This is a genomic window from Serratia sp. K1WW1 (genome assembly GCF_055790865.1).
This window is the reverse complement of the sequence record NZ_CM147697.1, coordinates 4,319,088-4,780,460: the sequence shown is the minus strand read 5'-3', so window position 1 is coordinate 4,780,460 and position 461,373 is coordinate 4,319,088. Positions and strand designations below refer to the sequence as shown.

Sequence of the window (461,373 nt, the reverse complement as noted above, 5' to 3'; positions counted from 1 at the left end):
ATCTTTTACCGCAACCTGGGCGTTACAGAGGCCTCGGTGCTGGTGACTCAGGCCTCAGACCACAATCCGCTGCTGGTGGAGTTCCATTCGCAAACCGATAAACCGGTCTGGTAGCGAAATTTGGCCAATAAAAAAGCATCCCGAGGGATGCTTTTTTTGTGGCGAAAACTAGGTTTCCGGCGACGATTTGTTGCTGACAAACAGCGTCAGCTTCACACCGGGTTGCAAACTGCTGGCTTTGCCGAGCGTTGAGTTCCAACGCATCACGTCGTTAATTTCGACGCCGTGACGACGTGCAATGCTGGATAGCGAGTCACCCTTACGCACTTGGTAGGTGATACTGCTGTTATCTCTGGCATTGCTGGCCACTTGCAGGGTTTGCCCAACTTTCAGCGTGCTCTTGCCACGCAAATTGTTCCAACTCTGCAAATCGCTGGTCTTAACGTTCAACCGTTTGGCGATGGTGGATAACGTATCGCCGGAGCGAACCTTATACGCACTTCCGCCTGACAGGCCACTGTTCTTCGCCAACTGGGTGGTTGGTAATGTTGCAGCTATCTGTCCGTCGGCCAACGAGTCTTTCAACTGTGCGGCATTCTTTTTGGGAACCATGATGTAATGGGGCCCATTAGGTGCCGTAACGCCTTTCTTGTAGCCAGGGTTATAAGCCTTCATCTTGGTGAGAGAAAGCCCAGACATCTCTGCCGCCTGAGTCAGCTGGATCTGCTGCCCGACATCAATACGCGCCAGTGCACGGGTTTCGTCAGTTTTTGGCAACTTGACGCCGTACTTTTTGCTGTGCTTGATGATATCGCTCAGTGCCAGCATTTTCGGGACATAGATTGACGTTTCACGCGGAAGCGACAATGCCCAGAACTCGGTGGACTTACCCTGACGTTTATTCGCCTTAACCGCCTGCATGACTCGGCCTTCACCACTGTTATACGCGGCGATGGTCAATAACCAGTCACCGTCAAACATGCGGTTCAAACGCTCCATCATGTTAAGCGCAGCGGTCGTCGAGGCCACAACATCACGGCGCCCGTCATACCACTGATTGTTTTTCAAACCATAATTGCGACCCGTTTGCGGCACGATCTGCCATAGCCCTGCGGCATTGGCACTTGACGTGGCGTGAGGGTCAAAAGCGCTCTCCACTATGGGTAGCAGTACCAGTTCCATCGGCATATTGCGTTTCTTAATCTGCCCGACTATCCAGTACATGTACGGCTCTGCCCGTAGTGTTACATCGTGGAGATAGCTCTTACTTTTTAAATATTTTCTTTTTTGTTCACGGATCCGGTCGTTTTCCGGAACCTCCATCTTCAGCTCGTCGCTAATGAAGTTCCACAGGTTCTGCTGAGCGGCGCTACTGTTACTGTCTAGCCACCGTGCCGAACTCGCTGTGTACTCTCCTGCTTCACTTTCTTGACCTGCCGAAGACAGACTCTGTGCATGCTGCTTTGGTGCCGGTGCATCCTTCCAGGATGACTGGCAACCCACCAGCAAGACCGAGGCGAGAAGTATCGCTTTAGCCTTCATGTGTGTGTCAATATAGTTGCTTAAAAGACGAGCAAGGATACTTTGCTTCGTTAAAAAACACAACTAAAAGCTTAGAAGGCATCCTTGCGCAGGCGTAATTCGGAAAAAACCGAATGAAGCTGGCTCGGTGGTGAGTTAAAGCCTATTTCCTTTTGTAAATCAGTGTCATGGCAGCGTAAAAATAGATTAATTTTACGCTCTAATTGCAACGTTGTGGGCAGGCTAGGTACTCCTTTTGCCCTTGATTGCTCAATTTGTTGCTGATATGTTTCAATTTGGCGATCTTGCGGCAAAATTGTCCTGGCAAACTTAAGGTTTGAGAGCGTGTACTCGTGTGCGCAACAAATTAGAGTTTCGTCGGGAAGTTGCGCGAGCCGTTGAAATGAGTGATACATTTGCTCTGCGGTCCCTTCAAAAAGCCGTCCGCAGCCCGCAGAAAAAAGCGTATCTCCACAGAAAAGATAAGGTTCACTGTAGAATGCCACGTGTCCCAGAGTATGCCCGGGAACCGCGATGGTGGTGTAGCTACGCCCGCCAATTTCCAGGATATCGCCATCCTGAACCAACCGATTTGCTCCCTTATTAGCGGTTTCCTGGGGGCCATACACCGGCAGATCCGGATATTGCGCAACGATTTCCGCTACGCCGCCGACATGGTCGTGGTGGTGGTGGGTTAATAATATGGCATCGGGGGTGAGTTGCCGTTGGGGCAACGCCGCCAATACCGGGCCAGCTTCGCCGGGATCGACAATCACACAGCGTCCTTGCTGGTTAGCCAATAACCAAATGTAATTGTCCTGAAAAGCGGGAATGCTGATAAGATTCATGGAACACCTCTCGTTGGCAACGGCTTGAAAGAAGATACTAAACCATGAAACCAGCCCAGACTCTAGAAAAGCTCACTAGCCCTTACTCCTGGGCCGGGCTGCCGTGGGGCGAATACTATCGTGAGGCGTTGGAGCAGCAGTTGCAGCCCTGGTGGCCAAAGATGTTTGGTTTCCATCTGTTGAAGATCGGCAATCTCAGCGCCGAGTTGGATAGCGAAAAGTGCGCCATCTCGCATCAGGTTAACGTGGGATTGGCCGGGGATAATCTGCATGTGCAGGCCGATCCTTATCAGTTGCCCTTTGCGGCCAAGTCCGTCGATGCCTGCCTATTGGCCCATACGCTCTCTTATGCCGATGACCCACACCGTATGTTGCGTGAGGTCGATCGCGTCATGATTGACGATGGCTGGCTGGTGATCAGCAGTTTCAACCCTTTTAGCCTGCTAGGCCTGGGGAAGCTGATCCCCCGGTTGCGCAAACGCCAGCCTTACGTCAGCCGGATGTTTACCCAGATGCGCCTGCTGGACTGGCTCAGCCTGCTCAATTATGAGGTGTTGGATCAGACGCGCTTCCACGTGTTGCCTTGGCAGCGCAAAGGGGGGACTTTCTTGAGTACGCATTTACCGGCGCTTGGCTGTATGAGCGTGATTGTAGCCCGTAAGCGAACCTTGCCGCTGACGCCAACGCCGATGAAAGTGGGGGCGAGAAAACACTCTCTCAGCCGCGCAGTGGGCGCGACCAAGAGTTATCGCAAACTGCCTTAAGCTTCGGGCTTGTAGCCAACGTCGTCCTGCGTCGGGCTGCCAGCTGCATCGCGTGCCAGCACGTCGCAACGTTCGTTTTCCGGGTGCCCGGCATGGCCTTTGACCCATTCCCAACGGATGGTGTGGCGGGCAATCGCCAGATCCAGGCGCTGCCAGAGATCGACGTTCTTCACCGGTTTTTTGTCGGCGGTTTTCCAGCCGCGCTTTTTCCAGTTATGGATCCAACTGGTGATCCCCTGACGTACGTATTGGCTATCGGTGCTCAGCACCACTTCGCAGGGGGTGGTCAAGGCTTCGAGCGCCACAATGGCGGCCATCAGCTCCATGCGGTTATTGGTCGTCAGGTAATAACCCGCGCTGAACAGTTTCTCGTGCTGTTTATAACGCAAAATTGCGCCGTAACCGCCGGGGCCTGGATTACCAAGGCAAGAGCCGTCGGTGAAAATTTCTACCTGTTTAAGCATCTCTGGTAGACTCTTCCTATTAGTTTTATAAAAACCAAGTCTGACATAAACCAGCGCCATGAGCACAGCATTATGATCTCTACACCAACCAGACAGATCGTTCTCGATACAGAAACCACCGGTATGAACAAGCTAGGGGTTCACTACGAAGGTCACCGTATCATTGAGATCGGGGCCGTTGAGGTGATCAACCGCCGCCTGACCGGCCGCCACTTCCACGTTTACGTCAAGCCGGATCGGCTGGTGGATCCGGAAGCCTACGGCGTACACGGTATCAGCGATGAGTTCCTGGCGGATAAGCCTACTTTCGACCAGATCGCCGCTGAATTTATCGACTTTATCCGTGGTGGCGAATTAGTCATTCATAACGCCGCGTTTGATATCGGCTTTATGGATCACGAGTTCCGCATGTTGCAGCGAGATATCCCGAAGACGGATACCTTCTGCACTATCACCGACAGCCTGTTGATGGCGCGCCGCCTGTTCCCAGGCAAGCGTAACAACCTCGATGCGCTGTGCAACCGCTATGAGATAGACAACACCAAGCGAACGCTGCACGGCGCTTTGCTCGATGCCGAGATCCTGGCGGAAGTCTATCTGGCGATGACCGGTGGCCAGACCTCGATGGCTTTCCAGATGGAAGGGGACACCCAGCAGACGGATTCTGCCCAGGATATCCAACGCATCCAACGCCCGGCAACGGCGATGAAAGTGATCTATGCCAGTGACGCAGAACTGCAGGCTCACGAATCACGTCTGGATCTGGTGCAAAAAAAGGGCGGTAGCTGTCTGTGGCGTGGTGGCGCAGCAGCCGAATAACGGTTTCGCAGGATAGAAATAACGCTTAGAGCCGATCCCGATAGGATTTTATTCCATATAATAAGTCCACAGGCAAAGAGCAGCATTCTCAGATAGTTTTGGGCTTTTTCTTCCTGCGAACGATTAAACGACGATACCTATTCAGCCAACTATACGTACGTTCTACTACCCTACATCTTGCTCTCTTGATTGCGTCTTTTTTCACCGCATCTGATTCCGATTTCCTGCTTTCAATATGAGGTGATTAACGTCGCCTTCTTAACTCTTTTTCTAACCATTCACCTATGTAACGGTTATCAAAACATAGATTTAATCGAGTACTGGGTTCCCCTGTTTGTCGGGGCATACCACTGACAACCTGTTCGCAATATAAAGAAAATGGCATTCACGGTAGCCCGATTATCGACCTGATAACGATACCGACCCAAGGAGTGATGAGTTAGATTAATGTGGAGTAATGACTCCATTTTATCTTAATGACGCTTTCACTCCGCTACCCGAATTATTCTTACATCAGCATCCCCCACGCGCGAAGAGGCAATCTGTGCTGAGCGGTCACTCAATAATGTTACTGATGCCGAGGCATTCCCGGATATCTATCGGCAAATTAGGATAGCTTCAGCAGATGGCGCTTTTACGCAAAGCAGTGCCATGACGAGCGGTGGTGTTAGGAAATCAAGGCGCTGCTCAAGCCACGAACCCGCGCAGTATACTGGCTAGTAGAGTATATCGAACGAAATCAGGTAGTAACCAGGTAATGGCTCAAGGGAAGCGATCTGTGCCTTAAAAAATGACGAGTGAAGATATACTGTACTATACATGAGTTTACTGATATTTCATTTAAATTACATTTGTTCGACAAAGCCGTTTTGAAAATGTTTAAATTAATGATGTTAACGTTACCTTCCTTGTTATTTAAGCTATTGGTGTTAACGTCATTATCGGCATAAGAGGCAACAATGATTCATTTTATTTAAAAGCGAAAGTAGATGTGTTCAACGTATTTATATCTTCGTGATTCTTCCGAGTTGAGGCTTAGGGAGAAGTTTTTTATTTGAGTCAATGGCAAAAAGCGCATGTAGGATTGGTGATGAATAAGTGAGTTAACTGGCATCGAAGGTGAGATGAGTCAGTTTTTTTACCTATCAATTAATCCAAATTGATTACCAATGCCTATTGGTTGTCATTGATGATATCTGGGGGGTTTTTGTTACACTTTTAAAGTGCATGAGAAAAATCTCATTATTTTATTTTAAATTATTAAAGTGAGTTAGGTGCTATGCAGTACTTTGATATGCGATATTAGAAATATCTTAGTGATGACGAAGGAGAGATAAGTTTGACAAATAGATGCTATCCTTTCTGAATTAAATTAAGTGAGGTGAATTATAGTGATGGCTTTTTTTAACCGCCTTGCTATTTTTTCAAATGGTTGATAGAAATGTCTACCTGGCAGTCGGTAAATGCTTGAAAATGGATTGAATGTATGCGGGCGTGTGGAAATATATTGTTTTCTTTTTATTGTGATAATCTATTTTTCAAAAAGGGATTATTTGAATTATTAGATGGCGTTTATTACGAGTCAAAATATAATTGTGAAAACAAAAAAGATCCCCAGCATAAAGTTGGGGGTAATGATTACTATTTGATTGATATTGTTGTGTTATCTTCGAAAAGTATTTATGAAGATTTGCCAAAAAGGGATAAAGTATTCGGTGATGATGGCAATGGTGTAATTGTTTTTTGCTCAGAAAAAATGAAGCATGTCATCAAAGGTTTAAGTGGTTATGAGAACGCATTCTTCTTTACAGAGGATTTGAGTTTGTTAGCGGTGAAAAGTGCATTCAGAGATATCATGTTCGGTGGGAGTGATAACCGTAAGCGAATCTTTGAAAGAATAACTGTTGATAGACTGACTAATAGAGAAAAGTTGGTGTCAGAACTTATAAAAAAAGGAAAGAGCCAACAACAAATAAGCAAAATCACTGGCGTCAATGTCAAGACGGTTAGCTCGCACTTGCGTTCTGCCATGATTAAGTATCATGTAAACAATGTATTGGAGTATATAGTGAAACTTTCACATGACAAAGATATGTAATCTAGCTAGTTACAACCCAACATCATGCTTTCTATGCTTTTAAAATTACTTACCATGTGATTGCTTAGTAGTTGTTAATTGTATTTAAAATAACCCCTAATATATTTCTGTGAGAGGCAAGAGAAATATTAATCCAGTTACGGGCATTCTATTTTTATGGGGGGTATATGCTGATGTAATTATACCCATAAAAAACAACCAGATAGGGGGCGATGCTTTAAGAAGGATCACTACTATAGAGCTTGTTTTACAATTCTTTAGTTAAAGAATGGTGATATTTTATTCTAAAGATATCCATGTTTTCTGTGAACATCATCCACGTAATGTGGAGACAGCACTAAGCAAGGTTCCGGTTTTCAAACTTTTTCGGGCTAAGTCCAACACAGACACTGTGGTGATGCCAGAGATTGTAATCGCACTCGATATAATTAAACCCCCCGTTTCCATTATTCCCCGGCTGGCAACGTGCTCGCCGTGGGTACATTCCATCTTTAGCAAGTGGAAGAAATTTTCCCCTCCGGTATTGTTTTAACAACAGTCTTTTGCGCTCGTACTGCCATGCAGATTATGCCGTTTCAGTAAGTCCAGGTAATCTGCTGAACAGTACTGGCCGCCTCTGCAGTATGAACGACGACATCGACCAGCCGATGGCTATCCGCGAACAGGTCAATGATCTCCGCCAGGTAAAGCTAGCCTCAACAGTGCAAGGGTAGGTGATGTTCAGATCCTGATTGTGACCAAAAGGTCGATTTATTCAACAAAGCCCGTGCCAACCATCTAAGCAAACGATCTGTGTGCAAAGCCAAGGGTGTAAAAGCAACATAATTTTTACAATGTCGAGCATGCAGCACTTGTCTTTTTACAAAACTTTAAAATAAATTTTTGGCTGGAAAAATGGGAGATGTCTCAATTTTGTAAATCGTGGGTCAATAGAATTATCCTAGTTTTTTATTTAAATATCACGAGTGCGGGCGTATTTCAGATGCATTAACTTGGTATATTCTTAAAAGTGCCGACTCTTCTAGGTGTTATTAAATAAGATTATCCTGAGGTGCTTTTTTATGTGCATTGAAAATCACAGCTGACAACCTGTTGCCATTGATTTTTGCGTCAGATATGATTATCTCATTCCTGTGGGATGTTATTTATGTAATGAGTACGTATTTCGAAGCTTGAGTCTAGAAGCGAGATTAGTTACAGCCGGAGAGTAGAGGGACGTATCTTTCTTTTGATGGATATGTCTTAACATATTGAATGTTAATTTGGATGTGAGGGGGTAATAGTCCTGGATATTTAGTGGGATAATCAATGACATCTTGGATGAGAGTAGTCATTAACTATCTTAAAAAGATAGGTCAGATGGTAATATCTATTATATAAGGATTGTATATGAAACTTAACAAGAAAAAAGCTGTGTTCGCTATTTTAGCATCACTTGTTATTTCTAATTTTGCATACGCAGAAGATGAAGTCGTGCCCGCGCCACTAGCACCGGTGACAGTTAACGGCGGTAAAGTAACCTTTAATGGTGAAGTAACATCAGGTGCCTGTGCTGTATCAGGAACAGATACTGATAAAATTGTTACTTTAGATACCGTTCGAGCCGCTTCTTTTACGGCTGCAGATCAAGCAGGCAATGCTAAGAAAGCTTTTGAACTAAATCTGGTAGATTGCGATGCGTCTATTCGTAAAACAGTGCAGGTTACATTCAGTGGTCAAGCTATCGACGGGCATCCTAACCTACTGGAAAATACTGCAGGTGCAGGGTCTGCAAAGAATGTGGGTCTTCAGCTGTTTGGGCCAGATGGTGCGGTATTGAATCTTGGTGAGTTAAGCTCAAAAGTGAATTTAAGCGAAGCAACAACGATTCCACTTTCTGTTGATTATATGTCGACAGCAGCGTCAGTGACAGCTGGTAAAGTTCAGTCCGTAGCTAACTTCCAGTTAACCTATAACTAAGACATTTCACTATAAAAATGATTGGCTGGGGAAAACAGCCAATCATTTGTTATTGGAAAGGAATTATTAATGGTCAAAAAAACTATTTTTGTTTTAATCTCTGCTTTTTGCTGCCAGCAAGCTTATGCTGGCGGTGTTTCACTGGGTGCAACACGCCTAGTTTATCCTGCATCAAAGGAGCAGGTGACTTTAAAGATATATAACACGGATGAAAAAGGAAATTATCTTGTCCAGTCTTGGATATCAGACGAAAACAATAATAAAAGTAAAGAATTTATTATTACACCGCCACTTTTTGTTATTAAATCAGGAAGTGATAATTTATTGAAGGTTGTTTTCTCTGGTGATAAAGATAGCTTGCCAAAAGATAGAGAAAAATTGCTTTTTTTGAACGCTAAGGTGATCCCATCGCTATCCGAACAGGAGCAGAAAATTGACAATGCGTTGTTAATATCGACAACCACTAAAATAAAAGTATTTGTCAGGCCAGACTCAATAAAAGAGGACCCATTTGAGTCTTACAAGCTGCTAAAGTGTAGTTATGATGCTGGTAAAATAAAAGTTACAAATCCTTCGCCATTTTATATGAATTTGGTGTCTCTTTCTGTCAATAGGAAAGAAATATCGGGTGCGGAAACAATATCACCAATGTCATCGGTATATTTAGATGGAGGTTCGAAAGGAAGCTTCTTATCTTTTAATTTTATTAATGACTATGGTGTGCAAGTAAAAGACAGACAGTGTCATTTATAATCAGTGTTTGGAGTTTTTATGCGAGCAGTTAAAGGATTTTGCTTGTTTTTTTTATGCTTTAATATTAAAAACGCATTCGCAGAAGATTATTTTAATCCACAGTTTTTAGGAAGTGACGTTGCCTCGCTTGAAGATTTATCATATTTGAATTCTGGAAGTAAATTGTCACCCGGTGACTACTACTTATATCTTTATTCAGGTGAAGATTTTCTTAAAAATGTTAAAGTGAAATTCGCAACTGTGAAGGGAACGGTCCGCCCCTGCTTTACTAAACCAATCATTGACGCTATACCATTTAATGAAGAAGCAAAAAAACACTTTCAGCCGCTGTTGATAGAGGAAAATGATTGTATTGATATCGCAAAGTATATTAAGGATTTTGACTACGATGTCGATCTCACGAAATTAATCCTTCGGCTCTCAATTCCTCAGATCTATTTAGATTCAACCCAGTCAACTATGGCGCCAGAAAATGAGTGGAACGATGGCATTGTTGCTTTTTTGATGAATTATAATTTTAACGGGTCGTACTCCAAAAATAATAATAACAGTAATTACTCGTCAAATTACCTTAATCTGAACAACAGAGTTAACGTTGGCTCGTGGAGGTTTAATGCTAACGCCTATTTTAATGAAAGTAAAGCAGGCTCTAATAGTACTCATGAGATTGATACCAATGGCATTTATCTTTCGAGAAAAATAAATTCTTTAAAAAGTGAGTTGCTGATAGGGCAAAGCAGCATTGGTTCTAGTTTATTTGATGTGAACGCCTATATTGGCATGACCCTAGCTACTTCAAATGAAATGCTTCCGGACAGTGACAGGGGATATAGTCCGTCGATCAGAGGAATTGTGGAGTCTCGATCCAAACTTACGGTAAAGCAAAATAATAATATTATTTACCAAACGTACGTTAATCCAGGCCCTTATAATATTGACAACCTTAATTCGGTCGGTACCAGTGGTGACTACGAGGTTGAGTTAACCTCGGCAGATGGCGTGGTGCAAAAATATTCGGTACCCTACTCTTCACTACCTAACCTACTCCGGCTAGGGAAATACAATTATGCCGTAACATTAGGCAAACTAGATTTGAACTCTGTAGATGATATTAATTTTTTTCAGAGCACCATAGGCGTTGGTATTCCATTCGAGTCGACGTTATTTTTTGGTTCGCAAATCTCCGCAAATTACACTTCTGTGGGTATTGGCGCGGGTAAAGATTTCGGCGATTTTGGCGCACTCTCCGTAGATGCTCTTCATGCTGTTTCTAAAATTGACAATGATAAACTTTCAGGTGAGTCTTATCGTGTACTCTATTCGAAATCATTTAATGAAACTGGAACGAATCTTCAGTTGACAGGATACCGCTATTCAACTTCTAACTATTATTCATTGAGTGAAGCTTCACACAGAAATGATATGTCTGATACCGGCTTCGATAATTATTATTTTGGTCGCAGAAAAGATAGTTTTCAGCTTAACGTATCACAGAGTTTAAATGGTTATGGCCAGTTCTATGTGTGGGGGAACTTTAACTCATATTGGGGAAGTGACACCAAAAGCAAAAACATCCAGCTTGGCTGGAATAAAAACTTCCCGCAAATAAATAATGTGGTTCTTTCTGCCAGTTACAGTAAAAAAACGTATGGCAACATCAATGATGATGTTTTTTATTTGTCCTTTAGCATGCCGTTAACAAATAGAACAAGCAAAAATACAATGTACGTTTCAAACAGTACAACATACAGTAAATCTGACTACAATAATGCAACTAGTCTGTATGGTAATATTTTGGATAATAGGCTTGATTATAACATTTATCAAACGGCCAATAAAAAGTCATCTTATAATAATACAAGTATGAATGTGAACTACAAGGCTAATTCGGCTACTTTGCATGCAGGTTCCTCGTATTCAGAACAATCAAAGCAAATCGATTATGGTGCGAGTGGTGGTGTCTTACTTCATAAAGATGGCATCGTTTTGACTCGAGAAGCTACCGACACCGCGATCCTGGTTGAAGCTAAAGGAGCTGAAGGTGCCAGGGTAAGCCGGGCTGGCGAAAATATTACTATTAATAAAGGCGGTTATGCGTTGATTCCTTACGCTACTCCTTATCACTATAATGATATTGAGTTAGATCCATCTACTTTTTCTAATAGTTATGATGTGGATGATAAAATATCAAAAGTGGCTCCAACCAGAGGAGCTATCAGTAAAGTTACTTTTGATGTAAAAAGAGGTTATAGCTTCCTTGTTTCTGTTAGGTATAAGAATAAGCCTATTAAGTTTGGTACGCTAGTTAAAAATGATGAATATAATAATGTTGCCATAGCAGATGATGACGGTACCGTGTATTTAACCGGCGTGAAAAAAAATTCATCCTACACTGTAGCATGGGACGAGAAAAATACATGTCGTTTTGTTATCAATTATGAAGACGAATCCTGGTTAAAGACTGTAAATAAAAAGCAAGTCGATTGTTTGTAAACCCACTGCAGAGGCAAAAATGAAAAAAATATACCAAATATTTATCTTTTTTTTTAGTCAGTTATGCTCTGCAGCGTATGCTGAAGATGTTACTGTGCAAATAAATGGGGCTATTTTAGCACAGAGTTGCAATGTAAAAAGCAGTGACCTGACTAAAAATGTCATATTTGATGATATCAACCCTCAAGAGTTAGCCTCATTAGGCTCTACAACGGCATCGACAAAAGTGTCGATCGGTCTGGAGAACTGTACAGGTAATATCACCAATATGTCTTATATGTTTTCCGGCAGTGGAGATGACAGCAATCCCAGTCTGCTAAAGGTCATTGGTAAACCCGGCACGTCATCTGAAGGTGTTGCGACCGGATTAGCGATTGAAATTCTGGATATGAATAAAAAATCCGTGCCGTTGAATCAAAAGCAAGCTTTTGGCCAGCAAGTGACGACATCAACCTATGATTTCAACTTCTATCTGAGATATAAATCCATCAGTCCGACGATAGGGGCAGGAGATGCGTCATCTTTACTTTATCTGGATCTTTATTATGAATAGAATATTTCTACGTATCATATTGTTAATATTGAGTTTTATATCTGCTCACTCCTTTGCCGATCAGGTGGAAATTACTATCACAGCAAAAGTAATAGCTAAAACCTGCACTATTTCATCAGGATCATCAGATTTTCTGGTGACCCTTGCTCCGGGAAACTTCCGCGACGCTGCGATTGGGGTGCCATTTTCTGATTCCTCTTTCAAAATTGATCTGGAAGATTGCTCCTCAAATATAAATACGGCACACGTTACATTAGGCGCAGAAAGCGATCCGTTCATGCCTAATTTGTTAAAAATAGCCAGTGATGCGGATTCAGACGCTACCGGGGTGGCCATTGGGCTCTACGATAGAAACAAAAAAAATATTGATATCAGAAGTAATTCCACTGATTTTATTATTAATCATGCAAGTGCGATAAATTCTTTGCATTTTTCGGCAGCCTATCTAAAAACCAACGATAAGGCATTGCCAGGAAAGGTGAAAAGCTTCGCCTATTTTGAGATCTCTTATGATTAAGTTTTTATTGTGTTTGTTTGTATTTATTATTATTCCTTGCTCTTGTCTGGCAGGTGTTTCGGTGGTGGGTACGCGCTTCTTTATTGATGATTCAACCAAGGCATTGAATGTTAAGGTTTTAAATGATAATGCGAGTGACTATCTGGTTAAGACCAAGGTCAACAACGATGGGTTTATTATATCACCGCCGTTGTTCATTTTGCCTAAAAATAAAAGTAATATAATTACTATTGTTCCTGATGAAAAAATTAAGGGTGATAAAGATGAGGTTTATTCCTTAACTATCACTACGATACCAAAATCAGAGGTAAATCCCAATAATAATGTAGTGTCTCTTGCTATTAGATCACATTTCAACCTCATCTATAAGCATGGATCGCCAACGGAAAAGGATTATAACGAAATGACATTGACACGTTCTCAGGTTGGAAAATGGTCATTAGTTAATCCAACCAATTTCGCTTTCATGATATTATTATCAAACAGGTTTTCTCATCATTCTGGCGGTGCGAAACTGTTAGGGCCCGGCCAAAGTATTTCTGTTGATGAACATTGCTCAAAAGACTCTTGTTCGCTGTGGTTGTATATCCTTGATGATGAAAGTCATATTGTTAAAAAATTAAATCTAATGCATGATTAAGAGGTTTTTATGAAGTTCATTATGCCATCTTGTATTCTACTATTGACTTTTAATCTTGGGTTGTCCACCGCGTGGGCTATTCCTGATACTCAAAAGGTACACGCTTTTGGTAGTACTAATGTCAGAATATCTGGGCCTGCAGATAATCTGAATAATTCGTTTGGTAAAATCATTGCAAACAGTGGTAGTCGTCGGCAAGTGATATGTGATAATCCTAATATATCTTATGATCTGGCAAAAATAGAATATACTCCACTTGCAACCTGGACAGGTAATTCGTACCAATCTTCTTCGGCAGTTAAAAAGGTATACTTATACGAAAGTGGAGTTCAAGCATTGAATTATGCTCCAAGTATACGTGGGGATTCATTTAATTCCGGTATCACCGGAAACGGAGTGTTTAACCCGGCACCACCGGAACCTATGGTTGTATGGACAGGAAATATGGAAAATTCGTATAGAGTATCATCAGGATTTTGGGCTTTTACTCTGATGTATGTGTATAGAGGAGCTGAAAGGTTGGAAAATGCTACAATAGTACCAAGTCAACCTCTGTTCAGATTTACCTGTTACGATAAAAACAATGTGGCACAGGAAACGACTACTATCGTAGCTGGCGACCTTTACGTTTATGTTGATGTAGCGACCTGTACGCCTGACGCTAAAGCAGCAACGGTCATTATGGATGGCATTCCTGTGGCAAATATTGAAAATGCTGCTTCTTCGGCTTTGATCGGCACTAAACCGCAGACTTTTTCGCTTAAGTGCGATCCGAATATTCAGGTCTCTTACTCAGTGGTTGATTTGAACGATCGGACAAATAATACCAACACATCGACCCTGACGTCAGACTCTACGGCGGCAGGCGTCGGCTATGCAATAACGTCACCTAGCGGAACGAGACTGCAATTTGGACCTGATGGTTCCGCTGTAGGTATCCCTGGTCAGATCAAGTATTTTCTTGGTAACTCAGGAACCGCTGCAGCAAACAATCCTATGTCATTTCAGTTAGGGTTTAGCTATGTACGTAAACCGGAAGAAACGATAAAGACGGGTACTGCTAAATCGTTGATAGGTATAACCTATTCATACCAGTAGAAGAACGATATATACTCTAACTGTATCACAAATTATCTTAATGCGTTGTACGTGGTTTTAACAGTCAACGCATTATCGACTTGAAGACTATGCCTCCCCAAGGGGGGATGGGTCAGATGAACGGGGGCAATTGCTCCATTTTTGCCCATAAGGCATCAGAAACTAACCCACTATCTTTCATATTTTCTGTGGGTATCCATTTCAACGGTATCAACTTGACTTATAGACTCCCACTATGGGGGAGGTTCTTTACCTGCATAATCAACGCGTGTTCGTTGAAAAACTGTGCAAACGACTCTTTTTATAAGAAAAGACGTTGACGGAAGGGCGAGGCAACCGTAATATTCGGCTCGTTCCCCCGCAAGAGGGAACGTTGCGGAGCGGTAGTTCAGTTGGTTAGAATACCTGCCTGTCACGCAGGGGGTCGCGGGTTCGAGCCCCGTCCGTTCCGCCAACATTCAGAAGCCCTGAGTTAGCAATAACTCAGGGCTTCGTCTTTTCTATTGTACCGTCTTCAAACCTTCCTCCCCTCGTCGGCTAATGCTGAAAATGCAGCAAAGATATTTCATTTTTTGTTGATAATGATTACTATTTCCATTAATGGATGGGCTACTCATCCTGTCAGTTCGAGCAAACTCTTCTTTTTATTTTCAGTGCTGAGCATGTCGTGAGCTACACATCGTTCTCTGGGATGAAGCAGGGCGTTCACCGGGTGGTGAATACAACGTCACTGTTTCACAACACTGAAAAACTGAAAAGGGATGGAACATGTTGGAAACCGTTCAGTCAGTCCGTTGGTTGCCGCTGACACCGGCACAGTTTGATTTTTGGGAGGAGTTCAGCTTTCATCCGCATCAGCCCGTCTCTACCGTCGCCCACCGCATCACGTTACGCGGCGAGCTTGATGAACCTGCGCTGTTGGCGGCGTTAGAGCAGGTCGTTGCTGAAACCGATGTTTTTACCATCCAGTTTCAACTGCCTGACCATGACGATCTACCGCTACAGCGCTGCAATCCCCAACTGCGTCCTCGGGTACGCCTGATTGAGTTACAACAGACCGACGTTGCCGAATCGATGATGCAGGCCGACATCGAGCGCCAGCTCAATTTACTGAGCCAGCCTTTGGCGGTCGTCTGGTTGCTCCGTTTTTCACCTACGCATTACACCGTTTATATCCGGGCACATCACATTATTATTGATGGTTTCGGCATGGCGCTGATCGAACATCGTCTCGCTGAGCTTTATCGCGCCCGCCTGCAAAAAACCACCGCTAGCCAACCTTTCCACGCGTTTTATGATTTTCTGGCTGAAGAGCAGCACTACGCCAGTAGCGAAAAATCGCGGCAGGACGCCGAGTATTGGCGCCGGTATGTTACCGACGCGCCTCCGCTCCCGGTTCTGCAAAAGGGAGGGGAGGACTACGGTGCGGAGTGTCTGCACAGCGAAGCGGTACTGCCTGAACATTTTAGCCAGCAGTTGAGCGCCTTTTCCGAGCGCTGCGGTACAGGTTGGCCGGATTTGCTATTGGCGCTTTCCGCTGCCTGGCTGACGTTTCAGCTTTATGGGGAGAATAAGGCTGAGGTACAGCCAATCTGGGTGCCTGTCATGAACCGCCGTGGCATGGTAGCCGCCAGCGTCCCGGCGTTGGCGGTGAATATTCTGCCGCTGTTTGTTCATGTCGAACCACAGGAGAAGGTTGTGGACTACGTCAAACGCACCGCGAAAACGTTACGCGACCTGCGTGCACACGGGCGTTATCGCATTGAGACCCTGGCCGCAGATCAAGGGTTGGGAAAAGGAACGCGTTACTTTTTCTCACCGTTGATCAACGTACTTCCCTTCGATCCTCCGCTGTTTGCAGGCTGTGAAGCAGAGCGAGAAGTCATGGCGAGCGGCCCAGGGGATGGCTTTAACATTACCTGGCGTGGCCGTACGGATGCCAGCGAACTGCATATCGATATTGATGCCGATCCTGCAATGTATGCCTCCCTGAACGTCGAGGAGATGGTCACACACCTGCACAGCTTCCTGAGTAGGGCGATGATGCCCGAAGCGGGGCAGCAGCCGGTTTACCCACTGCTAAACCAGTAAGATCTTCCGCCAACGGGCTGGCCCGCTGGCGGAGATTGGTTTTTTATTGCAGCAGAGAGCAAACCTCTTCGGCGTTTTTGCACTTAATCAAGGCCGCTGCTGGCAGTGAAACGCCGAGTTCTACGCTGATCCTCTCCCTCAGCGTTGGCATATGGCTGAGTTTCAGACCCATGGCAAGAAACGGGGTCTGCTGATGCCATTCAGGCCGCAGAGGCTGCCCGATTACAGCGCAATAGATTGCCAGCACCGTTTGTTGAGGTGTCGCCGGGGTGGCGAGCGTTGCCGAATGAGATTGCTCCAGCTCGGTACGCAGCGCATGGCGATCGATTTTGCCATTAGCCGAGAGGGGGAAGCGGGTTTGCACTATGAAGCGGCCAGGGATGTGAGTACAGGGCAAATAGCGCTGCGCGAAGATGCGTAGCTCCGACATGCTCGGCGGGACTTGATTAGCGGACAGATAGACCGCACCCAGCGACTTCTCTGGCGTATCGTCCACCGCGTAGTCGAGCACCACAATATCCTCTATGGCTGGATGCTGGCGCAACGCCTCCTCGATTTCCGGCAGTGAAACCCGTACGCCGCGAATTTTAACGTAGCCATTAATGCGGTTGGCAAACATGATGACGCCGTCAGGCCGGTAATAGCCAATGTCTCCGGTACGGAACGCTCGCTCGCTAATGCCATCTGGAGTCATCACGTCAACAAAGTCGTGCTGCACCAACGCCCCATTTTCCAGATAGCCACAGGCCAGATTGGCCCCGGCAGTGTGGATGCGCCCAGCAACGCCGCAAGGGCAATGTTCACCGCTGTCATGACAGATAAAATACTGAGTGCCAGCCAGCGGCTTACCATAGGGAATTTGCGCCGTGTCGCTAGCGGTGATCTCGTGCCAGATGCTCCAGATAGTCGTTTCCGTCGGGCCGCCGAGTGACATCAACCGCAGCTGAGGATGCCTTGAACGCAACAACCTGATGGTGGCAGGCTTAATGTAATCGCCGCCCTGGGCCACTAGCCGCAGGGAGGAGAGCTGGTCTGGCGTTGCGCAGTCCAGCAGCATTTCCAGGATCGCTGGTACAGAGCACCACAGCGTGATCCGGTGTTGTGCCACCAGGCGGCCCCAACTGATGGCGTCTTTTTCCTCATGTCTGGCTGGCAGCACCAGCGTTGCGCCCACGCTGAGTGAGGCAAACACATCAAACACCGACATATCGTGGTGCAGCGGCGTCACCGAGATAAAGACATCTCGCTCGGTGATCTCCCAGTGAGCGAGGGTTTGCCCAATCACGTTGGCCGTTGCCCGGTTATTCAGCACGACGCATTTCGGTTTGCCCGTGGTGCCGGAGGTATATAGATAATAGGCGGGGTGGGTGCTGTCGCTTCGAGCGTCAAACCGAGGTGGGCTGACGTTGATGGATTTGAGCGCATCAGGCGTGACCGAGCCTGGGATTACGGCGTCTTCATCGCATATCACCAGCTTGGGTTGGCAATTTTCCAGTAAATACGCCGTCCGTGCCGTAGGAGAATTAATATCTATCGGCACCCGGATAATCCCTAACAGGGAGCAGGCTAGTGAGATAGCGATATGCTCCAGGCCGCGTGGAAGATAAATTGCCACCACGCTCCCCGCCTCCAACTGGCGCTCGAGCAGTCCGTTGGCCATGCTGGCGACGAGCTCACCCAGTGCCTGCCAGCGCAATTGTTGTTCGCCGCAGATCACGGCCACCCCATCACGAGTGCCGGAAAACAGATTTTTTGCGATGTGGCCTAGAAAATCGTTGCTCACGGCGGCGCTGGCGGGAGTGTTAGCCCGGTAATGTGCGTAATTCATCGTTTCGCGGACGGGGATATCCAGCGACCCCTGAGAGACTATATGCAGCATGCGCTGGTGGATTGCGTTCAATATAGCGCTGACCTGTTCGGGCGCGAGAGCCTGCTCAACATAGTCGGCAATCATCAGTAAATTGCGCTGCTCATCGTACATTAGGCGAATATCCAGCGCGACCTGCGGCGTTTGGGTCAGACCGCTTTCGGCACGGATTGGCGCGTTGGCCGGTAGCGTTTCCCAGCTCAGGCAGTTGGTCAGGATCACCGGCAGCGCGGGGGCACGCGCGGTTCGCGGTGACAGCTGGCGAGCCAGATCCACACCTGACCAGGCAAGGTTTTGCAAGCCGCCAAGAATGTCTTCCTGCAAACGTTGGGCATTCTCGCCTAACGGCCGACAATGTCGGACGTAGTGAATGGCAATAAACGTCGAACGATTGGTGGGTTGCCCCTCTTTGGCCGGGAAGGCAACGGGGATGCCGACCGTGAGTGCTTCATCTTCCGACCAGAGCGCCAGCGTGTCGAGCACGATAGCCGACAGAGTGGTGTTGGCAAACAGTCCCTGTGATGTGCCAAGGCGGGTGAGCTGCTTCAGGTGGCTGGCATCCAGAATTTGTTGTTCACGCCGCCAGCGGGGATGCACGATCTCGCCCAAAGGTTGCTGCCAGGGAAGCCGGGAAGGGGTAACGACCTGCGCCAGCTTGTCTTGCCAGTAGGCTTTTGCCCGTTCCCGTTCTTTTTCATCTACTTCGTTCGGTGTTGCGTCATGTTCAAGTGCGGCAAGCGGCTGTTCATCAAATAGCCGGCCGATGATATGCGAGATCCCTTGGCCGTCGAGGATCAGCGCATCAAAGCTGGTGAAAATCTGGTACTCGGTTGCGCCAGGCAAGGTAATCAGAATGATCCGCCAAGGAGGTGACGACGGATCGTGGCGGATCTGTTGGTAATGCTGCCGCAGCTGTTGCACTTTTTTAGCCGCGTCTGCTTCACTGGCATCACGCAGGTCGATCTCTTCCAGGTGAGGTTCCAGCTCAGGCAGAATGTGCTGCTGCTGTGTTTCCTCCTCGATCCAGGTGCGTAACGCGGCGAAGTGATTAACCAACTCTGCCAGCCGACGGCGGAAGTGCGCAGGATCGATGACCCCCCTAAAGGTCCTGAAATCGTGCATGGCAACGCCACCGAGCGGCCATTGCTCGCTGTTTCCCAGCAGATAAGCCTGCTGGAGCGACGTTAATGGTTTCCCCATTAGCTTCTCCTTTTGCCGTACTGCCGCTGGCGGTGCCAACCAGCCGGAAACGCTGTCATCAATGTGTTGCGGTGCCGCTGCCAGGCGTTCGGCGAGCGTGTGAAAACGCGTAAAGAGCTGATGCAGTTGGCCGGGGGGAAACGCATCTTCACGCACATCCCAGTTGATCAGAATTCCATCGCCAATCCAGGCTACCTGCGCGTCCAGCGCGACCTGCGGCCCCTGAGAGATGACCCACGCCAGTTCACCCAATTGCCCGCCGACCCGCTCAGAGAACAGCACTCCACCGGAGATACCGAACCCGGCGGTAAAGACGATGGGGGAGTATTGCAGCTGGCCACGCAGGCGCGAAAGATCGCGCATCACGCTCACCCCGGAATAGCCGCCGTGGCCAAGGATTTCGTGCAGCTGCGTCATGGTGCGTTGGCAATAATGCAGCAGCGTTTCATCGGGGTACTGCTCGGCGCTGAACAACAACAGATCGGAAAAATCACCGACGATGTCGTCACCGCCCGCAATCTTGGGAGCGCGGAAAAAGGTCGGTACGTTGATGCGCAACGCGGGCTGCCTGAAACCTTCCATCATCGTCAGGCTGAACAAAGCAAGGAAAAGCGAGCTTAACGTCAGATGGTGGTGACGTGCGCAGCGCTGCAAGGCATGGCTGATTTGGGGATTAAGCTGGATTGCCATTCTGCGGGTTTGGCACTGCCTGTCCGTATAGGGAATGGCGGGAGCAGGGGGGATGTCCGGTAAACGTTGCCGCCACCAGGCGCGATCTCGCTCTCTGGCGCTAAGCAGCAGCGGATCGTGGGTACGCTGTGCCAGATAGCGAAACCAGGCGACCTCCATCACTGGGGCGCTCTGTGGCGGTGGTTGTTGGTAGAAGCGGGCGAGATCTTCCACCACGATACGAAAGGAGAGGGCATCCGCAGCGATCATATCCAGATCGATATGCAGCCGGCTGGCCTGCCCTGGCAATATCGTCAGGCTGATTTCGCACGGGTAGCCTTGATCGCGCAGCAACTGCTGGTTTTCCATGCGCCACCGCTTGTCAGCCAACAATCGTGGTACTTCGGCTGGTGGGTAATGACAAAAATCATCGATACCCAGTGGTGGGTGACTGGCAGCCACATGCTGTAGCCCCTCTGCGGTGACGTGAAGACGCAGCATTGGATGCGTGCGATATAGCGCGTCTACAGCGTGCCGAAAGCGGGGGATATCGGTGATGGTGCCATCGAATTCTGCGTACAAATGCGCGGCAACGCCGCCTAATGCCTGCGCAGAGTGCCTGCCTACCCATGAGGCCGCCTGCATTGGAGTCAATGATTTCATTGCATATCGTTCCTGATTGGCCAACGGAAGCCGCCTAAATATATAACAGAGCTTAATGCGAATGAAAATTATTCTTTTTTATGTTGTTGGCGATACATTGAGCAGGGTAAGGTTATGCGAGGCACATAAGTTCACTCCGTGGCCACTGAGATGGCACCTCGGGGTTATGCATAGGGAGCAAGCAGAAGATGAGGTTGTTACCGGTTAAACGTCGTCATCCCGTGTTGGGGTTTTTATTATTACTTACCTTGCTGATGGGCAGCGGCCATGGTTTTGCCCAAGGTTGGCCCAGGGCGTTTCACAACGCGGATGGCTCCGTCACTCAGATCCCGGCCCCTCCGGGCCGTATTCTCTCTACCTCCGTCAGCGTCACCGGAACGCTACTGGCGATCGATGCTCCGGTTGTCGCCAGCGCCACGGCGGTGAACGGCCAGTTCTTTGGGCAATGGGACAAGGTGGCCGAGCAGCGCCACATCGCTAAAGTCTGGCCCGCGGGCAGTATCGATCTTGAACTGGCCTATGCCATGGCCCCCGACTTGATCGTCGTCTCAATCAATGGCGCAGACTCATCGCGCGCCTATTTGGCTGAGCTACGGGCCATTGCGCCGGTCATTATCGTGAATTATGGCAATCAGACCTGGCAAGCTCTTGCCCGTGAACTGGGGGCCGCACTGGGGCTTGAGGCTCAGGTTGAACAGCGGATCGGCGGTTTTGACGCGCTGCTTACCAACGCCCGCCAGCAAATCCATCTGCCTGACGGACAAGCCAATATTATCAATTTTAACGGCCCGGGAACGGTCAATCCCGTGGCGACACCGGCCAGCGTGCATGCCCGTTTACTTGAGTCATTAGGGTTTTCTATCGAAGCGCCAAACCCGGCCTGGCAAAGCAATCTCACCCGCTCCGGCGACTTTATCTGGGCTGAATATGAGAATCTGACGCAGTTAACGGCGGGCACCACGTTTCTGTTGAGCGCTGGCGACGTCAGGATCAACGAGTTTCTGCATGACCCGTTACTTCAGCGCCTGCCTTCGGTACAACAACACCGGGTTTACAGCCTTGGCGCGCATGCGTTCCGGGTGGATTACTACAGTGCCAGTGAGATGGTGGCAGACATTGTCCGCCATTTTGCCGGTAGCCCAACGCAGGAGCGGTGAAATGCGTGTCTGGCGACTGGTTGGCCTGATCCCTGGCCTGGTTTTACTGCTGGCACTCGGTTGCTTCAGCCTCTATTTCGGTGCTCGCCCCATTGCTCCAGCGGTGATTTGGCAGGCGCTCACGCAGTTTGATCCGCACAATAGCGAGCATTTACTGGTCTGTTATCTACGGCTGCCGCGCACCTTATTGGCCGTGGTGGTTGGAGCGGCTCTTGGTGCGGCTGGCGTCATCATGCAGACGCTCACCCGTAATCCTCTGGCGGATCCCGGCCTGCTCGGTGTGAATGCCGGAGCCACGTTGGCGATCGTCCTGTCGATCGCGGTGTTTAATGTGGCGGATGTCTTTAGCACTATGTGGTTTGGCGTGGCCGGTGCGGCGATAGTCAGCGTTGCGGTGTTGCTGGTTGGCGGCATTGATGGCAATAACCCGGTAAGGATTGTGCTGGCCGGGGCTGCGTTGACCATTGTGCTGCTCAGCCTGACTCAACTCGTCATCATCAACAGTGAACCAGAGGCGTTCGATCGCTTCCGGCACTGGGTGATTGGATCGTTACAGGGAAGAGGGTTCGACGTACTGCTCCCGGTTGCCATGCTGGTGGGCGTGGGGCTGTTGCTGGCGTTGGCCAGCAGCAAAATGCTGGATATTGCGGCACTCGGCTCGGATGCCGGCCTGGCGCTCGGCGTTAATCCGCGCAGGCTGGTGGTGATGTCCGCTCTGATTATCGTGATACTGGCCGGTGCAGCCACGGCGGCGGCTGGGCCAATCGTTTTTGTTGGCCTGACCGCACCGCATTTTGCCCGTGCCGTTGCCGGATTGCAGCATCGAGCGCTATTGCCCTGGGCCATGCTGTTTTCCGCCATGCTGGTGTTGTTGGCCGATATTCTGGGGCGCATCGTTGGCTATCCCGGTGAAGTTAGCGTTGGCGTCATGGTGGCGCTGATCGGTGGCCCCTGTTTTGTGTTGCTGGTGAAACGTTGGCAGGGGGAACGGGTATGAGCGTTAACAGGACGGTGCTGGTATGCCTGGTTTTGGCCTCTTTGCTGCTGGTTGCTGCCGCTTTCGCTCTGACGGTGGGGCGCTTTACGTTGCCGGTATCGAGCGTGCTGCAAGCCATCGCGGGGGAAGGAAATCCCATGGCGCAGCAAATTGTCAGGGCGATCCGCCTGCCGCGCGTGTTGACGGCGGTTTTAGTTGGGGGCGCCTTGGGCATCTCCGGGGCGATTTTTCAGTCCGTATCGCGCAATGCGCTTGGATCGCCAGACGTCATTGGCTTTACCACCGGTGCGGCAACCGGTGCGATTGTGCAGATTGTCCTGCTCAACGGTAACACCGTAGCGATCGTGATTTCGGCCATGGCTGGGGGGCTGGCGACGTCGCTGCTGGTCTATTGGTTAGCTCATCATCACGGCGTGGTGAAGGGATACCGCCTGATATTGATGGGCATTGGTGTCGGTGCGGTACTCAGTGCCCTCAATGGTTTGCTGCTGGTTAAAGGTGATATTGATAACGCCGTGATGGCCACTTTATGGCTGGCGGGAACCACACAGGGGCGAAACTGGCTGCACGTTATCCCGGTGGCCAGCAGCATCGCGTTGCTATTGCCGGTGGTGATGATGTGTGCCAGGGAGCAGAACATCATGACAATGGGGGATGAGGTAGCCCACCAACTGGGTGTCCGTGTCGAACTCACCCGCAAGATTATGACGTTTTGCGGCGTGATTTTGGCTGCGGTGGCAACCAGTGCGGCGGGGCCGATTGCCTTTATCGCGCTTATGGCACCACAGCTGGCAATACGCCTGACACGCAGCCCGAACCTGCCGGTGGTCAGTGCGGGTCTGGTGGGCGGCTGCCTGTTGTTAGGGGCCGATATTGTCTCCCAGATACAGCCATCAGGGCTGATGATGCCGGTAGGATTAATGACAGGAGTGATAGGTGGCGGGTACTTGCTGGCTCTGTTACTGCGTGGCGGCTGTCGCTAAGGCTAAGGGAGGGGTGTCGCAAATGTGATCAAATTGATTTGCATTCAACATTGTAAATGATTATCGTTTGTGGCTGTTGGCTTGCTTGCTGTAATGACTCCCCTATTTCAAGCTTTGGGAGTCGCGGTATTAAACGCAGTTATTAAGTGGAAAACTAATAATAAGGTCGTAAAGACCAGTTATTAAGCAGTGTGTTCTTTGTCGCTCAGTTGAAAAAACTAAAAATTCAGTGTGCATTTGGCAAAGGAGATATCAATGAGCGAACTAAAGGGTGATAAAAAATACCCGATTTCATTACGTAATGGGCCCCAACGCATTTCTGAAAAATATCATATGCCCTCCGTTATTCTGGGGTTATGTGTTTTCGCCGCAGCGGATGCTATTGCTGCCGATGATGCCCCAATACGCAATGAGAATAATGAGCCAGAAACCATTATTGTTACCGGGGAAAAGGTAAGACGCACTATTTACGATACCGGATCCAGTATTGAGGTGTTTGACGATGCACGGATCGATTCACTGCCCGGTGCAACGCAGGTATCCGATTTATTAAAAATGACGGCCAACGTCCTGGATACGGGCATTGGTAACGATATTCCCACCATTCGCGGCATTGATGGCTCAGGGCCCGCCACGGGTGCCAACGCTTTCCTTAGCGGTACACGGCCACGCATGAACCTCTCGCTCGATGGGCGTTCCTTAACCTATAACGAACTGGCCGTCGGGCCGCAATCCCTGTGGGATATGCAACGGGTTGAAGTATACCGGGGGCCGCAAAACTACATTCAGGGGCGTAATGCGATTGCCGGTGCGGTGGTGATGAGCAGCAAGGATCCGACGTTTGACTGGACTTCGGCGGTCAGGGCCGGAGGCGGAAATCAGGATTCTACCCAGGCCTCTGCCATGCTATCGGGGCCGATTGTTGAGGACCAATTGGCGTTTCGCCTGAGTGCCGACCGCCAGCGGCGGGAGAGTTTTGTCGATCTGATTTCCTACGAGCCGGTGGGTAACCCGCGCGAAATCGAAGTGACTAACATCCGTGGGAAGCTGTTGTATAACCCTGCCGGGCTACGCGATCTCACCACTAAACTGTCGATAAATCACTATGAAAGCCAGGCACCGCAGAATGAAGCACTAAGCCCGGCCAACCACGCCAGTTCCCGTTTTGACCGGCGTCGCCCAGTCGTTGAGACCCAATCCACCAGTGGCATTTGGGATATTGCCTGGGAACCGTCGGAGCAGTTAAGCGTCCAGAACAAGTTTATTTATACCGATTTTAGTAACCATCGCCGTACCGCAGAAGCGCTGCCGTGGGCCGACATTGAAGGGAAAGAGTTCCAAATGGAGCCACTGGTGCTTTTCGGCACACCAAACGATCGTTGGCGTGGCCTGGCTGGTGCGCGTTACTTCCATGCGTCGCAGGATGAGTTTGTGAATCTTTTCCCTGGCGGTAGCCCGTTCAAGGATAAAACAGATACCTACGCCGCCTTTGGCGAATTGACCTGGGCCGTGTTGCCACATATCGATATTACCGCCGCCAGCCGGGTGGAAAGAGAGCACCGTCAACGTAAGGGTGGCAAAGCGCGTAAGGTCGATTTTGATGAAACCTGGGATGTGTTCCTGCCCAAGCTGGATGTTGCGTGGAAGCCTTCATCGCGGCAAACCTTTGGTGCCAAGGTGGCTCGCGGCTATAACGGCGGTGGCGCTGGGATGACGTTTTCCGCCCCCTTGATCAACTATACCTACGATCCTGAATATGTCTGGAACTATGAGCTGTATAGCCGCCATGGCATTGAAGATCTTGATCTCGAGGTGATCACCAACCTGTTTTATAACGACTATAAAGACATGCAGCTGCCGTATTATCTGGATTCCAATATGAACTCAATGATGATCCGCAATGCAGATAAGGTCGAAACCTATGGCGCTGAACTTGGGGCTATCTGGAAACCGACGGGGAATTTTGAGCTGAATAGCTCAGTAGGGTTATTAAAAACCAAAATCAAGAAATTCTCCGACAGCAGAATCGATGGTCATGAATTACCGCGCGCTCCGGCAGTCACCGCCAATATGGGGGCGAAATATAATCTTATGCCGGGGTTGGAGTTAAGCGGTAATGTGACGCTTTCCGATACCTATTATTCCCAGTACGACAACGATCCACGCGGGAAAATCCCTTCCAGAGTGATTGCCAATATGCAGTTGGCTTACACCTTCAAGCAGGGGCGCGTCAGCGTGTTTGCACAAAACCTGTTTGATTCTGATAAACGCGTCATGGTGATGAATAACGACGTTTCTACCGCGGTTATTCAGCGGCCACGCCTGGTTGGCGCCGTCGTCCAACTGGATTTCTAAGGTCATCTATCGCCAATGAAAGGCGCAGCAGGTTTTTGCCTGGGAGGGAAATGTGAACACTGGTTTTAGCGAGTTCAGCGGTGAAGAAGCCGCCAGCGAGTTTGAGCAGCAGGCCTGGTTCGAACACCAGCAACAGCTACATGGGGAAGGCCAACAGGTGTTGGCCTGGCAGTTAACCGGTGCCGTGGATTATGGCCGCTTGGTCAACGCACTGGAACAAGCCCAACGGCAGTTGCCAGGTATCAACGTCCGTTACGTTTATGGTGAGCGCGGGCTGATGCGCAGTGACAATACATGTTCGCAACCAGCGGTGACTATCCAGACGATCCGCCATCCCCAAGAAGCTATTGACGCCCTGTTAAGCGCCAAAGCGATACCTTTTGACCTGGAGCAGGCTCCGCCGCTGCGCTTTATGCTGTTTTCCGGCGACAGGGGCGGCATGCTGGGGATAGTGGTGCATCGCATTCTGTCAGCATCGCTGGATTGGCGAGATATACCGCACAAGGTCAGTGAACTGTATCAGCAACAAGTTCCCCCGCACTCCTCTGAGCCATTCATTATGGAGCTCTTGCCGCTGCCAGATTGTGCCGCTCGGCAGACCTCGGTGGAGGTTTTTGCGGGGGAAGTGGATTCCCCTGTCACGCCGGGATCTGATGCGGTAATACGGCAACATATCCTGCAAGCCTTCCGCGAGGCGCTCGCCGTGCCCACGATGGGGGAACATGATGATTTCTTCGATTTCGGCGGGCACTCGCTGATTGCCACGCGAATTATTGGCCGCTTGAAGAGCCAGCAGCAGCTTGAGATCAATATCAACGATCTCTTCAGCTATCCCAGTGCGGCTCAACTGGCGCGCTATGCCTACATCGCTAATAACGTGGCCGCTTCGCCGGGTAAGCAAGCGGAGAATTTGGCATCGCTAAGCCCGCAGGCTCCTTTATCGTTGGCGCAACGGTCATTGTGGAAAATCTATCAGGCGCTAGGCTGCGGCGAGGCTTTCAATATTCCCTTTGCGCTGCGCTTTCTCGACCCGATTGATGAAGGGCTGTTCTTCCAGGCCTTCCAGGATATTTTGCTGCGTCATCCGGCTCTGCGCACCCTGTTTGTCGACATTTCCGGCGAGGTTTTTCAGCAGATCGTTCCGCCGGAGATGCTGTCTCAGTACGAATGGTTCTGGCATTCGCAGTCTCAGGATGTGCCGCTGGATCAGGCGCTACAGCGCGCAGCCAGCCACCACTTTGAGCTCGACGATGAGTTACCGGTACGAATCACTTTCCTGCGGGATGAGGAAAATGGTCAACAGGTGGTTTCGCTGTTGTTCCACCATATTGTGTTGGACGAATGGTCGGTGAATATCCTGATGGATGAATTGGCCCAGGCGATGGCAAGCCGTTCCGCCGGATCGGCACCGGAGTGGCTGCAGACACCGGCACCGTTCCACGCGTTCGCAATCCAACAGCAACAGGCCGGGGTCAACGATCGACATCTGCAGTTCTGGCTGGAATGTTTGCATCATGCACCGTCTGGGGCATCGATTTTCGCCAGCGAAGCGCAACAGGCCGATGCGGCTTCTCACTCCGGCAACTGGGTTGAGTTCAAGCTGGAACACGCTGTCTCCATCGGGCTTTACCGCCTGGCGAAACAGCAGGGGGCCTCACTGTTTAACGTGGTATACAGCGGAATTGCTGCGGCGCTCCATCTGCTGGGTGGGGCGAAAGATCTGGTCATTGGCACCTCGGCCTCTGGGCGTAACGACGCGCAATTTTTCGATACCATCGGTTACTTCACCACCGTCGTCGCCCATCGGATCGGTTTTTCTGATGACACTACGCTGAACGCGCTGATCGATGACGTAAAGCGGCAGATAAATGATTCACTGCCTTTCAGCGACATCCCGATCGATCTGGTCGAAGAAGGGCTGTTTGGCGATCGGGCGCCGCACGGCAGCCATATGTTTGAGGTCTTCATTCAGCTTCATGCCAAAAATAAGCTTAACGGAGCGTTTAGCTTGGCCGCGGGCCAGCAGATCCGCTTTCGCCAGATCGATCCCGAGAAATCAGAATCGGTGCTGGGGTTGCAGTTTGAGGTGATGGAAGAGCAAATCGACGGCGAGCCTTCGGTGCGCGTCATGTTGAGCTACCGCACTGACCGCTATTCATGCGATCAGCTACAGCAGATCGTCCAAACGACACGTCAGGTGTTTGCCGCTATGGCCGATTCCGTCGGTCAACCGGCGCTACGGCTCGATGCGCTACGCCATAACAGGGGGGGATTATGAAGCAGGAACCGTTGGACGAGATTCAGCGCATCTATCCGGCCAAAACCCTGGTAGAGCTGGTTTATAGCGCCTCACAGCAGGCTCTGTTTGTCAGCTCTCCCGATTGGGAGGATGAGCGGCAATCCCGTGTACTGCGGATAAATCCGCAAACCCTGGCCGTTGAGCAGGAGATCCCGTTACCGGTCAAAGGGTTTGGCGTGGCGCTGGACGATCGCCGCGGGCATCTTTACCTCTCACAGGGGTTTAACGGCACCGTCGCCGTAGTGGATATTGCCGCCAATCGGCCGATCGCCACCATTGCGTTGATGCAGGAGATTGCTTTCCATGAGCTGTATCAACGGGAGGGGATTGTCGGCGAGCGTCAGGCCTTTTTATTACGGGAATTGGAGCGCTTTGGCGTGAGCGAAGGCTTCCCATGGAAGCTGCGGGAGCTGGTTTTCGATCCACGTAGTGAGCGCCTGTTCCTGCCAGGGCTGGGGCTGGGTATCGATAGCGTGCTGTTTGTGGTGGATACCCGCAAGCGTCAGCTGGAGAAGATTATTCACGGTTTCGGCTATAACGTGGTGGGCATCACGCTGGATGAAACGGGGCGCCGCGTCTTCGTTTCTAACATGCAAGGTCAGTTGTTTGTGGTGGATCCAGACAGCTTGGCGGTGGTTTCCCAATGGGAGATCGAAGTCGATCAACTGCTTAATATGGTCTATGACCCACAGCAAAACCGGATCTTCGGTGTCGATCAGGGCATTGACCGCAGCGATTGGCGTAACAATCATCTGGAACGTGAATATGTTGCCCGTAGCGCGGGTCATCAGGCCTTCGTTCTGAACGCCGACAATGGCGACGTTATCGCACGTATGGCAACGGATGAAGTGCCGATCGGGCTGGCATGGGATGGCGAGCGGCAAAGGCTGTACGTCGCCAATCGCAAAGGAATTCGCGTGGATATTGGCGAAGGCACGCTAACGGTATTTGATACAGCCCGCTATTGCCTGCTGCAGACCATACCTATGGCTCCGCATCCCAACAGCCTGGCGTTTGGTGAGGATAAGCAGTGCCTGTTTATCACCGTCAAAAATGATGAAACCATGATTAAGGCCGGGCTGCCGGAATGCGTTGCCCGTATGCCATTGCGGTAGTGGCCGCAGGTGAAGGGATAAGGGAGGTGAAGTCAATTGCCAAGGCTCAAGCTGCATGGATTCAATAATCTGACCAAGAGTCTGAGTTTTTGTATCTACGATATTTGTTACGCCGAGACGGTAGCCGAGCGCGACGGCTATATCGCCTATATAGACGAGCAATATAATGCCGACCGTCTGACCGAGATCCTGGTGGAAACCTGTTCGCTGATTGGAGCCAACGTGCTGAGCGTTGCCCGCCAGGACTATGAGCCGCAAGGTGCCAGCGTGACTATTCTCGCCAGTGAGGAGCCGGTCAAGCCTCCCCAGCCAGAGTCCGTCGTGGCGCATTTGGACAAAAGCCATATCTGTGTTCATACCTACCCGGAAAGTCACCCTGGGTGTGGGGTTTGCACCTTTCGAGCCGATATCGACGTCTCGACCTGTGGGGTGATTTCGCCGCTGAAAGCCCTCAACTACCTGATCCAGCAGTTGGAGTCAGATATTGTGACGATCGATTACCTGGTCAGAGGTTTTACCCGGGATGTGTATGGGGTGAAGCATTACATCGATCATGAGATCAATTCGATCCAAAACTTCATTGCGCCAGAGATAAAGTCGCTTTACCAGATGGTGGATGTGAACGTTTATCAGGAAAATATCTTCCATACCAAGATGTTGCTAAAAGCGTTCGATTTGCATGATTACCTGTTCAGCACCAGGTTGCACACCCTCAGCGAGGCCCGACAACTGGAGATCAGCAAGCTGTTGTGTAAAGAGATGCGGGAGATTTACTCTGGACGAAATATGCCGTAGACGGGGTGATGCCTGCTAACGGACAATCGCAGGCATCAATTTGCTTAGTGCGCTGAAGAAATCAGTCATAGCTGATATTAAACAGTACCGCACTCTTCACTTTTCCGGGGGTTGCGCGCCCGGTGGCATAATACTCATAGCCGATATCACACTGGCTGCGGTTATCGGTAATAACAGCACAGCCAACGCGCGGGCCGGTGCGTAAATCCAGCGGCTTGTCATTCATCAGAAGCCGGATTTCGACGTTGTCGGCCTCGCCGTTCAGCGTATTGACCAGGTTACCGGTATCCGAACTGACCGTCGGCCCATTTCCCAGCGTAATATAGGGCGTGTAGCCATTGGTACAATGTACCCCGCCGATATGGATACTGCCTAGCGAACGGCCATGAGTCATACCGGCTGCGCGTAGGTTCCCCACAGAGACCTGCGGCATGATCCAGTCGTAGTCCTTGTGTTCTTGCCCCTCGACGCTGTCAAAATAACAGGTTGCGAGCTTGATGGAGCCAGTAACGTTCAGTATGCCAGTAGAGGCGGCTGCAACGCTGTTGCCGCAGCAAATCAGCACCAGCAGAGACAGTATTCTCTGCGTATTCGTTATCTTCATTCTCCACTCCCGGTTATTGGTAAGTGATCATAAACTCTATTTGGGCATCAGCCCTGCCCGCCCGGATGGGGGTTGAGGTTTGAACATAAGTCGCCTTGACGCCCAGGCTGTAATCGCTGCCGCGGTCCTCAAGGAAGGTAATGTAATTTGCCAGATTGATGCTCTGGTTGAATTTGGCCCATTGGTAGTTGCCATTTTCCTGCCTCAAGCTCAGTTGGACACCTACCCCTGAGGCTGCGTCACCGGCGGTGGTGTTCAGTTTCGAGATCCCGCGTTCAGCATCAATAAATCCGTTGCGCGGCGTCAGCTTGAGGCTGATAACATTGGGCTTGAACACGCCGTAAGAGGTTGAACCATAGAAAGCGGGGCAACCCGATAGCACAATCTGAGTCTCGGCGCTGCCTGCCGTGCTGCCGATACCGTTGAACTCATCAGGATAGTGCTCCCCGAGCGGCAGGTAATAATTGTTGCCAACGTTGCAGGTTGCCGGGATCGCCGTCAGGTTGCCCACTATCCTCGCTTGTTGATAGACAAAGCTCTCACCATTGCCGTCGAATGAGGTTTTGAACCTGGGGAGATCGCTACTGCTAATAGTTCCGCTGCCGATGTTGGCGGCAATTTTAATCATTGCAATATTAAAACTGACTGCGGCATCGTCCTGACCGGTAAAGTTGAAAACGCTGTCGCTACTGGGTGAAAAGAAGGCAGAAAGCCTACCTGGGAGCTGTAGATGGGAGCCGCTGTTACCATCGGGGGTACCTTGCCACAGGGCTACCCCGACGCCAGAAATATTGGTATTGAACACGGTGGGAAACGTTGCGTCACGGTAACTGGATTGGCCATGGGGCGCACTGATAACGGTGTTAACCAGGTCATAAACCCCTGCGCGGCACAGCAGACTGGCACCGTTGCCATTGGTCTGGATACGTTGGGAATAGATGACACTGCCGATGGGAAGATCCTCCCCCACGGTAACATAGCCGCCGATGGTCAACCGGGTATCAAGCGGAGCTTTGACAGCGGAGGAACTATCCCAATCACAACCCGCACTTGCCGCGAGCGCATTCTGCGCATACAGGCCGCCACAGAGCAGCAGTGATATCGCTATTGCTGAGGCGAATTTTCTTTTCATGTTGTTTCTCATTTCGTGTGGGCACTTTGTCATTGGCAGACTCCTTGAATCAACTGCCTGCTGTCTTCAGCGGTGCTTGGCTGCAGCGAATAGTGGATGCTGCAATGCTCTGCCTGACTATCCCCCCACCTCACCTGCAACGCGCCTTTCAGGTCGAGATCGCGAGCTACCACCAGGCTGGCCTGGCCGACAACCCCCACGGCATTGTTCTGCGCATCATAGACGTTGGCAGCGAAGGGCAGTGGGCTACCATCCGGTCGCTTGGCTCTGATGTAGGTCACCTTGCCGCGTTTGGTTTCATAATCAAGCAGGACCACGGCACCGGCGCGGGGGGCCGTGGTATTGCGGGTAGACAGCAACTCTACGTCCTGTGAACTGCCCTTGGGATCGATATCGACCTGATTGAGATAATAGGGCCGCAGGTAAGGGACGATGGCGTAGCCAAAACGGTCGATCTGAACGCCGGGAGCGCTGGTAACGAGAGCGCCTTCAGCACCAGGCGCGTGTACCAGACCGCTTGTTTCGCCAAGTGATTGCCCTAAAGTGATACCGCCACCGTGGGCCACCAGGGCACCATCCATGCTTGCTGAAACCTGCCGGTTTCCCTGTCCATAGCTATAGTTTGCGCCCATATGGGCAAGGGATGAGCGGTAGCCAACGCCACCGTTGAAAAAGTTGCTATTGCCTTCAGTATTCCGGCTGGTGCTGACGGCATAGTTAAACTGATTCTGTTCACCCGCATTGCCCGACAGGCCAATCAGGCCAGTGCTCCCCTTGTCGTCGGTCGTGCCGGTAGCATTGAGCGTTGGCGCATGGAGGTTCGAGCCTAGCGGTAACGAGAGCGTCAACGCGTATTGGGTTTCCCGCCGATTAGCCGTTGTTTCTTCTGTATTTCCGGTGAGTTGCCCGCTCAGCGTTCGGCTGACCGAGAGGGTATAGCTGAGATTGCGCCAGAAGTTGCTATAGCCTAGCTGCAGGCTCTGTTGCGAACTGCTCTGGTTCCAGTAAGAGGTATGATTGCCGGTGGCATACAGGCTTCCCCAGCCTTGCCCCAGTTGCTGGTTGACCGAAAGCGTAAACAGGCTGCGTTGGCGGCCATAGGCATCGATATTTCCATTACGCAGGGCCAGATCGCGCAGCTGCACAGCGTCATTCAAGCTCAGGAAACCGTCGGTTGAGTAACGATAAGCGGCCACCGAGAAGCTGGTTTGTGTTTCTGGATACATCTGGCTGAAGCCGATACGATAGCTTTGCCCTGAACGCGAAGGCTGGCCGGGCAACCGGGTTTTCGCCTGGGTGACATCCAATGAGAGGGCACCGATAAACGTGTTCATAGCGCCACCTAATAAGGCAGAAAGGTACCCTTTGCTGGCGGTGGCACCGGTGTAGCCGGTAATGAAATTACTCAGGCCCAACTGGTAGGTCAGGCTGCCAAATTCAGGCTTGTTTGCCAACCCATCACTATTCACTTTACCCACTGCCACTTCGTAGCGGCTTATCCCTGGGCGCAACATTTGAGTCACTGAAGCATAGGGAACCGTGAAGGATCGGACTTGGCCATTGGCTTCTTCTACTTGTACGGTCAATTCCCCTCCATAGCTGGTGGGGTAGAGATCGTCGATCTCGAAAGGCCCAGGAGATACCGTAGTGGTATAGAGCGTGTAACCATTCTGAGTAATGATCACTCTGGCGTTGGTATTGGCTATGCCGCGTACTACGGGGGCATAGCCACGTAGGGCGTCAGGTAGCATACGGTCATCAGAATAAAGTCTGGCTCCTCGGAAACGTACTCCGTCAAACAGTTCGCCACTGGTAAAGGCGTCACCCAGGATCAATTGAGATTGCAGCGCGGTAACATCGCGGCTGATATAGGAAGATGTGCTTTTGTAATTCCCGCCACTCTTTCCCGAGGACCAATTGACACTGCCGTTATTTCGCACGCGCCAAGGGCCGAAATTCAGGCCGTTACGCAGCCCGAGATAGCCGTAGGTGTTGCTGTTTTCCCGCTGTCTTGACTGATAAACGTTGGCGTTGTAGTTCACTATCAAGGCGGTTAGGCCATCCTCCCACAGCTCGGGATTGACATAGCCACGCGGCGTTCTGTTGAGCAGCAACTGCGGTATCGTCAACGTCAGTTTTTGTTCGCCGATATCAAAGCTGACGGTGGCCCCGGGCAGGAGTTCACTGAGTGAACCGCAATAGCCCTCTTGCACTAATGGCGTCAATTGCACGGCAGGGATCTGAGCCAACAGTTTCTCTGCGCTCAAATTGAGCAACGAAAAGAAACTGCCCGGATAGCAGGGAAGGGATTGCAGGTTATTGCCCGGCTGGGCCTTAAACTGGATTTTGTCATTGCCGATCCGTTGGCCGTTAAGCTCGATTGCCACGGTGTAGATACCAGGAACAACGACGTTACTGCGGCTGAATTGGGCCGGATCGAATGTTCCGACCTTACCGCCAGGGAAAAAACTGGGATCGAATGTCACTTCTTCCGGCGTGTCTGCCGCATAGCTGGAAGTGGCCGAAATCATGGCGCATGAAAGAAACCACTTCAGCGCGGATTTTATTGTCGGTTTACACCTAGTCATAGCATCCTTGATGACTCAGATAAGCCAATACTTCTGAAAAAGGGTTATGTCAGCGGCCTAACGGGTATATTTTTTCAATAAAAGCCCCATAGTCATTAATCGCCTTGGTGATTACGCTATTTGGTGGCGTAGCAATAACCTTGTTATCGCGTTTTAGTTGAAAGGTTTGCTCAGAAAAGGGGGCAATCATGCCGCCATCAGTGCCGGCTACCGAGGCGATGCCATAGCCAGATAACTGCACGGAGGCATAGCTGATATGGTATGGCGTGGGGTTTTTAGCGAGCAATTTTTCCCCTTGCCGTTGCCAACTCACCTTATCCATGGTTTCCAGTGACAGCCCTGGCAACGTGGAAGGGCGGTAAAATACCTTCAGGCGGTTGCGATAGGCGATGGAGAGGTAATTCTGATCCCCTTTCGACTGCGGAGGGACTTCAAGCACGTTGATCCAATATAGCGTCTCGCGGTCGGTGGCATGGCTTACCAACGGTGTTGAGGTAATACGTAAGGTTTGCGCCTTGGCGGGTTCAACTCGTGAAACCGGTGGCATGATCATAAAGGGGACATCACTGTCCTCAGGCGCTGAATTCGCATCGCCTGCATCAATCCAGGATTGCACCAACAGTGGGAAACGGCTTTTATTTTCCAGCTTCAGCGTGATTTCTTTGGCATCACTTGGGTAGATCACACGAGTACCAGATATGACGATACCGGCATGCAAGGAGGAAGAAAAAAATCCGCTTAACAGCAGCGATAGCAGTAGCCAATACTTTTTAATCAAGGGCATAACAATCTCGTCAGTATAGCCGTAGTAAATATGGCCCTGTCATGACAGGGCCATAATCTATTCAGTCAGGTTTTATTGATAAACGATGCTGTATTTAACCGTTGAGGCAACTTGGCCCGGGCCCGCTGCTCCACCTACAGCAATATACTGGCCAATGTAGGTATATTCGGCAGTTTGATTGGCGATGGTTTTCGGCGCATGGTTGTTATTGCCGGATACCAGGTTGATCGGGCTGTTGGTTTCGCCATTCAGGATTTGTACCTGAACATTTGTCGCAGGATTGGTGGCTGAAGTATTTTTCAACCAACCAGTCGCATTATCGATAGCCGGGCTAGTTGGTTCAAAATACACTGAAGCAATCTTACCGTTGGTGCAGTTTAAATCAGTAGGGCCACCCAGTTTGATGGTAAATGGTTCAGGCTTGGCCGTGGCACCGGCATAGCTTAACTCACTGGCACTGACCGTATCTAAAGGCACGTTCAGATCAACAGCACCATTTGGCGTCTGGTCGTTGATCAGGCAAGTGGCGTCAGTGACTTCGCCGGTGAAATTGATATTACCACCCGCTACGGTGATAGCGGCGGAAGCCGGAAGCGCAGCGAAGCCGCCGATAGCCAGTGAGAGAGCCATTACTAATGTAGTTTTTTTCATTACATATGATCCTTGTTAATTATCCTTAAAATACTCTGATCGTTACATGGAGTGATATCAGAGCCGTCATTTCACTATGGCAGTGAAAATGCTGTTCCCTTTTGGTGGTGATAAACAATAAAATCATATTTTTATATATAATGGAGTTACTGAGGCTCCACGTAAGGTATATCCTTTTCCTCGCGAACTTTTAATAAAGTCACTGGCGATACCAATTTTACTTAGCCTTGCTTTGAGCTCGGCAACCACTTGGGTTAATCGGGTGGTTGAAGAGGATAAATAGTAGTTCTCCCAAACCTGTACCAATAACTCCTGGTTGGAAACATAGCCAGAGCTTGCGTGTGCCAATAGATACGTCAGCAACCGCAGCATCGTTTCACGCAGTTTTAGATAGTTGGTAAATCGTTCATCACCATATTCCATGGTATTGTATAGCTTGATTACGGAACCTGATTGTATATCTACCTGAAATTCATTATTGATGATATAGCCAAAAAGAAATAACTCACTATCACCCGTTTCGATGATTGGCGTTGCTGCATGTCTAATTTGACTTGTATCATCCATAATCAACTCCGCTGCATCCACTGCTGAAACTGCCTGACTCTTATTTTATTGGAACTATCAATCCCAAACATGGCTTCATATATTATTGCCTGAGGAGTTATTGTCAATTCATAAAAATAAAAAAATAACCCAAAATAAAAGCGGATAAATCTGTTAATTAGTTTGTTTTTGCTATTTGTGTTTGTTTTTTAGGGTTGGTGGGATTTTTTCGATATTAAATTCTATTACTGTAGTGGATCTAATGCATAAGCATAATGTGCTGTTTTTGGGCGTCTATCGACGTTGGATTTTGTTTCTTCCCTTTTAAATTCTGCGGGGTGAAGTTGAGGTGGAAATAATCAGCGATCTGATGTTTTTCTATTCGGAGAAATCCTAATGACTTTTTATCTTATATTTAATTTTTGCTGTTCGCAAGTAGGATAAATCGCATTAATACCCGGTGTGTATGGATATTAAACATATCTTTGCTTTTTTTATTTATGATTTTAGTATTGGTGGAGAACGCATCCCTTGTGTGGATGATAAGCAGGCCGAATAAATGAATTCGGCCTGGTGATATCAGAGAGGTCTCAGAACAGCACTGAGTAGTTCAAACCAAAGGTACGGCCACGGCCTTTATAGCTGTACAACTCCGGCGCGCCGTAGGTTGGGCTATACAGGATTGGCGCACGTTGGCCCCACACGGTGGTGTAGTCTTTGTCCAACAGGTTCTCTACGCTGAAGCTGACCTTGCCCACCGGCAGGGCATAGCTGCTGAGGACGTCAATGGTGTTATAGCCGTCGAGCTTGCGGCCCTGGCTGTCGGAAACGTCGAAGGTCTGCTGCGACTGCACGCGAACCGTCCAGTCACCCGGTGCCCAGTTGACGTAGGCGGTGGCTTTCGACGGGCTGGCGGTGTCGACGGTCAACTTCTCCCATTTGCCATCGGTCTTGGTTTCCGACTTGATCAGGTTGAAGGTGGCACCGGTGCTCCATTCGCTGTCGTCGAAGAAGTAGTCCACCGCGCCTTCCATGCCATAAATCCGACGTTTGTCAGCGTTCATATTGATGGTCATGTCGGTTTTATTGATGGTGATGGTCTTGTCTGACAGGGAATAGTAGGCCGCAACCTGGGTACGCAGATTGTCGCCGTTGTAGCGCCAGCCCAGCTCGTAGGAGTCAACCTTGATGCCGTCCAGCTTGGAGTCATTGACGTTGACACTTTTTTGCAGCTGATAGTGGCCGTTCACCAGCTTATAGGTGCCGGAGCCGTAATACTTGGCCAGATCCGGGATCTCAAACCCTTGTGAGAAGTTGAACCAGGTCTGCTGGCGTTCTGTCAGATGTGCCAGCAAACCGGCGTTGAACAGCGCGTTATTGTAGTCGGTTTTACCGCCCGGCACGGCATCGGCAGAGGTCGCCAGGCCGTTGGCGATCCCTTGTTGCTGTGCGTAGCCAACAAAATCATCCACCTTGTTTTCGGTGTACTGGTAGCGCACGCCGCCGCTCAGGGTAAACATCGGATCGATGTCGTAGCTGGCCTGCATAAACGGTGCCAGATTGGTAGTGGTATAGCTCGGGTAGCGGCCGACGTTGTAGGCATTTTGCAGCGTCATACCGCCAGACTGCTGGGCCAGCGCCAGATTGAAGAACTGCTGGTTGGCATTGAAGCTTTCATGGTCGGCATCAAAGCCGTAGGTCAGCGTCAGGCTATCGATCGGTTTGCTGTTCAGGGTCAGCTTGCCGCCGTAAAAGTCGGTTTTCTGTTGCGAAGCGCCGATGCTGGTTACCTTGCCGCCGCTCAGGGTCGGGAACGGATAGAAGGTCAGCGATTCATCACGATAATACACCTGCGCCACCAGATCCTGGCCCCAGAAATCGGTGTTGGAGTATTGCAGGTTGATCAGATGGCGCTCGGTGCCTGGAATGCGATCCGAATCCAGATTGCCGCTGTTGTAGGCTGGCCCGTTGCCGGTCACCGCCGAGAAGTTTTGCCCCAGATACAGGCCGTGCTTACCGTCTGACTCACTGTTGAAATATTGCGTGGTCAGCTGCAGCTGCTGGTGATCGTCGATGTTGATGGTGCCGGTGCCCATCAGGTCGATACGATCGGAATATTGCAGGCCGGTTTGGGTGTTGTCGATCAGCACCTCGTCGCCTTTGCCGTCATACCAGCCGCCGTAACGCTGATAGGAGAGCGACAGGCGGCCGAAGGCCTTATCGGTGCCGCCGCTGACCGCTGCCGCCACGTTTTCATCGTGATCGCTGCTGCTGTTAAAGCCGGTTTTACCACCAAGCTGCAGCTCAACCTGTTTTTCTTCCTGGCCCTTCTTGGTCACAATGTTGACCAGGCCACCGGTGCTGCCGCCGCCGTACAGCGAGGTAGCCCCGGAAATCACCTCAATATGGGCGATGTTGAACGGATCGATCGAATCTAGCTGGCGGCTGTCGCTGCGCGATGAGTTCAGGCGCACGCCGTCGATCATCACCATCATCGAGCGGCCACGCAGGTTCATGCCGTAGTTGGTACGGCCCTGGCTGCTGACGTCCATGCCCGGGATCAGCTGCGACAGCACATCCTTGATCTCTTTACCGCCCTGCACCTGCTGCTCAATTTCCTGGCCCTCGATCACCCAGGTGGTCTGGGCCATTTCCGCAACGCTGCGGTGAGAGCGGCTGGCGGAAACTACCAGTTGGTCATCATTTTTTTGTTCTTCTGCCCAGGCCGTTGGTGCGAGCATTGCCAACAGGCAAGGGTTTAGTACCCAGAGGTGTCTGCGTTTCATTGTTGTTCAAACGTTTCCATGGTTAGTTAAAGTTAAAGATGGCGTCGTGTGCAGCTTGGGCGGTGACCGCTGCCTGCTGGCTACGCCATTGGATCACAGCCGGGGTGGACGTTAAGTCGAACTGGTCGCGTCCTAATGCCCGGTTGAGAATACGGGCCGAACGCCAGGCCATCAGGCTGAGCTGGGGTTCGGCAATGCCATGACTGTGCATGCCGGCGTTGACGGCAAACAGACAGTTTTCGCTCGGCCCCTGCCATTCCAGGGTGAAATCCGGCGTGATGCGATACTCATCGTTCGCCGTGGTCAACAGGCGATTGGCTAGCGGTGCGAGAAACGCCGGGCGGTCTTGCTGATAACCGGTAGCGAAGATCACCACGTCGCAGTCGAAGGTTTCCTTGCCCTGATCGAGATGGTGATGGGTGACCAACTGATAGCCATTGTCGGATGCGTGCATCGCGGCCAATGAACGGCTAGGCAGCAGGTGGGCCCAAGGCTTTTCACGTAACACTTCAAAGCGGTGGTACATCGCCTGGTAAATCGCCAGCAGCGATCCGCTGGTGATGCCGTCCGACGTCATTTTCTGCTCGGTCAGCATGCGCTGTTTGGCGCTGTCGCTCAGGGTGTAGAAGCTTTCTACATATTCTGGCGTGAAGTATTCATTGGCGAAGGCAGCTTCATCCAGCGCGTTGTAATTGTTGCGGCGCGAGATCCAGTTCAACTGCTTGGGCTGGCCCCACTCGGCGCGGAAAATATTCAAAAACAGATCGGCCCCGCTTTGGCCGCCGCCGATCACGGTAACGCGTTTGCCGGTAAGATCCGGGTTACGCAGGCTCATTTCACTGGCATGGAAGCAGCGGTCGTTCTGTTCGCTGACGCAGTCCGGCAGCTTGGGCCGCTTGCCTATCCCCAAGCAGATATGGCGAGCACGGTAGACATCGCGCTGGGTGGTGACAACAAATTGGCGTTGCTGGTCGTCAAAATCCACGCTGCGGATGTCTTGGCTGAACTCGAGCGTCTCCAGCCCGTTAGCCGCCCAATCGAGATAGTCGGCGAACTCTTCGCGGGAGACCGTGCGCTGCTCGGTGGTCAGGAAGCGATAAAACTTCTTCCTTTTTACCAGGTAGTTGAGAAAGCTGTACGGATTGGTCGGCGAAACCGCGCTGACCAGATCCTTGAGGAAACTGGTCTGCATATGGCAGTCCGGCACCATCATGCCGGGGTGCCAGGAGAAGTGCGGTTTACGTTCGAAGAACTTGCTGTTAAAGCCGGTAACTTCACTGCCGAGTGCGGCAATGCTCAGATTGAATGGACCGACGCCGATGCCGATGAAATCCAGAGGCTGATTCATTGGGCAAACTCCTTGGAGACCAGATAAAGAGGGTTATCCAGATCTTGCAGATAGTTCGGCAACATGCGGCTGCCGCCATCCTGCTCTGAATAGGTGAGTTTCACCGGGTTGAGTACCACGCGAATAATCTGTGGTTTGAAAAGGTCGAACAGGGCAAAGCGGTCGGCCAGCTGCGGATGTTGCGCCATATAGCGTTCCAGCACCTGTGCCAGCACTTGATAGAAACGCGGTTCGCTTATGCCGCAGCCGCTCATCAGCGGCGAAACGAAACGCAGCACGGTGACGAAATGCCCGGTTTGCAGGTCATGGATCAGATAATCGGCAGGCAGGCGCACCGTCACGTCCTTCACCACCTGCGGCAGTGAAGCGGCCTGTGGGAAGTCCCGATCTACCAGGCGCATATCGCCCTGGAAATCTTTTAGCAGTACCCGCTGCGGCACATGGTCTTTCATCACTAATGTGATGTTCTGGCCGTGGGCGATCAGCGCCACCCCGTAGCAGCACATCAGGTGGTACATCGGCAGCACTACCGCCTGGAACATCTGCGCCAGCCACGCCTCTGCGCTCAGGCCGGAACGGGCGATGTAGGCGGCGATCAGCGGTTCACCCTGATTGTCGGTTTCCATCAGCGTTGCCATCAGGATCGCCTGCTCGCCCGGTTGCAGATAACAGGAGGGGTTTTCACGCCAGATCACCCCAAGCATTTCCTGATAACGGTAGGGGGCCTTGGGCAGTGCTCCGTAGGTTGGGTGGGCCAGATAGCCGGCCGCCGGTTCACCCAGGATCTGGGCGCCGCTGGCCTGCAAGGTGCTGTCGCTGGCGAAAATCTGCTGTAACCAGCGTGAAGCCGCAGGCCCGGCGCTGATGTACTTGCCCGGAATGCCGCGATAGCAGGAGGTGTTGTAAATGGTCAGCGGCAGCTTGATATCGAAGGGCACCTGGCGGCTGGTATTGGTCAAGGTGCGCAGGGACTGCTGAGCCAGATAGCGATCGCCAAACTCGCCCAGCTCAACCAGTTCACCGCTGGCCAGTTGTGGCAGGAAATGCAGCGCAATTTTTTGCTGCCATTGCCATGGATGCAGCGGCACCGGCAGCCAGTCGTTGTTCAACTTCAATTCGTGCCAACGGCGGTCAAAGCGTTGACGTTCCCCGCTGTCCATCGCGCTGTTGAGCAAGTTTTCTAGCGGGAAGTCCTCGTCAATGCACCAGACAAAGCTGCTGCGTTTGGCGGCCACCCAGTGCAGTTGGAACTGGCCCTGATATTCTGGCGCATACTGTTGCAGCGCCGTCAGGCCCCAGCCACGACGCCCCTTGTTGAAGACGAACTTCGGATGGCCTGCCAACAGGCATTGCAGCGCGTCGGCATCCAGTGCAATCAGATCGTTGGCGCTCATCCCGTGGCGAGCGGTGAGTAGCTGCATGTCACCGCGTAGCGTGGCGTACAGATCTTCCAAATGTTCGGCGATCTGCGCGTCGTCCATCTTCAGCACCTGCGCCAGTTGCCGCAGCGTTTGATCGGCGGCCAGCGGCAGGCGATCGCAGCTCAGGCTGTTGGCGTCGATGTGCAACCAACCCCAGATCCCGCGTTTGGCGCTGAAGCGGTAGGTCGTATCACCTAGCGCAATCTGCCATTGCCCGTCGTGCTCCTCGGCTTGCAAGGTGCGCTCATACTCCAGTTCCGCCAGGATCTTGGCGATCATCTGCAGGTTAACGCGTTGCCAATCGGCGTAATCGTGGCGGCTCATACCTGTCCCTCGCGGAAGAAGTCATCACGCTGGTTCATAATCAGCCGTGAACGCTTATGGGGGAAATCAAACTCTTTCAGCGTGTGGTAGCCAGCGGTGGGCAGATGGCGGAACAGCCGCTGATTGTCTGCGCGTGGCTCGGCCACGACGCGAGTGGTGCGGGGTTCATCCAGGTATAAGTAGTGGGTCAGGCCACGTAGCCAGCTGCGGATGTACTGCGCGCCACGCCAGTCCTCTTCACCGACCAGCATGTGCAGGCCGCGATCGAACGGCTGCCAGCGATAGTGGCGGCCAATGCGATCTTCGGGTGCCCAGTAAACTTCGAAATAGCCAAACGGCTGGTCGTCAAAGCAGCCCAGCAGCGGGTAGCAATAGCTGGAATCCAACTGGCGCTGTAAATAGGCGGCCTGAACCTCGAGCGGACCACTCATTTCCCAGAAGGCGTCAACGCGGGGGGAGTTCATCCAACGGGTGAACTGCTCGGCGTCGCGTTCCACTTCGGGCAAACGGAAACTCAAGCTGCGCTTGATTTGTGGATCGTAGCGGCGATAAACCTCACCGCTGGGTCTGGCAGGGCGCTGCGGGAACCACAGCTCGCGCTCGGCGTCGTATTGCATCTGGCCGCCAGCGGTTTGGCGTTCGGCGATCAGCCACAGCGGCAACTGATAGAAGGTTTCACGGGCCAGGTAATCACCGCAGGCCTGGGCGAACAGTGCCAGAGCATGTGGTTCCTCGCGCCATTCGGCATAGGGCAGGGCAATGCCGCTCAGCTGTGGAGCCGCGATCAGCAACTGATCCAAAGCCTGAATCAACCAGCCTGCTGGCAGTGAGCCTGGATAATGCAACGCAGCGCTGCCGTCCAATCCCAGGCTAAGGGACAGGTTTTTCCCCTGCAGTTCGCAGCGGAATCCGCTGGTGGCGTGAACAATCTTGGCAACGGGCATCATTGGTCGGCCTCCACGCGCAGCGGATTGGTGAAATCAAAGTAGATCACTGCCGGATCGACAATGGTGTTCTCATTGTGATCGTGCAGATAGCAGAAGAAGTTACCCTTGCAGTTCCAATGTTGGCTGTCGAGCACATAGTCCAGGCAGCGGGTATTTTTCGCCGTGTTACGCAGCGTGGTTAACGCATCCCGTACTCGTCCCATCAGGCTCTCTTCACTGTCGAACCCTGCTGCCGCCATTGCGGCGGTCACGGCCAACGTCGAATTCACCAGCAGGTAGTAAGGGAAGTAGCGCAACAGCTGCTGCTCGCTAAAGCGGTTCTCCGCTTCGGCTTCGCCGATTTCATCCAACCAAGGCGTGGCATCGCGAGTAAAGCCGCTGCCCTGGCAATCGCGGTACAGCATGCCCACCGGCAAGTCTTGCTGCATTTCCACCAGAATATTTTGCTGATGAGCCAGCAACACCAGGCCGTAGTCGGCTTCGGCGCTGAACAGCGGTAGCAGCACCTGCTGGCAGTAAGCATCCAGCCAGCAATGGGCGGCCTGCTGCAACGGCAAGTTCAGGCGAGCAGCCAGGCGGCGCACTGCCGCGGCTAACAGGCTATCGCCACCGTCTGGTGCTGCTTGCGTCAAGGTAACCAACACGTTGGTTTGGTTCTGCGCCTGACCGAACAGCAGGTTATCGCGCAGCGCCATCAGGCTTTCTTCCTGGATCGTGCCGTCTGCGGAACGTAACCCGGCCCAACCATCTTCCTGCATCACGCGCATCGTTGGATAACGAGCTTGCAACTCCTGCCAGCGGGAGGTCTGTGCCAGCCGTGCCAGACGCATGCCGCGCTTCACTTCTTTTACCGACAGGGTACGCACCGAGTTGGTCAGCCGTACGCTGAGGGAAAACTTGATCATGTCGCGGCTGCCCGCGTGATACAGCGAGCGTGAAGAGCTAGTTGGCAGCCAACGTTCACCGGCCTCACCCAGATCGCTCAGCTTGTGCTGTTCGACCAATTCGCGGCACCAGCTTTGTGCCAGCAGATAATCGGCCTGCCATGGATGCATCGGCAGCAGCCAGACGTCATCGGTAAAATGGCCTAGCAGCTGCGGCGCGCTTTCTGCGGCAAAGCGTTGCAGGCGCTGTTGTAACGTCAGGTCCAGGCTGTCGCCACACAGGTGGTGCTTATCTACCGCAAACCAGCGCAGGGGGAAGCTGCCAGCAAAATCTGGCAGATAGCGCTGTGCCTGCTGCTGATCGAAGGGCTCATGAGATTTCGGTGCCGGGTGGAAGGCATGGCCAGCTAGTAACCCCTGTTCCGCCTGGGCAAAATTCAGCGGCTGGTCACGTAGCTTTGGCCAGTCCAGCCGGATGGCGATCGCCTGTTGGGTATTGTCATGACTTTCCAGCACTCGCTGGCGAAAGCGTGCCAAAACCTCCTCACTCAGCTGGCCTTTTATTGCCGGTTTGGCCAGCAACAACGTAACCAACCGCTCAAAACTCAGCGCTTCACCGTTGCCATTCAGGCAGGCGGGGAACTGATATTGATGATGTTGGGTTGGCGAGATATGCCGTAATGGAATGCGAATGAACTGGCTATCCGAAAGTGGGAGGTGTAGCTGAGGTTGTTGGCTATCGGTTGCCGGAACGATGTGCCAGTCCCGGGTTTCACGCATTAGTGCGTTGAGAAAACATTGCGCAGCCACATCGGTTGCTGCGCTTGCTAACTGGATGGTCATGACCCTTGTCACTCTGGAGCGATTGAGAATGATTCTTATATCAATAGTTCTTATTATTATCAATCGCTGCATGATACAATTTTTTAATTAATTACACATAAAAACATCATTTTCTTAACGGTTATTTTACTTAATGCGCTTATTTTCCGCTTCAAAAATCGTTGCAATTGGTAATGATTCTCCTTCAAACTGGCCGCTGGCGTTTTGTGCCGGGCTATTGGGCATTGGGCAAAATGGTTTGCTGGTCGCATTACCCGTGTTGGTCAGCCTGACCCAGCTCTCGCTGTCGGTGTGGGCAGGGTTGCTAACGTTGGGGTCGATGCTGTTTCTGGTCGGCTCTCCCTGGTGGGGGCGACAGGCAGAAATTCGCGGCTGTAAATACGTGGTGCTTATGGCCCTGGCGGGTTACCTGCTCAGCTTTGCGTTATTGGCCTTGGCCGTGTGGGGGCTGGCTGCTGGCTGGCTGCCTGAAATGGCTGGGTTGGGTGGCTTGATCGTGGCGCGCATTATCTACGGCTTGACAGTATCGGGCATGGTGCCCGCCAGCCAGACTTGGGCGCTGCAACGCGCTGGGTATGAACAACGTATGGCGGCGTTGGCCACTATCAGTTCCGGCCTGAGCTGTGGCCGGTTGCTTGGCCCGCTGTGTGCGGCCCTGGCGCTGTCTTTGCACCCGATGGCTCCGCTGTGGTTGATGGCGATTGCGCCGTTGATCGCGTTACTGGTGATCTGCCGCCAGCATAACGACCCGCCACTGCCTGCGGTGGCGCATCAGCAAAACCGCCTGCGGCTGACGATGATGCCCTATTTATTATGTGCGTTACTGCTGGCGGGCTGTGTCAGCCTGATGCAGCTGGGCTTGGCTCCGCATTTGCAGCGGTTGTTCAGCCATTCGGCGACGACCGTCAGCCACCATGTGGCGGTATTGCTCAGCGTAGCGGCGGGGTGCACGCTGTTGGCACAGTTTATGGTGGTGCGACCGCAGCGCCTTACTGCGCCGCAGCTACTGATGGTTGCCGCTTGGTTGATGATCGCTGGCTTGGGGCTGATGTGTACCGCTCCGCTGGCGCTGTTTTATCTTGGCTGTGCGCTGGCTTCGTTTGGGGCCGCGATGGCGACGCCGGGCTATCAACTGATGTTGAACGATAAGTTATCTACCGGCAAAGGGGCGGGAGCGATCGCCACCAGCCATACGTTAGGCTATGGCGCGAGCGCGCTGATGGTGCCGGTGGTGAGTAAATTTTACGGTGAGTCGCAGTTGGTGGCGGCGGCACTGGCAGCCGCCGTCCTGTTGGGCGGCATTAGCAGCTGGCTATGGTGCCAGCATCGAATGGCAGACATTGCACGGGAGAGTGAGTGATATGTCCGCAAGCTATCGCATCTTTGATCTTACCTTGAAGCACAAGGAAAACGTTTCCCCCTCGCTGCTGCGCTGCGTGTTTACCGGCCCAGAGGTCCAGCGCATGAAGTTGGAAGCCCCGGATCAGCGGATCAAGCTGTTGTTCCCGGTAGCGGAAGGGCATATCCAGCCGTTGACGAATAGCGACGATTGGTACCGTAACTACATGGCGATACCGAAGGAGCAACGGCCCGTGATGCGCACCTACACGTTGCGGGCATTGCGTGCTGCTGAGAATGAAATGGACGTGGAGTTCGTGCTCCATGGCATTAATGGCCCGGCCTCAGCCTGGGCAACACATGCCGTTGCGGGAGATAAACTCCAGGCTGTAGCGCCGAATGCCGATTTTGCTGAGGACAGCGGCGGCTATGAGTGGGCCCCTCCGGCGCAAACCCGGCAGGCGCTGCTGATCGCCGATGAAACGGCACTGCCGGCGGCAATGGGTATCCTCGAGCAGTTGGCGCAACAGGTTAATCCGCCGCGTGTGCAGGCTTTCTTCGAAGTGCCGGTAGCGGGGGACTGCCTCGATATGGCGCACTTCCCGTTTGCCGAGGTTTACTGGCTGCCACGGGACGTTGGACATCAGCAACTGCATGGCACGCTGCTGGTGGAGGCGGTGCGTCAGCGCGTTAACATCCCTGCCTCGGCACGGGCCGAAGCGCAGTCTCTGGCTGAAAACAGCCTCGGCGGGGATTTGCTGTGGGAGCGTGCCGAAGGGGCCAAGACCTTTTACGCCTGGGTGGCGGCGGAGTCTTCGGTGGTGAAAACGTTGCGTCGTTACCTGATTGGCGAACGCGATCTGGACCGTTCCACGGTGAACTTTATGGCGTACTGGTGTTAAGTTTCTGAGCCTACTAAATTGCTGTGCCTAATAGTGCTACAGGTGGAAGTCATGCAGATCACCGACACGCCGTGAACCCGTCCCTGGGGGCTCGAATCGCGCATCCATGCGCTCAACGGTCGGTTAACCTGCATGACTCCCACCTGTTTCAGGCTTAATGTGTCGCGGTATAAACACCATTATCTTACAGCCTATGCCATCAGCGGGATCTCTGTGTCCTCACCATTCTCCAATTTAGCCAGCCAGTGATCAGCTTCTTCCATTGTCAGAAAGTTACCTTCGGTTTGGTAGGTTTCCCATGCTTGTAACAGATCCAAATGCAAGCGTTGTCTGGGGTCATCATCAACTTTAATCGGGGTTATCGTCGCCATAAGTCGTCCTAAGTCGTGAGAGGCAAAATCATTCCCTACAATAAATCGCTCAAACAGTTGTTGTCTAGTTTTTGAGCATGCATGACTGTCTAAATTTCAACGCTGGCAGCCGCTTTGGCTGCTGTGCTATGTTCCGCTGAAACAAAAGTTACAGCGGAACATAGCAATGAAACAGATTGATGAGCGCCTGCGCAGCGAATATCCGCAATTGGCCCCTCAAGAGCAGCGGGTGGCCGACTTTATCTTCGATCACTTTGACGACCTGATTAGCTATAACAGCACCGAGTTGGCGCGCCTGAGCGGGGTGTCCAAGGCCACGGTCAGCCGTTTATTCAAGCGCCTGGGCTATACCAGCTATCGCGCAATGCGTGACGAGCTGCGCACCCTGCGCCAAAGCGGTATGCCATTGACCGAGAACCGTGACGCGGTGCAGGGGAATACCTTGCTGGCCCGCCATTACCAGCAGGAAATGGCCAATCTGACGCACTGGGTGCAGCAGATTGATGCGGCACAGTTTGGCGCTGTGATTGCTGCCATGGGGCAATCCCGGCGGCTGCTGCTGCTGGGGATGCGCAACAGCTATCCCGTCGCGATGCATTTGCGCCAGCAACTGATGCAGGTACGTGAGCAGGTTTTGTTAATACCGCAGCCGGGCCAAACCTTGGCCGAAGATCTGGTGGATCTGGGGTCACAGGATATGGTGGTGGTAGTGGCATTTCGCCGCCGTCCACGTCTGGCGCGAGAGATATTGCAACAGTTGCAGATCAAGCAGGTGCCAACGTTGTTGATCTGCGAACCACAGGCCCAGGCGCTGATCCCGTTGGCTAGCTGGCATTTGATGACGCCGCTCGATAGCGTCTCGGCGTTTGACAGTTACTCCAGTGCCATGAGCCTGGCGAGCCTGCTGAGCAATGCGTTGCTGCATGACAGGTTGTCGCAAGGGCGGCAGCGTATTCATCAGGTCGCCAATCTGTTCAGCGATCTGGAGGAGTTGGAGCAGCGCTGAAGCGTTGGTTTTCACGCGGCTAAAAGGGCGCTGTATGCTGCGTCCGTTGATTCTTTAGTTGCAGATAAATAATTTAAGAATCTTTTGTTTCATCCTTTCTCGCTTGGCGATAATCTAGCAATAACAAAAAACCGGCCGGTCGCAGACGTAGCAATCTCCAGGCTAAGTTATTAAGTTGACAAGGAATGAACATGCTAGCTATCAATCAATTCGATCAAATCAATCCACCGCACCGCCTACTGATGGGCCCAGGGCCGATCAATGCCGATCCGCGCGTGCTGCGTGCCATGTCCAGCCAGTTGATTGGCCAATACGATCCGGCCATGACCGGCTATATGAATCAGGTGATGGAGCTGTATCGCGCCCTGTTCCGTACGCAGAACCGCTGGACGATGCTGATAGACGGGACTTCGCGTGCCGGTATCGAGGCGATGCTGGTCTCTGCCATTCGCCCCGGGGATAAAGTGCTGGTGCCGGTATTTGGCCGTTTTGGCCATCTGTTGTGTGAAATCGCCCGCCGCTGCCGTGCCGAAGTGCACACCATCGAAGCGCCTTGGGGTGAAGTATTCAGTGCCGATCGGATCGAGGATGCGATCAAAAAAGTACGGCCACGCCTATTGCTGACGGTGCAAGGGGATACCTCCACCACCATGCTGCAACCGCTGGCGGAATTAGGGGACATCTGTCGCCGCCACGGCGTCCTGTTCTATACCGATGCTACCGCCTCTTTCGCCGGTAACGAGTTGGAAACCGATGCCTGGGGTTTGGATGCGGTGTCCGCAGGGTTGCAAAAATGCCTCGGTGGCCCTTCCGGCAGTTCTCCAATCACCCTTAGCCCGCAGTTTGAAGAGATCGTGCGCCGCCGTAAGTGCGTTGAAGAGGGGATCCGTACCGTCGATCACACAGACGGTGACGACGAGATGATCTACTCCAACTATTTCGATCTCGGCATGATCATGGATTACTGGGGGCCGGAGCGCCTGAACCACCATACGGAAGCCACCAGCATGCTGTTTGCTGCGCGTGAATGTGCTCGGGTGATCCTGGAGGAGGGGCTGGATAAGGCTATTGCCCGCCATAAATTGAATGGCGCGGCGATGTTGGCCGGGATCCAGGGGATGGGGCTGGAGGTCTTTGGCGATATCGCCAACAAGATGAACAACGTGCTGGGCGTGGTGATCCCGCAGGGCATCCATGGCGAGCAGGTACGCCAGATGATGCTCAATGACTTCGCCATCGAAATCGGCACCTCGTTTGGCCCGTTGCAGGGCAAGATCTGGCGGATTGGCACCATGGGGTATAACGCGCGGAAAGACTGCGTGCTGCAAACGTTGGCCGCGCTGGAAGCGGTACTCAACCGTCTCGGTTTTGTTAGCCCGCAGGGTGAAGCTATGCAGGCAGCATGGAACATTTACCAGGCCGAGCAGAACTGATGGCAATGCTGCTGACCCCTCTGGAAGCGGAACGAGCCGCGGCCAGAGTGATGGCTCGCTGCGACGAACTGGCGGCCATCAGCAGCACGCCAGGCCAACTGACGCGGGTTTATCTCTCCCCAGAACATTTACGCGCCAACCAGCTGGTTGGGAATTGGATGCGCGAGCTGGGGATGGAGGTCTGGCAAGACGGCGTGGGCAATATCTGCGGGCGTTACGAAGGGCTGCAACCGGCCGCACCGGCGCTGCTGCTTGGCTCTCATCTGGATTCGGTGCGCAACGCGGGGCGCTACGATGGCATGCTGGGGGTTTTGACCGCGCTCGAGGTTGTCGCCTTGTTGCATAGCCGCAATCGGCGTTTGCCGCAGGCGCTCGAGGTGATCGGTTTTGCCGACGAAGAGGGCACGCGGTTTGGCATTACCTTGCTCGGCAGCAAAGGGATCACCGGGCAGTGGGCAGAGGATTGGCTGGCATGCACCGATGCTGAGGGTATCAGCGTGGCCGAGGCTATGCGTGACGTGGGTCTTGATCCTGCGGCTGTGGGTTCTGCCGAGCGTGCACAAGACTCGATCTGCGCCTATCTCGAACTGCATATTGAACAGGGGCCTTGTCTTGAAGCCGCCGGTCAGGCTCTGGGAGTGGTCACGGCGATTAACGGTGCGCGCCGCCTCAACTGTTCTTTTACCGGACATGCTGGTCATGCAGGGACCGTGCCGATGGGGCAGCGCCGGGATGCGCTGGCTGCCGCCGCTGAATGGATGGTCACGGTTGAGCGGCACACCATGGAATACGATCCGCATGTGGTTGCCACGGTCGGTCAGATCGAAAGCTTTCCGGGAGCAGTTAATGTGATCCCTGGGCAGGTCAGGTTATCTCTCGACGTTCGTGGCCCGCAAGATGAATTGCTGGACGCGTTGCTGGCCGAATTACTGGCACAGGCGCAGAGCATTGGCGCGCGTCGCGGAGTCGGCTTCGACAGCGAGGAGTTCTACCGCATACCGGCTACCGCTTGTGACCCTCAGTTGCAGCAGTATTGGCATGACGCGGTAGTGCAGGTACAAGGGAGCAGCCCGATATTGCCTAGCGGTGCGGGGCATGATGCCATAGCTGTCGCCGCCCGTTGGCCGGTGGGGATGCTGTTTGTCCGTTGTGCTGGGGGGATCAGCCATCATCCTGATGAGGCTGTAACCACCTGCGACGTAGCGCAGGCAGTTCAGGCTTATTGCCAAATCGTGGCGAATTGGCCCGCGATATCCCCTACTCAGTCATGCAGCTGGAAGCCATCCGCATCACGCCAGGCAGGGAAAGCGTTGCGGTAGGTTTGTAGCGTTTCCAGCGAAAGCTCGGCATCCAGCCTCGCTGCCTGGCCCGCTTCTGCGCTGGCCAACCGTTCCCCCTGCGGGCTGATAATCAGGCTGTCACCGCTGTAATTCAGGCCGTTGCCGTCCTCGCCCACGCGGTTGCACCCCGCCACGTAAATCTGGTTTTCAATCGCCCGTGCTGCCAGCAGCGTTTGCCAGTGCATGCTGCGCGCCGCCGGCCAGTTGGCCACGTACAGGGCCAGATCGTAATCCTGTTGATAGCGTGACCACACCGGGAAGCGCAGGTCATAACAGATCTGCGGCAGGATACGCCAGCCGCGCCATTCGAAAATGGTGCGCTGTTTCCCAGCCTGATAGTGTTGGTGTTCACCGGCCATGCGGAACAGATGGCGTTTATCATAGCTATGCACCTTGCCGCCGGGCTCCACCAGCAGGAAACGGTTAACCGCCCCTTCGGCCGTTTTCAACGCTACGCTGCCACCCACCAAGGCGTTGGTTTTCACCGCCCAGGTATGTAACCAATCAATCACCTGTTGTTCTGGCAACGCGCTTTCCCCGGCATCCATAGCAAAGCCGGTAGTAAACATTTCCGGCAGTACAATCAGATCGCGGTCGGTCATTGAGGGCAACAAGGCATCGAACTGGCGCAGGTTGGCCTCACCTTGGCGCCAGACCAGCGGTTGCTGCAACAGGGTAATTTTTAGAGTCGACATAGGCGCTCCGCAGCGGCATCCAGCGTGGCATCTTGCTTCGCGAAGCACAGCCGGATCAGTTTATGGGGGAAAGGATCGGCACAGAAAACGGACAGCGGGATCGCCGCCACGCCTGCGTGCTCGGTCAGCCAATGGCAGAAGGCGACGTCATCCAGATCGGAAATGGCGCTGTAATCGGCCAGTAAGAAGTAAGTGCCTTCACAAGGCAGAATTTCCAGCCTGCTGTTAGCTAACGCCTGCACAAAACGATCGCGTTTGGCTCGGTAGAACGCGGGTAGCTGCTGCCAGTGTTCTGGCTCATTGCGTAGCATATCGGCCAAGGCTAACTGGGCAGGGGTGTTGACCGAGAACGTCAGATACTGGTGAACCTTGCGCACCTCGGTACTTAACGCTGCCGGGGCCACGCAATAACCCACTTTCCAGCCGGTCATATGGAAGGTTTTGCCAAACGAGGAAACGGCGATCGCCCGCTGACGCAGTTGCGGATGGGCCAGCACGCTGGCGTGCCCCCCTTTGGCAAAACAGATATGTTCGTAAACCTCATCGCTCAGGATATAGATTTCCCGATCGGCGATGGCGGCCCATAGCTGCTGCATATCCTCTGCCGACCAGGCCGTGGCGGAGGGGTTCTGCGGAGTGTTGAGGATCACCAGCCGCGTGCGCGGTGAAAGCTGTTCGGCAAACCGTTGCCAATCCACCTTGAAGGTTGGCGGTTGCAGGGCAATGCGCTTCAGAACGCCGCCGGAAAGCTGCACCGCCGGGGCATAGCTGTCGTAGCTTGGATCGAAGCAAATCACTTCATCGCCGGAGCGTACCAGGGCGCTGATTGCAGCGAACAACGCTTCGGTGGCACCCGCAGTGACGGTCACTTCACTATTGGCATCGGGTTGCCAGCCGTAGAGCTGAGCGGTTTTTTCCGCAATGGCCTCACGCAGCGGCGCTGCGCCCGTCATCGGTGCGTATTGGTTTGCCCCCTGGCTGACGTGCCAGCTCAGGCGCTGTTTTAAATACTCCGGGCCATCAAAATCCGGGAAGCCCTGCGACAGGTTGATCGCCTGATGCTGCTGCGCCAGAGCGCTCATCTGGGTAAAGATGGTGGTGCCGAGGTCGGGTAACTTGCTGGCTGGGACAGGTGCGGTACTCATTCAGGCTATTTCTCCTGGCGCTTATGTTGCGAATAATATAGCACGATGTTAATGTTTAGCAATCAAGACGTTTAGACGTCCGTAGCCATCAGGAAACAAGACGGAATGACAGAAAACCCGCAATTATCTGCCCTATTGGCCGCCTGCCACTGGATCGGTGAGAAAGGCTGGTGCCCGGCAACCGGCGGCAATATGTCGCTGCGCCTTGATACCCAATATTGCCTGGTGACCGAGTCCGGCAAAGACAAGGGCAGCCTGAGCGAACAGGATTTATTGCTGGTGGAAACGGCAAACAATCATGTACCCAGCGGCCGTACGCCTTCGGCGGAAACCGGCCTGCACACGTTGATCTACCGCCTCTATCCCACCGTCGGTGCCATCCTGCATACCCATTCGGTCAATGCGACCGTGCTTTCCCGCGTGGAGAAAAGTGAAGCGCTGGTGCTGCAAGGGTATGAAATGCAGAAATCCCTCAGCGGGCAGAAGAGCCATCTCGACAGCGTCAGCATCCCCATTTTTGATAACGACCAGGATATTCCGGCGCTGGCTGCGCGTGTTGCCGCATATGCCGAGGTAACGCCCTTGCAGTACGGTTTTCTGGTGCGCGGCCACGGCTTGTATTGCTGGGGCAAACAGGTGGAGGAAGCGCGCCGCCACCTTGAAGGGCTGGAGTTCCTGTTCCAGTGCGAACTGCAACGCCGTTTACTGGAGGCCAAATGATCCGTGCCATCGTCACCGATATTGAAGGCACCACCAGCGATATCCGTTTTGTGCATCAGGTGCTGTTCCCCTATGCCCGTGAGCGGCTGGGGGAGTTTATCCGCAGCCATGCCAACGATGCCGAGGTTGCGGCTCCGTTGGCGGCATTGCGTACAGAGATCGCGCAGCCGGATGCTGATAATGAGCTGCTTATTACCACCCTTTATCGCTTTATGGATGAAGATCGCAAATCGACCGCGTTGAAAGCCTTGCAGGGCATCATCTGGCGCAGCGGTTACCTGAACGGCGATTTTCAGGGGCATCTCTACCCGGAGGTGGCCGAACAGCTGGCCGCTTGGCAGCAGCAAGGATTGAAACTGTTCGTCTATTCTTCCGGCTCGGTTGAAGCGCAAAAGCTGCTGTTTGGTTACAGCGATGCGGGCGATCTGCAACCGCTGTTCAGTGGTTATTTTGATACGCACGTGGGGGCCAAGCGTGAAAGCCAGTCGTATCAGAATATCGCTAAGGCTATTGGCCTGGAGCCAACTGAACTGTTGTTCCTGTCCGATATCCATCAGGAACTGGACGCGGCGCGGCTGGCGGGTTGGCACACTTGCCAACTGATCCGTGACGCTGCCGATCCACAAAGCCAGCACCGGCAGGTTAACCGTTTTGATCACATCGAGTTAGGGGAGTTTGTCTAATGAGTGGATTGACCATTTTTAGCGATAAGGAGCCGCAGCAGCCGTTATGGCAGAGCCAGGATGCGCAGGCTATCCAGCAGCAGTTGGCGCAGATTGGTGTACGTTTTGAGCGCTGGCAGGCCGATCGTGAGTTGGGCGAGAGCCCACAGCCAGAAGCGGTGATTGCCGCCTATCAGCATGAGATCGACCGGCTGGTGGCGGAAAAGGGCTACCAGAGCTGGGATGTGATCAGCATGCGTCCGGACAACGCCCAGCGTGAAGTGCTGCGGGAAAAATTCCTGGCCGAGCATACTCATGGCGAGGATGAAGTGCGTTTCTTTGTTGAAGGGGCGGGGCTGTTTTGCCTGCATCTGGAAGGCAAAATCTTCCAAATCCTGTGCGAGAAGAACGACCTGATCTCGGTGCCGGCCAATACCCGCCACTGGTTTGATATGGGCTCGGCCCCCAACTTTACCGCTATCCGCGTATTTGATAATCCGGAAGGTTGGGTGGCCCATTTCACCGGCGACAAAATTGCCGAGGCATATCCAAAGCTAGATTGAGGGGCAAAAGGTTATGCCAATGCCTGCTGGAAAATACCGTCGGCAACCTGCTCTGGCGTAATGACGCCGCTATCCAACACCCAGCCGCTGATTAATGCTGCTGGAGTGACATCGAATGCCGGGTTGTAGGTTGGCGCATTGAGCGGTGCCCACTGGCAGGAACCAAAGCTACCGCTGACCCCCGTCACTTCCTCTGCCGCGCGCTGTTCGATAGGAATGGCCGCGCCGTTCGGGCAATGAGGATCGTGCGTGGTGTGTGGGGCGGCCACGTAAAACGGAATACGGTGGTAATGGGCCAGCACCGCCAGGCTGTAAGTGCCGATTTTATTGGCCACGTCACCGTTGGCCGCAATGCGGTCTGCGCCTACCCAGACGGCATCGACCTGGCCCGTAGCCATCAGGCTGGCGGCCATGGAATCGCAGATCAAGCGGTAAGGAATGCCCAGCTCACCCAGTTCCCAGGCGGTAAGGCGGCCCCCTTGCAGCAACGGACGAGTTTCATCGACCCAAACCTGGGCGATCTTGCCTTGCTGATGCGCTCGCAATAGAACGCCAATCGCCGTGCCCACGCCCGCCGTCGCTAGTCCCCCGGTGTTGCAATGGGTGAGCAGGCGACTGCCCGGTTTCACCCACTCGGCCCCGTTATCGGCGATGCGATCGCACAGAGTCCGATCTTCCTCTACCAGGCGCAGTGCTTCCTCACTCATCGCGCTCACCCAATCCGGTTGTGCCAAAGCCTGCTTCATACGATCCAGATTGTTCATGAGGTTCACCGCCGTCGGGCGTGAGGCGCGTAGCGTCTGTAATGCCTGCTCCAACTCAGCCTGCGACAGGCCACGCTCGGCCAACAGGGCGAGCAGCAGGCTGGCAGACAGCCCGATCAACGGTGCGCCACGCACCCGCAGGGCGCGGATATGCCCAACCAATTCGTCCACGCTGTCGCAGGGCAGCCAGCACTTTTCCTGCGGCAAAGCTTGCTGGTCGAGGATCTGGAGGCGGTTGTCTTGCAGGCTCAGGCTGGTGGTGTTAAGTGCTTGCATCAGTGGTTAAATCCTTGTGTGTTTCTTATTGCATCTGTGAACCCATTCTGCCAACATGACATCCGGATGTATAGACGTCCAAACGCTTTTGCGGCTAAAAATAAAAAAATCATCGCTATGGGAAACAACAGAGGGGTTGGGGGATGTCACAATATCGTACGTTTACTGCTGCTGATGCCGTTGAATACGCGCGCCAATATGGGCAACTGGCCGATCCACAGGTGCTGGTGAGCGCCGACGAGATCGGCGATGGCAATCTGAACCTGGTGTTTAAAATCCGTGATGCTGACGGCGTCAGCCGGGTGATTGTCAAACAGGCGCTGCCGTACGTACGTTGCGTGGGGGAGTCCTGGCCGCTGACGCTGGATCGGGCGCGTATCGAAGCGGAAACGCTGCTGATCCATGGGGCGCTCTGCCCGCGCCACACGGTGCAGGTGCTGCATCACGATCCTGAGCTGGCGGTGATGGTGCAGGAAGATCTCTCTGATCATCACATCTGGCGCAGCGAGCTGGTGAAAGGGCGTTACTACCCGCTGGCTGCCGGGCAACTGGCGGAATACCTGGCGCAAACTCTGTTTCACACCTCTGATTTTTACCAGACCGCACAGCTGAAAAAGGCCGAAGTCAGCCGTTTCAGTAACCCGGAGCTGTGCCAGATCACCGAAGATCTGTTTTTCAGCGATCCCTACCAGGATCATGAGCGTAATCAGTTTGACGAGGCGCTGTTGCCGCAGGTGCTGGCGCTGCGTGATGACGCGGCGCTGAAGTTGGCGGTAGCCGGGCTGAAGCATCGCTTCCTGAGCAAAGCCGAGGCGTTGCTGCACGGTGATATTCACAGCGGTTCGATCTTTGTCGCGGAAGGCAAGCTGAAGGCGATCGACGCCGAGTTCGGCTTCTACGGGCCGATCGGCTTTGATATTGGCACTGCGCTGGGTAATCTGCTGCTGAACTATTGCGGTTTGCCGGGTTTGTTTGGCCCGCGTGATGCAGCGGCTGGGCGTGAGCAGCGGTTGCAGGATGTGCGTGAGCTGTGGCTGATCTTTGCCGATCGCTTTCTGGCGTTGTGCCATCAACATAGCCGTGACGCAACGCTGGCGCTGCCGGGCTATGCCGAGCAGTTCCTGCAACAGGTTTGGACGGATGCGGTGGGTTACTGCGGTACGGAGCTGATACGCCGTACTATCGGGCTGGCGCACGTGGCCGATCTGGACAGCATCACCGATGCGGAAATGCGTGCCGAGTGTCAGCGCAACGCCCTCAATCTGGGCCGCGCGCTGATCGTCAACGCGCCGCACATAGAACACATCGATGCCTTGCTGGCGCGTATCCGCCAACATGGCTGAGCCAATCTGAATCTGCAATGAAAAAGGGGCGATCCTTAACGGTATCGCCCCTTTGGTATTTACAGCCGCTGAACGTTATGCGGCTTCAGTCTGCTTCTGGCGTTTTTCCAGCTTTACTGGCTTTACCGGCTGCTGCGCCGCCAGCGCATCTGGCGCAAAGTCATCGACGTTGATTGAACGTAGACGGCTCTCTTCCGCTTTCACCAGGATCTTGGCTTCGTCGGCGCTGATTTTGCCTTCATCCAGTGCACGCTGTGCCAGACGATCCAGACGGGTGAACGGCAGGTTCTTACCGGCTTGCTTGCACAGGCGCTGGTGGATAGGTTCTGCGGCAATCACGTCCAGCAACGCGGCTTCCAGCAGGCCAACCGGGTTATGCTCGCTTGGCGTCAGGTATTGGCCACGGCCAAGGCGGCTACGGGTGGCTGAAGGCTGTTGGATAATCTTCGCCAACTGGTGGTCCAGCTTATCTGAAGGTGCGGTATGCACACGGCCGAATGGGAACACCACCAAGCGCATCACCCCGGCGATAAAGCGGTTAGGGAAGTTGCGCAGCAAATCGTCCAGCGCTTGCTCTGCCTGGTTCAGGCTGTCTTGCACGCCCCAGTGAACCAGTGGCAGATCTTCTTTCTGACGCCCTTCATCTTCAAAACGTTTCAGCGTGGCCGAGGCCAGGTACATCTGGCTCAGCACGTCACCCAGACGGGCAGAGATACGCTCGCGGCGCTTCAGGCTGCCGCCCAGCACGCCCATGGAAACGTCAGACAGCAACGCCAGGTTGGCGCTCAGACGGTTGAGCTGCTGATAGTAGCGGCGTGTAGCGTCTTTGGTTGGCGTGCTGCTGGTGCGGCCATTGGTCAGGCCAAGCCACAGGCTGCGCATTTTGCTGCTGCCGACGTGGCCGAGGTGGCCAAACAGCGCCTGGTCGAAGCTGTGCAGATCGTTGTTCTGCGCGGCTGCCATTTCGGTCAGTACATAAGGATGGCAGCGGATCGCCCCCTGGCCGAAGATCATCATGGTACGGGTCAGGATATTGGCACCTTCTACCGTGATGGCGATAGGCGCGCCCTGGTAGGCACGGGCCAGGAAGTTGGCTTCGCCCAGCATGATGCCTTTACCGCCGGTGATATCCATCGCATCAATGATGGCCTGCTGGCCACGGTGGGTACAATGGTATTTCACGATGGCGGACAGCACCGCAGGTTTTTCGCCCTGCATCAACGCATAGGTGATCAACGAGGCGGCGGCATCCATCACGTAGGTGTTACCGGCAATACGTGCCAGCGGTTCTTCAATCCCTTCCATCTTACCGATAGAGATTTTGAACTGGCGGCGAATATGGGCGTAAGCACCGGTCGCCAAAGCCACCGATTTCAGGCTGCCGGTAGAGTTGGACGGCAGAGTGATACCACGGCCAACCGACAGGCATTCAACCAGCATCCGCCAGCCTTGACCGGCCATTTTTGGCCCGCCAATGATGTAATCGATCGGCACGAACACGTCGTTGCCGCGGGTTGGGCCATTCTGGAACGGCACGTTGAGCGGGAAGTGACGGTTACCGATCTCCACCCCTGGGGTGTTGGTTGGGATCAACGCACAGGTGATACCGGGGGATTCGTTATCGCTCAGCAGGCGGCTTGGGTCATGCAGCTTGAAGGCCAGCCCCAGTACGGTGGCAATCGGCGCCAGGGTAATGTAGCGCTTGTTCCAGGTCAGGCGCATGCCCAGCACCTGTTTGCCTTGCCATTCGCCCATGCACACGGTGCCTACGTCCGGGATGGCCCCAGCGTCGGAACCTGCTTCTGGGCTGGTCAGGGCGAAACAAGGAATTTCGTCGCCGCGCGCCAGGCCTGGCAGATAGTGATCTTTCTGTTCTTCAGTGCCGTAATGTTGCAGCAGTTCGCCTGGGCCGAGGGAGTTAGGCACGCCGACGGTGATCGCCAGAATACCTGAGACACCCGCCAGTTTTTGCAGGACGCGGGCCTGAGCATAAGGGGAGAATTCCAGCCCGCCGTACTCTTTCTTGATGATCATCGCAAAGAAGCGGTGCTCTTTCAGATAGGCCCACAGCTCCGGCGGCAGATCGGCCAGTTCGTGGGTGATCTCGAAGTCATTGGCCATGCGGCAGGCTTCTTCTACCGGGCCGTCGATAAAGGCTTGCTCTTCTTCCGTCAGCTTAGGCTGCGGATAGTTGTGCAGCTTGTTCCAATCCGGTTGGCCGCGGAACAGATCGCCTTCCCACCAGGTGGTCCCGGCGTCGATGGCTTCTTTTTCCGTGGTGGACATTGGCGGCATCACTTTGCGGAAAGCGCGCAGTGCAGGGGCAGAAAGCAGCGAGCGGCGCAGCGAAACGATGTTCAGCGGCAGCAGCACGATTGCCAGCGGTACCAGCATCCAGTAGGTCCAGAGGCCGATAGCGCCCATGGCCGCAGTAAAGGCCAACAGCAGCAGACTGCTGAGAGCCAGGTTCACTCGGTGATAAAACACCACACCAATGAGTGCGAGTAGAACAACGATACTAAGAACCATCATAAGAAGCTCCGAAGTAGTAAGAGGTCTGACCTGTTGTGTATATCTAATGGTTTTAGTCCATACCACTTTTTTTATCAATGTATTTACACTTTAATTACAACTTAAGTCACAAACTGACAGCATCAATTGTCAAAAAATCGCCGGGTCGGTTCACACTAGCGCTGTTTGCTTCGCAACGCTTCTAGGTTTTTCTGCAATCCGTTACACTGCAAGACGAAAGATTGACGATGCCACCGCACAACTTGAGGCGATCTCTATGTACCACGATTTAATTCGCAGTGAACTGAATGAAGCGGCTGATACTCTGGCGAAATTCCTCAGCGATGACGCCAACATTGATACCATCCAACGCGCGGCAGTGCTGCTGGCGGATTCCTTTAAAGCCGGCGGGAAAGTGATCTCCTGCGGTAACGGTGGCTCGCATTGCGATGCGATGCACTTCGCTGAAGAGCTGACTGGCCGCTACCGTGAGAATCGCCCGGGCTATCCGGCCATCGCGATTTCTGACGTTAGCCATCTGTCCTGCGTCAGCAACGATTTTGGCTATGAATACGTGTTTTCCCGCTATGTGGAATCCGTAGGCCGCGAAGGCGACGTGCTGTTGGGGATCTCCACCTCCGGCAACTCTGGCAACATCATCAAAGCCATTGAAGCGGCCCGTGCCAAGGGGATGAAAGTGATCACCCTGACCGGCAAAGACGGTGGCAAAATGGCCGGTAGCGCCGACGTGGAAATCCGCGTACCGCACTTTGGCTATGCCGACCGTATCCAGGAAATCCATATCAAAGCGATCCACATCTTGATCCTGTTGATCGAAAAAGAGATGGTTAAGGCTTAATAGCGAGATCAGCATTAAATATAGGGCGTGGCTTAAAGCTGCGCCCTTATACCAATGTCAGTAGTCCTCAAGGGGTGGCAATCGATGTGTGAACTGCTCGGGATGAGCGCCAACGTACCAACCGACATCTGCTTTAGCTTTACCGGGCTGGTACAGCGCGGTGGCCGAACCGGGCCACATAAAGATGGCTGGGGCATTACCTTCTATGAAGGCAACGGTTGTCGCACATTCAAGGATCCCCAACCCAGCTTTAATTCACCTATTGCCCGCCTGGTGCAGGAATACCCGATCAAGTCCTGTGCCGTGGTCTCCCACATCCGCCAGGCTAATCGCGGTGAGGTGGCGCTGGAAAATACCCATCCCTTTACCCGTGAGCTGTGGGGCCGCAACTGGACTTACGCTCACAATGGGCAGCTGAAAGGCTATCGCCAACTGGCGACCGGCAACTTCCGCCCGGTAGGGCAGACCGACAGTGAATATGCCTTCTGCTGGCTGTTACACCAGTTGGCGCTGAAATACCCACGCACTCCCAGCAACTGGCCAGCCGTATTTCGCTATATCGCGTTATTGGCCGACCGGCTCAGAGAGAAAGGGGTATTTAATATGCTGTTGTCAGATGGGCGCTTTGTGATGGCCTATTGCTCCACCAACCTTTACTGGATCACCCGGCGAGCACCGTTTGGCAAAGCCACCTTGCTCGATCAGGACGTAGAGATTGATTTTCAGCGGCAGACCACGCCGGATGACGTGGTCACGGTGATTGCGACCCAACCGCTGACGGGCAATGAAACCTGGCACAAGATTGCACCAGGCGAGTTTGCGTTATTTCACTACGGTGAGCGGCTGGCTGCGGGCGAACGGGTTGTTGCTGGTCTCAATCGTTGAGGCGTACTGCGTTGGTTGACCGCTGCCAATCACCGGCTGTGCCAACACATATTGGCCGTTGGCCACGTTAACCAGCGGCGGCTGACGGTTTTTGACGAAGTAGTCATAGCCCGGTTTCAACTGACGCCAGAAGCTGATGTAGGTTGAAGAGCGGTGGCGTTGCAGGTTCTGTTCGGTCATGCGGAACGGATAAATGCTGATGTCCACCCGGTTTTGCCCATGGGCAAACGCCGCCTCAACGTAACGATAGATATCGTCCATATAGGCGTTGGTCATCGCGTAGCAACCAATCGATTTGCATTCCCCGTGGATCATCAGATAGGCACCGGAATATCCCTGCGCTTTATCGTAATCATTCGGGAAACCGATATTGATGGCGCGATAATATTTGCTGTCTGGTTTCAGATGGCGGGTGTCGACGCTATAAAAACCTTCCGGGCTTTTAAAATCCCCTTCACGGCGCTTCGGGCCAAGCCCTCCGGAGAAGTTACAGATAGAGAAGCTATTCACCAGGCGGAATTCGTTGCCCATCTTGGCGTACAACTCCAGCTTGCGCTCTTCTTTGAATATCTGGATATAGACCGGTGAACCTAATAACTGCTGTGCAACCAAAGGGGACTGGGGAGCCGGGGCGGGCTCACTGGCGCTGCACGCCGTGATCAGCGGCGTACAAAATAGCATCGCAAACAACAGCGCGATTTTGCTCATTCTTAATTTATCCTGCTTATTTATTTTTAGAACGCAGCCAGCGTGCCACTGACGGGGTTTGTGTATTAACCCCGTCAGATTACCAGCGTGTTATTTTTTAGCAATATGCGAAGTGTATAAAAAAACTACAACCATCGGTAAAAGTGAAGTGACCCCAAGTTTTTAACGAGTAGTGTCAAGAGATAACAGGCGTTTAATTGCATTTCCTCGACTCAGGTCACTAGATAGCACGGAAAAATTCCGTCGAAAATGTTAATATCTTGCCCATGCTGCATCGTTATTAATCGGTAATCAGTACAGGGATATTGTGTGAAATAGCAACAATTCCGCCATCGTTGATAGCAATGTTTTAACAATATGCGGTATTGGCTTAATCATTGGCCTGGATGTCGGCGGTCAGTGTGAATATTCAAGTTGGGCATGAGGTCATCGTGTTCATCCGGAGGGGGCTAGGCCACCTCATCATCCTGCATGCTTTGTGCCTGCCTCTGGGTTGGTTGGGCGTGTGAAAATTCAAAACATCGTATAAATCCTATGATCAAAATAAAAAAAGGGTTAGATCTGCCAATCGCTGGGGCGCCTTCGCAGGCGATCCAGGATGGCCCAGCGGTCACGCAAGTGGCGCTGCTCGGTCAGGAATATGTTGGTATGCGCCCCTCCATGTTGGTACAGGTTGGCGATCGCGTTAAAAAAGGCCAGGCGCTGTTTGAAGACAAGAAGATCCCTGGGGTTTTCTTCACGGCACCGGCCAGCGGGCAGATCGCCGCTATCAATCGCGGTGAACGCCGCATGCTGCAATCGGTGGTGATTGACATCGAAAACGGTGGCGAAGAGCAGGTGGAACTGGCCTATTATCAGCAGGCCGATTTGCCGATGCTGGAGCGCCAACAGGTTGAAAGCGATCTGATCGCCAGCGGCCTGTGGACCGCACTGCGTACTCGCCCATTTAGCAAAACCCCTCGTCCAGGCACCTCACCGCGCGCTATTTTCGTCAGCGCTATCGATACTCAGCCGCTGGCAGCGGATCCGTTGGTGATTATCAACGAGCAATTGGCGGCATTTAATGCCGGGCTGACGGTATTGGCACGCCTGACAGACGGCAAGGTACATGTTTGCCACGCAGCGGGTACGCGGCTGGATACGGCTGCCGGCGCGCAGATTGATTACAACGAGTTTGCCGGCCCGCACCCTGCGGGGCTGGTGGGCACGCATATTCACTTTCTGGAGCCGGTCAGCCTGAAGAAGACCGTTTGGCATATCGGTTATCAGGATGTGATCGCCATCGGCACCCTGTTTACTACCGGCAAGCTGGATACCCAGCGCGTGGTCGCCTTGGCGGGGCCACAGGTGGAACAGCCGGTGCTGCTGCGCACCCGTTTAGGGGCTAGCCTGGATCAACTGACGGCGGGCCGCCTGAAGGCCGGTGAGAACCGGGTAATTTCCGGCTCGGTGCTGAGCGGTTTCCATGCCAGCGACCCGAGTGCCTGGCTTGGTCGTTTCCACAACCAGGTTTCGGTATTGCTGGAAGGCCGGGAGAAAGAGCTGTTCGGCTGGATCACTCCAGCATCGGACAAGTTCTCCATCACCCGTACCACGCTGGGCCATTTCCTCAAGCACAAGCTGTTCGCTTTCTCCACTACCACCAACGGCGGTGAGCGTTCGATGGTGCCGATCGGCAATTACGAGCGGGTGATGCCGCTGGATATTCTGCCGACCCATCTGCTGCGCGATCTGCTGGCGGGCGATACGGACAGTGCCCAGGCGCTGGGCTGTCTGGAGCTGGATGAAGAAGATCTGGCGTTGTGTACCTTCGTTTGCCCCGGCAAGTATGAATATGGCCCGGTGCTGCGCGAAGTGCTGACCAAGATTGAGCAGGAAGGATAACCGATGGGCCTGAAGAATTTTTTTGACAAGATTGAGCATCACTTCACGCCGGGCGGCAAGCTGGAAAAGTGGTACCCGCTGTTTGAAGCAACGGCGACGGTGTTCTACACCCCCGGCACGGTAACGCGCGGGGCTTCGCACGTACGTGATGCCATCGATCTCAAGCGCATGATGATCCTGGTGTGGCTGGCGGTGTTCCCGGCCATGTTCTGGGGCATGTATAACGTGGGCCAGCAGACCATTCCTGCACTGCACCATCTGTACAGCGGCGAGCAGCTGCAACAGGTGCTGGCGGGGGACTGGCATTACTGGCTGGCACAGATGCTTGGGGCAACGCTCGGCGCCGATGCTGGCTGGATCAGCAAGATGGTGCTCGGTGCCACCTACTTCGTGCCGATCTACGCCGTGGTATTTCTGGTGGGCGGCTTCTGGGAAGTGGTGTTTGCGATGGTACGCAAACATGAGATCAACGAAGGCTTCTTCGTCACCTCCATTCTGTTCGCCCTGATTGTGCCGCCAACTATGCCGTTATGGCAGGCCGCGCTGGGCATCAGCTTTGGTGTGGTGGTCGCCAAGGAGATCTTCGGCGGTACCGGGCGTAACTTCCTCAACCCGGCGTTGGCGGGGCGAGCCTTCCTGTTCTTTGCCTATCCGGCGCAGATTTCCGGCGATTTGGTGTGGACCGCGGCAGACGGCTTTTCCGGTGCGACACCGTTGGCGCAATGGAGCGTCGGCGGTGTTCACAGCCTGACCAACGTCACCACCGGCCAGTCCATCAGTTGGATGGACGCATTTATCGGTAACATCCCTGGCTCGATCGGGGAAGTCTCAACCCTGATGATCCTGCTGGGCGGGGCAATTATCCTGTTTGGCCGCGTCGCTTCCTGGCGCATCGTGGCTGGCGTGATGATCGGCATGATCGCCACGGCGTATCTGTTCAATGCCATCGGCTCAACCACCAACCCGATGTTCGCCATGCCTTGGTACTGGCATCTGGTGCTGGGCGGCTTTGCCTTCGGTATGGTGTTTATGGCTACCGACCCGGTTTCCGCCTCGTTTACCAACAAAGGGAAGTGGTGGTACGGCATCCTGATCGGCGTGATGTGCGTGCTGATCCGGGTGGTCAACCCGGCCTATCCGGAAGGCATGATGCTGGCGATCCTGTTCGCCAACCTGTTCGCACCGCTGTTCGATTACCTGGTGGTGCAGGCCAACATCAAGCGGAGAAAAGCACGTGGCGAATGAATCTAAAAATGACAGCATTGGCAAAACGCTGCTGGTCGTGCTGCTGCTGTGTCTGGTGTGTTCTGTGGTGGTCGCGGGTTCCGCTGTTGGGTTGCAATCCAAACAGCAGGAACAGCGGTTGCTGGATAAGCAGCGCAACATCCTGGACGTAGCCGGTTTACTGCAACCGGGGATGACTGGCGAACAGGTGAAAGCCACCTTTAGCAAGCGCATTGAACCGCGTTTGCTGGATCTGGACAGCGGTGAGTTTGTGCCTGGCGATGCGGGCGCCTTCGATCTGGCCGCCGCGCTACGCAGCGATGCCAAGAGCCGGGCGTTGAGCCCCGAGCAGGATCTGGCCGGTATCCGCCGCCGTAGCAATCAGGCGGAAATCTACCTGGTGCGCGACGAAAGCGGCGCGGTGGACAAGATTGTGCTGCCGGTTTACGGCACTGGCCTATGGTCGATGATGTACGCCTTTGTCGCGTTGGATGCCGATGGCAATACGGTGCGCGGGCTGAGTTTTTACGAACACGGCGAAACCCCGGGGCTGGGCGGCGAGATCCAGAACGCCAGCTGGCGCGCGCAGTGGATCGGTAAGCAGCTGTTTGATGACAACGGCAACCCGGCTATCCGCATTGTGAAGGGCGGAGCGCGGCAAGGGGATATCCACGGTGTGGATGGCCTGTCCGGCGCGACGCTGACCGCTAACGGCGTACAGCATACGTTTAATTTCTGGTTGGGCGAGCACGGCTTTGGCCCATTCCTGCAGAAAGTTCGTGAAGGAGCGCTGAAAAATGGCTGATTCCAAAGAGGTTAAACGGGTCCTGCTAGGGCCGCTGTTTGACAACAACCCGATCGCGCTGCAGGTGCTTGGCGTCTGCTCGGCGCTGGCGGTGACCACCAAGCTGGAAACGGCGGTGGTAATGACGATTGCGGTCACCCTGGTCACCGCGTTTTCCAGCTTCTTTATTTCGCTGATCCGCCACCATATCCCCAACAGCGTGCGCATCATTGTGCAGATGACGATCATCGCCTCGCTGGTGATCGTGGTCGATCAGTTGCTGCGTGCCTATGCGTTTGAAATCTCCAAACAGCTTTCGGTGTTCGTCGGGCTGATCATCACCAACTGTATCGTGATGGGCCGCGCCGAGGCGTACGCCATGAAGTCGCCGCCGATTGAGAGCTTTATGGACGGTATCGGCAACGGGCTGGGCTATGGCGTGATCCTGATCCTGGTGGGCTTCCTGCGCGAGCTGGTCGGCTCGGGCAAGCTGTTTGGCATTACGGTGCTGGAAACGGTGCAGAACGGCGGCTGGTATCAGCCCAACGGCCTGTTCCTGCTGGCGCCGAGTGCGTTCTTTATCATCGGCCTGCTGATTTGGGGACTGCGTTCCCTCAAGCCAGCGCAGATAGAAAAGGAGTAACCGCCGATGGCTCACTATATCAGCCTGTTTGTGCGTGCGGTGTTCGTTGAGAACATGGCGCTGGCGTTCTTCCTGGGGATGTGTACCTTCCTGGCGGTGTCGAAGAAGGTCTCCACCTCGTTTGGCTTGGGGATTGCCGTGACGCTGGTGCTGGGTATCTCGGTACCGGTCAACAACCTGGTCTATAACCTGATCCTGCGTGACGGGGCGCTGGTGGAAGGCGTCGATCTGAGCTTCCTCAACTTCATCACCTTTATCGGCGTGATTGCGGCGCTGGTGCAGATCCTGGAGATGATCCTCGATCGCTTCTTCCCGGCGCTCTACAACGCCCTGGGGATCTTCCTGCCGTTGATCACGGTGAACTGTGCCATCTTCGGCGGCGTGTCGTTCATGGTGCAGCGTGATTACAACTTTATGGAATCCGTGGTGTATGGCTTTGGCTCCGGCACCGGCTGGATGTTGGCGATTGTTGCCATGGCGGGGATCCGTGAAAAACTGAAGTATGCCGATGTGCCAGCCGGGTTGCGTGGCCTGGGCATTACCTTTATTACCACCGGATTGATGGCATTGGGCTTTATGTCGTTCTCCGGCGTCCAGTTGTAAAGGCAGGAAGCATTTATGGAAATTATTTTAGGCGTGGTGATGTTTACCTGCATCGTGATGGTGCTGGCGTTACTGATCCTGTTTGCCAAATCCAAGTTGGTGAACACCGGTGACATTGCCGTTGAGGTTAACGGCGATCAAGACAAAAGTTTTACCGCCCCAGCGGGGGACAAGCTGCTGAACATGCTGTCCAGCCAGGGGATCTTTGTTTCCTCGGCCTGTGGCGGCGGCGGTTCCTGCGGCCAGTGCCGGGTGGTGATCAAAGAGGGCGGCGGCGATATTCTGCCAACCGAGCTTTCCCATATCAGCAAGCGTGAAGCCAAAGAGGGCTGCCGCCTGGCGTGCCAGGTTAACGTGAAGCAGAACCTGAAAATCGAGCTGCCGGAAGAGATCTTCGGCGTGAAGAAATGGGACTGCGAGGTGATCTCCAACGATAACAAAGCCACCTTTATCAAAGAGCTGAAACTACGCATTCCGGATGGGGAAGATGTACCTTTCCGCGCTGGCGGCTTTATCCAGATCGAAGCGCCCGAGCATGAAGTCAGCTATGCCGATTTCGACGTGCCGCAGGAATACCGTGGCGACTGGGATAAATTCAATCTGTTCCGCTACCGTTCGGTAGTCAAAGAGCCGACGGTACGCGCCTATTCAATGGCCAACTATCCCGATGAGAAAGGCATCATCATGCTCAACGTGCGTATCGCTACGCCACCACCGAGCAACCCGGACGTGCCGCCGGGCATTATGTCTTCCTATATCTGGTCGCTGAAGGCGGGGGATAAGGTGACCATCTCCGGGCCGTTTGGCGAGTTCTTTGCCAAAGACACCGACGCCGAGATGATCTTTATCGGTGGCGGGGCCGGGATGGCGCCGATGCGTTCCCACATCTTCGATCAGTTGAAGCGCCTGAAGTCGAAGCGCAAAATCACCTTCTGGTACGGTGCACGTTCCTTGCGCGAGATGTTCTACGAGGACGACTTCAACCACCTGCAGGAAGAGAATGAAAACTTCACCTGGCATGTGGCGCTCTCCGATCCGCAGCCGGAAGATAACTGGACGGGCTACACTGGCTTTATTCATAATGTCCTGCTGGAGAATTATCTGCGTAACCATCCAGCGCCGGAAGATTGTGAATTCTATATGTGTGGGCCGCCGATGATGAACGCGGCGGTGATCAAGATGCTGAAGGACTTGGGCGTGGAAGATGAAAACATCATGCTCGATGACTTTGGCGGATAAATGCGAGCAGCAGGCGGCGATGGAATGAAGGCTTGGATGATGGTGGCGGCACTGGCTGCCACGGTATTGCTGACCGGTTGTAAACCGCAGCAGGAAAACCTGCGTGGCAAAACCATGGGGACGTCGTACTCGATCAGTTATCTCCCTGGGGACGGAACGCCTTCGGTGGCAACGCTGCAAGCGGAGATCGACAAACAGCTGGTGCAGGTCAACGATCAGATGTCGACCTATCAACCTGATTCCGAGCTGAGCCGCTTTAACGCCAGCCGGGAAGTGGACAAGCCTTTCCCGGTTTCTGCTGCCACCACGGAAGTGGTGCTGGAAGCGCTGCGCATCAACCGTGTGACCGACGGCGCGCTGGACGTGACCGTCGGGCCGCTGGTGAACCTCTGGGGGTTTGGCCCGGAAGGGCGGTCGGATAAAGTGCCGAGCGCCACCGAGCTGGAACAGCGCCGCAACTGGACGGGGATCGACAAGCTGGCGGTGGAAGGCAATGCGCTGGTGAAACGCATTCCTGAACTGTATGTCGACCTTTCTTCCATTGCCAAAGGCTACGGCGTTGATGTGGTTGCCCATTACCTGCAATCGCAGCACGTCAAAAACTACATGGTTGATATTGGCGGGGAGGTTCGTACCCGTGGCCATAATGGCGAGAAGAAGCCTTGGCGCATTGCCATCGAACGGCCAATCGCCGGGGGGGAGCAGCAGGCGCAACTGGTGATAGAACCGGGTGAGATGGCGATGGCCACCTCCGGGGATTACCGAAACTACTTCGAGCAGGACGGAGTGCGCTATTCTCATACTATCGACCCACTCACCGGTAAACCGATCCGCCACCATTTAGTGTCGATCACGGTGATCAGCCCGCTGTGTATGACGGCGGACGGGCTTTCTACCGGGTTAAACGTGATGGGGCCGGAGCGGGGTATGGCGCTGGCCAACCTGCTGGGGATCCCGGTGTTTATGATCGTGAAAACCGCCAAGGGGTTTGAGGAGCGCTATTCCGACGCGTTCAAACCCTATCTGAAGAAAGGGTAGACGTTATGTTGACGATGTTCGCTGCATCCTTTGTGCTGTTTCTGCTGGTGGTTGGCGGGATGTCGCTGGGCTATGTGTTCAAGCGCCAAACCTTGCAGGGCAGCTGTGGCGGCATTACCGCGCTGGGGATGGAGAAGGTCTGCGATTGCCCGGAGCCTTGCGATGCGCGCAAAAAGCGTATGGCGAAGGAAGCGCAACGCCGCGAGATGCTGGAAAAACACCGGATCCTCTAGCCGCTCGGGATTTCCTACACAGGGGCGCTGCACAGCCCCTCACCCCAACCCTCTCCCAATGTACATACCGAGTACCTCATGAACACTTGTTTGGGGGGAGGGGGGCTAGTCCGGAGTTGCGGTCAGGTGCGGGAGCTAATTTGTGGCACGTTCGGTCCCCTCTCCCTGTGGGAGAGGGTTAGGGTGAGGGGCGTCACTAGTCTACACTCTCCATATTGAGCTTTTAATAATTGGCTGTATACTTATACAGTGTTATTGGAGGCGCGATGCGTAAAATCATTCATGTCGATATGGACTGCTTCTTCGCAGCGGTAGAAATGCGCGACAACCCCAGCCTGCGCGATATCCCGCTGGCTATCGGTGCCAGCGCCGATCGGCGTGGTGTGATCAGCACCGCCAACTACCCGGCGCGCCGTTATGGCGTGCATAGCGCCATGCCGACCGCCACGGCGCTCAAGCTGTGCCCGCACTTGACGCTATTACCAGGCCGCATGGCGGCCTATAAAGAAGCCTCGCAGCATATCCGTGAAATCTTTGCCCGCTATACCCCGCTGATAGAACCGCTCTCTCTGGATGAAGCCTATCTGGACGTGACCAACAGCACCCAATGCAACGGCTCCGCCACCCTGATTGCCCAACAGATCCGCCAGGAAATTGCTGCTGAATTGAACCTGACCGCCTCGGCGGGCATTGCCCCCATCAAATTCCTGGCCAAAATCGCCTCCGAGTTAAACAAGCCTAATGGCCAATACGTCATCACACCGGCGCAGGTACCCGCTTTCTTGCAGCAGCTGCCGCTGAGTAAAATCCCCGGCGTGGGCAAGGTCACCGCCAAACGGTTGGAAGAGGTGGGGCTAATCACCTGCGCCGATGTGCAGAACTATAATCTGGCCGATTTGTTAAAGCGCTTCGGCAAATTTGGCCGGGTGCTGTGGGAACGCTGCCAGGGTATCGATGAGCGTGAGGTGTCTCCCGATCGTTTACGCAAATCGGTAGGGGTTGAGCGAACGTTGGTGGCCGATATTCATGAGTGGGAAGATTGCGAGGCGTTGATCGTTGAAAAGCTCTATCCAGAGCTGGAAATGCGGCTGCGCAAGGTCAAACCGGATCTGCATATCGCCCGCCAAGGGGTAAAGCTGAAGTTCCAGGATTTCCAGCAAACCACCCAGGAGCACGTTTGGCCGATGCTCAATATTGAGGACTTGCTCAACGTGGCCCGCCAGGCGTGGCAGGAGCGGCGGGAAGGACGTGGTGTGCGCCTGGTTGGCCTACACGTCACGCTGCTCGATCCTCAGTTGGAACGGCAGTTGGTATTAACCTGGTGAAGCTAAAAACGAGCGCGTAACGCATAGGGCATTGCATACGCCCCGAGGTTGTGAACCGGTGAGTTTTGTCAGCAGAGTTTCTGGGCCCAGCTTTGAACTGGGCCCGACATCATTACCCGCGCTCAGGAATAGCTTTCAGCAGGGCGGTCAGCAGCGTCCAGTATTGGCCAACGCTGGCGATATGCACTTGCTCATCCGGCGAGTGCGGCCCGGTGATGGTTGGCCCAATCGACACCATATCCATCTCTGGGTAAGGCTTCTTGAACAAACCACACTCCAGCCCGGCGTGGATCACCATGATGTTCGGCGTCTTGTTGAACAGCTTCTGATAAGTTTCACGTACCAGTTGCATCACCGGCGAGTTAGCATCTGGCTGCCAGCCTGGGTAGCCGCCTTTCGGTGCCACTTTGGCGTTGGCCAGTTGGCCCACGGCGGTCAGCATTTCCACCACATAGTCTTTACCGCTGTCGATCAGGGAGCGGATCAGGCAAATGATCTCGGCTTCATGCTCGCTGGTGGTCACCACGCCGACGTTCAGCGAAGTTTCTACCACGCCTTTCACTTCGTCGCTCATGCGGATCACGCCGTTAGGGGTACCGTTGAGCAGTGCCACAAAGCGGCTCTGGCTGTCTGCGGTGAGTGCCTGCAAAGCGGTGGTGGCTGGCTCGAGCAGAACGGTAATATTCTTCTCTTTGGCAGACAGTTCGTTTTGCAGCGTAGCCAGGAACTGCTGGCTCAGGGTTTTCAGCGCATCGGCTTTGGCGGCCGGAACGGCTACTACGGCAGAAGCTTCACGTGGGATGGCATTACGCAGCGTACCGCCGTTCAGCTCCAGCAGGCGCAGGTTCAGCTCTGGCGTGTGGGCAAACAGGAAACGGGCCAGCAGCTTGTTGGCGTTGCCCAGGCCGTGATGGATATCGGCACCGGAGTGGCCGCCTTTCAACCCTTTCAGGGTCAGCTTCAGCGTTTGGTAACCGGCTGGCAGTGCTTCACGTTGCAGCGGCAGGGTGGTGATGAAATCGATCCCCCCGGCGCAGCCCATGTAGATTTCGCCTTCCTCTTCGGAGTCGGTGTTGATCAGGATATCGGCTTGTAACCAGTTTGGCTGCAGGCCAAAGGCACCGTCCATACCGGCTTCTTCCGTCATGGTCAGCAGAACTTCCAGCGGGCCATGCTCTACGCTGTCATCGGCCAGCACCGCCAGCGCAGACGCCATACCGATGCCGTTATCGGCACCCAGCGTGGTACCGCGAGCCTTGATCCATTCGCCGTCGATATAAGGCTGGATCGGGTCTTTGGTGAAATCGTGAACCGTATCGTTGTTCTTCTGCGGCACCATATCCAGGTGCGCTTGCAGAGCCACCGGCTTGCGATTTTCCATACCTTTGGTGGCAGGCTTGCGCAGCAGAATATTGCCAACCTGGTCGCGCTCGGCATGCAGGTTCTTTTCTTTGGCCCAGTCGAGGATGTGCTGCGCTAGCGCTTCTTCATGGTAAGAAGGGTGTGGGATTGAGCAGATCTTGGCAAAAATATCCCACAGCGGCTGTGGCGAAAGTTGAGACAATTCAGACACTATAAGTCTCCTGTGACAGCATTTTCAGCAAGGAGTGAATGCTGTGCGGTTAGGGTGAGTAGCTATCTGTGCTTCAGGCACGTGAGCCTGAGAATATCATTTTATTCGCGGCTGTGCGCGCCCCGTATGACGCTGTTTATCGGCTTGGGTTCCCCGTTTTACAGGCGGTTGCGCAGATAAGCCGCGCGGCTCGCCACAAAGATATTCACAGGAAAAACGCATCAACACCTCGGTTCAACTGGTATTCGTGGCGCGCAGTCTCTATAATCTCGCGCAACCTTTTTTCCCCCTGAACTACTGAGTAAGCCACATCACTGCTGGCTGGGACACCATTCTATGAGCGAAAAATACGTTGTTACCTGGGACATGTTGCAAATGCAAGCGCGCAAACTGGCTCACCGCCTGCTGCCTGCCGATCAATGGAAAGGCATCATTGCCGTAAGCCGTGGCGGCCTGGTGCCTGCTTCACTGCTGGCACGTGAGTTGAGCATCCGTTATGTGGATACCGTCTGCATCTCCAGCTATGACCATGACAACCAACGCGAAATGAAGGTGCTCAAGCGCGCCGAGGGCGATGGTGAAGGCTTTATCGTAGTTGACGATTTAGTGGATACCGGCGGCACCGCCAAAGCGATCCGCGACATGTACCCGAAAGCCCATTTCGTGACCATCTTCGCCAAGCCTGCTGGCCGCCCGCTGGTTGACGATTACGTGGTTGATATCCCGCAGGACACCTGGATCGAGCAGCCTTGGGATATGGCGGTGACCTTCGTGCCACCAATCGGCGGCCGTTAATCAGCTTCTGCTTCAAACGCCCGGCAATACCGGGCGTTGTTGTTTATCCAGCGGTTTCGTCAAATTCGGTAAATTCCCCGCCTTCTACCTCCAGAGTTAGGTACACTAGCACCTAGATATCCCGGCTATTCAAGCCTTGATGTAAGTCTCAGGAGGCTGTTGTTACCATGGCACAGGCCAACCTTTCCGAAGTACTGTTCAAACCTTCATTTAAACATGTCGAAACCTCGACGTTAGTCACCCGTGCCCATCATGCGATAGGTGCCGATATGCACTCCGCCTTGGAGGGGGACACCGATGGCAACTGGTATCGCATGCTCAACCATCTGCTGTGGACCTGGCGCGGCACCGATCCGTTGGAGATCAGCGAAGTGTTGGCGCGCATTGCGGCCTCCAACGCAGAGCATAGCGACGATCACCTGCTGGATACCGTGGTCGGTTACCGAAACGGCAACTGGATCTACGAATGGGTGCGCCAGGGGATGCTGTGGCAGCAGCGGGCATTGGAGCAACAAGATCCGCTGGTTGGCGGGCAGTATTGGCTCAATGCCGCCAATCTATACAGCATTGCCGGTTATCCGCATCTGAAAGGGGATGAGCTGGCCGAACAGGCAGAGGTGCTCTCCAATCGCGCCTATGAAGAAGCCGCATTGCTGCTGCCGTACCAGCTAAAAGAGCTGGAGTTCGCCATTGAGGGCGGCAGTTCCATCACCGGTTTCCTGCATATGCCAGATAACGGCCAGGCACCGTACCCAACGGTACTGATGTGCGGCAGCCTGGATACCTTGCAGACCGATTACCACCGCCTGTTCCGTGATTATCTGGCGCCGCACGGTATAGCGATGCTGACCATCGATATGCCGTCCATCGGTTCATCCTATAAGTGGAAGCTGACGCAAGATTCCAGCTTCCTGCATCAGCAGGTGTTGGCTCAACTGCCTTCCGTGCCTTGGGTTGACCATACGCGTGTCAGCGCCTTCGGCTTCCGCTTTGGTGCCAACGTGGCGGTGCGCCTGGCCTATCTGGAGTCGCAGCGTTTGCGCGGTGTGGCCTGCGTTGGGCCGGTGGTGCATAGCCTGCTGTGTGAGGTGAAATGCCAGGACCACGTGCCGGATATGTATATGGACGTGCTGGCCAGCCGTATGGGCATGGCTAACGCCTCTGACAGCGTGCTGAAAACCGAGCTGAACCGCTATTCCCTGAAAACCCAGGGGTTGTTGGGCCGCCGTTGTCCAACGCCGATGCTGGCCGCCTATTGGGATGAGGATCCGCTTAGCCCCAAAGAAGAGTCGCAGCTGATCGCGTCTTCTTCGCTGAACGGCAAACTGATCGCCATCCCGCGTACGCCGGTTTATCAGAGTTTCCATCAATCCTTACTGCAAATTTGTGATTGGCTAAGAGATAAAATGCGCTAACTGGTTGCTAATTTTTAACAGTTTGTTAAAAAGGGTGGACTACATTGTGGAGGTTGAAAAATGACGCTACCGAGTGGCCACCCTAAAAGCCGACTAATGAAACGCTTTGCCAGCCTGGGGCCTTACCTGCGCGAAGGGCAATGTGAGAACGACCGCTTTTTCTTTGACTGCCTGGCAGTCTGCGTCAACGTCAAGCCAGCGCCGGAAAAACGTGAGTTCTGGGGCTGGTGGATCGAACTGCAGGCCGATAATTCCCGTTTCACCTATAGCTACCACTTTGGTCTGTTTGACAAGGAAGGGCGTTGGAACGAGGAAAAGATTAAAGATGCTGAAGTGAAAGAGAAGCTGGAAACCACGCTGCGCGTGTTCCATCGTCGGTTGGGCGAACTGCTGGCCACCATGGAGCTGAAGCTGGAACCCGCCGATGATTTCATCGAGCAGCCGATAAAACTCTCCGCCTAAATCAATTCCCCCGCAAATTTACGCCGAAATCGCGTTGTGCCTGTTGGCATAACGCGTCTCTCCTGTTACAACGTCATGCATTCCTTTTAACTCCAACGGCAGAACTATTATGAACGGCAGCCAGACATTGGTTGTGAAATTGGGCACCAGCGTGTTGACCGGCGGTTCGCTGCGTCTGAACCGTGCCCATATTGTCGAACTGGTGCGCCAATGCGCCCAGCAACATGCTGCGGGCCACCGCATTGTTATTGTTACCTCCGGGGCGATTGCTGCCGGGCGTGAACACCTGGGCTACCCTGAGCTGCCCGCCACCATTGCTTCCAAGCAGTTGCTGGCGGCGGTGGGGCAGAGCCGGCTGATCCAGCTGTGGGAACAGCTGTTCTCGATCTATGGCATTCATATCGGGCAGATGCTGCTGACCCGTGCCGATCTGGAAGACCGCGAGCGCTTCCTTAACGCGCGTGACACCATGACCGCGCTGCTGGATAACCGTATTGTCCCGGTGATTAATGAGAACGACGCGGTTGCCACCGCAGAAATCAAAGTCGGCGATAACGATAACCTGTCTGCACTGGCTGCCATTTTGGCCGGGGCCGATAAACTGCTGCTGCTGACCGATCAGCAGGGCTTATATACCGCTGACCCGCGTAATAACCCGGAAGCTGAGCTGATCCGCGAAGTGCATGGCGTTGACGATGCGCTGCGTGCCATTGCCGGTGACAGCGTTTCCGGTTTGGGTACCGGCGGCATGGGTACCAAGCTACAGGCCGCCGACGTGGCCTGCCGTGCGGGCATTGATGTCATTATTGCAGCCGGTAGCAAGCCGGGCGTAGTGGCCGATGTGATTGAAGGCAACCCGGTGGGCACCCGTTTCCATGCGTTGGAAACCCCGTTGGAGAACCGTAAACGCTGGATCTTTGGTGCGCCGCCTGCGGGCGAGATCACCGTTGACGATGGGGCGGTAGAAGCCATGATGGCCCGTGGCAGTTCACTGCTGCCGAAGGGTATCCGCGATGTTAAAGGTGATTTCTCACGTGGTGAGGTGATCCGCATCCGCAATCTGGCGGGGCGCGATCTGGCTCATGGCGTCAGCCGTTATAACAGCGATGCCATGCGCATGATTGCCGGGCACCACTCGCAGCAAATCAGCGAGATCCTGGGCTATGAATATGGCCCGGTGGCCGTGCATCGCGACGATATGATCGTAAGTTAAGGAGTGAACATGCTCGAGCAGATGGGGAAAGCCGCCAAACAGGCTTCCTGGCAGTTGGCGGTACTTAGCACGGCGAAAAAGAACCAGGTATTGGCGGTGATGGCCGATATGCTGGAAGCCCGCAGCGAAGAAATTCTACAGGCGAATGAGCAGGATATGGCGCAGGCGCGTGCCACCGGGATGAGTGAAGCCCTGTTGGATCGTCTGTTGTTGACTCCAGCGCGTCTGGCGGCGATCGCCAACGATGTGCGCCAGGTCTGCCGCCTGAGCGATCCGGTTGGCCACGTGCTGGACGGCAATCTGCTGGACAGCGGCCTGAAGCTGGAGCGTCGCCGTGTGCCGCTCGGGGTGATTGGCGTGATCTATGAAGCCCGCCCCAACGTTACTATTGACGTCGCCAGCCTGTGTTTGAAAACCGGTAATGCGGTGATCTTGCGCGGTGGTAAAGAAACCCACCACACCAATCAGGCGACGGTGAAAGTGATCCAGCAGGCGCTGGAACAGTGCGGCCTGCCAGCGGCGGCGGTGCAGGCGATCGAAAGCCCGGATCGTGAGTTGGTGCATGAACTGCTGCGAATGGATCGCTATGTCGACATGCTGATCCCACGGGGCGGAGCCGGGCTGCATAAGCTGTGCCGCGAGCAATCGACCATTCCGGTGATCACCGGCGGTATCGGCGTGTGCCATATCTATGTAGACGACAGCGTAGACTACGACAAGGCACTGACGGTCATCGAAAACGCCAAGATACAACGGCCCAGCGCCTGTAACTCGGTCGAAACCCTGCTGGTTAACCGCACCATCGCTAACAGCTTCCTGCCTGCGCTGAGCGCGCGTATGGCCGCCGTTGGGGTAACGCTGCACGCCAGCGATAACGCTATGCCGCTGTTGCAGGAAGGGCCAGCGCAGGTAGTTGCGGTGGCTGCAGAAGACTACGATGATGAATGGCTATCGTTGGATTTGAACGTGACGCTGGTGGACGATATCGATCAGGCCATCGATCATATTCGCACCCACGGCACCAGCCATTCCGATGCTATTCTGACGCGCTCGCTGAGCAACGCCGAGTATTTTGTCCGTGCGGTGGATTCCTCTGCGGTATACGTCAATGCCAGCACCCGCTTTACCGATGGCGGCCAGTTTGGTTTGGGCGCAGAAGTTGCAGTCAGCACTCAGAAACTGCACGCCCGCGGCCCGATGGGGCTGGACGCGCTGACCACCTATAAGTGGATTGGCTACGGCGACGATTTGGTGCGCAGCTAGGTTTCGATAGCCAGATTTGAACGATGTTTTGGGCGCAGTGTGTAGATACTGCGCCCTTGTTGTTACTGGGGGGAGGGGCTTAAGAGGCTAAAGTCTACGTTTGCTGCGAAATACAGCGAGTGCTCCGTGGTTTATTGGCTAATAAAAAATAACGTATGCTACAATGTGTATTGTAATGATTATTTTAATACACGCAATCAGGTAAATTATGGAACGAATTCTCGCTGAAAAATCGATTAATATCACAGAGTTGAGAAAGAATCCGGCTAAGTATTTTATTGATGAGCCTGTTGCCGTACTTTCTAATAACCGGCCTGCAGGCTACATGGTTAGCGCCAAGGTGTTTGAAGCGCTGATCGATCTGCTAGAAGAGAAGCAGGGTAAGGGCCATAGCGCAGCACGTTTCAGGCCAACGGCTGAACGTTTGCAAGATATTGCTGATAACGGGCAACAACTGCTGCAAAATGCTACTGACAAGGAGCTGAACGAGTTCACGGAATGAGCATCAGAATTTTCAAGTCTGCGCTGATCCGCCAACAATTGAGCCAACAGGAGCTTGATGATTTGGAAACGGATTTCCTGTCGTATAAAAAGGATGGTGTGTTGCCAGATATGTTTGGCCGTGACGCGCGATATGATGACGATCGTACCTACCCGTTGGTAAAAGAAGAGCAGGTAGCCCATATCCACCTTAGCGATGCGGATGCCCCTTTTCCCAAGTTTCTACGTCAGTTCAAGAGAACCAGCGATCGGGCCCATCTGGTTTATTGCCAAGGTGTGATGGATCCCGATGCCTACCTATTGATTATCATTTTAAAACCCGAGGCGCATAAGATGGCTCGAAACAATAATCATATGCACAAGATCGGGTTGATGGCTGAAGCGTTCAGAATGAATTATTGAGCTGACTCAAATTGTTCCCCCATCTTACGATGGGGGCGTTGTTTTAACCTCACCGCGCCATCAACGCAAACACCCCCCAGCCAAGATATTCACGCGTGTACGTCACGTGGCGTTTAGGTTCTGTCCTCAACTGCACCCGGACTTCCTCCGCCATGTCATCGCCGGGGTTTGCTTCTAACCAACGGCGCATCGTTAGCCACATGGCCGCGACGTACCTGTCCCAACCTTCCTGGTCTGCCAGCACCATTTCCACAACGTCGTAACCGAGCGTGTCGAAAGAGGTGACAAGATCTGCAAGGGGGAGAAAGTCGGAGAGGGCAGTGGCACCACACTCTTTGGCGATCTCTTCCGTCGGCGGTAGCAGACGCCAGTAAGGTTCACCGATAAGGATGATCCCGCCAGGCTTGAGGCTTTTTGCCAGCAGCTCGATAGTCCCGGCGACGCCCCCAGCAATCCAGGTAGCACCAACGCAGGCTGCCACGTCACATTTTTCGGCAGCCACGTAACCGGCTGCGTCGTTATGGATAAAATTGACGCGATCGGTGACACCGAATTCCTCTGCGCGCAGTTTGGCCTGATGAGTAAATAGCGGGCTCATGTCGATGCCGGTACCGGTAATGCCATAATCGCGTGCCCAGGTGCAGAGCATCTCACCCGAACCGCTGCCGAGGTCGAGCACTCGCGTGCCCGGTTCCATACGTAACACTGCGCCGAGAGTCGCGTACTTATCGGCTGTGAACGGGTTATGGATACGGTGGGCACTTTCGGTGATGGTGAAAATACGTGGGATATCCAATGCAGCATTCCTTTCATTGATTTGTGTAGTAAGGGGTATTCCCTCAGAGGTTGTTGTCATTGCTTTTTCTGCCAGCAGGGCAATCAGCTTTCCTTCGAACGTTTCGCTGACTGGCCATGCTGTACTATCTGGGCCGGAGAGCACGGTGAAGCCGCAATCACCGATCAGGCGGAGATATTCCTCATCATGCCAGGCCGTCATTTGGTTCCCAAAACGCGTGGCGTCACCATTTTCTTCGATGGCCCAGAACAACGTTGAGCTGGTCTGCGTCGTTTCATCCCAGGCGTGTTCTGTCAACAGCAAGTGAGGCCTGGAGAGAAACAGCCCCTGCGGGCAGCGTTGCCAGCTCGGTGCAGCCATGCCCTGGCGCTTTACTTCATCAAAGGTATGCACTTCGACCAGCAGCTTGCCTCCTGGAACTAACCACTGTGCGCAATGGCTAAGCAAGGTGCGGGTGTCCACCGTGCTGAAGACATTCAGCTCACCAAAGGTCATCATGATGAAATCGAACGGATCCTCTGGGGAGTACACCCGTACATCCTGTTGGAGGTATTCAATGACCAATCCTGCCGCCTGTGCCTGCTGACGGGCATAGGTGATAGATGCCGGAGAGAAATCCACGCCGGTACAGCGAAATCCCTGCTCTGCAAGCATGCGGGTGTAAAAGCCGGGGCCACAGCCGAGATCGAGAATGCGTGCGCCTGCTGGGAGTTGGCTGGTGATCCATGCCACCTGCCGTTCAATAACCGGTAGCTTCCGGCTGGCCCAGTCGTGCTCCTGCGACAAGTGGTTCTCCAACATGCGCTGGCTAAACGCCGGATCGTCCCAGGGGATTTTGCTTTCATCTGGCGACAGTTTTATGGGGTGGGAGCCAGAAATAATCGTGTTGATATCCATCACACTCTCCTTAGCGGTTGTCCAACTGGGCGCGAACGTTGTTCAGCCCGCTGGTATTGATGCGGTACGGTTGTCCATTGACGGACTTGATCAGCTTTTTGGTTTTGAGTTTTTTGAATACGGCGAGCGTGCAGTCGCTGAGCAGCAGCCCTTCGCGGCTGTAGCATTCAACGGAGGTGACGCGGCCTGATGTATCGCGGACGTGCGCAATACGTCCACCTTTGGCGAGAACGTGTAAGGTACGTTGTTCCTGACGGGATAAATTCATGCTGAAAAACCTGTTAATCATCATGTGCAAAACGTGCAAACACCCAGCGGTGTCCGCATTCGATTTCGGCGCATTGATAATCAGTCCGGCCTGAAAAGGTCGGGAAGCTGACTATCGGATGATTACATTCTCCAGCATCAAAGCCTCGGTATGAGTTGAAAGGGTTTTACGGCGGGGATAATAACACACAGTTTTTGTATGGAAATGAGCCAACCTGAAAAATGTGACCTGGAGCATATGTGCCGGGTTATGCCAATGATCCCCATGATATTGGTGAGGCGAGCTTTTGGGGCGTAACTCGGCAAACAGCCCGGGCGAATTATCAAAAAGGATTATGAGTAGTATCGCGATTTTCGATTTTTAGTCTGTCGACCTCCCTGTTACCCTTAAAGTATAAATATGATACTCAGTAAATCTTCGCCTTTGGCTGCGTTAGCCATAAGCGCATTCATCAGGGGGAAACCAATGATCTTTCCAGAGCAGCAGTCTCAACAACCTGATGGCTCGGTATCAGAACCTCTGCGACAAACACTCAATCTGTATTATATCCAGTGCGTATTGCCACTAGAGCAGCAATACTATCAACTGCTTTCCCAGCAATTTGTTATTCTCAATCAACTGATACAACAGGTTGAGCTGGAGCCTGAGCTGCGTGATGAATTGGCCGCATGGATCATCAAGTTACGTAGAACGCTTAACAGCCACCAATTTGGCGATAAGCCGTTGCCCAATGAATTTATTCTGTGGGCGCTATTTGGTGCCAACAGCCAGGAAGGGGTGAAGCATAATATTGACAGCTTTTGCCTGCATCGAGCGGATCAGGTGGAACATATCCGGCAAACGTTGGCGGAAATTGCCAGCGAATCCGGGTTGAAGCGGCAGCTAAAAAGGCGCCATCGTAAGGAACCACACATAGCCCGTTTTCTGGATGAATGGCCACGGATTTACGTCAATTCATAGCGTTGCGGCCGGGGGATTTGCGATATTTTAACTGACCACCTCTGATTCTTCTGTCATAAACACGGGTTCGATACGCTTTATCCCCTCGCTATTGACCACGATCCGCGCACGCTCCAGAGCGCTTTCTTTCCCGTCGGTAACACGTCTGATCATATTGATGTGGTAGACCTTCTCACCATAAACCACGTTATCATCCTCAAGCGTTGGCATTTCATCTTGCAACTCATCGGTATGCATCAGAAACGACATGATATCTAGCCGGGTAATGTCCATGACTGAACGATTCACACCAGCAAAAAGCTGATTGCAGTGCCGAAGCCGAACATGCTTTGAGTAGTGCAACACATCCTCGCTCAGGTAGTAATTTTGAATATCCAGGCAGTGAACCTTACGACGCATCGCACTCACGTCGGCCGGCAGGTTTTGTTCATCAACAAAAACAAAGGATTCGTTGCATTTGCCAACGGGTTGGTGGAGATTTTTATAGATTATCTGTTGCCGATCTGGCAACCAGCGGCGGAAGGTTGAGAACAATCGGGCGCGAAAAGTCTCTTTCATCCGATCTTTAAAGATATAGCCAATCACCATGGCAAGAAACAGTTGTGAGCTTAGCGCACCGTACTTCCCTTGCCAAAAAAAGGCCACGCCGGTGGCAAATATCATGGCGATAGCGGCGGCGGTTCCGGCAATGGTATGAGCGAGGATGGTTTCGCCATGCTTGCGGCGAATATCCAGATACATAGGGCTACTGATATATTTCTTCAGCGTATTAAGCCGATACACCACCCGCTCATTATCCGAAAGCGGGGAAGGGAAAGAGGATAAGTAATGAGCCTTGCGATACAACATTTCTTCACGCCAAAAAGAGCGTAACGCGTTGTGCGCCGGGCTGGAAGAGAAGTTATTCAGCACCTGGCGGCCGTAGCGGGTGGTGATAATGGCCAGATACTCATCACAGTAACTCACTACGCTGCGTGCATTAGCCTGCGCCTGCAGGGGGAGGTTACTGCTCATGTTGCGATAGTCAGCCAATACCGCTGCGGTGGTGCTCGCAAAGTGGAGTAATGCCTGCTCCAACTTTTCGCCGCTCAGCTTGTTAATGTAACGAACCTCCAGATGCAGCGCTCGTTTAAAGGTCAGGCAGAACATTTTCAGCCGATATTCATAGCCAACCGCAGAGGTGGTATCGGCGCTATCGCTAGTGATAAGACGGGTGATTTCTTCAAGCGTTGTCTGGCAAGACGCCGCAAATTTACGCAGCATAATGGTGGGCGGGCGTAAGCGGACATAGTTTTTGAGGATTTGTTGAAACTGTTTGGGCGGATAGTTCCAACGGTTGATTTGCAAACTGGTAGGAAAAAAGAACCAGGTTTCAATATGGTAGTTTTCCGGCTGAAAGCGCTTGGTTCCCTTACGCTCAGGGAAAGAGATGCCTTGTTTGATCTCAATGCCGCGTTTCCCTGAGGCTTTTAACGTTTCGCGTGCCACCGTTGTCTCCTGCTTGATTGGCGGTAACCAGCCGGTATTACCGCCGGATGTGGCTTACCACAGCGCGCTATTGAATCCCATTAGCGGCATAACATATTGCGTCCAAAGGATCAGCAGAGCCCAGATAATCACCATCTGTATCATTCCGTACTTGAACGATTCGCCTGTGGAGTAATGGTCAAGTAGATAGCTGATGTTGGCCGGCTTGGAGTTGAAATACAGCACGTAAACCTGGTTGATCAGGAAGGCCATCGGCAAACAGAATCCCACCACGTCCCAGCCAAACTTCTTGGCAATGCTGATAATGATTGGGAACATGATGATGGTACGCGCGGTTTTACTTTCACTGATCAACGTCGTAATGGCGAAGACCGCACTCAGCACCGCAAAGACCAGCAACTTTCCGCCGCCTGCAGGATCGATTTGCCATTTATCAAACAGGGTATGGATGTAAAGGCCGACGATATCCGTTTGATCAACCATGCCGCCCAGCACATAGGCCCCAAAGCTGAACATCAACATATGCCAGGGAATATCGGCATCGTTCCATTTCATTACGCCCAGAGGGGGGAGTTTACAGACCGAAGGCATCAGCACCACACAGGCACCGGCGACGGCAATAACTTCTGCACGGATGCCATGCAGGCGGTCGGTGGACCAGAGTAGCAATACCACCAGGAAGGTCAGCGCGGCCCTGATTTCTGCTCTGCTGATTGGCCCCAACTGCTTGAGTTCAGACTCCAGCCGAGTCATGCCCCCTTCAATTTTGGGGATGGTATCTTCTTTTTTAATCGGGAAAATCCAGCGGGTACCGGTATACCAGGCGATCGCACATTGGATTAAAGCCAGAGGGAACAAGGCGATAAACCAGTCGCCGTAAAAAATTTTGTACCCTGCCTGCTCTATCATCGCTGCTGCTAGCAGGTTAGCCGCAGACCCGGTGATAAAGGCACTGGCCGATACGTTGTTTGCCAGCAGGTTAAGCAACACCATATTACGGCCAACGTTGTTACGGTGTTCTCCACCCGTCGCCCCGTAGATGGCGGAAATAACCATAAAGAGAGGCAATAGCAGCGCCGTTTTAGCCGAGGTGGCACTGATAAAAGCCCCCAGGACCAGGTTGAGCAAGATAAAGCACCAGAAAAGAAAGCCCATCTTGCTGCCCATGCGAACCAGCAACCAGACCGACATGCGTTTCGCCAGGCCGGTGACCACCAGGGCACTGGCCATGATAAAGCTGGCGATGTTGAGGATCATGACGGGTTCACCCAACATGGCAAACGCTGGCCGCATCTTCATGGTGCCGGTGAGGATCACCACCACTACCACAATCAGCGAGGTCAGATAGTTGGGAATGGCTTCGGTCAACCAAAGAACCAGCGAAGCAAGGAAGATCCCGGTTGCGCTATAGCAGTTAGCTGGTGGGACTTTGGTCTGAGTTTCAAATATTTCGATGGTGCCGATCCATTGCAGATGGAAAACCAAAAACAGCAAAATGGCTAGCGGCATACCTATAAACTTGATGTGTTCCATCCACACGCCGGGTTTGATTTCCTTGAATTTCTCCAGGGAATAGTTGCTCATATCCAGCGGATCGATGACTGCTTGCGCGGTATCTTTTTTTGACATCGCCCTATCTCCTTTGGCTCGGTAGGTGAGAGATCTCATCTACCGATGCGTGATGAACTACAGACCAACAACCTGTCTGGCAGCCTTCAAATAGTTGGTATTCGGCAGTTCATTTATCCCCAGCGCGGCCACCGTGGCTTTGATTCCCTCGTAATTCTCGCTTTCGCAACAGGCGGTTTCCATCATCGCGCCGTTGAACCATACCTGCGCGTATTCGCTGATGATGCCGTTAACGCTAAAGCCATAACGCATTTTCTCGATGTTGACGGGGATCAGTTCGCTGCTGGCTTTTGCCATGGCGATAAATGCCTCAAGCGTGTAACTTTCCTGATCTAATGGGAGCGAAACCTCAAGGTGCTGCAGAATGGTTGCCAGTTCAGCTCGCTGCACCGGGAACTGGAATTTTCCACGGGGTTGGAAAATTTCATACCCCTCAGGGGTTTCACCAATTTTGGTTTTGATATCCAGCAAGCCATCGCGCACTTTTACGTTGACTGAGTCGGTATGGATCGAGAGAAAATAAGTCTCGTTTGGCATTTTTCGGGCTTTAAATAAGGTCGCTTTCGCTTCCCACATTTTTTCTTTTACGCCATCGATAATGCCGTGACCGAATACACGGAATTCGGCACGTGGCACTATTTTTTCAGCATCACTGGCGGAAGTGGCAATATTTTTATCCATATGAGTATTCATGATATCCGTCCTGTTGCAGTGTTGGCCAAGGTAAGGGAGGAAGACTATTTTTCCCAAGTGGTATAGGGGTGTGCTACCAGATTGGAGTTGAAGTAACGTGGATCGCCGCTCACTTCTTCACCAACCCAAACCGGCTTTTCAAAGACCTGATCTTCACTTTGCAACTCAACTTCTGCAACGATCAGCCCCTGGTTGCCCCCCAAGAATTCATCCACTTCCCAAACCAGACCATCGTCATGAATTTTATACCGTTTTTTCTCTATGATCGGCCGCTCTGCCAGCCCTTCCAGCATCTCTACGCAATCACCGAAGGGAATTTCATATTCGTACTCGGCGCGGGTTGCCGAAACGGTAATACCTTTAACCGTAAGAAAAGCTTTATCATTAATGGTACGAATACGCACGGTGCGCTCTTTAGTACTGTTCAGGTACCCTTGACGATAATGGGTGCCAGTAGCCAGCGCGCGCCACTCATCACCGATTAATAAAAATTTCCGTTCAATTTCTTTTGCCATGATTAACTCCTGATTGAATTAAACTCGCGACCGAGAAGCGCGTTTTCTATTGCTGAGTTGATAGTAGATAGCTTTTAATTTGATGGGAAATCGTATTCAACCATCACACCCATAACGAAGTTTTATAGGTTGATGACGGTCACAAAAAATAATTAATGCTAAATGGTTGTTAAGTAGTGGTTGTTATTTTAGTCATGACAAAGCGCGCTAATAGGTAGCGATGCTCACTATTTGAACTAATAAAGACGTATTGCTTTTTTGGTGGTCGTTTTTTAAACAAAAAATCTCCAGCCAGTAATGCAGGCAACAATTGATCAACAATGAGCGACAGCCAAGCGCTTAACGATGGCGGCCAAAAATATTATCCAGTAATTCCGGAATTTCTCCCCAGTTGGTATTGGGGGCATCTTCATGCATCAGCGAAAGAAAGCCTAAGGCGGCGTGAGAAAGTGAGCGCTCGCTGTGGCAGACCAGATAATAGTCCACCACCAGGTTGAATCCCTTCACAGTCAGCTCGATCAGTTCCCCTTGTTCAAGTTCGTCGGCAACGGCCAGATGGGGTATTGCCGTAACGCCGTAACCACTGGCGATTAGCCGTTTGGTGGCTTCTATGTTAGACAGAGTGACGGTGTTCTCAGGGGTGAGTGCGTTGGTATGCCGCTTGAACCAGGTGCTCATTTTGGAGCGGATGCGGGTTCCTTTCTCGCGCATTACGAAAGGCATCTCCACTAGTACCTCTGGAGCCAGCATTTCCTGGGCTCGGGAGGCCAGGGGGGAACTCTTGCCCACCACCATTTTGTAATTCTCCCGGTGGAGCAGCATTTGCTGGAGCTGTGAGCGGAGCACCGAACGACCGGCGAAGCCTAATTCAATCTCGCCAGCGGCAACCAGTTCAGCGATACGCCAGGAATTTCCCGTAAGGATCTCCAGCTCGATGCCGGGAAAACGCTCGTGGAAGCGGCGGATAAAGCGGGTAAGGTAGTAGGTTCCCATGACCCCGGTAGCACCTATCCGCAGGCGTCCAACCTGCAGTTTACTGATATCCTGAAACACGCTTTGGACTTCGTCAAATAGCAGAAATATGCGCTGAGTATATTCAAAAAGCACTTCCCCCTCTTTGGTCAGGCTGACCTGACGCCGGGAGCGGTCAAACAGCGTGACCTTCAGGAAACTTTCCAGGGCCTGGATCTGCATGCTGATCGCCGGTTGAGAAAGGAACAGGGCCTGTGCCGCTTTGGTGAAACTACCACTGATAACCACTTGGTTGAACGTTTTAAAGTGATGAATGTCCATGCCACCTCGGAAGTCAGTCTTGTGTGATCACTCTATAGAAGATCCCCCTGTTTTCCCTCGGAGACCACGCAGAGGTAAATAGGCCCTATTTTGGCGCAGCCTGATTGAAATGATACTCGAAAAGATAAGATTATAACGTGACAAAACAAACAGTTATGCACTTTATTTTGAACGGTGAGCGAGGTGTTGCAAGCAGTAATCTTTCACGGCTGCGGTCCTCAACGGAGGCGATGTGGCAGGATGTATCATGTTAAGCCAGGGACGAACCTATTCGTCCGTCCCCGGCCCTTTCAGCCACATGACCGCTTTGTTACGATCAATGATCAAGATAGAGATAGTGCATCCAGCTTGTCATGCGTAACAGTACCTTACGCATCACGGAAACATGGGTAAAGTGGTCGGAATACACCGCCACCTGGGCAAATATCCCATCTGGCAAGGCATCAACATCCGCATTCGGCTCTAACTCAATCACCGCCAGCACGCCATCGGAGCCCGGTATCATGCTCAATGATTGCAGTGTTCCCTGCGCCTGATACGTCCCGCTGGGAACGACGGGAAGAATGCTGGTCAGTCTCCCCTGAAATACCTGGCCAGGTAGCGCATTGAAGACGATCTCGGCTTGATCGCCGGATTTCAGGCGTAACAGCGAATTTTGTCTGAATTGCGCGACGATTTGCCGTTTTTGTTGCGGGATAAACACCATGACCGGGCGCAGTGGCAGCGCTGCCGCGTAGGTTCCTGGGCGGATAAGCACCTGGGTTGCATAGCCATTACTGGGGGCGCGAACCACGGTCTGTTCGAGATTGTATTTGGCTTCTGTTAACTGGGCCCGGAGGCTGACTATCTGCGATTGTTCTCCGTTGACGACGCTGTTTAACTGGCTTTTGATCTGTGCCTGTTCAGCCAACGAACTTTTCACCAGCGCATCCTGTGCCAGAAAATTTTGCCTGGCGTGATCAATGTCGCTTTCGGAGAACGGGTTTACCTTGGCCCGGCTCCCTTTAATATAACGCTGGTAGTCTTTATATAAACGATCGCGTTCGGCAATCACCCCGGAGGTATGGGCAACGGCTTCGTCTAATTGCCCCTGGAGCACCTGGATGCTATGGATTGCCGTCATTAAATCGGCCTGTAGCCTATCGACACGTGCCTGATATCGGGTAGGGTCTATTTTAAAAAGAACGTCCCCTTTTTTGATAAAGGTATTCTGCTTATCTGTGACCTCACTGACAATGCCAGTCACCTGCGGTGTGATGGGAATAGAAACCACGGCCTTTTGTGCTTGAAAAGTATAAGGGTGGTTATAATTCATTAATAAAATCAGGGCGCCCACTAAAACAACGCCACCCAATGCTGCGGTGGGGACCGTCCATTTGTTTACCGGGATTTTAAATATTTTGAATATGCCATAGGCAAATGCGACATAGGTAAGAATAATGAGCAAGTCCATGGAGTTACTCCGCAGAAGGTGTTTTGGTTTCGCTGATGTTCTGTTCCAGCTCGGTAATTCTTTGCTCTAAGCGGATAAATGGATCTTGCTGGCCTTGCATGCCCCAACCGCGCTCTGGGCGATACAACGTGGCCCATATCCATAAAAAAGGCCACATCACATGCAGAGTAAACAAACTGACCCAACCCGCAACATGGATCGCGTCTGCATGCGGATGGTTGCGTGATTTTGCAATTAGATAAGGAATGTCATGGAGAATAATGATCCCGTAAAAAATGACGAGGAAGACAACAATGAGTACGCCTAACGCAAAGTAATTTAGGAACATGGTGGCCTCGGCTAAGTAAACTCACCCGACGGATTAGGTAACAGCGTTGTTGGTTGCGCTACCGCGTCTGTTAGGCGTGTATTAGTGGGTTGTCCTTGATGGTAGTGGGTAATAATTTAAGGATAATGATATTTTTCATCTACTTTGGCAGAACAGGCCGAAAATGACATGTGGGGATATAAAACACCTACGGTAATGCTAAAAGGATGTTTTTTCATATGTCTTCTCGGAAGCGCGGGCTCAGTTCATAAAATATAGCACCATCCAAAAAATCTGGCGGCACGAGAGCGTTTTTGTTGGCGAGTTATCAGCAACCTTTGTCGGTAACGGGGCTAAAATGGTAGTGTCTATGAACCAATTTCATAAGTTCTGTCCGAACTGGCAAGGTTTAGGTCAACCAAGGGAATACGCATGCTGAAAGAAAACTTCAATGAGCTACAGGTTTTTCTCGTCGTGGCGAGGGAGAGAAGTTTTACCAAAGCGGCGGGTAAGCTGGGTGTTTCACAGTCTGCACTCAGCCACGCGATAAAGGCGCTGGAGGAACGTTTAAACCTGCGGCTGCTAACTAGAACCACCCGCAGCGTTGCCCCCACGGAGGCGGGGGAGCGGATCATTGCCTGTCTCGAACCCCGTATTGCAGACCTTGAACAGGAGTTGGAAGCCCTCGTTCAACTGAACGGGTCCTCTTCCGGTAATATCCGGCTTTCGGCGGGCGAACATGCGGTGCGCAGCCTGCTATGGCCAAAGCTAAAGCCGTTTCTACGGCAATACCCGCAAATCAACGTTGAGCTGGTGGTAGATAACGGGTTTATCGATATTGTGGATGGGCGTTTCGATGCCGGAGTACGCCTTGGCGAAAGCGTCGATAAGGACATGGTTGCCGTGAAGATCGGCCCGGATATGCGTATGGTGGTGGTTGGCGCGCCAGCGTATTTCGCCACCAACAGCATTCCGCAGACACCCCATGAACTGCAGGATCATCGGTGCATTAATATGCGTTTACCTACCGCAGGTGGTTTATATCACTGGGAGTTTGAGAAAGCCGGTAAGCCGCTGCGCGTCAGGGTTGAGGGGCAACTGACGTTGAATCTGTTGTCAGAAAGAATCGACGCAGCGCTGTCAGGGTTTGGCCTGGCCTGCGTGCCAGAGGACATGGTCCAGGGCTTGGTCAAATCCGGAGAACTTATTCAGGTGCTGCAGGAGTGGTGCCCCTCTTTCCCGGGTTACTACCTCTATTACCCAAGTAGAAAGCAGCATCCTCCGGCGTTTGCTCTGTTGATTGATGCGTTGCGCCATGGTGATTGAATGGCTTGCGGGCAACCGCAAGCCTGAGTAAACCTTAACGACCCACGCGTGCCTGTAAGGCGGCCGGATAACGTTCGCCCACGATTTTCACCTTCTCCAGCGCTTGAGTAATCTTGAGCAAATCATTCTGGCAAAGAATGAGATCTGCAGCCCCCAGATTCTCTTCCAGCCGGTGCAGTTTGGTTGTCCCTGGGATGGGCACAATCCACGGTTTTTGTGCCAGTAGCCAGGCTAAAGCAATTTGCGCTGACGTTACGCCTTTCTCTGCAGCAAGTATTGTCAGCAGGCTGACCAACTGCTCATTCGCTTCCAGCGCCTCTGCGGCAAAACGTGGCACCTTGCTGCGGAAATCATCTTCACCGAACGTCGTGCCGGCCTTGATGGCTCCGGTCAAAAAGCCTTTGCCCAATGGGCTGAATGGCACGAACCCAATACCTAACTCTTCCAGCACCGGCAGAATTTCCTGCTCAGGTTGGCGCCACCACATTGAGTATTCACTCTGCAGGGCGGTAACTGGCTGTACCGCATGAGCGCGCCGAATGGTTTGCACGCTTGCCTCTGACAGGCCAAAGTGTTTAACCTTGCCTTCAGCAATCAGATCCTTCACGGTGCCCGCAACGTCTTCAATGGGCACATCGGGATCGACACGGTGTTGATACAGCAGATCGATCACATCGGTTTTGAGCCTGCGCAGTGAACCTTCCACCGCCTGGCGGATATGCTCTGGGCGGCTGTTTAAAATCTGCTGTTTGTTGTCATCACCAAAGGTAAAGCCAAATTTAGTGGCGATAACGACCCGATCGCGCAAGGGTTTTAAGGCTTCGCCGACCACCTCTTCATTCAGATACGGGCCATAGACTTCGGCGGTATCGAAAAAGGACACGCCACGCTCAACGGCTGCGCGGATCAGTTCGATGGCCTGACGCGTATCCGTTGCCGGGCCATAGCCGAAGCTCAACCCCATACAGCCCAGGCCCAGCGCTGACACTTCCAGCCCGGACTTACCGAGATAACGTGTTTGCATTCGGGAGTTCCTCCTATTTTATGTCGTTAAACATCGAGTTTGCGGCCGGTGAGCCATTCCACCATCGCCGGATCGCGATGCGAGAAGAAAGCGCTGGTCGCGGTGTCGAGGGCGGTAATTTGCAGCATATCGTCTGGGCTGAGTTCGAAGTCCAGGATGTTGATGTTCTCTACCATCCGGGATTGACGTACTGATTTAGCCAGTGAAACGATGCCGCGCTGGAAGATCCAGCGCAACACCACCTGACCCACACTTTTGCCGTACTTTGCGCCAATAGTGGCTAATAGCGGATGCTGGAACAGACCATTTTTGCCCTCCGCGAAAGGGGCCCAGGCCTCAGGCTGAATGCCACGGCTCTGCATCCACGGCACCGCGTGCAACTGTTGGTTGAACGGGTTTACTTCAATCTGATTGACCGCTGGCGTCACCTGGTTATAGGCGATAAGGTCGGCCAGACGATCCGGATGGAAATTGCTGACACCAATAGCGCGAATTTTCCCCGCCTGGTGCAACTCCTCCATGGCACGCCACGCGCCATGCACATCCCCGTAGGGCTGGTGGATCAGATAAAGATCGACATAGTCCAATTGAAGGCGATTGAGTGAGCGTTCAAATTGCGCTTTTGCGCCTTCATAGCTGGTGTCCTGCAACCAGAGTTTGGTGGTGATAAACAGCTGGTCGCGCGCAATGCCGCTTTGCTTAAGGGCGTTGCCGACCTGCGTTTCATTCTGGTAGGAAGCCGCGGTATCGATCAGCCGATAACCGGTTTCGATGGCGTCAAGAACGGCGCGCTCGCACTCTGCGGCATCCGTCATCTGGAAGACGCCAAAGCCCACCAGGGGCATGGTAATACCGTTGTTCAGTGTGACTGTTTGCATGACGTTACCCTTCACTGTGGTGTGAGAAAAGCTTAACGCAGCGTGATTTATTTGATTAGAGGGTGTAATTCGCTAGGGTTAATTAGCAGGGTTCATTAATAAGCGAATAAACCCTGCTGGTGGTGCTACTGCAGATTTTTAGTTTGCAGGAATTGGCTGACCTGGTCGGCAATCTGGACGTTGTTCAGGTCTGAGAAGGGGAAGTGGGTATTCCCTTTGATGCCGATCTCGGGCAAATGGATCACCGTCACATCACCACCGTGCTTATTGACCACGTCGCGCCACTGGCGGGCCATAGCCAGCCGGACACGCCAACTGTCCTGCGCGGGCATGGCGACGGGTTTATCAGGAATGTTATCGCCGTAAAAAATCAGGATCGGGATTTTGGTCAGCGCCATAAACTGATCCATCGGCACGGGTTCACCTTTCAGCGTATCGAACGCGCTGGGCATCGGTGCAGGCAGTTCATTTTCAGGGAAGACGAAGCTGCTGCCGGGTTCAAAGGCCACGATGGCTTGCACCTTGCTGTTTTTGATTGCGGTATACCAGCCTGGCCCGCCGCCCTGCGAGTGGGTAAACAGAATGGCCGGGCCGGTTTTATCCACCACCGCCGACATGGCATCGGCAATAACGTTGATATCAAAAGGCCCGGTGTTCGGCGTCATCTGGCGGAAATACTGATCCAGTGCTGCCGGATCGTGAGAAAACTGCACGTCTTTGAAATAGTCCGGCCAGACACCGATGCGGAACTGATTGAACCACATCTGCTCATCCGGTTTTGGCGTCACGGTGCCTTCAACCGTGGTGCGCCCGGCGCCACCTCGACGTGGTTGATCGACCAGATAAGTGGAGAAACCGCGGCGCAGGAAAATATTTTGAAAGCCTTCGCGGCCATCCGGCGTGCTTTCCCAGGTGCGGGAGAACTGCCCCGCACCATGCAGCATGATCAGCGGATATTTATGCGGGCTTTCCGGGATTTGATAAAATACGGCGGCGTGATCGCCGTGATAAGTCTGGCCAGCAGGCTCCAGAGGTTTTTTGGCGTCAAATTTCCCCGGTGCAGTCATGATTGTGCCACCGGCAGAAAAGCTTCCTTGTTCTTTAATCACCAGCGGTTCGGCATAAACAGGCTGGGCAGCAAGGCCACCCGCCATCATGCAGAATACCAGCGTTTTCAATAGTGTCTTCAAGGCTATTTCCTCTATGTATTTGCACCACCATCATAGCTGAGTTGATCCAGAGGATTGTTAAGCCCCCCTGAATGCCCTTATCTGTGGCGCTCATTAATCGGACTGAACAACCCTTGCTACTTCACGTTAGCCAGTGCCTGCACAAGCGCAAGTTCAGCCCGTGTCGCAGCATCATTTTCACCGTGCTCGCGCAGCACTTGCGCAAGCTGACGTAGTTGCCCCGCCGTTAGCCCGACGCGCAGGCTGGCGCGCATATGTGACAATAATTGCGCTTCCACGCCAGGCGTGGCCGCCAATGCTCCGACCGTTGCCAGCTCACGGCTTTGCCAGTCCAGATTGTCACGAGCAAAAATATCGCCGAACAAATGCGTCTGCAGGAACTGGTTAATGACCGGAGCGAACTCAAAAAGCGGGCCTTGAACCGGTGCACCGGAGATTTTGGTCTGGTTGGCGATACCCACGCGAAGGAGCTCATCACCGACGGGAACAGGGCTGACAGGAACCGCGCCCTCAGCATCGTTGATGCCACGTTGTTTACGTGCCTCAACCACCTTCATCAGTTCATTTAACGCATTGAGACTGCGGGGAAAGCCGGTATAGGCGTAGAGCTGAATGAGGATTTCTTTGGTTTCGTTGATCGTCATTCCATCGTCCAGCCCCTGATTAAGCGCAGCATGAAGTTTTGCCATGTTGCTGCTTGCCATAAACGTGGCTATCAAGGGGATGACTTGCTGACGTGCGGATAACGTTTCCGACACCGGGTGTTGATGATCCATGTCTGATGCTCCTTGGGCTATGGGGGCGGCACTCGACGTCATACTGACGCTGAGCAACAATCCAGCCGCAACGGCGAGGGTTTTAATGCGCGAGATATTGTTCATCGGTCACCTTTTCCATCCACTGAACGCTGTTACCTGCCACGATCCCGGTTATCGCCAGGTGCGTCATGGCGCTACCAGGGGCTGCGCCATGCCAATGTTTAACGCCCGGTGGACAGGCCACCACATCGCCAGGGCGGATCATCTGTACCGGCTGGCCTTGTTGCTGGGTCAAGCCCAGGCCGGAGGTCACAATAAGCCGCTGGCCTGCCGGGTGAGTGTGCCAGGCCGAACGTGCGCCCGGTTCAAAGGTGACATAAGCTGCGGAAACGCTGATGTTGTCATCTGCACGGAATAACGGATCAACCCGGACACGCCCGGTAAAATTCTCCGCCGGGCCATATACCGGGTTCTGGCTCCCGGCGGGAGCGATGTGTACGGAAGCGTTTGGCTCCTGCGCCAGGGAAGAAAAAGTGATGAGCGGTAGTAACAGCCCGAGATAGCTTATTTTTCCAATCATGCGATGCGTCCTGTTAGTCAATAAAGTGGATGCTGTGTCGCGATGATTCTAGCCAGGGCCCGATGTCGTCAGGCTGACGAGCTCCTGACAATTTTGTCAGGTGTTATGGGTAACGATTTTTCTCCATCGGAATCGAGGGATAGCTGCCGGCTCGCTGGCAAAGCAAAAGTAAGCCCGAAGGTATTGATGCCGCCCTCGCTGCGTGCGAATACGCCTCCCTGGTGCATAATGGCTACCGCTTGTACGATTGATAATCCGAGGCCATGGTGGGTGTCGCTTTTAGCACGTGAAGCGTCCACGCGATAAAAACGTTCGAACAGACGATGTAAATGTGCAGGCTCAATGGGCTCGCCGGGGTTTGAAACGGCGACCCAGGCCAGATTATCCTTTTCGCTTAAGCGGACCGTAATGGTGCTTTGGGGCGGTGAGTGTCGGGCACTGTTTTCCAGCAGATTGGCCAGTGAACGATGGAACAGCCGCCGGTCAATATGGGCGTGCACGTCTCCTGTCACCCGCAAGGTAAGCTGTTTTTCCGCCAACGAAGGTTCAACATATTCCGCCGTCTTGAGCGTCTCTTCCCGCAAAGAAACCGGCGTGAGCTGGGAGGCATGAACACCTGCGTGAGCATGTGACAGGAACAGCATATCGTTGACGATGGACGTCATCCGTTCGAGTTCCTCCAGATTTGAGCCGAGTAACTCTTCAAGCTCCTCGCGTGAACGTCTGCGGGATAGCCCCAACTGTGTCTGGCCAATCAGGTTCGTCAATGGCGTGCGTAATTCATGGGCTACATCGGCGTTAAAGCTCTCAAGCTGCCGCCAGGCGATCTCCTGCCGTTCCAGTACGCCGTTAAACGAAGAGGCCAGTTGTTGCAGTTCTTTGGGTAACGCGGCGGTATCCAGGCGCTGAGTGTGGCCTCCCGGAGCCAGATGCTGTGCCTGGCTACTCAATGCTCCCAGCGGACGTAGACCAATCCTTGAAATGGCATAACCCAGCAAGGCAATAATCAACACGCCTAACGCAGTAATGATCAGCAGCGTGCGGGTAAACGCATCCAGTGTGCCCATGTAGGGCGTGGAGTCGATGGCAACGACATAGCGCAATTCCGGTCTTGCACCATTGGCAGGGAGGGTTTTCACCAGCAGGAAAAGGGAGCAGGCGTCCTCTGATGCCCCTGGTATTTTATTGAAGCCCTCGCCAAGAGAGGACCAGTCGGCCCCCACGGGAGGTGGCCCTCCCACGCTAAAACGGGGATCATCACTGACGATCCAGTAACGAACTCGCTCGCCTTCGGAACTGGCCAGATCGGTAAACTTGTGCGCGAGGGCGGGCCAGCCCTCGGAAGAGGTGCGAGTGGTGATCCAAGGGCTCATAAGAGACTCACGGAACAGCAGTTCGTTGTGCATCTGCTTTTGCAAAGAATCATGCAGTGAACTCCTCAGCAGGAAACCGACTGCGGAGATCAGCAGCACGGCGCACAAGGCAAACATCAAGGCCAGATGCCCAGAGATGGAGCGCTTGAACATGTTTTTCACCTTCATCTAGCGGTGGGAGTCAGGTCTGACTTCCAGGACATAGCCCATACCGCGCACGGTATGCAGCAACTTGACCTCGAACGGTGCATCAATCTTGGCACGCAGGCGCTTTATCGCGACCTCAACGACGTTGGCGTCACTGTCGAAGTTCATATCCCAGACCTGCTCGGCAATCATCATCTTTGACAGGATTTCGCCCTGGTGCCTTGCTAACAGGCTTAGCAGGGAAAACTCTTTGGCAGTGAGCTCCAGCCGGAGCCCGCTGCGGAATACCCGGCGAGCCAGCAGATCCAGATGGAGATCGTGGATTTGCAGTTGCGTAATATCCGCCCCGTCAGTTTTACGCCGGCGGACCAAAGCCTGGATACGGGCAACCAGTTCAATCAGTGAAAAAGGTTTGGGCAGATAATCATCAGCGCCAAGACGCAACCCCTTGACGCGCTCATCCACCGAGCCCCGGGCTGAAAGCATGAGCACGGGTGTTTGCTTGCTGGCGCGCAGGACTTCCAGCACCCGATAGCCGTCCATGCCCGGTAGCATGACATCGAGGATGATGGCGTCGTAGTCATATTCCAGCGCGTAGTGCAGGCCTTCTGCGCCATCGGCGGAGACATCCACGGTAAAGCCTGATTCCCCTAGCGCACGGCTAAGGTAAGACGAGGTTTTTTCTTCGTCCTCCACTAATAAAAGTCGCATTCAATGGTTCCTTTTTCGGCCAGGGGTAGAACGATATTAACGCCTCATTGCCATCGTTTACCTGACATTTTTCTGACATTTCTGTCAGTTAACCCGCCGGTCTAAATGACAAAATTGTTATGTGCCCGTCATGATGCTGACAGCCCTGCCTCCCTAAGCTGGTCAGACATTATCCATTCCGTGAGCCTTTACCTATTTGGGAGATGAAAATGAAATTCACGCTATTAAACGCCATGCTGCTAACGGCGATGACGGGCATTGCAGCCAGCGCCTATGCTGCCGATTACCGACAGAATCCGTTTACCCTGACGTATCAAGGTGCCATCACCAGCAACGTCCAGGGCAAGGTCAATATCCATCCGGTAAAATATGACCTTCACGGCATTCAGATCGCGGCCAATGTCTACACCCCTGCCAACTACGATCCTGCCAAAAAATACCCGGCGGTGGTGGTTGCGCATCCTAACGGCGGTGTTAAAGAGCAAGTCGCCGGGTTATATGCCCAGCGGCTGGCAGAACAGGGTTACATCACCCTCTCCGCCGATGCGGCTTACCAGGGAGCCAGCGGTGGGATGCCCCGCAGCGTTGATAAACCCGCCAACCGCATTGAGGATATTCACGGCATGGCCGACTATCTCAGCCAGTATCCAGGTGTCGATGCTGAACGTCTAGGTCTGCTTGGCATCTGCGGCGGCGGCGGTTATTCATTAAAAGCCGCCCAGACCGATAAGCGATTTAAAGCGCTGGCGACGTTGAGCATGTTTGACTCCGGGCTGGTACGGCGTAATGGTTATCAGGACTCCCAACTGTCGACGATCCAGGAACGCTTACAGCAGGCCTCAGAGGCTCGCGCTAAAGAAGCCACCGGTGGTGAAATTACCTATACGGGAGATGCCAAACTCACCGATGAGCAAATTGCCAAACTGCCGTTTGAGCTGTATCGCCAAGGCTTTGAGTATTATGGCAAAACGCATGCGCATCCGAATTCCACCTTCCGCTATACCCTGAGTAGCCTGCTCGATTTGATGCGCTTTGATGCGCAAAGCAACATGGATCTTATCAACCAGCCGCTGCTGATGATGGCAGGCAGCAAGGCGGATTCGCTCTACATGACCGAAAGCGCGTTCAGCAAGGCCAGCGGTACGAAAAACAAACGGCTATACCTCATCGATGGCGCGACGCATATCGAAACCTACTGGGTTCCACGCTATGTCGATCAGGCGATGAAGCAGCTTGATAGCTTCTTTGATAAAAATTTAGCCCTGTAGGCGACAAGCTCAACTGAGCAAGGCCAAGACCGCGCACATAAGGTTAATCATAATAAAGCGTATAGTGCAGCAAGCGGCTAAATGACCCTGAATTAATCGGCCCCGTTTTAGCAAGGTAAGCCGAGAAAAGCAGGGTGTTATCGCCTTTTTTAATTTTTTGGCCGCTGTTTTTTTTGCCAAAATACAGCGGGCTGCCATCACTATCCAGCAGCCCTAACGCGATACCACTCATGCCATCAACCGGGATCAAACTGCCAGATGCGCCGGTGCCCGCTCTGTCGAACGCAATCTTTACGCGCTTATTTTCTGTATCGCAGCCGTATAAATTGATGAGGAAGGGCACCGGTGTGGATTTCCCTTTGGCATCAAGCTCGGCGCTGGATATTTCGCCCATGTTGATGGTTTGATTATCGTCACCAACCACGATATTGCAGGTGGCGACGGTGATCCTACCCACAAACCGAGTACTACTGCTCGCCTTGATTTCCGCCTGAGCCGTGGTTGCCAACAGGGTGGCGGCTAAAAAAAGTAAACATTTACTGTTCATCATGGCTTTCCTTACCCATAACATTCACGGCATGGCAACTTCGAAGGTCAGCACCTGGCTGTATTCACCATCCTTGATTTTTTTCAGATCCTTGGTGGTGGCGGATATTTCAGCCCGCATCCTTTTTGATTCGCTGATGCTACTGATATCACTAATAAAACGGGCGTATTTTTGGTTGAATTTCAAGTAGGTGCCTTTACCTAAATCAAACAGCTTCAGGCCGATACCCTGTGGTGCTCCTGAGCTATGGCTAATCCCCCAGAAGGTCGAACTGATGGGATAACCGCCTTGGGTTTTGATTTCACCGGGCAGATTATAGGCGCTGCCCATACAGGTGGTGGCTTGGTCTGGTCCTTTGATCACGGTCATGGTGAAGTCCTCACTACGGACTCTGCCACGGCTGAGATCGTCAGACGAGATCGGCTGGAACGCTACCACATCAGGGGTGACAACGGTTAAGGTGCACTGTTTGATCGGGGGCCTGAGCGAGCCGCCTCCGCCACCGTTACCGTTACCGATGCTGCTTTTAAGACTGCAGGAAGTTTCTCCGTTAAGGCCGCAGATAATCAAGTAGGGTGTGCTGGTTGTTGACCAGGCCATATCGCTATCCGAGCCAGAAACTATCCACAGGGCACCGACCGAGTCTTGCAGGTCATAGAAAGGGCTAACGTTATCATCGGTTTTAAATACTTTGGGTTGTACGCGAAAATTAAACGTTAAACTCTTGATATAGCGTGGCGTGGCGAGTTCCAGATCCCAGCAAGTTTTTTGGCATGGTGCCAAAGTGGTATCGCTCCAGGTAAACTGCTTATCGTGTTCCATGTTTTCAATATTGCTAAAGGTTCTCTGCGAACCGGCACCGGAGATCGTTAAGGTCAGGTTTTTCCATACGTTAGAATTGGCAGGGATGGGGATATGTGTATCACTGGCCTTGGAAAACTTATAGGTGATCGTTTCTGCCTTATCGCCAAAGTTGATGCAGATTACCCTGGCGGTTTGGCTGGTGGAGTAGATGCCGTTGGGAATTTTCCAGATATCTTTTTTGTCACAATGCCTAATACCATTTTCGTCTTCATAACAATCAATATCTTCAGTGCCCCTTTGGATCCTTCCCGTGATCAGGCTGGCGAGGCTTACGGCAGGAATGAGGCTAGGGCTTGGCGTCCAATCGCAGGCAATAGCTGGCTCAGCCCAGGCGGTGTTAACAGAGAACAGCCCTATACAGAAGCTCAGGATAAACTTGATCATAACAATAGCCTCAATATCAAGGGCGATTTTTATCGTTTTTAACCATATCGCACTGGCTCGCTGTGCAATGATAATTTATGGCGTTATAAGAGCCATAATCATTGATGTACTGCAGTTGGATGGCCTGGTTTTTTACCCGCGCGTTTGGCACCGTGACGTCACTCAGCGGCTTAAGCGTTATAGCCTCATCCGCCAGTGATAGCGGTTTGTTCGCTACGCTGAGGGTCGGGATAACGATATAAAAAGGCGTAGGATTGACGATCTTCACGCCATTATTGACGGGGGTAAGTACTAACTTCTCTTGCCAAACCTCGGTGGCCTTTTTTTTCAGGCTCGCAGGCCGGTAGAAGACCTTTATTTTAATCCGTAACGCTAACTGCACGACGTTGGTCTTATCAGATTTGGGTGGGATCTCCTGCAGGTTATAGAAGAACAGTGACTCTCTATCCTGAGGTAATTGAGCCGCAGCCGGCAACGGGGTAATGTTTACCTGCACCGTAGTGTCTTGTTCCAGCCGTTGTAACGGTGGCAGCACGGTAAGGGGGGAGTTTATTTTTTCCTCATTTTCATTTTCTAGCCAGCTTTGTGCCAGATAAGGTAATTTTTTACTGTGGTTAATAATATTAACCTGTGCCGATTTTTCATCACCCATCATAATTACGCGAGTTCTATCAATAGAGATCGCCGCGTTGGCCTGGGAAACGCTAAAACCTGCCAGCGTCAGAATAAAAAATAGCTTGGTAGTCTGTGGGAGCATGGGAATATCCTTGTGAAATTATCGGGTGTTACATACCGTAGAGGAGGTGAAAGACAGCGACACATTCTGGCCCTGCAGGCTGAAGAAACAGTGTCGGCCAGCCGCATCCATCGCTTTCAGGGTGGACTCATTGCTGACTCCGGAAATATAGACCTCGCCATTTTCGCCCACCATGCCAACGCTTCTCTTCTCGGCGGCGTCTTCAACGGTGGTGCCAAACGGGATCGGCCGGCCCTGGGGGTCGGTTAACCGAATAAATGCCTTGATCCCTCGGTAAACCTTCAGTCTGCGATAGCCAATCGCCCCTTTGGTTAGCACCGTTTGGATGTTGGCGACGGAACCATCAACATCATCGGGGAGTCGTTTAGCATCAACCGAGTAATCGGTACGGTAATATTCCGGGACGTCGTTGATAATGGCCAGGCCTTGGGCGTTGGTGGGCTCGTTGCGGTCACCATTGCCAACGTAAACACCGGCAATACCCTTGGTGTCGAGCAGCAATCTTGAGTTTCCGGCGTAGCCGTCACGGTGCATAACGGTACCATGAGCGGTGGTCGTAAAGCCGGACTTGATGCTGCCGCCCAGATAGTAATCGTCGTCACTCATCGATGCGTTTAAGGTGGTGGCAACCTTGGCCATTTTTTGCGAAGAGTTGGCATTGATCTTACCTTGCCGCAAGCCGTCATAGGCGCTGGTGCCAACGGACCAGGTATTATTGGGATCAACATTATTGGTATAGGACAGGCTCGGTGATAATTTACCGTTGTTGGTACGCATAGCGGTATTCATATAGCTTTTGGCACCTAATGGAATATTAAAGCTCAGGTAGATCGAGTTGTTGTTTTTCTGGCTCTGTGAATAAAAGCTTTTCTTATACTCTGTGCGGTTTACCGAGAGATAGGTATTGATATTTTTCAGGCCGGCGAAGTCAAAGGATTTTGACACGCTTAACCCGTAGGTATTACTGTCGGAAACGTCCTGCCAGTAGGTTTGCTTGGTATAAATGGCGTTCACTGAGAAACCGAGATCGCTAAAGCTCTTGCTGGCGACGATATTGTAACTTTCCTTGCTGGTGCTGATATAATCCGGGTTGGTTTTCAGCGTGATAAAATCATTGAGCGTCAGGAAGCTTTCCTCTGAGAAACGGTAGCCCGCAAAGGTAATTTGGCTATCAATGCTGTCGAACATTTTCGAGTAGTTGAAACGGTAGCTTTGGCCCCGTGGGCGGGAGTCTGTCAGCTGTGCATCGGTGTGGGTCACGTCAAAGGATAGGGCACCCAGCATGCTCATATCGTAACCAATACCCCCGTTGATAGCGTAGTACTGTTTATCGGTAAGGATAAAGCCGCCAAACAGTGACGTTCCTGAAAAGATGCCGAGAGAGGCTTCACCGGTGGCGAGATACGGGTTGAAACTTCCATTGTTATTTGATTGCCCCATCATGACTTTATATCTGACATGACCGGAACGCGTCAGGAACGGAACGTTGGAGGTTTGAATGGTTGACGTTCTCTCCTCACCATTTTCCTCGCGGATGGTTATTTTTAACTCGCCAGAAGTCATGTCGGTGAGATCGTTGATGATAAAGTTGCCGGGCGGCACCATCTTTTCATAGATAACGTTATTATCACCCCGGGTGATGATAATTTTGGCGTTGCTGTTGGCAACCCCTTCGATGACCGGCGCATAGCCACGCAATGCCGGTGGCAGCATGCGATCGTCACTGACAATGGCAACCCCGGTATAGTCAATAGCGTCGAAAACATCGGATGAAAGAAAGTTTCTGCCGAGAGTTAAATGAGCACCGGCATCATTGAGTGAGCGCGCCAGGTAAGCCGTTGGCGTGCTGAAGCGGGATTGCTTTTCACCCTGTCGGCCTTTATATAAAAATGCCTGATGGTGACTTCTCAGGCGCCAGGAACCGTAGTTCACACCGGCGGTCCCGTAGCCAGATAATGACAGGTAGTTTGAACCCTGCCTACTCTGATAGACGTTGCCACTGGCGTTATAATCAAGCAGGATGCCGGGAATGCCTTCATCCCATTGTGCCGGTGGTGTCCAGTTGGGATCGTTATACTTTAACGCTGCCTGCGGGATCGTCAGCAGTAGTTCGCTCTTTTTTCGATCGATTCTCAGCGTGCTGCCTGCATAATCCCCGACGATAATGCAGGTGCTATTCCCTGGTGCGTGGTGTTCCATTATTCCCTGCAAGGCACTACTTTTTAAATCAAATTTCTGCAACAGTTCCGGGGTAAAGCAAACCTTGCTGTCCCCCTCGGCATCGACTAATTGGAACTGGAAGGTGCCGATAGTTCTATTATTCAACTTTAACGACAGCAGGTAGTTTCCCGCTGGAATATAATCAGGACGTGAAAAATTACTCAGGCTGATACTCTGTTTATCGAGGATGTCCAAGGCTCTGGTTTCAAACTCAATATCATTGTTTTTTGCATAGGCTGAGTGTGCAACAATGATAAAAAACAATAGGGATGAAGCGGGTGAGTAATTTTTCTTATTGTTCATGATAATAGTTTCTGAACGTTAGTAAGTAGCAGGTTTGGCTAGGCCATACCTGCTAGGTGATAATTACCGCTAATGCGCTTGGGGGTTTTAGAGGTAGGTCAGAGAGAAGCTGGTTAATGCGTCATAGTGACCGGCAACGACCGCTTCCCCTTCCAAGGCAACGACCTGAGCGGAGAATTGCAGGGTGTTGTCTCCGGTGCGCAGGCTATAAGGCTCGGATTTTGTCGCAATTTTAACCTGTTTGTTAGCCGCATCTAACAGGCGGATGGCCAGACCCTTGGCATCACCGGTGACCCCCAGGAAACCATTGGCACCACCGACAGACATGCCATCGAAACGGACGTTGACTTTGGTTTCGGCGGCAGCCTTGGGATCAAATGTGCAGCCGATAAGTTTGATTTTAAACTCGATAGGGGTGCTGTAACCGATAGTGGTCAACTGGGCGTCGGCAACCTGTCCCAAGTTGATCGATTGGTTGTCGCCATCAATACCTGGAGCCAAACCGCAAGGGGCTTTTAACACCGAGCCTTTGAACAGGATCTGGCCATTGCCTTGGGTACCAGGGGGAACCTCAGCCAGAACGGTACCGCTCAGCGCTAAAGAGGCTAATACGGTTGCGGCTAACAGGGTTTTCTTGATAGTCATTTTGAATCTCCATATATACATGCAGTCTTTGGTATAAATCGGCTATACCTTTCCTTGAGGTTGCTTATCTAAAAGGCCTCACGCATAGCGACATATCTTGTTGCCAGGTGTGAGGCCTCTTGAAAACCATAAATCATTAGCTAGGTGTCCTTTTTAGCTGGCCTTTCCTTAGGGAGGTGCAGACTTACACAGTGCCCTGGATTACTCACTGTCCATTTTTGTTGTTAATTTTGGTACGTGTAATCATTATGATTAATTATAATTTTGGTGAGTTATAATTAATTTAATTAAAGGTGGTGGCTTAATTAAGTTCTTTTTATTCAATATGTTAGTTTGTTATTTATAATATTATTTTTAATATTTTTACAATTATTGACATCGTTAAGCATTGGCGCTAGGTTGTTTGTTTTTTTGATTTATTGCGCATTTTAGCGATAAACAAACTGAAGTGGAGTTTGCTGTGTGGTCGTTTCAATAATCGATATCAGGAGGCGTGAGATTGGTCTGGGTGAGGGCTTGGATGCTGCGGTGGAGGCTTATTATAATGCGATTAGGAAAATTTATATGACTCACCCCCTCTATTTTAAAGTGATGTTTAAAGCCAATCGAAATATTATTTTCTGGGCCATTCTAGGTGGCTATTACACCTTGAAAAACCCTTCATTTAAACGGGTTAAAAAGCTTTGCACTAATCATGAATTGTTAAGTGCTAATACCTTGGATTCGTTTATCTCTTTCTTGCAGGTAGGAGGGCGCTTGACGATCAGGCGTGATGAGCAGGATAAACGCAAATTAACCTACCAACCGACAGCCAAAGGGGTAAATGAGGTTCGTGAATTGATTGATAGCCTGCTGCTAGCTTACGCGATGATCTACCCTGAGTTCGCTCTTACACCCAGGGTTGATCACGATGATTTCATGGCGGATTTTTTCAAAAATTATTCACAGGTCATAGGCAAAGAAATGTTTGTGTATGACGTTGTGCCAGATAGTCGCGCATTTTTGACCAAGGATGGGGGACACATGATGATGTTTCACCTGTATGTCGAAAGCCTCAGGCAAAAAACGTTAACTGTGCAGTACAATTACTTAAAAGCATCGACGGAGTTTTCGGTATCCCGCTCACATATCAAGCGATGTTTTCAGGCCGCTGAACGGTTGGATTTACTGAGCTTGAGGCAAGATGGCAAGACCATTGAGCTTAAATCCCGTTTTATCGATATGGTGAGAGAGGCCTTCTGTTTTTACCTGGCTACCGTGGAGTTTGGCGTTTTGGGGGCGCGTTAACCGAGTAGTCCAACACCACACCAGGCATTGTCGTGGCGCTGTAAACTTCGCCCGTCTTAACCCAATGGGTAAGGGGTCTTACATATTTCGCATGCGATGCCGCTCCCGCTTTGATTCAGAGCATACATTTTTACCAAGACGCTGAATAATATCCTGACGTAACAGGAATTTTTGTATCTTGCCCGAAGTGCCCACGCTTGCAGATGAACTTATTGTGGCAGTTTCGTGGCTTCAAGCCTCATTTGGTAAGGCAGGCCCAAATCCCAGCGGCTTTGCCAGTGTGCGATGAATTGCCTGGTAACGTCGGGCATATGGCGCAGCACCACCACGTTTTCGCTATTTTGTGTTTCAGCTGAGGGAGCATAGTTAAACGAGCCGGTTTCCACCGTCTTGCCATCGACAATAATCGTCTTGTCGTGCTGAATATGATAGTGCCCATCGATGCGCATCTGTATACCGTGAGTGGCCGCGTAGTTAATTGCGGCCTGGCTGGCTTTGCCCTGATTCCGGCGTTTATCGACTACCACGCGCACCTCCACTCCCCGATTGTGCGCCGCTACCAGCGCCTGGGTAATATCGGGTGCCTGAAAAGAATAACCGATCATTTGGATGGACTGATGTGCGTGGCCGATAATGTTCAGCACCAATGCCCGCGCCGAGCCCTCTGGCGAAAATCCCACCTGCACGTGTGTGGCCGCATTGGCAGCGGTGGGCAAGGCGACGACAGCGATCAGCGCTAGCCAATTGATCCGGTATGTAAACAATTTTGTGCTCCACGGTGAACGCGGTAGGAATAACAAAGCGGCCAGGTTCGCTGAGTTTAACTTGGTCGCAGGGGCATTTCACGACTAAACGGGTTGATCAATTGACCTCTATCAAAATAGTCAACAGTATGTCAATTGGAGGTCTGGTATAGCTCAGTGGTAGAGCAGCCGGCTCTCCTTTCGACTGGACACAGGTTCGAGCCCTATTGCCAGAACCTTTCATTTCTCCTGTTGAAATCTATCCCGAGTAGTGGTTTTGGCTGGGGAAGATGGGCATAACGTCAGTTTTAAACTGACCGATCAGGCAAAGGATTTAACCCATTTAAAGGCGGGGGATACGATCCAAGCCACGATAGTGCGCTCGCGCATCGTTAAACTTGATACCGATCTGGATAAGGCTGCACCGGCGATCACCAACCTTTATGAAGAAAGCAACGCCACCAAGAACAACCCTAATCCTAACGTCAATGCGGTACATCAGGTCAACGTGACCTTGAAGATCACTCATATTGATGTGAAAAAGCACGAGATCACCTTTGAAGGGCCTGCGGGGCGTAAGAAAGTCGTTTCTGTTGAAGATCCGGCTATCCAGGCTCGCCTGAAAGATCTGAAAGTGGATCAGAGCGTCGTAGTGACCTATACCGATTTGCTTGATATACGTGCCGAGAACGCGAAGAAGTAAGGCCTATAAAGCCTTAACTGGTTTCCTACCTTGGGGCGCAGTTCACATACTGCGCCCGCATAGATCAGCAATGAGCGACCTCTTCGCCAAGACGCTGGATAATATCCTGACGTAACAGAAATTTTTGTATCTTGCCTGAGGCGTTACGCGGCAGGCTGTCCACCACCACCAGATGTTCAGGGTATTTGTATTTGGCGACCCGTTTGCGGCCAAAGAACCCGATGACCTCCTCCAGGGTGAGTGAGCCGTAAGCGGCCTTTAGCACCACGTAGGCGCAGGATCTTTCCCCTAATCGTTCATCCGGCATGGCGACAATCGCGGCATCATGAATGCGCGGATGTTGCATCAGGATATCCTCCACTTCGCGGCTGCTGATATTTTCCCCGCCACGCACGATAATATCCTTCTTGCGGCCGGTAATTTTAATGTAGCCGTCGGCATCCATGCGGCACAGGTCGCCGCTGTAGTACCAGCCATCCTCATCCAGCGCTCGGGCAGTCAGCTCGGGCTCATCCAGATATCCCATAAATACGTTGGGGCCACGTGAGGCTTCTTCGCCTTCTTCACCGCTGGGGAGTGGGTTACGCTCTTTATCCACCACTTTGATTTCTACCCCGGGTGCGGCAAAACCGTCGGTATTGATCACGCGGGAAAGGGGATCGTCCAGGTTGACCACCGCGTGTGGCGAACTTTCCGTCGAGCCGTAGACGCTGAGCAGTTTAATGCCCATTTGCAGGCAATCCTGGGCAATTTTTTTCGGGATGGTGGTGCCGCCGCACAGGAAGAAGCGTAACGATGAGATGTCGTGCGGCTGCTGTTGCAGGGTGCATAACAGGTCATAGACAAAAGGCGTTGCTCCGAGCACGCAAGTACAGCGCTCTTGTTGCAGCAGGGCAAGGCAATCGAGCGGATTAAAGATATCCAGCAGGACGCTGCGTGCGCCAATCAGAAAGGGGGCCGTCACGCCGTGCAAGAAACCGGTCGCATGCCCCAGCGGTGCGGGCATCAGGAAGGTATCCAGCCAGGTGAGATTGAGCCGCGCGCAGTAGGCACGCTCGCTGGCCAGAATGTTGTTATGCGTCAGCATCACGCCTTTGGGTTTGCCTTCGGTACCGGAGGTGAACAGCACGGCGGCCAGTTCATCCCCGTGCACGCTGATCGGTGTGGCCAGTGGTGGAGTATCCCTTAGCAACTGGCTAAGTGCGGGGACGGTGGTCGCGGGGGATAGCTTGTCGACGGCAACTACCTCTAGCAGATCGGGCAGTTGATCACGCAGGGGTAAAATAAGGTCAATTGGCCGGGTATTTCTGAACGAGGTTGGCGCGAACAGCACCTTGGCCTGGCATTTGTTCAGCACCCAGACCAGCTCGGCCTCTCGCCAGGAGGGGAGCAGGGGAACGGAAACCGCCCCCGTTTTCAGACAGGCCAGGTAGATCACGGTAAACTCACACCAGCCGGGAAGCTGAAATGCGACGCGGTCACCCGGTTGAATACCGCAGGAGATCAGCCATGCAGCCAAGCTACTTGCCGCGCGGTCGAGGGCGGCATAGGTATAGGAAGTTCCCCGATTGTCGATCACGGCAATCTTTTCCGGCATGGCCTGCTGGGTTTGATGCCAGTAATCGGCAAGCGAGGCATCGCCCCAAAAACCTTGCTGCCGGTATTTGGCCCGGCGTTCGGGATTGAGTTTTATCGTGACACTCATTGGTTTATCTCTATTCATTATTTCTGGGGGATGTTGAAATGTTCTGGTCCGGTGAAAATTGCCCCTCACCCTAACCCTCTCCCAAAGGGAGAGGGGACCGATCGAGTTTGCTATGGGTTGCCGAAATCGACCTGGGCTACCGAGTCGTTTTACGGAGGACTGCAGGTAGATCGCAGTAACTGCCTCTATCACCGTACCAGCTCCCTCTCCCTGTGGGAGAGGGCTGGGGTGAGGGGGCGATCACCCGTAGCGGAACTCGACGCCAAACGTCCCCAAAGGATATTCCCACTGCTCAAGAATGGTGTCGCCGCACAGCACGCGGCAGGTTCCGCATTCCAGACAACCGGCAGAATCGAAATGAATATTGCCTGCGCTGTCTTGCTTATACAGCCCGGCAGGGCAGGCCAGCATCAGCTTACGGAACTCTTCCATATTGGGGTTATCCACCAGAATGATGTGCGGGTGTCCCTCATTAACATGGAACTTGTTGATGCCCAGCTTGACGTCTACGTTGACCGGATTTTCGCTGCTCATAGCGCTGTCGCCCCTTTGATGCCGTCTTTCAATAAATTCATCAGCCCAATCTGTTTCACCCTTTTCATCAGGGCTTTACGCACTGGCTGGGTAGGGCTGCCATCGATGGTGAACATATCCCCCATGATGTCCGCCACCATGCGCGGATACTGCGTAAACAGGCGCGGGTTCTCCATCAGCGCAGGGATTTTGCGGAAGTGGTGCACCTCATGCATCACGCAGTTTTGCTCCAGGGCGTGCTTATACTCCCCCAGGCTGCTGGCGGAAAAGTTCTGCCGCTGCTTGGCCGCGATGGCCGTATTGGCTGCCGCCTGTGCCGATGCAATAGCGAGATCCATGCCGCGTATGGTAAAGCCCAGGTTCAGGCAGAATCCTGCCGCATCGCCGACGATCATCACCCCGCCGTCAGCCAGCGTTGGAATCATGGCCTTGCCGCCTTCCGGAACCAGGTGAGCACCGTATTCCAGCAGCTTTCCGCCCTGGATCAGCGGGCGAATGGATGGGTGCTGCTTAAAGTCCTCCAGCATCTGGGGCACGCTTTTCCCCGCGTGGCCAATTTCCCCCAGTCCGCATACCAGCCCTAGAGAGATGGAGTCCCGGTTGGTATAGAGAAATCCGCCCCCCATCAGGCCGTTGGACGGGGAACCGGCAAACAGCCAGGCGGCCCCGTCATTACCAGAGAGGTTAAAGCGATCTTCGATCACCGAGGGGGATAAGCCGATAAGCTCTTTGACGCCTACGGCATAGTGATGTGGCGAAGAGGGTGGCACCAGATTAATAGAGCGGCCGAGCATGGAATTCACGCCGTCGGCCAGGATCACTATGTCAGCCTTCAGGATATCGTCGCCCGCCTGCACGCCGGTGACCTGATTGCCTTCCCGTATCAGCGCGTCGACGCGGACGCCCGAGATAAACTGTGCTCCCGCCTGTTCGGCTTTTTCCATCAACCAGGGATCGAACCGGTTGCGCAGCACGGTATAAGACGCCTGGGCGGCAATGTCCGGTTTCTCGCTGTGAAAATCGAGCGTGACGGCGCTTTCCTCCGTCATGAATGAGATCTTCTCGCGGGTGACCTTGCGCTCTACTGGCGCCTCCTGTGCGAACCCAGGCATGATGCGTTCCAGGCTATGGGCATACAGGCGGCCCCCGGTCATATTCTTACTGCCAGCGCTGTTGCCACGTTCGATGACCAGCACATCCAACCCGGCCTGCGCCATCACGTAGCTGGCTACGGCACCTGCGACGCCAGCACCGACCACGATGGCATCAAATTTATCGTCCGACATGCTTATGCTCCCTATCCCGCCGCGGGTGTGCGGCGAGATGCATACGGTGAATCAAAGAGTTAACGACCTAACTGGTCGATCAGGGCAGGGACCACTTTGTAAATGTCGCCCACCAGGCCGTAATCGGCATAGTTGAAGATCGGGGCGTTTTTGTCCTTATTCACCGCGACAATGATCTTGGCGCCGTTACCCCCGACCATATGCTGGATCTGCCCGGAAATGCCCAACATCAGGTAGAGATCGGATTTCAGCTGCACGCCAGATACCCCGATATAGCGCTCGCGCTCCATCCAGTTTTCGCCCTCGGCGATAGGACGAGAGCAGCCAACTTCCGCGCCCAACAAGGCTGCCAGCTCATGGACCATTTTCAGGTCGTCCTGTGCTGCCAGCCCACGTCCGACACCAACTACGCGTTTGGCCTTGCTGAGATCGACGCTGCTCAGCGCTTTGGCACGGCGCTCCTTGCAGAGGATTTCCTGACGCGGGGCAACATAGCTGAGCTGAGTGACCAGGCAGTCATGAGCCGGGTCGGCGGCGGCAGGCTCCATCACGCCGGGAGCCAGGGTGATGATGGCAGTGGTGGTATTGATTTTTTCCTTACCGAAGGCCAATCCGCCATACATACGGTGTTCGGCGATGAAATCAGCCCCGTCGACGTGCACGGCGGTCACATCGTTCACTACCGCTGCATTCAGTAACACACCCAGGCGTGCGGTGAGTGCTTTACCGCGTTTGGTGGCGGCCATCAGCACCAGGGCTGGGGTCTGTTCGCCATTGACCTCTTTCAGGATATCCGCCAGAGTTTCGGCATAATTTTCAATGCGCTGTAGTGCAGCGGTTTTCTCCAGCACGTAGATGCCATCGGCACCCAGTGACTTGAGCCTGGCAACCTGTTCGCTGTCCTGCACGATGGCGTAAACATGCTCGCCCCACTGGCGTGCACCTGCCATCAGTTCGCCGTAGCGCTCAACGTTGTCGCTGAACACCCATACGTTTGTCAGTTTACTCATGATGATTTTCTCCAGTCGTGGGTTAGTTCAGCGCTTTTTTCAGCTGGTCCGCCAGCTCGGCAATGGCTTCCGGCGAGTCGTTTTCCAGAATGATGCGTTGGCGCTGTTTCTGTGGCGGTACGGTGATCTCGACCAGCTCGGCCAAAGGCGGCGTCTGGCTCCAGGCAATGTCATTGGCTTGCCACTGATTGACCGGCTTTTTCCCGGCGCCGAGGATCGCCTTCATCGTCGGAATGCGGGGAACGTTAATATCTGAGGTCACGCAGATAACCGCTGGAAGTGACAGTTCAAGCACCTCCACCTCTTCTTCGAGCGTGCGCTCAACCAGCACACGATCACCGGCAAATTGGATCTGGCTAACGGCATTAACGGTAGGGAGCTGCAAGATTTCCCCAACCAACAGGCCCACCTGCTGGGCGTATAAATCCCCGGAGCCTTCACCAAACAGCATCAGATCAAAGCCGATTTTGTCTGCGGCGGCGGCCAGCGCGTGTGCGGTATCCATCGGCAGCGCGTTTTCCAGTTGCGCATCCTGCACCAGATAAAGCTCATGAGGGCCGCGCGACAGCACGTCCTTACGCACCTTGGAGTTTTGCAGCAGCGAACCGCCCACGCAAAGCGCTGTAATTTGATCGTTCTCGGTTGCCAGTTGGGTGGCGGCCTCGATCGCATTTAAATCGAACTGGCTGATTTTGGCTTCGGCGTGATCGAAATCGAGCGTACGTTGTGCGGTAACCACAATATCTTGCTCTTCGGGGACCAGCTTAAAGCAGGTTATTATTTTCATGGTATCTCCTGTGGGGCGCTCGCTGGCGGCAGAGAGCGTTCTATCAGCGGAAAGGACAAAAAGCATGGCAATATATTGCGAGTGCGCAGGGGGATTTACGACTGGATAATCTGTTTTTGTTGCTAACAATCTTGCAAAAAAACGGCTAATAACGGATGGGTTGTCGTGCGGGAAAGTGGTTTGCCAGTGAGCAAGGTAAGCCAGCGGCGCGATCGTCGTGATTTTATTTTCGTGCCATCTTGCATGTGGGGCAAACTATCTTGTTTTAGTCGTCTGGGCTCATATTGTATATTGTTTTCTGTCGCTCTATTTTAGCCACTGATCATTTTGCCAAAGCCAACTGTATTGTGTGGAGGTTGCCATGTTTCAGCGCTGTTTCGATAATAAAAAAGAAGCCCTTTTTGCACAGGGGATGACGCCAAAACTCTCGCGGTTCGTCATCAGTGACGATCCCAACTGGGAGTCTGGGCATCATGTGCATAATGATGAGAGCGAGCTGATTTACGTTAAGCAGGGGGTGGCCAGGCTGGTCATCGATTCCTCTTACTACGTGGCACACGCCGGTGATATCGTGGTGATTGAGCCTGGGCGACTGCACGCGGTAGCATCAGACTGCAGTTCCCCGGCCACCACCTATACCTGTGCGGTCTATGGTTTCAAATTTCAGGGCTGGGAAGAAAATCAGATTTTACAGCCTCACTCCTGCCCGGTAGTTTCCGTTGGGCAAGGGGGGGAGGTGATAAAAACGATCCTTCATGAACTCGGCGTCAGGCTACCCCAGCAGAAAAACGAGTTAACCTCATCGATTTATGATGCTTATGGTTATGCCCTCACCGCGCTGTTTTATGAGAACTTTAAAAACGCTTACCGTTCAGAGTTGGGATACATAAAAAAAGACGTGCTGGTGAAAGATGTACTGGTTTATTTGAATAATAACTACCGTGAGAAGATCACTCTCGAACAGCTAGCCAAAAAGTTCCGCGCCAGCGTCAGCTATATTTGCCATGAGTTTGCTCGTGAATATCATATATCACCGATTAACTACGTTATTCAACGCCGGATCACCGAGGCCAAGTTTACGCTGACCAATACCGATAATAGCCTTAATGAGATCGCCTGGCGGGTTGGGTACGAAAACGTCGACCATTTTGCCAAATTATTTATGCGCCATGTTGGTTGCTCCCCAAGTGATTATCGTAAGCAGTTCAATAATAACTTGGCGGAACAGGCGTGTTTACCGGGTTGAATTAGCTGGTAGCTTATTGATAACTCGCCAGGAGGTTGGCTTATCGGCTACCTCCTGGCGTTTTAGTGCCTTATTTGCTCTGTTATTTAATCTGATAGTCTTTGAGGATCTGGCGGCCAGCAATATAAATCATGATTTCATCGGTGCCACCGCCAATCCTTTCGCAGCGCACGTCACGCCAGAAGCGGGAAACGCGAGCCTCATCCGTATAGCCCAACCCGCCCATGATTTGGATGGCGTCATCAATCACTTCCATCGCCGTACGGGCGCAGTGGAGCTTACACAGCGCGGCGCTGGTGCGCAGTGACTGTTTCTGATCCGCCTGCCATGCCACTTTCATCACCATATTGCGCATGTTGTCGACCTTGATCGCCATCAGCGCCAGCTTTTCCTGGATCATCTGGTTATGGCCGATCGGCTTGCCGAAGGCGATACGCTGGTTGGCGTAACGGGCGGCATCTTCAAACGCGCACTCGGCGAAACCGGCGCTGCGTGCGGCGTTGATCAGGCGCTCCATTTCAAAGTTGTACATCACATTGAGGAAGCCCATGCCTTCTTCACCCACCATATCGCTCTCATCCACCTCAACGTTATCGAGGTAAACTTCGCAGGTGCTCAGCATATGCCAGCCGATCTTGTGCAGCGGATTGACCTTAATGCCCGGCTTGTTGGATTCCATCCACCACAGGGTGAAGGCCTTTTTCGGATCTTTTGGCTCGGGGTCGCGCGCCAGAACCAGCATATACGGGTATTCTTTGGCACCCGTGATAAAGGTTTTTTGCCCGTTCAGATACACCTTGCCGTTTTTACGGGTGTAGGTGGTGGTCGCGGCGCTATTGTCCGAGCCTGCACCTGGTTCGGTCAGGGCCAGCGCATAGGCGGGATCGCCGGTGGCCAGCGTACTTTCTGCCGTCTTGCGCAGCTGTTCGGCTGAGCCGAAACGACGCATGCTGTGAATACACTGGCCGTTGGTGATCAGGAACGCCGGGGCGCCACATTTGGAGACTTCCATCAGCGCCAGCATCTGGGTGACATAGTCCGCCGGAATGCCGCCGAATTCTTCTGGCACACCTAACAGAGAAATACCGCTATCGGCGAGCGCGCGCATAAACTCGGTAGGGTAGGTTGAGGTCTGATCGCAGGTGCGGAAATACTCTTCCGAAAAGTTATTGCCGATCAGTTCCCGAATACTGGCAAGCAGCAGTTCCTGCTCTTCAGTTAAAGAAAAGTCCATAGCCTTACTCCTTTTAATATACCGCTTCAGGTAAAGTGAAACCCATGACGCCGTCGATAAACAGTCTTTCGTCCATCAGTTTTAACTGCGGGGAAATAACCGGGGCGAAATCCATTTTTGCCAGAATGTCTTTTTCCAGATCGACGCCGGGGGCAATTTCAACCAGGTGCAGGCCATCGGCTTTGAGCGTAAAGACGGCGCGTTCGGTGATATAGCGAACGTCTAATCCCCGCTCGAGCGCGATTTTGCCGCTAAAGGTGATCTCTGGTAATTGCTTGATGAATTTGTTGACGCGCCCTTCCTGCACAATATTCAGCTTGCCGTCGGTGATGTCGGTTTTTAAACTGCCGGCGGTGAGGGTGCCGCAGAACACAATCTTTTTCGACGTCGCGCTGATATCGATAAAGCCACCGGTGCCCATGATTTTGCCGTTGAATTTATGCACGCCAACGTTGCCCTGTTGATCCACCTCGGCAAAGCTCAGGTAACAGACATCCAGCCCACCGCCGTGGTAGAAATCGAACTGGGAGGTCATATCCAGGACGGCACGGGTGTTGACGTTCGCGCCGAAGGCTACGCCCTGCGAGGTAATACCGCCAATGGGGCCGGTCTCGACCGTCAGCACGAAATCATCGGCGCATCCCTCTTCGCGGGCGACCAGGCCGATGCCATCGGCAATGCCCACCCCAACATTGCCCACCGCTCCTTTACGCATCTCAAATAGTGCACGTCGCGCTACCAGTTTGCGCTGGTTAAGGGGCAGGGCGATTTGGGTACTGTCATCGAGCACGAAATCGCCGGAAATAAAGCGGTTCACCGGGGCGCCGCCATAAAGCTGCGTTTGCTGTGGATCTACCACCACGATATCAACCAGATAGCCAGGGATGCGCACCGATTTAGGGTGCAGCGTCGCCTTCTTGACCATCTTTTGCACCTGCATCATCACGATGCCGCCGTTGTTGTGCACCGCCTGGGCAATCACCAGCGCGTCCAGATACATCACCTCGTCTTCGAACGAGGCATAGCCTTCGCTGTCGCAGGTGGTAGCGCGAATAAAGGCGACGTTGGGCGCAATGGCCTTGTAGTAGAGATATTCCTGGTTATCGATCTCGACCAGCTTGATGAGATCTTCTTTGGTCACCTCATTAAGTTTGCCGCCCTGCTGGCGCGGATCGACGAAGGTACCAATCCCGATCTCGCTTAAAATCCCCGGTTGGTGCGCCGCTGCGGCCCGTAGGGTCTGGGTCAACACGCCTTGGGGATAGTTGTAGGCCGCAATCTTGTTCTGCTCGGCCAGATCGGAGATGCGTGGGGATTGCCCCCAATGCCCGCACAGTGCCCATTTCACCAGCCCTACCTGTGCCAGTGGGCTGATGCCGCGATCGGCGCGGTCGCCTAGCCCTGTCGGGCTGATTAATGACAGGTCACGCGGGGTTTGCGTGGTCTGATATTTCTCTGCCAGCGCGGTAATTAAGGTTGTGGCCTCCAGAATACCGCCACCGGCCCCTAATACGCACAAGGTGGCTTCGTCAGGAATATAATTTACCGCCTCTTGCGCCGATAATACCGGGACTCTGCCATTGATTCTTTTCGGTTTTACCAGATCCATAACGACTCCTATTGATGACCGATGCATTTATTTTATTTTGCGGGGCAATCAAGCCCGCACGCAGGCGTGCGGATGCCGCAATTAAGCCGCATGAAAAATTGATTGCTCTTTTTAGTGACTTGTTTTATTCGGCGGGAAGACTATTATTCCCGCCGACAGTAATATCAGTGTGCCACTGAATTAATGCAGTATCGTTAATATGGTGCGTAAATCCGTGACGGAGATTTGCCCCGGCGCGGAGGCTTTCTTGACCGCGCCAAAGGTGGCCGCAGAGCCAAAGGTTTCGCCTGCTAACCGGGATACAATGCCGGTTTTGGCCATCGACATGGTGATTATCGGCCCGTTGGCATGCTTTTCGTGCATTTCCAGCGTCGCGGCCAGCAGCGTCAATACGTCACTTTTGTTTTGCGGCATCAGGGCGATTTTCGGAATATCGGCTCCCAACTCCTGCATTTTGCACAGACGCTTGACGATTTCCTCCTGCGGCGGCGTTTTATGGAAATCATGATTCGACATGATGACCAAGACGTTCTTGGCGTGGGCATGGGCCACGGCCTCTTTGACCAGTTCGTCACCGGTAAACAGCTCCAGATCGATCATATCGACCAGGCCGCTGTCCACCGCCGCCAGATTGAGCGCGATATAGGCCTGTGGGGGCAACGCCTGCTCACCGCCTTCCTGAGCGCTGCGGAAGGTAAACAGCAGCGGCTTGTCGGCAATGATCTCTTTGATCTGACGGGCGGCGGCTAGCACGTTGCTGAGCGTGGCGACATCCGCAAAATGATCGACGCGCCACTCCAGAATATCGAAATCGGCGTGACGATAATCCTGCGCTTCAGCCACCACGGCAGGGATATCTTTGCCCATCAGCGAGACAATGATTTTTGGCGCGCCTTCGCCGAACACAATGTTTTTTACGGTTATGGTTTTCATTTTTACCTTTTGCATGCTGTTTTGCCGCAATCAATAAGGTGGTGATTTAAGTCCATCACCACGCGCTACGGGAATGCTACGCCTCGAATCCCATCACCTGTTTTACGTATTCCAGTGGGAAATCTTTGCCAGTCCACAGTTTGAACTGTTCGGCGCCTTGCCATAACAACATGCCGTAACCGTCCACCGTTTTGCAACCTGCCTGTTGGGCCATTTGCAGCAACTTGGTCATGTGCGGGTTATACACGCACTCCGTCACCAGCAGTTCCGGGCGCAGCATGGCGATGTCGCTGACGATGCTCTCGTTTTCCAGCGGCTTCATCCCGACTTTGGTACCGTTAGTCAGGATATCCGCGCTGGCGATGGCGCTGGCAAACGCTTGCTGGTCTGCCAGATCGGTCACGGTTACCTTGCAGTCGGTGTTGTCGTTGACCCGTTTGGCAAAGGCGAGCGCCTGTTCAAAGAACTCGTCCTTACGATTAAACAGCTTGATCTCTTTGATGCCTTCAACGGCGGCCTGTGCGCCGATAGCGGTAGAAGCGCCACCCGCACCGACCAGCACCATGGTTTTGCCTTTGATATCAAAACCGGTTTCCTTGATGGCCCGAATATGCCCGGTACCGTCGGTGTTATAGCCGCGCAGATAGCCGTCGTCGTTGACGATGGTGTTGATAGCGCCAACCAGTTTGGCCGCTGGCGTTAATTCATCGACATACTGGCAGGCAAACTGCTTGTTAGGCATCGAGACGCCGGTACCGCGCATTTTTAACGCCTTCAGCCCTTCAATCGCGCTGGCGAAGGTGGTGGTATCGACTTCGAAAGCCATATAGGTAAAAGGTAGCCCGACTTTATCCAACGCTTTATTTTGCATCTCTGGCGATAAGCTGTGTCTGATCGGATAGGCCATCAGCCCGATAAGCTCATATTTTGCGGTTACATCCATTCTAAACTCCTTGTCTAACCATGTTCGTGTGGGGCGCAAACCTGCGTAATCGCTGTTTTGGGTTATTGGAAAAAGCGCTCGCCCAATCGCAGGTCACTTTGCGGGACTTTGAATACTCTGTAATAGCGAATGAAGACGATGATGGCGGTAACAAAGGCCAGCAGGGCAAAGGCAATATCCAGCAGGATGATGTATTGCAAACCAATGTTGGAGAGATAACCGGTGATCAATGGGATCAAGAAGTTGGCTAACCCGCCCATCATCATATAAACGCTGGTGACCTTGGCTTTGCTTTTCGGGAAAAATTCCGACATGACGGAGACGCCAAGCTGCAATATCCCACCGGCGGCAGAGAAACCAATCGCAAAGGCACCAAGGTTACAAACCAGCGGTGAGGGATACAGATAGATAATGGTTGCCGCGATCACCGAGACACCGGCGTTAAACACGTTGGCCCATACCGGGCGCACGGTGCTTTTTAACAGCAGGGCGAAGATAAACACGCACATCAGCGAGCCAAGGCTATACCAGGAGATGGTTTTCAGCGCGTCGGCCTCCGCCATACCGGCAAATGCCATTGCGTATTTCGGCATCCAGACCACGATCACGTAGAAGGTAGAGAATGCGGCCACGCCGAAGATAACGGAGGAGACGCCCTCCAACCAGGCTAGCGGCTTACTGTTCATCTGCGGCAACTCTTTAGCCACGGAGGCATCAACCAACTGGCTGGGGAACTTGCTTTTAAGCAGCAGCAACGTGATCAGGACGAACAGGATCCCCGGGATCACCATCGCGTAGCCGTACCAGATGTGGCTGACCAGCAGGTAGCTGACCAGCATCGGATAGAACATCTGGCCGAAAGAGACCATGGCTTTCACCAGGATCACCGCCGAGCCGGAAGTCTTGGGATAGCTCTCCATCAGGGCTGGATAGCCGCCGGTATCAAGCGCCGCATTGGCAACGCCAACGCACACCGCCAGGCCAAAGGCGACGATCAGATTAGGGCTGGCAGGGATACCAAAGAAGAACAGAATATACAGCGCGACGCCGATCAAAATGGCGGCGCGGCGGCCAAACTTATCCGATATCACGCCAAAGAACAGAATGCTGACTAGCCGACCTAACCCAATGCCGGATATCAGGTAGGCAATGCCCGCGTTGTCGGTGCCGAACTTCTCGGCCAGTGGCGTCATGTTTTGTGCCAGCGTAATGACGCTGGCGCCGTGGAGAAAATAACTCAAATAGATACTGATGACCGCTAATAAAAATGGCGCTTTGAAGGCCTTGCTCTGGCTCATGCTGTTCTCCGCTTGTCGCTAATTTTTTACGTTTTTGGATCCAGGGGACCTGTTGTTCTGGTGGCCTTTCTTTTTAATTAATCATTGCGGGAAAGTAAGGGGTGAAAACATCCCGATAAATCACACTGCGGTAAATAACGTGGGTCATGGATAACCGCTAATACACTGGCAACCTGACGTGTGCTGAGTATAGGTAATGCAGTAGGTGATAAATACGTAATATGCCGTTTTAATTTTCAACTTTATTGCAGAGAAAGATGTTGAGGTGGCGCTTGATGGTGTTGCCGAATTGTGCCGATATTTCGCTTGTTTAATCAGGTATGGAAGGCTGTTGCACGGTGTTTGCTGTTTGGGCGTGGTGAAGGCGAATGGCTATTAACAAGCTATTTACTTTGCCAGGGGATCAGCCGCTGACGGAATACTGTCTGATATTGCATGCGGTCATAATAATATTGTATGTGGTGCCGGTCGGAGGAATAAAGCCAGGTTTCTGTATCTAAATAATGGCCCCTCACCCTAACCCTCTCCCAAAAGGAGAGGGGACCGATCGAGTTCGTAATGAGTTGTGGAAACCGTACCTGACCACTGCACTGGATCAGCTCCCTCTCCTTGGGGAGAGGGAGCTGCAGCGTAAAAAAGTTAACAGTCAGAGAAGGTAATTTGGCGGGATTAACTGGCCATCTGTACCATCTTAAGGGGACGGTTGGCCTCTTTATGGCTACGGTAACCAATAAACAGCGCCAGCAGAAAGCCGCAGGCTGCGATAGCGGTATCGAACCACATAATGTTGGCGATACTGGTTTCGGAAATCTTGGCGGTAATCAAAGGAATGGTGAACGTTGCCAGGCTGCCGGCGCTGTAATAGATGCCGGTGGCTTTGCCTTTCGCGTGGGGAAGGCGGGTTGCCATCAGCGTCAGCCCTAGCTGCATGACCCCGCCTGCGGCAGAGAAGCCGATAACAAAGGCGAAAACCATCACGACGTACATGTTGGGATACAGGCAAACGGTGAGTAAGGTAATGAAAGAGATAAAGGTATACAGCATCAGAAAGGTGGTTGATTTAAACCTTTTCTTTACCAGCCCGGCGGTGATGAACACGCACATCAGTGAGCCGATGGTGTAGATGCTCAACAGCTTGATCGACATCGTATAGCTCATACCCGCCACAAACTGGCCATACTGTGCCAGCCACTGGCTGATCAGGTAAAAGGTGGCCATGGCGATATAGCCATATAGGGTATAGCTGATGAGATCAACGATGGAACAGCGATGGTTGTCATCTGCATTCAAATCGGGTTCGGCGGCCACTCGTCGCCCCGGATGAGCGGGGAATGGGCAGCGCAGCAGGAACAGGCCGTTGAGCAGCATAATGCCTGCTGCGATCAGGAACGACCAGCCAAACCAGACCTCAGCCCAGACCAGCAGGCTGATTACCATCGGCAACATAAACTGGCCGCCGGAGACAAAGGCTTTGATCAAGATATTGGCGGTGCCTGGCGACTTGGGGAACGCTTCCATCAGCGTAGGATAGGTGCCCGAGTCGAGAAAACTGTTGGCGACGCCGGCTAAAAAACCAAATACATAAGCGATAATAATGGTGGGGCTAAGCAGAATGCCGAAAAAGAAGCCCAAGTAGCACACTATCCCCAGAAAAATAAAGGGTCTGCGGCCAAAACGATCGGATAACATGCCGGTGATTAATAACACACTGAGCCTGCCAATGCCCAAAGAAGAGATGACGATCGAAATGCCTGCGGCATCGGTGTGCCATTGTTCTGCCAGATAAGGCATATTCAAGCTGATTAATATCACCCCCATACCGTGCACCAGATAATTCAGATACAGCCCTAAGGCTGTTGGTACATACTTGTTTTCCATAGGTTGTTGCTCAGAAGCTCGTTCAATAATAAATGATTCGTGCCGGGAAAAACGGCTGGGCACGAGATTGTTACAGGCGTTAGCCTGCTGTCAGGAGTGATAGTCAGTCAAAACTATGGGCAGGCGGTGTTGATAAGCCGTCCTTATTAAATCCCATCCAGGTTAACGAGCGCGATGTGTCCTATTAGTTTGGGTTAACATAGCCGCTCAAGATCATAAGCATAAAGTTGTGCGGCGACCGACTGATAAATTTTCCATTCCAGATAATCACCTTGAGCGTAAACAGCCAGGAAGGACGCATAATCGGGGAAGAAGCGCATGGTGTTATTACCAATGCGATTGTTGATCTTGTCGATGATGGCGTTGATGTGGGTTTTTCTTTTTTTAATCATTTTTGTGAATGTATCAATAATAGCGGCCGGTATTTCACTTTCACCACGCTCCCATTGCTGCCATGTAGCTAAATTGTTGTCAGGTGAAATATAGGTCGCACATTCTTCGACCGTCATAAAAAAAAGCTGACGCAGTGCCTGCAGTTCTAAATGATTCATGATGACGCAGATCCACGTTAGAGAAAACCATGCAGAATAAATAGCATTATTGGGCGTTTTTCGTCTTGAACAGGCTCACACTATTTGGTGCAATATTATTTGTTGCTGGGGTGTGAATATATTACCGCATTATGGCTTTTTAATGGGCTTAAATGTAAAGCCATATTGCCGGAGCGACGTATCGACACCACGTTGACCGCTTTTTGGGGCAAGGGAAGAGAAAGACATATATGAAAATTCAAATGTGTTATTGACTTGAAAGTGCCTGCGCGTATGATTTATCCACCGATTGTAGTGGAGAGACCTATGACCCTGACTTCCTTGCAGCTGTTCAAAATCCTGTCGGATGAAACCCGCCTGGGTATCGTGTTGCTGCTCAAACAGCTGGGTGAACTGTGCGTTTGCGATCTTTGCACCGGGCTGGAAGAGTCGCAACCCAAGATCTCACGCCACTTGGCAATGCTCAGAGAGTGCGGGTTACTGCTGGATCGTAAGCAGGGCAAGTGGGTGCATTATCGTCTGTCCCCGCATATTCCTGCCTGGGCAGCCCTGGTTGTTGAACAAGCCTGGTTGAGCCAACAGGACGAAGTCCACACTATGGCACGTAAGCTGGCAGCGGCGAATGGCTCCAGCGAAGGTAAAACCCTGTGTAGCTAAATTTTTTGCGCAAACATATATGAAAATACATATATAAATTTGAGGTGGTAAGTATGTTATTGGCTGGGGCGATATTTATCCTGACCATTGTGCTGGTGATCTGGCAGCCGAAAGGGTTAGGGATTGGGTGGAGTGCCACACTTGGCGCGGGGCTGGCCTTGATCACCGGAGTGGTGCAGATTGCCGATATCCCGGTGGTGTGGAATATTGTCTGGAATGCCACGGCGACCTTTATCGCCGTGATCATCATCAGCCTGTTGCTCGATGAGTCTGGCTTTTTCGAATGGGCTGCGCTGCATGTCTCCCGCTGGGGAAACGGGCGGGGGCGTCTGCTGTTCACTTATATCGTTTTACTAGGCGCAGCCGTAGCGGCTTTGTTTGCCAACGATGGAGCTGCGCTGATCCTGACCCCCATCGTGATCGCCATGCTGTTGGCGCTTGGGTTCAGCAAAGGCACCACGTTGGCGTTTGTCATGGCTGCCGGGTTTATTGCTGATACCGCCAGTCTGCCGCTGATTGTGTCCAATCTGGTCAATATCGTCTCGGCAGACTTCTTCGCACTGGGGTTCACGCAATATGCTTCGGTGATGGTGCCTGTCGATATCGCTGCGATTATCGCGACGCTGGTGATGCTGCACCTGTTCTTTCGCAAGGACATTCCGCCGACCTATGATCTTGAACGACTGAAACAGCCGGCGAAAGCCATTAAAGATCCGGCCACGTTCAAAACTGGCTGGGTGGTATTAATCCTGCTGTTGGTGGGTTTCTTCGTGCTGGAGCCGCTCGGCATTCCGGTCAGCGCTATCGCTGCCGTGGGGGCGCTGATCCTGTTTGCAGTGGCCAAAAGAGGCCATGCCATCAACACCGGGAAGGTGCTGCGCGGTGCGCCTTGGCAGATCGTCATTTTCTCGTTGGGGATGTATCTGGTGGTTTATGGCCTTCGCAACGCCGGGCTAACGGAGTACCTCTCCGGCGTGTTGAACCTGCTGGCGGATAACGGTTTATGGGCCGCCACGCTTGGCACCGGGTTCCTGACTGCGTTCCTGTCATCCATTATGAACAATATGCCAACGGTGTTGATTGGCGCGCTGTCCATTGAGGGAAGTGCTGCGTCAGGAGTGATCAAGGAGGCCATGATTTACGCCAACGTTATTGGCTGCGATCTGGGGCCAAAAATCACGCCGATTGGCAGCTTGGCAACGCTGCTCTGGCTGCATGTCTTGTCACAGAAAAACATGACGATCACCTGGGGATATTACTTCCGTACCGGAATTATCATGACCGTACCCGTGTTGTTGGTCACGCTGACGGCCTTGGCGTTACGTCTATCCATTACTTTGTAGCGAGGAACATCCATGATCACGATTTACCACAACCCGGCCTGCGGCACCTCGCGTAATACGCTGGCGCTGATTCGCAACAGCGGTACAGAACCAACGATCGTCCATTATCTGGAGACACCACCCAGCCGCGCTGAACTGGTGAAGCTCATTGCAGACATGGGGATCAGCGTGCGGGCCTTACTGCGCAACAACGTGGAGCCCTACGAGCAGTTAGGGCTGGCAGCAGACGCTTTCACCGACGAGCAGTTAATCGACTTTATGTTGCAACACCCGATCCTGATTAACCGGCCGATTGTGGTGACGCCGCTGGGGACCCGCCTATGTCGCCCCTCCGAAACGGTGCTTGATATCCTGCCCGATCCGCAAATAGGGGCATTGGCCAAAGAAGACGGCGAAAAGATTGTTGATGGCTCCGGCAAGCGGATTAAGTAAATCGGGAGGCGCGCCAGCGCCTCTCTAACTCCCCGTTTATCACCCCGCCTTGGCCGTATTAAACGGCGGCTTGGCGAACCACACCAGCAAGGTCAGCATCAGGAATACCCCGGCAGAGAGATAGAAAATATCGTTGGCCGACATCAGCAGGCTCTGCTGGGTAATTTGATCGTTGATATAGGTCGCGGCTTGCTGCTGATTGAACCCCAGATGTTGCAGTTGGTGATCCAGGTTGATCGCCGCCGGGTTGAATTGCGTCACTGACTGCGTCAGCTGCGCATGGTGAAACGATTCCCGGTGGCTCCACAGGGTCATGGTGAGTGACGTGCCGATCGAGCCAGATAACGTCCGGAAAAAGTTGCTCAGGCTGGTGGCCGCTGCGAATTTTTCTGGTGCAAGCCCTGACAATGAAATGGTAGTCAGCGGCAGGAAGAAGCAAGCCACGGCGAAGCCTTGCATCAGCTGCGGCAGCACCACGGCAGTAAAATCAATCGCCGGATTAAACGTCATCGCACGCCAGTAATAGCAACCGGCATAGACGATAAAGCTAAAGGTCACCAATACCCGCATATCAATACGATCGCCGTAGCGGCCAATCAATGGCGCGATCAGCAGCGGCATCAGCCCGATGGGGGCATAGGCCAGCCCTGCCCATACCGAGGTGTAATCAAACACCGTCTGTAGCAGTTGCGGCATCAGCACAATCGCCCCGGCATAAATCAGATACGCACAACTGATACACAGGATGCCGATGCTGAAGTTACGTGAACGGAACAGGCTCAGATCGATGATCGGGTTATCGTTGGTAGCTTCCCAGATAACCAGCAAAATCAGCGCGACTACGGCGATCACGGCCAGCACAATCACGGTGGTAGAGTTAAACCAGTCGAGGTCTTTGCCTTTATCCAACATGATTTGCAGGCTACCCACACCGAGCACCAGCAGGCTCAGGGCGAACAGGTTGATTTTTACCGGCTCGGTGGGCGTTTCTCTTCCTTTCAGCTTCCATGCGGTAATGGCAACGACGATGATGCCGAATGGAACGTTGATTAAAAATATCCAGCCCCAGTCGTAGTTATCGCAAATATAGCCGCCAATAATCGGGCCAAAGATCGGGGCGATAATCACCGTCATCGACCACAGCGCCAACGCGATATTACGCTTCTCTGGCGGGTAGTTACGCAGCAGCAGGCTTTGCGATAGTGGGATCAACGGGCCTGCGACCAATCCCTGAATGACGCGGAAAAAGATCAGCATATCGAGATTGGTGGAGAATCCGCAGCACAGCGACGCCAGTGCAAACAACGTCACCGAAGCTAAAAACAGCTTACTCTCGCCGAACCGCTGCGCCAGACGCCCGGTTATCGGGATGGAGATCGCATTGGCGACGCCAAACGAGGTGATCACCCAGGTTCCTTCGTCCGTAGAAGCACCCAGGAACCCGGAAATGGTGGGAATGGCGACGTTGGAGATGGTGGAGTCCAACATCTGCATAAAGGTCGCCATCGACAGCGACAGCGTCACCAGGATCAATGACCAGCCTTTTAACGGCAGCAGTGTGTTGTTGCTCATAGATCACATCGCATTGGCTTTGATGATGTCTTGGATTTCCCCGTCGATACTGGAGGTATCGAGCACCAGCGCCTGGCTTTGGTAAGCCGGTTTCAGGCGTTGGGTGGTAGATAGGGCTGGGCCGTTGGTGTTATTTTCGCGCAAGGTCACCGTGGTGGATAAGCCAATCCGCAGTGGGTATGCCTTGAGCTGTTCCGCATCCAGGGTAATACGCACCGGCAGGCGTTGAACCACTTTGATCCAGTTACCGGTGGCATTCTGCGCGGGCAGCACCGAGAACGCGCCGCCGGTCCCCATATTGATCCCTTCAACCACGCCGTCGAACACCACATTGCTGCCATACAGATCGCTGACCACGCTCACCTTTTGCCCAATGCGCACGCCGCTGAGCTGGGTTTCCTTGAAGTTGGCGTCAATCCACAGCTGATCGGCCGGGACGATGGATAATAAGGCCTGGCCAGCGCTAAGCGTTTCACCCACCTGCACATTGCGTTGAGCAACATAGCCGGTCACCGGGCTGCGAATTTTGGTGCGCTGTAGCGCGAGCCAGGCTTCGCGCATTTGTTCTGCCGCCAACAGGATAGCTGGCTGCTGTTCAAGCGTGGAATTCTGGATCAGGATACGATTGCTGCGATATTGCTCGATAGCGACGTCCAGCGCCGCTTTGCTGCTGCTAACGGCATTACGTGCATGTTGCAGGTCTTCTTTTGAGAAGGCCCCCGCTCCCATCAATTGGGTACGGCGCTGATAATCGGCCTGTGCTTGCTGGTAAGCGATTTTAGCCTGGGCGATATTGGCGTTATATTGGGCGTCGTTGATATAGATCTGTTTGGTTTTCCTCACCGTTTCCGCCAGCTTATTTTTGACTTTTTTAAAGTTGAGGTTGGCATCGGTATCATCCAGATTGACCAAGATATCCCCTTGCTGGACTAAATCGGTATTGGTGTAATTAACGCTGACCACGCTGCCGCTAACCTGCGAAGAAATAGTGACCTGATTGCCCATCACATAGGCATCATCGGTGCTTTGCACATTGCGCGAATTGAAATACCACCAGGTTGCACTGGCCATGGCCGCAATAATAATCACCATTAGAAAAATGAGCAGCCATTGCTTTCTTTTTTCTAATGGTGTTTTTACCTGGTTATTGTCTGACTGTGGCGGTTGTGGCATGGCAAAACCCTTGCTTGTCTGTTTTGTGAGCAATAGCAAACCATTACGCTGCTGTGGGCAATAAGCTCAGTGCGTAATTTATTCATTGAATGGCTTGGTCAATCACCTTCAGCTTAATGCGGCACAGGCCTACAGGAAGAAACGCTGAAAGTTCGTAGTGATTATAAAAGCTTGCGTTGCCGCAACACAGCAGAGACATCGGAAATCGTTGCAGGCAGCGTCCTACACGTGAAGTCCACGCCGTTACTAGAGGAACAGGCGCAAAAAACTATAAACAGGGTTATGCTATAAGCTCGTAGATAGCTTGAAATCCTTAAAATATAGCGTGAGCGAAAAAACATCGTTGACCAACGCTGCCCGTATTTTTTTATGACCAGGAAACGACAATGAGTGAAACCAAGTCTTTGCGCGCCGTAATTGTTGACGACCATCCTTTGGCTCGTATGGCGATCAAGAACCTGCTGGAAAGTGAAGGCATTAACGTCATTGGCGAGGCAGCGGACGGGGCAGAGGCGCTGCTACAGGTGGCGCAGCAGCAGCCAGACGTGGTGATTGTCGACGTCGATATTCCCATCATGAGCGGCATTGAGGTGGTTGAAAAGCTCAGAAAGCAGCAGTTCAACCAAATCATTATCGTGGTCTCCGCCAAAAACGATCTGTTCTACGGCAAGCGTAGCGCGGATGCCGGGGCCAATGCTTTTATCAGTAAAAAAGAGGGCATGACCAATATCATCGCCGCGGTGCATGCTGCCCAGAATGGCTACAGCTATTTTCCGTTCTCACTGAACGGTTTTGTCGGCAGTCTTTCTTCGGAACAGGAAATGCTGGGATCGCTCTCCAGTCAGGAGATCAAGGTGATGCGTTCCCTCCTCGGCGGTGCAGATAATATGCAGATTGCGGCGGCGATGTTTATCAGTAATAAAACGGTTAGCACCTATAAAAGCCGTTTAATGGAGAAGCTTGGCTGTAGCTCGTTGGCCGATCTGTTCGCTTTCGCCAACCGTAATAAAATTGGGTGAGTGCATGCTAAAACGGGTACTGGGGTTTTGGCTGGTTTTACTGTGTCTGATGCTGCCTGCACAGGCTGTGATCAACGGGCCGATCACGTTAGCGCTGGCGAGTAGCCACCTGGTCACGCCCCCGGCCATCTACCTGGGCCACGACGACTTTATCTGGCTGGCGCAAAAGCACAGTCTTACCGTTGCGGTGTATGGTGCTGAATCCCAACCGTTGACTATGAATAGCGTCACCGGGCGCTATTGGGGGATGAATGCGGATTATCTTGCGCTGTTTGGAAAGGCTCTGAATATCAATGTAAACGTCAAACTCTACGACGATGAGCAACAGGCATTGGCGGCACTTCTTGCGGGCCGCGTCGATCTTGTTCTCACTACGCCCGGTAGGATTAGCCCGCAAAAGGCTCCCTTTATTGCCAGCTTGCCGCTGGTGCAAGGCTATCCAACCCTGGTGACGCGGCTTGCAGAGGTGATGAAGCCGTTTCACGATAATAGCGATAAGCTCAAGATAGCGATCACCCGGGATTTTCCCCCAGAATCATTTATTAAACAGGCATTTCCTAACGCCAGCGTCATTTCTTTTGCCGATGAATATCAGGCGTTGGCCTCGGTTGCCAGCCATCAGAGTGACTACTTTCTCGGCAATAACCTCACCACCAGTTTTATAATCGCGCGCGATTTCTACCAGACGCTGGGAATGGTGAAGTTCTGGCGAGCACCGCAAAGCGGCGACGTGCTTATTGCGCTCGATAGTCAGCGGCAATTGGTCAACATTGTCGACAGATTTATCAGTTCACTGACCGAACCTCAGCATAGCCAGATTGCTCAGTCCTGGATTGATATGGGTAACCTCACCTTTTTAACCAGGGACCTGGCTTTTACCCCACAGGAAACTCGCTGGCTGGAAAAAAACCGCAAATTGCGCATAGTGATTAATCCCTATTATGCCCCGTTTAGCATGGTGGATGAAAACCAGGAAATTCGCGGGATAGTTGGCGATATCCTTAACCTGATCCAGCTGCAAACCGGTTTGACCTTTGAACCGGTGATTGCCAATTCCAATGAAGAGATGGCCAGCATAATACGTAGTGGCAATTGGGATATCCTTTCCTCGGCCACGTACAGCCCAGAGCGGGAAGAACAGGCGGCCTTTACTCATCCGTTTTTGGCTACTCCTTTTGTGATCGTCACCCGCGCTGCGGTCAAACAGACCGAAACGATGAAGCCTGGCATGAAAGTCGCTATTCCGGCCTACCATACGTTATCGGAAAAACTAAAAGCCAAATATCCGGGGGTGCAATGGGTTGAGGTAGAGAACACCGGCGCGGCGCTGAGCATGCTGGATCGGAGGGAAATTGACGCGGTGGTGTCTACACAGCTCGCTTCGCGCTACATCATCGATCACTATTATCCCCATCGGCTGAGCTATTTCCGTATTCCCGACGAGCGCACCGCGCAGATTGCCTTTGTCATTCCACGTGGCTCGCAAGAATTACAAAGCATTCTGAATAAGGCCATCGACGATATTCCCCCCAAAGAGCTGATGAATTTGGCCGGGAAGTGGGTAAAAACCCCCGAAGTGAAAATTGACACCTGGAACCTCTATAACCGGCCTTTTTACCTGGTGATCGTTCTGGCTACGCTGCTGGTTGTCAGCAGCTTGCTGTGGGGAGCCTATCTGCTGCGGGCCATCCGTAAAAGCAAAGAGGCACAGGCTGCGCTTGAGTATCAGCTCGGTTTTCGCCAGACCTTATTCAACTCAATTCCCGTGCCGGTGTACGTGATCTCGTTGGAAGGCGAGGTTGAAAGCTACAACAGCGCCTTTGGTGCCTTTTTCAGCCCTGAGTTATATGCCGCGATGCACCATTCGTTGTTTGATCGCCGTCATCCTCTGGCAGACATTTTCGCAGCGCTTCAACCCAATATCCAGCAAGGGCTGCAAGTCAACCAGGTTATCCCTCATCAACTGGTACTGAATAATGGTACGGAAGAGCGCCTGATCCTTCACTGGTTAACGCTGTGCCAACTACCCGCCAACACGCCGCCCACGCTGATTTGCGGCTGGCAGGACATTACTGAATCCAGGCAGTTGATGGAGGCGTTGCAGGTGGAGAAAGACAAGGCTATTGATGCCAATCGGGCCAAAAGCACTTTCCTTGCCAGCATGAGCCATGAGATCCGTACGCCGGTGAGTGCGATTATGGGGTTCCTGGAGTTACTGACCACCCATAGCCAAAGTCCGGCAGCAGAGAAGGAATCTATTCAGCTGGCTTACTCCACCGCTCAGTCACTACTCGGCCTGATTGGCGATGTGCTGGATATGGAAAAAATTGAGTCTGGTAACTTTGAGCTGGCGCCAGAATGGGTGGATCTGGCCTCGTTGTTAACTACGACGGTCAGTAGTTTTGAAGGGGTGGCCACGCTGAAAAACCTGCGGCTGTCGGTCGATTACCGCCTGGAAAAAACGCAGGCGCTGTGGCTCGATCCGCAGGCGGTGAAACAGGTGCTGGCCAATCTCCTCAGTAACGCCATCAAATTTACCGCTGAGGGCGGGATCGAAGTGATAGCGCAAACGCAAGCGCAGGGCACCGATCAAACTCGCCTGACGCTGAGCGTGAAAGATAGCGGGGCGGGCATTAGCCCGCAGGAGCAGCAACATCTGTTCAAGCCCTTTAGTCAGACCAAGTGGGGTAAACAACAGACCGGATCGGGATTGGGTTTGACAATCTGCCGTGAGTTGGTTGAACGCATGGCCGGTACCATAAACATGGCCAGCCAGCCGGGCAGAGGCACCACCATGACGGTGACGCTCACTACCGCGGTTGCGGATCTGGAAAAGGTTACCGCCGTTTCATTCACACCTAAATCGCTCGTCAGTGGCCCTAAAGCGCTGAGGATTGTGATTGCTGACGATCACCCCACTAACCGACTGCTGCTGCGTCGTCAGTTGGCTACGCTTGGCTATCGGGTCGACGAGGCCATTGATGGTGTAGCAGCCCTGGCCTTGATCGAGGCCAATCCGTACGATCTGCTGATCACCGATCTCAACATGCCTAATATGGATGGCATAACGTTGACCCGCCGGGTGCGTGAATTCAATCGGGACATTATTATCTGGGGGCTAACCGCCAACGCACAGGCCCACGAGAAAGAGCGCTGCCTGGCGATGGGCATGAACCTGTGCCTGTTTAAACCGGTGGATTTACCGCAGCTGGAAGCGGCGTTGCAAAGCGTAGCAGGGCCTTCGCAGGCCGATCCACTCAGCGAGTTTATCGATATGGCTACGCTGCAGGCACTCAGCTTGGGTGACAACGCCCTGATGCGCCAGATGCTTGCACAGTCGCGCCAGGAAAATGACCAAGATTTGCTGGCGGCGAGAAAGGCACTCCAATCTCAGGACTGGCTAACTCTGCAAAGCCATTTACACCGCATAAATGGTACAGCTCAGCTGCTGGGGGCCACGTCACTACATCTGCTTAGCGAAGAACTGGAAAATTCGCTGGCGACTCAACAGCATGAGGCGGTGATCGAAGAGGGCATGCGCGAGCTGGAACAGTTGCTGCAGGGGCTGAATGCAGCTATTGAGGCATTTTCCCGCCCATAGGTATATTCATACTCAGTAGGGGCGCGGCTTGCTGCGCCCCTTGATATAAGCCTACAAGTGTAGTCCCACACCTACAGGAATTACCAATCCCTCTCATATCTTCGTTATGAGTCCTGTTCTAATATCCTTATCAAGTTTTGCGGCGAACGTAGCGTTCAAATAATAACGCTATTTATGCTGCCTGATATCGCGAATTTAATTCTTGGTTAATAGATCTCTCTTAAAAGGTTATTATTATGAACAAGGCAAATAACACCCCAGCATATAATGAAAATGATGATGTTTACGCGTCACAAGATTTGGCGGGTGAATTACCTAAGTCAACCTTCCCAATTACCGAGCGCAATCCACGTAACGTCTTTAATGCCATCCGCGATGAACTGATGCTGGACGGTAATTCCCGCCAAAACCTGGCGACATTCTGCCAGACCTGGGTGGATGACGAAATTCGCGAACTGATGGATCTGTCTATCGACAAGAACATGATCGATAAAGACGAATACCCGCAAACTGCCGAAATTGAAGCCCGCTGCGTCAGAATGCTGGCCGACCTGTGGAATTCGCCAACGCCGGAAACCACCCTTGGCTGTTCAACCATCGGTTCCTCTGAAGCTGCCATGTTAGGCGGGTTGGCACTGAAATGGCAGTGGCGCAAAAAGCGTGCCGAGCAGGGGTTGCCTAGCGATAAACCGAACCTGATTTGTGGCCCGGTACAGATCTGCTGGCACAAGTTTGCTCGTTACTTTGACGTAGAGCTGCGTGAAATTCCGCTGGAAGGCGATCGTCTGATCATGAACGCGGAAGAAGTGCTCAAGCGCGTTGACGAAAACACCATTGGTGTCGTGCCAACGCTGGGCGTGACGTTCACCTGCCAGTACGAGCCGGTGAAAGAGGTAAGTGATGCGCTGGATCGCCTGCAGCAGGAAACCGGCCTGGATATTCCGATGCACATCGATGGTGCCAGCGGTGCTTTCCTGGCTCCATTCTGCTCGCCAGAACTGGAGTGGGACTTCCGCCTGCCACGGGTGAAATCCATTAACTCATCCGGTCATAAATTTGGTTTGGCGCCGTTGGGTGCTGGCTGGGTGGTATGGCGTGAAGCGGCGGATTTGCCCGAAGAGCTGATTTTCAACGTCAACTATCTCGGTGGCAACATGCCAACCTTCGCGCTGAACTTCTCACGCCCCGGTGGCCAGATCGTTGCGCAGTATTACAACTTCCTGCGCCTTGGCCGCGAAGGCTACGCCAAAATTCACAACGCTTGCTACGCCACGGCTCAGCATTTAGCGGCCGAGATTGGCAAGTTAGGGCCGTTTGAGATCCTGTTTGATGGTGACAGCGATAAAGGCATCCCGGCGCTGGCGTGGAAATTGAAAGACGGCGCGGCGATCGGTGGTTATACCCTTTACGATCTGGCGGAAAAACTGCGCGCTCGCGGTTGGCAGGTTCCGGCCTATTCGATGCCGACACACCGTGAAGATCTGGTTATTCAACGCATCCTGGTGCGTCACGGCGTTAGCTACGACCTCGGTTGCCTGCTGATCGAAGATATCAAAAGGGCGCTGGTTGAATTCGAGAATCACCCTGTCATCAACCCAGTGTCTGCGCAACAAGGCAGCGGGTTCAATCACGGCTAAGGCCAAGGCTTTATTATTTCGGGGCGGCGTTGATGCCAGCCCCGCTTTTTTCCCCCACCAATATTCGCTGGGAAGAGCAACCTCTTCCTGCAGGAGAATCGTTATGGCGAGCACAGAAAAAAGCGCCGCTCCAAAACAATTAACGTTGTTAGGGTTTTTTGCTATTACCGCATCTATGGTGATGGCGGTTTATGAATATCCGACCTTTGCAACCTCGGGTTTTTCTCTCATCTTCTTCCTGCTGTTAGGTGGGTTCCTATGGTTTATTCCCGTTGGCCTATGCGCCGCCGAGATGGCGACGGTAAAAGGATGGCAGGAAGGTGGGGTATTCACCTGGGTGTCTAAAACTCTGGGTGAGAAATGGGGCTTTGCCGCCATCTCTTTTGGCTATCTGCAAATTGCCATAGGTTTTATCCCTATGCTCTATTTTGTGCTGGGGGCGCTGTCTTATATCCTCAAGTGGCCTGAACTGAACGAAGACCCGGTCGTTAAAACCGTCGCGGCATTGGTTATCTTGTGGGGTCTGGCGTTCACCCAGTTCGGTGGCACCAAAAACACCGCGCGCATTGCCAAGATTGGCTTCTTTGCCGGCATCCTGTTACCTGCGGCTGTCCTGGTGGTCCTGGCCGTCAGCTATCTGCATTCTGGTGCGCCGCTGGCCATCGAAATGAACGCCTCTACCTTCTTCCCAGACTTTACCCAAATGGGCACGCTGGTGGTGTTCGTAGCGTTTATCCTGAGCTATATGGGCGTTGAAGCCTCGGCGACTCACGTCAACGAGATGAAAAACCCGGGCCGCGATTATCCGCTTGCCATGCTGTTGCTGATGGTTGCGGCTATTTGTTTAAGTTCTGTCGGCGGGCTTTCTATCGCAGCGGTGATCCCACATGGTGAAATCAACCTTTCTGCGGGGGTAATGCAAACCTTCAGCGTGTTGATCTCGCACTTCGGTCCGCAGTTTGAATGGGCAGTTCGCGTCATTGCTGCACTGCTGCTGTTGGGCGTACTGGCAGAAATCGCTGCCTGGATTGTTGGGCCGTCTCGCGGCATGCTGGTTACCGCACAACAAGGGATCTTGCCTGCTCGCTTTGCCAAAATGAACAAGAATGGTGTGCCGGTTGCACTGGTGATTTCTCAACTGGTGATTACTTCGATTGCGCTGATTGTCCTGACCAACACCGGGGGCGGCAATAACATGTCCTTCCTGATTGCGCTGGCGTTGACGGTGGTGATCTACCTGTGCAGCTATTTCCTGCTGTTCCTGGGTTACATCAAACTGGTACGCAAACAGCCGGAAAACGAACGTGTCTTCAATATTCCGGGTGGCAAAATGGTCAAGCTTGCCGTGGCTACGATTGGTTTGCTGACCTCTGCGGTTGCCTTTGTGGTCTCATTCTTCCCGCCTTCAGGTCTGGCAGGATTGGAAGCCGACCATGTGTACGTGACTATGCTGGTGGTGTGTTTCCTGGTGGTGGTGGCTATCCCGTTCATTATCTATGCGCTGCATGATAAACGCTTGAAGGCGACCAACCTCAAGCTGGTGCCTGTGAGCACGGATTCTGCGCCAGAAGGGCACTTCTTTATCCACCCGCGTGCACGCTCCGCGCACCATATTTTTGTCGATGACAAGCAAGTGCATTAATCCCCTCACCCCAACCCTCTCCCACAGGGAGAGGGAGCTTTTAGCCCCTGCTCTTTTGGAAGTAAAGAGGCCATCTCAGCAAGTTCGATCGTTCCCTCATCCAATGTACGTCGCCGAATTTTCAGGCCCACTCGATCGGTCTCCTGTGGGAGAGGAACGCACTGTTCTTGACCAATGACAAGGCGGCGGAGGTAGTAGCCTCTTTATAATCAGGCCCGTTTGTCTTCTCACTGGTGTGGACCCATGGCTTATCAACTGAATCTTAACTGGCCCGAATTTTTAGAGAAATACTGGCAAAAACAACCTGTGGTATTAAAAAATGCCTTCCCGAACTTTGTCGATCCGATCACCCCGGACGAATTGGCCGGTTTGGCGATGGAGGTTGAGGTAGACAGCCGTTTGGTCAGCCAAACCCATGGTCAATGGCAGGCCAGCCACGGGCCGTTCGAACATTTTGATAACCTGGGGGAAACCGGCTGGTCGCTGTTGGCCCAGGCGGTTAACCACTGGCATGCCCCGTCAGCGGAGCTGGTGACCCCGTTCCGTGTATTACCGGACTGGCGGTTGGACGATCTGATGATCTCCTTCTCGGTCCCTGGCGGCGGCGTAGGGCCACATATCGATCAGTACGACGTATTTATCATCCAGGGCATGGGGAGCCGCCGCTGGCGCGTGGGTGACAAACTGCCGCTGAAGCAGTTTTGTCCGCATCCGGCACTGCTGCACGTGGAACCTTTCGAGCCGATTATCGATGAAGATCTGGCACCGGGCGATATCTTGTATATTCCGCCGGGCTTCCCGCACGACGGCTTTACCCACCAAACCGCGCTTAACTATTCCGTTGGCTTCCGTGGCCCTAACGGCAGGGATTTAATCAGCAGCTTTGCGGACTATGCGCTGGAAAACGATCTCGGGGGCGAGCATTACAGCGATCCTGATTTAACCTGCCGGGAACATCCGGGCCGGGTTGAAGAGTATGAGCTCGATCGCCTGCGCAGCATGATGACCGAGATGATTAATCAGCCGGAAGATTTCAAACAGTGGTTTGGCCGCTTCGTGACCACGCCACGCCACGAGCTGGATATTGCCCCAGCGCAACCGCCTTACGAGCAAGATGAGGTTATCGAAGCGTTGATGGACGGTGCCGTCCTGACTCGCCTGAGTGGCTTAAGGGTGCTGGAGGTTGGTGGCAGCTTCTTTATCAACAGCGAGCGTCTGGATACCGTCGAGCCTAAAGCCGCCGATGCCCTATGCCGTTACACTATCGTCGGTAAGCAAGAGTTAGGTGAGGCGCTGCAAAACCCGGCGTTCGTTGCCGAGTTAACCGGTCTGGTTAATCAGGGTTACTGGTTCTTCGACGAATAATTGAGCTACCAAATGCGGCTTCCCAAGATGCGCTGTGGAAGCCGCGTTTTAAATGACAGTGGTGCTGTCAGCCTGACCGCTGGGGCTGCAAAGGTGTGTCTTGCTGTTTTAGCCTGATGGGAGTGTTCAATATCTTGATGGGATGTTATTTATGGCCTTCAGAAAACCTTTGTCCGTCATAATGTAATTCCCGGCCTTCAACTGTGCCAAGATCTTCATAATGCTACTGCGCGAAAGAAACGTTCGGCTCTTGATATAGGAGACGACGCTAACGCTATTTCTGATCTCTGGCGTTTCGCTCATTAACTCATAAAGTTGAGAACAGATGATTTCATAGGACGATAGTGAAGAAATCTTGGTGCAATGATCGTAGACCCTAGAGGCGGTATAAATTAACAGGGTCGATACACTTTTCCAGAGATCTTCCTGGGTAATAATCTGGTTGACCTCAGCCATAGGGATAACGCTGACCTCTGAATTCTCTTGGGTACGGATATAGAGATAGTCAGACTCCAACAGCTGCGTGCTGATGCCAAAGATGTAGGGCGCAGACTCTGAATTTAACACCATGCCATCAATATTGCGATACAGCGTCACACTGCCTTTGTGCAGCAGAAAGCAGTGATGCTGCCCGCCTGCAATGTAGTTAAGTGATTGTCTTATTTTTGTTTCAACCTTGTTGGCATATGGCGAAAGGTGTTTCAGGATCAGTTCGATTTCTGCCAAGGGTTTTTTATGTGTCATATTACAATTGCATGTAATAGAAGGCTTTATTTTGTTGCTCACCTTGATTCCCTCCGTGGCGCGCGGTTACCCACCAGCAGTGTGTAGCTAGTTTTTCAAAAGGAATGATTATGCTAATTTTAATTGGTTTTAAAAGTTATTTGAGGGTGTAAAATTACACTCAGAAAAAGCTTGAGTATTACCATGATTGAGCATCAGAATAATCCCGTTATTTTAATTTTATGGCAGCTATATTTGTGATTTTAAATCATGTCGTATAAAGCCATTAATTTATTTCCACATGCAAATTGCAAAAGTCTGATTTCTTTTAGTTATTGGTGATGAATCTGGTTTTTTAGCTAAAAAATGGCTTTCCCCTGAATGAATGGATTTGTTAAAGGATGTGAAAATTGAACGTTGTGTTTGAAGATGGCAATACTCTGTACCGCGCTGGGATGGAGTGGTTACTTACGGAGTTATTTGGGAACACTGAAAACCTCCATTTCAGCGTAATGGATAGTAGTGTGATTACACAAGCCAATATTCTGGTAAAGAGTTTTTCTGCCGGTGAACGTTTTCTCTGCCAGCCTTTAATGAAAACTCGCCAACAAGGCTGTTTGGTGATTGGAGTATACGAGGGTGGTTCCGCCCCAAACTGTGGTAGACTTCCTTTGTGCTTCTCAAATATTATATTTATTAATCGGTCAGATTCCTTGGCTAAAATAACAGATCTTATTTTTCGAGGTTGGCAGCATTGCTTGCTAGAGACGCAACATCCGGCCAAACAAAACTGTCAAATGTGTAACCATCAAACACTAACATTGCAGCAAGCGAGCGTTGCTACGCGTTTTTATCTGGGAGAAGAAACCCATGTTATCGCCAGAAAGTTGAAGATCAGCACCAAAACGGTGAGTTCACATAAATATATCATTATGAAGAAGTTTAACGTTGGTACAGATCAAGACTTGTTGACTTTGCTCCATTTACTTAAAAATCAGCTTATTATCCCCAATTTATTCAGGGAGTGTTTAAAACCTATGTTGCTGCGTTTACTGCGCCAGCGTTGCCACTAGGCTCGTAATGAAGATACGCGTAGCAGGTGTTGATATGCTAGATTGAAAGCAGAGTACGCCCCTTACCTCTTACGCTGACAGGATTTATGAGCATACAAGAACAACATGCCACCGATGACTTTACTGCAACAGTCAAGCTGTTTGAAAAGTTGAGTCCTTATGTCAGCTTTGACGTTGTCATACCCGGAACCCGGCTTTACCTGTTTAAAGAGGGCGAATCGTACTGCTATCTGATACGCAGTGGTATTTGCAAATTGCATCATGGGCCTGATGAAATCTTGATCAATACCATGTATATACCCAGCATTATTGGGGTTGGTGGCGTTTTGGCGGCTAACGGTGCGCTGTTTTTACAAACGCATACTAGCGCTGAGGTCGCGATTGTCAAGACCCAGGATATCAGGCAAATTATTGCTCGTTTCAATCTGTGGGAACTGCTGTCCAGGCATATCTACCGGGTCACCAACCGGTTTTTTATGTTGAGTAGCTACCTCAACTCGCCGACGGCTTATGAGATCCTGCGTTTTCAAATGCTAGAGTTAATGGATGAGCCCACTGAATTCAGAGAGAGCATCTCTGCTGCACAATATATTCAACAAAAAACACGCCTGTCGCGCAGCAGCATAATGAAAATCCTCTCGCAGCTTAAACAAGGGGGGTTTGTAAAGCTTGAAAACGGTATTCTGAAAGAAATCTGTCACTTACCTCTTAAGTATTAAGGCGTAGAGTTCTCTTCCTTCACAAAGCCCTGCGATAACCTGCGCTATAGTACAGGTTTATCTTTTATCTCCCCGTGTCCGTTTACCTGCTCTAAAATGAGAGCTATTATTATTCGCTTCCTATCACCAATAGTAATCCCATGATTTTACTTGAATAAATTCCTTCTCTAGCGTTTTTAAAGAATGGTTCTGAGTGGTGTAAAATTACACCGATAAACCAGTTGAGGAACTTCCTGTTTTAAACGAGAATGTTCTCAGACGATAGCGGGTGAGGTTATTAATAACGGCTTTATACCCAGCGTCTAAAAGCAATACCTTGCTAATAAAAAATCTATTATTGGTTGGGTGGTTTATATCAGTAGTTTTAACCCAAGCTGGCATGGAAATTAAGATATTAAAGAATCCTATTATCTCTATTCGAGTTAATCGTGATTCTGTTTTGTCCGGAGCCAAGTTAATTATACTCAAGGAAATTTTTCATGAAAAAAAATCTGATCGCTGTAGCTGTGTTGGTTTCTTCTGCATTTTGTGTTTCTGCTAACGCAGCTGAAGGCCAGGTGAACTTCACTGGTTCACTCATTCCTACAGGTTGTACGGTAACTAACAGTCCGGCGAGTCCATTGGAAGTATTCCTCGGTAATTTACCTGTAACTTCATTTGGTGCTGCTGGTACCACTTCTGCGCCAAAAGTAGTTGCTCTTGAAGTTACCGCTTGCCCGGCGACAACCGCTAACGTGACGTTTGATGGTGCTTATGATGGTGGCAACCCTCAAATACTGGCTCTGACTGCTGGTGGCGCAACAGGTGTAGGTATCCAACTGTTAGACAATGCTGACAACGTAGTGACATTGGGTACGGCTTCTAACCCATACACTCTGACTGCTGGCAAGAACACCCTGAACTTCAAAGCGCAGTATATCGCGACTGTTGCCTCTACCGCCATGACCGTGGGTGCAGCTAACGCTATCGCTTTATTTAACATCAGCTACAACTAAGTTGTGGGGTGCCTGGTAGGTGCCAGATGATTATTTCGAGCCGGCGCTTGTTTGCCGGCTTTTCTTCTCTTTAATGGATCCTGACTATGAAATTTATTCCTACCACGCTGTTAGTCACCTTGCTGGCGACCGCCAGCGTAGCCCAGGCCGGTGTGGTTATAGGCGGAACACGCCTGATTTATGACGGTGGTAAGAAGGAGTCTTCACTGAGCGTCAACAACCCGGACAAAGTCCCGTACTTGATCCAGAGCTGGGTGGAGGCCACCACCAGTGGCGCTGAGAAAGCCCCCTTTATGGTGACACCACCGCTGTTCCGTTTGGATGGTGGGCAGGAAAACGTGCTGCGGGTAGTGCGCGCGGGTGGCAATTTACCCTCGGACAAAGAGTCTCTGTATTGGATGAATATCAAATCCATTCCATCGGTAAGCAAAGACGCCGACCAGAACACGCTGCAGATTGCGGTGAAAACCCGCATTAAGTTGATTTACCGCCCGCAGGGTTTGAAGGGGACACCGGAGGAGCAGACCGAAAATCTCACCTGGCATCGTAGCGGCAACACCCTGCAGGTGAGTAACCCGACACCGTTCTATATGAACTTTCAACAGGTGAAGGTGGGGGGGCAAGACGTGAAAGACGTGACCTATGTGGCACCGATGAGTAAGGCGAGCTTTGCACTGCCTGCCGGGGCCAGTGGCGGCAGCGTGAGTTGGAAAGTCATCAGCGATTATGGCGGCATTGGTAAAGAACATACCAAGCCACTCTGAATCAGGTACTTGATCAATAACAACAGCAGGCATTCCCACAGGGTGTGTGAGTAAAGGACACAGGGTGGTCTTATACCCTGCAGGCGACGGAGTAAAATGGATGAATGATCAACAAGATCGGATCAGGCTTGTCCAGCCATTGCGTATCAGCCGGCTGGCGTATTTGATCGCTGTTCAGCTGACGATGTTAGGCTGCATACCCTTTGCAGTACAAGCCCGTGACCACTTCAACCCGTTAATGCTGGAAATTGACAACCCACACCAGGGGCGTACCGACTTGGCAGTGTTTGAAGACGGCGCCAACCAGGCGCCAGGAACCTACCGGGTCGATATTTATCTTAACAATGGACAGCAAGATACCAGTGATGTCGAGTTTCGCATGCAGAAAGACGCTGACGGTAAAGAGCGTTTGCAGCCTTGCTTAAGTGTCGCATCGCTCAATGCTATGGGCGTCAAGACCGATCTGTTCCCCGACCTGGGGGATGCTACTGCCGAGTGTGCCAATCTGAGTGCAATCCCACAGGCCAGCGCCGAATTTCGCTTTAGCGCCCAGCAACTGTTACTGAGCATTCCGCAGGCGGCGATATCGCAGAAAGCGAGGGGATATGTACCAGAAAGCCAGTGGGATGAAGGTATCGTTGCTGCTTTATTGAATTACAGCCTGAGTGGATCCAACAACTATGCCCGCAATGGCGATGGCCGTGATGATAACAGCCAGTACGCCAACTTGCGCCCAGGCATCAATGTAGGGCCATGGCGACTGCGTAACTACACTACCTACAACCGCAACAGTGATGGCGAAGGTCAGTGGGATACGGTTTATACCTACGTACAGCGCAATATTGTGGCGTTGAAAAGCCAGTTGACGTTGGGTGACAGCAGCTCGCCGAGTGACGTGTTCGACAGTATGCCGTTTCGTGGTGCGCAGTTGGCCTCCGATGACGAAATGATGCCAGACAGTCTGAAAGGTTATGCACCGGTAGTACATGGTATTGCCCGTACCAATGCCCAAGTAATTATCCGCCAGAACGGCTATGTGATTTACCAGAGCTATGTGGCACCGGGCGCGTTTGAAATCAACGATATGTTCCCGACTGGGGGCAGCGGTGATTTGTACGTGACCATTAAGGAAGCCGACGGCAGTGAACAACTGTTGGTGGTGCCGTTCGCCTCCCTGCCCGTGTTGCAGCGTGAAGGTCGCCTGAAGTATAGCGTGACCAGCGGGCAATACCGTTCCTATGACGGCAGCGTGGAGAAATCGGCGTTTGGACAAGGTACGGCGATTTATGGCTTACCCCGTGGCTTTACGGTCTATGGTGGGAGCCAATTTGCCAGCAAATACCTGTCTGTGGCGCTGGGCGTGGGCAAAAATCTCGGCGAATTTGGTGCGATTTCCACTGATGTGACCCAGGCATGGTCCAGCAAGCAAGACCAGCCAGAAGATAACGGCCAGTCGTGGCGTATCCGTTACAGCAAGAACATAGTGCAGACCGGCACCAATTTCGCCATTGCCGGTTACCGCTACTCGACGGACGGTTACTACAGTCTGCAGGAAGTGTTGGATACTTACCGCGATAATCAGAGCTTTCAGCCGATCAATGAGCGCAAGCGTAACCGCACCGAACTGACGATGACTCAGAATCTGTGGAAAGGGGCGGGAGCACTGTCGCTGAGCCTGATCTCCGAAGACTATTGGAATTCGGATCGTACCATGCGTTCCATCGGTAGCGGTTACAACAGCAGCTGGAATGGGATCAGTTATGGCGTGAACTACAGCTTTAACGAGAATGCAAGTAGCGGTGGCGGCAGTGGCAAGATATATAACCGTGACCAGGTGTTTTCCTTTAACGTCAGTATCCCGTTGAATCGCTGGTTGAGCAATACCTACGTCAGCTATAACGTCAACAGCAGCCAGAAGGGTGGCACTACCCAATCGGTGGGGCTGAATGGCACGTTACTGGCGGACAAGAACCTGAGTTGGAGCGCACAACAGGGCTATGGTAGCCAGGGTGTGGGCAACAGCGGCGGCCTGGCCGCGGATTACCGTGGTACCTATGGGGAAGTGAACGCTGGTTATGCCTATGACAACAATAGCCAGCGGCTGAACTACGGGCTGCAGGGGGGGATTGTTGCCCATCAGGACGGTATCACCTTCGGCCAACCGATGGGGGAAACCGTGGTGTTGGTTAAGGCACAAGGTGCTAGTGGGGTGGGGGTCAGCAACCAGACCGGGGTAAAAACCGACTGGCGAGGTTACGCCATCATGCCCTACAGCAGCCCATACCGCCTAAATCAGGTACAGCTAAAGACCGAGACGCTAGCGGATAACGTCGAGCTGACGCTAACCAGCCAAAATGTCGTGCCGACTCGTGGTGCAGTGGTGCGGGCCAACTTTGAGGCCAATGTTGGGTTGCGCGTGCTGATGACGTTGCTCAGGACAGGCGGTGCGCCAATACCCTTTGGTGCCACAGTGAGCGATCCAGCGCAAAAGACCGCACAGGCCTTTATCGTCGGTGACGGCGGCCAGGTGTATCTGACCGGGTTGGCGGAAAGTGGCACATTGCATGTCAAGTGGGGCAACGGCGCGGATCAGCAGTGTCAGGTGAGTTATCGCCTGGCAAAACAGGCAACAGACGGTACGGGTGTTCAGACCTTGAATCGCCAGTGTCTGTAAGTGTTGCAACCGATTTAGCTTTATTTATGGTGCGCACCTGATAGTCGAATCAATCTATATATCGAAAGCCTTCAGGCGATATTTCTGCTCCGTGGATAAATGGAGAGAATGAGGTGTTTAATGAACAGTGTTAAAGTAATGGGATGGACTGGGCTTACGGCTCTGTTAATGCTGGCAATCATGGGATTATTATCCATCAAGACGGCTAGTGCTGCTTGCACGGCGAATGCGGATGTTTTACCGATGCCAGCACAGCATTTTAATATCCCCTCATATGGCCTTACTGTGGGGCAGGCTATAGGTGATTGGGTTTATGCTTCAACGCCTTATGTCTCTAATTGCCCAGAACAAATATATTCTATATCCGGGTTTAATTATAAATCTTTGGCAGGGATGACGTATGTAGATGCGGGCATTAGCTACAATGTTTTTAATACGGGCACCCCAGGGGTTGGTTTTATTATAGCTTTAAAACCCTCGGCGGCTAGCAGTTACTTATCAGTACCTGCTGTCACTCCTTATGTCGTTCTTGAGAATAATGGTACTCCGCGCGGTCTGTCCATGACGATGGATCTTAAAATTAAGTTTATCGCTACGGCCCCATTGTCGATGGGAATTATAAATGTGGCTCAGATGACTGCCACAGCGGGTTATGTATTTAACAATGCAGGCGCCACTATAGGACAGGCATTTTCCTTAATCAGTGGCTATACGATTACGGTAACGGCCAATACCTGCAACGTGGAGGTGGGATCAGCGAATCAAATGGTTACGCTGGACAATGTGGTAGGTAATGATTTACCGGCCGTGGGGTCAACGGCCAAAGATAAAACCTTTAACGTATTACTTTCCTGTCAGACCGATGTGCAAATCTATGCTCAGATGAACGGCACGCCAAACCCGGATACCGCGGCTGATGGAGTACTTGAGGTCAGTTACGCGGGTATGCCAGGAACTTCAAGTGGAGTGGGTATTCAAATCTTGAATGGAAGTACCCCGATGCCAATAGGGACTAACATGTTGGTGAAAATGACTCCTGGTGGTCAGGAGAACATCCCGTTTACCGCGCGTTATTACCGCACCTTGCAAAATATGACAGCGGGTACTGCTAACGCCATTGCGACGTTAAATATTAACTACCAATAGATGGTCATGATCAAAAGGAATGATGCTATCTGAAAATAGACGGTATGGCATTTTTACAACTCAGGAATAAATATCATGAATTTATTAATTAAAAGCTCAGCTTTTGCATTAATGATCGTGGCAACAGGTTATCATGCGGCGAAAGCCGATCCGGTGAATATCAATATTAACGGCAATTTGCTGGCATCACCTTGTGTGGTGAATAATAATAACAACAACCTTAACGTTGATTTAGGCCAGACCATTAAAGCCGAAACGCTGTCTACCGCCGGTGCCGGTACCACGCCAAAGGCGTTTAATCTGTCATTAACCTCCTGTCCGGTAGGCACCAACAGCGTCACGGTAACCTTTACAGGCACCGCTGCCGAGTTCCCGCAAACCAATATGTATATGAATACCGGTACCGCTACTAATTTGGCTGTAAATCTTATAAGTGGTCACTTTGGGCGTGATTTGGCCAAGGGCAGTTCAATGATCATACCAGTAAACCCCGACAGGACGGTTACTATCCCATTGATCGCCCGTGCCGTGACGGCAACCGGAAACGTGATGCCGGGTAGTATTATTGCTGTGATACAAGCCAACATTACCTATAACTAAGCCAGTAGATTTGTAAGGAGAAGCCAGAATGAGCGAACTGATAAAACGTATTTTGCTAATATTCGTCGCTGGGATGATGAGTGGCGCGGCTCTCGCTACTGACCTGAATATTACCGGTACAGTCGTGGCCAGCCCCTGTACGGTTGATACCTCGTCGGTAAGTCAGGATGTAGATTTCGGCCAGGTGCGCCTTACCGTAATGAGGGCCGCCGGTAATGCCTCTGAGTGGAAGCCGTTTGAGGTCAAGCTGATTCATTGCCCGCGAGCGACCACCTCCGTGACCGTGACCTTTAGCGGTATGCCCGACAACGACGATGCAACACTGTATACCAATGCAGGCACTGCCCCTCATGCTGCAGTGCAGGTGGCGCAGCAGATGAATAAATCCCTGGTTCAGGGGGATGGCAGCACCATGACCGTGCCAGTTAATGCACAGCGTAATGCTATCTACGCCTTGGCTGGGCGGTTGATCGTTAATGATGATACCGGTCCCGGTACCTTCAGCAGCGTGGTGCAGATGTCTTTTACTTACCAATAGCGGCCAGATTGGCAACGACATAATCCGCTGCCAACTCTGCGAGTCAATCCACCAACACCCGGTTATTGGTCGCGCCCCAAAGGATCGACATTTCGGTAAACAGCGCACCGCTGATGTCTTCAACTTCGGTGGCAGTGATCTCCGCATTGCCTTGCTTACCGAAGAACACCACTTCATCGCCAGGGTTAACACCTTTCACGTCGGTCACATCCACCATCACGGTATTCATCGAGGTTTTACCTACCACTGCTACCCGCTGCCCCTGGATCAACACATGACCCGCGTTGCTGAACACCCGGCGATAGCCGTCTGCATAACCCACTGGGATGTTCGCCAATACCGAATCGCGCTTCAGTGTGTAGGTACGATCGTAACCGACGGTATTACCTTTAGGGTAATGGTTAAGCGCCGCGATGGATGACTTGAAGGTCATCACGCGTTTATAGTCGTTACTGGCAATGGTATCGCCATAAAACACCCCGCCAACGCGCACCATATCAAGCCAGGACTCCGGCACGGTGAGGGTCGCAAAGGTATTGGCAACGTGCAAGGTCACGTCGCTGCGTTTGATCCCGGTAATGTCTAGCACCTGCTGGGATTGTACCTTGAAGCGGGCGAGATCCTTGCGCACCGCCGCCGCATCTTCCTCAGGATAGTGGGACATGATGCCGACCATTTTCAGATGGGGTAATGCAGAGATAGCCTTGGCTTCAGCCAATCCGGCAGCTTCGCTGACTTCCAGGCCGTTACGTGACATACCGCCAGAGTTCAGTGCCAAATGGAAGCGCAGGGTTTTGCCCTGTTGGGCGGCAATGGCATCCAGGCGCTTCGCCATTTCCAGATTACCGATCAGCTCTTCGGTGTCATAGTCGGTAGCCTGGCGCATCTCTGCTTCGGTGGCATTGCGCACGCGCATCAGGCGGCCTTTAAAGCCGAGTTCGCGCACGGTTTGCAGCTCTTGGTTACTGGCCACGCCAATGCACTGTACGTGATCCTTGATCATCACGGGTGCCACCAGCGAAAGGTCGTGCCCATAGGCATCGCCTTTCAGAATGGCGCAAAGGGTAGTTTTATCGCCCAACAGTTGCTGAATTTTGTGGGTGTTATATTCCAGCGCGCTTTGTGAGATTTCCAACCGGGCATTGCTTACCACCGCCGGTGAACTTTTAACCGTAGCGGCGAGGGAATGAGTGGGATTGGTGGCAGCAGGTTGATGGCAAGCCACCAACGTTAATAGCGGTATCAAGACTAAATGGCGTAAATGCAGCGGCATATTCCCTTCCTGGTGAAATAAAAAAGAGTTTTTATCGGCCTCAGTCAGTTTTTTTATCTGATTTGACGGCGGGTGTGGCTGAGCGAACAGCGGCATTCAATAAATGACAAAAGTGACTTTTTGTCAAATTTATTAATAATCTATAGGGGAGGAAAACGATTCGGGTAATAAATGTAACTATTTGGTTGTCCCCTCACCCCAACCCTCTCCCACAGGGAGAGGGAGCAGATAGCCCCAGCTCTTTTGGAACTAAATAGATAATCTCAGAATATTCTAATACTCTCTCATCCATGGTGTGTCTGCTAATTTTAAGAACCACACCAGGGAGTAAGAAGAAGAAAGATAGGGTATTACGCAGAGCAATCAATGAACTCGATTTGATCCCCTCTCCCACAGGGCGAGGGAGCTGATAGCCCCAGCTCTTTTGGAAGTAAATAGATAATCTCAGAATATTCTAATGCTCTCTCATCCATGGTGTGTCTGCTAATTTTCAGAACCACACCAGGGAGTAAGAAGAAGAAAGATAGGGTATTACGCAGAGCAATCAACGAACTCGATCTGATCCCCTCTCCCTTTGGGAGAGATACCGTCTTGTCGGCTATCCGGCAAGCGGTATTTCCGCATTAAATACCTTTCCTGATTTCACCACACCATAGGCCAGTTGCAGCAGTTTTCGCATCGCCGCACACACTCTCTCTTTGCCCGACTTCCCACGCAACTTCAGCCTTTCTGTCAAGTCCTTAACCACAACATTGTATTGGCCTGCTACTACCGCTGGCATGTATAACGCGCTTCGTAGCTCACTGTGTCCCACTTTCGATAACCGGCTTTTCCCTTTAAACATCCCCGACTCACATCGCTGTGGATTCAGTCCTGCGTACGCCACCAGGGCCTTGCTGCTGGTGAACCGACGCAGGTTTCCAGCAAAGGCCAGCAGGCTGGAGCTCAGCATCTCTCCCACCCCTGGGATGCTTTTTAGCAACTCGCTGTCCCGTTTCAGGTCAGGGTTATCATCGATGTGCTGACTGATTCTCTTCTTCGTTTCTCGTATCAGTTCATCCAACGTGGCGATGTGTTCATTGAGTGAAGGGACGATGACCGCTTCTGCCACCTCCAGGCGATTTTCTTCCATCTGACGCATCTCTTCCAGGTTCTTAAGATGCCTGACCAACGCGGTCAACTGGCGTTCGCTCAATGGGGCTGGGAACCACGGGTCAGGCTGATGCAGTGCGCAGTAGCGGGCTATCATCGCTGCATCGCTTTTGTCCGTTTTGTTCCGGGTCAGTTCTGTATTGCCGAAGGAATGGATACACGCCGGGTTCATCAGACTGACGTGGTAGTTGTTGTCTGCCAGATAAGTGGCCAGTTCCGTGCTGTAGCTCCCAGTGGCTTCCATGCAGACATGACAGTCGCCAAAGCGGCTCAACCAGGCCGCGAACTCGCGGCATCCAGAAGGGGTATTGGCAAACTTTTTGGTTTTATACTTCTGATTTTCCAGCAGTACGGCGACATCAAACTTGAGTTTGGCGATATCAACGCCGACAGGGGTTCTGCGCATTATGGCACTCCATAACCATGTCTGTAATTTATCGCCGGACCATCCTTATATGTGGGTGCTCATAGGCACAGGATACCGTTCGGTCTACAAGGCGACAGGGAAATAGACAGTTGGGGCACAATCTCTCCCACGGGCTCATAGGCACTAGGGTTAGGAGGAGCTCACCAACTATCTCCCGATGATCAGTCGGGGATCTTCTCCGCTAAGGCGGAGAAGATCAAGACATAAGGGTTAGGGTGAGGGGCATTATTTCATGGAATGCAGGCCAATCACGTTGCCTTCACTATCTTTGGCGATGGAAATAAAACCATGTTCGCCGATGGCAAATTTTTCTTTCAGGATCTCACCGCCGTTTGGCACAATGCGGCTTTCTTCTACGGCGCAATCCTCACATGCAAGGTAAACCATGGTGCCGCCCGCTCCAGCTGGCACGCCAGCCATTTTAACCAGTGCGCCGCCAGACCCTTCTCCCCCTTCCTGGTAAGGGAACATCAGGAATTCCATACCCTCGGTTTCCAGTTCTTCTAACCGCGTGTTGAATACCGTCTCATAGAATTTCTTTGCTCGCGGCATATCAGTAACATAAATTTCAAACCAGCTAACGATATTTTTATTCATGGTATGCTCCATTGGTGTTGATTTTTGTTGCTCTTGGTTGGTTATATTACTTTAGCTGTATATTCATACAGTGATCTAAATCACATAATCAACTCGTGTTTGGTCTGTTGTTGGGACTGCAGAGGATGAACTCTATTTAATAAAGTCTAATGCAATGATAACTTTCCAGCTGGGTTTATTCCTGTGACGATATTGTAATATCTTATAGCGGATGGTTTTTTATTAATTATATAATGAATGTATATATAGGCTTTTAATGGTGGATTATTCTTGTTTTTAATCAAGACTAATCCATAACGTGGGGGAGGTAAGGCTTTAATGTTGACTGTGGATTTATTCTATTATTATAATTTAATCGCTTTAAGACGATTATATCTCGTCAAACAGAAATTATTTTCTAGTAAAGTCTTGCAAGTTCGTTTTGGTAATTACTATAAGGATATATTTATGAAAAAACTAAACGCATCTGAAGTTTCAAACATTGTTGGCGGCAGAATTCTCGGTTGTGTTATTACCTATGAGCGTCAAACCAAAGGTACTGGTACCTCTGCGGTAACCGTTTGCCGTCGCGTTGCCACCTGCCAAGGCAAGTTCGGTGAATTTTTGACTCGTGAACCGGCCGATCTGGCTCACTGCGGTGTTTAATCGCAAGTAATAGTCAAGGTACGGCACTATGGATGGTGTCGTGCCTTTTCTTTTCATCCCATATTCTCTTCTGTTTTCTGCAATTGTTTATATCAATTATCCCCGTGATGAAAGTTATCCTCTATCTGTAGTTTGTGATCCCTGCATCAAACCTCCTGCACAATGTTGAACGTATGTTATCGGTTTGTTATGTTGATTTTCTGGCTGCAGCCTAATAGCCGCACCTTCCAGGGCATGCTGCTCAGTACGATAAGCCTGTTCTCTTTTGTTACTTATGTTTCAAGGGGTTAATCATGGTGGTTGCTACCCGGCTCGCTGATGCCAGTTTTGAACAGTGGTTAGGCCAAATCAATTCTGCCTGTGGCCGGTTTTGTGCCAAAACTCTGGCGCCAGGCTTTGCCGGTGCGATCCAGGAGTTCCACTCCCATGCATTACGCCTGAGCGTAGTCGATGCTGCCCAGACCCGGCTTTACCGCACCCGCCGCGAAGTAGAGCAAAGTGACGGTTGCCACTTTTTTACCGTATTCCAACTGCGTGGCCAGTCGGTTATGGAGCAGGGCGATCGGCAGGCGGTGCTGTCTGCCGGGGATATCACCCTGATCGACGCCGCGCAGCCCAGCAGCTTTACCTACCAGCAGGGTTCCCGCCAGTTATCACTGTTGCTGCCGCGTAGTTATCTCGAACAGCAGCTGCGTTTTTCCGATCTGCCCGGTGCGCGGCGTATTGCTGCCGATAACGCGGTGGCCAAACTCAGTCAGCAGTTGGTGCTGGGCAGTATGCAGAATACGCAGATGAGCCGCCTGGAGAGCGAAGCGGTGCTTAACGCCGTGGCCACCTTGTTACAGCCTGCCTTATTGGGGCAGGACGAGGGGCAAGATAGCCATGAGCGCATTTTTACCCGTTCGCTGGCGTTTATCGATCAGCATATTCAGTCCGAACAGCTGCGCCCAGAATGGGTTGCCAGTGAGATCGGCGTCTCCGTGCGTAGCCTTTATCGGCTATTTGCCCGCAAGGGGCTGGTAGTGGCGCAGTACATCAAGAACCGTCGTCTGGATCTCTGCGCCCAGGTTTTGCGCCAGGCTAAGGAGCGGCAAAAGCTGGCCAATATTGGTTATGACTGGGGATTTACCGATCACAGTCATTTCTCCACCGCCTTCAAGGCCCGTTTTGGCGTCTCGCCGAGCGCGTACCGCAAGCAGTATCTGTAACCCCGCCTGGATGATTTGCCCGCAGATTGTCAGGAGTGACAAATCGGCTGGCAAGCACAACAAAATATCCCCAGTGAAGAGTTGCTATGGTGAATTGGGGCCCCGTAAAACGGGCTCATCACAACAACAACGGCGGTAATATCTCTTTGATGGGTGACGGGGGAAAGATGGTAGCTAACACAACAATCAAAACCAAACGTCTGCCAGCGGCGATTGCGCTGGCGTTGGGCTTGCTGATCGGCGCGGGTTGGCAGCCAGCGGCGTTGGCTCATGGTGTCGCGGCACATATGGTGCCTTTGCAGAAAACGTTGGAGGAGTTTGGTGCCAGCGTGCAGTGGGATGACTACGCCCGCATGTTTGTGATCGTTAAAGATGGTGCCTATGTGAAGGTCAAACCGAATAGCCGCGAAGCCATCGTTAACGGCAAGCCGCTGAGATTACAGGTGCCGGTGGTGTTCAAGGGTAAAACGGCCTATATGTCCGACGAGTTTATCAACGAGGTGTTTCAGTCCGGCCTGGATCAGACCTTTGCGGTAGAGCACCGGGCCCATCCGCTAAATCCGTTGAGTGCGGCGGAGATTAACGCAGCGGTCGCCATCATCAAGGCGGCTCCGCAGTATAAAAACAACGTGCGCTTTACCGAAATCTCGCTGCGTGAACCGGAAAAACGCCAGGTCTGGCAGTTCGTGCTAGGCGGTCGTGACGTACAGCAGCCCCGGCAGGCCGACATCACGCTGCTCGACGGGGTACACGTGATCGAAACCGTGGTCGACCTGCAACAGAAAAAGGTGCTGTCCTGGCAGCCGATCAAAGACGCTCAGGGAATGGTGCTGCTGGATGACTTCGCCAGCGTTCAGAGCATAATCAACGCCAGTAAAGAGTATGCCGAAGCCCTGAAGAAACATGGCGTTGCGGACCCGAGCAAAGTGATCACCACGCCGCTGACCGTTGGCTTTTTTGATGGCAAAGATGGCCTGCAACAGGACCAACGCCTGCTGAAAGTGATCAGCTATCTCGATGTTGGCGATGGCAACTACTGGGCACATCCGATCGAAAACCTGGTGGCAGTGGTCGATCTGCAACAGAAGAAAATCATCAAAATTGAAGAGGGGCCGGTGATCCCGGTGCCGATGAAGCCAACGCCGTATGACGGACGCGATCGCAAGGCCCCGAAAATCAAACCGTTGAATATCATTGAGCCGGAAGGCAAAAACTACACCATCACCGGTAATACCATCCACTGGCAGAACTGGGATTTCCACCTGCATCTGAATTCCCGCGTCGGGCCTGTGATTTCAACCGTGACCTATAACGATAACGGCCGTAAGCGTAAGGTAATGTATGAAGGATCGCTGGGGGGCATGATCGTGCCTTATGGCGATCCGGACGTGGGCTGGTATTTCAAAGCCTATCTCGATGCCGGGGATTACGGCATGGGCACGCTTACCTCGCCGATTGCCCTTGGCAAAGATGCGCCGCAAAACGCGGTGTTGCTGGATGAGACCATTGCCGATTACACCGGTAAGCCGACCGCTATTCCTCGTGCCATCGCCATCTTTGAGCGTTACGCCGGGCCGGAGTACAAGCATCAGGAAATGGGGCAGCCGAATATCAGCACCGAACGCCGTGAACTGGTGGTGCGCTGGATCAGTACGGTTGGCAACTACGATTACATCTTCGACTGGGTATTCCACCAGAACGGCACCATCGGCATAGACGCTGGGGCGACGGGTATCGAAGCGGTGAAAGGGGTGAAAGCCAGAACCATGCAGGATCCGACCGCCAAGCAGGATACGCAATACGGCACGCTGATCGATCACAACATTGTGGGCACCACCCATCAGCACATTTACAACTTCCGGCTGGATATGGATGTGGATGGCGAAAATAACAGCCTGGTGGAGTTGAACCCGGATGTGAAGCCTAACGATCGGAGCGGCCCGCGCACCAGTACCATGCAGGTCGATCAGGTGAAAGTGACTACCGAACAGCAGGCGGCACAGAAATTCGATCCTTCTACCCTCCGTTTGCTGAGCAACCCGAGCCGGTTGAACAAGATGGGTAACCCGGTTTCCTATCAGTTGATCCCGTATGCGGGCGGTACGCACCCGATCGCCAAGGGGGCCAATTTTGGCAAGGATGAATGGATTTACCACCGTCTGAGCTTTATGGATCGGCAGCTGTGGGTGACCCGCTATAACGCGAATGAACGCTATCCGGAAGGAAAATATCCGAACCGCTCGATCCACGATACCGGGCTGGGCCAGTACACGGCGGACAACCAGCCGATAGACAACACCGACGACGTGGTCTGGCTCACCACCGGCACCACCCATGTGGCGCGAGCGGAAGAGTGGCCGATTATGCCAACCGAGTGGGTGCACGCCTTGCTGAAACCGTGGAACTTCTTCGATGAAACGCCAACGTTGAACCTGAACGGGCAAAAGCAGCAGTAAGCCAGATTGAAGGTGTAGAGGAACAGCGAGCTCCGGCAATCTATTGATTATCCAGACGGGCGCAGCATGCTGCGCCCCTACGGTTTGGTTCTGTTGGCGTTTGTCAGCAGTATGCCAAAGAACGACTCCTGCACCTGAGCCTAACTCCGTACCAGCTCCCTCTCCCTGTGGGAGAGGGTTGGGGTGAGGGGAAGCAGCGATATCGGGTGATGGCAAATAACACAGGGGGGCGAACCGTGGTTCGCCCCCCTGATTGTTTCGGCGCGATGCCAACTAATAGCGAATACACACTGACTTGGATTCGGTATAGGCATCCAACCAGTCCGGGCCAAAATCACGGCCGCTGCCAGACTGCTTGAAGCCGCCAAACGGCATGTTGGCATCAATTAACGTATGAGTGTTGACCCACACCGTGCCCGCCTGAATGCGTGGCGTGTAAGCCATCGCCGCTTGCAGGCTGGTGGTCCACAGGCTGGCCGTAAGGCCATAGTCGGTATCGTTGGCCTTCTGCAGCGCCTCTTCGGCATCCGCTACGCGGATCAGATTGACGACCGGGCCAAACACTTCTTCCCGCGCCAGGTTCAGGCTGTCATCGGGATTGATCACCAGCGTCGGGGGAATATAGAAGCCTTGTAAGTCAGGCCCGGCGGCTCCGGTAATCAACTCGGCGTGTTTGTTGCGGGCGTCATCCAAATAGGCGGCCACCTTGTTGCGGTGCTCTTTGGACACCAGCGGGTTGATCTGGGCGTTGCCATCCATCCCCGGCCCGACAGAAAGCGACTTCACTGCCTGCTCAAAACCGGCGACCAGCCGATCGTAAATCGGGGCTTCAATATAGATACGTGAGCTGGCGGCGCAGACCTGCCCCTGGTTGAGGAAGCTGCCGGCCATCAACCCTTCGATCACCTGTTGCAGATCGGCATCTTTCAGCACGATGGCCGGGTTTTTACCGCCTAACTCCAGCGTGACGCGGGTCAACCGATCCGCCGCCGCGCGTGCGATCCCTTTCCCCACCGGCGTGGAGCCGGTAAAGCTCACTTTGGCGATTAGCGGATGTTCCGTCAGCGCCTTACCGCAGATAGCTCCTTTGCCGGTCACCACGTTAAATACGCCCGGTGGCACGCCTGCCTCGCTGGCTAGCTCAGCTATACGCAGCAGCGTGAGAGGCGTAGTTTCAGAGGGTTTGATGACGATGGAACAGCCCGCAGCCAGCGCTGGCATCACTTTCCACATGCCAATCAGCAGTGGGAAGTTCCAGGGGACAATCCCGGCCACTACGCCGATCGGCTCCTTGCGGGTATAGACCTGATATTTGGCTCCCGGCGGCATCGGAATGGAGACATCCAGGGTTTGGCCGACGATCTTGGTGCTCAGCCCGGCGGTATAGCGCATCCAGTTCAGCGTGCAGCCCACTTCAAAGGCGCGGGAGATGTTAATGGATTTCCCCTGTTCCAGGGTTTCCAACTGGGCCAGCTCCTCGGCGTGTTGCTCAACCAGATCGGCGAAGCGCAGTAAAATACGCTCACGTTCGGCGGGTAGGCGTTGTGCCCAAACGCCAGCGGTAAAGGCCTGATGGGCCGAGGTGACCGCCAGTTCCACGTCGGCGGCGTTGGCATCGGCGGTGCAGGAGATTTGTTTGCCGTCGGCTGGGTTATAGACCGCCAGCCGCGATTCGGCCTGTGAGGTTTGCCACTGGCCGTTGATATACAGGCCGTGCTGACGATCGAGGAAACGGACTACGCTGTCCAGTATGGTCACATTAGGCATACGCCCTCCTAAGGGAATAAACGGATCGTTACCCTTAACAGTCTATAGCGTTATGCCCAACGCGGTTTTCATCTGCCTGACAATGGGTTTGTACTGCGTGACACTTGCGGGCTATTTACGCGCCAGCAAGGTAGCGAAACGCAGTTTGATGCGGTTGCCCTCGGCATCTACGCGGTGCAGCTCGCCGGGGTTCTCGTTATATTTGATGATGTCCCAATCCTGATAATAGTCTGCTAACTCATCCGGTTTGAAGGTGAATGAGAAAGGCACCGTGCAGGGATAATCTGGCGTATCCATGGCCGCGACGATCAGGTTGTAGCCTCCTTTGACCGTGCTGTCTTGCATATTGCGCACGATGTGTGGGATCTGCTGGCGATCCAGGAACATAAACACCACGGTAGACAGAATAAAGTCGTACTGGCCGCTAAAGCGATGAGTATTGAGATCCTGCTCGCTGGCGCTGATGTGTGCAAGCTGCTCGGTAGCTATGATCTGGTTTATCGCGGCGATTGACGCGGCATTTTTGTCCCAGGCGGTAACATCAAAACCTTTCAGGTTGAGATACAGCGCATTGCGGCCGCTGCCGCAGCCCAGATCCAGCGTTTTGCCGGGCGCGATCAGTTTGGCTGCCTCAAGGACTTCGGAATGGGTGGCCGTCAGGGAGTATTTTTGGGTGTAGTAGTTTTCTGGCAGGGGGGTCTGCTGATCCATCATGCTGTTCCTCTATATTTGATGCATGTAAAATACATCTTTAATGGCCTTTTGCCTAGCCGTTGAGAGGATCACAGTATACCTGACTGCGGCTCCAGACTCGCTCCCTCTCCCCACACCAGTGTTCATTAGAGCTCTGGACTATACATCGGGAGAGGGCTGGGGTGAGGGGCTGGTAAGCCTTAAGCAATGCGCCTTGGGTTGTGCAGCCCAAAGTTAAAGCTGTTGCAGCGGCGGCAGAACTCTTTCATCGCCGGTGGGGAATCCATCCTCGGCAATTTCACCTCGATAAACGCCAACTGGTCCTGACGCGAAGCCTGTTCCAGCGCCATCTCCAGCTGTTGGCTGGTTTCGACCGCGACGCAAAACGCCTGGGTCTGCGGGCTTAGCACCGCCGGGAGTTTGGCGTAATCCCACGAGCCAATATCGTTGTAAGATGACGTTTCGCCAAGGATATAGCGCTCAATGGTGTAACCGTCGTTATTAATAAGAAAGACGATCGGCTTTTGCTCATGGCGTAACAGCGTTGAGAGTTCCTGGGCGGTGAGCTGGAAGGAGCCATCACCAATAAACAGCAACTGCCGCCGTTGGGGCGCGGCCATCATCGTACCGAGCAACGCCGGTAAGGTATAGCCGATCGATCCCCAAATCGGTTGGTTGACCACGGTAACGCCGTTTGGCATCCGCATGCCGCCGATCGCTGCGCCAGAGGTGCCATTTTCGACGACCAGCACGTCATCCGCCTGAATAAAACGCCGTATCCGCTGCCAGAAATAGTCCTGATCGAGCGGTTCGCTGCTTGGCGTCGCCAGTTTTTGCTGCGGTCCGGATAGTGGCTTCAGCGGCGGCAGGCTGGTGGCAGGAGCTTTCTCCAGTAGAGCTTGCAGCAGCTCGCTTGCCGTTACCGCCGGATAGGAGAGGTTATCCAGCTTCAGCGAAAAAGGCTGAATATCCACCACCGACTGCTCTGGGATCTGCTGGCTGAAATAACCGGTGGTGGAATCCACCAGGCGTACGCCAAAGCTGAGGATGCAGTCTGACTCGGCCATCAGCTCAAACAACTCGGGGCGAGACAGATCGCCGTTGTAGCCGCCTTGCCAGCCCGGCGTGTTCTCTGAGATCGCACATTTTGCCGTGGGCATATTGGTTAACGGGATGGCGAATTTATCCGCCAGCGCTAACACCTGCGTTTGAAGTTGATACCGTTCGACCATCTGATCGATCAGGATGATTGGCCGTTTAGCACGGCTAATCCGTTCGAGCAGGGCTGCGCTGGCAAGCTGAAGATGGCTGGCATCGCTGCTTGGCAAGCGATATGGGGCGGGGTTATCGGCAACCTCAATTTCCACTTCACAAATGTCTGAGGGGAGTTGCAGGTAAACCGGCTTCTTACGTTGCCAAGCGCAGGCGATGACCCGCGGGATCTCCGTTGCGGCATTTTCCGGGGTGATGAGCGCCTGCGCCACGGTAAACTGCCGGAAACAGTTCATCACGTTGTCAAAATTGCCGTCTGCCAGGGAGTGGTGCAGCAGCGCATTGCCCTGCATGGCGTGCAGCGGTGGCGTACCTGCAATGCAAATCACCGGGGCCGATTCCGCATAGGCTCCGGCGATGCCGGAAAGGGCCGCCAGATCGCCCACGCCATAGGTGGTGATCAGCGCCCCAGCGCCTTTGAGGCGGGCATAGCCATCGGCGGCATAAGCGGCGTTCAGCTCGTTACAGTTGCCAATGAATTCGCACTCTTGGTCATGCTCGATGGTTTCCAGTAGCGCCAGGTTGTAATCGCCGGGCACGCCGTAGATGCGATCCACTTTCAGGGCACGCAGCTGTTGCAGGATGAATGAACCTATGGTGATCCTCATTGATTGCTCCACATTCACGTCAATTTATTGTTATTTAACCGTGCGCAGCAGGGAACGGCTGGCGATGTCGCGCGGTTAATCGTTGAAAATGCGAGTCGCTTGTAGGGCGTCAGCATTAACAGTTGGTGAAAGTGGCGGCTTGTTCAAGTTGAGCGGGATTAGGGGAAGGATTGCCTATCGTATCAAGGAGTTTACGACCCAAAAGGGGTAGCAACAGCGGTTTTCGCAGGGAGCGGTACTTTTCTTGCATTGATGGTTGCTGGAAATTGCGGCAAGGGCAGAAGGAAAACGCCAGACGGGTACTTTCCGCCATCTCCACTTCTCTCCTGGCTGGGCGTCAATTTTTCGCTACGCCAGGAGGAAGATAATTTAGAGTGGGAGAGTGGCGCTCAGAAGAACATAATCCAGGCCGCCGAAATCGGCATCGCCAACACCAATGCTGGCAGCATATTGGCTACCGGGAACAGCTTGATGCCGCAGATGCGCAAGCCGGTGGCCAACATCATTAATCCGCCAACGGCAGAGAAATCGGCCTGCATCGCCGGTGTGGTCAGCGGCAAAATGAACACGGCGCCAAACGCCAGCGCTAACTGGATGACCAACTGCGGGACGGCGATCAGCGCCACGGCCAGGCCAAGCGTGGAAGCAAAAATCAGCGCGGTGAACAGATCGAGGAAAGATTTGGCGATCAGCACGCTGGCATCCCCGGTCATCCCTTCGTGCATCGAGCCAAAGATGCCGGTGCCGCTGGCACAAAACAGCACGATAATGGCGACATATGCCTCCAGAAACTCTTTCTGGTCCTCTCTGACAGCGCCTTTGGGGGACATCAGATTACGGGCCCAGCCTGCGATGCGGCTGATGCCCCGTTCGATGTAACAAAGCTCGCCAAGCAGTGCTCCCAGCACCAGTGCCAATACCATCACTGGCATATGCGCTACCTTGCCGATTAGCACTACGCCCATCCCCATCGAGGTAATGCCAAAGGTCATTGGCAATGCCAGGCGCACCCGCTCCGGCAGCCTATGACCCAACATTGCCCCTGCAATGCCACCGGCCAATATTGCTGCACCATTAATAAATGGACCAATAACCATACCTATCCCTCGGCAAATAAAACCTAAGGTTCCTCCATAAGTCGTTGAGGTGCAAGCAGGATAACCGGAGTTTTCTGACAGACAACGCGTGTACAGGCGCATAACGTGTGCGCGTACGCCAATGGCGCGCCGTTGAGCACCAAACTTAACAGTCTCTCAACGAGGGGCGATAAAAGCATCAGGCTAGTGATATACGGCTTGCTCAGGATAGGACGATCGGTAAGAATCCCCGGCTTTATTTTTACAGGAGTTGCGAAATGGTGGTTAAAAGGATCTTGTTGGCCGGGGCGTTGGCGTTGATATTTCCTGCAGTGCCCTCATACGCCGAGGTTGGTGCGGAAAATAGCAATGCGCATGTTGAAGAACAGGGCTGGTGGGGGCGCTTTACCGGCAACGTGGCGGAAACCTGGAACAACTCGCCTAATAAAGAGTTCTATCTCCCGGCGATCACCTGGCATAACCGCTGGACCTACGACAAGGAAAAGACCGACGAGTACAACGAGCGCCCTTGGGGGGCTGGCTATGGTATCTCGCGTTTTGATGCCGATGGCGATTGGCACGGGATCTACCTGATGGCGTTCAAGGATTCCTACAACAAGTGGGAGCCAATCGGCGGTTATGCCTATGAGAAGATCTGGCGGCCGATTGAAGGGGAGGATTTCCGTCTGGGGCTGGGGTTTACCGCCAGCGTGACCGCTCGTGACAACTGGAAATATATCCCGATCCCCGCGCCGCTGCCGTTGGCCTCGATCGGCTATAAGCAACTGACCTTCCAGGCCACCTATATTCCGGGTACCTACAACAACGGTAACGTGTTCTTTGCCTGGTTACGCTGGCAGTTCTGATGACTTGCCGAAATTCTGAAAAATGCGCGGCAGCCCGAATAAACGGAACTTGTCGGTTGGCACGGCGTCCGAGCTAAGCGTGGTGTTAATTGCGCCGTCATTTTGCAGTTAAACAGGAGTCTTGCCGTTATGAATACCAAACATCGCTTATTGTTGGCCCTGAGCTTAACCACGGTAATGGCTACGGGCAGTGCCCAGGCCGCCGGGTTGATGGACTCCCTCAGCAGTGCCGCCACAGAACTGAGCAAATCGGGTGGCAGCACCAGCAACGGTGGTATGTCGCTGTCTTCGCTGAGTGGATTACTCAACGGCGGTGATAAAGCATTGAGCTCCTCCAGCATGACCAACGCCGCAGGGATCTTGCAGTACTGCGTGCAGAATAACGTCCTATCGGCGAACGGCACCGAAGCGGTGAAAGACCAACTGCTGAATAAACTGGGCATCACCAGCACGGCCAATGCCAACAGTGAAGATTATCAGCAAGGGCTGGGTGGCCTGTTGAACACCGGCAAGGGTAAGGCGCTGGATCTCAATAGCCTTGGCACCTCGCAAATCACCGAGAAGGTGAAACAGAAAGCCTGCGATCTGGTGCTGAAACAGGGCATGTCCTTTATTTCCTGATCCCCCGGGGGCAGCGATGCTCCTATTCAACTCACGGTGAAGATAATCTCAATGAACAAGATGCTGATACTTTCTCTTTTCGCTAGTGTGGCTTTGTTACAGGGGTGTACGGTGAAAACCAATGATGATGCGCCTGCGCCGCCAAAGGTGATTGGCATGGCGAATCCGGCAGATGTGTATTGCAGCCAGATTGGCGGCAAGCTTAACCCCAAACAGAATGCTCAGGGTCAGTACTCCACCTGCACCTTGCCTGATGGGCAAGAGATCGACAGCTGGGAGCTGTTCCGCCGCGACCATCCAGCGAAAAAATAACCCGGTAGGACGGTGCTAGAACTCCCTATCACTGATTGGATGATATTGGCCTGGCCCCTCCTCTGAAAAGGTTAATGGCAGCCTGCCATCGGGCCGATCTGCCACTGAGAGGGTCGTACGGAAGCTACAACCGCTGTGGATGTTTTTCACCCTCATCACATAGCGGCCGTTGGGCTCCAGCTTGATATTAAAGCTGCTGGCGGCGGGGAGGAACACCTCGGCCAGCAGTTGCTTGCTGGCGTTCTCCAGTTTGACCAACACGGCAAATTCATTGTGCTGATTATCCAGCGCCAACGTCTGCAATTTGCTGCCTGCTTGCCAATCTGGCTCATGCAGATAACCTGCCGAAGCGGGCCATGGGCTGCCCTGATTGTCTGGCAACGGCCCAACGCAGTGTTGGCGAGCCTCTCGTAACGGGGCTTCCCGCTGGATCACGTAATTCTGTGGTGCGGCAAGGGTAAAACTCTCCTCCTGTACACCTTCACTCAAGTGGCGTTTAGCCAGCAAAACCCCGGCTGCAACCAGCATAAAGAAGATCAACAGGGTCAGTCTATTGCGGAAGATCGGTGCCAATAGCCTGCCCGGCAGTTGAAACAGCCAGCTTGCAACTCTCAATAGCATTGTTTTTCCTTTCAAGCCGCAACTTGCCTTTCAATGTGTTTAATCAGAGCGTTACATCTGCGTTAACGTAACTTTTTCCAGTATAGCCAACATCCTGACGGCGAAAATCGCCAAAAGCGCTTTTTATAGAAAACCATTGTACGTTTGTGTTCGTTTGTATACATTTGTGTTCATTGTCACTTCGCCGGACCTTCAGAATGTCAAAACTGCTGCCCAATGAGCGCCACCAGGCCATTCTTGCCACCTTGCAACAGCAGGGGCGAGTGCTGGCGATCGAAATGGCGGCGCAGCTGCATACCACCGAGGCCACCATCCGCCGCGATCTGCGCCAACTGGCGGCGCAAAACCTGTGCAAACGGATCTATGGTGGGGCGTTGGCGCTCACGCCTGCTGGTGGCTATATGGCTGAGCGGGTTGAGATTAGCGGCGATGAAAAACTTCGGCTGGCCCAGGCAGCCTTGTCTTTGATCCAGACCGGGCAGGTGATCTTTCTTGATGCGGGCAGCACCTACCTTTATCTGGCCGATCTGCTGCCCCGCGATCGGCAACTCACCGTGGTGACCAATGCGCTAAGCGTGGCCAGCCGCCTGCTGGAACGCCCCGGGATCCGCACCATTATGATTGGCGGTGAGGTGGATGCAGAAATCGGCGGCAGCGTCGATGCCAAGGCATTGGCCGAGATTGCCTCGTTTCGTTTCGACATCGCCTTCACCGGCGTCTGTGCTTACGATCCCGACAGTGGCTTTACCGCGCTGCGCTATCAGGAGGCGCAGTTCAAGAAGCAGATGCTGGCTCGTGCTGGCAACGTCGCGGTGCTGTGTACCCGTGACAAGTTCAATACCTACGCGCCTTATACGCTAATGCCCGCCAGCCAGGTCGATTATCTGGTGATTGCCCGTGGCGGCCATGCGCAACTCGAACAGCAGGTCACTCTCAGCGGTGGCAACGTGCTGTATATTCCCGCAGATGATGGAGAGTGAAGATGAAAATCGCCCATGTTGCCCTATGGACACAGGATATTGAGACTCAGGTCGGCTTCTGGCAGCGTTATTTCAATGGCGTAGCGGGGGAGGAGTATGTGAGCAAGAATCGCCCTGGCTTTACCTCGCGTTTTGTTCAACTGGCGGATGGTCCCGCGCTGGAGATCATGTGCGTTCCTGGCCTGTTGCCGGGGGGGAAAGGGGAGGAACGCGTAGGTTGGGCCCATATTGCGCTGTCGCTCGGTAGCGAGGCGTTGGTGGATGAACTGGCACTGCGGGCCAGGCAAGAAGGGATTTTGCAGGCGGCACCGCGCTGGACCGGTGATGGTTTTTATGAGGCCATCATTCGCGATCCAGACGGCAACGCAATCGAAATCACCGCCTGATCACGCTTCCTCCAGGGTGGCGAACTGCTGAGCCAGAAAATCTATCAGCAGCCGTACCGCTGGCAGCATGCCACGGCGTGAGGGATAGACAATGTGGATCACGCCGCCCTGAGGTTGCCAGCCGGGCAACAGCTGCACCAGATCGCCCCGCAGGATCTCGTCGTGCATCATCATGGTCGGTAGTTGAACAATTCCGGCCCCGGCAATCGCCGCGGTACGCAGCATCAGCATATCGTCGGTGACCAGTCTGGGCTGATGCTCCCACTGGAACGTCTGCCCCTCCGGGCCGCTGAGTTGCCATTGATGCTGCGTTCTGGCCGGGCCGAGATCGAGCGTTGGGTAGTTCTGTAACCCAGCAGGTGAATCGATAGCGCCGAAGGTGCGTACCAATGCCGGGCTGGCTGCGATGCACCAGCTGCGCTGAGCCAGGATTTTCAATACCAGGTCACTGTCTTCTAACGGCGGTGGCCTGACGCGAACCGCCAGATCCAACCCTTCACCCACCACATCGACCCGGCGGTTGGTCGCCTCCAGATGTACGGTCACCCGTGGATAATCCGCCATAAACCTGGCCACCATGCTACCGATACGCGTATGCAACATCGCCACCGGGCAAGACATGCGTACCGTGCCGCAAGGCTCCGCCCGGGTCTGTTCGATCGCCTGCTGTGCCGCTTCGGCCTCAACCAGCATCGCCTTGCAGTGCACATAATAGCTTTGCCCTAAATCGGTCACCGAGAAACGCCGGGTTGAACGCTGGATCAGGCGTACGCCGAGCCGTTCTTCCAACTGCGCCACGCGGCGGCTGAGCTTCGATTTGGGAATGCCCAGCGCACGTCCTGCCGGGGCAAATCCCTGATGGTCTACCACGCTGGCGAAGAAATACAGATCGTTCAGGTCTGTCTGCATCGGTGCCCTTATCGTTCTATTGATAGAACACTGAGTGTATATCTTGCCGACTACTGCGGCAAATCGCCTTGGACTAAACTTCTGTCATCAACGTTAGGCCGCGAGGCCTGTAACAGGAGTTTAAGATGAAAAAGATCCTTGGTGTTTATAACAGCCCGGAAGCTCACTGGGTCGGCAACGGTTTTCTGGTGAATTCCCTGTTCTCATATAACGAACTGGGCGCAGAGATGAGCCCGTTCCTGCTGCTGGATCACGCTGCGCCAACCAAATTCCGTTCGCACAGTGGCCGACGTGGCGTGGGGCAGCATCCCCATCGCGGGTTTGAAACGGTCACTATCGTCTATCAGGGCGAAGTAGAGCATCGCGATTCCACCGGCAGCGGTGGGGTGATCGGCCCTGGCGATGTGCAGTGGATGACGGCAGCGTCGGGCATCTTGCACGAAGAGTTTCATTCCAAAGACTTTTCGCAGAAAGGGGGCACCATAGAAATGGTGCAACTGTGGGTCAACCTGCCAGCCAAAGACAAAATGGCGGCGCCGGGTTACCAGACTTTGCTGAACCAGGATATTCCTGTCGTGCCTCTGGCGGATAACGCCGGGCAGGTCAGGGTGATTGCCGGGAACTACGGCGGTCATGCTGGCCCAGCGCGTACCTTCAGCCCGATCAACGTGTGGGATATGAAGCTGAACGCCGGGCATACCACCACCTTGCAGGTGGAAGAAGGGCATACGCTGGCCGTGGTCATGCTGCACGGGGCGATTCTGGTTAACGGCGAGCAGATTGTGCGGGAAACGCAAATGGTGCTGCTGGATCGCGCTGGCGACTCCATCACCCTTGAGGCAAATGGTGACGTCAGCTTGCTGGTGCTGAGTGGTGAGCCTATCGATGAGCCCATCGTCGGTTATGGCCCCTTCGTGATGAACAGCGAGGCGGAGATCCAACAGGCTTTCCGTGATTTCAACAGCGGTCAGTTTGGCGCGATGCCACTGATTACCGCAGGCAGCAATCAATAACCTCTGTGTCCCGGTACGGGAAACGTTCTCCGTATCGGGCACCTACTTAAAGACAACCTCTGTATCGTGGCCTTATTCGTCGGGCCGATCTTACCCTTAGGAAGGAGTTGTAACATGACAGCAAATTACAAGCGTCTCGATAAAGACCAGGCCGCCGTGCTGCTGGTGGATCATCAAGCTGGGCTGCTATCACTGGTACGCGATATCGATCCCGATCGTTTCAAGAACAACGTATTGGCTCTGGGTGACCTGGCGAAATACTTCAATCTGCCGACAATCCTGACCACCAGTTTTGAAACTGGCCCCAATGGTCCTTTGGTGCCCGAGTTAAAGACCCAGTTCCCCGATGCGCCTTATATCGCACGTCCTGGTCAGATTAACGCCTGGGACAATGAAGACTTTGTTAAGGCGGTTAAAGCCACAGGCCGCAAACAGTTGATTATTGCTGGCGTAGTGACGGAGGTCTGCGTGGCGTTCCCGGCATTGTCGGCACTGGCTGAAGGCTTTGAGGTCTTTGTGGTGACCGATGCCTCTGGCACCTTTAACGAGTTGACGCGGCAATCCGCATGGAGCCGCATGGAAGCCGAAGGGGCGCAGTTAGTGACCTGGTTCGGCGTGGCTTGCGAATTGCACCGTGACTGGCGTAATGATATCGAAGGCTTGGGGACGCTATTTGCCAACCATATTCCAGATTATCGCAACCTGATGACCAGCTACAGTGCGTTGACCTCAGGCAAGTGATCGGTGTGGCGCAGCTACCAGGCTGCGCCCTGTTCCAATAAAACTTCCCTTCAATCCCATCCCCTCTCTTTGCTCAACGGGCAACGTATTGAAATTTACGCTTCTTTACTGAGAAACCGATTGAAAATTCAGCGGTATTTCCACATATAATGGAGTGTTAATTTCACAAGGAGCGCGTATGGGAATCAGTGAAGAAGAAGCACTCCGTCGGTTGAGTCTAGAAAAAAATGCCGTCGGCAACTCGGCGAAATGGGTGGCAATTGTTTCAGCCGCTTACTTTGCTCTAATGGCGTTTTATGGCCATCCCACCGGCGTATTGGCCATGTCCGGCGCCATTTTTGTTGTTTCAACCACCACCTGGCTGAAGAAACGCCAGAAAGTCAAAGCCTACCGCCAGGTACTGGCGAAGATTGGCAGTGACCAAACCCCCTAACGCGGTTTGCCAGGCGCAATAATTTTTTAGCGGGCTAGCATAACGGCATTAACATAACCAACTTCAACCCGCTGTGCTCCGCCGGGTAGAACGTGACCTGCTGAAAATGCCGCTCCCCCTGCTGTGGGTGGCTGAAGGTGCGTTCACCGCCTTCACGGGCCATCACGTCCTGCTGCTTCCACCAATGGTGAAAAGCTTCGCTGTTGTGGGTCATATTGCGCACAAAGGCGCGTATCTCTTCCGTTCCCTGATGATGGCTGGTTTCGGCACGAAACTCGGCCACCACTCGTCGAGCCCGATTTTCCCAGTCACTGACCAGCACCTTCGCCTGAGGGTGAAAAAACATAAAGTGCAGCAGGTTGGGGGTTTTTGCCTGCTTGAGCCAATCGCAGAACAGCTCCTCCGCCTGTGGGTTCCAGGCCACCATATTCCAGGTGAGATTGAGCAGATAACAGGGCACGGTTATTTGATGCACGCTTTGCAGCACGGCGGCATTAACCGTTTCCTGCGGCTGTTCTTTTTCAGGATCGGTGATATGTGCCAGGGTGAACAGGTAGTGCCGCTCGGCATGGCCCAGCCGTAACGCCGTGGCGATGCGAGCCAGCGTATAGGGGGAAATCGACACCTCGCGCCCCTGTTCTATCCAGGTATACCAGGTGGCGCTGATGCCGCTGATTTGTGCCAGCTCTTCACGGCGCAAACCACTGGTGCGGCGGCGTGTTGCGGTGGGCAGGCCCAGCATTTCTGGCGTGATCCGCTCGCGGTGCGCACGCAAAAAGGCACCTAGGGCTTTCTGGCTGGATATTGTGTCTGATTCCATTAGGGTGGTACCTGTTTATACTAGGATAACTGCTCATATTGTACCCGTATAGCAGCTTGATTATAGTCATTACCAGCCATCTCGGCACCGGCGTAAGCCAGATAATAATGGGAGCAGCTATGAGCATCAGCAACAGCCATAAAAATGCGGTCGACCGCCAGTTTGGCGAACAGGCCAATGCCTACCTGACCAGTGCGGTACATGCGCAAGGGAAAGACCTGCAACGCCTGGCCAAGCTGTTGGCAGGGAGTACCGATGCCCGCTTGCTCGATCTGGGGTGTGGGGCAGGGCACGCCAGCTTTACCGCTGCAGCCCATGTCGGGCAGGTGGTGGCGTACGATCTGTCGGCGCAGATGCTGACGGTGGTCGGCAACGCGGCGCAGGAAAAAGGATTGGACAATATTCAGCTGCAGCAGGGCGTAGCGGAGTCGTTACCCTTTGATGATGCCAGCTTTGACGTGGTGATCAGCCGCTACTCGGCACACCATTGGCACGATGTGGGTCGGGCACTGCGTGAAGTTAAACGGGTATTGAAACCAGGCGGGCGAGCCATCTTTATGGATGTGGTTTCCCCGGGGCATCCTTTATTGGATATCTATCTGCAAACGGTCGAAGTGCTGCGGGATACTTCACACGTGCGCAACTATGCACCAGGTGAGTGGCTGAGCATGTTGACCGAGTCTGGGTTGTTGGTGCGGGAAGTCACGACCGATCGTTTGGATCTGGAGTTCAGCAGTTGGGTGGCGCGGATGCGAACGCCTGAACATTTTGTCACGGCGATCCGTGCGTTACAGCAGGGGGTAGCAGAAGATGTTAGCCAACACTTTGCGATTCAGGCCGACGGCTCATTTACCAGTGACATCATGATGTTCGAAGCGGTGAAAGGGTAAAATTTCAGGGCAGCCGTTGCGGGCTGCCCTGAAAATCCATGCTTACTTCTTGTCTTCTAACAGGTAACGGTAGATCAAACTACCGATAACACCGCCGATCAGCGGTACCAGCCAGAATACCCACAGCTGTTGCAACGCCCAGGTACCCTGGAAGATTGCCACGGCGGTACTACGTGCCGGGTTAACTGAGGTATTGGTAACAGGAATACTGATCAGGTGGATCAGTGTCAACGCCAGGCCGATGGCCAAAGGCGCAAAGCCTGCCGGTGCTCGTTTATCGGTCGCACCATGGATAACAATCAAGAAGAATGCGGTCAGTACCAATTCAATAACGATGGCGGCCTGCAAAGAATAGTCACCCGGTGAATGATCGCCGTAGCCGTTAGAAGCAAAACCGCTGGTAGTTGCATCAAAGCCGGTTTTACCGCTGGCAACTAAATAAAGCACCGCGGCGGCGGCAATACCACCAATCACCTGGGAAACTACATAGGGAATAACATCTTTGGCAGGGAAACGGCCGCCTGCAAATAATCCCATTGTGACCGCTGGGTTAAAATGCCCACCAGAAATATGGCCGACAGCATAGGCCATGGTTACCACGGTAAGGCCGAACGCTAAAGCCACACCAGCAAAACCAATACCTAATTGAGGAAACGCTGCGGCCAGCACTGCGCTACCACAACCACCGAACACCAACCAAAAAGTACCGAAAAATTCGGCAAAAAGTCGCTTTGACATAGATTCCATCCTGCTGGGGGAACAAACTAACGGGTGTTAGCACTAAAAACTATAGAGCACCTTTTTAATATTGTAGTGGTCTAAAACATAAATTTTTGCGCACACCTTCGATTACGGCCGGTATTAAAGCCCTAACTTTTTATTTTGTCTATGTGAAAACGACGATTTTAAGAAATTATCCTTCTTTATGTTGTTTTTTTATCTTGGTAATGGGTAATTATCTTATTTTGTATAGGATTAATTCCCAGTTTTATTTTTCTTATAGGCAAGTTCTTATTTTTTCAATTGGTTTTTATCACTCAAAAATGATGGGTTGATTGCTTATTTCTATTTGTTATCTGCTAATTTAGCCTCTGTCGTCATAAAAGTGTCACCATCGGTGGTTAGGCTTTCAGCCTGTTACTTTCCCTTACAAAGAGTTAATGCTATGAGAATCAGACCGCTTGGCGTGTTGTTGGCCTCTGTATTACCGCTGTTGTCCCATGCTGCCGATATTGGCGTTGCTCGTTACAACGTCAGCTTTCCTGATGGGGATCGCGTGGGCTATTCCGGCGCTTTTGCCAGCCAGTTTCCCAATGGGCTACCGGTGGGGATTGGTTCCGGGCTGGTATTTAATGGCCAGGAAGGGGGGGATCTACTGCTGACCACCGTGACCGATCGTGGCCCGAACGCCGATGCGCCAGCAGTCGGCAAACAGGAGGCCAAGATTTTTGCCAACCCGGCTTTTGTTCCCCTATTGATGGAAATCCGTATTGGTGGCGGTAAGGCTATAGCCACCCAAGCCCGTCCTCTGCAGGATGATAAAGGCCCTATTAGCGGCTTGCCGCTGCCTGGCAACCTGATTGGCTCAACTAATGAGGTGGCATTGACGGATACGCTCAAGCCGCTGCCGAGTGACAAACGCGGGTTGGATACCGAAGGGATCACGCCAGACGGCAAGGGAGGCTATTGGCTGAGTGATGAATATGGCCCCTTCCTGATCCATATCGATGGCCAGGGTAAGATCCTGGCGAAATATGGCCCAACGCCGTTAGCGGGTGAGCAGGCGGTTGCCAGCGGTCTGCCAAACATCATTAAATGGCGTCAACCGAACCGGGGTTTTGAAGGCGTAACCCGGTTGCCGGATGGGCGGATCCTGGCCGCGGTGCAGAGCACGCTGGATATCGATGGCAAGAGCAAAAACCAGGCGCAGTTTACCCGTTTGGTCAGCTTTGACCCTGCCAGTGGTAAAACGGCCATGTATGGTTATCCGATCGATATCACCCATTACCAGAAAGCCAAAGATGCCAAGATTGGCGATATCGTGGCGGTCGATAATCAACATATCCTGCTGATCGAACAGGGCAGTGACAAAGACAAACAGATGATGAACAAGATCTATCTGGTTGATCTCAGCCAAGCCAGCGATCTGACGTCGTTCGACGGCCAGGGTAAGGCGTTGGAATTTGCTGATGCCAGCGAACTGGCCAAGCGCGGGGTGAAGCTGGCCCAGAAACGTGAAGTGGTCGATCTGCGTAAACTGGGTTGGCAGCAGGAGAAGGTAGAAGGATTGGCGCTGATCGACAACCGCACACTGGCGGTGATTAACGACAACGATTTTGGTTTGCAGGCCAAGCTGGTCAACGCCGAGCCTGAAGGGAAGAAGATTGGTGACTATCAGCTGGATCAGCAAGGGAAGCTGAGTTTGGCAGGTAAACCGGTAAACACGACGATTGAATTGCGTCCATTGGCACCGCCAGAGTCCTTGAGCGAACTGTGGGTGTTAACCCTGCCAGAGCCATTGCGCTGAACGGATGCAGCAAGTCGATAGAGGAATGTCTGCCGGATAATTGGGCCAGGTTTGGCCCAATTATCCGTTGAGCGGGGGCAGGGAGAAGGAAAATTGCTTTAAAATAAACCGGGTTATCTCAGTTGACTAAATATCATTATTAATTTTTTCAAATAGAGCGTAAAATTTGCGCTATAAATAAAGTTATGCGCTACCAGGAAATACCCACTCTCACTTTCTCCTTATTTTGCTCACAATGATTGAGCTTCTTTACATTGGATGACGTCTGTTTTCAATGGTTAACTCATAATTAACCTCACTGAGAACGAGTTCAAATGAAAATAACGGAGTCAATCATGAAACTATTACCCTACATCGCAGCAGCACTGATCGCCACCGCTTCATTCTCCACCATGGCCGCAACCATGGGCGCCAAACAGGTTGATAGCGCTCAAGCCAGTAGCATGCAGAGCATCGGCGTGGTGTCGGTTTCCGGTATCAGCGGCTCACCGGATGACGCTATTCATGCGTTGAAACAAAAAGCGACTCAAGACGGTGCAACGCACTATCGAATCATTGGCCTGGATACTCCAGGGGATTCCAGCGATTGGCGCGGTACTGCTGAAGTTTATCGTTAATTAATTCACGATAAATAGCTGAGTAGCCAATTAGGTTGGCCAATATAAATTACCCTATGAATTTCAAGCTGCAGCTAGGCGACAAACTTACTCATCCCCAGGAGCTTACGTTTAGTAAGTGACTGGGGTGTGTAAGTGTAGGTAACAACGCTGCAGCTTGAAAGGCGACGGGTATAGACGGCTGCGGATAATAATCTGACCAGTAAAGCTAACCTGATTTATTGATTGATTATTATCGCAGCCTTTTGGGTTTTTATTTTATGATGCCCTGTCGCATTTGATTACAACTATCAGGGCAGTTTTCAGAATGGGGTTAATGAAACCTTAAGAAATTCAGTCCAAATTGGGGAACTCATACCATGGAGGCCTCAATGTTAAATGCGACACGGCTGCAACTAAAGCATCACTTTTCCTACCTTCAGCAGTTTATGGTCTCCCCCGAACCGTGGGCACATTGGCACCTTCCTCCCAATGGCTATGCCAGGCGATGCTGCACCAGATCGAGTGGACGCAAGCCTTGACGGTGGCCGAGCTTGGGGCGGCGGACGGTGTGCTGACCAAACGGATCCTGGGCCGCATGCGGGCCGATGCTCAACTGGATGCCTATGAAATTCAGACCAGCTTCGTCCATAAGCTGCAACAGATTAATGATGGCCGCCTGCGGGTGATGGCCTATTCGGCAGAAAGACTGGAGCGTGATTACGACGCTATTTTTTCCTGCCTGCCGCTGCTGTCGATGCCGCTCAGGATAAGAGTGCGTATCTTGCAGCAGGCGCAACAGCGTTTACGGGCCAACAACGGTACGTTGGTGCTGTTCCAATACAGCCATCTTTCGGAAAAGCTGCTCTCGCGCTATTTTCATTGGCAGCGGCGGCTGGAGGTGCGTAACTTCCCCCCTGCGTTGGTATATGTGTGTACCCCGCGCTGATCACAGCCGCTTTTCCATCACCACCACTTCGTCGCCATATTGTTGGCGGCGTTCAATAGTTTGCCAGCCCCAACCGGCATACAACGCCTCGCTGTGATCGGTGATCAGATGCAGAACGGGATGGCCGCGCTGTTGTGCCGCGCTGACGATCGCCTGCTCCAGGCGCTGGGCAATACCCTGTCGCCGATGATCCGGGTGCACGAAGACACCGGCCAACCAGGGGGAGAGATCCATGCGATGATGGTCGTCACTTGGCCACAGGCTGGCCATCCCCAGTGGGCGCTCGCCATCAATCAGCAGCAGCGTCAGGAAATCCTCGCTGGGTTTGCTGCACAAAGCAAAGCGTTGGCGGGTACGTTCTAACGTGCCGCCTCGTTGTGAACCCCATTGGCCGAATGCCCAAGCGGCACAGACGTCGGCAAAGTGTGGGTAGTCTGTCAGCGTAACAATCTGTTGAGCCATATTTATCCCCCGGTGTTGTGATACCAATTTAGCCTGCAAGGCCGCAGCGTGGCGACTGCTTTTGGTTTTTTATCTGCAGGGGTTGTTCAGGGAAGAGGAAGCCGTATCTTTGCTGTTGATTGAATATTTAAATGAGAGTCATTATCATATAGCACTTTATGGCGCTATTGGTGATTTCTGCCTGCGGCAAAATCTGTTTAAATAGCCGGCCGCTAACCAGGAGCCAGACATGAGCCTGAAGCTACGCTTGGCACAACCGCAGGATATCCCACAGTTGGTCGCGGTTGAACGTTCCGCCGCCCAGCTGTTTCGCCAGCAGCCAGAGTTACAGTTTATTGCTGAAGGCGAGGTGATGAGCCCGCAGCAGCACGTCGACTTTATTGCTCAGCAGCGGGAGTGGGTGATGGCTAGCCCAACTGAGCAGATCGCCGGTTTTATCGCGGTGCGGCCCTTTGCGCACAGCTGGCATATCGCCGAGCTTTCGGTTGCGGCCGATTGGCAGCGGCAAGGCGTGGGCAAGCGCCTGATCGAAGAGATTGCCGGGCTGGCCTTGCACCAAGGCATCCAACGGTTAACGCTAACCACTTTCGTGCAAGTGGCATGGAATGCACCTTATTACCAGCGCCTTGGCTTTCGCGCCATTCCTGTTGCACGGTTGGATGCGTATCTACAGCATCTTCTGGCGCAGGAGGTAGAGCATGGGTTTGCTGCCCATAGCCGCTGTGCTATGGAATTTACACTATCGTAAAGATTGAAATACAGATTCAGGGCGGTATGATGCAGTTACAACGCCAACGCTCGATCGACCTGCGGGCAGGTTCGCAGGCAATCTAATGCATTCAGTTACCGCAAAAGGGACAACCCGTAATGACACAAGCCATTTTTATGGTAGGAGCTCGTGGAGCAGGTAAAACCACGGTCGGCAGTGCATTGGCGCAGGCGCTGGGCTATCGGTTTATCGATACCGATCTGTTTATGCAGCAAACCACGCAAATGAACGTAGCGGAAATGGTCGCACAGGTGGGTTGGCAGGGTTTTCGTCAGCGCGAGACCCAGACCCTGCAAGCGGTGACCCAACCGTCAACCATAGTTGCCACTGGCGGCGGGGCGATCCTGGCCGAAGAGAACCGGCGTTTTATGCGCCAGCATGGCACGGTGATCTACCTGCGTGCCCCAGCCAGCGTATTGGCGCAACGGCTGGCAGAGTTTCCGGAAGAGGGGCAACGCCCAACGCTCACTGGCCGCCCTATCGCCGAAGAAATGCTGGAAGTGCTGGCGGTACGTGAGGCTCTCTATCAGGAGGCCGCGCACCATGTTATGGATGGCACCGCTAATCCCCAGCAGGTAGTCGAGCAAATCTTGGCGGTCTTGCAAGGCGAGGCGGTGAAGTAACTTTCCCAGTGCACATCTTGTGCCACGATCCCACTGATCAATCCCAACCAACTCGCTATGTGCTGTAGGGGCGCCGCATGCTGCGCCCGCTTAGCCTTATGCCGCTAAGCAAAATAGAGCCCTGGCGTTATGCCAAATCGCTGACGGAAGGCGGCAATATAGGCGCTGACGTTGTCATAGCCACATTCGTTGGCGACGTTAGCAACGGGCATACCGGCCGATAGCGCCTCCAACGAACGGATCACCCTGGCTTGCTGACGCCAGCGGGAAAAACTCATGCCGGTTTCCTGCATAAAGCGTCGGCTAAGGGTGCGGGGGCTTAAGCCCGCCCATGCAGCCCATTCACTTTGTTGGCGAGCATTGGCAGGATCGTTCAATAAGCCATAGGCAATCTTCAGCAACCGGGCATCTTGTGGCAGCGGTAATTGCAGCGGTTCGGCCTCCTCGCTTCGCATCTCATCAAGCAGAACCTCTACCAAACGTTGTTGCGCCATGTCGAGCGGCGCAGAAAACTGTGCAATGCGTTCAACCAACGCCGAGCTTAAGGCGTTGGCGGCGGTCAGGCGTGGCGTTGCCGCCAGTGTGTTGCAGCAGCTCTCGGGTAAATAGAGGATCCAACCGATCACCTTGCCGCAGGCCAGTGCCTGATGAGGGCAGTGGGGCGGCAGCCAGCCAAGGTTGCCGGCGGTCATTGCCCACTGCTGCCCCGCGGTTTCCAACATCATCATGCCGTGGCTCAACAGATAGACCTGCCCCTGTTGATGCTGATGCCAGGGCGTCAGGTGTTTTTTAGCGTGCAACAAACGTTCGCTGTGCAGTTTCATCAGGTTGGCCGATTAGCGTTATTGAATATCTTGATACGGTTATTATGCCATTGCTGATTGCCTTTATGCTCTTCGGACGCAATCACACCGGAGAAAACAGCATGATCCACCAAACCCTTGTCCTTACGGCTTTACAGCAAATTGTAGCTAACCCTGAACACCAGCCCGAGCTGATTGCCAATCTGTTCAGCCGCCACTATCACCAGACGGTGGATGGTCATACGCTAGATTACCCGCAGTTTATCCAGCATATGGCCTTGCTTAAACAGATCACCTGCAGCATGCAGCTTCAGATCCTCGCCATCGCCGCTGCTGGGGAAAATGTCTTCACCCATCATGTGGTGAATATTGAAAAACGTGATGGCAGCCAGAGCCAGATTAGGGTGTTGGCTCATTTCACCGTGCGTGATGGCCAGATCCAATCCTGTGTTGAATTGACGCAGTTGTTGGCCGGTGAACATCAGGATCGGGATTTGGGGTCGCGCCGATAACTGGCATTTCCGTGTGGTTGTCTATACTTAACCGCAGGTCATCACATTGGAGAGCACTATGCCGAGTAAACCTCCCTACCCGAGAACGGCGCGTATCAAGGCCGTAGACAAGGGCGAAGTGGGCAAGCAGGTTCGTTGGTATGAGCTACGGGCCGATCACCCCAAACCCGATACGCTGATCAGCGAGCACGAAACCGAGCGGGAAGCGCTAGACGCCAAGCGGCGTTACGAGGATGAAAACCTGGGCGAATAGCCAGCGGTGTAACAACAAGTGGCCGGTATTAACCGGCTTCATTTTTTCAACTGCGTTGTACTATCCATGATCGGTTTTTCCCCGCCTTTGGGTCCATCCTCATCACTCTGTTCGAGACTTCTCTCACCATTTATATCTTGCGCAATCTTTTAATAACGGCATCCGCCGCGCTGATGACTGGGTGAATATTGGTATCTTATGCTGATATTGGCGCTGTAAGACGGACATATGCCAACTATCTCGGAAAATGACTTTGCGATCTGTGCAGTATTTTCAATATTAAAGCATCATTCGCTGTAATTTCGCCGTGTGATAAAAATAAACAGCTTGACGATAAGTGGCGTGGGTTTTAGGTTGCTAAATATCGATTGGGAACTGGGTTCCATATAGTGGAACAAGGCGAGCCATGACTACCTTGGAAAATGCGGCTGCGGTATTAAAACTATTTCCTCAACGGCAGATAACGCATGGCCAAGGGGGGATTTCTTTTACTGATGTCGTCGAAAGGTTGAGTCTGCCAAAAAGCACCGTATCGCGCCTGCTACAAACAATGGAAAGCCAGGGGCTGTTAGAGCGGGATCCGCAAAGCCGTCAGTATCATATTGGCTATCTGCTGCTTGGGGTAGCCAGCCATTATCTTTCTACTCCGCTGGTGGAAAGTGCCACAGCGGCGATGATGCAGCTTAATCAGTTAACCTTCTGTACCGGATATATATCGGTGTTGGAGGGGCGAGAGAACTGGGTGATGCGTACGCTGCCTGGCCGCCATTTTTTGCAGGTGGTGACACCGGTGGGGGCCAGTTCGCCAGCGGCAGAAACCTCTGTGGGGCGCGCGATACTTGCGCGCGAGAGTGATGAGCAGGTGCGTGAGCGTTTTGCTGCTGGCTACCAGGCCGCTTCGGCAAACTCTCCCAAAACGCTGGAGGCGTTGCTGCAAAAGTTGGCAACCATCCGGCAGCAGGGCTGGTCATTGGCCCGTAATGAAACACTGCCGGGTATCAGTTCATTGGCAACCTCGGTGATAAATAAGCATCGTAGTGAGACGGTGGGGTTATGTCTCTCTTTCCCCTCACAGACCGAGGAGCAGCCTTATTCTCCCCAGGTGCTTGAGGCATTAATGACGGTTTCCCGGCAACTGGCAGAAAAACTCGGTGATGACTATTGGCAACAGATCAAATAGCTCACCGTAAACCGGCTTGATTAGCGCGCCAACACCAGGGCATATCGCTGATTAGTTAATGGTAGAGAGAGTCGTCCTACCATTAATGCGGCCAAGGCAGGCACTAAATAATTAATTTCACTGCGTAGAGTTTCGAATAATGGAACTCTATCGGCAATCTGTGTCCGAAATATTATTTTTGCCATTTAGCAGGGATATTCACTGGGTGGATTTATGAAACCAGATATAACGAGTAATCCATTGAAAGATATCGGTACGTTACTGGTGATGGTGCTGTTATCCGTCGTCGGGGCGATAATTGGCGTACAGTTGATCACCACCTTGGGCGTGACGCCTAATACTTCGATTATCGGTGCGCTGATCGCCATGCTGCTGGCGCGGATCCCGCTGCGCATGTTTCAACGCTATCGTTCGATACACACTCAGAATCTGGCCCAAACGGTAATTTCCTCAGCCACCTTCGGGGCGGCCAATAGCCTGCTGATGCCGATTGCCGTGCCTTATGTCATGGGACAACCGCAATTGATCCTGCCGATGTTTTGCGGCGTAGCGGCGGCGATGCTGCTGGATGCTTACCTGCTGTACCGGATGTTTGACACCAAAGTGTTCCCGGCGGCCAATGCCTGGCCCCCGGGAGTCGCGGCGGCGGAGGCTATCAAGGCCGGTGACCGTGGTGGTAAACAGGCCTGGTTGCTGGTTGTCGGCGTTGTTGTGGGGATTGCAGGCTCCATGTTGAAGATCCCTATGGCGGCCTTCGGTACCGCATTTATTGGCAATATCTGGGCGCTGAGCATGTTCGGTGTTGGCCTGCTGCTGCGTGCTTATGGCCAGCCGCTGACCGGTGTCGACATCAATGCGCACTATATTCCGCATGGCGTGATGGTCGGTGCCGGGCTGGTGGCATTGATCCAGGTGGTGCAGGTGATCCGCAACAAAAATCAAAGTTCGACCTCTACCTATACCCAACCTGACAGCGAAGTACGCAAAGCCCTGGGTCTGGGGGCTATCGGATATGTCGTGATTGCCGGGATGCTGGCTTTGGGGGGCGGGTTATACAGCGAAATGTCGCTGACCATGTTGGTGCTGTTTGTCATCTATGCCGCGTTTGCTGCCTTTGTACATGAACTGATCGTCGGCATTGCGGCGATGCATTCCGGCTGGTTTCCGGCGTTTGCGGTGGCGCTGATCACGCTGATCGTTGGGATCATGCTTGGTTTCCCTCCTCTGGCGCTGTGCATTCTCACCGGTTTTACCGCAGCGACCGGGCCGGCGTTTGCCGATATGGGCTTTGACCTGAAAGCCGGTTTTATCCTGAGAGGTTACGGTAAGGATTTACAGCAGGAACTGCTGGGGCGGCGTATTCAGCTGATTGCCGCCATGATTGCTTTTGTGATCGCCATTCCCGTGGTTTATCTCTCTTACACCAGCTATTTCCTGCAGGAGTTGATCCCACCGGTGGCCCGGGTATACGCCAAAACCATTGAGGCAGGAGCCCAGCCCGGTATTGCGTCCAGCCTGCTGATTTGGGCCATACCAGGCGCGATAGTGCAGTTTATTGGGGGGCCTAAACGCCAGCTCGGCGTGCTGCTTGCGACAGGTTTGCTGATTAATAATGCCTTGGCAGGATGGGCGGTGCTTGCCGGTATCGCGCTGCGCATTCTGATCATCAAACGCTGGGGGGATAAAGGCCGAGCGCCGATGGAGATCATGGCCGCCGGGTTTATTGCCGGTGATGCGCTATACAACTTCTTCAACTCGATCTTTTCCAGCAAGGGAAAATAACGCCGTGCCTGCAATTGCGGGAGGCATAAACCTATCAGGCAACATTTGCGAGGGAATAACATGAGTTTGCAACAAACGCTGCAGGTCTTTGAGCTGATTGATAATGCCTATGTCAAAGGGCAGGACGTGGTCGATCTGTTTGCCCACTACCCGGCGGTCAAGGCCAGCACTCATCGTGTCAGCGGTGAGAAGGGCACCACGGACTTTGTCCGCATCGAGATCCCTGGCAGTGCAGGCAAGCAATCCGGTGGTGATGCGCCAACGTTGGGAATTATTGGCCGGTTGGGCGGCATTGGAGCTCGGCCCACGCGCATCGGATTGGTGTCAGACGGTGATGGGGCGATTGCGGCGATCGCCAGTGCGCTAAAGCTGGCAGAAATGCAGCGCAAAGGTGACGTTCTGCCTGGTGACGTGGTGATCACTACGCATATTTGCCCGAACGCTCCCACGCGCCCACACGATCCGGTCGATTTTATGGATTCACCCATCGATGACGTCACGATGAATGATAACGAAGTGGTACCGCAAGCCGATGCCATTTTGTCGATCGATACCACCAAGGGCAATCGCATTATTAATCACAAGGGCTATGCGCTGTCACCGACGGTGAAACAGGGTTATATCCTGCGGGTGTCGGAAGACCTTTTGCGTATCATGGAAATGACCAGTGGCCGTCCGGCAGTGACCTTCCCGATCACCATGCAGGACATTACGCCCTATGGTAATGGCGTTCATCACCTCAACAGTATCCTGCAACCCTCAACCGCTACGGCAGCGCCTGTAGTAGGTGTGGCAATCTGTACTGAGTCGGTAGTGCCGGGCTGTGGCACCGGTGCCAGCCATGAAGTGGATATCGCGCTGGCGGTGAAATTTGCCGTGGAAGTGGCCAAAGAGTTTGGGCGTGGTACCTGCAGCTTCTACGATCCTGCTGAATATGACCGTCTGCTGGCGCTTTATGGCAGCCTGAGCCATTTTCAACAGCGGAAATAACCGTGATGTTTGCCAGACTGAATGAGCAGCAGAACGCCGAACGCTGGCCGGCGAACTCATTGTTTGATCCCGCTCATGTTTTGCCGTGCGTAACGATCGCATTTCGCATCAAAAACCAGTGACAGACCCGGATTCATCCCCCAATATGGAGATCCCTCAAAGATGATTACGCAGGTGCCAGTCTATGCTGAAAGTGAACGAGTATTTTGCCGGGAAAGTGAAGTCTATCGGTTACGATAGTAGCAGCATCGGTCGTACCAGCGTCGGGGTGATGGAAGAGGGTGAGTACACCTTCGGTACCGCACAGCCGGAAGAGATGACGGTGATCACCGGGGCATTGAAAGTGTTGTTACCGGGTGCACCGGATTGGCAGGTGTTTACGCCAGGCGAGAAATTCTTCGTGCCTGCGCAGAGTGAATTCAACGTTCAGGTTGCCGATGCGACGGCCTACCTGTGTCGTTATCTGAGTAAGTAATCAGTGCAGTTTGGCCGGGGATGACGATTTTCCCCGGCATTCCCCAGAGGGCGCAACGTGTTGCGCCCCTTCTGTTTTAGCGCTGTGCTTCGCCACCCAAGGCTTCGATGGTATTGCTGATCAAGGCCGCCAGTTCGCTGGTCATCAGGATGAAGTCGGCGTCGAAACGCTGGGCAAAATCTTCACGATCGATATCGTCGTTCTGATCGCGCAGGGTATCGGCAAACTTCAGGCGCTTGAGTGAGCCGTCGTCGGCCAGCACCAGTTGAATGCGTTCTTGCCAATCTACCGCCAACTTGGTCACCAGCTTGCCAGCTTCGATATGCACGGCAATCTCGTCGCTGATCAGGTTCTGCTTCTTACAGCGGATCACCCCGCCTTCTTCCAGAATGGCCTTCAGTTCCGCCTCATCCTGAATGATAAAGCCGGCTGGCAGTTCGCCGGAGCGGACCCATTCAGTCAGCGTCAACTCGATCGGGCTTTCCATGGTCAAAGGTACCACCGGCAGAGAACCCAGGCTCTTACGCAGCAGCGCCAGCATATCTTCGGCGCGCTTGGCGCTGGCGGCATCGACCATAATCAGATCGTTAACGGTATCGATCCACATATAGGTCTGGTTGAAGCGGCTGAAGGCGCGTGGCAGCAGGCTATGCAGCACTTCATCTTTCAGGGAGTCTTTCTCGGTTTTTTTCAGCTTGCGATGCTGTTCGCCTTCCAGCTTTTCGATCTTGGCCTGCAGCTCTTGTTTCAGCACCGGAGAGGGCAGGATCTTCTCTTCTTTACGGGCGCAAATCATGATCTGGCCGTTAACCGCGTGCGTTAGCGCATCGCTGTGAGAGCCCATCGGGGAAACCCAGCCGGTTTTCGCCATGTCCTGGCTGCCACATGGGGTGAAGGCAAAGGCGCTGAGCTGTTTTTCCATTTCATCCGCAGTTAGCGCAACGTCGCGGCTCAAACGGTAAACCATCAAATTCTTAAACCACAGCATAATGTTATCCCAGACTGGGCGTGCATTTGGCACGCAGATTCATCAAAAGCAGGGCGGCATAATAACGAATTGACGCTGAAAAATCGCCTCATTCCCGCTGATTTGCGTCCGCTGCCGCGTTTCACACAGCCAGATAGGGGAATTGCCATTGGCGTCACGTTCGCTGAGCATGGCTTGAGCCGGGCTATGGGGTACACTGGGCGGAAAATTTTTTGCCGTGCTGAATTGGGGAGAGAAATTGTGCGTATTGGTATCGATCTGGGTGGCACCAAAATTGAAGTGATTGCATTGGCTAACGATGGCGCAGAGCTGTTCCGCCATCGCATTGCCACGCCGCGCCATGATTATCAGCTGACGCTGGAGGCTATCTGCGGGTTGGTGAAGTTGGCGGAGGAAAAGACCGGCCAGCAAGGCTCGGTGGGCGTGGGGATCCCTGGCACGTTGTCGCCCTTTACCGGCCTGGTAAAAAACGCCAACTCTACCTGGCTGAATGGCCAGCCGGTGGATAAAGACCTCTCCACTATGTTGCAGCGCGAAGTGCGGCTGGCCAACGATGCCAACTGCATGGCCGTATCGGAAGCCACTGATGGTGCCGCAGCAGGAAAACCAACCGTATTTGCGGTGATCATTGGCACCGGATGCGGTGCTGGAGTTGCGATAAACGGCAAGGTGCACTCCGGGGGCAACGGCATTTCCGGCGAGTGGGGCCACAACCCGTTGCCGTGGCTGGATGAGGATGAACTGCGTTTTCGCGCCGAGGTGCCCTGTTACTGCGGCAAGCAAGGCTGTATTGAAACCTTTATCTCCGGGACCGGTTTCACTACCGACTATGCGCGGCTGAGCGGTCAGGTGCTGAAAGGTCACGAGATCATGGCACTGGTGGCGCAGCAGGATGCGGTGGCAGAGTTGGCTATTCAGCGTTACGAAATGCGGCTGGCGAAGTCACTGGCGCACGTGATCAATCTCTTTGATCCCGATGTGATCGTCCTGGCCGGCGGCATGAGTAACGTGGATCGGCTGTATCAAACGGTGCCGTCACTGGTGAAACCTTGGGTATTTGGCGGCGAGTGCGAAACGCCAATCCGCAAGGCAATACATGGTGATTCCAGCGGTGTGCGCGGTGCCGCATGGCTCTGGCCCCAGGTATAACAAACTTACCGTAAGGTGTCAGGCTGACCGTAGGGGTTACAGATTGCCTCCCATACCTGACAATGACTCCGCACCGGCTCCCTCTCCTTTTTGGGGAGAGGGGGAGCAGCCTTCTCTGGCTAACCATTGATCTTCCAAACGGGCACTGCATGTAGTGCCCTTTATGATCCCCAGCCTCACTCCTTCGGCGTGTAATCCTTTTCGCTTTCGCTGCGTACCCGCTCGATATGGATGGTCAGAAACAGCATCTCTTCGCTGGTCAACTGATGCTGGTAGCTCTTCTCGATGTGCTGGTTGATCTTGCCGGCACAGGCGAATGACTCGCGGTATTTCTCCTTCACCACCTGATACAGCGAATCGTCCTCGCTGTTGACGTAATTCTTGCCTAACAGGCGCTGGGCAAAGAATTTCAGGTGGGTGACAAAGCGATGGTAGCTGAGCGATTCCTCGTTGTAGTCAAAACGGAAATGGTATTTGACGATATTGAGGATCTCCTGCATCACGCGGGTGATATGCAGGGTGTTGTGCATTTCGTCATTGAGCTGCGCGTTGACCAGGTGCAAAGCGATAAACCCAGCCTCGTCTTCCGGCAGCGTGGTTTCCAGGCGCTGGGCGATGATGGTCAGCGCCTCCAGCCCAATGGCAAACTCGTTCGGATAGAGTTTTTTGATCTCCCACAGCAGCGCGTTCTTGATATCCAGCCCCTGCGCGTGGCGTTGCAGCGCAAAATGGATATGGTCGGTCAGCGTGATGTAGACAATGTTATGCAGTTTCCCCGGCAACCGCTCGCGGGCGAGGGTGATGATCTTGTCTGCGGTGGTGACACACGCCAGCGGGATCTCCGCCAGCAGTTCTTTGTAGCGTTCGCTCATTTCGCCGCTGTTGAGGGTGAACACCTTTTCGATCAGGCTTTCATCCACACTTTCCCCGGCTTTCTTTTGAAAGCCAATGCCACGCCCCATAACCACCGTTTCTTCCTGATGGTCATTCAGCGTAATCACTACGTTATTATTGAGTATTTTAGCGATTTTCATGGCTATTCCCGGCCCGCTGAAAACGAAAAAACCCGACGTCCAGGAGCGATCCCGGAGGTCAGGTTTTGCCTGTATGCACAGTGACAATCCTGTAATCATTATCATGATAACCGTTGTCGGCTCTGGCTCAATGCTTTTCCGCTTGTACTGTCGCTGCGATCACACTTCTGGCCGTAATTACCTCTTGACGTAAACCTCAGTCGTAGTCATTCGATGCGAAACTGCGTGTCCAGTCGGCTGACCCCCAGCCCATTGACCTTTTTCACCTTAATCTGCACCGGGATGCGCTCTTTCATTGCCTCCACGTGGCTGATCACGCCGATGGTTTTGCCGGTGGCGTTAAGGCTGTCCAAGGCGTCTAGCGCGGTATCCAGCGTCTCGGCATCCAGCGTGCCGAAGCCCTCATCCAGGAACAGCGAATCGATGCTGGTCTTGTGGCTGACTAGATCGGACAAGGCCAGCGCTAGCGCCAGACTCACCAGGAAGCTTTCACCGCCGGAAAGGGTGCGGGTATCGCGCAAGGCATCGGCCTGCCAGGTATCAACCACCTGTAGCTCCAGCGCATCACTGGTTTTGCGCTGCAACAGATAGCGCCCGTGCAGGCGGCCAAGCTGGTTGTTGGCCAGGTACACTAGATGATCCAGGGTCAGGCCCTGAGCGAACTTGCGGAACTTGTCGCCCTCTTTGGAGCCGATAAGCTGGTTGAGCAGGCTCCAGTCGTCGCACTGCTGCTGGCTTTGGGCGATCTGTTCGAACAGGGACTGTTGATTCAGGCGGCGCTCGGCATCGCTGCTCAGTTGGTTACGTACCTCGCCCTGGCGCAGCTGTAGCGTTTTCAGCCGTTCTGCCAGTTCGCTGAGCGCGGTGGTGAGTTGTTCAATATTGACCTGGCTTTCATCCAGATCCGCAGGGCGATCCAGACGGTGCTGTTCCAGCGCTTGTACGGCCTGGGCCAACAGCGTTGTGGCCCGCACCTGGCGCTCCTGCAACTGCTCTTTGTGCTGCTGTAAGCGCTGACGTATGTCGTCATCCAGTAGCGCGGCGTTGAATGCGGTCTCATCGTCGAAGGTGCTGCTAGCCAAGGCCTGCTGCCATTGCTGCTCGGCCTGTTGCCCCCGTTCGGCTTGCTGTTGTTGCTGTTGCTGCAAACCGACCCACTGGCCAGCCAGGCGATCGCGCTGCTCCTGCGCTTTGTGCAATTGCTCCGTAGCCTGCTGTAAGGCGTGCTCTGCGGCGATTTGTGCTGTGCGCAACTGCTCACGGACTTCAGCAACCGTTTTCTCACCAAACAGCGCGATGCGTTCGTTACGTTGTGCCAGCAACTGAGTTTCATTCGTCAGGCACAGCTGTTGCCACTGCGCCAATTGGCGTTGAGTTTCCTGCTGGTTTTTCTGCAGCAGTTCAAAGCGCTCATTCAACCGTGCCGCTTCCTGTTGCGAACTCTGCTGTTCGGTTTGCAGGGCATTCAGGGCATCCTTCGCCACTTGCACGGCCTTGGCGAGCCGTTCGTGCTGTAACAGCAGTTGCTGACCGGCCTGTTCCTCACTATCGCAAGCCTCCAGCCAGGCGGTTAACCGGGCGCTGTCTTGCAGCGTAAAGCCGAAGGCCAAGGGCGCGCTGAGGGTTTGCCAGCTTTGCAGATAGCTCTCCTGCTGCTCGAGTTCCTGGTTCAACTGCGTTTGCAGGCGTTGCTGCTGCTCTTTCAGGCTTTCACTGCGTGCGCGCAGTTCTGTTCCTTTAGTGTGTAGCTCTTCGGTTTGGATGCGCAATTGAGCGACGCGCTGCTCCGTTTCTGACGGTTTGACAGCCTGATATTGCTCGATCGCCGGATGGTGCGTGGAGCCGCACAGCGGGCAGGGGGCATCGGTTTGCAGACGCGCCCGCTCGGCTTCCAGACTGACGATGCGTTTTTCCAGTTCGAGCGTTTTCTCAACGTCTGTCAGGTGCGCCTTTTGCTGTTTATACTGCTGGCGCACCGTATCGAGCTGGGTTTCTACTTCGGTTAGCTGTTTTTGAAGCGTAGTGAATTCGAGCCGCTGTTGCTCAAGGCGCTGCTGGTTCTGCTGGAACAATAAGGCCAGTTTCGACAACTGCTGGCGAACCGGGCGCAAGCCACTCAGTTCGGCCTGGCGGTGACGCAGTTTCTCCAGCGAGGATTGCGCCTCTAACGTGGCTTGCTGCTGGAGTTGGCTATCCAACGCCGCCGTGAGTTCAAGCTGCCTGGTCTGATATTGACCCGCCAGGGTAGCCAGTTGGCCGCGTCTTTCGATGAGTTGTTCCAGCGTGCGCCGCAGCTCTTCGCTCTGCCGCTGGCTCTCTGCATGCTGTTTACGCGCTTCTGCCAGTTGGTTTTGTAACTGAGCTATCTGATGATCGAGCGGCAACACCTTGTCATCCATCAGCGTCTGCTGCTGTTGCTGATGTTCCGCCTGGGCCTGTCTGGCCTTTTGCGCCTGCTCCAACTGCTGTTGTAACGGGGTCAGTTCGGCCAATTGACGCTCTTGCTGCTGAGCCAACTGTTCGATCTGTTGCTGCAACGCTAAACGATCCTGCTGACAACGATTACGCTCATTAAGCAACGGGCGCAGTTTCTCGGCGGGCTCACTGCGAGCTAATTGCTGCAGCTGCGGTTCGGCCAGTTGATACTCCTGCTGCACGCCAGACAGCTGTTGCTGATAATCCTGGGTCTGTTGCTGAATGGTGTGCCAGCGTTGCAGCCAGCTCAACTGATGTTGTTGCCGCTGTGATTGTTGGCTGAGAAGTTGCTCTTCAGCGCCGAGCTCGTTGAGCTGGTTTTCCAACGCCTGGCGCTGCTCATCATTAAGCAGTTCAATCCCGCTGGCACGGTGGTGCAAAGCGTCCAGATCGCTTTTCGCCTGTTTGTGCTGTTCGAATACCTGTGCCGATAGCCGTCCATAAATCTCGGTGCCGGTCAGTTCTTCCAACAGTTCGGCACGTTCGTTGGCCTTGGCGTTCAGGAAGGCGGCGAACTGCCCCTGCGACAGCATCATCGATTTGGTGAAGCGGCCAAAATCCAGGCCGGTGATCGCGGCAATCAGCTCCTTTTTATCGGAGATTTTATCCGCCAGGATTTTGCCATCTTCCCGCAGCGCCAGCTCCACCTTGGGAGCCTGCAGGTTGCCGTCCGGATCGTTTTTCGCCCGGCGTTGGCTCCAGAAGGCGCGATAGCCGACGCCTTTGACCTCAAACTCCACTTCGGCCAGCGATTCGGCGGTGTGGCGGGTCATCAATTCGTTCTGGCTAGCGCTGACTTCCAGGCGTGGCGTCTGGTGATAGAGGGCCAGGCAGATGGCATCCAGCAGGGTGGTTTTACCCGCTCCGGTGGGGCCAGTGATGGCAAACAGGCCGTTGCTGGCGAAGGGTTCCGCCGTGAAGTCGATTTTCCACTCGCCCTGTAGCGAGTTCAGGTTTTTCAGCCTTAGGCTCAGGATCTTCATGCAGATGGCTCCTCATGGTGATGCAAGGTTTCTACCACCTGCTGGAACATCTGCCGCATCTGCTGTTGGCGCGGTTCGGCCATCTCTGCTTCCAACGCCAACCGGCGCTCGAAGACTTCGCCCACGCTTAATTCATTCAAGGTTTCTTTATCCTGCTGGGCAATGCTCTGGCTACGTTGCTCTTTACTGCGCCGCAGCAGCACCACTTCAACCGGTAAATCTTCCGCCAACTGTTGAATGCGGCGCTGAATATCGCTGAGGTAATCCTGGGTGGCCACTTCGATATCCAGCCAAACTGGAAGTTCGCCCTGATAATAGGCAAACTGCTGTAATTGCGCCTCTATTTGCTGCAAATCACCTTTGATCAGCTGCATGGGCTGGAAGGCGGGGATCTCCAGTGGCGCGATCTGTTGCAATGCTCCGTCGGCAAAATCGACCATAAACACGCTTTTGGCTTTGCCTAACTCGTCAAAGCTCAGTGGGATTGGTGAGCCGCTGTAGCGGATATGCTCGGATTTGGCGACGTTCTGCGCGCGATGGATATGCCCTAACGCAATGTAATCGGCAGGAGGGAACGCCTGAGCCGGAAAAGCGTCCAGCGTGCCGATATAGATATCCCGTACTGAATCCGAGGTGGTGACGCCCACGGTGGTTAAATGGCCAGTGGCGACGATCGGCAGTGGCAAACCCAACGCATCGCGGCGCGCACAAGCTGCCTGATACAGGTTGTGGTAATGCTCGGCGATGGCTTCTTGCAGGGCCTGCTGCTTTTGGTTGCCAGACTCACCGGCGCGGCTGGTGAGCAGATCTCGTGGGCGCAGGAACGGGATGGCGCAGAGCACCGCACCAGGTTGACCATCAAGCTGGTTGAGCACCACGATTTGCTGCTCAAGCTCGCTTTGCGCGTTGGCAATCACGGTGGTGTTCAGGCAGGAAAGCAGCTCACGCGATTCATTCAGCGTGGCTACGGAGTCGTGGTTGCCGCCCAGCACCACCAGCTGGCAGCCGGTGCGTTGCAGCTCCACCACAAAGCGGTTGTACAGCTCGCGGGCGTAGCTGGGCGGAGAGCCGGTATCGAACAAATCGCCTGCGACGATCAGCGCATCCACCCGCTGCTGTTCCACCTGTTCTATCAGCCAACGTAAGAAGGCCTGATGCTCGGCGGCGCGGCTTTTGGTGAAAAAGTACTGGCCCAAATGCCAGTCGGAGGTATGGATCAGGCGCATAAAACTCCCAGGGCGACAACATAATGGCGACGATTATAAAGGGGGGGACCTCTCCTGTCGTGGCTCAATCAAGCAGGGGGCCGAATGATTTTTGTTTGCCGTCAGAAATAATCGCTATGCTTACTGCCATTAATGGGGCTTTTTTTTCATAAAAGTGTCACAAAACTGACGCATAATGGCGACCGCAATCAACTGAGATCGCTAACACATTGGCAGGATTGACGATGGCAAGACGCATACTGGTGGTGGAAGACGAAGCGCCGATCCGTGAGATGGTGTGCTTTGTGTTGGAACAGAATGGTTACCAACCGTTGGAAGCCGAGGATTATGACAGTGCCGTCACGCGCCTGTCTGAGCCGTTCCCTGATTTGGTGTTACTGGACTGGATGTTACCGGGAGGTTCCGGCATTCAGTTTATCAAGCATATGAAGCGCGAGGCGATGACCCGGGATATCCCGGTGATGATGCTGACCGCGCGCGGTGAAGAAGAAGATCGGGTACGTGGCCTGGAGGTTGGCGCGGATGATTACATCACCAAACCTTTCTCGCCCAAGGAACTGGTGGCACGTATCAAGGCGGTGATGCGCCGTATTTCACCGATGGCAGTAGAAGAAGTGATTGAAATGCAGGGGCTAAGCCTGGATCCTTCCTCGCACCGGGTGATGGCCAATGAGCAGGCGCTGGAGATGGGGCCGACCGAGTTCAAACTGCTGCACTTCTTTATGACTCATCCGGAGCGTGTTTATAGCCGCGAACAGTTGCTTAATCACGTCTGGGGCACTAACGTTTATGTGGAAGACCGCACCGTTGATGTGCATATCCGCCGGCTGCGTAAGGCGCTGGAGACCAGTGGTCATGACAAGATGGTTCAAACCGTTCGCGGCACCGGTTATCGGTTCTCAACGCGCTACTGATCGCACTGCGCTGGAGAGGTTACCGTGCTAGAACGTTTATCGTGGAAGAGGCTGGCGCTGGAGCTGGCCCTTTTTTGCCTGCCTGCCTTATTGCTGGGGCTGATTTTCGGTTATCTGCCCTGGCTGCTGTTGGTTTCGGTGCTGGCCGCGCTGGCCTGGAACTTCTATAACCAACTCAAACTTTCCCACTGGCTGTGGGTGGACCGCAGCATGACGCCGCCGCCGGGCCGCTGGAGCTGGGAACCGCTGTTCTATGGCCTGTACCAGATGCAGCAGCGTAACCGCCGCCGCCGCCGTGAGCTGGCGCTGTTGATCAAACGCTTTCGCAGCGGGGCCGAATCCTTACCGGATGCGGTGGTGATGACCACCGTTGAGGGCAATATCTTCTGGTGTAACGGCCTGGCACAGCATCTGCTGGGCTTTCGCTGGCCGGAAGATAATGGCCAACACATTCTCAACCTGCTGCGCTATCCGGAATTCAGCCATTATCTGCAACAGCAAGAATTTACCCGGCCGCTGACGTTACAACTGAATAACGAGCACTTTGTCGAATTCCGTATCATGCCCTATTCCGAAGGCCAATTGCTGATGGTGGCACGTGATGTGACCCAGATGCGTCAACTGGAGGGGGCCAGACGCAACTTCTTTGCCAACGTCAGTCATGAGCTACGTACGCCGCTAACGGTGCTGCAAGGCTATCTGGAGATGATGAGCGATGAAGAGCTGGATGGTTCGCTGCGTGGCAAAGCCTTGGGCACCATGCAAGAGCAGACCAGACGCATGGATGGCTTGGTAAAGCAGTTGCTCACGCTCTCCAGGATCGAGGCCGCGCCAAACGTGGATATGAACGAGAAGGTCGATATTCCGTTAATGCTGCGGGTATTGCAGCGTGAGGCGCAATCGCTCAGCGGCGGTAATCATCAGATCAATTTCCGGGTGAATGAAAATCTGCAGGTGTTCGGTAACGAGGATCAGCTGCGCAGCGCGGTTTCCAATCTGGTGTACAACGCCGTCAACCATACTCCGGCGGGCACCAATATCGAAGTGAGCTGGCAGCAGACGCCGCAGGGGGCTCAGTTCCAGGTCAGCGATAACGGGCCGGGCATTGGTGCCGAACATATCCCGCGCCTGACGGAGCGTTTCTATCGTGTCGATAAAGCACGTTCGCGCCAGACCGGCGGCAGTGGGCTCGGGTTGGCGATCGTGAAGCATGCGCTCAGCCATCATGATTCGCGGCTGGAGATCCTCAGTGAGCCAGGCATTGGCACCCGTTTTATCTTTACCTTGCCTAACCGGTTGATTGTTCCCGCGGCTTTAGCAGAGAATGCGGTGAAAAATTAACAGGTAGCCCGCCATGAATCGATTTACCCAAGCTTTGCTGCTTTGCCTACTGTTGTCGGTTGGCCGCGGGGCCGTGGCTGCTCCGGACGGCATGCTTTCCGGTAACCTGTCCAGCGTAGGTTCCGACACCCTGGCCAACCTGATGGCGCTGTGGGGGCAGGATTTCAGCCGACACTATCCCAACGTGAACCTGCAACTGCAGGCTGCCGGTTCCTCGACGGCACCCACGGCATTGGCGGCAGGAGCGGCGCAGCTTGGGCCAATGAGCCGGCCAATGAAAGCCGCGGAGGTATCAGCATTTGAGCATCGCTATGGCTATGCGCCGCTGGCGGTGCCGGTCGCGGTTGATGCGCTGGTGGTGCTGGTGCATCAGGACAATCCGCTACCTGGCTTGAATCTGCAACAGCTGGATCAAATCTTTTCCGCTACCCGCCGCTGCGGGGAAAACACGCCGATTAGCCGCTGGGGAGAGCTGGGGCTGCAGGGCGGCTGGCAGCAGCGTGCCTTGCAACGCTTTGGCCGCAACTCCGCCTCGGGTACCTATGGGTATTTCAAACTGCGTGCGTTATGCGGTGGTGATTTTATGGCGCGGGTGAATGAACTGCCGGGGTCGGCCTCGGTGGTGCAGGCGGTGGCCGGATCGTTAAACGGCATTGGCTATGCCAGCATCGGTTTTCGTGCCAGCGGGGTGCGGCTGTTGCCCCTGGCAGAAACGGGTGACCGTTATGTTGAACCTAGCGAAACCAACGTGCGTAACGGTAGCTATCCGCTGGCGCGCTACCTGTATATCTACATCAACAAAGCTCCCAACCAGCCGCTGGAACCCCTGACGGCGGCATTCCTCGACCGTGTACTGTCTGCGCAGGGGCAGGAGCTGGTAAATCACGACGGCTATCTGCCGCTGCCGCCGGCTACGCTGAGCAAAACCCGTACGCTATTGGGGCTGGATTAGTCCGGCCAACTTGAATTTAATTCAACTCCAATGAAAATTTCTCCATTGCCGGGTGACCGGTGACATGAAAGGATGCACTCAAGCAGTGTAGACGTCTGGATGTCCATTTGTAACCCAGCGTAATAATTCAACTTGTCAATGATTGGAACTGACGGCGGCTAGCCCTCAGTGCATCATCGGAGCAGAACATGTCCAAAGCCAGCCATGCCTTTCACGCCGACGTTGTCGGTAGCCTGTTGCGCCCTGCGGCGCTGAAAACGGCCCGTCAGCAGTTCCAGAATGGTGAGATCGACGCGGCTCAGCTGCGCGCAGTAGAAAACGAGCAAATCCGCCATATTGTCGGCAAACAGCAAGAGATCGGCTTACAGGTTGTGACCGATGGCGAGTTCCGTCGTGCCTGGTGGCACTTCGACTTCCTTGAGGGGCTTGATGGTGTAGAAGGCTACGACGTGGAGCAGGGCATTCAGTTTAACGGCGTGCAAACCAAGGCCCGCAGCATCAAGGTGACCGGCAAACTGGGCTTTAGCAACCATCCGATGCTGGAGGATTTCCGTTTCCTGAAAAGCGTAGCCGGTGACGCTGTGCCGAAGATGACCATCCCGAGCCCGAGCGTGCTGCATTTCCGCGGTGGCCGTAAGGCGATCGACCCGCGGGTGTACCCGGATCTGGATAGCTACTTTGACGATCTGGCACAAACCTACCGCGATGCGATCAAAGCCTTTTACGACGCTGGCTGCCGCTACCTGCAGCTTGACGATACCGTCTGGGCCTATCTGTGCTCCGACGATCAGAAGCGCCAGATCCGTGAGCGGGGTGAAGATCCTGAGCAATTGGCCCGTACCTACGCAGAGGTGTTGAATAAAGCCATCGCCGGGAAGCCGGAAGACTTGACCATTGGTCTACACGTTTGTCGTGGTAACTTCCGTTCCACCTGGATCTCGGAAGGCGGCTATGAGCCAGTGGCGGAAATCCTGTTTGGCCAGGTCAATATTGATGCCTTCTTCCTGGAATATGATAACGAACGATCTGGCGGTTTTGAGCCACTGCGTTTTATCAGGCCGGGCAAACAGCAGGTGGTGCTAGGGTTGATCACCACCAAGACCGGTGAGCTGGAAGATCCGGCGGTGGTGCAACAACGCATCAAGGAAGCAACGCAGTTCGTCGATATCAAACAGCTATGCCTGAGCACGCAGTGTGGCTTTGCCTCTACCGAAGAGGGCAACAGCCTGAGTGAGCTGCAGCAGTGGGATAAGCTGCGTAGTGTGGTCAATATCGCAGCGTCGGTCTGGTAAGTGCCAGTAAAATGAGCACATGACACGCGTTTAGCATCTGGTTATTGGTGTTTTCACGCACTATGTAACCATTTGTTTCACATTTCGTGAGTGATGTGCTCAAAAATAATACAAATCATGTAGTGCATATTTATTGATAACCCCTATGTTCGACTGGATGAGCAATATTATCTGGACGATCACTCTGCTTTCTGTCCTGCGTGTTGCCTTTTGGCACTATAAACGTTTAACTATCCCCCTATTGCCGGACTAAACCTCCATTTTCCTCTGCATTCCGTGGTGATTGCGACCTGGAATTCAGCAGGGGAAAAAACGTCTAAAAATCTGCTCGTCATCATGAGTATTCGCCTTTATCAAGGTCAGACGCCGCTATTGCGCGCTGTCTGTTGCCCATGAGTATTACGATGAGAGAGCAGGCCGGCAACCGAACCGAAGTGGGGCACTTTTGCCACCATGCTTATCGGCAATTTTTTATTTCAACAGGCAGCACAACAGATTATGAGTCATCGTTTAGCGTCAAAAGATATTCTGGCTTTGGGTTTTATGACCTTTGCCTTATTCGTCGGAGCCGGGAACATCATCTTCCCGCCGATGGTGGGTTTGCAGTCTGGCGAACACGTCTGGACTGCGGCAATTGGTTTCCTGATCACCGCCGTCGGTCTACCGGTTCTCACCGTGATTGCCTTGGCTCGCGTTGGCGGCGGCGTTGATGCATTAAGCTCACCGATTGGCCGTAGCGCTGGCCTGCTGCTGGCAACGGTGTGCTATCTGGCCGTTGGCCCGCTGTTTGCCACCCCGCGCACCGCTACCGTTTCCTTTGAAGTGGGTATTGCGCCGTTGACCGGTGACGGTGCCATGCCGCTGTTTATCTACAGCCTGGTCTATTTCGCACTGGTGATTGGCATCTCGCTCTATCCGGGCCGCTTGCTTGACACCGTGGGCCATATTCTGGCTCCGCTGAAGATTGTGGCGTTGGCCGTGCTGGGTATTGCCGCAGTGTTGTGGCCTGCTGGGACACCGATCCCGGCGGTAGATGCCTACCAAACCGTGCCGTTCTCTTCCGGTTTTGTTAACGGCTATCTGACGATGGATACGCTGGGCGCCATGGTGTTCGGTATCGTTATCGTTAACGCCGCACGTTCTCGTGGGGTGAAGGACGCTGGTCTGCTGACCCGTTATACCATCCTGGCCGGTCTGATCGCCGGTGTGGGCCTGACGCTGGTCTACCTGAGCCTGTTCAAGCTGGGCTCCGGCAGCGGCGTGCTGACGCCAGATGCCACCAATGGCGCGGTAGTGCTGCATGCCTACGTGCAAAATACCTTCGGCGGCCTGGGCAGCTTCTTCCTGGCGGCGCTGATCTTCATCGCCTGTATGGTGACCGCGGTGGGCCTGACCTGTGCCTGTGCGGAGTTCTTCGAGCAATACCTGCCGTTCTCATACAAAACGCTGGTATTCATTCTCGGCCTGTTCTCGATGGTGGTTTCCAACCTCGGCCTGAGCCACCTGATCCAGATTTCGATCCCGGTGCTGACTGCGATCTATCCACCTTGCATCGTGCTGGTGCTGCTGAGTTTCACCCTGCGTTGGTGGAACAGTGCATCACGTATTGTTGCGCCGGTGATGTTAGTCAGCCTGTTGTTTGGTATCCTTGATGCGGTGAAAGCGTCCAACTTCCAGCATTTGATGCCAGAATGGACCAATCACCTGCCGCTGGCGGCGCAGGGGCTGGCATGGTTGCCACCTTCGCTGCTGATGCTGGTACTGGTCGCGATTTATGATCGGGTTTTTGCACGCAGCCAAGTGACTGCTCACCCTTAAACCTACGGTCTGAATTTTAGGCCACGGACTTGTCCGTGGCTTTTTTACGTTTAAATAAAGACGGGTCATTTTCATGCAACAACAGTCACCCACCGCAGCTCCAGCCAATAAGCTCAAGCGTGGCCTCAGCACGCGCCACATTCGTTTTATGGCCCTGGGCTCGGCCATTGGTACCGGTCTGTTTTACGGCTCCGCAGAGGCCATCAGAATGGCTGGCCCCAGCGTCCTGCTGGCTTACCTGATCGGCGGTATCATTGCCTTTATTATCATGCGCGCACTGGGCGAAATGTCGGTGAATAACCCGCAGGCCAGCTCGTTCTCGCGCTATGCCCAGGATTATCTCGGCCCGATGGCGGGTTACATTACCGGTTGGACCTATTGCTTTGAGATCCTGATCGTTGCCATTGCCGACGTGACGGCTTTCGGCATCTACATGGGTGTCTGGTTCCCGGAAGTGCCGCATTGGATCTGGGTGTTGAGCGTGGTGCTGATTATCGGTGCCATCAACCTGATGAGCGTGAAGGTGTTCGGTGAACTGGAGTTCTGGTTCTCATTCTTCAAGGTGGCGACCATTATCATCATGATCGTCGCCGGTATCGGTATCATCGTCTGGGGCATCGGCAACGGGGGGCAACCGACCGGGATACACAACCTGTGGGTCAATGGCGGCTTCTTCAGTAACGGCTTTATTGGCATGATCCTGTCGCTACAGCTGGTGATGTTTGCCTACGGTGGGATTGAAATTATCGGGATTACCGCCGGTGAAGCCAAAGATCCTAAAGTGTCGATCCCCAAGGCCATCAACTCGGTACCTTGGCGTATCCTGGTGTTCTACGTCGGGACGCTGTTCGTCATCATGTCCATCTATCCGTGGAACCAGGTGGGGACCAACGGTAGCCCGTTTGTGCTGACCTTCCAGCATATGGGGATCACCATTGCGGCAGGTATTCTTAACTTCGTGGTGATCACCGCCTCACTGTCGGCGATTAACAGCGACGTGTTCGGCGTTGGCCGTATGATGCATGGCCTGGCAGAGCAGGGGCATGCCCCGCAGGTATTCAGCAAAATCTCCAAACGCGGTATTCCATGGGTGACGGTGGTAGTGATGATGGCGGCCATGCTGATCGCCGTGTATCTCAACTACATCATGCCGGAAAGCGTGTTCCTGGTGATTGCCTCACTGGCGACCTTTGCCACCGTGTGGGTGTGGATCATGATCCTGTTCTCGCAGATCGCTTTCCGCCGCAGCTTGAGCAAGGATCAGGTCAGCAAGCTGGCGTTCCCACTGCGCGGTGGGGTATTCACCTCGGTGGTTGCCATCATCTTCCTGGTGTTTATCATCGGCCTGATCGGTTACTTCCCAACGACGCGTATTTCCCTGTATGCCGGGCTGGTGTGGGTCGCGGTGCTGCTGCTGGGCTACTACATCAAGGTGAACCGCCAGAAAAAGCGAGCCGTATTGACACAGTAAGATTGCCCCTCACCCCAACCCTCTCCCACAGGGAGAGGGAGCTGCCCGGAGCACTTGGATGGTTCGTGCTGCTTCGGAAACTGGGGAGTAAAGGCATTACGCAGAAAAATCAGCGAGTCTTCTCATCCAAGGTGCATCACCGTATTTTCAGGCCCACTCGATCGGTCCCCTCTCCCTGTGGGCTGAGGTATCCCCACTAATTTTTTCTTAGTGGTTTCAGAGAATTAGAGCGAGTGTTTTACGATCAATCTGTTCCATTTTGTTCGTAAATTGGCAGTGAGAGAATGATGAACCACTTCTTCTCGTCTGCTTGAGGCTATTTTTCAGTCCGTTTATGGGTAAAAAATAGCCTATTTCTCGTCTCAATTTTTATGGGGATTCCTCAGCCCACAGAGAGGGAGCTGTCCTGAGCGCGTAGTCAGCCCGTGCAGTTTCGGAAATCAGAGGGGGAAGAACAAGAAAGGCAAGGTATTACGCAAAGCATTCAACGCACTCGATCGGTCCCCTCTCCCTGTGGGAGAGGGTTAGGGTGAGGGGCGTAATATTGAAGCCAACGCTCCTCCCTACCGTATTAGTGTGTTTTCCTCTTCCGTATCGCCATCACCGGCGGCTCTGGCCTCCATCACCAGATTGCTTTCGCATAACCGTTCTTCCTTCCCTTCTCCAGAGCAACGCGCCAGCACTTCACGAATATCCATCATATTGCTGCTCAAGGCGCTGAGCGCCGGTTGCAATGTGCGGTTCATCTGGCTTTCATCCAGCGTGGCGCTGTGTAGGTAGCCAGCAAACATCAGCGTAGCCAACAGGGTGATCAGACGGTGTTTTGACGATATTAACAAGATGCCTGCTCCGAACGGTAAAATGGCGTGTGAGTATTAATAGCCATTCGGCGGCAGAAAGAAAGTCAGAGGAGATATCTGTTGGCAATCGGTTGAAGATAATTACCAACAGAAATAATTTCGTCAGGTTACGTTAGGGATTGTTTGGCGCGGGCTGCAGGTTTGCCAGCATGCTGCGCATGTCGTTGCTGCTTGGCGTCTGATGGATGCGCAGATCGAATTCGCCGATCACCGCCAGCAGATGATCGAAGATATCCGATTGAATTCCTTCGTACTCTGCCCACACAGTGGTGTTGGTAAAGGCGTAAATTTCCAGCGGTAACCCTTCCGGCGTTGGGGCCAATTGGCGCACCATCAGCGTCATATTCTGGTGGATCCCCGGGTGCGAACGTAAATAAGCCACCAGATAGGCGCGCAAAGTACCAACGTTAGTCAGGCGGCGGCCGTTGAGCGGCGAACTGAGATCCACCTCGCTCTGCTGGTTGTACTTACCCAGCTCCTGGGTTTTATCGTTCAGATAGCGTTGCAACAGGGGGTTGCGGTTGAGGCGTTCCTGTTCCTCTGACGTCAGGAAGTGGACGCTGGTGGTGTCGATATTGATGCTGCGCTTGATGCGGCGGCCACCGGATTCAGACATTGAACGCCAGTTCTTGAACGAATCAGAGATCAGTGCGTAGGTGGGAATGGTGGTGACGGTATTGTCCCAGTTTCTGACCTTGACCGTGGTCAGGCCGATGTCGGTCACCGCGCCATCGGCACCGTATTTAGGCATCTCCAGCCAATCGCCGATTTTCAGCATATCGTTGGCGGAAAGCTGGATCCCGGCGACCAGGCCGAGAATGGGATCTTTAAACACCAACATCAGTACGGCCGTCATGGCACCCAAACCGCTGAGTAACAGCAGCGGTGAGCGGCCCATCAGCAGTGAGATGATCATGATGCCAATAAAGATGGCGGCGACCAGTTTCACGCCCTGGAAGATGCCACGCAGCGGGAGCTGATTGGCAAGCGGGCTTTGGCGCATCAGAGTCAACAGCGTGTCGAGCAGTGAGAACAACGTCAGCAGGGAGAATAACAGGATCCACACCTGCGCCGCAGTAACGATAATTGTCTGAGTCTGGCTGTCATTATGCAGCCACAGTACCGCCTGCACGTTGATGATCACCCCTTGCAGCAGCAGGGCGGCACGCTGGAAGAGCTTATGCTGGGTGATGGCTTGCTGCCAGAGATGCTGTGAATGCTGGCCACGGCGCTGGATAGCGGTCAGCACCACGCGGTGCAGTACCAGATGGATCACCACGGAAATCAGTGCAATCAGCCCAAGCACCATTGCCAGTGACATCATGTCGGTGAATTCCAGCCCAATGCTTTCCAGCCATTGCCTTATTTGTTGCTGCATGCTCGCTCCCTCCAAAGTACTTAAAAAACATCCAATAAATCTAAAACCCGTTAGCCTAAAGGTTATCGGGCATGATATGTGTCTGTTTACCCACTTTTACATTGTAAATCAGCATCTCCACCCCTCGGCTCATCCCCGAGTTTATCACTCAAAGATGAGGGAGAACGGTGCTCAACGTGGCATGGTGCGTGGCATTGCATTCGTCGTCGATTGGGTTTGCTACATTAGGAGAAAATTCATGCTAAATGCCTGGCATCAGCCGGTTCCACCCTTCGTGGTGAATAAGGGGCAGCGTCTGGAGATCGCTTTGTGGTTACAAAGTGATGAGATGCCTGAACAGGTCTTTCTACGCGTCGAGCCGGACAATGAAGAGTGGCTGTTGATCATGAAGCCTAAGGCGGTAGACGGGCTCTGGCGCTACCAGGCCAGCCTGACGCTGCACGAAGGGGAGCCGGTACGGCGCTACTGTTTTAAACTGCTATGGGCCGATCGTCAGCAGTGGTTTGGCCCGCAGGGCTGGTCGCTGACCCCGCCGGGGCAACTGGCTCAGTTTGCCGTGGATGAGCCGGATAGCAGCCCAGGTTGGGTGGCCGATCAGGTGTTTTATCAGATTTTCCCCGATCGCTTTGCCAGCAGCGGTGGGGAGCATGGCATCCAGAATGGCAGTTATCACCATCATGCCGCCGGAAGTGACGTGATACGTCGTGACTGGCAACACCCGTTGGCAGATGAGCATGCTGCCTCGACCTTTTACGGTGGCGATCTGGACGGCATCAGCGAGAAGCTGCCCTACTTGCAGCGGCTTGGCGTCACCGCCCTGTATCTGAACCCGATATTCACCTCACCCAGCGTCCATAAGTACGATACCGAAGATTACTATCAGGTCGATCCCTACTTCGGCGGTAATGATGCCTTGCTGCGTTTGCGAGTAAGCACTCACAAGGTGGGAATGAAACTGGTGCTGGACGGCGTATTTAACCACACCGGAGATTCCCATCCGTGGTTCGATCGTTATCAACAGTCAGAGGGTGGTGCATGCCATCATCCCGATTCGCCTTATCGCGGCTGGTTCAACTTCTACCCGGACGGTAACGTGCTGAGCTGGAAGGGCAATACCAATCTGCCCAAGCTCAACTTTGCCGAACCGCAGGTGGTCGATACTATTTATCGGGCGGACAACAGCGTGGTACGCCATTGGTTACGCCCACCGTACAGCATCGACGGCTGGCGCTTGGACGTGGTGCATATGCTGGGGGAAAACGGCGGTGCGGCGGGGAACCTCTATCACCTGGCCGGAATGTATCAGGCAATCAAGCAAGAGAACCCAGATGCCTATGTGCTGGGCGAACATTTTGGCGACGCGCGCCGCTGGCTGCATGCCGGAGTTGAAGACGCTGCCATGAACTATATGGGCTTTGCCTTGCCGGTTAGGGCGTTTCTGGCCGGTGTCGACGTGGCTTATCATCCGGTACTGCTGGATGCGGCAGACTGTGCGCAGTGGATGGACGGTTACCGGGCCGGATTGCCCCATAACCGCCAACTGATCCAGTTCAATCAGTTGGATAGCCACGACACGGCGCGTTTCTTGACCTTGCTGGATAACAATCCGCGCCGGATGCAGATGGCGGCGGTGTGGCTGCTGGCGTGGATTGGCGTGCCTTGCCTGTATTACGGTGATGAAATTGGTCTGGATGGCGGCAACGATCCCTTCTGCCGCAAGACGTTCCCTTGGGATGAAAGCCAATGGGATCGGCCGCTGTTGGCCTTGTTCAGCCGCCTGACGGCACTGCGTAAGCAGAGCAAGGCGTTACGCCGTGGCGGCTGCCAGGTGCTGTATGCGCAGGGGGAGACGCTGGTGTTTGTGCGTACTTACCAGCGGGAGCAGGTGCTGGTGGCGTTGCAGCGTAGTGATAGCGGAGACGTCGAACTGCCTTATAGCCCGCTGTTGCGAGAGGGGAAATGGCAGCTTGTGGAAGGGGAAGGCGAACTTGTTGCACAGGAAGGTGGCCTGCGGTTGCAGCTAGCGGCCGAGTCGGCCAGCGTGTGGCGGCTACGTAGCTAAAGTTGGCTAAAGGTTTACCCGCCAACTGGCGGGTAAGCCAGATCCCTCAGTACCCCACTGCAGATCCTGCCGGGCGGCGTACGTCGTTGGCTCCGTACAGGTAGCCCTCACGTACGCGTCCAGAAACGGCAGAGTCGTTACCCGAGTTGGCCGGGCTGACACCCGCTGCACCCGGTAATCCCACCAGAATCAGCTCCGCAGCGCCCCAAGGGGTTTGCTCAACCATCTTGTAGCCCATCTCTTTGAGGATTTTCAGCGTATCGGCAGAGACACCGCGCTGCTCGTAATAGACCTCATCCGGCAACCATTGATGATGGATCCTTGGAGCATCCACCGCTTCCTGCGGCGCCATGCCATGATCGATCACGTTCAGCGCGGTCTGCAGCGTGATGGTAATGATGCGTGAACCACCTGGCGAGCCGAGCACCATAAATATTTTGTTGTCTTTGGTCACCAGCGTAGGGCTCATGGAGGATAGTGGGCGCTTACCGGGGGCGATGGCGTTGGCTGTGCCCTGCACTAAACCATAAAGGTTTTTCTCGCCAACCTTGACGGTAAAGTCATCCATCTCATCGTTGAGGAAGAAGCCGGTACCCGGTGCGATCACCACGGCACCAAAACGGCCGTTGACGGTATAGGTGGTCGACACCGCATTCCCTTCATGATCGACAATCGAATAGTGGGTGGTTTCCGGCTTTTCGTGCGGCTCCATCCCCGGTTGTACATTGACAGAAGGCGTAGCCTGATTGGTGACGATTTTCTTGCGGATCTCATCGGCGTAGCTTTTGCTCACCAGCCTATCGATCGGATTCTTGATAAACTCTGGGTCGCCGAGATAGGTATTGCGGTCCATATAGGCATGGCGCATCGCCTCGGTCATGGTATGGATCGTCGCAGCCGAGTTAAAGCCCATGCTTTTCAGATCGTAACCCTCAACGATATTGAGGATCTCGCACAATGTTACGCCACCGGAGCTAGGTGGTGGTGCAGAGACGAATTTATAACCGCGATAGCTACAGGTGATCGGCGTAGCCTCGGTCACTTGGTAGTTGGCGAAGTCGGCGGCGGTGAGGATGCCTCCCCCCTGTTTGGCGGCGGCTTCAACCGCCTGCGGGATTTTGCCCTGATAGAATGCGGAGGGGCCTTGTTTGGCGATGGCTTCCAGCGTGTTAGCCAAGTCGGTTTGCACCAGGCGATCGCCCGGTTGCAGCGCAGAACCGTCTTTACGCAGGAAGATTTTGGCCGACTCCGGGTCTTGCTTGAAGCGTGCGACGGTAGTGTCGAGAATATCGGTATCGGCCCGCGTCAGGATAAATCCCTCACGGGCCAGCCTGATGGCCGGTTCCATCACCTGTTCGCGGCTCAGCTTGCCGTACTTTTTACGTGCGGTCTCCATCCCCAGCACCGTTCCCGGCACGCCAGCGGCCAGATAACCGTACAGGCTGGCGTCTTTTTTCACCTTGCCTTGCGCATCCAGATACATATCGGCACTGGCCGCCGCCGGAGCGGTTTCACGGAAGTTGATAAAGGTATCGGTGCCATCGGCCAGGTGCAGGGTCATGAAACCGCCGCCGCCGATATTGCCACAGCAGGGGTTAACCACCGCCTGGGCATAGCCGACCGCGACCGCCGCATCCACCGCGTTGCCCCCCATCTTGAGAATATCTACGCCGACCTGTGAGGCCAGATGCTGCGAGGTGACCACCATGCCATTTTGCGCTTCCACCGCCGGGGTTGATGCGGCATACAGTTGGCTGCTGACCAGCAAGGCTGCCAAGGTCAGCGGTTGACTCCATTTTTGTAAAAACATAACGACTCCTGTGTTGATCCCTGTTTTATTATTTGTCCCGCAGGTGCTGCAAAGCGCAGGCCAACCTATGAAGAGTAGTTACGAATAGGCAATGCGGCGGTCGACAGAGTGAAAAATGTGAAGCGAAACAGGGGAATATTGCACTGGAGGGGGGCGGTTGCACCGATTTTGGGCATAAAAAAAAACCGGCCAGCAGGGCTGACCGGTTCTGACACTTACAGGCTGAAATTACAGCTTGGAAGCGTTCTCAGACAGGTATTTAGCTACGCCGTCTGGAGATGCGCCCATACCTGCTTTGCCTTTTTCCCACTGAGCTGGGCACACTTCGCCGTGCTCTTCGTGGAATTGCAGCGCGTCAACGGTACGGATCATTTCGTCGATGTTACGGCCGATTGGCAGGTCGTTCACGATCTGGGAACGAACAACGCCGTTCTTGTCGATCAGGAAAGAACCACGCAGGGCAACGCCCGCTTCTGGGTGTTCGATGCCGTAAGCTTTCTGAATTTCGCGCTTAACGTCAGCAACCATTGCGTATTTCACTTCACCGATGCCGCCTTTGTCGACAGGGGTTTTACGCCATGCGTTATGGACGAATTCTGAGTCGAAGGAAACGCCTACAACTTCAACGCCGCGCTTCTGGAACTCTTCATAGCGGTGATCGAAAGCGATCAGCTCAGAAGGACATACGAAGGTGAAGTCCATCGGCCAGAAGAACAGTACGGCTGGTTTGCCGTTCAGGTGCTTCTTCAGGTTGAAGTTTTCTACGATTTCGCCATTGCCTAAAACGGCTGCAGCGGTGAAGTCAGGGGCTTGACGAGTTACCAGGACCATAATTACTCCTGTAATAGTAGTTCAATGGGTTGATGTAAAAGCAGGGGCCAGTATAAGGGCCACCACTCGGTGAGGGAAGGGTGAAAGACCAATCAATGAGATAGCTTCCACCTATCAAACCGAGAGAATAAATTCAGCAGTCTTTCAAAATAACCTTTTCGTACAAAAGGGCAAGGACAAAAAGCCACATTCCGTTAACTGAATGAGTAATAGGGTTTTTTATCCGGCGATCACAATGACTTGTTTCTGGCCTGTTCCATCATACGAGGATAAAACTGCCAGAACTGTGTTTCAAGCTGATGATACTGGCGTTCCACGTCGGCAAAGGAGCCAGCCAATGCGGCCAGCCGTGGGCGGCGGCTAGCCATGCCTGCCAATACATCGCTGATAAACGGCAGCTCGGCGTAACGTTCCAGCCAGCGTTCGGGCCAAAGATAGCTGTTCAGGTTCTGGAAACGCTGCGGCGTTTGCGGCAGGTGCGGCACAATCACGCTGCGAGCTTGCTGGGTGAAGGTATGCAAGCTGCAGGTTGGCTCAAGCTGTTGCCAGTGGCGAGCCAGAAAGTGATCCCAGACCACGTCGAGCGTAATGGGGGCGACACGGCGGAATTGCGGGCTGAAATAGTCGCGGCAGGCTTTGACTTCCGGCTGGATATCGGTCAAAACATCGATGCGCCGATGCATCATGATGCCAGCCACAACCGCCGGATCGTAATCACCTGCGGGGTTGCCGCGCACGAAATCGGCGAGCAGGTTGCCCAGCAGCGAGCTTTCCGCAAGCTGGGCCAAATGGAGATGAGCGAGAAAATTCATCTGCCAACTATAACCCAAGTCATGCAATTCCTCCTTATTCCTTGCTGCTTGTCGCCCGCGGCTTTAGACTGTACCGCCTGTTTTTTCCCAATTAGCTAGCTGAAGAAGTGAATACCCATGCGCGTCGCCGATTTTTCTTTTGAGCTCCCCGAGTCTTTGATTGCCCGCTATCCACAGCCTGAGCGCAGCGGTTGCCGTTTGCTGCAGCTGGACGGGCCAAGCGGAGGCCTGACGCACGGCGTGTTCACCGATCTGCTGGATAACCTGGAAGCGGGCGATCTGCTGGTGTTCAACAATACCCGCGTGATCCCTGCGCGCCTGTTTGGCCGCAAGGTCAGCGGCGGCAAGATAGAAGTGCTGGTCGAGCGGGTGTTGGACGATCATCGGGTGCTGGCCCATGTGCGTGCCTCTAAATCCCCCAAGCCGGGTACCGAACTGCTGCTGGGCGATGACGAAAGCATTGCCGCCACCATGGTCGCGCGCCATGACACGCTGTTTGAACTGCGCTTTAACGACGATCGTGACGTGTTCACCATCCTCAACGCGGTGGGCCATATGCCACTGCCGCCGTATATCGATCGCCCGGATGAAGACGCCGACCGCGAACTGTATCAGACCGTCTACAGCGAAAAGCCAGGTGCCGTAGCGGCCCCGACTGCTGGCCTGCATTTTGATGAGCCGCTGTTGGCTGCGCTGCGCGCCAAGGGCATTGAGATGGCGTTTGTCACCTTGCACGTTGGCGCTGGCACCTTCCAGCCGGTGCGGGTAGAAACCATTGAAGAGCATGTAATGCATGCGGAATACGCCGAAGTGCCGCAGGACGTGGTGGATGCGGTATTAGCCTGTAAGGCGCGGGGCAAAAGGGTGGTTGCCGTGGGCACCACTTCGGTACGTTCGCTGGAAAGCGCGGCCAATGCCTGCCAGGATGCGCTGATTGCGCCATTCTTCGGCGACACCAGCATCTTTATCTATCCGGGATATCACTATCAGGTGATCGATGCGCTGGTGACCAACTTCCACCTGCCGGAATCCACCCTGATCATGCTGGTCTCGGCGTTTGCTGGCTATAAAAACACCATGAACGCCTATCATCAGGCGGTGGCCGAGCAGTACCGTTTCTTCAGCTACGGCGACGCGATGTTTATCAGCCGTAATCCACTGGCGGAAAGCGAATCCGTCGGGGAATAAATTCCCGGGCTACGCATAATGCGTGGCCCTGTTTTAATCACGTCAGACTGTATCTCTGACGCTGGAGGTTTTGTGAAGTACGAATTACAGACAACCGATGGCCGTGCTCGTCGCGGCCGCCTGGTCTTTGAGCGTGGCGTAGTGGAAACCCCGGCCTTTATGCCGGTGGGTACCTATGGCACGGTCAAAGGTATGACGCCGGAAGAAGTGAAAGACACCGGTGCGCAGATCCTGTTGGGTAACACCTTCCACCTGTGGCTGCGCCCAGGGCAGGAGATCATGAAGCTGCACGGCGATCTGCATGACTTTATGCAGTGGCACGGGCCGATCCTGACCGACTCCGGCGGTTTCCAGGTGTTCAGCCTGGGGGCGATGCGCAAGATTAAAGAGGAAGGCGTTTATTTCCGTAACCCAATCAACGGCGATAAGGTGTTCCTCAGCCCGGAAAAATCGATGGAGATCCAGTACGACCTGGGGTCTGACATCGTGATGATTTTCGACGAATGCACGCCTTACCCGGCGGATTGGGACTATGCCAAGCGTTCGATGGAAATGTCTCTGCGTTGGGCGCAGCGCAGCCGCCAGCGTTTTGATGAACTGAATAACAACAATGCGTTATTCGGTATTATCCAGGGCGGTGTTTACGAAGATTTACGTGATGTATCAGTAAAAGGGCTGGTGGAGATCGGCTTTGATGGTTACGCTGTGGGCGGTTTGGCGGTAGGTGAGCCAAAAGAGGATATGCATCGCATTCTTGAACACGTTTGCCCACAAATTCCAGAAGATAAGCCACGCTATCTGATGGGGGTTGGCAAGCCGGAAGATCTGGTTGAAGGCGTGCGTCGCGGCATCGACATGTTCGACTGCGTGATGCCAACGCGTAATGCCCGTAACGGCCATTTGTTCGTGACGGACGGTGTGGTAAAAATCCGTAATGCCAAGCACAAGGATGATACCTCCACGCTGGACAGTGAGTGTGACTGCTATACTTGTCGCCACTATAGTCGTGCCTATTTGCATCATCTCGATCGCTGCAACGAAATTCTCGGTGCCCGATTGAACACCATCCATAACTTGCGCTATTACCAACGTTTGATGGCGGGTTTACGCCAGGCCATTGAAGAGGGTAAATTAGAGCTGTTTGTGGCGGATTTTTATGGTCGGATCGGTAAACCGATACCACCTTTAAACGCTTGAATTAATAATTGAAAATTTAATGAGGGAATTTTAATGAGCTTTTTCATTTCCGATGCAGTGGCAGCAGCAGGGGCTCCATCTCAGGGTAGCCCGTACTCTCTGATCATTATGCTGGTGGTGTTTGGTCTGATTTTCTATTTCATGATCCTGCGCCCACAGCAGAAACGTGCTAAAGAGCACAAAAAACTGATGGACTCCATCGGCAAGGGTGATGAAGTGTTGACCACCGGTGGCCTGATTGGCCGTGTCACTAAAGTGGCAGATACCGGTATCATTGCCATCGCGCTGAATGACACCACGGAAGTGATGATCAAGCGTGACTTCGTGGCGGCCGTTCTGCCGAAAGGTACTATGAAGGCCCTGTAATTTTGTTTTCCCTAAGGGAACTGCCGTGCTAAACCGTTATCCTCTGTGGAAGTATCTGATGCTGATCGTGGTGATCCTCGTCGGACTGCTATATGCGCTTCCCAACATTTACGGAGAGGATCCGGCCGTACAGATCACTGGCGCGCGCGGAGTCGCCGCCAGTGAAACTACGCTGGACCAAGTCCGTACTGTATTAGAAAAAGACAATATTGCGAGCAAGTCGATTGCGCTGGAAAACGGTGCCATCCTGGCTCGCTTTAAAGATCCTGACGTTCAGCTGCGCGCCCGTGAAGCCTTGATGGCGGAACTGGGTGACAAATATGTCGTCGCATTGAACCTTGCCCCGGCAACGCCTGCCTGGCTGGCGATGCTCAACGCAGAGCCGATGAAGCTGGGTCTGGATTTACGTGGTGGCGTGCACTTCCTGATGGAAGTCGACATGGACACCGCGCTGAGCAAGTTGCAAGAACAAACAATGGATACCCTGCGCAGCGAACTGCGTGAAAAGGGCATTCCTTACGCTGCGATCCGCAAGTTGGACAACAACGGCGTGGAAGTTCGCTTCCGTGACAACGCCGCTCGCGACCAGGCCATCAGCTACATGACGCCACGTCAGCGCGATCTGGTGCTTTCTGCCAACGGCAGCAACACCCTGAAAGCAACGATGACCGACGCTCGCCTGAGCGAAGCACGTGAGTATGCGGTGCAGCAGAACATCACCATCCTGCGTAATCGTGTCAACCAGCTCGGCGTTGCCGAACCGTTGGTACAGCGCCAGGGTGCCGATCGTATCGTTGTTGAATTGCCGGGTATTCAGGATACGGCGCGCGCCAAAGAAATTTTGGGTGCGACCGCTACGCTGGAATTCCGTCTGGTAAACACCAACGCGGATGCGACCGCTGCGGCCAATGGCCGTGTGCCGGGTGACTCCGAGGTGAAATACACCCGTGAAGGCCAACCGGTTGTGCTGTACAAGCGCGTCATCCTGACCGGTGACCACATTACAGACTCCACCTCCAGCACCGATGAGTACAACCAGCCACAGGTAAATATCTCGCTGGACAGCGCTGGTGGTACTGCCATGTCCAACTTCACCAAAGACAGCATTGGCAAGCCAATGGCAACGCTGTTCGTGGAGTATAAAGACAGCGGCAAGAAAGATGCCAACGGCCGTTCCGTGCTGGTGAAGCAGGAAGAAGTGATCAACGTGGCGAACATTCAGTCACGTCTGGGTAACAGCTTCCGTATCACCGGTATCAGCAACCCGAACGAAGCACGTCAGCTTTCGCTGCTGCTGCGTGCCGGTGCGTTGATTGCGCCTATCCAGATCGTGGAAGAGCGGACCATTGGTCCAACCTTGGGGCAACAGAACATCACCCAGGGCCTGGAAGCTTGCCTGTGGGGCCTGGTGGCTTCGATCGTCTTTATGGTGGTGTGGTACCGCAAGTTTGGCCTGATCGCCTCTACCGCGTTGATGGCTAACCTGGTGCTGATCGTTGGCGTGATGTCTCTGCTACCAGGGGCGACGCTAACCATGCCGGGGATTGCCGGGATCGTGCTGACGCTGGCGGTGGCGGTTGATGCCAACGTACTGATAAACGAACGTATCAAGGAAGAGCTGAAGAATGGACGATCCATTCAGCAGGCGATCCATGAGGGCTATAAAGGCGCGTTCTCCAGTATCGTTGATGCCAACGTCACGACGTTGATCACCGCGATCATCCTGTACGCAGTCGGTACCGGTTCGATCAAGGGCTTTGCAATTACCACCGCAATCGGTGTGGCGACGTCCATGTTCACCGCGATTGTCGGTACCCGTGCCATCGTCAACCTGCTTTACGGCGGCAAGCGCATTAACAAGCTGTCTATCTGAGGAGTGCGTTGTGGCACAGGATTATACTGTTGAACAACTCAACTACGGCCGTAAAGTCTATGACTTTATGCGCTGGGATTACGTGGCCTTCGGCATCTCTTTGGTGCTGTTGGTAGCGTCGATCGCCACCATGTCCGTGCGTGGGTTTAACTGGGGTCTGGATTTCACCGGTGGTACGGTGATTGAAATTACTCTGGAACAACCCGCGAATCTGGACCTGATGCGCGATACGTTGGAAAAAGCCGGGTTCCAGGACCCGATTATCCAGAACTTTGGCAGCAGCCGTGACGTGATGGTGCGTATGCCACCGGCGGTCGGTACTGCAGGCCAGGAACTGGGTAACAAAGTTATTGGCGTGATCAACGAATCAGTCGATAAGAATGCGTCCGTCAAGCGTATTGAATTCGTTGGCCCGAGCGTAGGGGCAGAACTGGCACAAACCGGCGGCATGGCGCTGCTGGTGGCGTTGATCTGTATCCTGATTTACGTGGGCTTTCGTTTTGAATGGCGTTTGGCCGCGGGGGCCGTTATCGCCCTGGCGCACGACGTGGTCATCACCATGGGCGTGCTGTCGCTGTTCCATATCGAGATTGACCTGACCATCGTGGCATCCTTGATGTCGGTGATCGGTTACTCGCTGAACGACAGTATCGTGGTATCTGACCGTATTCGTGAGAATTTCCGCAAGATCCGTCGCGGTACGCCTTATGAAATCATGAACGTCTCGCTGACGCAGACGCTGAGCCGTACCATCATGACCTCCGCCACTACGCTGATGGTGGTTCTGATGCTGTACATCTTCGGCGGCGCGATGCTACAGGGCTTCTCCCTGACCATGCTGATCGGTGTGTCTATCGGTACCGTATCCTCTATCTACGTCGCCTCTGCGCTGGCGTTGAAACTGGGTATGAAACGCGAACACATGCTGCAGCAGAAAGTGGAGAAAGAGGGCGCCGATCAGCCTTCGATCCTGCCGTGATTGCCCGGTGTGCGGCTGAATAAGCCACGCACCGTCTGAGCCAGATGCCGGTCAGTTTACGCTGACCGGCATTTTTTTTGCTCCTGCGCTGCCAGCAGGTTCAGCGAACTCACCAATTCCGCCAGGCTGGTGGCCTGCATCTTCTCCATCACTTTAGAGCGGTGTACCTCTACGGTGCGTACGGCGACGAAGTAACGATCGGCGATGGCCTTGTTGGTCATACCGGCGGCAACGGCGCTGGCGATATCACGCTCGCGCGAGGTCAGCGTACTGAAACGTTGCTGCAACTGGTAGCGCTCCACCTGACGTTGAGAATGAGCTATCCCCCGTTCCAACGCGGCGATCAGCGGTGCGGTAGCAATCGGTTTTTGCAGGAAATCCAACGCTCCCAATTTCATCTCTGCTACCGCCATGGCGATATCGCCATGACCGGTTACGATCACCACTGCCAGCGTACTTTCCCGCTCGCGTAGCCGCTGATGGATTTGCTGCCCATCGATCCCCGGCATGCGAATATCCAGCATCACGACGCCGCACTGGTAAGGATCGACTTGGTCGATAAAGTTTTGGCTGTCGTTCCAGATCTTCACCCGATAGTCCAGCCCTTCGAGTAAAAAGCGGCTGGCGTCGGTGACCGCCAGATCGTCATCGACCAGATGTATCAGCGCCATGGCGTGTTTCCTTCTTGTTCCCAGGGAAGAGCAGGGTAACGCGTAGCCCCTGCCGTTGTGGCGATATCGAATAATTTTCCAGCGTCAGCTCCCCCTGTTGGCTTCTCAGCAGCCGTTGGCAGATCACCAGCCCCAAGCCAAGTCCTTCCGATTTAGTGCTGCGGAAAGGTACGAACGGCTGTGCTAACTGTTCGGCGCTGAGGCCGCCGCCATCGTCTTCCTGTATTAGCGTCTGCCGATCGCCATCGGTTTCCAGCCGCAGGGTGATCTGCTGGGAACCGGCCTGCAGGCTGTTGCTTAACAAATTGGTGAGCACCTGCTCCAACAGCGTGGCCTGGCTATACAACCGGCTTTTCGGGGCGATGATGATGACCATGCGGCACAGCGGGTAATGCTGTTCGATGCGCATCAGCTTGATGACGTTTTCCACCAGGGGGCGCAGCGTTAGCCATTGTGCGCTTTCATGGTGTGGCGTTTTGCTGACCCATTGGCGCAGATTGACGATGGTTTCTGCCCCGCGCTGCGCCTGTTGGCCAATCTGTTCGAGGATCGGCAACAGCTCGTGCTGTGGATCGCTGCGCTCAAGGCGAATACGGCAGCCTTCAGCATAGTGACGTATTGCCGCCAGAGGCTGGTTAAGTTCGTGAGCAAAGCCGGAGGCCATCTCACCAAGAGTGCTGAGACGTTGCGCCCGGGCTAGCGCCGCTTCTCTGGCCCGTAGCGTCAGATGCATTTGTTCTAGCTCGCGCCCACGCTGGCGTACCAGGTGGCCGATCCACAGGTGGTTAGCGCCAAGCAGTAGCATGCCTCCGGCGATCGCGCCAAGCAGGAGCAGATGTTGCAATGCCCAACTGTGTATCTCTTGCCAGAGTGAACGCTGTGCCGGATGGCGATCCAGATCGCGCAGTAATTGATCTACCTGACGAGAGGAGGCGGGAGCGCCCCAGGCAGGGAGACCTGGGGTATTCATTTGCAACAGTTGGCGGGTCAGCTCATCGACCAGGGGATCGGGTACGTGGTTCAAGGCGGCAAACGACCAGTTGGGATAAAGCACGCTACTGGTCAGGCAGGGCTGTGCGCTGGGTTTGGCCAGCAGGGCACGATAATCATTGGCTTTGAGTAATCCCTCTTTCTCCATCTCTTCCAGCAGACAAACCGGCACTATGGCCGCGTCCAGTGCACGATCGCGCAGCAGATAAAGCAGGGCGTCCACCGGATAACCGCTGAAGTGCAGTTGCAGATCTTTTTCCGGATGTAAGCCGGCGGCCAACAGTTCCTTATAGCCCAGCAGATAGCCGCCGAAGGCGTCAGGGGAGACTGCGCCCACTTTTTTACCGGTGAGCTGGGTAGCCTTGGTCACTGGGCTATCGCGGCGTACCAATATCACGCTGCCTATCACGTTGTTAGAGGCATTCTGCTGATTTTTGCTGGAACGTAAGGACACCAACCAGCGTAACGGATAACTATTGTCCAACTGAATATACTGCGCCGGGTTGGTGAGCAGAAAATCGACCTGGCCGTTGCTGACGGCTTCCCCCATATCGGCCAGGTTCAGCGGCAACAGTTGAAAGCTTTCGTCTGGGAACTGACGGTTGAGATGGTTAATTAACGGCTGCCATTGGGCCAGCGCATGGGTATCGCCGCGTAATGCCAGCACGGCAATAGTCCATTGCCCTGCCCAGACCGGGCTCAACCAGCTGCATAGCAAGATCATCAGTACTGCTTTTTTCACATCATCTCCATTTTTATGATCTCGATCGCCCGCCAGAATTGTCCTGGATCAAGCCGCAGTAGGGAATGTGGTAAACCACAATATGGGCGGTCGTACGCCACTTTTACACTCCTTTGTATCAGCTCCCCGGTTGATACTTTTTGGGAGAAATCAATGGATAGTGGAAAACGGCAATTTTTACAACGCCTCGGTGTCCTGACTGCGGGTGCCGCGTTGGTACCGCTGGCGCACTCCGGCTGGCAGCTGCAACCCGAGCGGCGTGAAGGCGACGGCAAAAAGCGTATGGCGATGTTGATCGATCTGCGCCGCTGTATTGGCTGCCAGGCCTGCACGGTTAGCTGCGCGGTAGAAAATCAGCTGCCGCAGGGGCAGTTTCGCACCAGTGTACTGCAGTATCAGGTCGTCACGGATAGCCAGCGTATCCCCACCAACGTGCTGCTTCCGCGCCTGTGCAATCATTGTGATAACCCGCCTTGCGTGCCGGTCTGCCCGGTGCAGGCGACCTTCCAGCGTGAGGACGGCATTGTGGTGATCGATAACACCCGCTGTGTCGGCTGTGCCTACTGTGTGCAAGCCTGCCCCTATGAGGCGCGCTTTATCAACCATGAAACCCAAACCGCGGATAAATGCACCTTCTGCGTCCACCGCCTGGATGCCGGGCTGTTGCCTGCCTGCGTTGAATCCTGCGTCGGTGGTGCGCGCATGATCGGCGATCTTAACGATGAACAAGGCACTTTAAGGCGCACGCTGGAACAGCATCGAGGGGAGCTAAAGGTGCTGAAACCCGAGCAGGGGACGCACCCACAGGTGTTTTATCTGGGGCTGGATGAGGCTTTTGTCAGCCATGTCCGGGGACAACCGGCGCTGTGGCAGGAGGTACACTCATGATCCGCGAAGTGATGGCTCGCCCACAGGAGATCGCCTGGTTGCCATGGGCGGTACAGTATTTCTTTTTCATCGGTCTGGCATGTAGCAGCATTGCCATTGCAGCCTGGCTACGCTGGCGTTCAGCGTCTGAGGCATCTCGGCTGGAGTTGGCTGCCGTTTCGTTGGCGGTGGTGAGCGGCACCGTGGCCCCGTTGGCTCTGAGTGCGGATTTACATCAGCCCGCTCGGATCTGGCATTTCTATGCCCATTTTGCATCTTGGTCGTGGATGTCTCTTGGCTCGGTGTTTTTGCCGCTGTTTACCTTGCTGGTAATGGCCTATTTCATTTTGCTGCTGCGTTGCCAACTGAGGGCAAAAGCCCTGCCATTTTGGGCGCGCTGGTTACAGATATGGCCCGCTTGGCAAGAGGAGAAATGGTTACGTTGGGTGGCATTGGCCACGCTGCTTTCAGCCGTCAGCATCTTGCTCTATACCGGCCGCGAAGTGTCCGTGCTGCGTTCACAACCGCTGTGGTACAGCCTGTGGTTACCTTGGCTATTGCTGCTCACCGCTATGCAGGCCGTTCCGCCAATGCTGGCCTATTGGTTACGCCATGAACCGCAATGGCAATCGCGCTTGGCACGCTATCAAGGGATCTCTCTGCTGTTGCTGTGCCTCTCCAGTCTGGGCTGGTGGTTGGACGGTAGTGACTCCGCCGCTGCGCTGCGTCAGTTACCTGCTCAGGGGAGCGTTTGGTCATGGGTTGGCAGCGCATTTGCCATCTTGATCCTGCTATTGCTGGTTTCGGCTTGGCGATCGCGTCATCGGGCGCTAGGGACGGCAGGTCTGTTAGCACAATGCGTGGCAGCGTTGCTGCTCTGTTGGGGCGTGCGCTGGATGCTGCTGATGCAAACCCAGACGCTGCCCAAGTTCAATATATTGCTCAACCCCTATGTGTTACCGCTCGGCAGCGAGGGGCTATTGGCCATCCTCGGTACCTTCGGGCTGTGGCTGGCATTGATCATCGGGGTTCGTGAATTACAGCATGGGTTGATGGAGAAAAAACGCTATGGCTAAGTCAACGCGTCGTCAGTGGTTGAAAGGCGGGCTCGCTTTGGGTGGGCTGGCCGTGTTTGGTGCCAGCTACAGCGAAATGGTGCAGAAGGTGTTTACCGGCCTGCGTGACGGCAGCAGTGGAAAACTGACGCTGGACCGGATCAGTGCCAATGCGTTACCGCCAGAAGGCCGCCAGCATCCCGAAGGCTGGCAGGCCAATCCGCAGCAGGCAGTTTCCATGACGCAATGTTTTGGCTGCTGGACGCTGTGCGGCCTGCGGGTGCGGGTCGATCGTGACAGCAATCAGATACTGCGCGTAGCGGGTAACCCCTATCATCCGCTGTCGCACGATCGCCATTTTCCTTATCGTTTGCCTGTGAGTGATGCGCTCAACCGGCTAGGCGGTGATGCCGGTCTGGAACAGCGCTCAACCGCCTGTGCTCGCGGTGCTACCCTGCTGGAAGGGTTGACCAGCCCGTACCGGGTGCTGGAACCGATGAAACGGGTAGGGCCACGTGGTGGCGGGCAGTGGCAGCGCATCAGTTTTGAACAACTGATCAAGGAAGTGGTTGAAGGCGGCGATCTGTTTGGTGAAGGGCCCGTGGAGGGATTACGGGCCATCCGCGATCTGCAAACGCCGCTCGACCCGGCACAGCCAACGCTTGGGCCGAAGGCTAACCAACTGCTGGTCACCAACGCAGGTGATGAGGGGCGGGATACCTTTATCAAACGCTTTGCACAAAACGCCTTTGGCACGCGTAACTTCGGCCATCATGGCGCTTACTGTGGTCTAGCCTACCGGGCAGGTTCCGGGGCGCTGATGGGCGATCTGGACAAAAACGCCCATGTGAAACCCGACTGGGATCATCTGCGCTTTGCACTGTTTTTGGGGACGTCACCCGCACAGTCCGGTAACCCGTTCAAACGGCAGGGGCGTCAGTTAGCCAATGCCCGCCTGCGCGATGAGTTCCGCTACGTGGTGGTAGCCCCGGCGTTGCCGTTAACCACCACGCTGGCCAACGATCATAACCGCTGGGTGCCGGTACTGCCGGGGACGGACTCCGCGCTAGCGATGGGCATGATCCGCTGGATTATCGACCAGGAGCGTTATAACGCCGATTATCTGTCGTTATCTGGCGAGGCGGCCATGCAGGCGGCCGGTGAAAAAAGCTGGTCGAATGCCACGCATCTGGTGGTGATCGATGACGATCATCCTCTGTGCGGCCAGTTCCTGCGTAAGTCACATCTGGTAGGTGGGGCTGGCGGTGATGAGGAAAGCCCTGCCGTGGTGTGGGACGCACAGCGAAACGAGCCACTGCCCGCCACCGAGGCCATTCGTGGGCAACTGCTGGTTGAGCAGCAGGTTCAACTGGCCGATGGCTCACCGGTACGGGTGCGCTCCAGCTTCCGTTGTCTGCAACTGGCGGCACAACGCTTTACGCTGGCTGAATACAGCGCCCAGTGTGGCGTTAGCGCTGAAACCATTGCGGCGTTGGCCAAGGAGTTTACTTCCTACCAGCGGCAGGCGGCAGTGATCTCCCATGGCGGCATGATGAGCGGCAACGGTTTCTATAGCAGCTGGGCGGTGATGATGCTCAATGCGCTGATCGGTAACCTTAATCTCAAGGGGGGCGTTTCAGTAGGCGGCGGCAAGTTCAAGGAGTTTGCCGAAGGACCACGCTACAATCTCGCCACTTTCCCTGAGATGGTGAAGCCGAAAGGATTGGTGCTGTCGCGCAGTAAGCAGGCGTACGAAAAGTCAGATGAATATCGCCGCAAGGTGGAACAAGGCGTCAATCCTTATCCGGCGCGGGGGCCGTGGTATCCCTTTGTGGCTGGTCAGTTTACCGAGCAGCTAGCTCCGGCGCTGATGGGATACCCTTATCCGCTGAAAGCCTGGATCAATCATATGGGCAACCCGCTCTATGGTGTAGCTGGGTTGCGCGACGTGGTGGAGAGCAGGCTGAAGGATCCGCAGCATCTGCCGCTGTTTATTTCCGTCGACGCCTTTATTAACGAAACCAGCGCGTTGGCGGACTATATGGTGCCGGATACGCACAACTTTGAAAGCTGGGGATTTACCTCCCCTTGGTCTGGTGTAATGGTCAAGGCGAGTACCGCCCGTTGGCCAGTGGTGCCTGCGCGTACAGCCAAGACGGCGGATGGGCAGCCGGTCGCGCTGGAGAGCTTTGTTATTGCGCTCTCGAAGGCCATGGGGCTGCCGGGATTCGGCGACGGGGCGTTGCAGGATGCGCAAGGTAACCCTTGCGGGCTGCATTGTGCCGAAGATTACTACCTGCGTGCCGCGGCCAACGTGGCATTTGCCGGTGAGCCAGTGCCTGAGGCGACGGAGAGTGAGCTGCGCCTGACCGGCGTTGATCGTCTGCAACCAGCGCTGAATCAGGTGTTGAAAGCGGACGAGCGGCTGCGGGTGGGCTACATGCTGGCGCGTGGGGGCCGTTTCGCGCCTCATGAGCAGGCCTGGCAAGGGGAGGCGACCGGTCCGCAGTGGAAGCAAGGGCTGAATATCTGGAATGAAGAGGTGGCACGCCATCGCCATGCCATGACCGGGGAGCGCTATAGCGGCTGCCCAACCTATTATCCACCACGTTTTGCCGACGGTTCCGACGTGGCGCAGCACTATCCGAGCGAGGCGTGGCCGTTCCGGCTGATGTCGTTCAAGTCACACCTGATGAGCAGCTCAACCGCTCCTATCGAGCGTTTGCGGGCCGTGAAGGCGGTTAATCTGGTCGCGCTCAATCCGCTAGATGCCGAGCGCTATGGGCTACAACATGGCGATCGGGTCAGGTTGCAGACGCCGGGGGGCAGCGTGGAAGCGCAAATCAGCTTGCTCGACGGGGTGATGCCGGGTGTGATTGCCATTGAGCATGGCTATGGGCATAGAGAGATGGGGGCAAGGGTTCATTCGCTGGATGGGCAGGCATTGGCGGCGGATCCACGCATTGCCGCAGGGATCAACCTCAACGATCTGGGGTTGGCCGATCCGACACGCGAAGTCGGCAATAGCTGGCTGGACTGGGTCAGCGGGGCGGCGGTACGGCAGGGGTTACCGGCGAAGCTGCAGCGTTTGGGCTAATCTTGCTGGCCCAATCCCCGTGAACAGCGGGGATTGGGTGACTCGTCGTATCAACGTTGAGCGATGGGCTCGACGCTATGCACACGGATATAGCCCAGTTGCGATGGCGTTACGCCACTCAGGCGCAGTTCAAAGATTTGCTCGGTTTTTGGCAGCAGCGAACTGGTGCTCTGAATTTGTTGCGACTGCGCCTGCGCGGTCAGCGGCATACCGGTTGCGGCATCCAACTGGCCCCACTCCAACGTAGCGGTAAAGCCTGGCAGATATTGGCCTGAGAGCGTACGCACATACAGTATTGCCTGGCTGCCGTTGGCCTCGCTCTTCACATAGTTGAGCGACAGGCTCAGTTCACCCACGCTGCTGTGTAATCTGGCGGCGTTATTGGCGGCTGGCAGCAGGTAGACGCCGCTGGTAGAGCTTTGGTTAAGCCGGTTTTGGCGCTCCAGGGCGGTAGCCTGCTCGGTCAACTCCCCCAGCACCTGTTTCAGCTCAACCACCTGGTTGGTGAGTTTCGGCACTTCGCGGTTCTGTGCACAACCGGCCAGCAGGATCATGGCGGTGAGCAGACAAACCTGACGATAACGGATTGTCATAACGGCAATTTCCTCTTCAATCACACTGGCTACCAGCTTAGTCCGATCGCTGGCCAAAGTCATGTCCAGTGCCTTTTAGGGTTGCTTTATTACTCAATGATGGACGCAATTCGCAACAAATGCCCGGCGGTCTTTGTTGTGGCGTTAGTTCGGGGTAAACTGTGCTCAACTATGTAAACGCTTATCAGGACGAGTTATGCATTGCCCTTTCTGCGCTGCCGTTGATACCAAAGTGATTGATTCCCGCCTGGTGGGTGATGGATCGCAGGTGCGCCGTCGTCGCCAATGTCTGGTCTGTAATGAACGTTTTACCACTTTTGAAGTGGCCGAACTGGTAATGCCACGAGTGATCAAAAGTGATGAGGTTCGCGAACCGTTCAACGAAGATAAACTGCGCCGTGGCATGCTGAAAGCGCTGGAAAAGCGCCCGGTCAGCTCCGACGACGTAGAAAACGCCATCAACCACATCAAATCCCAGTTGCGCGCCACCGGCGAGCGTGAGGTGCCCACCAAAATGGTCGGCAACCTGGTGATGGATGCGTTGAAGAAGCTGGATAAGGTCGCGTATATCCGCTTCGCTTCGGTATATCGCAGTTTTGAAGACATTCGCGAATTCGGCGAAGAGATCGCCAAACTGCAGGATTAACAGGATCCGCATGCAAAACGACGAATTCTATATGGCGCGCGCCTTTGAGCTGGCGCGTCTGGGGCGTTTTACCACCACGCCGAACCCGAACGTGGGCTGCGTGATCGTGCGCGATGGCAGCATCGTGGGTGAAGGCTTCCATTTGCGGGCCGGTGAGCCTCATGCGGAAGTACACGCTTTGCGCATGGCGGGGGAAAAGGCGCGGGGGGCCACGGCCTATGTCACGCTGGAACCTTGTAGCCACCATGGCCGTACGCCACCTTGTGCCGATGCTTTGATCGCAGCGGGAGTCAGCCGCGTGGTCGCTGCCATGCAAGATCCCAACCCGCAGGTTGCCGGGCGTGGGCTATACAAGCTGCAACAGGCGGGTATTGAAGTGCGCCACGGCGTAATGCTGGCAGAGGCGGAAGCGGTCAATCTGGGGTTCCTCAAGCGTATGCGCACCGGGTTTCCCTATGTACAGCTCAAGCTGGGCGCTTCACTGGATGGCCGCACGGCGATGGCCTCGGGTGAAAGCCAGTGGATCACCTCACCGCAGGCAAGACGGGATGTACAGGAGCTGCGGGCGGCCAGTTCGGCGATCCTCAGCACCAGCGCGACCGTGTTGGCCGACGATCCCGCGCTGACCGTGCGCTGGGATGAACTGAGCAGTGAAACCCAGCAGATTTACCCGCGTGACACGCTGCGCCAGCCGCTACGGATTATTCTAGACAGCCAGAACCGGATTACGCCGCAGCACCGGGTCGTGCAGCAACCGGGGATGACCTGGTTGGCACGCCAGCAGCCAGACGATCGGGTTTGGCCTGCGGGTGTGGAGCAATTAACCTTCCCACTGCACGGCGGCGGTATCGATCTGGTGGTGATGATGATGCAATTGGCCAAACGCCAGGTGAACAGCATCTGGGTCGAGGCGGGCGCACAGCTTGCCGGTGCGCTGCTGCAGGCCGGGTTGGTGGATGAGCTCATTGTGTACATCGCGCCCAAATTATTGGGGGATAATGCCCGCGGGCTGTGCCAACTGCCGGGTTTGACGCAGTTGCCCGATGCGCCGGAGTTTGTCTTTAGCGAGGTGCGCCAGATTGGCCCCGATCTGCGCCTGCGGTTAACCGCAAAATAGAGAATATAACCTTTGCTTGCCGGTGCGGCCGCGTTTTACAAAAGCGCCGCGCAGGCGGGCAAAGAATATGATAGAATCCGCCCCCCTGCGGGGTATTGAACCCATTTTTAAGGAAAGCCCATGAAAGTTATCGAAGGTGTTGTTGCTACTCCAAATGCCCGTGTGGCGATCGCAATTGCACGTTTTAACAATTTCATCAACGACAGCCTGCTGCAAGGTGCCATTGATGCACTGAAGCGTATCGGCCAGGTTGCTGATGACAACATCACCGTTGTTTGGGTCCCAGGCGCTTACGAGCTGCCATTAACCGCACGCGTGCTGGCTAACACCGGCAAATATGATGCGGTGATTGCTCTGGGTACGGTGATCCGTGGGGGCACCGCGCACTTCGAATATGTGGCGGGCGAAGCCAGCTCCGGTCTGGGCCAAGTCTCTATGAATACCGAGATCCCGGTTGCCTTTGGCGTGCTGACCACCGAAAGCATCGAACAAGCGATCGAGCGTGCCGGCACCAAAGCGGGCAACAAAGGCGCAGAAGCCGCCCTGACCGCACTTGAAATGATTAATGTAATCAAAGCTATTAAAGCCTGAATTTAGTTTAAGGGGAATTCCGTGAAACCTGCTGCTCGTCGTCGCGCTCGTGAGTGCGCTGTTCAAGCGATTTACTCTTGGCAGTTGTCTAAAAATGACATTGCCGATGTTGAACACCAGTTCCTGACGGAGCAGGATGTCAAAGATGTTGACGTCGCCTATTTTCGTGAGCTGCTGTCCGGTGTGGCAGTCAACGCAGGTATGCTGGATGGCCTGATGGCCCCCTTCCTGTCGCGCCAGCTCGAAGAATTGGGCCAGGTGGAAAGAGCCGTACTGCGCATTGCGCTGTTCGAGCTGAAAATGCGTGAAGACGTCCCTTACAAAGTGGCCATCAACGAAGCGATCGAACTGGCGAAAACCTTCGGCGCAGAAGATAGCCACAAGTTTGTAAATGGCGTGCTGGATAAAGCAGCCCCCAGCATCCGTAGGAAAAAATAAAATATAAGGCCGGGAAACCGGCCTTACTTCTTTGGAAGACGAATTATGGCATGTGGCGAATTTGATCTCATTGCCCGCTATTTTGACCGGTTCAAAAGTGTGCGCCGCGACGTACAGCTCGGCATTGGCGATGACTGCGCACTGCTTACAGTGCCGGAAAAACAGCTTTTAGCCATCAGTACCGATACCCTGGTTTCGGGTATTCACTTCCTGGCGGATATCGATCCCGCCGATCTCGGTTATAAAGCCCTGGCGGTTAACCTGAGCGACCTGGCAGCAATGGGCGCCGATCCCGCGTGGCTATCGCTGGCGTTGACGTTGCCGGAAGTGAACGAAGAGTGGCTCAAGGCGTTCAGCGATAGCCTGTTCGAACAGATGAATTACTACGGCATGCAACTGATTGGCGGCGACACTACCCGTGGCCCGCTGAGCATGACGTTGACGATCCACGGCCATATCCCGGTCGGGCGGGCGCTAACCCGCAGCGGCGCGCGTATTGGCGACTGGATTTACGTGACCGGTACGCTGGGCGACAGCGCCGCCGGGCTGGCAATCCTGCAGGATCGTTTGCAAGTGAGCGATCGGGCTGCTCAAGAATATCTGTTGGCGCGCCATCTGCGCCCGCATCCGCGTGTGCTGCAAGGCCAGGCGCTGCGTGATTTGGCCAGCTCGGCGATCGATATCTCCGACGGCCTGATTTCCGATCTGAGACACGTGCTGAACGCCTCTGAGTGCGGTGCCCGTATCGAGCTGGATGAGTTGCCGCTGTCGCAGACGCTGACCAGCAATACTGATGCAGATCAGGCGCTGCGTTGGGCGCTGACCGGCGGTGAAGATTATGAACTGTGCTTCACCGTGCCAGAGATCAATCGGGGCGCGCTGGAAGTGGCATTAAGCCATTTAGGTGCGGATTACACCTGTATTGGCCAGATCGGCCCGCAGTCTGAAGGGATGAAGTTCTACCGCGATCAGCAAGAGGTTGAACTGCCTTGGAGTGGTTACGATCACTTCGGGACCGCTCAATAGTTATTATTAAAGGTCGGAGGCGGCAAACCCCCGACCTTAGCTACGTTTCCACAGTCATCAATCGATGAGCCGGCGGATCAGTTCCAGCAGCGCAACCAGCGCTTTAAGAACGATGAGAACTTTATCAATCAAAGTTTTCATCCGTTCCTCCATCAAGTGGAGTGAGAACGCCGCTGCTTACTCATACGCTGCCTGTCACAACGGTTTATCCCGAATGTTAGTTAGGGATAGTTCAACTCCGGCCAGAGCACTGAAATCAGCACCACCTGTATTTCAGCCAGGACTTGAAGACGTCTATCCCACGCTGCGAAAGGCCAAAGTTTAACTATCACTATGACTAACCTCCTGATTATATCGGAGGGGTGAGTAAAAAACGAGCGTCAAATTGTACGTATTTGCACCTCTCAATCTTTTGTCTTATACTGGCCCGTGTTAGTTAGGGATAGTTCTACCCCGGCCAGAGTGATCGGCCGAAACGCAAAAAACCGACCTCACCAGTCGGTTTTTTGCATTTTGGCTTTGCTTTGGTTACATGAAGCGGAAACGGCGGTGCTGTACAAATTTGCTCCGGTCAACTTTTTGTCTTATACTAAGCCCGTTAGCCAGAGATAGTTCTACTCCGGCCAGATCTATTGGCCGAAACGTAAAAACCCGACCTCACCAGTCGGGTTTTTGCATTTTTTGATTGGCGTGGCGTTGGAGAGTGGGATTGATAAGGGCGCCCAGTGGCGGCGCCCCTAGCTAGTTTATGCCAACCAGGTTTCAATCTGGCGCTGAATACCGGCCGCATCCAGGCCCAGATCGCTGCGGATCTCTTCCTGGCCGCCCTGCGGGATAAAGTCATCCGGCAGGCCAATATTCAGCACGGGCACGACACGGCGTTTGGCCATCAGCAGCTCGTTAACCCCGCTGCCAGCGCCGCCCATAATGGCGTTCTCTTCCAGCGTCACCAACACTTCGTGGCTGGTGGCCATTTCCAGTACCAGCTGTTCGTCCAGTGGTTTGACAAAGCGCATGTCTACCAGCGTAGCGTTCATCGCTTCGGCGACCTGAGCGGCTTCCGCCAACAGGGTACCAAAGTTGAGGATGGCAATCTTTTCCCCTTCGCGACGCACGATGCCCTTACCGAGCGGCAATGCGGCCAGAGGTTCCAGCGTTGCACCCGTACCGTTGCCCCGTGGGTAGCGTACCGCACTTGGGCCTGTGTTATGGTGATAACCGGTGTACAGCATCTGGCGGCATTCGTTTTCATCACTTGGCGTCATGATCACCATGTTCGGGATGCAGCGCAGGAACGAAATATCAAAGGCGCCCTGGTGGGTCTGGCCGTCGGCACCGACAATCCCGCCGCGATCGATGGCAAACATCACCGGCAGCTCCTGGATCGCCACGTCGTGGATCACCTGATCGTAGGCGCGCTGCAGGAAGGTGGAGTAGATCGCCACCACCGGCTTGTAACCGCCGATCGCCAATCCGGCGGCGAAGGTCACCGCATGCTGCTCGGCGATCGCCACATCGAAATATTGCTGCGGATAGTCGCGTGAGAACTGCACCATGCCGGAACCTTCGCGCATGGCTGGCGTGATCGCCATCAGTTGGCTGTCTTTGGCCGCCGTTTCACACAGCCATTCACCAAAGATCTTGGAATAGGTTGGCAGGCCGCCAGCGCTTTTTGGCAGGGTGCCGCTGGCCGGATCGAATTTTGGCACCGCGTGGAAGCTGATCGGATCCTTTTCTGCCGGAGCATAGCCACGGCCTTTCTTGGTCATGATATGCAGTAACTGTGGGCCTTTCAGGTCACGCATGTTTTTTAGCGTAGCGGCCAATGCCTGCACGTCGTGCCCGTCTACCGGGCCAATGTAGTTAAAGCCCAGCTCTTCAAACAGCGTGCCGGGGACCACCATGCCTTTGAGGTGTTCTTCGGTACGCTTGAGCAGTTCTTTGATCGGCGGTACGCCGGAGAGCACCTTCTTGCCGCCTTCGCGCAGCGTGGAGTAGAGCTTGCCAGACAGTAGCTGCGCCAGATGATTATTCAACGCTCCGACGTTTTCGGAGATCGACATTTCGTTATCGTTCAGCACCACCAGCATATCCGGGGTGATGTCGCCAGCATGGTTCATGGCTTCGAACGCCATGCCTGCGGTGATGGCACCGTCGCCAATCACGCAGACGGTGCGGCGGTTTTTGCCCTCACGCGCGGCGGCCACGGCCATACCAAGACCCGCGCTGATCGAGGTTGAAGAGTGGCCAACGGACAATACGTCATATTCACTTTCGGCGCGCCACGGGAAAGGGTGCAGGCCGTTTTTCTGGCGGATGGTCGAGATGCGGTCACGCCGGCCGGTCAGGATCTTGTGTGGGTAAGCCTGATGGCCAACGTCCCAAACCAGGTGATCGAAAGGGGTGTTGTAGACGTAATGCAGTGCCACCGTAAGCTCGACGGTACCCAGCCCAGACGCAAAGTGGCCACTGGAGCGGCTGACGCTGTCCAGCAGGTATTGCCGTAGTTCATCACACAACTTCGGCAGGCTTTCTTTTGGCAACGAGCGGAGCTCTTCAGGATTTTCCGCTAAGGCCAAGGTCGGGTATTTGGCTATATCAAGACTCATTCAGTACTCATATCAGAGGAGTTAATTGTCGCGTTCAATAATGAAGTTGGCCAATGCACGTAACGGTGCGGTGTTATAAGATTGTGTGGCCAACGAGTCTAATGCGGCCAAGGCTTCCTGATAGAGATCCCACGCTTTTAACTTGGCGCTGTCAAGCCCAAGTAGGGCCGGGTAGGTACTCTTGCCAAGCTGTTGGTCGGAGCCTTGGCGTTTACCGATTTTTTCGGTTTCGCCCACGACGTCAAGAATATCGTCCTGCACCTGAAACGCCAGGCCAATGGCGGCCGCGTAACGGTCAAGTTCAGGGAGTGAAGCACGGCCCGGCTCACCGGCGGCCAATGCCCCCAAGCGAACTGCGGCACGGATCAGCGCGCCGGTTTTATGGCGATGGATCTGCTCTAACGCTTGTAAATCGATCTGCTTACCTTCGGCTTCCAGATCCAGCGACTGGCCACCGCACATACCAGCAACGCCGCTGGCTTTGGCCAGTTCGGAAATCATCGCCAGCCGATCGCGCAGTGCCACATCGGGCATGTCGGCGTCAGCCAGGATCGAGAACGCCAGCGTTTGCAGGGCATCGCCCGCCAGAATGGCGTTAGCTTCCCCGAATTTGATATGGCAGGTTGGCTGGCCGCGGCGCAGATCGTCGTCATCCATCGCTGGCAGATCGTCATGGATCAGCGAATAGGCATGGATGCACTCCACCGCCGCCGCTGGGGCATCCAGATTCTCCAGGCTCAGGCCAAACATTTGCCCGGTAGCATAAACCAGGAAAGGCCGTAGCCGTTTACCGCCCAGCAAGGCGCCGTGACGCATCGCCTCAACCATTTTGCCATCATTGAACGGCAGCGGAGCGATAAACCCAAGCAGTGCGCGATCGCTGCGCTGATGGAAGGCCTGTAACTGATCGTGGAACTCAGACATCGTAATTACTCAGCGTCCGGGGTAAAAGGGGTCAGTGCAGCATCGTCGTTATGGTCGTTGAGCAGGATCTGTACGCGCTGCTCCGCCTGTTGCAGCTTTTGTTGGCCCTGGCGAGCCAATTGGACGCCACGCTCAAACTCATTAAGCGCATCTTCCAGAGGCAACTCGCCGGATTCCAGGCGGGTTACGATACTCTCGAGTTCGCTCAGAGAATTCTCAAAGCTGATGCTTTGCTCTTTACTGTCTGATTGTGCAGGTTTTTTCGCCATAGTTTTCTTTTTACATCATCATGTGAACAGTGGGGCCCGAGCCTATCCTAGCGGATCTTGATTAGCAAATCATGGCACGTCTATGTGGTTTTGTGCACGGCGCGCATGCAGATAGTGATATACTTCGCGCCCAGATAAGATTGATAAAAGCTCGGCCAGCCCGCGATTTTATCAATCTTATCGCCATTGTATACCTAATAGCCTTGCAGTGGCAGCTAACCACGGCTGCTGGCAAGGGATAGGTGTTAATCTTTTGCCCGTAATTATTATCAGACTATAAAGACCGCCATGAAGTTTATCATTAAATTGTTCCCGGAAATCACCATCAAGAGTCAATCTGTGCGCTTGCGCTTCATTAAGATCCTGACTACCAACATCCGTAACGTCCTGAAGCAGTATGATGAAACTCTGGCGGTTGTCCGTCACTGGGATTTTATCGAGGTGCGTGCCAAAAACGAAGATCAGCGCCCGGCGATTGCCGATGCCCTGACGCGTATTCCCGGCATTCACCATATCCTGGAAGTGGAAGATCGTGCCTATACCGATGTCCACCATATCTTTGAGCAAACTCTGGAAACCTACCGCGAGCAACTGGAAGGCAAGACCTTCTGTGTGCGGGTGAAACGCCGTGGCAAGCATGAGTTCAGCTCGCAGGATGTCGAGCGCTACGTTGGTGGCGGTTTGAACCAGCATATTGAAAGCGCGCGCGTCAAACTTTCCCACCCTCAGGTTACGGTGAACCTGGAGATCGATGACGACAAGCTGATGTTGGTCAAGGCCCGCCGCGAAGGCATTGGCGGCTACCCGATCGGCACCCAGGAAGATGTGCTGTCACTGATTTCCGGCGGTTTTGACTCTGGTGTTTCCAGCTATATGCTGATGCGCCGTGGCTGTCGCGTACATTATTGCTTCTTTAATCTGGGTGGCGCGGCGCACGAAATTGGCGTCAAGCAGGTTGCCTACTATCTGTGGAACCGCTTCGGCAGCTCACACAAGGTGCGCTTTGTGGCGATCGATTTCGAACCGGTGGTCGGTGAGATCCTGGAAAAGGTCGATGACGGCCAGATGGGCGTGGTGCTCAAGCGTATGATGGTGCGTGCCGCTTCCCAGGTTGCTGAACGTTATGGCGTGCAGGCTTTGGTGACCGGCGAAGCGCTGGGCCAGGTTTCCAGCCAGACTCTGACCAACCTGCGTCTGATCGATAACGCCTCCGATACCCTGATCCTGCGCCCGCTGATCTCGCATGATAAAGAGCACATCATCAACGTGGCGCGTGAAATCGGCACTGAAGACTTTGCCAAGACCATGCCGGAATACTGTGGTGTGATCTCAAAAAGCCCGACGGTCAAGGCAATCAAAACCAGGATTGAAGAGGAAGAAGGGCACTTTGACTTCGAGATCCTCGATCGCGTGGTGCGCGAAGCGCGTAACGTGGATATCCGCACTATCGCAGAAGAAACCAGTCAGCAGGTCGCCGAAGTAGAAACCGTAGCTGAATTCAGCGCTGACGAAGTGATCCTGGATATCCGCTCGGTAGACGAGCAGGAAGAGAAGCCGCTGCAACTGGCGCAGGTGGAAGTCAAACTGCTGCCGTTCTACAAGTTAGGCACGCAGTTTGCCGATCTCGATCAGAGCAAAACCTACCTGCTGTACTGTGAGCGCGGCGTGATGAGCCGTTTGCAAGCGCTGTACCTGCTGGAGCAGGGCTACGCTAACGTTAAAGTCTACCGCCCGTAATCTGCGTTGCAGGGTAGCAATGCCGTTTCTCTGGTGTTGCTATCCTTAACCACGTCCCCTGTTTGATCCTCTTTTTTCTCTTTCCCCTCGAATAACTTTGACATAGTGGCTTACTTTGGTTTATTTATTGTTACGTTATAACATATCTTTTTATTGGGAAAGGAGCAGGATAATGCAGTTAAAAAAGTTGGTGGCGATACTGCCTTTTTGGTTTGTCAGCCATTCACAGGCTCATTCATTATGGGTTAATGCGCTACCCGCTACGGGCGGGCAGAGCACGATAGAGCTCGGTTATGGAGATGAGTTCCCTACCGCAGAAGCGATCCCTGCAGATCGCCTGCACATTTTCGCACCGGCCCAGTTGATCGGGAAGGATGGGGATCTGATGCTGAAGCCTGGTAAAGAGAATTACCAGTTCGTGACGGAAAAACCGTTAGCCAAGGGCAGCTATGCCGCTATCGCTATCTATAAACCCACCTATTGGTCGAAAAATAAAGCGGGATGGCAACAGCAGAGCAGGACGGAAATGCCAGACGCGCTTTACTGCGAGCGGGCTTCCATGTTTGGCAAAACCATTGTGAACATCGATGGGGCGACAGAGACCGCAGTCATCAGCCAGCCGCAGGGGTTGCAGCTGGAAATTATCCCGTTAGCCAACCCGGCCACCATCAAGCCAGGGCAGCCGTTGCCAATACAGGTATTGTATGACGGGAAACCGCTAAAGAATGCCGATGTGACGGCGACGTTTGCCGGATTTGGCGACCAACACGAGCACCATGGGCATACGCATAGTCATGCCAAAGCCTTTTTGAATCAGACCGACGGCAAGGGCAAAGTCAACGTTTACCCGCTGAAGGCGGGATATTGGGTCGTTGAAACCGAACATAAACTGCCTTATGTGGATAAGGCGAAATGTGATGGATCCGTGTTGCTTTCAACGCTGACCTTTACCATCAGCGAATAAGCCATTGGCTTGGCAGGCCAGCCGGCCTGCCAATATTGCTTCAATCGCGGAAGTCGTACATGCCGGGGATCAGTACCAGCTGTGCCGCTATCTCAGCCGCTTTGGCCTTACCCAACAGCAAATCGATCAGTTTCAGGGCAAACTCCATCGAGGTGCCTGGCCCCTGACTGGTGAGCAGGTTGACGCGTGGGTCGAACACGACGCGCCTTTCCATCCACTGCCCTTCCGGGATCTGCTCTTTCAGGCCGGGGAAGCCGGTCATATTGCCGATCGGGAACAGTTGGTGATGCTGCAATACCAAGGCCGGTGCCGCACAGATGGCAGCGACAATATTGCCTTGCAGATGCATCTGGCGGACTTTTTCCACCAGCAACGGGCTATCGCGAAAACATTCCGCACCCTTAATACCGCCAGGTAAGACGATGGCGTCAAAGTGGTCATCAACAATTGCCACCAAGGGGGCGTCTGCCAGCAGCTTCACGCCGCGTGAGCAGACGATGGTCAGGCCACCGTCACTGGCAACGCTGGCGGTCGTTACTTTGACTCCGGCGCGAACCAGCAGGTCGATGGTGGTTACGGCCTCGGTTTCTTCACTACCAGGTGCCAGGCAGACCAATACCGATGCGCTCATAGCTATTTTCCTTGCGTTTAATGATTTCAAACAGCCGGGTATTTTCTGGCAGCGGAATGCCGTGGCTGCGTCCGCGACGCAGCAAATAACCGGTAATGTAGTCGATCTCGGTGTGCCTTTGAGAACGGATATCCTGCAGCATCGAGGAGGTGTTGTCCGCCGTCGACTGGATCACCTGCATCACATAGAACACCAGGCTTTCGCACGAGGTGTGGTGACCTTCCATCTCCATCACGCTAGCCACCTCACGGCAGATAAGCTCTATCTGCTCAGGATAGCGCTGCAGATCGCCATTGCGGCAGTCATACAGCACGGTTAGCGGGTTGATGACGCAGTTGACCGCCAGCTTGCGCCAACTGGCCGAAGCAATATTGTTATGCCAGGCAACGTCGGGCAGGGCCTGGTGCAGGATCTCTGCCAGATGGCTGAGATGGGTGGCTTGCTGGGTCGTTGGGCCGATATGGGTGGTGCCGTTGGCGACGTGCACAATGGTGTTACCATCATGGCGTGCGGCATGGGTGGTGATGCCCTGTAGCACCGGCTGGCTGTGCGGTGGCAATTCCTCTTGAGTCCCTATGCCGTTATGCAGCAGCAAAATGGCACAGCGAGGGTTTAATTTGGGCAGTAATGCCGTCACCGCGCTGGAAACCTGCCAGGCTTTCAGCGTGACCAGCAGCAACTCACTTTGCCGCAGGTGTTCAGGATCGTTGGTGGGTAAATTACGGTTAAACGAGGTGCCGTCGGGTTCAATGACGTTGACCGCACAAAATGGCTGGGGCACCCGTAACCATCCCTGTACATCGTGGCCCTGCTGATAGAGTTTGGCTAGCCACAGTTGTCCGAGCGCGCCGCAACCAAGAATGGTTATTTTCATTTCATCTCCCTGGTTTTCGGAAAGACCACTGATGCATCCTTTTGATTATAGGCTTTTCTGTTGTTGAACGTCTTGTTCAGGCGTATATCTGAATTTTGCCTGAAACCGCAAAGCGGGTATCATGCACGGCAACGAAATCATACAGCACCCATTCAGGAGGAAGAGAAGTATGCCATCTTTCGACATCGTTTCCGAAATTGATATGCAGGAAGTTCGCAACGCCGTTGATAACGCTACCCGCGATCTCAGCACCCGTTGGGATTTCCGTAACGTACCGGCCAGCTTTGAGCTGAACGAGAAAGACGAAAGCATTAAGGTCGCCAGCGAGTCTGACTTCCAGGTGCAGCAACTGCTGGATATCCTGCGCGAAAAACTGATGAAACGCAGCATTGAAGGCGGCGCGCTGGAGATCCCGGAAGAGCTGACCCACAGTGGTAAAACCTACAGCGTGGATGCCAAGCTCAAGCAGGGGATCGAAAGCTCAATGGCGAAGAAGATCGTCAAGCTGATCAAAGACAGCAAGCTGAAGGTACAGGCGCAGATCCAGGGTGATGAAATCCGCGTTACCGGTAAGGCACGCGACGATCTGCAAAGCGTGATGGCGCTGATCCGTGGTGCCGATCTGGGGCAGCCGTTCCAGTTTAAAAACTTCCGCGATTAAGTTGTGCAGGGCCGGTAAACCGGCCCTATTGTTTTAAAGCGCTGCGATCAGGGCTTCCAACTGACCGCGATTGGTTTGTTTGGTATCTACCTTCACGTAAGCGCTGCGTTCCTCGGGAACCACGACCGCTTCCGCTACCCCCGGCTGAGCCAGCAAACGGCTTTGCAACGCCGAATCTTTTACCGCCAGTTCAGACAACGTGATACGCAGGCTGCTGACGTAAGGCGGCTCTTTCATGGTGCTGCTGACCACAAACCAGACGGCGGCAAGTACCGCACCGGCGATAAAGACCAACCCTGCTCCCTGAAAACCATATAACCAGCCGCCCACGCTGCCGCCGATGGCCACGCCAATAAACTGGCTGGTGGAGTAAACCCCCATCGCTGTGCCTTTATAACCCGCCGGGGACTCTTTGCTGATTAACGAAGGCAGGATGGCCTCCATGACGTTAAACGCCATAAAGAACAGCTGCACCCCGGCAATGATGCCCCATAGATGCTGGCCAGAAAACCACAGCACCACCTCGGCGCAAAACAGTACCGCCACGCAGCCCATAAAGACCTGCTTCATACGGCGGTATTTTTCCGCATAGATGATAAACGGCACTACGGCAATGAAGGAAACCAGCATGGTGACCAGATAGACCTTCCAGTGGTCCGCAGCGGCTAGCCCAGCTTTTTCCATCGCCAACGGTAGGGCAACGAAGCTGGACATCAGCAAGATATGCAGGCACAGGATGCCAAAGTTGAGTTTCAACAGCCGCGAATTGTTCAGCACCTTGCTAAAACTGCCCCGCACGATGCTCGATTCCCGGTTCAGCACGTGTTCGTCGGCAGAAGGGACGACCAGCAAGGTAATCGCGATACCGGCGAGTGACAGCACGGCAATCATCCAGAACAGCGCATGCAAACCGAAAGCATGGGTCACTATCGGGCCCACCACCATGGCGATAGCAAAGGTGATACCGAAGCTGATGCCGATAAACGCCATCGCCTTGGTTCGGTTCTGTTCGCGGGTTAAATCCGACAGCAGCGCCATTACCGCAGCGGCTATCGCCCCGGAACCCTGCAATGCACGGCCCAGAATGATGCCCCAGATAGAGTCGCTTAAGGCTGCGATCACGCTGCCAAGGGCGAATATCAGCAGCCCGCCGACGATCAGCGGCTTACGGCCAACGCGATCCGAAATCAGGCCGAAGGGGATCTGGAATACCGCCTGCGCCAGGCCATAAATACCAATAGCCAGGCCGATCAGTGCCTCACTGGCACCGTGCAGCGCCATCCCATAGGTGGTCAGTACCGGTAACACCATAAACATGCCAAGCATGCGCAGTGAGAATACGGTTCCCAAGCCCCAGGTCGCGCGGCGTTCTTGGGGCGTCATAATATTGTCGTTCATTTTGACCTCAGTAAAGCCTATTCCAACGGGTTAAGTAGGAGGACTTAGCCCGTTGGAATAGCCTCGGCAAAGTTGCGTCATTCTAGTGCGAAGGGCAGGGGGGGTAAATCGAATGTTGTTTAACAGATATTACAGTTGGCGTGCTTTTCTCTGAAACAAATAAAATGGGCCGCTAAGCGGCCCATTGGCAGACATCCGCTGTTTACCAAGCGTAGGTTAACAGGGTTTCTGGTGTCGCACTGGCACTGAAATCGATCGACATCATTACGCTAAGTGAAGTAATGGCCACGATTGAGAACACAAACAGTTTGCGCGCCCAGACGCTGTCATTTTCCGCTTTGTAACCGCGTAGCGCCATGCCCAGCCACCACACGCTCACCGCCGCTGCGACGATCAGGTATTTGTAGCCAGCATAACCGCCCAGGGTCAGCATCAGCGTGGCGATCATAAACGCCAGGATGTAGAGCGTGATGTGGTTTTTGGCAACGGAGATGCCTTTCACCACCGGCAGTACCGGGATATTGGCTGCCTGGTAATCTTTAAAGCGGAAGATGGCAATCGCATAGGAATGCGGCATCTGCCACAGGCTAAAGATAGCCAGCAGGATCAACGCACCAGCGTCAAACTCGTTGGTGACCGCGCAGTAGCCAATCACCGGTGGCGCGGCTCCAGACAGGCTGCCGATCAGCGTGCCGTATACCGAGTGGCGCTTCATGTACAGGCTGTAAACGCCGACATAAACCACAAAGCCCATCACCGCCAGCCACATGGCCAGCGGGTTGGCTGCGATATACAGCAGTGCAAAACCAGCAATACCCAGCAAGGTAGCGTAAACCAGGCTCACACTCGGCGCGATCAGGCCTTTTACCAGCACCCGGTTCTTCGTTCTCTCCATTTTCTTGTCGATGTCGCGGTCAATGTAGTTGTTAAATACACAGCCCGAGGCAACCACCAACGAGACCCCTAACAGGGTGGCGAGAAACAGGGGATAGTCGATGCTCCCTTTGGAAGCGAGCAGGAATCCCCCGACGACAGAAATTAAATTACCGAAAATAATTCCTGGTTTAGTTACTTGCAGGTATTGCTTAATCATCACGTCCAGCTCTGCTCTTAATCGACCATCATGTTGATGTTGAGGTTGTACATAATCCAGAGTGAACCCACAACAACGATACCGATGATCATAACGGTGAACAGCAATGCCACCAGGTTCCAGCGCTCTTCCGATGAGGTGTTCATATGCAGGAAGTAAACCAGGTGAACGATCACCTGGATAACTGCCATACCGACCACGACCGCCAGGATGGTGGAGTGAGAGGCGCTGCCGCTCATCACCATCGCAAATGGAATTACCGTCAGGATGACCGACAGGATAAAGCCGGTCAGATATGACTTCACGCTACCGTGGCTTGCGCCGCCGTGAGAGGTATCATGGGATGAATGGCTCATTTACATTACCCCCAGCAGGTAGACAACGGTAAATACGCAGATCCAGACCACGTCCAGGAAGTGCCAGAACAGGCTCAGACACATCAGACGGGTTTTATTGGTTGGGTTCAGGCCACGCTTGCTCACCTGAATCATCATGATGATGATCCAGATCAGACCGGTGGTTACGTGCAGACCGTGAGTACCTACCAGCGCAAAGAAGCTGGAGAGGAACGCACTGCGGTCTGGGCCGTAACCTTCGGCGATCAGGTGATGGAATTCATAGATCTCCATCGCCACGAAGCCGACGCCAAACAGGAAGGTCAGGAACAGCCAGGTGTTAACGCTGCTGACCTTGCCCTTGTTCATGCCGATCATCGCCATACCGTAGGTGATGGAGCTGAACAGCAGGAGGAAAGTTTCAACCAGTACAAAATTCAGGTCGAAGATATCTTTCCCAGTGGGACCGCCAGCGGTCCCGTTCACCAGTACTGCATAGGTTGCGAACAAGCTCGCAAACAAAATACAGTCGCTCATCAGGTAAACCCAGAATCCGAAGACCTTGGTTTCTCCTGCATCGTGGTGCCCATGCTCGGCATGGGCTGCGCTATGGTTGGTCAGAGTATCAGTTGACATGTTTCACGCCTGCTTTGCTGATTTGTTCATAGTGTTGGTTTTCAATGCGCTCGATCTCATCAACCGGCACATAGTAATCAACATCTTCATCGAAGCTCTTGACGATCCAGGTCACGATCATGCCGACGAAGCCAGCAATCGCCATCCACCAGATATCCCAGATCATCGCGAAACCAAATACCAGGCTGAAGCCAGCAATAATCACACCGGCGCCGGTATTCTTCGGCATATGAATCGGCTCGTATTTCGCGGGTTTCTTATAGGCTTCACCTTTTTCTTTCATGTCCCAGAACGCATCACGATCGTGAATTTCTGGCACTACGGCGAAGTTATAGAACGGAGGTGGTGAAGACGTTGACCACTCCAGCGTACGTGCACCCCACGGGTCACCGGTCAGATCGCGATTCTGCTCGCGGTCGCGGATACTGACGTAAACCTGGATCACTTGGCACAGGATACCGCAGGCAATCAGCGCTGCACCGCCAGCCGCAACCAGCAGCAACGTGTGGAACTCAGGGTCGATATTCTGACTGATACGACGGGTCATCCCCATAAAGCCCAATACGTACAGCGGCATAAAGGCGACGAAGAAACCGATGATCCAGAACCAGAATGCGCGGATACCCCAGGTCTCATTCAGACGGAAGCCAAAGGATTTAGGGAACCAGTAGGTCAGGCCAGCGAAGCAACCGAACACCACACCACCGATAATGACGTTATGGAAGTGGGCAATCAGGAACAGGCTGTTATGCAGCACGAAGTTGGCACCCGGTACCGCCAGCAGTACGCCGGTCATCCCACCGATGGAGAAGGTGATGATGAAGCCCACGGTCCATAGCATTGGCGAAGTGAACTGAATACGGCCCTGATACATGGTGAACAACCAGTTGAAGATTTTCACCCCGGTCGGGATGGAAATGATCATCGTGGCAATACCGAAGAAGGCGTTAACGTTGGCACCGGACCCCATGGTAAAGAAGTGGTGCAGCCAAACGATAAACGACAGGACGGTGATCGCAATGGTTGCCCATACCAGTGAGGTATAGCCGAACAGGCGCTTCTTCGAGAAGGTGGCGGTGACTTCAGAGAACACACCGAACACTGGCAGGACCAGGATATACACCTCTGGGTGACCCCAGGCCCAAATCAGGTTGATGTACATCATCATGTTGCCGCCCATATCATTGGTAAAGAAATGGGTACCCAGATAGCGATCCAGGGTCAGCAACGCGATGGTGACGGTCAGAATTGGGAAGGAGACAATGATCAGCACGTTGGTACACAGTGCTGCCCAGGTGAATACAGGCATCTTCATCATCGGCATGCCAGGGGCACGCATCTTCAGGATGGTGGCGAAGAAGTTCACACCGGTCAACAGAGTACCCAGACCGGAAATCTGCAGACTCCAGATCCAGTAATCGACCCCGACGCCAGGGCTGTATTCCTTACCCGACAACGGTGGATAGGCCAACCAGCCGGTTTGTGCGAATTCACCGACACCCAGAGAGATGTTGATCAAGACCACGCCGACCACGAAGAACCAGAAGCTCAGGGAGTTCAGGAACGGGAAGGCAACGTCGCGCGCACCGATTTGCAACGGCACCACCACGTTCATCAGACCTACCACGAAAGGCATCGCCATGAAGAAGATCATGATGACGCCGTGCGCGGTAAAGATCTGGTCGTAGTGGTGCGGCGGCAGGAATCCGGCCTCACCGGCAGACGCGAGCGCCTGCTGGCTACGCATCATGATGGCATCAGCAAAACCACGCAGCAGCATGACCATGGCCACGATGATGTACATGATACCGATTTTTTTATGGTCGACCGAAGTCAGCCATTCGCTCCATAGCCACTTCCATTTGCCGAAATACGTGATCAGCGCCAGCAGGGCCAGCCCGCCAACGATGATTGCAGCAACGGTGATCATGATGATCGGTTCATGCAACGGAACCGCATCAAGTGTTAATTTTCCCAACATCAGATTATTCCTCGGCTCCGGCGTGAGCATGTTCACCCATGTCCATACCCTGGCTCATGTCCATGCCCTGGTGCGCCGAAGCTTCTGCGCCCTTGTGCATGTGCATATCACCCATGAATTTGGCAATAGTCTCTTTGAACAAATTCGGTTTGACACTGGAGAAGTACTCAACCGGGTTGTTTTCACTCGGCTCGGCCAGTTTGTTAAAGTCGCTGGTGGTGTCAAGGGTATTAGGAGACCCCTTCACTTTGTTAACCCATTGATCGAAGTCGCCTTCGGTCGGAGTAACAATCGCAGTAAATTTCATGCCGGAGAAACCCGCACCGCTGTAACCACTGGAAATGCCTTTATACTGCCCAGACTCGTTGCCGATCAGGTGCAGTTTGGTCTGCATCCCGGCCATCGCATAAATCTGCCCACCTAACTGTGGAATAAAGAACGAGTTCATTACCGAGTTAGAGGTGACTTTGAATTCGACGGGAACATCTTTCGGGAAAGCCAGCTCATTAACGGTCGCGATACCCTGTTCTGGGTAGATGAACAGCCATTTCCAGTCTAACGATACCACTTCGATGGTCATTGGCTTTTTGTCGGCGACAATCGGCTTGAATGGATCCAGCGCGTGGGTTGTTTTCCAGGTTATGGTGCCAAGGATGGCGATGATAATGATTGGAATGGTCCAGACGACCGCTTCAATCTTGTTGGAGTGTGACCAATTCGGACTGTACTTGGCGCTCTTGTTGGAAGCACGATACTTCCAGGCAAAGGCAAATGCCATGAAGATCACTGGCACCACAACGATCAGCATCAAGCCGATTGCCGTGAGGATCAGTCTTCGTTGCTCAACACCTATTGCTCCTTTGGGATCCATCAACACCATATCGCAACCGCTTAGCAGAACGGTGGCGACAATTAAGGATAACATCCCAATACTTTTATTGTATTTCTTAAGTCTCATCTAACGACCCCAATTACCAAGGCTCTATATTGTCGTTTCATGTGTGCGGGCATTTTACGGGAAGGTTGCAGTACTGTAAACATACTTAAGAGAGTGTCAGCGGCTTGTTGACACTTTCTGTTAAGGGGGTCACACATGTAACGTAAGGTGACAATTTACTAATGGCAACAACGTGTTGGCGAGCTGAATCGTTCCGGGGGGATGCTATGTCATGGAAAACCAAGGGTATGTCAGGATATTGCGTCTGCGGTGGCGATGTTTGAATAGGCGCAAAAAGGTTTATTTAATGTAAAATTTTTGTTTTGTTGAGGTGAATTAAAATCTATTTCCGAGCGTTTTACTCGGGTAAAAAAATAGCTTTGGCGAAAATATTAAATTTTTAACGAAATAAATTCGTTTTTCTGATGCTTTTTTGTTGGCCGAATTTTATCGGCCAACAAAAAAATCACGCTAATTGCGTTCGGCGCAACGCCAGGTAGTCCAACAGGCTGCCCATGATAATCCCCACCAGACTCAGCATGGCACCGGTTTGCAGGAGCTGCACGGCGAGGTCGGGCCAGTTGGTCCAATTCAGCGCGTTGGCGATCAGCAACAGCAGCCATACGCCTAGCAGCGAGCAGCCGATGCCCAACAGACGCAATGCCCAGCGGTAGGCGGCACGAAACTCAGTGCGTGGCATGAAGTTGTCGGTGCGTTGCGTGTACTCCAATGTCTGGCGGCAGATTAACAGCAGCAACAGGCCCGGAACTGCAGCCGCGATGGAGAACAGATAAAACAGTGGCCAGCCATGGGCGGTCACGAACCAACCGGCAATCGGCCCGACGTAAACACGACCAACGGCGGAGAGCGCCGAGAGCAGGGCAAACTGGGTGGCGGAGAAGGATTTGTTGCACAGGGTCATCAGCAGGGCGACAAAGGCTGCGGTGCCCATGCCGCCACACAGGTTTTCCAGGAAAATGGCGCTGCCCATCGTCAGGATGTTTTTAGCGGTGATCGCCAACAGCCAGTAACCGATGTTGGATACCGCCTGCAAAATGCCGAACAGCATCAGCGCCCGGAACAGGCTGAGACGCTGCATCAAGACGCCGCCGAACAGGGCCCCGACGATGGTGGCAAACAGACCGAGCGTTTTGTTCACCAGGCCGACCTCGCCGGCATCGAAGCCGACGCCGCGGATCAGAAAGGTGGTGCTCAAACTCCCGGCAAAGGCGTCACCCATCTTATACATCACGATCAGCAACAGGATCAGCCAGGCATTGTTACGGGCGAAGAAGTCACGCAGCGGAGCGACTACCGCCATCTCTAGGGTGCGCGGTGCAGGAATGCTGTCGTCCGGTTCTGGTGCCATCAGCGTAGCGGCTACGCCAATTAGCATCAGCCCGGCCATTAACCAGTAAGTCGCCTGCCAGCCGAAATAGCGATCGGCCAGCCACAGGGCCAGCCCGCCGGAGACCAGCATCGCCAGGCGATAACCCAGTACCGACACTGCGGCCCCGGCACCGCGTTCTTCGGCCGCCAGCAGATCGGTTTTGTAGGCGTCAAAAACAATATCCTGTGAGGCAGAACAGAATGCCACCACCACCGCCAGCGTGGCCAGCCACCACAGATGCTGTGACGGATTCATAAACCCCATCGCCACGATGGCCACTACCAGCAGCAACTGGCTGATCAACAGCCAGCCACGCCGCCGCCCAAGGAAAGGGGGAGTGTAGCGATCCATAAACGGTGACCAGAGGAACTTGAATACGTAGGCCTGACCCACCAGCGAGAATATACCAATGGTTTTCAGATCGAGGCCTTCGACGGTCATCCAGGCTTGCAGCGTGCCGGAGGTCAATGCCAGCGGCAGCCCCGAGGCAAAGCCCAACACCAACAGGATGACGGAATTACGCTGGGTAAAAATATTCAGATACTGTTTTGACATGAGGTCCTGGTCTGCGTTGCCCGAAGGTACAGGCAACGCATTGCCTGATTAACGTGCGTTTTGCTTGATAAAGTCGTTGACGCTGGTGTCTTGAGCCATATCGGCGATGACGTCACCCAGCACGGTGTTGACCGCATCGGTGATTTTTTCATTGCTGGCGGTGAAGGCACCCTGCACGTTATAGGTAGAACGGTAGTTCTTCACCTGCTTGTTGCCGTTTTTGGCCTGGGCGATGATTGAAATATCCGCTTTGGTGGTGATGTTGTAGCGCAGGTTGCCTTGGGAAACGTCGGCAAACAGCGTATTCACCACGATCTGCAAATCAACCGCACCTGATGGCCCAATCATATAGCCACGCGCGCCCATTTGCTTTTCCAGCACTTCTTGTAGCAGGAAGCGCAGATCGCGTGATGGGGTCAGGGTGATCAGTTGGCCGTCACGGTTCACTTTGGCCAGCGCCTGGTCCGGGCGTTGATCGGCACCGTTAATGCTGATGGTGATCCCTTGCAGGGTTGGGTCCTGCTGTGGCAACACGATCTTCGGGGTTACGTTCAGGGTATTGGTGCTGGTAGCACAGCCAGCCAACAGCAGTGCAGCCAGCAGCGGAAGACAAAGTTTTTTTAACATTATGACTGTCTCATCAATCGTGGTTTTATACCCGGTGCTGTTCAAGCCCGCGGGCAGGGTTGTGGGTGCTTGATAATCAAAGCGCTAGAGTCAACGATAAATTGCCGCCATCATAGCATTGCCAACAACGGGGGGAAGTGTTGAAGGTGGCCGTGACGTAAATTTTTCCTCAACCAGGATAAAAACAGGCTTTTTTGCGAGGCTCAATCGGATAAACCTCAACTGAGCCGCTTTTATTGATGCTTTTTACAGCAAAGAGCGGTGGGATTTACGATAGCCATGTTCTGGCGGGGGCAAAACCGACTAAGATTAAAGTAGAACCTGGTAGCCTGCCGGTGTTGTAAGGAGATCCTATGATCCGCGAGCAAATAGAAGCAAAGTTAAGGGCGGCGTTTGAACCCGCGTATCTGGAAGTGACTGATGAGAGCTATCGGCATAACGTTCCTGCGGGATCCGAAAGTCATTTCAAAGTGGTGTTGGTGAGCGACCGCTTTGTCGGCGAACGGTTCCTGACCCGGCATCGCTCCATTTATGGCGTGTTGGCGGAGGAACTGGAAAACGGCGTACACGCGCTGGCATTGCATACCTATACCTTGAAGGAGTGGGAAGGGCTGCAGGATACGGTTCCGGCTTCACCACCTTGTCGTGGGGCGGGCACACTGGCTTAATACCTAAAATTTACGGTATCAGTGGAACTTTTACCCGTATTTAAGGTATTACTACTGACGAATTTTGCAACGGCCTGCGGGCCGTTGCTGTTTTTGACGACGACAAAGCCGAAGGCGTTTGCCGCTCTGATGGCCATGGCATCAAGGTATTTGGGCGAAAAATCGGCAAAAGTGTGATTTTTAACGCGCCAGTGCTGCCTTGCCATCCTCGACTAGCTACGCTTGCGCCGCTATAATGTCGCGTCTATTTTTTCCGGAATGGTTTCGGAACGCTCTCGACATCAGGGAACTCGGTTTTTAATGTAGCCGTCCTGGTTCTTGGAACGGAGTTGACCGAGCACTGTGATTTTTTTGAGGTAACAAGATGCAAGTTTCAGTAGAAACCACTCAAGGCCTTGGGCGCCGTCTCTCTATTACTGTACCCGCTGATGTTATCAATCAGGCAGTAAAGAAAGAGCTGATCAACGCAGCTAAAAGCGTACGTATCGACGGTTTCCGTAAAGGCAAAGTGCCAATGAACATCGTCGAACAGCGTTATGGCGCCTCCGTCCGTCAGGACGTGCTGGGCGATCTGATGCAGCGCAACTTTGTTGACGCGATCATCAAAGAGAAAATCAACCCGGCCGGTGCACCAAACTACGTACCGGGCGAGTATAAAGAAGGCGAAGATTTCGCTTTCACCGTGGAATTCGAAGTCTATCCAGAAGTTGAGCTGAAAGGCCTGGAAAGCATCGAGGTTGAAAAACCTGTAGTTGAAGTTAACGACGCCGATGTTGATACCATGCTGGAAACTCTGCGTAAGCAGCAAGCGACCTGGAAAGACACCGACGGCGCAGCCACTGCTGAAGACCGCGTGACCGTTGACTTCACCGGCTCTATCGACGGTGAAGAGTTTGAAGGCGGTAAAGCTGCCGATTTCGTTCTGGCCATGGGCCAGGGCCGCATGATCCCAGGCTTCGAAGAAGGTCTGGTGGGTCATAAAGCCGGTGAAGAGTTCACCATCGACGTCAACTTCCCAGAAGATTACCACGCTGAAAACCTGAAAGGGAAAGCGGCCAAGTTCGCTATCGTGCTGAAGAAAGTTGAACAGCGCGAGCTGCCAGAACTGACTGAAGAGTTCATCAAGCGTTTCGGCGTGGCTGATGGTTCTCTCGCCGGTCTGCGTACCGAAGTGCGTAAAAACATGGAGCGCGAACTGAAAGGCGCCGTGCGTAACCGCATCAAGACTCAGGCTATCGACGGTCTGGTCAACGCTAACGAAATCGACGTGCCAGCGGCACTGATCGACGGCGAAGTCGACGTTCTGCGTCGTCAGGCTGCACAGCGTTTTGGTGGCAACGAGAAGCAAGCGTTGGAACTGCCACGCGAACTGTTCGAAGAGCAAGCCAAACGTCGCGTTGTGGTCGGCCTGCTGTTGGGCGAAGTGATCAGCACCAACGATCTGAAAGCCGATGAAGAGCGCGTTAAGACCCTGATCGAAGAAATGGCTTCCGCCTACGAAGATCCGAGCGAAGTTGTTGAGTTCTACAGCAAAAACAAAGAGCTGATGAACAACATGCGTAGCGTTGCTCTGGAAGAACAAGCGGTAGAAGCCCTGCTGGCTAAAGCGAAAGTGACCGAAAAAGCCACTACCTTCAGCGAGCTGATGAACCAGACTCAACAAGCTTAATGCTGGTTGATGCCAGGAACGGCCTGATGGCAGGTCCATTGCCGTAACAGGGAGTTCCTTACAAGGCCCGTAACTTTGGTTACGGGCTTTTCTTTTGCCACGTGACTGATTAATCTCGGCTTAACTGTGGCAATATGCACTATATTTATTGGGACGAGGATGAATGGCGGTAGCGGAAGGCCAGTGGTTGTGACCTTGCCTGCCACACAGGGATGTTGGTGAAATTGTTCACCGGGCTTGAAATTCGCTCTGTGACCCCCCAATTCCTACAACAGTATGGGCCGCTTTATCCGCCTGGCGGAATGATAGCGCCGTCAAATCAGTGTGGAGCCTGTCGATGGCTTGAACGTAGTCATGATGGCCGTTCTCAAGTAGAATCGACAGACAATGGCGCCAAGGCAATTTCTATTAGGAGACGGTAATGTCATACAGTGGCGAACGAGACCAATTTGCACCTAACATGGCACTGGTGCCGATGGTGGTAGAGCAGACTTCGCGCGGGGAGCGTTCTTACGATATTTATTCCCGCCTGCTGAAAGAGCGCATTATCTTCCTGACCGGCCAGGTTGAAGATCATATGGCTAATCTGATCGTGGCGCAGATGTTGTTCCTCGAGGCAGAAAGCCCAGAAAAAGATATTTTCCTGTATATCAACTCACCGGGCGGCGTGATCACGGCGGGTATGTCAATCTATGACACCATGCAGTTTATCAAACCGGACGTCAGCACCATCTGTATGGGGCAGGCGTGTTCCATGGGGTCGTTCCTGCTGACGGCAGGCACCAAGGGCAAGCGTTTCTGCCTGCCAAACTCCAGAGTGATGATCCACCAGCCGCTGGGCGGCTACCAGGGCCAGGCAACGGATATTGAAATCCATGCGCGTGAGATCCTGAAGGTGAAGGCTCGCATGAATGAGCTGATGGCACAGCATACCGGCCAATCGCTGGAGCAGATCGAACGTGATACCGAACGTGACCGCTTCATGACGGCGGAAGACGCGGTAGAATACGGTCTGGTCGACAGCATTCTGACGCACCGCAGCTAAAACTATACCCAAAGGGCCGCAAGCTGTAGAGCGTACCTGCCGCCTCAAGGGTTATGGGTAGCGCGCGGCTTGCGGGCCGATAGGCTATAGTATTCAGAGCGGGCCTGGCTCGCTTTAAACAGCGTTATCGGCGTTCCCGGTATAAAGTTTGGGCGCATTGTCGCCGCGTAATGGTGCGGGACAAAGACAAAAGAAGAGGTTTGACTCATGACAGATAAGCGCAAAGACGGTTCAGGAAAGTTGCTGTACTGCTCTTTCTGCGGCAAAAGCCAGCATGAAGTGCGTAAGCTGATTGCCGGTCCGTCAGTGTATATCTGCGATGAATGTGTTGATCTGTGTAACGACATTATTCGCGAAGAGATTAAAGAGGTTGCGCCGCATCGCGAGCGTAATTCATTGCCGACACCGCACGAAATTCGTCACCACCTGGACGATTATGTTATCGGCCAGGAACAGGCGAAAAAAGTGCTGGCGGTGGCGGTCTATAACCACTACAAACGCCTGCGTAACGGCGATACCAGCAATGGCATCGAACTGGGCAAAAGCAATATTTTGCTGATCGGCCCAACCGGTAGCGGCAAAACCTTGCTGGCAGAAACGCTGGCACGTTTCCTGGATGTGCCTTTCACCATGGCCGATGCCACGACGTTGACCGAAGCCGGTTACGTGGGTGAGGACGTGGAAAACATCATCCAGAAACTGTTGCAGAAATGCGATTACGACGTGCAGAAAGCCCAACGCGGCATCGTCTATATCGATGAAATTGACAAGATTTCACGTAAGTCAGACAACCCGTCCATCACCCGTGACGTTTCGGGCGAAGGCGTGCAGCAGGCGTTGCTGAAGCTGATCGAAGGCACGATTGCGGCGGTTCCACCACAGGGTGGGCGTAAACATCCGCAGCAGGAATTCCTGCAGGTGGACACCTCCAAGATCCTGTTTATCTGTGGCGGTGCGTTTGCCGGCCTGGATAAGGTGATTGGCCAGCGTGTTAACACCGGTTCCGGTATCGGTTTTGGTGCCACGGTGAAGGGTGAATCTGAAAAAGCCACCGAAGGCGAACTGCTGTTGCAGGCAGAGCCGGAAGACTTGATCAAATTTGGCCTGATCCCGGAATTCATCGGTCGTCTGCCGGTGGTTGCCACCCTCAGCGAACTGAGCGAAGAGGCACTGATCCAGATCCTGAAAGAGCCGAAAAACGCCCTGACCAAGCAGTATCAGGCGTTGTTCAATCTGGAAGGGGTCGATCTGGAGTTCCGTGAGGAAGCGCTGAACGCCATCGCCAAGAAGGCCATGACGCGTAAGACGGGTGCCCGTGGTCTGCGTTCGATTGTCGAAGGCGCGCTGCTGGACACCATGTACGATCTGCCGTCGCTTGAAAGCGTAGATAAAGTAGTGATCGACGAATCTGTGATCGCTGGCCAATCCAAGCCGTTATTGATTTACGGCAAGCCGGAAGCGCAGGCTTCTGGCGAATAATTAGCCAGTCAAACCAGAAAGTTAATCGTAAAAGGGGGATTTTATCCCCCTTTTCTTTTTCTCTACATTGTTACCGTTGAATGTCAGAGATTCATCCCCATATACTCATAATCCAGATTTTGTGAAACGTTTGATGCTGGCGTCTCATGAGATCCCCCTAATCCTGGCGGAAATTAAACTAAGAGAGAGCTCTATGAACCCTGAGCGTTCCGAACGCATTGAAATCCCCGTGTTGCCATTGCGCGACGTGGTGGTTTATCCGCACATGGTGATCCCGTTGTTTGTTGGCCGGGAAAAATCGATTCGGTGCCTCGAAGCCGCAATGGATCACGATAAAAAGATCATGCTGGTGGCGCAGAAAGAGGCCTCGACGGATGAACCTGGCATTAACGATCTGTTCTCGGTCGGTACCGTTGCATCGATTTTACAGATGCTGAAACTGCCGGACGGCACGGTCAAGGTGCTGGTCGAAGGTTTACAGCGTGCGCGTATTACCACGCTTTCCGACAGCGGCGAACACTTCGCTGCCCAGGCTGAATATCTTGAATCACCGGCTATCGACGAGCGTGAGCAGGAAGTCCTGGTGCGCACGGCGATCAATCAGTTTGAAGGCTACATCAAACTGAACAAAAAAATTCCACCGGAGGTGCTGACTTCATTGAACAGCATCGACGACGCTGCACGCCTGGCGGATACCATCGCTGCGCATATGCCGCTGAAGCTCAGCGACAAGCAGTCGGTGCTGGAGATGTTCGATATCACCGAGCGTCTTGAGTACCTGATGGCGATGATGGAGTCGGAAATTGACCTGCTGCAGGTTGAGAAGCGCATCCGTAACCGCGTCAAGAAACAGATGGAAAAGAGCCAGCGCGAGTACTATCTGAATGAGCAGATGAAGGCGATTCAGAAAGAGCTGGGCGAGATGGACGACACGCCGGATGAACACGAGGCGTTGAAGCGCAAGATCGAAGCGGCCAAAATGCCGAAAGAAGCGCGTGAGAAAACCGAAGCGGAACTGCAAAAGCTGAAAATGATGTCGCCGATGTCTGCGGAAGCGACCGTAGTGCGTGGCTATATCGACTGGATGATCCAGGTGCCGTGGAATGCGCGCAGCAAGGTGAAAAAAGACCTGCTCAAGGCGCAGGAAGTGCTCGATACCGATCACTACGGCCTGGAACGCGTCAAAGACCGCATCCTTGAGTATCTTGCAGTGCAGAGCCGCGTCAGCAAAATCAAGGGGCCAATCCTGTGTCTGGTAGGGCCTCCTGGTGTGGGTAAAACCTCGCTGGGGCAGTCGATCGCTCGTGCGACCGGCCGCCAATATGTCCGTATGGCGCTGGGCGGCGTACGTGATGAAGCGGAGATCCGCGGTCACCGCCGGACTTACATCGGCTCCATGCCGGGTAAACTGATCCAGAAAATGGCCAAGGTTGGGGTGAAAAACCCGCTGTTCCTGCTCGATGAAATCGACAAGATGTCATCCGACATGCGTGGCGATCCGGCTTCAGCCCTGCTGGAAGTGCTGGATCCGGAACAGAACGTGGCGTTTAACGATCACTATCTGGAAGTGGATTACGATCTGTCCGACGTGATGTTCGTGGCGACCTCGAACTCGATGAACATCCCGGCACCGCTGCTGGACCGTATGGAAGTGATCCGTCTTTCTGGCTACACCGAAGACGAAAAGCTGAACATTGCCAAACAGCACCTGTTGCCGAAGCAGCTTGAACGCAACGCGTTGAAGAAAGGCGAGTTGACGGTAGATGACAGTGCCATTATCGGCATCATCCGCTATTACACCCGTGAAGCCGGGGTGCGTAGCCTGGAGCGTGAAATTTCCAAACTGTGCCGTAAAGCGGTCAAGTCGCTGCTGATGGACAAGAAGCTCAAGCACATCGAGATCAATGGCGAAAACCTCAAGGACTTCCTGGGCGTTCAGCGTGTTGATTACGGCCGTGCAGACACCGAAAACCGCGTAGGACAGGTCACCGGGCTGGCGTGGACGGAAGTGGGCGGCGATCTGCTGACCATTGAAACCGCCTGCGTGCCGGGCAAAGGCAAGCTGACCTACACCGGTTCTTTGGGTGAGGTGATGCAGGAGTCTATCCAGGCCGCGTTGACCGTGGTACGTGCACGTGCAGAGAAGTTGGGCATCAACGCCGATTTCTATGAAAAACGTGATATCCATGTCCACGTGCCGGAAGGGGCGACGCCGAAAGACGGCCCAAGCGCCGGTATTGCCATGTGTACCGCGCTGGTTTCCTGCCTGACAGGCAACCCGGTGCGCGCCGATGTGGCGATGACCGGTGAGATCACCTTGCGTGGTCATGTGTTGCCGATTGGCGGCCTGAAAGAGAAGCTGCTGGCGGCACACCGTGGCGGTATCAAAACCGTGCTGATCCCTTACGAGAACAAGCGCGATTTGGAAGAGATCCCGGACAACGTCATTGCCGATCTGGAGATCCATCCGGTACAGCGAATCGATGAAGTTTTGAACATTGCACTGGTCAATCCGGCCTTCGGCGCACAGCCGGTAGCGGTAAAATAGTGACGCATAGCAAAAACCATTGATAAAACTCATGCTGGCAAGCCAATTCGGACTTGCCAGTATTTTTTTGTGCCGCTAAGTTAGATCCCTGTCGGCTCGCGTTTCGCTGCCGTTTGGTGGCTTGCCAAGGCACGACGGGATTGATATAACAGCAGCGCTGTCGTAACCGTAGGGATTTTTTCGGTGCGACGTTTTGAATTCTAGAGGGGATGATAGAGTGAATAAGTCACAACTGATCGACAAAATTGCCGCGGGTGCTGATATTTCTAAAGCGGCAGCAGGGCGTGCTTTGGACGCAATTATTGCTTCCGTTACCGATTCCTTGAAAGAAGGGGATGACGTGGCTCTGGTTGGTTTCGGTTCTTTCACCGTGCGTGAGCGTTCAGCTCGTACCGGCCGTAACCCGCAAACGGGTAAAGAGATCAAAATCGCGGCAGCCAAAGTTCCGGCTTTCCGTGCAGGGAAAGCCCTGAAAGACGCAGTAAACTGATTACGGCGTTTAATCGCATCGCGTCGCCGGTAAACAATCACCTGACGCAGCGGTATTGGTAAGGTAAGATATAAGGCGCATCAGGTTGATGCGCTTTTTTTATTTTTGTCGCAGGGAACGCGCCTGCACAAGGGTTGTTAATCCACATCACAGCGGAGTGTTGTCACACTATGATGGACAATTTACGCGCGGCTGCTAACCACGTCGTGCTAAAAATCATCCTGGGGCTGATTATCTTGTCATTTCTTTTGACTGGAGTAGTCAGCTATCAGGGAAGTGCCGGCGATTACGCTGCGAAAGTAAATGGCCAGGTGATCGAACGCGCCCAGCTCGAACAGGCTTTCCAGAGTGAACGTAGCCGTATGCAGCAGGAACTGGGTGACCGTTTCTCTGCCATGGCTGGCAACGAAGGCTACATGCAGCAGATGCGCCAGCAGGTGCTGTCTCAACTGATCGACAAGTCGCTGCTGGACCAGTACGCGAAGACGCTGGGCCTGAGCGCCAGTGACGATCAGGTGAAAGAGGCCATCCGTCAAGAAAGCTATTTCCAGACGGACGGCAAGTTCGACAACGCCAAATATCTCGACCTGATTACCCGTTCGGGCTTTAGCCCAGATCAATATGCGCAATACACACGCCAGCGGTTAATCAACCAGCAGATGATCCAGGGCTTCGGCGGATCCGATATCGTCCCACCAAGCGAAGCAGAGTCTATGGTTGCTCTGGTCCTGCAAGAGCGCGAAGTGCGCCTGGCGACGATCGATCTGAATGCCATGATGGCCAAGCAAACCGTCACCGACGAAGAGCTGAAAGCGTTCTTCGAGCAGAACAAAAACAGCTTCATCGCGCCAGAGAAGGTGAAAGTGAGCTTTATCCCGCTGGATGCCGCGGCATTGCAGGATACGGTGACCGTTACCGAAGCGGATATCAGCGCCTATTATGATGGGCATCAAAGCAGCTTTGGCCAGCCGGAACGCAAAAAATTCAGCGTGATCCAGCTCAAAACCGAAGCGGACGCCAAAGCGGTATTGGAAGAGCTGAAAAACGGTGGTGATTTCGCTGCGTTGGCGAAAGAGAAATCTACTGACATCATCTCGCGCCGTACCGGTGGCGAAATGGACTGGATGGAGCCAGATACCACGGCTGACGAACTGAAACAGGCTAACCTGACCGAGAAAGGCCAACTGTCTGGCGTAGTGAAGTCTTCAGTGGGTTACCTGATCGTGCGCCTGGACGATATCAAGCCAGCGCTGGTGAAGCCATTGAGCGAAGTGCATGATGCTATCGCCAAGCAGATCAAGCAGGAAAAAGCGGTAGATGCCTACTATGCGCTGCAGCAGAAAGTCAGCGAAGCGGCGACCAGCGATAACGAGTCCCTGGCTTCAGCGGAAGAAGCTGCGGGTATCAAGGCGGCTAACACCGAATGGTTTACCCGTGACTCTGTTCCTGCTGCCTTGAACTTCAAGCCGGTTGTGCAAGCCATCTTCGATGGTTCGCTGATTGGCGAGAACGGCGCACCAGGCAGCAACTCTGACGTTATCACCGTTGACGGTGACCGTGCGTTCGTGATCCGCGTGGTGGCCCATCAGCCGGAAGGGATTGAACCTTTCGACAAGGTGAAAGATCGCGTAACCGCGATGGTCAAACACAACAAGGCACTGCAAGAAGCCAAGCTGCAGGGTGAAAAACTGCTGGTTGAGCTGAAGCAGGGCAAAGGCGATGAAGCGATGAAAGCCGCAGGTCTGAGCTTCGGCAGCGTACAGAAAATGGCACGCGCCCCGGAAGACAGCCAACTGGTGGAAGCCGTATTCGCTCTGCCGCACCCTGAAGCCGGTAAAGTGGTTTACGGCATGTCACAGGATGCTCAAGGGAACGTGGTGTTGATCGCCCTGGATAGCGTTAAGCCAGGCACGCTGCCAGCAGACGAAATGAAAACCTTCGTCAGCAACATGGAGAAAGGGAGCGCTAGCGTGACCTTCGATGCCCTCCTGACTAACCTGCGCAAAGAAGCCAAGATCAAAATGGGTGCCGCTGAGCAGCAACAGCCGTAATCTCCGCTCTCTGGTTTTGTAGGGCGCGCAGCATGCTGCGCCCGTATTCCTCCCTACAGTGGACGGGAATAAGCACCGCATTTCTTTGCAACAGCTTGCAATACTCAAAGGCCGCTTTCGCGGCCTTTTCCACATTTAAACTCTGCCATTTGCCGATCTTCCGCCGCTGCGGCAAGGTAACCTTGCTGTCAAACACAAGGAGGATACAGCATGCAACTTAGCGAAAATAAAGCCATTATCCGTTTTACCGTTATCCGCCAGCTACTCTTGGCGGCGGCGCTGTTTGGCCTGATAGGGAGCTCGGCCATTGCCGCAGAGAAACCCTCTCAGGGGCAACCACAGGCCGCTGCGGTATCGCCTAAGGTCAGCCCTGAAGCGCCAGGCGAGGGGGAAGCCAAGGTCAGTATTAACCAGGCAGATGCAGAGGCGCTAGCCACCGTGTTGAACGGCGTAGGGCTGAAAAAGGCAGAGGCCATAGTGCGCTACCGCGAACAGAACGGGCCGTTTAGTGAAATAGACCAGCTACAGGAGGTGCCGGGGATCGGTCCCTCCCTGGTGGAAAGAAATCGTGATCGGCTGAAAATGTGATCCCGCTCGCGGCTGCGTGGCAAAGTGCCCTCGCAGCCGCGCTGCTCTGCTACATTTTACAGGTCATACCAGTCGTCCATCGCAAACTCTTTGCCAAGCCCTGCGGTACAAGCATGCTGCCAGCAAGGAGGGATAATATTGAACGGGTATGCCGGTATTAATTCGCTATCACCAGAGCAGGAGCGGTTGTTTCACTATGCAAACTTATATCAAAGTTCGTGGCTATCATCTTGATGTCTATCAACACGTTAATAATGCCCGGTATCTGGAATTCCTGGAGGAGGCGCGCTGGGAATGGCTGGAGGGTCTGGATGCTTTCCACTGGATGACGCAAAACAACATCGCGTTTATCGTGGTGAACATCAATATCAATTATCGTAAGCCTGCCGTATTAGGGGATAAGCTGCGCATCGATAGCCAGATGCTGCAACTCAATGGCAAGAGCGGCGTGCTGAGCCAGCAGGTATTGCTGGAGCCGGAGGGGACAGTGGTCGCCGACGCGACGCTGACCTTTGTCTGTATCGATTTGAAAACCCAGCGGGCACTGCCGATTGAAGGCGCATTGCGTGAACACCTGGTGGCACTACAACAGAAAGATGCTGAGGCCTGATTAAGCATCGTGCTGGTCATGGCCCCTCACCCTAGCCCTCTCCCACAGGGAGAGGGGACCGAACGTGCCAGCGGGTATTTCTCTCACGACCTGACCATCGGTAAATGAAAGGGTCGGTGCTCCAGGGATAACTCAGTACCCGATGACAATACCGTATCAACTCATGGAAGGCATGACTCTTGCCTGGATGACAACGGCGTACCAGCTCCCTCTCCCTTAACAGGTTTCCATGTAGACCCCTGTCTTTACATTGGGAGAGGGCTGGGGTGAGGGGATCTTGCAATTACTACAGATTAACTCCGTTCCCAATTCCGGCTCTGCACTAGCTCCCTTGTAATGGTCTAATGATCCCGGACACTTTGTTAGAGATATAATAAGCAGCACTAACGAGGTGAGAATGCGCAGAAAAACGTTTACCCATGAGTTCAAACAGGAATGTGTCAATCTGGTCCTTCAGCACAACTACCCGGTGACACAAGCTGCTGAAACAATGAATATTGGTCTTTCCACATTGCAGCGCTGGCTACGCCAGTATCGCGGAGAAGTACGGGGCGAGACGCCAGCAGCCAGTGCCATTACACCTGAACAACGGCGAATACAGGAACTTGAAAAGCAGGTACGTCAGCTACAGAGCGACAATGACCTGTTAAAAAAAGCTTCGGCCTTCTTCGCCATGGAAATGAACAACGACAAAAAGTCGCGGTAAAGCTGAAGAAGGCTGGTGCAAATATCCAGCAGGTATGTCGCTGCCTGTCGCTTACGCGCAGCGTATTTTACGCACGGAGCAGCCGGCCAGCGCTCAAAGCCGATGTTCTTATGCTTCACGCAGCGGCTAAACATGTTCATGCTGAAATGGATGCGACGTACGGCAGTAGGCGTATGTGTATTGAGTTGCGTGAACAGGGTTTTAACGTAGGCCGATACCGCGTCCGTCAGGTAATGAAAGCCCTGTTGCTGGTTGCGAAGCGTCCCGGACGTCACCGTTATCCCCGTGGTGGAAAACCGGCTGTAGTGGCAGATAACCTACTGAATCGGCAATTTAATCCAGAGACATTGAATACCTGGTGGTCAGGTGATGTCACCTATCTTCGCACGGCTCAGGGCTGGTTGTATCTGGCTATTGTCATGGACTTATGTTCAAGAAAAATAGTGAGCTGGGCCTTCTCAGACAAACCGGACAGCGCGCTGACTACGCGGGCATTACGGCTGGCGATCAATAAACGACGGCCAACAGGTCCAGTCGTATTCCATAGCGATCAAGGGGCGCAATATACCAGTACTCAGTTCCAATCCTGCCAGCAGGAACTTGCTGTGACGGGCAGCATGAGCCGTAAGGGTAACTGCCTGGATAATGCGGTTACGGAGAGGTTTTTCCGCAGTCTGAAAGCAGAGAGAGTTAACTATCGTCGCTATGAAACCCGAAGTCAGGGTATTGCAGACGTTATCGATTATATCGACAGTTTTTATAATCTGAAGCGGCGGCATTACCGGCTGGGAAACATCTCGCCGGATGAATACGAACGACGACTACAACAATGTGCCTAAATCGGTGTCCTGTTTTACTTGACCATTACACCTCTCCCTGTGGGCTGAGGAATCCCCAGAAAAATTGAGACGATAAATAGGCTATTTTTTACCCACAAACGGGCTGGGAAATAGCCTCAAGCAGACGAGAAGAAGTGGTTCGTCATTCTCTCACTGCCAATTTACGAACAAAATGGAACAGATTGATCGTAAAACACTCGCTCTAATTCTCTGAAACCCCTAAGAAAAAATTAGTGGGGATACCTCAGCCCTGTGGGAGAGGGCTGGGGTGAGGGGCTCTCGCAATGACTACTGATGTGGCTTAATGATCTTGGACACCGAATAAGGGTGATATGGTCACTCCAATAAACTTCCCTGATACAAAAGAGGTGTCCAATGAAAGGCAGACGTACTTTTTCTCCAGAATTCAAATGTGAGGCTGCAAGCCTTGTTCTCGACAGGGGGTACTCAATTGTACAAGCCTGTGAGGCAATGGGAGTGGGCAGTACGGCTATGCAGCGCTGGGTACACCAGCTCGCCAGTGAACGAGGTGGAGTAACACCAACTACCGGAAAAGCCCTGACTTCTGAGCAAAAACGCATTCAGGAACTTGAAGCTCAAATCCGTAGGATTGAACGCGAGAAAAATATCTTAAAGGAGGCTACCGCTCTCTTAATGTCGGAATCGTTCACTCGCTTGAAATGATTAAGATATTGAGCGAGCGTTATCCTGTTGTTGAACTGTGTGTTCTCTTTGGTGTTGCACGTAGCCGCTATTACTACCGACGGCTTCCAGAGAAGACGGTGAGAAAAGTTCAACGAGAGCGCGTGTGTGCGCTTCATAAAGAAAGTCGTGGCTCTGCAGGAGCTCGGACATTGTCAGCGTCACTCACTGCTGAAGGTCATGTGGTAGGCCGGTATAAAGCTCGTCGGTTGATGAAAGAAGCCGGGCTGAGAAGTACACAACAACGCAAACACAGTTACCGGTTAGCGACAGATGAAGCGAGGTATGCCCCCAATCACCTGACGCGCGCCTTCAATGTTGAACGACCGAATACAGTCTGGTGTGGGGATGTGACTTATATCTGGGCGGGTCGATGCTGGCTTTACCTGGCGGTGGTGTTGGATCTCTATGCCAGAAAGGTAGTGGGTTGGTCTTTATCGTTATCACCGGATAGCGTACTGACTGGGGATGCGCTACGTATAGCTTATGAATCAAGAGGATGTCCTACGGGAGTGATGTTCCACTCAGACCAGGGCAGCCATTACAGTAGTCGAGCGTACAGGCACAAGTTAGAGCAATATCAGATAAAACAAAGCATGAGTCGGCGTGGTAACTGTTGGGATAACGCGCCAATGGAGCGGTTCTTCAGAAGCCTGAAGTCAGAATGGATCCCGGAGTATGGTTACGAGACAGTGGCCGAAGCCAAAGCAGATGTCCTGAGCTACATAACGCATTACTACAACCATCGAAGAGCACATAGCTTTAATGATGGCCAGACGCCGCATGCCAAAGAGAGGCATGCGGCGTAAAAAAACCTTAATCGGTGTTCGATATTACTAGACCACATCATACAGATTAACTCCGTTCCCAATTCCGGCTCTGCACTAGCTCCCTCTCCCTGTGGGAGAGGGCTGGGGTGAGGGGCTCTCGCAATGACTACAGATTAACTCCGTTCCCAATTCCGGCTCTGCACTAGCTCCCTCTCCCTGTGGGAGAGGGTTGGGGTGAGGGGATCCAACGATGGCTTAATCTGACTTATTGAGCGGCATTGCAGCCGCCCATGAACTGGCTTAAACCAACCCGGTTTTCCGCTTCAGGCTGGCCATCACGCCGACCTTGTCCTGCTGATACTGCTGCAATCCGTTGGCGCGCAGGTGGCAGGCCGCACATTCACCACAACCATCGCCTTGAACGCCGTTATAACAGGTGAGCGTCTCATGGCGGATACGTTCCAACTGCTGGTAATAGTCCGCCAGAGCCCAGGTCTCAGCTTTATTGAGCCACATCAGTGGAGTTTCAAAGCGTATATCACGGGCGATCCCCAGCACGATGGCCTGATTCAGGGCCTTAACAAACTCGTCGCGGCAATCCGGATATCCCGAGAAATCAGTCTCGCACACGCCGGTGATCACGGCTTCGGCTTCCACCTGGTAGGCATAAATCGCCGCCAGGGTGAGGAACAGGATGTTGCGCCCCGGCACAAAGGTGCTTGGCAAGGCATCGGTCTGTGAGCTGTCGTAGGTGGGGACCGGAATGTTATCGCGAGTCAGGCTGCTGATGGCCAGCTCATTGAGCAACCCAACGTCCAAAACCTTGTGCGCCTTGGCTCCCAGGGTTTGGCATAGGGCCTGGGCCACCTCGATTTCGGCGCGGTGACGCTGGCCGTAATCGAACGTGATGCAGTGAACTTCATCATACTGTTGCAATGCCTGGATCAAGCAGGTCGTGGAGTCTTGTCCACCGCTAAAAACGACGACTGCGCGTTTCATAAATCTACCTTCTGGCTAGGGCCATTCCCGATGCACATTCGGGCGGCCGGTTTATGCCCTTTCCACCAGGCTACAGCGTTACTGGCCTGAACCTGGCGCTATTGGGCTTCATAACACACATGCGGGGATGCTATCAGAAATGCTCGCCACAGCGTAGGGCAACCTAATCATCCAGCGGCGGTGGCAGCCAAGCCTGGCAAAAATCAAACCAGCCGTAGGCGGTGAGCATCACGCCCTGTATGCGGGGAGGGGCACTGACCTGATACTGATAGTTGAATAGGGGAGTGAGGATCGCGGCCCCCATCAACTGTTGATAATACGCTTTTAGCTGGCTGTAGCGTTGCAGTGGTGCTGGGCATTGCTGGATCTGTTGCAGGGTTCGCTGTTGGTATTGCCAATCCTCTTCTCGCAAAATTCCTTGCCACAGCAAATCGCGACGTAGCCAGCTTTCTAACGTCGCTTCCGGGGCTTCACCAATCAGGTTATCGGCCAGCAACAGATCGGCTTGGGCTATCTGCTCGGTACTTTGCCAACGTTTGCCGGAATAATAGCGGACCTCTAATTGGCAGCCATGCTCCGCCAGCAATTGTTGCAAAGCCTGAGTCACGCTCTCTAGTTCGATCGGTGGATGGTACAGCAGCGTCAACCGAGGGGGTAGCTCAACATCCTGTCTGACATCATGCTCAGGGATCGCCCAGCCCGGCAGCATTTCATGGCTTGGCATGATCACGCCCTGCTGGATGGGCAAACTGGCCAGCAGCCCGGAGCGCTGGATCAGCATCAGCAGCTTTTGCCCTTGGGCCTCACTCAGTACGCCACGGCGCTGGTTAATTGCCAGGTAGCACCACCCTTGGCTCATACTGCGTTGCACCGGCCGTGCCTGTGCCAGTTCTTCCTGCTGGCCGATGGTGATGCGTACCGGGTGCTGGCAACTGGTGTCGGTACTGCGGGTTGGCAGCTCTGGCGTGATCCAATATTCGATGCTTTCCAGATAAGGATGTTGCAGATGATAGTAAGGATGCTGTTCCAGCCGTACCATATGCGGCTCGTTTAGTGCCAGCTTAAACGGACCTGCGCCGAGGCTCGGTAGCTCTGGATGCGTCATCAGGCAGGGCAGTTCTGCCAGCCGGTGCGCCAGCCAATAATCGGGCATTTGCAGATCGAACTGGACGCATAGCGCATGCGGCAGGCTGATTGCCGCCACGCTGCTCAATAATGGCTGACTGCGCGGATGGTGTTGCAGGGCGTTGAGGGTTTGCAATAGCTGTTTGCCCGTCAAGGCCTCGCCGTTATGCCATCGCAGCTGACTGCGCAGAAAGAACTGCCAACGCAGGCCGTCTTCGCTAATCTGCCAGTGATGGGCCAGATCGGGCTGTGGCTCGGGGCAACCGGTATTGAAGCGCGTCAAACCGGCATAAACGGTCGCCACCAAATGCTGTTCCGCACGGCCGCTTAGCGTCAACGGATCTAGCTTTTCCAACGTACGGTAATAAGGGATACGCAGCGTAGGGCTGCCTTCCTGCCATTGGCCGCCGAGGTGGGGGCTCAGCAACTCTTGCAGATGCTGTGGCGCCAGCTGCGCCATTTCCAAGGCTCCCTGATGATCGCCCAGTTGCAGTAAACGTTGGAGATGCGCAGTCCGCAGTTCATCGGGGGTTTTCAGGCACTGCAACTGCGCGCGTTTCCCCCTTCCGGCCTGTGATTGCCAACTTAGCCAGCCTTGTTGCTGCAACTGCTGCACCAGAGTGCGCGCATGTCGCTCGCTACAATAGAAGATCGCAGCTAATTCACCGATCGTGATCGCCACCGGCGCGCTGCCTAGCTGGTGGTACAAACGTTGATATTGACCGAGGCGATGAACCAGGCGCATAGCGGTATCCTAGGTGTTTCAAGCGATGAAAGATAAATCAGGAAGTGTTTAGGCAAATTGTTCACTATTACTTCCGCAAATACCACCCCATACTGCGGTGATTGCCATTGTGCTCACATTTACGAGGTTCCTATGTATCGCCTGGCCGCTTTCGATATGGACGGCACCCTGCTGACCCCCGATCACCGTGTCGGGCCGGAAACGCTGAGCGCGTTAAGGCAGCTTATCGACAGGGATATGGTGGTGACCTTTGCCACCGGGCGGCATTACCTCGATGCCCAGCCGATCATGGCGCAACTGGGTTTACAAGGTTATCTGATCACCGGTAACGGCACTCGCGTCTATGATCAGCAAGGGCAGCAACTGCATGCTACCGACTTACCGGCGGAGATTGCCGAAGAAGTGTTGCATACCCACTGGCGTACCTCTGCCAGCATGCACGTGTTTCGTGATGAGGGATGGTTGACCGAAACCGCGGTGCCGGAAATGCTGGCTGCACATCATCTCAGTGGCTTTCATTTCCAACTCACCGATTTGCGTCGTCTGCCCGCATCTGGCAACAGCAAAGTCTGTTTCTGCGCCCCCCATGAAGAGCTGGTCAAGCTGCAGGCTCACTTGAGTGAACATTTCGGCACCCGTGCCGACCTTTGCTTCTCGGCCTATGATTGCCTCGAAGTGCTGCCAAAGGGCTGCAATAAGGGCGCGGCATTGAACAAGCTGAGCCGCCATCTGGGGCTGACGTTGGCTGATTGCATGGCCTTTGGCGATGCGATGAATGATAAGGAAATGCTGGCGGGAGTCGGGCACGGCGTGGTGATGGGCAATGCCCTGCCACAGTTGAAATCGTTACTGCCCCAACTACAGGTTATCGGCCACTGCGAACAGCAGGCGGTGGCTCACTATTTACAACATTGGCTGCGTTCACCACACCTCACCTATTCCCCCGAATTCTGAGGTATTAGCATTACAGCCGGCCGGGTATGACTACCCGGCTTTTTTTATCCCCTGAATTTCGCATTAATAACTTAATAACTTATTTTTCTAACAAGTTAGCCAGTTGGGTACTGTAATGCGTCAGATCGCCGATATGGTTGCTGACCCAGTCGCTGTTGTAATAGGTATCCAGGTAGCGTTCACCGCTGTCGCATAGCAGGGTGACTATGGCACCTTGCTCGCCCTTATCCCGCATCTGCCTGGCCAGCTGCAGCGCACCCCAGACGTTGGTCCCGGTAGAGGCGCCCACCTTACGGCCAAGAATATTTTCCAACCAATAAATGGTGGCGATACTGGCGGCATCGGGCACGCGCATCATGTTGTCGATCACCGAAGGGATAAACGACGGTTCGGCGCGTGGGCGGCCAATCCCTTCGATGCGGCTGCCACAGCTGCCGATGATGGTACGATCGCCATGATGGAAGCAATCGTAGAACACCGAGTTTTCCGGATCGACCACGGTGAGCTGGGTATCATGCCCTTGATAGCGAATGTAGCGCCCAAGCGTTGCCGAAGTGCCGCCAGTGCCTGCACTCATCACGATGTGTTTCGGAACCGGGTGCGGTTCGCGCTCCATCTGGCGGAAAATACTGTCGGCGATGTTGTTGTTGCCACGCCAGTCGGTGGCGCGTTCGGCAAAGGTGAACTGATCCATATAATGGCCGTTCAGCTCTTTGGCCAACTCCTCTGACACCGCATAAATCTGGGCAGCATGATCGACAAAATGGCTGCGGCCACCGTAAAAGGCGATTTGCTCGACCTTACGTTTGGCGGTGCAGGAAGGCATTACCGCGATAAACGGCAGGCCGAGCAGGCGGGCAAAATAGGCTTCAGATACCGCTGTGCTGCCCGATGAGGCTTCAATAATCGGCGTGTTCTGGTTGATCCAACCGTTACAGAGGCCATACAGAAACAGCGAACGCGCCAGGCGGTGTTTCAAGCTGCCGGTGGGATGGGTGCTTTCATCTTTCAGGTAAAGATAGATGCCGGGAAATTCCGGCAGGTTCAAGCGGATCAAGTGCGTATCGGCGGAGCGTTGGAAATCCGCTTCTATTTCACCAATAGCATATTTTACCCAAGCGTTTGTCATAATCTGGCCTCAAAATAGGGGGCTTAAACCCGCCGCCTTGCAAGCTCTAGCTTGAAATCCAGCAGGGATGTTTGAGGTGTAGCATAGCGGTTCAGCGAGAAAAAAGGATTGCCATTTTTCCTGTTTAATCGCCTAATGGGAGAAATATTTTCTATGAAATCACCTTATGTTGGATAAAACTGACCGAAAACTGCTGTGCATGCTGCAACAGGACTGTACGCAATCGCTGCAAGTGCTGGCCGAAGCGGTGAATCTGACCTCAACGCCCTGCTGGAAACGGCTAAAACGGCTGGAAGATGAAGGTTACATTCGCGCACGTGTCGCGCTGCTGGATAATGAAAAGCTCGGGCTTGGCCTGACGGCGTTTGTGCTGATAAAAACCCAGCAGCACAGCAGCGAGTGGTATCAGAAATTTGTCGATCTCACCGCGCAGATGCCGGAAGTGTTGGCGTTTTACCGTATGGCGGGGGAGTATGATTACCTGATGCAGGTCGAGGTGGCGGACATGAAAAGCTATGACAATTTCTATAAACGCCTGGTGACCGGCGTGCCGGGGCTGATTGATGTCACTTCCAGCTTCGCGATGGAAAAAATCAAATACACCACGGCGCTACCCGTGCCAGAGTGAAATCGTCACTCAACTGTTGAATGTTAAGGTTGCAGGGCTGCAGCCGGTAATTTGTCGGATACTGTCTGGAATAAAACTGCGTGAGACTCTTTGCTCAAATCGGCTGGTATTTCCGCCGCGAGTGGCGCCGCTACCTCGGGGCCGTGGTGCTACTGATTGCCATTGCCATACTGCAACTGCTGCCGCCTAAGTTGGTTGGCATCATTGTTGATGGTGTCACCAAGGATCAGATGTCCAACAAGGTACTGATGGCCTGGCTGGGGTTGATGATTGGTACCGCCATTGTGGTTTATCTGCTGCGCTACGTGTGGCGAGTGCTGCTGTTTGGGGCTTCCTACCAACTGGCCGTCGAACTGCGGGAAAACTTCTATCGCCAACTCAGCCGTCAGAACCCGGCCTTCTATCTGCGCCACCGTACCGGCGATCTGATGGCCAGAGCGACCAATGACGTTGACCGTGTAGTGTTTGCGGCCGGTGAAGGCGTGCTGACGCTGGTGGACTCTTTGGTCATGGGGCTGGCGGTGCTGATCGTGATGAGTACCCAGATCAGCTGGCAATTGACCCTGCTTTCCCTGATCCCGATGCCGATCATGGCGATCGTCATCAAATACTATGGCGATCAACTACACCAGCGTTTCAAGTCGGCACAAGCCGCGTTCTCCAGCCTTAACGATCAGGCACAGGAGAGCATGACCAGCATCCGTATGATCAAGGCTTTTGGCCTGGAGGATCATCAGTCCAACCAGTTTGCCGAAGTGGCATCGCAAACCGGTGCGAAGAATATGCACGTGGCGCGAGTTGATGCGCGCTTTGATCCGACGATTTACATCGCTATTGGTGCGGCCAACCTGCTGGCGATCGGCGGCGGTAGCTGGATGGTGGTTAACGGTTCCCTCACGCTGGGCCAACTGACCAGCTTTGTCATGTACCTCGGCCTGATGATTTGGCCGATGCTGGCACTGGCCTGGATGTTTAATATCGTCGAGCGCGGCAGTGCCGCCTATAGCCGTATCCGCAGCCTGCTGGAAGAGGCACCGGCCGTGAAGGATGGTGAACTCGATCTGCCCGCCGGGCGCGGCAACCTGAGTGTGGAAATCCACGCGTTCCATTATCCGCAAACCAATAAACCCGCGCTGCATGACGTTGCGTTGCAGTTGCAGCCGGGGCAAATGTTGGGGTTGTGTGGGCCTACCGGTTCGGGCAAATCGACGCTGCTTTCGTTAATACAGCGCCAGTTCGATATTGATGACGGCCATATCAGCTATCACGGCTTGCCACTCACCCAGATCAAGCTCGACGAGTGGCGTTCACGCCTGTCGGTCGTTAGCCAGACGCCGTTCCTGTTCTCCGATAGCGTGGCCAATAATATCGCCTTGGGCAACCCGGCGGCCACTCAGGAACAGATTGAACAGGCCGCGCGCCTGGCCAGCGTGCATGAAGATATTCTGCGTTTGCCTCAGGGTTACGAGACCGAGGTGGGTGAGCGCGGCGTGATGCTTTCTGGTGGCCAGAAACAGCGTATTTCCATCGCGCGGGCGCTACTGCTGGAGGCGGAAATTCTGATCCTCGACGATGCCCTCTCGGCGGTGGATGGGCGCACCGAACACCAGATCCTGCATAACCTGCGCAGTTGGGGGCAAAACCGCACGGTGATCATCAGCGCGCACCGCCTTTCGGCCCTGACGGAAGCCAGCGAAATCCTGGTGATGCAACACGGCTCGGTGGTACAGCGTGGGCAGCATGGGCAATTGGCTAGCGAGCCTGGCTGGTATCGCGACATGTATCGTTATCAGCAATTGGAAGCGGCGTTGGATGAGGCTCCTGATAGCACCGAGGAGGTTTTGGCCGATGAGTAAGATACAAAATATGTGGCCAACGCTGAAACGTTTGCTGGCTTATGGCTCGCCTTATCGTAAACCTCTCGGGTGGGCGGTATTGATGCTGTGGGTAGCGGCGGCGGCGGAAGTCGCCGGACCGATACTGATTGGCTACTTTATTGATAACTACGTTGCCAAAGGGCAATTGCCGCTGATGATTGTCAGCTCCCTGGCGGTAGCTTATATCCTGCTGGAACTGCTCGCTGCGGCGTTGCACTATTTCCAGGCCATCCTGTTTAATCGGGTGGCGGTTGGGGTGGTACAACGGTTGCGCACCGACGTGATGGACGCGGCTCTGCGTCAACCGCTGAGCGCGTTTGATACCCAGCCTGTCGGGCAATTGATCTCGCGGGTAACCAACGATACCGAAGTGATCAAAGATCTGTATGTGATGGTGGTGTCCACGGTACTGAAAAGTGCGGCGCTGATCGGGGCGATGCTGGTGGCGATGTTCAGCCTGGACTGGCGTATGGCACTGGTAGCGATCTGCATCTTCCCGGCGGTGCTGGTGGTGATGGGGATCTATCAATATTACAGCACGCCGATCGTGCGGCGGATGCGTAGCTACCTGGCGGATATCAACGACGGCTTCAACGAAGTGATCAGCGGCATGGGGGTGATCCAGCAGTTCCGTCAGCAGATCCGTTTTGGCGAGCGCATGAGTGCGGCCAGCCGCTCGCATTACACCGCCCGGATGCAGACGCTGCGCCTGGATGGTTTTCTGTTACGGCCACTGCTTAGCCTGTTCTCTGCCTTGGTTCTATGTGGCCTGTTGATGCTGTTTGGCTTCAGCGGTGAAGGCGCGATTGGCGTGGGGGTGCTATATGCCTTCATCAACTATCTTGGTCGTTTGAACGAACCGTTGATTGAGCTGACCGCCCAACAATCGATATTGCAGCAGGCCGTGGTGGCCGGTGAACGTATTTTCGAGCTGATGGATCGCAGCCAGCAGAGCTATGGCAGTGACGATCGCCCGTTGGCGAGTGGCCGTATCGATATCAGCGACCTGAGCTTTGCCTACCGCAGCGACAAAAAAGTGCTGCAAAATATCTCGTTGCAGGTGCCGTCACGGGGTTTTGTTGCCCTGGTTGGCCATACCGGCAGCGGAAAGAGCACCCTGGCTAACCTGTTGATGGGCTATTACCCGCTGAGCGAAGGGGAAATTCGTCTGGATGGCCGCCCGTTGTCCAGCCTTTCACATCGTACCCTGCGCCAAGGCATTGCCATGGTGCAGCAAGATCCGGTGGTGATGGCGGAGTCGGTGCTGGCGAACGTCACGCTTGGTCGCTCTATCGGTGAAGAGGCGGTCTGGCAGGCGCTGGAAACGGTGCAACTGGGTGAACTGGTGCGTAGCTTCCCACAGGGCATCCATACGCGCCTGGGGGAGCAGGGGAATAATCTGTCCGTAGGACAGAAGCAGTTGTTGGCCTTGGCGCGCGTGCTGGTCCAGGCACCGCAGATCCTGATCCTGGATGAAGCGACCGCCAATATAGATTCCGGCACCGAGCAGGCGATCCAACGCGCCTTACGGCTGATCCGCGAGCAGACGACGCTGGTGGTGATCGCCCACCGCCTTTCAACCATTGTTGATGCCGACTCTATTCTGGTACTGCATCGCGGTCATGCCGTGGAGCAGGGGAACCATCAGCAGTTGTTGGCACAGCAGGGCCGCTACTACCAGATGTATCAGCTACAGCTGGTGGGTGAAGAGTTGGCTGCTACGACGCGCGACGAAACTCAGCCCGCATAATCTTAAACAAGGGCTCCGCTCCAGGAGCCCGCACCACCAACAGGCAATAGCGCTTTTCGACTCCCTCCTACTGCACTTTCCCAACGCGTAATGCACCAAAAAGGTGCGCTATCTCCAGGCGGCGATCTCTGCTTTCGTCCAGCGCTGGCCTCTGATTGTGGGGGTCTCTATATAATTAATTGAATTTAAATAAAAAATAATTTGTGGCACAGCCTTTGCTTTATATGACTCGTACCGGGGGTAAGTTTTTGGGCTTAATCGTGGAGAGGCAATATGAAGCTGGTTACCGTGGTGATCAAACCATTCAAGTTAGAGGACGTGCGTGAAGCCTTATCCTCTGTAGGTATTCAGGGGCTGACCGTAACCGAAGTCAAAGGCTTTGGCCGCCAGAAGGGTCATGCCGAGCTCTATCGCGGAGCAGAGTACAGCGTCAATTTCTTACCTAAGGTCAAAATTGATATCGCTATTGCCGATGACCAACTGGATGAAGTGGTTGATGTGATTAGCAAGGCGGCCTACACCGGCAAGATCGGTGACGGCAAAATTTTCGTTGCCGAATTGCAACGTGTGATTCGAATTCGTACCGGCGAAACCGACGAAGCGGCTCTGTGATCGCAGGCTCAGTCAACTGAATGGGGATGGATTGATAATGAAAAGACTGTTATCCACGTTGGGCCTGAGTTTGGTAACCCTGGTTCCTTCTTTGGCTCTGGCCGCTCCGGCGGTGGCAGACAAGGCGGACAACGCCTTTATGATGATTTGCACAGCGCTGGTGCTGTTTATGACCTTACCGGGCGTGGCACTGTTTTACGGCGGCCTGCTGCGCTCGAAGAACGTCCTCTCAATGTTGACTCAGGTGACCGTCACCTTTGCCCTGGTCTGTGTGCTGTGGGTCATTTACGGCTACAGCCTGGCGTTCAGCGAAGGTAACGCCTTCTTCGGTGGCTTCCAGACGGTGATGCTCAAAGGGATCGGGATAGATAGCCTGACCGGCACCTTTAGCCAGATGATCCACGTGGCGTTCCAGTGCTCCTTTGCCTGTATTACCGTGGCGTTGGTGGTGGGCGGCTTTGCCGAACGTATCCGCTTCTCTGCGGTGGTTATTTTTGCTGCCATCTGGTTCACGATTTCCTACCTGCCGATTGCGCATATGGTTTGGGGCGGTGGTTTCCTGGCAGCCGACGGCGCGTTGGACTTTGCGGGCGGTACCGTGGTGCATATCAACGCCGCGAGCGCTGGTCTGGTAGGGGCCTATCTGTTGGGTAAACGTGCCGGCTATGGCAAAGAGGCCTTCAAGCCACACAACCTGCCGATGGTATTTACCGGAGCCTCGATCCTGTATATCGGCTGGTTTGGCTTCAATGCCGGCTCGGCCAGTGCGGCCAACGGTATTGCGGCGCTGGCGTTCCTCAACACGGTAATAGCCACTGCCGGTGCAATCCTCTCCTGGACCTTTGCCGAGTGGGTCGTGCGCGGTAAACCTTCTCTGCTGGGAGCCTGCTCGGGCTGTATCGCGGGTCTGGTTGCGATTACGCCAGCGGCGGGTACCGTGGGGGTAGGTGGTGCGCTGATTATTGGCCTGGTAGGCGGTGTCGCGGGGCTGTGGGGTGTGGTTACGCTGAAGAAATGGCTGAAAGTTGACGACACCTGCGATGTGTTTGGTGTGCACGGGGTGTGCGGTATCGTTGGCTGTCTGTTGACCGGCGTCTTTACTGCCTCATCACTGGGCGGAACGGGCTACGCCGCTGGCGTCACCATGGGACATCAGGTGTGGATCCAGTTGTTGAGCGTTGTTGTGACGCTGGTGTGGTCAAGCGTGGCCGCGTTTATCGCCTTTAAGGTCGCCGGGGCCGTGGTGGGGCTGCGCGTACCGGAAGAGCAGGAACGCGAAGGCCTGGATGTAAACAGCCACGGCGAGAATGCTTACAACCAGTAAAATATGTTGAATTAAACCCTGAGGGGGGGATGGAAACATCGCCCCTTTTTCATTTAAATATCGCGCTTGCGGATCACGCCTTCTTGCACCGTCGTCGCTACCAGCACACCGTCGCGGGTGTAGAACTGGCCGCGCACAAAGCCACGGGCACCGGAGGCTGAGGTGCTTTCTACCGCATACAGCAGCCAATCGTCCATGCGGAACGGACGGTGGAACCACATGGAATGGTCAATGGTCGCCACCTGCATTCCCGGCTCGAGGAAACCGACGCCATGCGGCTGTAGCGCCGTCAGCAGGAAGTGAAAGTCAGAGGCGTAGCCAAGCAGATACTGATGGATCCGCAGGTCGTCCGGCATGGTGCCATTGGCGCGGAACCAGACATGGCGATAAGGTTCTTCCACGCTGCCCTTCAACGGGTTGTGGAATTTCACCGGGCGCATTTCGATCGGCTTCGGGCCAATGAACTTGTCGCGCACCTTTTCCGGCAGCATATGCGACAGCTTTTGTGCAATTTCTGACTCCGACATCAATCCTTCCGGCGGTGGGACATCCGGCATGGTGTTTTGATGTTCAAAACCTTGCTCGGGGCTTTGGAAAGAGGCCGTCATGTAGAAAATGGGTTTGCCATTTTGAATGGCGCTAACGCGGCGCGCGCTGAAGCTATTGCCGTCGCGCAGGGTTTCTACGTCATAAACAATCGGTTTACTGCTATCCCCAGGGCGCAGGAAATAGCTGTGGAAGGAGTGAACGATACGCTCCGCAGGAACGGTTTGCTTGGCAGCATACAGCGCCTGGCCGACCACCTGACCGCCAAAGACCTGGCGTAACCCCAGATCTTCGCTTTGGCCACGAAATAAACCTTCTTCAATTTTTTCCAAATCCAGCAGTTCGAGGAGGTTGTGCAGTGCCTGGCTCATAAAGTGGCGATCCTTTTAGTCATCATGTTGCGCAGTGTGCTGAATATGATGGCAGGACGTCAATATATTGCGTTATTTCTGCAGGAGAAGCTGCCGCAGCCAGGGGCTGCGTCATGAGGCCTTAGGGCTATTTAGGCCTAGTCCGATAGGCAGTTGTTAGTATTTTGTGCTAGGTTTAATCAGTGTAGTGGTTTAAGCCACCAACATGTGACTAATAATAAAGGAGACCGACCCATGAAACTCTGGCAAATGGTAGGGGGAGCAGCCGCATTGACGATCACATTGGCAGGCTGTGCCCACAAGAATGCGGATGTGCCAACGCAGACGGCTAACGCTGCGGCCTCGCAAACGCAGATCCAAGGCCCGGTGGTGCAGGGCTCAGTTAATATTCGCCAGCGTATCGCGCTGCCACCGGATGCGGTACTGACCGTGACCCTGTCCGATGCATCACTTGCTGATGCCCCTTCACGAGTGATTTCACAGCAGGCGATGCGTACCGAAGGTCTGCAGAGCCCGTTCCGCTTTACGCTACCGTATAACCCCGCGGACATTCAGCCTAATGCGCGTATCATCCTGAGCGCGGCGATTACGGTGAATGGCCAGCTGATGTTTATCACCGACACGATCCAAGAAGTGATTAACCGAAACGGGACCCAGGCCGATCTGCTGCTGGTACCGGTTCAAAACGTTCCGGTTCAGGTCGCACCGACCCCAGCTCCGTAAGCAGCAATGCCTGCATCTGACAGCCTTTGCGCCTCTGGCCAGAGGCTGTTTTTTACCAGTGCCAGCGATACAACTCAAAATCAACCGTGCTCTGCGGGCCGAAAATAATTCCCTCTGCCAGTAACGCCTGCCGTTGGCGCTGAAAATCTTCACCCTGTTGTGAGATCTGTCCGTGGCGGTTAATGACCCGGTGCCAGGGCAGGGTGCTGCCCTCTGGTAAACGCCGTAATACACCACCAACCTGACGTGCTGCACGGGGTGAGCCAGCCAGCCGCGCAACTTCGCCGTAGGTGGTTACCTTGCCAGGAGGAATGGCGGCCACGATATGAAATACGCGTTGGCTGAAGGTAGCATCTTCTGGTTGCATGGCTGTTTTATCCTGTGTGATGTGTGGAAACGCTGCCTACAGCAAAACGGGCGTAGCATGCGGCGCCCCTACCCATTGAGCAATATCTCCACTGAGTCATCAATATTAACTAGTGTGCCACAGGCGAGATGGGTAAGAAAACAGCGGTTGCTCCCGGTTGGCTTGCTATTTGCCTGGCCATCACCGATAATGCCCACCGCTTCGCAATTCAAGAAGCCGTCAATGGGGGCCCTGTTGGTTCTCCCGCAACACTAACTGGTGAACTCGGTCAGATCCGGAAGGAAGCAGCCGTAGCGAGTGACGTGTGTGCCGGGATGTAGCTGGCAGGGCCTCCACCAATTTCTAGCCTCCCCCCCCCCCAAAAAAAAAGCACCGACAATCTGCCGATGCCTTACCTATTTGATGTTTATGCCTGGGTTTCCCAGCAGGCAACCAGTGGATCGACGATCTGGCGTGTTGTGCCGTCGGTCAGGCCCAAATCCGTCAGGTGCGGTCCGGCATTGCATGCCAGGCAGGTGCCCTCAATCGCTTTGAACACCCGGTAGGGGGGTTCCCAGTCTGCAACCTTGGCACTCAGATCGCGCAGGTTTTTAAACTGCTGCGCCAGCTGTGCAGCGGGGAGGTCGGAAAGCATACCGGCGATCGGCATGGCCACCTGCGCCAATATTTCACCGTTCTGGCTGAGAGCCATGCCGCCGCCGGTAGCGATCAGCGCGTTAGCGGCCAGCGCCATGTCATGAGGATCGCGGCCCAGCACCACCAGGTTATGAGAATCATGAGAGTAGCTCGTGGCAATCGCCCCGCGTAGTTCGCCCCAACCTTCCAGCAATGCCAACTGAGGCTTGGCTGGGTGCCGGGCGTGGCGATGCTGTACCCAGATCAGACTGAACCCCGGCGGGAGCTGTACCTTGCCGTCGCGCACTTCTACCGTGGTTTCATTCCATTGGGTGAAACGTGCCCCTTTGATATGGCGCAACGTGGCCTGGCCGTGACGAATGGCTGCAACCCGCATGATAAAATCATCTGCGGCCAATGGTGGCAGATGGAGCGTGTCACGTGGTGCGGATACGCCTGGCGTAGCTTGTACTGGAGCCAGCATTTTGCCCTGATCTGCCAGACACTGGCCAGCAACGTAAACCCGGCTGGCCTGGAGGTGTTCCAGGGAGTCAAAGACGACCAGATCGGCGATCCTTCCTGCGGCAATCAGGCCCAGATCGTTACGTTGCAAGCGTATGGCGGCATTGAGCGTAGCCATCCGTAGTGCATCGGTGGCCGGTAATCCGTGTTCAATCAGCAGATTGAGCAGGGCGATAACGCCGCCTTTCTCCAGCAGCATATCGGGTGGCACATCATCAGTGCAGAGGGTGATTTGGGAGGAGAAGTGTGGCAGCGATTTTAATGCCGCAACGATTTCAGGCAGCAGATAAGGATGAGAGCCCCGGATCTCCAGCGTCAGCCCGGAGCGTAGTTTCTCCAGAGCATCGGCAGCAGAGGTCAGTTCATGATCGGAGGTCACGCCTGCGGCCAGATAGGCTTGCAACTGCGGGCCACTCAAACCACGCGCATGGCCTTCAATCAATTTGCCGCTGTTAAGCCCGGCGTTGAGGATCTCCTGCATCCGTTCGCTGCCGTGCAGCACGCCGTGCATATCCATCACTTCCGCCACGCCGCCCACTTCGGGCCAGGCTAACATGGTATCCATCTCATGGCCGCCAAAGTCGGCACCGGACATTTCCAGCCCAGGCGTCGAAGGCACGCTGGAAGGCGCTGCACAGATCACCCGCAGAGGAAGATTGCGGCTGGCATCTACCGCGTAGCGCACTCCCGCAACGCCAAGCACGTTCGCCAATTCATGCGGATCCCAGAAGATGGTGGTGGTGCCCTGTGCGACGACGATCTCGGCATAGCGTTCTGGCAGCAGGTGGGAACTCTCAACGTGCACATGGGTATCGATCAGACCTGGGCTGAGGTAGGCTCCCGCCAGGTCTTGTGTCCGATGTGCCGTTGGCAAGGAGCCACAAGGATGAACGCTGGCGATCAGTGGGCCGACAATGCCAATATCAACCAGGCGAATTTCCCCGGTGACCATGTCGATCAGGTTGGCATTGCTCAGCAAGAGATCAAACGGCGTATTCCCCAGCGCAGCCTGTACGGCACGTTGGCGTTCACCGTTACTGACAGAAAAGGTGGTCATGATAATCCCCGGAATAAGAGTAAGGGAGTTACTGTAGGCGGGGGCGTAAGCTTTGCACAGATGATTTAATTTATTGCGTGATAAGAAACGTTTATGCTGTGGCAAACGTTTACCTCTTTTCCTGGCAGGTTAGGCTATGTCCGAGCCATGGCGACGGTTACCCGCGCTTTCCCTCAAGCAAATTCAGTACTTTGTGACCCTGGCGCAGCTACGACATTTCACCGATACCGCCAGCCGTCTGGCGATCAGCCAGCCCGCGTTAAGCAGTGCGCTGCGGCAAGTCGAAACCGTGCTTGGCGGGAAGTTAGTCAATCGAACGGCCTCTGCGGTGACCCTGACGGAACTAGGCACGGCGATCCTGCCGCATGCGCAACGGCTGCTGAATGTGGCTCACGCTACCTTTGATGATATGCAGCGCGTTATGTTGGCCGGAGGGGATGGCACGTTACGTATCGGTCTGGTGCCTTCGGTGAGCAACCTGCTGTTTCCTGCGGTACCGCGGTTGCTGGCGCAACATTTCCCGCGTTTACGCGTAGAATTCCACGATCAAACCAATGATTCCCTGCTGCTACAGTTGGAAAATGGGCAGATAGACTTCGGCATAGGGGCTTTGGACAGCTCGGTGCCAGAACGGCTTGAGATTTATCCGTTGCAGGAAGATCCGTTTGTGGCGGTGATGCGCCGGGACGATCCCTTGGCGGATCCACATCATCTGCCCTGGCAGCAATTGGCTAACAGAGATATTGCGGTATTTTCGAAAGGGAATAGCAGTCGATTGGTATCGGCACTGGCGGAAAGCCATCGTCTGAACTTAACGGCGCGTTATCAGGTGGATTTTCTGGAAACGTTGTATGGTTTGGTGCGGTCACAATTAGCGGTGGCTATTTTGCCTCAGCTTTATACGACGCATTTAAACGATGAAGAATTAACCGTTATTCAATTACAACAGCCATTACTTAGCCGCACTGTGGCACTTATGCGCAGCGCAAAACAAAATCACTCGCCTTTAATTGAAAACTGTTTCCAGTTGCTACTGCACGATTTTCAGCTCAGAGGCAAGTAAACTTGAATTTTTAAGATAATGCTTAATCTGAGCGACCATTGAAGCCGATAATATTATCGGCTCAACGCAAGGCTACTTTGATTATCTTACAAATTTCCAAACGGCGACCGGAATTTTATCATACAGCTTGTTCATGGTCAGTTCGGCCAGGCGATGATCGGCGGCAGAGTAGAACAGCTCTAGCTCATCGTCAGAGAGTTCGTACTTATTTTTCTCGATCACTCGCTCAAGGGTTTCAATCGTGGTGCATTTACGCAAACGCATCAGATAGTCAATTTTTGTCATGATAACCTTTAGTCTTATTAACCATAAAATTATTTGAGGATAATTATCCCCTAAGTTTTCATCGTGGTACAGACGCCCTCTCCTGAGAACAATCTGAATGTGCGCGCCTTGGTTTTTTGCCAGCGACGCAAATCGGAGTCATTAATACCATAGCTGCTAAACAGCGTGTAGGTATCGTCGAGGTACTCTTCGACCAGTTCCGATAAATCACCTTCGTCCATGTATTTAATTTTAAAACTCATTACAAACGAAGCAATATGTTCGATCAGCTCATTAAGCTGCAAATTGACGGCGGACGTTGGATCGTTAACCCAGCCGTGGTGGCTGTCACCCAGGGTGGCGATGCCTTCGTCGTACAAATTTTCACATAAGAATTTGAGTTGAGCAATATCGTGCCTTTTAGGCGAATACTCATCCATATCATCCCCCGTCAGTCTTAATTTCGGTGTTGATAACACTCTGTGAGTACATTGACTTAACATCATATGCTGTAAAGCTTAGCTCAGGCTTAATAAACTTTCAGCATATTAAATATAAATCATTTTTTGCCATCTAGCTTGTTACTATTACCGAAACTTACAATTCGTCAGCGGTTGATGGCCGTGAGTTGTCGATAACCTCAAACACCAAACCCTTTTCCGTCACGCTAAAAGTGACAGAATCATTTATGTATTCGTCACCACTGATATCCAGGCATGCGTTAAAAATCGACCACTGATAGCGGTAACTCATTGAATACTCGCTATTACCGATGCAGTTAATCTCAATAATTTCTAATGAGCCTTCCACATAGCGCGCATTCTCGGAGTAAAAGCTTAGTCCACTGGTGAGCACCGGTACCAAGTCAGATAATTGATTATCGACCACTTTCCTTAATTGTTTCACAGAAAGTGGGTCTACTTCGGAACAACGGCTTAGCGTCACTAGCATTTGGATATCTGGTTGTATCACATTCTATGCCTCTATCTTACTCCTTTTCCAGCCTTGATGGGCAAACTTTTCGCTGAATAACGCTTTTTTACCCAGCTTTGAGAGTTTTACCGTTCGATAGTTCTGCCACTCAGCCAGCAGCATCGGCTCGATAACCTGAAAATGTTACGTTCCGTTGCATTATTGGCACTTGAACGACTTGAGGAACGTCAGTTTGTGTGATGTTATATTATTACATTTATGTAATCTTTTTGGCGATAACCATGCTGCCTTTCCTTCCCGTTACCCTGTTTACCTCAGCCGCGTTTTTGCGCTGCGGAGCCGTTAGCGTATTGCTGACCTTACTATGGCTAGCCATTGCGTGGGCGGTTGCTCTGTCATGATAACGTTGCAAAATGCCATCGTGGGTTATGACCACACTCCTCTGTTTCCGCCGTTATGCGGTCGTTTTGCCGCCGGTTCATTAACGGCGGTGATTGGCGTTAACGGTGCCGGTAAATCTACGTTGTTGAAGTCGTTGGCCGGGTTGCACCCGCTGCTGGGCGGCAAGCTACATTTTGCGGGCGGGAAGGCTCCGGCGATGGCCTATTTGCCACAACTGGCGGAGTTGGATCGCCAATTTCCTATTCTGGTTCAGGATTTGGTCGCTATGGGTTGCTGGCCGCAAAGCGGCCTGTTTGGCGGTGTGAATAAACGCTCCATGCAGCAAATTGCAGGTGCGTTAGACACCGTGGGCATGAGTTCCATGGCGCTTGAGGCGGTAGGGGAGTTATCCGGTGGGCAGCTCCAACGCGTATTATTTGCCCGTTTGTTGGTCCAGCAAGCGCCACTGATCTTACTGGATGAGCCCTTCACCGGCATCGATGCGGCAACCACACAACTTTTGCTGCAGGTCATTGCGCAGTTACACCGGCAGGGAAGAACGGTGATTGCCGTATTGCACGATATGTCTACCGTAGCCAACCATTTCCCCGAAGCGTTGTTGCTCACCCCTGAACGCTGCCATTGGGATAACGCCGAGCGCGTGTTAGCGCATTATTCGACGGCGGCTAATCAGAGGGGGGCCGCGTAATGACGCTACTCCATCTGCTGCTCGACCCTTTTGTCTCTTTCGGTTTTATGCGCCGGGCATTGGTTGCCTGCCTGGCAATATCGCTGAGCGCTGCACCACTAGGCGTGTTTTTATTGCTGCGCCGGATGAGCCTGGTGGGGGATGCGCTTTCCCATGCGGTATTACCTGGTGCAGCAATCGGCTATCTGATTTCTGGCATGTCGCTGGTAGCCATGGGCATAGGGGGATTTATTGCCGGGTTGGCCGTAGCCATGTTGTCCGGGCTGGTGAGCCGCAAAACCCCGTTAAAAGAGGACGCCAGCTTTGCGGGTTTCTATCTGGGGTCGCTGGCGTTGGGCGTCACGTTGGTCTCTTTACGCGGCTCGAGCGTTGATCTGCTGCACGTATTGTTTGGCTCGATCCTGGCGGTGGATGCGCAGGCGCTGGTTATGGTAGGCATTATCGCCAGTATTTCGCTGATGATGCTGGCAGTGCTGTATCGGGCTCTGGTGATTGAATCCTTTGACAGCACTTTTTTACGCGTCAGTGCGCCAGGCTCGCTGGCGTGGATCCACGGGCTTTTTCTCGCTTTGGTGGTAATCAACCTGGTGGCCGGTTTTCAAATCCTTGGCACCCTGATGTCGGTGGGGCTGATGATGCTACCGGCGACCTGCGCCCGGTTCTGGGCGCGAGATTTGCCGCAGACATTAGCCGTGGCTATGGGGATTGGGCTGCTCGCCAGCCTGGTTGGTCTGGAGTGGTCCTACTACGCTTCATTGCCCGCAGGCCCGGCGATTGTCCTCAGTGCCAGCGGGATGTTTTTAATTTCGATTTTGTTTGGGACGCGTGGCGGGATGTTGCGCCGTGCGCGTCATTGAGAAGTGCTATCTGCAAGGAGAAAACATGAAATCTTTACCCATAACGCTGGTGGCAGCTGCTCTGCTCGCCAGCCCGTTAGCGCAGGCGAAAACCGTTGAAGCCGTGGCCAGCTTTTCTATTCTTGGCGATATCGTCAAACAGGTGGGCGGTGAACATGTAAAGGTCAGCACGCTGGTTGGCCCTGATGGCGATCCGCACGGTTTTGAGCCATCGCCGCAAGACAGCAAGCAGCTGGCGCAGGCCGATGTGGTGTTTGTCAGCGGATTGGGGCTTGAAGGTTGGATCGATCGGTTGGTGAAGGCTTCCGGTTATCAGGGGCCGGTGATCACCGCATCCAAAGGGATCGAGTCGCGCAGCATGGAAGAAGAGGGCAAACAGGTCACCGATCCACACGCCTGGAACAGCATGAACAATGGCGTGCAGTATGCGACCAACGTGATGAATGCGCTGATCGCTGCGGATCCTGAAGATGCCGCCTATTTCCGCCAACGTGGTGGTGAATATATTCAACATCTTCAGCAGCTCGATGGTTGGGCCAAAGCACAGTTCGCGGCGGTGCCGCAGCAAAAACGCAAGGTGCTGACCAGCCATGATGCTTTCGGTTATTTTGGCCAAGAATACGGCGTCACCTTCCTTGCCCCGGTCGGTTTTTCTACCGAGGCTGAAGCTAGCGCCAGCGATGTCGCCGGGTTGATCAAGCAGATCAGGCAGGAAAATGTCCAAGCCTATTTTATTGAGAACCAAACGGATCCGCGCTTGGTGCAGCAGATCGCGGCGGCAACGGGGGCGAAAGCGGGAGGTGAGTTGTATCCTGAAGCACTATCCAAACCGCAAGGCCCGGCAGCCAGCTATGTGCAGGCATTCAAACACAACGTCGAGGCCATTGTTGGCAGCATGAAGTAAGTTTTATCCCCACCGCGTGCGGTGGGTTTTCCCTTTGCAGTGGCATTTGGCAATAAAAAAGCCCCGTTGAGCAGCAACGGGGCTTTGGCTAGCAATGACACTTTGGCTTAACGCTTCTTCTTACGTCCCTGTACCGCTTTATAACGCGGGTTGGACTTACAAATCACAAAGACGCGCCCATGACGGCGCACAACTTTGCAATCCGGATGGCGACCCTTCGCCGAACGCAGTGAACTCAATACTTGCATCATCAACCCCGATTATTTTCTGCTGTTAACCAAATGGCCAAACCGCTTCTGGAAGCGCGCGGTGCTGCCTTCTTTTGAGAACTCTTTCTGCTTGCCGGTGTAGTACGGATGCGAAGCCGAAGAGACATCTATGGTGACGTAGGGCCAGCTTTTACCCTCAAGCTCGATAGTACGATCGGTTTTGATGGTCGACCCCACCTTGAAGAAGGTATCGGCGCTGAGATCGTGAAATACCACGGTGCGGTAGTCTGGATGGATGCCTGTTTTCATGACGGCCTTAAATGTAATGTTATACTATAACATTAATTATGCACCTCTCTGGGAACGGGATCAACCCCAAAATAGCGTTAATCAGCGTTGGGCTTATTGACTAAATGACAGGCATAAAAAAGGCCGCTTGCGCGGCCTTGGTTGTCAGCAGGAAAGCATCAGTGATGCTTAACCGGATGGGTGTGTTCCAGATCTTCAGTCTTTTTGCTGAAGCGGCGGCGAACCACCACGAAGAACACCGGTACAAAGAAGATCGCCAAGACGGTAGCTGTCACCATCCCGCCCATTACGCCGGTACCTACCGCGTTCTGAGCGCCAGAGCCTGCGCCGCTGCTGATAACCAGCGGCATAACCCCGAGGATAAAGGCCAGTGATGTCATCAGGATTGGACGCAGACGCATACGTACCGCTTCCAACGTTGATTCGATCAGCCCTTTACCTTCTTTATCCATCAGGTCCTTGGCGAATTCCACGATTAATATCGCGTTCTTCGCCGACAACCCAATGGTTGTCAACAGGCCTACCTGGAAGTAAACGTCATTTTCCAGCCCGCGCATGGTCGCGGCCAACAGGGCACCGATGACCCCCAGTGGCACAACCAACATAACGGAGAACGGAATCGACCAGCTCTCATACAGAGCAGCCAGACACAGGAACACCACAATCAGTGAGATGGCGTACAGTGACGGAGCCTGGTTACCGGACAGACGTTCCTGATAGGACATACCGGTCCAGTCATAGCCGACGCCGTTTGGCAGTTTCGCCGCTAACTGTTCCATCATATCCATCGCTTCACCGGTACTCTTACCCGGTGCAGCCTGGCCAAGGATTTCCATTGATGGCAGACCGTTGTAGCGTTCCAGACGCGGTGAACCGAACTCCCATTTCGCCGTGGAGAAGGCGGAGAACGGAACCATCTGCCCGGTGCTACCTCGCACATACCAGTTATTAATATCATCAGGCAGCATACGGAACGGAGCATCAGCCTGCACGTACACTTTCTTCACACGACCGCGGTCGATAAAGTCGTTCACATACGAGCCGCCCAGTGCGGTGCCGAGAGTAGTATTAATATCACTCAGGGAAACACCCAGCGTCTGTGCTTTCTCCTGATCGACGATCAGTTTGAACTGAGGCGTGTCTTCCAAGCCGTTCGGGCGTACGCCAACCAGCAAATCAGGATGCTCTGCCGCCATGCCCAACAGCTGGTTACGTGCTGCTGTCAGTTTTTCGTGACCCAGGTTAGCCTGATCGATCAACTGGAAGTCGAAGCCAGTCGCCGTCCCCAGTTCCACAATCGCTGGCAGGTTAAAGGCAAATACCAAGCCGTCTTTAATCTGCGAGAAAGCCCCCATTGCACGGGCAGCAATTGCCGGTACCTTGTTCTCTTCACCTTTACGCTCAGACCAGTCTTTCAGGCTGACAAACGCCAAACCGGTGTTCTGACCCTGGCCGCTGAAGCCGAAACCATTAACGGTGAACACCGAGTTAATGTTGTCGCCTTCTTTCTCGTGGTAGTAGCGGTTAACTTCGTCCAGGACTTTCTGGGTACGTTCCTGAGTGGCACCCGCTGGCATTTGCACCATGGTCAGCAGGATGCCCTGGTCTTCGTCCGGCAGGAACGAGGAAGGCAAGCGCATGAACAGCACCGCCATACCAACCACGATCAGCAGGTAGATCACCAGATAACGCCCGGTGCTACGCAAAATGTTCGCTACGCTATCGGTATAGTGGTGGGTGCTCTTCTCAAACAGGCGGTTGAACCAGCCGAAGAAGCCGGTCTTGATGCCGTGATCGCCTTTCGGGATCGGTTTGAGCATGGTGGCACACAGCGCAGGCGTCAGGATCAACGCCACCAATACCGACAGCACCATGGCGGAAACGATGGTGATCGAGAACTGGCGATAGATTGCCCCAGTTGACCCACCGAAGAAGGCCATCGGAATAAATACCGCTGACAGCACCATGGCGATACCCACCAATGCGCCCTGGATCTGTTCCATCGATTTCTTGGTGGCTTCTTTTGGCGGCAGGCCTTCTTCAGCCATGACACGCTCAACGTTTTCTACCACCACGATGGCGTCATCCACCAGTAGGCCTATCGCCAACACCATGCCGAACATCGTCAGCGTGTTTATCGAGAAGCCAAACATTGCCAGGATGGCGAACGTCCCCAGCAATACTACCGGCACGGCGATCGTTGGGATCAGCGTAGCGCGGAAGTTCTGCAGGAACAGATACATCACCAGGAACACCAGGATGATCGCTTCAATCAGGGTTTTTACCACTTCGTTAATGGAAATCTTAACGAATGGCGTGGTGTCATAAGGGTAAACCACTTTCAGACTTGCAGGGAAGAACGGTTCCAGTTTGGCCAGTTCTGCCTTGACCTCTGCCGCCGTGTTCAGGGCGTTGGCACCGGTTGCCAGCTTGATACCGATACCGGCAGCAGGCTTACCGTTATAACGGGCAATGACGTTGTAGCTCTCACCGCCCAGTTCAACCTTGGCCACATCACTTAGGCGTACCTGTGAGCCGTCCGGGTTGACTTTCAGCTGGATCTTGCTGAATTCCTCCGGCGAGGTCAGGCGGGTTTGCGCGATGATCGAAGCGTTCAGCTGTTGGCCTTTCACCGGTGGAGTCCCACCGAGCTGGCCTGCAGCAACCTGGTTGTTCTGAACCTTGATCGCAGCGATAACATCGCCCGGGGTCAGTTGGTAGTTGTTCAGTTTGTTGGGATCAAGCCAGATACGCATCGCGTACTGGGCACCGAACAGTTGAACGTCACCCACACCAGAGGTACGGCTGATAGGATCCTTGATGTTGGAACCTACATAGTCCGCGATATCCTCTTGCGTCATGCTGCCGTCTTCGGAAATAAAGCCCGCTACCATCAGGAAGCTGCTGCTTGATTTCTCAACGCTAACGCCTTGTTGCTGTACTTCTTGTGGCAGCAGCGGCATGGCCAACTGCAGCTTGTTCTGTACCTGTACCTGAGCGATATCAGGGTCAGTACCAGAGTTGAAGGTCAACGTAATCTGGACGTTACCGGACGAGTCACTGTTGGAGGACATGTACAGCAGGTTATCGATACCGTTCATATTCTGTTCGATAACCTGCGTCACGGTATCCTGCACCGTTTTGGCGTCAGCGCCCGGGTAGTTGGCGGAGATCGTGACTGCTGGTGGCGCAATGGTCGGATATTGCGCGATAGGCAGCTTCATGATCGACAAGATGCCCGCCAACATAATGATGATGGCGATTACCCATGCAAATATGGGGCGATCTATAAAGAACTTAGCCATGTATTACCGGCTCCTTTTTATGACTTCTTCTCGGGTTCAGACGCAGTCTGTGGCTTGCCATCAACTTCTTGCGCTTTCACCTGAACGCCAGGTCTGATTTTCTGCAGGCCGGAAACAATGACGCGATCGCCCGGTTTCAAACCAGCTGTCACCAACCACTTGTCGCCAATCGCCTGCGCGGCGGTCAGCGTACGCACTTCCACTTTATCGTCCGCACCTACCACCATCGCGGTAGCTTCGCCACGCGGGTTACGGGTGACGCCCTGTTGCGGAACCAGCAAGGCATCGGTACGCACGCCTTCGTCCAGACGGGCGCGCACGAACATACCTGGCAGCAAGGCATCGTTCGGGTTAGGGAAAATGGCACGAATAGTGATGGAACCGGTGGTTTCATCAACGGTCACGTCGGAGAATTCCAACGAACCTTCTTGCGCATATTCCTGACCGTTTTCCAGCAGCAGCTTCACTTTAGCCTTGCCGTTTTCCTGTTTCAGGGTGCCATTAGCCAATTCCTGTTTCAGGCGCAGATAGTCGTTGCTTGACTGGGTCACGTCGACATACATCGGATCCAGTTGCTGCACGGTAGCCAGCGCATTGGCCTGACCGGAAGTCACCAGCGCCCCTTCGGTTACCGATGAAAGGCCGATACGACCAGAGATTGGGGAAGTCACTTTGGTGTAAGCCAGGTTGATACGCGCGGTTTCCACTGCGGCCTTGGCAGCGATCACGGAAGCGTTAGCCTGCAGCAGGGTGGAGTTGGCATTATCGAAGTCTTGCTTACTGATGTAGCTAGTACCCAGTAAAGGCTTGTAACGGTTGACCGTCAGACGCGCGATTTCTGCTGCTGCCTGGGCTTTGGCCAGGTCGCCTTTGGCACTGTCATAAGCGGCTTGATAGGTCGCTGGATCGATTTGATACAGTGAAACACCCGCCTTGATGTCGCTGCCTTCAGTAAAGTTGCGTTTCAGGATGATGCCACTAACCTGAGGGCGAACTTCGGCGATGCGGTATGCTGCGGTACGACCAGGAAGATCGGTAGTAATATTGAGAGGTTCAGCCTTCAACGTCACCACACCCACGGCAGGAGCCTGGTGTTGGGCCTGTTGCTGGGTTTCTTTATCATTACATCCTGTAAGCACTAAGCTGCCTGAAAGCATCAGAACTGCCGCCAGAGGCGTTAACCCTCTGTTTTTGTTCATAGAAAAACCTCAAGTGTCCGATTTCAAATTGATCAATGGATCACAAGCTTTAAAACCCATTGCTGCGTTAATTTTATCTGCGTGCTATGGTACATACATTCGCGAATGTATGTAAATCACACCGCCCCTAAAAAACAACATCATGGCACGAAAAACCAAACAGCAGGCGCAAGAAACACGACAACAGATCCTCGACGCCGCAGTGAGGGAATTCTCCGAGCGTGGCGTTTCGGCAACCTCTTTGACTGATATCGCAACCGCTGCCGGGGTTACGCGTGGTGCAATTTACTGGCACTTCAAGAACAAGGTAGACCTGTTTAATGAAGTTTGGGAGCTCTCAGAGTCGAAAATAGGCGATCTGGAGATAGAGTATCAGGCAAAGTATCCTGATAATCCACTGCGTATTTTAAGAGAAATTCTGATTTATATTCTGACCGCTACGGTCGATGACTGTCGGCGCCGGGCATTGATGGAGATCGTGTTCCATAAATGCGAATTTATTGGTGAAATGATGCCGCTACATGACGCTCGCAAGGTGCTTTACCTTGAAGGCTATGATCGTATCGAACGCGTTTTACGCAATAGTATGGAGCACGGGCAACTCCCTGCCGATCTGCATACCCGCCGGGCCGCAATCATCCTGCGTGCTTACATCACCGGTCTGATGGAGAACTGGCTGTTTATGCCGGAAAGCTTTGATCTCAAAGCCGAGGCGAGTATCTTGGTCGACAGCTTCCTCGAAATGGCGCAGCTTAGCCCTTCTTTACGTGTGAACGCGCCAGCCCGGTAGACCTCGATAAGGAGAATCCCAATGTCATCTCTGTTACTGATTGCCAACGGTGCGGCTTATGGCCAGGAATCGTTGTTTAATGCGTTACGTCTGGCGATCACCCTGAAAGAACAGCAGCCCGAGCTGCAATTGAAACTATTTCTGATGTCCGATGCGGTCGTGGCGGGCATTGCCGGGCAACAGCCGCGTGAAGGCTATCATTTACAGCAGATGCTGGAGATTCTGACGGCGCAGCAGGTGCCGGTCAAACTGTGCAAAACCTGTGCCGATGCCCGTGGCGTCAGCCAATTGAAGCTGGCCGATGGCGTAGAAATTGGCACGCTGGTGGAATTAGCCCAGTGGACGCTGGCGGCAGAGAAAGTGCTGACTTTCTGAGTCCCTGGCGATTCATGTCCTGCAATGCTTTTCTTATTCATCGCCAACCTGCGATCGTGATAACCTTGACGCTTGATTGTTAAACTGACGTTAAATCATGAGTCGCAGGCGTATTCTCCCCGTAGTGCAAACTGTTTTCCTGTCTTACGCTGCGGGCCAATTCCGCATTATCACACTAGGGTTTTTGTTGTTGGCGGCGCTGGTTCTGCCTTTGGGCGCGTTCGCGGCACAGAGCGGCGATCTCCCTGCGCGCAGCGACATTCAAAGCCAGATTGAGACGCTGAACAAACAGAAAAACCTGACGCCGGTCGAAAAGCTCTCTCTACAGGATTTAAATCGCACGCTGGAGCTGCTTGACGGCATCGATCGTATCAAGCAAGAGGTCAATCAGCTTAAACAGCAGGTTCAGCAGGCCCCGGCCAAGTTACAGCAGGTCACACGGGATCTGGAGTCGCTGAAAAATCCGGCTGATGAAGCGGTGACGCGAGCCGAACTGCTACCGCTTTCCCTGCGTCAGTTGGAAAGCCGCCTGTATCAGACGTTGGACGAACTGCAGGACACCCAGGAAAGCCTCTCCACCTACAACAGCCAGCTTATCTCATTGCAGACCCAGCCAGAGCGCGTACAGAGCAGTATGTACACGGCTTCCCAGCGCCTGCAGGAAATCCGTAACCTGTTAAGCGATCGCGCGCCGGGGCAACAGATATTACGCAGCACCCAGCAGGCCATGCTCAATACGGAGCAGGTGTTGCTCAATGCCGAGATAGACCTGCAACGCAGAAGCCTGGATGCCAACACTACGTTACAAGACCTGCTCCAGAAGCAGCGCGATTACACCACCATGAACATCGATGCCCTGGATCACCGAGTGCAGGTGTTGCAGGACGTGGTAAACAGCAAACGGCTGACTTTGTCGGAAAAGACGGCGAAAGAGGCGCAGAATCCGGAGGATGCCAGCGATATCCAGAGCGACAAACTGGTGAGCAAAGAGCTGAACATCAACCGGCAAATCAGCCAGCGGCTGATCACCGCCACGCAAGAAAGTAATACCCTGTTCCAGCAAAATATTCAGGTGAAAAACTGGCTCGATCGCGGCCTGCAATCGGAACAAAACCTGAAAGAGCAGATCCAGGTGCTGAAGGGGAGCCTGGTGCTGTCGCGCATTCTTTATCAGCAACAGCAAAACCTGCCGCCGGGCACACTGGTGGCGGACATGAGCACCCAGATCGCGGATTTACGGCTGGAGCAGTTTGAGATCAACCAGCAGCGCGATGAGCTATTCAAGGGCGATGACTTCATCAATAAGCTGGTGGCGGACAGTAAGGAAAAGGCCAGCGGTGACGTGCTTGATGCGTTGAATGAAATTGTCGATATGCGCCGTGAGCTGCTCGATCAACTGAATAAACAGCTCAATAACCAACTGTCGTTGGCTATTAACCTGCAGATTAATCAGCAGCAACTGACCAGCGTCTATAGCTCGGTACAGGACACGTTGACCCAGCAGATTTTCTGGGTTAACAGCAACAAACCTATCGATTTCGCTTGGCTCAAGGGGCTGCCAGGGGCGGTGAAAGAACAGCTGGCCGGGCTGGATTTTAAATTCGAACCCGGGCAGTTGCTGTTGGGCGGGCTGCATGCCCTGGTGTTCCTGATCCCGTTGCTGGTAGTGATTGGCCTACTGCGCTGGCGCTACCGCCTGATTGACAGGCATCTGCAAAAGCTGGCCAATGACGTCGGCCAGCTAAAGCGCGATAGCCAGCTGCATACGCCGAAAGCCATTCTGCTCACCTTATTAAAGGTGTTACCGGGTTCTTTACTGCTGCTCGGTGCCGGGTTCTGGTTCTATCGGGCCGATTTCAGCATCAGCGATTTTATCTGGGCCCTGTCACAACAGCTGGCATTGTTCTGGTTGGTGTTTGGCTTCACTTTCCGCATGTTGGCCCCGGGAGGTATTTCGCAGCGGCATTTTAATATCCCGGCCGATCGCTGTGCGCACTATCGCCGCCAGACCTTCAGGTTAGGACTTGCCCTGTTACCGCTGATCTTCTGGTCAGTGCTGGGCGAAAAAGCCCCGCTGAGATTGGTCGAAGATGTGATTGGCCAGGTGGTGGTGATCCTGACATTGGCGCTATTAGCGGTGCTGGTGTTCCCCATCTGCCGCGACCATTGGCGTGAAAAAGACTCCCATAAAGTGCGGTTGCTGATGGTCACCGCGCTGGCTGTCACACCGGTGATCCTGCTTGGGCTGATGTTTGCCGGTTACTTCTATACCACGTTACGTTTGGCTGGCCGTTGGATCGATAGCCTGTATCTGTACTTCCTGTGGAATATCGTTTACCTGGCAGCGATCCGTGGCCTGAGCGTGGCAGCTCGTCGGTTGGCCTATCGCCGTGCCCTGGCGCGCCGCCAAAACCAGGCCAAAGAGAAAGAAGGAGCCGAAGGTAACGAGCCGGTAGAGGAACCCCCACTGGCATTGGATCAAATCAACCAGCAGTCGCTGCGTTTGACCACCATGGTGTTGTTTCTGATTTTCGCCAGTGCATTTTATGCGATATGGTCGGATCTGGTCACGGTGATCTCCTACCTCGACAGCGTTACCCTATGGCATTACTCCAGCAACGTGGCGGGCACTGTGATAGCGCAGGCGGTAACGTTGGGCAATATGATGGTGGCCGTCCTGGCGGTGATCGTTGCTTACGTCATGACGCGCAACCTGCCGGGTTTGCTGGAAGTGCTGGTGTTATCCCGCCTGCAGCTGCGACAGGGGGCGTCTTACGCCATCACCACCATTCTGACCTATCTGATCACGGCGGTGGGGACCATCACTGCGTTAGGATCGCTGGGCGTTTCTTGGGACAAACTCCAGTGGCTGGTGGCGGCGCTGTCGGTAGGTTTGGGCTTCGGTCTGCAGGAAATCTTTGCCAACTTCGTTTCCGGCCTGATCATCCTGTTTGAACGCCCGGTGCGGATCGGCGATACCATCACCATCGGCACGTACTCCGGGACGGTCAGCAAGATCCGTATTCGCGCTACCACCATTACGGATTTTGACCGCAAAGAAGTGATCATTCCTAACAAAGCGTTTGTCACCGAGCGGCTGATTAACTGGTCACTGTCAGACACCATTACCCGCGTGCTGATTAAAGTGGGGGTGGCCTATGGCTCCGATCTGGACAAGGTCAAGGCGGTGCTGTTGCAAGCGGCGCACGAAAACCCGCGCGTGATGACGGATCCTGAGCCGATGGTCTTTTTCCTCAACTTTGGCGCCAGCACGCTGGATCATGAGCTGCGGTTGTACGTGCGTGAGCTGCGCGATCGCAGCTATACCGTGGACGAGCTGAACCGGGCGATTGACCGCCTATGCCGTGAGAACGACATTAATATCGCCTTCAACCAGTTGGAAGTGTATCTGCATAACCAGCAGGGCAACGAAGTGCAGGAGGTCAAGCGGGCGCAGGTTCCAGGCATCGGTGATCAACCTGTGGTGTAGCAACCTGATGATAACGCTAGCGGGCCATGATCATTGGCCCGCGGGCAAATACGGTGAGGTGATGCCCGCACGCTGCATCTTTTCCTGATAGTCTTTTCTGACAATATCCAGCGCGGCCAGCGCCGTTGCCGGATCGATCTCGTTACATTCCAGCAGGTAAATCAAGTCTACCGCCAGTTGTAATTCTGGGGAGGCATTTTCTAGCGACATAAGTCCAACGTTGGTGTGAGTAAAGGGATCTTCCCGTGTTTTAAACGCAGGAGAGACGAGATTGTGCTTTGGCTGAGTATAGTGAACCTGGCGCGGGGAGGGGAATAATCATTAAAATAATGTGACAAATATTCAAAAACCGTTTTCTTTTCGCTCAATACTGCGCTCTATGCGCGCCAACGCTTGCCGACAACGCACTAATCTGCCCTCGAATGCGGCCAGTTCCTGTTGTAATTTCTTTTGCGCGGCGAAGGTGGTTTGTTGCCCTAACAGACTTTCGCGGTCCTGGATCATGGCGATCAGGCGGCGTTCATAATCCTGATGTTCGGCGAGCTTATGGTACAAATCGACCACCGCCACTTCCTTCGGCTGATTTTTACGCCGTATCGTCTGGGTCGCCATTTCGCGCTGTAACGCGGTGAGCTGTGCCACCAGCTTTTCCGCCAGAAAGGCGACGTGAGCGGTACGGTTGTCTTTGACCGCCGTTTGTAGCTGGGCAAAGTTCTTTTGTATCTCGGCCAGATAATCTCGTAACCGCGTGCCGTGGTTGGAGAACAGGGCAACGTCAAACCGCGCCTGCGAGATCGGGGTATCACCTCGCGGTTGGATTTCGCTGGCCAGGGTGGCGATCTGTTGTTCAAGCGCCTGTAATAAGCGGTGCGTAGTCACGTGAGATCCTTCGATAAGGCAGTAGGTGCCTAAGCTTGCCCGTGAAAGAGAGATCAGACAAGCTTCGGATGGAGAAAGCCGCCAACTGGCAGCATTATGGCCAAGGATGCTACAGTAAACGGGCCATCATGATAGGTAAGGACAGGCATGACTCGTTGGTTGTTGATTATACTGGGTTGGTTAGCCGTGGTGCTGGCAACGTTGGGCGTGGTGCTGCCACTGCTGCCAACGACCCCATTTCTGTTGTTGGCTGCCTGGTGCTTTGCACGTTCTTCACCGCGGTTTCATCATTGGTTGCTGTATCGCTCCTGGTTTGGTTCTTATTTGCGTCATTGGCAACAGCATAAGGCGTTACCGCCCGGAGCCAAGTGGAAAGCGGTGCTGGTTATTGTACTGACTTTTGCCGCTTCCCTCTGGTTGGTGAACCTTTGGTGGGTGCGAGGTGTACTGCTGGCGATCCTGGTTATTTTGCTGACCTTTATGCTCCGGCTGCCAGTTATTGACCTGCCGCAACAAAAACAGCGCTGATCGTGCGGCGTCAGTTGCATTTATCCGCCTTTTTGCATAGATTTGGGCGTTTTCGTGCGCAGGTTTCCTCCCGCCGTTTTTTTGTTCAAGGCGTGGCAGTTGATGGCCTGTGTGGAAGTTACCAGGAAGTTTTATCAGGCAATAACTATGACCGCGACTGCGCAACAGCTTCAGTATATTAGAGACAGTATCAAAACCATTCCCGACTACCCGAAGCCGGGTATTCTGTTCCGTGATGTGACCAGCCTGTTGGAAAACCCGCTGGCGTATGCTTCCAGTATTGAACTGCTGGTCGAACGTTACCGCGATACGGGCGTCACCAAGGTGGTGGGTACTGAAGCGCGTGGTTTCCTGTTCGGCGCACCGGTAGCGTTGGCGCTGGGCGTTGGCTTTGTGCCGGTACGCAAACCGGGCAAATTGCCGCGTGCGACGCTGAGCGAAAGCTATGAGCTGGAATACGGCACCGACAAGCTGGAAATTCACACCGATGCCATCGTTGCTGGCGACAAAGTACTGGTCGTTGACGATCTGCTGGCCACCGGTGGCACGATCGAAGCCACCGCCACGTTGATCCGCCGTTTGGGTGGTGAAGTGACAGATGCGGCATTTATCATCAACCTGCCGGACCTCGGGGGCGAAACGCGCCTGAATAATCTGGGTATTAATTGCTACTGCCTGCTCGACTTCGCCGGGCATTGATAGCTTCGATAGACAACCCCGTGGTTCGCTGCGGGGTTGACGTATAACAGCCACATCCCCGCGCGCTCTGCTGCCTTCTATCCTCATGATTTCCTTACTGAAAACGCCAATATTTTGGCTCGCGACAACATTTTAACCTGCGGCTTCATATGATAAGGTTCATTCAGGTTTGGTTGAAAAGCGAGCGATTATGAAAAAAAACAGCAAACTCAATTTACACGATGCGGTATTCAAACAGTTTCTAATGCACCCAGGGACAGCACAGGATTTCCTCGAAATCCATCTGCCAGCAGAACTACGTGAGATTTGCGACCTCAGCACTCTGAAGCTTGAATCCGGTTCTTTTGTTGAGGACCATCTACGCCAGTATTTCAGTGATGTTCTTTATAGCCTGAAAACGACGGCGGGTTATGGGTACATTCACGTACTTATCGAACATCAGTCAACGCCAGATCAACATATGGCCTTCAGGCTGCTGCGTTATGCCATCGCCGCCATGCAGCGTCATCTTGTGGCCGGGCACAAAAAGCTACCACTGGTTATTCCTATACTGTTCTACGCTGGCAAACGTAGTCCGTACCCGTATTCAACCAATTGGTTGCAGGAGTTTGACGCTCCTGAGCTGGCGAAAAAACTCTACGGTGCTGATTTTCCTGTGGTGGATGTTACCGTTATTCCCGATGATGAAATTATGAATCACCGCAGCATGGCCGCACTGACGCTGTTGCAGAAACATATCCACCAACGCGACATCACAGAGCTGACCGACCGGCTAGTGACCATCCTGCTGGCGGGATATCTTTCTTCGCAACAGGTGATATCGTTGGTACACTATTTAGTACAGGCTGGCGAAACCGCTGACGCCGAAGCCTTTGTACGCGAGCTGGCACAACGAGTGCCCGAACACGGAGACGAACTAATGACTATCGCACAACAGCTGGAGCAGAAAGGCAGAATTGCAGGTCGAGAAGAGGGCCGAATTGCTGGGCTTGAAGAAGGACGTGAAGAAGGCCGCGAAGAAGGTGTTCTGCTAGGTAAGCTGGACGTCGCTCGTAGCCTACTCAAAATGGGCATGGCTCGTGAGGCCGTGCTTGAGGCAACGGGTTTGACCGAAGACGAGCTGGCCCAGATCCGTCACTAAAGCTTTAACGGCTGGCGTTCGTTGGCCGTTCCAACTCGATAGCTCTTCCCTGTCAAACACAGTATAAATTCTTTCAGGTGGTTAACCTTCGCCAAGGTGTTTTCCTGTCATTGACTGGCCACCAAGCTCGCGTCTGGCAGGCATGATGCAAAGTTATAGGAATGACGGCGGGCGTACTGTTACACTAAAGTGTGAGTGGCCATCGGACGATAAAGGGTATCGGTTCAACCTCGGTACCCAGCAGGCCGCCCACATGGCAATGTCCTCGACGTTGTGATGTACTACTTGGGTTGAAATTACTCCATAAATCAGTGATGAAGTCTTAATGAGCTATCAGGTTCTTGCCCGTAAGTGGCGCCCCCAAACGTTTGCAGAGGTTGTCGGACAAGAGCATGTCCTGACGGCGCTGGCTAATGGCCTCTCTCTGGGGCGGATCCATCACGCCTATCTGTTCTCTGGCACGCGCGGCGTGGGTAAAACCACCATTGCGCGGCTGCTGGCCAAAGGTTTGAACTGCGAAACAGGCATCACCGCGACGCCCTGTGGCCAATGTGATAACTGCCGTGAGATTGAGCAGGGGCGCTTTGTCGATCTGATCGAGATCGATGCCGCCTCCAGAACCAAAGTGGAAGATACTCGCGATCTGCTCGATAACGTGCAATACGCCCCGGCGCGTGGCCGTTTCAAGGTTTACCTGATCGATGAAGTCCACATGCTCTCGCGCCACAGCTTCAATGCGTTGCTGAAAACGCTGGAAGAGCCGCCTGCGCACGTCAAGTTCCTATTGGCAACTACCGATCCGCAGAAGCTGCCGGTCACTATTCTTTCCCGCTGCCTGCAATTCCATCTTAAAGCGATGGACGTGGAACAAATCCGCACCCAGTTGGAAACCGTCTTGCTGGCAGAGCACATCACCAGCGATGCCCGCGCGTTGCAGCTGTTGGCACGCGCCGCCGATGGCAGTATGCGTGATGCCCTCAGCCTGACCGACCAGGCGATTGCCATGGGGCAAGGGCAGGTGACTACCGACACCGTCAGCCAGATGCTGGGGACGTTGGATGATGAGCAGCCGCTGGCCATCCTGGAAGCCCTGGTGAGTGCCGACGGCGAAAAAGTGATGGCGCAGGTCGCCCAGGCAGCGTCACGCGGCGTGGATTGGGAAAACCTGCTGGTGGAAACGCTGGCGCTGCTGCACCGCATTGCGATGGTGCAGTTGCTACCCGCGGTGCTGGACAACCATTACGCTGCGATTGAGCAGCGGTTACGTGAGCTGGCGCGCACCCTGCCACCAACGGACGTACAGCTTTATTATCAAACCTTGCTGGTTGGCCGCAAAGAGTTGGCCTTTGCCCCGGATCGCCGTATGGGCGTTGAGATGACCCTGCTGCGCGCGCTGGCGTTTCACCCCAAAGCGGTGATCCCAGAACCGGTGGCCATGGTGCAGACCGCGCCCGCACAGCCGCAGGGGAATATGGCCGTTGCGCCACCTTCACCCTATCCGGATGTCCCTCCTCCCTTAGGGCAGGCTGCGCCGCCACAGAATACTCAACCAACCAATTTACCGGATGCTACCGCGCAGCTACTTAAAGCGCGAACCCAGTTGCTGCGGCAACAGGGGGCATCCACCGCAAAAAAGAATGAGCCGGCGGCGCCAGGAATAGCGCGGCCGGCTAACTCGGCACTAGAGCGTTTAGCCTCGGTAACCGAACGCAGCCAGAAGCGTCAGGCCGAAAAGATCGTGACGGAGAAGCCGGCCAAGCCGGAGGCCTATCGCTGGCGTGCGCTTACCGAACCTGAAGCCGCGCCGGAACCGCTGGCCACGCCAAAAGCGTTGCGTACGGCGCTTGAACATGAAAAAACGCCTGAGCTGTCGGCTAAACTGGTGGTTGAGTCCATCGAGCGCGATCCTTGGGCGGCAGAGATCGACCAGCTAAAAATACCGAAACTGGTGCAGCAACTGGCGTTAAACGCCTTTAAGCAGCAGCGGGCTCCGGACAGCATTTGTCTCCACCTGCGGTCTTCGCAGCGTCATCTGAATTCGCCTTCGGCGCAGAAGACGCTGGCGCAGGCACTCAGTGAGTTACATGGCCGCACGGTTGAACTCAGCGTGGTGGAAGACGATAATCCGGCGGAGCGGACTCCGCTGGAGTGGCGGCAAGCCATTTATGAAGAAAAACTGGCGCAGGCTCGCCAGTCCATCGTTGCGGATACCAATATCCAGACCCTGCGTCGGTTCTTCGATGCAGATCTGGATGAAGAGAGTATTCGCCCTATTTAACGCGGCGCACGGTGCGCGGCCAATGCTATGAGAGACGACTATGTTTGGTAAAGGCGGTATGGGTAACCTGATGAAGCAAGCCCAGCAAATGCAGGAAAAGATGCAGCAGATGCAGGAAGAAATTGCCAAATTGGAAGTGACGGGTGAATCCGGGGCAGGCTTGGTGAAAGTGACCATCAACGGGGCACATAACTGCCGCCGGGTAGAAATCGACCCAAGCCTGATGGAAGACGACAAAGAGATGCTGGAAGATCTGATCGCAGCCGCTTTCAATGACGCAGCACGTCGCATCGAAGAAACCCAGAAAGAGAAGATGGCGTCGGTTTCCAGCGGGATGCAGTTGCCGCCAGGCTTTAAGATGCCGTTCTGATGCAAACCAGCCCGCTCCTTGAATCATTGATGGAGGCACTGCGCTGCCTGCCGGGCGTTGGCCCGAAGTCGGCGCAGCGTATGGCGTTCCAACTGCTGCAGCGCGATCGCAGCGGTGGGATGCGGCTGGCACAGGCGCTGACCCGTGCCATGTCGGAGATCGGCCACTGTGCCGATTGCCGTACCTTCACCGAGCAGGATACCTGCACCATCTGCAATAATGTGCGCCGCCAGCAAAACGGCCAGATTTGCGTAGTGGAGAGCCCGGCGGATATTCACGCCATCGAGCAGACCGGCCAGTTTGCCGGGCGCTACTTTGTGCTGATGGGCCATCTGTCACCGTTAGACGGCATTGGCCCAGGCGATATCGGCCTGGATCGGCTGGAGCAACGGCTGGAGAAGGAAACCATCACTGAAGTGATCCTGGCCACCAACCCAACGGTGGAAGGTGACGCCACGGCCAACTACATCGCCGAGATGTGTGGCCAATATGGCGTACTTGCCAGCCGCATTGCCCACGGAGTTCCGGTGGGTGGTGAGCTGGAAATGGTGGATGGCACCACGCTGTCGCACTCCCTGGCCGGACGCCACGCGATCAAATTCTGATGATTCTGTACGGGGCAGCCCTCTGCCCCGTAATCAGTTGACAAAAAATTCCCCGCCAGCCGCTTGAAAAACCACAGAGTTAACCCCATTTGATCCTCATTGCATGATTTGGTCATTACTGTCTTTGAGGTAATCAATGAGTATGAAAGGTCAAGAAACCCGTGGGTTCCAGTCTGAAGTCAAACAACTGCTTCATTTGATGATCCATTCGCTGTACTCCAATAAAGAAATCTTCCTGCGTGAGCTGATCTCCAACGCCTCCGATGCGGCGGACAAACTGCGTTTCCGCGCGCTTTCCAAGCCGGAACTGTATGAAGGTGATGGTGAGCTGCGCGTGCGTCTGTCCTTCGACAAAGAGAAGCGCACCCTGACGATTGCCGATAACGGCATCGGCATGAGCCGCGAAGAAGTGATCGAAAACCTGGGGACGATTGCCAAATCGGGTACCAAGGCCTTCCTGGAGTCTATCGGCTCCGACCAGGCGAAAGACAGCCAACTGATTGGTCAGTTCGGCGTGGGCTTCTACTCGGCGTTCATCGTGGCGGACAAAGTCACCGTACGTACCCGCGCGGCCGGTGCTGCGGAAGATCAAGGGGTGTACTGGGAGTCTGCCGGTGAAGGTGATTACACCATCGCCGATATCAGCAAGGCCGATCGCGGCAGCGAAATTACCCTGCACCTGCGTGAAGGCGAAGACGAATACCTCGACGGCTGGCGTCTGCGCTCGGTGATTGGCAAATATTCCGATCATATTGCACTGCCGGTAGAGATCGAAACCAAGAATGAAGAAGACGGCACCGTCACCTGGGAGAAAATCAACAAGGCGCAAGCGTTGTGGACTCGCAGCAAAGCCGATGTGACCGAAGAAGAGTACAAAGAGTTCTACAAGCACATTGCCCATGACTTTACCGATCCGCTGAGCTGGAGCCACAACCGGGTGGAAGGTAAGCAGGAGTACACCAGCCTGCTGTACATCCCGGCCCAGGCGCCGTGGGATATGTGGAATCGCGATCACAAACACGGCCTGAAGCTGTACGTTCAGCGCGTGTTTATCATGGATGACGCTGAGCAGTTCATGCCGAACTACCTGCGCTTTGTGCGTGGCCTGATCGATTCCAACGATCTGCCGCTGAACGTTTCGCGTGAAATCCTGCAGGACAGCCGTGTTACCCAAAACCTGCGTGGCGCGCTGACCAAACGCGTGTTGCAGATGTTGGACAAGCTGGCCAAAGACGACGCGGAAGCCTACCAGAAGTTCTGGCAGCAGTTCGGTATGGTACTGAAAGAAGGGCCAGCGGAGGACGGTGGCAACAAAGAGGCCATCGCCAAACTGCTGCGTTTTGCTTCTACGCACAACGACAGCTCGGCGCAAACCGTCTCGCTGGAAGAGTACGTTGGCCGCATGACCGAAGGCCAGGACAAGATTTACTACATCACCGCCGACAGTTATGCCGCTGCCAAGAGCAGCCCGCACCTGGAGCTGTTCCGCAAGAAAGGCATCGAAGTCCTGCTGCTGTCTGACCGTATCGACGAGTGGATGATGAGCTACCTGACCGAGTTTGACGGTAAGGTGTTCCAGTCGGTCAGCAAAGCGGATGAAGCGCTGGATAAACTGGCGGATGAAACCGAAGAGCAGAAAGAAGCCGAGAAGCAGCTTGAGCCGTTTATCGAGCGGGTCAAGACCCTGCTGGGTGAGCGCGTGAAGGACGTGCGTCTGACGCACCGCCTGACGGATACTCCGGCCATCGTCACCACTGATGCCGACGAGATGAGCACCCAGATGGCCAAACTGTTTGCCGCTGCGGGGCAGGCTGCGCCGGAAGTGAAGTATATCTTCGAGCTGAACCCGGAGCATGCGTTGGTCAAACGCGCATCCGATGTGGGCGATAACGAACAATTTGCCGAATGGATCGATCTGCTGTTGGATCAGGCCCTGCTGGCAGAGCGTGGGACGCTGGAAGATCCAAACCAGTTTATCCGCCGCATGAATAAGCTGTTGTCCGCTTAATCAGCAAAATACGCCCCAGACCCTAGGGTTTGGGGCGTAATCTCTTCTATTGCCGTTAAATTTTCTCGCTGCTTGCCTCGTTTCAGCCCGATCTTTCCGCAACCGATTTCCTCTCGCTACCTTGAGCCACCCCCCTCAGAAATGGTAAGGTTGAGTGTTTTCGAAATTTAATAAAAACTCAAACCCGATAGACTTCCGGCCGCGGCCCGAAGAATGAAGGGAAATACATAGCAAGGGGATTTACGCAATGCGTATCATTCTGCTGGGCGCTCCAGGCGCTGGTAAAGGCACTCAGGCTCAATTCATCATGGAGAAATACGGCATTCCGCAAATCTCCACGGGCGATATGTTGCGCGCAGCCGTTAAGGCCGGTTCTGAGCTGGGCAAAAAGGCGAAAGAAATCATGGACGCCGGCAAGCTGGTGACCGATGAGCTGGTTATTGCGCTGGTCAAAGAGCGTATTACCCAGGAAGACTGCCGTAACGGTTTCCTGCTGGACGGTTTCCCACGCACCATTCCACAGGCCGATGCGATGAAAGAAGCCGGCATTAAAGTGGATTACGTGCTGGAGTTCGACGTGCCGGACGAACTGATCGTCGATCGTATCGTTGGCCGCCGCGTGCATGCGCCATCTGGCCGCGTGTACCACATCAAATTCAATCCGCCGAAGGTGGAAGGGAAAGACGACGCCACCGGCGAAGAGCTGACCACCCGTAAAGACGATCAGGAAGAGACCGTGCGTAAGCGCCTGGTGGAATACCATCAGATGACCGCACCGCTGGTGTCTTACTATCATAAAGAAGCCGAGGCGGGCAATACGTCCTATCACAAGATCGATGGTACCCGATCGGTGACAGAAGTGAGCGCTGAGCTGGCGGCCATTCTGGGCTAATTGGTGTCAAGGCTGTAGAAAACGCTGGGCTTGCTGTTGCTGCCCGGCGTTTTTTTTTGCCGCTTCATGCTAGGTTATCAGTGCTACCGTTTCGCTCGACAGGAAGAGCCGCATGTCCAGGCAGACAAATTTTTTGCAAGAAGCGACCGCGCGCCAGATCGTGCAACGTGCGATGAGCATCATTCACCATTCGGTCAACGTGATGGACAGCAACGGCGTCATCATTGCTTCCGGCAACGCCTCGCGCCTGTATCAGCGCCACGAAGGGGCGGTATTGGCCCTGACCGAAAACCGGGTGGTGGAGATTGATGAGGCCACGGCACAACATCTGAAGGGCGTGCAGCCCGGCATCAATCTGCCGTTCAGCTTTCGTAATCAACTGGTGGGAGCGATTGGAGTTTCTGGCGATCCGGCTCAGGTGCGGGCTTATGGTGAGCTGGTAAAAATGGCGGCGGAACTGATGGTGGAACAGGCTGCGATGCTCGATCAACATCAGTGGGAAAAGCGTTACCGGGAAGAGCTGGCCAACCAACTGCTGCAAGGTCACAGTGAACCCGGTTCGCGCGAGGCGATGGCGGCCTATTTAGAGCTGGATCTGCAACAGCCACGCATTGTCTGGCTGCTTGAGCTGTATGAACCGCAGCCGCAGGTACTGAGAGGCTTGCTGGCAGAGCTGGAGATCACCCAGCGTGAAGCGCTTATCACCATGACCAGCTTTAATGAACTGGTGCTTTTGCGCCCGGCCTGTATGAAACAGGGCGTGTGGGACGTGCAGCAGGAGCGCAAGCTGGCCCAGCAGCTCCAGCATGAGATCCAGCAACGCTTTGGTTTACGGTTGATCGTCGGGGGTTTTTACAGTGGTGATGAGGGCGTCTACCGCTCCATTCAAACCGCGAGAGCAGTGCAAACCATGGCGCACCGTCTCAAACTGGTCCAGCATACGCTGTTTTATGATGACTACCCGCTGCCCTCGCTGCTGTGCGATTTGGGGGAAGATTGGCGAGCCCAGGAGCTTTCACGGCCCTGGCGGCAATTGAGCGCCCAGGATGAAAAAGGGATGCTGAGAAACACGTTGCGCCACTATTTCAATCAGAATTGTGACCAAACCAAGACTGCGGCACAGCTGCATATTCACGTTAACACCCTGCGTTACCGCCTGCAGCGCGTAGAAAAAACGACTGGCCTGAAGATCAATCAATTGGCGGACGTCTTGCAACTGTATATCGGTATGTTGATGCAGGATTGAATTGTGTGAATGCACAAAATAACGTTGTTTTTTACCCTTTTGTTTGTGTCTATCGCTAAAGAATTTCCGTTGTCGGCAGGGTATGGTATTCACTAACCGATGCAGTGGCATCCTCTGAAGATTAAGGCACTGTCGATGAACACCCTACAGAAAGTGGTAATTGCCCCCGACTCCTTTAAAGAGAGCCTGAGTGCTCAGGGTGTCGCAGAAGCGATCGAGCGTGGTTTCCGGCAAATCTATCCGCAGGCGCACTATGTGTTGCTGCCCATGGCGGACGGAGGCGAGGGCACCGTCGATGCGATGGTGGCCGCCACCGGTGGGGAAATCATCAATGTGCAGGTAAGCGGGCCGCAGGGCAAACCTACAGCAGCATTTTATGGTCTGCTGGGGGAAGGGAAAACCGCAGTGATCGAAATGGCAGCCGCGTCCGGGCTGCATCTGGTGGCGGGTGACGAACGCGATCCGTTAGTGACCAGCAGCTTTGGCACCGGCGAGCTGATCCTGGCGGCACTGCAACGCGGTGTAGACTCGATTATTTTGGGGATCGGCGGCAGCGCAACCAATGATGGCGGGGCGGGCATGATGCAGGCGCTGGGCGCTAAGCTACTCGACCAGCACAATCAACAATTACGGCCCGGTGGCGCGGCGTTGGCGCAACTGGCGCATATCGATCTCAGCCAATTGGATCCTCGCTTGCAGCAGGTGAAGATCACGGTAGCCTGTGACGTGAATAACCCGCTGTGTGGCGATCACGGGGCTTCAGCGATCTTCGGCCCACAAAAAGGGGCCACGCCGGAGAAGGTGCAACAACTGGACAAGGCATTGCATCATTACGGTACACTCCTGGAGCAGACCACCGGGCGCAAGGTAATGCAGGTGCCAGGCTCGGGCGCTGCCGGGGGCATGGGAGCGGCATTGATCGGTTTTCTGGCAGCTGAACTGCGGCCAGGCATCGAAATCGTGATCGAAACGCTGCATCTGGAGGACGCGGTACGTAATGCTGACTTGGTGATCACCGGCGAAGGGCGGCTCGACAGCCAGTCGATCCACGGCAAAACCCCGATCGGCGTTGCGCGGGTAGCCAAGCGCCACCAATTACCGGTGATTGCCATTGCCGGTAGCCTGTCAAAAGACTATCAGGTGGTGCATCAACACGGCATCGACGCCGCTTTCTCGGTGATCGATCGCATCGTGACGCTGCCAGAAGCGCTGGCGGACGCGGCCCATAACCTGGAAGTCACGGCGCGCAACGTAGCTGCCGTCTGGCAGCTGGCGCAAAAATAACCCCCGTTTTACCTGTTACTGATATAGGTTCCGGTCCGGCGCTTTTCCGTTACAATAGGCCGCATGAGTGGCTGTTAATACGCTGAGAAATAACAGGGTATTTGCCGGGAAGGACAAGGGGATCGGAATGAAACAAGAGAAACACGGGGTATTGCTGGTGAATCTGGGGACGCCAGAGGCACCTACCCCGCAGGCGGTAAAACGCTATCTGAAAGAATTTCTCAGTGACAACCGGGTGGTCGACACAGCACCGCTGATCTGGTGGCCAATTCTTAACGGCATCATTCTGCCGATCCGTTCACCGCGTGTGGCAAAACTTTATCAATCCGTCTGGATGGACGAAGGCTCACCGTTGCTGGTCTACAGCCGCCGTCAACAGCGGGAGCTGGCGGCGCGTATGCCAAATACCCCGGTAGAACTGGGTATGAGCTACGGATCACCCAGCCTGGCACAGGCGATCGACAGCCTATTGGCGCAGGGCGTGACTAATCTGGTGGTGTTGCCGCTGTATCCGCAATACTCGTGTTCGACCAGCGCCGCAGTCTGGGATGGTGTTGCGCGGGTGCTGAAAGGCTACCGCCGCCTGCCATCGATCGGCTTTATCCGTGACTATGCCGAGCACCCAGCGTATATCCTGGCCTTGCAGCAAAGCGTTGAGCGGTCGTTCGCCGAACACGGTAAGCCCGATCGCCTGGTGATGTCGTTCCACGGTATTCCCAAACGCTATGCCACCCTGGGCGACGATTATCCGCAACGTTGTGAAGATACCTACCGCGCGCTGGCGGCGGCCATACCGCTGGCCCCAGATCGGGTGATGATGACCTATCAATCGCGCTTCGGTCGGGAGCCCTGGCTGACGCCGTACACTGACGAAACCCTGAAGAGTCTGCCAGCGCAAGGCGTGAAGCATATCCAACTGATCTGCCCCGGCTTTTCTGCGGATTGCCTGGAAACGCTGGAGGAGATCAAAGAGCAGAACCGCGAAATCTTCCTGGAGGCGGGTGGCGAGAAGTTTGAATACATCGCGGCACTCAATGATGACGCCGCCCATATCGATATGATGCAACAGCTGGTGGGGCAACGCCTATAATCAAGCCGGCTTTTCACCGCTCGGCTGGCAAAATGCTCACGTGAAAACGCAGCAATCAGGCAGGAATGTGCTAACATTCCTGCCTGTTCACCGCAACTCACCGCCAATCACATGAAATTTCCTGGTAAACGTAAATCCAAACATTATTTTCCGGTTAACGCTCGCGATCCGTTATTGCAGCAGACACAGCCTGAAAATGAAGTCAGTACCTCTTATGTCGTCGGTATCGATCAGACGCTGGTAGATATCGAAGCTAAAGTGGATGACGCGTTTGTCGAACGCTACGGCCTTAGCCTGGGCCATTCGCTGGTCATTGAAGACGACGTTGCCGAGGCGCTGTATCAGGAACTGAGCGACAATAACCTGATCACTCATCAATTTGCCGGTGGCACCATCGGTAACACCCTTCACAATTACTCGGTACTGGCGGACGATCGTTCCGTGCTGCTCGGCGTGATGTGCAGCAACGTCAAAATTGGCAGCTATGCCTATCGCTATCTGTGCAACACCTCCAGCCGTACCGATCTCAACTACCTGCAAGCGGTGGATGGAGCCATTGGCCGCTGCTTTACGCTGATTAGCGAGAGCGGCGAGCGCACCTTTGCCATCAGCCCAGGCCAGATGAACCAGCTACGCCCGGAAAGCATTCCTGAAGAGGTGATCGCAGGGGCTGCCGCGTTGGTACTGACCTCCTATCTGGTGCGTTGCAAACCCGGTGAACCCATGCCGGAAGCCACCATGCAGGCGATAAAGTTTGCCAAAAAGCATGATGTGCCGGTGGTGCTGACGCTGGGTACCAAGTACGTCATTGCGGATAATCCGGTGTGGTGGCGTGATTTCCTCAGAGAGCATGTCTCCATTCTGGCGATGAACGAAGATGAGGCGTTGGAACTCACAGGGTTGAGCGATCCGCTGATGGCCTCAGAGATGGCTTTGGACTGGGTAGATTTGGTGTTGTGTACCGCTGGGCCAAACGGCCTGTATATGGCAGGTTACACCGAAGAGGCCAACAAGCGTGAAACCCAGCATCCGCTGTTGCCGGGCCATATCGCCGAGTTTAACCGCTTTGAGTTCAGCCGTGCGATGCGCCGCGCAAGCTGCGAAAACGCGCTCAAGGTCTATTCGCATATCGCGCCGTATATGGGCGGCCCGGAAAAGATCATGAATACCAACGGTGCGGGCGACGGTGCGTTGTCTGCGCTGCTGCACGATATTGCCGCTAACGGCTATCACCGTAACAACGTGCCAAACTCCAGCAAGCATGTGCGTAGCTACCTGACCTATTCTTCATTGGCGCAGGTATGCAAATATGCTAACCGCGTTAGCTATCAGGTACTTAACCAGCACTCACCACGTTTGACCCGTGGGTTGCCGGAGCGGGAAGACAGTCTGGAAGAGTCTTACTGGGAACGGTAAAAACGTAGCATTTTTCCCTCACCCTAACCCTCTCCCACAGGGAGAGGGAACCGATCGAGTATGTTTGAAAATGTGGTGATCACCTTGGATGAAGAGAGGCCCAAGTTTGCTGCAATGAGCGCTTTACTTCCAAACGAGTAGGGACTATTAGCTCCCTCTCCCTGTGGGAGAGGGTTGGGGTGAGGGGCGTCAGATTGGGCAGGCGGCCAGCTTCTCTTCGTCCGACAGCGAATCCAGCTTGAGGATATTCAACATGCTGTTGGCGATCTCGCGTTCACCCATCACCACCTGATCGGCACCCCGGTCGGAAATATACGAAACCTCGTCGTCGTAATGAGCGCGGGCGATAATCTCCAGAGTAGGGCGCTTGGTGCGGGCCGAGGCTACGATCTCACCGGCTTCATAGCCGTTGGGAATGGTCAGCAGCAACCAGCGTGCGCAGTCTAGCCTTGCCAGTTCCATGATCTCAGGATTTGCCGCGTTGCCTAACACCGCTTTGATCCCTTGAGCACGCAGGGCTTCAACCCGTGGGCGAGAGTTTTCTATCACCACCATCGAGACGCCTTCTTCGGTCAGCTTGGCCCCTAACAGGCTACCAACCCGGCCATAACCCACGACGACGGCATGATTGCAGATATCGACCGGGATCTGCTTCTCTTCCTCCACTGCTTCTTCCAGGATCTGATCCTCGATGGTTTCCGTCTTGGCCAGATAGCGCTCCAGCAAGGTAAACAGCAGCGGGTTGAGCATGATTGACAGGATCGCCCCGGCCAGCACCAGATTACGGCCATGCTGATCCATCATGCCTAGCGTGACCCCCAATCCGGCCAGGATAAAGGCGAATTCACCAATCTGTGCCAGGCTGGCGGAAATGGTCAGCGCGGTACGCTTGGAGTGACCGAACATTTTGACCAGCGCGAAGGCCGCCACCGATTTACCAAACAGGATAATCGCCAACGTTGCCAACACCGCCAGCGGTTGGTTGATCAGGATCATCGGATCGAACAGCATACCGACCGAGACAAAGAACAGCACCGCAAAGGCGTCACGCAGCGGCAGCGTATCGTGCGCTGCGCGGTGGCTCAGTTCCGATTCGTTCAGCACCATACCGGCAAAGAAGGCACCCAGGGCAAATGAAACGTCAAACAGGCCGACAGCGCCGTAGGCAATACCCAGCGCCAGTGCCAACACCGCCAGCGTAAACAGCTCGCGCGAGCCGGTACTGGCGGTTTTTGCCAGGATCCAAGGCACCACTCGGCGGCCAACGATAATCATCAGCGCGATAAAGGCGATAACCTTGCCAATGGTGATGGCCAACTCGGTGAGCAGCTGTGTGGTGCTGGCGGTATCGCTGTTGAGCATATTGGCAAATGCCGGCAGCAGCACCAGGGCCAACACCATGGCCAAATCTTCGACAATCAGCCAGCCGATGGCGATCTGCCCGCGTTGGCTGTCGATCAGTTGCCGTTCTTCCAGGGCGCGCAGCAGTACCACGGTACTGGCGGTGGACAGACACAGGCCGAACACCAGGCCGGAAACCAAATCCCAGCCCATCAGTTTGGACAACCCCATCCCCAACACCGTCGCGACGGCGATTTGGGCAATGGCCCCTGGGATAGCGATATTTTTTACTGCGAGGAGATCTTTAAGCGAGAAATGGAGACCAACACCGAACATCAGCAGGATCACCCCAATCTCCGCGAGTTCCGGCGCCAACGAGGTATCAGCGACGAAACCGGGGGTAAACGGGCCGGCAAGTACGCCTGCGGCCAGATACCCTACCAACGGGGAGATGCGCAGGCGGTTTGCCAGCATTCCGAAGAGGAAGGCGAGTACTAACCCTCCAACAATAGTGGTGATCAAGGGTGTTGAATTATGCATCCATACTCCTCTGGTTGTGCTCACGGGTGTTACGAAAGGATACATTTAGTTTATTGCATTTGTGCGTTAATTGCTTAGCTAATTTAGGCTTTTGTGTAAAAAACCAGACTATTCGTCTATTTTGGCAGAAGGAAGGGGAATTATGGCGTAATAGACCGGATTAAATGGGGTTTCGGAGTGGATAACCCGGTTTAACCTCTACGCTAAACCGGGGGTGTATCAGGGTTATTGCTGGTTATGCTCCATATTTGGTAGCAATGCGGTGATAATGCCGATAAGCGGCAGGAATGCACAGATTTGATAAACCAGCTCGATACTGGTCAAATCGGCGACATAACCAAGAACTGCCGCGCCTAACCCGCCCATACCGAAAGCAAAACCGAAGAATAGCCCGGAAACCATCCCCACTTTGCCGGGGATCAGCTCCTGCGCATACACCAGAATAGCCGAGAAGGCCGAGGCCAGAATAACTCCGATGATCACCGTCAAAATCCCGGTCCAGTAGAGAGAAGCATGGGGTAAAGCCAAGGTAAAGGGAGCAGCACCCAGGATGGAGCCCCAAATTACATATTTACGTCCAAACTTATCACCCAAAGGCCCGCCAATGATGGTTCCTGCCGCTACGGCAAACAGGAAGGCAAACAGATGGAATTGGGCATTCTGTACCGAAACGCCGAACTTATGTATGAGATAAAAGGTGTAATAGCTGCTAATGCTCGCCAAGTAGAAGTATTTGGAGAAGATCAGCACCAGCAGGATGCTTAAGGAGAACACCACGGTACGTTTTGGCAGCGGTTTGACCAGAGAAGCGGCTTTTGGCTTGCCTTGGGCCGCCCGATGTTGCTGCTTATACCATTTACTGACCTGCAACAAGACCACAATGGCCAGCAGCGCGGCCAGTGAGAACCAGGCGATATTGCCCTTGCCGTAGGGGGCGATAATCAGCGCGGCCAACAGCGGGCCGAGGGAACTGCCGAAGTTGCCGCCCACCTGGAACAGCGACTGGGCCAAACCGTGCCGTCCACCGGATGCCATGCGTGCGACGCGGGATGACTCAGGATGGAATACGGAGGAACCGGTGCCCACCAAAGCGGCCGCCAGCAGCACCAGAGGGAAAGTGCTGGCCACCGAAAGCAGCAGTAAGCCCGACAGCGTGAATCCCATACCGATGGGTAACGAATAAGGCTGCGGGTGCTTGTCGGTGTAATAACCAATCAGCGGTTGTAGCAGCGATGCGGTGAGCTGATAGGTCAGGGTGATCATCCCGATCTGCACAAAGCTGAGGCTAAAATCGGCTTGCAAAATCGGGTAAATCGCCACGATCAGCGATTGCATCATATCGTTAAGCAGGTGAGAAACGCTGATAGCACCGAGAATAGAGAACGCCGTGCCTTTGGCCGCGCTGCGGGTTACCGGTGGAATGTCCGTTTCACTACGGTCAGTCATATTATTATTAGCCTGGTAAGTGAGAGAGGGAAGAGCCGACATCTTATAACGTTCATCTTTCGTCCGACAACCGGGTAGCTGATTCTCTCTCGATCATTATGTGCTATTGGGAGCGCCGAAAAAATTCGGACCGGCCGTGCCATTCCGACATAATTTGACGTATGTCGCAAAAATTTGAAATTAGTTGCAGCCGATTCGCGTTACAATTTCGTCCTTATCAAAAAATACCCATTATTAACAATGGAGATCTGCCATGCGCTTTTCGCTTCACACCACCGCATGTGCGTTGGCTGTTTCCCTGACGTTGTTTTCAGGAACGGTCAGTGCCTGGGAAAAGGATAAAACCTACGATATCACCATCCTGCACACCAACGATCACCACGGCCATTTCTGGCAGAACGATCATGGCGAGTACGGCCTGGGGGCGCAAAAGACGCTGGTGGACAGCATCCGTCAGGAAGTGGCGGCGAAAGGCGGCAGCGTGCTGCTGCTGTCCGGTGGGGACATCAATACCGGCGTGCCAGAGTCGGATTTGCAGGATGCAGAACCCGATTTCCGTGGCATGACGCTGATCGGCTACGACGCGATGGCGATCGGCAATCACGAATTCGACAACCCGCTCAGCGTGTTGCGCCAGCAGGAGAAGTGGGCTTCTTTCCCGCTGTTGTCCGCCAATATCTATCAAAAAAGCACCCAGCAACGCCTGTTCAAGCCTTATGCCCTGTTTGAAAAGCAAGGGGTGAAGATTGCGGTGATCGGCCTGACCACCGATGACACTGCAAAAATCGGCAACCCGGAATACTTTACCGATATCGAATTCCGTGTCCCGGCGCAAGAAGCCAAACAGGTGGTGGAGCAGCTGCGTAAAGATGAAAAACCGGACGTGATTATCGCCGCCACCCACATGGGCCACTACGACGATGGTAATCATGGCTCCAACGCGCCGGGGGACGTGGAGATGGCACGTAGCCTTCCTGCGGGCTACCTGGATATGATTGTTGGTGGGCATTCGCAAGATCCGGTCTGTATGGCGAGTGAAAACCACAAGCAGGCGGATTACGTACCGGGTACGCCTTGCGCGCCAGATCGCCAAAACGGTACCTGGATCGTCCAGGCTCATGAATGGGGTAAATACGTCGGCCGTGCCGACTTCCAGTTCCGCAACGGCGAACTGAAACTGATGCATTATCAACTGATCCCGATCAACCTGAAGAAAAAGGTAGAGAAAGCCGACGGCACCAGCGAGCGGGTGTATTACACCCAGCAGATCCAGGAAGATCCGTCGATGATGAAGCTGCTGACGCCGTTCCAGGACAAGGGCAAGGCTCAGTTGGAAGTGAAGGTGGGCAGCGTCAACGGAAAACTGGAAGGGGATCGCAGTAAAGTCCGCTTCGTGCAGACCAACCTTTCGCGTGTGCTGTTAGCTGCGCAGATGGAGCGCGCCAACGCAGACTTCGCCGTGATGAGCGGTGGTGGCGTGCGTGACTCGATCGAGGCCGGTGATATCACCTATAAACACGTGCTCAAGGTGCAGCCGTTTGGCAACACGCTGGTGTATGTCGATATGAAAGGCAGCGAGGTTGAGCCGTATCTGGCAGCGGTAGCCAATATGAAGGTGGATTCCGGGGCCTATGCGCAGTTCGCCAACGTCAGCCTGGTGGCAGACGGCAAAGGCGTTAGCGACGTCAAGATCAAGGGCGAACCTTTACAGGCAGACAAGACCTATCGTATGGCGACGCTGAACTTTAACGCCCTGGGCGGTGACGGTTATCCGAAGATTGATACTCTGCCAAGCTACGTCAATACCGGCTTTATCGATGCCGAAGTGCTCAAGCAGTATATCGAGAAGCACTCACCGCTGGATGCGGCGGCGTACGAGCCTAAAGGCGAGATCGTTTACAAGTAAGGTGACATAGGCCGTTGCAGAAGTTGGTAACGGCCTGCTTTTTCAGTCCCGTTTGGCGATTTCGGCGAAGGTGCCGGACAGTAAGCGGCAGAGATCGCTAGCCGCCAATTCAATATCCAGCCCGCGTTTGCCGCCGGAAACGAAAATGGTGGCAAACTGTTGCGATGGGCTGTCGATCACCGTGGGCAAGCGTTTCTTTTGCCCGAGTGGGCTGATCCCGCCGACAAGATAACCCGTCACCCGTTGAGCAACTGTCGGATCGGCCATTTCGGCTTTCTTGGCCCCTAGCGCTTTCGCCACCTTCTTCAAATCCAACTGGGTAGCTACTGGCGTTACGGCGACGGCCAGATTTTTCGCATCACCATTGAGGGCCACCAACAGCGTTTTGTAGACCTGTTCGGCGTTCAACCCCAGCTTTTTTACCACCTCGTCGCCAAAGTTGGTTTCTTCGCTATCGTGGTGATAGGCGTGGAGGGTGAAGGCCACCTTTTGTTTTTCAAGCAGAACCACTGCGGGTGTCATAATCTCTTTTCCAAAACTGTGGGAAGTTGTCATCGGTGGCAACGAGACGATAAAAGTGGAGCCGAATGAGCAACCTGTGCCAAGGAGGATGAAAGGCAGTTGCCAATAGGTTCGTCAGGTTGCTACCCTGTCTATTGTAATCGTTAACACGGTTACAATGCGTATAACTAAAATATGAAAAATTCCTCTTTGACTGGCCAATAGCGATATTGGCCACTTTTTTATCGTGCCTGCAGCATGGCCGGTAAATTGTCTTCGCCATACAGATGCAAAGCGCCGACCGCCACCACATAGTTGCCCGGCGGTAACGCTTCCAGCTTTTGCTGCCAGTGGCGATTGCGGCGGTGCATCAATACGTCGTACAGCTCGGCACTGAAGGTGGTAGGCAGCGTTTCCAACATGGCGTTCGGCTTGGCGTCCAGCCACCAGCTCACCATGGTTTGCAGCAAACGGGCGTTGGTGTGCCAGTGCTCTAGCGTATCGTGTAGCAGGGCCATGCCGCCTTCTGGCAACTGTTCCAGCATGCTTAGCTGTTCTTCGGCCCCTTCCAGTTCGATTACTGGCATCTGCTGCACTTTAGCGGCTTGCAACAGCTGATAATCAATCCCGTATTCGGCACGTAAACCCAGCCGCTGTGCCTGCCGTGCTTGCATCATCAGCGCTACCTGCCAGCCGGGAAGAGCAGAGAAACTCTCTACATCCGTCCCCAGCTCCTGGCATAGCACTTGCAACCGTTGGAATTCTTCATCGCCCAGACGCTGTTCAAGTTCGAGTTGTGGCTCGGCGTGGCCAAATGGCGAAGAGGAGCCGGTAATATCGGCCTCAACGATCAACGCATCGGCCTGGCGCAGGCGTGCTGCTAGCCGGGCAGGCAGGGGCGACATATCGACGGTGCCCATGTGAATGCTGCCGACCAAATGCAGTTGGCGATTTCCCGTTAGCATGATGTCCAGGGCAGGGTAGGTGTAGCTCTGTGGGGAAATAATACCGAGAAAGGTAGCAATGCGGCGTAACAGTTGACCCATACAGCGTGGCTCCTGATCCTTTCCACCAGCGTGCAGGATGGCTGCTGGCTTTTCCCCATGCTAAACGCTAAGTGGCTGACAATAAAGCCCGAGGGCAGGGGAATTATCTCAAAAGGCCGGAGCGCGATGGGCTGCGCCCCGGTTGAGGGTTACTGCTTGGGTTTAAAACGCAGCAATCGGTTGGCGTTGCTGACCACGGTAATGGAGGAGAGTGCCATTGCCGCGCCAGCGACCACAGGGCTGAGCAGGGTGCCCGTCAGCGGATACAGCACACCGGCGGCAATGGGAATGCCAAGTGCGTTGTAGATAAATGCCCCGAGCAGGTTCTGCTTCATATTACGCAGCGTTGCCTTCGACAAGGCCAACGCGTCCGCCACGCCGTTCAGGCTGTGACGCATCAGAGTGATCGCCGCGGTTTCAATGGCGATATCACTGCCGCCGCCCATGGCGATCCCGACATCGGCCTGAGCCAGAGCAGGGGCATCGTTGATGCCGTCACCGACCATCGCTACCCGGTGGCCCTGTGCCTGCAACTGCTTGATCGCCTCGGCCTTACCATCGGGCAAGACGCCAGCGATCACGCGGTCAATACCGGCCTCTTTGGCAATCGCGTTGGCGGTCACCGGGTTATCGCCCGTCAACATCACCAGTTGATAACCTTGCTGATGCAGGCGCTGTAGTGCGCTCACGCTGTCACTGCGTAAAGGATCGCGGATGGCGATCAGCGCGGCAGGTTTGCCGTTGGCGGCCAACAGCACCGGCGTGATACCGCGTTCAGCCTGTTGCTGTATCTGCTGAGTGAGCTCATCGGTCGCGATCTGATTCTCTTGCAACAGCTTGGCGTTACCCAGCAACAGCTGTACGCCCTCAACCTCACCGCTGACGCCGGAACCGCGCAACGTTCGGAATTGCTCTACCGTAGGCAGTGTCTGCCCTTTAGCGTGCTCGACGATGGCGCGCGCCAGTGGGTGGTTAGCCCCTTGTTCCAACGCGGCGGCCCAACGTAAGGCCTGCTGCTCATCCACTTGGTTAAAGGTGATTATTTCCACCACGCGCGGCTGGCCTTCCGTCAGCGTACCGGTTTTATCGAACACCAGGGTATCGAGATTGCTGGCCTGCTGCAGCGCATCGGCGTCACGCACCAGCACGCCAAACTCCGCGGCCCGGCCAACGCCAGAGATAATGGACATCGGTGTTGCCAGCCCCAAGGCACAAGGGCAGGCGATGATTAGCACCGTGGTGGCGATCACCAGGGTGTAGACCAACTGCGGTTGTGGGCCAAAGAAATACCAGATGGCGGCGCTGAACAGGGCGATGGCGACCACGGTGGGCACAAATACCGCCGAGATGCGGTCTGCCAGCTTACCGATTTCCGGTTTGCTGCTTTGTGCCTGACGCACCAGCTTGATAATACGTGCCAGCGTGGTTTGGGTGCCAATGGCCGCCGCGCGAAACAGCACGCTGCCGTCGTCTACTACCGTACCAGCATGCACCGTATCGCCGACGCCTTTTTGCTGCGGCAACGCTTCGCCGGTCAGCATGGCTTCATCGATCCACACTTCGCCCTGCACGATCTCGCCGTCAACCGGGATGCGATCGCCAGTCGTCAGGCGCAAGGTCATGCCCAATTGCACCTCTGCCAGCGGGATACTTTGCTCCCCCTGTTCTGTGACCAGCCTGGCGGTTGGCGGAGTGAGATCCAGTAGCCGTTCCAGCGCCTGGGAAGAACGCTGCCGCGCGCGCTGCTCCATGGCATGGCCAAGGTTGATCAGGCCGATGATCATCGCACTGGCTTCGTAATACAGATGCCGTGCCTCCATGGGGAAGAAGTCTGGCCACAGGTTGACGCTGATGGAGTACAACCAGGCGGCACCTGTCCCCAAGGCGACCAGCGTATCCATAGTGGCGCTGCCGTTCATCAACGATCGCCAGGCATTGCGGTAGAAGTGGCCACCGGCAAACACCATCACCGCCAGGGTAATGATGCCGACTATCAGCCATGGCCGCTGGGTTTCTGGCGTCAGCGACATACTGCCGCCAAACACGCCCCAGGCCATCAACGGCACGCCCACCGCCAAGCCTAATGCGGCCTGCCAACGGAAACGTTTCATATTAGCCTGTGCGGTTTGCTGTTGGCGTTCACGGCGCTTGGTTTCGTCCTGGATCATCTCGGCGCCATAACCGGCTTTTTCTACCGCAGCGACCAACGCCTGCGGTGTGGCCTTACCGGTGATCAGTGCGCTGCGTTCCGCCAGGTTTACCCGCGCCAACTCAACGCCCGGGACGTTCTGTAACGCCGTCTGGACTTTATTGACGCAGCTGGCACAGGTCATGCCGTTGAGCAGCAGCTGGATGCTATCGTCAGTCTCGCTTGCCGGAAGTGAAGAGGGGGCCGCTGCCTGGGTTTCCGGCAAGGTTGGGGCAGATTCAGTCAGCGGCTCAGTTTTTGGGTGGCTATTGGCTCCCGCCTGGCTGGCGTGATAGCCCGCATCCTCGACCGCAGCGATGAGCTGCTCTGGTGTGGCATCGCCATAGACTTTGGCTTCCTCAATGGTCACGTCGGCGGCGATCACGCCCGGCACCGCTTCCAGTGCTTTACGGGTGCTGCCCACGCAATGCATGCAGGAGAGGCCGGAAAGTTGTAACTCGGTGTCTGCCTGATGGGCGATTTCTGCCTGGTAGCCAGCGGCAACGACGCTGTCAATCAGCTCGGCAGCCGGGGCTGCACCGGTGATTTTAGCGTAGTGAACGCTGACGTTGGCCTGTTCGACATCCGCGCGACTTTCCAAGGCTTTTTTCACCTTTTGCGCGCAGTTCATGCAGGAGAGTCCCTGCAACGCCAGCACGGTAGTTTGTGACATAATGGTTTTCCTCGCAAAATAATGGCGGTTGACCGCCTAGGTTCTTTTCATTAAGAATGATCTTAAACCTTCCAGCAAGGGTAAGGTCAATAGAATATTACATTGATAGAAAAGGATTTTTATTAACGCTGTTCACAACGCAGCCACGCTTCGACATAAGGCCCGAATTTTGCGGGGTTTTCTTTGGGTATAAAAAAACCAGCCCGAAGGCTGGTTTAAGCGTTTTAGCAATATTTTACTTCATGTTGTTCGCTGACCACATCCCCGTGATTGGTCGGGCAAACAACGCCAGCACAGCGATAAGGCTCACTTCAATGGAGATTGACCAGCAAATGTGACCGATCAGTTCACTCCAGAACTCATACCCATTCAGGTTCCAGAGCCAGCCAGTTTCACCTGAGAGATAGGCCGGATGCCTGAATCCTAGCGCCGGGATAAGGAAACCGTGCATGGCCAGCGTGATCACAATACCGTAAGCCGCACCATACCAGAGCCTGATTTTGGGCGTATAAGCCGAAACCAGAACGTAAAGGCCCGCAAAGATGAAGCTGAACATCCAGTGATAAAGCATCACTGCGCCGGGGATCGTTACGCTCTGGTAAACATAATCCATAGAATGGGAGTTAATTCCCAGCCAGCCAAGCCAGGCATCAATGTTAAGGGCGGGCGGCGATGCCTCACCGACGATGCGCGGCGGCATATTGGCCTCAGAGCCTGATTTTACCAGTGAACTGATCGCACCACCGATGAAAGTTGCCCACAAAAAAATACGTAAATTAACTTTACTGCAAATGTTCATAACTCCACGTCCGTGAAAAGGAAAAATGAGCCCTAATTATATGTTACGAGCATGTTGCTGCGTATTACTGAAAGCATCGAGATATGACAATTTTTTCAGGTACAGCCTCGTCAGGCGATATACGGGCTGTATTTGGTGAGCTGTTGCCCAGTGTCTTCGCCCCCCGTTGCCGCAACCCTATTTCCCAGGAGGTTGACGATATTATCAAAACGCGAGGGTCCGGGCGGATGCGGTAAGTTTAAATCCTCTTACTAGCATGCCCCTATGCGTCCACAGACAGAAGGTCAAAAGGGGGTAATTGGGGAGTAATGGGGTTATAATTTATTGAGTTACTACTGTCACTTGGGTGCAGTGGGGTACATGGACCTTCCAGCAAGGGTAAGGTCAAGGGGGATAAAGTGAATATCAGCGACGTTGCCAAAAAAACCGGTTTGACCAGCAAAGCCATCCGTTTTTATGAAGAGAAAGGATTGGTGACCGCCCCGATCCGTACGGACAACGGCTACCGCAGCTATAGCGCCAGGCATATTGAAGAGCTGACGCTGCTGCGCCAGGCTCGTCAGGTGGGTTTCAATCTTGATGAGTGCCGTGAACTGGTCGCGTTGTTCAACGATCCGGGGCGGCACAGTGCCGATGTCAAAGCCCGCACGCTGCAGAAAGTTGCCGATATCGAAAAGCACATCAGCGAACTGGGGGAAATGCGCCAACGCCTGCTGGCGCTGGCGGATCAATGCCCTGGCGATGAAGGCGCAGACTGCCCGATCATTAATAATCTGGCAGGCTGCTGCCACCAAGGCTAGCGGATAATGGCGCGGATCACCAAGGTGGTGCCTTCGACCGCCACCACTTCAACTTCGGTGCCGATTGGCAGATCCTCGTTGGCTTGCGCGCGCCAACTGCTGTCGGCGATATTGATGCGGCCATGGCCGTTATGCATCGCCTCGGTCAGCGTGGCGCGGGTGCCGATCAGTTGACGGTTACGCTGGTTGAGCACCGGAGAACCGCTGGTTGCCGTTGGCCGCTTGCGCAGCCAGTACCACCATAGATAGGCCACGGCGATGGTCATCACGGCAAACAGCGAGCCTTGCCACTCCCAACTCAACTCCGGCAGCAGCCAGATAATCACCCCGACAATCACCGCAGAAACGCCGCTCCACAGCAGATAGCCGCTGGCACCGAGCATTTCCGCGGCCAACAGCAGCCCGCCTAGCGAGATCCAGAACCATTGAGGGTTTGCTGCGATCTGTTCCAGCATAATTACTTACCTTTGCTGTCTTTCAGCAATTCGGTAATACCGCCGATAGAGCCCAGCAGGCTGCTGGCATCCAGCGGCATCATGATCACTTTGCTGTTATTGGCAGAGCCAATCTTCTGCAATGCGTCGGTGTATTTCTGGGCTACGAAGTAGTTAATCGCCTGGATATTACCGGTGGCGATGGCGTCAGACACCAGCTGGGTAGCCCGTGCTTCTGCTTCGGCGGCACGTTCACGCGCTTCTGCCTGCAAGAACGCTGACTGGCGCTCGCCTTCGGCTTTCAGGATCTGGGATTGCTTATCCCCTTCGGCGCGCAGGATCGCGGCTTGACGTACCCCTTCCGCTTCCAGGATGTCCGCACGTTTGGTTCGTTCGGCCTTCATCTGGGCGTTCATCGCCACAATCAGTTCGGCGGGTGGACGAACGTCACGGATTTCGATACGGGTAATTTTGACGCCCCAAGGGTTGGTCGCCTCATCGACGATATGCAGCAGGCGGGTGTTGATACTATCGCGCTGTGACAGCATTTCGTCGAGCTCCATGGAACCGAGCACGGTACGGAAGTTGGTCATGGTCAGGTTAACGATCGCCTGCTCGAGGTTACTGACCTCATAGGCGGCGCGAGCCGGATCGACCACCTGGATAAAGCAGACCGCATCGATTGCCACGTTGGCGTTATCGCGCGAGATAATCTCCTGGGAAGGGATATCCAGTACCTGCTCCATCATATTGATCTTGCGGCCAATACGATCCATAAAAGGCACTACCAGGTTTAAACCCGGCATCAGCGTTTTGGTATAACGGCCGAAGCGCTCTACCGTCCATTGGTAGCCCTGCGGGACGATTTTGATACTTGAGAAGACGATAATCAGCGCGACAACGATCACGATCGGAATAATGGTAAACATGGCACAACCTCCTGTCAGACATATTGCTAGATATTACGCCAGCGACAGGGGGAATGCCTAATGTATCACCAGGATAAGACTGTTTTTTGCAGAAAACCTGAGGATTTCACGGCGAATACGCACTTTTTATCAGGTTTATCTGGCACCGTCTTACCGCTGCCATGACGTGATAATGGAGACTTCTTCAGGATCCGCATCGAATTTGCTCAGCGTCACCGTGTGGCCGTCGGTCAGCAACACGCTGACCGCCATGCCGATCACGCCGGACTGCAGATTGGTCTGCTCGATATGTTGGAGCGCTTTTAGACAAACGAATTGCTGCATCTCGGGCAAATGTTTGAATCTGTCGGTTTGGGATTTTTTCAAGAGGGCTATCCTTTGGCGCTGCCGACGATTTGGCCATCACGCAGCAACACAATCTTGTGTTTCTGCCGGTACCAGATGGCGGTGTAAACACCTTTCTGATAAACCTGCGCATACTGGTTTTCTTCGGTCAACGCGGCTGCCGTTTGCTCAATGTAACCCTGCTTGATATCCGGCGAGATCTTGATGTCTATCCCGGCAATGCGTGCCTGCAGTGTCTTGCTCTTTGCCGACTGCGCGTATTGTTTCGCCGCATTTTCCAACGCCTGCTTCTCTGCCGCAGCGTAGATGGCGGTCTGGCGGTTTTGTTCGGCCAGATAGCAGGTTTCTTTGGAAACGCCCCGTGCTTCGCATTCAGCCATGCGCGACGCCGTAGAAGTGCAGCCAGCCAGCAAGATGGCAATCACCATGGTAGACAGTGTCCTAATTATCATTTTTAGTTCTTCGAGTTAGTCAGGATGGCACCGGAGTGTTCCTGCATTTGTTTATGCGTTTTATTAGAAGCTATTAGCTACTAAATAAAGTGATATTTAGCCTGGTTTGTTGATTTACCGAACTGATGCTACAGAATATTCTTAGGTAAGCATCACGTTTTAACCATTCTGTTGACCAATGTCAATTTTTGTCAGCTACTGAGAACAGATCTCATAAAACATTTAAACGTAGCTAATAGCTCCTTAATTTGAGTTAAATTAACCCTGTGTCGGAATTTACGTAGCTGTGGGGGACGGAATTTATGTGCTAAACTGCGTCATGTCTGTAGAGAGTAAGAGGAAATCGCAGGGTGGATAATCAAGCAGAGTTTAAAAGCTATCTGGAACGATTAGGCATTGAGCAACCTGCACTGTGCATACTCTTGGGGGTGCAGCGCAGCACCCTGAATAAATGGGTGAATGGTACGGTAACCGCAATCCCGGCCATTGCCACGACCGCGGTCAAAATGCTGTGGTTTATCAAAGAGTCCAATCCACAGCTGTTCCAGCGCTGGATGATGGTCCAGGATTTTGGCGTGCCAGCAGAGTACGCGACCAATGACAAGGCGTATGAATTCCTGCACGTCCTGAAGCGGGAGCCGTCACCGCCGATTAAGAAACTCCGGGCCCAGGTGGCGGCGCAGAAGCGATAAAATCGCGTGTTAAACCGGTAAATCAATACCTTGTAGAAATCCGGTGATGCGTTCATCGCGCCGTTGGAACAGCGTGACAATTTCTTCCACGGCTTTACCACAGTCGTTACGCCAGGCCAGGGAGAGCGGTGACGGTTGCCGTTGATTGACCACGTCACGGGTGATCAACTGGCCGCTATCCAGATAGGGCTGGCACAGATTTTTCGGCAAGAACCCTACACCCAGCCCCTGTAGGTGGCATTCGAGTTTACTGCGCAAGTCTGGCACCTTGATCTCTTTTTGGCCGGTCAGCAGCCAGGCAACGCGTTTGGTCAGGTTGCGCGAAGTATCTTCCACGTTGATCGCCGGGTAGCTGCGCAGCCGATCTTCATGCAGTGCCGTGTCTTGGCAGGCCGCGAGCGGATGATCTGGCGTGACCACAAAAGCCCAACTGATCCCCCCCAATTTCAAGACGCTAACGTCATTAGCCAGTGATTCAGAGCCGGTGGTGCCAATGGCCAGCTGAAAATCCCCGTGCAACAACGAATCCCATACTCCCATATACACCTGACGCGAGATATGAAACTGCGTGAAGGGATAACGCTGTTGCAAGTAGGCTAACAGCCGGGCGACGCTTAGCGGGTTGTACAGCAGGTTGTTGATTACGATGTTGACCTGATGCTCTACGCCGTCGTTGATCTGGCGTAGCTCATCGGGCATGGAGTCGAGCCAGTTGTGCCATTGGCGGCAACGTTCCAGCAGGTATTCACCTGCGGGTGTCAGGTTTACGCTGCGGGTGGTGCGGATAAACAGCTGGGTGCCGATGCTTTCTTCCAACGTTTTGATGCGATAACTGATGGTGGCAGTGGTCTTGTGCAGTAATTCGGCGGCGCGGGAAAAGCTCTGGCATTCCGCGACTTTAATAAACGATCGAATTGTTTCGTGATCCAGCATAGCGCTTCCTTAACCGGTGCAGTCATCGTTTTCCTAGTGTTTAACAAGAATTTACTGTCCTTAATCGCCTTGGGTTAGTCATAAAGCGGCTTCCCGTGATATCGCTCACATTTTTTTGCCCTTCCTGTGCTGAATACCGCTGAAAGTGACAACTCTGTTAATAAACTGTATCACTGTGGTGTGTTTTTTAATTTGTTGATTATAAATGGAATATTTTCTCGTTGGCACAAAAAATGTGCAGTGGATCTTGTTGTGGAAAATTTTTCCAATATTAACTTTTAAATTTCAGGCGACCTGTCTAGAGTGAACCCATTCAGTAATGTTCCTTTTTGAAACGATCCTGGAGAAACTGATGGACCTGATTGCCGTTGAGTTAACGCCTGAAGCCTTTGCACCCTATGGGAATGTATTGCAGATCGAGGGGGCGCCCTTTTTCCATATTAATGGTGGGAAAACGGAAAGATATCATGATCTTGCCAATGTAGAAGTGGCCGATGATCATCGGGTGCTGGTCAGCATCAACCGATCTGAGCCTTGCGATCTGCCGTTGGAGTTCTCCGTGTTGGAGAAACATCCGTTGTCCTCGCAGGCTTTTATGCCGATGAAGGGGGAACGCTTCGTGGTGATTGTTGCTGAACCCGGGGAAGGGGACGAAATTCCGTTACATACTTTGCGCGCCTTTATCACCAACGGTAAGCAAGGGGTGAATTATCACCGCAATGTTTGGCACCACCCGCTGTTTGCCTATGGCGCGATCACCGACTTTTTCACGGTCGATCGTGGCGGTGCCGACAACTGTATCGTCAAAACATTGCCAGAGACTTACCGGGTTGTGCTTGGATAGCGCTGTCCCCAAGCGCATAGGCTGTTTATTATAGCGGGGAAACCTTGAGCTAAATAAAGGAAAGCCTGAATGAACGAAGTACGCAGAAAGGGAAGACCAACGACAGAAGCAGGGGCGACGAAAGGCGCGCAGGCGTTGGATCGTGGGTTGGAGATCCTGCAGTTTCTGGCCAATGCCGGAGGAAGCTCGTCCGTTTCCGTGCTATCCGAGAAGTTGGAGTTACCGCTATCAACGACTTTCAGATTATTGAAAGTATTAGAAAAATCGGAATTCGTTTTTCAGGATCCCCAGCTTGGCTGGTGGCATATCGGTATCCAGTCGTTTACCGTCGGTGCGGCTTATATGAATGACAGGGACGTGGTTTCGGTGGCGGGCCCTTATATGCGGCGGCTGATGCTGCTATCAGGCGAAACCGCCAATCTGGCCATCAGGAATAACTTTGACGCCGTGCTGATCCGTCAATGTGAGTGCCAGGCGATGGTGCGGATGTGCGCGCCACTTGGCAGCCGCTTACCACTTCACGCATCTGGGGCAGGGAAAGCGCTGCTGTATCCGCTGGCGGAAGAGGAGATGCTGGATTTGTTCGTACGTTCGGGGCTGCACTCGTTTACCCCGAAAACCCTGACCAGCGTAAATCTATTACGTAAGGATTTAGCGCAATCGCAGGCACAGGGCTATACCGTTGATGCTGAAGAGCACGCTCTTGGCCTGAATTGCCTGGCTTCGGCGATCTTTGACCGTAACAACAACGTCATTGCGGCCATCTCTATTTCAGGGCCTAGCTCGCGCGTTAGCAGCGATCGTTTCAAGGAACTGGGGGAGTTGGTGCGTGACGTAGCCAACGACATCAGTACCGCGCTAGGCGAGTCGCGCAGCAAGAAATAGCACGTTTAAAGCAAAACCTGTAGCCGCGATCACGGCTGCAGGATGAGGTTACCTCCCCGTTTATTACCTGAACGGGTTTTTTTGAACTCATTTTAAGTTTGGAAAATTTTTCCAAAATTTAGGAGAACGTTTAGATGGCAATTATGCGAGCAGTAGATGCGGCAATGCACGTGTTGGAAAAGGAAGGCGTGAATACCGCATTCGGCGTGCCTGGCGCGGCGATCAACCCTTTCTATAACGCGATGCGTCAACACGGCGGCATCAAACACTATCTGGCGCGTCATGTTGAAGGCGCTTCCCATATGGCGGAAGGTTACACCAGAGCCAAAGCCGGCAATATCGGGGTGTGCCTCGGGACTTCGGGGCCTGCGGGAACGGACATGATCACCGCGCTTTACTCTGCCTCTGCCGATTCCATTCCCATTTTGTGCATCACCGGCCAGGCTCCCCGGGCGCGTTTGCATAAGGAAGATTTTCAGGCAGTAGATATTGAATCGATCGCCAAGCCGGTCACCAAAATGGCGGTGACGGTCATGGAGCCGGCGCTGGTGCCCCGCGTGCTGCAGCAGGCATTCCATTTAATGCGCTCTGGCCGCCCAGGCCCGGTGCTGATCGATTTGCCTTATGACGTGCAGATGGCCGAGATTGAGTTTGATCCGGAAACCTATTCCTCGCTGGGTGCTTATAAACCGGCGGCTACTGAGGCGCAGATCGACAAAGCCCTGGACATGCTGTGTGCCGCAAGCAAACCGTTGTTCATTGCCGGTGGCGGGATCTTCAACGCGGATGCGGCCGACCTGCTGCAAGAGCTGGCGGAGACCTGCAACGTACCGGTGATCCCAACGCTGATGGGCTGGGGCTGTATCCCGGACGATCACCCATTGATGGCAGGGATGGCCGGATTACAAACCTCACACCGCTACGGTAACGCCAACCTGCTGGATTCCGATCTGGTGTTTGGCATCGGCAACCGCTGGGCTAACCGCCACACCGGTTCGGTAGATAAATACACCGCCGGGCGTAAGGTGATACACATCGATATCGAACCAACCCAGCTTGGCCGCGTGATCTGCCCGGATCTGGGCATTGTTTCCGATGCCAAAATCGCCCTGCAAATGTTAGTGGCAAGAGCTCGTGAACGTGCGGATCAAGGGACGCTGCCAGATCGCTCACAGTGGGTGGAAACCTGCCTCCAGCGCAAACAAACTCTGCTGCGTAAAACGCATTTCGATAACGTGCCAATTAAACCTCAGCGCGTTTACGAAGAGATGAACCGGGTGTTCGGGCGTGATGCTTGCTACGTCACCACTATCGGGCTTTCGCAGATCGCGGCGGCGCAGATGCTGCACGTGTTCAAACCGCGCCATTGGATTAATGCCGGGCAGGCGGGCCCATTAGGTTGGACTCTTCCTTCGGCCTTGGGGGTCTGTGCCGCCGATCCGCAGCGCAAAGTGATCGCGCTGTCGGGTGACTATGACTTCCAGTTCATGATCGAAGAGTTGGCCGTTGGCGCGCAGTTCAAACTGCCGTACATCCACGTGGTGGTCAACAACGCCTATCTGGGGCTGATCCGCCAGTCGCAGCGCGGTTTCGATATGGATTACTGCGTCCAGTTGTCCTATGAAAACATCAACAACCCGGAAGTGGGCGAATACGGTGTCGATCACGTCAAGGTAGTCGAAGGGCTGGGATGTAAAGCGATCCGCGTTGTTAAGCCTGAGGATATCGCTCCGGCTTTCCAACAGGCGCAAGAGTTGATGCGTCTGCATCAGGTTCCGGTGGTGGTGGAGATTATCCTCGAGCGGGTCACCAACATCTCTATGGGGACCGAGCTGGACAACGTCAATGAATTCGAACCCGTTGCCGAGTCGCCAGAAGATGCGCCGACCTCGGTCAGCTACTTCAACTATCAGTAAGGAGCAGGCTCATGCCGAAGTTTTCAGCCAACTTATCGATGTTGTTTAATGAAGTTGATTTTATGCAGCGTTTTCGCTGTGCCAAAGAGCAGGGATTCACGGCGATTGAATATATGTTTCCCTACGATTATTCCGTGCAGGCGTTGAGGGGCGCACTGGAAGAGAATCAACTCACACAGGTATTACAAAACCTGCCAGCCGGGGATTGGGCTGCGGGTGAGCGGGGTATCGCTTGCCTGCCAGGGCGCGAGTCCGAGTTTCGTGATGGCGTAGGTCTGGCGGTGGAATATGCCCGTGCGCTGGGCTGTGCGCAGATTAACTGCCTGATCGGTAACCCGGATAAATCCGTCGCCCAACATAAGACCGATGAGATTGTGGTCGCTAACCTGAGCTATGCGGCAAGGGAACTGGCCAAGGCCAATATCCGTCTGTTGGTTGAACCGATCAATAAATACGATATGCCCGCCTTCTATCTGCAAACTACTCGTCAGGCGTTGGAGCTGATGGATTGGGTCGCGAGCCCTAACCTGTTTATTCAATACGATATCTACCACATGCAGCGCATGGAGGGCGAGCTGGCCCAAACCATGGAAACGCTGTTGCAGAAAATCGCGCATATCCAGGTTGCCGATAATCCGGGGCGCCATGAGCCAGGCACCGGGGAAATCAATTACGACTATCTGTTCCGCGCGCTGGACAAGATGGGCTATCGCGGTTGGATTGGCTGTGAATACAAACCTGCGACAACGACCGCTGCCGGCCTGTCATGGATTAAGCAATATCAACATTGAGGGACATATCATGAAAGTAGGCTTTATTGGTTTAGGGATCATGGGCACGCCAATGGCTGAAAAGCTGATCGCAGGCGGCCATCAGTTGTATGCCAACACCTTGAATAAGGTTCCGCCGGAGCTGGTGGAAAAAGGGGCCATCGCCTGTGCTACTCCCAAGCAGGTGGCCGAGCAGGCTGACGTCATTTTTATTATGGTGCCCGATACGCCTCAGGTGGAAGAGGTGTTATTTGCGGCCAATGGCTGTGCCGAAGCACAGCTTAAAAACAAGATATTGGTGGATATGAGTTCTATCTCGCCGCTGGAGACGAAGGAGTTTGCCAAACGCATCAACCAACTGGGCGCCGATTATCTGGATGCGCCGGTCTCCGGTGGTGAAGTCGGCGCCAAGCAGGGCAGCTTGACCATTATGGTCGGCGGTGACGAAGGCGTATTTGGGCGGGTAAAATCGTTGCTGGCCCTGATGGGGAAAAACATTACGCTGGTCGGCGGCAATGGCGACGGCCAGACCTGCAAGGTCGCCAACCAGATTATTGTGGCCCTGACGATCGAAGCGGTATCCGAAGCGCTGATATTTGCTGCCAAAGCGGGTGCCGATCCGGCACGGGTCCGTGAAGCGCTGATGGGCGGCTTTGCCTCATCGCGCATTCTGGAAGTGCACGGTGAGCGGATGATCAAACGGACCTTTGAGCCGGGCTTCCGTATCTCCCTGCATCAAAAGGATCTCAATCTGGCGCTACAGGGTGCGAAGTCGTTGGCGCTCAGTTTGCCAAATACCGCCACTTGCCAGGAACTGTTCAATCTCTGTGCGGCCAATGGGGCCAAAGATCTCGACCATTCCGCGTTGGTACAGGCGTTGGAAATTATGGCTAACCATAAAGTGGCAGGCTAAAGAGTAAGGCTTAACAAGTTGCAGGTGCCTTCCGCCTGCAACTTGAATTCTGGCTATCGTATATTTGTGTAATGGTTATATTCCTGTCTGTCTTGGCCGTATTGGTATTTGACTAATATAAAGATTAGAACATCGGTTTGTTGTAGTGATAATAAGCAAAAAATTACCTACGCTATTTTCTTATATAATATAAGAAGGACCTGTCATGGAATCTATTAGCAATAAGCAGAGAGAGATTTACCAACGGCGCGGCTATCATGAGGATCTATTACCCAAAGAGGCGGATAAGAAAACCTGGAAGGGAATTAACTATTTTACCTTGTGGATGGGTTCGGTACATAACGTTCCCAACTATGTAGCCGTCGGAGGCTTCTTTATTCTTGGGCTTTCCACCTTAAGCATTATGGCCGCCATTATCCTCAGTGCCTTTATTATTGCCTTTGTGATGGTGATGAACGGCGCTGCCGGTTCGAAATACGGTATTCCTTTTGCCATGATCCTACGTGCCTCTTATGGCGTGCGTGGCGCGTTGTTTCCAGGGATCCTCAGAGGCTGCGTGGCCGCCATCATGTGGTTTGGCTTGCAGTGTTACGCAGGCTCGCTGGCCTTCCTGATCCTGATTGGCAAACTGTGGCCACAGTTTCTGACCTTGGGTGGGGATTTCAACCTGTTGGGGATCGGCCTGCCTGGGCTGATTGCCTTCCTGATATTCTGGGCGGTGAACGTGGCCATTGGCCTGGGAGGCGGCAGCATTCTCAACAAGTTTACCGCAATCCTCAACCCCTGCATCTACGTGGTGTTTGGCGGCATGGCCATTTGGGCCATCTCCATCACTGGCCTGGACAATATCATCGCTTATGTACCGGCCAATGCTATAACGACCAATAATGGCGGTTTCATGTTCCTGGTGGTGATCAATGCGGTGGTAGCGGTATGGGCTGCTCCGGCGGTCAGCGCCTCGGACTTTACCCAGAATGCCAGCAGCTTCCGCCAGCAGGCTTGGGGACAAACGCTGGGTCTGGTTGTGGGATATCTATTATTTGCCGTCGCCAGCGTCTGTATCCTGGCCGGGGCCAGTATTCATTACGGGGTTGATACCTGGAACGTGCTGGATATTGTACAGAAATGGGACAGTATTTTCGCCTCGGTGTTTGCGGTGCTGGTGATCCTGATGACCACCATCTCCACCAATGCGACCGGTAACATCATTCCTGCGGGCTACCAGATTGCCGCCATCGCACCGAAAAAACTCACCTATAAAAATGGCGTGGTGATTGCCAGCATCATCAGCCTGATGATCTGCCCGTGGAAACTGATGGAGAATCAGGAAAGTATTTACCTGTTCCTGGATGTGATCGGCGGAATTTTAGGGCCGGTGATCGGCGTGATGATGGCGCATTATTTCATCGTGATGCGCAGTGAGATCGACCTCGACACCTTATATATCGAACCCGGTAATTATAAATACTACGATAACGGCTTTAACAGCGTGGCGTTTATTGTAACGCTGTTTGCCGTGTTGCTGTCGTTGGGCGGTAAGTTCATTGAGATACTCGAACCTTTATCACGGGTTTCCTGGTTTGTTGGCGTTATCAGCGCATTCTGTTTATATGCGCTACTCAAAAGTAGAACAGTAGTTAATCGGCAAGAATATACCTGAAGTGAATATGATAAAGAAGTAAATAACCCTAAGCGTAATAATATGATACTTTAATTTCACGAAGGAGCATGATTATGTCATACGATTTAATTATCAAGAACGGTAAGGTTGTTTTAGAACATGATGCCATCATTACCGATATCGCGGTTAAAGAGGGCAAGATTGCTGCCATCGGCAATGGTCTTACCGGCGCTAAAGCGGAGATTGATGCCAGCGGAATGGTGGTGGCACCGGGCATGATCGACGCCCATGCGCATATGTCAGAACCGGGCCGTACCCATTGGGAAGGGTATGAAACCGGTACGCGTGCTGCGGCCAAGGGCGGTATCACCACCATGGTCGAAATGCCGCTCAACCAGCTGCCAGCCACGGTGGACAGAGCCTCGATAGAAATGAAGTTCTCGGCGGCAGAAGGCAAGCTCACCATCGATGCGGCCCAGTTTGGTGGCCTGGTTTCCTACAACCTGGATCGGCTGCATGAACTCGATGAGATTGGCGTGGTGGCCTATAAATGCTTTGTAGCGACCTGTGGCGATCGCAGCGTCAGCAATGACTTCCGCGACGTGAACGACTTTGAATACTTCAAAGGCCTGCAGACCTTGGCCAAGCTGGATCAGTTGGTGGCGGTACACGCCGAAAACGCCCTGATTTGCGATGCGTTGGGGGAAGAGGCCAAGGCGGAAGGACGCGTAACGGCACACGATTATGTTGCCTCTCGCCCGGTATTTACCGAGGTTGAAGCGATCCGCCGGGTGCTGTATCTGGCCAAGGTCGCGGGTTGCCGCTTGCATATTTGCCACGTCAGTAGCCCGGAAGGGGTGGCAGAAGTGACTCGCGCTCGTCTGGAAGGGCAACAGGTCACCTGTGAGTCCTGCCCGCACTACTTCGTGCTGGATACCGACCAGTTTGAGGAAATTGGCACCCTGGCCAAGTGTTCACCGCCGATCCGCGATGCGCAGAACCAAAAAGGGCTGTGGGATAAGCTGTTTAACGGTGAGATCGACTGCCTGGTTTCCGACCACTCGCCATGCCCACCGGATATGAAAGCGGGCAATATCATGCAGGCCTGGGGCGGGATCGCCGGGATACAAAACTGCGTCGATATCATGTTCGATGAGGCGGTGCAGAAAAGAGGCATGGCACTGCCAGTGTTTGCCAAATTGATGGCGACCAACGCCGCCGATATTTTTGGCTTGAAGCATAAGGGGCGCATCGCTGTGGGGAAAGATGCCGATCTGGTGTTCATTCAACCCAACAGCAGCTACGTACTGGCTAGCGGCGATCTCGAGTATCGCCATAAGGTCAGCCCGTATGTGGGGCGGAAAATCAACGCACGGGTGGCCAAAACCATCCTGCGTGGCGAAGTGATTTACGATCTCAAAGCAGGTTTTGGCGTTCGTCCGATCGGTAAATTTGTGCTTAAACATCAGCAATAACAGTAGGTAATCAGCGCCCGTCACCGGGCGGGCGCGTGAATGATGAGATATTGGATATGAAGGAAGCACCCATGAACGGGTTATGTGCCAGTCGTAGCAGTTGGTTATCGGGCTTGCAGTGGTTCTTTTTCATTTTCTGCAATACGGTGGTGATCCCGCCGACCCTGCAATCGGCATTCAACCTCTCCCCTGGTGTGACCTTTTGTATCACCCAATACACCTTTATCTCCACGGCGCTGGCCTGCCTGGCGCAGGTGTTTTTGGGCCATCGGCGAGCCATTATGGAAGGGCCAACGGGCCTGTGGTGGGTGACCATCTTAACCCTGACCCTGGCGGAAGCAGCCAACGGCACGCCGCTGCCAGAAATTGGTGGCAGCCTTGCGGTGGGGATCCTGATCTCTGGCATTTTGACCATCCTGATTGGGGTGAGCGGGTTGGGGTTTCACCTGGCGCGCCTGTTCCGTCCTGCGGTGATGGCCACGTTTATGTTTTTGCTGGGGGCGCAGTTAATCACCATCTTTATGAAAGGGATGCTGGGGTTACCTTTTGGCGTTTATACCGGCGTCGTGACCATTAACTACCCGGCCTTTTACTGGGCGTTGACGGTGTTGCTGCTGATTATCGCCATTATTGCCTTTTTACCGCGGGCGATCGGCAAATATGCGCTGTTAATCGGCACCTTGGTTGGCTGGGGCGTTTACAGCTGGTGGTTTGCACCCTCTGGTGCGCCGATCACGGGCAGCGATTGGGTGCTGTTCCCACTCGGGTGGCCGCAGGAATTACATGGGGGGATTGTGATCAGCGCCGTCCTGACCGGTTTGGTCAACGTGTCGAATAACTTTGCTGCCATCCGCGGTACCGATATTTTTTATGCTGACGGCCCGGCGGGCAGAAGCCTGTTCCGGCGTAGCTTTATGGTTTCAGGCGGGCTGACTTGCCTGGCTGCTCCGCTGGGCGTGGTGCCTTTCTCGCCTTTTGTTTCTTCCATTGGCTTGTTGACCCAGACACAAGACAGCAGCCAGCGCTCGTTTATTATCGGCAGCGTGGTATTCCTGCTGGTGGGGATGTTGACGCCGCTAGCGCAATTTTTCTGCAGTATTCCGCTCACGGTCAGCAGTGCCGTTATGCTGGCCTCTTATCTGCCTCTGCTGTTCTCCTCGGTGCTGTTTATCAACAAGATCGAACTGAATAGCCGCAACATTTATCGGCTGGCGCTACCGCTGTTTTTGGGCGTATTCCTGATGAGTATGCCTTCCTCCTTCTGGCAGGGGGTACCGATCACCATCAGGCCGCTATTCAGCAATGGCCTGTTGATTGGCGTGCTGCTGGCGGTGTTGGTTGAGAATAGTATTCCGTGGGATAAGGTGAAACCACGCTAGCCTTTATAATACAGCAATTAATCAATATTGTTTAAATTCCCACCGCTCTGACTTTGATAATCAGGGCGAGTCAATCCAATTACACTGAAATAAAATCTGAAATAGCAGGATGCCAACCAAGGAGATCCGATATGGCGACCAATAATGCTGAGATTGATCAAGCTATTCTGGCCAGTCCCGACAAGGCTAAACTCTACCGTAAAATAGCCTGGCGAATTATGCCGATATTACTGATTAGCTATATCGTCGGTTATCTTGATCGTGTAGGGATATCATTTTCAAAGTTCCAAATGATGCCGGATATTCTGCAAGGTAATGTGACGATGGCGGAGGCGGTGTATGGCCTCGGCGCCGGCGTATTCTTTATTGGTTATATTATCGCCGGTGTGCCAAGTAATATCTTACTGAGTAAGTATGGTGCGCGGAAGGTCATTGCCCTGTTGATGTTGGTATGGGGCACGATTTCAATGTTGAGTATTTTCATTACCAATCCCACGCAGTTTTATCTGGCACGATTCCTGCTGGGGTTAGCCGAAGCCGGCTTTTATCCGGGGGTGATCCTCTATCTGACACTTTGGTTCCCTTCAAGCCAGCGGGCAAAAATGACGGCGTTGTTTGTTTGCGGGATACCGGTAAGTAACATCATTGGTGGACCACTTTGCGGTTGGATCATTGAAAACATGAATGGCATGTTTGAGCTGTCCGGCTGGCAATGGTTATTCTTTATCAGTGGCCCGCGTGCATTACTGATTGCGGTCGTCATTTTCTTCTTCCTGGATAATACCTATCAGAGTGCTAAATGGCTCAGTCCACAAGAAAAAGAGATGATCACCCAAGATATGGCGCAGGGAACATCGAAAAAGGTAGGTGCTGATGGTACTGCGCAGGAGTGGACAATGAAGACCATGCTGAAGTCTTCCGCCTTCACGAAAATGTGGTTGATCTGTTTCTGCACGGTGATGGGGCAAGGGGGCTTGGCCTTCTGGGTGCCGACCATGATCCGTGATACGGGGGTAAGCTCGGTGTTGGATATTGGTTTGCTGACCATGCTGCCGTATATGCTGGCCGTTGTCGCTATGCTAATGGCTGCACGCAGCTCTGACAAACATCGAGAAAGGCGTTGGCATATTATTGTTCCTTTCTGTATTGCTGCGGTTTCGCTGATTTTTATCGGCCTGTTCCCAGACAATAAAGTCATCGTGATGGTGGCATTATGTATTGCAGTCGCCTCCAGCCTGGTCCCTTCGCCCCTGTTCTGGAGTTTGCCAAATGCTATCTTTACGGGGACCTGCGCTGCCGCTGGGATAGCGCTAATTAACTCGATTGCCAATATAGGTGGCTTTATTTCCCCTTATATTATTGGTTACTTTAAGAATACCACGGAAAGTAATCTGGTCGCGATGTGTGTGCTATCCAGTATGATGATACTGGGGGCTATTCTGACCTATAGCGTTCCGGCAAAACTGGTTAATAAATAATAGCCAATAGAATATTGGTTACTGATAGTAGCTCCGATTGATAAAAAACCATGCTCTCTCTGCCTATGTGGTGATCTATTTCATTGGCCGAGAGTATGGTTTTTTTATTGTCTAATGGTGAAGGGGGAATGTTTATGGTGGCGATATTAAAAGTGGGGTGAATAACAGGTGACCCGGTATTGACCCCTCACCCTAACCCTCTCCCACAGGGAGAGGGGACCGATCGAGTATGTATGAAGTTGTAGTCATTCACTTCGAATGAGGAGGCGGCCGAATTTGCTGAGATGAATTATTTACCCACAGGGAGAGGGGGCCGATCGAGTATGTATGAAATTGTAGTCATTCACTTCGAATGAGGAGGCGGCCGAATTTGCTGAGATGAATTATTTACCCACAGAGAGAGGGAACCGATCGAGTATGTATGAAGTTGTAGTCATTCACTTCGAATGAGGAGGCGGCCGAATTTGCTAAAATGAATTATTTACCTACAGGGAGAGGGGACCGATCGAGTATGTATGAAGTTGTAGTCATTCACTTCGAATTAGGAGGCGGCCGAATTTGCTAAAATGAATTATTTACCTACAGGGAGAGGGGACCGATCGAGTATGTATGAAGTTGTAGTCATTCACTTCGAATTAGGAAGCGGCCGAATTTGCTAAAATGAATTATTTACCTACAGGGTGAGGGGACCGATCGAGTATGTATGAAGTTGTATTAATTCACTTCGAATGAGGAGGCGGCCGAATTTGCTGAGATGAATTATTTACCCACAGGGAGAGGGGACCGATCGAGTATGTATGAAGTTGTATTAATTCACTTTGAATGAGGAGGCGGCCGAATTTGCTGAGATGAATTATTTACCCACAGGGAGAGGGGACCGATCGAATATGTATGAAGTTGTAGTCATTCACTTCGAATGAGGAGGTGGCCGAATTTGCTGAGATGAATTATTTACCCACAGGGAGAGGGGACCGATCGAGTATGTATGAAGTTGTATTAATTCACTTCGAAGTTGTAGTCATTCACTTCGAATGAGGAGGCGGTCGAATTTGCTGAGATGAATTATTTACCCACAGAGAGAGAGGGAACCGATCGAGTTGGGCTGAAAGTATCGTGATTCTTCATGATCACCGGCAGATTCAGCTTGATAGAAGGGGCGATCGAGTTTGCTGAGGTGATTTCTTTATTTCCAAAAGAGTAGGGGCTAACAGCTCCCTCTCCCTGTGGGAGAGGGTTGGGGTGAGGGGAAAGATTGATTGCTGAATGAACAATAAGACTCTGTTTCAATCAAATAGGCCACACTACATGGAGCGTGGCCTTGAAGCGGGTTTAGAAGTCGACGTCGCGGTTGCAGTCTTTCGAGTAGATATAGCTGAACTCTTCCTGGCCCACCGCATAACCGGCTTGTGGAACGTAGGCGGCCATAAAGATGTAATCCCCTTTCTTGACCGGGATCCACTCGTTATCCAGGTTATACACTCCAGCACCGCTGAGAATATATGCCCCATGTTCCTGCACGTGGGTCTCGATGTAGCCATGGCTGGCACCTGGCTTGAAGGAGAGGATATGAATGTTCATATCGAACCCCAGATCCTTCGGCAGCAGATCTTGCAGGATCACATCGCTCATCCCTTCATAGTGAATTCTTTCCAGCTTGTTGACGTTGTTGCTTACCACATGGGCTTCATAGCCCTTGATGCGGTTGTAGACACGCTTGTAGAGGAATAGCTGGCTTGGCTTGCCGCCGTTGGTATTCTCCAGGCGCAGCATCACACCGGCAGGGCAATACAGATAGCCGCCGGTGGTGAGTGGATAATCGGTGCTGTCTGCTGAAGCGGTGATGTTACCTTCGATAACGTAGACCAAGGTTTCAATATTCTCACCGCCAAAGCCTTGCTGGTTACGGCCGCCATCATGCAGCGTCACCAGATAATCGACAAAAGTGGCGCCCAGTTTCGGGGTGGCAAGAATGGTGACGTCGCAATTCTCGAAGCCAGGAATGATGTTACGCACCAGGCCATCGGGTGGGATCACGGCATAGTTGTCGCGTTTGATAATGGAGCGCGAAGCCAGGATATCTTTTGGATAGCCAATCTGATTATTGATATAACCCACGTTAATTCTCCTGATTAGTCAGGGCCGCAGCCCTACAACAAAAATTATGCTTGTGCCGCCGTTTGGCGATTGTTTTTCTGCTTCATCAATACGTTGACGGTAAAGAAGATCACGGTGCCGATCAGCAGGATGGCGGCCGAGATATAGAAGCCCATCACCTTGGAGCCAGTGCTGTCGGAGATCACCCCGGTGAGGAATGGAGCAATCACCGAAGAGGACATGCCGAAGAAGTTAAATACGCCAAAGCTGGTGCCATAGCCTTTCTTCGGAGCGTTATCTGCCACGAAGGAGATCATGATTGGATCCACCGCCAGCTTGCCGAGCAGGCCGTAAAGGATCAGGCTGACCAGCAGGGTGGTGGAGTCCGGTGAGATCACGGTGCAGACCAGCGTCACGGCGGCACAGATTTGCAAGAAGATGATCAACTGCACTTTCTTGGCGCGGAAACGGTCAGACATGCGGCTGAAGAACAGCGCCCCTGGCACGGAGGCAAAGGCCACCAGTGCGGCAGAGAAGCCGATGGCCACGCCTTCGAACCCACGTTCCTGCTGCAGGAAGGAAGGCAGCCAGGTCACGATCATGTAGTAGCCATAGCAGGTGGCGAAATACATCACGTAGGCGGAAATCATCCGCAGGCTGAACAACCCACTGACTTCCTCGGTCTCTTCCACTGGCGTGGCCGCAGCGGCTGCTGGGCTGGCGGCCAGTGAGGCGGTGTAGGAGCCCCCCTTGATCACCAGGAAGAACACCAACGTCATCACCACCAGCAGGCCGGTGATGATAAACAGCATGATTTGCCAGTCCATCCCCATGCTTTTCACCAGCAGGCTGGAAGCGATCAGGCCAATGGCCATCCCCAGCGCAGAGCCGCTGTTGATAATGGCGGTGGCTAAACCACGGCGTTCCAACGGAATGTTTTCTGATGACAGCGAGTAGGCTGAGCCGTAGTAAGAGCCACAGCCCATCCCGGCCAGCAGGCTACCGGCGTAGATCATCGTCAGGCTGGTGGCGTTACCGATCAGCAAGGTGGCGATGATGAACAGGCAAAAGCCTGGGATCAGCACCACCTTCTTGCCGAACTTATCCACCAGGATCCCTGCCGGAATTTGCATCCCGGTATAGGCAAAGAAGTAGAAGCTGGCGATCAGGCCCATCTCGGCGTTGGAATGTGAGCCGATAGTTGCCTGGATCTCAGGGAAGATCGGTGTCAGCACCGTGCGGTAAATCCAGATCACCGCCCAGCCCAGGCACAGGACCACCACGATTTTTTTCCAGTACAGCGGATCAAACCCGGTGTTGGAGGCGGTTTTGCTGTTGCTCATAGGCGGGCTCCCTGCTCGGTATAGGCCAGTTGATATAAGGTATGCGCCAGAATTTTCACTCCTTCGGCCAGATCGGACAGTTCAGTTTTCTCCGCTGGGTTATGGCTTATACCGGCAATGCTTGGCACAAACATCATCACCGTCGGCACGTGCGGGGCAAAAATCTGTGAGTCATGGCCAGCACCGCTGTGGATCATGCGGTAGTTCATCTTATGGCTTTCACATAGATGGCTGACGCAGGCCAGCAGCTGTTTGTCCATTGGGATCGGCGTTTCATCCATCCACAGGTCGATCTCGACCTCAATGCCCATTTCGGCACAGATGCGCTGAATATCGGCTTCGATCTCTTGGGTAAAACGCAGCAGCGTTGCTTTGTCGGTGTGGCGGCAATCCAGGGTGAAATGAGTGAAACCAGGCACGACGTTGACGGTGTTAGGCTTGGGCTCGACCTTGCCAAAGGTCAGTACCAGCGGGTCGCCTTCCGCTTTGGCCTTGGCGATGGATTCGCAGCAGATCCGGCTGAAGGCATAAACGGTATCCTTGCGGTAACCCATTGGCGTAGTGCCTGCGTGGTTGGCCTCGCCCTTGAGTTTGATATCATAGCGGCGCTGGCCGACGATGCTGGTGACTACGCCAATGGTTTTTCCTTCGGTCTCCAACACTTTGCCCTGCTCGATATGCAGTTCAACGAAGGCGGCGATATCTTTGCGCAGCGGCTGGTCTTGCGGGCGGAAGTCAAAGCCGGCGCTATGCATGGCATCAACGAAATTCACGCCTTTGGCATCACAGATGCTTTTGACTTCTTCCGGGCGAGCGGAGCCGATAATGTTTTTACTGCCCCAGAAAACGTAAGGGAAACGGCTGCCTTCCTCCTCGGCCAGCGAGATGACTTCCAGCGTGCGCAACGGAGCGCCGTAGGTTTCTTTCAGATGTTTGATCGCCAGATAGGCGGCTTCGATGCCAAACTGACCATCAAGGTTGCCGCCGTTGACGACCGTATCGATATGCGAGCCAGAAAGGATCACCTGATCGGGATATTTGCTGCCCTGCAGGCGCCCGGATAAATTGCCGACGGCATCAAAAGAGGTCGCCAGACCGGCGGTTTCAAAAGCCTGCTTCAGCGCCTGTTGGGCTTCCACCCACTCAGGGGTATACAGCAAGCGCGTCATGCCGCCGCTGGGATCTGCCCCGATCTTGGATAACCAGCCAGAAGTTTCACTAATTTCTTGTTGGAAATTCTTCATATTTATCTGCCTGCTTGTAACGTCCCTGAGACATGCGCCAACTGAGCTTTGTCGGGAGGGTTGATAAGGAAAATGGCGGTGAAAATAGCTTTTCTCCGCCTGATTTAATTGATCTGACGATTAACTGGCAAACGGATCTTTATGGTCGTAGGAACGCTGGTAAATATCGTCAGAAATCAGGTATTGATAAATGTCGTCAACAATATCGATGCCATTCTTTTCATTTTCTATTTCACGCATATGGCTACCCTGGCCAGGATAGAGCACTTGTTTCACGCCAGGTGCCGGTTTGATTTCGTTCAGTTCTCTCATTACCTGGCTGATATGTTTGCGGAAGGTCACTTCATTGGTGAAATAGCTTGGGTTGAGCACGATATGCAGCTGGCCCAATTCCCGGCCTGCGCTTAAATCGTGATACATCGAGCTGACGTGTTTACCGAACGGCAGGCCAAGCAACACGCCGGATAGAATATCGACCATCATCATCAGGCCGTAACCTTTTGGCCCAGCGATAGGCAACAGCCCGCTGACGGCGAAAGGATCGGTGGTGTTATTGCCTTCGCTATCTACCGCCCAGGTATCCGGGATTGGCACGTTGCGTGAGCGGGCGTCCAGCACCTTGCCCCAGGCCTGAACCGTGGTGGCCATATCGAAGGTCATGATGTCGTCGCCTTCGGCCGGTGCCGAAAAAGCGATGGGGTTGGTGCCGTAGTAGACCTCTGCGCCGCCATAAGGGACGACCATCGGATCCGACTGACACACAGAGATGCCAATCATGCCTGCACGGGCGGCTTGTTGCACAAAGTAAGACAGCGCGCCACTGTGGCCAATGCGGCGAACGCCGACCACCGCTACGCCGTTCTCTTTCGCCATTTCGATGGCGTGGTCCATACCCAGCTTGGCTGCGACGTGCCCGGCACCGTTGTCGCCATCAAAAACTGCGCTGCAAGGGCCGGTTTTTTCAAAGGTGAAATGCGGGTTGTTATTGGTGCCGCCTTTGCTGATGCGTTCAGAATAATATTCCACCCTCACCGCGCCGTGGGAATGGATCCCGCGCGCATCCGCATGGACCAAAACGTCCGCGACAATCCCGGCGTGTTCCTGGCTTAGGCCTGCAGAATGAATTTTATTTTGAATCAGTTGATGCAGTTGCTGCTTAGAGACTTTCATTGACAGTCCTTCCATTGATATACCCTATGGATTTCAAGCTGCAGCTAGGCGACAAGCTATCTCATCCCCAGGAGCTTATGTTTAGTAAGTGACTGGGGTGAGATAGTGCAGGTAACAACGCTGCAGTTTGAAAGACGACGGGTATACGGTTTATTAAAACTATCTCTAACGCCTACTGTATAAACCTGGGGCTGTAATAATGTGATCCAGACGGCTATTATTTTATTGGCTTAAATTTTCGTTGAATGGCATTACCATTGTTAGATTATTTTTAACAAAGCGCCGTCTTTCTGACGATTGAATTCAATTAATCCCCGCCGGACTTGATGATTTTTTCTAACAATGGACAAAGTGTGATGAGACTCACCTTCGTCAACGGGTTTTATTTGTAGCTTGGCCAATAAGAATATGGGGTCTGAAATAAATAGGTTACTAAAAATATCTGAGAACGCCCATTGCGAAGTTCACATGCTGTTTTAAGGATATCACTATGATCCATGCTTTTATAAAAAAAGGGAGCTTTCAGGATTCCGTCAGCCTGATGCTAATTTCCCGTAAGCTCAGTGAATCACCCAACGTCGAAGAAATATCGGTCATGATGGGGACGCCGGCCAATAAATCCTTACTTGAAGCGACCGGCTTCTGGCATCCGCAATTTAGTGAAGCGACCCCCAATGATATTTGCGTGGCGATCAAGGCGGAATCTGCCGATGACAGCATCACCGCACAGATCGGTGAAGCGTTAGACCTGGCGTTGAAAGCCATTGCCCAAGGGCAGCAGGGGGGTAAACGCCTGCTCAAGGCACGCAGTTGGCGCATGGCGCGGCAGAAGCTGCCGGATGCCAATATGGTGCTGATCTCCATTGCCGGGGAATATGCCGCGCAACTGGCCGATCAGGCACTGGACGATGGCTGCAACGTGATGATGTTTTCCGACAACGTCAGCGTTGAGCAGGAAGTGGCGCTTAAAACCAAAGCGCGTGACAAGGGCCTGATCGTGATGGGGCCAGACTGCGGCACGGCCAATATTGCCGGGGCACCGCTGGCCTTTGCCAACGTCGCCCCCAAAGGCATGATCGGCATCATTGGCGCTTCGGGAACGGGTATCCAGGAGCTGACCTCACAAATTACCCTGGCCGGGCAGGGGGTCTCTCACGCCATTGGCTTGGGTGGGCGTGATTTAATCGCCGAAATCGGTGGTATCAGCGCTATCAGCGCACTGCGTATGTTGGCGGCCGATCCGCAAAGCCAGGTGTTGGCGTTTGTCTCCAAGCCTCCGGCCGAAGCGGTACGCCAACGGGTTATCGATGAGATGAAGACCCTTGGCAAGCCGGTGGTCGCGTTGTTCCTTGGCGCCAAGAACGCACTGAAGCAGGAAGATAACATCACCTTCGCCGCGACGTTGGATGAAGCCGCCCGCCTGGCTGCGATGTTGGCAAACGTCCAGCAAATGGCCGCACAGCAACCTGCGGTATGTGGTGGCAAAATCTCCGGTTTGTACGCCGGTGGCACGTTGGCGGCGGAATGCGCCATGTTGCTGGCCGATCGGTTGGGCGTGGAGGCCGACAGCAAGCATCAGCATGGCTCTATGCTCAACGCCGACGGACACCGCATTATCGATATGGGGGACGATTTCTACACCCAGGGTAAACCGCACCCGATGATTGACCCGTCTACCCGTAATCAGGAAATCGCTCGCCTTGCTCAGCAGCCGCAGATTGGCGTGTTGTTGCTGGATTTGGTGATTGGCTATGGCGCTCAGGAAGATCCCGCAGATTCCTTGGCTACCGAAGTCAAACGCGTACGCGAAAAGCGTGGTACGGCCCATCCGCTGGCAGTTATCGCCACGGTGACAGGCACCGAACAAGATCCCCAGCAGCGTTCGAAACAGATTGCCACGCTCAACGAGGCGGGCATTGCCGTGATGAATTCGCTGCCTGAAGCGGTAGCGCTGGCCTGCCAGTTAATTGCCCCTCCTGCGCTGGGTACTAACGAACCCGCACCCGCCATGCTGGCCGGTGTTTCCGTGATCAATGCAGGCCTGCGTAGCTTTGCTGACGATCTGCAAACCAACGAAATTTCAGTGGTGCATTACCAATGGGCCCCGGTGGCCGGTGGTAATCAACGATTGGCTAACATACTGAAAAAATTAAAGTAAGGGATTGATATGACCGCAACTATTGAACAAGCAAACGCTGCCGTTATCGCCAGGATCCGTGAAGCCCGCCCACATTGGCAGGATGTTGCTTTAGCGAAAAACCTGATCCCGCAGTTGGCGCAGGGGAGAAAACTGCTGCATGCCGGGCCGCCGGTCACCTGGGCGGAAATGAGCGGCCCGGTACGCGGTGCCTGCATTGGGGCCTGCCTGTTTGAGCAATGGGCTGACAGCGAGCAACAGGCGCTGGCGCTGCTGGAGAACGGCGAGATTGAGTTTATCCCTTGCCATAACGTCAGTGCCGTTGGCCCGATGGGGGGTATCACCTCGGCGCATATGCCGCTGGTGGTGGTGAAAAACACCGTTCATGGCAACCATGCCTACTGCAACCTGAACGAAGGGATCGGTAAGGTGATGCGCTTTGGTGCCTATGGGCCAGACGTGCAGGCGCGCCTGCGCTGGATGCGTGACTCATTGGCACCGGTGCTGAAAGAAGTGCTGGCCACCTTCGATGAAGGGATTGACCTCACCGCCGTCATGGCTCAGGCCATCACCATGGGGGACGAGTTCCACCAGCGTAATATCGCGGCGTCGGCGCTGCTGATGCGTCTGCTGGCCCCGAAAATCAGCCTGCTTGAGCGGGACAACGTTGAGCTGGCCAAGGTCATGCAATTCCTCAGCATCACCGATCAGTTCTTCCTCAACCTGGCGATGGCCTATTGCAAGGCGGCCATGGATGCCGGGGCCGAGATTAAGCAAGGCACCATCGTGACGGTGATGACCCGTAACGGCAAAAACTTTGGCGTCAAGATCAGCGGCATGGGCGACCAATGGTTTACCGCGCCGGTCAATACGCCGGAAGGCCTGTTCTTCTCCGGCTATAGCCAGGCCGACGCCAACCCCGATATTGGCGACAGCGCCATTACCGAAACCTTTGGCATTGGCGGTGCGGCCATGGTCGCTGCACCAGGCGTGACCCGCTTTGTCGGTGCCGCCGGTGGCATGAGTGCCGCGACCGATATCTCCGAAGAGATGGCCGAGATTTACCTGGAACGCAACATGATGCTGCAAATCCCAACCTGGGACTTCCAGGGCGCATGCCTGGGGCTGGATGCCCGCCGGGTGGTAGAAACCGGTATTACGCCGTTGATCAACACCGGGATTGCCCACCGTGAAGCCGGGGTTGGGCAGATTGGTGCCGGTACCGTGCGTGCTCCATTGGGCTGCTTTGAAAAAGCCATCGAAGCGCTGGCAGAAAAGCTGGGCATCAGCGCGTAACAACCGGTTCGCCCGGAGGTAACTCCGGGCTAGGGAGCAAGTTATGGACATCACCGCGTTAGCCATTAGCCGCTATGCCACGCAAGATTACGGCCCGTTACGCTGCGTGGGCCGTTTCAACAATGCCATCAACTTTCTCTCGCCCAACGATCGGCTGTTGACGCTGCACCGTGAAGGACGTGGGCTTAGCCCAATGGGCTGGGAAATTGGCGATGACGACTTCGATGAAATCTTTGACAGCCTGCCTGCGGCCCAGCATTGCCAGCTTTCAGCGACGGGGATTGAGCTGGAGGACATTGCCATCTACCGCCAGGGGAGGTGTTTGGATCTCTGCCTGAAGGTGAGTGGCGAAATCGCGTTGCCGCCATTGGCCGTTGCGCTGGCCGATGCTGATGCCCAGACCGGTCTGTTTGGCCGCCTGGATAGCCTGGTTGAACAGCCGCATTGCCTGGAAATGCGTGAGCTACAGCAGCAGTTTACCGCCTGGTTATTGGGGCAGAAAGTAGACTGGAGCGCCGTGCTTGGCAAAGGCCCTGGATTAACGCCAAGCAATGATGACACGGTGCTGGGCATGTTGCTGGCGGCTCATCTCGATAGCCGCGTGGGTGTCGCAAGGTTGTCGTCCTTTTTTGCCGCCAGCCAACCGTTAAACCAGTTGACCACCTTGGTCAGCGTCCACTATTTGCAGTTTGCCGAGCAGGGGATCTTCTCCACTCCGGTACAACTTCTGGCACGTGCCTTACTCATGCCTAAAGAATTACCCGCGGCCATCAACGATATGTTGGCAACCGGGCATTTTTCCGGCGCGGATACGCTATTGGGCGTCTGGTTGGGCGCGCTGGCAATCAATCGTCTTTATTAATTTATCAGCGGAAAACCATACCGAATGCCGTTCGGTACGGGCTGCTATTACTTGAAAAATGGGTATCTGAATGGAAACGTTAGTTATTGCCTTGGGGGGCAACGCCCTGTTAAAGCGTGGCGCGGTGTTATCTGCAGAGAATCAGTACCAGAGCATTGCGTTAATTGCCGATGCCATTGGCAAGCTGGCCAAGAAATACCGCATCGCCATCGTGCACGGTAACGGCCCGCAGGTAGGGCTGCTGGCGCTGCAAAACCTGGCCTATCGCGATGTTCCCCCTTATCCGCTCGATATTCTGGTGGCAGAAAGCCAGGGCATGATCGGCTATATGCTGGCCCAGCAGCTAGGGGCGTTCCATCCTGCTCAGCCGGTGTCCACATTGCTGACTCGCGTCTTGGTAGACAGCGAAGATCCGGCGTATCGGGAACCCAGCAAATTTATCGGACCGGTTTATGAGCCACAGCAGCAAGCCGAGCTGGAACAAAAGTATGGCTGGAGCATGAAGCTGGATGGGAAATACCTGCGCCGGGTGGTGCCTTCCCCTGAACCGAAAAAGATCGTCGATATTGAAGCGATCAATCTGCTGTTGGCGAAAAACCACATCGTGATTTGCAACGGCGGTGGCGGCGTTCCGATGGTGGCCAGCGCACAGGGAATGGTCGGCAGCGAGGCAGTGATCGATAAGGATCTGGCCTCTGCGTTACTGGCCGAAGCCCTGGATGCCGATCACCTGGTGATCCTCACCGATGCGGACGCGGTGTATCAGCACTGGGGTACGCCGCAGCAAAAAGCCATTCGTTCGGCCACCACCCAGGAGCTGGCCCCGATGGCGGTAGCCGATGGCTCGATGGGGCCGAAAATCATGGCGGTCAGCCGCTTTGTGCAGCGTAGCGGCAAGGTGGCACATATCGGTGCCCTGCAGGATATCGAGTCGGTACTGGCAGGCACCGCGGGGACATTAATTACGCCGTAATACTGGATGGGTCGAGCGGCCCATCAACCAAGGGAAAATGAATATGCAAACTATAAAAACAGAGCGAATGCCCTATTGGATTAAAACCGTCGTGATCTTCTTCCTCGGCTGGGTGGTTATCTATGCCGGGCGTTCGGTACTTAGCCCCATCATGCCGCAGATCCAAACCGAGTTCGGGCTGTCAAAAAGCCATCTGGGCTTAATCAGCAGCCTGTTCTTTCTGACCTACACCATTTTACAGGTGCCTGCCGGGCTATTGGGCGATCGCCTAGGTAGAAAACGCATTCTGGTTAGCGGCTTTATGCTGTTTGCGCTGTTTATCGCTGCCGTCAGCATCTCATCCAACTTTCTGATTTTCATCGTGCTGTGGATGCTGACCGGCGCTTCGCAAGGCGTCTATTATGGCCCGCAGTATGCCCTTTCTTCCGAGGCCATCCCCAAGAAATGGATCACCTTGGGCAGTGCGGTGATCGGCAGTGGGATGTCGTTTGGTATCGCGCTGGGGTATTACCTTTCCAGCTTTATGATCGAACACTTTCATACTTCGTGGAAGATGCCGTTCCTGGCGATGGCGGTTCCGGTATTGATTGTGGCGCTGCTGATGCTGTTTTTCATTCGGGAAAAAGCGCCGCAAAGTGCCAGCGATACCCCAGCCGCTACAGCAACAAAGAGCGAATTCAGTTTCCTGGATCTGTTTAAAAACCGTAACCTGCTGATGGCCTACATCACCATCTTTTGCTCGATCTACGGCTTCTTCGTGATCATTACCTGGCTGCCATATTATCTGCAAAAAGAACGCGGTATGGATATTGTGCACGCCGCCAGCATCGCCTCCATCGTACCGTGGATCTCGGTACTGGGGACGCTGATTTGCAGCTATATCTCCGACAAGCTGGGCCGCAGAAAACCGGTGGTGCTGTTTATGCTGCCTTTCTCACTGCTGGCGATCTTCGGCATCGTCTATTCCACCAGTGAAGCGGCGTTGATTGGCGTATTGGTGCTGTATGGGTTTATCGGCAAAATCAGCCTCAACCCGGTACTGATTGCACTGGTGGCAGACAACGCACCGCGTGCCGCGCTCAGCACCGCTTTCGGGCTGTATAACTTCTTTGGTATGGCGGCGTCGATCTTTGCGCCTTACGTGACCGGCTTTATTGCCGACAGCACGGGGACGCTGAATGCGGGGTTCTATTTTGCCGCGATGATCACGGTGGTGGGTTTTATCGCCATGCTGTTTGTCAAAGAGGGGAAACCGGCGCAGGAGGCTTGATATTTGATGCAGGGCGCAACCGTGCGGCTGCGCCCACGTTCGATTAATACAGCAGTGAATACAGCTGGCGGCGATATTTGGCGGCCAGCGCATCGCCAGTCCCCAGTGCGGCCAGGATATCCATCAAGGTCTTGCGGGCGCTACCGTTAGCCGCCGCCAAATCCTTTTTCAGATGACCCATCAGCAGTTCCAGCGCCTCTTCGTTACGGCCAACCTGATGCAGTTGCAAGGCTAGCTGCACGGCCAGTTCGACGTTTTCCGGCTGTTGCTGAACCTGCTGCTGCAACTGCTGAATTTCCGGCGTATCGGCAGCCTGCTTCATCAGCTCAATCTGCGCGACCAGGCCGAGGTAACGGGTATCGCGATCCTGCAATGGGATGGTTGCCAGCACCGCTTCGGCATCATCCGTCTTGTTCAGGGCGATCTGGGTTTCCGCCAAGGTCAGGCCGATATCGCTGCGTTGATTGCTGAGACTCCAGGCATCTTTCAGCAAAGGCAGAGCTTCTGCTGCACGGTCTTCCTGCAACAGCTCAGTGGCTTCCGCCAGCTTGAGGTCTTCGGCTTTTGGCAGGAAACGCTGCAGGAATTCGCGGATCATCTCTTCCGGCTGCGGCCCTTGGAAACCATCAACCGGCTGGCCATCCTTGAACAGATAGACGGTTGGCAGGGAACGCAGGCCAAATTGGGCGGCGATTGCCTGCTCGGCATCGCAATCCACCTTTGCCAGAACGAACTGACCCGCGTATTCCGCCGCCAGTTTATCCAGGATCGGGGTGAGCTGCAGACAGTGCTGGCTGCGATCCGACCAGAAGTAGAACAGCACCGGCTGGGACATGGACTGTTCCAGAGTCTGGTGCAGGTTAGTTTCGTTAATATCAACAACGGCTTGAGCTAGCATGGTTTCTCTCTAATCTGATCTTGCGGAGCCAATCTACTCTAGATGGGGGCAAAGCGGCGCGCTTCAACCCTTGGCCCCCCGTTTGCTTAACCATTACTGCGCAATAACCAGTCCAGCGCACGGCCTGGCAACAGGCGGCGCAGGATGCTCATGGTATGCGCCAGCAGGGTAACCGGGTAGCGCAGCTTGGCTTTGGGGCTTTCCAGCGCATGGCGCAGCTTCGGTAACACCGCTTCGGCAGGCAGCGTCAACCGCTTGGCGATGCTCGGGTTGTGCACCGGTTTATCGCTCTGCGCCTGATTGACGTTCTGGGTGAAATGGGTCGTCAGCGGGCCTGGCTCGATCAGGCTGACCTGAATGCCGCTGCCGTGCAGCTCCATACGCAACGCGTCTGACCAGGCTTCCAGCGCAAATTTGCTGGCGGCATAGGCCCCACGCCCGGCGCTGGAGATTAACCCCATCACCGAACTGGTCTGAATAATGCGCCCTTCGCCGTGCGGCAGCATGGCTGGCAGCAGCAACTGGGTGAGCTGGTGGGTGCCAAACAGGTTGGCTGAGAATTGGTGTTCCAGCTGTTGGCGTGAAACCGAGCTGAGCGGGCCGTAAACGCCAAAACCGGCATTGTTGAACAGACCGTACAGCCGCCCGTTGGTCAGCTCGATCACCTGCGCGGCGGCGCGTTCTACGCTGGCGCTATCGTCCAGATCCAGCTCAATGCCTTCCAGCCCAAGCTGGCGCATATTTTCGACGTCTTCCGGCTTACGGCAGGCGGCCAGCACGCGATAGCCACGGTTACGCAGATCTTGTGCTGCAATCAATCCTATCCCGCTGGAACAGCCGGTTATCAATACTGCTTTTTGCATAACTTTACCTAGTAGCTAACCCTATTCAGTTAGACTCATGTTTAACTAGTGGTTCCAGCTGTTGCGCCATCCAGGTGGCGATAAACGGCTGGGCATCCTGATTGGGGTGCAAACCGTCATCCTGCATCCATTCCGGTTTGATCACCACCTGTTCCATATAAAACGGCAGCAGCGGAATGTTGAACTGCTTGGCCAACGCAGGATACAGCGCACCGAAGGCCTCGGTGTAGCGGCGGCCATAGTTTGGCGGAATATGAATTTGCATCAGCAGCGGTTTGGCCCCCGCTTGCAAAACCAGCGTGATAATCTGGTTGAGGTCGCGCTCGATATCCGCAGCCGGGAAGCCGCGCAGACCATCGTTGGCACCCAGCTCGATCAGCACCCAGCGGGGCTGATGTTGTTTCAACAGCTCGGGCAAGCGTGCCAGCCCCTGAGCGGCGGTGTCACCGCTGATACTGGCATTGACCACGGTCGGGTGGCCAGGTTGTTTCTGCCACTCATCGGCCAGGCGAGTTGCCCAGGCTTGCGCTACCGGCAACCGATAGCCAGCACTTAAACTGTCGCCCAAAATCAATAAGGTATCGGCCGCGACAGCACGTAAACTGAATAATCCCAACAGCAAAAGGAAGGGAAGATGCCAGCGGAAAACGTTCTTGAAGTTCATCATCTTAGTAAACACGTTGGTCAGGGTGAGCATCAGCTTACCATCCTTACCGGAGTCGAGCTGGTTGTCAAACCCGCACAGACAATTGCGCTGATCGGCGAGTCCGGTTCGGGGAAATCGACCTTGCTGGGCATCCTTGCCGGGCTGGACGACGGCAGCGAAGGCGAAGTTAGCCTGCTGGGGGAATCGCTGACAGCGCTGGATGAAGAAGGGCGAGCCGCACTGCGGGCAAAAAACGTCGGTTTTGTGTTCCAGTCTTTCATGCTGGTCCCCACCTTGAACGCGTTGGAAAACGTACAACTCCCCGCGCTGCTGCGTGGTGAAAGCGATCGTCAAAGCCGGGACCAAGCGGTGCAACTGCTGGAACAGCTGGGGTTAGGCAAGCGTCTTGGCCACCTGCCAGCGCAACTTTCCGGTGGGGAGCAACAGCGGGTGGCGCTGGCACGTGCGTTCAGTGGCCGCCCACGGGTGCTGTTCGCCGATGAACCCACCGGCAACCTGGATCGCCAGACCGGTGAGCGCATTGCCGATCTGTTGTTCTCCCTCAACCGCGATTTTGCCACCACATTGATCCTGGTCACCCATGACGAAACCCTGGCGGCTCGCTGTCAGCGGCGGCTGCGCTTGCGTGAAGGCAAGCTGTGGGAGGAAGCATGATTTGGCGTTGGTTCTGGCGTGAATGGCGTTCGCCTTCGCTGCTGATCGTCTGGCTGGCGCTGACGCTGTCGGTGGCCTGCGTGTTGGCACTGGGCAGCATCAGCGATCGCATGGACAAAGGTTTGAGCCAGCAAAGCCGCGACTTTATCGCCGGAGATCGGGTATTGCGTACCGCACACCCGGTGCCGGAAGGCTGGCTGCTCGATGCCCGGCAGCAGGGGCTGAAAGTCAGCCGCCAGCTCTCTTTTACCACCATGACCTACGCTGGGGATCGTCCGCTTCTGGCCAACGTCAAGGCTACCGATGCGGCCTATCCGCTGTATGGGCAGTTGGAAACCCTGCCAGCCAACCTCAAACCTGTGCCGGGCAGCGTGCTGGTGGCTCCGCGCCTGTTGGCATTATTGGATATCAAGGTCGGCGACAATCTGGAGGTGGGGGATACTACGTTACGCATCGCCGGTGAAATCGTGCAGGAGCCGGATTCCGGCTTCAATCCGTTCCAGACTGCGCCTGGCATTATCATCAACCTGGCGGATGTAGATAAAACCGGAGCGGTACAGCCGGGCAGCCGCCTGACCTACCGTTATATGTTTGCCGGTGCGCCAACCGATATTCAACGCTATGAAGAACGCCTCAAACCGCAGCTCAAGCCCGATCAGCGCTGGTATGGGTTAGAGGAGTCCGGCAGTGCGCTAGGCAAATCGCTACAGCGTTCCCAACAGTTCCTGCTGCTTTCGGCGCTGCTGACTTTACTGCTGTCGATTGCCGCCGTAGCGGTGGCGATGAGCCACTATTGCCGCAGCCGCTATGACCTGATTGCGGTGCTGAAAACCCTGGGCGCTGGCAGAAAGGCCCTCAGCAAGCTGATTATTGGTCAGTGGCTGGCGGTGTTACTGCTGGCGGGAACCTGCGGCAGCGTGATTGGTCTTGGTTTTGAAGCGGTGCTGATCCGCTTGCTGGCACCTGTCTTGCCGGGGGAACTCCCCGCAGCTGGGGGCTGGCCGTGGCTGTGGGCGATGGGGGCTCTGGTCATGATTTCGCTGTTGGTTGGGTTGCGCCCGTACCGGCAACTGCTGGCGACTCAGCCACTGCGCGTACTGCGCCGGGATGTGGTGGCTAACGTCTGGCCTTTGCGTTACTTCCTGCCAGCTACTGCGGTGATTGTGGTCGGGCTACTGACGGTATTAATGGGGGCAAGTACGCTACTGTGGGCCATTCTGGCCGGTATGGTGGTGCTGGCCTTGCTGCTAGGGGGAATAGGCTGGGGCAGCCTGTTGCTGCTGCGGCGCATCACGCTGAAAAATCTGGCGCTGCGGTTGGCGGTGAATCGCCTGTTGCATCAGCCTTGGGTGACGATCAGCCAGTTAGCGGCGTTCTCGCTGTCGTTTATGTTACTGGCCCTGTTGCTGGTCTTGCGTGGCGATCTGCTCGATCGCTGGCAACAGCAGTTACCGCCAGACAGCCCGAACTATTTCCTGCTGAATATGACTACGTCACAGGTTCCACAGGTGAAAGCCTTCTTGCAACAGCATCAGTTGCATGAGGAAACCTTCTATCCCATCGTGCGTGTACGCCTGTCGGAAATTAACCAGCAGGTGGCAACGGAGCGGGTGCATGAAGACGATCCCGGTGGCGAGGCGGTGAACCGTGAACTAAATCTGACCTGGCAAAGCGATCTGCCGGATCATAACCCGTTGACGGCAGGCACCTGGCCGCCGAAAACCGGTGAGGTCTCGATGGATGAAGGGATCGCCGGCAGGCTCAAGATCCAACTGGGCGATACCTTGACGTTCAGCGGCGATACTCAATCGTTCAGTGCCAAAGTCACCAGCCTGCGGCAGGTAGATTGGGAAAGCCTGAAGCCGAACTTTTACTTTATCTTCCCGCCGGGTGCATTGGACGGCCAGCCACAAACCTGGCTGACCAGCTTCCGCTATGACGGCGACGGCAAGGTGCTGACCCAGCTCAACCGCCAGTTCCCAACCCTGAGCCTGCTGGATATCGGTTCGATCCTCAAGCAGGTCGGCGGCGTGTTGCAGCAGGTGAGCAGGGCGCTGGAGGTGATGGTGGTGCTGGTGGTGATCTGCGGCGGTCTGCTGTTACTGGCACAGGTACAGGTAGGGATGCGGCAACGTAGGCAGGAACTGGTGGTTTACCGCACGCTAGGCGCAGGCAAACGCCTGCTGCGCAGTACGCTGTGGTGTGAGTTTGCGTTGCTTGGGCTGGTGGCCGGGATCGCGGCGGCGGTGGGGGCAGAGGCGGCGCTGTGGCTGTTGCAGACCAAGGTGTTCGACTTCCCGTGGGCACCTACGCCAGTGCTGTGGTGGGCGTTACCGCTGCTGAGTGCCTTGTTGCTCTCGCTGTGCGGCGGCTGGCTTGGTGTGCGCCTGCTGCGCGGCCGGGCGTTGTTCCGCAGCTACGAAGGTTGACCCCTCACCCCAACCCTCTCCCACAGGGAGAGGGAGCTGTTAGTCCCTGCACTTTTGGAAGTAAAGAGCTGATCAAGCAACTTGATCGTCACTTTAACCAGGATGAGCAGGATCAATCAGCCAGTGCTGATGAAGAATCACTATCCTTTCGGCCTAACTCGATCTCCCATAGGGCTGAGGTATCCCCACTAATTTTTTCTTAGTGGTTTCAGAGAATTAGAGCGAGTGTTTTACGATCAATCTGTTCCATTTTGTTCGTAAATTGGCAGTGAGAGAATGACGAACCACTTCTTCTCGTCTGCTTGAGGCTATTTCTTAGTCCGTTTGTGGGTAAAAAACAGCCTATTTATCGTCTCAATTTTTCTGGGGATTCCTCAGCCCATAGGGAGAGGGAGCTGATAGTCCCTGCACTTTTGGAAGTAAGGAGCTGATCAAGCAACTCGATCGTCACTTTAACCAGGATGAGCAGGGTCAGTCAGCCAGTGCTGATGAAGAATAACTACCCTTTCGGCCTAACTCGATCTCCCATAGGGAGCTGTTTCTTATACACAATTTGGCATCTTGCTGTTTTTATGGGTATTATTTTAAGCTTATGAATTCGTCGCTCGAAAAAATTCTCTTTAAAATCAGCCTGCTATGTTTCTCAAATTACGGCTATTTGACCGCAATTTGAGATGTGTATAAGAGACAGCATAGGGAGAGGGAGCTGATAGTCCCTGCACTTTTGGAAGTAAAGAGTTGATCAAGCAACTCGATCGTCACTTTAACCAGGATGAGCAGGGTCAGTCAGCCAGTGCTGATGAAGAATCACTATACTTTCGGCCTAACTCGATCGGTCCCCTCTCCCTGTGGGAGAGGGTTAGGGTGAGGGGAATACACCGAGATTAAAGGCCTATCACCCCACAAGATCACCCCAGCTTTTGCTGTGCCCAGGCCAAGCCACTTTGATACTCGGCTGGCAGCAGCGGCGCTAATGCCTGCAACGCCTGTTGCAAAGAGGCCGCATCAGGATCGTTGAGGTTCAGGTGACCCACCTTACGTCCTTCACGCACCTCTTTCTCATACCAGTGCAAATGCACCAGCGGCAGGGCCAGCCATTGCTGATTAACCGCCGTACCGATCAGATTGACCATCACCGAAGGCGTATTCACCACCGGCTTAGGCAGCGGCAGCCCCAGGATAGCCCGCAAATGCAGCTCAAACTGGCTGATGGAAGCGCCGTTCTGCGTCCAGTGGCCACTGTTGTGGACACGTGGGGCCAGCTCGTTGATCAACAGGCTGTCGCCGACGATAAAGCACTCCATCGCCATCACGCCCACGTAGTTCAACTCATCGAGGATCGCAGCCAACATCTGCTCGGCCTGCTGTTGCAACGCCGGGTTGGGCTGTGGCAGCGCCACGCTGGTACGCAGAATGCCTTCTTCGTGCAGGTTGTGGGTCAGCGGATAGAATACCGACTGGCCATCATGACCACGGGCACCCACCAATGACACTTCGCCAGAGAAATTAATTCCCTGCTCGACGATGCATTCACCATAGTTATCCGCCGGTAGCTCGGCCTCTTGTCCCGGGCGTAAACGCCACTGGCCGCGGCCGTCGTAACCACCCACGCGGCGTTTAACGATTGCCAACTCACCCAAGGTGGCAAACACCTGAGGCCATTCGCTAGCGCTTGCCAGCAATTGCCAAGGCGCGGTAGCGAGATGAAGTTGATCGAGCAGTTGCTTCTGCGTCAGGCGATCGGCCAAACGCGGGAAGATATCGCGGTTGACGAAGTTATTGTGCGTCGCCAATTCGCGGGTCAGGGCGGTTTCTGGCCAGCGTTCGATCTCTGCGGTGATCACCGCATTTTGATAGGGCACCGCTTCCGGCTCGGCATCCAGACCGACAGGATAAACCGCAATTCCCAACGGCTCACCTGCCTGGCGCAGCATACGCCCTAACTGGCCGTTACCCAGTACGCAAACCGGCTTCATGCGTCCTCCCGTGGGTCCGGATGGTTCAGGACCTCGTCGGTCTGGGCCTGACGCCATTGTGCCAACCGCTGTGCCAGCCCGGCATCGTGCAGCGCCAGGATTTGTGCTGCCAGCAACCCGGCGTTGGCCGCACCGGCTTTGCCGATGGCGAGCGTACCCACCGGAATGCCGCGTGGCATCTGCACGATGGAATACAGGCTATCGACACCGCTTAACGCAGCGCTTTGCACCGGCACACCCAACACCGGAACCAGCGTTTTGGCCGCCAACATGCCTGGCAGATGCGCAGCACCACCGGCACCGGCGATGATCACGTCAAAACCCATGGCCTTGGCATGTTCGGCAAAGCTGAACAGCTTGTCCGGCGTGCGGTGGGCGGAGACAACTTCGACATGGAACGGGACATCCAGCGTGGTCAGAACTTCGGCCGCGGACTGCATAGTGGCCCAGTCACTTTTTGAACCCATTACGATTGCGATTTTAACCCCAGCGTTGGCGGCTGAAGTAGCGGTGGCTCCCATGAGTGCATGGCTCCTGTGATGTGGACAAACGTCGGCTGGCAGGCCGTATGAGGGCGTAGAGCATATCATGGGTACAGGGGAAGGAAAACGGTTGCGTCGACGGTTTTTACCCTCAAATACAGGAAAACGGCCTAGAAGGGGAACTCGATCAGTTCGACGGCATCTGCCGTGACTTTAATCATTGAGCCTTGTGTATGCCAGGCTCCCAACACCGCGCGATGGGCTTCACCGTTAGGTAATGCCAGCGGATGGACTGCCGGGCGATGGGTGTGGCCGTGGATCATCCAGTGGACGTTGTGGCGCAACATGGCCTGCTCAACGGCTTGCGGGTTGACGTCCATAATCGCGGTGGATTTGTATTGGTTGCTTTGTTGGCTGCGCGCACGCATTTTAGCGGCGATGTTCAAGCGCCAGCGCAGAGGGAGCGCCAGAAAAGCACGTTGGATCCAGGTGTTATGCACTTTCTTGCGGAATTCTTGATAAGCCTGATCGTCGGTGCACAGGGTATCACCGTGCAAGATCAGGATCTTGCGGCCATACAGCTCGACGACTTGCTCTTCCTGTAGCAGGATCATACCGCTCTGCTTGGCAAAGCGCTTACCCAACAGGAAATCGCGGTTGCCGTGAATGAAGTAGCAGGGCACTCCGGCCTGGTGCAACGCCTTTAGTGCGGCGGCAATTTCGCGATGCAACGGCTCAGGGTCGTCATCGCCAATCCAGGCTTCAAACAGATCGCCCAGAATATATAACGCATCGGCGTGAACGGCTTCACGCTGCAAAAAACGCAGAAAACCGGCAGTAATTGCCGGTTCCTGTGCGCATAGATGCAGGTCTGCGATGAACAGCGTGCTCATGCAGCCGCGATTACTCGCTGACGGTAACGCTGGTGATCACGACATCTTCAACCGGTACATCCTGGTGCATGCCGCTGCGGCCAGTTTTTACCGCTTTGATCTTCTCGACCACGTCCATGCCTTCTGCCACTTCGGCAAATACGCAGTAACCCCAACCCTGGGAGTTTTCAGCACGGAAGTTCAGGAAGTCGTTATCCACCACGTTGATGAAGAACTGGGCGGTGGCAGAGTGTGGATCGTTGGTACGAGCCATTGCCAGGGTGCCACGGGTGTTTTTCAGGCCGTTGTTAGCTTCGTTCTTGATGGTTGCTTTGGTGTCTTTCTGATGCATACCTGGTTCAAAACCACCGCCCTGAACCATAAAGCCGTTGATAACACGGTGGAAAATGGTGTTGTTGTAGAAGCCTTCACGGCAGTAGTTCAGGAAGTTTTCAACGGTAACCGGTGCCTTGTCAGCAAAGGTCTTGATAACGATATCGCCGTGATTGGTGTGGAAAGTAACCATAGTTTTAGTCCTAGCAAGATGAAATGAGCTGTCACATAGGAAGGCGTGTGAGCAATCAGACCGACTTTATAACATATCTCCATTAATCAGTCAGCAGTGGCTAGGGTGGCAGTTCCGCGGCAGAAATACACGTGTTGTTATCTTAGTCTGGATTAGGTTAATTCCGATCTCACGCAATTTTCTGCCGATCAATTCAGCAATCCTTGGGCTTGACCTTGCAATAGAGCAGCCTTCGGGTTTCAATATGCGGATATGTTTGTTATCACGCACACCACGGACAGCCCTGATGCTAAAGATATTTAATACCCTGAGTCGTCAAAAAGAGGAATTTAAGCCCATTCATGCCGGTAAAGTCGGTATGTACGTGTGCGGGGTAACCATTTATGACCTGTGTCATATCGGCCACGGGCGTACCTTTGTTGCTTTCGACGTGGTAGCGCGCTACCTGCGTTATCTCGGCTATTCGCTGAACTACGTGCGTAACGTGACCGACGTGGACGATAAAATCATCCGTCGCGCGGCAGAAAACGGCGAAACCTGCGATCAACTGACCACGCGTATGCTGGCAGAGATGCACGCCGATTTTGATTCGCTGCTGATCGAACGCCCGGATCAGGAGCCGCGTGCCACCCACCATATCGAAGAAATCATCGAGATCACCCAACGCCTGTTGGCGCGCGATCATGCCTATGTGGCCAGCAACGGCGACGTGATGTTCTCCATCGATAGCGATCCGCAATACGGCCTGCTGTCCCGCCAGGATCTGGAGCAACTGCAAGCCGGTGCGCGCGTGGAAATCGACGACGTGAAACGCAACCCGATGGACTTCGTGCTGTGGAAGATGTCCAAGCCGGGCGAACCAAGCTGGGAATCACCGTGGGGCCCAGGCCGTCCAGGCTGGCATATCGAATGCTCGGCCATGAACTGCAAACAGCTTGGCACCCATTTTGACATTCACGGCGGTGGCTCCGATCTGATGTTCCCACACCACGAGAACGAGATTGCCCAATCCAGCTGCGCGCATGATGGCCCGTACGTCAATTACTGGATGCACTCCGGGATGGTAATGATTGATAAAGAGAAGATGTCGAAGTCGTTGGACAACTTCTTTACCATCCGTGACGTGCTGGGTTATTACGACGCCGAAACCGTGCGTTACTTCCTGATGTCTGGCCACTACCGCAGCCAACTGAACTACAGCGAAGAGAACCTGAAACAGGCTCGCGCTTCGCTGGAGCGTTTATATACCGCGCTGCGTGGCACCGACGCTGATGCCAAACCTGCTGGCGGTGAAGCCTTTGAAGCGCGCTTCCGTGAGGCCATGGACGACGACTTCAACACCCCAGAAGCCTATTCCGCGTTGTTCGACTTGGCGCGTGAAGTAAACCGTCTGAAGAGCGAAGACATGGCGGCGGCGAATGGGTTGGCGGCAGAGCTGCGTAAGCTGGCCAAGGTCTTGGGCCTGCTGCAACAGGAACCAGAACAGTTCCTGCAAGGTGGCGCGCAGGCGGACGACTCGGAAGTGGCAGAGATTGAAGCGTTGATCAAACAGCGTAACGACGCACGTGCCGCCAAAGACTGGGCGCTGGCAGATGCCGCTCGCGATCGGTTGAACGAGATGAATATCGTGCTGGAAGATGGCCCGCAGGGGACTAGCTGGCGCCGTAAATAAACTAATAACTTATTAAGTTAATGAAACCGGGTTGCTGTGGCTTCCCGGTTTTTTTTATGCCTTAAGCATGAGCTTCGCTGAGCAGGCGCTGGTTGATGTAATCAATAGCTTGCTGCGGATCCATTATCTTGTTCACGACGTTGGTCACGCCCTGGCCGATAATGATCTCCGCATGGCGCAGGTTGAACAACTCGCCCTGTAAACCCCGAGATTCACGGATGCCGATACTAGGATTATCTCGCAGCAGGTTGAACCAGGGATAGAGATGCAGAATGCGCTGGTTTTGATAGATGCTGCGGTGGGCGCTGTTACCCCCCAAAAGCACCAGATGCTCGGTAATTTCAGCCGAATAAAGCCAACGGAAGAACTGCTCTACCTGCACTTTCTTATCACTGAAACGAGACATGCCTAACGAGCCACCGCCCATCTGCGGGATGTTGCCCGGAACCGGCGCGTAACCAATTGCCGGTGATAGAGGGCTGTGGGCGACGTCGTTGAACAGATTCATATACATGATCAGCATCGCCAGTTGGCCTTGCTCAAACTGGGCCACTGCAGCGTTCCACCATTCACTGTTGAGATTGGTGGTGACGGTAAGCTGTTGTTGATATTGCCGCAACGCTTCGATGGCCAATGCTGCCTCCAGTTGCACCGGTTTGTCTTGATGCACTAGCCGCCCACCTAACGCGTAATAGCGCAGCAGAAACTCGGTAGCAATTAACCCGGAACTACCGAGAGTCGTCGATGAACCTATTGGACGTTGCGGATTGCCAGATTGATGAGTCGCCGTGAAAAAGGCCGTAATGTCATCAAACTCGTCGAAACTGGTCGGGATCTTCAGCTCCTTGCCCGATTTCTCATAGAACATGCGTTTGACCGTGGGATCTTCGAACAGATCGCGGCGATAGAACAGCAACTGGGTGCTGGCATCAAACGGTAACGCATAGGCTTTGCCGTCAATCTGGCTGAAATGATGGCCAACCTCTGCCGAGAAGTTTTCCAGCAGTTCTGGTAGCTCTGACGCGATCTCTGCCAACGGCGTGAGGGCCTTTGCCGCAAACCAGGGGAGGCAGGCCATATCGATACGCAGCAAATCGTAATAAGGATGCAGATGCAGATTCGAGAGGATCTCAAACACTTCATCATAAGGATAAACCGCGAGATTCACCTTGATGCCGGTCTGACGATAGAAATGCGGCAACAGCTTCTTCAGCGCATCGGTTGAGGGGCTAGGCAAGATCAGCATGTTCAGCGTTTCACCCTGTTCGGAAACGGCGGGCATGGGTTGAACGTCGAGAGCAAAGCCACGGCTATCCAGTATCTGCTCATCGGCTAGTGTTACCAACCCGCAGATATAACGGGCGATTTCCAGACCCAGCCGGGCATAATCCATCTGATAGTGGTACTGATTGGCTACTACGGCGGGTTCGTTATCGCTGAGTTGCCAGATTGGTGGGCAGGGGGCTGCGCTACCCAGATAGGCCGCCTGCGTCAGGCAACGGGCTTTGTCACTGTCTTGAGCAATCAGTATTTGTGGCGGCTGGCCAGCAAAAAAAGCAAAGGCGGCGGTGTGACATTCACTGGCCGGTGATGGAACGACCGTTAGCTGGGTCGATGGGCTTAACTGCGCCAACGTATCTTTCAATGCATCGACAAAACACTGGCCGTTGGTATAAGTGAGGGGCTCACAAAGCACGCCAACGTGTGTGGGTTGTTCGCGGGCGATCTCGCTGGCAATGGCCTGGCCCGCCTGGCAAAAGTTCAGGCTGAATGTGGTCTTAGCCTGAGCTGGATGACGGTAGACAAACAGGATCTGCTCCGCTGGCAGCCGCAGCGTCTGATAATAGCTTTCGCTATCGGCAAGGCAGGAGACCGTAACGACGGTTTGGTAGGATTTTGCGGCCAGCGTCTGCAAGATATCCCTTTCGGCAGAGGGCAGATCGTTAGTGATGTACAAATCCAGATTGCCTGGAAAAGGAGAGCGTAATGATTGCTGAAGCCCACGATAGAGTTGGTGATACTGCTCGTTATTGATATCGGGCAGGATCAGCGCAACGCCACTGCTTTTGCTGGCGCGTAGCGACTGCGCCTGGGCATTAATTTGATAACCCATTTGCTGGGCAGCCTGTTTGACCGCCTCGATCTTTTCAACGCTGACATTGCCGCGCCCGTTGAGCACGTTGGAAGCGGTGCCGTGTGATACCCCCGCCAGCTTCGCTATATCCTTGATAGTTGCCATTTTCCCACCGCTTTGAGCCGCCTGTTTTGATGCTAACACCGGCATGGGCGCTTCGCTATCTCGATTTCTCTCCAAGCATAAAATTTGGATCGTTCCATAATAAATTGGTTGTTATTTATACTTTGTTAATCCAGTGTCACCAATTTGATGAAAAACATAATAATTACCAATGATTATTTTTAGTGAATTGATTTTGCTAAATATTAAATTTAATTTTTGAAGCCGATCACCAATATACATTGCAGTATTAACCATTTTCTGGTCTCAGGATTATGATTGACACGTTCCAAAATCACCTTCGTGGTTCACCTTAACGAAGGCGATAGGAACGATAGGTCAGTAATGTACTGAATAAAAAGGATAAAAAATGAAAATACATTTCCTGGGATCGGCTGCCTCTGAAGGGATCCCCAATCCGTTTTGCCGCTGTGAACATTGCCAACAGGCCCGTTTTCTCAAGGGAAAAGATCTGCGTACCCACTCTTCGGCGATTATTGATGATGTGATGTTGATCGACGTCGCCCCGGAGTTCAGCCAACAGCTGTTGCGTGATGGACTGGACGCGAGTGGTTTCACCGACCTGCTGTTTACCCACACCCATCCAGACCATTTCAACGTCGGTGAGCTGTTTAGCCGAATGGAGGGCTACGGCTTCGATATCGACCATCCATTGGAGATTTTTGGTAACGATCGAGCGATCAACGGCTGTGCCGCGGTATTGCCGGGCTACAGCAAACAGCGCTTTGGTTTCCACTGCCTGGTGCCTTTCGTCACCGTAGAAAGCCATGGCTACAAGATCACACCGCTGCTGGCCAACCACGCCAAGTGGGAGCTTTGCTACGTGTATGTGATCGAAAAAGACGGTCAGACGATTTTCTATGGTCATGATTCTGGCTGGTTCCCTGAACTTACCTGGCAGTGGCTAGAGGGCAAAGCGTTGGATTTGGTGGTGCTGGAATGTACCTACGGTTTCAACGGCGACGATCGCACTGACAATCATATGAGCCTGGAAACCGTGTTTGCCGCCCAAGAGAAGCTGCGTGCTATGGAGTGCCTGCATTCCGCCAGCCAGATCGTGGTGTCACATATTTCTCACAGCGGCAAGTTGCTGCATGAGGAACTGGTGGCGGCCTGCCGTGAAAAAAACATCACCGTTGCGTATGACGGCCTGACCGTTAACGTGGCATAGGGGGAGATCTCATGGACTTTAACAAGACTCCTCGCCTGCTGATCATGATGTTTGTGCAGTATTTCATGCAGGGTGCCTGGAATATGACGATGGGCCTGGTGCTGAGCACCTACGGCATGGCCGCCATTATCGGTTCATCTTATGCGCTGCTGGGATTGGCAACGATACTCTCGCCGCTGTTTATCGGCATGGTTGCAGACCGCTTCTTTGCTTCGCAGAAAGTCATGGCTATCCTGCACCTGATTAACGCCGGGGTGATCCTGTGTGTACCGCAGTTTATCGAGGCGCAGGACACCACCATGACGCTGGTGATGATCTTCCTGGTCGGGCTGCTGTTCTATCCGACCACCGCGCTGGCCAACAGCATCAGCTTCAGCCATATCAACGGCGTGAAGTACTTCCCGGTGATCCGCGTGTTTGGCACCTTCGGTTTTATGGCGATAGGTTTCATCATCGGGCAGATGGGATATTCCGGCGATACCATGACCTGGTACATTGCTTCGGCCGCTGGGGTGGCATTGGGGCTGTACTGCTTTACCTTGCCGGATACACCACCGAAGGCCAAGGGCAGTACCTTCACCCTGCGCGATCTGCTGTGCCTGGATGCGCTGTCGTTATTTAAAGATCGTAACTTCTCCATTCTGATGCTGAGCATCTTTGTGTTGATGATCCCCAAAACCGCCTATTCCGCCTATATTCCGGTATTCCTTAAAGCGCTCGGGTTTGATAACGCCGCCTCCATGATGCAGGTAGGGATCGCCTGTGAAGTGGTGTTTATGTTCCTGCTTTCGTTCTTCCTACTGAAAGCGGGCTTCAAGGTGACGTTGATGATGGGCGCGGTGTGCTGGATCATCCGCTCGGTGCTGTTCTCTCAGGCTGCGCTTGACGCCAACATGACGTTTGTCCTGATTGGCCTGATGCTGCAAGGCTTCTGCTGGGACTTCTTCTTTACGGTGGGGGATATCTATGTCGACCGTAAGGCACGGCCCGAAATCAAAGCCCAGGCACAGAGTCTGCGCTTTATCGTCTCCAATGGTTTTGGCTTGCTGTTCGCTTCCACCATTTGCGGCCAGATATTCAACAGCACCGTGACAGAGAAGGGGCCGCAGGCGTTACCGCAGTGGGAAAGCTTCTGGCTGTTCTCGGCGATTATCGCCGCCGTTGTCTCGGTCTTCTTCTTTATTTTCTTCAAGGACGATCTTTCTAAACAGAAAACACCGGCGGCAATGAAACCCGCGCAGCAATAGGAAGCAACATGGACAGCTGGTTATCGGTGCTGAGTGGGTTGGGACCACTACATCTGGCGACGGTAGGCAAGATAGTCGCGGCGTTTGTTCTGGGGGGCGTGATTGGCCTGGAACGTGAATCCAAGGGCAAGCCCGTTGGGTTTAAAACCTGCGTGATCATTGCCGTCGCCAGCTGTGTATTAACGGTGGTGTCGATTCAGTCTGCGGAATATTACGCCGAGATATCCGTCAATATTCGCAGCGATCCCATGCGGTTGGCCGCACAGATTATCAGTGGGGTGGGCTTCCTGGGCGCAGGGGTGATCTTGCACCGGCGTGATGACGCCATTTCCGGTCTGACGACCGCCGCGATCGTTTGGGCATCGGCGGGAGTGGGGATTGCCTGTGGAGCCAGTTTTTATCTGCACGCACTCTTGGCTACCGCACTGTTTTTACTGGCGATAAAAATCAGCCCCTATATTTTCCTGCTGCAATCGAGGGATCAATATCTGGGGAAGGTCAAAGTACGGCTGATACTCGATGAGCAGGCAGGGTTAGCCAGCTTGATGGCCCAGCTTAATCAGCAGAGAAACCTGATTGATGCGATGACGATACGTGACGTCAAAAAGCACAAGATTGAAGTTAACTTTAAGCTAACGGTAAGGAAAAGGACGACCCTGGACGAACTGTATGGCACGTTGCGCGCTATGCAACACGTGTGCTTCGTTGCATTGGAGCATTAACAGGTTTGAGTGGATCAAAAATGCCGGGTAGCTTAGCCGACCCGGCATTTTTTTCTTGGCGGTTGAACAATCAGGCTTTAACCGTGACGCTCATGCCTTTGTAGCTGACCTTCTGGCCATCAACGATCTTGCAGCGCTTACGCGTTTCGACCTGACCGTTTACTTTGACCTGCCCTTCGGCGATCACTTCTTTCGCGGCACCGCCGCTGTCACACCAGCCCTGGAACTTCAGCAGATCGCACAGTTCGACATGAGGGTGACCTTCCAGATTGAAAATTTCCATACTGCCTTAACTTAGTTAGGTTGAACGTCGTGAAATTCCTCGCAGGCTTGCAAGGTATTTTGGATCAGTGTAGCAACGGTCATGGGGCCGACGCCACCTGGGACCGGAGTAATGAAGGCCGCACGTTCGCTTGCGGCTTCGAAGTCTACGTCGCCGACTACTTTACCACTTTCCAGGCGGTTGATGCCGACATCGATCACGATCGCACCCGGTTTAATCCAATCACCTGGGATAAACCCAGGTTTGCCCACGGCCACGATCAACAGATCGGCATTTTCGACGTGGTGGCGCAGGTTTTTGGTAAAGCGGTGCGTGACGGTGGTGGTGCAGCCAGCCAGCAACAGCTCCATACTCATCGGGCGGCCAACGATGTTGGAGGCACCTACCACTACGGCGTTCAGGCCATAGGTATCGATGTTGTAGCGTTCCAACAGGGTGACAATGCCGCGTGGGGTACAAGGGCGCAGTTTAGGCGCACGCTGGCACAGGCGGCCGACGTTGTAAGGGTGGAAACCGTCCACGTCTTTATCCGGGCTGATGCGCTCCAGCACCTTCACGTTATCAATGCCCGCAGGCAGAGGGAGTTGCACCAGAATACCGTCAATTTCTTTATCGGCGTTTAATTTGTCGATCAGCGCCAGCAGTTCAGGCTCGGTGGTGGAGGCGGGCAGATCGTAAGAGCGGGAGATAAAGCCCACTTCCTCACAGGCCTTGCGCTTGCTGGCGACATAAATCTGCGAAGCCGGATTCTCACCAACCAGTACCACCGCCAGGCCCGGCGCACGCTTGCCAGCCGCCAGACGTTGTTTCACTTGCTCAGCTACTTCGTTTCTAACCTGCTGCGCAATCGTTTTGCCATCAATAATCTTTGCTGCCATCAGTGAGGAAATCCATCATTTAAGAAAAGCGGGGGATGGCGCTATTTTGGCAGAAGAGAGGCGCGCTGTCAGGCTTTCGATCGGGTTAATGCAGAGAATAAGCACACGATTGCGTAGCGGTTTAGACATTTTTTACCCCAACGGAATGATCCTCTACGCTTTTATCTCTATTGTCTTCCTCTTCAACTCAGGAGCACTGGTGGTGTGAGCAACGGCCTTCTAAGCCGTAGGTCTGAGGGATAATGTGAGAAAACTGGCCGGTATGGCAGAAGATTTACGTAATCAGATCATCGCGTTAGCCGTGCGTTAACCGGTTTTTTTGTGCGAAAAATAAGCATAAAGCACGCTGGCGGCCAGCACACCAACAAAAGGCATTGACTCGATAACCTCTGACCGTATAATCCAACTCCGCAACCTCGGTTGCCGCATCCGCATCCGCATTTCAATGCGCCCTTAGCTCAGTTGGATAGAGCAACGGCCTTCTAAGCCGTAGGTCACAGGTTCGAGCCCTGTAGGGCGTACCATTAAATTTCAATGAGTTACGTAATCTTTCATTCGGCCTGAGCCCCTCTTCATATCGTATCTGTGCCGCAAACATTCAAGATGTAGTCAATGTGCCTTGTGTTTGGTTAACCAATGAGAGGCGCAGTCAGTGTCTATCATTGGCAACGCAAAATCCTGCCATACCTTCACTTACCCTTATCAATAAAATACCTCTGCCAAAACATAGTTTGCATCACCGTCGGTTGTGAGGCACAGGCATGCGTCATGGCCAGCACTTTAGGAATTGCTTATAACCGTTGGTTTTTATGAAAATTTATTTATTGTGTTGGATCAAGGTTTACCATCAATTTCGTTTGTAAAAATGCTACTTAGGATTAGATTGATTACGATTATCACTAACTCTGAATAGGTGCAACATGGTGAATTGGTTCAATCGCGTAATGGATCGCCCGGAACTGGGCAAGCTAATTCTGCGTCTGGCGTTCGGCATTATGATGATATTCCATGGATGGCATAAGCTGATCGGCGGCATCGATTATATCCAGGGGCTGCTGGTGCAGCATGGATTGCCGGGGGTTATCGGTTACGGTGTTTTCATCGGCGAGTTGGTGGCACCAGTGCTGATTATTCTGGGGATTTTTACCCGCCCGGCTGCGTTGGTATTTTCATTTACCATGCTGGCGGCCTACCTGCTGATCGATCCCGGTAAGGCGCTGATGCTGACGAAGGTAGGGGCCTGGGGCGCAGAAGATATGGCCGTGTATTTCTTTGCTGGGCTGGCCATCGCCTTCCTCGGTAGCGGCCGCTATTCGGTGATGAAGAATTCGAATTGGCGCTGAGGCCGCCGGATAAACAACGTTAAATCGATAGGGACGCACATTGGTTCGCCCCTTAATCGGGGGATGTTTTTATGATATACATCAATCATCTAGGGCGTTTACAATAGCGTAAATTTCAGTCGAAATGGATTTCTATGGATAATATAAGCAAGGCTAAACGGGTGTTAGATGAAAACACCAAGGTGCTGTATGGCATCTTTGGCATCACTGACGGTTCCGGCTAGTAAATTTTTTCACTCGTACTACAGGTACCCTGTTGTGTGGCTAACCTTAACGCAGGTCTAGATGCAATTGCAGAGTACTCCCCACTTGTGTGGCTGAGGTTGAATGCCGGGAACAGGGCTTCCAGTATCGCTTTGACGGTTATAGCCACTCCCACTAGATCAAACGCTGCTCATGCAATTGCATATTATGCATAATGCTGTCCATCACCACCTGAACCCTATGGGGCAACACCCCACGCTGGCGATAAATAAGAAAGGCTTGCATATCGATACAGCGCTCGCGTTCAAGGCAAGGCAACAGTGAGCCTGATTCCAGCGCAGAAGCGACGGAGTAGTAGGGAGCATAAACAATGCCCAGCCCCTGTTTTGCCAGCTCGATGGCCGGCAGAATATTGTCGCATATGCTGCTACCGGTGACCGTCACCTGCATCAATTGGCCCTGCGAACTATAGCTGCTCCAGGTATTGAGGTTCCCCCCCAGCATCCGCAAGGTAATGCAGCGATGCTCTTTCAGCTCTGCGGGTTCGACCAGAGGTGCGTTAGCGATATAGCCAGGTGATGCAAACAAGCCGACGCGGAAACGGGTTAAGGGCCTGGCGATCAGGCTTTCATTTTGCGGTTGGAATAAGCTGATCAGCAGATCGCAGTCACTGTCGAAAACGGCCCCGTACTTTTTCTCACGTTCATCCGGGTTACGGGTTACTAAATCGACGATCAGTTCGGGATATTCGCGCAGCAAAGGGGGCAGCAGATAACGGGTCAGGAACGAATGGGTACCGATTGGCGCGCCGAGTGTCACCGTGCCGTTCAAGCTGCGTTTATAAGTACCCGACATATCGAGCAGGTTGCTATGCTCATCTAATAGCTGAGTGGCCCGACGTAAAAATTCTTCTCCAAACTCGGTCAAAGACAGCGTGCGCGGAGAGCGTAAAAAGATCTCCAGACCCAGTCGTCGCTCAAGGGCTGTCAGGGTACGCGACACATTTGACTGCGGCATATCTAACCGTTGAGCGGCCTTGCTGATGCTGGCCGTCTCGGCAACGTAGCAGACGATCCTAAGTTCGTCGATCTTGAAGTCTTTGGGTTTCACTCTGCGCGCCAGTCTGATTCTGTATATCAAAAATGATATACACTTTTGACGGTATTGTCATATGACTTATCAGTAACGAGTGGGTATTATTTCGGCCAATTATTTGCTATGTATTACATTAATGTTGGAAATTATGATGAGAATAACGCGTGCGACCATTTTGCCTTTGGTATTAATTCTGGCAGCGTGTTCATCCACGGTCACTGAAAAGGAAAAATACTCAAAATTTCTGAATGATTACAATGATATTACTAAAGGTACATCAGCCTCTGGCAAGGACGTTTTATATTGGAAAGAGACTAACGTCGACTTTGCTAAATACAAATATTTGGTTTACCAGCCGATGATCTACTTCCCTCGGCTAAAACCCACTGAAATGGTAAGCCAGAGTACACTGGATAATATCCTGAACTATACCAACCAGCAGTTTAGGCAGGCGATGGCGTCTCATTTTATCTTAGAGGATATGCCGCGTGAAAATACGCTTATTTTTCGCGGGGCTATAACGGCTATCGATATGCAGAAAAAGGGGCTTCAGGTGTATGAGGTACTGCCAATCACACTTCTGGTCGCTGCAACACAGAGTGTGACGGGGCACCGCACTATGGAGAGTGCCGTTTATATGGAAGGCGAGTTTATCGACGCTTCGACCAATCAGCCGGTGATCAAAGTGGTGCGAAAAGCATCCGGAAATAATTTGAATAATGAAAAGTCAAAATTAACGGTGAAAGAGGTTAAAAACGCCATCGATATCATTGCCAAAGACATCAAAGAGTATAAGACGGCATAAAATCCCGATGAGTTATTCAGCGTTATCAACCAGGGTGTAGCATGTTTCTAGATTATTTTGCTTTAGGCGTATTAATCGCCGTGTTTTTGATTTTATTTTATGGTGTGATTATTATCCACGATATTCCTTATCTGCTGGCCAAGAAGCGGCAACACCCTCATCAAGATGCCATTCATGTAGCGGGCTGGGTTAGCCTGTTTACCCTACATGCTATTTGGCCACTGCTGTGGATCTGGGCAACATTATATCGGCCAGAGCGGGGATGGGGTATGGCCGCAAAGGCTGAGCAACCTGAAGTGTTGCAAGCGCGAATTCACCAGTTACAAAGCGAGTTGCAGCGCATGCAGATGTCTGTTGCAGATGAAAGTTCGCCGTCTGATAAAGGTTGTTGAAAGGGTATGGATCTCTTAATTATTCTCAGCTACGTTGCGCTGAGCTACGGCGTATTCAAACTGTTCCGCATCCCAATCAATAAATGGACCGTACCGACCGCGGTACTTGGCGGTATTTTTATCGTGGGTGCTTTGATTCTGGGTATGAATTACAACCATCCATATACCTATCGAGCACAGAAAATCGCTATTTCAGTGCCTATTGTTCCCCAGGTATCGGGAGTGATTGTCGAGGTCACGGATAAGACCAACATGTTACTGCATAAAGGGGATGTGCTGTTTCGCCTTGATGATACCCGTTACCGTGCCCGGCTGAACAAACTGCAGGCAGATCTTGCCAGTACGCAAGCGGATGTCAGAACACGGCAGGCTGCGTTGCAAGAGTCTTCAGCCAATGTGCAGCGGGTTTATGCCGAGTATGAACGAACCCGCAAGGATTATCAGCGCTATGCTAAAGGCGCGACCATGGCAGTGAATCCTTTTTCTGAACAAGACATCAGTCATGCCCAGCAGCAGTTCCAAGCACAATCCGCAGCGCTAAAGGTTGCCAAGTCTCAGCATCAGCAGGCGCAGGAACGGCTTTCGGGCAACTACAACGGTGAAGATGCTCGTATCGCCAGCCTGAAATCTCAGATTGCAGAGGCGACCTACAATTTGGAACAAACGACCGTTCGAGCACCAAGCGATGGTTACGTCACTCAAGTGCTGGCCAGGCCAGGCACGACGGCAGTACGTCTGCCGTTCAAACCGGTGATGACTTTTATTCCGCAACAAAAACGGCAGGTGGTGGCGGTATTCCGTCAAAACTCGATCCTGCGTTTAACCCAGGGCGACAAGGCTGAGGTGGTATTTAACGGCTTGCCCGGGAAAATCTATGGCGGCTCGGTAACGCAGGTGCTGCCTGTGGTACCCAGCGGCAGCTATCAGGCCAGCGGTGTATTGCAGGGGCTAAATGTCGGCGCTCAGCAAGAGGGGGTTTACGTGATGATTGATTTGGACCCTGTTCCTGACCTCGATAAATTGCCTGATGGGGTCACTGCGCAGACAGCGGTCTATACCGAGCACTTTGAGCATCTTTCCATCATGCGCAAGGTCCTGTTACGTATGACCAGTTGGCTACATTATCTCTATCTGGATCACTAACGGTTAGGTGTGCCAAAGGATCGTGCTGCACAGACAATAAAGCCTGCAACGTGAATTGCGGGCTCAGATTGCTGCAGTGGAACACTCCTTTGTGCCTGCTCAACACTCCTTTGTCAGGGGGGCGTCAAGTCCAGATTTTCAATGAGGGCAGGACAGAATAGTATTGGTCCTTGCCGCTCCTGACGTACCAGAGAAACCGAAATCAGCGCTGATAGATGATGGCTTAATGTTGACGCAGGGATCTCAAGCCGCTTTTGCAGTTCTCCTACAGGTAACCTCTGATGCCCGGCTTTAACCCGCTCTCTGTACACACTCACACGTGGTGGATGTGGGGGTATCAGCTGCGTTTGGAAGCTCCTTAAGTACCTTGATTTCATACTTCTGGAATGGTGGAGATACAGCGTATTTCTCTCAAAAGGCCAAGAACATAAACACACCGCTTTGTTAAAGGGCAGAGGTAGTGCGGATGCAGTGTGACCGGTCCGTCCGCCCACGAATCCTGCAAGCACGCCCAGTACCCACCTTTTACATATTGATCCGCAACAGATTGTATCGCCACCCAAATGTACATTCTGTTCATTTTGGATGATAAGTGGATTAATCTTAATGAGATAATTTGTGTATCCATATGAATAATAATGTTAATTTTATTTTCATGGCAGAAAAATCCGATAAGCTTGTACATTCAATATTTTTGGCTAATAAAACTGAATAAGTTAAATTGGGTTAAAAATTTACTATCGTAAAATTTATCAGGAGTAAGTTCTGATATTTATGTTGTTTACAATGGATAATATTGAATGTTTGTTTTTTGTATATGGGATTTTCATTATTTAAGATGGATTGTTAAACGCCAATTTGCAGATATAATAGGCTCACATTATGGGTGGTTTTTAAAATCTAAAAATTAGCCGAGATAGTTATGGAAGATAATTTGCATGGATTCCTAATCGATGAAGATATTTATTTTAATGTTAATCATAAAAGACTGATGTATTTCATTAGTGAGGATGAGGAACGTCCATTATCTTTCAGGCTTGTTTTTTTGAATGAAATGCAAACGCGATTATTATCATTTTTACTTAAGAATCGTAAAATAGAAATCATCAGCAAAAATAATATTATGAGAAACGTTTGGGATGAGTTTGGTCTATCATCATCCAATCAACGGCTCTGGCAAGAAATTAAAAAGCTAAAAAGCAAGCTGTTATCAATTGGTCTTCGTGATGATCTGATAATAAACGTGCGTGGTATCGGCTACTCTGTAGATAATCAAAGGGTCAAATCTTTAATTATCGAATGAGTTTCTCCTGTAATTTATAAAGCATATATAGATATATCCATGTCACATGGATGAACCCGCCATTCTAATGGATATTAGAATGGTTTAACAACACAAGGTATGTAGGAATATATATGAAAAAGTTAACAATCGTTGCATCTCTCGTCGCTTTATTTGGCTCTGTTGGTCTGGCTCAGGCTGCCTCTACTGGAACTATCACATTCAATGGTGAACTGACGGCAACCACCTGCGACGTTATTGTTGATGGTCAAGCGGCAGACGCAACAGTGACATTGCCAACTATCGGGACCAACCAACTGACAGCCGCTACCCAGACAGCAGGCCGTACAGGCTTCAACATGGCACTGAGCAATTGCGCAGGTACCTTGAGAACGGTTTCCGCCTTCTTCGAAGCGGGTTCTTCTGTTGATCTGGTTACCGGCCACCTGAAAAACATGGGCGGTACGGCGAGCAATGTGAGCCTGCAACTGCGTGACGGCTCAAGCTCTACTCAAGCTGTGATCCAGGCGGGTAACCAGAACCAGAGACTGAATACCATTTATGTTCCTTATGACCTGACCGCGGGTACTGCCAACCTGCCATATGCCGTTGAGTACTATGCAGACGGTGCAACCACTGCGGGTACCGTACTGAGTAACGTTGTTTATTCGATTCAGTACCAGTAATACGTTGGCGGGAGGGGAAACCCTCCCCCATTCAGCATGTCAGCAAGGAGCTTATCATGTCGTTTTTTCCCCGGAACATCTCTCATGCCTTCTGTCTGTTGGCCGTAGCCCTCTTTACGACTCACAGTCTGGCCAGCGTGGTGATCAGCGGCACTCGGGTGATCTATCCGTCTGATGCAAAAGAGGTGAGTGTCAAGCTCAACAATGTTGGCCCTTCCCCTGTGCTGATACAAAGCTGGATCGATACCGGCGATATCACGGCCAAACCCGCCGCTATTCAGGTACCTTTTGTGTTGACTCCGCCGATGAACCGTGTGGAACCCAGTAAAGGCCAGACCTTGCGTATTAGCTACACCGGTGGCGCGCTGCCGATGGACAAAGAATCGGTATTCTGGCTCAACGTGCTCGAGGTCCCAGCCAAAAAAGTGGCTAAGGCCGAGGATAATTTGTTGCAGATGGCGTTCCGCTCGCGCATCAAGCTGTTCTACCGGCCCGTCGGCTTGGCGGGTAACGCCAATGATGCCGTCAAAGCCGTCACCTGGAGTGCACAAGGAAATAGCCTTCAGGCCATTAATCCAACCCCTTTTCATGTTTCTTTTGCGAGCATTACGGTGAATGGCAAAACGGTGGAAGGCAAGATGGTTGCGCCGCGCGGAACACAGACATTTCCGTTGTCAGTAAAGGCGGGCAATAACGTGACCGGGGATTTTGTTAATGACTACGGTGCAGTTAATTCTTTCAATGCCATCATTAAATAATAATTTCGTTGCATAAATACTCTATTCGGCGTGACGGGATTGTCACTATTCAGAAGTGAGTTATGAAGGGATGCGTTATGTCAAAATATTTACAGTATGGATCCCATGGTAAATTAACCCCTCTCGCGATAGCTATTTTATCGACGTTTGTCGTGGGGGGGGCCAGTGCTGACAATACCATTAGTCCTCCAACCGAGATCGCAAGGAATCTGGAGTTTGATGCTTCATTCCTGAATGTTGACGATCAGAAATCAGTGGATCTCAGCCGCTTTGCCAATGGGTCTGCAGGGTTGCCTGGGGTCTATAAAACCGCTTTATACATTAATAATCAACTTGTCAGTAATACCAACATTGAATTCAAGGCACGGGCAGACAAATCCGTGTACCCCTGCCTGACCCGTGAGCTGATTAAAAATATACCGTTCAATTATGACAGATTGCCAGCGGACTTTTTAGGCCCGCAAGGTCAGGGCGAATTATGTATGGATCTGGTGCGTAAACTGCCGGAATCCAAAGTAAATTATGACAGTAATGAACAGCGTCTGGATATCATGATCCCGCAGGTTTACACGCTGAGTATGGCCCGGGGCACCGTGAACCCGGAACTGTGGGACAGTGGTGTACCGGCATTATTGTTAGGCTACAACGTCAATGGTTACACCAGTGAGTCGCATGGTAATACCTTTAATTCCATGTATGCCGGGGTGAATGCCGGGGTGAACGTCGGAGCCTGGTATCTGCGCCATAACGGCTCTTACACCCGGACGGACAACGGTGAGAGCCAGTACACCAGCCTCAATACTTATCTGCAGCGCGATATCCCGCAGCTCAAGGCCCGCGTGCTGATGGGGCAGTCGAACACCACCGGGCAACTGTTCGATACGCTGCCGTTTACTGGCATTCAACTGGCGACCGACGATCGGATGTTGCCGGAGTCCCTGCGTGGTTACGCGCCGGATATCCGTGGCATTGCCCGCACCAACGCTCGCGTCACCGTACGCCAGGGGGGGCAGGTGCTGTATGAAACCACCGTTACCCCCGGCGAGTTTCTGATCAACGATCTGTACCCGACCGGGTACGGTGGGGATCTGGTCGTCACCGTGCGGGAGTCTGACGGTACCGAGCAGACTTTCAGCGTGCCGTATGCCTCGGTCGCACAGCTACTACGCCCAGGTTCATCACGGTATTCGATCACTGCGGGTGAAGTACGCAGCGATAACCTGCGTGAAAAACCAGCGCTTTACCAGGCAACCTACCAGCTTGGATTGACCAACTCGGTTACGGGTTATGGTGGCATGCAAGCCAGCCAGGATTACTACGCGTTGCAACTGGGGGCTGCGGTGGGAACGCCGATAGGGGCCTTGGCCTTTGATGCCACACAGGCGCGCACCCATTTGGGTAACGCCACCAATGCGAGTGGCCGGCATCAGCCGGGTAACAGCCTGAGCGGGCAAAGCTATCAGGTGAGCTACAGCAAGCTGATCAGTGAAACCAACAGCAACCTGACGCTGGCAGCATACCGTTTCTCAACCAGTGGCTACATGGACTTCATGACTGCTATGCAGACTCGTGATGCGGTAGCGCAGGGGTTCTCGCCGGATTCTATCTGGCGGGCGAAAAACCGCCTGACGGTCACCGCCGCACAGGGATTGCCAGAAAACTGGGGCCAGCTGTATGTCAGTGGTTCGTTGCAGAACTATTGGAACAAAGACGGCACTGAGAAGCAGTACCAGGTGGGTTACAACAATCTATACAAGAGCCTGTCATATGGCCTGAGCATCAACCGTAGTTTCTCTAGTCTGGGTGGATCACAGACCAACTATCTGCTGAGTTTCAGCCTGCCGTTGGGGCGTAACGATGAAACCCACACGCCGCAGCTACGCATGGATCTATCGCATGATAGCAGTGGGCGTTATGGCGAGCAGGCTACGGTCTCCGGCACTGCAGGGAAGGATAACCAGTTTAGCTATGGCGTGACGGCGATGAATGCCAACCAGGGCATGGGTTCCAGTGGGTCTCTGAACGGTAGCTACCGCAGTCCGGTCACGGCGTTGAGTGGCACGGTCAGCGCCGGTAAAGGTTACCAGAGTGCATCGGCCGGGATGAACGGCACGGTGATCGCGCATGCGGGGGGAGTGACCTTTACGCCGTACAGCTCTGACACCTTTGCCTTGGTGGAAGCCAAAGGAGCCGAAGGGGCCAAGGTCTCCTCGTATCCAGGGGTGAGTATCGATTCACGCGGCTATGCGGTGGTGCCTTACCTGAACCCATATCAGATGAATGAGGTCAGTATCGATCCGGCAGGCTCGGCGGCCAATGTAGAACTGGACAATACCAGCCAGAAAGTGGCGCCGTATTCCGGGGCGGTGGTGAGGCTGAAATACAACACCAAGCGGGGCACGCCAATCCTGGTGAATGCGACCTATCAAGGGGAACCTGTGCCATTCGGGGCAGATATTTTTGACAGCACCGGTAACAACGTGGGGTCGGTGGGCCAGGGTGGGCAACTGTATGCACGGGTAGCAGAAGACAAGGGACAACTGCGGGTGAAATGGGGCGAAGGCGGTGAGATGCAGTGCACCGTCAACTATATCTTGCTGCCCATGGTCAAAGGGCAACAACAGAGCCAGATACAAAGATTTACCTCACCGTGCACTGCGGGTACACCACCCGGTATCCATAAGTCGAAATTGGCCAAGAACAACACAGAATCGGCCGTTGACAACGGTTAACCGCCGAAGCATTACAACCATTTTTTCTTTCTGGCTAAGGCCTGGTGGGCCCGGCCAGAAAGAGGGGGAATGACGTATGAAGTTATCGCTCAATAACGTGTTAGGTGTGCTGGGGGGAGTCTTGTTAACGACAGCCAGCCCTGCGAGCTGGGCCGCTGTGACCGTGACGCTAAACACCGGTGTTCAAACAGTAGTCGTTCCCTTGAGCCCGTCGCAGATTTCTGCCGGTGTAGACGTACCGGTGGGGACCGTGCTCTACCAGGCCAGCCTGATTATGAAAGATGGGTCTGTTACCGGAAAATGGCTTGCGTCGGACGTTGGCAAATACTTTTATTATGCAACCTCAGCATTTGTATCAAATACTCCACTGCCTCTCGCTAATCTGACAACGGGCCCTTATGCAAACGGGGTCTATCAAACCGGTATTCCCGGTATCGGCGTGGCAATTTTGAGTTCTGCGGGAACCCCCCTAACAACAACCAAGCGTTATGCCGAGGCGCAGAATCTTCTTGGTTCAGAATTAAATGGGCTATTCACCCATTCCGGTGCAAGCAACATACGAAATGTCGTGCTGATTAAAACCGGCCCGCTTACACCTGGAAATTACACTGCCAGCGGCGCCAATTTTCCTACCGTTACGCAGGGTACGGACGTTTCACCAACCAGCCACACTAATGCCGCCGAAATCAGTGGGCTGCCGATATATGATTGGATTTTCAGTTTTCAAGGGACTATCACGGTATCAGCGCAAACCTGCACGACGCCGGATGTGGCTGTGACATTGGGAACTTATGCAATCGCTGAGAATTTTAGAGCGTTAAATTCTACCACCCCTTGGATTGATGCTTCCATTACTCTGACAAACTGCCCCAAATTCTACGGTTTTTATAATTCCACTAATGCGCCATTGTTAATGAATTACAATACCGGAAAAGGCACTTCAACGACCCCACTCAATAACAGTATTGGTGTGCGATTAACCCCAGCAACGCCCGTAGTGGATGCCGCCAACGGGATTATGTCCATTGATTCAACGGTAGCCGGGGCCGCGTCAGGTGTAGGTATCCAGCTCGGTTGGGGAGAGAGCAACCAAACGCCGACTCTGTTTAACTTTGCAACAGAACAAACCATAATCCTACCTGTTATGGGGGGGGCTTCCACGATACGCGTGCCCCTGGCAGCCCGCTATATTCAAACCGCGACCACGCCTACGCCGGGTAAAGCGAATGGTAAAGTGACGTTCACTATCAGCTATTATTAACATTAAATGACGACACCGAGATAAAAATAACCTGAGTGTTGTCATGTTCTATAAAAAATGAATACTGTCCAGGAATTCGGCAGGCTGTCACTAAATGTTTACACTAACGGAACTTCAATATAAACCATAAGGATATAATGATATGTCAGTAAATATTAAAGTCATTACTGAAAATTACTATTTCTTCATTGGGATTAAAGAATATCTCCAAAGCGATGAAAGAGAAGTGAGTAATATAAATGTTCAGGAATTGAAAAGCACGCCAAGAACCACTTTACAAAGTAATGATGTATACATTTTTTATACATTAAACAATATTAATGATATTTTGCTGTTTATTTCAACAAACTCACTTCCTGGGCGAATGATTGTTATCCCCGTAAATAATAGGTCAAATTTCAATATTGCTTTTGAAAGGGATATTTTACTGGATCCTCGTGCGAGCATTGAAAAAATACTAGGTAAGATAGCTGAAGATTTTGAAAAGGAGAAAACCACGATAGACTCGCTGAAAAGAAAATTAACCCAAAGAGAAAAGGCCATACTCACTCATACGATTAATGGTATGAATGCCACTTCTATTAGCCAGTTTTTATGTATCTCGATAAAAACAGTGTATACACACAGGCGAAATGCATTTATTAAGCTTGGAGGAAGAAACATGTTCGAAATATGGCCAGTGAGAAAAGAGGTGCTCAGGATGGCGATTTATTGAATTTGTCCATCGTGAGCTCCATTTTCGGAGCTTTAGCTACGATATGGGCTATCGCCGTGTGGGCCGGTGGCGCTAAGCATCTTACTGATAACTGGCTTATTGGTTTTGCTTTTCCGCCGCCATTGCTGGCTGTTCCACCTCCAGCAATTCATAAATTGTTTTGCCCACCTTTTGGATCGCTTGCTCAATCTCGCGGGTCATGGGTTTGCTGTAGCTGAGCCGTAGGCAATTGCGGTATTTTCCGGCAGCAGAACTGATAAAACCGACGGCAATCTGTATGCCCTGTGGCAGCAAACAGCGGTTCAGGCGCAGGCTATCGAACCCATAAGGCAGCTCTACCCATAACATAAAGCTCCCTTGTGGCCTGCTCAGGCAGGTATTCGGCGGGAAATACTTCATGATCCAACCCGTCATAATGTCGCGATTACGCTGATACTGGCGGCGCATACGGCGTAGATGCTGGAGGTAATGCCCCTGTTTGATGAATTCAGCCATGGCCAACTGCGGTAAGGTGGGGACTCGCCCGGCGGAAATATACTTCATATGTAACGCTTTCTCTAAGTAACGCCCTGGAGAAATCCAGCCAACCCGCAAACCGGGCGAAACGGTTTTAGAAAAGGAGCTACATAGCAATACGCGGCCATCCTCATCAAAGGAGGCAATGGTCGGCGGGCGTGGGTATTGATAAGCGAGAGCGCCATACACATCGTCTTCAATAATGGCCACGTCATAGCGTTGAGCCAGCGTCAACAGTGCTTTCTTGCGCTCATTCGGCATGTTGTAACCCAACGGGTTATTGCAGGTTGGTGTCAGCTGGATAGCTTTAATCGGCCACTGATCCAGCGCCATTTCCAACGCCTCCAGGCTGATACCCACCACCGGATCGGTGGGGATTTCAATCACCTTCATCCCCATCCCCTTCAGCGTCTGCATCGCACCATGAAAGCTGGGGGAATCCACCGCCACAATGTCACCAGGCTGGCAAACGGCCCCTAAGGCAATCGCCAGTGCGCCATGGCAGCCAGAGGTAATGATGATATTGTCTGCCGATTGATGGTTGCCACTGTCCAGCATCAGGCGGGCAATCTGCTCACGCAGCACCGTGGTGCCGTAAATACTGTCGTAATCCAGCACTTCCTCGCTTTGATGCAGGCTGATACGGGCCAGCAAACGGCTGAGTATTTTCAGGCCTGGGCCAGACAGGTCCGGCGTGCCGACGCCCAGATGTAGCACATTGTCTTGAGCGCTAGCCTGCAAAAATTCCAGCGTATTTTCCCACTGAGATATCTCGACCGGTCTTTGTGCATGGCTGCATAGCGCGGGTAACGCTGGCAGATTTGAGCTGCAACTCACGAAGTATCCCGATTTTGGCCGTGCCTCGATCAGCAGGCACTCTTCGAGCTGCCGATAGGCCTGCTGTACGGTGCTGATACTGACCCCGTGCTCGTCACTCAACACCCGAACGGAAGGCAGCCGCTCTCCGGGCACATACAGCCCTTCTTTGATGCGTTGGCTAAGGATATTGGCCAATTGTTGGTAGCGAGTCATGGATATCACCTGATAAAGAGAGAGGACCGGTACAGATGGCGCTGATTTTTACCATTCAGACTGTTTAGCACATATCTGTATGGAAATAATAGCCAGCTTTTGCATCTGTAATGTTTTTCAGCCAAGTATCATGCTAAAGGCTCATCGACTGACGGGGAGCTGATTATGAGTAATATTATTGAAAATCAAATTGATGGCGGCTGTTTGTCAGCTGAGGGAACAAAAAACAAACGCCGCACTATTTTTGTCCGTTTAGGGTTAAAAGCATACAGATGGGCAAATCGATGGAATGAGCGGCGCAAAGCTGCCAATACGCTGGCAAGGCTGAATAGCGATCAGCTAAAGGATATCGGCATGAACCGGGATGATATCAAGCGAGACTACAGCCGCCCGTTCTGGCGCTGAGCAGGGTTAAGGAGAGAGGGGGGCCATAGAAATCTCATTTCAACAGCATGCTGCGCCCATAACTGGCACTCACAAAAAAGAGGTGGCAAAGACTACCGCCACCAAAAGTCAAAGTCATAGGAACAGGGAAAGCTTGATGCCAACGTGGCAATGGCTGAGTTTGTAGGGGGCGCAGCATGCAGCGCCCCTTGCGCCATCGCAGTCTCGTTAAGGGTACAGCTTATATTTCTCGCGCAGTTGCAAATAGCTATCTACCCCAGGCTGCCACTGGGCCTCGATGAACTGGACCGTTTCATCAACCGACAGTTTTCTTTCGCTTGCGTCATTCAGCAAAGTAACCAGTTTGCTGGTGCCGGTGAGCTTGGCCAGCCACTGAGGGCGTATCAAGAAAAACTCCTCCTGATAATCCAGGTACTGCGCTTCTTTTGCCGCAGGGATCACCATCTCATAGCCCGCAGTGTTGAATTTGAACCACCAGTCGACCAGGTAACGTATCGTTGGCTTAACCTGGCTGATGTCAGTAGCTGTCAAAATCTCCCCGCACACTTCCTTGCCAGCCTGTGGCCAGCCGGTTTTCTGCTGGCTGATATCCACCTGATAGCAGGTATTGACGTAAAACTGGCGAGTAGGAAAACCCAGTTGTTCAAACGGATGGTCTGAACCTCTGCCCATGTTGACGCTGGTGGCTTCAAACAGCCCCAAAGAAGGGTAAAGCTGGATAGCCAAATCGCTGCGCAGGTTCGGCGATGGCCGTACTGGTAGTGAATAAGGGGTGTCATGCTGGTAGTTAGCCATGCTGATAACCATCAAATCTTCAGCGGGAAACTGGTGGTCTTTGTTGCCAAAGCCCTGCCAGTTGGTATCGTTGAAATTCGTCAGCCAACCTTCGCCGGTGATCATGCGGGCAAACTCCCCTGAGGTGAGCCCGTGCACCATCGGTATCGGATGCATACCAATCCCCGAGATGTTTGCCTCCTCCAGAATAGGGCCATACACATGGCTGCCGAGCGGGTTGGGCCGGTCGAACACCATCATTTTCTTATGGTATTTTTGCAGGCTTTCCAGCATGTGGTGCAGGGAAATGGTGTAGGTAAAGAAGCGAACGCCCACATCCTGCAGATCGTAAATTACGATATCGACATTGGCTAACTGTGCCTCGGTGGGATGGACGCGAGACCGCCCATCCTCATCCCGGCCATACAAAGACACGATAGGCAGGCCGCTGTGCTTATCGATATGGTTATCGTCGCCCAGCCCGGCATCGGCATTACCACGGATACCGTGTTCTACCGAGAACAGAGTGGTCACGGTAAACTGATATTTCTCCTGCTCGGTGAGCAATTTATCGATGGTGTGCCGGCCCTGTTTATTGATTGAGCTTTGGTTCACCATCAGGCCGACGCGCTTATTTTTAAGCAGTGGCCCATAGATTTGTTCCTGATCGACGCCGAGCACTATGCCTGGTACAGCGCTGGCATAGCCAGCGCTGATAGCCAACGACGAGCACAGGAATAATACCGTCAGTAGCAGGTGTCTCATTCCTTGTTTCCCTCCATTAATAGGGTCAAATACCCGTCAGAAGTTATGCCGCAGTTCCAGCGCCCAGAACCAGAAGTTGTTGCTGGTTTTATCACCGTTCATCCAGGTTTGTTCCGGGCGGTAGTAACTGTCGACAAACAGCGACGTTTGTTTGTTAAACGGATAGATTGCCTGGAAACCGTAGCGGCTACGGTCTTTCTCTTTATAAACCGTTTCCTGGTTTCTGGAGTCGCGGAAGCTTTGCGTCCCTTTGGTCAGCGCCAGGCGGGTATAAGGCATTAACATCACGCCACTATCGAACTTGTAACGGTAAATCGCCCACAAGAAATGCTCCTTGTTATACAGCGTATTGACCAGTTGCTCGTCGATATACAGATAGTTCAGCCAGAGGGAGTTTTTCTGGTTAAACGTCAGGTTCGCCCCCGCGAAGTGCTCGTTGATCTGGCTCCAGTCGCGCTTGTAAACCCCATAATCCCCTTTGGCTCGCGCATAATCCAGTTTACGGTCAATCAGGCGGAAAGAGAGGCTGGCGTTAAAGCTCAGGCTATCAGAGTACTTGTAATAGGCTTGCGGACGGATCCAGATCTCGTGCCGCTCCTCGCCCTTACGGATATCCCCTTTGTATTCCGGTGCTGCCAGCGCTGGGTTGCTGATAGAAGGAAAATGCCAGTTGTCGTTACGATAACCGAGGCGCAATTTTGTATTGCCAGTTTTCCCTGCCAGAGTGAATGGAAACGTTCTGGTGACGCCCGCTTGCCAACGTGTGCGGTCATATTCTGGCGTATTGTCCAGATAGGTTTTCAAAAACTGAACGTCATACAGCCATAATGAATCATTCTGGTAAATAAAGGCACCGACATAAGGCGAGGTTGCTACGCTGCCACGGATATATTTCCAGCGATCGTCACTGTCTATCTCCTGCTCGGTACCAATATAGGTATCGAAGCGCCAGGTTTGTTGGTGAACTTTATCCTGTGCTGCTTTCTTTTCTTTTTCTATTTGCTGAATGCGTTTATTGAGTTTGATGATCTCCTGATCATAATCTGTCTCAGACTCATCAGCCAATACCGGTTGTGCCATAAGAATAGCACTGAAAATCACTAGCCCTGTTAAGATCTTCATGTTTTACCTTCAGAAGTTTTTATAATGCTGTTAATCCGTAACCGCGTGGGTAGAGCACGTTATTATTATCTGGAGTTTTAATATCAACCGGCAATTTACCGTGAGGCGTTGCAAGGCTATCCCCTGTTGGCCCTTTGAACAGCGTTCTTAAACCACTGCGAATGTTGGTTTCCAGGCTGTTGCGGACGTTATTGGTCACATCAAAACCGGTAATGCCATAAATCGCAATGTTAGCCTTTACGCCTGATAAATAAGCGATGTCATAGGGATTACGCGTAGCAATAACCACCAGAGGGATATTTTGCTTATTGGCGACGTCGATGATGCGTTGGGCATTGACTGGGTTGAGCTTCAGGTTGTAGGTGGCCAGGATAACCAACTGCTGACCTTGCAGTTGCTGCTCAATTTCTTCCGTTGTTAATGTGTCCTGATCCAGCTTAACCACCTGATCTTTGACGTTTAAGCTCACTTTCAACTCATCGGCAATCTGAGCTAAATGCTTGTTGATTAACTCATTGCGTGGGCCTTCGTCCGAAAAGACCATGATGTCGTTTTGTGCTTTAAGCGTATAAGGCAGGACCCGATCGTTTTTGATCAGCGTAATGGCCTGCTCCGAAATAGCGTTTTCCAGATCCTTATGCGCCTTGGAGGCGACAATGGTTTCAGCCGTGGCAGCATCATGAGGAGCAGGGGAGATGCGTTTGCTGAGCTTGGTATAAATCACCCGTTGTGCGGAATCTTCAATGCGTTGCTTCAGCACCGGATCTTTTTCCGCTTCTGCCTGCAAATAAGCATACAGTTCGCCGAGTTGTTCAATACTGGCGCTGTCTTTAATCCCTATTGGCATCAAGACAATATCATTACCGGCTAAAATAGCCTGCTTGATGGACCAATGACGGTCAAAATTGCCGGTAATGGCCCCCATGTCCATGGCATCCGTCAGGATCAGGCCGTCAAACTTGAGTTGATTACGCAGGGTATCGGTCAAGATTGCTTTGGATAAGGTGGCCGGAGTACCGATTTTCTCTCCCTTGATGTTGGTCAGGATGGTGCTATCAAGCGCTGGCACCACCACATGAGCGGTCATGATGGCATCGGTATCGGGCATCACGTCGACAAAGGGTTTCAGTTCGGTCTGTTGCCATGAAGCCTTATCCGTGTTGACGCTGGGGAGTGCAAAATGGGTATCCGAGGCGACGTTGCCGTGCCCTGGGAAGTGCTTCAGAGAGGTGAGCACCGGATATTGATGAATACCCTCAATATAACTACGGGCTAATTGCCCAACCAGAATGGGGTCGTCCGAATAGGATCGGACGCCGATGACTGGGTTATTCTGATTGTTATTAACATCGACCACCGGCCCAAAGTTAAAGTTAAACCCTAGGCTGGTTAACTCATAACCATGGATATTCCCGGCTTGTTTGGCTAAATCGGCCACACCGGTAGCACCCAGGGCCATATTACCCGGCATCTCGGTGCCCACACGTAGACGGGTAACATATCCGCCTTCCTGATCGGTACTGATAAACAGCGGTAAATTAGTCCGCGCGTGCTGGAAGTTATTAATCAACTCAACCGTTTGTGGGGTGTTAATCAGGTTTTCACGGAACAGGATCACTGAGCCCAAATGATAGTCAGTCATCATTTTACTGACTTGGCTATTCATCTCAATAAAAGGCGTTTTACTTTCGCTACTGTTTTCATCCCAGGAACGAATATCAACCATCAACATTTGTCCGAGTTTTTCTGCCAAACTCATGTTGGCAATGATCTTTTCTGCCGCATTTTTGGGGGAAAGCCACATCTCTTTTAGTTGGGCTTCTGGGATCGCAGCAGCGTAGCTTCCTGCACTAAATAAAAAGATGGCCGGTATTATTTTTTTCATAGGGTGACTCCGAGGTATCAATTGCCGGCGATTGTACATTCCAAACCAGCTAATAAAGTGATAATTATCACAGTTGATCGATTCGTGTTTGTGATGTGGAAAGGAATAATGCCGGTTTTTTATACCAGCATTTTATCGTGCAGCTTGATTGGTAAAGGGGGCGAGCAAAGAATAACCCGTTAATGGCAAGAATATCTTGAGGTAATTATTTTAATTCTTTCATAAAAAGTTAAGATAATTCTCATGGTTGTTTTAATGATATTCAGTTTTTTCTGGTGTCAGTCGTCCAGGTTGTTAATTGTCATGCTCGCATTCAGCACCAGAGGTTTGGCGCTCTCTTTGCGCTGTTGCATTAACGCCAGAAAAATCAAATCCGTCAGGGTATTCTGTGCAGTTCTGGATGAAATCGAAGAGCTACGCCACTCGTTTTCATCAGAGACACTTTCCAAGACATAATCGGCTATTTTGGCTAAAGGATTATCTTTGCTGCCGGTTATGGCGACCACCGTCGCTCCCTGTGCTTTTGCCATGGAGGCGGCGATATGCATATCTTTCCTGCGGCCACTGAAAGAGATAACTATCTGGACGTCTTTGGGAGTCAGCGCCTGCGCGGTGGCGATCTGGACGTGGAGATCGGCTTCTACCAGGCTCAGGATACCGATCTTCTGTAATTTATAGCTCAGATCTTTGGCTGTGAGGCCAGAGCCCCAAATGCCTACGATCTGCACGCGTTGAGCGTTATCGATGGTATCAACCACCTGTTGGAAAATGGAGAAATTGATCCTTTTGGTCGTCTCTACGATGGCGGTATTTTTCTCATGGGCCAGTTTTTGTGCCACCACCATCAATGAATCTTCCGATGAAATAGCGTTATGCAAGGCCTTATGCGGAGAGGACTTGAACAGGTTGTTTCTGCCCAGCTCCTCACTGATGGCAATTTTCAGTGCGGGGAAGCCTTTCATGCCGATTTTCTGGCTAAACTTGACGATGGCAGACTGGCTGACCCCAGCATCTTCAGCAAACTGGGATGACGACATGCTCAGGACGGCTTCCGGGTTATCAAGGATATATTTAGCGATTTTTTGCTGGTTTTCGGCCAGGCTTGGCAACAACCAGGTGATTTCGTTCAGGACTGACATCAACAATATCTCCACTGTGTGTAATAGATTATTCCAGTTAGGGGGCTTTTCATTCCTTTGACTTATTTATTTGAAATTGTTGAAAATTAAAATTTAAATGGCGTTTTTTTTTGCGCTTTATTCCTGCTTTACCTCGCGCCTAGAATCGACTTACCGTGACGATTATCACATTTGCTGAATAAATAATTCCTTAACATTGTCGAAAATCTTAACCCATTGGAAGCCCCTATGAAGATAAATTTAAGCCAGATGGTGACGGAAAGCCGTAACCCGGCCAGTTCGCAAATTGATACGTTGCCCACTCTGGATATGCTCGCAGTGATCAACAGCGAAGACCAAAAAGTGCCGCTGGCGGTAGCTGCCACCTTGCCAGCAATCGCCAAGGTAGTCGATCTGGTGGTAGAGGCTTTTGCCTGCGGTGGCCGATTGATTTATTGCGGTGCGGGTACTTCTGGTCGGTTGGGGATCCTGGATGCCAGTGAGTGCCCACCAACATACGGTACACCGCGTGAGCAGGTGGTTGGGCTGATCGCAGGGGGTCATACCGCGATTTTACAGGCGGTAGAAAATGCCGAAGATAATCCGCAAATGGGCGAACAGGACCTGCGTAATCTCGGTTTCAACGCGCGTGATGTGCTGATTGGCATAGCGGCGAGTGGCCGCACCCCTTATGTGTTGGGGGCTATGGCATATGCTCGTAGCGTTGGGGCGACTGCCGTGGCCATCTCATGCAATCCAAATAGCGCAATGAGCCAGGCAGCCGATATCGCTATTGAACCGGTAGTAGGCCCAGAAGTGGTGACGGGGTCGTCGCGCATGAAAGCGGGAACGGCGCAGAAGTTAATTCTGAATATGATCACCACCGGCGCGATGATCCGCAGCGGCAAGGTTTACAGCAACCTGATGGTCGACGTGGAGGCCACCAACGCCAAGCTGGTACAGCGCCAGGTTAATATCGTGGTCGAAGCTACGGAGTGCAGCCCTGAAGAGGCGGAAGAGGCACTTAATCAATGTCAGCGCCACTGCAAAACTGCGATTGTGATGATCCTCGGAGGCTTGTCTGCACCTGAGGCCAGCGCGGTTTTGAGTAACAACAAAGGATTTATCCGTCAAGCACTGCAAGGGATACAGGCATAACCATGGCGAAAATAACCGTTCCTATGATAGAGCAAATTTTACTCCTGGTGGGTGGCAGTAAAAATATCATTATCTGCGGTAACTGCATGACCAGGCTGCGTCTGACGTTAAAAGATCGTCAGCAAATACGGCTCGATGAGTTGAAGAAGATCCCTGGCGTGATGGGGGTAGTTAACGGCGACGATCAACTGCAGGTTATCCTCGGCCCTGGCAAAGCGCAAACTGCCAGCGAGATGATGAATGCGTTGTTAACGGCGCAACCGCAGCAGGAACGGGGGAATGCCGAGCAAGCTGACTTGCAGGCCTTGGCAAGTGAAAACAAGCAGCAGATGAAAGCCAAGCAAAATAGCGCGGTGCATAATTTCCTGACTAAATTTGCCACGATTTTTACGCCGTTGATCCCAGGTTTTATTGCCGCAGGGCTGTTGTTGGGGATTGCTACCCTGATGCAGCAAACGCTGATCGTGGAGGGCGTGGCACCGGCCGCATGGCTCAAAGGGCTGATCGCTTACATGAAAGTGTTCAGCATCGGTTTGTTTACCTTCCTCAGTATCCTGATTGGCTTTAATACTCAGAAGGCCTTTGGTGGCACCGGGGTTAACGGTGCGATCATCGCTTCGCTGTTTGTTTTACGCTATGTACCTGAAGGGACAACTGGCTACTACGCAGGGATGAGCGACTTTTTTGGGCTGGCGATCGACCCACGCGGTAACATTATTGGGGTGCTACTGGCCTGTATCTTGGGCGCATGGATCGAAAGGCAGGTGCGCCGGGTGATCCCCGATAATCTGGATATGATCCTGACTTCGTCAATCACCCTGCTGATCACTGGCGCCATTACCTTTGTGGTGATTATGCCGGTTGGCGGTGAGTTGTTTAAGGGCATGTCATGGCTGTTTATGCACCTGAACGGCAACCCGTTCGGCACCGCCATTCTGGCCGGGTTGTTCCTGATCGCCGTCGTGTTTGGCATTCATCAGGGCTTTGTACCGGTTTACTTTGCCTTGATGGATGCACAGGGCTTTAACTCGCTGTTCCCTATTCTGGCGATGGCCGGTGCAGGACAGGTGGGGGCGTCGCTGGCGCTGTTTGCCCGCTCTCCTAAAGGCTCTCTGCTGCGTACCCAGATTAAAGGCGCCATTTTCCCCGGCCTGCTGGGGATTGGTGAGCCGCTGATTTACGGCGTTACCTTACCACGCCTGAAGCCATTTGTTACCGCCTGCCTGGGTGGCGCGGTCGGTGGTTTCTTTATCGGTCTGGTTGCCTGGATGGGGTTGCCGGTGGGGCTGAATACGGTATTTGGCCCTTCGGGTCTGGTGTCGATCCCATTAATGACCTCAGCCAAGGGGATTTTTGCCGGCATGTTGGTTTATGTCGCCGGTATATTGATCTCCTATATTGCCGGATTTATTCTGACCTGGCTGTTTGGCAGTAAAGATGTTGATTTAAGCTGATTTGATACTCTGATCTTGCCATGAATGGCCCTGCTTGCAGGGCTGTTTTTTATCCCCATTTACCCACATCTGTACCAGCCAAAATTTCTGCCACGCTTGATGTTATGGTTCACTGGGATATACTTATTACAGTGAAAGATAAAGGTATCTTATGAATGATTTATATCATTGAAAATCGCGTGCTTTTCAATATGGATGAAAATGCATTTACGCTTCTGGAGGATGGCGATGAGAAAATAATCATTTCTAATCCGGCTCGACGTGTTCTGGCCTTACTTATCGAACAGCATGGTTCCATAGTATTACGCGAGACCCTGTTCCAGAAGGTTTGGGATGATTATGGTTTGATTTCAAGCAATAACAATCTCAATCAATGTATCAGTAAATTGCGGAAAATTATTTCCAGCTTAGGTATCGAATCAGAGTTTATCGTTACTATTCCTAAAATCGGTTTTCTGATCAAGAAAGAAACCAAAGTGCAAGTTTATCTTGAATCTGAAAAGCAGGAAATACCTGATACAAAGCCTTTAATTCATGATGATAACTCAGATGAAACCATTTTGGTTAAAGAGAAACCAACTGCAGTTGTTGATATAAAGAAAAATAAGAATATCAGAAAATCTGTCATAGTTTTTCTTTTGGTTGCTCTAATTTTTTGCTTTATATCAGTTTTAGTGATTTTACGTTACGATAAAAAACCTAGGCAACTCGAACATTTTGTTGAAAATATTGGTGAGTGTAAATTATACTCTGTTACCCCCATTACTCAAAATGAAAAAGAAAAATTCATAGCTCGAGCCAAATGTTTCATCGCAGATAAAAACATGGTTTGCAAAAATAATGACGTCATCATATTTCATACTGAATCAACGGTATCCCCTATTAATACCGGTTCCTTCCGTGAGTTTATGGCAAGATGTGAGGTGGGTAAAGACAACCGCATAGAATCATGCCAGAGTTTTTATAGAAATGATAGGAAATGCAATGAGTAATATAAAAACAAAAACCATTATCATCTCTACTGCATTGGTGGCAGCCGTTCTTGCCTTATATGCTATTTATACCGTATACCGTTACCAAAGTAATCGCGTAGAAGAACCGGTTTATAACTACGGTTGCCGTGGTAATATTAGTGTCGAAAGCCTATACAATGACAAGCTTGTTACTATGAATGCCAATGTTTACTTCTCATTCTTGAATTCGCATAACATTATTTACGCAATAAGTGGCACCGCGACGATGTATAATGAAAAAAATGAAGTCATAAAAAAGCAAACTATCTTAAGAAATGTTTACTACAGTTATCGAGTAGAGAGTGTTAAACAGCATACTTATACGTTGAATAGTGAGCGTATTGATGTCAATGCAATAGATAATATTGATAACAATCTCGCAAGCCTTGTCATGTTTGACAGCATGTTCAAACTTGGTTACAACGATACATTAGTGATTAAGCAGAAAACTGAGAATACTATTTTAATTTCGAATAACCAGTCACCTTTTATGATGTGTGTGTATGATTAAATCCCTTAGAAAACCAGCAGAGATCGTTGCCTATCGATAATAAAAGTACAGATTAAAACCACATGCCAATGCATAGCGTTTGAGCGTTTTAAAGCTGGCGTGAGTCGGTTTCTTTTCCAAGCGACTAATTGCTGGCGGTGTGACTCCCAACCTTTTTGCTACCTCTGCCTGGCTTAATCCTGCTTCTTCGCGCATTTTTTGTAGAATGCGATCTAAATCTACATCTTCTTTTATTTCTTGAGCATCGTAGTGAACTCGTGGATCTTCCAGCGCTTTTACTCGCGATCTGGCATTTTTTCTAAACTCCATTGAAGATCTTCCTCATTCAACCCAATTAAATTGGGCTGATTTCATTTCGGATATCAATTAGGCGATTCTTTAATCGTGATCGTGCTGATATTTTTAACTTCAGCAAGCCGCATTAGTAAGTTAAGAAGTTGCAGCGAGGTAAGACCTAATTTCTTCATGGCGTTTACTTTATGTGCACTGACTGTTTTTGCATTTATTCCTGCCATTTTGCTAATGGTATTAGGTGATAATTTACGTGCCAAATTATATAATACGAACCATTCTCGTTTTGAGAGAATTGTATTAACTTCACTGCCCCCTATTTTTCTAATGATTTCAGGGCTGGCATTTGCGTTTGTAATATTGATAGGCTCAGTGATAGTCTGATGAATGAAGGGCAGGCTTTCATTTTTTGATAGCAAATAAAATATTTGAAGTGAATGAAGTAATTTTATAATTTCGATGTTATTATTTTCAGTTAACATAATGATATTTCTGTTAATCAGCATGCTTTTTAAGGACAGGAAATAATTAATTAAATCATAGACGGGCATGGTACGCAGTTGGCTTGATTCGTCTAATCGTCCGCAATCCCTTTTATAAAATCCCATACCGGAATGGCGAACATCTAAAAAAGATGAACATGATTTTCTGCTTTTTTTTAGCAAGTAATTAAGGCCCGTCTCCGTAGGGAAGTCACTAAAAAAAACGATAATGTGTGCTCCATGAGTCATTGAATTAGGATAATTTAATGTTTGATTTTCCATCATGCTATCTCCATAAGTTAATAATAGTTTACTTTTACGACTACTGAGGTATCAAACTGGCCCAGGGCAATGTCTCTTCCTGGAATTGCACTTATTGTCGCTGTAAAATCTTTCGTGACTTGATTGACATTATTTAACTCTGCAAAATCATCGTAGCGATTAAATTTGATCGCCTGTTGTAGATCGTTGTACAGGGTTAATTTAGTCCCATTCTGTAAGTCTATTGCATCATCACCAATCAATGGACTTGGGGTGGAGAATTCAGCCTGTAGCGAGAAATTATCGTGACAACCTTGCTTTATTGCTTGAATAGCGAAAGGCATGCTTACGCCAGAGGTTCCCGTTAGCAAATTCTTCTGGATAGCTGAGAAGTTGACTATCTGCGATTCAGGATAGACTTTTAAATCTGAGCCACAAGCCAGAAAACGTACTCCTTGCAGCCCTGATAACGTATATTTTACGTTTTTTGCGTTGGCGGAATTATTCAGGCCACGGCTGCCATCTAATTGGAATACAACAAATTGATCGTTTCCTTTATAGGTTCCATTGCTTGGCGCGTTACCTGCCAATTTGATATAGAGCCTGAACGTAATAGGGATAGTGACATTCTGGCCTTTCTTGATAGGCGCACTACCGGTGCTTAAACTTTGCGCATTCTCCTCAAGATCCTGGCCGTTATAACTCACACCTAGCTTTAGACCTTCGCCCAATGACTGAGATTTTGGGTTGAAATAAAAATGTACCACGTCAGTGATTGTGCCAAGAACATTATCGCAATAGGCAGTCATATTGATTTCATTGGACTCCCATATTTTTGTTCCGATAGGTACATTAGAAGGGATCGCCAGTTTACCGACTGGAATTGCTGGCATATTCACTAGTCCGGTTCCTTTTTCAACGCAGTCTAAAGCCTTAGCCGTCTGGCTCACAAATAATAAACTGAGCAATAGCGTTACGAGGTGTAGCGAACACCATTTTCTTTGAAAATGCATTTTTTATCCTGATTTAAAATCGAATATAGGGTTTTTTATTATTTATAGCTAAGCCTAAAGGTGGCTTGGGTATAGAAATCACCTAGCTGAATGCGATCTTGCTGATCATAACTTTCCAACATGACAAACAATTTCAGTACATCGTTGTTGTCTTGCAGTGGGAATAATTGGCTTTCCTCGCCCAATATCACTCGTTCTCCCTGTTCGTTTTCAATAGCCAAGCCAACGCCATGATTCATATTCTTCCCAGCTAATAAGTCCTGGCGTGACGAAGAGGCGGTTTCACCGTAAAAAGTTATTGAAGCCAGATAGCCATTGTTGGCACTTTCTTCGTTCATTTTTACCTTATCGAAGGCGGAGTGTTTTTCCATGGCACAGTTGACGACATGTATTTTCAAAGGCATGGGTGAGGAATGAGCACCTACTCGATTAAACGTCGCGTTGCTAATAACCCCTAAAGGGATAACCTGTTCATCGCTCGCCATTTCAATGTGACAAGGTGACGCGATCACCGCACCGGAAAATGACAGTTTCCCGCGCATTCCTTCCGCTGATTGATGCACTGGGCTAGCCGCCGCGGTCCCAACGAAAACGCATAATAGTAATGCCAGTACACTATATGTGCGGTTGAGCTTCATGCTATCCTCCGCCTTATTGGTTCTTATTATCGATTTTTTCACATTGGCTATTTCGGCACTGATACTCGTTGATCTGCAGGCCGCCATAGTCATCCATATACCCAATACTATAGCGTTCACCACTATAGCCACCGGTAGCCACTGTTTCCGTAGAGAATGGAGCGAGCATGACGCTGTCAAAACCAGGGAAATTGCCGCGATTATCCTGGCTTAAATAGCCAATTGTGATGTAGAAGGGGGTTGGGTTAGCCATTTTTAGCGTGCCATTTTGCGCCGTCACACCGATCTTTTCCTGCCAGATATCCCCTTGTTTTGGCGTAATTGCCGCAGGCCGAAAGAACACTTTTATCCGGCTTTGGATCGCCACCTGCATCACGTTGTTCAGCTCGCTTTTCGGCGGCACTTCTCTGACATTGAAATAAAAAATCGACTCACGATCCTTAGGTAGTGCTTTCGCATCTGCCAGTTGCAGGAGCCTGACCAGGCTTTTTTGGCCTGAGTCAATACGTTGCATTGGCGGCAGAGCGACTAGCGGACTGGGGATCTTTTCACCGGCGGCATTCTCGAGCCACACTTGTGCCAGATAGGGCAAACTTTTGCTTTGATTTTCAAGCATGACGCTGACAGATTGATCGTTACTCCCGAATATCACGCGAGTTCTATCCAGATTAATCGCGGCAAAGCTGGTATTGCAGGCTACAAAAGTTATAGCCAATACGGTTAAGCGTAAATATTTGTTCATCTCTTCATTTTCTCCCTATAAAGTGGCGCAGTCGTGAAACATAAGGCTATTGACAGGGCAATAGAACCTGACCGGAATAAATAGAACTATCATCGGGTGCGTGGATGCGGCATTGTTTATTTTCACCCCATCGTACAGTCAGTTTCTTCTCTGCAGAAATACCCGCAAGATAGACCAGGCCATTTTCACCAACCAAGCCGGACTCGGCCCCAGTACTGTTATCCGTTACCACAGAGCCCAACGGAGGAAAACTGCCATTCTGTAACCGGATCACCGCCATCAGTTGCTGGCCTTTTACGGCGCGAATTTTTCGGTAGCCAATAGCACCTTCGGTTAGAGTCTTACTGACCACAGAACTATAAACTTCGACATCCGCAGGTAGATTATTGACATCAATCCAAACGTCCGATGTTTGATAACTTGATACACCATTAGCCACGGCAATGCCGTAGCCGTTGGTGACACCAGACCCGTTATTGATGGGGATCCCTTTTACCTGCGCAGCCAGCATGATCCTTGGTTCATCGCCTGCGCTGTTTTGGTGTAGTGCTGCCCCGTAAGGCGTCGCCGTAAATGAGCCGTACCAGTTGCCACTGAGTGAACGATAATCGTTATTTTTGAGGCTACCATTCAACCCAAATTGCCCATGCGGCGTATTGTGTTGATAATTACCACGAAATACGCCATTACCTTTCTGAATATCAGGGCTGCTGCCCCCCGCACTGATCCGCCAAGTGTTATTAATGTCCTGGCTATTGTAATAAGAAACGGCCTGACTAAAGCCTCCGCTAGAGCTTTTCTGTGCGTCATAACTGATTTGTTGCCCGGCAGAGATCGGCAAGCTGAATGACAGGAATACCTGATTCTCATCCTCATAGCGATATTTCAACTTGCTGGCGGTCAGCGTGGTAGATATCCCTCGGAATTGGCCGATGTCGAATATTTTGCTCGCCGACATGCTGTAATTATTGGTCGACGAATCATTCCAATAAATTTTGTGCGTGGCCGACAAATAGAGTGTGACATCTGGCCACGGCACGTATTGGTTCGCGGTTATCGTATACGTTTGTTTGTCATCCCTTGAATAGGTATTGCCACTGACTTTATCAAGGAACTGATTCAACGACATAAACGTCTTTTCTGAAAAGCGATATCCGGCGAACGTGATCTGGCTGCCGGTGGCTTCAAAACGCTTGGCATAATTGGCCCGAACGCTGTATCCCGTCTGTTTGTGCTGGTTCGCCAGGTTTGCAGCCGAACGGGTAACGTCGAAAGAGACAGCCCCAAAGCTTTGCAGGTTTTGGCCTATGCCCAACGCCTGTGCCTGATAGTCACCGTTGGTGGCAATGACTCCGCCGTACAGCGACAGATTATTCAGTATCCCCCAGGAAAGCTCACCGCTGTAGAACGCCGGATCGATTGCGTGATTGTTTCGTCCCTCTGTCGGTTTACCCAGTGCGGTTTTAAAGCGAACGCTTCCTTTTCTGGTCAGGAAAGGAATGGTTGCCGTGCTGACCTGATAGGAGGTCACGCTACCGTTTTCCTCTTCAATACGTACATCGAGTGCGCCTTGTACCGCTTCACTCAGATCCTGAATAATAAACGGCCCTGGGGGCACGTTGGCCTGATAAATAATCCGGCTATTTTGACTGATAATCACCCTGGCATTGGTTTTTGCTATGCCAGTGACCTGCGGTGCGTAACCACGTAGGGACGGCGGTAACATACGTTGATCGCTATTCAGTGACACCCCTGCAAAGCGGAATGAATCGAATATGTCCGAATTAAGGTAGGTTTGCCCACCGCTCAATTTTGCGCCTAACGCCGGTATTGCTCGATACAGGTAGACCTGCGCCCAGGTAAATTGGTCATTCCTTGGCCCATTTGAAGAATGACTATTGGTATACTGGTAATCACCACGTAGACGCCACGGGCCCATATTGGTACCGGTAGTTCCGTAGCTACTGAAATTGGTTGAGCGCGCGCCCTCGTTGGGGACGAATTTGCTGCCTAGCAGGTTGTAATCCAGCAAGAAACCAGGGACTCCCTCATCCCACTGCGAGGGAGGAACCCAGTTCTCATCGCGATAATTGAGCCAGGCCTGAGGTATCGTAATCGTTAGGGTCTGTTTCTCTTGATCATAGCGGGCTGTAACTTCAGGATCCTGGTCCAGCGAGAGGCATTGATGGCCGTGCCAGGTGGTCAACGAAGAACGGAAACTATCAATCAAATCGAATTGTTCAACTAATTCTGGCGTAAGGCACACTCGGCTATTTTTATTACTTTCAGTAGCAATGTATTTTATTAATCGTTGTTCTGGCAATAAGTGACCATTGATCACAATATCCAGTAGATACTCTCCTGGCAGAATGTAGTTCGCCACTTCAAAACGTGATAGGTCAATGTTTTCTCGATCTTCAGCGTCGATAATATGGGTGTTGAATTCGACGGACTGGCTTGCTGTAGACATACCTATCCCAGCCAAGGTCAAGATAACTAATCTTGTCAGCCTAAGACCCATTGAGATCCGATTCAATGTAAAATACATAGTGAAATCACTTTTTATGTTTTTAGAGCAATTTAGAACTCTGCTTTAGATAATTAATGGTGAGGCTGTTTATTGAGGCGTACTCTCCTCAATACACTTTATAATTGCAGCTGTCTCAGTAAAAATACAACTGCAATTATTAAGGATGTTTACCTGATGATAACTAAAATATTATTTATAGTTTAGTGCGTATGTCGCTTGGGAAACGATAGTCCCCGTTGAAACCGGTTGATTGTTTGCTTCAACGCGGGCTGCAAAGACCAACTCATTGTTACCTGTGACCAGATTGATATCTTTTGATGTATCGCCCACCTTCAGCAGATCACCATTAGCATCGATCAAACGGATTGCTGCACCCTTTGCACTTCCGGTATTCGCGACCAGTTCAGCAACGCTGCTGTCAGCGGTGCCACCGAAAGAAACTCCCACTTTTGACATAGCCGGATATTCCACCGCACCCGCAGTCTGTGAAGACAAATTACAGTCTTGCAGATGAATGGTGTAGCTAACGTTTTGAGAATATTTGTTGCCGGTCTCAAGTACTTTATTCGCTATCTGACCCATGTCGACGTTGATATCGGCATCACCTGGAGCCACGGAGCAAGGCGCATTAATCACGGTACCGGTGAAATGTATGCGGCCTGACCCTTGGTCTGCACCTACAGGGGCATCAGCGAACGCGGAAGTAGATACCAATGCTGACATGGCAATAATGAAAATATTCTTTTTGGCGTTAAACATGATTCGTCCTTCATAGAGTTACGATAAAACAGTTCGTTCAGACAACTTTCACTAAAGATAAAACTGGCATGAACAACCATATGTAATATCGAAGAGAGCCCATCTCTCTTGCAAATCAATAATACTGATATTTTCCATATCACGATATAATAACTTGAAAAATAACCACATTAAGAATTAAATTCTGCGCAAGCGGTCTGTGGCACTTATTTAGCGTGATTGTTAACTTTTATGTGAATAGTATTGATACTAAATTTCAGTATTTTCTTAAGTTAAGGTCGCTAGTTCTCGTTGGCTTTAATGTTTTTATCATAAATTTAACAATTAAGTTAATGATACCTAACAAATGCACGCCTTAAAAATAACAAAATAGAGCTGCATTGGTTTTTTTGATGAGAAAATGACCTGGAATTACCTATAAAAAATTATTTCCAGAAGGTTTCTTGATGGGTTCTAGCTTAGGATGGGAAATTGGCGCTCATGCATTTTGATTGGCTGAGGCGATTAAATGCTTGGGGGAGGCTTATCTCGCGTGTATTGCCTGGCTCAGGTAGGTGAAGGCCTGCTTTCGAACAACGGAATTTTAGCAATCATGATGGCTTTCTATTCGCAAGCCATGGGCAAACTTGTTGGTCACTGACTAGATGACGTTGCACCAATGAAAATAATGGGATTTTATTATATTAACGCTGTCAATTAGATAGGGCTATTTAATTTAAGGTGAAAACTATGCTTAATGGGGATAGGGCTATATTGCATGGCGGATCAATGAAAATTTTTATGCCTCATGGTTAGCTATTTCTCAATATCAACAGGAAACAGATACCTACTGGCGTTTACGCCAGGAAGCTGGAGAGTTATTTCCCTCCGCCCCACGGTTTTTAACGGATTTGCCTGCGTGACGAGCGATAAGTTTGCACCGGTAAGTGATTCAGCTGAATGAAAGCGGTCAACATCCAATGTGCTTTGCACGATCGCCGTGTGGTAACCGGTGAGGCCATGATGGGGCCGTTTGCATACCCAGAACACATTTGATCCGCGCGAGCCAACAATGCGTTGAAAGGAATGAGATAATGTTCTGCTTAGCCTACGCAGGTCAGTGGCTTATCATATGCCTAACTGGTACGGTATACTCTTTACGGATAGCAAGGGGGCAGGGAATGCTTGAAAGTATCGGTGAGTTGTTGAACCTGGTATTCAGAATTATTTTTGGGATATTGGAGGCCATCTACGAAATTGTGAACTTCATTTATTCGTTTACCAAAGGGCGCACGCGGAGACGGGTGTTAATCACCTTATTGGTATTTTTTGCGTTGCTCGGTCTGTTCTGCTGGTGGATGGTTAATGTAAGTGCGGGTTAAGCTAATGATGATTTAAATGGGCGCAGCATGCTGCGCCCCTAGGTGTCACCACATCTATCAGGCCTTACTACCTTGCCCAACGTGGCCCCAAACCATCTCGCCCTTATGGAACGTGGCGGTTCTTGGGGAAATACGCGCTACCGCCTCGGCGGAGCAGGAGGCATCAACCAGCACGAAACTGGCATCGTCCTGGGCTTTCGGCCATACGCGTTCCCCTTTGTCATTCAGAGGCAAGACATCACCGGTGGCAAGGGCTAACGAACGTGACAAGGTTCCCTCATTCGGGCGGACGTAAAGCTGAGCGTAAAGGTTAGCTTTCTCCAACATGTCGCCCAAACCATACGGTGACCAGTGGTCGATCACGCTGTCAGTGCCGGTCATCAAAAACACGCCTTTCTCACGCAACTGGCTGAGCGGCATGTGCATAGTGCCAATAGGCACCGTGGTGGCAATGGTGATCTGCTGTGCTGCCATACGGGTAGCAATCTCATCCACCTGCTGTTCATTCATCATTGCCAGCGCAAAGGCGTGGCTAATGGTCAGCTTGCCCTTTAACTGTGGCGTTTTCTCGACGGTTGCCACCATGTAATTCACCGCCGCAATGCCTGCCGGGCTGGTTTCGTGCAGGTGGATGTCCACCCCTTTGTTATAATCCAGCGCGATCTGGAACATGCTATCGAGCGATTTTTCCATTGCGCCATCGACGTTGGTCGGATCCAGCCCACCAACGTAGTGCGCTCCTGCCTGCATTGCCTCACGCATCAGCGGCTCTGATTTCGAATACAGCAAGCCATGCTGTGGGAACGCGACAATTTCGCAGTCAAAGCCAGATTTGCGGCGTGCCAACACTTCTTGCAGATTCTCCAGGTTTTTCAGGCCGGAGGTCGGCTCAACGTTGCAATGGCTGCGAGCGGTGGTGGAACCGTAAGACTGAATCAGATCGATCAGCTTCTCGGCCCGCTCTTGGGTGTAAGGTTGCAGTTCCGGCAGCAGTTTCTGCTCCAGCCGAATCATATCTTTGATGGTGGTGCCTGCCGGGCGATTGAGTGAACGCCATGGGCCGCCGTAAAAGGTTTTGTCCAGATGGATGTGCATATCACGCATGGCGGGCAGCATCAGTTTGCCGCCAGCGTCGTAGACCGGCAGCGTACTGTCCGCATGCTGGCGGTTATTGCGCAACGCAACGATCTTGCCCTGATTGATCTCCAGCGTTTTCAGTTCGGTGCGGGTGCTGACCGGGGTTGCCCCGTCAAACTCAAAACCCGCCTCTAGCAGCACGTTATCCAGATAATAGTGCGGGTCGGTAATTTTCATGCGCTGGTCTGCCTCACAGTTCGCGGTTGCCGGGTTAGCAGCATAACCGACGGAGGAGGTTGCGCCCAATAGCGCGCAGGCCGCAGCTACTTTGCCGCTATGGCTCAAAAACTCACGGCGGCTTCTGTTCTCATTCATCTGTTCTTCCCTCTCAGAGGTTAACGATATGGGTGCCCGTTTCACCGCGCAGTGCGGCGGGGAGGCAATCCGGCGAGGTGATGACGACGCGTTTGCCGCCGTCGCGTAAGAACGCCAGGCTGGCGACGATCTTCGGCAGCATGCTGCCAGCAGGGAAGTGGCCCTCTGCCATATAGCTGGTCATTTCGGCCACGTTCACCTGGCCTAACGCCTGCTGATTCGGTTTGCCAAAGTGAATGCACACTTTCTCTACGCCAGTGGTGATCACCAGCACGTCGGCGCGGATTTCCCTGGCGAGCAGGGCAGTGGACAGATCTTTATCGATCACCGCGTCGACGCTTTGGTAATCCCCTTGTGGATCACGCGCGACAGGGATGCCACCGCCGCCCGCACCGATCACCACAAACCCCTGCTGCGTGAGTGCCTTGATTGCGTCGGCTTCCACGATCCTGATGGGGTCCGGTGAGGCGACCACCCGGCGATAGCCGCGCCCGGAGTCTTCTACAAAACGCCAGGTGGGGTATTGCTGCAATAACGCATCGCGCTGTGGTTCGCTAAAGAACGCGCCAATCGGCTTGGTGGGGTTGGTGAAGGCGGGATCCTGTTTATCCACTTCAACCTGCGTGATGACGGTTACCGCTTTCTGCCCGCCATGCTGCGCCAGGCGGTTATTGAGTGCCTGCTGAATGAGATAGCCGATACCGCCTTGGGTGTCCGCCACGCAGTTGGCCAGCGGGGTCAGCGGCAGGCCTTCATGTTCATGGGCCACTTCGGCACGGCGCAATTCCAGCCCCACCTGCGGGCCGTTGCCGTGGGTGAGTACGATGCGATAATCCGATGCCAGCATTTCCAGCACCGAGTCTGCGACCTTTTTCACCGCCTCGGCCTGATGTTCTACGGTCTGACTGGCGTTGTCTTTGATAATGCTGTTGCCACCAATGGCGACGACGACGAGTTCTTTCATCTGGGTTTTCCGATTAAAAAGGCCGTTTAAACAGGGGCGGGAGCTGGTGATTGCCCCTCACCCTAACCCTCTCCCACAGGGAGAGGGGACCGATCGAGTGTGCTGATTGCCCTGTGTAATACCTTGTATTTCTTGTTCTTATGCCCTACTTTCCGAAGCCGCACAGCCTTATCAAAGATGCCGTGCAGCTCCCCCACCCACAGGGAGAGGGGATCGATCGAGTGTGCTGATTGCCCTGTGTAATACCTTGTATTTCTTGTTCTTATGCCCTACTTTCCGAAGCCGCACAGCCTTATCAAAGATGCCGTGCAGCTCCCCCACCCACAGGGAGAGGGGATCGATCGAGTGTGCTGATTGTCCTGTGTAATACCTTGTATTTCTTGTTCTTATGCCCTACTTTCCGAAGCCGCACAGCCTTATCAAAGATGCCGGGCAGCTCCCTCTCCCTGTGGGAGAGGGTTGGGGTGAGGGCTTAGGCTGTCTTGCTGGATTCCTGCACTGTGGCAGCCACCGTTTCACGGCTATCGAGAAAATGCTTCAGCACAAACATGGCCGACATCATCAGGTAAGCCAGCGTGAACAGCAACGAGCTTCCCTCAGCAAAGCCCACGGCTGGCGCATGGATCACACCGAACAGTGCCAGCAGCGCACCGGTTGCCGCCGCCACCGCACCACGCAGCGGTTTGTTGATGATGGCGAAAATCGCGACACATCCCCAAAGCATACTGGCCAGCGGCGCACCACTGCCCAGATGCACCAGCCCTTGGTAATACACGCCTTTGCTATGTAACAACTCAGCGCCCAGCTTGGCTCCCGAGGTGCCCGCCGCCCCCAGCACGCTGTTAACCATGGTTAATCCCCAGTTGGCGATCCACGGGAATAGACAGATGAAGATCACCGGGACTTCGATTTTCGGCGTTTCCCTCACCACCTGGTTGGCGGTGACCACGCCAATAAACACCAGGATAGGTACGATCGCCGTCATCGGGATCACTGCCAACATAAAGGCACCCAGCCCGAACAGCGGTACCAGGAACATCGTCACGCCGGAAGCCAGGGTGTAACCAATGCTGGCCCCCATGGCTTTCCAACCGGCGTGGCCAACATACACGGTCACCGGGAACGGGTTGCCCAGCAGGCAGCCGAACATGGAGGAGAGGCCGTTGGCCATCATCACTTTGCGGGTGTTGTATTCATCCCCGGCGGCGTGGGCACTCTCGATGTTTTCCAGGTCAAAGATGTAGTTCGCCAGCCCCAGCGGAACGGCAGAGGCCAGATACGGTAGGGCGTGTGGCAGGCCCTGCATAAAGCTGTCGACATGGAATCCTGGCGGGTTAAAGCCAAAGGAGGACATTGAGGCTTTAATCGCATCCGGGCTTTGCAGGCCGGAGATCCACGCCAGCGCGGTACCGGCGATCAGCAGCAGCAAACCGGTCGGAATGCGGGCGAATATGGGCTTTTTGCCAAACCAGTTGATAAAGATCAGCAGCAGCACGATGAACGAAACGGTCGGCGCTTCAAACGCTTGCAGCATCGGGTTCATCGCCAGCAGCAACAGCCCCAGGCCGGAAAGGCAGGAGAGCAGCACGGTGCGCGGGATCATCTTGCGGATGGTTTCGCCGAGGAAAGAGCCACCCACCAGGATCAGTGCTTCAACAAAGCACCACACCAGGCCGATCGCAATGGCAAAGTCCGCATCGCCGGTGGACTGATAAACCGGCATCAGCACCAGGAAGGTTACGGTAAAAATAGACGGTGCGCTCGGGCCAGACGGCAGCGCAGTCACATCGTTCCGCCCGGTCTGGCGAGCCATTTGCAGGCCGAACCAGGTGTAACAGATGCTGGCCATCATCACGGCCAGACCAAAGGCCGGGGCTATGCGCCCGTAGACGATCTCTTTTGGGATACCCACTACGAAGATGAGCAGCCCCATCATGGTGAGCAGGTTGGTCAGGTTATTGGTCATCAGCCCGAAGTAGGCTGCCCAGTCACCGCGTTTCCACTCTAATTTCATTTTGTTCATGGAAAATCCTTCACAGGTCGTTTAACAACTCTCGACGATCAACGGGATCGCCATTGGTCCTGCAGGTGAACAACTCTCTGGTGTCAGGTGGGGCTAACGCTGGGTTAGCCCCGGTTACCCTATGAATTTCAAGTTGCAGCTAGGCGACAAGCTATCTCATCCCCAGGAGCTTACGTTTTTGTAAGTGACTGGGGTGAGATAGTGCAGGTAACAACGCTGCAGCTTGAAAGGCGACGGGTATATTGTTATTGGCAGTAGTGGTCGCGATACCTCAATATTGCTTTCTCAAAACAGGTGAACGGCGGGTGCACAATCCCGGCACCGATCATGCCGATCCCTGCATCCTTATGGGCAATGGCGGTGTTGATCACCGGCAGGATGCCGCTGCTGCCGACCTTGGTAATATCGATCGCCGTTGGGATCCCCATAAACGACAGCAGGGGAATGGTGACGTTGGGGTTTTCGCCCAGGGTGATTTCACGCATCTGGCGCGAGAAATCGATCGCTTCATCCACCGTGCCCCCAACCAGTGCAACGATGGCCGGAGCGGTCGCCATGGCAAAACCACCAATGCCGTAGGTTTCGGTGATAGCGCTGTCGCCGATGTCCAACCCCGAGTCTTCTGGTTTATAGCCTGCAAACATCGGGCCGATAACCTGCTGTGCCGGGCCAGTAAACCACTGGCCTGGTAACCCGCTGATGCGCAGACCAAACTCAACGCCGTTGCGCGCCATGGTGGTGACCACGGTGCTGTATTCAATGCCGTGTGCCGCATCCATCGCCGCTTTACACATCGCCATCCAGGTTGGGCCGGAGAAGTAATCGCTGCTGGCGACAAAGTCGAAGACCTCGCGCTGCTGTTCAACCGGATAGCCCGCCTGGATAATCCACGGCGTCAGCGCCTGGATCAGCAGCGTAGTGCCCGCATTGTTGCGGTTGTGACACTCGTCGCCCATATGCAGCGCCTGTGCCAGCATCAGCCGCAGGTCGATCTCACCGGCCAGCTTCATGGCATCGCGCAGCATCGGGCCTTGCACATCGCGCATCCAGTTCAGGCGGTCGATCACGCTCTGGTCATTGGCTCCCATGCGCAGGATCTTCGCCATTTGCTCGCTCATATTGGTATAAGCGCGGTTGCCGTAGGTTTTGTTTTCTACGATATGCATAAACATCGATGCAGACGTCACGCCTGCCATCGAGCCGACGCAGTCATGCTCATGGCACGGTGAGAAGATGATTTCGCCAGAGGCTGCCAGTTCTGCGGCTTCCTCGAGGTTAGCTGCGAGTCCTTCAAACACCAGTGCACCGGTGACCGCGCCTTTCATCCCACCACACATTTTCTGCCAGGTGATCGGCGGGCCTGCATGTAAAATGGTGTTGCGCGTCATACCAGGGACGACGTTGATGGCCTGGTCATAACCTACCAGCACCGGATGCGACTGAATAATGCGTTCCAGCGCCAGTTTGTTGGCGGCAACCACTTTCTCGGCAAGCGCTGGGGAGGCAATCTGATCGAGCGCCTCAACCACCGCCATATTGCCCTGGCCGGGCGGAGTCCAGTCGAGCTGGGTCACTGGCACATGCTGTTTTTTCAGGTCATCACTGAACATGGCGATACCGACGTTAATGACGTTCAGCGGTTGGTTAAATAACGAGTGGCTCATCAGGCTTTCCCTCCTTTACAGACAAATTCACGCGCCAGCAATCCGGTATTGGTGCTGCTACTCGCCCAGATCACGCCCGCATCGGTGAGCATTTGGCACTGCTGCTGTAGCGACGGCGTATCGAGATCGGTGCCCAGCACATAGCCGAGGATCTCCAACGGTCGGCTCTCGCTGGCCGCAATGGCCTTGGCCTCTTTGATCGCCTCGATCATGACGCCCACCGGATCTTCGTGAGAGCCAAAGCCCAGCACGAAGTCCATCACGATCACGCCGACTTCGGGATCGCGCGCTTCCTGTAACAGACGTTGGATGCGGTTGGTCGGGTCGATCATCGGATGCGGTTTACCATTGGTGAAGTCGTCATCGCCAAAGTCGAGGAAGGTGTGTGCCACGCTGCGGTTGAGGTCTTGCAGGCGCATGGCCGGGTCGGGTTGAATATTGCTGTAGACGTCGTCGTATTTTTCCAGTGCGGCAAACATCGCTTCGTCGCACAGGGTGCCGCCACAGAACAGGCCGCGAATGTATTTTTGCTGCGGCGTCAGCTTGGCACGCACTTCTTCAATCAGCGGCCAGTTGAGTGGATGCAGGTCGAGGGACTCTTCTTTGATGCCGGTAAGCAGCACGGCCTTTAACGCTGCCTGCTTGGTTGCACGCGCAAACTGTAGCCCTGGCTCATCGGCTGGTGGCTCATTGCGCCCAAGGAAGCAAACCACTACGGGTTTACGGCAGGCTCGGGCACGTTCGAGCACGGTGTGTGCCACGGCTGGGGCAGGGGGCTTGGAGACCAGTACAATCACTTCTGTACCGTTGTCGTTCTCTAGCATCGCTATCGCATCCAGCATCATCCGGCCGCCGATCTTTTCACTCAGATCGCGCCCGCCAGTGCCAATCAGCTGCGAAATGCCGCCGCCAAACTCATGGATACGCACGCTCATCTCCTGGCTACCGGTGCCGGACGCGCCGATAATACCGATGTTGCCACGGCGAACCGCGTTACCAAAACACAGGGCGGTGCCATTAATGATGGCGGTGCCGCAGTCTGGCCCCATCATCAGCAGGCCTTTTTCATGCGCCAACTGTTTCAGCGCCAATTCGTCCTCGATGGAGACGTTATCGGAGAACAGCATCACGTTGAGATTGTTTTCCAGCGCTTGACGAGCTTCACGTGCCGCGTATAACCCGTTTACCGAGATCACCGCGAGGTTGCTCTCCGGGATATGAGTTTTCGCACTGGCGAGGGTGGCGTAGCGCGCTTCGTGGCGGCCACCTTTATCTTTGTGGGTGAACAAGGCTTCGATCGCCTGTAGGGTGGCCTCGTTAGCTTCATCGCTGGCGCCCTTAATCACGATCATCAGATCGCCGTTTTTGGCGGCTTCCAGCTCTGGGGTTAACAAGCCCAGGTTCTCCAGCACCCCTTTGTTCATCTCCGTGGCCATGGCCACAAACGCTTGTTCAACGCCTGCAAGTTTGTTCGCTTTGGTGGAAATAGACATCAGCGAAACAGAGTCAAACCAGGTGTTGTTTTTTACCACGATCCTGATGGGCATATTTTTCTCCAAAATATGAGGTCAAGAGGCAGGCATCGGCCATGCCATACAGCATGTCGCAACCCGAACTTGAACCGATCTGTTTAATCTTGTTAATGGTATCGATAATAAGGTGACGATCGTCGTACACTAATTTTTCTAACAGGTGGCTTATCACCTGTCGGTAACGTTGATTGATTGCCGCCTCTAATGTAATAGCGCTTAGCCGCGTGGTTTTATGTTGTGCTTTTTCCAGCACCGCCAGAAAAACCTCGCGATACTTTTGTGCCGGATGACCTGGTAGCAGCAATATAGAGCAAAGCCCAACCAGATAATCATCCCCAGAAGGCGTCAGGCCAATTCCCAAACCAATGAGGGAATGTAAGGCTTCGTCGGGATCTTCATTGCGCCGTATCGCCAGAAATAACGCATCACGATGCAGTTGTAATAATCTGGCCATTTCCCGATAAAATATATTCTCACCACGGTAATTAAATAGTGAATTACCGGATGAAGCCTGTTGATTAATGCATGCCCCCCATTGGTGCCAAGCAATAGATGTTCTGCTTGCTTCGGTTAAATACAGGCCAGGCTGTTGCCATGTCTGACAGTGGGAAAAATCAATCCAACTATGCTGACCTATTTCAATGCCGCCCTGAGAAAACTCGACGCGATCTCCTGGGCTAAATATCTGGTCACAGTGCCTGAGCGCTATGCGGCAACTATTGGGGGCGTTATCGTACTCGTCGCTTAATAACGTGTAGAGCATGTTCTGCTCGGGGACGAACAGGTTTACCGCGCGGGAAAAAACCTGTTCGACCTGCCCACTTAGCCGCTGGCGGGGGAACGCCACCTCCGCCGATAACGCTGTAATGCACTGCCGTTGCGGCTGTGCTATGGCATTTCTCCTCTGTTAAGCGCCGGCGGCAACCAGCAGTTCAGCAATTTCGTGATAACCTTTTTCACGCGCCAGCGTCAGTGGCGATTTACCATATTTGTCGGTCATATGTGGATTAGCACCGTGATCGAGCAGTAATTTGACAATCTCTTGCTGTTTCGCACCGCCATCATTCAACACAATGGCTTCCAGCAGTGGCGTCCAACCGACAAAATTGGTGTGGTTGACGTTAATTTCGGTACGCGTCAATAATTCACGCACAATATCGACGTGGCCTTTTTCACTGGCCGGGGTAATACCCACGCCGCCAAAGCGTGTTAAGCGATCCAAATCTGGGTTTGCTGGCAATACCAGGCGCAGCAGCGTTAAATCGTTATTCAGGCAGCTCAGCAGGAAGGGGTTAAAACAGGTCTGATCCTGCTTATCAATATCTGCACCGGCAGCGATTAATAATTCCACGCAGTCGTAATGTTTATTCAGGCTGGCAAGCGTAATTGCGGTACGGCCTTGGCGGTTGGTGGCATTGATATCCGCACCTTTAGTCAGGCAGCTTTTCAGCGCGTCGCTGTCACCCTGTTCCGCCGCAAAAAGAAATTCTGTGATTAGCGCTTTATCAGACATATTCTAGCTCCCTATTTTTCCAGTGGGCTTTGGATGCTTTCATTGCTACTGAGAATAGCAACAGATGCTGGATAAAAACATCCGCTTAAGAATCATTCATCGCAAAGGGTGTAATTATTGAAAACAATTCAACAATAAAGACAAACTGTGCGGCGGCGCAATCTTTCTCTTATGTTTTGCGCCTTTTGCCATGGTAAACGTCCCTGCGGGGAATTGGCTTTCACCTCGCGCCACATCAGGCTCCAAACTAATAATCAGAAGTGTGATTGTCTTCAAATCAGTTGTAATGGCAGTGTTAAATTTTGTTCAATACTGGTTGCGTGTCATAGGATTTACAAATACATTCAACAATGCGGCGGCCCCTCACCCCAACCCTCTCCCACAGGGAGAGGGAGCTGCCCCGAGTGCATGGCTAGCCCGTGCAACTTCGGAAAGTCGGGGGCAAGAAGAAGATGTATGGGTTATTACGCAGAAAAATCAGCAAACTCGATCGGTCCCTTTCTCCACAGGGAGTACGAGCTGCCTGGAGTGCGTGGTTGGAGCGTTCAGCTTCGGAAAGTAGGGAGTGAAAACAAGAAAGGCGAGGTATGTTGTGACCTAGCCAAAGTGAGTCACGATAATTTCAAACACACTCGATCGGTCCCCTCTCCCTGTGGGAGAGGGCTAGGGTGAGGGGTCTATGAATTCTATTTTTACCGAAGAAAACCTGTTGGCATTTACCACCACGGCGCGTTTTGGCAGCTTCAGCAAGGCGGCCAAGGAGCTGGATCTGACGACCTCGGCCATCAGTTATACCATCAAACGGATGGAAACCGGGCTGGACGTCGTGCTGTTTAACCGCAGCACGCGCAGCATCGAACTCACCGAGTCCGGCTTTTACTTCTACCGTAAAGCGACCGATCTGCTCAACGACTTCCATGCCATCAAGCGCGGTATTGATACTATCTCTCAGGGCATAGAGGCGCGGGTGCGTATCTGTATCAATCAATTGCTCTACACCCCACGGCATACCGCCCGGCTGCTACAGGTGTTGAAAAAGCAATTCCCCACCTGCCATATCACGGTGACCACCGAGGTGTACAACGGCGTCTGGGATTCCATCATCAACAACCAGGCCAATATCGCCATTGGCGCACCGGATACGTTGCTGGACGGCGGCGGCATTGATTACACCGAAATCGGCGCCATCCGTTGGGTGTTCGCCATTGCGCCCGATCATCCATTGGCGTTTATGCCAGAGCCGATCTCTGAGAGCCAGCTACGGCTTTATCCCAACATCATGGTGGAAGACACCGCGCATACCATCAACAAGAAGGTGGGATGGTTGCTGCACGGGCAGGAAGCAATCCTGGTGCCGGACTTTAACACCAAGTGCCAATGCCAGATTTTAGGGGAGGGGATTGGTTTCCTGCCGGAATATATGGCGCGTGAGCCGGTAGCGGAAGGGCTATTGGCGACCCGCGCCATTCATAACCCACGGCAGGATTCCAGCATGCTGCTGGCGACACAGCATGCGGCAACCGGGCAGGTCACCCAGTGGATCAAAAAGCAGTTCGCTCCGGGTGGGGTGCTGACTGGGATTTATGGGGATTTGCTTTATCGGGAGTGAATCAGGGATCTTGGTGCGTGAAATCCCCTTACCCTGGCAGAAAGTAAACTGCACCTTAAAAGCTGGCTAGTCACAATTTAAGGTGCAGTGGGTTATGGCGAAAATAGTCCCTTCCCATAAATGAGTATTGAGAGTCATCGCTGGTTATTATCAAATAATATGTCGATCAGAAACTATATAAAACACCGGCCACGGCATTGATACTATAATCACGGTCGGTCATCGGGCTATCTTTCACCGTGTCGCTCATCTGCTCATTAAATCCCATCAGGAACAGCTGCCAGTCGTTATTAATGGCATAATAGCTGGCGAGAGAAATGTAAGATGTGACGCCACTTTTCGCCCGGTATTGTGGCATTCCGCTGCGCTGTGACTCACGTTCGCTGATACCAAAATAGTAATTATTGAAGGCGCGGTTTTGCCAGCGCATGCCGAAACCGGGTACCAGCTGCAACTTGCCAAACTGGAAGCGGTACTGGTAGCCGACATCGGCAATCACCCCATCGCTATAGCCTAGCACGTCGGTAGCAATATCAGCGTTGAGGCTCCCCCAATCGGCATGATATTGATACCCGATGCCCGCCATGGCGGTCGCTCGCCGCTTGTCCAGCGTCTTCATCGCCGGATCGTCGCTATCCGCAGGCTTAAAGCTTAGCGGGGAGTAGTTAACTGCCAAATGCAGATTGTGCTTTTTGGAACTCAGTAGATTAATGCCGATCCCTTGGCTATTAATAAAAAACTGCTCTCCTTGATAAGTCACAATCGGTAGCGGTATATATTGTGCGTCATAGTCGCGATAGGGTAACTGTTCTGCCAGAACGCCAGCGCCTACCGACCACTTGCCAGCATAGGCATTACCTGTTAATAATATGGCCGCCAGCGATAGGGCATTAACTGAGAAAAGTGGCTTACGAAAAGATATAAAATTATATTCTATCATGATAGATATCCCAGATTTAGGTCAAAAGATTGCCATCAGCCGCTAATAAGCTGATAACTGAAATTTAATTCTTTTTAAGGTGTTAATGACGTAATGTTACTTACTCTTTGAAAAATAGCTCTTGTTCAAGGGCAATAAGTAAAGTGGCTATCAACAACAATAGGGCCGTCCAGATACATTTGGTCAGCGGTGCAACCTGCATAAGCTCTGCCGCCATCACCAGGGTAAAGTGAAATAAAATGGCTGCCGGAATGCTACGCTGACAACGATAGTAGAACCAATTGGCCAACACGGTGGCAGGAAACATGCTGATAAAAAAGTTGGTAACGTATATTCCTCCGGCCTGCCATAGTTGATGCTGATAGGTGTCTGCAATAAAGAATAAGGGTAAATGCCAGAGTGCCCATAGCCCAAAAAATATCAACGATGTGGGCAGCAACATTGGCCAACGGCCCCTCAGGCTATCGACGCCATAACCGCGCCAGCCTAGTTCCTCCAGTATTGAGGCGATCAGTGCCAGCGGTAGCATGGGTAGAAAACCGCTGGAAAAAGCAAACTGGGTGGTATCCAAACCTAGCCGCACCGACAGCCAAATGGCCGTCAGTAACGGCAGCAGAATTAACCCCAATAGGGTTAGCGTGCGGCCCAGCGTTATCCCTGCCAAAGAAAATACTCTGCTGCGAATATCCCTCCACAACCGCCGGTCTTGGGCCGTCCATATCATCACCCCTGTTGCCAGGGCTGGGCCAAGTAATCCCAGCAGAGCCACGAATAGCGTCGACTGCAGCCTATCCGGCGAATGGCTCAGATAGGCTGCTATGGCCCACGGTAACCATGAAAACGCAAAAACCAGACCAAAAAAGCGTAACGGAGAATAACGGATCACCGGGATCATAGCTTATTCCCCTCCTTGGATACTGGCTCCTAAAACGGCGGCAAAAGACCCGGCAACGGCACCGAAGGCGCGCTCAATCAGCAACAGCATGGCCTGCATACGTGCGGCCTGCTCTTCTGGCGTCCAGCTAAACATCTGGTGGCCGAACAGGAACAGCGAACCGGCGAGAATGAACTGCACCGTCGAGAGTGGATCATCAACCTGAAAAACGCCTTCCTGGTTTCCCTGCTCGACCACTGCCGCAAGAATTGGCCCAAAGGCCAACACCGTTTCAATATTGCTGCGCTCATGCAATGCGCGGTTCTCTGGGCGGTGTAAGTCCTCAACCAAAGCCTGCCCGGCTTCTACGGTTTGATTCTGTGAGGCTATGATGGCGCAGAACTTTTCAATCGCCCCCAGTTGCGGATCGTCAGCAATGATTTGTGAACGGGTAACCATCTCGGCACACAGCTGCTGTGCCAGCGCTGCCAGGACTTCATCTTTGGATTTGAAGTAGTAATAAAACGTCCCCTTGGCGATGCCTGCGCTGCGGACGATGGAATCAACAGAGGTCGACTCATAGCCGATTTCCTGAAACAGCTCGCTTGCCGCCTGCAAAATTTCAGCCCGGCGCACCTCTGGCGTCTTCACTGTACGTACCATATTAAATCCCTCCTTTGCGTATGGAATAGCGTTACGGTATTGATTGACTGACGGTCAGTCAATTAAAAAATGCAGTTTTTTTGCACGCAATGGCCGGAGTGGATATGCCACAAATTACCTTGTGTATCTGACTACTGATCTGAACTAGTCCCTCTCCTTTTTGGGGGGAGGGGGGAACATCGAGTACGTGTCATCATTTTGTTTCTCCATCCAACTCGTTATCTTTCAATAACTAATTAGAGTTAGTTCGAGTTTGCGCTGCCTCGCAAAATTCAATCAACAACTGAACAACCTGCCGGAACTTGACCAAAGACAACATTTTTTGTGGGGTCTATGGTATCCCTACGCACGGAGTAATGGCGAAAATCTGTTCTAACAAGAACTTAACGACTAATAAAAGCACTGCTCTCAAGCAGGCAAAATGGATGGGATGCTTATGAATAAGGTAAGCAAGTTATTGATGCTATTTCTGGCAGGGATGTACGCGGTTTTTCTCTCTTTCTCGGCACAGGCAGATGCGACACCTGCCGCCACGCCGCAGAAGGTTGAAGCCAAGAATGAAACCTTCTCTGCACCTCACCCTGACCAATATAAGTCCTGGCAGGCGACCTCCGAGCAGTCCGATCGGGTAGATGCTTTGGCTGGCGACCCGCGCCTGGTTATTCTCTGGGCCGGGTACCCGTTTGCCAAGGATTACAACAAACCACGCGGCCACGCCTATGCCATCACGGATATTCGTGAATCCTTGCGTACCGGCGCACCAAAAACGGCAGAAGATGGTCCGTTGCCAATGGCCTGCTGGAGCTGCAAAAGCCCGGACGTTGCCAGGGTGATCGCCGAACAGGGCGAAGCGAGTTATTTCCATGGTAAATGGGCGCGTGGCGGGCCGGAAATCGTCAATAATCTCGGCTGTGCGGATTGCCACAATACCGCTTCCGCTGATTTTGCCGCCGGTAAACCTGCGCTACACCTTTCCCGCCCTTACGCGGCTCGTGCCATGGAAACGATAGGTAAGCCGTTTGACAAGGCAGGCCGCTTCGATCAGCAATCGATGGTGTGTGGGCAGTGCCACGTTGAGTATTACTTTGATGGTAAAGACAAAGCGGTGAAATTCCCTTGGGACAAGGGCACCACGGTCGATGACATGGAAGTGTATTACGACAACATCGAATTCTCCGACTGGACCAACCCGCTATCGAAAACGCCATTGCTAAAAGCCCAACATCCAGAATATGAAACCTGGAGCGCGGGTATTCATGGCAAGAACAACGTCACCTGTATCGACTGCCATATGCCGAAAGTGCAAAACGCCCAAGGCAAGATCTATACCGATCACAAAATTGGCAACCCATTCGATAACTTCGAACAAACCTGTAAGAACTGCCACACCCAGGATAAAGCCAGCATGCAGGCGGTGGTCGAAAAACGTAAACAGGATATCAACGAGATCAAGCTGAAGGTAGAAGACCAACTGGTTCACGCGCACTTTGAAGCGAAAGCGGCCTGGGATGCCGGTGCCACCGAAGCCGAGATGAAGCCTATCTTGACCCACATCCGTCATGCGCAATGGCGCTGGGATTACTCGATTGCTTCCCACGGTATTCAAATGCATGCGCCAGAAGTTGCATTGCGCATTTTGGGCACCGCGCTCGATCAGGCAGCACAGGCTCGTACTCAGTTGATCCGTCTGTTAGCGACCAAGGGTATCACCACCGAAGTCAAGCTGCCGGACATTTCCACCAAGGAAAAGGCACAGTTGGCGCTGGGTATGGACATGCCGCAGCTGAACGCCGAAAAGCAGGAATTCCTCAAGACGGTGGTACCGCAGTGGGAAGAACAGGCACGTAAAACCGGGCTGTTAGGCAAATAACCCCTCCGCCCCGTGCGCGGGGCGTAAATAAATGGAGTCAATATGAGCGTACTGCGTTCGTTATTAACTACCGGGGTGCTTGCCTGTAGCCTTTGGCTGACAGTATTACCGGTATCGGCCCAGACCAACAGCCCCGCGGTTCAACAGAAATCGGCGGAAGTCACCTTGCAACGTAATCCGGATGAGGCCTGCCTGCGCTGCCATAAACCGCAACAGAATGCGATGCACGGTAAACATGCGGGAGCCATTAACCCGAACAACAAATTGCCGCTGACCTGCACCAACTGTCACGGTTCACCTTCGCTGCATCACCGTGAGGGCGTGAAGGATGTGATGCGTTTCAACGAGCCAATGTTCGGCGTGGAACAGCAAAACAGCGTTTGCATGTCCTGCCACTTGCCAGAGACGTTGCAAAAAGCCTTCTGGCCACATGATGTGCATTTGGCCAAGGTGAGCTGCGCCAGCTGCCATACGTTGCACCCGCAGCAAGATAAGGTACAAGGGCTGAATGACAAGGGGCGGATCAAGCTCTGCGTGGACTGCCACCGTCAACAACAGGATGATCCCGCGTTTAATCCAGCGTCCGTAAGGCTGGATAAGGGGCAGCCATGAGCTGCTCACGGCGCCGTTTTATCGTAGGCATTGGCGTGTTGGCGGCTGGCTCGACCCTGGCGGAAAAGCTGCTGGCGCGCACCATGAACGTCAATGGCATCCGGTACGGCATGATCCACGATGAGTCGCGTTGCATCGGCTGTACCGCCTGTATCGATGCCTGCCGCGAAGTCAATCAGGTGCCGGTGGGCGTTTCACGCCTGGAGATCGTCCGTAGCGAACCGATAGGCCAATTTCCGGACGTGAAGTATCGGTTTTTCCGCCATTCGTGCCAGCATTGCGATGACGCTCCCTGTGTGCATGTCTGCCCAACGGGGGCCTCGTTTATCGATGCCGCCAGCGGCATTGTTGACGTCAACCCGGATCTCTGTGTCGGTTGCCAATATTGCATCGCTGCATGCCCTTACCGGGTGCGTTTTATTCATCCGGTGAGCAAAACGGCGGATAAATGCGATTTTTGCCGCAAGACCAACCTGCGTCAGGGCAAGCAGCCTGCCTGTGTATTGTCGTGCCCCACCAAGGCATTAACCTTTGGCAATCTCGACGATCCACACAGTGATATTTCGCGTCTGTTGCAGCAAAAGACCACTTATCGCTACAAGATAGCGTTAGGGACACGGCCAAAAATGTATCGCGTGCCGTTTAAATATGGGGAGACAAGTCGATGACTTCTGCCTTTCATTTTGACTCTCTGGTCTGGGACTGGCCCATTGCGATTTACCTGTTCCTGATCGGCATCTCCGCCGGTCTGGTCACCCTGGCTATCCTGTTGCGCCGCTATCATCCAGAGGAGGGGGCCTCCAACAGCCGGGTAATGTTGACCACGCTGTTTGTCGCGCCAACCTCGGTCATGCTTGGGCTGGTGATCCTGATTTTCCACCTGACCCGTCCGTGGACCTTCTGGAAATTGATGTTCCACTATAGCTTCACTTCGGTGATGTCGATGGGGGTGATGCTGTTCCAGGTCTACATGGTGGTGCTGGTGGTCTGGCTGGCGCTGATTTTCCGTGACGAGGTGGCGGCGCTACAACAGCGTTGGTTGCCAAGGTTGGCGGTGATCCCACGCCTGCTGCAGCGCTTGCTGCCGCTGTTGCGGCCAATAGAAACAGTGATGCTGGTGTTGGCGGTGCTGTTGGGGGCTTATACCGGCTTCCTGCTTTCGGCGCTGAAGTCCTACCCGATGCTGAATAACCCGTTGTTACCGGTGCTGTTCCTGTTCTCGGGCGTTTCGTCCGGGATAGCGGTGGCATTGCTGGTGGCGGCCTTCGGACCCAAAGGCCATCTCCACAGCCGGGAAGTGCATTTCCTGCATCGCCTGGAGACGCCGGTGGTGTGGCTGGAGATCTTTCTGCTGGCGGCGTTCTTCATCGGCCTGTGGCTGGGGGATGACGGCAAGCTCCGTGCCTTGTCGGCCGCGCTTGGGGGGGGATTCTGGTCCTGGTGGTTCTGGTTGGGCGTCGTTGGTTGCGGGCTGATTATGCCATTGCTGCTGAAAGCTCTGGGCTGGGGGAAAGCGCATTTCCATATCCTGTTGATCAGCGGCGCTAGCCTGTGTGGTGTGCTGTTGCTGCGTTATTTCATTCTGTATGCCGGGCAGATGACAGTTGCTTGAGGGTATGTTGTTGCAGAATAAGGCGGTAGATGTGTTGTGGTTACCCGAGCTGGGATTTATTGCGTTATTGCTGGCCTGCACGGCGTCGCTGCTGCTGGCTGGCATTACGCTGTTGACGTTGGTGGATCGCCGTTGGGGTGGGCTGTTGCCAGTGCGTAGCTGGAGCCTGAGCATTTTTGTGTTAATCGCACTGTCTTTCGCCATTCTGCTACAGCTGTTTTTGAGTAATGACTTCTCGGTAATGTACGTAGCCCAACATGGTCACAGCCAGTTGCCACCGCTGATGAAGGCCGGGGCGCTGTGGGGCGGGCATGAAGGCTCGCTGCTGCTCTGGCTGCTGTGCCTGGCCGGTTGGTCTGCCTGCTTTGCCTTGTTTAGCCCTAAATCGGTGCGCTCACTACAGCCGCTCACGCTGGCCATTCTGGCGTTGATCGTCGGCTGTTTTCTGCTTTTTATCCTGTTCTTCTCCGATCCTTTCGTTCGGCTCTTTCCCGCCGCGGTTCAAGGGCGCGATCTGAACCCGATGCTGCAACATATCGGCCTGATCCTGCACCCTCCGCTGCTCTATTTGGGCTATGCCGGGTTTGCCACCTGCAGTGCTCTGATGCTGGCAGCTTTGCTGCAAGGGGAGTTTAGCGCCGAGATTGCCGGGCAGTGCCTGCGCTGGGCCAAACCGGCCTGGTGTTTCCTCACTGCCGGGATCATTTTGGGGTCCTGGTGGGCTTACAGCGAGTTGGGCTGGGGCGGCTGGTGGTTCTGGGATCCGGTGGAGAATGCTTCACTGCTCCCTTGGCTGACCGCGACCGCTTTATTACACAGTTTGGCGGTCGGCCAGCGCACCGGAGGATTGCGGCATTGGTCGCTATTGCTGACGTTGGGCACTTTTGTTCTCAGCCTGTTGGGCACCCTGATTGTGCGTTCTGGCATCCTGGTTTCAGTACACGCCTTTGCGCTGGATGAGCAGCGCGCGTTGCCGCTGTTTATCCTGTTTGCTTTTCTTAGCGGGACGTCGTTTTTGATCTATGCGTTACGCGCCAACCGGGGGAAAGCCATTACGTCCCCGGTGAAACCTGCGTTGCTCGGTGCGCTGTTGCTTCTCAGTTCCGCAGCCCTGATCGTGCTGGTGGGCACTTTGTACCCGATGTTCTATCGGATGATGGGATGGGGGCAGATCTCGGTCGGCGCGCCTTATTTCAATCTGGTTCTGCTGCCGTTTGGGCTACTGGGTTTGGTGTTGATGTGTTACGGCGGATTTAGGCGGCGGCGCTATGCCCAGTGGATCGCTCACGCTGGAGTGCTGCTGACGGCGTTAGGCATCGCCAGTTCGGCGCTGCAACGCCATGAAATCAGCCTGAACGTCACCGTGGGCGAGACGGTCAGCCTGGCGGGATACCAATTTACGCTGCGCTCGGTAGATCTACAGGCTCAGGCTAATTTCACCAGTGAACAGGCGGTGATTGAGGTTACCCAGCAAGGCAAGCCCGTGGCGCAGTTAACGCCTGAAAGGCGGTTTTACACCGCCCGCCGCCAACAGATGTTTGAACCCGGCATTGACTGGAACGCTTTCCATGACTGGTACGTGGTGATGGGCGAAAAAAGCGGCGAGCAGCGTTATGCCATGCGTTTTTATGTACAGACCGGCATCCGTTGGATCTGGTGGGGAGGGGCGCTGATGATGATTGGCGTCTTGGCCACCGGTTGGCAAAGGAGGCAAGCATGCGCTGGTTAACCGCTCTGCTGTTGTGGGGGAGCATCACGTTGCCCCTGGCGGCCCAGATCGTCGATACCTGGGCATTCACCTCGCCGGAAATGCAGGAGCGGGCGCTGGCAGTGGCAGGCCAGATCCGTTGCCCGCAGTGCCAGAATCAGAGCCTGCTGGAGTCCAATGCCCCTGCGGCGGTCGCCATGCGCCATGAGGTGTTTGCCATGACCGAACAAGGCAAAACGCAGGCGGAAATCATGAATTTTATGACGGCACGCTACGGTAATTTTGTCCGCTATCAACCGGCTTTTGAGGCCTCTACGTTGTTACTTTGGGGGCTGCCACCGCTGATGTTAGGGGCGATCGGGCTGGTGTTATGGCGGCGGAGGAAAGCGGGATGACATTGCGCTCTTACCCTCTGCTGTTTATCGTGCTGGTGCTTGGCCTTACCGCGGGTTGGTATGTGGCCAGCGGCCGCCCGGCCACCGTGTTGGCCGAACAGCATAAGCGCAGCTTGCCTGTCCAACCGCTCACGTCTCAGCAGCAGGCCGAAAGCGAGTTTCAGCAGTTACAGCAACAGATCGACCAGTCACCGCAAGACAGTGTGTTGTGGGCGCAACTGGGAGAATATTATCTGTTTAACGATAATTTTGCCGATGCGCAGGCGGCCTATCAGCGGGCATTGGCTCTGCGGGGGGCGAATGCCGAACTGTACTCGGCGTTAGCGACGGTGCTTTATTACCAGGCGGGGCAGCGTATTACCCCACAGGTGGGGAGCAATATAGCAAAGGCTTTGGCGTTGGATAAGGATGAGGTCTCGGCGCTGATGCTGCTGGCTGCCGATGCCTTTTTGCATACGGAATATGCCAAGGCGATAAGCTTGTGGCAACGGCTGTTGGACAGCCAGTCGCCACGGGTTAACCGGCCACAGCTGATTGAGGCTATCAATATGGCTAAGTTATTGTTAAATAATCAATAAAATTGATCGATTGCCCCTCACCCTAACCCTCTCCCACAGGGAGAGGGGACCGTACGTGCCACCTATTGGCTACTTTATTTATATATATCAATATATTAAAGGTAAGCTCTGTACATAAGAACAACACCGTACCAGCTCCCTCTCCTGGGGGAGAGGGTTGGGGTGAGGGGGCCGGAGATCACTCCATGCGGACGAAATTCACCAGCCTGGGCTGAGCAATGCGCTGATAATCCCCTGTGTTGAGGATCAGCGAACGCTCCAGCGTGCCAGCATTAAAGGCCAACTTATCAAAGCGCTCAAACAGCAGCGGATCGGCCACCAGCAGCAAATCCGGGTGGAAGCTGAACGGCGGGATCGCGCCAAAGACGCAGTCGGTCAGTTGGTCGACTTCCACCGGGCTGGCCAGTGAAGCGCGAGTACCGCCAACACCCTGTGCCAACGCGCCGAGATCGGCCTGTTGGTCGGCGGGCAGGATGGCCAGCACGTGCTGCTTGATGCCGTTGCCCTTGACGTGGCATACCAACGCTTTTGCCCCTTGCCCTAACTGGGTGCCGCGTATCTTGGCGACTTCTTCGGATTTCCCTGCCGTGGGATGCTCAACCACGCGATAGCGGGCTTGGTGTTGGTCAAGAAGGGATGTTAAACGGCTAAAGGTTGCGGTAGACACGCCATGTTCTCCTGAGTGTTGATTATCCTGCCCTATCATAACGCGTTGTGACGGCGAAGAGATCAGCCAAATTATTGATTAAACAGCGGGCTATTTTTTTGTTTTGACGGATAATACGCAATTATGAAACGGGATTTTAATTTTTTGAAAGGAAAGGGGCGTGAAGACTAATCTGTCGTTGTTTACCCAGCCGAAGTTCGTCTGGCTATGTGCGGCTTTCTGCTGTTTGCTGTGGGGCAGTGCCTACCCGGCAATTAAAAACGGTTATGAAATTTTCCAGATCGCCACCGACGATCTCCCCGGCAAGATCGTCTTTGCCGGTTACCGCTTTGTGATTGCAGGGGCCTTGCTGTTGCTGTTTGCCATCTTGCAGGGTAAACCCATCGGCCGTTTGTCACGGCGCCAGTATGCACAGTTGGTGGTGTTAGGGAGCACGCAAACGGCGCTGCAATACGTCTTCTTCTATATCGGTCTGGCCTACACCACCGGGGTAAAAGGATCGATCATGAACGCGACCGGCACCTTCTTTAGCGTGTTGCTGGCGCATTATATTTATAAAAACGATCGCCTTAGCATGAATAAAATCGTCGGCTGCGTGGTGGGCTTTGCCGGGGTGATGGTGGTGAACTTCAACAGTCAACTGATGGACTTCAGCTTTAGCTGGCTGGGGGACGGTTTTGTGGTGATCGCCGCGTTTATCCTTTCGGCCGCTACGCTGTATGGCAAGCGGATTTCTCAGACCGTCGATCCGACTATCATGACCGGCTGGCAACTGGCCATCGGCGGCGTGATGCTGACGGTAGGGGGATATCTGGCGGGGGGGCGGTTAGAGTTCCACGGTTGGGCATCGGTGGCGATCCTGAGCTACCTGGCGCTGCTGTCCTCGGTCGCTTTTGCGCTCTGGAGCCTGCTGCTGAAATATAACCGCGTGGGCATGATTGCGCCGTTCAACTTCCTGATCCCGGTTTCCGGCGCGGTGCTGTCGGCCATTTTCTTACAGGAAAGCATCATGGAATGGCGTTATGCCGTGGCGCTGGTGCTGGTGTGCTTTGGTATCTGGCGGGTCAACGTGGTGCGCAAAGAGGCATCGTAGGGGCGCCTGCTGCGCCCAGATGCTGATTTTGCTAAGTCACACCATTGGGCGGATATAGTCCCACAGGCGTTCCCAGTTAATCAGCACCAATACCACGGTGGCGGCAAACAGAATAAACATGATCTTTGAGAACATGATATCAACACTCCTTGTTAATAAAACGGCGTCCCTGCCCGGTTTAAGGGCGATTTTCAGGCAGTGTACAGGGGGAAAACCAGGCGATATAGAGGTGGTGAAACATTTCAGAAAAGACCAGGTGTTTGCTTAAATAATGGACTGCTGACGAGGGGGTGATAATAGGGCAGAGATTTCCCTGCCCCGAGTTTTACCAGGGCGTTAATTCAGGATGCCGTTGAGCACCAGCATGGTAATCATCCCGCCCGCCGCGGGGATCAGCGTACGGCGGACAATCATAAACGGCGAGCATTCACCCGCCTTGCTGACGGCAATGATCACCCCGGCCACCGGGGAAATCGATCTTCCCATACCGGCCATCAGTTGCATTGGCAGGATCATGCTGACGGCGCTTTCGCCAAACTTGGCGGCAATGCCTGGAGCCAGCCCAGAGAAGGAGAAGAACGCCGCCACGCCGGAGCCGGTCAGCGCCGCGGTCACGCAGACCAGCAGGGCCATCACGATCGTCATATTGCCAAAACCGAAGCCCGCGGCCTGAACGGTGTGAATAATGAAGTCAACGGCCCCGATGATCTGTAAGCCCTGGGCGAAAACGTCGGCACACACCAGCAGGGAAACGATGCTGGTAAACATGGTGCCCATGCCTTTGAAGAACACCTGGATGCCTTTGCAGGCGGTTTTGAAATCTCTCCGTACCAGCAACTCGCAGAAAAATGCCAACAGGGTGCCGATAATCATCGCTGTCACCACGTCAATCTTGATGCTGCTGATCACCAGCGGGCTGAAGACGATCACCAATATCACCGGGAACACCGGCAGGAAAGCGTAGAATGCCGGTACCTTGGCTGTATCTTCGCTGGTTGGCTGTTCCACCTGCTGTTGGGTGACGATGTGCCCGTCTTTGGCGTCAAAGTAGCGTGCGGTGAAGAAGATCAGTACCGCTACCGCCAGCATCACGCCGGTGGCGACCGGCAGTTGGTAGTGGGCAAAGTAGACTGCGGTTTCCATACCGGCATGTTTGGCTGCCAGGTTGGCGGTGCCCACCGCCGGGCCGAGATCCATAAACGCCGACATGCCGATCATCGAGGCGGCGGCGGCTTTACTGACACCAAGCCGCACCAACACCGGGAAGAAGGTGACCAACAGCAGCATCGCCAGACCGGCCGCACTGGAAATCGCCACGTGCAGCAACTGGGATAATATGTAGCCGATCGCCAGGATCAGGTAAGGAGCCTTGATCATCTGCAAGGGTTTGATGCACAGATTTACCATCGAGTTCGACGCTTTGATGTGATCCATATAGTCGGCAAAACCGCCCGCCGCCATAATGATCAAACCGATGCCCGCCACCTGGGTGGTCAAAGACTCTTTCACGAACGCGAAAATATCCCCGCCAACCCAGCCGATGGATTTGGCCTTGCCGTACAATATCGATTGCTCGGGAAAGAACACCGCCGTGATCAGCAGCAGGCTCAGCCCCGCCAGCAGTAACACGGTTTGCGGCTGGTAGTTTTTGATAATAAACCAGGCCGCCAATACGGTAACGATCATCCCGATGATAAATCCAGTCATCATTTCCCCTTATGAGTGTTTGGCAAAAAACTCATGCAATAGCGTGTTGTAATAATCCGGAGCCTGGAAATAAGGCGCATGGCCCATACCGGGCATCTCGATATGTTGGGTGTAGGGCACCAGCGCCAGCAGATCGGCTTTGAGCTGTGGTTGCACCACGGCGTCTTTTTCACCGGTGAGGATCAGCGTTGGCATCTTGAGCTGGGGCAGTAGCGGGCGGTTGTCGGCGAGTTGCAACATGCGAGTGGCACGCCTCAGGCCTTCCAGATTGGTGCCTGCCGCAATGTCTGCCGCATAGTCCAGCACCGCTGTGGGCACATCCGGGAAGGGCAGCAGATCTCGAGCGCGGTTTCTGCCGTAGGCTTCGCGGCCGATTTCGGCGAGCTCTTGTAGCCGCTTTTCCAGCTTTTCCGAATTTGGGGCCGACTCTGGCGCGCCATAGCCGGGATGGGTGCAGGACAACACCAGATTTTTTATCCGCTCTGGATAGCGGGCGGCGTAGCGGCTGGCAACGGTGCCGCCCATTGAATGCCCGACGAGGGAGACTTTCTCTGCCCCGCAGTGTTGCACCCACTCATGCAGCATCAGCACAAAAGCGTCGATCTCGGCTGGAACCAGCGCGGAGTCGGCATAACCCGGTGCATCCCAGGCCATGACGCGGTAGCGGGGAGAAAAGGCGGCAAACTGGAATGGCCAGGCTTTTGAGCTGCCCAGAATACCGTGTAAAAAGATCAGGGTTTCGCCCTCACCGCAGGCGCGGAAAGATAAATTCCCCTGTGAGGTACGTAGAATTTGCTGCTCAGGGCAAACAGGGATTGCGCTGTTTTCACTGCTCATGATAAAGCCTCTTTTCATTAAATAAACGCCAGAGATGGATTGCTACATGGCATTCTGGTAAGTCAATGCTTAGCCCTAAAGCAACAGGGCTATAAAGATGGTTGTTGAATATTAATACTGCCTGGTGTTGGTGTTATTTATTGAAAACGTTAAATGCCTCGAATAACGACTCCATGACGTTGAAGTTCTCGTTTAATTCGTTGCTTTTCACTTCGCCCATATAATTGACCAGCGCTTCGATTAATACGAAGCCCGCGCTGCGGCTGCTGAACAGCCCGCTATGCTGGCTCTCCATCAGCAACATCGCCGTGGCGAAGTGGCTGAACGGATTGACGGCATTATCGGTGATGACGATGGTATCGCCACGATGTTGATAAAACCATTTTATCAACCTTGTCGTCACGCTGGAAAAACGATAATAAGAAATCGCCAGTAGCACATCGCCTTTTCTCGAGTCGATTAACTTATGCGGTAAATTGGCAATATTGGCATCCAGCAGCACGATGTCTTTTTTGATATAGCGGCCAAGCAGATAAAAATACTCGGCCAAGGCATGTGCCGTTGCGCTGCCAATCACATACAGCCTTTTTTCCGGATCGCAAATCAGCGCGATGGTTTTCTCCAAATGCTGGCGATTGATGTTTTTCAACGTATTGTTGATATTATCGGTGATCTCGCCGCAGTGTTTTTCTATGAATTCGATGCCGTTTTTTCTGTTTTTGCTGTTGTCGAAGCGTTCTATGGGGGAGATGTTTCTGCGCTGCTCTGGCTCGATGGTGGACTCTTTGAAGTCACGAAAGCCGGTGAAGCCGAGCTTCATCATAAATCGCCCCAAGGTTGACTTGGCGATGTTGATCTCATGGCAAACATCGATCACTTTGCTGTAGGGGATGGACTCAAAGTGTTTGTCAAAATAGTCGATGATACGCCGATCCGTTTCGGTCAGATTATCAATGCTGGCAATACGTTGAGTGAATTCCGCTCTGTTCATGTCAGTTTTCCCCTCTACGCCATTTCTTCCTTCATTAATAACAAAACCCAAGGGAGAAAAAAGGGGAATCAAAAATTCCCTTGTCAGAAGTGTGTGTCATCTCTCATTCCCTTCTGACCCGCGCTACCGCTTGCTTTGGCAGTAGCGCGTTCTCCTCAAGTTACGGTTGTACCTTGAACTCGCCATGCTGTTCAAACCAGGCAAATTGCTCTGCGCCATAGGCAGACATCTTCGAGCCGCTATGCCCAACGTCGGGCAAGGTCGTAAAGCGCCAGTTGAAGTCGACCTTATAGCGTTTGGCTTTCTGCTGCGCCGTCAGGAAATAGCTTTGTGCACGGGTTAACCGGCTATCCCCCTGTGCCAAGGCTTCATAAGAGCGGCGTAGCAAAGGGTGATACGGATCGTTATCTTTTTCACCGACGGTGATCAGCACGGGTTTGGCAAAGTAGTCGGCCAGCTGTTTTTGCGTCACTTTCACCGGCGCATTGTCCAGGCCATAGGGCCAGGGGTTTTCCACATCTGGCATGGTCCACCATCCGGCTGCCGCACAAATGGCGGCTTTGACATTCGCCTCAGGGACAAAGGTCAGCATCCGGTGAACAAACTGGCAGCCAGCGCTGTTACCAAATAAATAATAGTCTTGTTGTTTGGTGATCCCCTGTTTTTGCATATCGGCAAACAGATCGTCAATGACCGTGAAGGCCCATTCCCCTTTAGGGTTGACCTGGTGGGTTTTGGCATTCTCGATATTCCCCAGGTTATAGCCGTCGTTACCGGGATAATCGGCTTCGGAGAACAGCGGAGCGATGACGATAAGTTTGTTTTTCTTGGCATTTTCTACCCATGAGTCGCGGTACTCATCGGCGTTACGGTTCAGCCCGGTCAGGACAAACACCACTGGGGTGTTGGCATTGGCACCGGGAGGCTGGTAGCTGAAGACCTCCATCTTCTTGCCGGTTTGTGGCACGGTGAAATCGAAACTACCGCTCTCTTTTGGCAGCGCGGCTGCGTGGCTGACGCTGGCGCTCAACGCTAACACGGCGAATAAACTGAGAAAATTGTTCATGTTTTCCATCCTTGCGCAGTGATTAAAATTCGTAACGTAACCCAAGTACCCACAGGTTTTCTGCCGAATCGTAGCTTTCCCGATCGTCATAAATGTAGGTGGCAGAAAGATGTACATCTTTTTTCAGGCGATATTCCAGTTCAGAGATCCACTGTTTGCGGTGAGCGTAATCATTTTCAGACTCGATCAACTGCGAGTAGCCACCACGTAGCGCGACTTTGCTGGTAAACCAGTATTCGGCCAGCGAGTCGAAGGCATCATAATCTTTGTCTGACTTGCCGGTTTGCTCGTAGGTTTGTCGACCAACGTTGATACCAAGATAAGCCTTGTCGTAGCTGAGGCGTATGCCAATCCCTTTTTGGGTGTAGTCGGTGTAGTTGCCGCTTAGGCTGGTATTTTTGGGGTCTTTGGTCATTTTCTGCCAGGCAATCACCGGTTTGATTTTTAGTGGCGTACCCATCACCGGGAATTCAAAAGCGTAGCCGAGGCTGGCCATATAACCATCGTCAACGGTGCTGTCGCTTGCACCGTTACCCATCACGTAGGCGGTGCGAACGTCCAGCCCGCCATAGGTATATTCATATTGTAATGTGCCGTCCTGACGGTTCCATTGATAGGAGGAGTCGATACGCGTGCCGACCCAGTTGGAGTAAACGTTAGCCGTGTAGTTCATGTAACGATCGGTGATGCCCATCCACTGGTACATCGGGTTGCGCGTACGGCCAACCATCAGTTTCCCCAGATCCTTACCGTCAATCCCGATATAGCCATAACGAATATCCCAGTTATCTTCGGCGACTTCGGTATCGTTCTTTTGAGTATTAACCTGCCATTCCAGCTTGCCAAACAGGCCGAATTGCTCATCGAGCTTTTGTTTGGCTTCAAAGCCAAGACGGCCGGTCAGGTTGGTGGCATTGGTGTGTTCATCTGTCCATTCATTGCCGGTTTGTGCCTCGATACGGCCATAAATATCGAGTTGTGTTCCTTTACTGTTATAGACCGTCACCGCCTCGGCGGCGCTGGTGGCTAGCAGGGCAGGAAGGAGTAATGCCAGAGGTATTGTTTTCATTATTATGATCCTGTGTAAGGTAAGTCATTTTTCTTTTTTATAAACATGAGGCGAACTAAAGCGACTCACTTAAAAATAATGAGTTGAACTGGATGCATTAAACACGCTAAAGACTTGTGCTTGAGGTGATTAATTTATTTAACAGTAAACAGAAAATAGCGAACCAATGAGCAACCTACGCCGCACATGATTTAATGCTGATAAGCAAGTCCAGGTTTTATTTTTTAGTTATCGCCCTCTTGGTGGTTGATTTTTACACTATAGGAAGAGGGGAACCGTTGTGAATGGGAATCAAAAATTCCCTGGTTAAATATGTGAGTGCTGGCACAAATATATATTACGGATAAAGACATCGGGGGGAGGTAAGCAGTTTTTTTGAGGAGAGCAGACAATAAAAACCCCCGCACAACGTGGATTGTGCAGGGGTTTCGGCAAGGCAAGGACGTTACTTCTTCTCTACGGCTGCCTGGATGGCATCTGCCAAGGTGCTGACGTGCTTTTCTGCCGTTTTCAGCTGGTATTCGACACCGTTGCCGTCGTTGGTGTCAGACAGCGTGGCTTTCAACAGTTCCAGTGCTGCCTGCACCGCCAGTAATCTGCGTTTTTGCTCTTCCGTTGGAGCGATCCCAGAGCCAAAATAATTCTCTAACATGTTCATTTCCTTTCGCTAGACCTACCGAAATGGCAGACAACACAGGTTACATGGGGGGGATACCCGCCATTTTCAAGGCATTGCCTTGAGTGCTGTCTCTTGTTGCAACGGCTTTGAGCCATTTTGGCGCGCACTGTTGATCCAGGCAAACGACCCCATCAGCGCAATCACCGTCAGTAAAATATACTCTAACGACATGGCATAAACTCCCTGAATGGCGTAAATCACTACGCTGATCACGTCAATCAGCACCCACAGCAGCCAGTTCTCGACGTATTTGCGCGTCATCAGCACCATGGCGGCGATCGACAGCACCAGCATGGTGGAATCCCACAGTGGGAAGGCGTCTGGCTGCAGTTCAGGCATCACCACCGAAAGCCCCATTCCCTGCATAATGCCGATGGCAATGCGCGTCAGCACGGCGAATACCGGATCGATAAACAGCGACATCAGGCCGATGGCCACCACGCAAACCACCAGCAGCGTGAGAGCCTTTTGCCGTGGCAACCAGCGGATTTTCAGCGCGGCTTCGTTATTTTCGTTTTGACGGCTCCAGGCATACCAGCCGTACAGGTTGGCGACGAAGAAAAACACCTGTAACAGCAGGCTGGCGTACAGCTGAATCTGGAAGAAGATAGCGGCAAACAGCGTGACGTTAATCAAACCAAACAGGTAGTTGATAATCTTCTCTTTGCTGGCAAACCAGATGCACAGCAGGCCAAACACCGTACCTATGGCTTCGATCCATGACAGGGCATAACCACCTTCGCCCAGAGGAATGTTGACCATGACGTTATTGATGCTGAAAAAATCCATTATTGCGTCCTCTCAAGATGATCCTGATACAGCGTTTCGAGCGCGAGCACGATTTCGCGTTCCTCGCCACGTTGGCAGGAATGCTCCTGCTGTTGATAGTCGTTGATGCTCTGTTCCAGGCACCCCTGGTGTTCCACCACCACGTTCAGGATAGAGGCAATGCGCATATTACGCAGTGCGCCAACGACCATCAGCGGGGCGGTTTCCATATCGGCGGCGAGAATACCTTTGGCCGACCAAAAATCGGTGATCTCCTGTTCGCGATCGGTGTAGAAACTGTCATGGCTACGCACATAGCCACAGTGCGTACTGTATCCCAGTTTTTGTGCCTGTTGGCGCAGCAGATAAACCAGGCCGCAGTCGGCACTGGCCGGATAGGCAGCAGGAATATAGGCGTTGCCGGTGCCTTCATCGCGCACTGCGGCGCTGGCGATCACCAGATCGCCCAGCTTCATTGCAGTTTGCATCGCGCCGCAGCTGCCAATGCGCACCAGGCAGTCTACGCCGATCTGATGTAGTTCTTCGGCGGCGATGGCGGTAGAAGGACCTCCCATGCCGGTGGAAATCACCAACACTTCCACACCACGAAACCAACCACGCAGCGCCCGGTATTCACGATTTTGGCCAAAATCCTCCACCTGTTCCAGAAAGCGGGCAACGTGTTCGACGCGTTGCGGATCGCCCGGTAATAGCGCGTAATGGGCGTGTGTCATCTGCCGGCTAAGCCGGATATGCGGTTGTAATTGAGTCATGGAACTTACCTGCGTTTTATACTGGTTGGCGCTAAGGCCAAAAATTAAAACTCGGCCTGCTGGTGTAACCGGACTGGGTCGATTACCGCAATCCGTTCGCCATTGACCGTAATAATTTGCTGCTCGCGCAGTTCAAACAGGATGCGGTTGATACTGCGTGGGGCGACGGCAAACTGTTCGCTGAGCTGTTGTTTATTAATGGTAATTTCTCCTTCATTTTTGGCTCCCTGGTGTTGGTAGCTTTGCCACAGCGCATGGCAGACGCGCTGGTGCAATGAATAGAGACTGTCTTCGCCCGCTTTTTTCGACAGCTGATAGTACTGGCTGCTGAACGACTGAATGATTTTCTGGTTGAAGTAATTGTCGACCGTCAGCCAGTGGCAAAAATCGCTGCGTGAAAGCGTCAGTAACGTCACTTCACTGGTCGCTTCTACCGAGCAGATATACGGCCGTTGCTCAAAGATCTCGAGCTCACCCAGCATATCTCCGGCGTGGTAGCGTGCCTGTAAATATTTACGCCCATCGTCGGCGTGAATAAATACGTCCACATTACCCTGCGCTATCAGGTGAAATTCATGACAAATTTCATGCTGTTGACATATCAGCGTACCTGGCCTGACTTGCTGCAACTGCCAACGGCGTAAAATAGCCAACGGGCAATATTTCAGCAGGTCGTAAAGTATGGCATCACCGGTAACCAACTCGACAACGCTCAACCATTCACTGTTTTTTTTGTCGTTCTGCATAGCGTTAACTATAAAGTTCCTCTGCAGGTAAGGACAGGACGCCGGTCCGACGGCAACATCAAAAAGGGGGTAAAACTGGAAGCTGGCTCTGATATTAGAATATTGGTCGGGACATTTGTCCCAGCTTGTTTATCGGCAGGGTAGGGATGTGATGGCGCTCACATATTAAATGGAGAAAGAGGGAGCAGGGAAAAGATGGGGAAAATTATTTCCCCATCTTTGGCAGTACTAATTATAGTTTCGGAAAGTTCACAACATCCGTCACCATATCATCAATGGCTTTCTTCACGTCGGCCAAGGTGATTGGGGCATTTTCATTATTGACCGTTTTACCCAAGCCTTTACGGACTACGGCCAGGACCGTTTTACCGGTATCTTGATCGATCAGTTTGATTTCCATGAATAACGCGGTATCTTGCGTTCTGTGTCCGCTGGCGGCCATGGTGGTGGCAATGACGGCTCCAATAGGAACAACTTCATAGAATTGCACCCCTTCGTTTTCAGCCGTTACCGCAGTAATGGCAACTTTGGCAACCAGCACGCGTGAGCCTGATGGGGTAGGCAACAGCGTTGTACGTTGTGCAACGGCATTTCTTAGTGTGGTGCTGGCGTATTCTCTGATCTGATCCAGCGTTTGCTGACTCACCCGAGCAGTGGGTTTTGCCGGTGGGTAGAAGACCAATGGGGTAATATAAATGCCACGATAGTCAGACTCTTTAAAACCGGGAGCTACCCAGCGCAATACCTGATGCCCGCTAGCGGTTTCAGTTTTTTGCAGTTTGCTATAGTCCTGCAGGAACCCGGAATACTGCGTAGTTTCTGCAACCTTGGAGGTACATCCCGCCAGCAACATACCCGCAGCCAAAGCGGCCGCGGCAACGCCAAAACGATTTTTTTTCATATACTTCTCATCATGAAGTAGGGGTGGTTTGTGCCTAAAAAATATAGCACTATCCTGCAAAATAAGACATGAGAGAGCTCTTACAGAAAAATAACGTTGTTACAAATTGGTTTTTATTACTACAAGGATAGCTTATTAATAAACCTCAAAGCTATGGCATTGCGAAGGGTTCGTAATGCAAGGTCTGTAATTTACTAGGCAAGCGGCGATCGGCGCGTTGCACACACCACAAAAAACCATGTTGCCATTGGTTACAATTAATCTCCTGCCAGAGTGAAAACCGCAGGTTTGTCAGTGCCTTCTATCAGGCGTTACATCTGGCACGTCATCCTTACTCAAGCATGACATTTCTATACACTCGCGCTGGTAAAGTTATTCCAACCCGATGATGTTGTGTTAGTCCTGTAGTGTATTACCATCCCTTTGACTTTATCCCGCCTTGTGCGGGATTTTTTTTGCGCGCTCGGCGTGTTTAATTCGTTATCCCGTCTGGCAGTTGTTAGACAGCGTGGTGACTTGCTGGTTAAAGGGGAGGCTGTTTCAGTGTGATCCACTTTTTCTGCACAATTGAAGGTTATGATAAGCCGGTTATTAGCCCGTTTGGGTTAACACTGCATTTCAACACTTTATGCCCGGTTCCTAGCCGGGCTTTTTTACGCCCAAGATCTGCTGAAACTTGCTGCTTTACGATCGCTAACTGCGCTGGGCGGTGGGCCTGTGCCGTAACTGTCAATTTAGTTTTCGACCTCCAGCCAGCCAGCAGCTCTTTACGGGCTTTTTTCATTGCGCTTCTGCTGGCATTGCAGGAAAATAACCCGCAAGTAAGAAGAGTCTTAACCTTATACCCTTATAATTTCTCATAGTTTGCTATTTCGGTGGCGTTAACAATTTAGACTATGCTGTTAACAAACCTTTTCGTTAAAGCGATGAGTCCAGCGAACAAGGGTTTAAATTTCCAGAGGCGAATTAAACTAATAAGACACGATAGGGTTTTTGATTGATTTAATTGACCATTTTAATGGGGCGCGGAGTGGTTCGTTTTTCTTTTTGGGGGAAAGAAAGCATGCTTATAATCAGAGTTGTTATTATTGCCTCGCGGGTTATTTCATGAGTGCAGAAAGACAGCGTTTGCCAGCGACGGTTCTGCTGGTCAATGTATTTTTATTGGCCTACCTGCTCTCCTTGTTCGGCATTTTCACCCGCCCGCTAGGGTCACTCTCCCTGTTTTGGCCGGTGAATGCTATTTTGCTTGGTTTGATGCTGCGTAAGCCTGACTATGCGACGATGTTGGGATGGGGCGGCACCTATCTTGGCATGATCGCCGCCGATCTCAGCACCGGCGAAAACTGGCCACTGGCGCTTTGGCTAAATGCCTGCAATATGGCGCTGATTGCCACCGGCTATGCCGTGATGTCGATGCTGCCCAAGTCTCAACGGCGTATGGGCAAGCCCCAGGCGATTTTGTATATGTTTACCGCCTGTCTGCTTGGGGCCGCGTTGTCGGCAACGCTGTCGGTGTTGCGCACTGACAGTCAATACAACAATACGCTGCTCATTGCCTGGATGTCCTGGTTTAGCGAACAGTTCTCGACCAACCTGTTAATCCTGCCGGTCTTACTGGCTGCGCCACGCTTAAAGCAATTGCTGAGCCTGCAGTTTGGCTGGCAATGGCGTTCCAGCCTGCCTTTGCTGGCGTTGTTGCTTTCGTTGGCGCTTAGCGTGTATATCGGTGGACCGGGTGCGATAGCCTTCCCGATCCCCGCACTGCTATGGTGCGCCGTGCGTTATCATTTATTTACCGTCACCTTGCTGACGTTTCTCACCGGGGTGACGGAGATTATCAGCATTTCTGCCAATCTGATGCTGTATGAAATGCCGGGAGCGCGAGGGGCGGTCATGGACAGCCTGATGTCAGCGCGTTTGGGGATTGCCATGTTGGTGATGGGGCCGCTGATTTTGTCCAGCTCGATTGCCGTTAGCCGAAAACTACTGCGCCGGCTGGAGCACAGTGCGAACCACGATTTCCTTACCGGGGCACTGGCGCGTAGTGCTTTAACGCGCAAAGGCAGGGAAATGCTGGAACAGAAGCAGCGTATGAAGGAGGCGGTATCGTTGTTGTTAATCGATATCGATCACTTCAAACTGATCAATGATACCCATGGTCATGCCATAGGTGACCACGTTCTGGCGGCATTCGCCCATATTTTGCGGCGTGAACTGCGCCACGACCAGCTATTTGGCCGGCTGGGGGGGGAAGAGTTTGCCATTATGCTGCCACGGGCACTGGGGACGCAGGCAGTGGCCTTGGGGGAACATTTGCGCCAGCGGATAGAAAGTGCCGAGTTGAACCCCAACGGCAAGGCACCCTTGCGGATCACGATTAGTGTTGGCGTGGCGAGTTTGGCAATGAATGAGGATAAATCACTGGAACAGCTGATGAATATGGCAGACATTGCGCTTTATCGCGCCAAGTCCCAGGGCCGCAACTGCGTCGAATCGTTTAACATGGTCAGCGGCAACAGCCTCAACCATGTCATATTCAAATAGCGTTTTAGCCCTGTTTTGGCGTGAATTGCGTGCCGCAGTTGGGGCAAATCAGGGTGCTGAGTTTACGCAGTTTTGAACATTGCTGTTCGGTAACATAAGCACATTTTGGGCAGGCAATTTGAGTGGTGCGGTTATTGTAACCTTTAACGCTGGTGGATTCAGACATATCGCGTACCTGTGTCAGGTGAAAACCCACGCTAACACAGGTGCCATTAAATAGCTTTGAATGTTTTCAGGGGCTATAGGGTCTTCAACGCCTGCACGGTTTCATCGATATCGATTTCATGCTCAGAGAAGACGTGGGTCGCGTTCTGGAAGGTGGTGATTGAGAGCATACGCAGCGTTTCAGTGGCGGTTTGTGGCGCAACGGCGACTTGCGGACGGATACGGTTCATCAGCAGCCCAACGGACAACACGGTGTTCTCTTTATCGACCTCCACCTTGACCGGCACTTCTTTGGTGAAGGTATCGAAGGATTTGATGCTGGAGATTTTGATTCTCTCGTTGGCGATGGTGATGTACTTGCTTGGTGCCTGAATCTTTACCGCATAGGCCGATGGCCCTTTGGTATTGTTGGTTGGCTCAAAGGTTACCAGCGCGTTTTTCTTAATCAGCTCTGGGTTTTGCACTTTAATCACGTGAAAATAACGATTTTCCCCGTTCTCGTCGGTGATAAAACCGAAGCCTTTGTCTTCAAAAAAAGTCGTTATCTTGCCGTTCATGGTCATTCTCATCAGGTCGTTCGTAACAACGCTAATGATAACGCGTAATGCCGCACAGTGACAGGGGGCGGTGTTTCATCAGCAAGGCGAAAGCCTAAAAACTGTGGGTTGAGGGGCAATCATGGGCTACAGAGGTGTTTAATCGGCTGCTCAACGGTTTTTTGGCGGATTGGGCTGCCTTGGACATCTCTGGAAACCGCGGACATCAATTTACATGGCAAATAACCGACTTTTTCACTTTTTATCGATTTTATGTGATCTGTGTTGTGGACAAAATCCCGTCTAATTGCTGTACTGTATTGGACACACATTTTGTGTCTTACATTCACGTTAAAGGTAAGTTTGATGTCTAAGATTAAAGGTAGCGTTAAGTGGTTTAATGAATCTAAAGGTTTCGGTTTCATTACTCCAGAAGATGGTAGCAAAGACGTTTTCGTTCACTTCTCTGCCATCGCTAGCAATGGTTTCAAAACTCTTGCTGAAGGCCAGCGTGTAGAATTTGAAATCACGAACGGTGCCAAAGGGCCATCTGCTGCTAACGTTATCGCTATCTAAGCTACAGTAGCCAAAATTGTTAAAACCCGCTCCATGAGCGGGTTTTTTATGCTTTTTTTTTCAGGCCCGGAACGGTTAAGAGAACAGGTAAAGCTTGATGAAGGCCAGCACGATCAGCACGCACGCCAGGGTGACAATCCATTCGGTAGTGGTTTTTGGCAGGTTAAACATTCAATTCCTCACTCAGCCCTAGATACTGAGCGAGGATTATCCCGATGGCAGATTAAGAAAACATTAAGCTCCGGGATTTAATGGCCGTAGAACGCTCTGACCAGCATAAAGGCCAACAGCGTCATCGCCAGCGAACCCGCCAGGTTGAGCAGCATATTGGCGATGGCCCAGACAACGCGATCGTCCTGCAACAGATAAACCACTTCGAGCGAGAAGGTAGAGAAGGTGGTCAGCCCGCCGCAAAAGCCGGTAGTGATCAGTAGTTTCCAGACCGGATCAATGTGTGTCATGCGGATAAACAGCGCCAGGGCCAGCCCGATGATGAACCCCCCCACCAGGTTTACGGTCAACGTGCCCAATGGAATATGCGGATGTAGAGGGTTGAGCTTAAGGCTCACTGCCCAGCGCAATACGCTACCCAAACCACCGCCAATAAACACAGCCAGTAAAGAACTCCACATGGTGATAAACCCTATCTAAAGATGGAAGAGGCTCAGAAAGGTTCAGGCAAGCGCCTACGTACCTCTCTGAGAGGTTACGTAGACATCATCAGCCTGTGAAAGGCGGTTATGGAGGAATGTCATCTCCGTTGGTTGGCGCGAAGCAATCGCGCGGGGCAGATTTTACACCTTGTCGCTGTAGTTTTGTAGTAGCTTCAGCCAGACAGGAATTACTCACTTCAATTCAATAGCCGCACCTAATACCGCGACACCTAATGCCAGAGACAGGTGGGAGTCGTGCAGGTTAGCCGACCGTTGAGCGCATGGATGCGCGATACGAGACCCCAGGGATGGGTTTACGGCGTGTCGGCGTTCTGTATGACTCCCACCTGTTACACTATTTCTCGAAGCCATTTATCCAACCAATTTATCAAATCATTAAGCTATCAACTTAATAAACTAGTGGGCTAGCATTGATGTACGGCGAGTTCCTGCCGGTTGCGGCCATTATTTTTTGCCCGATACAGTGCGATATCGGCGGCCTTCAACCACTCCTGGTAGTCGGGCATCGCGGGCTGGTAATCGGCGACCCCAGCGCTGATATTCAGCTTTAACCCAGGAGCTTCACGGAAGGTGACCTCGTTCAGGCGCTCCTGAATGCGGTGGAGCGCCAGGCTGGCCTGTTCGGCACTGGTATTTGGCAACACCGCGCCGAACTCATCACCGCCGTAGCGCCCAACGATATCCATCGCCCGCAGCCCCAGCACCAACTCTTCCGCCAGAACGATCAGCGCCTCATCCCCCACCCCATGGCCAAAGGTGTCGTTGATGGCTTTGAAATGGTCAATATCCATCAGGATCAGCGTAGCCGTATGATTATAGCGCCGGCAGCTATCAAACTCATTGTGCAGCAGGTGCTCCCAATGGCGGCGGTTAAACACGCCGGTCAAGCCATCACGCGTGCTGATGCGCAACAGTTCCTGTTGCTTTTCTGCCAGCCGCTTGGCGGTTTGGTAGGTCACATAACCCAGGAATACTGGGTAGATGAAGATCATCGGCAGACACAGATAAACCTGCAGCGGTGTGGATTGTGGCGTAAAGGGGAAGCCCAGTATCGCACTGGTAACCAGTGCCCCGATAATTTGCGCCACCAGCCCTTTGAAATACAGAGACGGCCCGCCAGAAGCGATATTGTTCATCCCCATCATCGACAGGATCACCACCGCGGGGAGCGCATTGAAACCCATGATGGCGACCCACATCCCGCCTAACAGTGCATCGATGAGCAGGTTGCGGATCTCGGTGGCGTAGGGGGCTTCGCTGCGGATAGACCACTGATAAGCGATATGTGGCCAGATAAAGCCATTCACTGCCAGCAAGATCCACACGCCAACCGGCTGGTGCTCTGGATAGAGCGCCGTAAGTACGCACCAGAAACCAATCCCCAGGCCGACAATACGTGGCAGGTAGAGGCGCCTGGCGAAGTTGAGGCCTGCACGCCGGGTGTTAAAAGCCGATGGAGCTGTAGGCATCCCATGTTTCCCTGTGATGAATTATACAGCCGGCCTGGAGCCGGAAAAAAGCGAATAGCCAAGAATATGCCCTATAATTTAAGCATAGAACATCTCGGGTAGATCTCACCTTGTTACAACTGGTTGTTGTTATAGCCGAAAGAAAGTCGCTAAATACCTACAGACGAAGTTTGTTCCCGCGCTGCGTTCTGCAGCCATAAATGAATAAAGAAGGTGATTATGGAAGGTATCAGTATTACCAAGCTGCTGGTAATTGCGGTGTTGATCGTGTTGCTGTTCGGCACCAGCAAACTGCGTACTCTGGGCGCGGATCTGGGGGCGGCGCTGAAAGGCTTTAAAAAAGCGGTGGGCGACGACACCCCTCCTGTACAGAATACGGCTGAAACACCTACCGCGCAGCAGAGCGTCGAAAAGAAAGACGTTTAACCGCCTCTGCTGTTGAGCCATAAAAAACGGATGCCGCAAGGACATCCGTTTTTTGGCGTTAATCGCAGGTGAAGCGTAACAAAAGATTACCGCGGTTACTTCACTTCCAGCCCTTTGGCCTGCAAGTCCGCATGATAGGACGAGCGCACAAACGGGCCGCAGGCAGCATGGGTAAAGCCCATTGCCATCGCTTCTTCTTTCATTTCGTCAAACTCCGCCGGGCTGACATAGCGCTGCACTGGCAGATGGTGACGGCTTGGTTGCAGATACTGCCCCAGCGTCAGCATGGTTACGCCATGGCGGCGCAGATCGCGCATCACTTCCACGATTTCCGCGTTGGTTTCACCCAAACCTACCATCAGGCCAGATTTGGTCGGAATAGAGGGGTGAGCTTCCTTAAAGCGCTCCAGCAACTTCAATGACCACTCGTAATTAGCCCCTGGGCGTACCTGACGATAAACACGCGGCACGTTTTCCAGGTTGTGGTTAAACACGTCTGGCGGCGTGGCGGTAAGGATGTCCAGCGCACGATCCATACGGCCACGGAAGTCTGGCACCAGGGTTTCGATCTTGATGTTCGGGCTCTTGGCACGGATGGCCGTAATACAGTCGGCAAAGTGCTGCGCGCCCCCGTCACGTAAATCGTCACGGTCAACCGAGGTGATCACCACATAGCGCAATGCCATGTCGGCAATGGTTTGCCCCAGCTTTTCCGGCTCGTTGGCATCGGGAGCCACCGGGCGGCCGTGAGCCACGTCGCAGAACGGGCAACGGCGGGTACAGATGGCCCCCAGGATCATGAAGGTGGCGGTACCGTGGTTAAAGCACTCAGACAGGTTCGGGCATGACGCCTCTTCGCACACCGAATGCAGGCCGTTTTTACGCATTGCGGCTTTGATACCTTGAATGCGCGTAGAGTCGGCAGGGAGTTTGATCTTCATCCACTCGGGTTTGCGTAACAATTCCTGGCGTTCGGTGACCACGGTTTTTACCGGGATTAACGCCATTTTGTCTGCATCGCGGTATTTGACGCCGCGTTCCATCTGAATCGGTTTACTCATAATCGTGCAGGTTCCAGTTACGAAGCTCGACCGTCTGGTAGCCGAGTAAATGAACAAATTCCTGTACCAGAATGGGATGCACATCGGCGATCCCGACACCTGGTGCCAGCGCGCTGACCTGTGTCATCTGCATTCCGGCATAACCACAGGGGTTGATGCGTAGGAAAGGGGTGAGATCCATAGCGACATTCAGGGCCAGGCCATGAAATGAGCTACCTTTGCGGATCCGCAAGCCTAATGAACAAATCTTGTGTTCGCCCACGTACACGCCGGGCGCATCCGGGCGCGCGCGTGATTCGATCTTGAAATGGGCGAGGGTATTAATAACGGTCTCTTCCAAGGCCGTGACGAGTTGGCGAACACCCACCTTATTGCGTTTCAGATCCACCATCACGTACATCACCTGCTGGCCGGGGCCATGATAGGTGACCTGGCCGCCGCGATCGCTCTGGATCACCGGGATATCGCCTGGCATCAGCAGATGTTCTGCCTTACCGGCCTGGCCTTGGGTGAACACGGCTTGATGCTGCACCAGCCACAATTCATCGAGCGTGGATTCGTCGCGGTGATTGGTGAAGCTGTGCATGGCTTGGGATACAGGCTCATAGGGCTGCAACCCCAGCTGACGGAGAATGATCTTATTGTGTTGCAAGCGGGGCATCGTCAGGTTACAGAAGTGGTAAAAAACATTATACCGGGCGCTCTGGCCCGCGGCCAGCATTTATCCCTGGCGAACCAGGGCAACCCGGACAGCGGTGGCGCTGAACCAGGTTGGCTGGCAGGGAGTTATGCTGTAATTACAGCACCATACGGACAATTTCAATATTGCCCAACTCTTCATATAACGTTTCCACCTGATCGATATGGGTGGCGGTGATGGTGATGGAAACGGAATGGTAGTTGCCTTTGCTGCTCGGTTTGACCTGCGGGTTGTAATCCCCTGGAGCATGGCGTTGCACCACTTCAACCACCTGGTCTACCAGCTCGGGGTGTGCCAGGCCCATTACCTTGTAGGTAAAGGTACAAGGGAATTCGAGCAGTTCGTTCAGTTTAGTCTTTTGCATGTGGGTGCGCTCCAGCTGTGGCGGATCTCTAAATTATAACTCCCGCCGGGGCGGGAGTTAGTGTTAATTGTTATATGGGGCCGAACTCAGCCGATTCAAGGGTTAGCCGAACCAGTGATGGAACATCAGGCGGATATAATCCACGATGCGGCCAAAGAAGCCACCTTCTTTCACTTCGTTCAGCACCACCAGCGGGCGCTGATCGATGGTTTTGCCATCCAGCTGGAAATTGATGGTGCCAACCACCTGGTTTTTGGCCAGTGGAGCATGAATTTCCGGGGTGTTCAGCACGTAGCTGGCTTTCAAATCTTTCATCCGGCCGCGTGGGATGGTCAGGTAGGCATCTTTGTCTACGCCCAGCTCGACGCGATCGGCATCGCCGAACCAAACGGGTTCAGAAGCGAACTCTTTGCCTGCTTTCAGCGGTGCGACGGTTTCAAAGAAGCGGAAGCCCCAGGTCAGCAGTTTTTTGCTTTCGGTTTCGCGGCCTTTGTAGGTACGGCCACCCAGCACGGCGGAGATCAGACGCATCTGGCCTTCCGTCGCTGAAGCCACCAGGTTATAACCCGCCGAATTGGTGTGACCGGTTTTAATTCCGTCGACGTTCAGGCTGGTATCCCACAGCAGACCGTTACGGTTCAGCTGACGGATATTGTTGAAGGTGAACTCTTTTTCTTTATAGATAGCGTATTCGTCTGGCACATCGCGGATCAGCGCCTGGCCGATCAACGCCATATCACGCGCCGAGCTGAACTGACCTTCCGCATCCAGGCCGTGCACGGTTTGGAAGTGGGTATTTTGCAGGCCGAGCTGTTTGACGTAGGTATTCATCAGGTTGACGAACGCGTCCTGGCTACCAGCAACGTAGTCCGCCATGGCGACACAGGCATCGTTACCGGATTGCAGGTTGATACCACGAGTCAGCTTGGAAACCGGCACGCGGTCCCCCGGTTTGAGGAACATCAGTGAAGAACCTTTAAACACCGGGTTGCCGGTAGCCCAGGCGTCCTGACCTACGGTGACCATATCGTCCTGGCCAATCTTGCCGGATTTCAGCGCCTGGCCGATGACGTAGCTGGTCATCATTTTGGTCAGACTGGCAGGGTCGCGGCGTGCGTCCGCGTTCGATTCCGCCAACACCTTACCGGAGTCGTAATCAATCAGGATGTAGGCCTCGGCATCAATCTGCGGCACACCTGGGATCATGGTTTTAATATTAACGTCGTCTGCGTGGGCAACTGACGCTGCGCTGAGCGCGATGGCAGTGCCAAGCGTGAGGCTTTTGATTAAGCGAAAAGAGGTTACCTGTTTCATGATCGGGACTACAACATCCGTAAAAGTTAAGTTAAAAAACGAGTCACACTATAGCAGACGGGGCCCCGGCAGGCATTAGCCAATGAGCCGACAGATCAGGGTTTACACAGATTTACCTGAAAGAAAATGTTTCAGCTATGTAAGCGACCTGCTGTCGGCAGCATCGGCCTGCCGAGTATCACGACTAGGGTGCGGTAGTGATAAAGGACTGTTGTTGTGCCTCCGTGGCCAGGCGCTGTTGCAACTCTGCGGCCTGTTGACGATTGCTGAATGGGCCAAGCTGCACGCGGTAGACCGCGCCGTTGGCGGCGACCTTACCAGGAACGCCAAACTGCTGGCTCAGCTGCTGTTGCCAGCTTTGCGCACGCTCGGCATTACTCAGGGCACCTACCTGTACGACATAGCTACCGCTGGCACTGGTTGCAGCTGCGGTGGCCACAACCGGGGCTGCAGTGGGTGCGCTGATGACCGGTTGGGGTTCTGACCCTTCCAATACGCCAGGGGCTAACGGCTGCGGCGCACCAAGGAAACCACCGCTACGGCCAGTGGAGGCGGCAGGGGTAGCGTTGCTGTCGTTGTAGTTCATGCTGCCGTTGTCAATCGCTTGTGCGGCAGGGGCGGCAACCGGTGCCGATTGCTGCATCGGTGTATCCATACCGCTGCCGGAACTGAGATCCGGGCGTGGAGGCAGGGCGTAGCTCTGTTTGGCGACGACGGTACCCACGGTGCCAGGGCCGCTCAACGTGCCGTCTGGAGCTACTTTGATAAAGTCGACCTTCACCTTGGTGTTGCTGGACAGGTTGAGGCGATCGGCGGCAGCTTTGGACAGATCGATAATCCGGCCAGAAGTATAAGGGCCGCGATCGTTCACGCGGACCACCAATTGACGGCCATTGGCCAGGTTGGTGACGCGTACATAGCTCGGGATAGGCAAGGTGGGATGTGCAGCGGTCAGCGCATTGGCATCGAACTGCTCACCAATAGCGGTAGTGTTGCCGTTGGCTTCTTCGCCGTACCAGGCTGCCAGGCCGGTTTGCGAGAAGTTTTGCGGATCTTGCACGATGCGATAAGTGTCGCCATTAACCTTATAATCCTGCAGGGTGCCAGGGTTATAGGGTTCATAGTGAGGCTCCACGCCGCCGATTTCGGTCACCGGCCCGTTGTAGGCTTGTTGCACCGGAGCCTGTGTTTCTTCCGTCGTGGTGGTACAGGCGGAAAGTAATACCGCAGCAGCAACCGCGCCGACCCAAAGCCATTCCTTACGCATTGCACACCTCTTATAGATTTTTAGACAACATTTTCCGATGCGTGTGGATCGACATCACGATGCCGAACCCAGCCATGAGTACGATCAGCGCCGACCCCCCGTAACTGACCAAAGGCAAAGGTACGCCAACTACCGGTAAAATGCCACTGACCATGCCAATGTTAACAAACACATAGACGAACAGGATCAGCATCAGTCCACCGACCATGACGCGGCCAAAGGTGGTCTGTGCCCGGGCGGCGATCATCAGCCCGCGGATAATCACCAGCAGATACAGCACCAGCAGCACCAGTACGCCGATCAGGCCAAGTTCTTCCGCCAACACCGCGAAGATAAAGTCGGTGTGGCGTTCTGGCAGGAATTCGAGCTGAGACTGAGTGCCGTGCAGCCAGCCTTTACCCGATAGGCCGCCAGAGCCGATGGCGATTTTCGACTGAATAATATGATAACCGGCCCCTAACGGATCGCTTTCCGGATCGAGCAGCATCATCACGCGGTCACGCTGATAGCCGTGCATCAGGAAGAACCACAACACCGGGATAAAGGCGGCCAGCGCCACGGCAGCCACGGCGATCAGCTTCCAGCTCATCCCCGACAGGAACAGCACAAACAGGCCAGAGGCGGCGATCAGGATCGAGGTGCCCAGATCGGGCTGTGCGGCAACCAGCAAGGTGGGCAGGAAGATCAGCACCAGCGCGATGCCGGTATTCTTCAGCGAAGGTGGGCACACGTCACGGTTCATAAAGCGTGCCACCATCAGCGGCACGGCGATCTTGGCGATTTCCGAAGGCTGGAAGCGCACAAAGCCCAGATCCAGCCAGCGCTGTGCCCCTTTACTGATTTGGCCAAAGGCATCCACCAGGATCAGCAAAATCACGCAGAAAATGTATAGGTAGGGTGCCCAGCTTTCATAAACCCGCGGCGGGATTTGCGCCATCACGCCCATCACGATCAGCCCCATCAGGATCTGGCCGATTTTGCGCTCCATCATGCCCATATCCTGGCCGCTGGCGCTCCACATCACCACGGCGCTGTAGATCAGCAAGGCCAGAATAAACAGCAGGAATGTCGGGTCGATATGGATTTTGGTCCAGATAGAGCCCTTTTGTTGGCTTTCAGTCATGTTCTACCTTAATCACCTTCTATACCTGGCGGCAGCGGTACTGCATCCGGTAATTGCGTATTGTTGTCGCCCAACAGGATGTGGTCGAGGATCTGGCGGGTAATGGTGCCTACCGCCGGGCCTGAACCGCCGTTCTCCAAAATGATGGCCACCGAAACCGTTGGGTTATCGTAGGGTGCGAAGGCTGTCATCAATTTATGGTCTCGCAGGTGTTCAGCGAGTTTGTGGGCGTTATAGGTTTCATAGCCGAATACCTGCGCGGTACCCGATTTTGCCGCGGCTTTATACGGTGTTTTGTCAAAGAACTTGCGCGCCGTGCCGTTAGGCCGGTTGGCAACGCCGTACATGCCGTCTTTGGCTATTTCCCAGAAGCCAGAATGGATATCGCCGATCTGCTTGCTCTCTTTTTGCTTGAACGGCACCAATACGCCGTTGATCTTGGTACTTTGCAGCAGATGCGGATCTTTGACGTTGCCGTCGTTAATCAGGGTGTTCAGCGCCTTGGCCATCTGGATTGGCGTAGCGGTCCAGTAGCCCTGGCCGATGCCCACCGGAATGGTGTCGCCCTGATACCACGGTTTCTTGTAACGTTTGAATTTCCAGTCGCGCGTTGGCATCAGGCCGGAGCGCTCTTCGGAAAGATCGATACCGGTATATTCGCCGTAGCCGAACTTGGTCAACCAGGTGGACAGGCGATCGATCCCCATGTCGTACGCTACCTGATAGAAGTAGGTATCCGCAGATTCCTCCAGCGCTTTGGTGACGTTGAGGCGGCCATGGCCCCATTTTTTCCAGTCGCGGAAGCGTTTCTCTGACCCTGGCAATTGCCACCAGCCCGGATCGAACACGACGGTATTTTTGGTGATCACCCCGGCACTGAGAGCGGAAACGGCAATATAGGGTTTGACCGTGGAGGCCGGAGGGTACACCCCTTGGGTGGCACGGTTGATCAGCGGGCGGTTCGGATCGTTAAGCAGCCCCTGATAATCCTTGTTGGAGATGCCATCCACAAACAGGTTGGGATCGTAGCTAGGGTTGGAAACCATCGCCAAAATTCCCCCGGTGCGCGGATCGCTGACCACTACTGCGGCACGGCTGCCCACCAGCAACTGCTCGATATAGCGTTGCAGGTTGAGATCCAGCGTCAGATAAACGTCTTTACCGGCGGAAGGTGGTTGCTCATGTAATTGGCGGATCACCCGGCCACGGTTGTTGACTTCAACCTCTTCATAGCCGGTTTTGCCATGCAGGACATCTTCATAATAGCGTTCAATACCCAGCTTGCCGATATCATGGGTGGCGGCATAGTTGCGTAGCTGGCCGTCTTTGTCCAGGCGCTCGAGGTCGCGGTCGTTAATTTTCGACACGTAACCGATCACGTGGGTGAGGGCAGACCCATAAGGGTAATAGCGGCGTTGATAGCCTTTGACTTCTGCGCCGGGGAAGCGGAATTGATTGACGGCAAAACGGGCCACCTGCACTTCGGTCAGTGGGGTTTTCACCGGGATCGAGACGAAACGGCGCGAGCGCTTGCGCTCTTTTTCAAAGTTGGCGATATCGTCGTCGGTGAGATCGACCACCGGGCGTAAGGCCTCCAGCGTGGCTTTAAGATCGTCCACCTTCTCCGGCATCAGTTCCAACTGGTAAATGGTGCGGTTAAGCGCCAGCGGCGTGCCGTTACGATCGTAAATTATGCCGCGGCTGGGGGCGATAGGCAGCAGCTTGATGCGGTTTTCATTGGAGCGGGTGCGGTAATCTTCAAAACGCACGATTTGCAGATTATACAGATTGGCAATCAGGATGCCTGTCAGCACCAGAATGATAAAAAACGCCACCACGGCGCGGCGTACAAACAGGGCGGACTCGGCCGTATAGTCGCGAAAAGGGTTACGTTCTATTTTCATCCCGCTGCTTTTTTTCACTCTGTTACTGTCACCACCGGTTATTCCCGGTGGTAAGGATGATTTGTAGTAATACTCCAGGCGCGGTAGAGGCTCTCTGCCACCAAAACACGCACTAAAGGATGCGGTAACGTTAACGGGGAAAGCGACCAGCTTTGCTCAGCGGCGGCTTTACAGGCCGGAGCCAGCCCCTCAGGGCCGCCAATCAACAGGCTGACGTTGCGGCCATCCTGTTTCCAGCGTTCGAGCTGTTGTGCCAACTGGGGCGTTTCCCACGGGGTGCCTGGGATATCCAACGTAACGATGCGGTTACCTTTGCCCACCGCTGCCAGCATCTGCTCGCCTTCCTTTTCCAGAATGCGTTTGATATCCGCATTCTTGCCGCGTTTGCCCGCCGGGATCTCGGTCAGTTCAAACGGCATATCTTTCGGAAAGCGATGCAGGTAATCCATAAAGCCGGCCTGCACCCAGTCGGGCATTTTGGTGCCGACTGCAACCAATTGCAGTTTCACCGCTTAACCCCAGAGCTTTTCCAGTTCGTACAATTGGCGACTTTCTTCCTGCATCACGTGCACAATCACTTCGCCCAGATCGACCACTACCCAATCGGAAACGGCCTGGCCTTTCATGCCATACAGTTCCATACCGGCATCGCGGGCTTCTTGCACGACGTGTTCGGCAATCGACATCACATGGCGGCTGGAAGTACCGGTACAGATGATCATGCAGTCGGTGATGCTGGATTTGCCCTGAACATCTAGAGCGACAATATCCTGGCCTTTCATGTCATCAATTTTATCGATAACGAAATCTTGGAGCGCTTTACCTTGCAAAGGTTCCCCCTCGGGTTGTTCTGTTCATCAGGAAGCTGAGGGCAACTGCCCAAAGTCACTGGCCTGAATCGTGATGGTTTCGGCAGGATGCCGCTGAAAGCCTGCTGGTTTTGCCCAGCTAGCCAAGATCCTTGGGGTTTTCAGCGGATACCTGAAAAATAGCGGCGCAGTATAGCATGCGGCCTATCGATATAAACCCTGTAACTCGATATAACGCTGCACCGGGCGCGGCAGCAAATCGTCACAGCTGATGCCTTGGTGACGGCGCTGGCGTATCTCGGTGGCGGATATCTCCAGTAAAGGGGTATCTGCCAGGTAGATAAACCCGTGCGGCTGTCGGCTGAGCAGGGCGGCATCGGTAATTTGGTGCTGTTCCAGCCAGCGTTGCAGCTCTGGCGTATCCATCTGCTGGTTATAACCCGGGCGCGCCAGCACCAACAGGTGGCAGAAGTGCAACAGGTCTTGCCAGCGATGCCATTTGTGCAGGCTCAGCAGCGAATCCTGGCCAATAATAAACGCCAGAGGCGCTGTGGCGCCACGTTCTTTACGAATCGTTTCGAAAGTCTCGATGGTGTAGGACGCGGTGGTGCGGTGCAATTCACGATCGTCCACGGCAAATAACGGGTTACCTGCGATGGCCAGCTCGACCATGGCTAGCCGCTGCTGCGCGTTGGCCTCCGGCTGTGGCCGATGGGGAGGCACATGGTTAGGCAACAACGTGACCTTATCAAGGCCGACTTCTTCAGCCAAGGCCGCCACTGGGCGCAGATGGCCGTAGTGGATTGGGTCAAAGGTGCCACCGAAAAAGGCGTGCAGGGTATGCGGCTGTTGTGGGCTAGTAGGCATCGGTGATACTCGTGGCCAGAGGTTTGCCGCAGAGCAGCATCGACAGGGTTTCCAGCTCCGGCCAAACCGACTGGCCGTAGTCTTTCTTGAGGGTGAGCTCAATTTGCGCCAACAGGTGCACCGCCTGCCGCAATTGTTCACCCGAAAGGCGTTGCAGAGCCTGAGTGATCAGGCTGCGGCGGTTTTGCCAGACCTTGAGCTGATCGAATAGCGTACGCAGCGGGGTGTGCGCCATGCGGCGTTGCAGGTTCAGCAGCATCAGCAGTTCCCGTTGCAGGGTACGCAGCAAGATCACCGGCTCGACGTCCTCTTGCTGGAGCTGCCGCAGAATATGCCAGGCACGTTTGCTCTTGCCTGCCAGCAGGGCATCCAGCCAGTGGAATGGGCTGAAGTGGGCAGCATCGTTTACCGCCTGCTCTACGCGGGGCAACGTCAGTTTACCATCGGGGTGCAGCAGCGAAAGTCGTTCCAACGCCTGCGAAAGTGCCAGCAGGTTGCCTTCATAGCAGTAACACAGCAGTTGATTGGCTGCGTCATCAAGCTCCAGCTGCATTGACTTGGCTCGCTGGGCAACCCAGCGCGGCAGCTGTGCCTGTTCCGGCGTTTGGCAACTGACCATGACGCCATTGGCGCTGAGAGCCTTGAACCAGGCGCTGTTCTCCTGGGCTTTGGTCAGGCGTGGGCCGCGCAGTACCAACAGGATATCGTCATGCAGCAAAGCGGCCAGCTTGACCAGTTGCTCGCCGATCGGGGCCGTTGGGCCGTTCTCGGGGAAAATCAGCAACAGGGTTTGCCGGCTGGCAAACAGGCTCATGGCCTGGCAGATACTGAAGATGGCATCCCAGTCGGTATGGACATCCAGGGAAATGCTGTAATGCTCGGTGAACTGCTGCTGTTGGGCGGCCTGGCGGATCAGATCCTGGCTTTCCTGCAGCAACAAGGGTTCATTACCGCTCAATAAATAACAAGCGCGCAGCCCCTCTCGGAGCTGCGCGGCAAGTTGTTCAGGATAAAGACGGATCATTGTGCTGCGGTACTGGCCGCTTTTTCACCGACGATAGCGGCTTTTTTTTGCGTTTCTTGCACCGCTGCGTGCACCGCCAGCATCTTACGCAGAATTTGCTGGGCAGCCTGCTCACGCATTTCCTGCATAATGATGTCCTGCTCGGCGTCTTTGGCCAAGGCGGTTAACGGGTTATCAAAGAAAGAGCGGAAGACTTTGACGTTGATCGGGTAGATATCATGCCCTGGGATCAATACCTGGGCCTGAACCGTCATCACCAATTGAAATTCGGCCGTTTTACCGTCCTGGAAGATCGAAACCGTATCCTGGCTCTGCGTCGAATTGACGATGCGCAGTGACGGGACTTCCTTGTGGGCCGGATCGTATTTGACCACGGTAGCCCCGCTTAGACGCAATTGCTCGCGCACGGCACGGGTCAGTGGGCCAAAGGGATCGTAGCTGTCCAGGATCAGCGTATGCAATTCTGTGGGCACCTGCGCGGTGCCGCGCAGATGAAAACCGCAGCCAGCGGTGACAAGCACCGCCAACCCCAGCAACAACGTCAGAATACGAAGTCGCACAAAGCCTCCTTGAGTTAACCCACAACCAGGTTAAGCAATTTGCCTGGAACATAGATCACTTTACGTACCGTGACCCCTTCCAGATATTTGGCCACCAGATGCTCCTGGGCGGCGCGCTCACGCACTTGTTCTTCGGTGGCATCGGCTGGCACGGTGACTTTTGCCCGCACTTTGCCGTTAACCTGTACTACCACCAGTTTGGAATCTTCCACCATGGCGGCTTCGTCTGCTACCGGCCATGGCGCAGTGTCTACGTCGCCTTCGGCGTTCAACGCTTGCCACAGGGTGAAACAGACGTGTGGTGTGAACGGATACAGCATACGTACCACGGCCAGCAAGGCCTCTTGCAGCAGCGCGCGATCCTGTTCACTTTCCTGCGGCGCACGGCCCAGTTTGTTCATCAGCTCCATCACGGCGGCGATGGCAGTGTTGAAGGTCTGGCGGCGGCCGATATCGTCGGTCACTTTGGCGATGGTTTTATGCACGTCGCGGCGCAGGGCTTTCTGATCTTCATTGAGCTCGCTGACGTTCAGTGGCTGAACCGCCCCTTGCTCAACGTGGTCGTAAGCCAGTTTCCAGACGCGCTTGAGGAAGCGGTTAGCCCCTTCAACGCCAGATTCTTGCCATTCCAGCGTCATTTCTGCTGGGGAAGCAAACATCATAAACAGACGCACGGTATCCGCGCCGTATTTTTCTACCATCACCTGCGGGTCGATGCCGTTGTTCTTCGACTTCGACATTTTGCTCATGCCAGCATAGACCAGTTCGCGGCCTTCAGGATCGGTTGCTTTGACAATGCGGCCCTTCTCGTCACGTTCGACGGTGGCATCAACCGGAGATACCCAGACGCGCTCGCCGCTGGTGCCGGTGTAGTAGAAGGCATCGGCCAACACCATGCCTTGGCAAAGCAGGCGTTTGGCAGGCTCGTCTGAATCGACCAGGCCAGCGTCGCGCATCAGCTTGTGGAAGAAGCGGAAATACATCAGGTGCATGATGGCGTGTTCGATCCCGCCAACATATTGGTCGACCGGCAGCCAGTAGTTGGCCGCAGCCGGATCCAGCATGCCTTTATCGTACTGCGGGCAGGTGTAGCGCGCGTAGTACCAGGAAGATTCCATAAAGGTGTCGAAGGTGTCGGTTTCACGCAGCGCAGGCTGGCCGTTAACGGTGGTTTTTGCCCACTCGGGATCGGCTTTGATCGGGCTGGTGATGCCATCCATCACGACATCTTCCGGCAGGATCACCGGCAGTTGATCTTCTGGCGTTGGCATTACGGTGCCGTCTTCCAGGGTGACCATTGGGATTGGAGCACCCCAGTAGCGCTGACGGGACACGCCCCAGTCGCGCAGACGGTAGTTCACCTTGCGCTGGCCGACGCCTTTGGCCACCAGCTTGTCGGCGATGGCGTTAAAGCCTGCCAGGTGATCCAGGCCGTCGAATTCACCGGAGTTGAACAGGGTGCCTTTTTCGGTCATCGCTTCGGCGCTGACGTCTGGCTTGCTGCCATCGAGGTTCAAAATGACCGGTTTGATCTGCAGATCGTATTTGGTGGCGAATTCCCAGTCACGCTGATCGTGGCCAGGGACGGCCATTACCGCGCCGGTACCGTATTCCATCAGGACGAAGTTGGCTACCCAGATTGGCAGCTTCTCACCGCTCAACGGGTGAATGGCAAACAGGCCGGTGGCCATGCCTTTCTTCTCCATGGTGGCCATTTCGGCTTCGGCAACCTTGGTGTTGCGGCATTCGTCGATGAAGTCTGTCAGCGCCGGATTGTTGACCGCGCCCTGCTGCGCCAGCGGGTGACCTGCGGCAACTGCCACATAGGTAGCCCCCATAAAGGTGTCTGGGCGGGTGGTATAGACGGTGACTTTCTCAGCGCTGTCGGCAACGTCGAAGGTGATTTCTACCCCTTCGGAACGGCCAATCCAGTTGCGCTGCATGGTTTTCACCTGCTCTGGCCAGCTTTCCAGCGTGTCCAGATCGTTGAGCAGTTGATCGGCGTAATCGGTGATTTTAATAAACCACTGTGGGATCTCTTTACGCTCAACCTTGGTATCACAGCGCCAGCAGCAGCCGTCGATAACCTGTTCGTTGGCCAGTACGGTCAGATCGTGTGGGCACCAGTTCACCGCCGAGGTCTTCTTGTAGACCATGCCTTTTTCGTACAGCTTGGTGAAGAACCACTGTTCCCAACGGTAGTAGTCAGGATCGCAGGTGGCGATCTCGCGGTCCCAGTCATAGCCGAAGCCCAGCAGTTTCAGCTGGTTCTTCATATATTCGATGTTGTCGTAGGTCCAAGGGGCCGGTGCGGTTTTGTTTTTTACCGCCGCGCCTTCGGCTGGCAGGCCAAACGCATCCCAGCCAATTGGCTGTAGCACGTTTTTGCCCAGCATACGCTGGTAGCGGGAGATCACGTCGCCAATGGTGTAGTTCCGAACATGACCCATGTGCAGACGACCAGAAGGGTATGGCAGCATGGATAGGCAGTAATACTTTTCCTTGCTGGCGTCTTCGGTAACCTTGAAAGTTTGCTTCTCTTGCCAGTGAAGCTGTACGTTCGATTCTATCTCTTCGGGGCGGTATTGCTCTTGCATGGCGGCCGATGGTCCTGTAGGTGTGTAACAGCTACATCCGTAGCATTCTGTGAGTATCTATAGATCTGCATAGCATAGCTGATAAGACCTGCCAGCAACAACACCAAGCGGCCTGACTCGGCGTATTAAAAAAATATCTGTGCCATGATGTGACTCACAATCTGCCAAAACCTCACCTAGCCAAGCCACATCAGTGATTTACGACTAAAATAATAACGAGTAGTTTTAGGGGAGAAGTCCTGTCGCAGTAGTTCATCGAGGAGAAGCTATGAACAAGGTTGCTCAGTATTACCGCGAGTTGGTGACGTCACTGACGGAACGTTTAAAGAACGGTGAGCGTGACATTGACCAATTGGTCGCCAGCGCCGAGAAACGTTTGAACGAAGTGGAGGAACTCAGCCGTACGGAAGTGGAGCAGTTGACCCGGGCTGTACGCCGCGATCTGGAAGAGTTTGCCCGCAGCTATGAAGAGAGCCGGGAGGAATTCACCGACAGCGTGTTTATGCGCGTAATAAAGGAAAGCCTGTGGCAGGAACTGGCGGATATCACCGATAAAACCCAGTTGGAGTGGCGTGAGGTGTTTAAGGATGTCAGCCATCACGGCGTCTACCACAGCGGCGAGGTGGTCGGGCTGGGCAATCTGGTGTGTGAGAAATGCCATCACCATCTGGCTTTCTACACCCCGGAAGTGCTGCCTTTGTGCCCGAAATGTGGTCACGATCAGTTCCAACGCCGGCCGTTTGAGCCTTAAGGCGATTTCCCCTCATGTTGCATGAGGGGAATTTACAGCTTATTGAGAAAGCATCACTGGCAGTGCGTTTCTTTGGTGTCGTTTTGTACCAAAGCCACTGCATCTTCTGTCAGAGCAATATTGGTGCCGTCAGCCAGACACAATATCGCATTGGAGAGTTCAGTATCCCCTTTTGCAAAGTCCATAACGGCAGTAGCGCTAGCTTTTTCACCTTTCAACTTTACCAGATAGTGGTCGCAATCATCCTGGCAGTTACTCATCGGTGCAAACTGACTCAGACCGAGTTCTTCTATGGTCACTTCACCTAGATGTTCTTTGACGATGCTGTTTTGGTTAAAAGCTAGTGTGGCATCCTGCTTAATTTCATACCGGACCCAAAAAAACAGTGCAGCGGCCACAATAACGACGGCTAGCAAGCCGATCAGTAACTTGCGTAAATATCCTTTCATTTGTCTCTCCCTGTATCATTGTGGCGGCATTGTCTTGTTTTATCGGACAAAAGTAAACCAGTCCGGAGTTATTGCTCTATGTCGAGATAAAGCCCAATCGGTTGATATGGGTTAGCACCTTGACGTCGGTGTGATGTCCACGGTGAGTAGCTGATTGTGACGGCACTACAGCTGGGGATTATGCAGAACGCCGACACGCCGTAAACCCGTCCATGGGGGCTCGCAATCGCGCATCCTTGCGCTCAACGGTCGGCTAACCTGCATAATCCCCACCTGCCAGAGGCCTCGGCGTAGCGGTAAAGCGGGTTCGGAGTAGTGCTCAGGTGCAGGCGTTAATATGTGACAGGGTTGATGCTGCGGATGTGGTTGAGTTGTGGCACGTTCTGTCCCCTCACCCCAACCCTCTCCCACAAGGCGAGGGAGCTGCCCGGCATCTTTGATAAGGCTGTGCAGCTTCGGAAAGTAGGGCATAAGCACAAGAAATACAAGGTATTACACAGGGCAATCAGCACACTCGATCGGTCCCCTCTCCCTGTGGGAGAGGGTTAGGGTGAGGGGTCATTTAATAACGTGCAACACACTCGACCAACAGATCGATAAAGCCCTGGCGGTTGATATGGGTCAACACCTCGACGTTGGCCGGTTTACCGTTTTGGCCAAACTCATCCACTACCGTCATGCCCACGGTGTATTGGCCTTGGGTCTCCACACCCACCCACAGCTCACGGCTTTCAAACAGCTCCGGGGCCAACAGCCAGGCGATGGTGCAAGGGTCGTGCATGGCGGCACCCGGCAGGCCGCGCGGGTGGCTGAGATACAACGGCAGGTAGAAATCGAGCATGCTGGCTACCGCTGCCGCCACCGGATTATTAATGCTGCGGATGCGTTCGATATCCTGCGGTAACACCAATGCCTGATGGGTGACGTTCAACCCGGCCATGGTCAGCGGTACGCCGGACTGCAGCACGATTTCGGCCGCTTCCGGATCGACGTAGATATTGAATTCGGCCACCGGCGTGGTATTGCCAGCGTTCAGCCCACCGCCCATAAACACGATGCGTTCAATCTTGCTCTTCAGCTCTGCGTGCTGTGACAGCAGCAAGGCAATATTGGTCATCGGGCCGGTTACCACCAGCGTAATCGGCTCTGGGCTGGTACGCAGCAGATCGGCAATCAACTCGACCGCAGTTTGCTTTACAGGCTGAAAATCCGGTACTGGCAGATGGGTGTTGCCCATACCGGTATCACCGTGCACGTAATCGGCAATGACCAGATCGCGCATCAAGGGCTTGGCGGCACCGCCAGCGACCAGGACATCTTGCCGTTGCATCAGCGTCAGCAGTCCAAGGGCGTTATGCAGGGTTTTTTGCGGTGTTTGGTTACCGGCGGAAGTGATGACGGCTTTAACATCTAACATAGGGGCGCGTAGTGCCATGGCAAGGGCAATAGCGTCATCAAGACCTGGATCACAATCGATAATAATAGGGCGGGACATCACTTTCTCCTTCAGCGTTATTGTTTTACCCACAGTCTTGCAAGCCGCAACTTACAGTTCATGGTGGGGACTCTGAGGATCGGGGGAAATGATGGCAGAAACAAGCACTATTGATGCGCCCTGGGGGTCAGGGCGCATCTGGTACATCAATGCAGGATTTTGGCCAGGAAGTCTTTGGCACGTTCTGACTGCGGGTTGTTGAAGAAGTCATCTTTATTGGTGTCTTCCACAATCTTCCCTTCATCCATAAAGATCACCCGATGGGCCACCTTACGGGCAAAGCCCATTTCGTGGGTCACCACCATCATGGTCATCCCTTCCTGCGCCAGCTTGACCATCACGTCCAGCACTTCGTTGATCATTTCCGGATCGAGCGCCGAGGTGGGTTCATCAAACAGCATGGCGATCGGATCCATACACAGCGCACGGGCAATCGCCACGCGCTGCTGCTGGCCACCAGAGAGCTGCCCAGGGAACTTTTCGGCATGTGCCGACAGGCCCACGCGCTCCAGCAGTTTCAGGGCTTTATCGCGTGAGGCGGCCTTGTCGCGCTTGAGGACTTTAACCTGCGCCAGCGTCAGGTTTTCAATGATCGACAGGTGAGGGAACAGTTCAAAATGCTGGAACACCATCCCCACTTTGGAGCGTAGTTGCGCCAGGTTGGTGCTCTTGTTGTTGACCTGAATACCGTTAACCTCGATATCGCCTTTCTGGATCGGCTCCAGCCCGTTGACGGTTTTAATCAGGGTCGATTTGCCTGAGCCGGAAGGACCGCAGACCACCACCACTTCGCCTTTTTTGACTTCGGTGGTGCAGTCGGTCAGAACCTGAAAGTGACCGTACCACTTAGAAACATTTTTCAGGGATATCATCAAACAGTCCTTTTCTTCAAATAGCTTACCAGCGCCGAGGCGGCGAGACTGATAACAAAATAGACCAAACCGGCGAACAGGATCATTTCCACCTGTGTACCGTCACGCTCACCAATGGTTGACGCGGTGCGGAAGAAGTCGGCCAGGCTAAGTACGTATACCAGCGAGGTATCCTGGAACAACACGATCCCTTGGGTCAGCAGCAGCGGCACCATGGCGCGGAACGCCTGCGGCAAGATCACCAGCCGCATCGATTGCCACTGGGTCATGCCCAACGCCAGTGAGGCAGAGGACTGACCGCGCGACACGCTTTCAATGCCTGCCCGGATAATTTCCGAGTAGTAAGCGGCTTCAAACAGCGAAAAGGCTACCATAGCCGAGATAAGGCGAATATCGGTTTTCGGTGATAGCCCAAGAACTTGTTGTAATAAGCTTGGAACCACCAGATAGAACCAGAGCAGCACCATCACCAACGGTACGGAGCGGAATAGGTTGACGTACAGCGCCGCAAACCAGCTGATCGGCTTGATCGACGACAGGCGCATCACCGCCAGAACGGTGCCCCAGAGGATACCGAACACAATAGCCGTCACGGTAATTTTCAGCGTGACGACCAGCCCCTGCAGCAGATACGGGAAGCTTGGGACAATCGATCCCCAATCAAATTGGTACATTATTTACTCCCCATATGGCCAGGTAACTGCACTTTCTTCTCGACAATACGCATAAACAGCATGATGACGGCGTTGATAGCGACATAGGCGAGGGTGATGGCAGTAAAGGATTCATAGGCGTGTGCGGAGTAATCCAGCAGCTTCCCGGCCTGAGCGGCCATATCCACCAGCCCGATGGTTGAGGCAATGGCGGAGTTTTTTACCAGGTTGAGCATTTCCGAGGTCATCGGCGGCACGATCACCCGATAGGCGTTGGGCAGCAGCACATAGCGATAGGTTTGTGGCAGCGTCAGGCCCATTGCCAGCCCGGCAGCCTGCTGGCCGCGGGGCAGGGATTGGATTGCGGCACGCACCTGCTCGCAAACGCGCGCAGCGGTAAACAACCCAAGGCACAGCATGGAAGAAACAAAGAATTGTACGTTTGGATCGAGCTCGCTCTTGAACCACATGCCGATATCGGCTGGCAGCAGCTCCGGCATCACCAGATACCAGGTAAAGAATTGCACGATTAGCGGCACGTTACGGAACAGTTCGACGTAACAGGTACCTAGTGAGGAGAGAAAACGGTTGGGTACGGTACGCAAAATACCGAACAGTGAACCGACAAAGAAGGCAATAATCCATGCACAGACGGAGAGGGCGACCGTAACCTGAAAGCCGGACCAGATCCAGCCCAGGTAGGTGGTATTCCCAAACGGGGCCTGCTGCAGAAAGATACCCCAGTTCCAATCTATTGACATAACGAACTCCGGTAAACAGGTGCAGAACACCTTACAACTTGATGACCGTTCAATCGTGGCGCACGCCAGTCAGGCTGGCTTTTGGGTGTGCCCTGAGTCGTGTTTAGGAAAGAATGCGGGAGGGGAACGGCCCCCCGCATACCTGTCTGTCCTGTTACGGTCATCTACAACAGCCAGCTTGGCTGGCTTTATCTTTTTAGTTTAGTTCAGTGCTTTGTCGTTCGGCTCTTTAAACAACTGCTTCATGTCGTCGGACAGATCGAAGTTCATGTTGAGGTTTTTTGGTGGGATTGGCTGTTTGAACCAGACCTCAAACCATTTGGCAGCCTGGCCAGAGGTTTGAGCTTGAGCGATAGTTTCATCCACCAGTTTTTTGAACTCTGGATCGTCTTTACGCATCATGCAGCCATAGGCTTCTTTGGACTGCGGAGTGGCAATGATTTCCCACTGATCCGGCTGTTTGGCCTTGGCGCGTTCGCCTGCCAGCAGGGCATCATCCATCATAAACGCCACCGCACGGCCACTTTCCAGGGTGCGGAAGGAATCGCCGTGGTCTTTGGCACTGATGATGCGCATTTTCATCTGATCTTTGTCGTTCAGCTTGTTAAGCAACACTTCGGAAGTGGTGCCTGAAGTGACGACCACGGCCTTACCGGCCAGATCTTTAAAGTCTTTGATGTCGGAGCCTTTCTTGACCAGCAGACGGGTACCGACGACGAAGATGGTATCAGAGAAGGCTGCCTGTTTCTGGCGCTCGAGGTTGTTGGTGGTCGAGCCACACTCAAAATCGAAGGTGCCGTTTTGCAACAGCGGAATGCGGTTTTGCGAGGTGATCGGCAGCATTTTCACCTGCAGATTAGGCTCGTTCAATTTCTTCTTGATGGCATCAACGATTTGGTTGGAATAGTCCTGGGAGTAACCTACAACTTTCTGCTGATTATCGTAGTAGGAGAACGGAACTGAGGATTCACGGTGGCCAACAACAATCACGCCGTTATCTTTGATTTTCTTCAGCGTACCGGTCAGTTCTTCCGCATGGGCTACGCTACTCGCCATCCCGATCAGCAGTAACGATAACGCCAATTTGCGCATTTGCATGGTCCAACTCCTGTGCTGTTGTGATTGCCCGCACTCAGGGAGGGCGGGTTAATACGGCTGAGCTATAAAGATAGTCCTAATGCCGATTTACGATAGAAAATAACCGATTGTGAACAAGATGAAACTAAGTTGTTTCATTTTTTGCGACATCACGCGCACCAAATGAATGCAATAAACCCCTGATGCACCGCCGAGGTGCGAGACTTGCGCTGGAGTTGTGCACGGATACGACAAGATGTCAGTTAAAGTAAATCAGCAACGTTCTACAGGGTAATTGAAGCAAGGAGCATGCCAGAAACATCAGAAGGGAAGATCAACTAGAAATGAAGAGGGCACGGTAAGGCACCGTGCCCAAGAGAACTTATCTGCGGCGCCAGCTAATCAGCAACGCGATACCACCCAGCAGCACGGTGATGATCCACACTGGCGCAGAGCCAAAGCGGGCATACGGCGTGATGCCGGTAGTTGGTGTCACCTTCACTTCCAGCACTTTGCGGGTGAACTGTGGGATGGATGCCAACACTTCGCCGGTTGGGCCAACGACGGCGGTGACGCCGTTATTGGTGCTACGCAGCAACGGCCTGCCCAGTTCCAATGAACGCATACGCGCCATTTGGAAGTGCTGCCACGGGCCGATGGAGTGGCCGAACCAGGCATCGTTGGACACGGTCAGCAGGAAGTTGGTATCTGGACGGAAGTTATCGCGCACCTGCTGGCCCAGCACGATTTCATAGCAGATGGCTGCCGTCAGGTTGTAACCGCGTACGCTGAGCTGCGGCTGCACATAGTTACCACGGCTGAACCAGGACATCGGCAGGTCGAATAACGGAGCCAACGGGCGCAGCAGCGTTTCCAACGGCACAAACTCACCAAAGGGCACCAGGTGATGTTTGTCATAGCGATTGGCTGCCGGGTAGCTGTAAGGCTGTTCCTCGCCAAGCACGATCACGCTGTTGAAGTACTGCGTGCCTTGCTGGGTAGCGCGAGCGTCAACGATACCGGTGATCAGGCTGCTGTTCTTGGCGCGCATCAGATCGTCCATCATGGTCAGGAAACCGTTCTGATTGCTCTCCACGTCGGGAATGGCGGACTCTGGCCAGATGATGATCGGCACTTTGCCCATCAACGGACGGCTCTCATCCAGATAGGTTTGCAGCGTACTGAGCAACGCCTTCGGATCCCACTTCATCGACTGCTCGATATTGCCCTGCACCATGGCGACGTTCACCGCTTTATCCGGCTGCGGCGTAAACCAGTGGATCTGGCGCAGCGGCCACGGCAGCAACAGTATGGCGATAGCAATGACTGCCGGGGTGATGCGCCGCTGATTAAGGGCAAATACCAGCAGGCCGCTGAGGGACATCAGCATCAGCGTGATCGCATCCACGCCGAGCAATGGCGCAATGCCTTTCAGCGGACCGTCGATCTGGGTATAACCGAATTGCAACCAGGGGAAACCGGTCAGCACCCAACCGCGCAGGAACTCGGTCAGTTGCCATAGAGCCGGGGCGGCAATGGCCAGCCGCCACCAGGTGGTACGTGGCCAGATCCGCGTCAGCAAACCGGCGAACAACCCGGTATACAGCGAAAGATAGGCGGCCAGCAGCACGACCAGGAAAATATTGATGGCAAACGGCATACCGCCGAAATCGGCAATGCTGACGTAAACCCAGTTCACGCCGCTACCGAACAGCCCCATGCCCCAGCAGAAACCGAGCAGGGCGGATTGTTTGGTAGTGCGGTTGAGGGTTACGGCCAGCAGGCCGAACAGCGAAACAATGGCCGCAGGCCAGATATCGTAAGGGGAGAAGGCCAGCGTGCCACAGGCACCGGTCAACAGCGCCAGCAGGGCGCGAACCCGCTGGCGATCAAGTAATGAGGCTTTAGCCATGGATAAGTTATTCTTCCAGTTTCGGTTGCGGGGCGTCGTCCGGAATTTTGACATGAACCTGGATGATACGTCGACTGTCAGCCATCGCAACTTTAAATAGGTAACCTTCGATTTCAATGGTTTCCCCGCGCGCTGGCAGGTGGCCGAAGGCTTGCATCACCAGGCCGCCGATGGTGTCCACCTCATCGTCGCTGAAATGGGTGCCGAAGGTGTCGTTGAAGTCTTCGATCGGCGCCAGCGCCCGCACGGTAAACATGTGGCGGCTCAGTTGGCGAACGTCACGATCTTCCTCATCGTCATATTCGTCCTCAATTTCCCCGACAATCAGCTCCAGAATGTCTTCGATAGTCACCAGACCAGAGACGCCACCGAATTCATCAATGACAATCGCCATGTGATAACGCTGGGAGCGGAACTCCTTGAGCATCCGGTCAACCCGCTTGCTTTCCGGTACCACCACGGCGGTACGCAGCACCTTGTCGATGCTGAACGGCTCGGAGTCTGCGCGCATAAACGGCAGCAGGTCCTTGGCCATCAGAATGCCTTCGATGTGATCTTTATCTTCGCTGATCACCGGGAAGCGCGAGTGGGCGGATTCGATAATCACGTCCAGGCACTCTTCCAGCGTTTGGTTACGCTTGAGCGTCACCATCTGGGAGCGCGGGATCATGATGTCGCGTACGCGCTGCTCGGCGATATCCATCACGCCTTCCAGCATGTCACGGGTATCGGGATCGATCAGGTCGTTTTGCTCGGAATCACGGATCAGCTCTACCAGATCGCCACGGTTTTTAGGTTCACCGTGGAACAGCTGGTTAAGGATAAGAGTAAAGAACCCCTTCTTGGGACTGGGGCTGTCATTGCTTTGTGAATGGTCGTCGCTCATGGCGTTTTAGTTAATATCACTCTATTGAGTTATCAAAATTAGCGACAGCCCCAATCGGGGCTGCGGGGTGCTCAGCTAACATCAGATGGGATCTTTTTCCGCGAGGTAAGGGTCTGGGTAACCCATCTCCTGCATTATCTCGGTTTCCAAAGATTCCATTTCTTCGGCTTCATCGTCTTCGATGTGGTCATACCCTAGCAGATGAAGGCTACCGTGAACAACCATATGCGCCCAGTGTGCTTCCAGCGCTTTCTGTTGTTCAACCGCTTCCTGTTCAACCACTTGACGGCAAATAATCAAATCACCCAACAGCGGCAGTTCGACTTCCGGCGGTGCTTCGAACGGGAATGATAACACGTTGGTGGGCTTGTCTTTACCACGATAGGTCAGATTCAGCTCATTGCTTTCCGCCTCGTCCACCAGGCGGATGGTGACTTCGGCCTCTTCCTGAAACTGTGGCAATACCCCTTCCAGCCAGCGCTGGAAAGTGGCTTCATCCGGTAATCCTTCACTGCTGGCGCAGGCAATTTGTAAATCCAGAATAACCTGGCTCATGGTGTTTCCTGTTCAGAGGCAACCGGTGCTTCACGTCTACGTTGTTCGGCGATGGCGTCTTTGCGTTTTTGTTCGGCGGCTTCCCAGGCTTCATAGGCGACCACCACACGGGCCACTACCGGGTGGCGCACCACGTCTTCGCTGTGGAAGAAGTTAAAGCTGATCTCTTCCACCTCAGACAGCACTTCCACCGCATGGCGCAGGCCGGATTTCTGATTACGTGGCAGGTCGATCTGGGTCACGTCGCCGGTGATCACCGCTTTCGAGTTGAAACCGATACGCGTCAGGAACATCTTCATCTGTTCGATGGTGGTGTTCTGGCTTTCATCGAGAATGATAAAGGCGTCATTCAGCGTACGGCCACGCATGTAGGCCAGCGGCGCAACTTCGATCACGTTACGCTCGATCAGCTTTTCCACGCGCTCGAAGCCCAGCATTTCAAACAGGGCGTCATACAGCGGGCGCAGATACGGGTCGACTTTCTGGCTCAGATCCCCCGGCAGGAAGCCCAGCTTCTCGCCAGCTTCAACCGCCGGGCGGGTCAGCAGGATACGCCGGATTTCCTGGCGCTCCAGAGCATCTACCGCAGCCGCAACCGCCAGATAGGTTTTACCGGTACCCGCAGGGCCAACGCCAAAGGTGATGTCATGGGCGAAAATATTGGCGATGTATTGCGCCTGGTTAGGCGTGCGGGGCTTCACCATGCCGCGCTTGGTCTTGATGGTGACCGATTTGCCGTAATCCGGCACGCTCTCTGCCACCTGCTCCAGCACCCGGCTCTCTTTGATGGCCAGGTGGATCTGTTCCGGATCGATATCTGGGGTCACGCCACGGATCGGCGCGGTATCCACATACAGATGGCGCAGAATATCGGCGGCGGCAACCACGCACAGGTTTTTACCGACCAGCTTGAAACGGTTGTCACGGCGGTTGATTTCAATCCCCAGCCGACGTTCGAGTTGTTTGATGTTGTCATCAAACGGGCCGCACAGGCTCAACAGGCGTTGGTTGTCTGCGGGCTCCAACAGGATTTCTTGTGTTGCGACGTTCAAACGATTCCTCAAGGCTCAACAGGGCCTGGTTGATGTCACGTAACGCGATTTCAGCGCGGGCATTCAGGGCAACCCCCGAACAGCTCTACCCTGAATTATTCATGGTGTACCGCACTGGCGCAAGTTTACCTCTGATCTATCTGTGCGCAGCGGAGGGAATTCAAGGGGGGAGGGGCAGAATTGGGCCAAACAGTTTGGCCCAACAGCAGGTTAACCGCGGAAATCAGCTCTTCTTCACAAATTCGGATTTCAGCTTCATCGGGCCAAAGCCGTCGATTTTGCAATCGATGTTGTGATCGCCTTCCACCAGGCGGATGTTCTTCACCTTGGTGCCGATCTTCAACATGGAAGAGCTGCCTTTGACCTTCAGATCCTTGACCACGGTCACCGCATCGCCATCGGCCAGCAGGTTACCGTTGGCATCTTTGACAATCAGGGTATCGGCATCTTCAACGGCCGCGCTGTCGCTCCACTCATGGGCGCACTCAGGGCAGATGAACAGGGCGTTATCCTGGTAGGTGTATTCGGAATTGCACTTCGGGCAGTGTGGGAGTTGCATTATTGTGTCGCCTCATAATCAAAATAAAAAACAAAATTACCGGACAATGACTGCCCGGCAGAGAAAAAGGAAAATGCCAAGGTGGCGGGGCGATCAGGGTTGGTAGCTACCGACGCCCAGCTCATCTTCCTTACGGGTACGTGCAATCACCGCTTGAGGGGATTGGTGCACGCGCAGTTCCATCTGCTGTTCGGTGCGGATCAGGGTACCGCGCAGAGAATTGGTTAACACTTCAGTAATTTCGACGTCGACGAACTGGCCGATCAAATCTGGCGTGCCTTCAAAGTTGACCATCCGGTTGCATTCGGTGCGGCCAGAGAGTTCCATCAAGCTCTTGCGTGAGGTGCCCTCGACCAGAATACGCTGCACGGTGCCCAGCATACGGCGGCTGAACTGCATCACCTGCTGGTTGATCCGTTCTTGCAGCAGATACAGTCGCTGTTTTTTCTCTTCTTCGCTGACGTCGTCAACCATGTCTGCCGCCGGAGTGCCGGGGCGCGAAGAGTAGATAAAGCTGAAGCTGGTGTCGAAATTCACCTGGGCAATCAGGTTCATGGTCTGTTCAAAGTCGGCCTGGGTTTCCCCTGGGAAACCGATAATGAAATCAGAGCTGAACTGGATATTGGGCCGTGCCTGACGCAGCTTACGGATAATCGCTTTGTATTCCAGCGCCGTGTGGGCGCGTTTCATCATGGTCAGAATGCGGTCTGAACCGCTTTGTACCGGCAGATGCAGGAAGCTGACCAGCTCGGGCGTATCTTCATACACCGCGATAATGTCATCGCTGAACTCAATCGGGTGGCTGGTGGTAAAGCGGATGCGATCGATCCCGTCGATGGAGGCTACCAGGCGCAGCAGTTCGGCAAATGAGCAGATGCCACCGTCAAAGGTTGCGCCACGATAGGCGTTGACGTTCTGGCCCAGCAGGTTCACTTCACGTACACCCTGGGCGGCTAACTGAGCGACTTCAAACAGGACATCATCGCTTGGGCGGCTGACTTCCTCACCGCGGGTGTAAGGCACCACGCAGAACGTACAGTATTTGTTGCAGCCTTCCATGATCGAGACGAAGGCGGTTGGCCCGTCGGCACGGGGTTCCGGCAGGCGGTCGAACTTTTCGATTTCCGGGAAACTGATGTCCACGATCGGGCTATGCGAACCGCGCACGTGGTTGATCATCTCCGGCAGGCGGTGCAATGTCTGCGGGCCAAAAACGATGTCAACGCAGGGGGCGCGCTGGCGCAGATGTTCCCCTTCCTGTGAAGCAACGCAGCCGCCGACGCCAATAATCAGATCGGGGTTGTTCTTTTTCAGTTGCTTCCAACGGCCCAATAACGCGAAAACCTTTTCCTGCGCCTTCTCGCGGATCGAGCAGGTATTGAGCAGCAACACATCCGCTTCTTCAGCGTTTTCAGTCCACTCGAAGCCGTGTGTGCTTCCCAGTAAATCTGCCATTTTCGATGAGTCGTACTCATTCATCTGGCAGCCCCAGGTTTTGATATGTAGTTTTTTCGTCATTGACTTGCCATTACTCAGTGCGGAGAGAAAATTGCGTTACGCGCCATGCAGGAAGGCCATTGTAATCATTTGGCGCGCTGGTGACCAGCGAAGTGGCAGTAGCATGCGACCTGAAGCCAGATTAAAAATCCGTTACACTGGTTCCAGATGCCTTCACTGGCCTAATCAACGAAAAGTATAGCCATTATGAACACTTCACAAAAATGCTTTGATGCCGTGGTGGTTGGCGGTGGGATGGTGGGAGCCGCCGCTGCGCTGGGGCTGCTACGCGCCGGGTTGTCGGTCGCTTTGCTAGAGCACGAAGCTCCAGATACGTTCGATCCCCAAAGCCCGCCGGACCTGCGGATTTCCGCTATTGGCTGCACCTCCGTTGGCTTGTTGAAGCAGCTTGATGCCTGGTCTGGGGTGTTGCAGATGAGATCGGCACCCTACCGCAGGCTGGAAACCTGGGAATGGGAGTCCTCACGAGTGTCGTTTGATGCGGCCACGCTGGGGCTGCCAGAGCTGGGTTTTATGGTCGAGAACCGTATTTTGCAGCTCGCCTTATGGCGGCAGTTGGCAAAATGCGAGAATTTAACGCTGTACTGCCCCGCCAGGCTGCAGGCGATGCATCGAGCCGATGACCAATGGCAGGTGACGTTAAGCTCGTCACAGACCATACAGGCGCGTTTGGTGGTGGGTGCCGACGGTGCTCACTCACAGGTACGCAAGTTGGCGGCGATTGGCACCAGCGGCTGGCAATACCGCCAGGCGTGTATGTTGATCACCGTGGAAACCGACCAACCGCAGCAGGATGTGACCTGGCAGCAATTCCTCCCCTCTGGCCCGCGCGCGTTTCTGCCGCTGTACGACCAGTGGGCAACGCTGGTGTGGTATGACAGCCCGCAGCGTATTCGCCAGTTGCAGGCGTTACCTATGGCGCAGCTCGAACAAGAGATTGCGGCAGCTTTCCCATCCCGCTTGGGCACCGTGAAGGCTCATGCCGCCGGATCATTCCCGCTGGTGCGCCGTCACGCGCAACGCTATGTGCAATCCGGGCTGGTGCTGCTCGGCGATGCTGCGCATACCATCAACCCGCTGGCCGGGCAGGGGGTGAACCTTGGCTATCGCGATGTGGATGCGTTACTGGCGATCGTAGCCGACGCCCGTGAGCAGGGAGAGGATTGGGCGAGTGAAGAGGTGCTGATGCGCTATCAGCGCCGCCGTCGTACCGATAACCTGCTGATGCAAAGCGGCATGGATCTGTTTTATACCGCGTTCAGCAATAACCTGGCTCCGCTGGGCGTGGCGCGCAATCTGGCGTTGATGGTGGCGGAAAGGGCGGGCAAGCTGAAAGAGCGGGCGCTGAAGTATGCATTAGGTCTGTGATGACATGGGGCGCCGAATGTTGCGCCCATTTATCCAAACGTAGGAACTCAGAAAAGCAAAAAGCCCGCCGAAGCGAGCTTTTCTAAATTTGGCTGGGGTGCCAGGATTCGAACCTGGGTATGCTGGTATCAGAAACCAGAGCCTTACCGCTTGGCGACACCCCAAATGTAAAACAGACAGCATGGTGGCTACGACGGGATTTGAACCTGTGACCCCATCATTATGAGTGATGTGCTCTAACCAGCTGAGCTACGTAGCCATTCACTAATCTTTGTGACTTTCAATTGCGTTGTATGGCTGGGGTACCTGGATTCGAACCAGGGAATGCTGGTATCAAAAACCAGTGCCTTACCGCTTGGCGATACCCCAATAACACAATCAAATTGTTACAGCGCCCCATCCTGAAAAAGATGGCTGGGGTACCTGGATTCGAACCAGGGAATGCCGGTATCAAAAACCGGTGCCTTACCGCTTGGCGATACCCCACCTGCTGCATGCACGACGATGAAAGAAAATGGTGCGGGAGGCGAGACTTGAACTCGCACACCTTGCGGCGCTAGAACCTAAATCTAGTGCGTCTACCAATTTCGCCACTCCCGCAAAAAAGATTGGTGGCTACGACGGGATTCGAACCTGTGACCCCATCATTATGAGTGATGTGCTCTAACCAACTGAGCTACGTAGCCATCTTTTTCGCTCAACCTTCATCGGCGTTGCGGGGCGCATTATGCGTATATGGCCGATTTGCGTCAACAAGTTTTTTCCCGAAAAAGCGACTGAACGGGTTGTTTGACTGGGTTGTGAACATTATGGTGATAAATTCGGCAGATTAGGCCATTAACGGTTGAAAACATCCACAAAAAAGCGGGCCATCAGGCCCGCCGAAGGTAAAGCGCTGACGGTTTACTTATAGGCTGATTGGTGTACGCCTACGGCACGGCCTGATGGGTCGTCCATCTTTTTGAAGGATTCGTCCCATTCAATGGCTTTTGCCGACGAGCAGGCTACGGAAGGGCCGCCAGGAACACATTCCGCTGCGCTCGGCAGTGGGAACAGCTCTTCGAAAATCTCGCGGTACAGGTAGCCTTCTTTGCTGCTTGGCGTGTTGTACGGGAAGCGGAAACGTGCGGTTTCAAGCTGTTGATCGCTAATCTGCTTGGCAGCGACTTCTTTTAGCGTATCGATCCAGCTGTAACCGACTCCGTCGGAGAACTGTTCTTTCTGGCGCCAGGCCACGCTAGCCGGCAGATAAGACTCGAAGCATTGGCGAATAATGTGCTTCTCCATCTTGCCGTTGCCGCACATTTTATCCTGCGGGTTGATGCGCATCGCCACGTCCAGGAAGTTTTTATCCAGGAACGGCACGCGGGCTTCTACACCCCAGGCAGACATCGCTTTGTTGGCACGAGCGCAGTCGTACATATGTAGCGCCAGCAGCTTACGCACGGTTTCCTCGTGGAATTCTTTGGCATTTGGCGCCTTATGGAAGTACAGGTAGCCGCCGAACACCTCATCTGCCCCTTCGCCAGACAGCACCATCTTGATGCCCATCGCTTTAATCTTGCGTGACATCAGGTACATCGGCGTGGAGGCGCGGATGGTGGTGACGTCGTAAGTTTCGATGTGGTAGATCACATCGCGGATGGCATCCAGGCCTTCCTGTACCGTGAAGTGGATTTCATGGTGGACGGTGCCAAGGTGGTTAGCGACCTCTTGAGCTGCACGCAGATCCGGGGAACCTTCCAGCCCGACGGCGAAGGAGTGCAGCTGTGGCCACCAGGCTTCACTGCGCTCATCATCTTCTACCCGGCGTGCGGCATATTTTTTGGTGATGGCAGAGATCACCGAGGAATCCAGCCCGCCGGAGAGCAATACGCCGTAAGGCACGTCGGACATCAGGTGGCTTTTGACCGACTCTTCCAGCGCGTTGCGCAGGGCGTTGGCATCGGTAACGTTGTCTTTGACGTTGTCATAGTCGAACCAGTCACGCTGGTAGTATTCGCGGATTTCACCGTCCTGGCTCCACAGGTAGCTGCCCGCCGGGAACTCTTTAATGCTGCGGCAGACCGGCACCAGCGCCTTCATCTCAGAAGCGACATACAGGTTGCCGTGCTCATCGTGCCCCATATACAGCGGGATGATGCCGAGGTGGTCGCGGCCAATCAGGTAGGCGTCTTTTTCAGTGTCGTATAGGGCAAAGGCGAACATACCTTGCAGATCGTCCAGGAAGTTCGGGCCTTTTTCCTGATACAGCGCCAGGATCACTTCGCAGTCGGAGCCGGTCTGGAACTGATAATGTTCACCCAGTTGCTGACGCAGGGCCTGATGGTTATAAATTTCACCGTTAACCGCCAATACGTGGGTGTGCGCAGCGTTGTACAGCGGTTGGGCACCGTTATTCACGTCAACAATCGACAGGCGCTCGTGAACCAGAATGGCTTTATCGCTGGCGTAAACGCCGGACCAGTCCGGGCCGCGATGGCGCATCAGGCGCGACAGTTCCAACGCTCTTTTACGCAATTCAACCGGATCGGACTTCAGATCGAGCACACCGAAAATAGAACACATACAAACTCTCCTAACGACATTTTATGGCGGTAATGTGATGTACAGCGCGCCTGCATGTAAAGTCAACGGTGCGGCTTTGCTGCCTTCTGATAATGAAAATGCGGCAAAAGCCGAGGTGTATGCAAGCGATTTAACGTTACGCTGAAAAATAGTCTTGGGGTGGGGTGCTAAAATTAGCGGATATTCATTTTTTAGAGGTGAAAACTGTTGAATATCTAATTTTTTGCCTGATGAGGCGAGGACGAGATAAATTTTCTGGCGTTTTGATAATCGATGTTTTCCCTCACCCCAACCCTCTCCCACAGGGAGAGGGAGCCAGAGCAGAGTCGTTGTCACGTGCAGAAGTTTGATCTGCAATAAGGGGGATGTTGAAGGCGAACCTTTGCTACTGAGGGAAGAACGCCAAAACATCAGCGAACTGGATCGGTCCCCTCTCCCTGTGGGAGAGGGTTAGGGTGAGGGGCCATTGCTTGCGGCTTAAAAAATGGTGATATCCGCCACGGAAGGGAAGATATGGCTCGGGCGGAACGGCATGGATTCAACATCGTCCAGGTTTGAGACGCCAGACAGCACCAGTACGGTTTCCAACCCGGCCTGGAAGCCAGCCAGGATATCGGTGCGCAGGTTGTCCCCGACAATCACCGTCTCTTCCGAATGGCCCTGCATCTTGTTCAGCGCGGCGCGGATAATCCACGGGCTAGGCTTGCCGACATAAAACGGCTTACGGCCGGTGATCTTCTCGATCGGCGCGCACAGAGCCCCACAGGCCGGTGTGAAACCATGGCCATGGGTATCCGGGTTGGTGGCAATAAAGCGTGCCCCGTTGTTCACGAAGAAGGCCGCTTTATGCATCATGTCCCAGTTGTAGGAACGGGTCTCACCCACGATCACGAAATCCGGGTTGATATCGGTGATGGTAAAGCCGGCTTTGTAGAGTTCGTGGATCAGTGCGCCTTCGCCCACCACATAGGCTTTTTTACCTTCCTGGCGGCGCAGGAAATCGGCCGTCGCCATCGCTGAGGTATAAAACGCGCTTTCTGGCACGTCCAGACCAGCGGCGGCAAAGCGGTTGGCCAGGTCCTGGGCGGTTTGCGAAGGGTAGTTGGTTAGCACCACCAGCGGCATTCCCTGTTCCTGAATACGAGCCAGGAACAGATCGGCTCCAGGGATCGGGGTATTGTCATGCAGCAGCACGCCGTCGATGTCACATATCACGTTTTTGATAGTCATTGTTGCTGGTCTCATGATAAACGGCAGGGCAAAAAAGCCAGAAGTGCATCCCTGCCAAACAGGCAGTTTAACTTTCTAGCAGCCGTTGGAGAAGTACACCGTTGAGCATTGCCCGTTTCGCCAGGGCAAAAGCACCGATCGCTGAACGATGATTGAGTTCGGAAGTGACCACCGGCAGGTTTCTGCGGAAATCCTTCAGCACCTGGGTGTTGATGCAGCTTTGGATGGCGGGTAACAGCACTTTGTCCGCTTCGGTGATTTCACCGGCGATCACTACTTTTTGCGGGTTGAACAGGTTGATGGCGATGGCTACCGCCTTGCCCAGATAGCGGCCAACGTGTTCGATCACTTCGCTGGCCAGCAAATCTCCGCGATTGGCGGCTTTGCAGATGGCGGCAATGCTACAGTCGTCCAGCGTCATTTTGCTTGGGTAGCCCTGAGTCAGCAGGTGGCGTACGCGTTGTTCGATAGCAGCGTTGGCTGCCACGGTTTCCAGGCAGCCGAAGTTACCGCAGTGGCAGCGCTCGCCGAGGGGATCGATTTGAATATGACCAATCTCCCCCACGTTGCCGTTATTGCCGAGGAAGATTTTGCCGTTGACGATGATCCCGGCCCCGGTGCCCCGGTGCAGGCGCACCAGAATGGAGTCTTCACAATCCCGGGTAGCCCCGAAGTAGTGCTCCGCCAAGGCCAGGCTACGGATATCGTGGCCGACAAAACTGGTGACGTTGAAGCGTTGCTGCAGACTTTCGACCAACGCCCAGTTATCGACGCTGATGTGCGGCATATAACGCACTACGCCTAAAGCAGGATCGACCAGGCCAGGCAGGATCACGGCAATGGCGATCAGTTCGCGCAGTTTGCGCTGGTAGCTTTCGATAAACTGCGCAATGGCGTTGAGCAGTGCATTTTCCAGTGTCTCCTGGGTGCGTTCCGGCAGAGGGTAGTGCTCCTCGCCGAGCGACTTACCGCCCATATCGTACAGGGTGATGGTGGCATCATGGCGGCCCAGGCGGACGGCAACGGTGTGGAAATTGCGGGTTTCACTGACAATGGAAATGGCACGGCGGCCACCGGTGGAGGCTTGCTGATCGACCTCTTTGATCAGCCCGCGCTCCAACAGTTGGCGAGTAATTTTAGTGACGCTGGCGGGGGCTAGCTGGCTGAGTTCGGCAATCTGAATGCGCGAGATCGGGCCTTGCTGGTCGATCAGGCGATACACTGCTGCGCCATTAAGTTGCTTAACTAAGTCAACATTCCCTATTTGTGCTTGTCCGCCAGTGCTCATCAATAATTCTACTCGCTGTTCATGGATTAAACCTCGTTGCCGTTAACGAGGGTCTTGGTGATTTGGTAATCACGGGTAAAGGCGGTCAGGTTAGCGACCTTGCCAGCTTCGATGGTGCCTAAACGTTGTTCGACACCGATAGCGCGAGCCGGGTAGAGCGTCGCCATACGCAGCGCTTCGTCCAGTGCGATACCGACATGCTCTACGCTGTTTTGCACCGCTTCGATCATGGTCAGTGCGGAGCCGCTCAGAGTGCCGTTTTCGTCAACGCACAGGCCGTCACGATAATAAATGGTTTTACCCGCGAAAATAAACTGATCGATATCAGCGCCTGCTGGTGCAGTAGCATCGGTAACCAGCACCAATTTATCACCTTTTACCCGCTTGGCGTTACGGATACTCGCCCAGGCCACGTGGTGCCCATCAGCAATGATGCCGGTATACACTTCTGGCGTGTCGAAGATCGCGCCCATCAGGCCCGGTTCGCGGCCACTGATGTACGGCATGGCATTGTACAGATGAGTGGCGAAGGTAATGCCTGCGGCGAAACCAACGCGTGCCTGATCGTAAGTGGCGTTGGAGTGGCCAGCGGACACCACGATACCGGCGTCGCTCAGCTGTTTGATAAAGTGTGGTTCCACCATTTCTGGCGCCAGGGTCACTTTGCTGATCACGTCGGCATTGGCACACAGGTAGTCGATCATCTCGCTGGTAGGCTTGCGGATAAACGCCGGGTTGTGGGTGCCTTTCTTCTCCAGGCTCAGGTACGGCCCTTCCAGATGCAGGCCAAGTGCCTGATTGGGATGGTTCTTCAGATAAGCGCGCATCACGTTGATGCCGTGCTTCATATAATCGTCGCTGCAGGTGATCAGCGTTGGCAGATAGCTGGTACAGCCGGATTTCTCGTTGGCGCGCTGCATGATTTCCAGCGTGGTTTCCGAGATGGCTTCCAGTGAGTCGTTAAATTGCACGCCGCCGCAGCCGTTAAGCTGCACGTCGATAAAACCGGGGGCTAGGATGGCGCCACCCAGATCGCGCGTTTCGATACCTGCTGGCAGCTCGGCCAGTGGGCAGACTCGTTCAATCAGGCCATCAGCAATCACTACCGCATGGTCATCAAGCACGTCGTGGCCGGTAAAAATCCGGCATTGGGTTAAAGCGAACATGTAGCCCCCTGCAAAAAAATTAAAGACTATTAACGCTTTCCGCTTCCAACTCGCGGAAATACTTAACGGTTTTCACCTTCAGTTCCATGGTGGACGGTTCGTCACAAACCACCACGGCTTTGGCATGCAGCTGCAGGCAGCTGATGGTCCACAGATGGTTGATGCTGCCTTCCACTGCGGCTTCCAGCGCCTGTGCCTTGCCACGGCCGGTGACCAGGATCATCACTTCTTCCGCATCCAGTAGGGTACCTACGCCAACGGTCAGGGCATATTTTGGCACCTGGCTCACGTCACCGTCGAAGAAGCGGGAGTTGGCGATGCGGGTTTCTTCGGTCAGCGTTTTGATACGGGTGCGTGAAGCCAGGGAAGACGCTGGTTCGTTGAACGCAATGTGGCCATCGAAGCCTACGCCGCCCATGAACAGGTTAACTTTACCGTAGGATTTCATCTTGGCTTCGTACTGACGGCACTCTTCGTCAACGTCTGGTGCATTGCCGTTCAGCAGGTTGATATTTTCACGTGGGATATCAACGTGGTCGAAGAAGTTACGGTACATGAAGGTGTGGTAGCTTTCCGGGTGTTCCTGCGGCAGGCCAACATACTCGTCCATGTTGAAGGTCACGACGTGCTTGAAGCTGACTTCACCGGCTTTGTGCATCGCGATCAGGTGTTTGTAGGCTTCCAGCGGGGTGCCGCCGGTTGGCAGGCCAAGGACGAACGGGCGATCGGCGGTCGGTTTGAAGGCGTTGATACGCTGAACGATATGGCGTGCGGCCCATTTGCCGACTTGAGTAGTGTCTTGTAGTGGGATAAGTCTCATCGTACACCTCTAGGTAGAATAAACTGTGTCTATACTGGTACGGGCAACAACCGTAGCTTAAAGCGTAACTCAGCTTTGTGAAGCTGGTATGCGGGATTACTGCCCGTTGATTTTTTGAATGATAAAATAAGTTTTGTGCGATGGCTAGCAATGTGGCAGTTTAACACTACTTTTTGGTGACATTTGTCACAAAAAAGGAGGTTTTAATTTGCGATACGAAATAATTTTTTTACACTCCGCATGAGTGATACGTGCCAAGCGTTATTTCTAAAAAGGTAGTGAGTTATCTCAATAAACTGCCAATAGGGTCCGGCATCGGACGAATAGGGGGAAAAGGTGAACATTCTTAGTTATTTACAAAAGGTGGGTCGGGCCTTGATGGTTCCGGTAGCCACACTGCCTGCCGCAGCCATCCTGATGGGTGTCGGCTACTGGATTGACCCGGTCAGCTGGGGTGGGGACAATGCTCTGGCAGCCTTGTTCATCAAATCTGGTTCGGCCATTATCGATCATATGTCGGTCCTGTTCGCCATTGGTGTGGCTTACGGTATGTCCAAAGACAAAGACGGTGCTGCTGCGCTGACCGGTTTTGTCGGCTTCCTGGTAGTGACCACGCTGTGTTCACCTGCCGCCGTGTCAATGATTCAGAAGATCCCTCTCGATCAGGTTCCAGCCGCCTTTGGCAAAATTGAGAACCAGTTCGTGGGTATCCTGGTGGGTATCATTTCTGCCGAAGTCTACAACCGTTTCAGCGGTGTAGAACTGCCGAAAGCGCTGTCATTCTTCAGCGGCCGCCGTCTGGTGCCAATCCTGATCTCCTTCCTGATGATCCTGGTTGCCTTCATTCTGATGTACATCTGGCCGGTGGTGTTCAACGGTCTGGTCAGCTTCGGTGAGCAGATCCAAAAGCTCGGCTCAGCCGGTGCCGGTATCTACGCCTTCTTCAACCGTCTGTTGATTCCGGTCGGTCTGCACCATGCGCTGAACTCGGTATTCTGGTTTGACGTTGCCGGTATTAACGATATTCCTAACTTCCTGGGTGGCTCGCAGTCTATCGAAGCGGGTAAAGCTACTGTCGGTATCACCGGCCGTTACCAGGCAGGCTTCTTCCCAATCATGATGTTCGGTCTGCCTGGTGCAGCACTGGCCATCTACCACTGCGCGCGTCCTGAGAACAAAGCGAAAGTGTTGGGTATCATGATGGCGGGGGCGTTCGCTGCCTTCTTCACCGGGATCACCGAGCCGCTGGAATTCTCCTTCATGTTCGTTGCGCCTGTGCTGTATGTGATCCACGCCATTCTGACCGGTATCTCCGTGTTCATCGCGGCCAGCATGCAGTGGATTGCCGGTTTTGGCTTCAGTGCCGGTCTGGTGGATATGGCGTTGTCAACGCGTAACCCACTGGCGACTCACTGGTACATGCTGATCCCGCAAGGCCTGGTGTTCTTCGCTATTTACTACGTGGTGTTCCGCTTCACCATCAAAAAATTCAACCTGATGACCCCAGGCCGTGAACTGGCGGTTGCCGGTGACGAAACCGACGGTTATGACGTGGATACCGCTGCGGTTAAGAACGAAGATGAAACCACTACCCTGGCTCGTCGCTATGTGAGTGCCATCGGGGGTTCTGACAACCTGACCGGGATTGATGCCTGTATCACCCGTCTGCGTCTGAACGTCAAAGATTCTGCGTTGGTGAACGATGCTCTGGCTAAACGCCTGGGTGCTTCTGGCGTGATCCGTCTGAACAAGCAAAGCGTGCAGGTGATTGTCGGGACTCGTGCCGAACTGATTGCCAGTGCGATGACCAAAGTGATTGCAGCAGGCCCGGTAGCGGCAGCCTCTGCTCCAGCCGCCGCAGCCGCTGCGGCAGAAGTTAAACCGCAGGCCGTTCCTAACGTTGCTAAAACCGTGTTGGAAGCGCTGGTGGCGCCGGTAACCGGTGAAGTGGTGGCTCTGGATCAGGTGCCGGACGAAGCCTTCGCCAGCAAAGCGGTCGGTGACGGTGTGGCTATTCGCCCAACCGATAAAACCGTCGTGGCACCGGCTGATGGCACTGTGGTGAAGATCTTCAACACCAACCACGCTTTCTGCCTGGAAACAGACAAGGGCGCGGAGATCGTCGTGCACATGGGTATCGACACCGTGGCGCTGAACGGTCAGGGCTTCAAACGCCTGGTGGAAGAGGGTGCTGAGGTGAAAGCAGGCCAACCTATCCTGGAAATGGATCTGGCATACCTGAACGCCAACGCGCGCTCGATGATCAGCCCGGTAGTGGTCAGCAATGCTGACGACTATGCTGGCCTGACGGCGCTGGCAACCGGCAATGTGGTTGCTGGTCAAACCAAGTTGTTTGAGATCCAGAAATAAGTTGGGTTTAACCCTGGCTCTGCCCGGGCGTTAAACGGGCGGTAAGCAGTATCAGCGGGAAAAGAGCGATCTTTTCCCGCTTTTTTTGTTTTTGCACCACGGGAACTTGACGAATAACGGTTGTTTCTGGGCGCGGCTTATTGGAACATAGAAGGTTATATGTGTAGCGCTTTGCATTTGAGGAATAGTGACATGAGTGAGGCAGAAGCCCGCCCAACCAATTTTATCCGTCAGATCATTGATGAAGATCTGGCATCAGGGAAGCATACGTCGGTTCATACACGTTTCCCACCGGAGCCTAATGGCTATCTGCATATCGGCCATGCCAAGTCCATTTGCCTGAACTTTGGCATCGCCAAGGATTATCAGGGTCAATGTAACCTGCGCTTCGATGACACCAACCCGGTAAAAGAAGACATCGAATTTGTCGACTCCATCAAGCACGATGTGGAGTGGTTAGGCTTTACCTGGAGCGGCGACGTTCGTTATTCCTCGGACTATTTCGATCAACTGCACCAGTATGCGATTGAGCTGATCAACAAAGGCCTGGCCTATGTTGACGAGCTTTCTCCCGAGCAGATCCGTGAATACCGTGGCTCGCTGACGGCTCCGGGCAAAGACAGCCCGTACCGCACCCGCACGGTTGAAGACAACCTGGCGCTGTTTGAAAAGATGCGTAACGGCGAGTTTGCCGAGGGTACTGCTTGCCTGCGCGCCAAGATCGATATGGCCTCGCCGTTTATCGTGATGCGCGACCCGGTGATCTATCGCATCAAGTTTGCGGAACACCACCAGACCGGCAACAAATGGTGCATCTACCCGATGTACGATTTCACCCACTGCATTTCCGATGCGCTGGAAGGGATCACCCATTCCCTGTGTACTCTGGAGTTCCAGGATAACCGCCGTCTGTACGACTGGGTGCTGGATAACAT

At 53.4% G+C, this 461,373-nt stretch carries 417 protein-coding genes, 9 tRNA genes, 1 other RNA gene, 4 pseudogenes, 1 riboswitch and 1 other annotated feature (2 of these 433 running past the window's edge); of the genes and pseudogenes, 213 read left to right on the top strand and 218 right to left on the bottom strand.

Features of this window, described 5'->3' with window-relative positions; translation table 11 throughout:
• Positions 1-114: the 3' end of an endonuclease/exonuclease/phosphatase family protein gene (locus ACX9GU_RS21700; RefSeq protein ID WP_037411523.1), read on the top strand. 660 nt of this gene lie to the left of the window's left edge; only the last 114 of its 774 coding nucleotides appear in the window; its start codon lies beyond the left edge, outside the window; its stop codon occupies positions 112-114.
• Between the two features lie 54 nt (positions 115-168).
• Here ACX9GU_RS21700 and mltD read toward each other — a convergent pair whose 3' ends face one another.
• Complete coding sequence (mltD, locus tag ACX9GU_RS21695) at positions 169-1,542, bottom strand: murein transglycosylase D (RefSeq protein WP_115158538.1); 1,374 nt, start codon at positions 1,540-1,542, stop codon at positions 169-171.
• 71 nt (positions 1,543-1,613) lie between these two features.
• The gene (gloB, locus tag ACX9GU_RS21690; protein WP_473192887.1) at positions 1,614-2,369 is read right to left on the bottom strand and encodes a hydroxyacylglutathione hydrolase; all 756 of its coding nucleotides are present in this window, start codon (positions 2,367-2,369) and stop codon (positions 1,614-1,616) included.
• Positions 2,370-2,413: 44 nt separating this feature from the next.
• Between gloB and ACX9GU_RS21685 the strand changes: the two genes are divergently transcribed.
• Complete coding sequence (locus ACX9GU_RS21685; protein ID WP_021181968.1) at positions 2,414-3,133, top strand: class I SAM-dependent methyltransferase; 720 nt, start codon at positions 2,414-2,416, stop codon at positions 3,131-3,133.
• Here the strand turns inward: ACX9GU_RS21685 and rnhA are convergent.
• Positions 3,130-3,716 (bottom strand): annotated as a pseudogene (gene rnhA, locus ACX9GU_RS21680) (ribonuclease HI). The gene ACX9GU_RS21685 and the pseudogene rnhA overlap by 4 nt on opposite strands.
• Here rnhA and dnaQ point away from each other — a divergent pair.
• Positions 3,670-4,416, top strand: coding sequence for a DNA polymerase III subunit epsilon (gene dnaQ, locus ACX9GU_RS21675; protein WP_024483610.1), 747 nt, complete (start codon positions 3,670-3,672; stop codon positions 4,414-4,416). The pseudogene rnhA and the gene dnaQ overlap by 47 nt on opposite strands.
• A 35-nt stretch (positions 4,417-4,451) precedes the next feature.
• Here dnaQ and ACX9GU_RS21670 read toward each other — a convergent pair.
• A pseudogene (locus ACX9GU_RS21670) lies at positions 4,452-4,883 on the bottom strand (hypothetical protein); the annotation flags it as partial.
• A 1,040-nt stretch (positions 4,884-5,923) separates the two neighbouring features.
• Between ACX9GU_RS21670 and ACX9GU_RS21665 the strand changes: the two are divergent.
• Positions 5,924-6,514, top strand: coding sequence for a helix-turn-helix domain-containing protein (locus tag ACX9GU_RS21665; protein ID WP_473192886.1), 591 nt, complete (start codon positions 5,924-5,926; stop codon positions 6,512-6,514).
• Between the two features lie 337 nt (positions 6,515-6,851).
• On the opposite strand, the pseudogene ACX9GU_RS21660 reads toward ACX9GU_RS21665, so the two are convergent.
• Positions 6,852-7,152: pseudogene (locus ACX9GU_RS21660) on the bottom strand (IS3 family transposase); the annotation flags it as partial.
• Positions 7,153-7,903: 751 nt separating this feature from the next.
• Between ACX9GU_RS21660 and ACX9GU_RS21655 the strand changes: the two are divergent.
• From ACX9GU_RS21655 to ACX9GU_RS21615, 9 genes are all read left to right on the top strand, one after another.
• Positions 7,904-8,473, top strand: coding sequence for a fimbrial protein (locus ACX9GU_RS21655; protein ID WP_141131235.1), 570 nt, complete (start codon positions 7,904-7,906; stop codon positions 8,471-8,473).
• A gap of 69 nt (positions 8,474-8,542) precedes the next feature.
• Positions 8,543-9,226: a fimbrial biogenesis chaperone gene (locus tag ACX9GU_RS21650; RefSeq protein WP_447907963.1), complete on the top strand. Its 684-nt coding sequence runs from the start codon at positions 8,543-8,545 to the stop codon at positions 9,224-9,226.
• A gap of 18 nt (positions 9,227-9,244) precedes the next feature.
• Entirely contained in the window at positions 9,245-11,719 is a 2,475-nt protein-coding gene (locus ACX9GU_RS21645) for a fimbria/pilus outer membrane usher protein (protein ID WP_368437135.1), read from the top strand.
• Positions 11,720-11,738: 19 nt separating this feature from the next.
• Positions 11,739-12,272 (top strand): fimbrial protein, encoded by a 534-nt coding sequence (locus tag ACX9GU_RS21640; RefSeq protein ID WP_447907961.1) that lies wholly within the window; start codon positions 11,739-11,741, stop codon positions 12,270-12,272.
• The gene (locus ACX9GU_RS21635) at positions 12,265-12,789 is read left to right on the top strand and encodes a fimbrial protein (RefSeq protein WP_473192885.1); all 525 of its coding nucleotides are present in this window, start codon (positions 12,265-12,267) and stop codon (positions 12,787-12,789) included. Before ACX9GU_RS21640 ends, ACX9GU_RS21635 begins: the two co-directional genes overlap by 8 nt.
• Positions 12,782-13,429 (top strand): fimbrial biogenesis chaperone, encoded by a 648-nt coding sequence (locus ACX9GU_RS21630; protein ID WP_473192884.1) that lies wholly within the window; start codon positions 12,782-12,784, stop codon positions 13,427-13,429. Before ACX9GU_RS21635 ends, ACX9GU_RS21630 begins: the two co-directional genes overlap by 8 nt.
• Positions 13,430-13,438: 9 nt before the next feature.
• Positions 13,439-14,527 (top strand): fimbrial protein, encoded by a 1,089-nt coding sequence (locus ACX9GU_RS21625; RefSeq protein ID WP_473192883.1) that lies wholly within the window; start codon positions 13,439-13,441, stop codon positions 14,525-14,527.
• A 377-nt stretch (positions 14,528-14,904) separates the two neighbouring features.
• Positions 14,905-14,981 (top strand) — tRNA-Asp (locus ACX9GU_RS21620).
• 314 nt (positions 14,982-15,295) lie between these two features.
• Complete coding sequence (locus tag ACX9GU_RS21615; protein ID WP_473192882.1) at positions 15,296-16,618, top strand: condensation domain-containing protein; 1,323 nt, start codon at positions 15,296-15,298, stop codon at positions 16,616-16,618.
• Positions 16,619-16,661: 43 nt separating this feature from the next.
• Here ACX9GU_RS21615 and ACX9GU_RS21610 read toward each other — a convergent pair whose 3' ends face one another.
• A complete protein-coding gene (locus tag ACX9GU_RS21610) occupies positions 16,662-21,017 on the bottom strand; it encodes an amino acid adenylation domain-containing protein (RefSeq protein WP_473192881.1) in 4,356 nt (1,451 codons plus the stop codon).
• A 188-nt stretch (positions 21,018-21,205) separates the two neighbouring features.
• On the opposite strand from ACX9GU_RS21610, the gene fepB reads away from it, so the two are divergent.
• From fepB to speD, 7 genes are all read left to right on the top strand, one after another.
• On the top strand, positions 21,206-22,174 hold the full coding sequence (gene fepB, locus ACX9GU_RS21605; RefSeq protein ID WP_473192880.1) for a Fe2+-enterobactin ABC transporter substrate-binding protein: 969 nt from the start codon (positions 21,206-21,208) through the stop codon (positions 22,172-22,174).
• Between the two features lies 1 nt (position 22,175).
• Positions 22,176-23,171 (top strand): FecCD family ABC transporter permease, encoded by a 996-nt coding sequence (locus ACX9GU_RS21600; protein WP_473192879.1) that lies wholly within the window; start codon positions 22,176-22,178, stop codon positions 23,169-23,171.
• A complete protein-coding gene (locus tag ACX9GU_RS21595; RefSeq protein WP_473192878.1) occupies positions 23,168-24,154 on the top strand; it encodes a FecCD family ABC transporter permease in 987 nt (328 codons plus the stop codon). Before ACX9GU_RS21600 ends, ACX9GU_RS21595 begins: the two co-directional genes overlap by 4 nt.
• Positions 24,155-24,487: 333 nt before the next feature.
• Positions 24,488-26,509 carry a TonB-dependent receptor gene (locus ACX9GU_RS21590; protein ID WP_473195230.1) on the top strand — a complete coding sequence of 674 codons (2,022 nt, stop codon included), beginning with the start codon at positions 24,488-24,490 and terminating at the stop codon, positions 26,507-26,509.
• Between the two features lie 52 nt (positions 26,510-26,561).
• Complete coding sequence (locus tag ACX9GU_RS21585) at positions 26,562-28,787, top strand: condensation domain-containing protein (RefSeq protein ID WP_473192877.1); 2,226 nt, start codon at positions 26,562-26,564, stop codon at positions 28,785-28,787.
• Positions 28,784-29,923 (top strand): YncE family protein, encoded by a 1,140-nt coding sequence (locus tag ACX9GU_RS21580; RefSeq protein WP_473192876.1) that lies wholly within the window; start codon positions 28,784-28,786, stop codon positions 29,921-29,923. The genes ACX9GU_RS21585 and ACX9GU_RS21580 overlap by 4 nt, the downstream gene beginning before the upstream one ends.
• A gap of 36 nt (positions 29,924-29,959) precedes the next feature.
• Complete coding sequence (gene speD, locus ACX9GU_RS21575; RefSeq protein WP_473192875.1) at positions 29,960-30,718, top strand: adenosylmethionine decarboxylase; 759 nt, start codon at positions 29,960-29,962, stop codon at positions 30,716-30,718.
• A gap of 61 nt (positions 30,719-30,779) precedes the next feature.
• Here the strand turns inward: speD and ACX9GU_RS21570 are convergent, their stop codons facing one another.
• The 11 genes from ACX9GU_RS21570 to ACX9GU_RS21520 form a co-directional block, all read right to left on the bottom strand.
• Complete coding sequence (locus ACX9GU_RS21570; protein ID WP_473192874.1) at positions 30,780-31,322, bottom strand: fimbrial protein; 543 nt, start codon at positions 31,320-31,322, stop codon at positions 30,780-30,782.
• Positions 31,323-31,335: 13 nt separating this feature from the next.
• Positions 31,336-32,454, bottom strand: coding sequence for a fimbrial protein (locus tag ACX9GU_RS21565; RefSeq protein ID WP_473192873.1), 1,119 nt, complete (start codon positions 32,452-32,454; stop codon positions 31,336-31,338).
• Positions 32,455-32,483: 29 nt separating this feature from the next.
• Positions 32,484-35,042 (bottom strand): fimbria/pilus outer membrane usher protein, encoded by a 2,559-nt coding sequence (locus ACX9GU_RS21560; RefSeq protein WP_473192872.1) that lies wholly within the window; start codon positions 35,040-35,042, stop codon positions 32,484-32,486.
• Positions 35,043-35,091: 49 nt separating this feature from the next.
• Positions 35,092-35,826, bottom strand: a complete 735-nt coding sequence (locus ACX9GU_RS21555; RefSeq protein WP_473192871.1) for a fimbrial biogenesis chaperone — start codon at positions 35,824-35,826, stop codon at positions 35,092-35,094.
• 72 nt (positions 35,827-35,898) lie between these two features.
• Complete coding sequence (locus tag ACX9GU_RS21550; RefSeq protein WP_473192870.1) at positions 35,899-36,477, bottom strand: fimbrial protein; 579 nt, start codon at positions 36,475-36,477, stop codon at positions 35,899-35,901.
• A gap of 123 nt (positions 36,478-36,600) precedes the next feature.
• Positions 36,601-37,044: a winged helix-turn-helix domain-containing protein gene (locus ACX9GU_RS21545; RefSeq protein WP_473192869.1), complete on the bottom strand. Its 444-nt coding sequence runs from the start codon at positions 37,042-37,044 to the stop codon at positions 36,601-36,603.
• Between the two features lie 569 nt (positions 37,045-37,613).
• Positions 37,614-39,809, bottom strand: coding sequence for a TonB-dependent siderophore receptor (locus ACX9GU_RS21540; RefSeq protein ID WP_473192868.1), 2,196 nt, complete (start codon positions 39,807-39,809; stop codon positions 37,614-37,616).
• Between the two features lie 22 nt (positions 39,810-39,831).
• Positions 39,832-41,157, bottom strand: coding sequence for a lysine N(6)-hydroxylase/L-ornithine N(5)-oxygenase family protein (locus ACX9GU_RS21535; protein WP_473192867.1), 1,326 nt, complete (start codon positions 41,155-41,157; stop codon positions 39,832-39,834).
• A complete protein-coding gene (iucC, locus tag ACX9GU_RS21530) occupies positions 41,154-42,902 on the bottom strand; it encodes an aerobactin synthase IucC (protein ID WP_473192866.1) in 1,749 nt (582 codons plus the stop codon). Before iucC ends, ACX9GU_RS21535 begins: the two co-directional genes overlap by 4 nt.
• Positions 42,899-43,849 carry a GNAT family N-acetyltransferase gene (locus ACX9GU_RS21525; protein WP_473192865.1) on the bottom strand — a complete coding sequence of 317 codons (951 nt, stop codon included), beginning with the start codon at positions 43,847-43,849 and terminating at the stop codon, positions 42,899-42,901. The genes iucC and ACX9GU_RS21525 overlap by 4 nt, the downstream gene beginning before the upstream one ends.
• Positions 43,846-45,576 (bottom strand): IucA/IucC family protein, encoded by a 1,731-nt coding sequence (locus ACX9GU_RS21520; RefSeq protein ID WP_473192864.1) that lies wholly within the window; start codon positions 45,574-45,576, stop codon positions 43,846-43,848. The genes ACX9GU_RS21525 and ACX9GU_RS21520 overlap by 4 nt, the downstream gene beginning before the upstream one ends.
• A 133-nt stretch (positions 45,577-45,709) precedes the next feature.
• Here ACX9GU_RS21520 and ACX9GU_RS21515 point away from each other — a divergent pair, with 133 nt between their 5' ends.
• Together ACX9GU_RS21515 and ACX9GU_RS21510 are read left to right on the top strand one after the other, a co-directional pair.
• A complete protein-coding gene (locus tag ACX9GU_RS21515; RefSeq protein ID WP_473192863.1) occupies positions 45,710-46,936 on the top strand; it encodes an MFS transporter in 1,227 nt (408 codons plus the stop codon).
• 1 nt (position 46,937) lies between these two features.
• Complete coding sequence (locus ACX9GU_RS21510) at positions 46,938-47,816, top strand: siderophore-interacting protein (protein WP_473192862.1); 879 nt, start codon at positions 46,938-46,940, stop codon at positions 47,814-47,816.
• Positions 47,817-48,007: 191 nt separating this feature from the next.
• On the opposite strand, the gene ACX9GU_RS21505 is transcribed toward ACX9GU_RS21510, so the two are convergent.
• Entirely contained in the window at positions 48,008-48,187 is a 180-nt protein-coding gene (locus tag ACX9GU_RS21505) for a transcriptional regulator (RefSeq protein ID WP_179249124.1), read from the bottom strand.
• Between the two features lie 166 nt (positions 48,188-48,353).
• Here ACX9GU_RS21505 and ACX9GU_RS21500 point away from each other — a divergent pair, with 166 nt between their 5' ends.
• From ACX9GU_RS21500 to hpxK, 3 genes are all read left to right on the top strand, one after another.
• Positions 48,354-49,193 (top strand): MurR/RpiR family transcriptional regulator, encoded by an 840-nt coding sequence (locus ACX9GU_RS21500; protein ID WP_473192861.1) that lies wholly within the window; start codon positions 48,354-48,356, stop codon positions 49,191-49,193.
• Positions 49,194-49,384: 191 nt separating this feature from the next.
• Positions 49,385-50,626: a pyridoxal-phosphate-dependent aminotransferase family protein gene (locus ACX9GU_RS21495; RefSeq protein ID WP_473192860.1), complete on the top strand. Its 1,242-nt coding sequence runs from the start codon at positions 49,385-49,387 to the stop codon at positions 50,624-50,626.
• Entirely contained in the window at positions 50,626-51,945 is a 1,320-nt protein-coding gene (gene hpxK / locus ACX9GU_RS21490; protein WP_473195229.1) for an allantoate amidohydrolase, read from the top strand. The genes ACX9GU_RS21495 and hpxK overlap by 1 nt, the downstream gene beginning before the upstream one ends.
• Here the strand turns inward: hpxK and ACX9GU_RS21485 are convergent.
• Positions 51,888-52,661 carry an amidohydrolase gene (locus tag ACX9GU_RS21485; RefSeq protein WP_473192859.1) on the bottom strand — a complete coding sequence of 258 codons (774 nt, stop codon included), beginning with the start codon at positions 52,659-52,661 and terminating at the stop codon, positions 51,888-51,890. The genes hpxK and ACX9GU_RS21485 overlap by 58 nt on opposite strands.
• Entirely contained in the window at positions 52,649-53,806 is a 1,158-nt protein-coding gene (locus ACX9GU_RS21480; protein WP_473192858.1) for a pyridoxal phosphate-dependent aminotransferase, read from the bottom strand. The genes ACX9GU_RS21485 and ACX9GU_RS21480 overlap by 13 nt, the downstream gene beginning before the upstream one ends.
• 105 nt (positions 53,807-53,911) lie before the next feature.
• Between ACX9GU_RS21480 and ACX9GU_RS21475 the strand changes: the two genes are divergently transcribed.
• The 3 genes from ACX9GU_RS21475 to ACX9GU_RS21465 are packed head-to-tail and all read left to right on the top strand — an operon-like array spanning position 53,912 to position 55,751.
• Positions 53,912-54,526, top strand: coding sequence for a methylthioribulose 1-phosphate dehydratase (locus tag ACX9GU_RS21475; RefSeq protein ID WP_473192857.1), 615 nt, complete (start codon positions 53,912-53,914; stop codon positions 54,524-54,526).
• Positions 54,523-55,209: an acireductone synthase gene (gene mtnC, locus ACX9GU_RS21470; RefSeq protein ID WP_473192856.1), complete on the top strand. Its 687-nt coding sequence runs from the start codon at positions 54,523-54,525 to the stop codon at positions 55,207-55,209. The genes ACX9GU_RS21475 and mtnC overlap by 4 nt, the downstream gene beginning before the upstream one ends.
• Positions 55,209-55,751 (top strand): 1,2-dihydroxy-3-keto-5-methylthiopentene dioxygenase, encoded by a 543-nt coding sequence (locus ACX9GU_RS21465; RefSeq protein WP_473192855.1) that lies wholly within the window; start codon positions 55,209-55,211, stop codon positions 55,749-55,751. The genes mtnC and ACX9GU_RS21465 overlap by 1 nt, the downstream gene beginning before the upstream one ends.
• A gap of 11 nt (positions 55,752-55,762) precedes the next feature.
• Here the strand turns inward: ACX9GU_RS21465 and mtnA are convergent, their stop codons facing one another.
• Positions 55,763-56,791, bottom strand: coding sequence for an S-methyl-5-thioribose-1-phosphate isomerase (gene mtnA, locus ACX9GU_RS21460; RefSeq protein WP_473192854.1), 1,029 nt, complete (start codon positions 56,789-56,791; stop codon positions 55,763-55,765).
• Between the two features lie 143 nt (positions 56,792-56,934).
• Between mtnA and mtnK the strand changes: the two genes are divergently transcribed.
• Positions 56,935-58,134: an S-methyl-5-thioribose kinase gene (gene mtnK / locus ACX9GU_RS21455; protein WP_473192853.1), complete on the top strand. Its 1,200-nt coding sequence runs from the start codon at positions 56,935-56,937 to the stop codon at positions 58,132-58,134.
• A gap of 75 nt (positions 58,135-58,209) precedes the next feature.
• Here mtnK and fadE read toward each other — a convergent pair whose 3' ends face one another.
• On the bottom strand, positions 58,210-60,666 hold the full coding sequence (fadE, locus tag ACX9GU_RS21450; RefSeq protein ID WP_037375284.1) for an acyl-CoA dehydrogenase FadE: 2,457 nt from the start codon (positions 60,664-60,666) through the stop codon (positions 58,210-58,212).
• A gap of 256 nt (positions 60,667-60,922) precedes the next feature.
• Here fadE and lpcA point away from each other — a divergent pair, with 256 nt between their 5' ends.
• On the top strand, positions 60,923-61,504 hold the full coding sequence (lpcA, locus tag ACX9GU_RS21445) for a D-sedoheptulose 7-phosphate isomerase (protein ID WP_021181931.1): 582 nt from the start codon (positions 60,923-60,925) through the stop codon (positions 61,502-61,504).
• Between the two features lie 84 nt (positions 61,505-61,588).
• Complete coding sequence (locus ACX9GU_RS21440) at positions 61,589-62,389, top strand: class II glutamine amidotransferase (RefSeq protein WP_024483642.1); 801 nt, start codon at positions 61,589-61,591, stop codon at positions 62,387-62,389.
• On the opposite strand, the gene dpaA is transcribed toward ACX9GU_RS21440, so the two are convergent.
• Positions 62,327-63,097, bottom strand: coding sequence for a peptidoglycan meso-diaminopimelic acid protein amidase (gene dpaA, locus ACX9GU_RS21435; protein WP_473192852.1), 771 nt, complete (start codon positions 63,095-63,097; stop codon positions 62,327-62,329). The genes ACX9GU_RS21440 and dpaA overlap by 63 nt on opposite strands.
• A 534-nt stretch (positions 63,098-63,631) precedes the next feature.
• Here dpaA and ACX9GU_RS21430 point away from each other — a divergent pair.
• The 9 genes from ACX9GU_RS21430 to dinB all read left to right on the top strand — a co-directional run bounded on the left by ACX9GU_RS21430 (position 63,632) and on the right by dinB (position 72,070).
• On the top strand, positions 63,632-64,981 hold the full coding sequence (locus tag ACX9GU_RS21430; RefSeq protein ID WP_473192851.1) for a Na(+)-translocating NADH-quinone reductase subunit A: 1,350 nt from the start codon (positions 63,632-63,634) through the stop codon (positions 64,979-64,981).
• Between the two features lie 3 nt (positions 64,982-64,984).
• The gene (locus tag ACX9GU_RS21425) at positions 64,985-66,226 is read left to right on the top strand and encodes an NADH:ubiquinone reductase (Na(+)-transporting) subunit B (protein WP_429617445.1); all 1,242 of its coding nucleotides are present in this window, start codon (positions 64,985-64,987) and stop codon (positions 66,224-66,226) included.
• Entirely contained in the window at positions 66,216-67,010 is a 795-nt protein-coding gene (locus ACX9GU_RS21420; protein ID WP_473192850.1) for a Na(+)-translocating NADH-quinone reductase subunit C, read from the top strand. The genes ACX9GU_RS21425 and ACX9GU_RS21420 overlap by 11 nt, the downstream gene beginning before the upstream one ends.
• Positions 67,003-67,632: an NADH:ubiquinone reductase (Na(+)-transporting) subunit D gene (locus ACX9GU_RS21415; RefSeq protein ID WP_021181926.1), complete on the top strand. Its 630-nt coding sequence runs from the start codon at positions 67,003-67,005 to the stop codon at positions 67,630-67,632. The genes ACX9GU_RS21420 and ACX9GU_RS21415 overlap by 8 nt, the downstream gene beginning before the upstream one ends.
• 6 nt (positions 67,633-67,638) lie before the next feature.
• The gene (nqrE, locus tag ACX9GU_RS21410) at positions 67,639-68,235 is read left to right on the top strand and encodes an NADH:ubiquinone reductase (Na(+)-transporting) subunit E (protein WP_021181925.1); all 597 of its coding nucleotides are present in this window, start codon (positions 67,639-67,641) and stop codon (positions 68,233-68,235) included.
• A gap of 15 nt (positions 68,236-68,250) precedes the next feature.
• Entirely contained in the window at positions 68,251-69,474 is a 1,224-nt protein-coding gene (nqrF, locus tag ACX9GU_RS21405) for an NADH:ubiquinone reductase (Na(+)-transporting) subunit F (RefSeq protein WP_024483648.1), read from the top strand.
• 24 nt (positions 69,475-69,498) lie between these two features.
• On the top strand, positions 69,499-70,512 hold the full coding sequence (locus tag ACX9GU_RS21400) for an FAD:protein FMN transferase (protein ID WP_473192849.1): 1,014 nt from the start codon (positions 69,499-69,501) through the stop codon (positions 70,510-70,512).
• Positions 70,513-70,517: 5 nt separating this feature from the next.
• Complete coding sequence (gene nqrM, locus ACX9GU_RS21395; RefSeq protein ID WP_473192848.1) at positions 70,518-70,745, top strand: (Na+)-NQR maturation NqrM; 228 nt, start codon at positions 70,518-70,520, stop codon at positions 70,743-70,745.
• 266 nt (positions 70,746-71,011) lie between these two features.
• The gene (gene dinB, locus ACX9GU_RS21390) at positions 71,012-72,070 is read left to right on the top strand and encodes a DNA polymerase IV (RefSeq protein ID WP_473192847.1); all 1,059 of its coding nucleotides are present in this window, start codon (positions 71,012-71,014) and stop codon (positions 72,068-72,070) included.
• 112 nt (positions 72,071-72,182) lie between these two features.
• Here the strand turns inward: dinB and pepD are convergent, their stop codons facing one another.
• Positions 72,183-73,643, bottom strand: coding sequence for a beta-Ala-His dipeptidase (gene pepD / locus ACX9GU_RS21385; RefSeq protein ID WP_473192846.1), 1,461 nt, complete (start codon positions 73,641-73,643; stop codon positions 72,183-72,185).
• Positions 73,644-73,979: 336 nt separating this feature from the next.
• Here pepD and gpt point away from each other — a divergent pair, with 336 nt between their 5' ends.
• The 7 genes from gpt (at position 73,980) to ACX9GU_RS21350 (ending at position 79,694) form a co-directional block, all read left to right on the top strand.
• Positions 73,980-74,438 carry a xanthine phosphoribosyltransferase gene (gene gpt, locus ACX9GU_RS21380; protein WP_021805588.1) on the top strand — a complete coding sequence of 153 codons (459 nt, stop codon included), beginning with the start codon at positions 73,980-73,982 and terminating at the stop codon, positions 74,436-74,438.
• A gap of 167 nt (positions 74,439-74,605) precedes the next feature.
• Positions 74,606-75,853 (top strand): esterase FrsA, encoded by a 1,248-nt coding sequence (gene frsA / locus ACX9GU_RS21375; RefSeq protein ID WP_473192845.1) that lies wholly within the window; start codon positions 74,606-74,608, stop codon positions 75,851-75,853.
• A gap of 60 nt (positions 75,854-75,913) precedes the next feature.
• Entirely contained in the window at positions 75,914-76,315 is a 402-nt protein-coding gene (crl, locus tag ACX9GU_RS21370) for a sigma factor-binding protein Crl (protein WP_024528972.1), read from the top strand.
• A gap of 109 nt (positions 76,316-76,424) precedes the next feature.
• On the top strand, positions 76,425-77,528 hold the full coding sequence (gene proB, locus ACX9GU_RS21365) for a glutamate 5-kinase (RefSeq protein ID WP_024483654.1): 1,104 nt from the start codon (positions 76,425-76,427) through the stop codon (positions 77,526-77,528).
• A gap of 9 nt (positions 77,529-77,537) precedes the next feature.
• On the top strand, positions 77,538-78,791 hold the full coding sequence (gene proA, locus ACX9GU_RS21360; RefSeq protein WP_473192844.1) for a glutamate-5-semialdehyde dehydrogenase: 1,254 nt from the start codon (positions 77,538-77,540) through the stop codon (positions 78,789-78,791).
• A gap of 208 nt (positions 78,792-78,999) precedes the next feature.
• Positions 79,000-79,293, top strand: a complete 294-nt coding sequence (yafN, locus tag ACX9GU_RS21355) for a type I toxin-antitoxin system antitoxin YafN (protein ID WP_473192843.1) — start codon at positions 79,000-79,002, stop codon at positions 79,291-79,293.
• The gene (locus tag ACX9GU_RS21350; protein WP_473192842.1) at positions 79,290-79,694 is read left to right on the top strand and encodes a type II toxin-antitoxin system YafO family toxin; all 405 of its coding nucleotides are present in this window, start codon (positions 79,290-79,292) and stop codon (positions 79,692-79,694) included. The genes yafN and ACX9GU_RS21350 overlap by 4 nt, the downstream gene beginning before the upstream one ends.
• 49 nt (positions 79,695-79,743) lie before the next feature.
• Here the strand turns inward: ACX9GU_RS21350 and ACX9GU_RS21345 are convergent, their stop codons facing one another.
• Positions 79,744-81,387 carry a methyltransferase domain-containing protein gene (locus ACX9GU_RS21345; protein ID WP_473192841.1) on the bottom strand — a complete coding sequence of 548 codons (1,644 nt, stop codon included), beginning with the start codon at positions 81,385-81,387 and terminating at the stop codon, positions 79,744-79,746.
• Positions 81,388-81,397: 10 nt separating this feature from the next.
• The gene (locus tag ACX9GU_RS21340; protein WP_024483657.1) at positions 81,398-81,655 is read right to left on the bottom strand and encodes a YjhX family toxin; all 258 of its coding nucleotides are present in this window, start codon (positions 81,653-81,655) and stop codon (positions 81,398-81,400) included.
• A 239-nt stretch (positions 81,656-81,894) separates the two neighbouring features.
• On the opposite strand from ACX9GU_RS21340, the gene ACX9GU_RS21335 reads away from it, so the two are divergent.
• Together ACX9GU_RS21335 and ACX9GU_RS21330 are read left to right on the top strand one after the other, a co-directional pair.
• Entirely contained in the window at positions 81,895-81,993 is a 99-nt protein-coding gene (locus tag ACX9GU_RS21335; RefSeq protein ID WP_473192840.1) for a glycosyl hydrolase 108 family protein, read from the top strand.
• 127 nt (positions 81,994-82,120) lie between these two features.
• Positions 82,121-82,615, top strand: coding sequence for a hypothetical protein (locus ACX9GU_RS21330; RefSeq protein WP_473192839.1), 495 nt, complete (start codon positions 82,121-82,123; stop codon positions 82,613-82,615).
• A gap of 27 nt (positions 82,616-82,642) precedes the next feature.
• Here the strand turns inward: ACX9GU_RS21330 and ACX9GU_RS21325 are convergent, their stop codons facing one another.
• The 7 genes from ACX9GU_RS21325 to ACX9GU_RS21295 all read right to left on the bottom strand — a co-directional run bounded on the left by ACX9GU_RS21325 (position 82,643) and on the right by ACX9GU_RS21295 (position 90,014).
• Positions 82,643-84,103: a hypothetical protein gene (locus tag ACX9GU_RS21325; RefSeq protein ID WP_473192838.1), complete on the bottom strand. Its 1,461-nt coding sequence runs from the start codon at positions 84,101-84,103 to the stop codon at positions 82,643-82,645.
• 54 nt (positions 84,104-84,157) lie between these two features.
• Positions 84,158-85,732: an SLC13 family permease gene (locus ACX9GU_RS21320; RefSeq protein ID WP_473192837.1), complete on the bottom strand. Its 1,575-nt coding sequence runs from the start codon at positions 85,730-85,732 to the stop codon at positions 84,158-84,160.
• Positions 85,733-85,789: 57 nt separating this feature from the next.
• Complete coding sequence (locus tag ACX9GU_RS21315) at positions 85,790-86,425, bottom strand: hypothetical protein (protein ID WP_473192836.1); 636 nt, start codon at positions 86,423-86,425, stop codon at positions 85,790-85,792.
• Positions 86,426-86,469: 44 nt separating this feature from the next.
• On the bottom strand, positions 86,470-86,940 hold the full coding sequence (locus ACX9GU_RS21310; protein ID WP_473192835.1) for a CYTH domain-containing protein: 471 nt from the start codon (positions 86,938-86,940) through the stop codon (positions 86,470-86,472).
• Positions 86,941-87,279: 339 nt separating this feature from the next.
• Positions 87,280-88,233: a LysR family transcriptional regulator gene (locus tag ACX9GU_RS21305; protein WP_473192834.1), complete on the bottom strand. Its 954-nt coding sequence runs from the start codon at positions 88,231-88,233 to the stop codon at positions 87,280-87,282.
• Positions 88,234-88,549: 316 nt separating this feature from the next.
• Positions 88,550-89,686 (bottom strand): HlyD family secretion protein, encoded by a 1,137-nt coding sequence (locus ACX9GU_RS21300; RefSeq protein WP_473192833.1) that lies wholly within the window; start codon positions 89,684-89,686, stop codon positions 88,550-88,552.
• A 4-nt stretch (positions 89,687-89,690) separates the two neighbouring features.
• Positions 89,691-90,014, bottom strand: a complete 324-nt coding sequence (locus ACX9GU_RS21295) for a DUF3302 domain-containing protein (RefSeq protein WP_209528269.1) — start codon at positions 90,012-90,014, stop codon at positions 89,691-89,693.
• Positions 90,015-90,425: 411 nt separating this feature from the next.
• Between ACX9GU_RS21295 and ACX9GU_RS21290 the strand changes: the two genes are divergently transcribed.
• Entirely contained in the window at positions 90,426-91,319 is an 894-nt protein-coding gene (locus tag ACX9GU_RS21290) for a LysR family transcriptional regulator (protein ID WP_473192832.1), read from the top strand.
• 34 nt (positions 91,320-91,353) lie between these two features.
• Here the strand turns inward: ACX9GU_RS21290 and ACX9GU_RS21285 are convergent, their stop codons facing one another.
• From ACX9GU_RS21285 to ACX9GU_RS21255, 7 genes are all read right to left on the bottom strand, one after another.
• A complete protein-coding gene (locus tag ACX9GU_RS21285) occupies positions 91,354-92,343 on the bottom strand; it encodes an aldo/keto reductase (RefSeq protein WP_473192831.1) in 990 nt (329 codons plus the stop codon).
• Between the two features lie 26 nt (positions 92,344-92,369).
• Positions 92,370-93,221 (bottom strand): aldo/keto reductase, encoded by an 852-nt coding sequence (locus ACX9GU_RS21280; protein ID WP_473192830.1) that lies wholly within the window; start codon positions 93,219-93,221, stop codon positions 92,370-92,372.
• Positions 93,222-93,346: 125 nt separating this feature from the next.
• Entirely contained in the window at positions 93,347-94,411 is a 1,065-nt protein-coding gene (locus tag ACX9GU_RS21275; RefSeq protein ID WP_473192829.1) for an alpha/beta hydrolase, read from the bottom strand.
• A 116-nt stretch (positions 94,412-94,527) separates the two neighbouring features.
• Positions 94,528-95,292, bottom strand: coding sequence for a carboxymuconolactone decarboxylase family protein (locus ACX9GU_RS21270; RefSeq protein ID WP_473192828.1), 765 nt, complete (start codon positions 95,290-95,292; stop codon positions 94,528-94,530).
• Positions 95,270-95,749, bottom strand: coding sequence for a (R)-mandelonitrile lyase (locus ACX9GU_RS21265; protein ID WP_473192827.1), 480 nt, complete (start codon positions 95,747-95,749; stop codon positions 95,270-95,272). The genes ACX9GU_RS21270 and ACX9GU_RS21265 overlap by 23 nt, the downstream gene beginning before the upstream one ends.
• 68 nt (positions 95,750-95,817) lie before the next feature.
• Positions 95,818-97,275, bottom strand: a complete 1,458-nt coding sequence (locus ACX9GU_RS21260; RefSeq protein WP_473192826.1) for a heavy metal sensor histidine kinase — start codon at positions 97,273-97,275, stop codon at positions 95,818-95,820.
• 15 nt (positions 97,276-97,290) lie between these two features.
• Positions 97,291-97,980, bottom strand: coding sequence for a heavy metal response regulator transcription factor (locus ACX9GU_RS21255; protein ID WP_473192825.1), 690 nt, complete (start codon positions 97,978-97,980; stop codon positions 97,291-97,293).
• A gap of 209 nt (positions 97,981-98,189) precedes the next feature.
• On the opposite strand from ACX9GU_RS21255, the gene ACX9GU_RS21250 reads away from it, so the two are divergent.
• Positions 98,190-99,248 carry an alpha/beta hydrolase gene (locus tag ACX9GU_RS21250; RefSeq protein ID WP_473192824.1) on the top strand — a complete coding sequence of 353 codons (1,059 nt, stop codon included), beginning with the start codon at positions 98,190-98,192 and terminating at the stop codon, positions 99,246-99,248.
• A gap of 43 nt (positions 99,249-99,291) precedes the next feature.
• On the opposite strand, the gene ACX9GU_RS21245 is transcribed toward ACX9GU_RS21250, so the two are convergent.
• Both ACX9GU_RS21245 and ACX9GU_RS21240 read right to left on the bottom strand, forming a co-directional pair.
• Positions 99,292-99,798 carry a fimbrial protein gene (locus ACX9GU_RS21245; protein ID WP_473192823.1) on the bottom strand — a complete coding sequence of 169 codons (507 nt, stop codon included), beginning with the start codon at positions 99,796-99,798 and terminating at the stop codon, positions 99,292-99,294.
• 21 nt (positions 99,799-99,819) lie between these two features.
• Positions 99,820-100,617 (bottom strand): hypothetical protein, encoded by a 798-nt coding sequence (locus ACX9GU_RS21240; RefSeq protein ID WP_473192822.1) that lies wholly within the window; start codon positions 100,615-100,617, stop codon positions 99,820-99,822.
• A 93-nt stretch (positions 100,618-100,710) separates the two neighbouring features.
• Here ACX9GU_RS21240 and ACX9GU_RS21235 point away from each other — a divergent pair, with 93 nt between their 5' ends.
• Positions 100,711-101,085, top strand: coding sequence for a hypothetical protein (locus ACX9GU_RS21235; protein WP_473192821.1), 375 nt, complete (start codon positions 100,711-100,713; stop codon positions 101,083-101,085).
• On the opposite strand, the gene ACX9GU_RS21230 is transcribed toward ACX9GU_RS21235, so the two are convergent.
• The 3 genes from ACX9GU_RS21230 to ACX9GU_RS21220 all read right to left on the bottom strand — a co-directional run bounded on the left by ACX9GU_RS21230 (position 101,060) and on the right by ACX9GU_RS21220 (position 104,968).
• Complete coding sequence (locus tag ACX9GU_RS21230) at positions 101,060-101,800, bottom strand: fimbrial biogenesis chaperone (RefSeq protein ID WP_473192820.1); 741 nt, start codon at positions 101,798-101,800, stop codon at positions 101,060-101,062. The two genes, ACX9GU_RS21235 and ACX9GU_RS21230, sit on opposite strands and share 26 nt — an antisense overlap.
• Before the next feature lie 18 nt (positions 101,801-101,818).
• The gene (locus ACX9GU_RS21225) at positions 101,819-104,323 is read right to left on the bottom strand and encodes a fimbria/pilus outer membrane usher protein (protein WP_473192819.1); all 2,505 of its coding nucleotides are present in this window, start codon (positions 104,321-104,323) and stop codon (positions 101,819-101,821) included.
• 87 nt (positions 104,324-104,410) lie between these two features.
• Positions 104,411-104,968, bottom strand: a complete 558-nt coding sequence (locus tag ACX9GU_RS21220) for a fimbrial protein (RefSeq protein WP_473192818.1) — start codon at positions 104,966-104,968, stop codon at positions 104,411-104,413.
• A gap of 462 nt (positions 104,969-105,430) precedes the next feature.
• Between ACX9GU_RS21220 and ACX9GU_RS21215 the strand changes: the two genes are divergently transcribed.
• Entirely contained in the window at positions 105,431-106,255 is an 825-nt protein-coding gene (locus ACX9GU_RS21215; protein WP_473192817.1) for a hypothetical protein, read from the top strand.
• A 209-nt stretch (positions 106,256-106,464) separates the two neighbouring features.
• Here ACX9GU_RS21215 and ACX9GU_RS21210 read toward each other — a convergent pair whose 3' ends face one another.
• Positions 106,465-107,019, bottom strand: coding sequence for a phospholipase D family nuclease (locus ACX9GU_RS21210; RefSeq protein ID WP_473192816.1), 555 nt, complete (start codon positions 107,017-107,019; stop codon positions 106,465-106,467).
• A 142-nt stretch (positions 107,020-107,161) separates the two neighbouring features.
• Here ACX9GU_RS21210 and ACX9GU_RS21205 point away from each other — a divergent pair.
• Positions 107,162-107,234 (top strand) — tRNA-OTHER (locus ACX9GU_RS21205).
• Positions 107,235-107,275: 41 nt separating this feature from the next.
• Entirely contained in the window at positions 107,276-107,701 is a 426-nt protein-coding gene (locus tag ACX9GU_RS21200) for a hypothetical protein (RefSeq protein ID WP_473192815.1), read from the top strand.
• 64 nt (positions 107,702-107,765) lie between these two features.
• On the opposite strand, the gene fadK is transcribed toward ACX9GU_RS21200, so the two are convergent.
• The 5 genes from fadK to ACX9GU_RS21175 form a co-directional block, all read right to left on the bottom strand.
• Positions 107,766-109,406, bottom strand: a complete 1,641-nt coding sequence (gene fadK / locus ACX9GU_RS21195; protein WP_473192814.1) for a medium-chain fatty-acid--CoA ligase — start codon at positions 109,404-109,406, stop codon at positions 107,766-107,768.
• Positions 109,407-109,646: 240 nt separating this feature from the next.
• A complete protein-coding gene (locus tag ACX9GU_RS21190) occupies positions 109,647-109,940 on the bottom strand; it encodes a ferredoxin family protein (protein ID WP_368437030.1) in 294 nt (97 codons plus the stop codon).
• Positions 109,937-111,226, bottom strand: a complete 1,290-nt coding sequence (locus tag ACX9GU_RS21185; protein WP_473192813.1) for an FAD-dependent oxidoreductase — start codon at positions 111,224-111,226, stop codon at positions 109,937-109,939. Before ACX9GU_RS21185 ends, ACX9GU_RS21190 begins: the two co-directional genes overlap by 4 nt.
• A gap of 59 nt (positions 111,227-111,285) precedes the next feature.
• Entirely contained in the window at positions 111,286-112,236 is a 951-nt protein-coding gene (locus ACX9GU_RS21180) for an electron transfer flavoprotein subunit alpha (protein WP_473192812.1), read from the bottom strand.
• A gap of 22 nt (positions 112,237-112,258) precedes the next feature.
• A complete protein-coding gene (locus ACX9GU_RS21175; protein ID WP_473192811.1) occupies positions 112,259-113,023 on the bottom strand; it encodes an electron transfer flavoprotein in 765 nt (254 codons plus the stop codon).
• 361 nt (positions 113,024-113,384) lie between these two features.
• Here ACX9GU_RS21175 and ACX9GU_RS21170 point away from each other — a divergent pair, with 361 nt between their 5' ends.
• Positions 113,385-114,269: an AraC family transcriptional regulator gene (locus tag ACX9GU_RS21170; RefSeq protein ID WP_473192810.1), complete on the top strand. Its 885-nt coding sequence runs from the start codon at positions 113,385-113,387 to the stop codon at positions 114,267-114,269.
• An 82-nt stretch (positions 114,270-114,351) separates the two neighbouring features.
• On the opposite strand, the gene ACX9GU_RS21165 is transcribed toward ACX9GU_RS21170, so the two are convergent.
• The 7 genes from ACX9GU_RS21165 to ACX9GU_RS21135 all read right to left on the bottom strand — a co-directional run bounded on the left by ACX9GU_RS21165 (position 114,352) and on the right by ACX9GU_RS21135 (position 122,715).
• The gene (locus ACX9GU_RS21165; protein WP_473192809.1) at positions 114,352-115,503 is read right to left on the bottom strand and encodes an acyl-CoA dehydrogenase; all 1,152 of its coding nucleotides are present in this window, start codon (positions 115,501-115,503) and stop codon (positions 114,352-114,354) included.
• A 13-nt stretch (positions 115,504-115,516) separates the two neighbouring features.
• Positions 115,517-117,112: an acyl CoA:acetate/3-ketoacid CoA transferase gene (locus ACX9GU_RS21160; RefSeq protein WP_473192808.1), complete on the bottom strand. Its 1,596-nt coding sequence runs from the start codon at positions 117,110-117,112 to the stop codon at positions 115,517-115,519.
• Positions 117,113-117,292: 180 nt separating this feature from the next.
• Entirely contained in the window at positions 117,293-118,045 is a 753-nt protein-coding gene (aroD, locus tag ACX9GU_RS21155) for a type I 3-dehydroquinate dehydratase (RefSeq protein ID WP_037375340.1), read from the bottom strand.
• A gap of 76 nt (positions 118,046-118,121) precedes the next feature.
• Positions 118,122-118,988, bottom strand: a complete 867-nt coding sequence (gene ydiB / locus ACX9GU_RS21150) for a quinate/shikimate dehydrogenase (protein ID WP_024483675.1) — start codon at positions 118,986-118,988, stop codon at positions 118,122-118,124.
• Positions 118,989-119,050: 62 nt separating this feature from the next.
• Positions 119,051-120,286 carry an MFS transporter gene (locus ACX9GU_RS21145; protein WP_098928510.1) on the bottom strand — a complete coding sequence of 412 codons (1,236 nt, stop codon included), beginning with the start codon at positions 120,284-120,286 and terminating at the stop codon, positions 119,051-119,053.
• A 669-nt stretch (positions 120,287-120,955) separates the two neighbouring features.
• The gene (locus tag ACX9GU_RS21140) at positions 120,956-122,164 is read right to left on the bottom strand and encodes an MFS transporter (RefSeq protein WP_473192807.1); all 1,209 of its coding nucleotides are present in this window, start codon (positions 122,162-122,164) and stop codon (positions 120,956-120,958) included.
• 194 nt (positions 122,165-122,358) lie between these two features.
• On the bottom strand, positions 122,359-122,715 hold the full coding sequence (locus tag ACX9GU_RS21135) for a YdiL family protein (protein ID WP_473192806.1): 357 nt from the start codon (positions 122,713-122,715) through the stop codon (positions 122,359-122,361).
• Between the two features lie 306 nt (positions 122,716-123,021).
• Between ACX9GU_RS21135 and ACX9GU_RS21130 the strand changes: the two genes are divergently transcribed.
• From ACX9GU_RS21130 to arsC, 3 genes are read left to right on the top strand one after another with little or no spacing between them, the layout of a single operon-like run.
• Positions 123,022-123,372 (top strand): transcriptional regulator, encoded by a 351-nt coding sequence (locus ACX9GU_RS21130; protein ID WP_024483679.1) that lies wholly within the window; start codon positions 123,022-123,024, stop codon positions 123,370-123,372.
• A gap of 53 nt (positions 123,373-123,425) precedes the next feature.
• The gene (locus tag ACX9GU_RS21125; protein ID WP_473192805.1) at positions 123,426-124,715 is read left to right on the top strand and encodes an arsenic transporter; all 1,290 of its coding nucleotides are present in this window, start codon (positions 123,426-123,428) and stop codon (positions 124,713-124,715) included.
• A 12-nt stretch (positions 124,716-124,727) separates the two neighbouring features.
• A complete protein-coding gene (gene arsC / locus ACX9GU_RS21120) occupies positions 124,728-125,147 on the top strand; it encodes a glutaredoxin-dependent arsenate reductase (RefSeq protein ID WP_179250981.1) in 420 nt (139 codons plus the stop codon).
• Between the two features lie 39 nt (positions 125,148-125,186).
• Here arsC and ACX9GU_RS21115 read toward each other — a convergent pair whose 3' ends face one another.
• Positions 125,187-126,719 carry a DHA2 family efflux MFS transporter permease subunit gene (locus tag ACX9GU_RS21115; protein ID WP_473192804.1) on the bottom strand — a complete coding sequence of 511 codons (1,533 nt, stop codon included), beginning with the start codon at positions 126,717-126,719 and terminating at the stop codon, positions 125,187-125,189.
• 3 nt (positions 126,720-126,722) lie between these two features.
• Entirely contained in the window at positions 126,723-127,892 is a 1,170-nt protein-coding gene (locus tag ACX9GU_RS21110; protein ID WP_473192803.1) for an EmrA/EmrK family multidrug efflux transporter periplasmic adaptor subunit, read from the bottom strand.
• A 404-nt stretch (positions 127,893-128,296) separates the two neighbouring features.
• Here ACX9GU_RS21110 and evgA point away from each other — a divergent pair, with 404 nt between their 5' ends.
• The 5 genes from evgA to ACX9GU_RS21085 all read left to right on the top strand — a co-directional run bounded on the left by evgA (position 128,297) and on the right by ACX9GU_RS21085 (position 137,156).
• Positions 128,297-128,911: an acid-sensing system DNA-binding response regulator EvgA gene (gene evgA, locus ACX9GU_RS21105; protein WP_473195228.1), complete on the top strand. Its 615-nt coding sequence runs from the start codon at positions 128,297-128,299 to the stop codon at positions 128,909-128,911.
• A gap of 4 nt (positions 128,912-128,915) precedes the next feature.
• Positions 128,916-132,512, top strand: coding sequence for a response regulator (locus tag ACX9GU_RS21100; protein WP_473192802.1), 3,597 nt, complete (start codon positions 128,916-128,918; stop codon positions 132,510-132,512).
• A 236-nt stretch (positions 132,513-132,748) separates the two neighbouring features.
• Positions 132,749-134,149 (top strand): glutamate decarboxylase, encoded by a 1,401-nt coding sequence (gene gad, locus ACX9GU_RS21095; protein WP_473192801.1) that lies wholly within the window; start codon positions 132,749-132,751, stop codon positions 134,147-134,149.
• Between the two features lie 103 nt (positions 134,150-134,252).
• Positions 134,253-135,791: a glutamate/gamma-aminobutyrate antiporter gene (gadC, locus tag ACX9GU_RS21090; protein ID WP_473192800.1), complete on the top strand. Its 1,539-nt coding sequence runs from the start codon at positions 134,253-134,255 to the stop codon at positions 135,789-135,791.
• 243 nt (positions 135,792-136,034) lie between these two features.
• Positions 136,035-137,156, top strand: a complete 1,122-nt coding sequence (locus ACX9GU_RS21085; RefSeq protein WP_071681240.1) for a ribosomal protein uL16 3-hydroxylase — start codon at positions 136,035-136,037, stop codon at positions 137,154-137,156.
• Between the two features lie 126 nt (positions 137,157-137,282).
• On the opposite strand, the gene ACX9GU_RS21080 is transcribed toward ACX9GU_RS21085, so the two are convergent.
• On the bottom strand, positions 137,283-137,900 hold the full coding sequence (locus ACX9GU_RS21080; protein WP_473192799.1) for a winged helix-turn-helix transcriptional regulator: 618 nt from the start codon (positions 137,898-137,900) through the stop codon (positions 137,283-137,285).
• Positions 137,901-138,298: 398 nt separating this feature from the next.
• Here ACX9GU_RS21080 and ACX9GU_RS21075 point away from each other — a divergent pair, with 398 nt between their 5' ends.
• The 8 genes from ACX9GU_RS21075 to ACX9GU_RS21040 all read left to right on the top strand — a co-directional run bounded on the left by ACX9GU_RS21075 (position 138,299) and on the right by ACX9GU_RS21040 (position 146,388).
• Positions 138,299-138,952, top strand: a complete 654-nt coding sequence (locus ACX9GU_RS21075) for a helix-turn-helix transcriptional regulator (protein WP_473195227.1) — start codon at positions 138,299-138,301, stop codon at positions 138,950-138,952.
• Positions 138,953-139,038: 86 nt separating this feature from the next.
• On the top strand, positions 139,039-139,671 hold the full coding sequence (locus ACX9GU_RS21070; protein WP_473192798.1) for a winged helix-turn-helix transcriptional regulator: 633 nt from the start codon (positions 139,039-139,041) through the stop codon (positions 139,669-139,671).
• Between the two features lie 479 nt (positions 139,672-140,150).
• Positions 140,151-140,666, top strand: coding sequence for a fimbrial protein (locus tag ACX9GU_RS21065; protein ID WP_473192797.1), 516 nt, complete (start codon positions 140,151-140,153; stop codon positions 140,664-140,666).
• 86 nt (positions 140,667-140,752) lie between these two features.
• Positions 140,753-141,430 carry a fimbrial biogenesis chaperone gene (locus tag ACX9GU_RS21060; RefSeq protein WP_473192796.1) on the top strand — a complete coding sequence of 226 codons (678 nt, stop codon included), beginning with the start codon at positions 140,753-140,755 and terminating at the stop codon, positions 141,428-141,430.
• A 100-nt stretch (positions 141,431-141,530) separates the two neighbouring features.
• Positions 141,531-144,104, top strand: a complete 2,574-nt coding sequence (locus tag ACX9GU_RS21055; RefSeq protein ID WP_473192795.1) for a fimbria/pilus outer membrane usher protein — start codon at positions 141,531-141,533, stop codon at positions 144,102-144,104.
• Positions 144,105-144,224: 120 nt separating this feature from the next.
• Positions 144,225-145,250: a fimbrial protein gene (locus ACX9GU_RS21050; RefSeq protein WP_473192794.1), complete on the top strand. Its 1,026-nt coding sequence runs from the start codon at positions 144,225-144,227 to the stop codon at positions 145,248-145,250.
• 75 nt (positions 145,251-145,325) lie between these two features.
• A complete protein-coding gene (locus ACX9GU_RS21045) occupies positions 145,326-145,850 on the top strand; it encodes a fimbrial protein (RefSeq protein WP_473192793.1) in 525 nt (174 codons plus the stop codon).
• Positions 145,851-145,878: 28 nt separating this feature from the next.
• Positions 145,879-146,388 carry a fimbrial protein gene (locus ACX9GU_RS21040; protein WP_473192792.1) on the top strand — a complete coding sequence of 170 codons (510 nt, stop codon included), beginning with the start codon at positions 145,879-145,881 and terminating at the stop codon, positions 146,386-146,388.
• 43 nt (positions 146,389-146,431) lie between these two features.
• Here the strand turns inward: ACX9GU_RS21040 and alr are convergent, their stop codons facing one another.
• The 3 genes from alr to ACX9GU_RS21025 form a co-directional block, all read right to left on the bottom strand.
• Positions 146,432-147,661 (bottom strand): alanine racemase, encoded by a 1,230-nt coding sequence (gene alr / locus ACX9GU_RS21035; protein WP_473192791.1) that lies wholly within the window; start codon positions 147,659-147,661, stop codon positions 146,432-146,434.
• 598 nt (positions 147,662-148,259) lie between these two features.
• The gene (locus ACX9GU_RS21030) at positions 148,260-149,219 is read right to left on the bottom strand and encodes an IS110 family RNA-guided transposase (RefSeq protein ID WP_473192326.1); all 960 of its coding nucleotides are present in this window, start codon (positions 149,217-149,219) and stop codon (positions 148,260-148,262) included.
• A gap of 246 nt (positions 149,220-149,465) precedes the next feature.
• A complete protein-coding gene (locus ACX9GU_RS21025) occupies positions 149,466-149,837 on the bottom strand; it encodes a VOC family protein (RefSeq protein ID WP_473192790.1) in 372 nt (123 codons plus the stop codon).
• A 447-nt stretch (positions 149,838-150,284) separates the two neighbouring features.
• On the opposite strand from ACX9GU_RS21025, the gene ACX9GU_RS21020 reads away from it, so the two are divergent.
• The 3 genes from ACX9GU_RS21020 to tynA all read left to right on the top strand — a co-directional run bounded on the left by ACX9GU_RS21020 (position 150,285) and on the right by tynA (position 154,146).
• Positions 150,285-150,482 carry a DUF4762 family protein gene (locus ACX9GU_RS21020; RefSeq protein ID WP_473192789.1) on the top strand — a complete coding sequence of 66 codons (198 nt, stop codon included), beginning with the start codon at positions 150,285-150,287 and terminating at the stop codon, positions 150,480-150,482.
• A 293-nt stretch (positions 150,483-150,775) separates the two neighbouring features.
• On the top strand, positions 150,776-151,690 hold the full coding sequence (gene feaR, locus ACX9GU_RS21015; protein WP_473192788.1) for a transcriptional regulator FeaR: 915 nt from the start codon (positions 150,776-150,778) through the stop codon (positions 151,688-151,690).
• A gap of 167 nt (positions 151,691-151,857) precedes the next feature.
• On the top strand, positions 151,858-154,146 hold the full coding sequence (gene tynA / locus ACX9GU_RS21010) for a primary-amine oxidase (protein WP_473192787.1): 2,289 nt from the start codon (positions 151,858-151,860) through the stop codon (positions 154,144-154,146).
• Positions 154,147-154,419: 273 nt separating this feature from the next.
• On the opposite strand, the gene ACX9GU_RS21005 is transcribed toward tynA, so the two are convergent.
• The 5 genes from ACX9GU_RS21005 to ACX9GU_RS20985 form a co-directional block, all read right to left on the bottom strand.
• The gene (locus ACX9GU_RS21005) at positions 154,420-155,913 is read right to left on the bottom strand and encodes an aldehyde dehydrogenase family protein (protein WP_473192786.1); all 1,494 of its coding nucleotides are present in this window, start codon (positions 155,911-155,913) and stop codon (positions 154,420-154,422) included.
• Between the two features lie 111 nt (positions 155,914-156,024).
• Complete coding sequence (tehB, locus tag ACX9GU_RS21000; RefSeq protein ID WP_021180248.1) at positions 156,025-156,627, bottom strand: tellurite resistance methyltransferase TehB; 603 nt, start codon at positions 156,625-156,627, stop codon at positions 156,025-156,027.
• A gap of 179 nt (positions 156,628-156,806) precedes the next feature.
• Positions 156,807-158,486, bottom strand: a complete 1,680-nt coding sequence (locus ACX9GU_RS20995; RefSeq protein WP_473192785.1) for an alpha-keto acid decarboxylase family protein — start codon at positions 158,484-158,486, stop codon at positions 156,807-156,809.
• 115 nt (positions 158,487-158,601) lie between these two features.
• The gene (locus ACX9GU_RS20990; RefSeq protein ID WP_473192784.1) at positions 158,602-158,799 is read right to left on the bottom strand and encodes a hypothetical protein; all 198 of its coding nucleotides are present in this window, start codon (positions 158,797-158,799) and stop codon (positions 158,602-158,604) included.
• Positions 158,800-158,875: 76 nt separating this feature from the next.
• Positions 158,876-159,583, bottom strand: coding sequence for a DUF554 domain-containing protein (locus ACX9GU_RS20985; RefSeq protein WP_071683057.1), 708 nt, complete (start codon positions 159,581-159,583; stop codon positions 158,876-158,878).
• Between the two features lie 257 nt (positions 159,584-159,840).
• Between ACX9GU_RS20985 and pagP the strand changes: the two genes are divergently transcribed.
• From pagP to ACX9GU_RS20970, 3 genes are all read left to right on the top strand, one after another.
• Positions 159,841-160,428 carry a lipid IV(A) palmitoyltransferase PagP gene (pagP, locus tag ACX9GU_RS20980; RefSeq protein ID WP_473192783.1) on the top strand — a complete coding sequence of 196 codons (588 nt, stop codon included), beginning with the start codon at positions 159,841-159,843 and terminating at the stop codon, positions 160,426-160,428.
• Between the two features lie 129 nt (positions 160,429-160,557).
• A complete protein-coding gene (locus ACX9GU_RS20975; protein ID WP_473192782.1) occupies positions 160,558-161,049 on the top strand; it encodes a YjjA family protein in 492 nt (163 codons plus the stop codon).
• Between the two features lie 51 nt (positions 161,050-161,100).
• Positions 161,101-161,361 (top strand): putative hemolysin, encoded by a 261-nt coding sequence (locus ACX9GU_RS20970; RefSeq protein WP_473192781.1) that lies wholly within the window; start codon positions 161,101-161,103, stop codon positions 161,359-161,361.
• Positions 161,362-161,376: 15 nt separating this feature from the next.
• Here ACX9GU_RS20970 and ACX9GU_RS20965 read toward each other — a convergent pair whose 3' ends face one another.
• Positions 161,377-161,982: a hypothetical protein gene (locus ACX9GU_RS20965; RefSeq protein ID WP_473192780.1), complete on the bottom strand. Its 606-nt coding sequence runs from the start codon at positions 161,980-161,982 to the stop codon at positions 161,377-161,379.
• Positions 161,983-162,179: 197 nt separating this feature from the next.
• On the opposite strand from ACX9GU_RS20965, the gene ACX9GU_RS20960 reads away from it, so the two are divergent.
• Both ACX9GU_RS20960 and ACX9GU_RS20955 read left to right on the top strand, forming a co-directional pair.
• Positions 162,180-162,962, top strand: a complete 783-nt coding sequence (locus ACX9GU_RS20960) for a DeoR/GlpR family DNA-binding transcription regulator (protein ID WP_473192779.1) — start codon at positions 162,180-162,182, stop codon at positions 162,960-162,962.
• A gap of 2 nt (positions 162,963-162,964) precedes the next feature.
• Entirely contained in the window at positions 162,965-163,348 is a 384-nt protein-coding gene (locus ACX9GU_RS20955) for a VOC family protein (protein ID WP_473192778.1), read from the top strand.
• Here ACX9GU_RS20955 and ACX9GU_RS20950 read toward each other — a convergent pair whose 3' ends face one another.
• Positions 163,349-164,257 (bottom strand): LysR family transcriptional regulator, encoded by a 909-nt coding sequence (locus tag ACX9GU_RS20950; protein ID WP_473192777.1) that lies wholly within the window; start codon positions 164,255-164,257, stop codon positions 163,349-163,351.
• Between the two features lie 125 nt (positions 164,258-164,382).
• Here ACX9GU_RS20950 and ACX9GU_RS20945 point away from each other — a divergent pair, with 125 nt between their 5' ends.
• From ACX9GU_RS20945 to ACX9GU_RS20935, 3 genes are all read left to right on the top strand, one after another.
• The gene (locus ACX9GU_RS20945; protein WP_473192776.1) at positions 164,383-165,270 is read left to right on the top strand and encodes a pirin family protein; all 888 of its coding nucleotides are present in this window, start codon (positions 164,383-164,385) and stop codon (positions 165,268-165,270) included.
• A 114-nt stretch (positions 165,271-165,384) separates the two neighbouring features.
• Positions 165,385-166,011, top strand: a complete 627-nt coding sequence (ycaC, locus tag ACX9GU_RS20940) for an isochorismate family cysteine hydrolase YcaC (protein ID WP_473192775.1) — start codon at positions 165,385-165,387, stop codon at positions 166,009-166,011.
• Positions 166,012-166,189: 178 nt separating this feature from the next.
• Positions 166,190-166,444 carry an ABC transporter ATP-binding protein gene (locus ACX9GU_RS20935; RefSeq protein ID WP_473192774.1) on the top strand — a complete coding sequence of 85 codons (255 nt, stop codon included), beginning with the start codon at positions 166,190-166,192 and terminating at the stop codon, positions 166,442-166,444.
• Between the two features lie 34 nt (positions 166,445-166,478).
• On the opposite strand, the gene ACX9GU_RS20930 is transcribed toward ACX9GU_RS20935, so the two are convergent.
• The gene (locus ACX9GU_RS20930; RefSeq protein ID WP_473192773.1) at positions 166,479-167,264 is read right to left on the bottom strand and encodes a helix-turn-helix transcriptional regulator; all 786 of its coding nucleotides are present in this window, start codon (positions 167,262-167,264) and stop codon (positions 166,479-166,481) included.
• A 119-nt stretch (positions 167,265-167,383) separates the two neighbouring features.
• Here ACX9GU_RS20930 and ACX9GU_RS20925 point away from each other — a divergent pair, with 119 nt between their 5' ends.
• Positions 167,384-168,154 (top strand): class I SAM-dependent methyltransferase, encoded by a 771-nt coding sequence (locus tag ACX9GU_RS20925; RefSeq protein ID WP_473192772.1) that lies wholly within the window; start codon positions 167,384-167,386, stop codon positions 168,152-168,154.
• Positions 168,155-168,196: 42 nt separating this feature from the next.
• Here ACX9GU_RS20925 and aqpZ read toward each other — a convergent pair whose 3' ends face one another.
• The gene (gene aqpZ, locus ACX9GU_RS20920) at positions 168,197-168,892 is read right to left on the bottom strand and encodes an aquaporin Z (RefSeq protein WP_473192771.1); all 696 of its coding nucleotides are present in this window, start codon (positions 168,890-168,892) and stop codon (positions 168,197-168,199) included.
• Between the two features lie 427 nt (positions 168,893-169,319).
• Here aqpZ and ACX9GU_RS20915 point away from each other — a divergent pair, with 427 nt between their 5' ends.
• From ACX9GU_RS20915 to ACX9GU_RS20905, 3 genes and pseudogenes are all read left to right on the top strand, one after another.
• Positions 169,320-170,681: an esterase-like activity of phytase family protein gene (locus ACX9GU_RS20915; protein ID WP_473192770.1), complete on the top strand. Its 1,362-nt coding sequence runs from the start codon at positions 169,320-169,322 to the stop codon at positions 170,679-170,681.
• 335 nt (positions 170,682-171,016) lie between these two features.
• Positions 171,017-171,298 (top strand): YdgH/BhsA/McbA family protein, encoded by a 282-nt coding sequence (locus ACX9GU_RS20910; RefSeq protein ID WP_473192769.1) that lies wholly within the window; start codon positions 171,017-171,019, stop codon positions 171,296-171,298.
• A 371-nt stretch (positions 171,299-171,669) separates the two neighbouring features.
• Positions 171,670-172,226 (top strand): annotated as a pseudogene (locus ACX9GU_RS20905) (class I SAM-dependent methyltransferase).
• Here ACX9GU_RS20905 and ACX9GU_RS20900 read toward each other — a convergent pair.
• A complete protein-coding gene (locus ACX9GU_RS20900; protein WP_021180230.1) occupies positions 172,227-172,688 on the bottom strand; it encodes a GNAT family N-acetyltransferase in 462 nt (153 codons plus the stop codon).
• A gap of 229 nt (positions 172,689-172,917) precedes the next feature.
• On the opposite strand from ACX9GU_RS20900, the gene ACX9GU_RS20895 reads away from it, so the two are divergent.
• Together ACX9GU_RS20895 and aroL are read left to right on the top strand one after the other, a co-directional pair.
• The gene (locus tag ACX9GU_RS20895; RefSeq protein WP_473192768.1) at positions 172,918-173,436 is read left to right on the top strand and encodes a GNAT family N-acetyltransferase; all 519 of its coding nucleotides are present in this window, start codon (positions 172,918-172,920) and stop codon (positions 173,434-173,436) included.
• A gap of 119 nt (positions 173,437-173,555) precedes the next feature.
• On the top strand, positions 173,556-174,080 hold the full coding sequence (gene aroL, locus ACX9GU_RS20890) for a shikimate kinase AroL (protein WP_021805524.1): 525 nt from the start codon (positions 173,556-173,558) through the stop codon (positions 174,078-174,080).
• 104 nt (positions 174,081-174,184) lie between these two features.
• Here the strand turns inward: aroL and ACX9GU_RS20885 are convergent, their stop codons facing one another.
• Positions 174,185-174,907, bottom strand: a complete 723-nt coding sequence (locus ACX9GU_RS20885) for an AraC family transcriptional regulator (protein WP_473195226.1) — start codon at positions 174,905-174,907, stop codon at positions 174,185-174,187.
• A 98-nt stretch (positions 174,908-175,005) separates the two neighbouring features.
• On the opposite strand from ACX9GU_RS20885, the gene ACX9GU_RS20880 reads away from it, so the two are divergent.
• The 6 genes from ACX9GU_RS20880 (at position 175,006) to ppnP (ending at position 180,075) form a co-directional block, all read left to right on the top strand.
• The gene (locus ACX9GU_RS20880) at positions 175,006-175,395 is read left to right on the top strand and encodes a nuclear transport factor 2 family protein (protein ID WP_473192767.1); all 390 of its coding nucleotides are present in this window, start codon (positions 175,006-175,008) and stop codon (positions 175,393-175,395) included.
• A gap of 58 nt (positions 175,396-175,453) precedes the next feature.
• Complete coding sequence (locus ACX9GU_RS20875; protein WP_024483900.1) at positions 175,454-175,648, top strand: YaiA family protein; 195 nt, start codon at positions 175,454-175,456, stop codon at positions 175,646-175,648.
• A 406-nt stretch (positions 175,649-176,054) separates the two neighbouring features.
• On the top strand, positions 176,055-176,828 hold the full coding sequence (locus tag ACX9GU_RS20870; RefSeq protein WP_473192766.1) for an IclR family transcriptional regulator: 774 nt from the start codon (positions 176,055-176,057) through the stop codon (positions 176,826-176,828).
• Between the two features lie 213 nt (positions 176,829-177,041).
• Positions 177,042-178,610 carry an OPT/YSL family transporter gene (locus ACX9GU_RS20865; RefSeq protein WP_473192765.1) on the top strand — a complete coding sequence of 523 codons (1,569 nt, stop codon included), beginning with the start codon at positions 177,042-177,044 and terminating at the stop codon, positions 178,608-178,610.
• Positions 178,611-178,670: 60 nt separating this feature from the next.
• A complete protein-coding gene (locus ACX9GU_RS20860; protein ID WP_473192764.1) occupies positions 178,671-179,600 on the top strand; it encodes a DUF1177 domain-containing protein in 930 nt (309 codons plus the stop codon).
• Positions 179,601-179,784: 184 nt separating this feature from the next.
• Positions 179,785-180,075, top strand: coding sequence for a pyrimidine/purine nucleoside phosphorylase (gene ppnP / locus ACX9GU_RS20855; protein ID WP_021180225.1), 291 nt, complete (start codon positions 179,785-179,787; stop codon positions 180,073-180,075).
• Between the two features lie 76 nt (positions 180,076-180,151).
• Here the strand turns inward: ppnP and rdgC are convergent, their stop codons facing one another.
• Positions 180,152-181,063 (bottom strand): recombination-associated protein RdgC, encoded by a 912-nt coding sequence (rdgC, locus tag ACX9GU_RS20850; RefSeq protein WP_021805520.1) that lies wholly within the window; start codon positions 181,061-181,063, stop codon positions 180,152-180,154.
• 240 nt (positions 181,064-181,303) lie between these two features.
• On the opposite strand from rdgC, the gene mak reads away from it, so the two are divergent.
• Entirely contained in the window at positions 181,304-182,212 is a 909-nt protein-coding gene (gene mak, locus ACX9GU_RS20845; RefSeq protein ID WP_473192763.1) for a fructokinase, read from the top strand.
• Positions 182,213-182,388: 176 nt separating this feature from the next.
• On the opposite strand, the gene licT is transcribed toward mak, so the two are convergent.
• The 3 genes from licT to sbcD all read right to left on the bottom strand — a co-directional run bounded on the left by licT (position 182,389) and on the right by sbcD (position 187,930).
• Positions 182,389-183,246: a BglG family transcription antiterminator LicT gene (licT, locus tag ACX9GU_RS20840; protein ID WP_024483904.1), complete on the bottom strand. Its 858-nt coding sequence runs from the start codon at positions 183,244-183,246 to the stop codon at positions 182,389-182,391.
• Positions 183,247-183,452: 206 nt separating this feature from the next.
• Positions 183,453-186,704 (bottom strand): exonuclease subunit SbcC, encoded by a 3,252-nt coding sequence (gene sbcC, locus ACX9GU_RS20835; protein ID WP_473192762.1) that lies wholly within the window; start codon positions 186,702-186,704, stop codon positions 183,453-183,455.
• Positions 186,701-187,930, bottom strand: a complete 1,230-nt coding sequence (gene sbcD / locus ACX9GU_RS20830; protein ID WP_473192761.1) for an exonuclease subunit SbcD — start codon at positions 187,928-187,930, stop codon at positions 186,701-186,703. Before sbcD ends, sbcC begins: the two co-directional genes overlap by 4 nt.
• Before the next feature lie 224 nt (positions 187,931-188,154).
• Between sbcD and phoB the strand changes: the two genes are divergently transcribed.
• The 6 genes from phoB (at position 188,155) to proY (ending at position 195,718) form a co-directional block, all read left to right on the top strand.
• Complete coding sequence (gene phoB / locus ACX9GU_RS20825) at positions 188,155-188,844, top strand: phosphate response regulator transcription factor PhoB (protein ID WP_021180214.1); 690 nt, start codon at positions 188,155-188,157, stop codon at positions 188,842-188,844.
• Positions 188,845-188,868: 24 nt separating this feature from the next.
• Complete coding sequence (gene phoR, locus ACX9GU_RS20820) at positions 188,869-190,185, top strand: phosphate regulon sensor histidine kinase PhoR (RefSeq protein WP_473192760.1); 1,317 nt, start codon at positions 188,869-188,871, stop codon at positions 190,183-190,185.
• 13 nt (positions 190,186-190,198) lie between these two features.
• Positions 190,199-191,137, top strand: coding sequence for a PstS family phosphate ABC transporter substrate-binding protein (locus ACX9GU_RS20815; protein WP_473192759.1), 939 nt, complete (start codon positions 190,199-190,201; stop codon positions 191,135-191,137).
• A 188-nt stretch (positions 191,138-191,325) separates the two neighbouring features.
• Positions 191,326-192,429: a cobalamin-independent methionine synthase II family protein gene (locus ACX9GU_RS20810; protein ID WP_473192758.1), complete on the top strand. Its 1,104-nt coding sequence runs from the start codon at positions 191,326-191,328 to the stop codon at positions 192,427-192,429.
• A 498-nt stretch (positions 192,430-192,927) separates the two neighbouring features.
• Positions 192,928-194,247 (top strand): branched-chain amino acid transport system II carrier protein, encoded by a 1,320-nt coding sequence (gene brnQ / locus ACX9GU_RS20805; protein ID WP_141131377.1) that lies wholly within the window; start codon positions 192,928-192,930, stop codon positions 194,245-194,247.
• 73 nt (positions 194,248-194,320) lie between these two features.
• Positions 194,321-195,718, top strand: a complete 1,398-nt coding sequence (proY, locus tag ACX9GU_RS20800) for a proline-specific permease ProY (RefSeq protein ID WP_024528662.1) — start codon at positions 194,321-194,323, stop codon at positions 195,716-195,718.
• Positions 195,719-196,281: 563 nt separating this feature from the next.
• On the opposite strand, the gene ACX9GU_RS20795 is transcribed toward proY, so the two are convergent.
• Both ACX9GU_RS20795 and ACX9GU_RS20790 read right to left on the bottom strand, forming a co-directional pair.
• A complete protein-coding gene (locus ACX9GU_RS20795) occupies positions 196,282-196,557 on the bottom strand; it encodes a hypothetical protein (RefSeq protein ID WP_473192757.1) in 276 nt (91 codons plus the stop codon).
• Positions 196,558-196,690: 133 nt separating this feature from the next.
• Positions 196,691-197,956, bottom strand: coding sequence for a mechanosensitive ion channel family protein (locus ACX9GU_RS20790; RefSeq protein ID WP_473192756.1), 1,266 nt, complete (start codon positions 197,954-197,956; stop codon positions 196,691-196,693).
• Between the two features lie 238 nt (positions 197,957-198,194).
• Here ACX9GU_RS20790 and malZ point away from each other — a divergent pair, with 238 nt between their 5' ends.
• Entirely contained in the window at positions 198,195-200,018 is a 1,824-nt protein-coding gene (gene malZ / locus ACX9GU_RS20785) for a maltodextrin glucosidase (RefSeq protein WP_473192755.1), read from the top strand.
• Between the two features lie 46 nt (positions 200,019-200,064).
• Here the strand turns inward: malZ and ggt are convergent, their stop codons facing one another.
• The 3 genes from ggt to ACX9GU_RS20770 form a co-directional block, all read right to left on the bottom strand.
• Complete coding sequence (ggt, locus tag ACX9GU_RS20780; protein WP_473192754.1) at positions 200,065-201,828, bottom strand: gamma-glutamyltransferase; 1,764 nt, start codon at positions 201,826-201,828, stop codon at positions 200,065-200,067.
• A 228-nt stretch (positions 201,829-202,056) separates the two neighbouring features.
• Positions 202,057-202,659, bottom strand: coding sequence for a peroxiredoxin C (locus ACX9GU_RS20775; RefSeq protein ID WP_037375265.1), 603 nt, complete (start codon positions 202,657-202,659; stop codon positions 202,057-202,059).
• A gap of 230 nt (positions 202,660-202,889) precedes the next feature.
• On the bottom strand, positions 202,890-203,471 hold the full coding sequence (locus ACX9GU_RS20770) for an ACP phosphodiesterase (RefSeq protein ID WP_473195225.1): 582 nt from the start codon (positions 203,469-203,471) through the stop codon (positions 202,890-202,892).
• A gap of 117 nt (positions 203,472-203,588) precedes the next feature.
• Here ACX9GU_RS20770 and queA point away from each other — a divergent pair, with 117 nt between their 5' ends.
• The 5 genes from queA (at position 203,589) to secF (ending at position 209,074) form a co-directional block, all read left to right on the top strand.
• A complete protein-coding gene (gene queA, locus ACX9GU_RS20765) occupies positions 203,589-204,659 on the top strand; it encodes a tRNA preQ1(34) S-adenosylmethionine ribosyltransferase-isomerase QueA (RefSeq protein ID WP_021805506.1) in 1,071 nt (356 codons plus the stop codon).
• Between the two features lie 72 nt (positions 204,660-204,731).
• Entirely contained in the window at positions 204,732-205,856 is a 1,125-nt protein-coding gene (gene tgt / locus ACX9GU_RS20760; RefSeq protein ID WP_021805505.1) for a tRNA guanosine(34) transglycosylase Tgt, read from the top strand.
• Between the two features lie 33 nt (positions 205,857-205,889).
• Complete coding sequence (gene yajC / locus ACX9GU_RS20755; protein WP_021180200.1) at positions 205,890-206,222, top strand: preprotein translocase subunit YajC; 333 nt, start codon at positions 205,890-205,892, stop codon at positions 206,220-206,222.
• Positions 206,223-206,247: 25 nt separating this feature from the next.
• The gene (gene secD, locus ACX9GU_RS20750; protein ID WP_473192753.1) at positions 206,248-208,095 is read left to right on the top strand and encodes a protein translocase subunit SecD; all 1,848 of its coding nucleotides are present in this window, start codon (positions 206,248-206,250) and stop codon (positions 208,093-208,095) included.
• A gap of 10 nt (positions 208,096-208,105) precedes the next feature.
• Positions 208,106-209,074 carry a protein translocase subunit SecF gene (gene secF, locus ACX9GU_RS20745; protein WP_059200001.1) on the top strand — a complete coding sequence of 323 codons (969 nt, stop codon included), beginning with the start codon at positions 208,106-208,108 and terminating at the stop codon, positions 209,072-209,074.
• A gap of 56 nt (positions 209,075-209,130) precedes the next feature.
• On the opposite strand, the gene ttrR is transcribed toward secF, so the two are convergent.
• Together ttrR and ttrS are read right to left on the bottom strand one after the other, a co-directional pair.
• The gene (gene ttrR, locus ACX9GU_RS20740) at positions 209,131-209,745 is read right to left on the bottom strand and encodes a tetrathionate respiration response regulator TtrR (protein WP_024483921.1); all 615 of its coding nucleotides are present in this window, start codon (positions 209,743-209,745) and stop codon (positions 209,131-209,133) included.
• Positions 209,720-211,459: a tetrathionate respiration histidine kinase TtrS gene (ttrS, locus tag ACX9GU_RS20735; protein WP_473195224.1), complete on the bottom strand. Its 1,740-nt coding sequence runs from the start codon at positions 211,457-211,459 to the stop codon at positions 209,720-209,722. The genes ttrR and ttrS overlap by 26 nt, the downstream gene beginning before the upstream one ends.
• Before the next feature lie 171 nt (positions 211,460-211,630).
• Between ttrS and ttrB the strand changes: the two genes are divergently transcribed.
• Genes ttrB through ttrA form a run of 3 tightly spaced genes read left to right on the top strand, consistent with a single transcriptional unit; the run spans position 211,631 to position 216,496 of the window.
• The gene (gene ttrB / locus ACX9GU_RS20730) at positions 211,631-212,365 is read left to right on the top strand and encodes a tetrathionate reductase subunit TtrB (protein WP_121606033.1); all 735 of its coding nucleotides are present in this window, start codon (positions 211,631-211,633) and stop codon (positions 212,363-212,365) included.
• Positions 212,362-213,420 (top strand): tetrathionate reductase subunit TtrC, encoded by a 1,059-nt coding sequence (ttrC, locus tag ACX9GU_RS20725; RefSeq protein WP_473192752.1) that lies wholly within the window; start codon positions 212,362-212,364, stop codon positions 213,418-213,420. The genes ttrB and ttrC overlap by 4 nt, the downstream gene beginning before the upstream one ends.
• A complete protein-coding gene (gene ttrA, locus ACX9GU_RS20720; RefSeq protein ID WP_473192751.1) occupies positions 213,413-216,496 on the top strand; it encodes a tetrathionate reductase subunit TtrA in 3,084 nt (1,027 codons plus the stop codon). The genes ttrC and ttrA overlap by 8 nt, the downstream gene beginning before the upstream one ends.
• Before the next feature lie 50 nt (positions 216,497-216,546).
• Here ttrA and ACX9GU_RS20715 read toward each other — a convergent pair whose 3' ends face one another.
• Positions 216,547-217,089, bottom strand: a complete 543-nt coding sequence (locus ACX9GU_RS20715) for a SadB/YajI family lipoprotein (protein WP_473195223.1) — start codon at positions 217,087-217,089, stop codon at positions 216,547-216,549.
• Between the two features lie 196 nt (positions 217,090-217,285).
• Between ACX9GU_RS20715 and nrdR the strand changes: the two genes are divergently transcribed.
• The 5 genes from nrdR (at position 217,286) to thiL (ending at position 220,907) form a co-directional block, all read left to right on the top strand.
• Complete coding sequence (nrdR, locus tag ACX9GU_RS20710; RefSeq protein WP_021180191.1) at positions 217,286-217,735, top strand: transcriptional regulator NrdR; 450 nt, start codon at positions 217,286-217,288, stop codon at positions 217,733-217,735.
• 10 nt (positions 217,736-217,745) lie between these two features.
• On the top strand, positions 217,746-218,852 hold the full coding sequence (gene ribD / locus ACX9GU_RS20705; RefSeq protein WP_473192750.1) for a bifunctional diaminohydroxyphosphoribosylaminopyrimidine deaminase/5-amino-6-(5-phosphoribosylamino)uracil reductase RibD: 1,107 nt from the start codon (positions 217,746-217,748) through the stop codon (positions 218,850-218,852).
• Positions 218,853-218,972: 120 nt separating this feature from the next.
• The gene (ribH, locus tag ACX9GU_RS20700; protein WP_021805495.1) at positions 218,973-219,443 is read left to right on the top strand and encodes a 6,7-dimethyl-8-ribityllumazine synthase; all 471 of its coding nucleotides are present in this window, start codon (positions 218,973-218,975) and stop codon (positions 219,441-219,443) included.
• A 21-nt stretch (positions 219,444-219,464) separates the two neighbouring features.
• Positions 219,465-219,881, top strand: coding sequence for a transcription antitermination factor NusB (nusB, locus tag ACX9GU_RS20695; protein WP_021180188.1), 417 nt, complete (start codon positions 219,465-219,467; stop codon positions 219,879-219,881).
• Positions 219,882-219,926: 45 nt separating this feature from the next.
• A complete protein-coding gene (thiL, locus tag ACX9GU_RS20690; protein ID WP_473192749.1) occupies positions 219,927-220,907 on the top strand; it encodes a thiamine-phosphate kinase in 981 nt (326 codons plus the stop codon).
• A gap of 57 nt (positions 220,908-220,964) precedes the next feature.
• Here the strand turns inward: thiL and dinQ are convergent, their stop codons facing one another.
• The 4 genes from dinQ to xseB form a co-directional block, all read right to left on the bottom strand.
• A complete protein-coding gene (gene dinQ, locus ACX9GU_RS20685; RefSeq protein ID WP_363135930.1) occupies positions 220,965-221,048 on the bottom strand; it encodes a damage-inducible type I toxin DinQ in 84 nt (27 codons plus the stop codon).
• A gap of 605 nt (positions 221,049-221,653) precedes the next feature.
• Positions 221,654-223,516, bottom strand: coding sequence for a 1-deoxy-D-xylulose-5-phosphate synthase (dxs, locus tag ACX9GU_RS20680; protein ID WP_473192748.1), 1,863 nt, complete (start codon positions 223,514-223,516; stop codon positions 221,654-221,656).
• Between the two features lie 21 nt (positions 223,517-223,537).
• Positions 223,538-224,440 (bottom strand): (2E,6E)-farnesyl diphosphate synthase, encoded by a 903-nt coding sequence (ispA, locus tag ACX9GU_RS20675; protein ID WP_473192747.1) that lies wholly within the window; start codon positions 224,438-224,440, stop codon positions 223,538-223,540.
• A 5-nt stretch (positions 224,441-224,445) separates the two neighbouring features.
• The gene (gene xseB, locus ACX9GU_RS20670; RefSeq protein ID WP_021180184.1) at positions 224,446-224,709 is read right to left on the bottom strand and encodes an exodeoxyribonuclease VII small subunit; all 264 of its coding nucleotides are present in this window, start codon (positions 224,707-224,709) and stop codon (positions 224,446-224,448) included.
• A gap of 288 nt (positions 224,710-224,997) precedes the next feature.
• Between xseB and thiI the strand changes: the two genes are divergently transcribed.
• Together thiI and ACX9GU_RS20660 are read left to right on the top strand one after the other, a co-directional pair.
• Positions 224,998-226,446, top strand: a complete 1,449-nt coding sequence (gene thiI / locus ACX9GU_RS20665; RefSeq protein WP_473192746.1) for a tRNA uracil 4-sulfurtransferase ThiI — start codon at positions 224,998-225,000, stop codon at positions 226,444-226,446.
• A gap of 172 nt (positions 226,447-226,618) precedes the next feature.
• Positions 226,619-227,410, top strand: a complete 792-nt coding sequence (locus tag ACX9GU_RS20660; RefSeq protein WP_473192745.1) for a DUF4198 domain-containing protein — start codon at positions 226,619-226,621, stop codon at positions 227,408-227,410.
• 40 nt (positions 227,411-227,450) lie between these two features.
• Here ACX9GU_RS20660 and yajL read toward each other — a convergent pair whose 3' ends face one another.
• Together yajL and panE are read right to left on the bottom strand one after the other, a co-directional pair.
• Positions 227,451-228,041 (bottom strand): protein deglycase YajL, encoded by a 591-nt coding sequence (gene yajL / locus ACX9GU_RS20655; RefSeq protein WP_024483935.1) that lies wholly within the window; start codon positions 228,039-228,041, stop codon positions 227,451-227,453.
• Complete coding sequence (gene panE, locus ACX9GU_RS20650) at positions 228,004-228,915, bottom strand: 2-dehydropantoate 2-reductase (protein WP_024483936.1); 912 nt, start codon at positions 228,913-228,915, stop codon at positions 228,004-228,006. The genes yajL and panE overlap by 38 nt, the downstream gene beginning before the upstream one ends.
• A 169-nt stretch (positions 228,916-229,084) precedes the next feature.
• Between panE and ACX9GU_RS20645 the strand changes: the two genes are divergently transcribed.
• On the top strand, positions 229,085-229,576 hold the full coding sequence (locus ACX9GU_RS20645; RefSeq protein WP_024483937.1) for a YajQ family cyclic di-GMP-binding protein: 492 nt from the start codon (positions 229,085-229,087) through the stop codon (positions 229,574-229,576).
• A 33-nt stretch (positions 229,577-229,609) separates the two neighbouring features.
• Here ACX9GU_RS20645 and ACX9GU_RS20640 read toward each other — a convergent pair whose 3' ends face one another.
• The 8 genes from ACX9GU_RS20640 to ACX9GU_RS20605 all read right to left on the bottom strand — a co-directional run bounded on the left by ACX9GU_RS20640 (position 229,610) and on the right by ACX9GU_RS20605 (position 238,528).
• Positions 229,610-230,974: an MFS transporter gene (locus ACX9GU_RS20640; RefSeq protein ID WP_024483938.1), complete on the bottom strand. Its 1,365-nt coding sequence runs from the start codon at positions 230,972-230,974 to the stop codon at positions 229,610-229,612.
• Between the two features lie 202 nt (positions 230,975-231,176).
• Positions 231,177-232,067 (bottom strand): heme o synthase, encoded by an 891-nt coding sequence (gene cyoE, locus ACX9GU_RS20635; protein WP_021180177.1) that lies wholly within the window; start codon positions 232,065-232,067, stop codon positions 231,177-231,179.
• A 17-nt stretch (positions 232,068-232,084) separates the two neighbouring features.
• Positions 232,085-232,423, bottom strand: a complete 339-nt coding sequence (locus ACX9GU_RS20630) for a cytochrome o ubiquinol oxidase subunit IV (RefSeq protein ID WP_021180176.1) — start codon at positions 232,421-232,423, stop codon at positions 232,085-232,087.
• Complete coding sequence (locus ACX9GU_RS20625) at positions 232,424-233,038, bottom strand: cytochrome o ubiquinol oxidase subunit III (protein ID WP_024483940.1); 615 nt, start codon at positions 233,036-233,038, stop codon at positions 232,424-232,426.
• On the bottom strand, positions 233,028-235,019 hold the full coding sequence (gene cyoB / locus ACX9GU_RS20620; protein WP_473192744.1) for a cytochrome o ubiquinol oxidase subunit I: 1,992 nt from the start codon (positions 235,017-235,019) through the stop codon (positions 233,028-233,030). The genes ACX9GU_RS20625 and cyoB overlap by 11 nt, the downstream gene beginning before the upstream one ends.
• 4 nt (positions 235,020-235,023) lie before the next feature.
• Positions 235,024-235,977, bottom strand: coding sequence for a cytochrome o ubiquinol oxidase subunit II (gene cyoA / locus ACX9GU_RS20615; RefSeq protein WP_071683014.1), 954 nt, complete (start codon positions 235,975-235,977; stop codon positions 235,024-235,026).
• A 445-nt stretch (positions 235,978-236,422) separates the two neighbouring features.
• Positions 236,423-237,901, bottom strand: coding sequence for a muropeptide MFS transporter AmpG (ampG, locus tag ACX9GU_RS20610; RefSeq protein ID WP_021805485.1), 1,479 nt, complete (start codon positions 237,899-237,901; stop codon positions 236,423-236,425).
• 48 nt (positions 237,902-237,949) lie between these two features.
• Positions 237,950-238,528 (bottom strand): lipoprotein, encoded by a 579-nt coding sequence (locus ACX9GU_RS20605; protein WP_021180171.1) that lies wholly within the window; start codon positions 238,526-238,528, stop codon positions 237,950-237,952.
• 353 nt (positions 238,529-238,881) lie between these two features.
• On the opposite strand from ACX9GU_RS20605, the gene bolA reads away from it, so the two are divergent.
• From bolA to ACX9GU_RS20545, 12 genes are all read left to right on the top strand, one after another.
• Positions 238,882-239,196, top strand: coding sequence for a transcriptional regulator BolA (bolA, locus tag ACX9GU_RS20600; RefSeq protein ID WP_021805484.1), 315 nt, complete (start codon positions 238,882-238,884; stop codon positions 239,194-239,196).
• 364 nt (positions 239,197-239,560) lie between these two features.
• Positions 239,561-240,865: a trigger factor gene (gene tig / locus ACX9GU_RS20595; protein WP_473192743.1), complete on the top strand. Its 1,305-nt coding sequence runs from the start codon at positions 239,561-239,563 to the stop codon at positions 240,863-240,865.
• Between the two features lie 421 nt (positions 240,866-241,286).
• Positions 241,287-241,910: an ATP-dependent Clp endopeptidase proteolytic subunit ClpP gene (clpP, locus tag ACX9GU_RS20590; protein WP_411752707.1), complete on the top strand. Its 624-nt coding sequence runs from the start codon at positions 241,287-241,289 to the stop codon at positions 241,908-241,910.
• Between the two features lie 207 nt (positions 241,911-242,117).
• Entirely contained in the window at positions 242,118-243,389 is a 1,272-nt protein-coding gene (gene clpX, locus ACX9GU_RS20585; RefSeq protein ID WP_021180166.1) for an ATP-dependent protease ATP-binding subunit ClpX, read from the top strand.
• A 193-nt stretch (positions 243,390-243,582) separates the two neighbouring features.
• Complete coding sequence (lon, locus tag ACX9GU_RS20580; protein ID WP_021180165.1) at positions 243,583-245,937, top strand: endopeptidase La; 2,355 nt, start codon at positions 243,583-243,585, stop codon at positions 245,935-245,937.
• Positions 245,938-246,154: 217 nt separating this feature from the next.
• The gene (hupB, locus tag ACX9GU_RS20575; protein ID WP_004954599.1) at positions 246,155-246,427 is read left to right on the top strand and encodes a nucleoid-associated protein HU-beta; all 273 of its coding nucleotides are present in this window, start codon (positions 246,155-246,157) and stop codon (positions 246,425-246,427) included.
• A gap of 170 nt (positions 246,428-246,597) precedes the next feature.
• Positions 246,598-248,478, top strand: a complete 1,881-nt coding sequence (gene ppiD / locus ACX9GU_RS20570) for a peptidylprolyl isomerase (RefSeq protein ID WP_473192742.1) — start codon at positions 246,598-246,600, stop codon at positions 248,476-248,478.
• Between the two features lie 210 nt (positions 248,479-248,688).
• The gene (locus ACX9GU_RS20565; protein WP_473192741.1) at positions 248,689-249,066 is read left to right on the top strand and encodes a ComEA family DNA-binding protein; all 378 of its coding nucleotides are present in this window, start codon (positions 248,689-248,691) and stop codon (positions 249,064-249,066) included.
• Positions 249,067-249,262: 196 nt separating this feature from the next.
• On the top strand, positions 249,263-249,676 hold the full coding sequence (locus ACX9GU_RS20560; protein ID WP_473192740.1) for an acyl-CoA thioesterase: 414 nt from the start codon (positions 249,263-249,265) through the stop codon (positions 249,674-249,676).
• 397 nt (positions 249,677-250,073) lie between these two features.
• Complete coding sequence (locus ACX9GU_RS20555; protein WP_025384143.1) at positions 250,074-250,382, top strand: transposase; 309 nt, start codon at positions 250,074-250,076, stop codon at positions 250,380-250,382.
• 2 nt (positions 250,383-250,384) lie between these two features.
• Entirely contained in the window at positions 250,385-251,221 is an 837-nt protein-coding gene (locus ACX9GU_RS20550; RefSeq protein WP_473195119.1) for an IS3 family transposase, read from the top strand.
• Positions 251,222-251,596: 375 nt separating this feature from the next.
• A protein-coding gene (locus tag ACX9GU_RS20545) for an IS3 family transposase (RefSeq protein ID WP_473192739.1) occupies positions 251,597-252,732 on the top strand; the annotation gives its coding sequence in 2 pieces (ribosomal slippage) (positions 251,597-251,858 and positions 251,858-252,732; 1,137 coding nt in all).
• 261 nt (positions 252,733-252,993) lie between these two features.
• Here ACX9GU_RS20545 and queC read toward each other — a convergent pair.
• Together queC and ACX9GU_RS20535 are read right to left on the bottom strand one after the other, a co-directional pair.
• Positions 252,994-253,692 carry a 7-cyano-7-deazaguanine synthase QueC gene (gene queC / locus ACX9GU_RS20540; RefSeq protein WP_024528383.1) on the bottom strand — a complete coding sequence of 233 codons (699 nt, stop codon included), beginning with the start codon at positions 253,690-253,692 and terminating at the stop codon, positions 252,994-252,996.
• 163 nt (positions 253,693-253,855) lie between these two features.
• Positions 253,856-255,562, bottom strand: coding sequence for an SgrR family transcriptional regulator (locus tag ACX9GU_RS20535; RefSeq protein WP_473192738.1), 1,707 nt, complete (start codon positions 255,560-255,562; stop codon positions 253,856-253,858).
• Positions 255,563-255,694: 132 nt separating this feature from the next.
• Here ACX9GU_RS20535 and cof point away from each other — a divergent pair, with 132 nt between their 5' ends.
• Positions 255,695-256,516, top strand: coding sequence for an HMP-PP phosphatase (gene cof / locus ACX9GU_RS20530; protein WP_473192737.1), 822 nt, complete (start codon positions 255,695-255,697; stop codon positions 256,514-256,516).
• 79 nt (positions 256,517-256,595) lie between these two features.
• On the opposite strand, the gene ACX9GU_RS20525 is transcribed toward cof, so the two are convergent.
• Entirely contained in the window at positions 256,596-257,645 is a 1,050-nt protein-coding gene (locus tag ACX9GU_RS20525) for a PLP-dependent cysteine synthase family protein (RefSeq protein WP_473192736.1), read from the bottom strand.
• Between the two features lie 166 nt (positions 257,646-257,811).
• On the opposite strand from ACX9GU_RS20525, the gene ACX9GU_RS20520 reads away from it, so the two are divergent.
• The 5 genes from ACX9GU_RS20520 to amtB all read left to right on the top strand — a co-directional run bounded on the left by ACX9GU_RS20520 (position 257,812) and on the right by amtB (position 263,836).
• Positions 257,812-258,273, top strand: a complete 462-nt coding sequence (locus tag ACX9GU_RS20520; protein WP_021180156.1) for an Lrp/AsnC family transcriptional regulator — start codon at positions 257,812-257,814, stop codon at positions 258,271-258,273.
• Between the two features lie 80 nt (positions 258,274-258,353).
• Positions 258,354-260,129, top strand: a complete 1,776-nt coding sequence (locus tag ACX9GU_RS20515) for a SmdA family multidrug ABC transporter permease/ATP-binding protein (RefSeq protein ID WP_473192735.1) — start codon at positions 258,354-258,356, stop codon at positions 260,127-260,129.
• Positions 260,122-261,900 carry a SmdB family multidrug efflux ABC transporter permease/ATP-binding protein gene (locus ACX9GU_RS20510; protein ID WP_473192734.1) on the top strand — a complete coding sequence of 593 codons (1,779 nt, stop codon included), beginning with the start codon at positions 260,122-260,124 and terminating at the stop codon, positions 261,898-261,900. The genes ACX9GU_RS20515 and ACX9GU_RS20510 overlap by 8 nt, the downstream gene beginning before the upstream one ends.
• A gap of 273 nt (positions 261,901-262,173) precedes the next feature.
• Positions 262,174-262,512, top strand: a complete 339-nt coding sequence (gene glnK, locus ACX9GU_RS20505) for a P-II family nitrogen regulator (RefSeq protein WP_004949337.1) — start codon at positions 262,174-262,176, stop codon at positions 262,510-262,512.
• A gap of 37 nt (positions 262,513-262,549) precedes the next feature.
• Positions 262,550-263,836: an ammonium transporter AmtB gene (gene amtB / locus ACX9GU_RS20500; protein ID WP_037412000.1), complete on the top strand. Its 1,287-nt coding sequence runs from the start codon at positions 262,550-262,552 to the stop codon at positions 263,834-263,836.
• Between the two features lie 53 nt (positions 263,837-263,889).
• On the opposite strand, the gene tesB is transcribed toward amtB, so the two are convergent.
• Positions 263,890-264,753 carry an acyl-CoA thioesterase II gene (tesB, locus tag ACX9GU_RS20495; protein ID WP_021805471.1) on the bottom strand — a complete coding sequence of 288 codons (864 nt, stop codon included), beginning with the start codon at positions 264,751-264,753 and terminating at the stop codon, positions 263,890-263,892.
• A 234-nt stretch (positions 264,754-264,987) separates the two neighbouring features.
• Between tesB and ACX9GU_RS20490 the strand changes: the two genes are divergently transcribed.
• On the top strand, positions 264,988-265,476 hold the full coding sequence (locus ACX9GU_RS20490) for a YbaY family lipoprotein (RefSeq protein WP_024484390.1): 489 nt from the start codon (positions 264,988-264,990) through the stop codon (positions 265,474-265,476).
• Positions 265,477-265,528: 52 nt separating this feature from the next.
• Here the strand turns inward: ACX9GU_RS20490 and ACX9GU_RS20485 are convergent, their stop codons facing one another.
• A complete protein-coding gene (locus tag ACX9GU_RS20485; RefSeq protein ID WP_473192733.1) occupies positions 265,529-265,843 on the bottom strand; it encodes an MGMT family protein in 315 nt (104 codons plus the stop codon).
• A 232-nt stretch (positions 265,844-266,075) separates the two neighbouring features.
• Between ACX9GU_RS20485 and ffs the strand changes: the two genes are divergently transcribed.
• Positions 266,076-266,172: signal recognition particle sRNA small type (gene ffs / locus ACX9GU_RS20480), an RNA gene on the top strand.
• 77 nt (positions 266,173-266,249) lie between these two features.
• Here the strand turns inward: ffs and ACX9GU_RS20475 are convergent.
• Positions 266,250-268,037 carry an adenine deaminase gene (locus tag ACX9GU_RS20475; protein ID WP_473192732.1) on the bottom strand — a complete coding sequence of 596 codons (1,788 nt, stop codon included), beginning with the start codon at positions 268,035-268,037 and terminating at the stop codon, positions 266,250-266,252.
• 136 nt (positions 268,038-268,173) lie between these two features.
• Between ACX9GU_RS20475 and ACX9GU_RS20470 the strand changes: the two genes are divergently transcribed.
• A complete protein-coding gene (locus tag ACX9GU_RS20470; RefSeq protein ID WP_473192731.1) occupies positions 268,174-269,100 on the top strand; it encodes a LysR family transcriptional regulator in 927 nt (308 codons plus the stop codon).
• 81 nt (positions 269,101-269,181) lie between these two features.
• Here ACX9GU_RS20470 and ACX9GU_RS20465 read toward each other — a convergent pair whose 3' ends face one another.
• The 3 genes from ACX9GU_RS20465 to ACX9GU_RS20455 all read right to left on the bottom strand — a co-directional run bounded on the left by ACX9GU_RS20465 (position 269,182) and on the right by ACX9GU_RS20455 (position 270,315).
• Positions 269,182-269,385, bottom strand: coding sequence for an HHA domain-containing protein (locus ACX9GU_RS20465; RefSeq protein ID WP_021180142.1), 204 nt, complete (start codon positions 269,383-269,385; stop codon positions 269,182-269,184).
• Positions 269,386-269,435: 50 nt separating this feature from the next.
• Positions 269,436-269,804, bottom strand: coding sequence for an Hha toxicity modulator TomB (gene tomB / locus ACX9GU_RS20460; RefSeq protein ID WP_021180141.1), 369 nt, complete (start codon positions 269,802-269,804; stop codon positions 269,436-269,438).
• A 157-nt stretch (positions 269,805-269,961) separates the two neighbouring features.
• Positions 269,962-270,315 (bottom strand): hypothetical protein, encoded by a 354-nt coding sequence (locus ACX9GU_RS20455; protein WP_166735153.1) that lies wholly within the window; start codon positions 270,313-270,315, stop codon positions 269,962-269,964.
• A gap of 379 nt (positions 270,316-270,694) precedes the next feature.
• On the opposite strand from ACX9GU_RS20455, the gene ACX9GU_RS20450 reads away from it, so the two are divergent.
• Genes ACX9GU_RS20450 through ACX9GU_RS20440 form a run of 3 tightly spaced genes read left to right on the top strand, consistent with a single transcriptional unit; the run spans position 270,695 to position 273,148 of the window.
• On the top strand, positions 270,695-271,387 hold the full coding sequence (locus ACX9GU_RS20450) for a metal ABC transporter ATP-binding protein (RefSeq protein WP_473192730.1): 693 nt from the start codon (positions 270,695-270,697) through the stop codon (positions 271,385-271,387).
• The gene (locus ACX9GU_RS20445; protein WP_473192729.1) at positions 271,387-272,244 is read left to right on the top strand and encodes a metal ABC transporter permease; all 858 of its coding nucleotides are present in this window, start codon (positions 271,387-271,389) and stop codon (positions 272,242-272,244) included. Before ACX9GU_RS20450 ends, ACX9GU_RS20445 begins: the two co-directional genes overlap by 1 nt.
• Before the next feature lie 25 nt (positions 272,245-272,269).
• Positions 272,270-273,148, top strand: coding sequence for a metal ABC transporter solute-binding protein, Zn/Mn family (locus tag ACX9GU_RS20440; RefSeq protein ID WP_473192728.1), 879 nt, complete (start codon positions 272,270-272,272; stop codon positions 273,146-273,148).
• A gap of 107 nt (positions 273,149-273,255) precedes the next feature.
• Here ACX9GU_RS20440 and ykgO read toward each other — a convergent pair whose 3' ends face one another.
• From ykgO to sdeX, 4 genes are all read right to left on the bottom strand, one after another.
• A complete protein-coding gene (ykgO, locus tag ACX9GU_RS20435; protein WP_021805462.1) occupies positions 273,256-273,396 on the bottom strand; it encodes a type B 50S ribosomal protein L36 in 141 nt (46 codons plus the stop codon).
• Positions 273,397-273,408: 12 nt separating this feature from the next.
• Positions 273,409-273,666, bottom strand: coding sequence for a type B 50S ribosomal protein L31 (locus tag ACX9GU_RS20430; protein WP_473192727.1), 258 nt, complete (start codon positions 273,664-273,666; stop codon positions 273,409-273,411).
• A gap of 158 nt (positions 273,667-273,824) precedes the next feature.
• On the bottom strand, positions 273,825-276,971 hold the full coding sequence (gene acrB / locus ACX9GU_RS20425) for a multidrug efflux RND transporter permease subunit AcrB (RefSeq protein ID WP_473192726.1): 3,147 nt from the start codon (positions 276,969-276,971) through the stop codon (positions 273,825-273,827).
• A 17-nt stretch (positions 276,972-276,988) separates the two neighbouring features.
• Positions 276,989-278,170: a multidrug efflux RND transporter periplasmic adaptor subunit SdeX gene (gene sdeX / locus ACX9GU_RS20420; protein ID WP_161739661.1), complete on the bottom strand. Its 1,182-nt coding sequence runs from the start codon at positions 278,168-278,170 to the stop codon at positions 276,989-276,991.
• 142 nt (positions 278,171-278,312) lie between these two features.
• Here sdeX and acrR point away from each other — a divergent pair, with 142 nt between their 5' ends.
• The 3 genes from acrR to mscK all read left to right on the top strand — a co-directional run bounded on the left by acrR (position 278,313) and on the right by mscK (position 282,825).
• Positions 278,313-278,960 (top strand): multidrug efflux transporter transcriptional repressor AcrR, encoded by a 648-nt coding sequence (gene acrR / locus ACX9GU_RS20415; RefSeq protein ID WP_473192725.1) that lies wholly within the window; start codon positions 278,313-278,315, stop codon positions 278,958-278,960.
• 21 nt (positions 278,961-278,981) lie between these two features.
• On the top strand, positions 278,982-279,335 hold the full coding sequence (locus ACX9GU_RS20410; protein WP_024484402.1) for a DsrE/DsrF/TusD sulfur relay family protein: 354 nt from the start codon (positions 278,982-278,984) through the stop codon (positions 279,333-279,335).
• A gap of 97 nt (positions 279,336-279,432) precedes the next feature.
• Positions 279,433-282,825, top strand: a complete 3,393-nt coding sequence (gene mscK, locus ACX9GU_RS20405; RefSeq protein WP_473192724.1) for a mechanosensitive channel MscK — start codon at positions 279,433-279,435, stop codon at positions 282,823-282,825.
• A 30-nt stretch (positions 282,826-282,855) separates the two neighbouring features.
• Here mscK and rsmS read toward each other — a convergent pair whose 3' ends face one another.
• The gene (gene rsmS / locus ACX9GU_RS20400; protein WP_021180129.1) at positions 282,856-283,035 is read right to left on the bottom strand and encodes a pleiotropic regulatory protein RsmS; all 180 of its coding nucleotides are present in this window, start codon (positions 283,033-283,035) and stop codon (positions 282,856-282,858) included.
• 132 nt (positions 283,036-283,167) lie between these two features.
• Positions 283,168-283,704: a primosomal replication protein PriC gene (gene priC / locus ACX9GU_RS20395; RefSeq protein WP_021805457.1), complete on the bottom strand. Its 537-nt coding sequence runs from the start codon at positions 283,702-283,704 to the stop codon at positions 283,168-283,170.
• 147 nt (positions 283,705-283,851) lie between these two features.
• Between priC and ACX9GU_RS20390 the strand changes: the two genes are divergently transcribed.
• From ACX9GU_RS20390 to ACX9GU_RS20335, 12 genes are all read left to right on the top strand, one after another.
• A complete protein-coding gene (locus tag ACX9GU_RS20390) occupies positions 283,852-284,232 on the top strand; it encodes a DUF454 family protein (RefSeq protein WP_059200032.1) in 381 nt (126 codons plus the stop codon).
• 147 nt (positions 284,233-284,379) lie between these two features.
• Positions 284,380-284,931, top strand: coding sequence for an adenine phosphoribosyltransferase (gene apt, locus ACX9GU_RS20385; RefSeq protein ID WP_021180126.1), 552 nt, complete (start codon positions 284,380-284,382; stop codon positions 284,929-284,931).
• A 190-nt stretch (positions 284,932-285,121) separates the two neighbouring features.
• The gene (locus ACX9GU_RS20380; RefSeq protein ID WP_473192723.1) at positions 285,122-286,072 is read left to right on the top strand and encodes an Rpn family recombination-promoting nuclease/putative transposase; all 951 of its coding nucleotides are present in this window, start codon (positions 285,122-285,124) and stop codon (positions 286,070-286,072) included.
• A gap of 325 nt (positions 286,073-286,397) precedes the next feature.
• Positions 286,398-288,350 carry a DNA polymerase III subunit gamma/tau gene (dnaX, locus tag ACX9GU_RS20375; protein WP_473192722.1) on the top strand — a complete coding sequence of 651 codons (1,953 nt, stop codon included), beginning with the start codon at positions 286,398-286,400 and terminating at the stop codon, positions 288,348-288,350.
• Positions 287,683-287,747 (top strand) — a sequence feature (DnaX frameshifting element). It overlaps the preceding gene by 65 nt.
• A 40-nt stretch (positions 288,351-288,390) precedes the next feature.
• The gene (locus ACX9GU_RS20370) at positions 288,391-288,720 is read left to right on the top strand and encodes a YbaB/EbfC family nucleoid-associated protein (protein ID WP_021180123.1); all 330 of its coding nucleotides are present in this window, start codon (positions 288,391-288,393) and stop codon (positions 288,718-288,720) included.
• A complete protein-coding gene (gene recR, locus ACX9GU_RS20365; RefSeq protein WP_024484410.1) occupies positions 288,720-289,325 on the top strand; it encodes a recombination mediator RecR in 606 nt (201 codons plus the stop codon). Before ACX9GU_RS20370 ends, recR begins: the two co-directional genes overlap by 1 nt.
• A gap of 142 nt (positions 289,326-289,467) precedes the next feature.
• A complete protein-coding gene (gene htpG / locus ACX9GU_RS20360) occupies positions 289,468-291,333 on the top strand; it encodes a molecular chaperone HtpG (RefSeq protein ID WP_037375256.1) in 1,866 nt (621 codons plus the stop codon).
• Positions 291,334-291,580: 247 nt separating this feature from the next.
• A complete protein-coding gene (adk, locus tag ACX9GU_RS20355; RefSeq protein ID WP_021180120.1) occupies positions 291,581-292,225 on the top strand; it encodes an adenylate kinase in 645 nt (214 codons plus the stop codon).
• A gap of 112 nt (positions 292,226-292,337) precedes the next feature.
• The gene (locus ACX9GU_RS20350) at positions 292,338-293,471 is read left to right on the top strand and encodes a sugar diacid recognition domain-containing protein (protein ID WP_473192721.1); all 1,134 of its coding nucleotides are present in this window, start codon (positions 292,338-292,340) and stop codon (positions 293,469-293,471) included.
• A 135-nt stretch (positions 293,472-293,606) separates the two neighbouring features.
• Positions 293,607-294,755, top strand: coding sequence for a glycerate kinase (locus tag ACX9GU_RS20345; protein WP_473195222.1), 1,149 nt, complete (start codon positions 293,607-293,609; stop codon positions 294,753-294,755).
• A 127-nt stretch (positions 294,756-294,882) separates the two neighbouring features.
• Positions 294,883-295,845 (top strand): ferrochelatase, encoded by a 963-nt coding sequence (gene hemH / locus ACX9GU_RS20340; RefSeq protein ID WP_473192720.1) that lies wholly within the window; start codon positions 294,883-294,885, stop codon positions 295,843-295,845.
• Between the two features lie 111 nt (positions 295,846-295,956).
• Positions 295,957-297,261 carry an inosine/guanosine kinase gene (locus ACX9GU_RS20335; RefSeq protein WP_059200036.1) on the top strand — a complete coding sequence of 435 codons (1,305 nt, stop codon included), beginning with the start codon at positions 295,957-295,959 and terminating at the stop codon, positions 297,259-297,261.
• Between the two features lie 189 nt (positions 297,262-297,450).
• Here ACX9GU_RS20335 and ybaL read toward each other — a convergent pair whose 3' ends face one another.
• Positions 297,451-299,142: a YbaL family putative K(+) efflux transporter gene (gene ybaL / locus ACX9GU_RS20330; protein ID WP_024484415.1), complete on the bottom strand. Its 1,692-nt coding sequence runs from the start codon at positions 299,140-299,142 to the stop codon at positions 297,451-297,453.
• Positions 299,143-299,367: 225 nt separating this feature from the next.
• A complete protein-coding gene (locus tag ACX9GU_RS20325) occupies positions 299,368-300,588 on the bottom strand; it encodes an MFS transporter (RefSeq protein WP_473192719.1) in 1,221 nt (406 codons plus the stop codon).
• Positions 300,589-300,841: 253 nt separating this feature from the next.
• Here ACX9GU_RS20325 and ushA point away from each other — a divergent pair, with 253 nt between their 5' ends.
• Positions 300,842-302,494 carry a bifunctional UDP-sugar hydrolase/5'-nucleotidase UshA gene (gene ushA, locus ACX9GU_RS20320; protein WP_473192718.1) on the top strand — a complete coding sequence of 551 codons (1,653 nt, stop codon included), beginning with the start codon at positions 300,842-300,844 and terminating at the stop codon, positions 302,492-302,494.
• Positions 302,495-302,536: 42 nt separating this feature from the next.
• Here ushA and ybaK read toward each other — a convergent pair whose 3' ends face one another.
• The 4 genes from ybaK to ACX9GU_RS20300 form a co-directional block, all read right to left on the bottom strand.
• Positions 302,537-303,016, bottom strand: coding sequence for a Cys-tRNA(Pro)/Cys-tRNA(Cys) deacylase YbaK (gene ybaK / locus ACX9GU_RS20315; protein WP_473192717.1), 480 nt, complete (start codon positions 303,014-303,016; stop codon positions 302,537-302,539).
• Positions 303,017-303,237: 221 nt separating this feature from the next.
• Positions 303,238-304,041 (bottom strand): TraB/GumN family protein, encoded by an 804-nt coding sequence (locus tag ACX9GU_RS20310; protein ID WP_473192716.1) that lies wholly within the window; start codon positions 304,039-304,041, stop codon positions 303,238-303,240.
• A 149-nt stretch (positions 304,042-304,190) separates the two neighbouring features.
• Positions 304,191-306,902: a copper-exporting P-type ATPase CopA gene (copA, locus tag ACX9GU_RS20305; RefSeq protein WP_473192715.1), complete on the bottom strand. Its 2,712-nt coding sequence runs from the start codon at positions 306,900-306,902 to the stop codon at positions 304,191-304,193.
• Between the two features lie 235 nt (positions 306,903-307,137).
• Complete coding sequence (locus ACX9GU_RS20300; RefSeq protein WP_473192714.1) at positions 307,138-307,701, bottom strand: YagU family protein; 564 nt, start codon at positions 307,699-307,701, stop codon at positions 307,138-307,140.
• 398 nt (positions 307,702-308,099) lie between these two features.
• Between ACX9GU_RS20300 and cueR the strand changes: the two genes are divergently transcribed.
• Positions 308,100-308,501 (top strand): Cu(I)-responsive transcriptional regulator, encoded by a 402-nt coding sequence (gene cueR / locus ACX9GU_RS20295; protein ID WP_473192713.1) that lies wholly within the window; start codon positions 308,100-308,102, stop codon positions 308,499-308,501.
• On the opposite strand, the gene ACX9GU_RS20290 is transcribed toward cueR, so the two are convergent.
• The 4 genes from ACX9GU_RS20290 to ACX9GU_RS20275 form a co-directional block, all read right to left on the bottom strand.
• The gene (locus ACX9GU_RS20290; RefSeq protein ID WP_021180097.1) at positions 308,498-308,956 is read right to left on the bottom strand and encodes an NfeD family protein; all 459 of its coding nucleotides are present in this window, start codon (positions 308,954-308,956) and stop codon (positions 308,498-308,500) included. The genes cueR and ACX9GU_RS20290 overlap by 4 nt on opposite strands.
• A 2-nt stretch (positions 308,957-308,958) precedes the next feature.
• Entirely contained in the window at positions 308,959-309,864 is a 906-nt protein-coding gene (locus tag ACX9GU_RS20285) for an SPFH domain-containing protein (RefSeq protein ID WP_473192712.1), read from the bottom strand.
• A gap of 150 nt (positions 309,865-310,014) precedes the next feature.
• A complete protein-coding gene (locus ACX9GU_RS20280) occupies positions 310,015-310,230 on the bottom strand; it encodes a hypothetical protein (RefSeq protein ID WP_473192711.1) in 216 nt (71 codons plus the stop codon).
• 5 nt (positions 310,231-310,235) lie between these two features.
• The gene (locus ACX9GU_RS20275; protein WP_473192710.1) at positions 310,236-310,661 is read right to left on the bottom strand and encodes a hypothetical protein; all 426 of its coding nucleotides are present in this window, start codon (positions 310,659-310,661) and stop codon (positions 310,236-310,238) included.
• Positions 310,662-311,011: 350 nt separating this feature from the next.
• Here ACX9GU_RS20275 and ACX9GU_RS20270 point away from each other — a divergent pair, with 350 nt between their 5' ends.
• Complete coding sequence (locus tag ACX9GU_RS20270; protein WP_473192709.1) at positions 311,012-311,353, top strand: hypothetical protein; 342 nt, start codon at positions 311,012-311,014, stop codon at positions 311,351-311,353.
• A gap of 9 nt (positions 311,354-311,362) precedes the next feature.
• Here the strand turns inward: ACX9GU_RS20270 and allS are convergent, their stop codons facing one another.
• Positions 311,363-312,286, bottom strand: coding sequence for an HTH-type transcriptional activator AllS (gene allS / locus ACX9GU_RS20265; protein ID WP_179252220.1), 924 nt, complete (start codon positions 312,284-312,286; stop codon positions 311,363-311,365).
• A gap of 352 nt (positions 312,287-312,638) precedes the next feature.
• On the opposite strand from allS, the gene ACX9GU_RS20260 reads away from it, so the two are divergent.
• From ACX9GU_RS20260 to ACX9GU_RS20220, 9 genes are all read left to right on the top strand, one after another.
• Positions 312,639-313,130: an ureidoglycolate lyase gene (locus tag ACX9GU_RS20260; protein WP_024484428.1), complete on the top strand. Its 492-nt coding sequence runs from the start codon at positions 312,639-312,641 to the stop codon at positions 313,128-313,130.
• A 69-nt stretch (positions 313,131-313,199) separates the two neighbouring features.
• On the top strand, positions 313,200-314,015 hold the full coding sequence (allR, locus tag ACX9GU_RS20255; RefSeq protein ID WP_021805438.1) for an HTH-type transcriptional repressor AllR: 816 nt from the start codon (positions 313,200-313,202) through the stop codon (positions 314,013-314,015).
• A 134-nt stretch (positions 314,016-314,149) separates the two neighbouring features.
• A complete protein-coding gene (gene gcl / locus ACX9GU_RS20250) occupies positions 314,150-315,931 on the top strand; it encodes a glyoxylate carboligase (protein ID WP_473192708.1) in 1,782 nt (593 codons plus the stop codon).
• Positions 315,932-315,942: 11 nt separating this feature from the next.
• A complete protein-coding gene (gene hyi / locus ACX9GU_RS20245; RefSeq protein ID WP_021180091.1) occupies positions 315,943-316,722 on the top strand; it encodes a hydroxypyruvate isomerase in 780 nt (259 codons plus the stop codon).
• A 10-nt stretch (positions 316,723-316,732) separates the two neighbouring features.
• On the top strand, positions 316,733-317,614 hold the full coding sequence (glxR, locus tag ACX9GU_RS20240) for a 2-hydroxy-3-oxopropionate reductase (RefSeq protein WP_473192707.1): 882 nt from the start codon (positions 316,733-316,735) through the stop codon (positions 317,612-317,614).
• 205 nt (positions 317,615-317,819) lie between these two features.
• Positions 317,820-319,274: an allantoin transporter gene (locus ACX9GU_RS20235; RefSeq protein WP_473192706.1), complete on the top strand. Its 1,455-nt coding sequence runs from the start codon at positions 317,820-317,822 to the stop codon at positions 319,272-319,274.
• A 74-nt stretch (positions 319,275-319,348) separates the two neighbouring features.
• Entirely contained in the window at positions 319,349-320,710 is a 1,362-nt protein-coding gene (gene allB / locus ACX9GU_RS20230; RefSeq protein ID WP_473192705.1) for an allantoinase AllB, read from the top strand.
• 71 nt (positions 320,711-320,781) lie between these two features.
• Positions 320,782-322,089, top strand: a complete 1,308-nt coding sequence (locus ACX9GU_RS20225) for a uracil/xanthine transporter (RefSeq protein ID WP_473192704.1) — start codon at positions 320,782-320,784, stop codon at positions 322,087-322,089.
• A gap of 131 nt (positions 322,090-322,220) precedes the next feature.
• A complete protein-coding gene (locus ACX9GU_RS20220; RefSeq protein WP_473192703.1) occupies positions 322,221-323,567 on the top strand; it encodes an MFS transporter in 1,347 nt (448 codons plus the stop codon).
• 1,329 nt (positions 323,568-324,896) lie between these two features.
• On the opposite strand, the gene allE is transcribed toward ACX9GU_RS20220, so the two are convergent.
• From allE to allD, 4 genes are all read right to left on the bottom strand, one after another.
• Positions 324,897-325,682 (bottom strand): (S)-ureidoglycine aminohydrolase, encoded by a 786-nt coding sequence (allE, locus tag ACX9GU_RS20215; RefSeq protein WP_024486475.1) that lies wholly within the window; start codon positions 325,680-325,682, stop codon positions 324,897-324,899.
• 44 nt (positions 325,683-325,726) lie between these two features.
• The gene (locus tag ACX9GU_RS20210; RefSeq protein ID WP_473192702.1) at positions 325,727-327,004 is read right to left on the bottom strand and encodes an MFS transporter; all 1,278 of its coding nucleotides are present in this window, start codon (positions 327,002-327,004) and stop codon (positions 325,727-325,729) included.
• Entirely contained in the window at positions 327,001-328,248 is a 1,248-nt protein-coding gene (gene allC / locus ACX9GU_RS20205) for an allantoate deiminase (RefSeq protein ID WP_202670989.1), read from the bottom strand. Before allC ends, ACX9GU_RS20210 begins: the two co-directional genes overlap by 4 nt.
• Before the next feature lie 120 nt (positions 328,249-328,368).
• Positions 328,369-329,418, bottom strand: coding sequence for an ureidoglycolate dehydrogenase (gene allD, locus ACX9GU_RS20200; protein ID WP_473192701.1), 1,050 nt, complete (start codon positions 329,416-329,418; stop codon positions 328,369-328,371).
• A gap of 490 nt (positions 329,419-329,908) precedes the next feature.
• On the opposite strand from allD, the gene ACX9GU_RS20195 reads away from it, so the two are divergent.
• From ACX9GU_RS20195 to ACX9GU_RS20175, 5 genes are all read left to right on the top strand, one after another.
• A complete protein-coding gene (locus ACX9GU_RS20195; protein ID WP_473192700.1) occupies positions 329,909-331,576 on the top strand; it encodes an acyl-CoA synthetase FdrA in 1,668 nt (555 codons plus the stop codon).
• A gap of 9 nt (positions 331,577-331,585) precedes the next feature.
• Positions 331,586-332,851, top strand: a complete 1,266-nt coding sequence (locus tag ACX9GU_RS20190; RefSeq protein WP_473192699.1) for a YlbE family protein — start codon at positions 331,586-331,588, stop codon at positions 332,849-332,851.
• Between the two features lie 43 nt (positions 332,852-332,894).
• A complete protein-coding gene (locus tag ACX9GU_RS20185; RefSeq protein WP_473192698.1) occupies positions 332,895-333,713 on the top strand; it encodes an oxamate carbamoyltransferase subunit AllH family protein in 819 nt (272 codons plus the stop codon).
• Between the two features lie 70 nt (positions 333,714-333,783).
• Positions 333,784-334,686, top strand: coding sequence for a carbamate kinase (locus ACX9GU_RS20180; RefSeq protein WP_473192697.1), 903 nt, complete (start codon positions 333,784-333,786; stop codon positions 334,684-334,686).
• Positions 334,687-334,729: 43 nt separating this feature from the next.
• Complete coding sequence (locus tag ACX9GU_RS20175) at positions 334,730-335,956, top strand: MFS transporter (protein WP_473192696.1); 1,227 nt, start codon at positions 334,730-334,732, stop codon at positions 335,954-335,956.
• 43 nt (positions 335,957-335,999) lie between these two features.
• On the opposite strand, the gene ACX9GU_RS20170 is transcribed toward ACX9GU_RS20175, so the two are convergent.
• The 3 genes from ACX9GU_RS20170 to tesA form a co-directional block, all read right to left on the bottom strand.
• Positions 336,000-336,854 carry a co-chaperone YbbN gene (locus ACX9GU_RS20170; protein WP_021805422.1) on the bottom strand — a complete coding sequence of 285 codons (855 nt, stop codon included), beginning with the start codon at positions 336,852-336,854 and terminating at the stop codon, positions 336,000-336,002.
• A gap of 86 nt (positions 336,855-336,940) precedes the next feature.
• Entirely contained in the window at positions 336,941-337,717 is a 777-nt protein-coding gene (locus ACX9GU_RS20165; protein WP_473192695.1) for an SDR family oxidoreductase, read from the bottom strand.
• 25 nt (positions 337,718-337,742) lie between these two features.
• On the bottom strand, positions 337,743-338,381 hold the full coding sequence (gene tesA / locus ACX9GU_RS20160) for a multifunctional acyl-CoA thioesterase I/protease I/lysophospholipase L1 (protein WP_051363221.1): 639 nt from the start codon (positions 338,379-338,381) through the stop codon (positions 337,743-337,745).
• Here tesA and ybbA point away from each other — a divergent pair.
• Positions 338,352-339,038, top strand: a complete 687-nt coding sequence (gene ybbA, locus ACX9GU_RS20155; RefSeq protein ID WP_260512628.1) for a putative ABC transporter ATP-binding protein YbbA — start codon at positions 338,352-338,354, stop codon at positions 339,036-339,038. The two genes, tesA and ybbA, sit on opposite strands and share 30 nt — an antisense overlap.
• Positions 339,035-341,467 carry a putative ABC transporter permease subunit YbbP gene (ybbP, locus tag ACX9GU_RS20150; RefSeq protein WP_473192694.1) on the top strand — a complete coding sequence of 811 codons (2,433 nt, stop codon included), beginning with the start codon at positions 339,035-339,037 and terminating at the stop codon, positions 341,465-341,467. The genes ybbA and ybbP overlap by 4 nt, the downstream gene beginning before the upstream one ends.
• A 908-nt stretch (positions 341,468-342,375) precedes the next feature.
• Here the strand turns inward: ybbP and purK are convergent.
• The 4 genes from purK to ppiB all read right to left on the bottom strand — a co-directional run bounded on the left by purK (position 342,376) and on the right by ppiB (position 345,323).
• Positions 342,376-343,443, bottom strand: a complete 1,068-nt coding sequence (gene purK / locus ACX9GU_RS20145) for a 5-(carboxyamino)imidazole ribonucleotide synthase (protein WP_368436863.1) — start codon at positions 343,441-343,443, stop codon at positions 342,376-342,378.
• Positions 343,440-343,964, bottom strand: coding sequence for a 5-(carboxyamino)imidazole ribonucleotide mutase (gene purE / locus ACX9GU_RS20140; protein ID WP_024486090.1), 525 nt, complete (start codon positions 343,962-343,964; stop codon positions 343,440-343,442). The genes purK and purE overlap by 4 nt, the downstream gene beginning before the upstream one ends.
• A 131-nt stretch (positions 343,965-344,095) precedes the next feature.
• The gene (locus tag ACX9GU_RS20135; protein ID WP_473192693.1) at positions 344,096-344,818 is read right to left on the bottom strand and encodes a UDP-2,3-diacylglucosamine diphosphatase; all 723 of its coding nucleotides are present in this window, start codon (positions 344,816-344,818) and stop codon (positions 344,096-344,098) included.
• 10 nt (positions 344,819-344,828) lie between these two features.
• On the bottom strand, positions 344,829-345,323 hold the full coding sequence (gene ppiB / locus ACX9GU_RS20130; RefSeq protein ID WP_024486088.1) for a peptidylprolyl isomerase B: 495 nt from the start codon (positions 345,321-345,323) through the stop codon (positions 344,829-344,831).
• 286 nt (positions 345,324-345,609) lie between these two features.
• Here ppiB and cysS point away from each other — a divergent pair, with 286 nt between their 5' ends.
• Positions 345,610-346,995 (top strand): cysteine--tRNA ligase, encoded by a 1,386-nt coding sequence (gene cysS, locus ACX9GU_RS20125; RefSeq protein WP_368436860.1) that lies wholly within the window; start codon positions 345,610-345,612, stop codon positions 346,993-346,995.
• A gap of 61 nt (positions 346,996-347,056) precedes the next feature.
• On the opposite strand, the gene ACX9GU_RS20120 is transcribed toward cysS, so the two are convergent.
• Positions 347,057-349,234 (bottom strand): extracellular solute-binding protein, encoded by a 2,178-nt coding sequence (locus tag ACX9GU_RS20120; RefSeq protein ID WP_473192692.1) that lies wholly within the window; start codon positions 349,232-349,234, stop codon positions 347,057-347,059.
• 367 nt (positions 349,235-349,601) lie between these two features.
• Between ACX9GU_RS20120 and ACX9GU_RS20115 the strand changes: the two genes are divergently transcribed.
• Genes ACX9GU_RS20115 through ACX9GU_RS20105 form a run of 3 tightly spaced genes read left to right on the top strand, consistent with a single transcriptional unit; the run spans position 349,602 to position 352,392 of the window.
• Positions 349,602-350,423, top strand: coding sequence for an MBL fold metallo-hydrolase (locus ACX9GU_RS20115; RefSeq protein WP_473192691.1), 822 nt, complete (start codon positions 349,602-349,604; stop codon positions 350,421-350,423).
• A gap of 11 nt (positions 350,424-350,434) precedes the next feature.
• Entirely contained in the window at positions 350,435-351,670 is a 1,236-nt protein-coding gene (locus ACX9GU_RS20110) for an MFS transporter (protein ID WP_473192690.1), read from the top strand.
• A gap of 8 nt (positions 351,671-351,678) precedes the next feature.
• Positions 351,679-352,392, top strand: coding sequence for an MgtC/SapB family protein (locus tag ACX9GU_RS20105; RefSeq protein ID WP_473192689.1), 714 nt, complete (start codon positions 351,679-351,681; stop codon positions 352,390-352,392).
• 70 nt (positions 352,393-352,462) lie between these two features.
• On the opposite strand, the gene ybcJ is transcribed toward ACX9GU_RS20105, so the two are convergent.
• Together ybcJ and folD are read right to left on the bottom strand one after the other, a co-directional pair.
• Entirely contained in the window at positions 352,463-352,675 is a 213-nt protein-coding gene (ybcJ, locus tag ACX9GU_RS20100; protein ID WP_021805410.1) for a ribosome-associated protein YbcJ, read from the bottom strand.
• Between the two features lie 11 nt (positions 352,676-352,686).
• Positions 352,687-353,553 carry a bifunctional methylenetetrahydrofolate dehydrogenase/methenyltetrahydrofolate cyclohydrolase FolD gene (gene folD / locus ACX9GU_RS20095; protein WP_021805409.1) on the bottom strand — a complete coding sequence of 289 codons (867 nt, stop codon included), beginning with the start codon at positions 353,551-353,553 and terminating at the stop codon, positions 352,687-352,689.
• Positions 353,554-354,000: 447 nt separating this feature from the next.
• Between folD and ACX9GU_RS20090 the strand changes: the two genes are divergently transcribed.
• Together ACX9GU_RS20090 and ACX9GU_RS20085 are read left to right on the top strand one after the other, a co-directional pair.
• A tRNA-Arg gene (locus ACX9GU_RS20090) sits at positions 354,001-354,077 on the top strand.
• Positions 354,078-354,473: 396 nt separating this feature from the next.
• The gene (locus ACX9GU_RS20085) at positions 354,474-354,896 is read left to right on the top strand and encodes a DoxX family protein (RefSeq protein ID WP_473192688.1); all 423 of its coding nucleotides are present in this window, start codon (positions 354,474-354,476) and stop codon (positions 354,894-354,896) included.
• A 378-nt stretch (positions 354,897-355,274) separates the two neighbouring features.
• On the opposite strand, the gene ACX9GU_RS20080 is transcribed toward ACX9GU_RS20085, so the two are convergent.
• Positions 355,275-356,210 (bottom strand): LysR family transcriptional regulator, encoded by a 936-nt coding sequence (locus ACX9GU_RS20080; protein ID WP_473192687.1) that lies wholly within the window; start codon positions 356,208-356,210, stop codon positions 355,275-355,277.
• A 136-nt stretch (positions 356,211-356,346) separates the two neighbouring features.
• Between ACX9GU_RS20080 and ACX9GU_RS20075 the strand changes: the two genes are divergently transcribed.
• Genes ACX9GU_RS20075 through ACX9GU_RS20065 form a run of 3 tightly spaced genes read left to right on the top strand, consistent with a single transcriptional unit; the run spans position 356,347 to position 358,535 of the window.
• Complete coding sequence (locus tag ACX9GU_RS20075; RefSeq protein WP_473195221.1) at positions 356,347-357,000, top strand: DUF3313 domain-containing protein; 654 nt, start codon at positions 356,347-356,349, stop codon at positions 356,998-357,000.
• A 41-nt stretch (positions 357,001-357,041) separates the two neighbouring features.
• Positions 357,042-357,392 carry a DUF3302 domain-containing protein gene (locus ACX9GU_RS20070; RefSeq protein ID WP_473192686.1) on the top strand — a complete coding sequence of 117 codons (351 nt, stop codon included), beginning with the start codon at positions 357,042-357,044 and terminating at the stop codon, positions 357,390-357,392.
• Between the two features lie 6 nt (positions 357,393-357,398).
• Positions 357,399-358,535, top strand: coding sequence for an HlyD family secretion protein (locus ACX9GU_RS20065; protein WP_473192685.1), 1,137 nt, complete (start codon positions 357,399-357,401; stop codon positions 358,533-358,535).
• Positions 358,536-358,648: 113 nt separating this feature from the next.
• Here the strand turns inward: ACX9GU_RS20065 and ACX9GU_RS20060 are convergent, their stop codons facing one another.
• Entirely contained in the window at positions 358,649-358,912 is a 264-nt protein-coding gene (locus ACX9GU_RS20060; RefSeq protein ID WP_473195220.1) for an ArsR/SmtB family transcription factor, read from the bottom strand.
• Between the two features lie 545 nt (positions 358,913-359,457).
• Between ACX9GU_RS20060 and ACX9GU_RS20055 the strand changes: the two genes are divergently transcribed.
• The 6 genes from ACX9GU_RS20055 to ACX9GU_RS20030 all read left to right on the top strand — a co-directional run bounded on the left by ACX9GU_RS20055 (position 359,458) and on the right by ACX9GU_RS20030 (position 365,969).
• Positions 359,458-359,838 (top strand): winged helix-turn-helix domain-containing protein, encoded by a 381-nt coding sequence (locus tag ACX9GU_RS20055; protein ID WP_473192684.1) that lies wholly within the window; start codon positions 359,458-359,460, stop codon positions 359,836-359,838.
• A gap of 113 nt (positions 359,839-359,951) precedes the next feature.
• Complete coding sequence (locus tag ACX9GU_RS20050) at positions 359,952-360,503, top strand: fimbrial protein (RefSeq protein ID WP_473192683.1); 552 nt, start codon at positions 359,952-359,954, stop codon at positions 360,501-360,503.
• A gap of 56 nt (positions 360,504-360,559) precedes the next feature.
• Entirely contained in the window at positions 360,560-361,261 is a 702-nt protein-coding gene (locus ACX9GU_RS20045) for a fimbria/pilus periplasmic chaperone (RefSeq protein WP_473192682.1), read from the top strand.
• Between the two features lie 77 nt (positions 361,262-361,338).
• A complete protein-coding gene (locus tag ACX9GU_RS20040) occupies positions 361,339-363,993 on the top strand; it encodes a fimbria/pilus outer membrane usher protein (RefSeq protein WP_473192681.1) in 2,655 nt (884 codons plus the stop codon).
• Positions 363,994-364,069: 76 nt separating this feature from the next.
• A complete protein-coding gene (locus tag ACX9GU_RS20035; protein WP_473192680.1) occupies positions 364,070-365,254 on the top strand; it encodes a fimbrial protein in 1,185 nt (394 codons plus the stop codon).
• Positions 365,255-365,396: 142 nt separating this feature from the next.
• Positions 365,397-365,969, top strand: coding sequence for a helix-turn-helix transcriptional regulator (locus ACX9GU_RS20030; protein ID WP_473192679.1), 573 nt, complete (start codon positions 365,397-365,399; stop codon positions 365,967-365,969).
• 96 nt (positions 365,970-366,065) lie between these two features.
• Here the strand turns inward: ACX9GU_RS20030 and ACX9GU_RS20025 are convergent, their stop codons facing one another.
• Positions 366,066-367,517: an aminotransferase-like domain-containing protein gene (locus tag ACX9GU_RS20025; RefSeq protein WP_473192678.1), complete on the bottom strand. Its 1,452-nt coding sequence runs from the start codon at positions 367,515-367,517 to the stop codon at positions 366,066-366,068.
• Between the two features lie 165 nt (positions 367,518-367,682).
• On the opposite strand from ACX9GU_RS20025, the gene ACX9GU_RS20020 reads away from it, so the two are divergent.
• Entirely contained in the window at positions 367,683-367,922 is a 240-nt protein-coding gene (locus tag ACX9GU_RS20020; protein ID WP_473192677.1) for a DUF1127 domain-containing protein, read from the top strand.
• A 207-nt stretch (positions 367,923-368,129) separates the two neighbouring features.
• On the opposite strand, the gene ACX9GU_RS20015 is transcribed toward ACX9GU_RS20020, so the two are convergent.
• From ACX9GU_RS20015 to ACX9GU_RS20000, 4 genes are all read right to left on the bottom strand, one after another.
• Positions 368,130-369,461: an exo-beta-N-acetylmuramidase NamZ family protein gene (locus ACX9GU_RS20015; protein ID WP_473192676.1), complete on the bottom strand. Its 1,332-nt coding sequence runs from the start codon at positions 369,459-369,461 to the stop codon at positions 368,130-368,132.
• A gap of 36 nt (positions 369,462-369,497) precedes the next feature.
• Positions 369,498-370,583 (bottom strand): hypothetical protein, encoded by a 1,086-nt coding sequence (locus ACX9GU_RS20010; RefSeq protein ID WP_473192675.1) that lies wholly within the window; start codon positions 370,581-370,583, stop codon positions 369,498-369,500.
• A gap of 19 nt (positions 370,584-370,602) precedes the next feature.
• On the bottom strand, positions 370,603-372,468 hold the full coding sequence (locus ACX9GU_RS20005) for a glycoside hydrolase family 3 protein (RefSeq protein WP_473192674.1): 1,866 nt from the start codon (positions 372,466-372,468) through the stop codon (positions 370,603-370,605).
• 278 nt (positions 372,469-372,746) lie between these two features.
• A complete protein-coding gene (locus ACX9GU_RS20000) occupies positions 372,747-373,607 on the bottom strand; it encodes an SIS domain-containing protein (protein WP_473192673.1) in 861 nt (286 codons plus the stop codon).
• Between the two features lie 228 nt (positions 373,608-373,835).
• Between ACX9GU_RS20000 and murQ the strand changes: the two genes are divergently transcribed.
• The 4 genes from murQ to ACX9GU_RS19980 all read left to right on the top strand — a co-directional run bounded on the left by murQ (position 373,836) and on the right by ACX9GU_RS19980 (position 377,722).
• Positions 373,836-374,744, top strand: a complete 909-nt coding sequence (murQ, locus tag ACX9GU_RS19995; RefSeq protein ID WP_473192672.1) for an N-acetylmuramic acid 6-phosphate etherase — start codon at positions 373,836-373,838, stop codon at positions 374,742-374,744.
• A gap of 2 nt (positions 374,745-374,746) precedes the next feature.
• Entirely contained in the window at positions 374,747-376,198 is a 1,452-nt protein-coding gene (murP, locus tag ACX9GU_RS19990) for a PTS N-acetylmuramic acid transporter subunit IIBC (RefSeq protein WP_065686351.1), read from the top strand.
• Positions 376,199-376,353: 155 nt separating this feature from the next.
• On the top strand, positions 376,354-377,190 hold the full coding sequence (locus ACX9GU_RS19985) for a winged helix-turn-helix domain-containing protein (protein ID WP_473192671.1): 837 nt from the start codon (positions 376,354-376,356) through the stop codon (positions 377,188-377,190).
• On the top strand, positions 377,183-377,722 hold the full coding sequence (locus tag ACX9GU_RS19980; protein WP_473192670.1) for a hypothetical protein: 540 nt from the start codon (positions 377,183-377,185) through the stop codon (positions 377,720-377,722). The genes ACX9GU_RS19985 and ACX9GU_RS19980 overlap by 8 nt, the downstream gene beginning before the upstream one ends.
• Positions 377,723-377,752: 30 nt before the next feature.
• On the opposite strand, the gene ACX9GU_RS19975 is transcribed toward ACX9GU_RS19980, so the two are convergent.
• From ACX9GU_RS19975 to ACX9GU_RS19910, 14 genes are all read right to left on the bottom strand, one after another.
• Positions 377,753-378,031 carry a helix-turn-helix domain-containing protein gene (locus ACX9GU_RS19975; protein ID WP_473192669.1) on the bottom strand — a complete coding sequence of 93 codons (279 nt, stop codon included), beginning with the start codon at positions 378,029-378,031 and terminating at the stop codon, positions 377,753-377,755.
• 53 nt (positions 378,032-378,084) lie between these two features.
• A complete protein-coding gene (locus tag ACX9GU_RS19970) occupies positions 378,085-378,780 on the bottom strand; it encodes a LuxR C-terminal-related transcriptional regulator (RefSeq protein ID WP_473192668.1) in 696 nt (231 codons plus the stop codon).
• 14 nt (positions 378,781-378,794) lie between these two features.
• The gene (locus ACX9GU_RS19965) at positions 378,795-379,769 is read right to left on the bottom strand and encodes a fimbrial protein (RefSeq protein ID WP_473192667.1); all 975 of its coding nucleotides are present in this window, start codon (positions 379,767-379,769) and stop codon (positions 378,795-378,797) included.
• Between the two features lie 38 nt (positions 379,770-379,807).
• Positions 379,808-380,407: a fimbrial protein gene (locus ACX9GU_RS19960; RefSeq protein WP_473192666.1), complete on the bottom strand. Its 600-nt coding sequence runs from the start codon at positions 380,405-380,407 to the stop codon at positions 379,808-379,810.
• 13 nt (positions 380,408-380,420) lie between these two features.
• A complete protein-coding gene (locus tag ACX9GU_RS19955) occupies positions 380,421-381,149 on the bottom strand; it encodes a fimbrial biogenesis chaperone (RefSeq protein ID WP_473192665.1) in 729 nt (242 codons plus the stop codon).
• A 46-nt stretch (positions 381,150-381,195) separates the two neighbouring features.
• Complete coding sequence (locus ACX9GU_RS19950; RefSeq protein ID WP_473192664.1) at positions 381,196-383,619, bottom strand: fimbria/pilus outer membrane usher protein; 2,424 nt, start codon at positions 383,617-383,619, stop codon at positions 381,196-381,198.
• A gap of 249 nt (positions 383,620-383,868) precedes the next feature.
• Positions 383,869-384,438, bottom strand: coding sequence for a fimbrial protein (locus ACX9GU_RS19945; RefSeq protein ID WP_473192663.1), 570 nt, complete (start codon positions 384,436-384,438; stop codon positions 383,869-383,871).
• 1,418 nt (positions 384,439-385,856) lie between these two features.
• On the bottom strand, positions 385,857-387,251 hold the full coding sequence (locus tag ACX9GU_RS19940; RefSeq protein WP_473192662.1) for an amidohydrolase family protein: 1,395 nt from the start codon (positions 387,249-387,251) through the stop codon (positions 385,857-385,859).
• Positions 387,252-387,264: 13 nt separating this feature from the next.
• On the bottom strand, positions 387,265-388,215 hold the full coding sequence (locus ACX9GU_RS19935; RefSeq protein WP_473192661.1) for a carbamate kinase family protein: 951 nt from the start codon (positions 388,213-388,215) through the stop codon (positions 387,265-387,267).
• Between the two features lie 472 nt (positions 388,216-388,687).
• Positions 388,688-390,238 carry a xanthine permease gene (locus ACX9GU_RS19930; protein WP_473192660.1) on the bottom strand — a complete coding sequence of 517 codons (1,551 nt, stop codon included), beginning with the start codon at positions 390,236-390,238 and terminating at the stop codon, positions 388,688-388,690.
• Between the two features lie 245 nt (positions 390,239-390,483).
• Positions 390,484-391,902 carry a YlbE family protein gene (locus ACX9GU_RS19925; RefSeq protein WP_473192659.1) on the bottom strand — a complete coding sequence of 473 codons (1,419 nt, stop codon included), beginning with the start codon at positions 391,900-391,902 and terminating at the stop codon, positions 390,484-390,486.
• The gene (gene fdrA / locus ACX9GU_RS19920; protein ID WP_473192658.1) at positions 391,902-393,449 is read right to left on the bottom strand and encodes an acyl-CoA synthetase FdrA; all 1,548 of its coding nucleotides are present in this window, start codon (positions 393,447-393,449) and stop codon (positions 391,902-391,904) included. Before fdrA ends, ACX9GU_RS19925 begins: the two co-directional genes overlap by 1 nt.
• Positions 393,409-394,197, bottom strand: coding sequence for an oxamate carbamoyltransferase subunit AllH family protein (locus ACX9GU_RS19915; RefSeq protein ID WP_473192657.1), 789 nt, complete (start codon positions 394,195-394,197; stop codon positions 393,409-393,411). Before ACX9GU_RS19915 ends, fdrA begins: the two co-directional genes overlap by 41 nt.
• A gap of 144 nt (positions 394,198-394,341) precedes the next feature.
• Positions 394,342-394,947 (bottom strand): ankyrin repeat domain-containing protein, encoded by a 606-nt coding sequence (locus ACX9GU_RS19910; RefSeq protein WP_166734406.1) that lies wholly within the window; start codon positions 394,945-394,947, stop codon positions 394,342-394,344.
• 679 nt (positions 394,948-395,626) lie between these two features.
• Here ACX9GU_RS19910 and ACX9GU_RS19905 point away from each other — a divergent pair.
• Complete coding sequence (locus ACX9GU_RS19905) at positions 395,627-396,556, top strand: LysR substrate-binding domain-containing protein (RefSeq protein WP_021180041.1); 930 nt, start codon at positions 395,627-395,629, stop codon at positions 396,554-396,556.
• A 166-nt stretch (positions 396,557-396,722) separates the two neighbouring features.
• On the opposite strand, the gene ACX9GU_RS19900 is transcribed toward ACX9GU_RS19905, so the two are convergent.
• The 3 genes from ACX9GU_RS19900 to ACX9GU_RS19890 all read right to left on the bottom strand — a co-directional run bounded on the left by ACX9GU_RS19900 (position 396,723) and on the right by ACX9GU_RS19890 (position 399,033).
• Positions 396,723-397,496 carry a MipA/OmpV family protein gene (locus tag ACX9GU_RS19900; protein WP_473192656.1) on the bottom strand — a complete coding sequence of 258 codons (774 nt, stop codon included), beginning with the start codon at positions 397,494-397,496 and terminating at the stop codon, positions 396,723-396,725.
• Between the two features lie 100 nt (positions 397,497-397,596).
• Entirely contained in the window at positions 397,597-398,391 is a 795-nt protein-coding gene (locus ACX9GU_RS19895) for a CPBP family glutamic-type intramembrane protease (RefSeq protein ID WP_473192655.1), read from the bottom strand.
• A 3-nt stretch (positions 398,392-398,394) separates the two neighbouring features.
• A complete protein-coding gene (locus tag ACX9GU_RS19890; RefSeq protein ID WP_021805370.1) occupies positions 398,395-399,033 on the bottom strand; it encodes a TetR/AcrR family transcriptional regulator in 639 nt (212 codons plus the stop codon).
• A 478-nt stretch (positions 399,034-399,511) separates the two neighbouring features.
• Here ACX9GU_RS19890 and nrfA point away from each other — a divergent pair, with 478 nt between their 5' ends.
• The 7 genes from nrfA to ACX9GU_RS19855 are packed head-to-tail and all read left to right on the top strand — an operon-like array spanning position 399,512 to position 405,808.
• Complete coding sequence (gene nrfA / locus ACX9GU_RS19885) at positions 399,512-400,903, top strand: ammonia-forming nitrite reductase cytochrome c552 subunit (RefSeq protein ID WP_473195219.1); 1,392 nt, start codon at positions 399,512-399,514, stop codon at positions 400,901-400,903.
• A 42-nt stretch (positions 400,904-400,945) separates the two neighbouring features.
• Positions 400,946-401,515 (top strand): cytochrome c nitrite reductase pentaheme subunit, encoded by a 570-nt coding sequence (gene nrfB, locus ACX9GU_RS19880; RefSeq protein ID WP_473192654.1) that lies wholly within the window; start codon positions 400,946-400,948, stop codon positions 401,513-401,515.
• A complete protein-coding gene (gene nrfC, locus ACX9GU_RS19875) occupies positions 401,512-402,183 on the top strand; it encodes a cytochrome c nitrite reductase Fe-S protein (protein ID WP_473192653.1) in 672 nt (223 codons plus the stop codon). Before nrfB ends, nrfC begins: the two co-directional genes overlap by 4 nt.
• A complete protein-coding gene (nrfD, locus tag ACX9GU_RS19870; RefSeq protein ID WP_473192652.1) occupies positions 402,180-403,127 on the top strand; it encodes a cytochrome c nitrite reductase subunit NrfD in 948 nt (315 codons plus the stop codon). Before nrfC ends, nrfD begins: the two co-directional genes overlap by 4 nt.
• Before the next feature lie 4 nt (positions 403,128-403,131).
• On the top strand, positions 403,132-404,856 hold the full coding sequence (locus ACX9GU_RS19865; protein ID WP_473192651.1) for a heme lyase CcmF/NrfE family subunit: 1,725 nt from the start codon (positions 403,132-403,134) through the stop codon (positions 404,854-404,856).
• The gene (locus ACX9GU_RS19860) at positions 404,844-405,230 is read left to right on the top strand and encodes a heme lyase NrfEFG subunit NrfF (protein WP_473192650.1); all 387 of its coding nucleotides are present in this window, start codon (positions 404,844-404,846) and stop codon (positions 405,228-405,230) included. Before ACX9GU_RS19865 ends, ACX9GU_RS19860 begins: the two co-directional genes overlap by 13 nt.
• Positions 405,227-405,808 (top strand): TPR domain-containing protein, encoded by a 582-nt coding sequence (locus ACX9GU_RS19855; RefSeq protein ID WP_473192649.1) that lies wholly within the window; start codon positions 405,227-405,229, stop codon positions 405,806-405,808. Before ACX9GU_RS19860 ends, ACX9GU_RS19855 begins: the two co-directional genes overlap by 4 nt.
• A 178-nt stretch (positions 405,809-405,986) precedes the next feature.
• On the opposite strand, the gene ACX9GU_RS19850 is transcribed toward ACX9GU_RS19855, so the two are convergent.
• Complete coding sequence (locus ACX9GU_RS19850; RefSeq protein WP_473192648.1) at positions 405,987-406,475, bottom strand: YbaK/prolyl-tRNA synthetase associated domain-containing protein; 489 nt, start codon at positions 406,473-406,475, stop codon at positions 405,987-405,989.
• Positions 406,476-406,635: 160 nt separating this feature from the next.
• On the opposite strand from ACX9GU_RS19850, the gene ACX9GU_RS19845 reads away from it, so the two are divergent.
• Positions 406,636-407,568, top strand: a complete 933-nt coding sequence (locus ACX9GU_RS19845) for a DMT family transporter (RefSeq protein ID WP_473192647.1) — start codon at positions 406,636-406,638, stop codon at positions 407,566-407,568.
• Between the two features lie 336 nt (positions 407,569-407,904).
• Here ACX9GU_RS19845 and dcuC read toward each other — a convergent pair whose 3' ends face one another.
• The 11 genes from dcuC to ACX9GU_RS19790 all read right to left on the bottom strand — a co-directional run bounded on the left by dcuC (position 407,905) and on the right by ACX9GU_RS19790 (position 417,889).
• Positions 407,905-409,275, bottom strand: a complete 1,371-nt coding sequence (dcuC, locus tag ACX9GU_RS19840) for a C4-dicarboxylate transporter DcuC (protein WP_021180026.1) — start codon at positions 409,273-409,275, stop codon at positions 407,905-407,907.
• A 9-nt stretch (positions 409,276-409,284) separates the two neighbouring features.
• Complete coding sequence (locus ACX9GU_RS19835) at positions 409,285-410,112, bottom strand: alpha/beta fold hydrolase (protein ID WP_473192646.1); 828 nt, start codon at positions 410,110-410,112, stop codon at positions 409,285-409,287.
• A gap of 133 nt (positions 410,113-410,245) precedes the next feature.
• The gene (locus tag ACX9GU_RS19830) at positions 410,246-411,103 is read right to left on the bottom strand and encodes a MurR/RpiR family transcriptional regulator (protein WP_021805347.1); all 858 of its coding nucleotides are present in this window, start codon (positions 411,101-411,103) and stop codon (positions 410,246-410,248) included.
• Positions 411,104-411,263: 160 nt separating this feature from the next.
• Complete coding sequence (locus ACX9GU_RS19825; RefSeq protein WP_473192645.1) at positions 411,264-412,169, bottom strand: hypothetical protein; 906 nt, start codon at positions 412,167-412,169, stop codon at positions 411,264-411,266.
• 22 nt (positions 412,170-412,191) lie between these two features.
• Complete coding sequence (locus ACX9GU_RS19820; RefSeq protein WP_473192644.1) at positions 412,192-413,238, bottom strand: porin; 1,047 nt, start codon at positions 413,236-413,238, stop codon at positions 412,192-412,194.
• Between the two features lie 445 nt (positions 413,239-413,683).
• A complete protein-coding gene (locus ACX9GU_RS19815; RefSeq protein WP_025123912.1) occupies positions 413,684-413,890 on the bottom strand; it encodes a hypothetical protein in 207 nt (68 codons plus the stop codon).
• Between the two features lie 72 nt (positions 413,891-413,962).
• A complete protein-coding gene (gene pnuC / locus ACX9GU_RS19810; protein WP_202809674.1) occupies positions 413,963-414,706 on the bottom strand; it encodes a nicotinamide riboside transporter PnuC in 744 nt (247 codons plus the stop codon).
• The gene (locus ACX9GU_RS19805) at positions 414,706-415,458 is read right to left on the bottom strand and encodes a nucleoside phosphorylase (RefSeq protein ID WP_473192643.1); all 753 of its coding nucleotides are present in this window, start codon (positions 415,456-415,458) and stop codon (positions 414,706-414,708) included. The genes pnuC and ACX9GU_RS19805 overlap by 1 nt, the downstream gene beginning before the upstream one ends.
• A 44-nt stretch (positions 415,459-415,502) precedes the next feature.
• The gene (locus ACX9GU_RS19800) at positions 415,503-416,204 is read right to left on the bottom strand and encodes a Crp/Fnr family transcriptional regulator (RefSeq protein ID WP_021180018.1); all 702 of its coding nucleotides are present in this window, start codon (positions 416,202-416,204) and stop codon (positions 415,503-415,505) included.
• 232 nt (positions 416,205-416,436) lie between these two features.
• Complete coding sequence (locus ACX9GU_RS19795; protein ID WP_473192642.1) at positions 416,437-417,105, bottom strand: DUF3313 domain-containing protein; 669 nt, start codon at positions 417,103-417,105, stop codon at positions 416,437-416,439.
• A gap of 574 nt (positions 417,106-417,679) precedes the next feature.
• Complete coding sequence (locus ACX9GU_RS19790) at positions 417,680-417,889, bottom strand: hypothetical protein (RefSeq protein WP_473192641.1); 210 nt, start codon at positions 417,887-417,889, stop codon at positions 417,680-417,682.
• 323 nt (positions 417,890-418,212) lie between these two features.
• On the opposite strand from ACX9GU_RS19790, the gene ACX9GU_RS19785 reads away from it, so the two are divergent.
• Positions 418,213-419,652 (top strand): GGDEF domain-containing protein, encoded by a 1,440-nt coding sequence (locus tag ACX9GU_RS19785; protein ID WP_473192640.1) that lies wholly within the window; start codon positions 418,213-418,215, stop codon positions 419,650-419,652.
• Between the two features lie 4 nt (positions 419,653-419,656).
• On the opposite strand, the gene ACX9GU_RS19780 is transcribed toward ACX9GU_RS19785, so the two are convergent.
• Entirely contained in the window at positions 419,657-419,818 is a 162-nt protein-coding gene (locus ACX9GU_RS19780) for a YnfU family zinc-binding protein (RefSeq protein ID WP_178380872.1), read from the bottom strand.
• Positions 419,819-419,891: 73 nt separating this feature from the next.
• Positions 419,892-420,374: a cold-shock protein gene (locus tag ACX9GU_RS19775; RefSeq protein ID WP_473192639.1), complete on the bottom strand. Its 483-nt coding sequence runs from the start codon at positions 420,372-420,374 to the stop codon at positions 419,892-419,894.
• A 345-nt stretch (positions 420,375-420,719) separates the two neighbouring features.
• On the opposite strand from ACX9GU_RS19775, the gene cspE reads away from it, so the two are divergent.
• Positions 420,720-420,929 carry a transcription antiterminator/RNA stability regulator CspE gene (gene cspE / locus ACX9GU_RS19770; RefSeq protein WP_002210315.1) on the top strand — a complete coding sequence of 70 codons (210 nt, stop codon included), beginning with the start codon at positions 420,720-420,722 and terminating at the stop codon, positions 420,927-420,929.
• A gap of 248 nt (positions 420,930-421,177) precedes the next feature.
• Here the strand turns inward: cspE and crcB are convergent, their stop codons facing one another.
• Positions 421,178-421,561, bottom strand: coding sequence for a fluoride efflux transporter CrcB (gene crcB, locus ACX9GU_RS19765; RefSeq protein WP_473192638.1), 384 nt, complete (start codon positions 421,559-421,561; stop codon positions 421,178-421,180).
• 72 nt (positions 421,562-421,633) lie between these two features.
• Positions 421,634-421,697, bottom strand: a riboswitch (Fluoride riboswitch).
• A gap of 310 nt (positions 421,698-422,007) precedes the next feature.
• On the bottom strand, positions 422,008-423,072 hold the full coding sequence (adrA, locus tag ACX9GU_RS19760) for a diguanylate cyclase AdrA (RefSeq protein ID WP_473192637.1): 1,065 nt from the start codon (positions 423,070-423,072) through the stop codon (positions 422,008-422,010).
• A gap of 219 nt (positions 423,073-423,291) precedes the next feature.
• Between adrA and tatA the strand changes: the two genes are divergently transcribed.
• Entirely contained in the window at positions 423,292-423,498 is a 207-nt protein-coding gene (tatA, locus tag ACX9GU_RS19755; protein ID WP_173409654.1) for a Sec-independent protein translocase subunit TatA, read from the top strand.
• Between the two features lie 95 nt (positions 423,499-423,593).
• Here tatA and lipA read toward each other — a convergent pair whose 3' ends face one another.
• The 13 genes from lipA to leuS form a co-directional block, all read right to left on the bottom strand.
• Positions 423,594-424,559 carry a lipoyl synthase gene (lipA, locus tag ACX9GU_RS19750; RefSeq protein WP_473192636.1) on the bottom strand — a complete coding sequence of 322 codons (966 nt, stop codon included), beginning with the start codon at positions 424,557-424,559 and terminating at the stop codon, positions 423,594-423,596.
• Positions 424,552-425,220 carry a lipoyl(octanoyl) transferase LipB gene (gene lipB, locus ACX9GU_RS19745; protein WP_473192635.1) on the bottom strand — a complete coding sequence of 223 codons (669 nt, stop codon included), beginning with the start codon at positions 425,218-425,220 and terminating at the stop codon, positions 424,552-424,554. The genes lipA and lipB overlap by 8 nt, the downstream gene beginning before the upstream one ends.
• 136 nt (positions 425,221-425,356) lie before the next feature.
• Positions 425,357-425,623, bottom strand: coding sequence for a DUF493 family protein YbeD (ybeD, locus tag ACX9GU_RS19740; protein ID WP_021180010.1), 267 nt, complete (start codon positions 425,621-425,623; stop codon positions 425,357-425,359).
• Positions 425,624-425,725: 102 nt separating this feature from the next.
• Positions 425,726-426,937, bottom strand: a complete 1,212-nt coding sequence (dacA, locus tag ACX9GU_RS19735; RefSeq protein ID WP_473192634.1) for a D-alanyl-D-alanine carboxypeptidase DacA — start codon at positions 426,935-426,937, stop codon at positions 425,726-425,728.
• A gap of 184 nt (positions 426,938-427,121) precedes the next feature.
• Positions 427,122-428,204 (bottom strand): endolytic peptidoglycan transglycosylase RlpA, encoded by a 1,083-nt coding sequence (gene rlpA / locus ACX9GU_RS19730; RefSeq protein ID WP_473192633.1) that lies wholly within the window; start codon positions 428,202-428,204, stop codon positions 427,122-427,124.
• Positions 428,205-428,214: 10 nt separating this feature from the next.
• Positions 428,215-429,327 (bottom strand): peptidoglycan glycosyltransferase MrdB, encoded by a 1,113-nt coding sequence (mrdB, locus tag ACX9GU_RS19725; RefSeq protein WP_021805334.1) that lies wholly within the window; start codon positions 429,325-429,327, stop codon positions 428,215-428,217.
• Positions 429,328-429,335: 8 nt separating this feature from the next.
• Positions 429,336-431,231 carry a peptidoglycan DD-transpeptidase MrdA gene (mrdA, locus tag ACX9GU_RS19720; RefSeq protein WP_037375141.1) on the bottom strand — a complete coding sequence of 632 codons (1,896 nt, stop codon included), beginning with the start codon at positions 431,229-431,231 and terminating at the stop codon, positions 429,336-429,338.
• 38 nt (positions 431,232-431,269) lie between these two features.
• Positions 431,270-431,740 (bottom strand): 23S rRNA (pseudouridine(1915)-N(3))-methyltransferase RlmH, encoded by a 471-nt coding sequence (rlmH, locus tag ACX9GU_RS19715; protein ID WP_473192632.1) that lies wholly within the window; start codon positions 431,738-431,740, stop codon positions 431,270-431,272.
• A gap of 3 nt (positions 431,741-431,743) precedes the next feature.
• Complete coding sequence (gene rsfS, locus ACX9GU_RS19710; protein WP_021180005.1) at positions 431,744-432,061, bottom strand: ribosome silencing factor; 318 nt, start codon at positions 432,059-432,061, stop codon at positions 431,744-431,746.
• Positions 432,062-432,244: 183 nt separating this feature from the next.
• A complete protein-coding gene (gene nadD / locus ACX9GU_RS19705) occupies positions 432,245-432,907 on the bottom strand; it encodes a nicotinate-nucleotide adenylyltransferase (RefSeq protein WP_473192631.1) in 663 nt (220 codons plus the stop codon).
• On the bottom strand, positions 432,897-433,931 hold the full coding sequence (gene holA / locus ACX9GU_RS19700; protein WP_473192630.1) for a DNA polymerase III subunit delta: 1,035 nt from the start codon (positions 433,929-433,931) through the stop codon (positions 432,897-432,899). The genes nadD and holA overlap by 11 nt, the downstream gene beginning before the upstream one ends.
• On the bottom strand, positions 433,928-434,491 hold the full coding sequence (gene lptE, locus ACX9GU_RS19695) for an LPS assembly lipoprotein LptE (RefSeq protein ID WP_473192629.1): 564 nt from the start codon (positions 434,489-434,491) through the stop codon (positions 433,928-433,930). The genes holA and lptE overlap by 4 nt, the downstream gene beginning before the upstream one ends.
• 14 nt (positions 434,492-434,505) lie before the next feature.
• Positions 434,506-437,088, bottom strand: a complete 2,583-nt coding sequence (gene leuS / locus ACX9GU_RS19690) for a leucine--tRNA ligase (protein WP_065686404.1) — start codon at positions 437,086-437,088, stop codon at positions 434,506-434,508.
• Positions 437,089-437,356: 268 nt separating this feature from the next.
• Between leuS and ACX9GU_RS19685 the strand changes: the two genes are divergently transcribed.
• Positions 437,357-437,839 (top strand): zinc ribbon-containing protein, encoded by a 483-nt coding sequence (locus ACX9GU_RS19685; RefSeq protein WP_024531309.1) that lies wholly within the window; start codon positions 437,357-437,359, stop codon positions 437,837-437,839.
• A gap of 53 nt (positions 437,840-437,892) precedes the next feature.
• On the opposite strand, the gene ACX9GU_RS19680 is transcribed toward ACX9GU_RS19685, so the two are convergent.
• From ACX9GU_RS19680 to miaB, 12 genes are all read right to left on the bottom strand, one after another.
• Positions 437,893-438,288 (bottom strand): hypothetical protein, encoded by a 396-nt coding sequence (locus ACX9GU_RS19680; protein WP_473192628.1) that lies wholly within the window; start codon positions 438,286-438,288, stop codon positions 437,893-437,895.
• A gap of 562 nt (positions 438,289-438,850) precedes the next feature.
• The gene (rihA, locus tag ACX9GU_RS19675) at positions 438,851-439,783 is read right to left on the bottom strand and encodes a pyrimidine-specific ribonucleoside hydrolase RihA (RefSeq protein WP_473192627.1); all 933 of its coding nucleotides are present in this window, start codon (positions 439,781-439,783) and stop codon (positions 438,851-438,853) included.
• A gap of 146 nt (positions 439,784-439,929) precedes the next feature.
• Positions 439,930-440,655 carry an amino acid ABC transporter ATP-binding protein gene (locus ACX9GU_RS19670; protein ID WP_021179998.1) on the bottom strand — a complete coding sequence of 242 codons (726 nt, stop codon included), beginning with the start codon at positions 440,653-440,655 and terminating at the stop codon, positions 439,930-439,932.
• Complete coding sequence (gene gltK, locus ACX9GU_RS19665; protein WP_059200136.1) at positions 440,655-441,329, bottom strand: glutamate/aspartate ABC transporter permease GltK; 675 nt, start codon at positions 441,327-441,329, stop codon at positions 440,655-440,657. Before gltK ends, ACX9GU_RS19670 begins: the two co-directional genes overlap by 1 nt.
• A complete protein-coding gene (locus tag ACX9GU_RS19660; protein WP_021179996.1) occupies positions 441,329-442,069 on the bottom strand; it encodes an amino acid ABC transporter permease in 741 nt (246 codons plus the stop codon). The genes gltK and ACX9GU_RS19660 overlap by 1 nt, the downstream gene beginning before the upstream one ends.
• A gap of 201 nt (positions 442,070-442,270) precedes the next feature.
• Positions 442,271-443,167, bottom strand: a complete 897-nt coding sequence (locus ACX9GU_RS19655) for an amino acid ABC transporter substrate-binding protein (RefSeq protein ID WP_065686407.1) — start codon at positions 443,165-443,167, stop codon at positions 442,271-442,273.
• Positions 443,168-443,528: 361 nt separating this feature from the next.
• Positions 443,529-445,058, bottom strand: coding sequence for an apolipoprotein N-acyltransferase (lnt, locus tag ACX9GU_RS19650; RefSeq protein WP_473192626.1), 1,530 nt, complete (start codon positions 445,056-445,058; stop codon positions 443,529-443,531).
• A gap of 7 nt (positions 445,059-445,065) precedes the next feature.
• Positions 445,066-445,944 carry a CNNM family magnesium/cobalt transport protein CorC gene (gene corC / locus ACX9GU_RS19645; RefSeq protein WP_021179993.1) on the bottom strand — a complete coding sequence of 293 codons (879 nt, stop codon included), beginning with the start codon at positions 445,942-445,944 and terminating at the stop codon, positions 445,066-445,068.
• Positions 445,945-446,025: 81 nt separating this feature from the next.
• Positions 446,026-446,499, bottom strand: coding sequence for an rRNA maturation RNase YbeY (ybeY, locus tag ACX9GU_RS19640; RefSeq protein WP_024483193.1), 474 nt, complete (start codon positions 446,497-446,499; stop codon positions 446,026-446,028).
• Positions 446,496-447,551: a PhoH family protein gene (locus ACX9GU_RS19635; RefSeq protein WP_021805324.1), complete on the bottom strand. Its 1,056-nt coding sequence runs from the start codon at positions 447,549-447,551 to the stop codon at positions 446,496-446,498. Before ACX9GU_RS19635 ends, ybeY begins: the two co-directional genes overlap by 4 nt.
• 223 nt (positions 447,552-447,774) lie before the next feature.
• Positions 447,775-448,110 (bottom strand): zinc ribbon domain-containing protein YjdM, encoded by a 336-nt coding sequence (locus tag ACX9GU_RS19630; protein WP_021179990.1) that lies wholly within the window; start codon positions 448,108-448,110, stop codon positions 447,775-447,777.
• A 93-nt stretch (positions 448,111-448,203) separates the two neighbouring features.
• A complete protein-coding gene (gene miaB / locus ACX9GU_RS19625) occupies positions 448,204-449,628 on the bottom strand; it encodes a tRNA (N6-isopentenyl adenosine(37)-C2)-methylthiotransferase MiaB (RefSeq protein ID WP_174333093.1) in 1,425 nt (474 codons plus the stop codon).
• 186 nt (positions 449,629-449,814) lie between these two features.
• Between miaB and ubiF the strand changes: the two genes are divergently transcribed.
• Complete coding sequence (gene ubiF, locus ACX9GU_RS19620; protein ID WP_473192625.1) at positions 449,815-450,996, top strand: 3-demethoxyubiquinol 3-hydroxylase; 1,182 nt, start codon at positions 449,815-449,817, stop codon at positions 450,994-450,996.
• A gap of 89 nt (positions 450,997-451,085) precedes the next feature.
• Here the strand turns inward: ubiF and ACX9GU_RS19615 are convergent.
• The 12 genes from ACX9GU_RS19615 to nagB all read right to left on the bottom strand — a co-directional run bounded on the left by ACX9GU_RS19615 (position 451,086) and on the right by nagB (position 458,068).
• A tRNA-Gln gene (locus ACX9GU_RS19615) sits at positions 451,086-451,160 on the bottom strand.
• Positions 451,161-451,178: 18 nt separating this feature from the next.
• A tRNA-Met gene (locus tag ACX9GU_RS19610) sits at positions 451,179-451,255 on the bottom strand.
• 35 nt (positions 451,256-451,290) lie between these two features.
• Positions 451,291-451,365 (bottom strand) — tRNA-Gln (locus ACX9GU_RS19605).
• 42 nt (positions 451,366-451,407) lie between these two features.
• Positions 451,408-451,482 (bottom strand) — tRNA-Gln (locus ACX9GU_RS19600).
• Positions 451,483-451,511: 29 nt separating this feature from the next.
• Positions 451,512-451,596 (bottom strand) — tRNA-Leu (locus ACX9GU_RS19595).
• A gap of 9 nt (positions 451,597-451,605) precedes the next feature.
• Positions 451,606-451,682 (bottom strand) — tRNA-Met (locus ACX9GU_RS19590).
• Positions 451,683-451,899: 217 nt separating this feature from the next.
• Positions 451,900-453,564 (bottom strand): asparagine synthase B, encoded by a 1,665-nt coding sequence (gene asnB / locus ACX9GU_RS19585; protein ID WP_473192624.1) that lies wholly within the window; start codon positions 453,562-453,564, stop codon positions 451,900-451,902.
• A gap of 21 nt (positions 453,565-453,585) precedes the next feature.
• A complete protein-coding gene (locus ACX9GU_RS19580; RefSeq protein WP_473192623.1) occupies positions 453,586-453,975 on the bottom strand; it encodes a hypothetical protein in 390 nt (129 codons plus the stop codon).
• Between the two features lie 66 nt (positions 453,976-454,041).
• Entirely contained in the window at positions 454,042-454,794 is a 753-nt protein-coding gene (locus ACX9GU_RS19575) for an HAD-IIA family hydrolase (RefSeq protein ID WP_473192622.1), read from the bottom strand.
• 67 nt (positions 454,795-454,861) lie between these two features.
• Positions 454,862-456,082, bottom strand: a complete 1,221-nt coding sequence (nagC, locus tag ACX9GU_RS19570; RefSeq protein WP_473192621.1) for a DNA-binding transcriptional regulator NagC — start codon at positions 456,080-456,082, stop codon at positions 454,862-454,864.
• A gap of 26 nt (positions 456,083-456,108) precedes the next feature.
• Positions 456,109-457,248, bottom strand: coding sequence for an N-acetylglucosamine-6-phosphate deacetylase (gene nagA, locus ACX9GU_RS19565; RefSeq protein ID WP_021805318.1), 1,140 nt, complete (start codon positions 457,246-457,248; stop codon positions 456,109-456,111).
• Between the two features lie 19 nt (positions 457,249-457,267).
• Positions 457,268-458,068 carry a glucosamine-6-phosphate deaminase gene (gene nagB, locus ACX9GU_RS19560; RefSeq protein ID WP_021805317.1) on the bottom strand — a complete coding sequence of 267 codons (801 nt, stop codon included), beginning with the start codon at positions 458,066-458,068 and terminating at the stop codon, positions 457,268-457,270.
• A 336-nt stretch (positions 458,069-458,404) separates the two neighbouring features.
• Here nagB and nagE point away from each other — a divergent pair, with 336 nt between their 5' ends.
• Together nagE and glnS are read left to right on the top strand one after the other, a co-directional pair.
• The gene (gene nagE, locus ACX9GU_RS19555) at positions 458,405-460,438 is read left to right on the top strand and encodes an N-acetylglucosamine-specific PTS transporter subunit IIBC (protein ID WP_473192620.1); all 2,034 of its coding nucleotides are present in this window, start codon (positions 458,405-458,407) and stop codon (positions 460,436-460,438) included.
• A 192-nt stretch (positions 460,439-460,630) separates the two neighbouring features.
• Positions 460,631-461,373 carry the 5' portion of a glutamine--tRNA ligase gene (gene glnS, locus ACX9GU_RS19550; protein ID WP_473192619.1) on the top strand. It continues 922 nt past the right edge of the window, so only the first 743 of its 1,665 coding nucleotides appear in the window; it begins with the start codon at positions 460,631-460,633; its stop codon lies off the right edge, out of view.

Coding starts and splice junctions, on each gene's coding strand:
- ACX9GU_RS20960 (WP_473192779.1), top strand. CDS start 162,180: ATGTCAAAACTGCTGCCCAATGAGCGCCACCAGGCCATTCTTGCCACC.
- dcuC (WP_021180026.1), bottom strand. CDS start 409,275: ATGACTGGATTTATCATCGGGATGATCGTTACCGTATTGGCGGCCTGG.
- gloB (WP_473192887.1), bottom strand. CDS start 2,369: ATGAATCTTATCAGCATTCCCGCTTTTCAGGACAATTACATTTGGTTA.
- ACX9GU_RS20345 (WP_473195222.1), top strand. CDS start 293,607: ATGAACACCCTACAGAAAGTGGTAATTGCCCCCGACTCCTTTAAAGAG.
- ACX9GU_RS19935 (WP_473192661.1), bottom strand. CDS start 388,215: ATGAAAGAACTCGTCGTCGTCGCCATTGGTGGCAACAGCATTATCAAA.
- nagB (WP_021805317.1), bottom strand. CDS start 458,068: ATGAGACTTATCCCACTACAAGACACTACTCAAGTCGGCAAATGGGCC.
- ACX9GU_RS19905 (WP_021180041.1), top strand. CDS start 395,627: ATGAATTCTATTTTTACCGAAGAAAACCTGTTGGCATTTACCACCACG.
- ACX9GU_RS21040 (WP_473192792.1), top strand. CDS start 145,879: ATGAGCGAACTGATAAAACGTATTTTGCTAATATTCGTCGCTGGGATG.
- ACX9GU_RS21535 (WP_473192867.1), bottom strand. CDS start 41,157: ATGAATCAGCCTCTGGATTTCATCGGCATCGGCGTCGGTCCATTCAAT.
- mtnK (WP_473192853.1), top strand. CDS start 56,935: ATGTCACAATATCGTACGTTTACTGCTGCTGATGCCGTTGAATACGCG.
- alr (WP_473192791.1), bottom strand. CDS start 147,661: ATGCCGCTGCATTTACGCCATTTAGTCTTGATACCGCTATTAACGTTG.
- ACX9GU_RS19855 (WP_473192649.1), top strand. CDS start 405,227: ATGACATTGCGCTCTTACCCTCTGCTGTTTATCGTGCTGGTGCTTGGC.
- recR (WP_024484410.1), top strand. CDS start 288,720: ATGCAAACCAGCCCGCTCCTTGAATCATTGATGGAGGCACTGCGCTGC.
- rdgC (WP_021805520.1), bottom strand. CDS start 181,063: ATGCTGTGGTTTAAGAATTTGATGGTTTACCGTTTGAGCCGCGACGTT.
- murP (WP_065686351.1), top strand. CDS start 374,747: ATGGCGAAAATAACCGTTCCTATGATAGAGCAAATTTTACTCCTGGTG.
- aroL (WP_021805524.1), top strand. CDS start 173,556: ATGACACAAGCCATTTTTATGGTAGGAGCTCGTGGAGCAGGTAAAACC.
- ykgO (WP_021805462.1), bottom strand. CDS start 273,396: ATGCAAGTATTGAGTTCACTGCGTTCGGCGAAGGGTCGCCATCCGGAT.
- ACX9GU_RS21480 (WP_473192858.1), bottom strand. CDS start 53,806: ATGAGTACCGCACCTGTCCCAGCCAGCAAGTTACCCGACCTCGGCACC.
- ttrB (WP_121606033.1), top strand. CDS start 211,631: ATGGATAGTGGAAAACGGCAATTTTTACAACGCCTCGGTGTCCTGACT.
- gpt (WP_021805588.1), top strand. CDS start 73,980: ATGAGCGAAAAATACGTTGTTACCTGGGACATGTTGCAAATGCAAGCG.
- ACX9GU_RS21430 (WP_473192851.1), top strand. CDS start 63,632: ATGATCAAAATAAAAAAAGGGTTAGATCTGCCAATCGCTGGGGCGCCT.
- nrdR (WP_021180191.1), top strand. CDS start 217,286: ATGCATTGCCCTTTCTGCGCTGCCGTTGATACCAAAGTGATTGATTCC.
- ACX9GU_RS19820 (WP_473192644.1), bottom strand. CDS start 413,238: ATGAAAACAATACCTCTGGCATTACTCCTTCCTGCCCTGCTAGCCACC.
- acrR (WP_473192725.1), top strand. CDS start 278,313: ATGGCACGAAAAACCAAACAGCAGGCGCAAGAAACACGACAACAGATC.
- lpcA (WP_021181931.1), top strand. CDS start 60,923: ATGTACCACGATTTAATTCGCAGTGAACTGAATGAAGCGGCTGATACT.
- ACX9GU_RS20000 (WP_473192673.1), bottom strand. CDS start 373,607: ATGTCAGTCCTGAACGAAATCACCTGGTTGTTGCCAAGCCTGGCCGAA.
- ydiB (WP_024483675.1), bottom strand. CDS start 118,988: ATGGATGTAACCGCAAAATATGAGCTTATCGGGCTGATGGCCTATCCG.
- pagP (WP_473192783.1), top strand. CDS start 159,841: ATGGTGGTTAAAAGGATCTTGTTGGCCGGGGCGTTGGCGTTGATATTT.
- mrdA (WP_037375141.1), bottom strand. CDS start 431,231: ATGAAAATAGAACGTAACCCTTTTCGCGACTATACGGCCGAGTCCGCC.
- ACX9GU_RS19815 (WP_025123912.1), bottom strand. CDS start 413,890: ATGTTAGAGAATTATTTTGGCTCTGGGATCGCTCCAACGGAAGAGCAA.
- ACX9GU_RS21055 (WP_473192795.1), top strand. CDS start 141,531: ATGAATGATCAACAAGATCGGATCAGGCTTGTCCAGCCATTGCGTATC.
- bolA (WP_021805484.1), top strand. CDS start 238,882: ATGATCCGCGAGCAAATAGAAGCAAAGTTAAGGGCGGCGTTTGAACCC.
- ACX9GU_RS21685 (WP_021181968.1), top strand. CDS start 2,414: ATGAAACCAGCCCAGACTCTAGAAAAGCTCACTAGCCCTTACTCCTGG.
- allS (WP_179252220.1), bottom strand. CDS start 312,286: ATGCTGGATCACGAAACAATTCGATCGTTTATTAAAGTCGCGGAATGC.
- ACX9GU_RS20535 (WP_473192738.1), bottom strand. CDS start 255,562: ATGCGCCTGGTTCATCGCCTCGGTCAATATCAACGTTTGTACCACCAG.
- ACX9GU_RS21030 (WP_473192326.1), bottom strand. CDS start 149,219: ATGCGCAGAACCCCTGTCGGCGTTGATATCGCCAAACTCAAGTTTGAT.
- ACX9GU_RS20030 (WP_473192679.1), top strand. CDS start 365,397: ATGTCAGTAAATATTAAAGTCATTACTGAAAATTACTATTTCTTCATT.
- nqrM (WP_473192848.1), top strand. CDS start 70,518: ATGTTGACGATGTTCGCTGCATCCTTTGTGCTGTTTCTGCTGGTGGTT.
- ACX9GU_RS20285 (WP_473192712.1), bottom strand. CDS start 309,864: ATGTTTACCATTATTCCGATCGTGATCGTTGTCGCGCTGATTATCGTC.
- ybaK (WP_473192717.1), bottom strand. CDS start 303,016: ATGACACCCGCAGTGGTTCTGCTTGAAAAACAAAAGGTGGCCTTCACC.
- purE (WP_024486090.1), bottom strand. CDS start 343,964: ATGGGAGCCACCGCTACTTCAGCCGCCAACGCTGGGGTTAAAATCGCA.
- ACX9GU_RS20455 (WP_166735153.1), bottom strand. CDS start 270,315: ATGCTAGTGACGCTAAGCCGTTGTTCCGAAGTAGACCCACTTTCTGTG.
- ACX9GU_RS21060 (WP_473192796.1), top strand. CDS start 140,753: ATGAAATTTATTCCTACCACGCTGTTAGTCACCTTGCTGGCGACCGCC.
- ACX9GU_RS21290 (WP_473192832.1), top strand. CDS start 90,426: ATGCTGAAAGAAAACTTCAATGAGCTACAGGTTTTTCTCGTCGTGGCG.
- ACX9GU_RS20910 (WP_473192769.1), top strand. CDS start 171,017: ATGAAACTATTACCCTACATCGCAGCAGCACTGATCGCCACCGCTTCA.
- ACX9GU_RS19945 (WP_473192663.1), bottom strand. CDS start 384,438: ATGTTTAACGCCAAAAAGAATATTTTCATTATTGCCATGTCAGCATTG.
- ACX9GU_RS20770 (WP_473195225.1), bottom strand. CDS start 203,471: ATGAATTTTCTCGCTCATCTCCATTTGGCCCAGCTTGCGGAAAGCTCG.
- ACX9GU_RS20115 (WP_473192691.1), top strand. CDS start 349,602: ATGAAAATACATTTCCTGGGATCGGCTGCCTCTGAAGGGATCCCCAAT.
- ACX9GU_RS21465 (WP_473192855.1), top strand. CDS start 55,209: ATGAGTGGATTGACCATTTTTAGCGATAAGGAGCCGCAGCAGCCGTTA.
- dinQ (WP_363135930.1), bottom strand. CDS start 221,048: ATGAAAACTTTGATTGATAAAGTTCTCATCGTTCTTAAAGCGCTGGTT.
- ACX9GU_RS21270 (WP_473192828.1), bottom strand. CDS start 95,292: ATGAACAATATCTCGCGCATTAAAACCCTCGCCGTTGCGGCTGGATTG.
- ACX9GU_RS21545 (WP_473192869.1), bottom strand. CDS start 37,044: ATGGATGATACAAGTCAAATTAGACATGCAGCAACGCCAATCATCGAA.
- ACX9GU_RS19950 (WP_473192664.1), bottom strand. CDS start 383,619: ATGTCTACAGCAAGCCAGTCCGTCGAATTCAACACCCATATTATCGAC.
- ACX9GU_RS19630 (WP_021179990.1), bottom strand. CDS start 448,110: ATGCAACTCCCACACTGCCCGAAGTGCAATTCCGAATACACCTACCAG.
- ACX9GU_RS21615 (WP_473192882.1), top strand. CDS start 15,296: ATGTTGGAAACCGTTCAGTCAGTCCGTTGGTTGCCGCTGACACCGGCA.
- ACX9GU_RS20300 (WP_473192714.1), bottom strand. CDS start 307,701: ATGAACATTTGCAGTAAAGTTAATTTACGTATTTTTTTGTGGGCAACT.
- ACX9GU_RS21170 (WP_473192810.1), top strand. CDS start 113,385: ATGTTTCAGCGCTGTTTCGATAATAAAAAAGAAGCCCTTTTTGCACAG.
- ACX9GU_RS19910 (WP_166734406.1), bottom strand. CDS start 394,947: ATGTCTGATAAAGCGCTAATCACAGAATTTCTTTTTGCGGCGGAACAG.
- ACX9GU_RS20605 (WP_021180171.1), bottom strand. CDS start 238,528: ATGTTAAAAAAACTTTGTCTTCCGCTGCTGGCTGCACTGCTGTTGGCT.
- ACX9GU_RS21655 (WP_141131235.1), top strand. CDS start 7,904: ATGAAACTTAACAAGAAAAAAGCTGTGTTCGCTATTTTAGCATCACTT.
- ACX9GU_RS20380 (WP_473192723.1), top strand. CDS start 285,122: ATGAAAAAAAACAGCAAACTCAATTTACACGATGCGGTATTCAAACAG.
- rihA (WP_473192627.1), bottom strand. CDS start 439,783: ATGTCCCGCCCTATTATTATCGATTGTGATCCAGGTCTTGATGACGCT.
- ACX9GU_RS21330 (WP_473192839.1), top strand. CDS start 82,121: ATGATCTTTCCAGAGCAGCAGTCTCAACAACCTGATGGCTCGGTATCA.
- cspE (WP_002210315.1), top strand. CDS start 420,720: ATGTCTAAGATTAAAGGTAGCGTTAAGTGGTTTAATGAATCTAAAGGT.
- nqrF (WP_024483648.1), top strand. CDS start 68,251: ATGGAAATTATTTTAGGCGTGGTGATGTTTACCTGCATCGTGATGGTG.
- lipA (WP_473192636.1), bottom strand. CDS start 424,559: ATGAGTAAACCGATTCAGATGGAACGCGGCGTCAAATACCGCGATGCA.
- ACX9GU_RS20975 (WP_473192782.1), top strand. CDS start 160,558: ATGAATACCAAACATCGCTTATTGTTGGCCCTGAGCTTAACCACGGTA.
- ACX9GU_RS19865 (WP_473192651.1), top strand. CDS start 403,132: ATGTTGTTGCAGAATAAGGCGGTAGATGTGTTGTGGTTACCCGAGCTG.
- ACX9GU_RS20510 (WP_473192734.1), top strand. CDS start 260,122: ATGAGTAAGATACAAAATATGTGGCCAACGCTGAAACGTTTGCTGGCT.
- ACX9GU_RS20290 (WP_021180097.1), bottom strand. CDS start 308,956: ATGCTGGAACAGATCGCAGCAAACCCTCAATGGTTCTGGATCTCGCTA.
- ACX9GU_RS20985 (WP_071683057.1), bottom strand. CDS start 159,583: ATGGTTATTGGTCCATTTATTAATGGTGCAGCAATATTGGCCGGTGGC.
- pnuC (WP_202809674.1), bottom strand. CDS start 414,706: ATGGATTTTTTCAGCATCAATAACGTCATGGTCAACATTCCTCTGGGC.
- ACX9GU_RS20210 (WP_473192702.1), bottom strand. CDS start 327,004: ATGAGCAACAGCAAAACCGCCTCCAACACCGGGTTTGATCCGCTGTAC.
- ACX9GU_RS20060 (WP_473195220.1), bottom strand. CDS start 358,912: ATGAAATCAAGGTACTTAAGGAGCTTCCAAACGCAGCTGATACCCCCA.
- ACX9GU_RS21340 (WP_024483657.1), bottom strand. CDS start 81,655: ATGAATTTATCCCGTCAGGAACAACGTACCTTACACGTTCTCGCCAAA.
- ACX9GU_RS20640 (WP_024483938.1), bottom strand. CDS start 230,974: ATGAACGACAATATTATGACGCCCCAAGAACGCCGCGCGACCTGGGGC.
- ACX9GU_RS21320 (WP_473192837.1), bottom strand. CDS start 85,732: ATGTCAAAAAAAGATACCGCGCAAGCAGTCATCGATCCGCTGGATATG.
- ppnP (WP_021180225.1), top strand. CDS start 179,785: ATGCTGAAAGTGAACGAGTATTTTGCCGGGAAAGTGAAGTCTATCGGT.
- ACX9GU_RS21180 (WP_473192812.1), bottom strand. CDS start 112,236: ATGAGTAAACTGACAAACGTATGGGTGTTCAGCGACAACGTTGAGCGC.
- ACX9GU_RS21345 (WP_473192841.1), bottom strand. CDS start 81,387: ATGGATATCAACACGATTATTTCTGGCTCCCACCCCATAAAACTGTCG.
- gad (WP_473192801.1), top strand. CDS start 132,749: ATGAACAAGGCAAATAACACCCCAGCATATAATGAAAATGATGATGTT.
- dpaA (WP_473192852.1), bottom strand. CDS start 63,097: ATGAGCAAAATCGCGCTGTTGTTTGCGATGCTATTTTGTACGCCGCTG.
- ACX9GU_RS21240 (WP_473192822.1), bottom strand. CDS start 100,617: ATGGAACACGATAAGCAGTTTACCTGGAGCGATACCACTTTGGCACCA.
- iucC (WP_473192866.1), bottom strand. CDS start 42,902: ATGAGCCGCCACGATTACGCCGATTGGCAACGCGTTAACCTGCAGATG.
- ACX9GU_RS20005 (WP_473192674.1), bottom strand. CDS start 372,468: ATGAAAAAAATAATACCGGCCATCTTTTTATTTAGTGCAGGAAGCTAC.
- ACX9GU_RS20815 (WP_473192759.1), top strand. CDS start 190,199: ATGAATCGATTTACCCAAGCTTTGCTGCTTTGCCTACTGTTGTCGGTT.
- ACX9GU_RS21280 (WP_473192830.1), bottom strand. CDS start 93,221: ATGCAAACAGTCACACTGAACAACGGTATTACCATGCCCCTGGTGGGC.
- ACX9GU_RS21050 (WP_473192794.1), top strand. CDS start 144,225: ATGAACAGTGTTAAAGTAATGGGATGGACTGGGCTTACGGCTCTGTTA.
- nrfA (WP_473195219.1), top strand. CDS start 399,512: ATGTACGCGGTTTTTCTCTCTTTCTCGGCACAGGCAGATGCGACACCT.
- ACX9GU_RS21100 (WP_473192802.1), top strand. CDS start 128,916: ATGCTAAAACGGGTACTGGGGTTTTGGCTGGTTTTACTGTGTCTGATG.
- ACX9GU_RS20995 (WP_473192785.1), bottom strand. CDS start 158,486: ATGAGGATCACCATAGGTTCATTCATCCTGCAACAGCTGCGTGCCCTG.
- ACX9GU_RS20915 (WP_473192770.1), top strand. CDS start 169,320: ATGAGAATCAGACCGCTTGGCGTGTTGTTGGCCTCTGTATTACCGCTG.
- ACX9GU_RS20950 (WP_473192777.1), bottom strand. CDS start 164,257: ATGCAGACAGACCTGAACGATCTGTATTTCTTCGCCAGCGTGGTAGAC.
- arsC (WP_179250981.1), top strand. CDS start 124,728: ATGATCACGATTTACCACAACCCGGCCTGCGGCACCTCGCGTAATACG.
- ACX9GU_RS19825 (WP_473192645.1), bottom strand. CDS start 412,169: ATGAACAATTTTCTCAGTTTATTCGCCGTGTTAGCGTTGAGCGCCAGC.
- cyoB (WP_473192744.1), bottom strand. CDS start 235,019: ATGTTGGGAAAATTAACACTTGATGCGGTTCCGTTGCATGAACCGATC.
- ACX9GU_RS20070 (WP_473192686.1), top strand. CDS start 357,042: ATGTTTCTAGATTATTTTGCTTTAGGCGTATTAATCGCCGTGTTTTTG.
- ACX9GU_RS21245 (WP_473192823.1), bottom strand. CDS start 99,798: ATGATGAACAGTAAATGTTTACTTTTTTTAGCCGCCACCCTGTTGGCA.
- ybcJ (WP_021805410.1), bottom strand. CDS start 352,675: ATGGAAATTTTCAATCTGGAAGGTCACCCTCATGTCGAACTGTGCGAT.
- ACX9GU_RS21140 (WP_473192807.1), bottom strand. CDS start 122,164: ATGGAAAACAAGTATGTACCAACAGCCTTAGGGCTGTATCTGAATTAT.
- gadC (WP_473192800.1), top strand. CDS start 134,253: ATGGCGAGCACAGAAAAAAGCGCCGCTCCAAAACAATTAACGTTGTTA.
- ACX9GU_RS21520 (WP_473192864.1), bottom strand. CDS start 45,576: ATGACCATCCAGTTAGCAAGCGCAGCAACCGATGTGGCTGCGCAATGT.
- ribH (WP_021805495.1), top strand. CDS start 218,973: ATGAAAGTTATCGAAGGTGTTGTTGCTACTCCAAATGCCCGTGTGGCG.
- ACX9GU_RS20520 (WP_021180156.1), top strand. CDS start 257,812: ATGTTGGATAAAACTGACCGAAAACTGCTGTGCATGCTGCAACAGGAC.
- murQ (WP_473192672.1), top strand. CDS start 373,836: ATGAAGATAAATTTAAGCCAGATGGTGACGGAAAGCCGTAACCCGGCC.
- ybbA (WP_260512628.1), top strand. CDS start 338,352: ATGCCAGCGGAAAACGTTCTTGAAGTTCATCATCTTAGTAAACACGTT.
- ACX9GU_RS19670 (WP_021179998.1), bottom strand. CDS start 440,655: ATGATATCCCTGAAAAATGTTTCTAAGTGGTACGGTCACTTTCAGGTT.
- proY (WP_024528662.1), top strand. CDS start 194,321: ATGCAACAACAGTCACCCACCGCAGCTCCAGCCAATAAGCTCAAGCGT.
- hemH (WP_473192720.1), top strand. CDS start 294,883: ATGAAACAAGAGAAACACGGGGTATTGCTGGTGAATCTGGGGACGCCA.
- dacA (WP_473192634.1), bottom strand. CDS start 426,937: ATGAAACAGGTAACCTCTTTTCGCTTAATCAAAAGCCTCACGCTTGGC.
- ACX9GU_RS20135 (WP_473192693.1), bottom strand. CDS start 344,818: ATGAGCACGCTGTTCATCGCAGACCTGCATCTATGCGCACAGGAACCG.
- ACX9GU_RS20310 (WP_473192716.1), bottom strand. CDS start 304,041: ATGGGTCAACTGTTACGCCGCATTGCTACCTTTCTCGGTATTATTTCC.
- corC (WP_021179993.1), bottom strand. CDS start 445,944: ATGAGCGACGACCATTCACAAAGCAATGACAGCCCCAGTCCCAAGAAG.
- ACX9GU_RS19965 (WP_473192667.1), bottom strand. CDS start 379,769: ATGCATTTTCAAAGAAAATGGTGTTCGCTACACCTCGTAACGCTATTG.
- ACX9GU_RS19955 (WP_473192665.1), bottom strand. CDS start 381,149: ATGAACAAATATTTACGCTTAACCGTATTGGCTATAACTTTTGTAGCC.
- ACX9GU_RS19680 (WP_473192628.1), bottom strand. CDS start 438,288: ATGAAAGGATATTTACGCAAGTTACTGATCGGCTTGCTAGCCGTCGTT.
- ACX9GU_RS20925 (WP_473192772.1), top strand. CDS start 167,384: ATGAGCATCAGCAACAGCCATAAAAATGCGGTCGACCGCCAGTTTGGC.
- ACX9GU_RS19575 (WP_473192622.1), bottom strand. CDS start 454,794: ATGACTATCAAAAACGTGATATGTGACATCGACGGCGTGCTGCTGCAT.
- ACX9GU_RS19900 (WP_473192656.1), bottom strand. CDS start 397,496: ATGATAGAATATAATTTTATATCTTTTCGTAAGCCACTTTTCTCAGTT.
- ACX9GU_RS21485 (WP_473192859.1), bottom strand. CDS start 52,661: ATGTCGACTCTAAAAATTACCCTGTTGCAGCAACCGCTGGTCTGGCGC.
- queA (WP_021805506.1), top strand. CDS start 203,589: ATGCGCGTCGCCGATTTTTCTTTTGAGCTCCCCGAGTCTTTGATTGCC.
- ACX9GU_RS19775 (WP_473192639.1), bottom strand. CDS start 420,374: ATGAACGGCAAGATAACGACTTTTTTTGAAGACAAAGGCTTCGGTTTT.
- mrdB (WP_021805334.1), bottom strand. CDS start 429,327: ATGACTGAAAGCCAACAAAAGGGCTCTATCTGGACCAAAATCCATATC.
- ACX9GU_RS21640 (WP_447907961.1), top strand. CDS start 11,739: ATGAAAAAAATATACCAAATATTTATCTTTTTTTTTAGTCAGTTATGC.
- thiL (WP_473192749.1), top strand. CDS start 219,927: ATGGCATGTGGCGAATTTGATCTCATTGCCCGCTATTTTGACCGGTTC.
- ACX9GU_RS20410 (WP_024484402.1), top strand. CDS start 278,982: ATGTCATCTCTGTTACTGATTGCCAACGGTGCGGCTTATGGCCAGGAA.
- ACX9GU_RS21300 (WP_473192833.1), bottom strand. CDS start 89,686: ATGGACTTGCTCATTATTCTTACCTATGTCGCATTTGCCTATGGCATA.
- ACX9GU_RS21440 (WP_024483642.1), top strand. CDS start 61,589: ATGTGTGAACTGCTCGGGATGAGCGCCAACGTACCAACCGACATCTGC.
- fadK (WP_473192814.1), bottom strand. CDS start 109,406: ATGAGTGTCACGATAAAACTCAATCCCGAACGCCGGGCCAAATACCGG.
- ACX9GU_RS20110 (WP_473192690.1), top strand. CDS start 350,435: ATGGACTTTAACAAGACTCCTCGCCTGCTGATCATGATGTTTGTGCAG.
- ACX9GU_RS19860 (WP_473192650.1), top strand. CDS start 404,844: ATGCGCTGGTTAACCGCTCTGCTGTTGTGGGGGAGCATCACGTTGCCC.
- phoB (WP_021180214.1), top strand. CDS start 188,155: ATGGCAAGACGCATACTGGTGGTGGAAGACGAAGCGCCGATCCGTGAG.
- xseB (WP_021180184.1), bottom strand. CDS start 224,709: ATGGCGAAAAAACCTGCACAATCAGACAGTAAAGAGCAAAGCATCAGC.
- ACX9GU_RS21020 (WP_473192789.1), top strand. CDS start 150,285: ATGAAAAAACTAAACGCATCTGAAGTTTCAAACATTGTTGGCGGCAGA.
- ACX9GU_RS20660 (WP_473192745.1), top strand. CDS start 226,619: ATGCAGTTAAAAAAGTTGGTGGCGATACTGCCTTTTTGGTTTGTCAGC.
- ACX9GU_RS20450 (WP_473192730.1), top strand. CDS start 270,695: ATGATAACGTTGCAAAATGCCATCGTGGGTTATGACCACACTCCTCTG.
- mscK (WP_473192724.1), top strand. CDS start 279,433: ATGAGTCGCAGGCGTATTCTCCCCGTAGTGCAAACTGTTTTCCTGTCT.
- ACX9GU_RS19800 (WP_021180018.1), bottom strand. CDS start 416,204: ATGCAGAACGACAAAAAAAACAGTGAATGGTTGAGCGTTGTCGAGTTG.
- ACX9GU_RS21350 (WP_473192842.1), top strand. CDS start 79,290: ATGAGCATCAGAATTTTCAAGTCTGCGCTGATCCGCCAACAATTGAGC.
- proB (WP_024483654.1), top strand. CDS start 76,425: ATGAACGGCAGCCAGACATTGGTTGTGAAATTGGGCACCAGCGTGTTG.
- ACX9GU_RS20645 (WP_024483937.1), top strand. CDS start 229,085: ATGCCATCTTTCGACATCGTTTCCGAAATTGATATGCAGGAAGTTCGC.
- yajL (WP_024483935.1), bottom strand. CDS start 228,041: ATGAGCGCATCGGTATTGGTCTGCCTGGCACCTGGTAGTGAAGAAACC.
- ACX9GU_RS20185 (WP_473192698.1), top strand. CDS start 332,895: ATGGACATCACCGCGTTAGCCATTAGCCGCTATGCCACGCAAGATTAC.
- hyi (WP_021180091.1), top strand. CDS start 315,943: ATGCCGAAGTTTTCAGCCAACTTATCGATGTTGTTTAATGAAGTTGAT.
- ACX9GU_RS21515 (WP_473192863.1), top strand. CDS start 45,710: ATGCGCTTATTTTCCGCTTCAAAAATCGTTGCAATTGGTAATGATTCT.
- ggt (WP_473192754.1), bottom strand. CDS start 201,828: ATGTTTTTACAAAAATGGAGTCAACCGCTGACCTTGGCAGCCTTGCTG.
- ACX9GU_RS20955 (WP_473192778.1), top strand. CDS start 162,965: ATGAAAATCGCCCATGTTGCCCTATGGACACAGGATATTGAGACTCAG.
- ampG (WP_021805485.1), bottom strand. CDS start 237,901: ATGTCAAAACAGTATCTGAATATTTTTACCCAGCGTAATTCCGTCATC.
- adk (WP_021180120.1), top strand. CDS start 291,581: ATGCGTATCATTCTGCTGGGCGCTCCAGGCGCTGGTAAAGGCACTCAG.
- ACX9GU_RS19940 (WP_473192662.1), bottom strand. CDS start 387,251: ATGAATGAGAACAGAAGCCGCCGTGAGTTTTTGAGCCATAGCGGCAAA.
- htpG (WP_037375256.1), top strand. CDS start 289,468: ATGAAAGGTCAAGAAACCCGTGGGTTCCAGTCTGAAGTCAAACAACTG.
- ACX9GU_RS19925 (WP_473192659.1), bottom strand. CDS start 391,902: ATGAGCCACTCGTTATTTAACCAACCGCTGAACGTCATTAACGTCGGT.
- ACX9GU_RS20775 (WP_037375265.1), bottom strand. CDS start 202,659: ATGGTCCTGGTAACTCGTCAAGCCCCTGACTTCACCGCTGCAGCCGTT.
- licT (WP_024483904.1), bottom strand. CDS start 183,246: ATGAAAATCGCTAAAATACTCAATAATAACGTAGTGATTACGCTGAAT.
- allR (WP_021805438.1), top strand. CDS start 313,200: ATGAACGAAGTACGCAGAAAGGGAAGACCAACGACAGAAGCAGGGGCG.
- ACX9GU_RS20035 (WP_473192680.1), top strand. CDS start 364,070: ATGAAGTTATCGCTCAATAACGTGTTAGGTGTGCTGGGGGGAGTCTTG.
- ACX9GU_RS20370 (WP_021180123.1), top strand. CDS start 288,391: ATGTTTGGTAAAGGCGGTATGGGTAACCTGATGAAGCAAGCCCAGCAA.
- lipB (WP_473192635.1), bottom strand. CDS start 425,220: ATGCCCCGCTTGCAACACAATAAGATCATTCTCCGTCAGCTGGGGTTG.
- ACX9GU_RS21250 (WP_473192824.1), top strand. CDS start 98,190: ATGAAATTCACGCTATTAAACGCCATGCTGCTAACGGCGATGACGGGC.
- ycaC (WP_473192775.1), top strand. CDS start 165,385: ATGACAGCAAATTACAAGCGTCTCGATAAAGACCAGGCCGCCGTGCTG.
- rlpA (WP_473192633.1), bottom strand. CDS start 428,204: ATGCGTAAGGAATGGCTTTGGGTCGGCGCGGTTGCTGCTGCGGTATTA.
- nagA (WP_021805318.1), bottom strand. CDS start 457,248: ATGTTCGCTTTAACCCAATGCCGGATTTTTACCGGCCACGACGTGCTT.
- ybeD (WP_021180010.1), bottom strand. CDS start 425,623: ATGCAAAAGACTAAACTGAACGAACTGCTCGAATTCCCTTGTACCTTT.
- ACX9GU_RS21400 (WP_473192849.1), top strand. CDS start 69,499: ATGAAGGCTTGGATGATGGTGGCGGCACTGGCTGCCACGGTATTGCTG.
- ACX9GU_RS19790 (WP_473192641.1), bottom strand. CDS start 417,889: ATGAAAAAAGCCCGTAAAGAGCTGCTGGCTGGCTGGAGGTCGAAAACT.
- ACX9GU_RS20900 (WP_021180230.1), bottom strand. CDS start 172,688: ATGGCTCAACAGATTGTTACGCTGACAGACTACCCACACTTTGCCGAC.
- mltD (WP_115158538.1), bottom strand. CDS start 1,542: ATGAAGGCTAAAGCGATACTTCTCGCCTCGGTCTTGCTGGTGGGTTGC.
- ACX9GU_RS21045 (WP_473192793.1), top strand. CDS start 145,326: ATGAATTTATTAATTAAAAGCTCAGCTTTTGCATTAATGATCGTGGCA.
- ACX9GU_RS20475 (WP_473192732.1), bottom strand. CDS start 268,037: ATGACCACCTTTTCTGTCAGTAACGGTGAACGCCAACGTGCCGTACAG.
- tomB (WP_021180141.1), bottom strand. CDS start 269,804: ATGGATGAGTATTCGCCTAAAAGGCACGATATTGCTCAACTCAAATTC.
- ACX9GU_RS21510 (WP_473192862.1), top strand. CDS start 46,938: ATGTCCGCAAGCTATCGCATCTTTGATCTTACCTTGAAGCACAAGGAA.
- ACX9GU_RS21570 (WP_473192874.1), bottom strand. CDS start 31,322: ATGAAGATAACGAATACGCAGAGAATACTGTCTCTGCTGGTGCTGATT.
- tatA (WP_173409654.1), top strand. CDS start 423,292: ATGGAAGGTATCAGTATTACCAAGCTGCTGGTAATTGCGGTGTTGATC.
- ACX9GU_RS21130 (WP_024483679.1), top strand. CDS start 123,022: ATGACCCTGACTTCCTTGCAGCTGTTCAAAATCCTGTCGGATGAAACC.
- ACX9GU_RS21190 (WP_368437030.1), bottom strand. CDS start 109,940: ATGAGCAGCGAAAATCCGGTCAACGTAGACGTCAAGCTGGGCATCAAC.
- ACX9GU_RS20445 (WP_473192729.1), top strand. CDS start 271,387: ATGACGCTACTCCATCTGCTGCTCGACCCTTTTGTCTCTTTCGGTTTT.
- holA (WP_473192630.1), bottom strand. CDS start 433,931: ATGATCCGTCTTTATCCTGAACAACTTGCCGCGCAGCTCCGAGAGGGG.
- ACX9GU_RS21630 (WP_473192884.1), top strand. CDS start 12,782: ATGATTAAGTTTTTATTGTGTTTGTTTGTATTTATTATTATTCCTTGC.
- ACX9GU_RS21505 (WP_179249124.1), bottom strand. CDS start 48,187: ATGGCGACGATAACCCCGATTAAAGTTGATGATGACCCCAGACAACGC.
- ACX9GU_RS21305 (WP_473192834.1), bottom strand. CDS start 88,233: ATGGACATTCATCACTTTAAAACGTTCAACCAAGTGGTTATCAGTGGT.
- ACX9GU_RS21085 (WP_071681240.1), top strand. CDS start 136,035: ATGGCTTATCAACTGAATCTTAACTGGCCCGAATTTTTAGAGAAATAC.
- clpX (WP_021180166.1), top strand. CDS start 242,118: ATGACAGATAAGCGCAAAGACGGTTCAGGAAAGTTGCTGTACTGCTCT.
- ACX9GU_RS19890 (WP_021805370.1), bottom strand. CDS start 399,033: ATGGTACGTACAGTGAAGACGCCAGAGGTGCGCCGGGCTGAAATTTTG.
- ACX9GU_RS19975 (WP_473192669.1), bottom strand. CDS start 378,031: ATGGAGTTTAGAAAAAATGCCAGATCGCGAGTAAAAGCGCTGGAAGAT.
- ACX9GU_RS19930 (WP_473192660.1), bottom strand. CDS start 390,238: ATGAACAAAATGAAATTAGAGTGGAAACGCGGTGACTGGGCAGCCTAC.
- gcl (WP_473192708.1), top strand. CDS start 314,150: ATGGCAATTATGCGAGCAGTAGATGCGGCAATGCACGTGTTGGAAAAG.
- aqpZ (WP_473192771.1), bottom strand. CDS start 168,892: ATGTCAAAGCGACTTTTTGCCGAATTTTTCGGTACTTTTTGGTTGGTG.
- ACX9GU_RS21565 (WP_473192873.1), bottom strand. CDS start 32,454: ATGAAAAGAAAATTCGCCTCAGCAATAGCGATATCACTGCTGCTCTGT.
- dinB (WP_473192847.1), top strand. CDS start 71,012: ATGCGTAAAATCATTCATGTCGATATGGACTGCTTCTTCGCAGCGGTA.
- sbcC (WP_473192762.1), bottom strand. CDS start 186,704: ATGAAGATCCTGAGCCTAAGGCTGAAAAACCTGAACTCGCTACAGGGC.
- ACX9GU_RS21495 (WP_473192860.1), top strand. CDS start 49,385: ATGCTAGCTATCAATCAATTCGATCAAATCAATCCACCGCACCGCCTA.
- ACX9GU_RS20120 (WP_473192692.1), bottom strand. CDS start 349,234: ATGGCAACTATCAAGGATATAGCGAAGCTGGCGGGGGTATCACACGGC.
- ACX9GU_RS21070 (WP_473192798.1), top strand. CDS start 139,039: ATGAGCATACAAGAACAACATGCCACCGATGACTTTACTGCAACAGTC.
- ACX9GU_RS19830 (WP_021805347.1), bottom strand. CDS start 411,103: ATGAACAGAGCGGAATTCACTCAACGTATTGCCAGCATTGATAATCTG.
- clpP (WP_411752707.1), top strand. CDS start 241,287: ATGTCATACAGTGGCGAACGAGACCAATTTGCACCTAACATGGCACTG.
- queC (WP_024528383.1), bottom strand. CDS start 253,692: ATGAAACGCGCAGTCGTCGTTTTTAGCGGTGGACAAGACTCCACGACC.
- mtnA (WP_473192854.1), bottom strand. CDS start 56,791: ATGCAAGCACTTAACACCACCAGCCTGAGCCTGCAAGACAACCGCCTC.
- ttrR (WP_024483921.1), bottom strand. CDS start 209,745: ATGGCGCTGATACATCTGGTCGATGACGATCTGGCGGTCACCGACGCC.
- ACX9GU_RS19785 (WP_473192640.1), top strand. CDS start 418,213: ATGAGTGCAGAAAGACAGCGTTTGCCAGCGACGGTTCTGCTGGTCAAT.
- ushA (WP_473192718.1), top strand. CDS start 300,842: ATGCGCTTTTCGCTTCACACCACCGCATGTGCGTTGGCTGTTTCCCTG.
- ACX9GU_RS19685 (WP_024531309.1), top strand. CDS start 437,357: ATGAACAAGGTTGCTCAGTATTACCGCGAGTTGGTGACGTCACTGACG.
- ttrS (WP_473195224.1), bottom strand. CDS start 211,459: ATGATCTTGCTATGCAGCTGGTTGAGCCCGGTCTGGGCAGGGCAATGG.
- ACX9GU_RS20860 (WP_473192764.1), top strand. CDS start 178,671: ATGAGTTTGCAACAAACGCTGCAGGTCTTTGAGCTGATTGATAATGCC.
- sdeX (WP_161739661.1), bottom strand. CDS start 278,170: ATGAACAAAAACAGAGGGTTAACGCCTCTGGCGGCAGTTCTGATGCTT.
- ACX9GU_RS21125 (WP_473192805.1), top strand. CDS start 123,426: ATGTTATTGGCTGGGGCGATATTTATCCTGACCATTGTGCTGGTGATC.
- malZ (WP_473192755.1), top strand. CDS start 198,195: ATGCTAAATGCCTGGCATCAGCCGGTTCCACCCTTCGTGGTGAATAAG.
- allB (WP_473192705.1), top strand. CDS start 319,349: ATGTCATACGATTTAATTATCAAGAACGGTAAGGTTGTTTTAGAACAT.
- ACX9GU_RS21265 (WP_473192827.1), bottom strand. CDS start 95,749: ATGATTGGAAAAATAAGCTATCTCGGGCTGTTACTACCGCTCATCACT.
- ACX9GU_RS21165 (WP_473192809.1), bottom strand. CDS start 115,503: ATGGACTTTTCTTTAACTGAAGAGCAGGAACTGCTGCTTGCCAGTATT.
- ACX9GU_RS20335 (WP_059200036.1), top strand. CDS start 295,957: ATGAAATTTCCTGGTAAACGTAAATCCAAACATTATTTTCCGGTTAAC.
- ACX9GU_RS21295 (WP_209528269.1), bottom strand. CDS start 90,014: ATGTTCCTAAATTACTTTGCGTTAGGCGTACTCATTGTTGTCTTCCTC.
- ACX9GU_RS21600 (WP_473192879.1), top strand. CDS start 22,176: ATGCGTGTCTGGCGACTGGTTGGCCTGATCCCTGGCCTGGTTTTACTG.
- ACX9GU_RS20105 (WP_473192689.1), top strand. CDS start 351,679: ATGGACAGCTGGTTATCGGTGCTGAGTGGGTTGGGACCACTACATCTG.
- hpxK (WP_473195229.1), top strand. CDS start 50,626: ATGGCAATGCTGCTGACCCCTCTGGAAGCGGAACGAGCCGCGGCCAGA.
- ACX9GU_RS19915 (WP_473192657.1), bottom strand. CDS start 394,197: ATGCTCTACACGTTATTAAGCGACGAGTACGATAACGCCCCCAATAGT.
- yafN (WP_473192843.1), top strand. CDS start 79,000: ATGGAACGAATTCTCGCTGAAAAATCGATTAATATCACAGAGTTGAGA.
- ACX9GU_RS20865 (WP_473192765.1), top strand. CDS start 177,042: ATGAAACCAGATATAACGAGTAATCCATTGAAAGATATCGGTACGTTA.
- thiI (WP_473192746.1), top strand. CDS start 224,998: ATGAAGTTTATCATTAAATTGTTCCCGGAAATCACCATCAAGAGTCAA.
- ACX9GU_RS21645 (WP_368437135.1), top strand. CDS start 9,245: ATGCGAGCAGTTAAAGGATTTTGCTTGTTTTTTTTATGCTTTAATATT.
- glnK (WP_004949337.1), top strand. CDS start 262,174: ATGAAGCTGGTTACCGTGGTGATCAAACCATTCAAGTTAGAGGACGTG.
- ACX9GU_RS20325 (WP_473192719.1), bottom strand. CDS start 300,588: ATGACTGACCGTAGTGAAACGGACATTCCACCGGTAACCCGCAGCGCG.
- ACX9GU_RS21550 (WP_473192870.1), bottom strand. CDS start 36,477: ATGAAAAAAACTACATTAGTAATGGCTCTCTCACTGGCTATCGGCGGC.
- folD (WP_021805409.1), bottom strand. CDS start 353,553: ATGGCAGCAAAGATTATTGATGGCAAAACGATTGCGCAGCAGGTTAGA.
- ispA (WP_473192747.1), bottom strand. CDS start 224,440: ATGTCTGAGTTCCACGATCAGTTACAGGCCTTCCATCAGCGCAGCGAT.
- ACX9GU_RS19895 (WP_473192655.1), bottom strand. CDS start 398,391: ATGATCCCGGTGATCCGTTATTCTCCGTTACGCTTTTTTGGTCTGGTT.
- nrfC (WP_473192653.1), top strand. CDS start 401,512: ATGAGCTGCTCACGGCGCCGTTTTATCGTAGGCATTGGCGTGTTGGCG.
- ACX9GU_RS20085 (WP_473192688.1), top strand. CDS start 354,474: ATGGTGAATTGGTTCAATCGCGTAATGGATCGCCCGGAACTGGGCAAG.
- ACX9GU_RS20810 (WP_473192758.1), top strand. CDS start 191,326: ATGTCCAAAGCCAGCCATGCCTTTCACGCCGACGTTGTCGGTAGCCTG.
- cyoE (WP_021180177.1), bottom strand. CDS start 232,067: ATGATTAAGCAATACCTGCAAGTAACTAAACCAGGAATTATTTTCGGT.
- ACX9GU_RS20075 (WP_473195221.1), top strand. CDS start 356,347: ATGAGAATAACGCGTGCGACCATTTTGCCTTTGGTATTAATTCTGGCA.
- ACX9GU_RS21025 (WP_473192790.1), bottom strand. CDS start 149,837: ATGAATAAAAATATCGTTAGCTGGTTTGAAATTTATGTTACTGATATG.
- ACX9GU_RS20175 (WP_473192696.1), top strand. CDS start 334,730: ATGCAAACTATAAAAACAGAGCGAATGCCCTATTGGATTAAAACCGTC.
- ACX9GU_RS20555 (WP_025384143.1), top strand. CDS start 250,074: ATGCGCAGAAAAACGTTTACCCATGAGTTCAAACAGGAATGTGTCAAT.
- ACX9GU_RS20930 (WP_473192773.1), bottom strand. CDS start 167,264: ATGGAATCAGACACAATATCCAGCCAGAAAGCCCTAGGTGCCTTTTTG.
- cof (WP_473192737.1), top strand. CDS start 255,695: ATGTATCGCCTGGCCGCTTTCGATATGGACGGCACCCTGCTGACCCCC.
- ACX9GU_RS21415 (WP_021181926.1), top strand. CDS start 67,003: ATGGCTGATTCCAAAGAGGTTAAACGGGTCCTGCTAGGGCCGCTGTTT.
- ACX9GU_RS20225 (WP_473192704.1), top strand. CDS start 320,782: ATGAACGGGTTATGTGCCAGTCGTAGCAGTTGGTTATCGGGCTTGCAG.
- ACX9GU_RS20525 (WP_473192736.1), bottom strand. CDS start 257,645: ATGACAAACGCTTGGGTAAAATATGCTATTGGTGAAATAGAAGCGGAT.
- ACX9GU_RS20180 (WP_473192697.1), top strand. CDS start 333,784: ATGGAAACGTTAGTTATTGCCTTGGGGGGCAACGCCCTGTTAAAGCGT.
- nagC (WP_473192621.1), bottom strand. CDS start 456,082: ATGAGCACTGGCGGACAAGCACAAATAGGGAATGTTGACTTAGTTAAG.
- ACX9GU_RS21185 (WP_473192813.1), bottom strand. CDS start 111,226: ATGTCGGACGATAAATTTGATGCCATCGTGGTCGGTGCTGGCGTCGCA.
- ACX9GU_RS21145 (WP_098928510.1), bottom strand. CDS start 120,286: ATGAGCCAGAGCAAGGCCTTCAAAGCGCCATTTTTATTAGCGGTCATC.
- ACX9GU_RS19805 (WP_473192643.1), bottom strand. CDS start 415,458: ATGACTCAATTACAACCGCATATCCGGCTTAGCCGGCAGATGACACAC.
- ACX9GU_RS20630 (WP_021180176.1), bottom strand. CDS start 232,423: ATGAGCCATTCATCCCATGATACCTCTCACGGCGGCGCAAGCCACGGT.
- ACX9GU_RS21065 (WP_473192797.1), top strand. CDS start 140,151: ATGAAAAAAAATCTGATCGCTGTAGCTGTGTTGGTTTCTTCTGCATTT.
- ttrA (WP_473192751.1), top strand. CDS start 213,413: ATGGCTAAGTCAACGCGTCGTCAGTGGTTGAAAGGCGGGCTCGCTTTG.
- ACX9GU_RS20715 (WP_473195223.1), bottom strand. CDS start 217,089: ATGACAATCCGTTATCGTCAGGTTTGTCTGCTCACCGCCATGATCCTG.
- ACX9GU_RS20010 (WP_473192675.1), bottom strand. CDS start 370,583: ATGAAGATCTTAACAGGGCTAGTGATTTTCAGTGCTATTCTTATGGCA.
- ACX9GU_RS19980 (WP_473192670.1), top strand. CDS start 377,183: ATGAGTAATATAAAAACAAAAACCATTATCATCTCTACTGCATTGGTG.
- ttrC (WP_473192752.1), top strand. CDS start 212,362: ATGATCCGCGAAGTGATGGCTCGCCCACAGGAGATCGCCTGGTTGCCA.
- tig (WP_473192743.1), top strand. CDS start 239,561: ATGCAAGTTTCAGTAGAAACCACTCAAGGCCTTGGGCGCCGTCTCTCT.
- nrfD (WP_473192652.1), top strand. CDS start 402,180: ATGACTTCTGCCTTTCATTTTGACTCTCTGGTCTGGGACTGGCCCATT.
- ACX9GU_RS20050 (WP_473192683.1), top strand. CDS start 359,952: ATGAAAAAGTTAACAATCGTTGCATCTCTCGTCGCTTTATTTGGCTCT.
- nrfB (WP_473192654.1), top strand. CDS start 400,946: ATGAGCGTACTGCGTTCGTTATTAACTACCGGGGTGCTTGCCTGTAGC.
- ACX9GU_RS21650 (WP_447907963.1), top strand. CDS start 8,543: ATGGTCAAAAAAACTATTTTTGTTTTAATCTCTGCTTTTTGCTGCCAG.
- crl (WP_024528972.1), top strand. CDS start 75,914: ATGACGCTACCGAGTGGCCACCCTAAAAGCCGACTAATGAAACGCTTT.
- ACX9GU_RS21580 (WP_473192876.1), top strand. CDS start 28,784: ATGAAGCAGGAACCGTTGGACGAGATTCAGCGCATCTATCCGGCCAAA.
- ppiD (WP_473192742.1), top strand. CDS start 246,598: ATGATGGACAATTTACGCGCGGCTGCTAACCACGTCGTGCTAAAAATC.
- fepB (WP_473192880.1), top strand. CDS start 21,206: ATGAGGTTGTTACCGGTTAAACGTCGTCATCCCGTGTTGGGGTTTTTA.
- gltK (WP_059200136.1), bottom strand. CDS start 441,329: ATGTACCAATTTGATTGGGGATCGATTGTCCCAAGCTTCCCGTATCTG.
- ACX9GU_RS21225 (WP_473192819.1), bottom strand. CDS start 104,323: ATGAACAATAAGAAAAATTACTCACCCGCTTCATCCCTATTGTTTTTT.
- ACX9GU_RS20935 (WP_473192774.1), top strand. CDS start 166,190: ATGGGAATCAGTGAAGAAGAAGCACTCCGTCGGTTGAGTCTAGAAAAA.
- ACX9GU_RS20025 (WP_473192678.1), bottom strand. CDS start 367,517: ATGACTCGCTACCAACAATTGGCCAATATCCTTAGCCAACGCATCAAA.
- ACX9GU_RS19795 (WP_473192642.1), bottom strand. CDS start 417,105: ATGAAAAAAAATCGTTTTGGCGTTGCCGCGGCCGCTTTGGCTGCGGGT.
- ACX9GU_RS20970 (WP_473192781.1), top strand. CDS start 161,101: ATGAACAAGATGCTGATACTTTCTCTTTTCGCTAGTGTGGCTTTGTTA.
- ACX9GU_RS21625 (WP_473192883.1), top strand. CDS start 13,439: ATGAAGTTCATTATGCCATCTTGTATTCTACTATTGACTTTTAATCTT.
- ACX9GU_RS20895 (WP_473192768.1), top strand. CDS start 172,918: ATGAGCCTGAAGCTACGCTTGGCACAACCGCAGGATATCCCACAGTTG.
- crcB (WP_473192638.1), bottom strand. CDS start 421,561: ATGTGGAGTTCTTTACTGGCTGTGTTTATTGGCGGTGGTTTGGGTAGC.
- ACX9GU_RS20065 (WP_473192685.1), top strand. CDS start 357,399: ATGGATCTCTTAATTATTCTCAGCTACGTTGCGCTGAGCTACGGCGTA.
- ACX9GU_RS20465 (WP_021180142.1), bottom strand. CDS start 269,385: ATGACAAAAATTGACTATCTGATGCGTTTGCGTAAATGCACCACGATT.
- yajC (WP_021180200.1), top strand. CDS start 205,890: ATGAGCTTTTTCATTTCCGATGCAGTGGCAGCAGCAGGGGCTCCATCT.
- aroD (WP_037375340.1), bottom strand. CDS start 118,045: ATGAAAACCATAACCGTAAAAAACATTGTGTTCGGCGAAGGCGCGCCA.
- ACX9GU_RS21525 (WP_473192865.1), bottom strand. CDS start 43,849: ATGATGCCCGTTGCCAAGATTGTTCACGCCACCAGCGGATTCCGCTGC.
- ACX9GU_RS19655 (WP_065686407.1), bottom strand. CDS start 443,167: ATGCAAATGCGCAAATTGGCGTTATCGTTACTGCTGATCGGGATGGCG.
- ACX9GU_RS20040 (WP_473192681.1), top strand. CDS start 361,339: ATGTCAAAATATTTACAGTATGGATCCCATGGTAAATTAACCCCTCTC.
- ACX9GU_RS20870 (WP_473192766.1), top strand. CDS start 176,055: ATGACTACCTTGGAAAATGCGGCTGCGGTATTAAAACTATTTCCTCAA.
- ACX9GU_RS19660 (WP_021179996.1), bottom strand. CDS start 442,069: ATGTCAATAGATTGGAACTGGGGTATCTTTCTGCAGCAGGCCCCGTTT.
- proA (WP_473192844.1), top strand. CDS start 77,538: ATGCTCGAGCAGATGGGGAAAGCCGCCAAACAGGCTTCCTGGCAGTTG.
- ACX9GU_RS21315 (WP_473192836.1), bottom strand. CDS start 86,425: ATGAATACTCATATGGATAAAAATATTGCCACTTCCGCCAGTGATGCT.
- miaB (WP_174333093.1), bottom strand. CDS start 449,628: ATGACGAAAAAACTACATATCAAAACCTGGGGCTGCCAGATGAATGAG.
- allD (WP_473192701.1), bottom strand. CDS start 329,418: ATGAAAGTCTCTAAGCAGCAACTGCATCAACTGATTCAAAATAAAATT.
- ACX9GU_RS21500 (WP_473192861.1), top strand. CDS start 48,354: ATGAAACAGATTGATGAGCGCCTGCGCAGCGAATATCCGCAATTGGCC.
- frsA (WP_473192845.1), top strand. CDS start 74,606: ATGGCACAGGCCAACCTTTCCGAAGTACTGTTCAAACCTTCATTTAAA.
- ACX9GU_RS20565 (WP_473192741.1), top strand. CDS start 248,689: ATGCAACTTAGCGAAAATAAAGCCATTATCCGTTTTACCGTTATCCGC.
- ACX9GU_RS20470 (WP_473192731.1), top strand. CDS start 268,174: ATGTCCGAGCCATGGCGACGGTTACCCGCGCTTTCCCTCAAGCAAATT.
- mtnC (WP_473192856.1), top strand. CDS start 54,523: ATGATCCGTGCCATCGTCACCGATATTGAAGGCACCACCAGCGATATC.
- ACX9GU_RS20260 (WP_024484428.1), top strand. CDS start 312,639: ATGGACCTGATTGCCGTTGAGTTAACGCCTGAAGCCTTTGCACCCTAT.
- ACX9GU_RS19780 (WP_178380872.1), bottom strand. CDS start 419,818: ATGTCTGAATCCACCAGCGTTAAAGGTTACAATAACCGCACCACTCAA.
- ACX9GU_RS19580 (WP_473192623.1), bottom strand. CDS start 453,975: ATGTTTTGGCGTTCTTCCCTCAGTAGCAAAGGTTCGCCTTCAACATCC.
- ACX9GU_RS20485 (WP_473192733.1), bottom strand. CDS start 265,843: ATGCAACCAGAAGATGCTACCTTCAGCCAACGCGTATTTCATATCGTG.
- ACX9GU_RS21160 (WP_473192808.1), bottom strand. CDS start 117,112: ATGGATCTGGTAAAACCGAAAAGAATCAATGGCAGAGTCCCGGTATTA.
- leuS (WP_065686404.1), bottom strand. CDS start 437,088: ATGCAAGAGCAATACCGCCCCGAAGAGATAGAATCGAACGTACAGCTT.
- tesB (WP_021805471.1), bottom strand. CDS start 264,753: ATGAGCCAGGCACTGCACAACCTCCTCGAACTGCTGGATTTGGAAAAA.
- sbcD (WP_473192761.1), bottom strand. CDS start 187,930: ATGCGCCTGATCCATACCTCCGACTGGCATTTGGGCCAGTACTTTTTC.
- ACX9GU_RS19985 (WP_473192671.1), top strand. CDS start 376,354: ATGATTTATATCATTGAAAATCGCGTGCTTTTCAATATGGATGAAAAT.
- ACX9GU_RS20560 (WP_473192740.1), top strand. CDS start 249,263: ATGCAAACTTATATCAAAGTTCGTGGCTATCATCTTGATGTCTATCAA.
- ribD (WP_473192750.1), top strand. CDS start 217,746: ATGCAAAACGACGAATTCTATATGGCGCGCGCCTTTGAGCTGGCGCGT.
- ACX9GU_RS21175 (WP_473192811.1), bottom strand. CDS start 113,023: ATGAAAATAATAACCTGCTTTAAGCTGGTCCCCGAAGAGCAAGATATT.
- dnaQ (WP_024483610.1), top strand. CDS start 3,670: ATGATCTCTACACCAACCAGACAGATCGTTCTCGATACAGAAACCACC.
- ybaL (WP_024484415.1), bottom strand. CDS start 299,142: ATGCATAATTCAACACCCTTGATCACCACTATTGTTGGAGGGTTAGTA.
- ACX9GU_RS21555 (WP_473192871.1), bottom strand. CDS start 35,826: ATGCCCTTGATTAAAAAGTATTGGCTACTGCTATCGCTGCTGTTAAGC.
- ACX9GU_RS20990 (WP_473192784.1), bottom strand. CDS start 158,799: ATGGCGGAAAGTACCCGTCTGGCGTTTTCCTTCTGCCCTTGCCGCAAT.
- ACX9GU_RS20045 (WP_473192682.1), top strand. CDS start 360,560: ATGTCGTTTTTTCCCCGGAACATCTCTCATGCCTTCTGTCTGTTGGCC.
- ACX9GU_RS20350 (WP_473192721.1), top strand. CDS start 292,338: ATGTCCAGGCAGACAAATTTTTTGCAAGAAGCGACCGCGCGCCAGATC.
- panE (WP_024483936.1), bottom strand. CDS start 228,915: ATGAAAATAACCATTCTTGGTTGCGGCGCGCTCGGACAACTGTGGCTA.
- ACX9GU_RS21475 (WP_473192857.1), top strand. CDS start 53,912: ATGACAGAAAACCCGCAATTATCTGCCCTATTGGCCGCCTGCCACTGG.
- rsmS (WP_021180129.1), bottom strand. CDS start 283,035: ATGTCGCTAGAAAATGCCTCCCCAGAATTACAACTGGCGGTAGACTTG.
- ybbP (WP_473192694.1), top strand. CDS start 339,035: ATGATTTGGCGTTGGTTCTGGCGTGAATGGCGTTCGCCTTCGCTGCTG.
- ACX9GU_RS21635 (WP_473192885.1), top strand. CDS start 12,265: ATGAATAGAATATTTCTACGTATCATATTGTTAATATTGAGTTTTATA.
- ACX9GU_RS21595 (WP_473192878.1), top strand. CDS start 23,168: ATGAGCGTTAACAGGACGGTGCTGGTATGCCTGGTTTTGGCCTCTTTG.
- ACX9GU_RS19835 (WP_473192646.1), bottom strand. CDS start 410,112: ATGAGCAGTGAAAACAGCGCAATCCCTGTTTGCCCTGAGCAGCAAATT.
- cyoA (WP_071683014.1), bottom strand. CDS start 235,977: ATGAGACTTAAGAAATACAATAAAAGTATTGGGATGTTATCCTTAATT.
- brnQ (WP_141131377.1), top strand. CDS start 192,928: ATGAGTCATCGTTTAGCGTCAAAAGATATTCTGGCTTTGGGTTTTATG.
- ACX9GU_RS20875 (WP_024483900.1), top strand. CDS start 175,454: ATGCCGAGTAAACCTCCCTACCCGAGAACGGCGCGTATCAAGGCCGTA.
- lon (WP_021180165.1), top strand. CDS start 243,583: ATGAACCCTGAGCGTTCCGAACGCATTGAAATCCCCGTGTTGCCATTG.
- fdrA (WP_473192658.1), bottom strand. CDS start 393,449: ATGCCCATCAGGATCGTGGTAAAAAACAACACCTGGTTTGACTCTGTT.
- ACX9GU_RS21080 (WP_473192799.1), bottom strand. CDS start 137,900: ATGACACATAAAAAACCCTTGGCAGAAATCGAACTGATCCTGAAACAC.
- fadE (WP_037375284.1), bottom strand. CDS start 60,666: ATGATGGTTCTTAGTATCGTTGTTCTACTCGCACTCATTGGTGTGGTG.
- ACX9GU_RS20625 (WP_024483940.1), bottom strand. CDS start 233,038: ATGTCAACTGATACTCTGACCAACCATAGCGCAGCCCATGCCGAGCAT.
- tynA (WP_473192787.1), top strand. CDS start 151,858: ATGGTAGCTAACACAACAATCAAAACCAAACGTCTGCCAGCGGCGATT.
- ACX9GU_RS21590 (WP_473195230.1), top strand. CDS start 24,488: ATGCCCTCCGTTATTCTGGGGTTATGTGTTTTCGCCGCAGCGGATGCT.
- ACX9GU_RS21540 (WP_473192868.1), bottom strand. CDS start 39,809: ATGAAACGCAGACACCTCTGGGTACTAAACCCTTGCCTGTTGGCAATG.
- ACX9GU_RS21255 (WP_473192825.1), bottom strand. CDS start 97,980: ATGCGACTTTTATTAGTGGAGGACGAAGAAAAAACCTCGTCTTACCTT.
- ACX9GU_RS20790 (WP_473192756.1), bottom strand. CDS start 197,956: ATGCAGCAACAAATAAGGCAATGGCTGGAAAGCATTGGGCTGGAATTC.
- ACX9GU_RS20490 (WP_024484390.1), top strand. CDS start 264,988: ATGAAACTCTGGCAAATGGTAGGGGGAGCAGCCGCATTGACGATCACA.
- ACX9GU_RS20195 (WP_473192700.1), top strand. CDS start 329,909: ATGATCCATGCTTTTATAAAAAAAGGGAGCTTTCAGGATTCCGTCAGC.
- cysS (WP_368436860.1), top strand. CDS start 345,610: ATGCTAAAGATATTTAATACCCTGAGTCGTCAAAAAGAGGAATTTAAG.
- ppiB (WP_024486088.1), bottom strand. CDS start 345,323: ATGGTTACTTTCCACACCAATCACGGCGATATCGTTATCAAGACCTTT.
- apt (WP_021180126.1), top strand. CDS start 284,380: ATGACCGCGACTGCGCAACAGCTTCAGTATATTAGAGACAGTATCAAA.
- ACX9GU_RS21110 (WP_473192803.1), bottom strand. CDS start 127,892: ATGCCACAACCGCCACAGTCAGACAATAACCAGGTAAAAACACCATTA.
- ACX9GU_RS21235 (WP_473192821.1), top strand. CDS start 100,711: ATGTGTATCACTGGCCTTGGAAAACTTATAGGTGATCGTTTCTGCCTT.
- ACX9GU_RS20880 (WP_473192767.1), top strand. CDS start 175,006: ATGATCCACCAAACCCTTGTCCTTACGGCTTTACAGCAAATTGTAGCT.
- ACX9GU_RS19960 (WP_473192666.1), bottom strand. CDS start 380,407: ATGAAGCTCAACCGCACATATAGTGTACTGGCATTACTATTATGCGTT.
- ACX9GU_RS20015 (WP_473192676.1), bottom strand. CDS start 369,461: ATGAGACACCTGCTACTGACGGTATTATTCCTGTGCTCGTCGTTGGCT.
- tesA (WP_051363221.1), bottom strand. CDS start 338,381: ATGAACTTCAAGAACGTTTTCCGCTGGCATCTTCCCTTCCTTTTGCTG.
- amtB (WP_037412000.1), top strand. CDS start 262,550: ATGAAAAGACTGTTATCCACGTTGGGCCTGAGTTTGGTAACCCTGGTT.
- ACX9GU_RS21005 (WP_473192786.1), bottom strand. CDS start 155,913: ATGCCTAATGTGACCATACTGGACAGCGTAGTCCGTTTCCTCGATCGT.
- ubiF (WP_473192625.1), top strand. CDS start 449,815: ATGAACACTTCACAAAAATGCTTTGATGCCGTGGTGGTTGGCGGTGGG.
- ACX9GU_RS21425 (WP_429617445.1), top strand. CDS start 64,985: ATGGGCCTGAAGAATTTTTTTGACAAGATTGAGCATCACTTCACGCCG.
- ACX9GU_RS20275 (WP_473192710.1), bottom strand. CDS start 310,661: ATGATAATTAGGACACTGTCTACCATGGTGATTGCCATCTTGCTGGCT.
- copA (WP_473192715.1), bottom strand. CDS start 306,902: ATGTCACAAACTACCGTGCTGGCGTTGCAGGGACTCTCCTGCATGAAC.
- ACX9GU_RS20390 (WP_059200032.1), top strand. CDS start 283,852: ATGACTCGTTGGTTGTTGATTATACTGGGTTGGTTAGCCGTGGTGCTG.
- ACX9GU_RS20055 (WP_473192684.1), top strand. CDS start 359,458: ATGGAAGATAATTTGCATGGATTCCTAATCGATGAAGATATTTATTTT.
- ACX9GU_RS21285 (WP_473192831.1), bottom strand. CDS start 92,343: ATGCAAACACGTTATCTCGGTAAGTCCGGGCTGGAAGTGTCAGCGCTG.
- ACX9GU_RS20190 (WP_473192699.1), top strand. CDS start 331,586: ATGACCGCAACTATTGAACAAGCAAACGCTGCCGTTATCGCCAGGATC.
- ACX9GU_RS20965 (WP_473192780.1), bottom strand. CDS start 161,982: ATGCTATTGAGAGTTGCAAGCTGGCTGTTTCAACTGCCGGGCAGGCTA.
- ACX9GU_RS20945 (WP_473192776.1), top strand. CDS start 164,383: ATGAAAAAGATCCTTGGTGTTTATAACAGCCCGGAAGCTCACTGGGTC.
- asnB (WP_473192624.1), bottom strand. CDS start 453,564: ATGTGTTCTATTTTCGGTGTGCTCGATCTGAAGTCCGATCCGGTTGAA.
- nadD (WP_473192631.1), bottom strand. CDS start 432,907: ATGCCTACTAGCCCACAACAGCCGCATACCCTGCACGCCTTTTTCGGT.
- nqrE (WP_021181925.1), top strand. CDS start 67,639: ATGGCTCACTATATCAGCCTGTTTGTGCGTGCGGTGTTCGTTGAGAAC.
- ACX9GU_RS20020 (WP_473192677.1), top strand. CDS start 367,683: ATGAGTAATATTATTGAAAATCAAATTGATGGCGGCTGTTTGTCAGCT.
- ACX9GU_RS20170 (WP_021805422.1), bottom strand. CDS start 336,854: ATGCTAGCTCAAGCCGTTGTTGATATTAACGAAACTAACCTGCACCAG.
- ACX9GU_RS20440 (WP_473192728.1), top strand. CDS start 272,270: ATGAAATCTTTACCCATAACGCTGGTGGCAGCTGCTCTGCTCGCCAGC.
- ACX9GU_RS20430 (WP_473192727.1), bottom strand. CDS start 273,666: ATGAAAACAGGCATCCATCCAGACTACCGCACCGTGGTATTTCACGAT.
- ACX9GU_RS21260 (WP_473192826.1), bottom strand. CDS start 97,275: ATGTTCAAGCGCTCCATCTCTGGGCATCTGGCCTTGATGTTTGCCTTG.
- dnaX (WP_473192722.1), top strand. CDS start 286,398: ATGAGCTATCAGGTTCTTGCCCGTAAGTGGCGCCCCCAAACGTTTGCA.
- lnt (WP_473192626.1), bottom strand. CDS start 445,058: ATGGCTAAAGCCTCATTACTTGATCGCCAGCGGGTTCGCGCCCTGCTG.
- ybeY (WP_024483193.1), bottom strand. CDS start 446,499: ATGAGCCAGGTTATTCTGGATTTACAAATTGCCTGCGCCAGCAGTGAA.
- glxR (WP_473192707.1), top strand. CDS start 316,733: ATGAAAGTAGGCTTTATTGGTTTAGGGATCATGGGCACGCCAATGGCT.
- ACX9GU_RS21230 (WP_473192820.1), bottom strand. CDS start 101,800: ATGCTCCCACAGACTACCAAGCTATTTTTTATTCTGACGCTGGCAGGT.
- tehB (WP_021180248.1), bottom strand. CDS start 156,627: ATGATGGATCAGCAGACCCCCCTGCCAGAAAACTACTACACCCAAAAA.
- adrA (WP_473192637.1), bottom strand. CDS start 423,072: ATGCCTACAGCTCCATCGGCTTTTAACACCCGGCGTGCAGGCCTCAAC.
- dxs (WP_473192748.1), bottom strand. CDS start 223,516: ATGAGTCTTGATATAGCCAAATACCCGACCTTGGCCTTAGCGGAAAAT.
- ACX9GU_RS21115 (WP_473192804.1), bottom strand. CDS start 126,719: ATGAGCAACAACACACTGCTGCCGTTAAAAGGCTGGTCATTGATCCTG.
- ACX9GU_RS21310 (WP_473192835.1), bottom strand. CDS start 86,940: ATGGCAAAAGAAATTGAACGGAAATTTTTATTAATCGGTGATGAGTGG.
- ACX9GU_RS21560 (WP_473192872.1), bottom strand. CDS start 35,042: ATGACTAGGTGTAAACCGACAATAAAATCCGCGCTGAAGTGGTTTCTT.
- ACX9GU_RS20235 (WP_473192706.1), top strand. CDS start 317,820: ATGGAATCTATTAGCAATAAGCAGAGAGAGATTTACCAACGGCGCGGC.
- ACX9GU_RS21135 (WP_473192806.1), bottom strand. CDS start 122,715: ATGAATCATTTAGAACTGCAGGCACTGCGTCAGCTTTTTTTTATGACG.
- allC (WP_202670989.1), bottom strand. CDS start 328,248: ATGAAGAATTTCCAACAAGAAATTAGTGAAACTTCTGGCTGGTTATCC.
- acrB (WP_473192726.1), bottom strand. CDS start 276,971: ATGGCTAAGTTCTTTATAGATCGCCCCATATTTGCATGGGTAATCGCC.
- ACX9GU_RS20220 (WP_473192703.1), top strand. CDS start 322,221: ATGGCGACCAATAATGCTGAGATTGATCAAGCTATTCTGGCCAGTCCC.
- feaR (WP_473192788.1), top strand. CDS start 150,776: ATGGTGGTTGCTACCCGGCTCGCTGATGCCAGTTTTGAACAGTGGTTA.
- purK (WP_368436863.1), bottom strand. CDS start 343,443: ATGAAGCCGGTTTGCGTACTGGGTAACGGCCAGTTAGGGCGTATGCTG.
- ACX9GU_RS20165 (WP_473192695.1), bottom strand. CDS start 337,717: ATGCAAAAAGCAGTATTGATAACCGGCTGTTCCAGCGGGATAGGATTG.
- ACX9GU_RS21610 (WP_473192881.1), bottom strand. CDS start 21,017: ATGAAATCATTGACTCCAATGCAGGCGGCCTCATGGGTAGGCAGGCAC.
- ACX9GU_RS21220 (WP_473192818.1), bottom strand. CDS start 104,968: ATGACTATCAAGAAAACCCTGTTAGCCGCAACCGTATTAGCCTCTTTA.
- ACX9GU_RS19970 (WP_473192668.1), bottom strand. CDS start 378,780: ATGATGGAAAATCAAACATTAAATTATCCTAATTCAATGACTCATGGA.